We start from the raw sequence: 447,699 nt of genomic DNA, 5'->3' as shown, positions 1-447,699 counted from the left end.
GGGCCATGCGATTCCCGGCAAGGTGCTGCACGCCAAGTACTCGCGCTACATGCAGAAGATCGCCGAGGTCGCGCCCGAACTCGTCGACGCACTGGCGCAGACCGGTGCGCGCTTCACCCACCACAGCTCGATCGCGCCTACCGGCACCATCTCGCTGTCGCTGGCCAACAATGCCTCCAACGGCATCGAGCCCTCGTTCGCGCACCACTACAGCCGCAACGTGATCCGCGAGGGCAAGAAGTCGAAGGAAAAGGTCGACGTGTTCTCGTTCGAACTGCTGGCCTACCGCGAACTCGTCAACCCGAACGCCATGCCGTATTCCGACGCCGCCGACGCGCAGCTGCCGGACTACTTCATCGCCGCCGACGACATCACGCCCAAGGCGCACGTCGATGTGCAGGCCGCCGCCCAGCGCTGGGTGGACAGCTCGATCTCCAAGACCGCGAACGTCCCGACGGATTACCCGTACGAGGATTTCAAGGACATCTACCGCTACGCCCACCAGCAGGGCCTCAAGGGCTGCACCACGTTCCGCTTCAACCCGGCCGCGTTCCAGGGCGTACTGGTGAAGGAGGCGGATCTCGCCGCCACCACCTATCGCTTCGAACTCGAAGGTGGCGAGGTGCTGGAGGTCGCGGGCAACGAGCAGATCGAATACGACGGCGAACTGCACACCGCCGCCAACCTGTTCGACGCCCTGAAAGAGGGCTACTACGGCAAGTTCTGATCGCGTTCGCCGGCGCCGCGGGGCGCTGGCGGTCGATCGCGCAGCGCAACGACGCCGTGCTGCGCTGCAGGTCTTTCCCACCACGGCACATCCTTCGCGCTACATTCCGCCCGCGGGTAATGGGCCCGGCACAGTTCACTGACGAGGACACCACAATGAGCAACGGAAACGGGGTCACGGAGACCCTGAGCAGCGCCGCCGAAGATGTCGCCGAGACGGCCAAGGAAATCGTCGCCACGGTCAAGAAGCGCGCAAGCGCTGCCGTCAAGACGGTCAAGACCACCGCGCAGAACGCGGAGAAGACCGTGGCCAAGCGCGCCAGCACGGTCAGCAAGAAAGCCAGCAAGACCGTTTCCGACGCCGGCAAGGCCGTGAGCACCCGCGTCTCCGCCGCGCGCAAGAAGCTCGAAGCCGCCAAGGCCTCGGCCGCCGCCGACATCGCCGCGCTCAAGCGCAAGGGCGCCGGTCGCGCTGCCGCCACCACCAAGGCCGGCAAGACCACCGCCAAGAAGGCGACGGCGAAAAAGGCCGCGGCCAAGAAGGCGCCGGTGAAGAAGGCCGCCACGAAGAAGGCCGCCACCAGGAAGACCGCGAGCCGCAAGGTCGCAGCCAAGAAGGTCGCGACCAAGAAGACCGCGGCGCGCAAGACGGTCGGCAAGACCGCCAGCCGCAGCACGGCCGCCAAGAAGGCCGCGACCACCCGCAAGGTCAACGCCACCAAGAAGACCGTCAAGAAAGCGGTGAAGAAGGTTGCGAAGAAGGTGGCCGCCAAGACCGCGACCGCCAAGCGCAGCGTCGCCGCCCGCAAGGGTGTCGCCAAGAAGGCCGCGAAGACCGCCAAGCGTTCGGTCGCCGCCAAGAAGGGCGCCGCCAAGCGCAGCTGATCCGCTCCGCTTCTAGCCCCTCTCCCCTTGCGGGAGAGGGGTTGGGGAGAGGGGGTTGGGCTTTCCCATTTCACCCGCACACCGCATCCGCACATCCAGGACACCGTCATGGCCGTCAAGATCGATCGCAAAATCACCGGCTACGCCGTCGTCAAGCCGGAAGACAAGCCCATCGAAGGCCAGTCGGTGCCGCGCGAGATCGTCGAGGCCGAGTTGCCCAAGGCCGACGTGATCCACATGCACGAGCGCATCGAGCGCCCCGAAGTGCTGATCGGCAGCACCTACAAGATCAAATCGCCGCTGGTCGAGCACGCCATGTACGTGACCATCAACGACATCGTGCTCAACGCCGGCAGCGAGCACGAACAGCGCCGCCCTTTCGAGATCTTCATCAACTCCAAGTCGATGGAGCACTTCCAGTGGATCGTCGCGCTGACGCGCATCATGTCCGCCGTGTTCCGCAAGGGCGGCGACGTGACTTTCTTGGTCGAGGAAATGCGCGCCGTGTTCGACCCCAAAGGCGGCTACTTCAAGGCCGGTGGCGTGTACATGCCGTCGCTGGTTGCCGAGCTCGGCATGATCGTCGAGGACCATCTGAAGTCCATCGGCATGATGCACGACCCGGAAATGAGCCCCGCGCAGAAGGCTCTGATCGCCGAGAAGCGCAAGCAGGTCGAGCAGCGCGAAGGCTCAAAAAAAAACAGTGACGTGAGCGGCGCGCCGCGCGCGCCCAGCAGTGCCGACGAACACCCCGAAGACATCGAGATCACCGGCGACGGCGCGAGCTTCCCGCCGTCCGCGACCATGTGCCACAAGTGCAGCACGAAGGCGCTGGTGCTGATGGACGGGTGTGCAACGTGTTTGAATTGTGGGTATTCGAAGTGCGGATAGCGACCTATTGATTTATTCGAATACATTAATTGAACTTGGATTACAGGATTTATCCTTTAGGGGTTTTTAATGGTTGAGCTGGAGCCTGTCAGTATTAGTATAGGTGGCGAGGGCTCGATGCCTTTTAAATCAATATCTTCAATTACATGGGAGGACGTGCCTCTATTTGCGGTTCTCACCGGCCAGAATGGTGCTGGGAAAACCCACTTCCTCGAGGCTTTGGCGCACAGGCTAATAGGGGTGCCGCACCCTCAGTTGGGCGATGTAAGTGGAGTGAGGGTTGAAATAAAAGGTGCGGTCTACGATGCGGGCTCGGTCGCTTTTCTGCCTAGCACATGGCAGCTCACTGGGGCGGTGCATCTCGGGATGGCTCAGATGCAGGACGCTAAAAGGAATTTGCATCAGCAGCTAACTCAGCACCACTCCCAAGATATGGCAACGATCAGGAAGCGTCATCAGATCCAAAAATTGTTGGGCGTGGGTGATCTTAGGAGCGTCCCAGTCGAAGATTTTATTCGGCGTCTGCCAGACGATTTCTCCTTTATGCTTGACGACTCGGATCTAACGTCAGGATTGGCCCACGTTTTCTTCGGCTACCGAATGAGTTTTGCGCAGGAGCTGGAGTCCGGGTCTACTTTTGAAGGGGCGAAGGAGAAGCTCGGAGTAGCGCCATGGGATCTCGTTAACGAAATTTTGTCTGCAGCGGAGTTCCCATATCAGGTTGTGAATCCGTTGGGCACGAAGTGGGCTGAGGTTTACAAGCTTGAGCTGGTTAATGAAAGCGGTGTTCGAATAAGTCCAGGGGATCTCTCTTCTGGAGAAAGAATGCTTCTCGGCGTAGCGCTCTGGCTCTATAACTCAAAACATCACGGGCGATTTCCGAAATTGCTTTTGTTGGATGAGCCTGATGCACACCTCCACCCTTCGATGGCTCGGCAATTCATCCAAGTAATAAATGGGGTTTTGGTAGAGAAATACGGAGTGCGCACTATAATGACCACTCACTCTCCAAGTACGGTGGCATTAGCGCCATCAGGAAGCATCTACGAGATGGTTCGCGGAGCGACTCGAATAACTCAGTCGGAGTCTAAACAAGAGGCTATAGGCCTTTTGACATCAGGCTTTGTGACGGTTTCCGAGGGTACCAAGTACGTCTTGGTCGAAGATGATCTTGATGTCGATTTTTACGGCGCTGTTCGAGATGTTCTAACTGACCGCGGCCCTAGTCGAGATCTGGTAGGTATGCCGCTGGCGCCTACAATCGTTTTTATTTCGGCCTCACGTGGAAGGGGCGCGATTAAGACTGGTGGGGGGTGTTCGGTGGTTCGCGGTTGGGTTGATAAATTTTCAGACCCACCACTGAGTGAAATAATACTGGGTTTGATCGACAGGGATGGTGGTAATAGCTCCAGTGAGAGAATTGGTGTCCTTTTAAGGCACAGCTTGGAGAATTATCTTTTGGATCCTATCAATGTCTTCGGACTCGTTAGCTCTTCGGGGAAGGTGCCAGCAATCGAAGGTATTGACTTGACATCTGGAGATGAGCATCTGATACGGACTCTGGATTCTCATCGGCTGGGGTTGATTGTTTCATGGGTAGATAGTTGTGTCAGACCCTTGTTGGGCGAGATTTCCAGTTCAGATGAGGGGTATTCCAAAGTGGTATTCACCTCTGGTCAAGAGGTTTGCTACCCTAATTGGACTTTTAATCGAAGGGGGCATGACCTGCTTCCAATATATCAGCGGGCCTTTGGCGGTCCTGCGCAAGTATCGCCTCCAGCACTTCTGAGGGCGCTACGTCGTATTAGAATGATTCCTAAGGATCTCGCGGATGAGATTATTAGGCTTCATCAATTCGGGATCAGTCATTGATTTGTAGGTGATTTAGGCGCGCGCCCATCGGGATTTACTGAAAAAGATGGCGGGGCGGGCTCGCCTTTCGTCGTCGCGTTTGGCTTCGAAACGGAAGGGAGGATTTGGGTTTTGCATGGATGATCGAACTTCTGCACTTAACTTCGATGCTTTGGACGCGCGCATCGAAGCGCTGCCGCACGGCCCCGCCTCGATCCTCACGGCGATAACGGTGCCAGGTTCACTTATCGCTGCGGCAATTGACCGCTTGAAGCACAAGGAAGGCTTGAACGTTGCATGGATGATCGAGCGCCCGCACTGAGCTTTGCTGCATTGGATGGCCGGATCGAAGCGATGCCCGATGGTTCGGCTTCGATCCTCAAGACGCCGCCCATCCTCTACTGGCTCAACATCCTCGGATCGATTGCGATCGTGATCGGGCTGCTGCCGTTTCTGCTGGGGGATAACGGGGTCAGGTTCACTTATCGCCCTCTCAACTGACGGCTTGAGACAAAAGGGGAATAACTGTGCCAAGTTTACTTATCTCGAAGATCAGGCAGGACAAACGAGCGGGGGGCGGCAGAAGTCGTTCCGACAGTCCATATGCGTTCGGTGTTGCCAACGTTTAGCTATATTCGATCTTAACGACTGAAACATGGAGCGTGCTCGTGGCAAGGATATCTCTAACGGACTTGGTGGACATTGTCTCGAAGGCTGGAGGGCCGAAGGCCACGAAGGTAGCGCAAGTTAAGAATCGTAACGAATATTCTCCAGGAACCGATTTCTACAAACAGTTTCGGGATGGCGTTGTAGCGATTCACAAGTCCGGTGGAAATCGGACTGAGCTAGCGAAAATAATCGGCACGGTTGCTGAGAAGGTCAGGCGCGCAAACTATCCCGCTGTGATTGATGGGTATAGAAAGTGGTGGGGTAAGAAAGTTCTTACCTGGTTTCAGCCCCCTACTGAGCTTTTCTCGCGGGATGGCATCGACGTCTCCGTGAATCCTGAGCTTGGATTAATCGTCAATGGAGAGCGGCATCTCATAAAACTTTATTTAAAGTCGGACAAGCTTAGCAAGAGCCGCGCAGATCTGATTACCGGTCTTATGGAAGAAGCACTCAGCGCTAAGAGTCCAGACACTAGGATGTGCGTGCTCGACGTTAGGAATTCAAAGCTTTTTGTCGGGTCTGGTCACGGGGCAGGTTTCTTGCCGATGGTTGAAGCTGAGCTTGCGTACATCGCAAAGCTATGGCCCGCCGTGTGAAATAGCTAACGTTAGGGATAACGGGGTCAGGTTCACTTCTTTTGGTTGTTTGAACTGAGAAACGAGACGAGGCCATGGATCAGGCGCCCCTGACATTCGCATTGCTGGACGCCCAAATCGAGGCTGTGCCCGAGGGGCCGGTCGCGACGCTCAACACGCCGCAGTGGATTCGCCCCTGGACGCTGGTAGGCGTTGTGGGTGCAGTGCTGGGCTTGCTGCCCTCGCTGTTGATCCAGTGGTTTGCACCTGCGCAGTGGATAGTCTGGATGTAGAAGGCCGGGCTGATCGTCATGGTGATCGGATTCGCCCCCGGCTTCGTGCGCAACGTCTTTGTGTTGTGGCGCGAGTTCCGCACGCATCGACAGGGGCTCATCGCACAGGTCGACCATGATGTCGGTGAGTTCCGTGCGTTGGAGATAACGGGGTCAGGTTCACTTATTGATAGCTGACGGATAGCTGGCGGTGCCAGGCTAATTCTTCGGCACCTATCGACTGAGGCAGAGGCTTGTCTGTAGAGTCCTTGAGGCATGGCAGCCACATACGAGTTGGCGCAGGGGAGCGCAATGCAGGTCGCGACACTACATTCCGTGCCACCGGAATCCTTGGACGTCCGGACGCTCTACGAGGTGTTCGGCTGGGGCCGAGAGGCCATGGCGGAGTATCTGTACCACGGCGAGATCAATGCAGAGGCGATCAGGCCTGATGGAACCGGGGACCTGAGCGTCGCGGACTACGCTGCGTCAGTCGAGGTGTCGTTCGAGCCGGATGTCATCGAGGTGAATCGTCAGAAGATTGACGATGCTTCCACGCTCGATCCCAGCCCTTCGCTCGAGGACCTAGGTGGTCTCACCGTGCAAGAGGTGTCCAAGCTGTTTGAGAAGACGCACGGCGACGTTCTGATCGGGTCAGGCAAGAACTCGCTCTACTCGCTGAGGGCAGATGCCATGTCCGGGTCTTGCATCCTTTCGGCGATCGAGGCCTGCGCGGAACGTAGTCGAGAGGTTCGCGTGTTCGGTGCGGGGTCCAGAGTGACGTTGGAGACGCTGCTTGCGCGAGCGGAAGCGCTGCAGCTGCGCTACGGGAGCATCCCGATGAACCGATTCTCGGGCGCAGTCCGTGAGTGAGGACGCCTGAGCTTCGTGGCGCCAAGTTCGAAGCTGATGGTGTCTGACGCTAGCAGCGTCGAAAGCTGACGGTGCAAGCTCGCGGTACCACGTCACCTGTCGGCGTCGCACTGGCAGCTCAAAACGCAAAGGAAGGATTGGTTTCCGCATGGAAGGTCGAACCCCTGTACTGAGCTTCGCTGCCTTGGACGCGCGCATCGAGGCGATGCCGGATGGCCCCGCGTCGATCCTCAAGACGCCGCGCATTATCTACTGGCTCAACATCCTCGGATCGATTGCGATCGTGTTCGGACTGCTGCCGTTTCTGCTGGTGCAGTTCCTGACACCGCAATGGTGGATGGTGCGGATGGCGGAAGCGGGAACATGGAGTGCCGGGCTGCTGTATGCGCCCGGCATCGTGCGCGGCCTGGTCGTCATGGCACGCGAGTTCTGGCACTGGCGCAGCAAGTTGGTGGCGCAGAGTGACCACGACGTCGCGCAGTTCCGCGCGTTGCGCGTCTGGTTGCAGACGTTCCCGCGTGCCGAGCTGGAAGCGCATCGTAACTTCGCGCAGTTCTCCCACGAACGACTCGGGTCGAAACTGGTCCTGCTGATAGGCGGTATCGAGCGCGCCGGCATCCTGCCAGTGCTGGTCGCGGCGTTCTTCCTGCTGCGCGAGGTCGATGGCCTTGGGATCGAATCACTCGCGGACGTGCCGCTCTGGCAGGGCGTACTGGCACCGTTTCTCGTCGTCACCTAGTGGATCGGCGTCATGGCCGTCCGCATGCGACTGACGCATGAGCTGTACGCGATGGTGCTCACGGATGCGCTGGAAGTAGCGCTCCCAGTCTCGGTTATCTCACTGCCGCGAGGATCGGGAGGATTTGGCGCCAGTGGCTGAGGCCAATAATCAAGAAATTCCACTGACTGCCGATAAGGACAGCTAAGGGTAGCAATGCCCTGCGCCAGTAGCTCCATCCGGTCACCAGATAGCCGCCCTCCGACACTCGACCCGAAATCAACATCATGAGCACGAAGAAAAACGAAAGCCTTCTGGACATCTTGGGCGACAAGTTTCTGGTAGATCGCTTGACAACTGCCATTGCTGGCGATGTAGCAGGGCTAATCGATCACTTGACCGATAAAGGCGAGGGCCGAGTCGCGACTGGCAGCGCGGTCAAGGAGATGGCCCAATCTGTAAAAAAGCACCTTCTGACGACAACTGGAGCCGCCGAAGTGCTGGTTGCCGAACTTCAGCATTATGGGGGAAATGCCCTGGCCAATCTTGCCAGGGGGAAAGGCGTGCCGTACGTCGAACTCCTGAGCGACACATTGGATTACCTGGGGCACAAGGGGCCGCGTGATAAGCAGATCCATTTGCTTGAAGACAGCCTTCTGATACAGGAGCTTGAGATTATTTGGGATGGGGAGAGCGGTGCGGGTCAGCTGGTAATCGCAAATTGGCTGGGCATCCAGCCCGTCTTCACGGAAGCAAAGAAGGCACTTGAGAATTCGGCCGGGCGCCTTCGTTTTGCCGAGTACCTTTGCGGTGACAAGGTGAACAACTCACTCTTGCACTCCCCGTCAGATGTCATCGAGGAAGGTGCGACGGCAGTCGGGGGGCGTGGAGGGTTCGCAGGCGCTTTGTTCGGGAAGGTTGTCGGCAGGAGCCTGAATGATGTCGTCCCCGAATCGCTACGCGCGAAGCTCGGTTCAGCGCTTTCCTCGCATCGCGTGACACTTCCCTGCATTAACTTTTTGATCTTAATGCGTCTCCGCCAAGAAGAAGGGAGTCGTTCGCAGTCGAGACCCATAACGCTCGCCGAGCAAGGTGCAGCCGCGGACATTGGTGTTGGGAATTCTTTGAATATCCAGGATGGCGAGGGAAATCACGCTATCTCGGTCATGCAGGCAGCGCTATCAGCGCTGCCCGAGAATTCTGTGTTGCTGGACAACAAGAAGTCAGGCATTAGTCGACTATCCCCGCTAATGCAGGTCGCCCCTACAGCAGTTATGGCTAACGAAGTAAATGGCGAAAGGTTCATGAAAGTCGTAATCGATGGGCCGCTAAAGCTGGCCAAGGATGGCAATGGCTATCGTGGCTGGAGCCACGACGGCAGGCAGATCACGGAGCAGGCTCGTCTTTTTGATGGTGACCTGAGCCAAGTGGTCAATGCCGGCGCCTTGTTCAACGTCGCCTCCTTCGCGTTGGCGCAGAAGCACCTCGCGGATATCAGCGCCAAGCTAGATGAAATTAAGTTGGGTGTGGACAGGATTGCATCATTCCAAAAGCGCGAGCGAGAGGCCGAGATCTCCTCAGCGATTGACTACCTGCAGCAGATTTCCTCGCCTATTCTTCAGGGCGAGTTGCGTGCGGCGTTGGAGCAGAAGCTCGAGGATGCGGAATCCAACCTGCTAAAGGTGCAAAATCACCTCAGATCGGACCTGAGTGCGGTAAGCGGTGGCATCCAGAATGCTAGGGATGACGGCAAATTCGGCATGAGTTCGTTCCGAGAGAAGCTTACAGGGCTGCAAAGCGACTTCTACGAGCTATCCCATCAATGGAAACTCTGTCTTGCCGCACGAATGATGGCCTGTCGTCTGCTGTGCAACTTCCAAGGTGTTCAGGCGACCGTCCGTCACCGGGAAGCCGTCATCCGCGCGGATCTGGAGCATATGCTTGGCAGCGCCGGCATGATCGCGCAGATCGAGATAGCCATTGAAGGTCATCTGGCCCGGTTTTCCTCCTCCCTCGGCGACAGCCGCATTGAACTGCAGGCCAACCGCGAGCTGGTCCAAATTGCTCGTCAGGCCACTCTTCCTTCTCTTCGGACTGAGACGCTACAACTTGCCAGCAGCTTCGACGCGATGATGCTCGACAACATGCAACCAGTCGAGTTGCTGGTAGCGCTGAGGAATGGCGAAATCTGCGAGGCTGCTGTTCTCTGACTGCCTTCAAGCGAACTTGGTGAGGTTGCCAGGTTCACTCATCGGGTTACAAATCAGACACAGTCCGCCAGCGCCGAATACTGCATCGGCCGCTAAACTGCGCGACCCGTTTCCGCATTCGACAAAGGATCCCGCCATGACCTCCATCACCACGCCGTCCGGCCTGCGGTACGAAGACACCGTCGTCGGCACGGGCAAGGAAGCGCAGCCCGGCCGCAACGTGACCGTGCACTACACGGGCTGGTTGTACGAGAACGGCGAGCAGGGCGCGAAGTTCGATTCGAGCAAGGATCGCGACGAGCCCTTCATCTTTCCGCTGGGCGGCGGCATGGTCATCAAAGGCTGGGACGAGGGCGTGCAGGGCATGAAGGAAGGCGGCCAGCGTACGCTGATCATCCCGGCCAACCTGGGTTACGGCGCACGCGGCGCCGGTGGCGTCATTCCGCCCAACGCGACGCTGAAGTTCGACGTCGAGCTGCTGGGCGCCTGACACCGGCGCCATATGCAAAGGGGACGCACGGTGCTGGATCGAATCCACCGTGCCGGGTCCCCGTCCTTGAACGTCTTCCCCCCGGATCGCGGGCGATAGATAACCGAAGCCCACCCGTGCCAGGCGCCCGGCCTTGAGCCATCACGGCTGCAATGGCGGCCTGATCGACCACACCTGGCCGGGCAGGCCAGGCCGTAGGGCCCGGGTGGCTGCTTGGGCGTGCAGCCCCCGGCGCGCGGACGCGGGTTCAAGTTAACCGCCGCGCAGCCGCTGATATCAGGCTGTCACCGTCGATTCGGGCGGTGGCGGCCCTGCCTGTCCCGCCATCCAATTGCGCACGTCGTCCGTGTCTCCATCGGCCGCGGTGGGTGTGCGGGCCGTCCGTCCACGTCCTGATCCGGACTTCGAACGCCTGATGATCGCCACGCTTCTCGTCGGCATGCTGTGTGTCTACCTGTTGAGCTTCACGGCGATGTTCCTGCTCATCAGCAGGCGCCTGGGGGCCGAGAAGATGGGCACGGATGCGTTCGCCGTGGGCAACCTCACCCTCGGCGCGGCGTACGTGCTGCAGCTGCTGGAAGGGCCGGCGGGCTTGAGCTGGATGAGCGTGGTCAATCACGCGCTCACGCTCTGCGCGCTGCTGGCGTACAGCGTCGGCGGTCTGCGCTTCTTCGGTCGGCCGTTTCCGTTGCGCTGGCCGCTGGCGGCGCTTGGACTGGGCTACGCGGCTGCACAGGTTCTGGTGGAGTGGGTCTGGGGGCCCGTGGCGCGCTACGCGATGCTCTCCGCGGCTTGCGCACTCTGGTTCGCGGCCATGGTGGTCGTGCTGCTGGCGGGGCTGCGCACGTTCGCCCGCGATTTTCGCGGCGAGGCGCTGCTGTTCGCCGCGCTGATCGCCGGCATCGGTGTGTTGAACGTGCTCAAGCTGGCCAGGCTGCTGGCCGGTGGCCTGGCGGCGCTGAACATGGAAGGCCAGTTCCAGGTGGTCTTCTACGTCTACATGTGCTCGCTGGCGACCATCATTCCGCCGTTCATCGTCTGGCTGGTGCTGCGTCGCCTGACCGACCAGCTGCGCGACATGGCCGCGCGTGATCCATTGACGCAGTTGCTCAACCGCCGCGGTTTGACCGAGGCGCTGGACGCGCGTCTGCGGCGTCCGAACGCCGGCGCCCGCCTGTTGCTGATCGACGTCGACCACTTCAAGGACATCAACGACCGGCACGGTCACCAGGCCGGCGACGCGGTGCTGTGCGCGCTTGGCGATGTCCTGCGCAGCGCCGTGCGCACGGGCGATCTGGTGTGCCGGATGGGCGGTGAGGAATTCGCCGCCGTCTGCCCGGGCGCTGACGATGCCACCGCACTGCAGGTGGCCGAGCGCATCCGCGCCGCCGTGGCATCGACCGTCCTGCTGCAGGCGCCGGATGGCGAGGCGGTGCACTGCACCGTCACCGTGGGCATCTCCGGGTGCTTCGACGACGTCGCGTCGCGGGCGAAGGCGATGCAGGCGGCGGACGCGGCGCTGTATCGCGGCAAGCACGCGGGACGCAACCGGGTGGCGCAAGAGCACGCGATTCCAAGCGCTTGAGGTGCCGGCCTCACGGCGTGCGGGCGCGCGTTGCTGCGTACCGAAATCGCTGCACGCAGTGGCCCGGCAGCGTCCGGCTCCGGATGCACGTCGTCGCGTCGATCGATGTTCGCCAGCGCCACGCCATCCGCGCATCGCCGAGGCGACGTGTTGCGAGGTGCGGCGCGTCGATTCAGCGCGTGGCGGTCAACGCCAGCCACAAGGCTTCGGCGTCCTGGCCGAGGGGCGCCTTGCGTCGGAACAGGCGGATGTCGACCGGGATGACGCAGGCCGCATCGGCGGACGCGGCGACGAGCGCACCGGTCTGCAGGTCGTCCTCGACCAGCGTGCGTGGCAGCCAGGCGATGCCATCGCCGGCCTTGCACATCTGCCGCAGCGTCGCCGCCAGGTCGGACGTGAAACGGACGACGAAGCGGTCGGTCATCGACGCCAGGTGGGCATTGCCGGCGAGGATTCGCGCCAGGCCGGAGTCGTCGCTATAGGACAGCACGGGCACCGTGCGGGCGCTGCCATCGAGGGACCACTTCGGCCGTCCGCGGGCGCCCGGCGCACTGAAGGGCTGCAGTACGTCCTGGCCGACGGCGACGGAATCGAAGCGCGACGGATCGAGCATCGACCGCATCTGCGGGTGGTGATGGCAGAGCATGAACTGCGCGCCGTCTTCGAGCATCCGGCGTTCGCTTGCGCGCAACGTGTCCGACACCAGCTGGAACGCGCCCGGTGTCGAATCGGGATTCGCCCTGCGGATCCACGCGGGAAAAAAGGTGAACGACAGCGCGTGGGTGGAGACGAACACCAGGGGCGGCTTGCGCAGGCCCGCGACATCCAACGCTTCGTTGCGGGCGGCGTGGATGGCACGTTGCAGCGCGCCGGCGCGATCGCGGAACGCGGCGCCGGCAGGTGTGAGCGCGACGCCCTGGCGGGAGCGTTCGAACAGCGGCGTGCCGACCCAGTCCTCGAGCGCGCGGATCCGTCGGCTGAAAGCCGGCTGCGTGAGATGCCGCATCTCGGCGGCGCGGCGGAAATTCAGCGTGTCCGCCAGCGCCAGGCAATCGTCGATCCAGTTGAGTTCCATGATGCCGATTCTGCATCAGCGCAGCCGAAACGGCATTGGAAAGGCCGGTATCGGCGCGCCTAGGCTTGTGCATGGCATTCGAACCGGCATCACGCCGGGCCATCCCCCACGCCCAGCAGGACCGCCCATGCGCATCACCGACGTCGTCGAAATCACCCAGCCGATCGCCTCGCCCATCCGCAACGCGTACATCGATTTCAGCAGGATGACCGCGAGCCTCGTGGCCGTGGTCACCGACCAGGTACGCGACGGGCGTCGCGTGGTCGGTTACGGCTTCAACTCCAACGGCCGCTACGGCCAGGGCGGCCTGATCCGAGAACGCTTCCGCGATCGCATCCTGCAGGCTGAGCCCGAGTCGCTGCTGGCCGACACCGGCGACAACCTCGATCCCGGCAAGGTCTGGGCGGCGATGATGTCGAACGAGAAGCCCGGCGGCCACGGCGAGCGCTCGGTCGCGGTCGGCACGCTGGACATGGCGATCTGGGATGCGACGGCGAAAATCGCCGGCAAACCGCTGTTCCGGATGCTCGCCGAGCAGGAGGGCGTCGAGGCCGATCCGCGCGTGTTCGTGTATGCCGCCGGTGGCTACTACTACCCGGGCAAGGACAACGGCGCGCTGCGCCAGGAGATGCGCAGTTATCTCGACCGCGGCTACACCGTCGTCAAGATGAAGATCGGCGGCGCGTCGATCGACGAGGACCGTGGCCGCATCGAATCGGTGCTGCAGGAAATCGGCAGTGACGCGCAGCTGGCGGTGGATGCCAACGGCCGCTTCGATCTGGAGACCGGCATCGCCTACGCGAAGATGCTGCGCGACTATCCGCTGTTCTGGTACGAGGAAGTCGGCGATCCGCTCGACTACGCATTGCAGGCCGCGCTGTCCGAGTTCTATCCCGGCGCGATGGCGACTGGCGAGAATCTGTTCTCGCACCAGGACGCGCGCAATCTGCTGCGCTACGGCGGCATGCGCCCGGACCGCGACTATCTGCAGTTCGACTGCGCCTTGTCCTACGGTCTGGTCGAGTACCTGCGCACGCTCGATGTGCTGGAACAGTTCGGCTGGTCGCCGTCGCGCTGCATTCCGCATGGCGGCCACCAGATGTCGCTCAACATCGCGGCGGGCCTCGGCCTGGGCGGCAACGAGAGCTATCCGGATCTGTTCCAGCCGTACGGCGGCTTTCCGGATGGCGTGCAGGTGCAGGACAGCCACATCGTCATGCCCGAACTGCCGGGCATCGGCTTCGAGGGCAAGTCCGACCTGATCCGGGTGATGCGCGACCTCGCGGAATAACGGCGTGTACGTGTCCACGGTCATCCGCGCGGCGGCCGTCGTGACCCGCAGCTGCGCCGGGGCGCGACGTCACTGCTTGCGTGTGTCACGCGCTGGCTGCCACGCGCACTGTCGAGTCGTCGCGCCATGAGGAGTCGACACACGGCCGTCGCGCGTTCCTCGCGTGCCGTCCTCTGAAACGCGTCATTCCCGCGCAGGCGGGAATCCATGGGCCGGCCGTCGACAGTCGACGCTGCGCCACTGGGCGTAGCACCGGGGTCCACCGCGCTTCTGCCCGCGCGACATGACAGCGCCGCTGTATGGGCTCGCTATGCGTGCAGCGCCGCGTCGACGTGGCTGACGAGCGCGACGAACGGTCACCGCGCTCCACCTGCGGGACGCATGCGCACCAATCGCGCGCGGAATCCATGTGGACGAACGGCGACTTCGAGGCTGCCGACGCGCGATCACGGAAACTGCTGCGCGATGCGCATGGCCCCGGACCGTTCGGCGGCGTTGATCGAATCAAGTCGGCCGGAAGCGCGTGTGCGCTGACGAGCGGGCATCGTCGATGCGGGGCTGTTCTTGAACGCTGACGGTGCCAAAGCGAACGCAATCACTGACGATGACAGTTCGCGTCGTACCGGATTCGCGTCCGTTCGCTGACTGCTGGTCCGGACTTGCAGCAGGCAAGGTGCGGTTTCTTGCGTAATCGCGAGCTGACCGTTCCGCCACCGTAGAACCTCATCGAAAGCAGCGGTGCCGGCGAGCCGTCCGCGCGGTGATCATTCGATCCGATCGCTGCGCGTGCGCCGCCGGAGACGCTGCTGATCAAGCGACGTTGAGGCGCCGGACATGCGCTGGATTGAACAGGGCGAGTGTTCACGTGCAGGGCACATGCTTCGACAGACGTGCAGGCGCACGCTGTGCAGACCAGTGCGCAGGGCGTGCGCGACCACCATGCCGATGCAGGCGCCGTCGCATCCCATGGGAATGGACCTGTTCACACAAGCCGCGCCACGTCACGCGGCGTGGGCAGTGGGCGGGACACACTCCGGCCACACCTCATCCGCTGGAGCTTCCCATGCGCAACGTCACCCGTCTTCCGCTCGCCATCGCCATGTCCTCGGTGCTGGCGTTCGCCGTTGGTTGTTCGAACGACCGCACCGCCGACGACACCGCCGCCATGCAGCCCGCCGATCCGGCTGCGCAGACGACGCCGCCGCCGGCCACCACCGGCGCAACCGCGACCGGCGACATGGCGCGTACCGATCCTGCGATGGACAACACCCGTACCGGCATGACGGACGGGTCGGACTCCGAACAGCCCGGCACCGATACGTGGATCACCACGAAAGTGAAGTCGTCGCTGCTCGCCGATTCGGACGTGTCCGGTCTGGATATCGGTGTCGAGACCGTCAACAGCGTGGTCACGCTGACCGGCCAGGTGGATTCGGAAGCGCAGATCATCGAAGCCACCCGCATTGCGCGCGAGATCGAGGGCGTGACCGATGTCCGCACCACCGGTCTGACGGTCGGCGCTGCAAGCCGCTGATTGCGTGCTGCGCGCCGGTCAGGCGCGATCAGCTTTGGATGTACTGAAGCCGCACACCCCCGGGTGTGCGGCTTTTTTGTGGGGCTCGGAGCCATCGATGCCTCGTCTTCCGGTACGGCGGAGTGCATCCCGAATCGAGTCGGGTGCGTGCGCTGGACAAGGCGGCTCGACCATCGCCCGTGACGTCCGGTGCACCCGAGACACGCAGGACCACGATGCAGGCCAAGCCGTCGTCCGTACCGGATACGCGGTGCGTGTTCCGTCGGCGCGGGATGGACCGCACCGTGGCCATCGGTTCCGACGGCTTGCGATCAGGCGGATCGCAAGACTCGAACGGCCGTGACTGCCTCAGGCGCCGACGCGGACGCGTTCGGCGTCCATGTCGGCCAGGGGCCGCACTTCGATGCTGCCGACGCGCGACCATGGGAACTGCTGGGCGATGCGCACCGCCTCGGCATGGTCGGCGGCGTTGATCAGATTGAAGCCGGCCAGCAGCTCGTGCGTTTCGGCGAACGGACCATCGGTGATACGGGTCTGGCCATCGCGCGTGCGCACGGTGCGCGCAGTGTCGACCGGCTCCAGCTTCTGCGACAGCACCAGGGTGCCCGCGGCCTGCAAGGCATCGGCGTGGTGCAGGCAGTCGCGCATCAGGCGGTCGTACTCGGCGCCCGGCAGGGCCTGCATCAGGCCGTCATCGATGTAGATCAGCAACAGGAATTGCATCGGCGGACCAGCGTTGGGGGTGAAGCGGCATGATGCCGCAGCCCGCCCGCGGCCTGTGTTGCAGCGCCGCAGCAGGGGTGCCGTGCAGCCGCTCCAGCGGCTGGAAAAATATTTCAGCGGCGCGTGTCGATTTCCGTCCTGCTGGTACGTCGACTCCAGTGAACGGCCCGGATGTCGGGCTGGCAGACAGGAGCATTCCGTGAAAGTCATCGTGCTGGTGAAGGCCACTGCGGCCACCGAGGCCGGTCAATTGCCGACCGAGCAGGACCTCCGCGCCATGGGCGCCTACAACGCACAGCTGGTGCAGGCCGGCATCCTGCTGGCCGGCGAGGGCCTGCACCCGACGTCGCGCGGTCGACGCGTCGCCTTCGGTGCCGACGCACCGCGGGTGATTGACGGTCCATTCGCGGAAACCCGCGAGCTGGTCTGCGGATTCTGGCTCTGGCAGGTGCGCTCGCTGGACGAGGCCACCGAATGGCTCAAGCGCGCCCCGTTCGGCCCTGGCGATGTGGTCGAGTTGCGTCCGATCTTCGGCGACGAGGATTTCGGCGATGCGCTGACCCCCGAGCTGCGGGCGCAGGAACGGCGCCTGCGCGAGCAGATCGGCGCCGCCCACTGATTCCCCCGTATCCCTGGAGCATTCCCATGAAACTGATTCCATTCCTCGGCTTCAACGGCCAGACCCACGACGCGATGGCCTTCTACGCGCAGGTGCTGGGCGGCAAGGTCACCTCGGAAATGACGTACCGCGACATGCCGCCGATGGAAGGCCCGGAGGGCTGTGGCGGCATGCCGCCCGACACGCTGGATCACGTCGCGCACAGCCAGCTGGAAGTGGGCACGGCGATCCTGATGGCCGCCGATGGCCCGCCTTCGAGCGGCGAGGGCAGCACCACGATCAACATCGAGGTCGAGTCGATCGAAGAGGCCGAGCGCGTCTTCGCGGCGCTGGCCGACGGCGGCGAGATCCGGATGCCGATCGCCGAAACGTTCTGGGCCCATCGCTGGGGCTGCCTGCTGGACCGCTACGGCACGCCGTGGATGGTCAACTGCATGAAACAACCCTGATTCTTCGCCGGTTCGACTACAGGAGTACGCGCATGTCCGCTTCGCAGCAGATGATCTTCGTCAATCTTCCGGTGCGCGATCTGGAGGCGTCCAAAGCCTTTTTCGGCGCACTGGGTTACGCCTTCAATCCGACCTTCACCGACGAGAATGCGGCCTGCATGATCGTCAGCGACAGCATCTTCGTGATGCTGTTGATGGAGACCTTCTTCGCCCAGTTCACCTCCCTGCCGATCAGCGATGCACGCACACGGACCGAGGTGATCACCTGCCTGTCGGCCGAAAGCCGCGCCGCGGTCGATGCGCTGGTGGACAAGGCGGTCAAGGCGGGCGCCCGCGAGCCGCAGCCGGCGCGGGACTACGGCTTCATGTACCAGCGCGGCTTCCAGGATCTCGACGGCCACCTGTGGGAGATCGCGCACATGGACGGCGAGCCGGCGTGAGGGCGCGCGACGCGGCTTGTACCTCGACCGTGCCGGTGCTCTGATCGGCCGCATGGACACGGTGCTGGCCCGACGACTGGACACGATCTGGCGCATGGAAGCGCCGGTGTTGATCGCCCGCCTGACCCGCCTGCTGGGCGGCGATGTCGGCCGGGCCGAAGAGCTGGTCCAGGACACCTGGCTGGCCGCGCTGGAGCGCTGGCCCCGCCAGGGCGTGCCGGACAATCCCGGAGCGTGGCTGATGACCACCGCGCGCAACCGCGCCATCGACGTGCTGCGCCAGCACCAGCGCGTGGCCGGCCAGCATGCGCAGTACGGCAGCGAACTGGAGCCGCTGCCGTTGCCCGCGCCGGATGACAGCGACGCCCTGGAAGACGACATCGGCGACGACCTGCTGCGGCTGATGTTCGTGGCCTGCCATCCGGTGCTTGCCGCCGATGCACGTGTGGCGCTGACCCTGCGCCTGCTCGGCGGACTGACCACGGACGAGATCGCACGCGCGTTTCTCGCGCCCGAGCCGACCATCGCCCAGCGCATCGTGCGCGCCAAACGCACACTGGCGCAGAAGCAGGTGACGTTCGAAGTACCGCGCCAGGCCGCGCTGCCGGAGCGTCTGGCCTCGGTGCTGGAGGTGGTCTACCTGATCTTCAACGAGGGCTACGCCGCCAGTGCCGGCGACGACTGGATGCGTCCCGCGCTGTGCGAGGAAGCGCTGCGTCTCGGTCGCGTGCTGGCCGGTCGGCTGCCGACCTGGCCGCAGGTGCTGGGCCTGCTCGCCCTGATGGAACTGCAGGCCTCGCGCACCGCCGCGCGCACCGATGCGACGGGCACCCCGATCCTGCTGCCCGACCAGGACCGCAGCCGCTGGGACTGGCTGCAGATCGCCCGTGGCCAGGCCGCCCTGCAACAGGCGCTGGCACTGGGCGGCAGCGACGATCCGTACGTGCTGCAGGCCGCCATCGCCGAATGCCATGCGCAGGCGCGACGCGCGGAGGCCACCGACTGGACGCGCATGGCGGCGCTGTACACCCGGCTGGCGCAGGTGCAGCCCTCGCCGGTGGTGGAACTCAACCGCGCCGTCGCGGTGTCGCGCGCACAGGGCGCAGCCGCCGCATGGCCACTCGTCGAAGCGCTGGCCGGCGATGCGCGTCTGCGCGACTACGCCCCCCTGGCTGCGGTGCAGGGCGATCTTCTAGCTCAGTTGGGACGCACCGCCGACGCACGCGCCGCATTCGAGCGGGCGGCCGCATTGACCGGCAACGCACGCGAACGCGCGTTGCTGCTGTCGCGTGCGGGGGCAGGCGTGGATTGATGGCGCGATAGACGCGCCGGGTTTCAAAATCGATGCGCGGAACTGGCAACCTGCGGCCTGATCCGCATCTGCAATGCGTGGTCTTGGGAATAACTCGGCTGACGGATCTGTCGACGAAGCTCGCGCGGATCGCGCGGGAACGATCCGCCCGCCGCATTCCATCGATGGCCGCACTCGGCGCGTGGCGCTCCCGGATTCCGTGACGTCGGTCTTGGCTTGCGCATGCGAAGGCTGCGGATGCAGGCCGCGGGCGATAGAGTGCGCAACGCAAGGGGAACGGGCGCAATGCGCAGCGCAGAGCATCGCGCGATGTTTCACGACAGGGGGTGTGGCCGCGACGCGCAATGCGGGCGGCACACATGCAGCAGGACTGCAGCCATGACGCCGGTGCGCAAAACGCGGACAGTGCGGTGCGTCGTGCTGCAACACAGGGAACAGGGGACAACATGGAAGTCGGAACGAGGAGCAGCGCATCGCGCCTGCTCCGGGTGGGCGTCGCCGCTGCGGTGATCGTCGGGGTGGCGGGTGCTCTCGCAGCCTGTGCCTTCGTGGACACACGGCTGAACCCACCCAAGTACGTCCAGCCGGATGACGGGCCCCGCGCACGCGTCCGTGTGGTGGCAGCGCAGGGCAACGTGCAGGTTCAGCCGGGCACGCACTGCGTGCGACCGCCGTTCGAAGGCGCGGGCTCTGTGGGAACACCCGCTATGGGCGGTCCGCGTGCGTGGGATCTCGGCATGCCGAAGCCTGCGGATCTGCGTCACCGCTCCGAACTCTACGCGCGCGCAGGCGAGCCTCTGCTGGTGCACTTGAACGTGCCGGCCAGCGGCGGTGGCTGTCCGTCCGCGCCGCCGTCGGGTTCGGGGGTCCGGACGATCTGCACGCCCGCACCGATGGTGGCGGGGTGTCACACCGCCCTGAGTTTCGTGCCGGCCGCGGACGTGGATTACCAGATCACCTTGCAGCGTGTCGCCGGCCGCTGCAGCGCGTGGCTGGAGGTCATCGAGCAGGACGAAAGCGACCGCATCCGCATGCGTTCGATCCCGGGCACGGAAGCACAGCCCTGTACCGGCAACACCACTGGAGACGACACATGATCAATCGCCCCGCCCACCTCGGCCGCCTGTCCCTCGCACTGTCGCTGGGCGCCGCCCTTGCAGGCTGCGCCACCACCAGGGCGCCCGCGCCGCCGTCACCGCCCCAGGCGCCGCTGACCGTAATCAGCAAGAGCGCGCTCACGGCGGATCCTGTGCTGCGCGTGGTCACCCGTGGCGATACGGCATCCGCAGCCGGATTGAGCGCCGTTGCCGGCGTGCTGGGCGCCTTCAGCGGGCGGCAGATCACCACGTTCAACAAGGAACAGCTTCGCGGCACGGCGGTCGAAAGCCGGCCCAATCCGAGCGGGCCGTTGCGCGAAGCGCTGCAGACGGGCCTGATCGAATACGCGCAGGCGCACCCGAGCCTGGCACCGCCGGAGCGGTTCGAGCTGCATCACGGCACCTGGCTGCTCGTCTACGAGGAGCTCGGCAACGGCAGCACGCCCTACGAACTGCGTTTCGACGTCTCGCTGCGTGGTGAGCCTGCCGGGCTGGGGAGCGCATCGTTGTCGCCGGTCGTGCAGACCTGCAAGCCGGCGCCGGTCGCGCATCCGCTCGAAGACTGGCAGCGAGACGGGTACGCACTGGTCGACACGGTCGCGCAGCGGTATGTGGCGCAATGCGCGGCGGAATTCGCCGGCGCGTTCCCGGTGGCGTTCGGGGCCGACCGCCTGTCGGAAATGACCGAGGCTGTCGCCGCGCCCTGACGGGTCAGCCGTGCGTGGGCACCGGCGCCTGCCGGCGCTCGCGACCCTGTTCAGGCTGGAAACAAAACCCTCGGTTTGCCCGTCGGTCAGGCGCATACTGCCGGCCTCCATCCAGCGGCCATGCACATGATTGATCCGATTCCGTTGGAAGACCTGGCGCTGCTGGATGTGCTGCAGCAGATCAGTCAGGCCAGCGCATCGCTGATGGTGGAAACCGAGATGACGCGGCGTCTGGTCGACAGCGCGCTGGTGGAAGAGCACGAAGACGGTGTCCAGCTGACCCACGCCGGCATCGCGCTGTGCAAGTCGCTGCAGCACCGGGTGGCGGCCGACAAGCTGGCGAGCGAAATCATCGACAAGCGCGAGAGCGCTGCCGAGAGCACGCGCCCGCTTCCGGGGGAACGTCCGCCGGTCGAGCCGCCGACGCTTCCGTAACGCAAGGCGCGCCTCTGGAGTTCGGCATCGCCTACCGCATGCCGGAACGGCGCGACGACGCTCGCGGCATCGCAACCGCTGTCGTCCGTAACGGGACGTTGCAGGCGGATGCGCGATCGTATCGGCCCGGTATGTCGTCGATCGATCCGCCGGACGCCCACGTCACGGCGGTGCCCTCGATGCGCCGCGATACGGAACCTGCATGCACGCATTGCGACACCAGGCGGCCGCGCCCGCACCTTCGACGACGCCGGCATGAGCCGCCTGCCTGCAGACCGCGCGCATCGCGTGCGCGCGTTCGTCGCCGACACCACCGCGCTGGTGCTGTTCTTCACCGTGACCGGTGCACTCAACGAACGGTTCGTCTCCGGCATGCGTTGGGACGAAGTGCTCAACGCACGCCTGCTGGGCGCGGCCTTGATGATTCCCGTCGCCCGGCCGTACGGCATGTGGCGTGACTGGCTGATGCGTCGCGCGCGTCCCACGCGCTGGTCGCGCATCGCCTGGGACAGCATCGCGCTGGTGACGTTCCAGGTGCCGATCTATGCCGCGATCATCGCGATCAGCGGCGCATCGGGCCGGGGCCTCGTACTCGGCATCCTCGGTGCCACCGCGATCATGCTGGTGTCGGGGCGGCCCTACGGCGCGTTCCTCAACTGGGTGCGACGCCGGTTCGGCTTGCCGCCCGGCGGCGAGAAGCCGATGAGTCTGCAGACATGACGTTCTGCGCGGAGACCGGATTCGTCGTTCGCGCCGAGCGGAACCGCAACAGATCTGAAGGTGGTGCAGGAGTGCAGCGCGGGACGCGTTCCGCACACGTCGCTGTGTCGATGTCCGCGCTGCATCGTCCGGATACGCGACGCGCATCCGGACATATGGATCAGGCCGGTCGATCCACCAGCAGCACGAAGCCGCCGAGCTGCGAGCCCATGCCGATCGCCAGGCTGCGCGTGCGATCGGCGGCGAGCACGGCCGCCGGCACCGTCGCGTCGGGCGGCAGGGCGCGGTAGACGGCATCGTCGTCCGTCATCACGTCGCGGACCAGATAGCCCATCAGCACGTTGACCATCTCGCCCAGGGCGTCGAGGGCCAGCGCGTCGTCGCATTCGTCCGGCGTGATGCCGAGCAGGGCGCAGGCGAGGGCGCGCGCGGCGGGCATGTCGCTGGCCAGGCCGATGCCGAAGGCATGGCGACCTTCCACGCGCACATGGGCGACATGCGGCCAGAGATCGAGATCGTCGGGCGAAAGCACTTCGGCTGGCAGGCACTGGCTGGCCAGCATGCGCGGGAACAGGCGTCCGCACAGGTCGATTGCGCTGTTGGCGAGATCGCGCAAGTCGTGGCTGGCGAGCGTGCTCTCGAGCGCGTGCCTGGCCTGTTCCTGATCGGCGCGATGCAGGGCGATTTCCGATTGCAGGCGGGCGGCGTCGATCGCGCCCTGTTCCAGCAGCACCTGGCCGAGCAGCTTGCGTCCGGCCTTCTGCGCTTCGAGCAGGGCGTCGAGGCGGTCCTGGTCCAGCGCGCCCATCTCCAGCGCGATGTCGCCGAAGCGGCGGTCTTCCACGCGCTGGCGCTGCTGGATGCGCTTCGCCTGGCTCTCGTCGAGCCAGCCCTTGCGCACGGCCAGTTCGCCCAGCAGCGGGTTGGACGCGCGCTGCGCTTCGATCGCCGCCAACAGCTGCGGCGCGGTGATGACGCCACGTTCCAACAGGAACTGACCCAGAAATTTTGCTGCCATCGTGTGCCCTTTATGCAAAAAGTCGAACAGGTCGCGGGTCAGGCGAGCACCTGGTGGAGCACGCGTTCCATCGCCTCGGGGTCGATGGGCTTCTGCAGGTACGAGCGCGCGCCGAGGCGCAGGCACTGCTCGATGTCGCTCTGTGCGCCGAGCGAGCTGAGAATCACCACGCGGGCCTGCGGATCCAGTTCGAGGATGCGGGCCAGCGCTTCGCGACCATCGCTCTGCGGCATGACCAGATCGAGCAGCACCAGATCGGGACGCAGCGCCTGGTACTGGCTGACGGCCTCGAGGCCATTGCCGGCTTCGCCCACCACGTCGAATCCGGCGGCGTCCAGCTGTCCTGCCGCGAGCATGCGCAATGCGCGCGAGTCGTCGCACAGCAGCACGGTCGGTCGTGCGGTCATCGGTATCTCCTGGTCGAATAGGGCGCCCGCAGGCCTGCTCCGGGATAGCGGCCGAAGCGCGCCAGGCTTTAGGGCAGGCGTGGAGATCCGCCTGTCGCGTGCACCAGGACGCGGTGATCTGCGGGCGCCGGATCCATGTCGACGAAGCCGCGACGTCGCCCGCGGTCCGGAGGTTCTAGACTGCGGATCAAAAACGCCGCGTGGGCGCAGGGCGCCGCACCGCGGTTACGGTGGGATATCAGGGCGCCAGCGATTTCAGACCGGACCGGATGATCGCGCAGTGCGCGGCGCGCCTCAGAAGTCCGCCTGCCCCGGCAGCAAGGCGCGCAGTTCCGCGTCGGTGAGGTTGCGCCACTGGCCGGGCTTGAGATGCGCCAGCTTGACCGGGCCGATGCGCACGCGGATCAGCTGCTTCACGCGCAGCTTGAAGTGCGCCGCCATCAGACGGATCTGCCGGTTGAGGCCCTGGACCAGAATGATGCGGAAGCCGAACTTGCCGAGCGGGCTGGTGCGGCAGGGCAGGGTGGTCTGGCCGTGGATCGGCACGCCGCGCGACATGCCGCGCAGCACGTCCTGGCTGACCGCGTGATTCACCGTGACCAGATATTCCTTCTCCAGCTTGTTCTCGGCGCGCAGGATCGCGTTGACGATGTCGCCGTTGCTGGTCAGCAGGATCAGGCCTTCGGAATCCTTGTCGAGCCGGCCGATCGGGAAGATGCGCTCGCGATGGTCGACAAAGTCGACGATGTTGCCCTTCACCGCGGCCTCGGTGGTGCAGGTGATGCCCACCGGCTTGTGCAGGGCGATGTAGACGTGGCGACGCTTGCCCGGCGCGGTGGTCCGCTGCAGCAGCGCCTGGCCGTCGATCATCACGGTGTCGCCTTCGCCCACTTCCGCGCCGACGCGCGCGCGCATGCCGTTGACCGTGACCCGGCCTTCGCCGATGAGGCGGTCGGCTTCGCGCCGCGAGCAGGCGCCGGTGTCACTGATGTGCTTGTTCAGGCGCATGGTCGCTGCGTCGGTGGCGCGGTCGGAACGGGGGCGCAGTCTGGCAGATCACGCGCGCGGGGTCGTCCATGCGGGGCGTCCACGCTGGTCACCACGTCCGTCCTGAAGCGCGTGGCGCGGCCGATGCGGGTGGTCCTCGTCTGCCGCGCGCGCGGTGCTGATATGCGCCGGCGCTCGGCATGCGGCGCAGTGCGGGATGCTGCGCGGGCGTGCCGCCTGGCAGGCGCCGCGATGCGCTCAGCCCGCGGATTCGATGGTCTCGTCCAGCCGGTCCGACGGCACCATATAGCCGGCGGCCTCCACCGCATCGCGCGCCTTGAGCAGGGCGACGCCCAGTGCATCCAGATCGTCCGCGTCCGCGGCGCCGACGAGTTCGATGCAGCGGCCGTTGAACCACGTCCAGAACTGGCGGTAGGTCTTGCCCTGCCAGTGTTCGTGGCGGATGGCCTGATAGAGCTCGCCCACGGCGATGGTCAGCGGATCGCGCATCGTGCGTCTCGGAAGTCGTGCGGAAGCAGAGTGTGGCCCAGGCGATGGCGCCTGCGGGGCCGGCGGTCGTGCATCGCGGCCTGTCCGCTCGGATCGTCCGGATGTCGTGCAGAAACGACACCCACAAAAAACCCCGGACGTCGCCGCCCGGGGTTCTTGGCACCGCTTACGCGGCGCAGGTCGAGTAGAACTTACTCGGCCTGGACTTCTTCAGCCTGCAGGCCCTTCTGGCCCTGCGCGACCTTGAACGTGACCTTCTGGCCTTCCTGGAGCGACTTGAAGCCGCTGCCCTGGATCGAACGGAAGTGGACGAACAGGTCGTCGCCGCTCTGCGGGGTGATGAAGCCGAAGCCCTTGGCATCGTTGAACCACTTGACGGTACCGCTCTGACGATCAGACATGGTGTTACTCCTTGGATCAGTTATTGGAAGCACGGCCCGCAAGTGCGGTGCCGGGACTGTATCGAGCAAGGGGTAACGCGAAGCGATGGAGCGGATCGTCTGGAGAGGCCGTTGCCGGCCCTGGAACCTGTGATCTACCGCATCGGAGCCACGATGTACCGTGATCCCGCTTTGAACAGTGGGGGCACCATACCTCACTTTCGGATCGCGCTGTGAATTTCGTCGATGCGAGCTTCACTTTCTTCGACCGTGCGCAGGCTCGTTCAGCGCCGTGCCGCTGAACAGCGCGCTTTGCCGCATGGGTGCGCTCGCAGTGGTCGCGATGCGCAATCCGGATATCGCACTGCAGCAAGAACCGCGGGCGCTGGACGCCCGCATGTGAGGCGCGTCGGAGTTCAGTCGAGGCAGTCAGTGCGGCATCACGCCGGGGCACTCTGCGCGTTGCAAGGGCGGCGATCACTGCGCTCGACAGCAGGATGCCTGAGGTCGGGCCCGCGGTCGCCAGTAGACCGCATGTGGTGACCGCTACGTGGCCGTCGATGGACACGGTGCCAATCGCTGCGCGACACGATGCGGCGTGAGTCGGGTTGAGTGCGCCGATCCGCGGCACCCGTGTGATGTCCGGTGTCATCGCCTCCTCCGTTCGATGGAGGGAGGTCGATGACCTCAAGCCGGTCGTAACGCGGATTGCGGACAGCCGGCGGAATCTGCGGCCTGTGCGGTGAGGGTCGGTGACCACGGCGCGCAATGACGCGAGGTCGGACAGGAAGCGCGCAGCGCCGGTGCGGCGCGATGCTGTCCACCGGCCGTCGGTGTGGTCGACGTGGCAACCACGCGGGAAAGCGGTGCCGTCTCCGGCGTAAACCCGGGGCACGCATCCACGTCTGCGTGATCGCGGCCGGCGCAGGCTGCCGAGGCATCGGTCCTCTGGCCGACATGGAGACGCAGCATGAGCATCCCGCAGACACCCGACAGCATGAAGAAATCGCAGGACGAGAAGACGCCGCCGAAACCGTCCGGCGATGCGCAGAAGAAACCGCTGTCGAACGAGGACGAAGGCGATCGCGCCGAAGAACGCCAGGGCGGGCACTGACCCGTCCCGATCACGTGCGGCGTCCGTGCGGACGTCGCGCGTGGACACGATATTTCAAGCGGCGGGTTGTCGGCCGTGCTGCGCCGCTCGACGACGCGCGCATGCATTGCAGTATCGACACGACGCCTGCCGCGGTCCGCGCACCGGTGCGCGGTTCGACCCGCGTGTGCTCCGAACGATGCGACACACCCGTGATGCGATGCATCGGGCGCCAGCACCGTCCACAGGGATTCGCAGCATGTGCGACCGCGGCCCGGATCATCGCGTCATGCCTTCCCGACACGCCCATCGCGCCGCCTCCCGCGACGCCGAATCCGATGTCCTGCCGCCGTCGGGACTTTCCGATCTGCCGTCGCTGCTTGATGACGGTCTGGGCTGGTGCAACCCGGTGCGCGGCGATGCACACGAACGTCGCGAATGGGCGGTCTATATCGACCAGCCCGGCGGATCGGTCACGCTGGCCTGCGTGCGGCAACAGCAGGAAGGCGGGTTCGAAGTGAGCGCGGGCATGGCGTTCGCCAAGGTCGTCGATCCGCAGGCAGCCTTCGAACTGGCCGCAGGCTGGGCGATGGCAGCGGCCCGACGCTAGACGCCGCGCGCGCGGCGATCAGGGATCGATCAGCCGGTGCACGGCCAGGGCGACCTGGATGGCGCGGCGATGCGTGATCGATGCCGTTTCCTGGGTCTCGTTCACCAGCATCACGCCGCTCTTGCCGACGGTGACCCCCACGCGGTCGATCAGCACTTCCGGCGCCACCATGCCCAGCGGCGCGGCGAAGTCCAGGTGTCCGCCTGGATACACCAGCACGCCATCGGCCTCTTCGACCGCCGGGTCGTCGACGACCATTCCGATCTGGCGCAGCTCGGCAGCGGTGAGCGCGCCGGGGTCGACATTGATCCGCACCATCAGCGCGGCGCCCTGCACGATGTCGAACGCGCTCTCGGCCTGCAGCTGCGGCGAAATCCAGCTGCAGTCCATGCCGTAGCTGTTGCGCATCGCGTTCTCCCATGGCCCGGTGCCCTGCGCCGGCTTCCAGCCGGTGAGTTGCCCCTGAAACGCGGCCTGCACCTGGTCGCAATCCGGCAACGCGTCACGTGACGGCATCGCGCGGGTGGCGACCGGTGCCGTGGGGTCCGGCGCCTGATCGCAGGCGGCGAGCGCCAGCAGTGCGGCGCACACGATGGCCGCGCGATGGATGGACAGACGGTGGCGGAAACTTCCGGGCATGTGGCCTCCTTGCGCGCCGGACGGAATGGACGCGGGCCCGACTCTAGCGAAGCGCTGCAGTCGATGCGATCCAAAGCGCCTTGGCCGACGCGCGGTAGGGCCGGAAACGACACGGCTCCACGCACGCGATTTGCGCCGCGTTGAAGGGCGTGCGCGTCCAGCTGTCGCGCGCGAGGTGCGATGCGGGACGGGCATCGGCGGCGCCCGCGCGCCGACGGATCCGGGACGTCATCTGCTTGCGTACGAAGCGATCGAACCCCACTGGCGCCCGCGTCCCGTCTGCCCGATCATCCGCCCAATCGGGGATGGGGATGCAGGGATGCTGAAGCTGGGGCGGGTCCTGATGTGGGTCGTGCTGGCCGCCGCCGCGGTCGGGCTGCTCGTGTACACGGGGCATTGGCTGGACTGGCGACGCGACGGGACGCCGATGCCGTCCGGCGCCGAAGCCGGATGGCTGGTCTGCGCCGCGCTGATGGGCGCAGCAGGGTGGGTGCTGCACGGGTTGCGTGGCCTGCAGCGCACGCACGATGCCGAACAGCTGCACGCCGTTCGCAAGGGTCAGGTATTCGAGGCGTCGAGCGGCATCGGCTGGGGCCTGATCTGGCCGCCGCTGAGCGTCCTGTTCGCGCTGGCCACGTGGGCGCTCGCGATGAAGGGGGACTGGGCGCTGGCCTCGGCAACGCTCGTGATGCTCCTCGTGGCCCTGCTGACCAGCTGGCATCTGCTGCGCCAGGTCCTGCGACCCGGGCCCATGCTGCGGATGGACGCGCAGGTCATCGATCACGCGCTGTACGGCCCCATCCCGTGGCGCGATGTGGTCGGCATGCACCTGCAGATCGTCACGACGCGCTACAAGACCCATCACACGCTCCTGCTCGGCGTGCGGCATGCATCGCGGTACATGCGCAATGCGCCGCCGCTGCTCCGCTGGCGGCACGCCCGGCGCCCGAGGCATCCGGAAGACGTGGGCGTACTGTCGCTGACGCTCGACGTCCTGGGCCGGGATCCGGCGCTGATCCATGAGGCCGCGCGCAGTTTCCGCGACCGCGTCGACGCACCGTTCCTCACCTTCTGGGATCCAAGGATGTCCGCAGCCGACGCCGCGGCGCTGCTGGAACTGCAGGTGTGGACCGAAGGCAGCGGACGCCTCGCCGACGAACTGCAGGCGCTGTCGGCGTCCGAGGATCCGGCTGCATTCGCCGAGGCCGATGCCCGCATGCAGGCGCACTTCCAACGACACGAAGCGCTTTGGCCGGAGGCCCGCCGGGCACTCGAGACCGGTGCAGAGCGTGCACGGGGCGACAGACGGGCAGGCTGGATCCTGCTGGTCGTGATCGTGGTGATATCCGTGCTCTGGCTCGCACTGCGCCTCCTGCGCTGAGCGACGCGCTGCAACGTCTTGGCCGATCCGCTGTGACCGGCGATCAGAACTGCGCCATCGGGCCCTGCGGTCAGATCGCAGCGCGGTGGCGCAGCACTCGCGGGGTCCGCGCCGACGTGACGCAGTCAGGCGGGACGCATGCCGCCGCTGGCCAGTGCCCGCTTCAGCATGTCGGCGCCATAGGGCTTCTGCAGGATGAAGCGCTGCCGCAGGCGCTCCGGCACGCCGGCCTCGCCATAGCCGGTGGTGAAAATGTAGGGAATGCCCCGCGCTTCCAGCGCATCGGCCACCGGGATGCTGGTCTCGTTGCCTAGATTGACGTCGAGAATCGCAAAGCCGATGGCGTGCGTGTCCAGCAGGCCCAGCGCCTGCTTGACCGTCGCGGCGATGCAGGGCGGCTCGTGACCGAGATCGACCAGGAAGTCCTCCAGCAGCATCGACAGGATGGACTCGTCCTCGAGCACCAGGATGCGTGCGCGTGCATCGATCATCGGTCTGCGGTCTCCAGCGGCACCGTGGCCCGGAAGGCGACGCCCTCCGGCGCATAGCTCAGTTCGACCTCGCCGCCGAGATCGTTGCGCAGGCCGCGTTCGAGCAGGCGCGAACCGAAGCCGCGGCGCGTCGGCGGTACGACGGCGGGTCCGCCGGACTCGCGCCAGACGAGGTGCAGCGCCTCGCCGTCGCAGGCGTTCTCCCACTGGATGGCCACCCGGCCCTCCGCATTCGACAGCGCGCCGTACTTGACCGCGTTGGTGCCCAGTTCGTGCAGCGCCATCGCCAGCGCCAGCGCGCGCTTGGGATCGATCCGGCACGGCGCGCCCGAAATGTCGAAGCGCTGCGCGCCGTCCGATTCGAACGGCGCGATCGCACCGGTCACCACATCGACGATGTCCGCGCTGTGCCAGTTCTCGCGGGTCAGCACGTTGTGCGCCCGCGACAGCGCGAGCAGGCGCGCCTCGATCCGCGCATTGCCGTCGTCGAGACTGGTCGCGGTGCCGAGCGTCTGGCGCACGAGGGACTGCACCGTCGACAGGGTGTTCTTGACCCGGTGGTTGAGTTCGTGGATCAGCAGTTCGAGATGTTCTTCGTGCTGCTTGCGCTCGGTGACGTCGCGCGTGCTGCCGGCGATCGCCTCGACGTCGCCATCGGCGCCGATCACCGGGGTGAAGATGTAGTCGTAGATGCGGCGGCCCTTGGAGTGGTGATCGAACGGCACATCACCGCGCACCGGCGCGCGGGTGGCGATCACGCGTTCGATCTCTTCGTCGTGCATGGCCGCATGCCATTCCGGATAGCCGATCTCCAGGCAGGTCTTGCCCGCGGATTCGGCCCAGGTCATGCCCCACATCGTCAGCAGGGCATTGTTCGCGTAGATGAAACGATGCTGTCGGTCGAACACGTACAGCAGATCGGGCGTGGCCTGCAGCAGGGCGTCATATGCGCGCAGCGTCGCCAGATCACGGTCTTGACCGAATGGCACCGGGGTCACCTCGTCGAAAGGGGCGGTCGAATCTATCACCGGTACGGGCCCTGTTTGTCAAAAGCCCGTGGCGCGAGGGCCGCGTGGATGGCGCGCGGCGCAGCGCCGCCCGGGCGCGGTACCGGGGCCTGCACGCGTCGACAGCGCGCCGATCGCCACCCCTGGAAATCGCGATGCAGCGACGTCCGCCCTGCCGCGGCGTGAGGCTCAACCGCTGCGCGCGGACCGTCGGCCCGAGACATGCGGACTGTCTGCGACATGCCAGCGCCATGGCAGATCGACGGCCTTCGAAATGCCGATGCGTGGCCCGACCACCGGGCGTTCCGGGGGCGGGGTGCCATCGGCCACGATCCGCAGGCCCTGCGCGCCGGTGACGAGATCGGCGCCGTCGAAGCTGTGGTCGATGCCCATCGCCTGGGCCAGGCGACCGGGGCCGCTGGCCAGGTCGCGATCGCGTCGGGCCTTGAGGCGCGCGGCCCACATCAGGTCCAGCCCGGCCACCGGTTCCAGCCCGCGCAACAGCACACCGAACCCCTGGCCCTCTTCGCCGCAGACCGCGTTCGCCGCCCAGTGCATGCCGTAGCTGAAATAGACGTACAGATGGCCGCCGTCGCCGAACATTGTCGCGTTGCGCGCGGTGCGCCCGCGGAACGTATGCGCGGCGGGATCCTCGCTGCCGGCGTAGGCCTCCACTTCGACGATGCGGCCCGCGCGACCGTCGTCGCGCACCAGCAACTTGTTGAGCAGTTTGGGGGCGACGACAGTCGGATGCCGGCGGTAGAACGCGCGCGGCAGGGCGACAATCGGCGGGCGGGGTGGGGCAGACGACACGGCAGTCCTGTTCGAGGGGTGGCGATGCGTGGTCTCGAATCCTGCAGGCCGACGCGTGAGCAGGCGATTGACTGCGTTTGCCGTACGTGCGGCGAATTCAGGGCTGCGTGGGCGACGCTGACCCGGGCGGGAATTGGTCTTGCAATCGCTGCCCCACCGGGCGTGGTCGAAACGAGGCGCTCTCGTCAGTTCGACGCGGCGGGATTTTTCATTCGTGATTCGTCGCGCATCCTCGAGATGCGCTTGACGCAGTGCGCGCGCTGGTCGATGCGATCGATGCCACGACATGCGTGCCGACAGGGCGCACTCCGATCGTTTCCGCGAGCAGGAAGATGTCGCCAGCGTCAGACCGTCAGTCCGGCTGCGGCAGCACGCACTCGTCGGGCACCTTGTGCTTCTGCGCCAGCGCGTGCAGTTCCTGGTTGATCCAGTCGCGTTCGTCGGGCGGCGCACTGTCGCGCAGACGCACGGCCATATTGGCCAGGGCGGCGATCTTCTTCAGCCGGTCGCCCTCCGACATGCCGTACTGGCACAGGCTGATGTCGAGGTCGCGCAGCGCGGCGGTGGTGGCGTCGTTGATCGTCATGGAAAGGCCTCGTCGGATGTCCGCACTGTAGATCGGCAACGTGGACGGGGCGTCATGGCGCTCGCTGTGCAGCGGTCGTGCGGGCGATTGCAGGGCGCGTGCGCGCCAACCTTCCCAGTGCGGCGCTTCAGCCCGTGCGGCGTCGCGACGTCGGCCGCGGTTGCAGGGCGTCGAGCACGCCGGCGTTGCGCCGCGCCCAGTCGTAGACCAGTTCGATCGGCTCGACCAGCTGCTGTCCCAGCGGCGTCAGCGCGTAGTCCACTGCGGCCGGCACGCCCGGATGCACGGTGCGCAGCACGGCGCCCGCGGTCTCCAGTTCCCGCAGCGTCTGCGTCAGCATCTTGCGCGACAGGCCGGGCAGGCTGCGATGCAGTTCGCCACTGCGCGCGGTGCCGCCATGACGTGCCCACAGGGTGTGCAGCACCATCGAGGTCCATTTGGTGTGGAACAGTTCCAGCACGCGGCGCGGTGCGCAGTCTTCGCGCCAGCTGTCGTCGGGGCTGCCTGAATCCATCGGGGTGGTGACCTTTCGGTGCCTGCTGTGCGGGTGCGCACGAAGCGCATAGGGTAGTCCGCTGATTCGAACTGCAAGGTGATGTCATGACCCCACAGGCTCTGGTGGTCGGTGCGACCGGAATCGTCGGCAGCGCGCTGGTGAAGCGGCTGCGCGACGCGGACTGGACGGTGCATGGATTGGCGCGTCGCGCCGGTCTGCTGCCCGACGGCGTGCAGGCGATAGCCGCGGACCTGACCGATGCGCAGGCCACACGCGATGCACTCGCGGGACTGGCGCCGAGCCATGTCTTCATCACCACGTGGTCGCGACAGGCGACCGAAGCGGAGAACATCCGCGTGAATGCCGCGATGGTGCGGCATCTGCTCGATGCGTTGCGGCCAGCCGCATCCGTGCGGCACGTTGCGCTGGTGACCGGGCTCAAGCACTACCTGGGGCCGTTCGAGGCCTACGGGCAGGGCGTGTTGCCGCAGACGCCGTTCCGCGAAACCCAGGCGCGGCTGGATGTCGAGAATTTCTATTACGCGCAGGAAGACGCGGTGTTCGCCGCGGCGAAGCGCGACGGCTTCCACTGGAGCGTGCACCGCCCGCACACGGTGATCGGCGCGGCGGTGGGCAATGCGATGAACATGGGCACGACGCTCGCGGTGTACGCCTCGCTGTGCAAGGCGACGGGTCGTCCGTTCCGGTTCCCGGGCTCGCCTGCACAGTGGAACGGGTTGACCGACATGACCGATGCGCGCCAGCTGGCCCGCCATCTGCAGTGGGCGGCGCAGACGCCGGCGGCGGCCGACCAGGCCTTCAACGTCGTCAATGGCGACGTCTTCCGCTGGAGCTGGATGTGGGCGCGGATCGCCGAATGGTTCGATCTGGAGCCGGCGCCGTTCACCGGCGACATCCTGCCCCTGGAAGTGCAGATGGCCGACGACGCGGCGCCGTGGGCGCAGCTGGCGGCCGAACACGGACTGGTCGAAACCGAGATCGACCGCCTGATCTCGCCCTGGCATACCGACGCCGATCTCGGCCGGCCGCTGGAAGTGGTCACCGACATGTCGAAGAGCCGGCGCATGGGCTTCCTCGATTACCAGCCCAGCGACGATGCGTTCTTCGATCTCTTCGAGACCCTGCGCGCGCAGCGGCTGATTCCCTAGACGCGTGTGACCGCCCGCATCCCGTGCACGGGCCGGCATGCGCGGCGCGGTCAACGCCATGACGTGGATTGCTAGAGTGCAGGCCCGTTTTTGCCGAAGGAACCGCCCATGGCCTCGATGCCGTCCCGCGTACTCGCCCTGAGCCTGATCGCCGCTGCCGGCGCCGCCAGCGCCTCGGACACGCCCGCTGATGCATCGGCGTGGTGGGAGCGGCTGCAGTCGCTGTGTGGCAACGCCTACGAAGGCACCCTGATCCGCGCGCCGGAAGGCGACGACACCTTCCGCGACGCGCGCGTGGTGATGCACGTGCGCGACTGCAGCGCCGACCGCGTGCGGATTCCGCTGGTGGTGGATGCGGACCGTTCGCGCACCTGGGTGCTCACGCGCACGCCGGCCGGCATCGAACTCAAGCACGACCATCGCCATGCCGACGGCACGCCCGACACGATGACGATGTACGGCGGCACCACCAGCAACGCCGGCAGCGCGGACACGCAGATGTTCCCGGCGGATGCGCAGACGCGCGAGGTGATTCCGGGCAGCGGCCTGCGCAGCGCCTGGCTGATCGAGCTGCACCCGGGCGAGCGTTTCATCTACGCCGCCAACCGCGTGGGGACCGATCGCGGGTTCCAGGTCGACTTCGACCTGACGCGCTCGGTGCAGGCCCCCGAAGCGCCCTGGGGCTGGACGGACTGAAACGGCGGGGTCGCGAACGCCGGCTGGTTCGCCCGGTGGTCGGGGCGCCCGTGTCAGAATCGCGCTCCGCACAGGAGCGTCCATGCATCAGCCCGCCGACAAGCTGCCCCCGCACACCGAGTCGCGGCGCCTGGCATCGCTGCGCGCCTACGGCATTCTCGACACGCCGGTCGAAGCGGTGTTCGACGACATCACCCGTATCGCCTCGGCGGTCTGCCAGACGCCGATGTCGATCATCAGCCTGGTCGATGTCGAGCGGCAGTGGTTCAAGTCCGAGGTCGGTATGGGCGTGCACGAAACGCCGATCGATCAATCGATCTGCGCCCACGCGATCCTGGAGCACGATTTCCTCGAGGTGTCCGACACCACGCAGGATCCGCGCTTCGCATCGAACCCGCTGGTGACCGGCGCGGTCGGCCTGCGCTTCTACGCAGGCGCCCTGCTGAAGACGCCCGACGGCCTGCCACTCGGGACCGTCTGCGTGCTCGACACCAGGCCGCGCACGCTGACGCCCGAACAGATCGACACCCTGCGCGCGCTGTCGCGCCAGGTGATGGCCCAGTTCGAACTGCGTCGCCTGCTGGCCGAGGCGCACGCGGTCAGCGAGCACCGCGCACGCGTGCTGGCGAGTGCGGGCCACGACCTCAAGTCGCCCTTGCGCGCGGCGCTGTATGCGATCAGCCGGGCGCGTATCGATGCCAGCGCCACGCAGTTGCAGAAGCTCGACAGCGCCGAGCAGGAACTCACCGTCATCCACCAGAAATTCGGCGAGCTGATCGCCTCGGCCACCGGCCGCGGCGGGTTCGTGCCCCCCTCGCTGGAGGCCGCGGACATCGCGCCGGTGGTCGAGCAGGTGGGCACGGCCTGGCAGCGCGCTGCCGCACGCAAGGGTGTCACGCTGCAGGTGCGCGTCGAGACCGCGCCGTGCATGGCACGCAGTCACGCCGATCTGCTGGAAACCCTGCTCGGCAACCTCGTTTCCAACGCGGTGAAGTACACGTCGTCCGGCGGGCGCGTGGAACTGGTCTGCCGGCAGGAACATGGCCTCGCCTGCGTGGACGTGATCGACACCGGCATCGGCATGGATCCGGCGCGCGTGGAGAGTTACTTCAACGCGTTCCAGCAGGGCGATGCGCGCTCCGACGGGCTCGGCATCGGGCTCTGGATCGTGCGCCAGACGGCGGACGCGCTGGCCGCGGATCTCGATGTCGCATCGGCGCTGGGTGAAGGCACGCGGATCAGCGTGCGCCTGCCCTCCGTCTGACCGCCTGCGCTACCGGCGTGCTGCCGGGTTCATGACGCGCGCAGGCGCGTCCAGTATGCGAAGAGGCCGCCGCTGAGCGCACTGCCGGCCGCGATCGCCAGCAGGCCACCGAGGCCCCGCGTCGCGTCGATCAGCACGGGCATCGGCGCCACCCTGTCGGCAATGCGGATCGCGACCACCAGTCCGATGCCGCCGGCCAGTGCATACAGGGCCGTGCGCAGATGCGGCCAGCGCCGCGACAGCCACATCGCCGCCGGAAATGCCGGCAGCCAGGCGGCCGCGACCAGCGCCAGCTGCACCGGGCCGTAACCCAGCAGATCCTGCAGCGACGTCGTGAGCCGGACCGCCGGCGGAATGTCGACGAACGGGGCCAGCGCCTGCAGATTGAACTGGGTCTGCACCAGCGTGCCCCAAGCGGCCGCGAGCAGCAGGGCGACGACGAGTGCGGTGAGGCGTCGCGGCCACGACGGGCGTGCGTGGACGGTCATGCGAACGGTTCGGGCATCATCATGTCGACGATGATGCCGCAGCCGCGGCGCCGATGTGGAGTGTTGCCGTTGTCCGTCCGCCTGTGTGTTCCGTTCCGTCGCCTCGCGCAGCTGCGCAGCCGCATCGCCGTCTGTCTGTTCGCGCTGCTGTTCGCCGCCGGCGCGTCCGCATCCGGATATCGCATCGAAACCGTGGCCGAAGGCCTCGAACATCCCTGGGCGCTGGCCTTCCTGCCCGATGGCCGGATGCTGGTGACCGAGCGTCCCGGCCGGCTGCGCGTGATCGAGCGCGGGCGTGACGGTGCGTTCGCATTGCGCGACGCGCCGGTGGCGGGCGTGCCCCAGGTGTTCGCGCGTGGCCAGGCCGGACTGTTCGAGGTGCTGGTCGATCCGGCGTTCGCGGAAACGCGCCGGCTCTATCTGTCGTTCGCGCATGGCACGCCGCAGGCCAACCATCTGCGCGTGGTCCACGCCCGACTGGGGGACGCCGGCCTGTCGGCGGTGACGCCGGTGCTGACCACCCAGCCCGCAAAGACCCACGGCCAGCACTTCGGCGGTCGCATGGTCTGGCTGGCCGACGGCACGCTGGTGGTCGGCATGGGCGACGGCAATCTGCTGCGCACCGATGCGCTGCGCCTGCACACGCATCTGGGCAAGCATCTGCGCATCGATCGCGAGGGCGGCGTGCCCGCCGACAATCCCTTCGTCGGCCAGGCCGGCGCGCGCCCCGAGATCTACAGCATCGGCCATCGCAATCCGCAGGGCCTGGTGCGCGTGGGCGATGCGCTGTACGCGCACGAGCACGGACCGAAAGGCGGCGACGAACTCAATCGCCTGCAGCCGGGCGCGAACTACGGCTGGCCGATCACCACCGACGGTGTCGACTACACCGGCGCGCGGGTCACACCGTATGCGCGCTGGCCCGGTGTGACGCCGCCGCTGACCCACTGGACGCCGTCGATCGCACCGGCCGGTCTGGCCTGGTATGACGGCGCGCTGTTTCCCGCATGGCGCGGCAGCCTGTTCGTGGCCGCGCTGGCCGAGCGCAGCGTGCGTCGGGTGCCGATGACGGACGGCGTGCCCGGCACGCAGGACGTGCTGTTCGCCGAACTGGGTGAGCGCATCCGCGACGTGCGCGCGGGGCCGGACGGCGCGCTCTATCTGCTGACCGACAGCGCGCAGGGCCGTGTGCTGCGCGTCGTGCCCGACAGTGCCGAGGGCACTGCGCCTGCCGTGCCGGGCGCGATGCCATGACGCCCGTTGCAGGGCGGCGGATCGATGCGCTGTGCGCCGTTGCCCGCGCGCGCAGCCTGCTCGCGGTGGTGGCCACGGCGTGGCCGTGCGCAGCGATCGGCGGGGTCTGGGATGAGCGCGCCCGGACGACGATCGCTGTGGCAGCGCCTGTTCGGTCGCAGCCCGGCGCCGCCGGCCTCGCCCGACGTACGCCGCGTCGCCCACGCGCCGGTCGCGATGCACTGGAAGCCCGGCGCGCGCCTGCCGGTCCCGGACTGGGATGTCATGGCGGCGCGTCTGCCGGACACGGCCGACGATGCGCAGGCAGACGGCTACTTCACCGCGGCCGCGGGCCAGTGGCTCGATGCCCTGGGCGATGCGTTGCCCGACGCCTATGTCACCCGCACGACGGACGATTTCATGCTGCTGTCGGCGCAGCCCGAACGCGCGGCCACGCTGACCTTGCGCAGCTGCACGCAGGCGCTGCGTGCGATCCGGGCCAGTCTCGGTCCGCTGGCCTGCGACACGGGCCACGGCCCGCACGTGGTGCTGGTGTTCGCGACGCGGGACGCGTACGAGGATTACCTCGCCCAGTATTACGGCGACGATGACGATCCGCCGATCTCCAGCGGTGTCTTCATCAACGCCGGCTACGGACATTTCGCCAGCGCACACGATGCGCTGGACGATCTCGAAGCCGTGGTCGTGCACGAGCTCACCCACGCGCTGCTCGCGCATCTGCCGCTGCCGGTCTGGCTCAACGAAGGCATTGCGGTGAACACCGAGCGGGGGCTGCTGCCGCGTCTGGCCGACCCGCGCCTCGCGCTCTACGGGCCGGACGAAATGGCGGACCGGCACGCTGCGTGGTGGGACGCGCGCACGATCCAGGCGTTCTGGTCGGGCGGCGTCTTCGCCGAGGCGGGCGAGGGCGTCGAACTGGCCTACGACCTCGCGCGCATGATCACCGCGCTTGCCGCCCGCGACGAACCGGCTTTCCGCGCTTTCGTCGCGCAGGCACATCGAGGCGATGGCGGCAGTGACGCCGCCCAGGACGCGCTCGGCTATCCGCTTGCGCATCTCGTCGAAGCGGTGCTCGGCGACGGCGACTGGGCGCCGCAGCCGGGTCGCGCGGCGGCCTGAGCTGCGTGCAAGCGTATCGTGCGCATGATCGCGACGTAAGACGTGCCGGATGTGTCGCACGCCGTCTGCACGATTTCTTCTGCATCGACATCGACGCGCGCGCACCGCAGCAGCTCAGCGCGTGATGCGGTCGGCGCCCGGCGTGTGCATGGCATGATCGAAACCGTCTGAAGGGAGTGACTCCATGCGCATCGCCACCTGTATCGCCGCGCTGTGCGTGGCCGTCCTCGCAAGCGTGATGACAGACGCGCCCGCGTACGCCGCGAGCGGCCCGGCGCAGGTGCGTGTGGTGCAGGCCGGTGGGGTCTGGCAGCTGACGGTCGACGGCGCGCCCTTCCGCGTGCGCGGCGCCGGTCTGTCGGGCGGCGATCTCGATCTGCTGGCGCAACGTGGCGGCAACGCCCTGCGCACCTGGAGCACCGGACTGGACCGCGCCGCGGTCACTGCGATGCTCGACCGCGCGCAGCGCAACGGGCTGCGGGTGGCGATGGGGCTCGAGGTCGGCAAGGAACGTCACGGCTTCGACTACGACGATCCGGCTGCGGTCGCCGCCCAGCTGGCGCGTATCCGCGAGGAAGTGGCTGCGTACAGGGACCATCCCGCCGTGCTGATGTGGCTGGTGGGCAACGAGCTCAATCTCGAAGCGCGCAACCCGGCGGTGTGGGATGCGGTGAACGCGATGGCCGAGGCGATCCATGCGATCGATCCGCACCATCCGGTGATGACGCCGCTGGCGGGCTTCGACGCGGCATTGATCGAGGCGATCAAGACCCGCGCGCCCGCGCTCGACCTGATCGGCGTGCAGCTCTACGGCGACATCGAGGGCATGCAGACGCGCCTGCGCGATGCCGGCTGGACCGGCGCCTACATCGTCACCGAGTGGGGCCCGACCGGACATTGGGAAAGCCCGCTGACAAGCTGGGGCGCGCCGATCGAGGACGACGCCTCGCGCAAGGCCCAACTGCTGGCCGAGCGCTACGCGCGCGACATCGACAGCGATCGCACCCAGGGGCTGGGCTCTTTCGTGTTCCTGTGGGGCCAGAAGCAGGAGCGCACACCCACCTGGTACGGCCTGTTCCTGGCGAGCGGCGAATCGACCCCCGGCGTGGATGCGATGCAGCGGGCGTGGACCGGCGCATGGCCGGCCAACCGTGCGCCGGCGATCACGCCGATCCGGATCGGCGCACGCGTCGCCCACGACAGCGTGACCCTGCAACCCGACAGCGAACACCACGCGTCGGTCGAGGTGCGTGATCCGGAGGGCGATCCGGTGCGCTATCGCTGGGTGGTCCGCGATGAAAGCGTCGCGACCTCGATCGGCGGCGATCCGGAAACCGTGCCGGCCGAGGTGTCGCTGCGTATCTCCGCGGCCGATGACGCGGGCGGCCTGCGGTTCACGGCGCCGGTCGCGCCGGGCCAGTACCGGCTGTTCGTCGAAGCACACGACGGCCAGGGCCATGCGGCCTACGCCAACCTTCCGTTCCGGGTCGCGGACGCGCAGGACTGACGGGTGCGCACAACGGCATACGTGTGCGCCGCCGCGGTGTGCACGCGCAGCGCGGCATGACGGATGCATCCGACCCCGTAAACGAACACGCCGCGCTGCATCGATGCAGCGCGGCGCGATGGGCCGTGCGGATCCGCTGGGCTTAGGCGTCAGGCGACGGCGCGGCTCAGATCGGCGACGCGATAGCCGGCGCCGGTGATCGTGTGCAGCAGCTGCACGTCCTGGTCGCGGTCGATGGCCTTGCGCAGGTTGTAGAGATGACTGCGCAGGGTGTCGGAATCCGGCAGGCTCAGACCCCAGATCTCCTGTTCGATTTCGCGTCGCGTGACCACGCGCGGCGCTTCGCGCATCAGGATGGTCAGGATCTTCATCGCGATCGGCGCGAGGTTGAGTTCCTTGCCCGCGCGCTGCACGCGCAGCGACACCGGATCCAGGCGCAGGTCGCCGACCTCCAGCACCGCGGCACCGACTTCGCGACGGTCGCGGCGGATCAGGGCGCGGATGCGCGCTTCCAGTTCCTTGATGTCGAAGGGCTTGGTCAGATAGTCGTCGGCACCCGCTTCGAGGCCTTCGATCTTTTCTTCCAGCGAGTCGCGCGCGGTGAGCATCAGGATCGGCACCGAGCTGCGGCCATCGGCGCGCAGGCGGCGACAGACTTCCAGCCCGCCGAGGCGGGGCAGCATCAGGTCGAGCACGATGACGTCGAACGGATTTTCCGACGCCAGGTTGTAGGCATCGAGGCCGTCGGCTGCGTAGTCCACTTCGAAGCCGCGGCTTTCGAGGAACTCACCGACCGGCTCGGAGATGTTGCGGTTGTCCTCGACCAGCAGGACCAGACCACCCGGGCTGTGATGCGCCATCCCAACGACTCCGCTGCAATTAAGGTTCGCGAAATTCGCATCACGGCGGTGGAGGCGCGGTGAACGCGAAATGCCCAACCGTGCAAGATCGTCATGGGGTGTGCACCGGAGATGCAGCCGCGCGTGCGCCGCGAGGCCATCGGCCCGGCCTGGCCGGCGCGTTACCCTGTCGCGCCCCGTGGCACCGGCTGTCGTATGGGTACCCGCGCGATCCTCCATCTGCTGCTGCATGCAGCCGTGCCGGCCCTGCTGGCCTGGCTGTTCTGGCGCGACCGGTTCCTCAAGGCCTGGGGCCTGCTGCTGCTGGGATGGGTGATCGACATCGACCATCTGCTGGCCGATCCCATCTATGCGCCGGGCCGCTGCAGCATCGGTTTCCATCCGCTGCACACCGCGCCGGCGATCGCGGTCTACGGCGCGCTGACCATCCCCCGGCGGACCCGGTTGTTCGGCATCGGTCTGCTGGTGCACATCGCACTCGATGCGATCGACTGCATCTGGATGCACCATCTCGGCTGAGCCGGGCAGCCGTGCGGGGCCAGCGGGGATTCAAGCGCGGCCTGTTAGCGTGGACGCAGCCCCCACTCATCGTCCGGAGCCGTTCCATGCGTCAGCACCTGGTGTGGATGTCGCTGTTGTTGCCGATGGCGGCAGTCGCCGGCAATGCCGATGTCGACCTGAGTCCGCCAGCGCCGGCGATGTTCACCGGTCCTGCCGCGTTCGGCGACGGCGAGTACACGGGGCCCCGCACCGGGCCCTCTACTGACCGGACGGCACGCGCGACCGGCCGTCTGCGCGGCGGGTGCCCCACCGCACCCGATGGCAGCGAACGTGGCGTCACCGGCAGCGTCACCACCGGTTTCGGCCATTCCTCGCGCGGTGGCAGCAGCCAGTGGAATGCCGCCGATGTGAACCTGTGCAAGGAACGACTCAACGCCAATGGCGATGTCAGTACCTTGAACATGCGCCTGCGTGTCGCGAACTACGACGGGCCGGGATACGGCGGTTATGGCGGCCCGGGTTACGGCTACGGCGGCATGTATCGCGGCGGCATGGGCTACGGTTTCGACGGTTTCGGTCCGGGCTACGGCGATCCCTTCGATCCGTGGTCGGGCATGGGGCCGGTGCGTCGCGAGTCGTGGTCGGACGGGCGCCAGCCGTGGCGCTGACTGCGCCGTTCAGCAGCGGCGCGTTTCCGCCGCGTGTGCAACGCCGTCATGACATCGGCATGTCATCCCGCTCACAACTTCCTGCCTAGAGTCGATGTGTGCCTGTCCGGCACGACCTATGCAACGGAGAACCGGGTATGACGATGAAGATTCCGCAGGGTGCGCTGGTGGTGGTGGCCGATGGCGGCTCCGCACGCGTGTTCAGCAACGTCGGTGACGAACGCAGCATCAGCCTGAAGCAGGAAGCCCTGCTGGAAGGCATGAACCTCAACGACGACGGCCCGGCAGGATCCATGCCCACCGAATCCAGCGCGTCGCAGCTGGACGAAGCGACCTTCGCCAAGCAGCTGGCCCAGGGGCTCAACGACGGCGCGCTGAAGAATCGTTACGAACATCTGGTGCTGATCGCGGATCCACAGACCCTCGGTCGCGTGCGTCCGCTGCTGCACAAGGAAGTCACCCAGCGCCTGATCGGCGATCTGGCCAAGGACTACACCAACGTCCCGCTCGAGACGATCGAGCGCGCGCTCTCCTGATATGGCGACCGTGACGCCCTATTCGAACGACCCGCCGGATCGCGCCGACATCGACGCGACGCAAGGTGCGCTTGCGCTCGAATTCGGCACCGGCTGGTGCGGGCATTGCCAGGGCTCACAGGCGTTCCTGCAGCCCGTCTTGGCCGCGCGCCAGGATGTGCGGCACCTGCGGATCGAGGATGGTCCGGGGCGTCCGCTGGGCCGCAGTTTCAAGGTGAAACTGTGGCCGACGTTGGTGTTGCTGCGCGACGGTATCGAAGTCGCACGGGTCGTTCGTCCGACATCGCGCGAGGATGTCGATGCGGCGCTGGCCGCGTTGGAACTGCCAGCAGGTTGAGCTGGCGTCGCTTCCGGGGCGAACGGCTCGCAGTCGATATGTGACCGGCCTGCGATGGAATAGCCGATCCGGAAACCTTTGAAGTCCTCGACCCGCAAGCCGGACGCGCTTGCGGTCGAGCTGTCTGCAGTATCGGTCGCGTGAGGCGCGGCAATGCGGATCGCATCCGCCTTTCAACGCATGTTCAATCGCCGCGTTCGTCGTCCTCTTCGGAATCACGCGTCTGACCGTTGCCGTGCGTCGGGCGCGTACCAACGAATGTGATCTCACCCGAGGTTTCGAGCACGGCGAGCTCGATCTGCGCGATCGTGGCGTAGCCGGCGGCGCGGCGTGCCGTTGCCAGATCGCGCTCGGTGATCGCCTGACGTGCCAGCACGTCACGGAACAGGTGACCGTGGCGCACCAAGATCACCGGCACACCTTCGACCAGACGATCGAATCGCCGGCTCCGCGCCGACAGCAGGCCGACGCCCCAGTTCAGGGCCAGCAGCGTGGCTGCGAGCAGCAAGCCGCCGAGCAGGGAACTGTCCTGGCCGATCAATGCGTTCTGCACCGCGTTGCCCAGCAACACGATGACCAGCAGATCGAATGGCGTGAACTGCCCGACGGTGCGCTTGCCGGCCAGACGCATCAGCACCAGCACGGCGACATAGACCACGACCGCGCGCAGCACGAACTCCCACCACGGCATCCCGAGATCGAGCATGCGGGCCAGCGCGTCGCTCATCGCAGCAGCGCCTTTCGTCGCGAAAGCGGGACATCGACTGGATCGCACCGCTGCATGGCATTGCCTCGCTGGAGTTCCGGATCGATCGAAGACCTGCGTGGCGGTTATGGCGCGACCCGTGTTGCACCCTCGTGAATGGCGCCGCGCACAGCAGGCACGCTGCCTTCATCGCGATGCGAGGATGCTCTGGCGGGCACGGCATGCGTGCAGTTGCTCCGGATCTGCACGATGACGCCCATCCGCTTCACCCTTCGACACAACGCCGCGACCTTCGACTGGGAACTGGTGGAAGACAGCGGTGCACGTGCCTCGATGCATTACCTCACCCGGCACGCTGCGTGTATCGATGTCGCGCGCGACGCCCAGGTGATGCGCCAGGGCGCAACGGTCCGGATCCACGGCGCCGATGGTGGCTACGAAGCCGAGCGTCGTTTCGCGGCCTGACGCGCAGCGCGCTGCGGGTGCTTCGGTGCGCATCCGGCTTGAATTGCAGCCGCCGGATCGCGTCTGCTGGACCTCGATCGATTGATCGATACCTGTCACGTGTGCAGACCGCACCAAGGCGCAAGACTGCGACGTGCCGATCTACGGAGGGAATACGATCGCGCCGGATCAACAGGCGTGCATAGAGGTCCGATCCGTAAACGCCCGAGCGCTGCCAGGGCATCGATTCAGGCTCGAACAACTCGACCATATGCGCGCATGGGTGCGAATCTGATGGTGTCGGTGAAGCTGCGTGCCAGCGCCGCGCTGTAGTCAATATTGAACGGACTCCGATCCGTTTCCACAGCGAACGCGCTGCTCATGACGACCGCTACAGGCAGCTGATCGTCCGGCGCGCGTTTCGCGCCGGACGCAAGTCATCGGTCTATCTGTGCATCACAGGACAAGCTTCTCAGTACGTCTGCGGCGGATCCTGCGGACGCGTCGGCGAAGGCGGGTCCTGCTGTGGCTGGGGATCGCGCTCCGGATCGCCCGGTGTCGGCACCGGCGGATCCACGGGCTGGTCCGGCACCGGATCGTGCATGGGGTGGGGGATCGAGCCGGGGATGTCGTCGTTCGGCGTCGGCTGCTGCGGTTGGGTCTGCATCATCAGGCTGTCTCCTCGGCGGGAGGTCCACCTTGGGCGAGGCGACGGCAGCCGGCCGTGAAGCGCGCACGCGTAGCGCACGACGCAGCCGCTTCACGTCCGGGGCGCGAAGCTGCGCGGCATGACGTCGTGTCCGAACCAGCTGCGGGGCCGCGGGAGGAAACACCATGCGTAGGTTCGTCCAGGCCTTTGCCGACGGCATGTGGCCCGACGCGTTGCCCGCGCCGCTGGTGGACGCCCTGATCGCATCACCGCCGCGCTACAACATCGGCAAGCGCCGACCGGCAGCGGTGATCCTCGCGCGTGATGCGGGCCTGGTCGTCAAGGATTTCGACTGGGGTCTGGTCCCGCGCTGGTCGGCCCTGCCCGAGACCCGGTATTCCACCGTGACTGCGCGCCTGGAGCGCGCGCCGCGCAGCCGTGTGTTCAAGCGGCCCTGGGAGACGATGCGCTGCGTGGTGCCGATGAACGGCTATTACAAATGGGACCGCTCGGGCGAGACACCGCAGCCGTATTTCATCCAGGCGCAGGATGGCGATGCCCTGTTCGCCGCGGGACTGTGGGACCACTGGAACAAGGACGCGCCGGAGCTGTACTCGTTCGCAGTGCTGACGCAGCCCAATCCCGCGATCCCGCCGCCCCTGGTGGCCGACGGTCCGGTGTTCATGCCCGCGTCCGCGGTGGCCGAATGGATCGCCGGGCCGCGCCGCGCGCAAGCCTTTCTGGCCGATATGCCGCAACCTGCGCTGGAGGCCTATCCCGTCTCCCGCCGGATCCGCAGCGCCGACGTCGACGACTACACCCTGCTCGAGCCGGTAGACCTGACGGCGGATACGGACGATGGCGACTGGCTGGACCACGCGTTCGATGAAGAGGATGACGACGCGTCTTGACGGTGGCCTCCCCCCGGCGCCGCTACCGTGGAACCGCATGCGGCACCTGCCGCGCGATTGCAAGGACGACCGCCATGATCCGCTCATCGCATCTGCCTCTGCGCACGCTTGCCGGGATCGCGCTGTGCCTGGCCGCCGGGAGCGCACTGGCGCAGTCGCCGCTGAGCGATGCGCAGACCCGCTATATGGGTGCGCACGTGTTCGAGCGCCAGGTCGAGGTGTTCCGGACCTACTGCGCGCAGGATCCGCAGGCGGCGGAGCAGCTGGAGACCGGCATTGCGACATTCCGCGCGGAGAATCCCGACTTCACCTCCGCGCTGGAGGCGCGTCCGGCCGACGCGGAATTCGTCGCGGGTGTCGAGGCCTTCGATGCCCGCTTCGAGCAGATCGCCGGCGCGATGCACCAGTACCTGGCCAGCGAGCCCCCGCAGACACGCTGCGCGACGATTGCCGGCCATCTCGGCGGCATGCGGTTCGCGGCGATGATCGACGAAGCGACCCACAGCGTCGCCGATACGGTGGATGCGGACGAGGCGATGGCGGTGGATGCAGGCGCTGGCGAAGCGGTGACCGCAGTCGCGCCCTGAGCACGGAATCTGTCAGTGGCGATTCGGATCGCGTCGTCTGATGCTCAGAACGCCTCGCCGGTGACGGGATCTCGAGCCGGATCCGCCAGCGCCGCAATACGCGCGACCACGGCCGCATCCGGCGGCGTCTGCAGAATGTCCCAGCGTTGCCCGGCGGGATAGGCGCCGACCACGGTGAAATCCGCTTCTGCGTGCAGGCAGCAATGGCCGGTGCCGGCGGGCAGCAGGAGCGCATCGCCGGCGCAGACCTCGACGATGGGGCCGTCCGGCCCGCCCAGCATCAGCCGGGCCTGCCCGCGTGCGACACCCAGCACTTCATGCGCGATCGAGTGGTAGTGATGGAATTCGTACACGCCCCCGCGCCAGTCCGGCGGCCAGCCATATATGTCGAAGCGGCGCTCAAAAGCGCGCGCGTCGAACGGCTGGCCGTCCGCCGTGCGCAGGCCGCGATACAGCCGCACCGGCAGGCGCGGATTGTTGGGCGTCTGTGCGGTGGACGACAGGGGCAGGCGTTGCACGTGCATGGAACTCTCGTTGTGCAAGCGCGCGCCGCGCGTCAGCCCTGCAACGCCACGTGCAACGGGACGTCGCCGGGCCAGCGTGCGCGACCGCCCAGTGCGGGCAGCTCCACCAGGACGGCAGCGCCCAGCACGGTGGCGCCCTGCGCGCGGGCCAGCGCCAGGCCGGCCGCCAGTGTGCCGCCGGTGGCCAGCACGTCGTCGACCAGCACGACCGACGCGCCGGGCGGCAGGGCGTCGGTGTGGATCTCCAGACGGTCCTGTCCGTATTCGAGCGCGTAGGCGTGCTGCACCGTGCGCCCGGGCAGCTTGCCCGGCTTGCGCACCGGGACGAAGCCGGTGCCGAGCGCCTGGGCCAGCGCCGCGGCGAAGATGAAACCGCGCGATTCGATGCCCAGGAATGCAGCCGGCGGCGCAGCGCGCCACGGTGCGGCCATGGCGTCGATGGCGGCGGCGAAGGCCTGCGCATCGGCGAGGACGGGCGTGATGTCCTTGAAGATGATGCCGGGCTTGGGAAAGTCCGGAATCTCGCGGAGCAGGGACGACCAGTGCGGCATGGGTGGGTCTCGAACGTGGGCCGGCGATGATCACCCCAGGGACGCGGCGACACAAACCTCACCGGGGTGGGCGTATCTCCGCAGGCTGCGCGAGATCCGCGCAGCCGACTGCATCGAGCATTGCGCATGCGCCCCACCCCGATCCTGTTGTCCGCGCTGCTGGGCGTCCTCACCGTGATAGCGAGCGGCGGGGCGGAGGCGCGCACGATCTGGCGCTGCGTGCTCGGCGGCACTGTGAGCCTGTCGACGGCGCCCGAGCCCGGGTCCAAATGCACCGCACGCGAGATTCCCGACGATGCCGTGCAGACGCCGAATCTCTGGGGCGAGATGGGAGTCTTCAGCGGCGTGCTCTACGAACGCGAACAGGATGGTCGTCTGGTCTACGGCACCCGCCGGTTGCCCGGTGCGCGAGAGTACCTGCGCTTCACCGCGCAGACGCCGCCCGGTGAACCCGCCCACGCCGGTCTGGGGCGCGTCGGCAGGCCGCGGCTCGATGCCTGGCCCGCCTTGTTCCGCGACGCCGCGAAGGCCAACGGCCTCGACGAAGCCTGGCTGCGTGCGATCGCGCATGCCGAAAGCGGATTCGCGCCCACGGCCACGTCGCCCAAGGGCGCGCGCGGCGTGATGCAGTTGATGCCCGATGTCATCGCCGATTACGGCGTGACCGATCCCGACTCGCCGGCGCAGTCGATCAATGCCGGTGCCCGCCATCTGCGCTGGCTGCTGCGCCGCTACGGCGACGACCGCACGCGTGCCCTCGCGGCCTACAACGCAGGCGCCGGCACCGTGGACCGCTACGACGGCGTGCCGCCGTATGCCGAAACCCGCGATTACATCGACAAGGTGCAGGCGCTGTATCTGCGCTACCGCGAGGCGATGGGCAATCCGGTCGAACGGCCGGCGATCTGAAGCCGGAACGCGGAAGGCCGCGGTTCGCACCGCGGCCTTCCGGTTCAATGCACTGCGCGGGGCCTCAGCCCTCGCGCGGCGCCAGGCGGATCAGGCGGCCGTCCTTGCCGTCCTCGATCACCCACAGCGCGCCATCCGGTCCCTGGGTCACGCCGCGGATGCGCGCACCCATCGCGAAGCGCTCGGCCTCGCGTGCGGTGTCGCCGTTGAGTTCGATGCGCACCAGCGTCTGGCCCGACAGGCCGCCGGCGAACGCATTGCCGGTCCACTCGGGGAACAGCGTGCCGGAGTAGACCATCAGGCTCGACGGCGAGATCACCGGTGTCCAGCTGATCAGCGGCTTGATGAATTCCGGACGCGTGTCGTGATCCGGGATCGGGCGGCCGTCGTAGTGGTTGCCGTTGGAGACGATCGGGTAGCCGTAATTGCCGCCGCGCTCGATCAGGTTGAACTCGTCGCCGCCGGCGGGGCCCATCTCGATCTCCCACAACTTGCCGTCGCCGTCGAACGCGATGCCCAGCGGATTGCGCAGGCCCAGCGCCCAGACTTGCGAGGCGACCTCGCCCTGATCGGCGAAGGGGTTGTCCGCCGGCACGCTGCCGTCGTCGTTGAGGCGCAGCATCTTGCCCATGTTGGACGTCATGTCCTGGGCCGGGTCGAACTTCTGCCGGTCGCCGGACGAGATCCACAGCTTGCCGTCGGGACCGAAGGCGATGCGGTGCGCATAGTGGCCGTTGCCGCTGACCTTGGGCACCTGGCGCCAAAGCACTTCGACGTCCTGCAGCGCGCCCGCTTCGGCATCCAGGCGCGCACGCGCCACCGCGGCGCCGCGTCCACCATCGCCGTCCTCGGCATAGCTGAAGTACACGAGGCCGTTCTCCGCGAACTGCGGATGCGGCTTCACGTCGCCGAAGCCGCCCTGTCCGCCGTAGCCGACCTCGGGCACACCGGAAATCTCGCGCGCTTCGCCGCCGGGCAGGGTGACGTGCTTGAGCACGCCGGACTTCTCGGTCACCAGCAGGCTGCCGTCGGGCAGGAAGGCCAGCGCCCACGGCTCGTTGAACGCCGCGACCGCGGTGCTGGCGAACGGCACGCCTTCGATCGCGTCTTCGCCTGCCGGCGTGGCTGCACTCGCGGCCGCCTGCGCGGCGTCGTCCTGGCTGGACACGGCGCCGTTGGCGGCATTGCCGTCGCAGCCCGACAGCCAGAGCAGCGAGGACGCGAGAGCGGTGAGCGTGAGGGGTCGCAGGTGCATGAGCATCTCCAGTGCGCAATCGGGGAAAACCCGAGTGTCGCATACGCCTTGTTTCCAGCTGCGCGCGAGCAGGTTCAGCTGCGCATTCGTAAACGTTGTGTTGCCGTTCATCGCAATGCATCGCCGGCATCTCGGATGCGCACCGCAGCGCACGTCCGACGCACACCCGCCACCATGGGATTCATGCCGCGCATCTCACGCCGCGGAGACATCGGGCCTACAGAACGCGCAAATGCGAGTGGTTAAACAGTCGTAAGCGGCGATGACGCGAGGGCGTGCGGCGTTCATTCCCGCGGCGGCAAGGTGGATCCCGTGCGGTATCCACGACGAGGATGATCCACCTCCCGCGCTCTCACATTCAATCGGAGAACACCATCATGAAGAATGTCCGCAAGCCGATGATCGCTACGATTGCACTGGGTGTCGCCATGGCGATGCCGATGGCCTTCGCTCAAGACGCGACCACACAGCAGGCGCCGCCGACCGCGACGCAGGACTATGCGCAGGACGCAACTGCCGAAGCGCCGCAGGCGCAGCAGGGTCAGGTGACCTGGGCCGATCTCGACACCGATGGTGACGGCCGCCTGAGCCGGACCGAGGCCGGTGCACTGGAAGGTCTGGGCCAGGTGTTCGACGAGGTCGATGCCGACGGTGATGGGTTCATCACGCCCGAGGAATATCGCGACTTCGTGAACCGCCAGGCCGCTGGCGCGGGCGCTGCGGACGAGTAATCGTCCAGCGACCCGCTACCCGCTTCGGCGGGTCTCCAGAACGGCCCGCTCCGGCGGGCTGTTTTCGTGTGCGCATTCCGCCGGCGCTGCTGCGGCCCTCTCCGGCGGCTAGAATCCGCCCATGAAACAGGGCATCCAGCTGGTCGGCTTCGACGCCGACGACACCCTCTGGCGCAGCCAGGATTACTTCGACGATGCGCAGCGCGAGTTCGAGGGCATCGTGGGCCGTTACGTGGATCTCGACGACAGCCGCATCTCCGACGCCCTGTATGCCGTCGAGTCGGCGAACATCGCGGTGTTCGGATACGGCGTGAAGGGCATGACCCTGTCGATGATCGAATCGGCCGCGCAGATTACCGACGGACGCATCACTGCCCGCGACCTGCATCGCATCGTCGAGATGGCCAAGGCGCTGCTGCGGCACCCGGTCGAACTGTTGCCGGGCATCCGCGCCGCAGTCGAAGCCATCGCCACGCGCTTCGACGTGGTGCTGATCACCAAGGGCGATCTGTTCCACCAGGAAGCCAAGGTGCGCGACTCGGGACTGTCCGACCTGTTCCGGCGCATCGAGATCGTCAGCGAGAAGGATGTACCGACCTATGCACGCGTATTGAGCGAATTCGACGCGGACGCCAGCCAGTTCCTGATGATCGGCAATTCCCTGCGCTCGGACATCGCGCCGGTGCTCGCGCTGGGCGGTTGGGGCGTGCATATGCCGTACCGCACGACGTGGGCCCACGAGACCCATGCGCCGCTCACTGACGGTCTCGACCGTATGCGCGAGGTCGCTTCGCCCGATGAACTGCCGGATGCGGTGCTCGCATTGGCGACGTATGCGATCGAGCGCTGATCGGCGCCCACCCGGGCGCTGCCTGCCATTCGCGTAAACGCTTGCAGCGCACGGTAACCGTTTCCAGTTTGAATGCAGTCTTTATGCGGGTCCGACATGAACAACGGGCGCAGCGATATTGCAGACGGATTCATTCGCGATCATCGATGGTGGATCCCGAAGACCGCCGATGGGGTGGTCGCTGGAGATCGCACCATGTCCCAATCGACACTGACCCGCTGGGTGCTGCCGGCCCTTCTGGCGACCGGACTTGCGACCGCCGCCCTGGTGCCGGCGCCTGCGAAGGCCAATGATGACCTGGTCCGCGTCATCGTCGACGTCGCCGACGTGATGATGCGCGGCAGCACGCCCTACTACCGTCACGGCAACTACGGCCAGAACGACCGCCTGCTGGTGTCCTACGACCGCTACGGTCGCCCGGTCTATCACCGCAGTGTCCAGCGCAACCACCGCGCCTACCGCCCCGGTCCGCCGCCGCATGCGCGGGCGCATGGCTACCGTCACGACAACCGCCACCGCAACACGCGTTGCGACAGCCGCGGTCGCTGCTCGGTGCAGTACTACGATCCGCGCCAGGACCGTCGCGGCCGCCGCTGAGCGGTCCTTTCGGAACAGCACACCATTGCGCGCCGCTGCCCACAGGGCCGCGGCGCGTTTTCTGCTAGCTTGAAGCCATGACTGCATTCCATCGCCTGCCGTGTCGTCCATCCCCCGGAAACCGGGTCCGCCGCACGCTCGGCGCGCTGGTGGTCGCATCGGCGCTGTTGCCGGCGGTCACCCAGGCCGGAGAGGCGATGACCTGCGAACTGACGTTCGCGGCCAGTGACTGGTCGCCGCGGTACCGCGCGGCGCGTGGCACGGGCGAACTGCGCTGCGCCGATGGGCGCAGCCTGCCGGTGCGGGTCAGCGTGAAGGGCGGCGACCAGGCGCTGAAGATCGCCTCGGGCGCTGCAAGCTTCAGTGGTGTGCGCGATCCGCGCGATGTGATCGGCGCCTATGCCGCCGAAGGCGATGCCGTCGGGCCGCACCGGCTGATGCGCAAGGGCGCCGTGCAGCTGCAGGTGACCGCCACCGGCGAGTGGTGGCAGCAGGGTGGTCGTCCGGACAGTCTGGTGATCGCGACGCGCTGAGGCGCGTGTGGCTCAGTCCGCGCGCTGCGCGCTGTCGCCGTTGACCGGCAGAGTGCGGAAGGTGTTTTCGGCATCCTGGCCGATCCGGGTTGCGACCCGGTCCAGCGTGACCCAGTAGACCGCCAGCAGGATCGACACGACCGCAGCGGCGATGCCCCAGCGCAGGAACCTGCCCGAACGGGGCGATGTGGATGACGTGCCCATGGCGGCTGTCCTCGTTGGCGGGGTTGGGCTATGGTCGTCCGTCGCGCGTCGCGGCAGTGTCATCGGACCGTCCGCGTCACGCGGCCGCGCCGCCGCTTCCCGGGATCCGTGTCATGCGTCTGCTTCCGATCTGCCTGCTGCTTTCGATGCTCGCGATGCCGATGGCTGTTTCGGCGCAGGATGCCGCACCCGCGCCTGCCGCGACTGCCGACGACGTCGCGCCCGACGCCACGCTCTGGGCGCCGCGGACGGGCGATGCCTGGGTCGACACCTGGCTCGCCGATCTCAATCTCTATGCCGAGCGTTACGCGGATGCGTTCGTCGACGAACTGGTGCGTTACCGGAGCGCGCCGCGCCCGCTGGTGGAACAGATGATGGCCGACGAGGCCTGGCGCCCGGCCGACATCTACGTGGCCTGCGCGACAGCGCAGGCGCTGGGGCGCACCTGCCGCGAAGTGGCGGCGGCATGGCGACGCGATCATGCGCAGGGCTGGGCCGACGTGGTCGAGCGTCTCGACGCCGAGCGGCACGGCGAGGCCCTGACGCGGGTCAAGCGGGGGCTGGTCGAAAGCTACGACCGCTGGGCGCGTCCGATCCGGCTGGACGCCTCGCTGCGCCGCGCATTTCCCGATCGGGGCGCGTGACGACCGGCGGCGCGAGGCGCCGCCGGCCTGATGGTCAGCCGATCGCCAGCGTCTTGTTCTTGCGTTCGGCGAGGCGCTTTTCCAGGTAGTGGATGTTCTGCCCACCGGCCGCGAAGCCCTGGTCGCGCATGATCCGCTGCTGCAGCGGGATGTTGGTCTTGATGCCGTCGACGACCATCTCCGACAGCGCCACGCGCATGCGGCAGATCGCGGTTTCGCGATCCGGGCCGTGCACGATCAGCTTGCCGATCATCGAGTCGTAGTTCGGCGGCACCGCATAGCCTTCGTAGACGTGCGTGTCGACGCGCACGCCCGGACCGCCCGGCGCGTGGAAGTGACGGATCGTGCCGGGCGAGGGCATGAAGGTCTCGGGATCCTCGGCGTTGATGCGGCACTCGATCGCATGACCGGTCAGCACCACGTCTTCCTGTCTGATCGACAGCTTGTGGCCCGAGGCGATCATCAGCTGCTCGCGCACCAGATCGATGCCCGTCACCAGCTCGGTCACCGGGTGCTCGACCTGGATGCGGGTGTTCATTTCGATGAAGTAGAAGCGGCCGTCTTCGTAGAGAAACTCGAACGTGCCCGCGCCGCGGTAGCCGATGCGGATGCAGGCATCCACGCAGACCTTGCCGATCTCCGCCCGCGCTTCGGGCGTGATGCCCGGCGCCGGGGCTTCCTCGACGACCTTCTGGTGGCGACGCTGCATCGAGCAGTCGCGCTCGCCCAGATGGATCGCGCCGCCTTGGCCGTCGGCCAGCACCTGGATCTCCACGTGGCGCGGGTTCTCGAGGAACTTCTCCATGTAGACCATGTCGTTCGAGAACGCGGCCTTGGCCTCCTGCTTGGTCGTCGCGATCGCGTTGATCAGCGCCGCCTCGGTATGGACCACGCGCATGCCGCGTCCGCCGCCGCCGCCGGCCGCCTTGACGATGACCGGGTAGCCGATCTCGCGGGCGATCTTGACGTTGGTCGCCGCGTCGTCGTCGAGCGGACCGCCGGAGCCGGGCACGCAGGGCACACCCGCGTCCTTCATCGCGCGGATCGCCTCGACCTTGTCGCCCATCAGGCGGATGGTCTCGGCCTTGGGCCCGATGAAGATGAAGCCCGACTGCTCGACGCGTTCGGCGAAGTCGGCGTTCTCGCTGAGGAAGCCGTAGCCGGGATGGATCGCCTGGGCGTCGGTCACTTCGGCCGCGGCGATGATCGCCGGCATGTCGAGATAGCTCTGCGCGGACGGCGGCGGGCCGATGCAGACCGACTCGTCCGCCATCGCCACGTGCTTGAGGTTGCGGTCGACGGTGGAATGCACCGCGACCGTGCGGATGCCGAGGGTGTGACACGCGCGCAGGATGCGCAGCGCGATCTCACCGCGATTGGCGATGACGACTTTTTCAAGCATGGGATTCAGGCCGTGATTCGTAATTGGTGATGGGTGATTCGTAAAGAGCGGCATCCTCGCGAACGGAAGATGCCTGCTCCTTCGAACGGATCAGCGCATTGAGTCTGGCGAATGTACGGTCGAGCAACTGGCCGAGCGCGGGATCGGGCTGCGCGAGCCCGAGCTGCTCCACCAGCAAAATCTGGGTGTCCAGCTCGGCGAGCGAGCCGCGGGCGATCGAGAGGAATCGGATCAATTCGGCAGCAGAACGTCGGGCTGCACCTTCGGCGATGTTTGAAGGCACGCTGACCGCCGCACGACGCATCTGGGACGAGAGGCCGTAGCGCTCTTCGTCCGGAAGCGCCGCCGTGAAGCGATAGACGAGGGCGACCAGATCCATCGCGTCGCGCCATACATCCAGGCGCTGATGGGGCCGCTCCTTCGAATCACCAATCACGAATCACCAATTCCGGCTTCCGGCTCAGCCGATCACGAACAACGGCTGATCGAATTCGACCGGCTGGCCGCTCTCGCACAGGATCGCGAGGACCGTGCCCGAGGTTTCGGCTTCGATCGGGTTGAACATCTTCATCGCTTCGATGATGCCCAGCGTGTCGCCGACCTTGACCTGCTGGCCGACCGAGACGAACGACGGCTTGTCCGGTGCGGGCGAGGCGTAGTAGGTGCCGACCATCGGCGACTTGATCGTCTGGCCCGGGGGCAGGTCGTCGCCCTTGGGCGAACCGCCGGTGGCGGCATCGACCGGGGAGCTCATCGGCATCACCGGCTCGGCTGCGCGCGGCGCGGCGACCGGGGCGGGCGCCTGGGTGTAAACCAGGGGCGCGCCGTTGGCACCGGCGTTGCGCGACAGGCGCACGGATTCCTCGCCTTCCTTAATCTCGATTTCGGTCAGGTTGGACTCTTCGAGCAGGTCGATGAGCTTCTTGATCTTTCTCAGGTCCATGCAGGGCCTCTCGTGGGTCGTGGACCGCGCGACGCGCGGCCATCGGGAAGTGGAAGGTCAGGCCGCGCGCAGCCGCAGCAGGGCGGCGTCGAGCGCGAACCGGTAGCTGTCTGCGCCGAAGCCGCAGATCACGCCGAGTGCGAGGTCGCTGAAATAACTGGTGTGACGGAACGGCTCACGGCGGTGCGGGTTGGACAGGTGCACCTCGATGAAGGGAATGGCGACGGCGGCGAGCGCGTCGCGGATCGCGACCGAGGTATGGGTGAATGCGGCCGGGTTGAACAGGATCAGCGCCGTGCCGTCCGTGCGCGCGGCCTGGATCCGGTCGACCAGGACGTGCTCGGCGTTGGACTGCAGGCTTTCCAGCGCGTGCCCATGGCCGGTGGCCGTGTCGTGCAGGTCCCGGTCGATGTCGGCGAGGGTCGCGTGGCCGTAGACCTCCGGCTCGCGGATGCCGAGCAGGTTGAGGTTGGGGCCATGCAGAACGAGGATCGACGCCATCGCGCACCGGTCGCGGGAAGTGCGCGAAGTCTGCGGGATGTCCCCATTGCTGTCCAGTTCGCAGACGTTCGACGATTTTAAACGAGCGTTTGAGTTTGCCGCTCAGGGTTGCGCCCAGGCCTCTGTTTCGCCATGCGCGAAGGGACCGATGCGCTGCTTCAGCAGGCGGCCGTCGGCGCCCACCAGCACGGTATACGGCAGCACGCCGCGCGGATTGCCCAGCCGCACCCCTGCATCGGCCGGGCCGGGCGGATCCAGCGCGATCGCGTAGTCCACCGGAATCCGGTCGAGGAATGCGCGCACCGCCTCGGCATCGTCGAGCGCGATGCCGAGCACCTGCACGCCGTTGTCGCCCTGTTCGCGGGCGAAGCGGTCGAGCTCGGGCATTTCCTCGATGCAGGGGCCGCACCAGCTGGCCCAGAGGTTCACCAGCACCGGCCGGCCGGCATAGGCCTCCGGCAGGCGGAGCGTCGCGCCATCGAGATCGACGACGTCGAAGGCCGGCACCGGGTCACCGCGTCGCGCCATGACGACACCTTCCGGCACGGGCGGAGCGGTCGCGGTCAGGGCGTCGTTGTAGAGCCGCTGGCCGGTTTCGGTGCCGAGCAACGGGCCGGGACCGGCCACGAACAGGCTGGCCAGTACGCCCAGGCCGCCGGCGACCACCGCGACCCCGACGACGACCAGCGGACCGACGCGGCGCTTCACTGCGCAGCCCCGGCGCGCGCCAGCGCATCGCGAACCACCGTTTCGTTGAGCAGCGCCGGCAGCACCTCGCCGTCGCCGCCGCCCCGCGGATAGACCACATACAGCGGCACGCCGACCGCGCCGTGCGCTTCGAGGAAGGCGCCGATCTCCGGATCGACATTCGTCCAGTCGCCGATCATGTAGGTCGCGCCGCTGGCCGAGAGGGCATCCCGGAACGCGGGCTGCGACAGCACCCGGCGCTCGTTGGCCTTGCAGGTCACGCACCAGTCGGCGGTCATGTTGACGAACACCGGCGTGCCCGAGGCCCGCAGCGCGGCCAGGCGTTCCGCGGCATACGGTGTGTGGTCGCCGGCCACGACCGCAGGCGAGGTGGGTACGGCTGCGGCGCCCTGGCGGATCGCGTACGCAGCGGGCAACAGCGACAGCGCGACCAGCACCAGCGCCGCCGCACGCACGACCGGACCACGCGTCCAGCGCGCACGTTCGAACCACCACAGGCCCAGCGCGCACAGCACCAGTCCGCCGGTCAGCAGGGCCATCGCGTTGACGCCCAGCTGCCGGCCGAATACCCACAGCAGCCACAGCGCGGTCAGGTACATCGGGAACGCCAGCACCTGCTTGAGCGTCTCCATCCAGGCGCCGGGTTTCGGCAGGCGGTCGGCCAGTGCGGGCACCAGCCCGATCAGCAGGAACGGCAGCGCCAGCCCGAGCCCCAGCATCAGGAACACGGCCAACGCCAGGGGCGTCGATGCGGTGAACGCGAAGGCCAGTGCGCCGCCCATGAAGGGCGCGATGCAGGGACTGGCCACCACGCAGGCGAGCACGCCGGTGAAGAAGTCGCCGACCGGACCGCTGCGCGAGGCCAAGGCCTGGCCCAGGCCACCGCCGCCGCCCAGCGTGAACACGCCCGACAGGCTGAGGCCGACGCCGAACATCAGATAGACCAGCGCCGCCACGAACCACGGCTGTTGCAGTTGGAAGCCCCAGCCGAGCGCCTGGCCCGTCGCCCGCAGGCCGATGACCAGCAAGCCGATCGCCGCGAACGCCACCAGCACGCCGGCGGTGTACCAGAGCGCATGCGAACGGGCCTGGCGACGGTCGCCGCCGCTGCGGGCCAATCCCAGCACCTTCAGCGACAGGATCGGCAGCACGCATGGCATCAGGTTGAGGACCAGGCCACCGAGCAGAGCCAGCGCCAGTGCGGCGACGATGCCGGTACGCGCGGGCGCAGGCGCCTGGGTGCGGGCGTCGTTGTCGCGCGCCGCGCCACCCGTGGAAGCGACGCCGTCGGCGGCGGACGTGGCTTCGCCATCGACGACCGGCGCAGCGGCCTCCGGCGTGCCGTCGTCGACACCTGCACCGGGCGCGTCGCCATCCGTTCCGGTCGGTGCGGCCGTCGCAGGCACAGGGGCCGTCACCCGCCCGGCGGGCACCGCGACCTCGACCCGGCGGGTCATCGGCGGATAGCAGATGCCGTCGGTCTGGCAGCCCTGGAACGTCGCGACCACGGTCACCGTCGCAGCATCGGCACGGCTGCGCACCAGCGGCAGCGGCACGTCGATCGCGTCGAAATAGACCGTCACCGCACCGAAGTGTGCGTCGTGATGCGCAGTGCCGGCGGGCCAGCGCGGGGCCCCGGCGCGGATGCCGTCGGCGCCCTCGACCGCGAACTGGTTGCGGTCGCGATAGAGGTAATAGCCGGGCGCGGGCGTGAACCGCATCAGGATCGTGTCGCCGTCTCCGGCAATCGCTTCGAACGCGAACGCGCGCTCCGGTGGCAGCGCGTCCTGTCCGCCGGCCAGGGTCGGCGCACGTCCCGCGCTGCCGCTTCCCAGGGTCTGGCCGAGCGCGGCGAATCCGGCATCGGCGCTGCGTGCCGCCGCGGGCGTGGTCGGGGCGGGCAGGGCGACCTGCAAGGTGCGGGTCTGCGGCGGATAGCAGATGCCGGCATCGGCGCAGCCCTGGTAGCGCACCTGCAACGCGACCGAATCGATGCCATCGGCCGCGGCGCCGGTCAGTACGGCGACAAGGCGGCCGCGGTAGGTTTCGACGTCGCCGAAGAACTCGTCCTTGTACGGCGTGCCGGCGGGCAGCTGCAGCGGATTGGTCTTGAACCCGTGTTCGATCTGCGCGCCCGTGCGGTGCCGGTAGAGGTAGTAGCCCTCGGCAATCTCCCAGCGGATCTCGATGCGGTCGCGTGCGACGGCGTGGGCCGAAAGCACGAGGGCCTCGTCCACCGGCAGCACATCATCGAAATCGAGCGTCTGTGCCTGCGCGGGCAGACAGGCCAGCGCCCACAGCAAGAGGGCCGCCAGCCACACGGGGCGGCGGGAGGGTCGGCCGCGTTTGGCCGCGGACAGGTCGGGACACGCATGCATCGGGCCAGTATCGCAGGCCATCGTGGATCGAGTCCGAACCGCGGTTCAGCGCACCAAGCGAGCCGGCGAGTAGCGCGCGTCGGACTGCGTCCCGTACGCGTCGGTTGATTGGGCGCGCTGCCGCGGGGCGCCTGGTGGTGGCCTGTTCGACACCTGCCGGTCGTAACGCAGGGGTAATCCGAGGCGCAAGTCGGATGGCCGCGGTTGCGCCTGACCCTCACGCGGATCGTCGACGCGATTCTGGGCGCCCGACTCCCCAACGCCGCACAACGCACCGATCTGCACGACTCGTGCACGGTGGCGCGTGCAGGCTGCGCGCCGGCAGCACTCGGCGGAACGCTGCATCCAGCCCACGTGGCGGATCGGACGGGCATTTAATGAACCGGCCGGTATATTATCGCCGCCCCCCGTGTGCCCTTCCGCCGGAATCGATCCCATGCGTCCAGTGTTTCCTCTGCTTGCCCTCGTCGCGGCGCTCGCCCTGACACCGCCCGTCCTGGCGCAGTCCGCGCCCGTCGACATCGGCGTGGGCGCGTCCGCCACGCGCGAGAACGAGACCACCTTCGTCGCCACCGCGGCCTGGCTGCCGGAATGGCGCCGGACCGAGAACGGCGTACTGCGCTGGGAACTGGGCGCGGTCTACGTGCGCGGCCGCGACAACACCCGGTTCGACCTGTCCGAAGACGCCGGCGTCTTCCATGGCGGCGCCCGCTATGAGCGCGACAATGGTTTCGTCGCCGGCTTCGGCGTCGGCGTGCAGGCCGGGCGCACCAGCGCGCTGTCGGGCAACCCGCAGTTCGTCAGCACGGTGGGCTGGCGCTGGGACCGCGTCTCGCTGCTGGCCCGGCACATCTCCAATGCCAGCATCAAGCAGCCCAACGACGGCGAGACGATGCTCGTCGCGGTGTGGCGCTTCCGCTGAGTCCGGTCGACCGGATGGCGGCATCCGCCCGGTCGGTCCGGCGTGGCAGCACGCCGCGGGCCTTGCCCGCATTGCCAGGCCCATCGCTTGCCGCCTGCGGATTTTTTCTCGCACGCGGCCCTTGTAATCCCTGACACCGCGCCCACATCACGCCCCGTCCCCGGCGTTCCGGGGTGCGTGCGTCCGCGATGCTGGCAGTCTCCATGGCCGAGTGCCAATCCGAGTGCTAGAATCGGCGCCCGTTTTCTTGATAATCAATCACTTAGAGAGGGTTGAAATGAGCAATCTGAAGCCGTTGTACGACCGCATCGTGGTCAAGCCCGTCGAAGCCGAAGAAAAGAGCGCCGGCGGCATCCTGATCCCGGACAACGCCAAGGAAAAGCCGACCAAGGGCGAGATCGTCGCCGTCGGTGAAGGCAAGGCCCTGGACAACGGCAGCGTCCGCGCGCCGAAGGTCAAGGTCGGCGACATCGTGATCTACGGCCAGTACGCCGGCAGCGCCTACAAGGCCGACGGCATCGAATACAAGATCGTGAAAGAAGACGACATCCTCGCGATCGTCGGTTGATTGAGACGCGGTGATTCGTGATTGGTGATGGGTGATTCGTCAGAGCAAACGCTGACGATCCCCGCCTGTCCGAGTCGCCGCGCCTCGCGCTCTCTCCAATCACGAATCACCAAATTACGAATCACGGAGTTATTCAAATGGCTGCTAAGGAAATCCGCTTCGGCGAAGACGCGCGCTCCAAGATGGTGCGCGGCGTGAACATTCTCGCCAACGCCGTCAAGGCGACCCTGGGCCCGAAGGGCCGCAACGTCGTGCTCGAGAAGAGCTTCGGCGCGCCGACGATCACCAAGGACGGCGTGTCCGTCGCGAAGGAGATCGAACTGGCCGACAAGTTCGAGAACATGGGCGCGCAGATGGTCAAGGAAGTCGCGTCCAAGACCTCCGACAACGCCGGTGACGGCACCACCACCGCGACCGTGCTGGCGCAGGCCCTGATCCGCGAAGGTTCCAAGGCCGTTGCGGCCGGCATGAACCCGATGGACCTCAAGCGCGGTATCGACCAGGCCGTCAAGGCCGCCGTCGCCGAGCTGAAGAACCTGTCCAAGCCGACGGCCGACGACAAGGCGATCGCCCAGGTCGGCACGATCTCCGCCAACTCGGACGAGTCGATCGGCACGATCATCGCCGACGCGATGAAGAAGGTCGGCAAGGAAGGCGTGATCACCGTTGAAGAAGGCTCGGGCCTGGACAACGAACTCGACGTCGTCGAGGGCATGCAGTTCGACCGCGGCTACCTGTCGCCGTACTTCGTCAACAACCAGCAGTCGATGTCGGCCGAACTGGATGACCCCTTCATCCTGCTGTACGACAAGAAGATCTCGAACGTCCGTGACCTGCTGCCCGTGCTGGAAGGCGTGGCCAAGGCCGGCAAGCCGCTGCTGATCGTCGCCGAGGAAGTCGAAGGCGAAGCGCTGGCGACCCTGGTCGTCAACACGATCCGCGGCATCGTTAAGGTCTGCGCCGTCAAGGCACCGGGCTTCGGCGACCGTCGCAAGGCGATGCTGGAAGACATGGCCACCCTGACCGGCGGCACCGTGATTTCCGAGGAAGTGGGTCTGTCGCTCGAGAAGGCGACGATCACCGATCTGGGCCGCGCCAAGAAGGTGCAGGTCTCGAAGGAGAACACCACGATCATCGACGGCGCCGGCGAGACCGGTGGCATCGAAGCGCGCATCAAGCAGATCAAGGCGCAGATCGAAGAGACTTCTTCGGACTACGACCGCGAGAAGCTGCAGGAGCGCGTGGCCAAGCTGGCCGGCGGCGTTGCGGTGATCAAGGTCGGCGCATCGACCGAGATCGAGATGAAGGAAAAGAAGGCCCGCGTCGAAGACGCCCTGCACGCCACGCGCGCAGCGGTCGAAGAAGGCGTGGTCCCCGGTGGTGGCGTGGCGCTGGTGCGCGCGCTGCAGGCGATCGGTCAGCTCAAGGGCGCGAACGAAGACCAGAACCACGGCATCATCATCGCCCTGCGCGCGATGGAAGCGCCGCTGCGCGAGATCGTCACCAACTGCGGTGAAGAGCCGAGCGTCGTGCTCAACGCGGTCAAGGACGGCACCGGCAACTACGGCTACAACGCCGCGACCGGCGAATACGGCGACATGATCGCGTTCGGCATCCTGGACCCGACCAAGGTCACCCGTTCGGCCCTGCAGAACGCGGCCTCGATCGCCGGTCTGATGATCACGACCGAAGCGATGGTCGCCGAGCTGCCGAAGAAGGAAGAGCCGGCGATGCCGGGCGGCGGCGGCATGGGTGGCATGGGCGGTATGGATTTCTGATCCAGCCCCACCCGGTTGCACCGTGACACGAGGAACCCCGCCGCGAGGCGGGGTTTTTCTTTGGCTTCGCCCCGACAGCTAGGTGCATCACCCGGTGCGCATATGCGCCATCCAGCGGCACGCCGCGATGTGGCGTGAGGCGTGCCGTTCGAGACACCGGGGCGTGCCGCCGGTGCCTGCCTCCCTGATCGTGGTCGACAATTTCCTCTCGGCCCAGGATGCCGATTCCCTGTGCGATCCCGGTCTCGGCCTGACCGATCCCGACCTGCAAGGCGCATTGCCCGGCCGCAATTCGCTGGAATGCATCCACGTTCTGGCACTCGTGCCTGTCGTGTCGCAGCTGGTCGGTGGGCCGCTGCGGCCGATCAACGCCCATGCGAAGTCCCCATCGTCCGTGCCGGTGACGCGGAGCCAGGGGCGCGTGCACATCGACAGTCCCGTCGAATGGTCGGGCTCGCTCTAGTTCAGCCCGCCGCGGGACCGCCAGGGCGGGACCGAGTTCGGTGGTCATCTGCCGACCGGCACCGATCGTGCGCCGCTCAACCGATATCGAATTGCGGGCCATGGGGCTGTCCAGCTACGCGGCGGCGCAGGACGTACTGATCGCCCGCGACAGCAACGACACATCGAGGTGGGCATGCGGACGCGCGTGCCCATGCGCTTCAATCGTCTGGTGCTGCTGCGTCCCTGGGTGTGGCACGGCTCGGACTAGAGCTTCTGACCTGCCTAGAAGATGCCCGCTTCGTGTATCTGCTCTGCTTCACCCATGGCTGAGGCCGTCAACGCGTAGAGACGATCCTCACTGCGGATCGTCCAAGCTGCACGGATGCGTCTTGCCCTCATCGCCAGGTTGCGCACCCATCGCCGCGGCCTGCGCATTGCGGGCATCGTGGTGGCCGTCCTGTACGCGCTGTACCTGATCGGCGCGAACGTCTTCCTCAACAGTGCCTGGGGCGACGGCGTCATCAACAATAAGCCCGAGCGCTATCACGCGCGGTGGGACTGGGCGATGAGCCTGTATCCGGGGCATATCCATGCGCGTGGGATCGTCATGGGCGGGCATGCGCGGACGACGCGCTGGACGATCGCCAGTCCCTCGGCGAACGGCCGCATCAAGATCCTGCCGCTGCTCTGGCGTGAGGTCGCGTTCGGTCGGATCCGTGCGCAGGATGTGTCGGTGCACGTGTCACGCAGCGAGGTCGACCTGCCTTCGACCAAACGCCCGGGCCGCGCGCCGTGGACGTTCCGCTTCGATGCGATTACCACGCCCAGCCTACTGCGCCTGGATTTCTTCGAGGCCCGCGTGACCGGCCATGGCGAGGCGAGATTCGCGTTCGAGAAGGTGCTGCAGGGCGGGCCCATGGAGGTCGGCCGCTCCACGCTGACCATGCCGGACGCGACGCTGTCCGTCGCCGATGTCGTGCTGCTGCGCGAAGGCGCGCTGGATTTCGAACTCGAAATTCCCGCGCACGTGCGCGAGCAGGCGCAGGGCGAGGAGAAGCTGGTGCTGCTCGATGCGCGCATGCGCGTCGACGGACCCGCGCCGGGTGTCGACCTCGTGGCGCGCGACAACGATGCGCTGCCGATCGGTACCGCCGGTGCCGCCGGCCACCTGCGCGCCGATCTGACCCTGACGCGTGGCGTGCTGATGCCGGGGAGCCGGCTGGACTGGTCGGCGCCGGTGTTCTCGCGCACCGCGGAGGGCACCGACGTGCGGCATCCGCTGGGCGTCGCGCTGCGGACGGACGACGACCGCATTCTCGTGGCCGCGCGCGTGCCGGATGGCGAGGGGCGTCCGCCGCGGCTCAAGGCCGATCTCCAGGTCGAAGACCGGCGGTTGGGCCCCGACGACTGGCTGCGCCCCGTACGCGCGGTTTCGGGCCAGGTCGAGGCGCTGTGGCCGGCGGTGCCGCTGCGCTGGATCGACGTGATCCTCAAGGACGTCGACTGGCTGTCGTTCGACGGCCGGGCTGACCTCGACGCCGACGTGAGGCTGCGCGAGGGCGAGCTGGTGTCCGGCAGCCGCATCGACCTGCGCGATACGCGGTTGCAGGCGCGCGTGCTCGACAATCTGTTCCAGGGCCAGGCGCATGCGCGGCTGCGCGTCGAGGGCGGGGACGAGGATGTCGACGACCAGCGCACGCGTATCGACATCGTCATGGACCGGTTCGTGCTGGCGCCCGAAACCGCTCCCGACCAGATCGATCTGCGCGGACGCGACTTCCGCCTCGACCTGGCCTCGACCGGCCGGCTCGCCGAATTCCACGAGCGGCTCGACGCGCGCCTGCGCTTCGACGATGCCGAAGTGCCGGACTTGCGCACCTACAACCGCTATCTGCCCGGCGACAGTGCACGCCTGCTCGGCGGTCGCGGCGTCGCCAGTGGCGATCTGCGCCTCGACAATGCGGGCGAAATGATCCAAGGCCGCATGCAGGTGCGCGGACAAGGCGTGCGCCTGGCGCTCGGTCCGTCGCAGCTGTCGGGCGAAGTGGTCCTCGACAGTCGTCTGTCGCGGATGGAGCGCGTGGGCCGGCATTACACCCTCGACGCGCTGCAGGTGCAGCTGGACGGCGTGCGCCTGGGCGACGCGCGCGATGGCGATACGCCGTGGTGGGCGAGGCTGGCACTGGAGGACGGCACGCTGGCCTGGGCCGAACCGTTCGAAGTGACCGGCCGCGGCCGCGTCGACATGCGCGATGTCAGCGTGCTGCTCGGCCTGTTCGCCGAGCAGAGTGCGTTCCCGCGCTGGATCGGGCGCCTGATCGATTCGGGCGAAGCGCATGCGACCGGCAATCTGCGCATGCGCGAGCACGAGGTCGTGTTCGACAACGTCGAGGCGCACAACGACCGCATCGACATGCGCGCGCGACTGCGCATCGCGGACGGCACGCCCAATGGCGATCTCTACGCGCGCTGGGGTGTGCTCGGCATGGGCGTCGAACTGCAGGGCGGCGACCGCACCCTGCACATCGCCGGCGCACGCGACTGGTACGAAGGACGTCCGGCGCTGCTGCCCGACGAGTAACGCGCGCCACGGAGGTCCGCCGCACGCACGATAGACTGGGCGGATGCAAACCTCATTGATCGTCATCGACGACTTTCTCGCCCAGGCCGACGCGCTTTCGCTGCGGCAGGCCGCGCTCGGGTTGACGTATCCCGACCTGCAGGGCGCGTTTCCGGGGCGGAATTCGCTGGAGCGCATCCAGATTCCCGGCCTTGCGCAGGTGATTTCGCAGCGCGTGGGTGAACCGCTGCGACCCGTCGAACCGCTGCAGTCGCATGGGAAGTTCAGAATCTCGAAGAGCGGTGATGTGGGCGAGGGACGGGTCCACATCGATGGGCCGGTGTACTGGTCCGGCATCCTCTATCTCAGCCTGCCCGAGCATTGTCACGGCGGCACCGAGTTTTTCCGGCACCTGCCGACCGGGACCGACCACGCACCCCGCAACGACGCCGAACTCCACGCGATGGGGCTCTCCAGCTACGACGCCGTGCAGAGCGAGCTGATCGCCCGGGACAGCAACGACTCGTCGAAATGGGAGATGACGATGCGCGTGCCGATGCGCTTCAACCGGCTGGTCCTGCTGCGGCCATGGCTGTGGCACAGCGCCGGCGAGGTCTTCGGCGACCGCATGGACAATGCGCGTCTGGTCTATCTGATGTTTTTCGCACCTGCGTGACGCGGCTTGGTCGCAGATGAAACATTAGGCGGCATGCACCCGCGCGTGATATCAAGTCCGCCGATGACGATCTTCCACACCCGTTCCTATTGGTACGCACGATTTCCGAAGCCCCGGCGGCGGACGGCATGCGCGTGACCTGAAGATCGAATCAGACGCATTCCCGAAAGCCGCCAGTGCACACCTGGCGGCTTTTTTGTTGGCCGTCGTGCGCCCCACACGATTCACGGAGACTCCCATGCCCCCCCACACCGACGACCTGCGCATCCGTGCGCTGCAGCCCCTGGCGCCGCCTGCCGACCTGATCGCCGAACTGCCGTGCGATGCGGCGATGTCGGCGACGGTTTCCGATGCACGCGCGGCCTGCCACGCCATCCTGCATGGCGACGACGACCGCCTGATCGTCGTCGTCGGCCCGTGCTCGATCCATGATCCGGTCGCGGCGATGGCGTACGCGCACCGCCTGCGCGCGCTGCGCGATACGCATGGCGACGCGCTGGAACTGGTGATGCGCGTGTACTTCGAAAAGCCCCGCACCACCGTGGGCTGGAAAGGCCTGATCAACGATCCGGATCTCGACGGCAGCTTCCGCATCGACACGGGCCTGCGCCTGGCGCGCGGTCTGCTGCGCGAGATCAACGCGCTGGGCCTGCCGGCGGGCGTGGAATTCCTCGACATCATCAGCCCGCAGTACCTCGCCGATCTGGTCGCGTGGGGCGCGATCGGTGCGCGCACTACCGAAAGCCAGGTGCATCGCGAACTGGCATCGGGCCTGTCGTGTCCGGTCGGCTTCAAGAACGGCACCGGCGGCGATGTGCGCATCGCGGTCGATGCGGTGGGCGCGGCCTCGCATCCGCATCATTTCCTGGCGATCGGCAAGGACGGGCGCGCGGCGATCGCCACGACCGCCGGCAATCCCGATTGCCACGTGATCCTGCGCGGCGGCGCGCAGCCCAACTACGACGCGGCCAGCGTCGCGGCAGCGGCCGGCGTGCTACAGGCGCAGGGGCGGCGTGCGGCGCTGATGATCGACGCCAGTCATGCCAACAGCGGCAAGAACCCGGACAACCAGCCGGCGGTGATCGACGACATCGCGCGCCAGGTGGCGGGTGGTGGCACGCCGATCGTCGGCGCGATGATCGAAAGCCATCTGGTCGCGGGCAAGCAGGCGCTGGTCCCGGGCCAGCCGCTGGTCTACGGGCAGAGCATCACCGACGGCTGCATCGACTGGGCGACGACGGTGCGCGTGCTCGACCGGCTGGCCGATGCGGTGCGTGAGCGGCGTGCCCGGGCCGACGCGCAGGCGGCCTGAGTGATCAAGGCGTACGCGCGCGATGCCGTGTCCTGGAATACCGCCGGTGCGCAAGCACGTGCCGGCGGAAAAGCGTCAGGCCGCTTCGCCCGCCGCCATGCCCGAGGCCCAGGCCCACTGGAAGTTGTAGCCCCCGAGCCAGCCGGTGACGTCGAGCACTTCGCCGACGAAGAACAGGCCCGGCACCTGCCGCGATTCCATCGTCCGTGACGACACGCCATCGGTATCCACGCCGCCCAGCGTGACCTCGGCAGTGCGATAGCCCTCGGTGCCGCTGGCGACCAGCGGCCAGGCCTGCAGCAGCGCGGCGGTGTCCTGCAGCTGCGGCGGCGTGAACTGTTTCATCGGCCGGTTGGGCAGCCAGATCTCGCACAGGCGCTGGGCGAAGCGGCGCGGCATCAGTTCGGCCAGCACGTTCTTGAGTTCGGTGCCGGGGCGTTCGGCCTGCTGCGTCTGCAGCCATGCCAGCGCATCGCGGCCGGGCAGCAGATCCAGACGCAGGTCGTCGCCCGGTTGCCAGTACGAGGAGATCTGCAGGATCGCCGGTCCGCTGATGCCGCGGTGGGTGACCAGCATGCGGTTGCGGAAGAACGCGCCGTTGCAGCCGGCTTCGACATCCAGCGCGACGCCCGACAGGTCGTCCAGCCGTTCCTGGTGCTTGCCGCTGAGCGTGAGCGGCACCAGGCCTGCGCGCGTAGGCAGCAGGGCATGGCCGAAGTGGCGGGCGATCTCGTAGCCGAACCCGGTCGCGCCCATGCTCGGAATCGACAGTCCGCCCGTCGCCACGATCACCGAGGCGCTGTGCAGTCGACCGATGGCGGTGTCGAGCACGAAACCGTCGTCGACGCGACGCGGCAGCTGCACCGCGCAGTGTGTGCGCACCTGCACGCCCGCGCCGGTGGCTTCGTCGAGCAGCAACTGCACGATCTGCTTCGACGCGCCGTCGCAGAACAGCTGGCCCAGTTCCTTCTCGTGCCAGGCGATGCCGTGGGCGTCGACGAGATCGATGAAATCCTGCGGCGTATACCGCGCCAGCGCGGACTTGCAGAAGTGCGGATTCGTCGACAGGTACTGCGCCGGCGTGGTGCCGGTATTGGTGAAATTGCAGTGCCCGCCGCCGGACATCAGGATCTTCTTGCCGACCTTGTTCGCATGGTCGAGCACCAGCACCCGGCGCCCGCGTCGTCCGGCCGCGATCGCGGCCATCAGCCCGGCCGCACCCGCACCGATGACGATGACGTCCCAGTCGTAGGTCGGCGGCGGTGTGGGGGACACGGACATGGCAGGGCGGCGGCAAGGGGCCGCGCAGTGTAGGGGCTGACGCCGGTCGATGCCCTGGTGGGCAGGACGCGACGTCCCGGCCGGGCCGCGTGCGAGCCGGGCGTGTGGCATTCCGGGCGGCCTGTCGCGTCCCTCACATGCGCGTGCCTAGGCTGCGCGCGTCTCCTTCGGCAGCGACTCCATGGATCTCAAAAGCGGCTATCCGTTCTGGGCCATCCGCAACGGCCTGATGCAGGCCATGCCCAAACTCGACACCGACCTGCGCTGCGATGTGCTGGTCATCGGCGGCGGCATCACCGGCGCGCTGATCGCGGACGATCTGATTGCCCACGGCCACGACACCGTCGTCGTCGAGCAGCGCGACATCGCCTGGGGCAGCACCGCGGCGAGTACCGCGCTGCTGCAGTACGAGATCGATACCCACCTGGTGGACCTGGCGCGTCGTTATGGCGAAGCGGATGCGGGGCTGGCCTACCGCGCCTGCGGCGAGGCCATCGATCTGCTGGCCGAACTCGCGCGCGGCGTGCGCGACGTCGATTTCGAGCGCACCGACAGCCTGTACTACGCCAGCCGGCAGCGGGACGTGCCCGCGCTGCAGGACGAATGCGTCGCGCGCCGGCGCCACGGCTTCGCGGTCGATTACCTCGACCGTGCCGCGATCCAGGCGCGCTACGGCTTCGACGCGCCCGCCGCGCTTTTGAGCACGCAGGCCGCGCAGGTCGATCCCTACCGCTTCGCCTCGCGCCTGCTGGCCCGCTGCGTGCGACGCGGCGGGCAGGTGTTCGACCGCACGCGGATTGTTGATCTGCAGGCGCGCAGCCGTGACGTGCTGGCGACCACCGATGCCGGCGTCGCCGTTCGGGCGCGGCACGTGGTGGTGGCCGCCGGCTACGCCAGCCAGCACTGGCTGCCGAAGCGCGTGGCGCGCAACCGCAGCAGCTATGCCTTCGTGACCGATCCGCTCGACGACGCGCTGCCCGACCTGCTCGCGCGCACGCTGGTCTGGGAAACCGCGCGGCCCTATCTCTACCTGCGCACCACTGCCGACCGTCGCCTGCTGATCGGCGGCGAGGACGACGACGTCGACGTCCCCGCGCGCCGCGACGCCCGCGTCGACGCCAAGGCCCGCCGGCTGATGAAACGCGTGGCGAAGCTGTGGCCGGCGCTCGATCTCGTGCCGACCTTCGCCTGGGCCGGCACTTTCGCCGAAACCGCGGACGGCCTGCCGTACTTCGGTCCGCATCCGGCGACCGGTCCGCGCATCCAGTACGCGATGGCCTACGGCGGCAACGGCATCACCTATTCGATGCTGGGCGCCGGCCTGCTGCGGGCGCTGATCGAGCGGCGTCCGCATCCGCTGGCCCCGCTGTTCGCATTCGAACGCACCGGCTGAGCGCACGCGTTGACGCCGGCCGGCGCGGGTTCGATGATCCGACACCATGACCACCCCGCGCAGCTGGCACCTCTACCTGCTCGAATGCCGCAACGGCAGCTGGTATGCCGGCATCACCAACGATCTCGATGCGCGCTTCTCCGCGCACGTGGCCGGCCGCGGCGCGAAGTACACGCGCGGGAATCCGCCTGTCCGCGTGCTCGCCAGCCGCAGCTATCCGGACCGGAGCAGCGCCTCGCGCGCCGAGTGGCAGCTCAAGCGCCAGCCCCGCGCCCGCAAGCTGGCGTGGCTGCAGGCCGTGCCCGAACTGCCCGCGTCCGCGCTGGAGATCCGCGCCGGCGGACTCGACGATCCGCACGTCGTCGCCCTGCTGCAGGCGCATCTCGACGCGATGGCCCTGCACTCGCCACCCGAAAGCATCCATGCGCTCGACCTGTCCGGCCTGCGCGCCGCCGACGTGTCGTTCTGGAGTGCCTGGCGTGGCGACGCGCTCGCAGGCTGCGGCGCGTTGAAGGATCTCGGCGACGGCCATGGCGAACTCAAGTCGATGCGCACCCACGCCGCGCATCTGCGCCAGGGTGTGGCTGCGGCCCTGCTGGTGCACCTGATGGCGACGGCCCGCGCGCAGGGCTGGCGACGCCTGAGCCTGGAAACCGGCACCGCCGCTGCATTCGCGCCGGCGCATGCGCTCTACGCCCGCCATGGCTTCGAAACCTGTGGGCCGTTCGGTGATTACGTCGACGATCCCTTCAGCACCTTCATGACGCGCACGCTGGACGGTTGAGCGGTGGCGCAGCGCGCGCGCCGGCGTGAACGCGCCGGTCGCACTGGCTATAGTCGTGCGCTGTCGTTTTCCGCAGGTTGTCCATGTCGCACGCGTCCCCCGCATCGCTTCCCACCATCGCCTGCGCAGCGGGCGGCACCGGTGGGCATCTGTTCCCGGCCGAGGCGCTGGCGCGCGAACTGCAGCGTCGCGGGCATCCGGTGGTCATCTACACCGAACGCCGCGGCGCGGCCTACACCCAGGCCTTGGCCGGGCTGGACCATGTCGTACTGCCGGCACGCAGCCTCGAAGGCGGCATGCGCGGCAAGCTCGCGGCCGGGCTGACGATCCTGCGCGCGATCTGGCAGGCGCGCGCCGACATGCGTCGCCGCGACGTGCGCCTGCTGGTCGGCTTCGGCGGCTATCCGAGCTTCGCGCCCGCACTCGCCGCGAAGAGCCTCGGCCTGCCGCTGCTGCTGCACGAGCAGGGCGCGCGCCTGAGCATGGCCAACCGCAAACTGCTGCGTTTCGCCGATGGCGTAGCGACTTCGTTTCCGGCGACGGCCGGTCTGGACGGCGTCGCGGCCGGGCGGGTGTTCGACACCGGCAATCCCGTGCGCAGCGCGATCCTCGAGGCGCGCGGCGACTATCCGGCGCTCGGCCCGGATGTGCCGCTGCGTCTGCTCGTCGTCGGCGGCAGCCAGAGCGCGCGCGTGTTCGGGCAGGTCGTGCCGCCGGCGCTGCTGCAGCTGCCGGAGTCGATCCGCCGGCGCGTGCAGCTTGCGCTGCAGTACAAGGGCGATGACGCCGAGGCCATCGAAACGCAGCTGCGTGGCGCCGGAATCGACGCGACCGTGCGTCCGTTCTTCGACGACATGGGCCCGCGCCTGCGCGATGCGCATCTGGTGATCACGCGCGCCGGCGCGACCACCGCCGCCGACCTGCTGACCATGGGGCGGCCGGCGCTGTTCGTGCCGATTCCGCACGGCGGCTCGCGCGACGAGCAACGCCGCAATGCCGAGGCCCTGGCCGCGGCCGGCGTGGGCTGGTGCGTGCCGGAACCCGAGCTCACCGCGGCGCATCTCACGCGCCTGCTCACGGACGCGTTCGCCTCGCCGCAGGTGCTGCCCGACGCGGCGCGTGCGGCCTTGGCGCTCGGTCGCCCGCAAGCCGCGTCGACGCTGGCCGATCGCGTCGTCGACACCCTGCGCCGGCACGCATGAGCACGCGCCGCGACGACTGCGATGTGCTGGTCGTCGGCGGCGGCCACAACGGCCTGGTGTGCGCGGCCTACCTCGCCGGTGCGGGGCTCGACGTCCGCGTGCTGGAGCGGCGCCCGATCATCGGCGGCGCCGCGGTCACCGAGAGTTTCCATCCGGGATTCCGCAATTCGGTCGCCAGCTACACGGTCAGCCTGCTCAATCCGCAGGTGATCGCCGACCTGCGCCTCGTGCAGCACGGGCTGCGCGTGGTCGAACGGCCCTACGCCAACTTCCTGCCGTTGCCCGACGGGCGCGCGTTCCGGCTCGGCGGCGCGCACGGCGCCGACGAGGTCGCACGCTGGTCGACGCGCGACGCCGAACGGCTGCCGCTGTACTACGCGATGCTCGACCGCGTCGTCGCCGTGCTGCGTGCACTGATGACCCGCACACCGCCGAACGTCAGCGCGGGCTTCGTGCTCGCCGACTGGGTGAATTCGTGGGCGGTCGCGAAGCAGCTCAAGCAGCTGGACATGCGCGGCCGGCGCGACCTGCTCGACCTGTTCACCAAGTCCGCCGGCGAGCTGCTCGACAGCTGGTTCGAGTCCGCGCCGCTGAAGGCCGCGCTGGGCTGGGATTCGGTGGTCGGCAATTTCGCCAGTCCCTACACGCCGGGCTCGGCCTACGTGCTGCTGCATCACGTGTTCGGCGAGGTCAACGGCAAGTCAGGGGTATGGGGGCACGCGATCGGCGGCATGGGTGCGATCAGCGAGGCGATCGCGGCGGAATGTCGCGCGCGCGGCGTGGCGATCGAAACCGACGCGGCGGTGGCGCAGGTGCAGGTCGAGGACGGACGCGCCGTAGGCGTGCTGCTGGAAGACGGGCGTACGCTGCACGCCGGCGCGATCGTCTCCAACCTCAATCCGAAACTGCTGTACCAGCAACTGGTGCCGCGCGCCGCGCTCGACGACGACACCGCGGATCGCATCGGACGTTACCGCTGCGGCTCCGGCACGTTCCGCATGAATGTCGCGCTGTCGGAACTGCCGGACTTCACCGCCGCGCCGGGCACTTCGCTGCAGCCGCATCACCAGAGCGGCATTCTCATCGGTCCGTCGCTGGACTATTTCGAGCGCGCCTATTTCGACGCGAAATCGCGCGCACACAACCCCGGCTGGTCGCGCGCGCCGATCGTCGAACTGGTGATCTCGTCCACGCTCGACGACAGTCTCGCGCCGCCGGGCCAGCATGTCGCCAGCCTGTTCTGCCAGCACGTCAATCCGGTGATCGACGACGCCGATGGCGGCTGGGATGCGCATCGCGACACGGTGGCGCGGCTGATGATCGACACGGTGGATGCGCATGCGCCGAACTTCGCGCGCAGCGTGCTCGGTTTCGAGGCGCTGACGCCGCTGGATCTGGAACGCCGGTTCGGTCTCGTCGGCGGCGACATCTTTCATGGCAGCCTCGGCGCCGACCAGCTGTTCAGTGCGCGGCCGCTGCTGGGGCAGGGCAACTACCGCGGCGCGCTGAAGCAGCTGTACCTGTGCGGCTCGGGCACACATCCGGGGGGCGGCGTGACCGGTCTGCCGGGCCGCAATGCCGCGCGCGAGATCCTGCGGGACAGGGGCCTGCGCCCGCGGCAGCCCTGACCGCGGAGCGGGCGTGTTCAGCCGGCGTCCGGTTTGTGTACCCGCGGGTATCGTTTTGCAGTGCAGCGTGCACATCGGCGACGGCTCTTCCACTATCGCCCTGCACCCGACGTGGGGGAGGGAGCAAGGCCCGCAACCGGTTTACCGGTGGCGGGCTTTTTATTGCCTGCTATCCGCGTCTTTGGGGCGCCAGGCCGCTGCCGGTACCGCACGTATTCGCAGCTGGATGTCATCATCGCCGCGATGAGTCCTACGCCTTCCGACGCGCTCGACGCGCACCTCGCCCGGCTGCTCGACCGCCTGCCGCACTCCGTCCGCGACGATGCAGACGCATCGGCGCGACTGCGCCAACTCGCGATCGCCAGCGATTTCGCCTTCGATGTCCTGCAGCAGCAGCCGGACCTGCTCACCGACCTGCTGCGCGATGACGGCGCCACGCCGCCCGCGCCGCCACGGCTCGATCCGGCGGCGCCGTCCGACTGGCCGGTGCAGCTGCGGCGCTACCGGCGCGCGGGATCGGTGCGGCTGATCTGGCGCGACGTGTTCGGCCTCGACACCGTGGCCGACACCCTGGCCGGCAGCACGCAGCTGGCCGAGACCTGCCTGCAGCTCGGACTCGACGCGCTGGAAGACGCATTCGCCCAGCGCCACGGCCGGGTGCTGGATGCAGATGGCCAGGTCGTGCGTCTGGTGGTGTTCGGGCTGGGCAAGCTGGGCGGCGGCGAACTGAATTTCAGTTCCGACATCGACCTCGTCTACGGCTTCGAATCGGGTGGCGAAAGCGCAGGCGCGAGGCCGCTGGCGGCCGAGGCCTATTTCACCCGCATCGGCCAGCAGCTCGCGCGCCTGCTCGACGAGACCACGGCCGACGGTTTCTGCCATCGCGTCGACCTGCGCCTGCGGCCGTTCGGCAATGCCGGCCGGATCGCGCTGAGCTTCGCGGCGATGGAGCAGTACTTCCAGCGCGAGGGCCGCGACTGGGAACGCTATGCGTGGCAGAAGGCGCGGCCGGTGGCCGGGGATCTGGAGGCGGGCGAACGGTTTCTGGCGCTGCTGCGGCCGTTCGTCTATCGCCGCTATCTGGATTTCGGCGCGCTCGACGGCCTGCGCACGATGAAGGCGATGATCAGCGCCGAGGTCGCGCGCAAGGAGTCGGCCGACGACGTCAAGCGCGGCGACGGCGGCATCCGCGAAGTCGAATTCCTCGCCCAGGCCTTGCAGCTGATCCGCGGCGGGCGTGAGCCCGGCCTGCGCGAGCGCCGTTTGCTGCCGGCGTTGGAGGCCCTGCATGCGGCGCGTCAGGTCTCGGACGAGGCGCTGGCGCAATTGCGCGAGGCATACCTGTTCCTGCGCCGGGTGGAAAACCGGCTGCAGATGCTGCGCGATGCGCAGACCCATGTGCTGCCGTCCGATCCGGTGGACCGGCTGCGGATCGCGTCCGGTCTGGGCTTCGCCGACTGGGAGACGCTGCAGCAGGAACTCCGGCGTCAGCGCGGCCACGTCGCGCACGAGTTCGATGCGCTGCTCGCGGTGCGCAGCCAGCAACGCGAACCCGATGCCGACAACGACCTCGTCGCGTGGTGGGCCGCGCTGCCCGATGGCGGCGATGCGACGACGCTGGCGGCTGCGGGCTTCGACGATGCGACGAACGTGGACGCCGCGCTGCGCGACTTCGCGCGGTCGCCCAGTGTGCGCGACCTGTCCGACAGCGCACGCGCGCGCCTCGACCGGCTGATGCCGGTGCTGTTGCAGGCCTCCGCGCCGGCGGACCGGCCCCTGCAGGCCATCCGCCGCCTGCTCGCGGTGCTGCACAATCTGCTGCGCCGCGCGAGTTATCTGGCCCTGCTCGACGAACAGCCGGCCGCGCTGGCCCGGCTGGTCGGCCTGGTCACGCGCAGCGCGTTTCTGGCCGAACGTCTGGCGGCGCATCCGCTGCTGCTCGACGAACTGCTGGATTCCCGCGTCGAAGGGCCGCTGCCGGGCCGCGACGCGCTGGTCGCCCAGTGCGCGCGCACCTTGAAGCAGCCGGATCTCGAATCCGCACTGTTCACGCTCAACGAGGTGCGCCAGCAGCTGAGTTTCCGGATCGCGCTGGCGACGCTGGACCGGCGGCTGGATGCGCAGGCCGCGACACGCCAGCTGGCCTGGCTGGCCGATGCGGTGGTCGACGTGGTGCTGACCCTGGCGCGTCGCGACCTGGAGCGCGCGCACGGCCGTGTGCGCGATGCGCAGTTCGCGGTGATCGGCTACGGCAGCCTGGGCGGCGAGGAGCTCGGCTTCGGGTCGGATCTGGATCTGGTGTTCCTCTACGACGCACCGGAAGACGCGCAGTCGGACGGGGCGCGGCCGCTCGAAGCGCAACGCTGGGCGACGCGTCTGGCGCAGAAGGTCGTCACCTTGCTGGGCACCGTGACCGGCGGCGGGCGCCTGTACGACGTCGATGTCCGGCTGCGGCCCGATGGCGGCAAGGGGCTGCTGGTCTCGTCGCTGGCCAGTTATGCCGAATACCAGCGCGAGCGGGCCTGGACCTGGGAACACCAGGCGCTCGTGCGGGCGCGGGTCGTGGCCGGGGACGATGCGATGGTGGAATCCTTCGAGGCGGTCCGCCGGGACACCTTGGCCCGGCCGCGCGATGCCGAGACGGTCCGCGACGACGTGGCCGCGATGCGCAGCCGCATGCGCAGCGAACTGGACCGCAGCACGGCGGCACGCTTCGACCTCAAGCAGGGCGATGGCGGCCTGGTGGATCTGGAGTTCCTGGTGCAGTGCCGGGTGCTGCAGGCCGCCCACGCGCACCCGGCGCTGCTTGAGCCGCGATCGACGCTGCAACTGCTGGCCGCGGTCGAGGCCGCCGACCTGCTGGATGCGGGCGACCGCATCGCGCTGGAAGCCGCCCATGCCGCGCTGCTGGCGATCGGCCTGGACTGCATGCTCGACCGTCGCCCCCGCGTCGCGCCGCCTTCGGACGCGTTGGAGGCTGCGCGTGAAACGATCCGTCGCGTGACCCGCTGGCTCTGAACAGGCCGATCTTCATCCGGGATTGGTCGCCCGGTGGTCACACTGTGCGTGTCCCATTGGCGGACGGCGGTCTGGCGACCGCGCCGCCCTTGGGCGCAGGTTTTATGAACGATTCCCGCAGCCTTCGCCTGGAACCTGTACGTCTGTTCTATATTCAGAACGTTCGGGAACTCTTTCCCGTCTTAGCAGTCATATCCATCGACTGCTAACATCCCCTACATGAGCACGCAGACGATGACCCACGCCCTGGTTGCCAACAGCCTGCCGATTCCCAGCCCGCTGGGTTCGCTCGACGCCTACATCGGCGCCGTGCACCAGATCCCGGTGCTGACGGTCGAAGACGAGCAGGCGCTCGCCAAGCGCTATCGCGACGACGACGATCTCGACGCCGCGCGCGAGCTGGTGCATTCGCACCTGCGCTTCGTCGTGCATGTCGCCCGTGGTTACAACGGCTACGGCCTGCCGCTGGGCGATCTGATCCAGGAAGGCAACATCGGCCTGATGAAGGCGGTCAAGCGTTTCGACCCCGAGGTCGGCGTGCGCCTGGTGAGCTTTGCCGTGCACTGGATCCGTGCCGAGATGCACGAGTTCATCCTGAAGAACTGGCGCATCGTCAAGGTCGCCACGACCAAGGCGCAGCGCAAGCTGTTCTTCAACCTGCGCAAGTCCAAGACCCGCCTGGGCTGGTTGAACGCCGCCGAGGTCAAGGCCGTGGCCGCGGACCTCAACGTGTCCGAGCGCGAAGTGCTGGAAATGGAATCGCGCCTGTCGGGCCGCGATATCGGCTTCGATGCGCCGGCTGGCGAGGATGACGACAGCGCGCCGCCCGCGCCGGTCGCCTACCTCGTCGCCCGCGACGAGGATCCGGCGCAGCTGTACGAGCGCACCGACAGCGAGGACAGCAAGCTGGGCCTGCTGCGCGAAGGCATGGCGACGCTGGATGCCCGTTCTCGCGACATCATCAGCCGCCGCTGGCTGGACGACGAGCACAAGGTGACGCTGCAGGAACTGGCTGACGAGTACGGCGTGTCCGCCGAGCGCATCCGCCAGGTCGAGGCCAATGCGCTGAAGAAGATGAAGGCGCTGTTCGCGGCCTGATCCATGCCGCAGCGTGACTGACGAGGCCCGGAGCGATCCGGGCCTTTTCGTTGTCGGCGCGTCGCGGCCGGGTCGGGTTCCGGGGTGACGCATGACAGTGGGATCGCGGAAACCGCGCCGCTAAGCTGGGCTTTCGTGGGTTCCGGTTCCCTGTTCCGTCGTATGTCGCTCTGGATCATCCTTTACGCCTGCGGCGCGGTGCAGGCGCTGCTGCTGTCGATTGCGCTCTGGCGGCGACCGGTCGACGCGGACGCGAATCGCGTACTCGCGGTGTGGCTGCTGCTGATCGCGCTCGATCTCGCAGTGAAGTCGGCGTCGCTCGCCGAGGTCGATCCCGGCCTGCGGGCGATCCGGCACGTGTTCGCGTTCTTCCCGTTCCTCCATGCCAGCCTGTTCTATCTCTATGTGCGCACGCTGGTCGGTGAGCAGCGCGTTGCCTGGCGCGATGGCGTGCACATGCTGGGTTTCGTGGTCGCGCTGGCCTGGTTCTGGACCGCGACCCGGCTGGCGCCGCCCGGCCTGGCGGAGACGATGATCGCGTTCACCCGACGCTGGTTCGATCCGGTTCTCTTCGCCTATGCACTGGCCTACATCGGCGCGTCGCTGCAGCTGCTGGGCCGGTACCGGCGGGCACTGCGGCGACGGCACTCGGATGCCGACCGGCTGTCGATGCGGTGGCTTCGGGTGCTGGCCATCGGCCAACTGGTCATCTGGGGCATCGCAGCCGGCCACTGGCTGGCGCGGCCCGGCTGGATCGACCACGCGCTGATCTACGCCGCCGTTGCGGTCTGGGTGTGCCTGGTCGGCTACTGCAGCCTCGCGCAGCCGCCGGTCGTGGAGATGCCGCTGGCATCGACGACACCCGATGCGGCGCTCCCGGCGTCCGAACCGGTGGACGCTGATCGCGCCCGGGATGTCGAAGCCCGTCTGGCTGCATTGATGACGACGCAGCAGCTGTATCGCGAGCCTGCGCTGACCATCGCGCAGCTGTCGCGCCGCAGCGGCTATCCCGAATACCTGGTGTCGATGGTCATCAACCATCGGCTGGGCGGCAACTTCTGGGACTACGTCAATCGCCACAGGATCGATGCGGCGCGCCGCTGCCTCGCGGATCCGGAGGATCGCCGCACCATTCTGGCGATCGCCTACGACTGCGGATTCACGTCCAAGTCGACCTTCAATGCCGCGTTCAAACGCCTGCAGGGCGAGACCCCGAGCGGCTATCGCCAGCGCCAGTGCGAACAGGCGCCGGTCTGACGGGTCGCCCGGGTTCCAGGATGCCCGGGTAGCGCAGCAGGAGCTCGCAGATCGCGAGGTTCAGCGTCCAGCTCAGCCAGGCGCTGGCGATGTAGACCGGCATGGGCGACAGCTGCAGCAGGCCGATGCCGGTTCCCAGAATCAGGCGCAGCGTCACCGCAGCGAAGGTCAAGGCCACGCTGCGGCACATCCAGCGGCGGTGCCGCGCGATGTCACCGGCAACCGCATGGCGGATGCCCAGCGCCGTGGTGAGCAGCCAGGCGATTGCCAGCAGGACGAAGGCACTGCGGCTGGGCAGTCCGCCCTGTGCGTTGACGGCCAGGGACAGGCCGGAGACGCCGCCGATTATCACGGCGGCCGTATATACCCAGCCGCTGGCGCGGTGCACGGCCGGCCAACGCGCGCGCAGGCGGCCGTTGAGCTGAAACGGCGCCAGCAGCAGGGCCAGTCCGGCGGCGAAGAAGTGCGCGGGTACATCCCAGCCCGAGACCGCGAACTGGGCCGCGAACGGATCCTGCACGCTGTGATGCCGATACAGATAGAGAAACGCGTACGCCGCGACGGCAATCCCCATGAGCGCGAACAGCACTTTGACGCTGCCCCGCATCCACCCCGCCAACCTGTCCATGCCGCCTGCCCCTCACGATGAAGAGGCGACAGATTCGAGTGCGGGCGTGGCCTGGTCGTCCGGATCGGCGGAACCGTACGTGTGCGGTACCGGGTCGGCGGCCCCGGGCGCGATGCAGTCCACCGTTCGGTGCCCGCGGCGCGTGGCGCCTCACCAGGCGGGTTGCTGCCTGGGTCTGGCGCTCAATGCGCGACGCGCGGATGCGCTGCGGCGATCACCACTTGAACAGCACCAGGCTGATCGCCAGCGCGGCCATGCCCGAGACCAGGCCGTAGACCGTCTCGTGGCCCTTGGCGTAACGCTTGGCGGCGGGCAGCAGTTCGTCGAGGGCGAGGAAGACCATGACGCCGGCAATGAGGCCAAAGACGACGCCGAACACGGGCTCGGACAGGAACGGGCGCAGCACGGCGTAACCGATCAGGGCGCCGATCGGTTCGGCCAGACCCGACAGCAGGCAGGCGAGGAAGGCGTAGAGCTTGTTGTTGGTGGCGAAGTACACCGGCACCGCGATCGCGATGCCTTCGGGAATGTTGTGGATCGCGATCGCGAACGCCAGCGGCATGCCGACGCCGGGGTTCTCCAGCGTCGCGAAGAACGTCGCCAGGCCTTCGGGAAAGTTGTGCGCGGTGATCGCCACCGCGGTCAGCAGGCCGACCCGCTTGATGTAGCTGGTGTTGTGCTCGCGAAAGTAGGGATCGTCGACTTCCAGTCGCTCGTGCGGATTGGGCACCAGCCGATCGATCGAGACGATGAAGAGCACGCCGGCGAGGAACGACAGCGTGCCCCAGGTGAAGCCGAGCTGTTCGCCGTAGGCGTTGGTGAAGGCGAGGATCGACTTGTCGAGAATCTCGGTCAGCGACACGTAGACCATCGCGCCGGCCGCGAATGCCAGGCCGAACGACAGCAGGCGCGCATTCGGTTGCTTGGAGAACAGCACCAGCAGGCTGCCGAGGCCCGTCGCGAGGCCGGCCGCGGTGGTCACCGCCAGCGCGATCCAGAAATTATGGGTCGAGACTTCGAGCATGCGCAGGGCCGGAGCGGGGAGGGGCGCGACTCAGTCCGGCGGATTCGGCTGGGAGGGGCGCGCGGCCATGCTATCCGAAGCGTCCGCCGCGTTGTCTGCCGTGTGCGCCTCGGGGCCGACCTCGGGCGCGGGGCCGAAGATGATCCGCGCGCCGCGCTGGTAGGTCCAGTACGCGATCGTCCAGTTGAGCAGCACGGCGACCCGGTTGCGGAAGCCGATCAGGAAGAACACGTGGGCGATCAGCCAGAACCACCAGGCGAGAACGCCCGAGAGCTTGAGCCGGCCGAAATGCACCACCGCCGCCATGCGGCCGATCGTCGCGAGGTTGCCGAAGTCGCGGTAGACGAACGGCGACCGCGGACGGCCGGTGAGGCCGGCGCGGATGTTCGCGGCGACGTGTCGGCCCATCTGCTTGGCCGCGGGTGCGACGCCGGGCACGGGGCGTCCATCGGATTCGACCGCGGCAAGATCGCCGGCGACGAAGATGTCCGGATGGCCCGGCACCGAGAGATCCGGCGCGACGCGGACGCGGCCGGCACGATCGCGCGGCGCATCGAGCAGGGCGCCGAGCGAGGATGCGGCGACGCCGGCTGCCCAGACCACGGTGCGCGCCGGGATGCGGCGCTCGCCGAGCGCATAGCCCTCGGCATCGATGTCGCCCACCGGCGTGCCGGTCAGCACCTCCACGCCCAGCTTCTCCAGCTGGCGACGCGCACGCGCCGACAGATCCTCGGGGAACGAGGACAGCACCCGCGGGCCGGCCTCGATCAGGCGCACCTTCGCTTCGGCAGGGTCGATGTTGCGGAACTCGCTGCGCAGGGTATGGCGGGCGATCTCGGCCAGCGTGCCGGCCAGCTCGACGCCGGTGGGGCCGCCGCCGACGATCGCGAAGCTCAGCCAGGCCGCGCGCTGTTCCGGATCGGATTCGGCTTCGGCGCGCTCGAATGCCAGCAGCAAGCGGCGGCGCAGGTGCAGGGCATCGTCCAGCGTCTTCAGGCCCGGCGCGTGCTCGGCCCAATGGTCGTTGCCGAAATAGGCATGGGTGGCGCCACTGGCCAGCAGCAGCCGGTCGAAGCCGAGCGTCTGGCCGCCGTCGAGGGTCAGCGTGCGGGCATCGGCCTCGATGCCTTCGACCTCGGCCATGCGCACTTCGACGTTGTCCTGGTCGCGCAGGATGTGCCGCAGCGGCGCCGCAATGTCGGGAGCCGACAGGCCCGCCGTCGCCACCTGGTAGAGCAGCGGCTGGAACAGATGATGGTTGCCACGGTCGATCAGCGTGATCCGCACCGGATCGCGCGCCAGTGCGCGGGCGGCCCAGAGGCCGGCGAATCCACCGCCGACGATGACGACATGGGGGCGATCAGTGTGGGCAGCGTCAGACATTGCGTCGCAGGCGAAACGGGGTGCGTCAGGGTAAACGCCCGGGCGATGTGGCGACGTGGAGGTCTTGCCGAGCGGGATCCGTCGTCAGCGCGGACGGGGTAGTCCCGCCGCCGAGGTTTGCAGCGAGTGTGCGATCGGGAGACGGGGCCGTACGCGCGCAGGCGCATGCATTGCCTGACGGGATCGGACTTTGCCATCCCGCGCACTACGCTTCGCCCGACTGCGTCAGCCGCGTTCCGCGGTGCGTTCACGTCGCTGCTGGTCGATCGGGGCGCGTCGTCATCACATTCTGCGAGGTCGCGGTCCGTTTGCGCTTGGGAGGTGCCGGATCTCGTCCACCCCTGCATCTGGCGGGTGCCACAGGGGGGAGCAAGACGAGCCTCGGCATCGGCGGTGCAGCCACGCATCAATTCGTGGCGCGCTTCTGACGTGGTGGGGCGCCGAGCTGCAGGCGTGTCCGGGCGAAGCTGAGCCGCGCCGGGTCAACGCGTTGTGCAGCGCGAACACACGCCTCGCCCGATCAGGCCTGCAGGCGGACTGCTCGAGTCGCCCGCGCTGCGGATGGGTATCGCACGTGATCGGAAATCAACGCCGTGATCGCAGGCGACCCGAGGTCGCCCGCATTCCTGTTCCGGATGCTCCGGACCTCTCGTGACCCTGATTACAGCCGCGCGCGCTGTGCGGCGAGGGCGTCGTGCTGTGCGGTCCAGTCGACGAGACGCTGACGTTCCTGGTCGACCACGGCCGCCGGCACCTTGTCGCTGAACTTCGCGATCTTTGCGGCGCTCTTGTCCTTCTCCGACAGCACGCGGGCGATTTCCTTGTCGAGGCGCGCGCGCTCGGCATCCAGGTCGACCAGACCTTCCAGTGGCACGAACAGCTTCACGTCGCCAACCAGACCGGTCGCGGCCGGCGGCGGATCGCCGTCGACAGCATCGATGCGTTCAAGCCGGTTGAGGAACTTCAGCTGCGAATCGAAACGCTGCAGACGCGCGCGCGAGGCGTCGCTGCCGGCCTGCACCAGCAACGGCACCTGCTTGCCCGGCGACACGCCCAGCTCGCTGCGCACGCGGCGCAGCGCGGTGACCATCTGCTTGAGCCATTCGACGTCGGTCGTCGCCTGCGCGCAGCGGGCGATCAGGTCACTGTCGGGCGCCGGATAGGACCGCAGCGAAATCGTCGCGTCGGTGATGCCGACGCGCGGTGCGACCTGGCGCCACAGTTCCTCGGTGACGAAGGGAATCAGCGGATGCAGCAGGCGCAGCAGCGATTCGAGCACGTGCAGCAGCGTGTGCCGCGTGCTGTGCGCAGCCGCGGCGTCTTCGCCGAGCAGCGCCGGCTTGGCGAGTTCGACGAACCAGTCGCAGAAGTCGTTCCAGGCGAATTCGTACAGCGTCTGCGCGAGCAGATCGAAGCGGTAGCTGGTGAAGTGCGCACGCGCCTCGTCGGCGGTCGTCGCGAGGCGCGCGAGGATCCACTTTTCAGCATCGGTCACGGGCTCCGGCTGTTCCGAATCACCAATCACGAATGACCAATCACTGCCCTCCGTGTTCATCAGCACGAAGCGCGTCGCGTTCCACAGTTTGTTGCAGAAATTCTTGTAGCCCTCGGCGCGGCCGAGATCGAACTTGATGTCGCGGCCCGGGCCGGCCAGCGCGGCCATCGTGAAGCGCAGCGGGTCGGCGCCGTGGGCGATGATGCCGTCCGGGAATTCCTTGCGCGTCGCCTTCTCGATCTTCGGCGCGTCCTTGGGCTTCATCAGTCCGGTGGTGCGCTTGGCGACGAGATCTTCGATGCTGATGCCGTCGATGATGTCGAGCGGGTCGAGCACGTTGCCCTTCGACTTCGACATCTTCTGGCCGTCGCGGTCGCGCACCAGGCCGGTCATGTAGACGTCGCGGAACGGCACCTGGCCGGTCAGGTGATCGGTCAGCATGATCATCCGGGCGACCCAGAAGAAGATGATGTCGAAACCGGTGACGAGCACGCTCGACGGCACGAAGTGCTCGAAGCCGCGCTCGGCCATCGCCGTCTCGTCCGGCCAGCCCATCGTGTTGATCGGCCACAGGCCCGACGAGAACCAGGTCTCGAGCACGTCGGTGTCCTGGGTCAGCACGACATCGGCGCCGAGTCCGTTGCGCGCCCGCGCTTCGGCTTCGTCGCGGCCGACGTAGGCCTTTCCGTCGGCGTCGTACCACGCCGGAATGCGATGTCCCCACCACAGCTGGCGGCTGATGCACCAGTCCTGGATGTTCTCCATCCAGTGGCGGTAGGTGCTGGTCCAGTTCGACGGGACGAATTTCACTTCGCCGCTCTCGACGAGATCCATGCCGCGCTTGGCGAAACCTTCCATCGCGACGAACCACTGGTCGGTCAGATACGGCTCGATGACCTGACCGGTGCGATCGCCGCGCGGGACCTGCAACTTGTGCGGCCTGGTGTCGACGAGGAAACCGCCGGCTTCGAGATCGGCGAGCACGGCCTTGCGCGCATCGAAGCGATCGAGGCCGCGGTACTGCTCGGGCGCGTTCTCGTTGACCGCGGCGTCCGGCGTGAACAGGTTGATCATCGGCAGGTCGTGGCGCTGGCCGACCTGGTAATCGTTGAAGTCGTGCGCGGGCGTGACCTTGACCACGCCGGTGCCGAACGCGCGGTCGACGTAGCTGTCGCCGATGACCGGGACCCGGCGACCGGTCAGCGGCAGCACGACCGATTTTCCAATCAGATGCGCATAGCGCGCGTCATCCGGATGCACCATCGCCGCGGTATCACCGAGCATGGTTTCCGGGCGCGTCGTCGCGACGACGAGATAGTCGCGCGTCTCGCGCAGCGTCTCGACGCCGTCGGCGTCGACTTCAACGTGTTCGTAGCTGGCGCCATCGGCGAGCGGATAGCGGATCGACCACAGCGAACCGTCTTCTTCCTCGCTGACGACTTCGAGATCCGAGATCGCGGTCTTGAGCACCGGGTCCCAGTTGACCAGGCGCTGGCCGCGATAGATCAGGCCTTCCTCGTGCAGGCGCACGAAGGCTTCGACGACCGCCTGCGAGGGCAGCGGATCCATCGTGAAGGTCTTGCGCGACCAGTCACCCGACGCGCCGAGGCGACGCATCTGGCGTTCGATCGTGTCGCCGGACTGGCCCTTCCACTCCCACACCTTCTCGATGAAGCCGTCACGGCCCAGCGAGTCGCGGGTCTCGCCCTTGCCTTCGAGCGCGAGGTTGCGCGAGACCACCATCTCGGTCGCGATGCCGGCGTGGTCGGTGCCCATCTGCCACAGCGTGCGATGCCCCAGCATGCGGTGATAGCGGATCAGCGCGTCCTGCAGCGTGTGCTGGAACGCGTGACCCATGTGCAGCGTGCCGGTGACGTTCGGCGGCGGCAGCAGGATCGTATAGGCCGGGCCGTCGCCCTGCGGCTGGAAGACGCCGCTCTTTTCCCATTCCGCGTACAGGCGGGCTTCGAAGGTACCGGGGTCGTAGCTTTGGGCGAGGGACATGGAGGAGCCGTGATTGGTGATTCGTGATTCGTGATTAGAAAAAGCGGAGCGGCATCAAGCGATCGGTCGAGGTGCTCTTTCGAATCCCCAATCCCCAATCCCGAATCCCGGCCCTCACATATCGTGCTTGGCGAGATCGAGGCCGGCGGCCTTGTACTGCTTCCAGCGCTCGCGCAGCGGTTCTCGGGCCGAGTCGTCGGCCGGCACCACTTCGAGTACGCGCTCGAAACCCGGTGGCGCCACGGCGTCGCGCAGGTTGATGACCAGCGCGCGCATGGGCGCATCGAAGTCGGGCGTGGCGATGAGGACAGGCGTTTCGTCGTCCTCTTCGTCCATGCCGGCGATCTGGTGCGGGATGTAGGCGTCTTCGCCCATGTCCCACAGCAGGTCGTCGAGCGCTTCGGCCTGTGCGGCGTCGCGGGCGAGGATCAGCGTCCACAGGTCGGCCGCATAGGATTTACGGACCAGTTCGCACACCAGGCGCAGCGGTTCCTCGCGGAACCGCGGCTTGGCGATCAGGTAGAAGTCGGCGCGGGCCATGACGGGTCGCAGGTTCGGACCGTGTCAGCCGGTGCGCCGCGGCGTACCGGCCTCGAACGGCCCTGTCCCGCTCAGCGGGCCTGGTCCATGAGCCACTGGCTCAGCAGACCGACCGGGCGGCCGGTGGCGTAGGCCATCTTGCCGCTGTTGCTGCCGCTGCCGGCGATGTCCAGATGCGCCCAGCGCTGCTTCTCGGTGAAGCGCGACAGGAAGCAGCCGGCCGTGATCGCGCCGCCCCAGCGACCACCGATGTTGTAGATGTCGGCGAAGTTGGAATCGAGCATCGACTGGTACTCGTCCCACAGCGGCAGGCGCCAGGCGCGATCGAACACCTCTTCGCCGGCGGCCAGCAGTTCGTCGGCCAGATCGTCGTGCTTGCTCATCAGGCCCGTGGCATGCGAGCCGAGCGCGACCATGCAGGCGCCGGTCAGGGTCGCGACGTCGACCAGCGCAGCCGGTTCGAAACGCTCCGAGTAGGTCAGCGCGTCGCACAGGATCAGGCGGCCTTCGGCGTCGGTGTTGCCGACTTCGATGGTCTTGCCCGACATGCTGGTGATCACGTCGGACGGGCGGTAGCTGTTGCCGTCGATCGCGTTCTCGACCGCCGGCACCACCACGTGCAGGTTGATCGGCAGGTCCAGGCCGACCGCGGACACGAAGGTGCCCATGACCGTCGCCGCGCCGCACATGTCGAACTTCATTTCCTCGATGCCGCCCTGCGTCTTGAGGTTGACGCCGCCGGTGTCGAAGGTGATGCCCTTGCCGACCAGCACGAAGGGCTTGGCGTCGCCGCCGTTCTTCCAGCTCAGCACGACCAGGCGCGGACGGTTGGCCGAACCGCGCGCCACGGCGAGCAGCGAACCCATGCCCAGCGCTTCCATCTGGGTCTCGTCGAGAACTTCGCAGCTGGCCTTGTCGAAGCGCGCGGCGAACGCCTGCGCCTGTTCGCCGAGATAGGCCGGGTTGCAGATGTTGGGCGGCAGGTTGCCCAGCTCGCGGGCGAACTTCACGCCGGCGGCGATGGCCTTGCCCTGGGCCAGGGCGTCGGCATCCGTGCCGTGCACCGCGATCGCGGCCAGGGCCGCGGGTTCGCGCTTCTTGTTGTTCGGGCCCAGCGTGGCGACGTAGCGGTAGGCCGCGTGGTCGGCGGCGATCACCGCCTGGCGGATCTTCCACGCGGTATCGCGGCCGGCGACCTCGAGGTCGGCCAGGGCCAGCGTCGCGCTGGTGGAAGTGCCGTCCTTCAGCGCACGGACCGCATCGCCGACCGCCTTGATGTACTGCGACGGACCGAACTTCGCGGCGTCGCCCAGGCCGACGGCCAGCACGCGCGTGGCGGTCACGCCGGGCAGGTCGTGCAGCAGGGTGGTGCGGCCGGGCTTGCCGGACAGGTCGCCGCGCTGGGCGAGGCTGGCCAGACGGCCGCCGCTGGCGGTGTCGAGGGCGCCGGCGGCGCCGGTCAGCGGGCCTTCGGCGAACACGCCGACCACCAGGACATCGGTGGCCAGTTCGGCGGGCGCGGCGTGGTTCAGGGAGAATTCGAGGGTCATCAACCAGATTCCATAGAGTGATCGGTACACTTCACGGTCCAGTGCGCGGCGCCAGTGTCAGGCTTGCCGGGTCGGATGCGCCTTCAAGGCGCGGCTGGACGAACCCCCAAGTCTAAAGCAAAGCCCCTGCGCCCGATGCCGAAACTCGACCGATACCTGTTCCGCGAGTTCGCCCAGGCCACCTTCGCCGCCCTCGTGGTGCTGATGATCGTCAGCCTCGGTGGGGTGTTCGCGGACGTGCTGAGCGACATCGCGCGTGGCCGCGTACCGGCCGGCCTGATGCTGGCCCAGCTGGGCCTGCAGGTCATCAATTACCTCCCGCTGATCCTGCCGCTGGGCCTGATGCTGGGCCTGATGATGGCGGTGGGTCGGCTGTACCGCGATACCGAGATGCCGGTGCTCACGTCCGTCGGCGTAGGCCCGCGCCGGTTGCTGCGGCCGCTGCTACTGGTGGTCGGCCCCATGGTGCTGTTCATCGGCGCCTGTTCGCTGTGGCTGGGTCCGTGGGCGCGCGATTACTCGCAGCGCATGATCGAGGCCGGGCAGCGCAGCCTGCTGGTGTCCGGGCTCGAAGCCGGTCGTTTCGTCGAATTTCCGGGCGGCGGCGGGGTGATCTACGTCAATGCGATGTCAGACGACGGCAGCCAGCTGGGCCGCGTCTTCGTCTACCGCGAGGATGACGGCCGCATGGACGTCACCACCGCGATGACCGGCGAGCTGACGGTCGACGGCGACGGCCGGTTCCTGCGTCTCGACGAAGGCTTCCGGGTCGAAGGCCCGCTCGACGCCGGTCTGGACTACCGCCTGATGCGCTACGCCAGCAACGAGCTGCGCCTGCCCAGCATCGACGCCTCGTCGAAATCCGACGATCCGGAACTGGCGCCGACGTTCGCGCTGTTCGGCGATCCCCGGCCCGAGGCCAAGGCCCAGCTGCATTTCCGCATGGCGCCGCCGCTGCTGGCGCTGGCCTTCTCGCTGCTGGCGGTGCGCCTGGCGCGCAGCCCGCCGCGGCAGGCGCGCTACGGACGGATGATGATGGGCTTCCTCGCGTACGTGCTGGGCATGAACCTGATGATCGTCGGCACCGACTGGGTGGGTGACGGCAAGGTGCCGGCGGCGCTCGGCCTGTGGTGGCTGGTGCTGCCGCTGCTCGCCTTCAGCGCATGGATGTATTTCACCGACGGGCGCATGAAGGCCCCGGTCTGGAAGCGCACGCCATGAAGATCCGTCCGCTGCTGCGCATCCACGACCTGTACGTCGCCCGCGTCGTCACCGTGATGGTGCTCGCGACCTGGGTGGTGCTGACCGGCCTGGACACCGTGATGAGCGGCCTGCTGCCGGAGATGGACGACATCGGCCAGGGCAGCTACGGCTTCATGCAGGCGCTGACCTACGTGATCTACACGATTCCGCGCCGTGCTTACACGATGTTTCCGACGGCCGCGGTGATCGGCTCGCTGATGGGTCTGGGCCAGCTGGCGGCGACGTCGGAACTGATCGCCATGCGCGCCGTGGGCCTGTCGCGGACCCGGCTCAGCGTCTCGGTCGCGCTGCCGCTGCTGGCGCTGACCGGCCTGATGGTCGTCACCGGCGAATGGATCGGTCCGACCTCGCAGCGTGCCGGCGACTCCATGCGCGGCGCGGCCCTGTCGAACAACATGGTGCTGGGCCGCTACTCCGGCCTGTGGGCGCGCGAGGGCGACATCTTCCTCAACGCCCAGAACGGCAACGAGATCCGTGACGGAGACGGCGCCCGCATCCAGCTGCAGAACGTGCGCCTGTTCGAATTCGCGGACGACGGCCGCCTTGAATCGGTGGCGCATGCGCAGACCGCCGAACACGGCCCGGATGGCTGGCGCCTGCTGGACGTCAAGCGCACCTGGTTCGAACCGCGCGCGGTCACCCGCACCGAGGCACTGGAAGAACAGTGGGCCTCGCAGCTCGACGCCTCCACCCTGGCCGCCAGCGCCAGCAACATCTGGCGCCCGCGCTACATGCCGTCGAGCGAACTGCGCGCCGGCATCGAATACCGCAAGCGCAACCAGCTCGATGCCAGCGAGTTCGAAGAACATTACTGGGGCCGCTGGTTCTATCCGCTCAACGTGCTGGCGCTGTGCCTGGCGGCGATTCCGTTCGCCTTCGGCTCCCTGCGCAGCGGCAATGCCGGCAAACGGCTCTTCATCGGCGTCGTCTTCGCCCTCGGCTTCTGGCTGGCGCAGACCCAGGTCGTGAAGCTGGCGGCGGTCTACCGCCTCGACTACCGCCTGGCGTACCTGATCCCGCCGATGGTGATGCTGATCATCTCCTGGACCCTCTTCCGCCGACGGAGTGGGTGAGCCCCCGTCGTACACGCGGCATGCCGCGTGACGGGGGCGAACGCCTCGCGTGCTGCGCGAGGCCGGACACGCGGAGCAGTGAATACTCGGCGTCATCTCGATCCCGGCGCGCGGATGCGCTGAACGTCCGGCGTGCTGCGCCGGGCCGGACGTGCGCTGAGGTTCAGCGCCGGCCCCATCTCGACTTCTAACCTTGCGTGGTGATGACCCGTTTGCGCGCCACCGGAGCGCGGGTGCGCTGTACGCCCGGCGTGCTTCGCCGGGCCGGATGAGGCTCGTCGCTCACGCGGCATGCCGCGTGACGAGCGCGAACGCCTCGCGTGCTGCGTGAGGCCGGACAGGCGGAGCAGTGAATACTCAGTGTCATCTCAATCCCGACGCGCGGGTGCGCTGAACGGCCGGCGTGCTGCGCCGGGCGTCGCTCACGCGGCGAAGCGCGCCTCGCGTGCTGCGCGAGGCCAGACGCGCGCTGAGTTCACGCTTGATCACATCTCGCCCTGGGGACATACGCGATGATGACCCGCTTACGCACCACACTGGCGCTCAACAATCTCGAACACCTCGCGCACCTGACGCCCCCAGCCGTCATCCCCGCGAAGGCGGGGATCCAGGGACTCTGCTTTCAGCTTTCCGTGGCGCCCCTCACAGGCCACAAGCGTCCCGGGCCTCGAAAACGCGTCCGCCTTTCCGAAGGGCGAGATCCTTAAACGGGCGAGATCAAAGCCGGCGCCCACATTCACCCCGGCCACGCGCAGCGCAGCAAAAACGCGCAAGACGGTGCATCACGGGGCAAAAAAGGCAGAACACGCCCTCATCCCGCCCCCCGCTTCGCCTCCCGCAACACCCGCGTCCCGCTCGCCCGGTCATGCCAGGTCAGCCGGTCGCGATCGAGCCACGCCCACCAGAAGCCGAGGCCGCCAGCCAGCAGCGACAGTGTGCCGACCGCGAAGCGGAGCCAGAGCGCAGCCACCCCGGCGGGGCCGCCATCGCGGGCGCGTACACGCAGGCGCCAGGGGCGCATGCCCAGCGTCTGCCCGCCGTGGCGCCAGCTGGCCACGGCATAGAAGCCGGTGACGATCCAGCAACACAGCCACAGCGCCCACTGCAGACCGCTGAGCGGCGCGATGTTCGCGTGCGGGTCGTGGTGGCCCAGCACCGTATAGCCGGCGGTGAACAGCGCCGACAGCAGCAGCCACAGCGCGAGCGCCGGCCACAGGTCGTACAGCAGGGCGAGCAGCCGCCGACCAATCCACGGGGACGGTCGCGACAGGGCAGGCGTGGCATCGGCGCGGGACATCGCCAGAGCATAGCCGCGCGGCGGCTAAGCTTGGCCGCATGTCGTCCATCGCCTCCACGCCTGCAGAACGTCGCGCGCTTGCGGTCGCCCTTCCGCCGTTGCGCGACGACGATCGCGCGGCGATCGAGAGCTTCCTGGATGCGTTCTGGGCCGATACCGGCATCGCGAAGCAGACATCGGCTGCCTATCGCCGGGATCTGGAAGGCCTGGCGCGCTGGCGCGACGGGCGCGACGGCGGCATCGTGCGCGCCGATCGCGCCGCGCTGTTCGAACATCTCGCCTGGCGCACCCGGCACGGCTGGTCGCCGCGCAGCAATGCGCGTCTGCTGTCGGCGTTGCGCGCGTTCTACGCCGACCGCCATCGGCGTCATGGCCGCGCCGACGATCCCACCGCGCTGCTCGATCCGCCGAAGCTGCCGCGTTCGCTGCCCAAGGCGCTGGGCGAATCGCAGATCGACGCGCTGCTGGCCGCACCCGACGTCGAAACGCCGGATGGCCTGCGCGATCGCACGATGCTCGAGCTGATGTATGCCTGCGGCCTGCGCGTGAGCGAACTTACCGGGCTGCCGGCCAACGGCGTCAACCTGCGCCAGGGCGCGCTGCGGGTGACGGGCAAGGGTGGGCGCACGCGCCTGGTGCCGCTGGGCGAGGAGGCGCAGCACTGGTTGCAGCGCTATCTGGACGAGGCACGCGCAGTGCTTGCCGGCAAGCGCGCGCTGCCGGGCGGCGTGCAGGGCGAGACGCCGCTGTTCCTGACGTCCAAGCGCACCGCGATGAGCCGGCAGCAGTTCTGGTTGCTGGTGAAGCGTTACGCCGTGGTCGCCGGCATCGACCCCGCGCGCATCAGCCCGCACGGCCTGCGCCACAGTTTCGCGACCCATCTGCTCAACCGCGGCGCCGACCTGCGCGCGCTGCAAATGCTGCTTGGGCACAGCTCGCTGTCCACGACCCAGATCTACACCCTCGTCGCCCGCGAGCAGCTCAAACGCCTCCACGCCACCCACCATCCGAGGGGGTGAGGCGCACCCGCTTGCGCGCCACTGGCGCGCGGGTGCGCCGAACGCCCGGCGTGCTTCGCCGGGCCGGGCGAGCGCTGAAATGCCCCCCCGATCACATCTCGACCCCGAGCCGCGCGCGGCTATGACCCGCATGCGCGCCACTGGCGCGCGGGTGCGCCGAACGCCTCGCGCGCTGCGCGAGGCCGGACGGGCGCGGCAACGACTCGCCGGTTGCGCATCGACACGAGGCGGAAGGGTGAGCCGAACGCCCGGCGTGCTTCGCCGGGCCGGGCAAGCGCTGAAATGCACCCCCCGATCACATCTCGACCCCGAGCCGCGCGCGGCTATGACCCGCTTGCGCGCCACTGACGCGCGAGTGGGCCGAACGCCCGGCGTGCTTCGCCGGGCCGGGCGGGCGCTGAAATGCACCCCCGATCACATCTCGACCTCAGCTTCGCGCGGCCGTGACCCGCTTGCGCGCCACTGGCGCGGGTGCGCCGAACGCCTCGCGTGCTTCGCGAGGCCGGACGGGCGCGACAATGAATCGCCGGTTGCGCATCGACACGAGGCGCGCGGGTGCGCCGAACGCCCGGCGTGCTTCACCGGGCCGGGCGGGCGCTGAAATGCATCCCCGATCACATCTCGACCTCAGCTTCGCGCGGCCATGACCCGCTTGCGCGCCACTGGCGCGCGGGTGCGCCGAACGCCTCGCGTGCTTCACAGGTCGGGCGAGCAGGTCGACAAGTCGGAGATCGCACCTCGGCGCTGAGCCGCGCGCACCCGTGACAGTCCCGGCGCACGCTGCGCAACGCATCGCACATCGGACAGCCAGCACCAATGAAAACGCTGCAGCCACCCATCGCGACCCCGGAGTCCCGATCGATCATCTGCCGCGCGCCGCGCATCCTCCGCACCCGCCCGCTGTACCCCGTACCTGAAACCCCGGGCCGACCGCTCCACATCGCCAGCGCTTGCACGACCGCGAACGCACTCCGTTCCCCGACGCAGACCCCAGCCCGACGCGCCACATCGCCCCCACACCACCCCGCGCGGCCATGAACAAAGTCCCCCAGCCGGACCGCGGCCCCGGACCGCCCGGGCGCTTCGTGCCAGAATCGCCAGCCCCGGAGTTCCTCCGTCGCGGTAGCCAGAGTCGATGAAGCGATACGTGTTCGCGCTGTTCGGTGCCTTCAGCCTGTCCGCCTGCGCCCAGGGCACCAGCCCTGCCGAGACCGCATCGGCCGAACCGGCGACGTCGGCGGTCACGGCCGGCGAGACCGCATCGCCCGGCACGCCGGCGGCGAATGCGCGCAACGCGATCCTGGCGATCAATCCGCGGGTCTCGATCGAAAGCATCTCCGATGCGCCGCTGCCGGCGTTCCAGGAGGTCATCGTCGCGGGCCAGGTGCTGTACGTCAGCAACGACGGCCGCTACGTGATGCAGGGCAGCCTGTTCGACGCCGAGCAGAAGCGCGACCTCAGCCAGGCCGGCCTGTCGCTGCTGCGCAAGCGGCTGCTGTCCGAGGTGCCGGAAGACCAGCGCATCATCTTCGCGCCGGCCAATCCGACCTACACCGTGTCGGTCTTCACCGATGTCGAGTGCGGCTACTGCCGGCGCCTGCACGAGGAGATCGCCGAATACAACAAGCGCGGCATCGCGATCGAATACCTCGCCTATCCGCGCATGGGCCCGGGCAGCGAGGATTTCCGCCTGATGGAATCGGTCTGGTGCGCCAGCGACCGCAAGCAGGCGCTGACCGCGGCCAAGACCGGCCAGCGCGTGCCGGCCAAGACCTGCGACAACCCGGTCGGCGCGCATTACGCGCTGGGCCAGCGCGCGGGCCTGACCGGGACGCCGATGATCGTCGCCGAAGACGGCACCCAGATGCCGGGCTACATGCCGCCCGACGCGCTGCTGTCGGCCTTGCAGCGCCTCGACGCGGAAGCCGCCGGAGCCCGCTGAGCCGCGCCTTCCCGGCGCGCACAGCCGCCGTTGGGGCGGGGGCGTCGGCCATTGGCTACAATGGCCGGCCCTGAAATACGGTTTCCCCGGACATGATCGTCCTCGAGGGCCAGCAGGCCCTGTCGCCGTTCCGTCGTGAGCGGCTTGAAGCGCGTCTGCGCTCCGTGGCACCCGACCTGCGTATTGCGGGTGCCTGGCACATCTATTTCGTCGAGGCCGAGCCCGGGCAGGTGCCCGACGACGCCACCTTGCGACGGATCCTCCAGGTGGACGCGGGCATTGCCCCCGTCGCATCGGGCGACGCGGTATCGCGGTTCGTCTCGCCGCGCCTCGGCACGATCTCGCCGTGGGCCAGCAAGTCGACCGAGCTGCTGCGCGGCGCCGGCCTGCCGGTGCGACGCGTGGAGCGTGGCCTGCGCATCGACCTGACGGGCTGGCCGACCGATGCCGCCGTTGCGTCCGCGGTCTCGAACCTGCTGCACGACCCGATGACCCAGTCGCTGCTCGACGACGTCGCCGGCGCCGATGCGCTGTTCGCGGTGCCCGCGCGCGGTGACGTGGAGCGCATCGCGCTCGACGATCTCGATGCGGCGAATGCACGGCTCGGCCTGGCACTGGCCGACGACGAGATCGCCTATCTGCGCGAGCGCTTCGGCGCCCTCGGCCGCGATCCCGCCGATGTCGAGCTGATGATGTTCGCGCAGGCGAACTCCGAGCACTGCCGGCACAAGATCTTCAACGCCTCGTGGACCATCGACGGCGAGCCGCAGCCGCAGTCGCTGTTCCGGATGATCCGCCACACGCACGCGCAAACGCCCGAGCACACGCTGTCGGCCTACAGCGACAACGCCGCGGTCGTCGAAGGCTATCCGTCGCAGCGCTTCCGGCCCGATCCGGTGTCGTTCGAATACTGCAGCGAACCGCTGATCGACAGCGCGTTCTGCATCAAGGTCGAGACCCATAACCATCCGACCGCGATCTCGCCGTTCGCGGGCGCGGCGACCGGCGCCGGCGGCGAAATCCGCGACGAAGGCGCGACCGGCCGCGGCGGCAAGCCCAAGGCCGGCCTGACCGGGTTCTCGGTCTCGCACCTGCGCATTCCGACGCTGCCGCAGCCGTGGGAGGCGCCGCGCGCGCTGAATCCGCGCATGGCGCCTGCGCTCGAAATCATGCTCGACGGCCCGCTCGGCGGCGCCGCGTTCAACAACGAGTTCGGCCGTCCGAATCTGCTCGGCTACTTCCGCAGTTTCGAACTGCCGGAAGGCGACGACGGTCTGGTCCGCGGCTACGACAAGCCGATCATGCTGGCCGGTGGCCTCGGCGCGATGGATCGCGCGATGGTCGAGAAGAAGACGCTGTCGGCAGGCGATGCGGTCGTCGTGCTCGGTGGCCCGGCGATGTTGATCGGTCTGGGCGGCGGCGCCGCGAGTTCGGTCGCGTCCGGCGAAAGCGCCGAGGATCTCGACTTCGCGTCCGTGCAGCGCGACAACCCGGAAATGGAGCGCCGCGTGCAGGAGGTCATCGACCGCTGCGTGGCGCTGGGGGACCGCAACCCGATCCTGTGGTTCCACGACGTCGGTGCGGGTGGCCTGTCGAACGCGATTCCCGAACTGCTGCACGACTCCGGCGTTGGCGGCGTCATCGATCTCGACCGCGTGCCCAGCGACGATCCCTCGCTGTCGCCGATGCAGCTGTGGTGCAACGAATCGCAGGAACGCTACGTCCTCGGCATTCCGCAGGACCGCGTCGCGGACTTCACCGCGCTGTGCGCGCGCGAGCGCTGCCCGTTCGCGATCGTCGGTGTGGCGACGGCCGAAGAACATCTGACCGTCGGTCATGGCGCGACGCCGGAGACGATCGGCAGTGGTCGTGACTGGCCGATCGATCTCCCGATGGACGTGCTCTTCGGCAAGGCGCCGAAGATGCACCGCGACGTCGACCGCGTCAGCGCGCATCGCTGGCCGTCGCTGGCCACCCGCGAGGTGGATCTGCACGAGGCCGGCCTGCGCGTGCTCGCGCATCCCACCGTCGCGTCGAAATCCTTTCTGGTCACGATCGGCGACCGCAGCGTCGGCGGCCTGACCGCACGCGACCAGATGGTCGGCCCGTGGCAGCTGCCGGTCGCGGACTGCGCGATCACGCTGTCGGGCTTCGAAGGCTTCACCGGCGAAGCGATGGCGATCGGCGAGCGCACGCCGCTGGCGCTGCTCGATTCCGCCGCCGCCGCGCGCATGGCCGTCGGTGAGGCGATCACCAACCTCTGCGCCGCGCCCGTCGAGACGCTGCACCGGGTCAAGCTGTCGGCCAACTGGATGGCCGCGGCCGGCCACGCGGGCGAGGGCGCGCGTCTGTACGACGCGGTGCATGCGATCGCGATGCAGCTGTGCCCGTCGCTGGACCTGTCGATTCCGGTCGGCAAGGACTCGCTGTCGATGCAGGCGCAGTGGCAGTCCGACGGCGTCGCGCACAAGGTCGTCTCGCCGGTGTCGCTGGTGATCAGTGCGTTCGCGCCGGTCACCGACGTGCGCCAGCAACTGACGCCGCTGCTCGCGCGCCAGCCCGATACCGAGTTGTGGCTGATCGGCCTCGGCGCCGGCAAGCAGCGTCTCGGCGGCTCGGTGCTGTCGCAGTGCTTCGGCGCATTCGGCGGCGCCTGTCCGGATGTCGACGACGGCAGCCGGCTCAAGGCGTTCTTCGAACTGATCTGCGACGCGCGCGAAGCCGGTCTGTTGCTGGCGTATCACGACCGCTCCGACGGCGGCGCGTTCGCCACCCTGTGCGAGATGGCGTTCTGTTCGCACCTGGGTCTCGAGATCGATCTCGAGGGCTGGGGCGACGACCGCGGTCGCGATGCGGTGCGCACGCTGTTCTCCGAGGAACTGGGCGCGGTGGTGCAGATCGCGGCCGAGGATCGCGCCGAGTTCGCCGATCTCGTCGAGCGTCACGGTCTGATCGAATGCGCCCAGCGCATCGCCAAGCCGACCAATGCGCCGCGCATCCGCGTGCACGACGGCGACGACCTGCTGGCCGAATGGAACTGGGATGCGCTGTTCGACGCGTGGTGGTCGGTCAGCCATGCGATGCAGGCGCTGCGCGACAACCCCGAGAGTGCCGACGAGGAACGCGCCGCCGCGCGCGTGTTCGCCGCGCCCGGTCTGAAGCCGGTGCTGGGCTTCGATCCGGCCGAGGATGTCGCCGCGCCGTACATCGCCACCGGTGTCCGTCCGCGCGTCGCGATCCTGCGCGAGCAGGGCGTCAACGGCCAGATCGAAATGGCCGCGGCGTTCGACCGCGCCGGCTTCACCGCCGTCGACGTGCACATGAGCGATCTCGTGGCCGGTCGTGTCGACCTGGCGACGATGCGGGGCCTGGTCGCCTGCGGCGGCTTCAGCTACGGCGACGTGCTGGGCGCTGGCCGCGGCTGGGCGACGTCGGTGCTGGAGCGGGCGCCGCTGCGCGATGCCTTCGCGATGTTCTTCGAACGTGGCGACACCTTCGCGCTGGGTGTCTGCAACGGCTGCCAGATGCTGTCCCAGCTCAAGGCGATCATCCCGGGTGCCGCGCACTGGCCCCGCCTGCTGCGCAACCGCAGCGAGCAGTTCGAGGCGCGCTTCGGCCTGCTGGAAGTCGACGCATCGCCGTCGCTGTTCTTCCAGGGCATGGAAGGCTCGCGCATCCCGGTTGCCATCGCGCACGGCGAAGGGCGGGTGCAGTTCGATTCCGCCGCGGACCGCGCCGCCGCACACGTGGCCCTGCGCTACGTCGATGGTGCGGGCGCGCCGGCTCCCGGCTATCCCGCCAACCCCAACGGGTCGCAGGATGCGATCGCGGGTCTGAGCTCGGCCGATGGCCGCGCGACGATCCTGATGCCGCATCCCGAACGCACTCCGCGGACCGCGAACCTCAGCTGGGCGCTGGCGGACTGGCCCGAGGACAGCCCGTGGTTGCGGATGTTCCGCAACGCGCGGCGCAGCCTCGGCTGACGCCCCCCGTTCAGTGTTTGCCGGAAGGGCCCGCCATGTGCGGGCCTTTTTTTTGTCGCCGCTTTTTTCGATAGCCAATAGCTATTGAAACCGGCCTGGTGAAGCGCCCGCGTCATCCGGTGTCAAGAACCGAACGGGCACCGCTTGCGGCCATGCCAGCGCTGCCGCACGCCGAATTCGGCAAGAGAGGGCGCGCGTGGTGCGTCGGCAAGCCGTCATCTATGTGACCAATCGCGTCACATCGATCGGGTCGTAACGTGACCGGAATCGCGAATCAGGGGTATTGACTGACCTCATGTGTCAGGCCGAGACTCGGGAGACGGCGTTTTGGTTGGGGGGATGTTCAGTTTTGACCGCATCAGGTGAAACCGAATGGCGCGTGCGACGGAATCCCGTCGCGGTGCGCGCGCTCGCCCCGTCCCGCTCGATTCCCTCCAGCGCGCATCCCGGCATCGGGATGCCGGCCACGGCCGCTGCCCCATCTCACGAGACTAGGAACTGAATTCGATGAATCGCATCTATCGCAAGGTCTGGAACAAGTCGCTCGGGCAGATCGTCGTGGCCTCGGAATTCGCGACCGGCGTCAGCGGTGGGGTCGGCACCGGCGCGGTCGTCGGCCAGCCGCGCACCGGCCTGGCACTCGCCCTGGGCGCGGTGCTGTTCGGCCTCGCCTTGCCGTCCGCATTCGCCCAGTCGGTGGCGATCGGCGACAGCGGTCCCTGCGTCGTGGCCGAGTGGCCCCTGGTCGATCGCTGCGCCGTCGACGGCAGCGCGGTCGCCAGCGGTCTGAACGCGGTCGCGATCGGCGCCGAAGCCCGCGCCACCGGTCCGCAGGCCGTCGCCGTCGGCGCAGCCGCGAACGCGACCGGTCCCAATTCCCTCGGTCTCGGTGCCGCGGCGCAGGCCACGGCCAACAGCGCCAGCGCGGTCGGTGCGAACAGCCGCGCCATCGCGGCCAACGCCTCCGCCGTGGGCGCCGGTGCGAACGCGCAGCTGACCGGCGCCACGGCGCTCGGTTCCAACGCCCGTGCAGGTGGGCTGCAGAGCACGGCGGTCGGCTTTGGCGCGCAGGCGCTGTCGACGGGCGGCGCGGCGCTCGGTCGCGCGGCGATCGTGCAAGCAGGCGCCACCAACGGCGTCGCCCTCGGCCACGGCGCGATCGCCAGCGAGGCGAACACGGTGTCGCTGGGCAATGGCACCGGCGCGGGTGGCGCGCCGGCTACGCGACGGGTGACGAATCTCGCCGCCGGCGTCAATGCGACCGACGCGGTCAACGTCGCCCAGCTCGACGCGGTGGCCGATGTCGCCGAAGAAACCAGCCGGCATTTCCAGGCCACCGGCGATGCCGACGCCTCCGTGCTGGGTGACGAATCCGTCGCCGCCGGCGCGGGCGCGACCGCCGAGAGCGATTACGCCGCCGCGGTCGGCGCGTCGGCGCAGGCCGTCGGCACCGGCGCTGCGGCGTTCGGCAGCGGCGCATTCGCCATCGGCGAGAACACCACGGCGGCCGGCTTCAATGCGGTGGCTTCCGCAGACAACGCATTGGCCGCCGGTGCGCTGGCCGATGCCAGCGGCCTCTATGCGGTGGCGCTGGGCGCCGAGAGCGCGGCCAGCGGCGATGGCGCGGTGGCCAGTGGCGCCCAGGCGACCGCCGCAGGCCTCGAAGCGACGGCAGTCGGCTTCGCCGCCGACGCCTCGGGCGAAACCGCAACCGCGGTCGGCGCCGAGAGCGTGGCCAGCGGCGCGGAAGCCGCAGCGTTCGGGTTCCAGGCCGAAGCCTCCGGTGACTACGCGACTGCGGCCGGTGGCGGCGCAGCGGCCACCGGCTTCAACAGCTCGGCCTACGGCAACGCCAGCACGGCATCGGGGTCCAGCAGCGTCGCGCTGGGCGCGGACAGCTCGGCCTCGGGTGCGACCAGCACCGCGGTGGGCCAGGCGGCGCAGGCCAGCGGCCTCAACAGCGTCGCGGTGGGCGGCGCGCTCGGCGGTCTGATTCCGACCGAAGCCTCGGGCGACTACTCGACCGCCGTCGGCGGCGCGGCCTGGGCCGCGGGCACCAACAGCACGGCGCTGGGCAACTTCGCCGAAGCCACTGCGACCAACAGCGTCGCGCTCGGCGCGGATTCAATCGCCGATCGCGAGGACAGCGTGTCGGTCGGTGCGGCCGGCAACGAGCGTCAGATCACCAACGTCGCCGCGGGCACCGACACGACCGACGCGGTCAACGTCGGCCAGCTCGAGGAAGCGACGGCGTACAACCAGTACTTCCGCGCGACCGGCGAAGGCGAGGCCTACGTGCAGGGCGAAGACGCGACGGCGGCGGGTTCGAATGCCAACGCCGAAGGCGACTACGCGACCGCGCTGGGTGCATCGAGCGATGCCTACGGCGAGGGTGCGTCGGCCGTCGGCAGCGGCGCGTTCGCGCAGGGCGACCAGACCACGGCGCTGGGCTTCAATTCGGTGGCCGAAGCAAGCGGCGCCTCGGCGGTCGGCGCGTATGCGCAGGCCTCGGGCGAACTGAGCACGGCGGTCGGCAACAGTGCGAATGCGGGCGAGATCGGCGCTTCGGCGCTCGGCAATGCGGCGCAGGCGGCCGGTGCGTATGCGACCGCGGTCGGCACCGAATCGACGGCCGAAGGCCAGCAGGCGTTGGCCAGCGGCTTCAGCGCGATCGCCTCCGGTGACGGCTCGACCGCGACCGGCAGCTACAGCGAAGCGACCGGTTTCCTGTCGACGGCGCTCGGCTACGGCGCCGATGCCTCGGGCAGCAACACGACGGCAGTCGGCGTCAGCGCCGTCGCCAGCGGTTTGAATGCAATCGCGGTCGGCAATGGCGCGAGCGCCAGCGGCTCGACCAGCCTGGCGGCCGGCAGCACCTCGCGTGCGACCGGCCTCAACAGCACCGCACTCGGCGGCTCGGCGTGGGCGACGGCGGACAACACGACCTCGGTCGGCCAGTTCGCCTGGGCGACGGCAGTCGGCACAACGGCGGTGGGCCGCGATTCCTACGCCTACGCGCAGAACGCGACGGCCGTCGGTCTGAGCGCCTGGGCCAACGGCGTCAACAGCGTCGCGCTGGGCGCGGGCTCGCGTGCGCCGGAAGCGGGCGTGGTCTCGATCGGCAACGGCACCGGCACCGGCGGTTATCCGGCGACGCGCCGGATCACGAACCTGACCGCCGGCATCAACGCGACCGATGCGGTCAACGTCGCGCAGCTCGACGCGGTGGCCGATGTGGCCGAGGAAACCAGTCGTTACTTCCAGGCCAGCGGCGAAGGCGAAGCCTCGGTGACCGGCGAAGACGCCGTGGCGGCCGGGTCCGGCGCGGCGGCCGACGGCGACTACAGCACCGCCGTGGGCGCATCGGCGCAGGCGTTGGACACGGGCGCCTCGGCGTTCGGCAGCGGCGCATTCGCCATCGCCGAGAACGCGACGGCCCTGGGCTTCAATTCGGTGGCGTCGGCGGCCAATGCCTTCGCGGCCGGCGCGCTGGCAGAAGCCAGCGGCGAATACGGTGTGGCGCTGGGCGCGGAAAGTGTCGCCAGCGGTGAGCTGTCGACGGCGACCGGCGCCGCGGCAGTCGCCAGTGGCGACGGTGCGCTGGCCAGCGGCGCACTGGCCGAGGCCAGCGGCCTCGAAGCCACGGCGGTGGGTTTCTTCGCAGACGCCTCGGGCGAAACCGCGACCGCGGTCGGCGCCGAGAGCGTGGCCAGCGGCGCCGAAGCCGCGGCGTTCGGCTTCCGCGCGGAAGCTTCGGGCGCGTACGCGACTGCGGCAGGCGGCGGCGCAGCGGCGACCGGCTTCAACAGTTCGGCCTACGGCAACGCAAGCACGGCTTCGGGTTCGAGCAGTGTGGCGCTGGGCGCGGACAGCTCGGCCTCGGGTACGACCAGCACCGCGGTGGGCCAGGCGGCGCAGGCCAGCGGCGTCAACAGCGTCGCGGTGGGTGGCGCGCTGGGCGGTCTGATTCCGACCGAAGCCTCGGGCGACTACTCGACCGCCGTTGGCGGCGCGGCCTGGGCCGCGGGCACCAACAGCACGGCGCTGGGCAACTTCGCCGAAGCGACCGCGACCAACAGCGTTGCGCTGGGCGCGGATTCGATCGCCGATCGCGAGGACAGCGTGTCTGTCGGTGCGGCCGGTAACGAGCGCCAGATCACCAACGTCGCTGCAGGCACCGATACGACCGACGCGGTCAACGTCGGCCAGCTCGAGGAAGCGACCGCGTCCAACCGCTACTTCCAGGCGACCGGCGACGGCGACGCGATCGCCGAGGGTGAGGACGCAACGGCAGCAGGTTCGAACGCCTACGCGGAAGGCGACTACAGCACGGCGCTCGGTGCCAGCAGCAGCGCGTTTGCGCAGGGCGCCACGGCAGTCGGCAGCGGCGCGCTGGCCCAGGCGCAGAATGCGACCGCGGTCGGCTTCAACGCGGTGGCCTTCGGCCAGAACAGCGCGGCGTTCGGCGCCGGCGCACAGGCCGATGGCGCGGCGAGTGTCGCCATCGGTGGCAATGCGGTCGACGAGAACGGTGATCCGCTGCTGACCCTCGGCGGTGCGCCGGTGGACACGGCGGCGACCAGCGCCGGCGTGGCCGGCACGGCGGTCGGCGCAAGTGCGGATGCCTCCGGTTTCGCAGGCTCGGCCTTCGGTGTCGGCGCGACCGCGTCGGGCGAAGTCTCGTCGGCGTTCGGCGCTGTCTCGACCGCGGCGGGCGATGCCTCGACGGCGATGGGCTATGCGTCTGCGGCCAGTGGCGCGGACTCGACCGCGGTCGGTTCCTACTCGGTGGCCTCGGGTCTCAACAGCGTCGCGGTCGGCGGCGGCGCCGGCTTCTTCAACCTGTTCCCGACCGAAGCCTCCGGCGATTACTCGACCGCCGTCGGCGGCGCGGCATGGGCCAGCGGGTACAACAGCACCGCACTTGGCAACTTCTCCACCGCGGCCGGTGACGATTCGCTGGCCCTGGGTTCGGATTCCACCGCGACCGGTGCGGGCAGCGTCGCCCTGGGCCAGGGCTCGGAAGCCGATCGCGACGGCACGGTGTCCGTCGGCAGCGCAGGCAGCGAACGCCAGATCACCAATGTCGCTGCAGGCAGCGAGGAGACCGACGCGGTCAATGTCGGCCAGCTCGAAGAGGCGACGGCCTACAACCAGTACTTCCGCGCGACCGGCGCAGGCGAAGCCTACGTGCAGGGCGAAGACGCGACGGCGGCGGGCTCCAACGCCAATGCCGAAGGCGACTACGCGACCGCGCTGGGCGCATCGAGCGATGCCTACGGCGAAGGCGCGTCGGCGGTGGGTAGCGGCGCGTTCGCGCAGGGCGACCAGACCACGGCGCTCGGCTTCAACTCAGTCGCCGAAGCAAGCGGCGCATCGGCGGTCGGCGCCTACGCGCAGGCCTCTGGCGAACTGAGCACGGCGGTCGGCAACAGCGCGAATGCGGGCGGGATCGGCGCCTCGGCGCTCGGCAATGCGGCGCAGGCGGCGGGCGCGTATGCGACCGCGGTCGGCACCGAATCGACGGCCGAAGGCCAGCAGGCGTTGGCCAGCGGCTTCAGCGCGATCGCCTCCGGCGACGGCTCGACCGCCACCGGCAGCTACAGCGAAGCGACCGGCTTCCTGTCGACGGCGCTCGGTTACGGCGCCGACGCCTCGGGCAGCAACACGACGGCAGTCGGCGTCAGCGCCGTCGCCAGTGGTTTGAATGCGATCGCGGTCGGCAATGGCGCGAGCGCCAGCGGCTCGACCAGCCTCGCGGCCGGCAGCACCTCGCGTGCAACCGGCCTCAACAGCACCGCACTCGGCGGCTCGGCGTGGGCGACGGCGGACAACACGACTTCGGTCGGCCAGTTCGCCTGGGCGACGGCAGTCGGCACGACGGCGGTGGGCCGCGATTCCTACGCCTACGCGCAGAACGCGACGGCGGTGGGTCTCAGCGCCTGGGCCAACGGCGTCAACAGCGTCGCGCTGGGCGCGGGCTCGCGCGCACCGGAAGCGGGCGTCGTCTCGATCGGCAATGGCACCGGCACGGGCGGTTATCCGGCGACGCGCCGGATCACCAACCTGACCGCCGGCATCAATGCGACCGATGCAGTCAACGTTGCGCAGCTGGACGCCGTGGCCGATGCGGCCGGCGAGACGGCGCGCTACTTCCAGGCCAGCGGCGAAGGCGAGGCCTACGTCAACGGTGAGGATGCGGTGGCCGCGGGTTCGGACGCGATGGCCGACGGCGATTACGCGACCGCGGTCGGCGCGTCCAGCAGTGCATACGGCACCGGCGCCTCGGCGTTCGGCAGCGGTGCGAACGCCAGCGGCGCGAATGCGGTGGCGGTCGGTCTCAACAGTTCCGCCAGCGCCGACGGCGCGGTCGCCATTGGCGGCATGGCGCAGGCCTATGACGAGTTCAACTCGCCGATCGTCGATGCCGACGGTGCGCCGGTACTGGTCGCCACGCAGGCCGACGTCAACGGCACATCGGTCGGCTCCGGTGCGCTGGCCACCGGCGCCAACGCCTCGGCGCTGGGCAACGGCGCGCAGGCGCTGGGCGGCAACAGTGTCGCGTCCGGCTTCAAGTCGCGCGCCACCGGCAGCTGGAGCACGGCGATCGGCAGCAATGCCTGGGCCAGCGGCGGCGATGCCACCGCAACCGGCGCCTACGCCTGGGCCACCGCCAACGGCGCGACTGCGTTCGGCACCTCGGCCTGGGCCACGGCGGCGAATGCCTCGGCCCTCGGCTACGGCGCGTGGGCGGCAGGCGCGGGCGCAACCGCGCTCGGCATGGACAGCTGGGCCGACGGCACCAGCGCGATCGCACTGGGTCGCGGCGCGCTGAGCACCGGCGACTATGCGACCGCGATCGGTTCGGCCAGCCTGGCCGATGGCACCAACAGCATCGCATTGGGGCGCGGCAGCCTCGGGCTGGCCGGCAATTCGGCGGCAGTGGGCCTGCGCGCGATGACGGCGACGGATGCCACCGGCAGCGTCGCGATCGGCGCCAATGCCAATACGCGTGCGGTCGACAGCGTCGCCCTGGGTTCGGGCTCGCTGGCCGATCGTGCGAACACCGTGTCCGTCGGCGCGGCGCAGGCCTTCACCGACGACTACGGCGTCGTCCACCAGGCGCGTCAGCGTCAGATCACCAACGTGGCGGCCGGTACCGAGGACAGCGATGCGGTGAACCTCGGTCAGCTCAACGAAGTGGCCGACGGCCTGACCGAGATCGCCGATGGCGTGGTGCTTTACGACGACGCCAGCCGCGGCACGGTCACCCTCGGTGGCAGCGACGGCACGCGTCTGACCAACCTCGCCGCAGGCGCGGTGTCGGCGTCGAGCTCGGATGCCACCACCGGCGCCCAGTTGCATGCGGCGCTGTCGAGCGCGGCCGATGCGATGGGCGGCGGCGCGACGGTCACCGCGTTCGGCACGATCAGTGCGCCGACCTACAGCATCGGCGGTGCGAACTACTTCAGCATCGGCGATGCGCTGGGTGCGCTGGACGCGCAGATCGGCACGCTCGACCAGCGCATGGCCGGGGTGGAGCGCGGTGGTCGCGTGGCGACGATGTCCACGGCCTCGGCAGCCGCAAGTCCTGCGGCAGCGCCTGCCGCGGCGGCGCCTGCACCGGTTGCAGCCGCACCGGCAGCGGCACCGGCGGTCGTGGCTGCGCCAGCGGCGGCGGGCGGTACGGTGATCGGCGACGGTGCGGTCGCGAACGACGTCACCGGCACCGCGATCGGCAACGGCGCATATGCGCACGGTCCCAACGACACCGCGATCGGCAGCAATGCGCGGGTCGACGCGGACGGCAGCACCGCACTCGGTGCCAACAGCGCGATCTCGGCCAGTGCCACCAATGCGGTGGCGGTGGGCGAAAGCGCGACGGTGACAGCGGCTTCGGGCACCGCGATCGGCCAGGGCGCCAGCGTCAGCGCCGAAGGCGCGGTCGCGATCGGCCAGGGCGCGGTGGCCGACCGTGCGAACACGGTCTCGGTCGGCGCGGCCGGCAGCGAGCGCCAGGTGACCAATGTTGCCGCCGGTACCCAGGCGACGGATGCGGCCAATGTGGGCCAGGTCCAGGAAGGCGTAGCGGACGCACGGGCCTACGCCGACACCACGGCGACGCAGGCGGTCTCGTCCGCGAATGCCTACACGGACCAGAAGTTCGCGGCGTGGGGCGAAAGCGTCGACACCTTGCGCGGTGACGTCGAGCGTCGCTTCTACGACACCGATCGCCGCATCGACCGCCAAGGTGCGATGGGCGCGGCGATGCTCAACATGGCCACCAGCGCCGCGGGCATCCGCACGCAGAACCGGGTGGGCGTGGGCGTCGGGTTCCAGGGCGGCGAGAGCGCGCTGTCGCTGGGCTACCAGCGGGCGATCAGCGAGCGCGCCACCGTCACGTTCGGCGGTGCGCTCAGTGGCGACGAGAAGTCCGTCGGCGTCGGCGCGGGCTTCGGTTGGTGATGACAACGCCGGCCGCCAGGACGGGGGCCGGCAGATGTTGGTGGTTCAATCAGGCGGAACGGGTGCGGAGGCGCCCGTCCTGCAGTCAGCGAAGGTCCGGTGATCGCGCATTCCCACGGGATGCCGGCGCCGGGACCGGATCCTCTCTCGCAACTCCAGGGTGAAGTGAATGAAGAAGAAGTCCATGAGCATCGCGATCGCGTCCGTCCTCGTTGCCGGCGGTCTCGCGGCGCCGACGTCCGCCGCCGATCGCATTTCCGGCACGCGCGTCAGTGAGGCCGTGCCCCAGTCGCTCGAAGCGGCCGTCGGCCAGCGTTTCGTGGTGCAGTACCGCGCCGGCAGCAGCGAGCGCGCCGACAAGAGCGTCCTCGAGGCCGGTCTCGCGTCGGCCGCGACGCGCGCGGGCCTGACCCGCACCGTGCCCGCGACCAAGACCGCCGGCGCGCGCGCCGCGGCCAGCGCCAAGCTGCTGCGCCCGATGGGCCTGCCGGGCTACAACGTGGTCACCGCCACGCGCACGCTGACCGCCGCGGAATCGGCGAGCTTCCTGCGTGAGCTCAAGGCGGATCCGTCGGTGGTATCGGCCGAAGTCGACCATCTGTACCGGCACCTGGGCACCGCCGCGCCGATGGCGGCGCCGAACGATCCCAACTACGCGCAGTACCAGTGGAACTTCTTCAACCCCACCGGCGGCGTGCGCGCCGAACAGGCGTGGGAGACCTCGACCGGCGAAGGCGTCGTGGTCGCCATCCTCGACACCGGCATCGTGCAGAACCATGCGGATCTCGAAGGCAACGTGCTGCCGGGTTACGACATGATTTCCGATCGCCGCGTCTCGCGTCGCGATGCCGACGGCCGCGCGCCGGGCGGCTGGGACATCGGCGACTGGGTCGAGCAGAACTATTGCGTCCAGCTGGGCGCACCGCCGCACGCGGCCGACACCAGCTCGTGGCACGGCAGCCATGTCGCCGGCACCGTGGCCCAGGAAACCAACAACGGCACCGGCCTGGCCGGCGTGGCGCATGGCGCGAAGGTCGTGCCGGTGCGCGTGCTCGGTTCCTGCGGCGGCTTCGGCGCGGATATCGCCGACGGCATGCTGTGGGCCGCGGGCATTTCGGTGCCCGGCGTGCCGGACAACGAGAACCCGGCCGAAGTGCTCAACATGAGCCTCGGCAGCGGCGGCCCCCAGGCCTGTCCGTCGGCGTACCAGGACGCGATCAACCAGGTGAACGCGCAGGGTGCGGTCATCGTGGTGGCCGCGGGCAACTCCAACGCCAATGCCGCCAACTACACGATGTCCTCGTGCAGCGGCGTGGTCAGCGTCGGCGCGACCGGCATCACCGGTGCGAAGGCGGGCTATTCCAGCTGGGGCACGCGCGTCGACCTGTCGGCGCCGGGCGGCGGCGGCGGGGCCGACGGCAATCCGAACGGCTACATCTGGCAGGTCACCAACAACGGCACTCAGGGCCCGGTCGCCGGTGGCTGGATCCTGCGCGGCTTCACCGGCACGTCGATGGCGTCGCCGCACGTCGCGGCCGGCGCGGCGCTGGTGCAGTCGGCGCTCAACGCGCTCGGCCGTGATCCGCTGAACTGGCAGCAGATGCGTGACCTGCTGACCTCGACCGCGCGTCCGTTCCCGGTGTCGATCCCCACGTCCACGCCGATGGGCGCGGGCATCCTGGATCTCGAATCGCTGCTGGAGAAAGCGACCGAAGTGCCCTGCGATCCGGAGGTCGAGGAATGCGCGCCGCCGGCGACGTCGATCGACAACCAGGTGCCGGTCCGCGGCCTGTCCGGTACGGGTGGCGACACGCTGTACGCGATCGAAGTGCCGGCCGGCGTCAGCGGCCCGCTCAGCATCACCACCAGCGGCGGCAGCGGCAACGTCTCGCTGCACGTGAGCCTGGATGAAGTGCCGACCGCGACCGACTACGACTACCGCTCGATCCGTCCGGGCAATTCGGAAACCGTGCGCATCAACGCCCCGGCCGCCGGCGTGTACTACGTGCTGCTGTCGGGCACCTACGGCAACGTCACGCTGCAGGCGCGCCACAACTGAGGCAGCGGCATCCGCGGCCACCGGGCCGCGGATGTCGCACATCGAACCCACGGCCGTCAGCGATGGCCGTGGGTTCTTGCGTGTTGGGGCTGCGACGACGCGTGGAACGCGGTGTGGGCCGGCTAACGGCGTGCAACGCCGCCAGGTCGATCGGGTCGTCGTCTGCCGTTGCCGTTGCCGCTGGCGTGGGAACGGCGCGTTGCAGGGGCTGTCACGCGGCAGACGGCCCGCGCGGCGGCCGTCGCGAAGCGCAGGACACGATCTGGGATACTGTCCCGCCCTCGAGACCCGTGCCGCGACCATGTCCAAGCCGTCCCGCTCGCGACGCGGCGCCACGTCGCCGAATCCGTTCCGCCGCGGCGATGCGCCGCCGGTGCATGCCCATCTGCGCGACGACGACGGCCGCGTGCTCGCGGGCGCGACGCTGCAGGACGGCGAATGGACGATGGTGCTGCGTGGCAAGCCGGTCGGCACCACCGCCAGCGCGGCGATGCTGATCGCGATGCTGCGTCATGTGGCCGCCGTGCAGGCGCGTGCCGGCGTGCGCACGCGGCTGGCGGTCTCGCAGGCGCTCGACGCGGCGGCCAGCGCCGAAGCCACGGCCGAAGGCCGCACCCTGGCTGCGCATCTGGACTGGCTGGAAGCCGAGCGCCGGACCCGCAACGAGCCGGCACCGGCCGTCAACTGAGGCCCGTGCGGCCTGCTGCGCCATGAACCGTGCAGGCCGTGTCGAAGGGTGACGTGGCCCGCCCCGCTATCATCCGTCCTGTTCAGTCTTCGACGCTTCCCGCAATGCGCCGTCTCCGCTCCGCTTCCGTCCTGATCGCACTTCCGCTCGCCGTGGCCCTGTTGGCCGGCTGCGGCCGCGATGCGCGCGCCGATCTGCCTTTCATGGGCGAATCCTTCGACGCCGACGACACCTACTCGCGCACCTACGACATTCCGCCCGCCCAGGTGTGTGGCGCGGCGCGACTGGCATTGCTGGGCCAGGGCTACGCGGTGGGCAAGGCCGGCGACGAGGCGGTCGAGGCGACCAAGAATTTCCAGCCCGAGGACGAGGTGCACACGCAGCTGTCGGTGCGCGTGTCCTGCGTGCCGCGCGGCAACGAGCGCACGCTGCTGTTCGTCAGCGCGTTGCTCGACCGCTACGTGCTGCGCAAGAGTTCCAACTCGGCCAGCGTGGGCGTCGGCGGTATCGGCTCGCTGTCGCTGCCGGTCGGCAGCCGCGAGGATTCGCTGGTGCGCACCGCCAGCAGCACCGTGCAGGACAAGGGTTTCTACCGCCGCTTCTTCGAACGCGTGGGCTATTACGTGCCCGCGCCCAGCACGCGCGACCGCACGCCGTCGGCCGAGGAAATGCGCCGGGAGGATCCGCCGCCGGCGGACCTGAAGGCCGTGGACGCCGACCTGCCATCGGCCGGCACCCCGCTGCCGCGATAGCCGGTCCACACGCCGCTTCGACCGGCACCATCGTGCTTCGACACTGTCGCCGCCGCACACCCACCGCGCGTCGTCGGCCTGCCGCGAACTGCTAAAGTCGGGCGATCCGCCGGCGATGGAGTGGCCCACCGTGAATGCGGTGCTCGAAACGTCCGATCCGCTGCACGATGCGCCCGATACGCGCATCGTCGCGCGCCTGCGTGCATCGGGACGATTGAAGGATGTCGATCTCGCACGTGCGCAGCGCCTGCACGCCGAAGCGGGCGGCAGTCTGCTGACGCTGCTCGGCCGCCTGGGCCTGGTGTCGGAACGCGACCATGCCGAAGCCTGCGCCGCCGAACTCGATCTGCCCCTGCTCGGCGCGAAATCCGTGCCGGAGGAACCGCCGGAACTCGTCGAGGGCGCGCAGCCGTTGTCGGTGCGATTCCTGCGCCAGTTCCATCTGCTGCCGATCGGTGAGCGCCGCGGACGGCTGCAGGTGTGGATGTCGGATCCGCAGGATGGCTACGCGCTCGATGCGGTGCGGCTGGCGACCGGTTGCCAGGTCGCGCCCGCGGTCGGCCTGCGCTCGGAGATCGACGATCTGATCGAACGCTGGCACGGCCAGGGCCGCAGCGCGATGGGCACGATCGTCGAATCGGCTGACGGCGATGGCGGCGGCGATGTCGACGACGTCGAGCATCTGCGCGATCTCGCGTCCGAGGCGCCGGTGATCCGGCTGGTGAATCTCGTGATCCAGCGTGCGGTCGAACTGCGCGCATCCGACATCCACATCGAACCCTTCGAGAGCCGGCTGAAAGTGCGCTATCGCGTCGACGGCGTGCTGATCGATGGCGAAAGTCCGCCTGTGAATCTGACTGCTGCGGTGATCAGCCGCATCAAGATCATGGCGCGGCTCAACATCGCCGAGCGCCGCCTGCCGCAGGACGGCCGCATCATGCTGCGCGTGCAGGGCAAGGAACTCGACCTGCGCGTGAGCACCGTGCCGACTGCGCACGGCGAAAGTGTGGTGATGCGTCTGCTCGACCGCGAGACGGTGGTCTTCGATTTCTACCGGCTCGGCTTCACCGACGAATTCCTGCCGCAATTCAACAAGGTCCTCGACCAGCCGCACGGCATCCTGCTGGTCACCGGCCCGACCGGTTCGGGCAAGACGACGACGCTCTATACCGCGCTGTCGCAGCTCAATACGCCGGACGTCAAGATCATCACCGTCGAGGATCCGGTCGAATACCAGATCGAAGGCATCAACCAGATCCAGGCCAAGCCGCAGATCGGTCTCGACTTCGCCAACGCGCTGCGCTCGATCGTCCGCCAGGATCCGGACATCATCATGATCGGCGAAATGCGCGACCTGGAAACCGCACGCATCGCGATCCAGTCCGCGCTGACCGGCCATCTGGTGCTCAGCACGCTGCACACCAACAACGCCGCCGGCGGCATCACCCGCATGCTCGACATGGGCGTCGAGGATTACCTGCTCACGTCCACCATCAACGGCATCCTCGCGCAGCGCCTGGTGCGCAAGCTCGAGCCGACGCATCGCGTGCGCTATGCCGCCTCGCCCGAGGAGATCGAACGCTTCGAACTGCGGCGCTTCCAGCCTGACGGCGAGATCGCGCTGTATCGACCGGGACCGTCGGCCGCGGCGCCGACCGGCTATCTCGGCCGCACCACCATCGTCGAATTTCTCGTGATGAACGACGCCCTGCGCCGCGCGGTCATGCGCCACGCCGGCATGGGCGAACTCGAGCAGCTGGCCCGCGACTCGGGCATGCGCACGATGTACGAGGACGGCATCCTCAAGGCGCTGGCCGGCGAGACGACGATCGAGGAAGTGCTGCGGGTGACGGAAGAGGCGTGATGGCCTGGGCGCCGATGCGAACGTCGCTGCATTCCCGCGTTCGCCGGAACGGAGACGGTCTGCGCAGCCGAAACCTTGATGGCCCGGATACTTGCTGCTTTCCCCGCGAACGCGAGGCTCCCAATGTTCGCAAGGACGGTCATCCAGTGACTTTGCGCATCTGGCACGCCGTTTCGACGACCGGCCGATTACACCTCAAGGAAGAGGGCCTCGGACATGGACAGGCAGCCCTGCGTCTATCTGCTCGCCAGCGACCGCAACAGCACCTTGTATCTGGGCGTTACGTCGAATTTGGTGCAGCGTGTCTGGCAGCATCGGACCTCCGCGATCGATGGCTTCAGCGCGCGCCACGCCGTCCATCGTTTGGTCTGGTACGAGCTGCACGAGACGATGGCGTCGGCGATCGAGCGGGAGAAGCGGATCAAGAAATGGAACCGGGCGTGGAAGATTCGGTTGATCGAAGAAACGAATCCGTACTGGCGCGATCTTTGGCACGACATCGTCGGTTGAGCGCTATAGCCGGCGAAGTGGACGAGAAGTCGCTGGATTCCCGCCTGCGCGGGAATGACGAGCGGAGTGGATTCCGTCATTCCCGCGCAGGCGGGAATCCAGCGACTTGCATGTTTGTATCTTGGATCGGCAACAGTCTCGCACCCGCAACTTCGCCTTTCCGTATCGCGCCCACTCCATGACCCTCTACCGCTACAAAGCCCTCAACACCCGCGGTGAAACGCTCGACGGCACCATGGAGGCCGCCAGCGAGGGCGAGGTCGCCTTGCGTCTGCAGGAGCAGGGCCATCTACCGGTCGAGACCCGGCTTGCCAGCGAGGCGCGCGCGGTCGACGACTGGAAGACGCTGTTCAAGCAGAAGCCCTTCGCGGGACAGCGGCTGGTGCAGTTCACCCAGCAGCTGGCGACGCTGCTCAATGCCGGGCAGCCGCTGGACCGGGCGCTGACGATCCTGCTCGATCTGCCCGAAGAACCCGAAGCCAGGCGCACGATCACCGAACTGCGTGATGCGGTGCGCGGCGGCGTGTCGCTGTCGACCGCGCTGGAACGCCAGCACGGCACGTTCTCGCGGCTGTACGTGAACATGGTGCGGGCCGGCGAGGCGGGCGGCAGCCTCGAAGAGACGCTGCAGCGTCTGGCCGATTACCTCGAACGTGCACGCGCCCTGCGTGGCCGCGTGATCAACGCATTGATCTACCCGGCGATCCTGATCGTCATGGTCGGCGCGTCGCTGATGTTCCTGCTCGGCTACGTGGTGCCGCAGTTCGCGGCGATGTACGACAGCCTGGATGCCGAGCTGCCGGTGTTCACGAAGATCGTCCTCGGCGCAGGCGAATTCGTCCGCGACTGGTGGATCCTGCTGCTGGTCGTGCCGGTGGTCGCGTTCTACGCGTTCTGGCTGAAGCTGCGCGATGCGCGCTTCCGCGCCCGCTTCGATGCCTGGCTGCTCGAACGCCGGCTCTTCGGGCCGCTGGTCGCGCGCATCGAGACCGCGCGTCTGGCGCGCACGCTAGGCACCCTGCTGCGCAACGGTGTGCCGCTGATCGCCGCGCTGGGCATCGGCCGCAACGTGCTCGGTAATCTGGCGCTCGCCGCGGATGTCGAAGCGGCCGAGGCCGAGGTCAGGAACGGCGTGGGCCTGTCGACCGCGCTCGGCCGCAACCGGCGTTATCCGCGGCTGGCGGTGCAGATGATCCAGGTCGGCGAGGAATCCGGCGCGCTGGATACGATGCTGCTCAAGACCGCCGACACCTTCGACCAGCAGACCGCCACCTCGCTCGATCGCATGCTGGCCGCCCTGGTGCCGGCGATCACGATGCTGCTCGCGCTGGTGGTGATGGTGGTGATCCTCGCGGTGCTGGTGCCGATCTACGACCTGACCAGCGTCATCGGCTAGGTTCATTCGCGACCGGCATACAATCGATCCCATCCCCCGAACGAGGCAGTCTCGATGCAGCCCATCCTCCGCTCGCGTTCCTTCGGCTCCCCGCGCGCTGCGCAGGGCGGTTTCAGCCTGATCGAGATCATCCTCGTCGTCGTGCTGATCGGCGGCATCGTCGCTTTCGCCGCGACACGGATCCTCGGCGGCGGTGACCGCGCCCGCGTGAACCTCGCCAAGGCGCAGGTGCAGACGCTGGCCGAAAAGGTGCACCAGTTCGAGATGGACACCGGCCGTCTGCCGAATGCGTTGAACGACCTGGTGGTGCAGCCCGGCGATGCCGGTGGCTGGCTCGGGCCGTATGCCAAGGACGCCGAACTGCGCGATCCCTGGAACACGCCTTACGAGTACCGCGCGCCCGGCGAGCAGCAGCCGTTCGAGATCGTCAGCCTCGGCGCGGACCGCAAGCCTGGCGGCGAGAGCGTCAACGCCGACATCCGCTACGAATAAGCGCGGCGCAGCCCGTGCGGATGCCGCTTGCGGCGCGTCGCGACACGCGGCCGCCGGGCGCGGGTGCGACCGCCGGAAGTGCTAGATTCGAGCCTGTTTCCGCGTTCCGGACGTCGCGTCGCCAGATGCCCTCACGTGTCGCCAGGGTCCGCGGTTTCTCGTTGCTCGAGCTGCTGCTGGTCGTCGGCCTGATCGCCGTGACCGGCGTACTCGCGGCAGCGGCGATGGGCGGCGGTTTCGAACGCATCGCGTTCCAGTCGACGGCCAAGGAACTCGCCGCGCAGCTGCGCTACACGCGGGCGCAGGCGATCGCCACCGGCGAGCCGCAGCGCTTCGTACTCGATCCCGTCGCCCGCACTTGGACGGCGCCCAACGGGCGTCACGGCACGATTCCCGAATCGCTGGAGATCGAGTTCACCGGTGCGCGCGAGGTGCAGTCCGCACCGGACGAAGGCGCCGTGCTGTTCTTCGCCGACGGCGCCGCCACCGGCGGACGCATCCGCGTGTTGCTGCGCGGCGCGGCCTGGCAGATCGACGTCGCCTGGCTCACCGGCGAAGTGGGCCTGCAACGCGGACAGGCAACGCCGTGAGCGCCGGGCACCGTCATCGCCCGCGCCGCGCGCGCGGCTACACGCTGATCGAAGTCATCGTCGCGTTCGCGGTGCTGGGGCTCGGCCTGATGCTGCTGCTCGGCACGCTGTCGAACGGCACGCGGCAGGTGCGCTGGGCAGCCGATGCCGGGCGCGCGACGCTGCATGCGCGCTCGCTGCTCGACGATGTCGGCATCGCGGTGCCGGTGACGCCGGGGCAATCGGTCGGCACCTTCGACGATGGTCGCTATCGCTGGACGCTGGACATCGCGCCGTTCGTCGATCCCGATGCGCCGCCGACACTGGTCGGCGCCGGCGGCGACAGCCTGTTCGAACTCACGCTTGCAGTGGAGTGGGGCGAGGCCGGTCCGCGCGAACGCCTGCAGCTGCACACGCTGCGCCTGCGCAGTCCCGACGCCATGACCGTGGCGTTGCCATGAACCGGCGCGCCGGCGGGTTCACGCTGATCGAGGTGCTGGTGGCGACGGTGCTGCTGGCCGCGGGTCTGGCGCTGGCGTTAACGACGCTGCGCGCGGCGACCACCACGGTCGAGCGCGGCGAGGCGCTGGCCCAGCGCAGCGAACGCCTGCGCGCGGTCGAGGGCTTCCTGCGCCGGCGCATCGCCTCCGCCCAGCAGATCGCGTTCGAAACCGATGCGTCCACCGGCGAGACGCGCCTGTTCGTCGGCGAACCGGAGCGGCTGCGTTTCGTCGCCGACCTGCCGAACTATCTGGGGCAGGGCGGCCCGCATCTGCACGATGTCGCGGTGGACGAGGTCGACGGGCAGCGTCGCCTGACGGTCGCATTCGGCATGGTCATGACCGGGCGCACGATCGAGCTCGCCGAACCGCGGCCGCCGGAGCCGCTGGTCGAAGACCTCGACAGCGTGCGCTTCCGCTATCGCGGCTTCGACGAGACCGGCGCGCTGGGCGACTGGCAGGATCGCTGGGGTCCGGCGTCGCTGCCGCTGCAGGTCGAGATCACGCTCGCAAGCGAACGCGACGGTGCGTGGCCGCCGCTGCGCGTGACGTTGCCGCAGGGCACCGGCCAGGCGCCGATGCAGGCGCCGCTGCCATGAGGCCGATGCGCGGCGCGGCCCTGCTCCTGGTGCTGTGGCTCATCACGCTGCTGGCGGCCCTGGTCGGCGCATTCGCGCTGACCGCCCGCATCGAGAACCAGCAGGGCCGCGTGCTCAGTCGCGGGCTCATCGCAGACCAAGCTGCGCGGGCCGGGCTCGAATATGCGCTGACCCGCATCGCCGCCGACGATCCGCAGCTGCAGTGGCAGCCCGACGGTCGCCCCTACGCATGGCGCTTCCACGATGTGGAGCTGGAACTGCGCATCGTCGACGAGACCGGCAAGGTCGATCTCAACGCCGCCGATGGCGAGCTGCTGGCGGCGCTGCTGCGCAGCGTCGGCGCGGATACCGATGTCGCGATGCGCGTCGCCGGGGCGATCGTCGACTGGCGCGACGGCGACGATTTCGTCCAGGTGGGCGGCGGCGCGGAGGCGGCCGACTACGCGTCCGCAGGGCGACCGTATGGCGCCAAGAACGCACCGTTCGAAAGTGTGGCCGAAGTCGAGCAGGTGCTCGGCATGACGCCGGCATTGTTCGAAGCGCTGGCGCCGCATCTCACCATCTACAGCCGGCTGCCGTCGCCCGATCCGCAGTTCGCATCGGCGCAGGTGCTGCAGGCGATGGGCGTGGACGCCGATCCGCTGCTGGCCGCACGCGATGCCGCGACGGCGCAGATTGCCGGTGCGCTGCTGGGCGGCGGCAGCGGCACGTATAGTATCGAGAGCCGCGCGCGGCTGGAGGCGGGCAGAACCGCGCGCTTGCGTGCAGTCGTGCGGACCGGCGGTGGTGCCGTCCCGGGCACGGCCTACAGCGTGCTGCGTTGGGAGGAGGGAGCGTCACCACGATGATGTCCGCGACACCTGCACCGTCCGGCGACGCGACGCCCGGCCGCCGACGCGGCTGGCGCCCGGATGGCCGTCTGCCGCTGCGTCTCCGCGGCTTCCTGCACTGGTGGGGCGCCGCGCTGGCGACCTGGCTGCCTGCACGCGTCCGTGAACTGTTCGGTCTCGCCGGCCGCCGCCTGCTGCTGCAGGCCGAGGGGCCGGCTGTCGCGCTGTCGTTGCACGAGGCCGGCGCTGCGCAGGCGCTGGCCCAGGTGCCGCTGGCGCCACTGGTCGCGGCCGACGGCGATCCGCTTGGCAGCCTGCTCGCACCGCGCGTGGCCGAGATTCCGCGCTGGCTGCTGCTGCCGGCCCGCGCCGGTCTGCGTCGACGCCTGACCCTGCCCGAAGCCGCCGGCGATCGCCTGCGCGATGTGCTGGGCTTCGAGATCGACCGCCAGACGCCGTTCGCCGCCGCGGATGTGCGCTACGACCATCGTGTCCTCGCGCGCCGCGCCGACGGGCAGCTGGACGTCGAACTGGTGGTCGTGCCGCGCGCGACGATCGAGGCGCGGCTGGCCGCACTCGGCGCGCTGGCGCCCACGCTGGCCGGGGTGGACCTCGAAGGCGAGGACGGTCCGCTCGGCGTCAACCTGATCCAGGACGCGCGTCGCCGCGAGGACCCGCAGCGCCGCTATCAGTGGCTGCTGGCGGGCGTCGCCGTGCTGTTCACCGCGTTCGCGCTGTGGCAGATCCTGCAGAACCGCGCTGCCGCCGCCGATGCGCTGGAAGAGCGGCTGGACGCCGAAGCGCGGCCCGCGCGTGCGGCGTCTGCCCAGCGCCAGCAGCTGGCGGATCTGCGCGAAGGCATGGTCTTCCTGCAGACACAGCGGGCCGCGCGTCCGACCACCGTCGCCGTGCTCGACGAACTGGCGCGTCGGCTGCCCGACACGACCTCGCTGGAGAAGGCCGCGATCGAGGGCGACCGCATCCTGCTGATCGGGCTCAGCACCGAGGCCTCGGCCCTGGTCGGCTATCTCGAAGGCTCGCCGCTGTGGCGTTCGCCTGCACTGGCCGGCGCCCTGCAGAACGATCCGCGCTCGCGCGCCGACCGCTTCACGCTGACCGCCGATCTCGCGCCGCCACCCGCCGCGGCCGCGGCTGCACAGGAGCCCGCCCGTGCGGATGCCCGATAGGCCGGTCTCCTCGCGCGATCGCTGGCTGGCCCTCGGCCTGCTGCTGGGCGCGCTTGCGCTGGCGTACCTGCTGCTGGTGCATCCATGGTTCACCCAGCCGATGCGCGAACTCGGATCGCGCATCGACATGCTGCAGGAACGCGAGCTGCGCATCCGCCGCGAACTCGAACAGGCGCCGCAGGTCCACGCGGCGATCGGACAGGCGCGCGAGGCCATGGCCGCGACGCCCGGCTTCATGCCGCAATCCAGCGTCGAGCTGGCGACCGCGGCGCTGGTGCAGCGGCTGGAGCAGGCCGTGGTCGAGGCCAGCCCGGGCAACCGCAGTTGCGCGATCAGCAACCGTTCGCCGATGACCGGCGGCCGCGCCGAGCGCTATCCGCGGGCCACCGTGCAGGTGCGCCTGCGCTGCGGCAATCCGGAACTCGCCGCGGTGCTGCATTCGCTGGAAACCGGCACGCCGCGGCTGTTCGTCGACAACCTCAACATCCTGAGCCAGCGGCACACGGTCGCGGCCGGCACGGCCAGCGGCGGTATCGACGTCAGTTTCGACCTGTCGGGCTATGTACTGCCCGCGCCGGGTGCGGCACCTGCGGCGGCGCCAGGCGCGCGCGCCGCGCCATCGGGCGGAGGCAGCGATGCGGATTGAATCGACCAATGCCCGCACCTGGCTGGCCGCCGCCGTCGCCGGCTGGGCGCTCGTGGTGTGGGGCCTGTCACTGGCCGGGCTGGGCGGGCGGATCGCCGCGGCGGACGATGATGGCGCCGGTGCGAGCATCGTCACGGCCGCGTTGCCGGCGCCCGACGCGCAGCCGCCGCTGGCGGACTACGGCGATGTCGCCGCACGGCCGCTGTTCGCCGCCGACCGGCGTCCGCATCCGTTCTTCATCGATCCCAGCGACGAGGGCGAAGGTGCTTCGAGCGGCTTCGACTACGTGCTGACCAGCGTGTTGCGCACGCCCGACTTCGCGATGGCGATCCTGCAGCCGGCCGGCGGCGGCGAATCGATCCGCCTGCGGGTCGGCGATGCGCCGCCCGATGCCTCGAACTGGCTGCTCGATTCGGTCGACGCGCGCAGTGTGGTGTTCACCGGCCCGGAAGGACCGCGCACCCTGGAACTGCGCGTCTACGACGGCGTCGGCGGGCAGGCGCCGACACCGATGCGTCCGCCTGCCGTGCCGGCCGAGGCCGCACAGACCGGCGCAGCCGCACGCAACCGCGCGCCCGCCGCGGGCAACGGTGCGCCGCCTGCCAGCACGCCGCCCACCAACGCGGCGCGCCCGCCGCCGACGCGCGCCGGCAGCGCGGCCGCCGCGACCGCGCCTGCGGGATCGCCGGCGTCTCCGGCCGTCGAACCCGCCCAGCCCACGGCCGCCCCGGCGACCGAAACCGGAACCCCGCCCGAAGCCCAGGTCGAGGCGATCCGCCGCCGGATCGAGGAACGCCGGGCCCGGCTGCAGCAGGAAAACGCGACCGGCGGGCGCGCCACGCCATGACCGGCGTCCGTCTTGCATCCTGGCCGCTGCGCGCCGCGCCGGTACCGCCACGCCGCCCGCGAACCGTGCGCGCCGCGCCACACGCCCTAGACTCCAGTCGATGAAGCCTTCGATGACTCCAGCCCTGTCCCTCCGTGCCATCGCATTCGGCACCGGCATCGCGCTGCTCGCCGGCTGCGCCACCGCGCCTACGCCCTCGGTGCGGCGCGACGCCCAGTTGCCCGCCGACGCGCCCGCGAACGTCGACCCGGACGCGCCGGTGGTGCGCAGCCAGACCCTGCTCGACGACGACGATCGGCCGCGGCCGCAGATCCGTCGCGGCACGGGCACCGTGATCAACCGCGGCGCTGCGGCCGCCCCTGCGCCCACGCTGGGCGGCACCACGGGCCAGGCCTCGTTCAATTTCGAAGGCGAATCGGTGCACGCGGTCGCCAAGGCGATCCTCGGCGACATGCTCGGCCAGAACTACGTCATCGCGCCGGAAGTGCAGGGCTCGGTGACGCTGGCGACGCCGCAGCCGGTCAGTCCGGCGCAGGCGCTGAGCCTGCTGGAGATGGTGCTGGGCTGGAACAACGCCCGCATGATCTACAGCGACGGCCGCTACAACATCGTGCCGGCCGATACCGCGCTGGCCACCGGCACGGTCGCACCGCGGACCGGCGGCACCGGCGCCGCGCGCGGCTTCGAAGTGCGCACGGTGCCGCTGCGCTACATCTCCGCGGGCGAGATGGAAAAGGTGCTCGAGCCCTACGCGCGTCCGAACGCGATCATCAGTGCCGACAACGCGCGCAACGTCATCACGATTTCCGGCAGCCGCTCCGAACTCGACAACTACCTGCGCACGATCGAGATCTTCGACGTCGACTGGCTGTCGGGCATGTCGGTCGGCGTGTTCCCGCTGCAGTCGGGCAAGGCGACGCAGGTGGTCGCGGACCTGGAAAAGGTCTTCGGCCAGGACAGCGAGTCGCCGGTGTCGGGCATGTTCCGGTTCATGCCGCTGGAAGGCGCGAACGCGGTGCTGGTGATCACGCCGCAGGCCGATTACCTCGGCGAGATCCAGCAGTGGCTGGAGCGCATCGACAACGCCGGCCAGGAGCCGCGGCTGTTCTCCTACGAACTGAAATTCATCAAGGCCCGCGAGCTGGCGCAGCGGCTGTCGGAAGTCTTCGGCGGCGGCGGTGGCAGCAGCGGCCAGGGCGGTGCGTCGCTGATGCCGGGCACCACCGGCAACACGCTGCGCAGCGGCGGGCTCAATACCCAGTACGGCGACCAGGGCGGCATGGACAGCGGTTCGCGCATGGGCGGCAGCAGTGGCGGTGGCCGCGGCGGGTCGGGCGGCGCGCGCGGCGGCACGCTGGGCGAGATGCAGCTCGACGAGAGTGACCAGGGCCCCGGCAGCGTGACCCTGGAAGTCGAGGGCGACCGCGTCGGCGTGTCCGCGGTCGACGAGACCAACACCTTGCTGGTGCGCACGACGCCCGGCGCGTGGCGCTCGATCCGCGACGTCGTCGAGCGGCTCGACGTGATGCCGGCGCAGGTGCACATCGAGGCGCAGGTGGTCGAGGTGCTGCTCAGCGGCCAGCTCGAGTACGGCGTCAACTGGTTCATCGAAAAGGGCATGACCGACAACGCCATCGGGCCGTTCGGGCCGGATGGCCCCAGCCGCTGGAGCACGCTGGGCGCGAGCATCGGTGGCGTGTCCGGCCCCGGCGCGGCGTGGACCCTGGTCAAGAACGACGCGGCCGCGGTGATCCGCGCGCTGGACGAGGTCACCGACGTGCAGATCCTGCAGTCGCCGTCGGTGTTCGTGCGCAACAACGCGATGGCCGAATTCAACGTCGGCGCGAACATTCCGATCTCCACGACCAGCGTCAATCCGATCCTCGGCGACAGCCAGTACACCCAGGTGCAGTACCTGGAGACAGGCACCATCCTCAAGGTGCGGCCGCGCGTGACCCGCGACGGCATGGTGTTCCTCGACATCGTCCAGGAAGTCAGCTCGCCGCAGCCGCAGAACACCGCCGACAGCCAGGGCAACGTGCGCATCGACACGCGCCGGCTCAAGACCGAGGCCGCGGTGCAGGCGGGCGACACGGTGATGCTGGCGGGCCTGATCCGCGACGAGGTCGGCCGCACGTCCGGCGGCCTGCCGGGCCTGAGCCGTATTCCGGTCATCGGCGGACTGTTCGGTACGCAGAGTTCGCGCACCGAACGGACCGAAGTCATCGTGCTGCTGACGCCGACGATCGTGCGCAATCCGCAGGAAGCGCGTCAGCTGACCGACGAATACGGCCGCCGCTTCCGTGCGCTGCAGCCGCTGCAGCGTCCGCAGGACTGAGCGGGCCGTGCGGGGGAGTTCGACGCATGACTGAGTGGCCGGTCGTGCTGTTGCCGGTGGGGCACGACGACGACGCGCTCGACGCGTGCCTGGCCGCGCTCGATGCCGGCACGCCCGCGGGCGCGCGGATCTGGCTGGCCGACGATGCCCGCATCGGCCCGCGCGGCGCCGCGATCGTGGAGCGCTGGCTGGCCAGCACGCCGCTGCAGGCCGACTACACCTGCCGCCAGCGCGGCATCGGCGAAGTCGCGCATCTCGACGACGTCCTGCGCGCCTGCGGCGATGCCGATGTCGTCGTGCTGGCGCCCGATGCGATTCCGCTGCCCGGCTGGCTGATGCAGCTGTCGGCCTGTTTCGCGCGCGATGCCTCGATCGCCACCGCGACGCCGTGGTGCAACGCCGGTGAAGCCGCGTCGTGGCCGCGGATCGGCGAGATCAATGCGCATCCCGAGGACGGCACGCGGCTCGCCGGCGCCTGCCGCCAGCTGGCGCCGCTGCATCCCGAACTGCCGGCCGCGGTCGGCCATGCGGTCCTGCTGCGCGGCAACGCGCGGCGCAAGGCGGGCGGACTGGATACCTCGAGTTACGTGTCCTGGTACGCGGCGCTGATCGATCTGTCGCTGCGCATGTCCGGGCTCGGCTGGCGCAACGCGCTGTGCGAAACCGCCTTCGTCGCCCGGGGCGGCGAGGGCGGCCCCGCGGACGGGGATCTGGACGCGCTGGCCGCGCGCTGGCCGGCCTGGCATTCACGGCTGGCGACGTTCCTGATGCAGGACCCGCTGTCCGACAGCCGTCAGGCGCTCGCCCGCCATTACGCCGCGCTGGAACACGCGCCGGCGCAGCAGCAGCTGTTCCCGGGCGATGCGGCGGCGGAAGGCGAGGGCGAAGATGCTGACGCGCTGGCTGCGCCGGTCGCGGACGACACGGCGACGGCCGCCCTGCACGCGGGTGACGTGCGTTGAACGCGTCGATCGAATCGCCGGCGGCCGACATCGTCGCGATCGTCGTCAGCTACCAGAGCGGCAGCACCATCGAGGCCTGTCTGAAGCGCCTGCGCGCCGCGACGGGCGTGGCCCAGATCCGCGTCGTCGACAACGGCTCCACCGACACGACCCTCGCCATCGTGCAGCGCCATGCCTCGCTCGATCCGCGCGTGCACTTCATCGCCAATCCGGACAATCCCGGCTTCGCGGTCGCCTGCAACCAGGGCGCGCGGGATGCGGACGCGCCATGGATCGCCTTCGTCAATCCGGATTGCCTGGTCGACGGGGACACCTTCCTGCGCCTGCGCGCGCACGCCGACGCGCTGGCAGTGCCCTGCCTGCTGGGCACCGAACTGGTCGGGGAAGACGGCGCGCGTGATCCAGCGGCGCGGCGGCGCGATCCCGATTTCGCCGCGATGCTGGGCAACGCCGCCGCGCGCGTGCTCGCGGTACCGCGCGATCCGGCGCAGGCGTTGCAGCGCACCGAGGCGATCTCCGGCGCACTGATGCTGATGCCGCGGACGCTGTTCGATCGCATCGACGGCTTCGATACCGGCTACCGCCTGCACGCCGAAGATCTGGACCTGTGCCGCCGCGCACGCGAAGCCGGCGCCGTGGTCGCGGTGGCCAACGACGTGGCGGTGCTGCACGTGCGCGGCGTCTCCAGTCGCTCGCGCCCGGTGTTCGTCGAATGGCACAAGCACCGCGGCCTGTGGCGCTACTTCCAGCGGTTCGAAGCCGGCCGGCGACCGTGGCCGGTACGGGCTGCCGTGTGGGCCATGATCTGGGGCCGGCTTCCGCTCGCCGTGCTGCGCCGCGCGGCGCAGGGCTGAGTCGATTCAATTCCGCCCGTGAGGCGGGCCGGTGCCGGCGTCCCTGCGACGCGCGGACCATGCACGCGCCTAGTCGCTGCGCGGGTGCTCAGCGATGCCGGTTGATCGCATCCCGCAACGTGCGCGCCTCGCGCGCCGCGGCGTCCGCGTAGTCGTCGCCGTTCGACGCGTAGAGGATCGCGCGTGAGGAACTGACCATCAGACCAGTGCCATCACTGGTCTTCGCATGCGTGACCACCGCTTCGACATCGCCGCCCTGCGCGCCGACACCCGGCACGAGGAACGGCATGTCGCCGACGATCGCGCGCACTTCGCGCAACTGCTCGGGCCAGGTCGCGCCGACGACCAGCGACACGTTGCCGCGGGCGTTCCAGTCGCGCGCGATGGTCTCGGCGACGTGCTGGTACAGCGGACGCGTGGCGCCGTCGTGCGCGACCGGGAGGTCCTGCAGATCGGCCGCGCCCGGATTCGAGGTGCGGCACAGGATCACGACGCCCTTGTCGCTGCGGTCGAGGAACGGCTGCACCGAATCACGACCGAGGTAGGGATTCACCGTCACCGCATCGGCCTCGAAACGCGCGAAGGCCTCGGCGACGTAGCGTTGCGCGGTGCTGCCGATGTCGCCGCGCTTGGCATCGAGGATCACCGGCACGCCCGGGTGCGCGGCATGCAGATGCGCGATGAGCCGTTGCAGCGCGTCTTCCGCGCCCAGCGCGGCGAAGTGCGCGATCTGCGGCTTGAACGCGCAGGCGTATTCGGCGGTGGCGTCGGCGATGTCGCGGCAGAACGCGAACACCGCATCGGGGTCGTTGGCGAAACGCGCGGGGAACTTCGCCGGTTCGGGGTCGAGACCGACGCAGACGAGCGTATCGGCGGACTGCCAGCGCGCACGCAGCGCCTGCATGAAGGTGTGCGTCATGGAACGGCTCTCAGGTGACGATGATCGGCGCGCCGTGGGTGACGACGACCGTGTGTTCGAACTGCGCCCCGAAGCCCTTGGGGCAGATCAGCGACCAGCCGTCGTCCAGGTCTTCGGTGCGCGTGGCGTGGGTCGCGAGGAACGGCTCCACCGTGATCACCATGCCGTCGTGCAGGCGGCGGGTCTCACGGGGATCGAAATAGCCGGGAATCGAACCGGGCGATTCGTGCAGTGCCCGGCCGACGCCGTGGCTCTGCAGGTTGCGAATGATGCGGAAACCGCGGCGCGCGGCAACGGTCTCGATGGTGCGGCCGATGCTGGAGAGCAGTTCGCCCGCACGCAGCTGGGCGATGGCGGCATCGCGCGCTTCGCGCGTCGCATCGAGCAGACGCTGCTGCGCGGCGCTCGCGGTGCCGACGACGAAGCTCGCGCCGGTGTCGGCGAAGAACCCGTCGAGCTCGGCGGAGACGTCGATATTGACCAGATCGCCGTCCTGCAGCGGCGTCGCATTGGGGATGCCGTGGGCGACGACGCGGTTGACGCTGATGCAGGTCGCAGCCGGGAAGCCGTAGGTCAGCACCGGCGCGGATTGCGCGCCGGCGTCGTGCAACATGTCGGCGCCGATGGCGTCGAGTTCGCGCGGCGTCGTGCCGGCCATTGCCTGCTCGCGCATCGCCGTCAGGATGCGCGCGACGAGTGCGCCGGCGCGCTTGAGGCCTTCGAGTTCTTCCAGGGTCTGGATGGTCATTCTTGGGTCCTCTGCAGATGGAATCATCCGGCTTTCATTTCGGCCGTCACTCCCGCGCAGGCGGGAGTCCATGGACGTCGAGCCAACGAGGTCCTTGGATCCCCGCCTTCGCGGGGATGACGATCCGGCAAAGCCGCGCCTGTGGTGCAGGCGCGGGCCGGATCTGTCACTTCAGCGCCTTGAACCGCAGACGCTTCGGACCCGCGTCGTCGCCCATGCGGCGGCGCTTGTCTTCTTCGTACTCGCGGTAGTTGCCCTGGAAGAACTCGACGTGGCTGTCGCCTTCGAACGCGATGATGTGCGTGGCGATGCGGTCGAGGAACCAGCGGTCATGCGAGATCACGAACGTGTTGCCGGGGAACTCCAGCAGCGCGTCTTCGAGTGAACGCAGGGTTTCGATGTCGAGATCGTTCGACGGTTCGTCGAGCAGCAGCACGTTGCCGCCCTGCAGCAGGGTCTTGGCCATGTGCAGACGACCGCGCTCACCACCGGAAAGCGAGCCCACCAGCTTCTGCTGGTCCTGGCCCTTGAAGTTGAAGCGGCCGATGTAGGCGCGCGACTGGATCTCGACGCCGTTGATATTGAGGATGTCGAGACCGCCGGAGATCTCCTGGAAGACGTTGTGGTTGCCCTCCAGCGCGTCGCGGCTCTGGTCGACATACGACAGCTGCACGGTCGGGCCGATGACGATCTGGCCCGAATCCGGCTTCTCCTGCCCGGTGATCATCTTGAACAGCGTGGATTTACCCGCGCCGTTCGGACCGATGATGCCGACGATCGCGCCCGGCGGAATGATCATCGACAGGTTGTCGATCAGCAGGCGGTCGCCGAAGGTCTTGCTGACGTTCTTGAACTCCATCACCGCATTGCCCAGGCGCTCGCCCGGCGGGATGAAGAGTTCGTTGGTCTCGTTGCGCTTCTGGTAATCCACCGACTGCAGTTCTTCCAGTCGGGCCAGGCGCGCCTTGCCCTTGGTGCGGCCGCCCTTGGCGTTCTGGCGCGACCATTCCAGTTCCTTCTGGATCGCCTTCTGGCGGGACTTTTCCTGGTTGTCTTCCTGCTTCAGGCGCTCGTCCTTCTGGGTCAGCCAGTCGGTGTAGTTGCCCTTCCACGGAATGCCGCGGCCGCGGTCGAGTTCGAGAATCCACTCGGCGGCGTTGTCGAGGAAGTAACGGTCATGGGTGACCGCCACGACAGTGCCGGTGTAGCGCGCGAGGAACTGCTCCAGCCACTCCACCGACTCGGCGTCGAGATGGTTGGTCGGTTCGTCGAGCAGCAGCATGTCCGGCTTCTGCAGCAGCAGGCGGCACAGCGCCACACGGCGCTTCTCGCCGCCCGAGAGGTTGCCGACCTTGGCCTCCCACGGCGGCAGGCGCAGCGCATCGGCGGCCACGTCGAGCTGGTTTTCCAGCGTGTGCGCATCGCCCGCGGCGAGGATCGCCTCCAGGCGCTCCTGTTCCTTGGCCAGCGCATCGAAATCGGCGCCTTCCTCGGCGTAGGCGTCATAGACCTTGTCCAGCGCGGCCTGAGCTTGCAGCACTTCGCCCACGCCTTCCTCGACTGCCTCGCGGACCGTCATCTCGGGATCGAGCTGCGGTTCCTGCGCCAGATAGCCGACTTTGGTGCCGGCCTGCGCACGCGCCTCGCCTTCGAAATCGGTGTCGACGCCCGCCATGATCTTGAGCACCGTCGACTTGCCGGCGCCGTTCAGGCCCAGCAGACCGATCTTCGCGCCCGGGAAGAACGACAGCGAGATGTCCTTGATGATCTGCCGCTTCGGCGGGACCACCTTGGACACGCGGTTCATGGTGTAGATGTATTGCGACATGGGGGCTCCGGTACGCGGACGGGGCGCACGGGCGGGGGCCGCGTGCGTCCTGTCGGAAGGGGAAGCCGCCGATTATACCGGCAAGGCGCCCTGGGCTCAGGCAGTGGCGCCTGCGGACCCGGGGGCCGTGGCGAGCCCTCCGGATCCCGATGTCATCGGGCCGATGTCACCGCGCATCGGGCGCTGGCCGCCGCCGCGCCTTCGCACGCTGCATCTGCCGGCAGGCGGATACCGCTGTCTTCGACCCGGATCGGCGATTCGCCAGTACGTCCGCGCTCCTCGATCGGGGCGACCTGGCGCCGGCTCGCGTCCACCGCCCGCGCCACACCCAGTGCGTCGGCATTGCCCAGGCCACCGACATCCAAGATGCCGTCGACGTATTCGACAACGTAATTGCCCAGCCCTTCGCCGGCCGCGTCGCTCGCCGCGATGACGTACCGGCCGGCGAGCGCGTCGGGCCCCGTACCGTCACTGCGCAGCGTCACACCGTCCACGCGATCCGCATTCTGCAGGCCGTCGACCGTGTAGCCGTTGAGGTCGGTTCCGAGGCCGATCGGCTTTTTCACGTCGTTCGCCCGGATGACCAGCGCGGCCGGATCCACTGTCAGGTGGCCCCCGTCGCGCACTGCAAGCGTGTAGCCGGAGGCGCGGAGGCCGGTGTCGTCGATGGTGATCACGTACGGGCCGCCTGCCACGGTGGCGGCGGCGGAAGCGCCGTCGGAGCGGATCGATAGCGCGCCGCCGATCACGTCTGTCAGCGTGTGACCGCGATACGCACCTGCCGCGTCCTGCAGCAGGCCGTCGGCACGCAAGGCTTTTGACAGGTCGGCTGTCTGGCCATAGGTCTTGCGCAGATCCGTCGTGGCCAGCGTGAGCGTCGGGCGCTCGCCGAATGCGTACCGGTTGCCGGTCTCGAGCACCGCGTCCGGCGACACAACGCCGGTCAGGCCGGTGTTGCCGCTGTCCAGGCCGCCGAAGACGTGACCGGCATCGATCCCGGCCATGTGCACGATCCAGCGCCCGTTGCGGCTGTCGAGCCCGGTCGCGCCGGCGAGGTTGCGGAACACGCCACCGGTCGACACGTGGATGTCGCCGCCGGCGCGCGCGTTGGCGCCGAGGATCATGTCGGCGCGCGCGGTGATCGACAGACTGTCATTCACGTCGATCGTGTTCCCCAATGTGACTTGGTCGGCCGAGACCGTCAGGTCGGCCAGCGCGTTGCCGCTACCGATCGCCTGTGCGAACCGCACCTCCCCGTTGCCGGCCGTCGCCATCAGCGTATGTGCCGTGCCGCCGGCCGAATCGATCGTGCCGGTCACCAGGATGTCGCCGGCGCTGCTGTCCAGAGCGACATCGGCGGCCAGCGCCATGTTTCCGCGCCAGATCTGGTCGCCATGGGTGGAGACATCGCTGCCGAGCCGGATCGTCGCCGCTCCGATGTCGACACTGCGCGCGGACACGGCGCCCAGCGTCAGCGCATTCGCATCGACGATCTCGACGGCATTGCCTGCCAGCAGCAGGCTGCCTCCGAAATCATTGCCGGCATGCGCCAGCGTGATGTCGCCGCCACCGGCGCCGATGTCGGTCGTGCCCGCGACCCGCAGCGCACCCGACTGGCCGACGTCGCCACCATTGGAACGCGCGCGCAGCGCGCCGGCGACCTGACCTTGGCCCAGATCGAGTCCGCCCTGGCTGATCGCGGTCAGCGCGCCGGCGGTCACGGTCCCGAGCGTCAGTGCGTTGCGGTCGGTGATCGCCACCGTGCCGCCACGCAGGTTCAGCGTGCCGGTGACGTCGTTGCCGGCGTGATCCAGTGTGATGTGGCCGGTAGCGGCATCAAGCGTGCCGCCGCCGAAGACCAAGCCACCGCTCTGGCGGATCCCGCCACCGTTGGAGCGCGCCGTCACCGCACCGTCGACCTGGCCCTGGCCCAGACCGAGCGCACCCTGGCTGGTCACGTCCAGCGTATCGAGCACCAGCGTGCCGAGCGTGAGCGTGTTGATGTCGCGGATCACGGCGTTGCCGCCGCGCAGTGACACCGGACCGCCGAAGTCGTTGAACCCACCCAGCGTGATGTCGCCACCGGACGCGATCATGGTCGTGCCCATCGCGACGATCGCACCGGCTTGCTGCCGGATCGCGCCGCTGCTGCTGGACATCGCAAGTGCACCCCTTGCCGCCACGTCGGCGCCCAGCACGAGGCCGTCACGCCCGTCGAGGGAGACCGTACCGCCCCCCAATGCATGCGCGATCTGCAGCGTGCCCGCGTCCGATTGCAGCGTCAGCGCGCCGGCGCCCGTGTCGATCGCAGTCGCGAGATCAACGGTGCCGGCACGCAGGGAGACATCGGCATCGTCGCCACCGTCGATGTGGGTGACGCGCAGGGTGCCGGCGCCACGCAGCGCGATGTCGCCGCCTGCGGTCGCGCGGACGTTGCCGCCGAAGCGGTTGCCGACGTGGTCCAACGTGATGTCCTGGCCGGCTTCCAGCGTGGTGGCGTTGCCGACTTCGGTCGCGCCGTCCTGGCGGATGGCACCGGTGCTCGTTGCCAGCAGGTCTCCGCTGATCCGGCCGCTTCCGAACACGATGCCGCCGGTGCCGGAGGTGATGTCGAGATCGCCGCCGATGTCGACGCCGCCGAGCGTCACGCCGGCGCCCGTCAGTGATGCACCGTCGGCCACGGTCGCCTCGCGCAGCGACAGCGCGTACGCGCCACTGTCGGCAGTCAGGCTGGCGACGTCGATACCGTCCAACCGCAACGCGGACGCCGCGTTGACGATCGCATTGGCGCCGGTCAGCGAGACATCGCCACCGAAGGCATTGAGCACGTTGTCGAGGGTGATGTCGCCCGTCGTCTCGAAGCGCGATGCGCCACCGACGGTGTAGGCACCGTCCTGGACGATGCCGCCATTGCGTGCGGCGATCGTCAACTGGTCGTCCACCCGGATCGCGCCGGTCGACACGGCACTGCCCTCGAGCGTCAGGCTGCGCAGCGCGCGCGCGGTGCCGACCCAACCGATGGACACGTTGCCTGCAGCGGACAGGCGCAGTGTCGCCGGATCGATGATCGATTCCTGCATGAGGTCGCCGGTCGTGATGTTCCCCGTCTGGCTGCGCACGGTCACCTGCGGCGCGGTTACCCGTAGGTTGCCGAAGGCGACATCGCCGGTCGCGGTGATGTCGCCGCCGACGATGGCCGGATAGACACGACGCGCGTCCAGCGAAGCGAGTGCCCGGGTCTGCCCCACTGGCCCCCCGAACCGGACACCTGCGCCCTGCGCATCGATCACGAGGGCATGGGGACCGTCCACCGTGCTGACGAAATAGATCGTGCCGAACTGGCTGTGCAGGCGGGTATCGCGGTCCAGAATCACGGCACCGTCGAAGTACTGGAGACCCTGGGTCGAAATGTCGCTGGAGAAGCGAAGTTCCGGCGCGGCTGCGAATACGGAGGACACGTTCACGGTACCGAAGCGCAATCCGCTGTCGCTGCGGATGTCGGTGTTTTGCCCTCTCAGCGACACCGCACCGCCGAAGGTGTTGCCGGCGTTGCGAAGGGTGATATCCGCGCCCCCCACGTCGAATGCGGCGGCGCCGCCGACCCGCACGTGTGCGCCGCTGCGCTGCGTGAGCAGGCCCGCGCTGCGCAGCGCGAACGCTCCGGCGACGTCCACATTGCCGAGCGCGGAGATCGCATTGCTGCCGGTCAGCGTCGCGCTGCCGGCGGACAACATCAGCTGCGGTGCGCGCAGTGCGCCGGCGAGCTGGTTGACTGCGCCGCCGCTCGACAGCGTCAGTGCGTTCGCCGCCGTCACGTCATGCACAAGGTTGAGGGCCGTGCCGCCATGCAATTGCACGGTGCCGCCGGCCAGTGCACCGGATGTGGACAGGGTGTTGCCTGCCGACAGGGTCAATGCACCGCTGCCGGCATCAATGGCGGCCGACCGCAGCGTCAGGCTGCCGCCTGCAGTGAGCGACACCGCCGAATTGCCGCCGTTGTCCATGCGGCTGATCGTCAGGTCGTTCGCATCCCGCAACGTGATGCCGGCACCGCGCACGTCGACCGCGCCGCCGAACCGGTTGCCCGGCAGACCCAGCGCGACCGCACCGGTCGCGTCGAGCGTGGAGAGACCGGCGATCGACAACGCGCCTGTCTGGGTGATGCTTCCGCCCGTCGCCGTGGCGGCGAGTGCGCCGTCGATGGTTCCGCCGCTGAAGGCGATACGGCGGCCGGTCGCGGACAGGCCGCCGACCTGAAGCTGGGCGAGCGACAGGTCGCCCGCGGTCGCCACGGCGGCCTGGCCGCCACTTCCGAGCGAAACCTGCCCACCGAAGGCATTCCCGGTCAGACCGAGGTCGATCGCACCGCTCGCCTCGAACCGGCCGGCACCGCCGATGGAAAGGGCACCGGTCTGGCGGATGTCGCCGGCGACCGCGGACACGTCGAGCGCGCCGAACGTGCCGCCGTCGAGCGTGACGTTGCCGGCGGATACCGTCAGATTCTGGTGATCGAAAACCCCCAGCGCCAGCGTGCCATTGGCGGTCAACGCGGCGGCACCGCCGCTGGCGAGCGTGACTGCGCCGTTGAAACTGTTGGCAGCGTCCGTCCATGCGATCGCACCGCCCGCGTCGAGCGAGGTGGTGCCGTTGACCGAGATCGCGCCGGTCTGCGTGATCGCGCCCGCCATGTCCAGGGACAGATTCCGAGTCTCGCGCAGTGCATCGAAGGGTGCGTCGATGGTGCCGCCGACGCGCAAGCCGGAACTGCCGGCGAGCGTGACGTCACGCCCGTAGAAGTAGGTGGTGCCGCCGAACACGTTGTCGGCGCTGGTCAGACGGATGTCGCCCGCCTGCACCACGCCCTGCGCATAGGTGTAGGCGATGAGCTGCGTGTCGCCCGAATCGAGGTGGCCGGCCGTCTGCCGGATGGCGGGACCCCTGGCGGCCAGGGACCGGCTCTCGAGCGTGCCCAACAGCGCCACCTCCCCCCGGTCCGCCGCGAGCGATACGTCGCCGCTGGAGACGATCGAGCCACCTGCCGAAACGCCGGCATTGGTGCCGATCAGCTCCACCCGCCCCTCGAGGCCACCGAGCGAATTCGCAGTGATGACGCCGCTCGTGTTGACGGCGCTGGACACCACCCCCAGCGCAGCGGCGCCGATCATCCGGACCGACCCGCCATCGGCCTGGATCCGCCCTGCGTTGTCGACCAGCACCGCGGCGCCTGGCGCTGGGTTGGTGCTCGAATGCGCGCTCACGCGATGCGTCGGCCCCAGCACGACTTCCGCACGTCCCGCGCCGACCAGGTGGATGGCGCCCTGATCGGCCGTCAGCGTGCCACCGGCGCCATCGGGCGCTGACGGGCCGTTGAAGACGGACGCGCCGACCAGACTGATCGAGCCGCCAAGCGCGTGGGTGCGGATGTCGCCGTGATTGATGACGGCCGCGGGTGTGCCACCGACGAGATCGAGCGTGCTGCCCTCCTCGTAGAACCGCCGCAACGGGTCGCGGGTATCGCCGACGAACTGCGGGCCCAGCGCCAGGGTCGACGCCACCAGGCTGCCGACGTTGACCTGCGAACCTGCGCCGAACACGATGCCGCTGGGGTTGATCAGAAACACGCCTGCGTCGGCCTCGAGCGCGCCGAGGATCTGCGACACGCTGCCGCCGGTCACCCGATTCAGCGCGATGCTGCCCGCCGACTGCACGAAATCGACCTTGGCGTTGCTGCCGATGTCGAATGTGTTCCAGTCGATGACCGTGCGTCCGTTCTGCACGATTCGCAGCAGGTTCCCGGTTCCGCGATCGAAGCCGGCGCTGCCGTGAAGGACGTTCTCGCCGGTGGGCAACTGGCCGGCGGGCACGGTCTGCGCCCATGCGCCGCCGGCGAAGAACAGCGCGACCGGGAGCAACGCGCGCAGCGGCGGGCGCGCGGGACGCGTATCGATACCGGAACGCGTACGACATGCGAGCTCGGACACCACCTGCACCTGACCCAGCGCGCGGTTGAAGACAAGGCGGAAAATGCGGTTCATCGTCGATGTCCTCTCAGAACGTCATGCCGAGACGCGCCCAGACCTGGACGCCGTCGTCATTGATGGAGCGGGTGCCGCCGGTGGGACGGGCCGCGGTGAGGTCCACGCGCAGATCGGGCTGCCAGGGCAGACGCAGGCCCAACCCGACGCCGGCGCCCTCCAGCGTCATGGGCAGCACACCGCGCTGGCGGCCGTCTGCGGCAGGCGAGGTGCGGCCCCAGTCGTAGAACGCCGATACGGTGAGCAGGTCGCGCCAGGTGTGCCCATCGAACGGAGAGGCGCGCTCGGCGAAGCCGGGCGCGTCCACCTGGTACTCCAGCGTCGCCTGCACGCCGCGGTCGCCCAGCCCGCTGGAGAGCGCGAATGCGCGCACGCTGTCCGGGCCACCGATGCTGAACTGCTCCATGGGCACCAAAGCGTCGCTGGTGAACTGCGCGTTGCCACGCAGGAGTACGCGCTGCTGTCCGGGCAGCGCCTGCAATCGGGCCAGCGACAGGCGTCCGACGAGGAAATGCGATTCGTGCGCGGGATAGAGCCAGTTGAACGCGGGTGATTCGTCGTTGATGGACTTGCGAATCGAGGCCTGGACGACATTGATGCCGCGCAGACGTCGGTCGGTGTGGCGCAGGCTCAGACCGGTCTCGATGACGTCGAAGGTGTGCCGCGACAGTTCCATGCCCAGGCCATCGAGCCGCGACTGCTCGTGGATCCAGCGCGCCGATGCGCGTGCCAGCAGCCCCGGCGACTGGACGAACGCCCAGTCCACGCCGGCATATCCAAGCGTCGTGGGACCGTGGATCTCCAGCGCTGCGAAGGGGCCGGTGTTGAGTTTCAGTTCGCTGCGGCTGAGCCCAAACACGGCGCTGAGGCCCGGGCGGCGTGACGCAGGCAGGTTCAGTGCCACTGCGGCCTGCCAGCTGTCGGACGGATCGATGCCGTAGCCGACGCTGGCCGACAGCGTGTCGCCAGCGCCCAGCGTGTTGTAGGCGCTGATGGCGGCTTCGGCGCGATAGCGCCCCGTGGAATCGGTGCCGTGGTTGCTGACGCCCACGCGCACGCCGTAGGGGCGTGCATCGTCCTCGGCCACCAGCACGATGTCGGTTTCGCCGGTATGCAGGCCCGGTTGCAGCAGTGGGGTCAGCTGCACGCCGGGCAGGTCGCGGGCGTAGAGCAGGGCGCGCTCCAGTTCGCGCTGGTGCGCGGGTCGGCCGATCAGGCCGACGCTGCTGGCGGCAAGCTGGCTGTCGCGATAACGCTGGCTGCCCTGCACCAGCACCCGGCCGATGGTGCCCTCGATCACCTCGACGCGGACCACACCGTCGGCACCGATCTCCTGCGGCGGCACGTACGCCACCGCCACCAGGAATCCCGCCTGCCGGTAGCCCTCGGTCACGCGGTCCGCGATGCGGTGCAGCAACGCGAGGTCCGCCTGCACCGGCGGCGGACCGCCGAGTTCGCGCAACGCCGCATCGGCCCAGGCCTGCACACGCTCGGGCGTGACACCTGCCACGCGATGGTCGCCGACGCCGTTGACCCGGATGCCGCGCAGCTCCAGTCCTGGCGTCGCGGTCGCCGATGCGGGGGCGATGGCGCCCTGACCAGGGCTTGCCGCGTGCAGGGGCAATGCTGCGGCCAGTGCAGCCGCAAGCAGGCCGACAGCTGCACGGGGTGGAACAGGACGGGGCAGACGCATACAGGACTCCGATGGAACGACAGGTGCAGGCGCACGGCCGCACCCGCGCATACGCGCGGGCCAGCGGCGCGGGCGCCGGCTCGGGATCGTGGTGGTGCGGCAGTCGTCCACGACCCGGCAGGCAGGTCGAGAGGTGGACGGGTTCGACATGACCGGATCCCCCGAACGGTCAGTGCGGTCCGGGGCAGCAGCGCCTCGGGCAGGCGCGAGTATGCCGCCGCCGCGTCGGGCGGGAAATCACTGGAATTGGGTAGCCGGCGCCGCTCGCGAAGCGCTGCGTGGCCTGCAACGCAGGTGTCGGCTGGTGTTTTCAGTGATCCGTTGATGCGCTGGACATGCAGGGCGCCGCCACGATGATGTCGACGCGTAAGCCCCGTCCATCCAGCGGATCGACGCCGAGAGGCGGTGCAGTCTGCCGTGCGTCAGGAGGCTGCGTTGCGCGGTGAACGCCTGCAGGGCGCTTCTTCATCCACGCCTTAAGACGCACACGTCCGGGGAGCGCGCGAGATGCTGCCCATCAGCGCGACCCGGTCGGCGGCGTCGCGCTGTCGGGAGACACGCGGAATTCCACCTGCACGGTGGTGCTGCCAGCGCGGGACGTGACGTCCAGCCGGGCGCCCAGATTGGTGGCCCGCGATTGCATGGAGCGCAGGCCGATGCCGTCCGCGGATGCCTGCGCGGCCTGCACGTCGAATCCGCAGCCGTCGTCGTGCACGGTCAGACGCAGGACCTGCGGCGCGGGCGCCTCGAGCGAGACCGACACCGCGTCGCCCCGGCTGTGTTTGACGATGTTGGCCAGGGCTTCTTCGAGCAGCCAGGTCAGCAGCAGCGACTGCCGCGACGATGGCGCGCTGTCCCAGTGGGGGAGTAACGACCATTCACTGCGGATGCCGAGCGCGTCGAACAGTGTGGAAAAACGGTGGCGCACCGGCGCCGCCCAGGCGGCGGGCGTCTGTGGGCTTTCGGCATCGGTGGCGGCATCGCTGTCGATGATCTGCCGCAGGTCGTCGCGCAACGAGCGCAGCGTGGACAGGTGCCGGCGGTGCGCGACATCGGTATCGGCGTGGCGCTCGGCCAGGGCGATGGCGCGTCCCAGCGCGCTGCCGAAACCGTCGTGCAGGTCGTAGGTCAGTTGCAGTCGCGCCTGCAGACGCGAATTGGCCACCGCCAGCGCCTGCTCCTGGCGCAGCGCGACGCCCAGGTCGTCGCAGGCCTGGGTCACGGTGGCGTTGAGTTCGTGGTTGAAGCGTTCGATGCGGCGCATGTCACGGGCGATCCGCACCGCCAGCAGGATGGCGAGTGCCTGCATCAGCAACAGGCCTGCGACCGGCGCGAGCGCGGGCTGATCCTCCAGCACACCCGCCACCAGCATCAGGTCGTGGGCGGTGACACCGATGAAGAGCAGCGCCCCGAAGCCCAGCGCGAGCGTGGTGCCCGTGCGCTGGCGTGCGGCCGTCACCACGAACCCCAGACAGGTCGCCATGAACAGTGCCAGCGTTGCGAATGCGATCCAGCCGACCGTCGTCGCGAGGGCGCCATCGGGCACCGCGAACAGAATGATCACCGCGAGCAGGACGGCGCACGCCAGCGTGGACGTCCGCCACCGGTCGCCGGCGCTCGCGGGCTGCAGACGCCAGGCCAGCATGCGGAAACTGCCGACGTAGACCATCAATGCCAGGGTGTTGGCGCGCACCAGGGTGTACACGTCGGGGAAGGGCCAGGCGCTGGTGGCCAGCACGTTCCAGATGAAGGCCGCCCACGCCAGATTGGTCAGGGTGAACCAGCCGTACTCGGTGCGCCGGCGGTGCAGCAGCCAGATGCCGGCGAACGTGCTTGCGAACAACAGCGACACCGTCATGTTCACGATGAACATCAGGCGCTGCTGGGCCCACCGCGACTGGAACCATGCATGTGCCTCCGGCGTCGGCAGCACGTGCAGGCGCCCCAGACCCGGCGATTCGAGGGCGTGGCCCTGCACCGCGAACCACAGCGTGTTGTCGCCGGGCGCGATCGCCGCGTCGTCCAACTGGATGTGCCGCGGCATGTTCCAGTTGCGCGACAGCGGCGCGGTGAGCTGCCCGTCCTGCCAGATCCGGGTGTCGTTGAGATGGATCTCGCCGGCCATGTTGATCGATTCGATCACCAGCGACAGCGGCGTTGCGGAGCCTGCGCAACCGGCGCGCCAGATCACCCGGTACCAGACCGTGCCGCTGTGTCCGGCCCAGCGATCGGTCCAGCGGTCCGGCAGCGTGACCGGCGTCCAGCCCGTCGCGGGGCGCTGCGCCATGTCGGGCGGCGTGTCCAGGTCTGCAGGTCCGGGCGCGGCGTGCACGGCGGTTACGGTGGGACGGCAGGCGTCTGCGTCGACTGACACGCAGACGAGACCGAGCAGCAGCGACAGCAGGATCCAGACGCGCACGATGGCTCAGTCGAGCAGGCCCATCAGACGGGCCTCGTTGACGGCACGTGTACGGGACGACACCGCCAGTTTGCGATACACGTGCTTGATGTGACATTCGACGGTGTAGCGCGACAGGCTCAGCTGTTCGGCGATCTCGCGGTTGCTGAGGCCTTCGGCCACCAGCGCCAGGATCTGCTGCTCGCGCCCGCTGAGGCTGGCGCCGGGTGTCTGCGGGTTCGCACCCTCCTTGGCCGCCGGCAGCTCGGCGATGATCTGCCGGGCGATGAAGGGATCGATCGGTGCACCGCCCCGCAGGATGCTGCGGATCGACAGCATGACTTCGAGATCGTCGCGCTCCTTGAGCACGTAGCCGGTGGCGCCCGCACGCAAGGCGGCCAGCAGGGTCTGGTGCGCGCTCCAGGCCGAGATCACCAGGATGCCCATCGTGGGATCGGCGGCACGCAGCTCGCCGATCAGCGCCAGGCCATCCCCGTCGGGCAGGCGCAGATCGACCAGCGCGATCGCGAACGGCTGCTCGGCCACCACCGCACGCGCTTCGGTCAGCGTGCCCGCGCAGACGATGGCGTCATCGGTATAGCCCAGCTCGGACAGTAGGTGTCGCAGCCGTACCTGCATCAGAGGTTCGTCTTCGACGATCAACAGCGGGGCGGGCAGGGTGGCGTCGGGAGCGATGGACATGTCGGGCGGCAGGAGCCGGCAACGCGGCGCGTGCTGCACTATTCCACGGCGGCGGCGTGGGCGACCATCCCTGAAAGCAGGGATGGCGGGCCCGGTCGCCGATGTCGACACCGGGATGGGCGGAGCGAACGGCTACAATTGGCGCCCGGAATGTTCCGCTCGCCTTCTCCCGGAGTCGCCATGTTTGCCCGTGATGCCCGCCTCGAAACCTACGATCCCGAACTGGCCCAGGCCATCGCCGACGAGACCCGCCGTCAGGAAGACCACGTCGAGCTGATCGCGTCGGAGAACTACTGCAGCGCGCTGGTGATGGAGGCGCAGGGCAGCCAGCTGACCAACAAGTACGCCGAGGGCTATCCGGGCAAGCGCTATTACGGTGGCTGCGAGTACGTCGACATCGCCGAGCAGCTCGCGATCGACCGTCTCAAGCAGCTGTTCGATGCCGACTACGCGAACGTGCAGCCGCATTCGGGTTCGCAGGCCAACCAGGCCGTCTATTTCGCGCTGCTGCAGCCGGGTGACACGATTCTCGGCATGTCGCTGGCGCACGGCGGGCATCTGACCCACGGCGCCAAGGTCAATGCGTCCGGCAAGCTGTTCAACGCGATCCAGTACGGCGTCAATGATGCCGGGTTGATCGATTACGACGAAGTCGAGCGTCTCGCCGTCGAGCACAAGCCGAAGATGGTCGTCGCTGGGTTCTCCGCGTATTCGCAGGTCGTCGACTGGGCGCGCTTCCGCGCGATCGCCGACAAGGTGGGGGCGTATCTGTTCGTGGACATGGCGCACGTCGCCGGTCTGGTCGCCGCCGGCGTCTACCCGAGCCCGCTGCCGCACGCGCATGTCGTCACCTCGACCACGCACAAGACGCTGCGCGGTCCGCGCGGCGGCATCATCATCGCCAAGGGTGCGGGCGAGGAGATCGAGAAGAAGCTGCAGTCGATCGTCTTCCCCGGTATCCAGGGCGGCCCGCTGATGCACGTGATCGCCGGCAAGGCGGTCGCGTTCAAGGAAGCGCTGGAGCCCGCGTTCAAGACCTACCAGCAGCAGGTGGTGAAGAACGCGCAGGCGATGGCCAAGGTCATCATCGAGCGCGGCTACAAGATCGTCTCGGGCGGCACCGAAAACCATCTGATGCTGGTCGACATGATCGGCAAGGACGTCAGCGGCAAGGACGCGGAAGAAGCCCTCGGCCGCGCCCACATCACCGTCAACAAGAACTCGGTGCCCAACGATCCGCGCAAGCCCTTCGTGACCTCGGGCCTGCGCCTGGGCACGCCGGCGGTGACCACGCGCGGTTACCTCGAGCAGGACTGCACCGATCTCGCCCACTGGATCTGCGACGTGCTCGATGTACCGAAGGACGAGGGCGTGATCGCCACCGTGCGCGACAAGGTCGCCGCGCAGTGCGCGAAATATCCGGTGTATGGCTGAGAAGCGGTGATGACCGGACATTCGTCCGTTTGAAAGCCGTGATGGGTGATCGGTGATTTGCAGAGGCGATTCACCGTCACCTGACCGGTCGCGCAGCGCTGCGCTTGTCCCGATCACAAATCACGAATCCTCCAATCACGGCTCCCCATGCATTGCCCCTTCTGCCAGCACACCGACACCCGCGTGATCGATTCGCGCGTGTCCGAGGACGGCGCGACGATCCGTCGCCGCCGCGAGTGCGAGGCGTGCGGCGAGCGGTTCAGTACGCTGGAGACCATCGAGCTCAAGCTGCCGGCGATCATCAAAGATGACGGCCGGCGCGAGCCGTTCGATGCGAAGAAGCTGCGGCTGAGCATGGACCGTGCGCTGCACAAGCGTCCGGTCTCCGAGGAGGAGGTCGAGACGGCTGTGCGCGCGGTCGTGCATCACCTGCGCATGACCGCGGAGCGCGAGGTGTCGTCGCGCCGCGTCGGCGAGTTCGTCATCGGCGAATTGCGCAAGCTGGACCATGTCGGCTTCGTGCGCTTCGCATCCGTCTACCGCGCGTTCGAGGACGTCGCCGATTTCCGCGAGGAACTCGATCGTCTGGAGCGCGATCTGCCTGGCGATGCGCAGCTGCCATTGCTCGAAGGCGGCACGCTGCCGTCCGGCAAGGGCGACAAGCCCCGCAGGCGCTGAGCCCCGTTTCCGCGCCGATGTCCGTATCGAGGGCGCGCCACCCGGATCGGCACACTGTCTGCGCACCCGGTGGCCCGGTCGGTGCAATTCCAGACGCGCGGGCGCATCCGCAGCCAGGGCGCCGCTACGTCTGCCTCCATCCGTGATCCGACCCGATTCGAGGAGTCCACGCATGCATACCTTCACTGCCGACGATCACCGCCACATGGCGCAGGCCTTGCGCCTCGCCGAGCGCGGCGCCTGGACGACGCGCCCCAATCCGATGGTCGGCTGTGTCCTGGTCCAGGGCGATGCGGTGGTCGGCGAAGGCTTCCACGTGCAGAAGGGCGGGCCCCACGCCGAAGTCGTCGCGCTGCAGGCGGCGGGCGAGCGGGCGCGCGGCGCGACCGCCTATGTGACGCTGGAACCCTGCGCGCACACCGGCAGCACCGGACCCTGCGCCGACGCGCTGATCGCAGCCGGCGTGTCGCGTGTGGTCGCGGCGATGCGCGATCCGTTCCCGCAGGTCGACGGCGCCGGCTTCGACCGCCTGCGTGCGGCGGGCATCGACGTCGGGTCCGGCCTGATGGAAGCGCAGGCGCGCGCGCTCAACCGCGGATTCCTGTCGCGCGTGGAACGCGGCCGGCCCTGGCTGCGGGTCAAGCTGGCGAGCAGCCTCGATGGCCGGACCGCACTCGCCAACGGCGAATCGAAGTGGATCAGCGGCGCCGCCTCGCGCGCGGACGTGATGCGCTGGCGTGCACGCGCGGGCGCGTTGCTGACCGGCAGCGGCACGGTGCTTGCGGACGACCCGCACCTGACCGTGCGCCTGGACGACGACGCACCGGTCGCAACGCCGCTGCGCGTGGTACTGGACGCGGGGCTGGCGACGATCGCGCGCGGCAACATCCGTGACGCCGCCGCGCCCACGCTGTACGTGCATGCCCATGACACCAAGGTGCCGCACGGGTTCGACGCGCCGCGAGTGGCCGTGGCGCGCGATGCGGCCGGCCAGCTGGACCTCGCCGCGGTGCTCGCACTGCTCGGCGAGGCCGGCATCAACGAGGTCCAGGTCGAAGCCGGGGCGACGCTGTCGGGCGCCTTCCTGCGCGCGGGTCTGGTCGACGAGTTGCTGCTCTATGTCGCGCCCGTGCTGCTGGGCGAACGCGGGCGACCGCTGTTCGACGGGCTCGGGATCGAGACGATGGCGCAGCGGCTGCAGCTGCGGATCGTCGAGACGCGCCACGTCGGCGACGATCTGCGTCTGTTGCTGCGTCCGTCCGCGCCCTGACAGGACCGGGCAATTCGTCAGCGCAGCGCCGCCTGCACGTAGCCGCTTTGCGCATCGGCGTCTGCCTCGGGTCGCACACACAGGCGTTCCCCGCATAACTGCACATCGGCCGCGTTGTAGGCCTTGAGCAGATCGGCCGAAATGCGTTGGCGCTGGATCTCCCCGGCGTAGTACCGGGTCGACGTCATCCCGGCGATCAGGATTGCGAGCAGGGCGATGCCTGCGGCTCCCGTGCTTGTCCACAGCACGCCACGATGCACATGGCGCGCACGTTGCACCTGTGTGGCCAGCGCCTCGGAGGCTTGCTGCAACTGCGTGCTCGACGCGTCCAGTTGTTGCACGCAGCGCGTGACCGGCCGTTCGATCGCATCGCCGACCCGAGTCAGGAGCGCCTTGTGCAGTTGATTCATCTGCTGCTCGGTGGAGGCGCGCACCTGTTCCGGCACCTGGCGTGCCGATGTCTGCAGCGCCTCGCGGCTCTGCGCGCAGTAGCGATCGAACTGGGCCACCAGCACTGCCATCTTGCCGAGCAGATCTTGCAGTGCATCCGGGGTGAGCTCTGCCGGCGAGGTGGGCATCAACGCATCTCCATGACGGGCGCGGGATGGAGGTGGGCCGGTGGCGCATGGAAAGGCTGCAACTGGGCCTCGGCCGCCTGCGCTTGCTGCTCGATCGCATGGGCAGCCTCTGCCTGCATCGTCTGCACGGCCGGGCGTTGAGCCAGGGCATCGGCCATCTGATGGAAGCTGCGCGTGTCGCCGGTTTCCAGTGCGGCCAGCATGCGATCGAGTTGCGTCGACAGGCTGTCGTACTGCGATACGCCAGCTGCAGGGCGTACTTCCTCCGGCGTCGATATCGGGCGGTGCTGGTGCCGATGCGGCGTGCCCTCGGGTGTGCGTGTGAAATCAAAATGTCCCGTCACTGGCGGGGTCTGCCCGATATCCACATAGGCCTGGCGCACGTCGGTGTCCGCGCCGGTCGGCAGCGGCGTGTGGCTCGGCGGGAACGCGAGACCATTGCGCTCCAGCAGCACCTCGTCCAGCCGCAGCCGACCCATGTCCAACTGGATCGGCGGTGTGCTGCCGTCCGCCTGTCGGGCCAGTTGCCGGTGGGTGTAGATCACCACAGTCACCGCGTCGGCCCCGTAGTAATTGGGGTAGTCGGAGTCGCCGTGATGGCCGATCCGGGTCTGTTCGGGCGACTTGTCGAAATAGTGCTGCGCGACTGCGGCGATGTTGGCCTCGCTCATGCGCAGGCTGCCGTCGGGCTCGAAGGTGATGCCGGGTTGTGGCTCCACCTGCCGGGTGAGACCGTCTCTCAGAACAAAGTCGTTGATGCGTTGCGTGCCCCTGTTGGTCTCTCGGTTCGCCAGATCGAACATGTCGGAAAAACTCGCATTCCTATTACTTTGCTGCAGTTCGCTCAGGGTGGCGTTCCAGCCGGCAATCTGCGCCTTGGCCTCATCGGCGCGTGCGGCCTGCTGGTAGCGGGCCAGCGGGGCGGTGTAATCGTAGGCAGGGCCACCGTTGCGCGCGATCTGCGTAATGTCCTCGATGAATCGCAAGCGCTCCGCCTGCTTGGCCGCAGCGTTCAGGCCGTGCTGCACCTCGTGTCCCATCACGAACGTCAAGTCGGTACGGGCGCGGGCGTCCTGCTGGAAATCGATCGGTGGTCGGTTCAGTACGGTCGACGGCAGCGCGAGCGCGCCTGTGGCTGCGTCGTAGGTGCCGCCGGCATGTACGGTGCCAGGGAGCGATTCGAAACCACGCAGCGGGGCGGACTGCATGGACGCCGGTGCAACAAGAGCCTGTCGTAGCTGTGCCACCAATGCCGGCGACCCGTTCAGCGCGGCTTGGAGGTTGTCCACCATGTCCTGATTGACAGGCTGCTCGCGGCGCTCGGCATCGGTCCAGTGACCCTGTGCGTAGCTGGCCAGCATCTGATGGATACGCAGGGTAGCGGCCAAAGTCGCTGGAGTCTCTGCGTCGCCGACCCGCAGCTGATCCGCAGGCACTGCCAACTGACCGATGTCGGAGTCGTACCGGCCGATCGGCAGACCTGCATCCGCCGGTGCAGGGATGAAGTCTCGCACGTGCCCTTGCGCGGCGAGTCGCTGAAAGCTCGCGTGCAGCGCAGCGTCGCCGGCCAGTACAGCGCGCAGCTGTGCGGCTTGCGCGGGTGTCACGTCCGGTCGCTGCGCGAATCGCTCCAGCGCCGCCTCCAGCTGTACGCCCGGATTGGTGGCATCGGGACCGCTCATCACTGCGACTTCTCGTAGAAGCCGACGGCAATGCGCCGCACGCAGGGACGGCGCCGGTCGGAATCAAGACGCGCCACCTCAGGTCGGTAACGGATGCTGACGCTGACATCGCCGCGCCGATAGTAGGCATAGGGCAAAGGCAGGGGGTGCCTCGGCACCAGGTGATGTTCGACCTCACCGCGGGCATTGGTAAAGGGGACGTAGTGCTGCAGTTCATAGGACACGAGGTCGTCGCGCTCGAGAAAGCCCATTGCCAGCAGCGCTTGGTGATAGGCCTCGAAATCCAGTATGCAGATCGGCGCCATGTCCACTAAACCGGCGTCCTCTCGGTGCAGGAAATCCAGTTCCGCCATCGTATGGCTAGGCTCTCCCTCAGTTTCGGAGAACCCGATCGCGTAATGCCAGCCCGACTCCGGCATACGCACATTGAACTGCGGCCCCGGTTTCCCGCGCTCGCCTTCCAGCGTGAGCCCCGTGACCTGTTGCACATGGTCGAAGGTCAGCTGCTCGTAACGCTGCAGACTGTCGACCAGTTGCAGGAAACGGCGGCCCATCAGTTCCGGACTCATGTCGGGCACTTCATCCTGCATATGCAGGCCCGGATAGCGGGGCTGTGGGGGTGTGGGCACGGCGTTGTCCTGGGATGGGGCGACAGGGTGCGCGCAGGCGCTGACGAGGCAGGCCAGCAGGGCGGCGGAACGTAGGCGCGGCAGCGTCATGATCGGAGTTCTGTGGGCAGAGTCGGTGGAGGCCGAAAAGAGCTCCAAGGCAGGGTGCATGAAACCGGAGGTGACGTCCGTCAGACAATGGCGCGATGGAGGTGTCTGTGACTGGGTGCCCGGTGCACGGCGCTGTCGTCGCGCGATCAGGCGTTTGCTTCGGCCATGTCACGGGGAGGGAGCGGGTGCTCCTGCAATGAAGCATCCCGCGGCGCGGGCTGGGGCAGCGGGCCGGCGCTGCTAGAATGCGCGGGCCGGCCCTGCCGGCAACACACAATCGAATGTCTTCGGGGCGGGGTGGAAGTCCCCACCGGCGGTAGGCGCGGCGACGCGCGAGCCCGCGAGCGCTGCCGGCACACGCCGGCGGGTCAGCAGATCCGGTCGAATGCCGGAGCCGACGGTCAGAGTCCGGATGCGAGAAGACGACCTCATGCGTGGCCGATGGGCCGTGCACGCTGTCGCGTCCCGGACCGTTCCCTTTCGGCTAGACCGTGCGGATGTCCGTGCGGACGGAGGCAGCGACATGTTCACCGGACTGATCGAAGGCGTCGGACGCCTGGTTTCCACCGAGGCCCGTGGCGGTGACGCGCGGCTGCGCATCGCGGTCGGCACGCTGCCCTTCGACGGCGTGGCGATGGGCGAGAGCATCGCGGTCAATGGCGTCTGCCTGACCGTGGTCGCGTTCGACGACGCGCATTTCGAGGCCGATGCCTCGACCGAAACCCTGTCGTTGACCACGCTCGGCGCGCTGGCCCAGGGCCGCGCGGTGAATCTGGAGCGCGCGATGCGCCCGACCGACCGCCTCGGCGGCCATATGGTCAGCGGCCATGTCGATGGCGTCGGCAGCGTCGCCTCGGTGCACGACGATGCACGCGCGCAGCGCTGGCGCTTCGATGCGCCGGCCGCGCTGCTGAAGTACGTCGCGCACAAGGGTTCGATCTGCGTCGACGGCGTCAGCCTGACGGTCAACGCCGTCGATGCGACCGGCTTCGAGGTCGCGCTGGTGCCGCATACCGTCGCGCACACCGCATTCGGCAGCACGGCCGTCGGCGAAGCGGTGAATCTGGAAGTGGATCTGGTCGCGCGCTACGTCGAGCGTTTGCTCAGTGCGGGCGTCGTCCCCACGGGAGCGGCGGCATGAACTTCGCACCCGTTCCCGAACTGCTGGAAGAAATCCGCCAGGGCCGCATGGTCGTCATCGTCGACGACGAGGACCGCGAGAACGAAGGCGACCTGATCATGGCCGCCGAGCTGGTCAAGCCGTCGGACATCAACTTCATGGTCACCCACGCCCGTGGCCTGGTGTGCCTGTCGGTCACGCGCGAGCGCTGCGCCCAGCTCGGCCTGGCGCCGATGGTCCAGCGCAATACCGCGCAGTTCCAGACCAATTTCACGGTGTCGATCGAAGCCGCCGAAGGCGTGACCACCGGCATCTCGGCCTACGACCGCGCGCATACCGTGCGCACGGCGGTGCGGCCGGACGCCAGGCCGCAGGACCTCAGCCAGCCCGGGCACATCTTTCCGCTGACCGCGCAGCCGGGCGGCGTGCTGACCCGCGCCGGCCACACCGAGGCCGCGAGCGACCTGCCGATGCTGGCTGGGCTCGAACCTGCGGGCGTGCTGGTCGAGGTGCTCAATGCCGACGGCACGATGGCGCGACGTCCCGAACTGGAAGTCTTCGCGCGCACGCATGGCCTGAAGATCGGCTCGATCGCGGACCTCATCGCCCATCGCCTCGCCACCGAGCACACCGTCGAGCGCATCGACGCGCGCGAGATCGAGACCGAGTTCGGCCCGTTCAAGCTGGTGACGTATCGCGACCGCATCGCCCACGAACTGCATTTCGCGCTGGTCCGCGGCGCGCCCGACGCCGGCACGCCGACCCTCGTGCGCGTGCAGGTGGAAAACCCGCTGAGCGACCTGCTGCACTGGCGGCGCGACGATTTCGGCGTGGCCGCGACCGATGCGCTGCGCGCGATCGCCGACGCGGGGCAGGGCGTGATGGTGGTGCTGTCGGCGCCTCGCGACGGCGAAGCCCTGCTGGCGCGGCTGCGCCAGCAGCCGGTCGAACGCCCGCCGGGCAAGGACAAGGACGTGGGGCAATGGCGGCGCAACGGCGCCGGCGCGCAGATCCTGGCCGATCTCGGCCTCGGTCAGCTGCGCGTGCTGGGCACGCCGCGCAAGCAGATCGGACTCGCCGGCTACGGTCTGGAAATCGTCGGATACGTGCAGCCGTGACGCGTCACCGCACCGCCGCCGGTGGTCGCGTGGACGACGCGGTAAACTCCACGCCCCCCTGTCCACGAGGCGTCGCCCTCCGATGAGCCATTTCGAAGGCGACCTGCGTGCGCCCGCCGGCGCCCGCTACGCGATCGTCGCCAGCCGCTGGAATCCCAAGATCACCGACACCCTGGTCGCCGGCGCGCGCAAGGCCTTCGCCGACCACGGTGTGGCCGAGGATGCGGTCGACGTCATCCGGGTGCCGGGTGCCTGGGAGATTCCGGTCGCCTGCGCGCATCTGGCGGCCGGCGGCCGCTACGCCGCGCTGCTCGCGTTGGGCTGTGTGGTGCGCGGCGACACCCGCCATTACGAACAGGTTGCCGACGGCTGCAGCGATGCGCTGATGCGCGTCGCGCTCGATAGCCGCGTGCCGGTTGCCAACGGCGTGCTGGCGGTCGAGGACTATGCCGACGCCGAGAAGCGCGCCGGCGGCAACCACGGCAACAAGGGCGAAGAAGCCGCGCTCGTCGCGATCGAAATGAGTCATCTGCTGGAAAAAATCGCATGAACCAGACCCGCAACCGGACCGGTATCGACCCTGTGCTGCGCTCGCGCGCACGTCGACGCGCGCTGCAGGCCGTCTACGCGATGCAGATGTCGGGCACCGAACCGCGCGAGATCGTCGCCCAGTTCGCCCACGAGCAGGCCAAGGAAGTCGCGGATCTCGCGTATTTCGAGGACCTGGTGCACGGCGTGGGCACGCGCTACCGCGAACTGGACGCCGCGCTGCTGCCGTTTCTGGACCGCACCATCGACGAGGTCGATCCGATCGAGCGCGCGATGCTGCGCATCGCCGCCTACGAGCTGCAGCACCGCATCGACGTGCCGTATCGCGTGGTCATCGACGAGGCGTTGAAGACGGTCAAGCGCTTCGGTTCGGAGCACGGCCACACCTACGTCAACGGCGTGCTCGACCGCGCCGCCGCGGAATGGCGCGCGCCCGAGGTCGGGGCGCCGCGCGACCGCTGATCCCGGAGTCCGATACGCCATGGCACGCACCGTCCGAATGTCCGCTGTCCCGAGGGCGTGTCGCGTCGGCGGGTTGCAGGCCGTGGCATCGCCGGCAACGGATCGCGGAACCTGCAGTCGACCTGCACGCATCCGTCGCGCGCTGCGCGACGGTGCAACGTACGCGTTGACGCTGCGATGCCGGCGGGATGCACGCGGGCGGCGCGAGGCGCTGACGCATGGCCGGTGAGTTCGATCTGATCGCGCGCATCCGCGAGCGCGCCGTGCAGCGCGACGATGTGGATCTCGGCATCGGCGACGATGCGGCCGTACTGGCCATTCCGCCCGGCCTGCAGCTGGTCGTAGGCATGGATACGCTCAATGCGGGCGTGCACTTTCCGCACGACACCGCGCCCGCCGACATCGGCTGGAAGGCGCTGGCGGTCAACCTGTCCGATCTCGCCGCGATGGGCGCCACGCCGGCGTGGTGCACGCTGTCGCTGTCCCTGCCTGTGGCCGAGCCCGCGTGGCTCGACGCGTTCCTCGACGGATTCGAAGCACTCGCGTGGCCGCATGCGGTCGCGCTGATCGGCGGCGACACCACGCGCGGGCCGTTGTCGATCTGCGTGACCGCGCATGGGTTCGTCGCGCCCGGTCGCGCGCTGCGGCGCGATGCGGCCCGGACTGGCGACGACATCTGGGTCAGCGGCACGCTGGGCGATGCCGCGGGCGCGCTGTTGCAGTGGCGCGGCGGCGGTGCGCGTGACGCTGCGCTGCGTGCGCGGCTCGACCGGCCGGTGCCACGGGTCGCATTGGGCGATGCGCTGGCCGGCATCGCGCATGCGGCAATCGACATCTCCGACGGCCTGCTGGCCGACCTCGGCCACATCGCGCAGGCGAGCGGGCTGGGCGCGGCGGTCGACATCGCGACCTTGCCGGCGTCGGCGACCCTGCGATCCGCCTTCGATACCGCGACCTGCCGCACGCTGCAGGCCACCGGCGGCGACGACTACGAACTCTGCTTCACCGCGCCGGCCGACGTGGCCGATGCGGTGCTCGACGCCGCGCGCGTCTCGGTCACGCCGGTGACGCGGATCGGCCGCATGGTCGCGGGCACCGGCGTCACGGCGCATGTGGCGGGGGCGCCATGGCAAGCGCCCGCAGCGGGCTGGGACCATTTCGCGACGCCGGCGACGGACGGCTGACCGTCCCGTTGTAGGGCGCGCAGGCACGATGACGGTTCCAGCGTGTCGCGAGATCCCTGATTGGCCGGAGATCCTCGCAGCGCACCGACGCGATTGGCGGGTCTACGACGACGCGCCGGATCCGCGCTGGTCCTCTGTTGCGACAGCGCGCATGTGGGCAGAGGGCGTTGGTGTCAGGCGATGTCGACGACATCGCCGCGCAGCAACACGGTGTGCGGCAGGCGCTTCCCGCAAACGCTCAGTCGTCAGCGCGAAACGCGTCACGCACCCAGTGCAGCACCGGCGCCGCGGGATCGCCTTCGGCCGCCACCACGTCGAACCGGCAGGCCAGATCGCGCAGTGCGCGGTGCTGGGCGAGGAACTGCTGCGCGGCCAGGATCACGCGTCGGCGCTTGCCTGCATCCACCGAGGCCAGGCCGCCGCCGAATGCATTGGAGCGGCGATGGCGGACCTCGACGAACACCACGGTGCGCGTGGGGCCGTCGCCGTCCAGCATCACCAGGTCGAGTTCACCGCCGCGGTAGCTGGCGTTCGCCTCGACCAGGCGCAGCCCGGCCGTTTCGAGATGCGCGCGGGCCGCACGCTCGACCTCGGCGCCGGCCTCGCGGCGTGCGGTCAACCGCCGCCTTCCGCCTGTGCGATGTGGCCGCCGCGCCAGGTCGCCCAGGCGGGCTGACGCATGACGTTGCCGTCGGCCGCCACGCGCAGCACACCGGTCGCGCCTTCGATCGAAGCCTCGGTGTTGCGCGACAGATACTCGAGATGGCCGCTCAGCAGCCAGGCGTCGTAGCCGAACGCGAACAATCGGCCGGCGCCACCGCGTGCAGTCGGCAGATCGGCGGCGACGGACGCGTGCGGCGGCAGGGCGCGCGGGCCCGCACCGGCGGTCCAGCGTTCCGTCGGGAACACGATGCCGTCGAGGATCTGGTCTTCCTGCGCCTGGCCGGTGCCCTGGGTCAGCTGCGCCGTGCCCACCTGCGGACGGCCGCCGAGGCCGGCCACCGACAGCTGCGGCACCACCACGCGCGCCTGGTTGCCGCGAATGGCGAGGAACACCGCATCCACGCCGACCTCCGACACGACCGCATTGCGGAACACCTCGGTCTGGTCGGCCGGGGTGTCGCCGACGATGGCGACCGTGCCGGTGATCGAACCGCCGGCCTGGGTCAGGCGGGCGCGCAGGGCATCCACGCTGCGGCGTGCGTTGTCGTCGCCGTTGCTGAGCACCAGCACATTGCGTGCGTTGCGCGCCAGCAGGTACTGGGCCGCGGCGTCGCCTTCGTCTTCCGGCGCCAGCGAGAACGCAGCGGCGTTGTCCGGTGCCGCCGACGGGCCGCGGTTGAGTGCCAGCACGGGCACCGTGGGCACGGCCGAGAACAGCGCGCCGACCTCGTCCCGGCCCAGCGGCCCGACGATCTGGTCCGCGCCTTCTGCAATCGCGCGCGCATAGGCGGCCGACGTGCCCGACGCGGTGCCGGCGGTGTCGTAGAACGCGAGTTCGGGGCGCTCGCGGCGTTCGCCGTAGTAGCCGGCCAGCAGGCCGTCGCGGACCGGCGCCGCCGCCGTGGCCAGGCTGCCGCTCATCGGCAGCAGCACAGCGAGCTTGCGCGGCGGGCGGTAGCCGTCGCGGTCGGCGGCGGGGCGATCGCTTTCGAAGGTCCAGCGGCCCGGGTCGACGGGCGCGGTCGGTTCCGGCGCCACGCTCGTGGCGCTGCCGGTGGTCTGCACGGTCGCGCAGCTCGCCAGCAGGGCGGCCAGCGACAGCGAAATCGCCGCGCGCAGGGCGTGGCGTTGGACGCGCTGCGTCGCGCGGGCGGTGAGTGCCTGGGACAGTGCTGCCATGTCGCGGTTCCGCTGCGGGATAATGGCCGCATTCTAGCGTTCCCGGTGTGCAGACGATGAGCGACCTTTCCCGCGCCCCCGGCGTCCTGCATGTCGTGGCGACGCCCATCGGCAATCTGGGCGATCTGTCGCCGCGCGCGCAGGCGACATTGCGCAGCGTCGACGCGATCTGCGCCGAGGACACCCGGCACACCCGGCAGCTGCTGGGTCACTTCGGCATCGAGCGTGCGCTGGTCGCCCTGCACGAGCACAACGAGGACGCGCTGGCCGAGCGCCTGGTCGCGCGCCTGCAGGCCGGCGAGTCGCTGGCCCTGGTCAGCGATGCCGGCACGCCGCTGGTCAGCGATCCCGGCTTCCGGTTGGTGCGCGCGGCCCGCGCGGCCGGCCTGCGGGTGTCGCCCGTGCCCGGCCCGAGCGCCCTGATCACCGCGCTCAGCGTGGCCGGCCTGCCCAGCGACCGCTTCGTGTTCGAGGGTTTCCTGCCGGCCAAGGCCAGTGCACGCCGCGAGCGCCTGCAGGGGCTGGTCGCCGAACCGCGCACGCTGCTGTTCTACGAATCCTCGCATCGCATCGACGAGATGCTGGCCGACGCCGTGCAGGCCTTCGGCGCGGATCGCCCGGCGGTGCTCGCGCGCGAATTGACCAAGCTGTTCGAGACCGTGCTGGACGGGACGCTCGGCGCCCTGCACGCGCAGGTGCTGGCCGACGCCAACCAGCGCAAGGGCGAATTCGTGGTGCTCATCGAAGGGGCCGGCGAGGATGCCGACGCCCGGCTCGCGGAGGGGCGGCGCGTCTACGGCCTGCTCAGCGCGCAGCTGCCGCCGTCGACCGCCGCCAAGCTGGCTGCCGACATCACCGGTGCGCCGCGCAAGGCGCTGTACGGCGGTGGTGCATGACCGCGATGCGCGCGCTGGCGACCGTCTTGGCCGCGGGCCTGCTGTCGGCGCCGGCGCACGCGCTGGACGTGACCCCGGCGCTGGCCGGCCTGTGCGAGGTCGCGGATGCCGGCGACGCGACGCTCGAGCAGCGGTTGGCCGAGCAGGCGGACGATCCCGCCGGGCGGGCCGAGCTCGAGACGCAGCTCGCGGACATGGTGATCCGCCATGTCACCGGTCATACGGTGGTGTCCGCCCTGCGCCTGCAGGCGCATTGCCGGACGCTGCTGGACACCGCCCCGGACGATCCCGATGGCAGCCGGGCCGACCTCGCCGAGACGCTGCGCACGTTTGAAGGCGCGCATGCGCGGGTCTGCTCGGCGCCCCAGTGGCAGGCCTGGCGCGACCGGCTGGCGGCGCAGCCGGACACGGCGCCGATCGCGGAGATGCCGCCGGCCGTGCTGCCGGACGGGCTGGCCGAATGCCGGGCGGCGCTGCTGACCCAGGGCGAGCTGCTGGAGCGGGGCATTCCGATGCTGGTCGAGGACGCCCGGGTCGGGCAGCTGTGGCAACGCGACGGCGCGCCCGACGCGCAGCGGCGGACGATCGGCATCCAGTTGAACGGGGCGCGGGTCGGTGGCGTGCTGCCGGGACGATCGGCCGCCCGCGCGGGTCTGGCCGCCGATGATCTCATCCTGGCCATCGACGGCGTCCCGGTCTGGGGCGAGCTGGGCATCCTCCACGCGCTGCACGTCGCCACCGGCGACCGGGTGCGGATGGAGGTGCGCCGGATCGACGTGATGCGGGCCCAGGTGACGCAGCACGCGTTCGACGTAGTGCTCGAAGACGCCCCGCCGGCGGGCGCGTCCGACTGAGCCGGGCGGCGTGCAAACGCCTGAAACGCTCGCGAAGAGGCGCCGCATGCGACAATCCGTCCCGGCGGAGTCGGCCGGACAGTCGCGTCATCAGCACCATCGATGCCGAGGAAAGTCCGGGCTCCACAGGGCACGGTGCCAGGTAACGCCTGGGCGGCGCGAGCCGACGGAAAGTGCAACAGAAAGATACCGCCCAAGACTGCTTCGGCAGGACGGCAAGGGTGAAATGGTGCGGTAAGAGCGCACCGCGAGCCTGGTAACAGGCCGGCACGGCAAACCCCACCGGGAGCAAGACCAAATAGGGACCTCATGACGTGGCCCGCGTCGGGTCCGGGTAGGTTGCTCGAGCGTATCGGTGACGATGCGCCTAGAGGAATGACTGTCCACGACAGAACCCGGCTTACAGGCCGGCTCCGCCACTTTTCTCCCCACCGCGCCCGCATCGACCGATGCGGGCGCGGTGCGTTTGCACGCAGGACGGGGGCGGTGGTCACGGAATTTCGCGCAACTGTGACGATCCGGGTCACATGAACAGGCACTTCGTCAGGGCGGCGTCCGCATGGCGTGAGGGTTTCGTAAAGGCCGCGTGAGGGCGGCGTGCAGACACCTGAACCGACCGAAATCTCAAAATTTGAGACGAAACAACCGCTTGTGGATAAAGCTTGAACAAGTCTGTGAACATTGCTGCAAGTCATTGACCGGACAGGCGAAAGTGCGCCTCCAAAGCTGTTGACAACCCTTGTGGCCAGTCCTAAGGTGGCGCCTCGTGGGAAAACCGGGAATTTAGTGGTTTTCCGTCGCACAAGCCCGCGCAAGACGGGCGCCAACCGGGCAGGATCAACGTGTTCCAGGGCGAGACCGCCATCACCATCGACGACAAGGGCCGACTGGCGATTCCGACCGCCTATCGGGACCTGATCGCGCGCGAGTGCGGCAACCGTCTGGTCCTGACCTACAACCCCTTCGATGCGGGCAGCCTCTATCTCTATCCGTACGCGGTCTGGGAAAGCGTTCGCGACAAGGTCAACGCGCTGCCCCGCACCCGTTCGGCGAACCGCACGCTGCAGCTGAAGCTGGTCGGCGCGGCGACGATCCTCGAGCCCGACGCCAGCGGCCGCATCGGCATCGCCCCCAGCCAGCGCAACACCGTCGGCATCGAGCGGCGGGCCGTGCTGGTCGGCATGGGCGACAAGTTCGAGCTGTGGAGCGAGCAGGCGCACCAGGCCCAGATCCGTCAGACGCTCAGCGACGACGACATGGCCGGTGACGATCTCGAGGGACTGCAGTTGTGACCGGGGGTGGTACGGATGAACCGTCCGGCCACCTCCCGGTGCTGTATGCGCAAGTCCTCGAGGGCCTGGGCGTACGCGAAGACGGGCGGTATCTGGACGGCACCTTCGGTCGCGGCGGACATGCGGCCGGTGTGCTGGAGCGTCTCGGCCCCGGAGGTCGGCTGCTGCTGATGGACAAGGATCCCGACGCGATCGCCGTGGCCGACGCCCGTTTCGGCGGCGACGCGCGCGTGTCGATCCACCGCGGCAGCTTCACCGATCTCGCCACCTGGAGCGCCGCGTCCGAAGCGCCGCTGGACGGCATCCTGTTCGACCTCGGCGTGTCCTCGCCGCAGCTCGACGTGGCCGGCCGCGGTTTCAGCTTCGGCAAGGACGGCCCGCTCGACATGCGCATGGATCCCGACGCCGGCGAAAGCGCCGCCGAGTGGCTGGCGCATGCGTCCGACACCGAGATCGCCGACGTGTTGTGGACCTTCGGCGAAGAGCGCATGAGCCGCCGCATCGCGCGCGCCATCGTGGCCCGCCGTGCGGAAGCGCCGTTCACCCGCACCGGCGATCTCGCCGCGGTGATCGCGGCCAACGTGCCGCGCGGCAAGTCCAAGCCGGGCCAGAAGGAGACCCATCCGGCCACGCGCGCGTTCCAGGCGATCCGCATCCACATCAACCGCGAACTGGCCGATCTCGAAGCCGGGCTCGACGCCGCGCTCGACGCCCTGCGTCCCGGCGGACGGCTCGCGGTGATCAGCTTCCATTCGCTGGAAGACCGCATCGTCAAGCGCTTCATCGCCGGCCATGCCAAGGCGCCGGCCGGCAACCGCCGCCTGCCCGAGGCTGCGCCGTTCGAGCCGGTGCTGCGTGTGTGCAGCGGTGCGATCAAAGCCGACGAGACCGAGCTGCGCGCCAATCCGCGCGCCCGCAGCGCCGTGCTGCGCGTGGCCGAAAAGCTCGCGCCGGGCGGTGCCGCATGACCTTCGGCCGGCTCCTGATCGCCGTGCTGCTGGCGGGCAACATCGTCACCGCGATCGGCGTGGTGCACGCGCGCCACGACTATCGCCAGCTCTACGTCGAACTGACGCGCCTGGAGCGCGCCCGTGACGAACTCAACGTCGACTTCGGCCGGCTGCAGCTCGAACAGGCCACCTGGGCGATGAGCAACCGCGTCGACCAGGTCGCGCGTGAGCGCCTCGGCATGCGCTTCCCCGAGACCGCCGAGATCGTGGTGGTGCGGCCGTGAACTTCCGCAAGTTCATCAAGACCGGCGACGGCCACGCCAAGAAGCCGCGCAAGCGCGCGCAATTCGATCTGCGCCTGCGTCTGATGCTGGTCGGCGGCGCACTGGCACTGGGCGCGGTGGCGCTGGTCGGCCGCGCGGTGGACCTGCAGCTGATCGACAACGCGTTCTACCAGCAGAAGGCCGATGCGCGCTTCCGCCGCGAAGTGCCGATCCCGGCTTCGCGCGGCATGATCACCGACCGCAACGGCGAGCCGCTGGCGATCTCCTCGCCGGTCGAGTCGCTGTGGATCAATCCGCAGGAACTGAGCAAGCATCCCGATCGTCTGCCGGAACTGGCCGAGGTCACCGGCCTGCCGGTCGAGGATCTGGCGCGTGAGGTCTCGCAGCGCGCCGAACGCGAGTTCATGTACGTGCCGCGCCACCGCCGGATCAGTCCCGCGGCGGCCAAGCGCGTGCTCGATCTCGGCGTGCCGGGCGTGTTCTCGCAGCGCGAATACCGCCGGTTCTACCCGCAGGCCGATGCGGTCGCACACGTGCTGGGCTTCACCAACATCGACGACCGCGGCCAGGAAGGCGTGGAGCTGGCGTTCGACGAATGGCTGGCCGGTCGCCCGGGCGCGCAGAACGTGATCCGCGACCGCCACGGCCGCATCGTCGAGCACGTGAACCTGGTGCGCGCCGCCGAGCCGGGCAAGGACCTGGTGCTGAGCATCGACCGGCGCATCCAGTTCTTGGCCTATCGCGAACTCAAGCACGCGCTCGAGGAAACCGGTGCCAGCGCCGGCTCGATCGTGGTGCTGGAAGTGTCGACCGGCGAAGTGCTGGCGATGGCCAATCTGCCCTCGTACAACAACAACCGCGTCACCGGCGAGAACCGCGACGCGCACCGTAACCGTGCGGTCACCGATCTGATCGAGCCGGGTTCGACGATGAAGCCGCTGACGGTCGCGGCCGGCCTCGAGATGGGCGTCATCACCCCGACCAGCACGTTCAACACCAGCCCGGGCTGGATTCCGAACGGCCGCTTCCGTACCACCGATTTCCGCAACTACGGCGTGCTCGACACCACAGGCATCATCACCAAGAGCTCCAACGTCGGCGTGTCGCTGATCGTACAGAAGCTGCAGAACCAGCAGTTCTACGACTTCCTGCGGCGCATGGGCTACGGCCAGAGCACCGGCAGCGGATTCCCCGGCGAAGCCGCGGGCCTGTTCCCCGATCCCTCGCGCTGGAGCGGCACCAGCAAGCAGACGATGTCCTACGGCTACGGCCTGTCGGCGACGCCGCTGCAGATCGCGCACGCCTACGCCACGCTGGGCAATCGTGGCCGCGCGATCGCGCCGACCTTCGTCAAGGGCCACGCCGGCGAAGCGCGCCAGGTGCTCGATCCGGGCATCGCCGACGAGGTGATGCGCATGATGCAGACCGTCACCGAGCCAGGCGGCACCGCAACGCGCGCGGCGATCCTCGGTTATCACGTGGCCGGCAAGACCGGCACCGCGCGCAAGGCGACCGGCGGCAGCTACGCCCGGCGTTACGTCGCGTTCTTCGCCGGCCTGGTGCCGGTGGAAAATCCGCGTTTCGCGATGGCCGTGGTCATCGACGATCCCGACACTTCGCGCAACATGTACGGCGGCGGTTACGTCTCGGCGCCGGTGTTCCAGCGGGTCATGGACGGCGCGCTGCGCCTGATGGACGTGCCGCCGGACGATATCGACACCTGGCTGGCGGCGCAGGCCGAAGCCGATGCCAAGCGTGCGCGCGAACAGGGCCGGGCCACGCCGCCTGCCGCTGCGCCGACACCGACGCCTGCAGCGCCGGCGCCTGTCGCCGCGGTGCAGGCCGTGCCCGTGGCCGCCCTCCGCGCCGCCGGAGGCGAACGATGAGCCGCACGCTGCCGCTGCGCACGCTGTTGCCGGACGTCGACGCCGTGCCGGCCGATCTGATGATCTCCGGCCTCGTGCAGGACAGCCGCGCGCTGCGCGCCGGCGATGCCTTCGTGGCGATCGGCGGCTTCGGCACGCACGGTCTGCACTTCGTCGACCAGGCCCATGCCGCGCAGGCGGCGACGATCCTGTTCGAGCCGCCGGTGCCGGCCGACGTGCCGCCGGCACCTGCCGATGCGATCGCCGTGCCCGGCCTGCGCGCGCGCATGGGCGCGATGGCCGACGTCTTCCACGGCCGGCCGTCGCGGGCGATGACGATGTTCGGCGTGACCGGCACCAGCGGCAAGACCTCGACGGTGCAGCTGCTGGCGCAGGCGCTCGAGGCCGTGGGTCAGCGCGCCGGCACCATCGGCACGCTGGGTGCGGGCCTGCATGGCGTGGTCGAACCGACCGGTTTCACCACGCCGCTGGTGCTGCAGACCCATTCGCTGCTCGCGCAGTTGCGCGACGCCGGCGCGCAGGCGGTGGCGATGGAAGTCAGCTCGCACGCGCTCGACCAGGGCCGCGTCGATGCGGTGCATTACGACGTCGCGGTGTTCACCAATCTCACCCGCGACCATCTCGATTACCACGGCGACATGGCCGGCTACGGCGCGGCGAAGGCGAAGCTGTTCGTGCGCGAGGGCCTGAAGGCCGCCGTCATCAACATCGACGACGCCTTCGGCGCGACGCTGCCGGCGCAGCTGGCCGACAGCGTCCGCGCGCTGACGGTCAGCGCGCGGACGGTCAGCGCCGCGGATCGCGCCGAGGCCGACATCGCCGCGCGCGACATCGTGCTCGACGCCGACGGCCTCGCGTTCTCGCTGCGCATCGACGGCGGCTGGCATCCGGTCCGCTCGCCGCTGCTCGGCCGCTTCAACGTCGACAACCTGCTGGTCGCGGCCGGCGTGCTGCTGGCCCTGGGGCACGGCGCGGCCGACATCGCGCGCGTGCTGGGCACGTTGCAGCCGATTCCCGGCCGCATGAACCGCTTCGGCGGCGGCGCGGCGCTGCCGCTCGTCGTCGTCGACTATTCGCACAAGCCCGATCCGCTGGAACAGGCGCTGCAGTCGCTGCGCGGGCACCTGGCCGGTGAACTGGTCTGCGTATTCGGCTGCGGCGGCGAGCGCGATGCCGGCAAGCGCCCGCAGATGGCGGCGATCGCCGAGGCCCAGGCCGACCGCGTCATCGTCACCGACGACAATCCGCGCCGCGAAAACGGCGATGCCATCGTGGCCGACATCCTGGCCGGCTTCGCCCGGCCCGATGCGGTCACCGTCGAGCGCGACCGCGGCCGCGCCATCGCGCGCGCGATCGGCGAGGCCGGCCCGGGCGACATCGTGCTGATCGCCGGCAAGGGTCACGAGCCCTACCAGGAGATCGACGGCGTGCAGCATGCATTCGACGACCGCGTCGTCGCCCAGGCCGCGCTTGCGGCGCGCGCGGAGGTCCGGTCATGACGCCGATGTCGCTCGCCCACATCGCGCAGCGGGTCAACGGCCGCCTGCACGGCGCCGACGGTGCGCTGCAGATCGACGCCGTCGTCACCGATACCCGTCGCCTCGACGCGGCGGACACCCGTGGCCGCCTGTTCGTGGCGCTGGCCGGTGCGAATTTCGACGGGCACGACCATGTCGCACGTGCGGCCGAACTGGGCGCCCATGCGGCGCTGGTCGCGCGCCCGCTGGATCTGCCGCTGCCGCAGATCGTGGTCGCCGATCCGCAGCGCGCGCTCGGCCAGCTGGCAGGCGCCGTGCAGCGCGCACGCGCCACCTGCGTCATCGGCATCACCGGCAGCAACGGCAAGACCAGCGTCAAGCAGTTGGTGGTCGGGATCCTGTCGCGGCATGCGCCGACCTGCTTCAACCCCGGCAACTTCAACAACGAGATCGGGCTGCCGCTGTCGGTGCTCGACGCGCCGGAAGACGCGCATTTCTCGGTCTACGAGATGGGCGCCGGGCAGCCGGGCGACATCGCCTACCTGACCGGCATCGCGCGTCCCGACATCGCCCTGGTCAACAACATCGCGCCGGCGCACATGGAACGCATGGGCAGCCTGCTCGGCATCGCCGACACCAAGGCCGCCATCTACGATGCGCTGCCGGTCGACGGCACCGCGGTGATCAACGCTGACGACGCGTTCGCGCCGTACTTCGCCGAACGCGCGCACGGCCACCGCCTGCTGCGCTTCGGGCTCGACGCCACGGCCGACATCACCGCGAATGCGATCCGCAGCGACGCGACCGGATCGCGCTTCCACCTGATCACGCCGGCGGGCGAGGCCGAGGTCGCGCTGCCGCTGCCCGGTCGACACAACATCCGCAACGCGCTGGCCGCCACCGCGATCGCGCTGGCCGTCGACGTGCCGCTGGCGACGATCGTTGCTGCACTGGACGCCGCCGAGCCCGTCGCTGGTCGCCTGGTCCGCCACACGCTGCGCAATGGCGCGGTGCTGGTCGACGACAGCTACAACGCCAACCCCGGCTCGCTGCTCGCGGCGATCGACACGCTGGCCGCGCAGGACGGCGACCGCTGGCTGGTGCTGGGCGACATGCGCGAGCTGGGCGCCGACGCGGCCGCGATGCACGGCCAGGCCGGTCTGCGCGCGAAGGCGGCCGGCATTGCGCGGCTGTACGCGCTGGGCCCGCTGAGCGCCGAAGCCGCCACCGCGTTCGGTGACGGCGCACGACATTTCGATTCGCACCAGGCGCTCGCCGATGCACTGCAGGCCGACCTGCACGACGGCGCGCGCCTGCTGGTGAAGGGCTCGCGCGGCAGTGCGATGGACAGGGTGGTCGACGCACTGCTCGCCGTACAGGGAACACACGATGCTGCTTGAACTCGCACGCTGGCTGCAGGGGCTGGACGACTTTTTCACGTTGTTCGAGTACCTCACGCTGCGCGGCATCCTGGCGGCGCTGACCGCGCTGGCGCTCTCGCTGTGGCTCGGCCCGGCGGTGATCCGCCGGCTGGCCCAGTACAAGGGCGGCCAGCCGATCCGCAGCGACGGTCCGCAGACCCATTTCTCCAAGGCCGGCACGCCGACCATGGGCGGTGCGCTGATCCTGCTGACCGTGCTGGCGTCGGTGCTGCTGTGGGCGGACCTGCGCAACAAGTACGTGTGGGTGGTGATGGCGGTGATGGTCACCTTCGGTGCGATCGGCTGGTACGACGACTGGATCAAGATCGTCCGCCGCGATCCCAACGGCCTGAAGTCGCGCTGGAAGTACCTGCTGCAGTCGATCCTCGGCCTCGCGGCCGGCCTGTACCTGTACCTGTATGCCGACGTCCCGGCCGCGACCACGTTCTACGTGCCGCTGTTCAAGTCGATCGCGCTGCCGCTGGCCGGCATCAGCTTCGTCGCGATCGCCTACTTCTGGATCGTCGGTTTCTCGAACGCGGTGAACCTCACCGACGGCCTCGATGGCCTGGCGATCATGCCGACGGTGCTGGTCGCCTGTGGCCTCGGCGTGTTCGCGTATGCCTCGGGCAACGCGGTGTTCTCGAACTATCTGCAGATTCCGCAGGTGCCGGGCGCGGGTGAGCTTGTGATCATCTGCGCGGCGATCGCCGGGGCCGGGCTCGGCTTCCTGTGGTTCAACACGTACCCGGCCATGGTCTTCATGGGCGACATCGGTGCGCTGGCGCTCGGCGCCGTGCTCGGCACGATGGCGGTGATCGTGCGCCAGGAACTGGTGCTGGTGATCATGGGCGGCATCTTCGTCATCGAGACGCTGTCGGTGATGATCCAGGTCGCCAGCTTCAAGCTGACCGGCAAGCGCGTGTTCCGCATGGCGCCGATCCATCACCACTTCGAACTCAAGGGCTGGCCCGAGCCGCGCGTGATCGTGCGCTTCTGGATCATCTCGGTGATCCTGGTGCTGATCGGCCTCGCCACGTTGAAGGTGCGCTGATGGCCGCGACCTACGACAGCGTCAGCGCCCGCCAGGCCACGCGCCTGGACGACATCCATGGTCGTTTCGACCCGTGGCTGGTCGGCATCGTGGTCTCGATCGCGACGCTCGGCGTGATCATGGTCGCGTCCAGCTCGATCGCGGTCGGCGAGGACATGCACGTCGGCCGCTACTACTTCCTGACGCGCCATCTGATGTTCCTCGCGCTGGGCCTCGGCCTGGCCGCGGCGGTGATGCGCACCGAGCTCAAGACGATCGAGAAGTACGACCGCTTCGTGCTGGTGATGTGTGCGGGCCTGCTGCTGCTGGTGTTCGTGCCGGGGCTGGGCCGCTCGGTCAACGGCGCGCACCGCTGGATCACCGTGGGCGTGTCCAACTTCCAGGTGGTCGAAGCGGTCAAGGTCATCTACATCGTCTGGCTGTCGAGCTACCTGGTGCGCTTCCGCGACGAGGTCAACGCGACCTGGGGCGCGATGCTCAAGCCGATCGGCGTCGCCGTGGTGCTGGTGGCGCTGCTGCTGCTGCAGCCCGACTTCGGGTCCTCGATGCTGCTGCTCGGCGTGACCGCGGGCATGCTGGTGCTCGGCGGCGGCCATCTGAAGCGGATGATGCTGCCGGTGCTGGCGCTGCTGCCGGCCGTGGTCGGCGTCGCGGTGATGGAGCCCTACCGCCTGCGTCGCATCACCTCGTTCATGGATCCGTGGCAGGACCAGCTCGGCGCCGGCTACCAGCTCAGCAATGCGCTGATGGCGGTGGGCCGCGGCGAACTCACCGGCGTCGGCCTCGGCGCATCGGTACAGAAGCTGTCCTACCTGCCCGAAGCGCATACCGATTTCATCTTCTCGGTGCTGGCCGAGGAACTGGGCTTCGTCGGAGTCTGCCTCGTGGTCGCGCTGTTCGCGGGACTGGTCGGGCGCGCGCTGTGGATCGGCCTGAAGTGCGTCGAGATGCGCCGCCACTTCGCCGGTTATTGCGCCTTCGGTGTCGCGCTGATGATCGGCATGCAGAGCCTGGTCTCGATCGGCGTGAACCTGGGCCTGCTGCCGACCAAGGGCCTGACCCTGCCGCTGGTCTCGTCGGGCGGCTCCAGCGTGATGATGACCTGCGTCGCGCTCGGCCTGCTGCTGCGCGTGTCCTACGAACTCGATCGCGCCCAGCGCCAGGTCGCCCGGCTGCGCGGCGATGCCGCACCGTCGGCGCCCGCCGGGCCCGTCCCCACCACACCGCAGCCGCCGCTGCCGGTCGCGCCGGCGCCTGCGCCGGTGCGCGGCACCAGTCGGCTGCGCCAGCGCGTCGAACCGAAGTTCGACGCCGGGAGCCCCGCATGATCCGCCGCCTGCACGACACCCGCGGCCAGTCGAAGGAAGACTTCGCCAAGGTCTTCTCGCGCGTCCATTTCGTCGGCATCGGCGGCACCGGCATGAGCGGCATCGCCGAGGTGCTGTGCACGCTGGGCTATACGGTGTCCGGTTCGGACACCGCCGACAGCGCGGCCACGCGCCGGCTCGCGCGCCTCGGCGCCACCGTGCACCGCGGCCATGCCGCGGCCAACGTGCTGGGCACCGACTGCGTGGTCGTGTCCAGCGCGATCCGCCACGACAATCCCGAGCTGATGGAAGCGCGCGCGCAGCGCATTCCGATCGTGCCGCGCGCGGAGATGCTGGCGGAACTGATGCGCTTCCGCCGCGGCATCGCAGTCGCGGGCACGCACGGCAAGACCACGACGACCTCGCTGACCGCCAGCGTGCTGGCCGAAGGCGGCATGGATCCGACCTTCGTCGTCGGCGGCCAGCTGCTCGCAGCCGGCGCCAATGCGCGTCTCGGCAGCGGCGACTGGCTGGTGGCCGAAGCCGACGAGAGCGACGGCAGCTTCCTGCGCCTGAATCCGCTGGTCGCGGTGGTCACCAACATCGACGCCGACCATCTCGAGAACTACGGCGGCGACTTCGCCCGCGTGCAGGAGGCGTTCGCCGAATACCTGCATCGCCTGCCGTTCTACGGGCTGGCCGTGCTGTGCATCGACGATCCCGAGGTCGCGCGCCTGGCGGCCAGCGTGCCGCGCCACATGATGACCTACGGCCTGTCGGCCGAGGCAGACGTGCGCGCCGAGGCCATCCGCCAGGACGGCGCATCGATGCGCTTCACTCTGTGCCTGCCGGAGAACGTGCGCATCGAAGCGCATCTCGCGCTGCCCGGTCACCACAACGTGCTCAACGCGCTGGCCGCGGCGGCCGTGGGCTGGCAGCTCGGCGTGGCGCCCGAGGCGATCGTCGCCGCGCTGGGATCCTTCGAAGGCATCGGCCGCCGCTTCAACCTGCTCGGCGAACTGGTCACGCCGACCGGCGCACGCGTGCAGCTGGTCGACGACTACGGCCATCACCCCAAGGAACTCGCCGCGGTGTTCGCCGCCGCGCGTGGTGGCTGGGGCGACCGGCGTCTGGTCGTCGCATTCCAGCCGCACCGCTACAGCCGCACCCGCGCGCTGTTCGACGATTTCGCCGGTGTGCTGTCGGATGTCGACGCGCTGGTGCTGACCGAGGTCTATCCCGCAGGTGAAGCGCCGATCGCCGGCGCGGACGCGAAGACCCTGGCGCGTGCGATCCGCGCGCGGGGCCGCATCGAACCGGTGGTCGTCGGCAGCGCCGAAGACCTGGCCGGCGTGCTGCCCGACATCCTGCAGGACGGCGATCTGTTGCTGATGATGGGCGCCGGTGACATCGGCGCGGCCGTGCAGCAGCTCGTGCAGTCCGGCTTCCAGCCGCGTGCGTCCACGGAGGTCACGCCGTGAGCCGGACGTTGCCGCCGCCGCGCTTCACCGATCCGGCCGTGTTCGGCCGCGTCGCCGTGCTGCTCGGTGGTCCGGGTTCCGAGCGCGAAGTTTCGCTGCAGTCGGGGCAGGGCGTGCTGGATGCGCTGCGCGCTCGCGGCGTCGATGCACATGCCGTCGACGGCGTGCCGGCGCTGGCCCAGGACATCATGGCCGGCCGCTTCGACCGCGTGTTCAACATCCTCCATGGCGGCGACGGCGAGAACGGCGTGGTCCAGGGCCTGCTCGACGCGTTCGCGATTCCGTACACCGGCTCGCGCGTGCTCGGCTCGGCGCTGACGATGGACAAGATCCGCACCAAGCAGGTGTGGATGAGCCAGGGCCTGCCGACGCCGCGCTTCGAGCGCCTGCCGCAAGGCGCCGACCTGCGCGCGGCGGCGGCGACGCTGGGCTACCCGGTGTTCGTCAAGCCCGCCTGCGAAGGCTCGAGCGTCGGCGTGTTCCGTGTGCTCACGGCCGACGATCTGGCGCCGGCGATCGAATTCGCGGCCGCGTATCCGGGCGAACTGCTGATGGAACAGATGGTGCGCGGCGACGAACTGACCGTCGGCATCATCGGCGACGTGGCGCTGCCGTCGATCCGCATCGTGCCGGCCGGCGAGTGGTACGACTACCACGCCAAGTACATCGCCGACGACACCCAGTACCTGTGCCCGGGCCTGTCGCCCGACGCGGAACGCGAGATCGGCGCACTGGCGCTGGCGGCGTTCCGCGCCGTCGACTGCAGCGGCTGGGGACGGGTGGACGTCATGCGTGACGTCGAGCGCGGCCTGCAGCTGATCGAAGTGAACACCGCACCGGGCATGACCAGCCATTCGCTGGTGCCCAAGGCAGCTGCGCAGGTCGGTATCGACTACGCCGCGCTGTGCTGGCGCGTGCTCGAAGCGACCCTGCCCCAGGAGGTTGCCGCGCGATGAGCCAGGCCTTCGCCACCACGTTGCGCGTCCTCGCCTGGACGCTGGCGCTTGCGCTGGTGGTGTTCCCGGTCGTGGCCGTGCTCAACGGCTGGATCGGCGCGGACCGCTGGCCGCTGCGCGTCCTGCGCATCAACGACGGCCTGCAGCAGGTGGATGTCGCGCGCGTGCGCGAAACCGTGCTGCCGCATGCGCAGCGCGGCTTCTTCGCGATCGATCTCGCCCAGGCGCAGCGCGATGTCGCGCGTCTGCCGTGGGTGGCCGGCACGGACGTGCGCAAGCGCTGGCCCGACGTGCTCGACGTGCGCATCGCCGAACACGTGCCGTTCGCGCACTGGGGCGAGGATCGCCTGCTGTCGACGCGTGGCCGGCTGTTTTCGGCCGACGGCGTCGACGTGCCAGCCGCGATGCCGCACTTCGAAGGCCCCGAAGCGCGCGTGCCGGACATCGTCGCGCTGTACAACGAATCGCGCGACCTGTTCCGCCCGGCCGGCGTCGAGGTGGACAGCGTCGTCCTCGACGCGCGCGGCAGCTGGCAGCTGCGCCTGTCCAACGGCACCGACGTCATCGTCGGCAGCCAGGAAGCGCGCCTGCGCCTGTCGCGGTTCGCGCGCATGTTGCCGCACCTGGTCGCCAACCGTCCGCAGCCGCTGACGCGCGCGGACCTGCGTTACACCAACGGCTTCGCGCTGGTCTGGGGCGACGCGCCCGCGCCCGCGGCCGCCGCCGCCGCTGCACCCGCACCTGCACCCGTACGTCCGGTCGCGCACCGGTCTTCCTCTTCCGTTTCCGGTTTCCCCGCATGAATCGCAAAGGCGACAAGACGCTCATCGTCGGACTCGACATCGGCACCTCCAAAGTGGTGGCGCTGGTTGGCGAGTACTCGCCCGGCAATCCGATCGAAGTGATCGGCATCGGCAGCCACGAATCGCGCGGGCTCAAGCGCGGTGTGGTGGTCGACATCGAATCGACGGTGCAGTCGATCCAGCGCGCCGTCGAAGAAGCCGAACTGATGGCCGGCTGCGAGATCCGCTCGGTCTACGCGTCGATCTCCGGCAACCACGTGCAGTGCCGCAATTCGCCGGGCATCGTGCCGATCCGCGACAACGAAGTGACGTGGGCCGATCTCGATCGCGTGCTCGACGCCGCCAAGGCCGTCGCGATTCCCGCCGACCAGAAGATCCTGCATGCGATCCCGCGCGAGTACGTGCTCGACGATTCGCAGGAAGGCATCCGCAATCCCGTTGGCATGACCGGCGTGCGCCTCGAGGTGCATGCGCATCTCGTCGTCTGCGCGCAGTCGGCCGCCGCCAACATCAGCAAGTGCGTGCAGCGCTGCGGCCTGCAGATCGACGATCTGATCCTGTCGTCGCTGGCGTCGAGCACCGCGGTGCTGACGTCCGACGAGCGCGAACTCGGTGTGGTGCTGGTCGACATGGGCGCGGGCACGACCGACCTTGCGGTGTTCGTGCAGGGCGCGATCAGCCACACCGCGTCGCTGCCGATCGCCGGCGACAAGGTCACGGAAGACATCGCGCACATGCTGCGCACGCCGACGCCGGAAGCCGAGCAGATCAAGGTCCGCTACGCCTGCGCACTGGCGCAGCTGGCGACCAGCGAGGAATCGATCCAGGTGCCGAGCGTCGGCGATCGTCCGCCGCGTCGCCTGCCGCGCCAGTCGCTGGCGCAGGCGGTGCAGGCGCGCTACGAGGAAATCTTCGAGATGGTGCAGGCCGAACTGCGCCGCTCGGGCTTCGAGCAGCACGTGCGCGCCGGCATGGTGCTCACCGGCGGCGCCGCAAAGATGGAAGGCGTCGTCGAACTGGCCGAGGAAATGCTGCAGATGCCGGTGCGCGTGGGCATTCCGCAGCACGTGACCGGCCTGGGCGAAGTGGTCGGCAATCCGGTCCACGCCAGTGGCGTGGGCCTGCTGCTGATGGGCAGCCAGATCGAGCATCCGCGCAGGCCGGTGATCTCCACCGGACGTGCCGGCGGATTGCTGCGGAAATTGAAGACCTGGTTCAACGGCGAGTTCTGACGAACTCGCCGGGTGATTGGTGATTCGGGATTGGTGATTCGGAAGGGCAAGGGCAGGGCGGCGGCGAAGACAGCGGTACCGGAAATGCGTTTAAACAACTAACAACACGCCGGATGGCGATCAGGAGAGGCGGTTCGCTTTGTCGAATCCCCAATCACGAATCCCCAATCACGGCTCTCAAACAAGAGGACGACGGACATGGCACATTTCGAACTCGTGGAAAAGATGGCACCCAATGCGGTGATCAAGGTCATCGGCGTGGGCGGCGGCGGCGGCAACGCGGTCGCGCACATGGTCAACAACAGCGTGGACGGCGTTGAGTTCATCACCGCCAACACCGACGCACAGGCGATCAAGAACTGCGGCGCCAAGCTGCAGCTGCAGCTCGGCAGCAGCGTCACCAAGGGCCTGGGCGCTGGCGCGAATCCGGAAGTCGGCCGTCAGGCCGCGCTGGAAGATCGCGAAATCATCATGGACGCGCTGCAGGGAGCCGATATGGTCTTCATCACCGCCGGCATGGGCGGCGGCACCGGCACCGGCGCGGCGCCGGTCGTCGCGCAGCTGGCCAAGGAGATGGGCATCCTGACCGTCGCCGTGGTCACCAAGCCGTTCCCGTTCGAAGGCCGTCGCCGCATGCAGGTCGCGCTTAAGGGCATCGAAGAGATGTCGGCGCATTGCGACTCGCTGATCACCATTCCCAACGAGAAGCTGATCACCGTGCTCGGCCGCAACGCCACGATGATCCAGGCCTTCCGCGCCGCCAACGACGTGCTGCTGGGCGCCGTGCAGGGCATCGCCGACCTGATCGTCCGTCCGGGCCTGATCAACGTCGACTTCGCCGACGTGCGCACCGTGATGTCCGAGATGGGCCTGGCGATGATGGGCACCGGTTCGGCGCGTGGCGACGACCGTGCGCAGGCCGCTGCCGAAGCCGCGATCCAGAACCCGCTGCTCGACGACGTCAACCTGGCCGGCGCCAACGGCATCCTGGTCAACATCACCGCCGGTGCGGATTTCACGATGGCCGAGTTCGACGAAGTCGGTCGCACCGTCGAGAACTTCTCCAGCGAAGACGCCACCATCGTCATCGGCACCGTGCTCGATCCGGACATGCAGGACGAAGTCCGCGTGACCGTCGTCGCGACCGGTCTGAACCGCTCGCCCGCGCGCGCCACCGGCTATTCCGGCGAAGGCGCCGGCCGTGGCAAGCCGCAGGTGCAGCTGATCAGCAACAACCAGCGTGGCGTCCGTGACGGCACCACCGGCATGCTGATCGACGACGAAGCCGACGCCGTGAGCCCGTACAGCCCGGGTCACAGCATCGCGGCGTCGCTGCGTGGCAATGCGACGCAGACGGCCGGCCGTGCGACGCCCGCACGCAACGAATCGGCCGATGCGCCGAAGACCGCCGATTTCGGCAACGACAACTACCTGGACATCCCGGCGTTCCTGCGTCGTCAGGCCGACTGAGCCTGGACGCGCGCGTCGCAGCCGTGCCGGCACCGGATCTCCGGTGCCGGGCCGGCGCTGCGTTGCGCGCGGAAGGGCCCGCTGGCCGGTCCGGCTGGTCCAGGCCCGTGTTCCTGTCGTTCTCGTGATCGCGATGACGCGTTGTCCGCGCGTCGTCGACCTTTTGTCCACCGGGCCTGCCCGGCCCGGTGGACGTTTTATCCGACCGGTCCGCCTGCGCGGGTCGTGATGCCGCCTCACGGGCAATGGCGTGCCGGCCTGCACTTCGTTCAGGTTCAGCAGGCCCCGTGATAATCTGCCCCCCATTCCGATGACGGCCCGATGTCGGCGGCTGCCGGAACCTCTCCTTTCCGGAACTCCCATGCCCCGGCAACGCACCATCAAGAACGTGATCCGCGCGACGGGCGTCGGCCTGCACAGCGGGGAAAAAGTGTTCCTGACCCTGCGCCCGGCTGCGCCGGATACCGGTATCGTGTTCCGCCGTGTCGATCTCGACCCGGTGGTCGAGATTCCTGCCGATGGCCATCTGGTCACCGAGACCACGCTGTGTACCGGCCTGAGCCGCGGCACGGCCAACGTGCAGACCGTCGAGCACCTGATGTCCGCACTCGCGGGCCTGGGCGTCGACAATCTCTATATCGAACTGTCCGCGGCCGAAGTGCCGATCATGGACGGCTCGTCGGGCCCGTTCGTCTTCCTGCTGCAGTCCGCAGGCGTGGTCGAGCAGGACGCCCCCAAGCGCTTCATCCGCGTGCTCAAGCCGGTGGAAGTGCGCGAGGGCGACAAGATCGCGCGCTTCGAGCCCTACGACGGTTTCAAGCTCGATTTCACCATCGCCTTCGATCATCCGGCGATTCCGGTCGCGCAGTCGCGCGCCGAGGTGGAGTTCTCGACCGAGGCCTACATCCGCGAGGTCAGCCGCGCGCGCACGTTCGGTTTCATGCGTGATCTTGAGTACATGCGCGAGCGCAACCTCGGCCTCGGCGGCTCGATGGACAACGCGATCGTGCTGGACGAGTTCCGCGTGCTCAACGACGACGGCCTGCGCTACGCCAACGAGTTCGTGCGCCACAAGATCCTCGACGCGGTGGGCGACCTGTATCTGGCCGGCCATCCGATTCTGGGCTGCTTCGTCGGCTACAAGTCGGGCCACGCGCTCAACAACAAGCTGGTCCGCGCGCTGCTCGAAGAGCGCACCGCGTGGGAGACGGTCAGCTTCGACCAGAAGGCGGAGGCCCCGGTCGCCTACGGCATTCCTGTCGCAGTCTGAGCGGCACGTGCCTGACCACATGCACGTGCGTCGCGGTGCATGACAGCGCGGTATCCGGGCTGGTTTAACGCCTGGTTAACACTTTCTTCCTGAATCGCCGGCGCCCACTTAACGTTCGGGCCGCCGAGCCCCGGTAGGATGCGCCGTCCCCTTCACCCGGCCTTGACGTCGGTGACCGGGGATGGGTCCCGATTCAATCCTTCGTGTCGTCTTCTGGCGACCGCAGCGATGCGATCACCGCCTGCAGCGCTTCGCGTGCCGCGGTGGTGGGTGCGCCCCCCACTGGCGGGGCGCCTGCATCGGCGAGAGGTGGCCGCAATGGCCGGGTCGAGGTCCTGACGACGATGTCGCTGACATCCAGCCCGATGGACCGGGCGGCGTCGAGCAGCACGTCGGCCGACAGGCGCAGCCTGGCGTGCCAGATGGGCGAATCGACGAGGAACACCAGCCTGTTGCGATCGACATTGGCCAGCCGCGCATGTGGCGCCAGCGCCGGGGGCAGCAGGGGAACGAGGCGGCGGTCCAGTGCGTCGAGCCACATGGCGCGACGGATCGGATCGGCCGACGTGCCACCCAGTGCCGCGTCGAGCGCGGCGGTCGGGGTCCCGATACGGGACGCCCCGATGCGGGATGGCTTGGACCTGGACCGGAAATCAGACATTGGCACGATGACAGTACATAACCTCATGAATGATATGCGCGAGCGTCTTGCGCATGTGGCCCGCAAGACCCGCGTTCTGGCCCGACGCAAGCCCGTCTCCATGGCGATCGTGATCGCGGCGGCCGGCATGTGCGGTGCAGCGGCGATGAACTCGACCGAGATCGCCCGCCTCAACGGCGTCGCCGCCGCGCACGAGCGCAGCCTCGACGAGACCCGCCGCGACGCGCAGCGCGAAATCAACGCCCTCGCTGCCCGCATGGGCGAGCTGCAGGCGCAGGCCAACCGCCTCAATGCGCTGGGCGACCGGCTCGCACGCGGTGCCGGCATCGAAGGCGGCGAGTTCGATTTCGACCGCCCGGTCGGCATCGGTGGTCCGGAGCCTGCGCACGACATGCCGGCCCGCAAGCTGCTGAACGGACTGGAGTCGCTCGACGGCGACCTGGCGAATTCGGGCAACCAGCTGTCGGTGCTCGAGGCACTGCTGTCGGACCGGGCGCTGGACCGCAACGCCATGCCGTCGCGTTCGCCGGTGGCCAGCAGCTTCGTGACCTCGTCCTACGGCTATCGCGCCGACCCGTTCGGTCGCGGCGGCCAGTTCCACAAGGGCATCGACTTCGATGCTCGCACCGGCGATCCGGTGATGACCGTGGCCAACGGCGTGGTCAGCTATTCCGGCGTGCGCGGCGGCTACGGCAACGTGGTCGAGGTGGATCACGGCAACGGCTATGTGACGCGCTACGCGCACAACTCGCGCAACCTGGCCAAGGTCGGCGACCTGGTCCGCGTGGGCGACGAAATCGCGAAGGCGGGCTCCACCGGTCGTTCGACCGGCGCCCACGTGCATTTCGAAGTCTGGGAGAACGGCCGCGTGCAGAACCCGCGCAAGTTCCTCGGCGATATGGGTGTGAGCCGGCAGTAAGCATTGTTCGCACGCGCCTGCTTGTCCGGCGCGTGGGCGGGCGGTGGGTTGGTGCGCGCGGGCTGGCGTTGGGCGCAGACGCACAGGGCGGGGCGGCGCTGCGCGTACGGTGTCGTCTGCGGGGCTGTTGAGGCATCCCGGCTTTGATTCCCGGCAGTTAGTCGAGGCTGGTGAGGGCGTATTGAGGCCATCGTCGCTGCGACACGGGGGATCGGTGCGCCGCGGTGGTGGCCCTGCAGCGGCCTTCAAACGCCTCCGCTCGTCCGGCCTGCGCAGCACAGCTGCTCCGGCGCTCGTCGCGGCGCAAGCCTCCGGCTTGCAAACGCCGCGCCTCGTTCCGGCCCTGCGCGGCACAGCCGCTCCGGGCGCTCGCAGAGGCGCAAGCCAATGGCTTGCAAACGCCGCCGCTCGTCCGGCCTGCGCAGCACAGCTGCTCCGGCGCTCGTCGCGGCGCAAGCCTCCGGCTTGCAAACGTCGCTCATCGTTCCGGCCCTGCGCGGCACAGCCGCTCCGGGCGCTCGCGGAGGCGCAAGCCAATGGCTTGCAAACGCCCCCGCTCGTCCGGCCTGCGCAGCACAGCCGCTCCGGCGCTCGTCGCGGCGCAAGCCTCCGGCTTGCAAACGCCGCTCCTCGCCCCAAGCTACAATGCGCGTTGCCAATCGAGAGGGCGCCTGGCGCCCTTTCTCTTTTATGCGGCTTCGGGGGAACCGCCCGGGCCGCGCTCCGATTCCCGACCCGGTACCCCAATGTTCAATCGCCTGCTCACCAGCGTCTTCGGCAGTCGCAACGACCGCTTCGTCAAACAGCTCGAAAAGATCGTCGTCAAGATCAACGCGCTGGAACCGCAGATGGAGGCGCTGTCCGACGCCGAGCTGCAGGCCAAGACGCCCGAGTTCAAGGACCGGGTCGCCAAGGGCGAAACCCTCGACAAGCTGCTGCCGGAGGCCTTCGCGGTCTGCCGCGAGGCCAGCAAGCGCGTGCTGGGCATGCGCCCCTACGACGTGCAGCTGATCGGCGGCATGGTGCTGCACATGGGCAAGATCGCCGAGATGCGCACCGGTGAGGGCAAGACCCTGGTCGGCACGCTGCCGACCTACCTCAATGCGCTCGAGGGCAAGGGCGTCCACGTCATCACGGTCAACGATTACCTCGCCCGGCGCGACGCCGCGCAGATGGGCAAGCTCTATAACTGGCTGGGCCTGTCGGTCGGCGTGATCTGGCCGGGCATGCCGCACGGCGAGACCAAGCGCGATGCCTACCGCGCCGACATCACCTACGGCACCAACAACGAGTTCGGCTTCGATTACCTGCGCGACAATATGGCGCTGTCGCGGGCTGATCGTTACCAGCGCAAGCTCAACTACGCGATCATCGACGAGGTCGACTCGATCCTGATCGACGAGGCGCGCACGCCGCTGATCATCTCCGGCCCGGCCGACGATTCGCCGGAGCTCTACATCAAGGTCAACCGCGTCGTCCCCTCGCTGGTCCGCCAGGAGACCGAGGAAGGCGACGGCGACTTCTGGGTCGACGAGAAGGGCAAGCAGGTCCACCTGTCCGAGGCTGGCCAGGAACACGCCGAGGAACTGCTGCGCAAGGCGGGCATCCTCGAAGGCGACGACAGCCTGTACGCGCCGCAGAACATCCACGTGGTGCATCACCTCAACGCGGGCCTGCGTGCGCACGCGATCTACCAGCGCGACGACCATTACATCGTCCGCGATGGCGAAGTGATCATCGTCGACGAGTTCACCGGCCGCACGCTGCCGGGTCGCCGCTGGTCCGACGGCCTGCACCAGGCGGTCGAGGCCAAGGAAGGCGTGCCGGTCCAGCGCGAGAACCAGACGCTCGCCAGCATCACCTTCCAGAACCTGTTCCGCATGTACGACAAGCTGTCGGGCATGACCGGTACGGCCGATACCGAGGCCTTCGAGTTCGAGAGCATCTACTCGCTCGAGGTCGTGGTGATCCCGACCCATCGTCCGATGATCCGCAAGGACGCGCCGGATGCGGTGTTCCTCAATCGTGCCGGCAAGTACCGTGCGGTCGCCCGCGAGATCCAGGCCGCACACGAACGTGGGCAGCCGGTGCTCGTCGGTACGACGTCGATCGAAGTGTCGGAGCTGCTGTCCGAGCACCTGCGCAAGGAAGGCATCGCCCACGAAGTGCTCAACGCCAAGCAGCATGAGCGCGAGGCGACGATCATTGCCCAGGCCGGTCGTCCGGGCGCGGTCACCATCGCCACCAACATGGCCGGCCGCGGTACCGACATCGTGCTCGGCGGCTCGCTCGAAACCGAACTGGCGTTGCTGGAAGAAGAAAACGGCGCACCGGTCGGCGATTCGACGAAGGCGGCGCTGAAGGCCGAATGGCAGAAACGCCACGATGCGGTCAAGGCCGCCGGTGGCCTGCACATCCTCGGCACCGAGCGTCACGAATCGCGGCGTATCGACAACCAGCTGCGCGGCCGCTCGGGCCGCCAGGGCGATCCGGGGTCCTCGCGTTTCTATCTGTCGCTCGAAGACAACCTGATGCGCATCTTCGCCGCCGACTGGGTGCAGAAGGTCATGGCGCGCATGGGTCTGCAGGAAGACGACATCATCGAGTCGCCGCTGGTCACCAAGCAGATCGCCAACGCGCAGCGCAAGGTCGAGGCGCACAACTTCGACATCCGCAAGAACCTGCTCGACTTCGACGACGTCAACAACGACCAGCGCAAGGTGATCTACGGCCAGCGCGACGAGCTGCTGGACGCCGACAGCGTCAAGGAGAACATCGACGGCATCCGCGCCGATGCCGTGGTCGGCATCGTCGGTCGTTACGTGCCGCCGCAGTCGATCGATGAACAGTGGGACCTGCCGGGCCTGGAGTCGGAGATCGAGCGCGAGTTCGGCATCCGCCCGGCGCTGGTCGAGCTGGCCGCGTCGCGCAAGGAACTCGATGCCGAGCAGATCAGCGAGTACGTGGAGCAGGAAGTCGACCGCCTCTTCAGCGACAAGGAAGCGCAGGTAGGCGACGAGACGATGCGCACGCTTGAGAAGCACATCATGCTCAACGTGCTCGACCAGGGCTGGAAGGAGCATCTCGGCCGCATGGACTACCTGCGCCAGGGCATCCATCTGCGCGGGTATGCGCAGAAGCAGCCGAAGCAGGAATACAAGCGCGAAGCCTTCGAGTTGTTCTCCGAAATGCTGGACAAGGTCAAGCACGACGTCGTGACGATGCTGGCGCGCGTACGCGTGCGCAGCGAGGACGAGATCGCCGCGCTGGAAGCCGAAGAGCGTCGCCAGGTGGAAGCCAAGCTCAACCAGGCGCAGTTCCAGCACGCCGATGCCGGCGGCTACGGCGCCGACGAGGAAGCCGAGGACGTGCGTGCGGCGGCGCAGGGCGGCGCGCAGACGCCGATCGTGCGCGACGGTGCCAAGGTCGGCCGTAACGATGCCTGCCCCTGCGGCAGCGGCAAGAAGTACAAGCATTGCCACGGCCAGCTGAGCTGAGACGGGCAAAGCCGGGGCAATGACTGGAGACCGCCGCGCAAGCGGCGGTTTCCGTTTGTGCGGCCTGCGTGCGGTCGCACGGGTGCAGGCCAGGCCGTCGCATCCGGCGCGCGGCGGGCATCGACGCGTTGGCAATCCGGCGCCGGCGGCCTACCCTCCTGACGGAATCGGAACGAGGGACGGCATGACTGCACCCATGATCGAAGTGGTCGCCGGCGTCATCACGGATGCGCGCGGTCGCATCCTGCTGTCGCGGCGCACACCGAGCCAGGACCTGGCGGGGCTGTGGGAGTTTCCCGGCGGCAAGCGCGAAGCGGGCGAAACGCCGGAGCAGGCGCTTGCGCGCGAACTGGAGGAAGAGCTCGGCATCCAGGCCGTGATCGGCGCGCACGTGATCACCGTGCCGCAGGCTTATCCGCACAAGCGCCTCAGCCTCGACGTGCGGCATGTCACCCGCTGGCAGGGCACCCCGAAGGGGCGGGAAGGGCAGGCGCTCACCTGGGTCGCGCCCGGCAGTCTGTCGCGCTATTCGATGCCGCCCGCCGACCTGCCGGTCGTCGCCGCGCTGTATCAGCCGGACATGTATCTGGTGACGCCAACGCCGGACGGGGACGACGCACAGTGGCTGCGCGCGCTGGATGCGGCGCTGACGCGCGGCGTGCGGCGGGTGCAGGTACGGCTGCCGGGCGTGACCAGCGAGCGCCAGACGCATCTGCTGGCCGAGGCCGCAGCACGCTGTCGCCGGCGCCAGGCGGATGTGCTGTTCAACGGATCGGCGTCCGTCGCGATGGGGGCGGGCGCGGGCCTGCATCTGTCGTCCGCCGCGCTGCGGGCTGCGGACACGCGCCCCGTACCCGTCGACGTGCCGCTGGCCGCGTCCTGCCACGACCTCGAAGAACTGCGCATGGCCGAAGCACTCGGCTGCGATTTCGTCGTGCTCGGCCACATCCACGAGACGCCGAGCCATCCCGGCGTGCCCGGCATCGGATGGGATGCATTCGCCCGGCTGCGCGAGGCCACCGCACTGCCGATCTATGCGATCGGCGGGCTGTCGCCTGCCGATGTGCCGGAGGCGCGCCGCCATGGCGCCCAGGGCATCGCAGCGATCCGGGGGCTGTGGGGCGAGGGCTGAGCCATGGCCGCTTTCTTGGGTCAGCGGTTTCTGCGTTCGAATTGCCGATGGATGTCCTTGCGGCAGCCGTTCTCTGTTCACTCGCCACTGTCGATGGCGCGAGTAGGTCGGCCGGGTCTGCAGTGGACTGAGACCGGGCGGGGGTCTGAGGTCCGGTGTCGTGTCAGCGGCAAGAGTCGGCTCACGGACCGGACGTTCGCAACTGGAATGCGACCAGAGGGCGAGCACGTGTCTGTCTGTCGTTTGGGGACTCGTCGGGGCCGCTCTAGGCAACGCTGATCAGGTCTGTCCCCGTCCGTCATTCCCGCGAAGGCGGGAATCCAGTGCCTTTTGCTTTCCATGGCTTGAAAGCCTCTGGATTGACGAGCCATCCGACTGTTGAAAAAGCGCATCCGCGTTCGCGGGGATGACGATTTTCTCGGGCGTTGCCCGAAGCCGCTGCACAAGATGCGGTAGTGCCGGTACTTGGGGCAGGACGGCGCGACGCGCCGCCGGAGCGCCGTGCGCTATCCGGCAAGCATCGACTTCGAGAGCGTGCGGTAACGCGCATCCAGTGCGTCGACACGCGCCTCGAGGACTTCCAGGCTCGCATCGTTGACGATCACGTCGTCGGCGATCGCAAGCCGCGTCTCGCGGCTGGCCTGGGCCGCGATCATCCGCGTCGCCAGTGCAGGGTCGATGCCATCGCGCGCCAGCAGGCGCGCCAGCTGGAGATCGCCGGGGACGTCGATCACCAGCACCCGGTGCACCCAGGGGTAGTGCGCGCGGCCGCCCTCGGCCAGCAACGGAATGGCAGCGACCGCATAGGGGCTGGCAGCCGCCTCGCAGGCCGTGCGCAGGGACTCGCGGACGCGGGGGTGGATGATCGCTTCCAACAGGAGACGGGCGTCCGGATCGTCGAAGATGCGGCGGCGCATCGCGGCGCGATCCAGGCTGCCGTCCGCGGCAAGCGCATCACGTCCGAAACGCGCGACCACCTCATCCAGTCCCGCGCTACCCGGCGCGACCGCGTCGCGCGCGGCCAGGTCGGCGTCCGCCACCACGATGCCACGCGACTCGAAGGCGGCCGTGGCGGCGGACTTGCCCGACGCGATGCCGCCGGTCAGGCCGATGATCAGCGCACTCATGGCGATTCGACCGGGCGCTACTGCAGCCCGGCAAGCTGGAGGTAGCGACCCATCATCTCCTCGCCCCACATGAAGGTCACCCAGCCCGCGATGGCGAGGTAGGGGCCGAACGGGATCGGCGTCGCCCGGTCACGGCCCTGCACGGCCAGCATGATCGAGCCGATGATCGCGCCGGCCACGGCCGACAGCAGGATGATCGGCAGCAGGCCATTGAGCCCGCACCAGGCCCCCAGCGCCGCCAGCAGCTTGAAATCGCCGTGGCCCATGCCTTCCTTGCCGGTGGCCTGCTTGAACAGCCACCACACTGTCCACAGGCTGGCGTACCCCACGATCGCGCCGAGCAACGCGGGCTTGGCCGGCATGTAGAGCACATCGAGGCTGGCGATCAGCCCCAGCCACATCAGCGGCAATGTCAGCGAATCGGGCAGCAGCTGGGTCCGCACGTCGATGCCTGCCAGCGCGACCAGAAAGCCCGTCAGCACCAGTGCGCCGAAGCCCTGCCAGCCGAAGCCGAAGCGCCACACGCAGGCGACGAACAGCAGCATCGTCAGCAGCTCGACCGCCGGGTACTGGATCGAAATCGGTGCCTTGCAGCTGCGGCACTTGCCGCGCAGCGCCAGCCAGCTGAACACCGGGATGTTCTCGTACCACGACAGCTGGTGGCCGCAGTGCGGACAGTGCGAGCGCTCGACCACGATCCCCGGCGGCGGCGGATCGTACAGTTCGGGTTCGCCGAGGATCTCGCGCGAATCGCGCTTCCACTGCCACTCCATCCGCCGCGGCAGGCGCAGGATGACCACGTTGAGGAAGCTGCCCACCAGCAGGCCGAAGCCGGCGGCGAGCGGGAAACCGAGTGCGGGGTTCTGGTCGAGAAACGCCATCTAGAAAGTCAGGTGCGGGCCGGGGCCGTCAGACGACGGCCGCCAGCTTGAAGATCGGCAGGTACATGCCGATGACCATGCCGCCGACAAGGCCACCGATGAACACCATGATCATGGGTTCGAGCAGGCTGCTCAACGCGTCGACCGCATTGTTGACCTCTTCCTCGTAGAACTCGGCGACCTTCATCAGCATCGTGTCGAGCGCGCCTGCCTCTTCGCCGATCGCGGTCATCTGCACCACCATGTGCGGAAACAGGTTGACCTGCTTCATCGCCATGTTCACCTGGTAACCCACCGAGACGTCATCGCGCATGCGCAGGACGGCTTTTTCGTAGACGGTGTTGCCGGTGGCGCCTGCCACCGTGTCCAGGGCTTCGACCAGCGGGACGCCGGCACGGAAAGTTGTTGCGAGCGTGCGCGAGAAGCGGGCGATCGACGCGTTGTGCAACAGGGCGCCGATGACCGGAATCTTCAGCATCATGCGGTCGATCGCATGCTGCATCGGGACCGAACGTTTATAGGTGAAGATGAAGGCGAATGCGGCGGCCGCGACGATGCCCAGCACCGCCCACCAATAGCTCACCAGAAACTCACTCGCGGACACGATCATCTGCGTAAACGCCGGAAGATCGGCCCCGAAATCCGCAAACACCGCCTCGAACTGCGGGACCACGAAGATCAGCAGGATCGCGCTGACGATGATCGCCACCGCGATGACTGCGGCCGGGTAAAACAGCGCCTTCTTGATCTTGCCCTTGAGCTTCTCGGTGTTTTCCTTGTACGTGGCGATGGTGTCGAGCACCGTCTCCAGCACACCGGCGGATTCGCCGGCGCGGACCAGGTTCTGGAACAATTCGTCGAACTGCACCGGATGCTTGGCCAGCGACTCGCTGATCGACGAGCCGCCCTCGATATCCAGCCGCATGCTGTTGACCATGTCGGCCATGCGCGGGTTCTTGTTGCCCGATCCGATGATCTCCAGCGCCTGGACCACCGGCACACCGGATTTGATCATCGTCGCCAGCTGGCGACTGAACACCGCGATGTCCTTGGCCGAGATCGTCTTGCCGGTCTTGCCGAACAGCGGCTTGCCCTTGGTCTTGACGATGGACGGCTGGATGCCCTGGCGGCGCAGTTCGGCGCGCAGCAGGTTGGCGTTCTTCGCCTGCTGCTCGCCCTTCATCTTGATGCCGCGCTTGTCGGTGCCTTCCCAGACGAAGGTATCCAGTGTCACGCCGGCGCGCACGGGCGCGGCAGCGGGCTTTCGGGCAACGGTCTTCCGTGCGGCGGTACGTGACATCGACATGCGGGCCTTCCCCAAGGTACCGGCTTTCCCCAGCCGGGCGGATGCCCGCATGGTAGCGGGTTGCGGGCAAAAGTGTCGGTCCGCGCCGTGACCGCGCGCCGCTTTCTGGCGCGCGGCTGGCCGGGTCGGGCGCTTAGTCCTTGGTCACGCGGTTGATCTCGGCCAGGCTGGTCAGGCCCTGACGTGCCTTCTCCAGCGCGGAGGCGCGCAGATCGCTGACGCCGGCCTTCTGCGCAACTTCCGCAATCTGCATCGCGTTGCCACCCTCCAGGATGATCGCCTGGATGGCTTCGGACATCGGCATGACCTGGTAGACGCCCACGCGGCCCTTGTAGCCGTTGGTGCACTCGTCGCAGCCGACCGCCTCGTATAACTCGATGCCGGCGCGGACCTGGTCCTCGCTGAAGCCTTCAGTGAGCAGGGTGTGCTCGGGCAGGTCAGCGCGTCGCTTGCACTTCGCGCACAGCCGGCGCGCCAGGCGCTGCGCGATGACCAGGGTCACCGAACTCGTGATGTTGTACGGCGCGATGCCCATGTTCATCAGACGGGCGATGGTCTGCGGTGCATCGTTGGTATGCAGGGTGGAGAGCACCATGTGGCCGGTTTGCGCGGCCTTGATCGCGATCTCGGCCGTTTCCAGGTCGCGGATTTCGCCAACCATGATGATGTCCGGATCCTGGCGCAGGAACGAGCGCAGCGCTGCAGCAAACGTCATGCCGCGTTTGTTGTTCTGCTGCACCTGGTTGACGCCGGGCAGGCGGATTTCCACCGGATCCTCTGCCGTCGAGATGTTGCGGGTCTCATCGTTGAGGATGCCCAGCGCGGTGTACAGCGACACCGTCTTGCCCGAGCCGGTCGGGCCGGTCACCAGCACCATGCCGTAGGGCTTGTGGATGGCGTCGAGGAACAGCGCCTGCTGGTCGGGCTCGTAGCCCAGCTTGTCGATGCCGAGCTTGGCCGCACTGGCATCGAGGATACGCAGCACCACTTTTTCGCCGAACAGCGTCGGCAGAGTGCTCACGCGGAAGTCGATCTGTTTGGTCTTCGACAGGTTCAGCTTGATGCGGCCGTCCTGCGGAATGCGCTTCTCGGCGATGTCCAGCTGTGCCATGACCTTCAGGCGCGCGGTGATCCGCTGGTTGAGCTTGACCGGCATCTTCGCCGACTGCTTCAGGATGCCGTCGACCCGCAGGCGCACGCGGTAGTCGGTCTCGTAGGGCTCGAAATGGATGTCGGAGGCGCCGCGCTTGATCGCGTCCACCAGCACCTTGTTGACGAACTTGACGATCGGCGTGTCGTCCTTGCCGTCGGCGACGTTGTCGGTCTTGCCATCGTCGTCGCTGCCGACGTCCAGCGATTCCAGGCCGTCGGCATCGTCCAGCGAATCGTCCAGCGAATCCGAAGCCTGCAGCCAGATCTCCAGCGTGCGGCGGATGCTGTCCTCGTCGACGAGGATCGGCTCGACCGTCAGGTTGGTGTGGAACTTGATTTCGTCCAGGGCATGCGTGTTGGTCGGATCCGCGGTGCCCACGAACAGCCGGCTGCCGCGTTTGAACAGCGGCAGCACCCCGTGCTTGCCCAGCAACTCTTCGCTGACCAGCTTGACTGCGCTGGACTGCGGATCCATGACCGACGGGTCGAACACCGGCATTCCGAATTCGATCGAGTTCGCGGCCGCCATCTGCGCCGCGGTCACCAGTTTCTGCTCGCGCAGATAGGTCGCGATCTGTTTGCGGGCCGCGGTCGCCTTCTCCAGGGCTTCGCGCGCCGAGGCTTCATCCAGGGCGCCGTCCAGCACGAGGCGGCGGGCGATGCCGGTGATGCCGATCAGATTCGGGGTCGCAACGGCGCTCATATGCGGATTCCAATGGGGCTGGCGGCACTTTACTGCATGACGCGCGATGTGGCCGCCCCCTGCCGGCGCTTTGCGCGGGCGCTGCCCCACGCTACGCTCTGCGACGGGAAAGGGGAGCGCGATGCGGATTTCAGTGGTGTTGCCGGCCAAGAACGAGGCCGAGGGCTTGCGCAAAACGTTGCCCCGTCTGCTTCAACATCAGCCGGGCGCGGAGATCGTGGTCGTCGACGACGGCTCGACAGACGATACCGCGGCGGTGGCCGCCGAGTACGGCGCCCGCGTGGTCACGGCCCCCTACTCGATGGGAAACGGCGCGGCGATCAAACGGGGCGCGCGCGCCGCAAGTGGCGACGTCATCGTGTTCATGGATGCAGACGGGCAGCACGACCCGGCGCATATCGACATGTTACTTGAGCGATTGAAGGCCGGATTCGACATGGCGGTGGGTGCGCGTGACGCCACGGGCCAGGCCAGCCGGGGCCGTGGTGTGGCGAACGGGTTCTACAACCGGCTGGCCAGCTGGATGACCGGTCATCGCATTGCCGATCTCACGTCCGGCTTCCGGGCAGTCCGAGCAGAGAGGTTTCGGGAGTTCCTGCATCTGCTGCCCAACGGATTTTCCTATCCCACCACCTGCACGATGGCGTTCTTCCGGAGCGCGTATCCGGTGGCCTATGTGCCGATCCCGGTTGCGCAACGGATCGGGAAGAGCCACATCCGGCCCATGCGCGATGGCGTGCGTTTCCTGCTGATCATCTTCAAGATCGCGACGCTATACTCGCCATTGAAGCTTTTCGCGCCTGTCGCCGTTTCTTTCCTCGCCATCGGCTTGAGTTATTACGGCTACACCTTTGCCACGATGGGCCGCTTTACCAATATGAGCACGCTTCTATTGAGCGCTTCGGTCATCGTGTTCCTGATCGGTCTCGTGTCCGAGCAGATCACTTCGCTGACTTACAGGCGAGATGTCTGAAAGAAATGCCAAGCGCGTGTTGCTCGTCAGCAGGAACATGCCTCCGCTCGTGGGGGGCATGGAACGGCTGAACTGGCACGTTGTCGATGAACTCGCCAAGCGGGGGCCGGTGACGGTGGTGGCGCCGAGAGGGGCAGCGGAATTTGCGCCGGCAGGCATCCGGTTCGTCGAGGTGCCAGGCAAGCCCTTGGCCGCGTTTCTGGCAGCCAGCGCGCTTCAGTCCATCCGGGCCGCAAGGAGAGTCCAGCCGGATGTGGTCGTCGCGGGGAGCGGGCTGATGGCCCCGGCTGCGGAAATGGCGGCTGCAGCGACTGGAGCAGCTTGCATGGCTTACGTGCATGGTCTCGACGTGTTGATCAAGAGCCGCGCTTATCGATCATTGTGGCTGCCCTCAATCCGTCGAATGGATCGTCTTGTGGCCAATAGCGGGTTTACTGCAGATGCCTGCGTTCGGATTGGGGCGCGCTCCGACAGAATCGGTGTCGTACATCCGGGAGTTGGGCCCGTGACAGCCTGGGGCGGTCGAGCCAACGCAGGGCAGGCTTTCCGTGAACGTTATGGTCTGGGCGATGGCCCCTGCCTGATTTCGATCGGACGTCTGACTGCCCGCAAAGGGCTTCGAGAATTCGTGTCCGCGGTATTGCCTTTGATCGTCGGAGAGCTGCCGACGGCGCGCTTCGTTTTCGTGGGGGGGGAGGCGTCCGATGCGCTGCATGCGAATGGACACACCGCGCACGAGCTTGTCTGCATCGCCGAAGCTTCGGGAGTGATCGACAACCTCAGGATCGTCGGACGGTTAGATGATCAAGAGATCGAAGACGCTTGGGCAGCGGCCGACGTCCATGTGTTCCCCGTACTCAATATCCCCGGCGATCCCGAGGGCTTTGGCATGGTTGCGATCGAAGCTGCTGCACGCGGTGTCCCGACGGTCGCCTATGCGGTGGGAGGTGTTCCGGACGCGGTCGAGGACGGCGTGTCCGGGGCTCTGGTGCAAGAAGGCGACGCGCTCGCGTTTGCGGCTGCTGTGTTAAAGACGTGCGTCGGCGCTTATCAGACGGGCGCGATGCACGCGCATGCGGCGAAGTTTGGATGGGACCGGTTTGGCGAACTCATGGCCGAGCAGGTCGATCTCGCGATCGCGAGCGCTACGCGGTGAGCGGGCCTGCTATCCGTCAGCCGCATGCGGTGCAGGACATGCCCTCACGTACGGACAAAGCCCTCAAGATCGAACGCCTGCTCGGCCTCGCGCAGCGCACCACTCCCATGCGTCTTCTGGAGATCGGAACTGGCACGGGCGGGATCGCGCGTTACTTCGGGACCCACCCGGAGATGACGGTACATGTCGATGCCGTCGACGTCGTTGACGTTAGACGGACCGGCGAAGGATTCAATTTTCACCTCGTCGAGGGCACGGCGTTACCGTTCGAGGACAATACGTTCGACGTGGTGGTGTCCAATCATGTGATAGAGCATGTGGGTGCGCATGATGAGCAACTGCAGCACTTGCGAGAGCTCAAGCGGGTTATGCGGACCGACGGCATCGGCTATATGGCTGTTCCCAATCGCTGGATGCTGGTGGAGCCGCATTATCGGCTCGCCTTCCTGAGCTGGCTGCCACGATCGATGCGCACGCCCTATCTTGCGATGTCAGGTAAGGGGGCGTTCTACGACTGTGAGCCGCTGGCCTCATCTGAAGTCCGGGCGATGTTCACCAGCGTGGGGCTGCGTTTCGAGCCCGCAAGCGCGGCCGCATTGCAGGAGCTCGTCCGTATCGAAGGTGCGTCTCCTGTTGCTCGTGCGTTGGCTACCGTGCCATTGCCGATTCTTGAGCGGATCGAACCCCTGTTTCCGACCTTGATTTACAGGCTGTGGAAACGTTGAGCGAGTCGATTGTCGAGACAGGTGCGCCTGTTTCCTGGCGCGAGACCAGTGCGTGCGAGATGCGCGAGATCGTACCGACGGTAAGCGTGTTAATGATCGTCTACAACCAGGAGAGCTATCTGGCGGAAGCAATCGAAAGCATTGTTTCGCAGCGCTGCCCGTTTCCGTTCGAACTCGTCATCGGCGATGATGCTTCGACAGACGGCTCTCTGCAGATCGCACTGGATTACCAGCGAAGATTTCCAGACATCGTGCGCGTGCTCCACGGTGGGGACAATCTTGGCATGAACGGTAACTCAAGGCGCGTGCGGTCCGCTGCGAGAGGGCACTTGCTCGCGTGGTGCGAGGGTGATGATTACTGGTGTGACAACCGGAAGCTCGCGGTACAAGAAGCCGTGCTTCGTGCGGATGATTCGGTAGGCGCCGTGCATACTGACTGGGCACGGAGCCAATTCCAGTGGGGTAGGTGGCAGGTCGATTGGGGCCGAACGAGCCACCGCGGCGTTCCCCGACGATTGCTGTCAGGAGATCTGCTCCCGACGTTCCACAATCCTTTGATTCTCCGGACCTGCACTCTGCTTTTCCGCCGATCGATCGCCGATCAAGTGGATCAGTCTGTGTTCGGACAGCGCGATTATGACTTCGGCGACGCTGTCACGGCGCTTTTCATCACGGCCGGTCATCGTGTTGCCCATGTGCCAGCGACCATGGCGGTCTACCGTATATCTCCGCGGTCGGCATTGCGCTCGGGCATCGCGTCACGCATACGTTTTCTCAAGAGCTCTCTGGCGTTCGATGAGGACGCACGCCGTTTTATGCGCAACGATCGCCGCTATCCGGCGGCTTACCGGTGGGAGCTTCTCGTCGGCCTGGCACTTTGGTCCTGTCGCGGTGGGGATCTGCCATCTTTCAAGATGGCGTTGCGAGGACTATGGGCAGACTTCTCTGCTGGAGAGTTCGCCTGCGCTGCAATCCGGACCATCTGGATGCGTCGCAGATGGCCCACATCCAAAAGTCAGATGCCGCCGCCGGCCTTTCGAAGCGGGACGTTATGAGAACTTGGCTACGGCCGATACCCGTAGGCGCTGTAGGGCGAGCGTCAGGTGTCATGTTTGTCGCCATGGGTGCGAGGGGTGTGATCGTCGCAGCCTATCTGGTGCTGACGACGCGGTGGCTCGGTGCAATCGAATACGGGCGCTTCGCTGGCGCTGCATCGATGGTTCTCGTGCTTGCGCCAGCGGCTGGATGGGGCGCTGCGCTACTGCTCCAGCGTCGGGTAGCCCAGCAAACTGCGGACGAATCTGAGACCTGGCGTGCCGCGCTTGTGCAGGTTGCTGCCGCGGGCTGCGCACTGTCTCTTCTTGCTCTTGCGGTCGGATACGTCTTCTCCGCGCCGGTTGGCCTGATACCGATGTTGCTGTTGGCCGCAGCGGAATTGGTGGCGCTGCCGATCGCGCTCCTCGCCGCCAGCGCTTTGCAGGTCAAGGGCAGGCCGGTCTTGACTGGAGTCGCGGTGTGCGTGATTCCTGCGATGCGTCTGGTCGCACTCTTGCCATTGTTGCTGCTGGGCATTGCGCCCAGCCTCGAACGTCTGGTGACTGTGCATCTAACCGCCTCAGTGGTGGGCGCCGTGGCCGCACTTCTGATTGTGCGACGCACTACTGGTTTGACACTTCTCGGGCGCGCTAGCGCCACGTCAATGTGGGCTGAGGGAACCCCGTATGCAGTAGGGGCGGTTCTGGGTCTCGCGTATCTTGAACTCGATAAGCTTTTGATCTTCTGGCTGGTGGGCGCCGATGAGCTCGGTCCCTATGCTGCAGCATTCAGGGTCGCAGCGATCACCACGATTCCGGTCGCCGCATTGTCGAGTGTCTTGCTTCCCAGGCTGATGGCCTCTGGCCCCATCGTCCAAGCGCGACTGGGGCACGCGGCGCTCCTCGCAGCCGTTGTGTCGGGCCTAGGCGCGTCGGCTGTACTTGCAATCTGCGCTCCATGGGCCAGCGATGTTTTCGGCGCAGGTTTCGAAGCGAGCTCGCGCCTCATCCTGGCTTTTATACCGTGGGTTTTGCTCTACTCGATCCGACTGCTCCTCTGCAACTTCATGACAGGCGTTGGCTTGCAACTTACCCGGATCAAGGTAGAGCTGGTTGGCTTGATCGTACTCGGCGTATCCGTGATGCCGTTGGTCGCAGGTGCGGGCGTATCCGGCGCCGCGTGGGCACTCGCACTGGCAGAAATGTCGGTGATCCTGGGGGCATGCGTGGGATTGCGCCGGCACAGCATGCGTACGGCGGCGTCAGATGTTTGAGCCCTTCGGTTGCAGCGCGTCAAGCGCGCGTCGCCTTGCCGTGATGCAGCCCTACCTCTTTCCGTACCTCGGGTATTTCCAACTCGCAGCCGCCGTCGATGACTTCATCTTTCTCGATGACGTGGGTTACATCCGGAGCGGGTGGATCAACCGCAATCGCCTAGAGATTTCAGGAAAGGTCGCGTATTTCACGGTGCCAGTATGCGATCCGGGCTCGGCCAGGATCCACGAAGTCGAAATCGTACGGAGCGCCCATTGGAAGCGAAAGCTGCTGACGAAGATCCAGCAGTCGTACGCGAAAGCGCCACAGTTCGAACCGGTGTTCGAACTCATCACTGGATGTCTCGGCGACGAAAAATACGCGATCGGCTCTGTGGCGGCACGGAGCGTCGAAGCGGTCTGCAGCTATCTCGGGCTGGCAACCCGGTTTTACAACAGCAACGGCAGATACGGGAACGAGGCGCTGCGGGGGCAGGCGCGCGTTATCGACATCTGCCGGCAGGAGCGCGCCAAGACCTATGTCAACCTGCCGGGGGGGCGGAGTCTCTACGATCCGGTGGAGTTTGAGCGCTGGGGAGTCGAACTCGTGTTCATCGAGCCAAGACTTGATCCTTATCCGCGCTCGGGCCGCCCTTTCGTTCCGGGCCTGTCGATTCTTGATCTGCTGATGTACAACGACCGCTCGACTGCGGCACGGACGATCGGATACTTGCATGAGTGAATCGTGGAGAGAGTTCTGGGGGCGTTACCGGCGCGGACCTGTGGAATCGGACGCTGACCTTTTCATCGAAGTTGGCAAGACGATCGCCGGGGCGCCTATTTCCGATGCGATGCTTGCGCACATGATCGAGCGCATCCGCAGGCAGCTTGTGCTGGAGCGCGATGACCATCTATTCGAGGTGTGCTGCGGCAATGGTCTGATTACGCGGGGCGTTGCATCCAGCGTGAAGCGGGTCGTCGCGACCGATTTCTCAGAGCACCTCATCGCTTCGGCGCGTGCGCACAGCGAACTTGGAAACGTGACCTACGTGATTGCCGACGCCTCTGCAGACCCGGGCCTACCGGCCGGCTTCGTGCCAACGAAGTTTCTAATGAACGATTCACTGGGATACTTTGATCCTGGGGCGCTACTGACGGTATTGCGTCGTTTCAAGGGTTTTGCTCCAGATGCATGCGCCAGGATTCTGCTGACCGGCATCCCGGATACGTCTCGTATGCGGTTTTTCTACGACACCGACGAGCGCTACCAGCGCTACCTCGATGCGCAAAGGACTGCGCCTGGCGTCAATGACGGCATGGGTCGCTGGTGGACGCGCGAAGAGATTGCCGGTGTCTGTGCCAGTGTCGGTATGGAGGTGTCGTTTGAACCGCAGCCGGAGATGCTGTCCTCCTTCCGGATGGACGCGACTATCGTTGTAGCGAAGCGATGATCTGTCTGTACGGAAGCCAGGCAGGGACGACGCGGCGCCTGGCGCGACGCATGGCGCCGATGCTCGGTGGGGAGGCTGTCGACGTCTTGGACATCCGCTCTGCGGTAGATATCGCTGATTACCATCACTTCGTCCTGCTCAGCCCCACCTACGGTGACGAGGAATTCGAGATGTCTTTCGAGTCGTTCCTCACGCGGATTCAGTGGACCATGCTGTCGGGTCGCAGCTTCGCCTTTTGTGAGGTGGGTATCTACACCGGATACGAAACGTTCGGGCATGGGTTGATACCCAAGCTCAGACACGTCCTCGCCCCGGCCGGTTTAGTGGAAATAGCGGCTCCTCTCTCGTTGGATGCCGTGCCTATCCGGGACTGGAGTCTAGTCGAGCAGTGGGCGGCCTCGGTCGTCGCGGCAGTGGAAGAAGCGCATGGGCGACCGTGATGTCGTGGCGCGTTTGCAGGGTCTGCTTGGTGGGAAACAGTGCAAAACTGCGTTCCAGGGCGACGTCTGCACCGCATTTTCTCTTTACAACCCATCGTTTCCGTTCGGTGGCACGATTCGGCATGCGAGCGAGCAGCAAAAAAAAGACATCCTGGTGCTGGTCTCGCGCCTGACGAGCCTTCGCATCCTCGACCTGCGCAAGAACATGCTGGGGGAGCTACCCGCAGCGATGCAGGCGCTCGAGTCCCTGGAGTCACTGAACCTGGGTAGTAACCGACTGTCCAAGGTGCCCGAAATGATCTACAGGAACCAACGCCTGGAGGCGCTGTTTCTGGGCAGTAACGAGATACGGGAGCTGGACGAGCGATTGTTCTTGCTGCGGAGGCTGCGTAGCCTGCATCTGCACAAGCTGCAGTTGCGTAGCCTTCCCGCCGGACTCTCAGAGTTGAAAAATCTTCAGGTCCTTCATCTGTACTTGTCGGGCCTGAAAAATTTCCCTGATGAGCTCTGGTCCTGCACCGAGCTGGAAACGCTCAGCTACGGATTTGCGCCCACGCGTGAAGTTCCGGAGGACATCGGACGTCTTTCCAAACTCGAGTACCTCACGATCATCCTGACGAAAGTCACACGTCTGCCCGAAGCAGTCGGCTCGCTTCATCGTCTGAGAGCCGCGCGTCTCTACAAGAATCGGCTCGAGTCACTGCCCGAGGCAATCGGTGCGCTGACACGGTTGGAGCAGGTATCGCTGTACGACAATGCGCTGACGCATCTGCCAGGATCAAGCGTGTATCTGAGCGCGCTGCAGAAGATCAATGTGGCCCGGAATCCGATCACCTCTATGCCGGACGGCTTGTATCGTTTGCCAGCTCTCCGCTGGGTTGCCTCGTTCGATTCCCCATTGCAGCTACCCGACCCACGCCCGGAGGGCGTCGAGTTCGTAACCCGTCGACCGCTTGGTGAGTTAGGCGTGGTTACCCCGCCGCACATACCTGACTGATTACGCTTGCGATGCAGGCGGCGGATGCCGCATCGATTCCGGAACCTGTTGGGAGCACGATGTTGCGGGCAGCTACCAGTTCGGTATTGGGCAGCAGCATTCCAGCATGAGGATAGAGGTCACGATACGGCTTCATCCTGTGGCAGCCGGGCCAGAAGTATTTTCGCGCGAGGACGTTTTCCGCCTGCAGTGCTTTGATGATGCGATTTCGTAGTGTTGGGTCTTCGTCGCACACTTGCAGGACCACGTACTGGTAGTTGGGCGTGTCGTTCGCCTGATGCCGCAGGATCTCAATACGCGCATTGTCTTCCAGTAGCGACAGGTAGCGTTCGTAAGCGACGCGGTTAGCGTCGATGTGCGACGGTAGCGCGTCGAGATTGATCAGGCCCATCGCGGCATTGATCTCGGGCATCTTGCCGTTGGTACCTGGATGGATCACATCGTCAATGTCGCGGAAGCCGAAGTTCCGCATCAGGCGCATTGCTTCGGCAAGTTCGTCGTCGTTGGTGCAGACCGCGCCGCCCTCGAAGGTATTGAAGACTTTGGTGGCGTGGAAGCTGAAAACCTCGCAGCGCCCGAGCCCACCGATCGGTAGACCATCTTTGCTGCACCCGAACGCGTGCGCCGCATCGAAAAGCAGGGCAAGGCCATGCTTGTCTGCGACGGCCGCCAAATCGACCGCCGGCGAAGGGCGCCCCCAAAGGTGCACGCCGATGACGCCACTTGTGCGCGGGGTGATCATTCGTTCGACGGCCGACGGATCCAGACAGTGCGTGTGCGGATCCACGTCTGCAAAGACTGGCGTGATGCCCTGCCAGTGCAGTGCGTGGGCCGTTGCGATGAATGTCCACGAGGGGACAATCACCTCGCCCTCCAGACGCAGCGCCCGGATGGCGATTTCAAGGGCAATCGTGCCATTGCACATCGCTACGCAGTGGCGTACACCAAGCATCGCTGCAATGCGTGCCTCGAGCTCGCGCACCATGGGACCGTTATTGGTCAACCAACTCCCCTGCAGGACCTGAGCGGTCCGATCGAGCATGGCAGCATGGTCACCGATGTTCGGCCGGCCCACGTGCAGTGCCTGGCTAAACGCAGGTGGGGCGCCGTTGATCGCAAGGTCCGTGATCGATCGAATCTGCTTCATGTCGTGTTCGCTGCCGATTGGCGGATTGTTGAAGACTCTGGGGAGGGTGTCGAAGTCTCGATTGGCAGAGTGTGGAGCTCTCGGCGCGCGCGATCAGCGTTGATCTTCGACGTGATGTGGGGATGTAGCGGTCTGAAGCACGCGCCGCAGGCGCGTGAACTCGGCGCTCCAGTATCCATCTTTCATCATCAGCCGATCGCGTTGCCGCAAGGCGAAGTTTGGAGGTGGATACTCTGGTACCGAGCTTTGCGCGAAGTCATCGAGATGCTCCAGGGCCAGCCTGGCATCGCAATGTGTGGCCAAGAGTCCCACCTGTGTCTGGGCAAACTCAGGTCGCCTCTGTGCCGCCAAACGCGCTTCGAACGCATGGCGGGCCGCACTACACTCCCCGCCGCGCAGCGCCTCCAGACCACGCAGATAGGCCGCACGGGCTTGCAGCTCATCAGTTTGCTGGGCACCTGAAAGTGCGGTGCGGAGCAATGGATCGACTAAGCCTTCATCCAAGGGCGGGCAGGCGGAGGGCATGCGATGCAGCAGTTGTCGCGAGAGCCACTGATAGGTGTAGTCCAGCGCGATCCCTTGGCCTCCAACTGCATGGGCCGCAGCCGTGATGTCGCGGTGCGAGGCGGTGCCTGCCTCGCACCGCGCCTCGAGCAGTAGCAGCAGGTATTGCGGTTCATCGGGCCGGCTATCCGCCAAGGGAGTCAGCCGTGCGATGGCAGCGTCGGCGCGGCCACTTCGCATCTCGGTTGCGGCGGCGTACGTCTGAGCGCGCACCGAAGCCGGATAGGTCGCGGCCCATGATCGCGCCAACGCCTCCGGCTTGCCCCACAGACTGGCTTGCACGTATGTCAGTGCGCCACACAATGCTGCAAAGAGGCAAAGCCCGGTGACAATGAGTCGCCTGTGGCGCTGCCTGAGCGCCCAGAGGGACGCCGACCATCCCAGCAAAAGTGCGGGCAAGTAGTTGCGGTGCTCGAAGTAGAGCTCGAGCGGGACGACCGTGCTCTCCATTGCGTGGGCAGCGAAGAAAAACAGGACTGCTGCCGAAAACGCGGGGTGTCGGCGGCGAGAGACCACAGCACCCAGCAGAAGGGCCAGCGCGCCTAGCAAGGCCGGTAGTGTGGTCCATGGCGTTATGAGGCCGCTGGATGCCTGGAAGTCGTCGGCGAACACACCGCGTGTCGCCAGTCCTGGTATGAAGAGCGCTTGGAAGTACTCCATCAGTGCGCGCGGTTGCGTCAGAAGCCGGTCACCGAGGCTCCAGCCCCGGAACCCCTCGGTTGTCGACCACGCGCCGATACCTTGCAGCGCGATGCCTGCGATCACGCACGTCGCAGGAATCCAAGCCAGCACAAGCTCAGACCCGCGAGCGGCTTTCGTCGACGCAATCGTCATCGTGCTCCGCGGGGGCAGCAATGAGACCTGCAAGGCGACGATCAGTACGGGGAGCAGGAAGCCGTTGGCCTTGCTCAACCCTGCCAGAAGCCCGAACACAGGTACTGCGCATAGCGAGAGCAGCCACCCACGAAGGCGTCTGTCTTCGGCAAATGCCTGTCGACTTGCGACCCATGTGCGCAGGCCGCAGAGAACGAAGAACGTAGCCAACATGGCATGACGCTGCACTACATAAAGAACTGTAGACACCCAGAGCGGATGCAGCAGCCACAGCGCAGTTCCCAGCAGCGCTGCACTGCGTGCGAGGCGGGGAGCCAACCCCGTGGCAATTCCCAAGGAAACTAGCAGGCTGTAGAGCAGGGTGCCGTTGATCAGGTGCAGCACGAGATTCGTACGCTTGAAGGGCCAAGGGTCAGCTGGCCAATCACGCGCGTCGATCAGGAACGACAGCATCGACACTGGTCGGCCGGTCGGGTCCGCAATGCCCGATGTGGTGTACCAAGTGAGGCTTGCCCAATCGTGGACGCCGCCGTAGCGACCAAGCGCGGGGAGGTTGGCGAAGTCGTCGAAGACGAATCCGCCGGCAAGTCCGGGCCAGTAGATCCAGGCTGCCGACAGGAGCAGGACGGCAAGCGATGCGATCGTATAGCCACGCGTCATATGGACGGCTGGCCGCTTACCGCCCATATGCGGAAGAACAGGATGTGCAGGCAAGGCGGTACATCAGCGACAGGCGGACGGCAGATATCTAGAATCAAGGCCTGAACAGGTCCAGCGCAGGCTGCCGCCGTCGTCCACCATGGTCAGGGACAGCTTTTCACCCAGAATCTTTGCGCTAGCGTTGTTGCCGAACTCCACCTCGATCAGGCCATTCGACTGCAGGACGACACGACTGACATAGCGCCCCACGATGGAGTCCGGATCGGCAAGCCCCGCGCCTTCATTGTCCGTCGGGAAGTTCTGCCGGTCCGCGTAATAGGTAGCAACGGCCGTTCGCGCGTCACTGGCCAAAGAGTAGCCCTCCACCACCTGCGTGCGGGCCACGTAGTCCTGGTACGCCGGCAGCGCAATGGCAGCCAACAGCGCAATGATCGCGACAACGATCATCAGCTCGATCAGTGTGAATCCCCGATTTTTGTGCATCTGCTGTTCCCTCGGTGGCCAGCACCTTCAATGCGGCCCATCCCGTACGGAGATAAGCCTGCGGAGCCTCGCTTCGTCCTGTTCCGGCAGGTGACCGCCCTCAGCCAACACCAGGCCCCTAGTGCGCCCTTCGTGCATCAGCAGCGCATCCTCTGACGCAAGCAAGAACTGAACCAGTGCGAAGTCGTGGGCAAGCTCGGCCGACAGGCCAGCTGCCTCACGCTGAAGACGGATAGCCTTTGCCTTGTCTTGCGTCACATTCCACGCGTGGTTGGCGGCGATGGTCCGCACGGTCGCGTCATTTGGATTGCGTACAACCACGGCGTCCAGAATGGATGACAGTTCGCCTGGTGAGTCCGCGCAGCGCTGGTTGATCTCGCAGGCGACCAGCGCATGTAAGGCGCCCTTCGTCTCGACACTGGCTGGGCGTTCGGTCAACCGCTTCGCCAGCTGCAGCCATGTCACATCGCTCACCGGGTTGCCCGATTGCCTCTGCAGCAGGACGATGCCTTGCAAAGGGAGGGGGGAGGGGCCCGGCAATGCAGCAGCGGCCGCCATCTGCTGCTCGCCCATCGACCAGAGCGGTGACGTCTGATCGCCGCGCGACTCGCGGATAAGTTGCTGGGCCAGGGAATAGCTCGCTCGCTGTGACGTGGGATTGGTATTTTCCAGCGTCCACGCCAGCGTCAGCGGGTTGCCCCAGCTGGCTGCGTGCAGGGTGCAGAGCGCGCCGAGCGCGAGCACCGGCAAAGCACCCAGCACGGCGCGTGTATCCGAATGCAGTCGGGCGCCCAGCGCGGATATCGGCTGGACCAGCGCCAGCAGGACGCCGAACAGGGGCATGTAGTTGCGGTGCTCGAAGGCGAGTTCCAGCAGGATGACGTTGCTGGTCAAGGCGTGGCCGACGAAAAACCAGCCGATGCCCAGGGTGGTGAGCGGCCAGCGGCGACGTACCAGAGTGGCGAACGTCGCAAGGGCTGCCAGGCCGGACCATGCCAGAAGGGTCGCAGGCGGCGTCCACCAGCCGCGTGACACTACAAAGTTGTCGTAATGAAAATGCAGGGTAGACGGTAGGGGGGCCAACGCCTGCTGCAGATACATCGTGAGCACAGGCCCCTGCGTCAGCAGGCGCTCCCACGGACCGAACATACGCGTATTGGCAGTTGGATCCACCTGCAAGGAGGGCATTGCGATCTGCAGTGCGGCACATGCGGCGCATACGCCGGCGAACGCGTAAGCGCTCAGCCAGGCCCTTGACCGTCGTGGACTTTTGGTGCGGAACTGCAACAGGCAGATTTCGATCAAGAACGCATAACCCGGGCCGAGTGCAGCCGTTTCCTTGAAACCCAGGCCCAGCAGCAGGCAGAGCAGGGAGACAAGCAGCCAAGGCCATGCCACACGTCCCTGCAGCTGCAGCGAGCGAGCGTGCAGATAAGAGAGCAGGAACAGCAGTACGCCGGTAGCTGCGCCAACCTCCATGCGCTGCACGACGTACAGGACGGTCGATACCTGCAGTGGATGGATCAGCCAGGCCAGCGCGAGCAGGCAGGTCGCCCACGCGCCGATACGGGGTCGGTCAGCGGGCAGTAGCGCGAAGAGTCGCCGAACAAGCTGCCACAGCAGCCAGCCGTTGCAGGCATGCCAAGCGACGTTGGTGGCCTTCAGCCACCATGGATCCATGCCGGTCAGCAAGTGATTGAACGCGAAGCTCAACAGGGCGAATGGCCGGCCGGCGGCGCTGCTGGTGCCCGACTGTAGTGCCTCGCGTATCTGCTGCCAGGATAGCGACGTCATCTTCCATTCCGGGTCACGCACCAGGTTCGGGAAGTCGTCAAATAGGAAGCCGCCTGTCAGCCCGGGGGCGAAACAGGCCAGGGTGGCCAGCAGGAGTATTGGCACCTGGAATAGGTGCCAGCGGGTACGTGCACTCATGGAAGCGGGGCCGGAAAAGCAAAGGGCCGCTGAGCGGCCCTTTGCAGAATGAAGCTGTCAACAAATATTAGCCGCGGCACGCACTCGGCAGGAACTTCGCGTCAATGGTGCTGCCGGTGCAGCTCCACGAGATCGAACCACCTTCGTCCGTCGGGCTGTACACAAGGTCGCTGCCCGCGACCTTATCGCTTGCGTCGTTACCCATGGTGGCCGAAATGACGCCACCGAGAACATCGACCTCGGTCACGTACTTGCCGTTGATGCTTTCTGAGTCCGACAGGCCGGCGGTCGCATTGGTGATTCCTGCAAAGGTGCCGGTATTTGCAAACTGCTCGGCAACGGCTGTACGAGCACCGCCAGCGAGCGAAGCTGCTTCCGACACCTGCGAACGGGCAACGTAGTCCTGGTAGGCCGGCAGCGCGATGGCGGCCAGGATGGCGATGATCGCAACGACGATCATCAGTTCGATGAGGGTGAAGCCCTTCTGCATCTTCTTCATGGTGTATCCCCTAGGAGTGATTGGCTCACGTGCCTCGTGTCCGGCTGGTGCCGATCCGTGGGCAGCCGTGCGACTTTGCACGTGCGGGGATGGATACGCATGAGCCGTGCCAACTGTGAACCGCGCGTCGAAATCGCGTCGATTCGGCTGGGGTTCACGTTTTGAAGGTCGAGATCGCTTCGGAATGCGCGGTCGATGCGCCCAATGTGTCAGCTAGTGACGCATCTGGTCGCTTTGGTCCGGGTGGTATTCCGAAGTATCGGCGGCGCAAGAACGGCCTTTAGCCGAGTAGGCTGTGTGCTGTTGAGGCCGGGTGAAGCATTTAAACCGGGAAAAGCCTGCCGGAGTGCCAATTGATCCGCGCGTGATGCGAACCATGAGGTTCGCAACTTGATGGCTTTGACGTTAGAGCCGAGAACAGCGCCTCTACAGGCAGAGATCGCACCGAAGCGTGCGCTCGGCGCGCGGGATCTCAGTCGATCCCGAGCTTCTTCAGCTTGTACCGCAGCGCCCGGAAGGTGATGCCCAGCGCCGCCGCGGTCTTGGTCTTGTTGTAGCGGTTTTCCTGCAGCGACTGCTGGATGGCGGCGCGCTCGATGTCCTCGATGAAGGAGGGCAGGGCGGTGCCGGCGGTCTCGTAGGGGCTGACGGTGCGCGGGTCGCGCGGGGGCGGGGTGCCGCCCGGCAATGCGGGGTGCGTGCCGGTGATGACCGGTGAGGTGGTGCGCGGTGCGCCGGGGCCGGACGGCAGGTGCAGGTCCTCGGCGGTGATGCGGTCGCCGTCGGCCATCGCCAGGGCGCGTTCGAGGACGTTTTCCAGTTCGCGGACATTGCCCGGGAAGCGGTAGGCCTCGAGCGCGGCGACGGCGTCGTCGTCGAGCATCGGCGGTGCGCGGTGCATGGCCTGGGCGAGGCGCTGCAGGATGGCGTTCGACAGCAGCGGCAGGTCGCCGGCGCGTTCTCGCAGCGGCGGCACGTTCAGGCCGATGACGTTGATGCGGTAATAGAGGTCGTGGCGGAAGCGGCCGTCGTTGACCAGCACGCCCAGATCCTTGTGCGTGGCCGACAGGATGCGCACGTCCACCTGCACTTCGCCGGGCGCACCGACCGGGCGAATGGATTTCTCCTGGATCGCGCGCAGCAGCTTGACCTGCATCGCCAGCGGCAGTTCGGCCACCTCGTCGAGGAACAGCGTGCCGCCGTCGGCGGCCTGGAACAGGCCAGGCTTGTCGCTGTGCGCGCCAGTGAAGCTGCCCTTCTTGTGACCGAAGAACTCGCTTTCCATCAGCTCGGTCGGGATTGCGCCGCAGTTGACCGGAATGAAGGGCCCGCCGGCGCGCGCGCCCTGCGCGTGGATGGTGCGTGCGACGAGTTCCTTGCCGGTGCCCGACTCGCCGTTGATGAAGACCGGCGCCTGGCTGCGGGCGACCTTGGCGATCGTGTTGCGCAGCGTCACCATCGCGTCGGACGCGCCGAGCAGACGGCTGCTCTGTTCGTCGCTGGTGCGCCGTGCGCGCTCGCCCAGTTCCAATGCCTGGCGGACGAGGCCGCGCAGTACGTGGATGTCGACCGGCTTGCTGACGAAGTCGAAGGCGCCGGCCTTCAGCGCCTCCACGGCGGCTTCGACATTGCCGTAGGCGGTGATGACCGCGACCGGCATGCCGGGGAAGCGGGTGCTGATTTCGCTGACCAGTTCGAGGCCGGAACCGTCAGGCAGCCGCATGTCGGTCAGGCACAGGTCGTAGGCGACCGTGGCCAGCATTTCCCGGGCAGCAGAGAGGTTCGGAGCGGTGTCGGTGCGCAGCCCCATGCGACCCAGGGTCAGCACCAGCAGTTCGCGGATGTCGTGTTCGTCGTCGACGATCAGGGCGCTGCGGATTTCGCTCATCGAGTCAGGTTAACGCGGCTTGAATGTGACGCATGTTGACAGCTTTTGCCAAAACAGACGAGCGCAGGGGCGTGACGCGGGTTTCAGAAGCGGGTGCCGGCGTCACCGCTGGTGACATAGCTCGAAGGCACTGGATTCCCGCTTGCGCGGGAATGACGGCTTACGGGAGGCTTCGACGCAGGAAGCGATGATTCAAATGACGGCGGTCAACCCGCCAACAGCACTGGAGCGATCCGGGAAGCGGCGGGCGAGGAGAAGGCGCTGCCTTCGTGCCCATGAGAAGGCCCTGCCGGGAGAGGGCTTCAAGAAAAGACATTCAAGTAATTGCGGGCTGCCGACAATGGATTCTGGCCCGACCGAGCGCCCTGCATGCATTGGCCGGTCATGCCGCTTCGCCGAAATGAGGGTCGGCGCGGGTGTTTTGTCCGTAGCGCGGGCTTTAAGGCCGTTCGTAACGGGAGCCGGTTTCCTCAGCCGCCGTCGCCGATAAGCCCGTAAAGGCGGCGGGTCAGCCGTGTTCGACTCAGCCCCGCAGCAACGACTGCCGCGCGGCCAACGTGACCCGGAAGCAGGCGCCGCCACCGGGAACAGCGATGTATTCCAGCTGGGCCTCGTTCGCCCGACACAACTCGTGGGCGATATAGAGGCCGAGGCCGGTGCCGGCTTCGGAGGTGGTGAAGAACGGCCGGAACAGCTGCGAGGCGACCGCCTCCGGAATGCCTGGGCCGCGGTCGAGCACGCTGAGGGTGGGGCGGTCGCCGTCCTGTTCGATCCGCAGCGTGATCCGCGCCAGTTCGCCGGGCATGCGGCCGTAGCGCACGGCGTTGTTGACCAGGGCGGTCGTGACCTGATGCAGGTGGCGCGGATCGAAGACCGCGCGCTGGGTCGCGTGGTCGCAGCTCACGCGGATGTCCGCGTTGTCGTCGGCGACGATCATCCGGTAGTCCTGCACGAAGGCATGCATGGCCGCGACCAGATCCACGTGTTCCGGCCGCGCGCGCTCGCGCCGGGCGAGGCCCAGTACGCTTTCGACGATGCCGTTGGTGCGGACGCACTGCTGGTGGATGATCTGCAGCAGGCGCCGGTCGGCGTCGCGGATGTCTTCCGATTCCTCCAGCAGCTGGGTGGCGTAGCTGATCGCCGCCAACGGGTTGCGGATCTCGTGGGCGAGGCCGGCGGAGAAGCGGCCCATCGTCGCCAGGGTGAGGGATTCGGCCCGGCGCGACACCAGCGAGGTGTCGTCGAGGAACACCAGGGTGTTGTCGCTGTTGGCCAGCAGGCGCACGAAGCGCGGCATGACATCGGTGTGTTCGCGCAGGGTCAGCGGGGCGTCATCGCTGCTGCCGCTGCGCAGCCAGTCGGCCAGGCGCAGGGCCAGCCGGGGCGCGAGCTGCGACAGCGTGCGGCCGTGCAGGGCGTCTTCGCCGGGCGCATCGGCGTCGCCCAGCAGCAGCAGCGCCGCTTCGTTGGCCAGCCGGATGTGCCCGGTGCCGTCGACCAGCAGCACGCCGGTCTGCATCCGCCGGATCACCAGCTCGTTGATCTCGGCCATGTTCGCGGCCTCGGCGCCGCGGCGATCGGCCAGCGCCTGGCTTTCCCGCACCTGCTTGCCCAGTTGCCGGGTCAGCGAGGCGGCGGCGAAGAAGCCCAGCGCGAACATCAGGGTTTCCGCCAGCGGCCGGTCGAAGCCGCTGCCCGCCAGCAGGCTGGCGATGCGCTCGACCAGCAGCGCCAGCGCCGCGGCGGCCGCGATCAGCAGGCTGGACCGCAGGCTGACGAACAGCGATGCGGCGCCGATGTTGAACAGCAGCAGCATCGCCACGCCGGGTGCGACTTCGGGAATCGCGTGGGTCACCAGGGCGGCCACGGCGATATCCACCAGCACCCCGACCACCGCATGGGCCGGGTGGTCGATCCGCGGTTGCCGCGCATGCAGCAGCAGGCCGACCGACGCGACGAGGTAGCCCAGGCCGACGGCGATCGCCAGCGCTGGGTCGACCACTTCGCCCATCAGCGCGCCCCAGGGGCTGAACACGAGCAGGCCCAGCAGGGCGGCTTCCAGCAGCCGGTACAGGGAGAAAAGCGCCAGCTCGCGCTGCATCAGCCAGGGCGACATCGTGGGGACGGCGAATAGGCGCACGGTCGCTCCGGCAGGGCGGTCGGGCGCCAGTATAGGCACGGCCCGGAAGGCCGGTTTTGCCCGGGGGGCGCGCATGCGCGAGAATGGCGGGCCCGGTCGGCCTCCGGCGCCTCGCGCGTCGGCCTGCGGCCGGCATCATTTCCTTATCGATGGACCCCACATGAACTTCCACGAGTACCAGGCGAAGCAGTTGTTTGCCGATTACGGCATCCCCGTGCCGGCAGGACGCGTCGCGTCCACCGCCGACGAAGCAGTCGAAGCAGCGAAGTCCCTGGGCAACGGCCCCTGGATGGTCAAGGCCCAGATCCATGCGGGCGGTCGCGGCAAGGCCGGCGGCGTGAAGTTCTGCAAGACCACCGACGACGTGAAGACGGCTGCGGCCGGCATGCTCGGCACCAGGATGGCCACCTATCAGACCGCCGGCGTCGAACTGCCGGTCAATCTGGTGCTCGTCACCGAAGCCGGTGAGATCGCCAAGGAGCTGTATCTGTCGGTGCTGGTCGACCGCGGCACACAGTCCATCACCTATATCGTCTCGAGCGAGGGTGGCGTGGACATCGAGCAGGTGGCTGCCGAGACGCCGGAGAAGATCGAGAGCCTCAACGTCAATTTCGTGGAAGGCTTCCAGGCCTACCAGGGCCGTGACATCGGCTTCAAGATCGGCCTGACCGCCAAGCAGGCCAACCAGCTCGCCAAGATCATGGGCGGCCTGTACACCCTGTTCAACGAGAAGGACCTGGCGCTGGTCGAATTGAACCCGCTGGCGATCCTCGACAACGGTGACCTGTACGCCCTCGACGGCAAGGTCGACTCCGACGACAACGCCGCGTTCCGTCACAAGGATCTGGCGGCGATGCGTGACGCCACGCAGGAAGACGAGGCCGAGGCGCGTGCCAGCCAGTACGACCTGAACTACGTGACCATGGACGGCAACATCGGCTGCATGGTCAACGGCGCAGGCCTGGCCATGGCGACGATGGACGTGATCGCACTCAACGGCGGTTCGCCGGCGAACTTCCTCGACGTGGGTGGCGGCGCGACCAAGGAGCGCGTGACCGAAGCGTTCAAGCTCATCCTGTCAAGCGACAAGGTGAAGGCGATTTTCGTCAACATCTTCGGCGGCATCGTCCGTTGCGACATGATCGCCGAAGGCATCATCGCCGCGGTCAAGGAAGTGGACGTCAAGGTGCCGGTGATCGTGCGCCTCGAGGGCACGAACGTCGAAGCGGGCAAGAAGCTGCTGGCCGAATCCGGCCTCGCGATCACCGCAGCCGACGACATCAACGACGGTGCCAAGAAGGCCGTCGCCGCAGCCGCCTGATCCCACATATCACCTGCAGGGGCGGGTTTTCCCGCCGTCGCGCAACAGCGATGCAGCGCCTTCCGGCGCGCCTGCAACAGCGAAGGATTTACAGATGAGCGTTCTGATCAACAAGAACACCAAGGTGATCGTGCAGGGCTTCACCGGCCAGCAGGGCACCTTCCACGCCACCCAGATGGTGGAATACGGCACCCAGGTCGTCGGCGGCGTCACGCCGGGCAAGGGCGGCACCACGCACATCGACCTGCCGGTGTTCAACACCGTGCGCGAAGCCGTCGACGCCACCGGCGCCGATGCCTCGGTGATCTACGTGCCGCCGCCGTTCGCGGCCGACGCGATCCTCGAAGCGGCTGCGGCCGGCATCAAGGTCATCGTCTGCATCACCGAAGGCATTCCGGTGCTCGACATGCTGCGCGTCAAGAACGTGCTCAAGTCGCACCCGGACGTGACCCTGGTCGGTCCGAACTGCCCGGGCGTGATCACGCCGGGCGAGTGCAAGATCGGCATCATGCCGGGCCACATCCACATGCCGGGCAAGATCGGCATCGTGTCGCGTTCGGGCACGCTGACCTATGAAGCGGTCAAGCAGACCACCGCGGCGGGCCTCGGCCAGTCGACCGTCATCGGCATCGGCGGCGACCCGATCAACGGCCTGAACTTCGTCGACTGCCTCAAGCTGTTCAACGAAGATCCGCAGACGCTGGGCATCATCATGGTCGGCGAAATCGGCGGCGACGCCGAGGAAGCGGGCGCCGAGTACATCAAGGCGCACGTCAAGAAGCCGGTCGTCGGCTTCATCGCCGGCGCGTCGGCCCCTCCGGGCAAGCGCATGGGCCACGCCGGTGCGATCGCCTCGGGCGGTTCGGGCACGGCCGAAGGCAAGTTCAAGGCGATGGAAGCGGCCGGTGTGAAGACCGTCCGTTCGCCGGGCGATCTGGGCGAAGCGATCGCTGCGCTCGTGAAGTAAGTCGCGCCTCACAGCGTGATTGGAAAGGCCGCCCTCGGGCGGCCTTTTTCATGCGAACGGATCGGCGCGGGGCAGGCCCGTGCGTCGGCGTTGGTCGACGGCCGCCTATTTCGGCAGGTCTGAGGGCTTGCCAGACGACATTTGACAGGGTGGGCGCTCGATGCGCATGATTGATGCGCATCAGGAAGGAGGTGCTTATGCGCATCCATGAGGACTATGCCGGTTATGGCAAGCGCGCGACCAACGTCAGCGTGAATCAGGGCCTGCTCGAAGAGGCCAAGGCGCTTGAGATCAACCTGTCTGCCACGCTTGAAAAAGCGCTGGAAGCCGAAGTCCGCGCGCGGAAGCGGGCGCAGTGGCGGGAGGACAATCGGGAGGCGATGGCCGCGTACAACGCACGCATCGCTCGCGACGGACTCGCTGGCGACCACGTGCGCGCCTTCAAGGCATCGCTGAAGGACGCAGCGGAGGGATGAGCCAGTTCTGCGTCTATGCCAACGCCGATCCGGCCTCGCGTCGCGAGGTGCCCTGCTGGTTGAATGTGCAGAGCGATTTGATCGATTTCGTGGAGTCGCGCGTCGTCGTGCCGCTGATTCCAAAGGGGCAGGCCGGTCCGCTGCTCACCCGCCTGATGCCGGCGCTGCCGGTCGCTGGCAAGCCGATGGTGATGGACACCGCGCAGATCACCAGCGTGCCGATGCAGATGCTGGGCCGGCAGGTCGCTGATCTGGCGGGCGAGCGTCAGCGCATCATCGAAGCTCTGGATTTCCTGACACATGGCATCTGACATGACCGACCCCCTGCGTATCGCCCTGGCCCAGTTCGACTTTCCGGTCGGCGACGTCGGTCGCAACGCCGAGCGCATCGCGGAGATGATCGCGACGGCGCGCGACGAATACGCCGCGCACGTGGTCGTCTTTCCGGAGCTGGCGATCAGTGGCTACCCGCCGGAAGACCTGCTGATGCGCCCCGGCTTCCTGATCGACTGCGAAGCGGCGCTGATGCAGATCGCCAAGGACGTGCGCGGCATCGTCGCCGTGGTGGGCTGGCCGGAATCGGCCGGCAGCGTGCTCTACAACTCGGCCAGCGTGCTGCGCGACGGCAAGGTCGAGCGCACCTACCGCAAGCGCGAACTGCCCAACTACAACGTCTTCGACGAGCGCCGCTATTTCCACGTGGATCCGGATGGCGAGTCCTGCGTGTTCGAGGTCAACGGCGTCGGCGTGGGCCTGGTGATCTGCGAAGACCTGTGGTTTCCCGAGCCCCTCGACGCGACCGCGCGTGCGGGCGCGGAAGTCGTCGTCGTGCCCAATGCCTCGCCCTACGAGCGCGGCAAGCATCGTCAGCGCGATGCGCTGCTGGCGGAGCGCACGCGCGAAAGCGGCGTGGCCCTGGCCTACGTCAATGTCGTGGGCGGCCAGGATGCGCTGGTGTTCGACGGCGCCTCGGTCGTGGCCGATGCCGACGGCACCGTGCATCCCGCGGCCGTCGCCTTCGACGATCAATGGCTGGTGGTCGATTACGAGCCCGAACGGCGTGGTTTCACCCCGGTGGTGTGGGTGGACGACGGCGACGAGAGCATCGATGCGCTGGCCTGGCGCGCGATCGTCCGCGGTACCCGCGACTACTGCGGCAAGAACGGATTTTCCAAGGCGTGGGTGGGGCTGTCGGGCGGTATCGACTCCGCGGTGGTGCTGGCGATGGCGGTGGACGCGCTGGGCGCCGACAACGTCACCGCAGTGCGCCTGCCGTCGCGGTTCACCGCGAACCTCAGCAACGATCTCGCGGCCGAGCAGTGCGCCGCGCTCGGCGTGCGCATGCGCACCATCCCGATCGAGGGGCCGTTCCAGGGTTTCCTCGATGCCTTGTCGGATGCGTTCGAGGACAAGCCGGTCGATGTCGCCGAGGAGAACCTGCAGTCGCGCACCCGCGGCGCGATCATGATGGCGCTGTCCAACAAGCACGGCGGCCTGCTGCTGACGACCGGCAACAAGAGCGAATACGCGGTGGGCTACGCCACGATCTACGGCGACATGTGCGGCGGCTACGCGCCGATCAAGGACCTCTACAAGACCGAAGTCTTCGGCCTGGCGAAATGGCGCAACACCGTGGGCGGCGCACCGGTGATCCCGCCGGCGGTCATCGACCGGCCGCCGTCGGCGGAACTGCGCGCCGACCAGCTCGACCAGGATTCCCTGCCGCCCTACGACGTGCTGGACGCGATCCTGCGCCGCTTCGTCGATCTGGAGGAATCGCGCGACGAAATCGTCGCGGCCGGCTTCGACGCCGTCATCGTCGACCGCATGCTCCATCTGGTGCGCATCAGCGAATGGAAGCGGCATCAGGCGGCGCCGGGGCCGAAGATCTCGCGCCGCGCGTTCGGGCGCGAGCGGCGCTATCCGATCAGCAACCGGTACGCGGGTTGAGGCCGGCGGCTACAGATTCTTTCGATTCGTCCTCCCCGCGGAAGCGGGGATCCATGGGCCTTGATTGCGATGTGTTGACGTCCATGAATGCCCAGCCCTTCCGGTTGCTGTGGAGCGCCTCCCGCCTGCGCGGGACTGACGAGTCGAAACCGCTTGGTGTCGGCGCTCCGGGGTGCGGATGCTGAGCCTGATCCAGCGCGTCAGCGAGGCTGCCGTGCGCGTGGACGGTGAGATCGTCGGTCGGACCGGCCCCGGCCTGCTGGCCCTGGTCGGCATCGAGCCCGGCGACGGCGATGCCCAGGTGGCGCGCATGGCCGAACGGCTGCTGGCCTATCGGGTCTTTTCGGACGAAGGCGGCCGGATGAACCGCTCGCTGACCGACACCGGCGGCGGCTTGCTGCTGGTCAGCCAGTTCACCCTGGTGGCCGATACCGCGTCGGGCAATCGCCCCGGCTTCAGCACCGCCGCGACGCCCGCCGAAGCTGAACCTGTCTTCATGCAACTGGTGGCGCGTTGCCGCGGCCTGCACCGGGGGGTGGAAACGGGGCGGTTCGGTGCCCATATGAAGGTCAGCCTGGTCAACGATGGCCCGGTCACCTTCCTGCTCAGGGCATGAACCCGGCCTTGCAGGTGGTACAATTACGGGTTCACTTTGACAACGGTGCGCCACATGGCGAATGAACGTCCCGCCCAGCAGTCCGACATCAAGATCCTGATCAGCAAGGGCCTGGAGCAGGGCTACCTGACGTATGCCGAGGTCAACGATCACCTGCCCGACGACATGGTCGATCCGGAGCAGATCGAAGACATCATCGGCATGATCAACGGCATGGGCATTGCGGTCCATGAAGTGGCGCCCGATGCGGAAACGCTGCTGCTGGCCGGCGAATCCAGCGGCAACCGCGAAGTCGACGAGACCGCGGCGGAAGAAGCTGCGGCCGCGCTGACCTCGCTCGATACCGAAGGTGGTCGTACCACCGACCCGGTGCGCATGTACATGCGCGAAATGGGTACGGTCGAACTGCTGACCCGCGAAGGCGAAATCGCCATCGCCAAGCGGATCGAGGAAGGCCTCAACCAGATGATGGCCTCGGTGGCCAGCTTCCCGTGGTCCGTCCAGCTGCTGCTCGAGGAATACGAGCTGCACAAGGCGGGCAAGAAGCGTCTGGCCGAAGTCGTGGTCGGCTTCAACGACCAGCTGCTCGAAGAGCTCGCGGCCGAGGAAGAAGCGGCTGCGGGCAACGCGCCGGCGGCGGTCGAAGCCGAGGAAGAGGCCGACAGCGACGACGACGATTCGGACGATTCCTCGGACGAGGAAGAGAGCACCGGCCCGACCGGTCCGGATCCTGCGGAAGTCCTGCGTCGCATGGATCTGCTGGCCGACCTGTTCAACAAGTTCCAGAAGTCGTACGCCAAGAACGGTGCGACCGCGAAGGCGTCGATCAAGCTGCGCGGCGAGATGGCCGACCAGTTCATGACCTTCAAGCTGCCGCTGCCGCTGACCGATCTGCTGGTCCGCAAGCTGCGCGACGTCGTGTCCGAGCTGAAGGATCACGAGCGTCGCATCCTCGACCTGTCGACCCGCGTCGCCAAGATGCCGCGCAAGGATTTCATCCGCGCATGGGACGGCAACCAGACCAATACGGGCTGGGCGGACGAGATGATCAAGCGCAAGCAGAAGTGGTCGTCCGGCCTGAAGGATGTGCGCGACCAGATCGTCGCCGAGCAGGAAGCCACGCTCGCGATCGAGAAGGCGATGGGCGTGACCCTGGGTGATCTCAAGGAGATCAACCGGGCGATGGCCTATGGCGAGACCAAGGCCCGCCGCGCCAAGAAGGAAATGGTCGAAGCCAACCTGCGTCTGGTGATCTCGATCGCCAAGAAGTACACCAACCGCGGCCTGCAGTTCCTCGACCTCATCCAGGAAGGCAACATCGGCCTGATGAAGGCGGTCGACAAGTTCGAGCACCGTCGCGGCTTCAAGTTCTCGACCTATGCCACGTGGTGGATCCGCCAGGCGATCACGCGTTCGATCGCCGACCAGGCGCGCACGATCCGTATCCCCGTGCACATGATCGAGACGATCAACAAGCTCAACCGCATTTCCCGCCAGATGCTCCAGCAGTACGGCCGCGAGGCCACGCCGGAGGAGCTGGCCAAGGAAATGGACATGCCGGAAGACAAGATCCGGAAGGTCATGAAGATCGCGAAGGAACCGATCTCCATGGAGACCCCGATCGGCGACGACGAGGACTCGCACCTGGGCGACTTCATCGAGGACACCAATGTGGAGTCCCCGGTGGATGCGACCACCAACACCAACCTGATGGAAACGGTCCGCGACGTGCTCGGCGGCCTGACCCCGCGGGAAGCCAAGGTGCTGCGCATGCGTTTCGGTATCGACATGAATACCGATCACACGCTGGAAGAAGTCGGCAAGCAGTTCGACGTCACCCGCGAGCGCATCCGCCAGATCGAAGCGAAGGCGCTGCGCAAGCTGCGTCATCCTTCGCGCAGCGAGCAGCTGCGGAGCTTCCTCGACGTCGAGTGAGTCGAGGGCGTCACGCAGTCACGGAAGAGCCCGCCGGAAGGCGGGCTTTTTCATTGGCGAACAGCCTGCGCCAGGCTGCGATGCAACGACGAATGGATTGACCGATGACGTCAGACCGCAGCCCGTACGCCGCCCCGACCGCCGATGCGGTGCCTGAACCGAAGAGCGCGCCGATGTTCGGTTATCTCGGCGCCGGCCTGGCCAGCATCTTCGGTCTCCTGATCGGCGGCCCGATCGTTCTCGCCATGAACTTCCACACGATGGGCCGCGCGCGTGCTGCGTTCGCGACGCTCGTCGTCGCGGTTGGCGTCTTCATGGTGGCCGGTTGGGCGAGCATGCAGTCCGAACTTCCGCCCGCGCTGTGGCGCTGGCCGTTCATCGCGCTGTGGCTGCTGGCCGTGCTGCTCTCGATGTGGCGCTGGCAGGGCCAGGCACTCGCGATGCGACGCGCAGCGGGCATCCGTCAGCGGCCGTGGTGGCTGGCGCTTGGCATCGGCCTGCTGGTCAATGGCGCCGTCTGGCTGTTCTTCGGATGGATGGCGCTTTTTCCGACCACCGTCGTGCTGTAGCGGACCTGCGGCTTACAGCACCGTCGGCGTCGCCGTGCCCACGATCACCACATCGGCGGGGCGGCGCGCGAACAGGCCGACACTGACCACACCCGGGATCTGGTTGAGCTTCGCTTCCAGCGCGACCGGGTCGGTGATCGACAGGCCGTGGATGTCCAGCACCCAGTTGCCGTTGTCGGTCTTCACGCCTTCGCGCCAGACGGGCTGACCGCCGGTGGTTTCGAGGATCGTGCGGGCGACCAGGCTGCGCGCCATCGGAATCACCTCGACCGGCAGCGGGAACGTACCGAGCACCGGCACCTGCTTGGCCGGATCGATGATGCAGACGAACTTCGCGCTCGCCTCGGCGATGATCTTCTCGCGCGTCAGCGCCGCGCCGCCGCCCTTGATCAGGTGCTTCCCCGGATCGCATTCGTCGGCCCCATCCACGTACAGCGGCAGCGGGCCGGTCGCGTTGAGATCCAGCACCTGGATGCCGTGCGCGCGCAGCCGTTCCGTGCTCTGGTCCGAGCTCGAGACCGCGCCGTCGATGCGGTGCTTGATCCGCGCGAGCGCATCGATGAAGAAGGCGACCGTCGAGCCGGTGCCGACGCCGACGATCATGCCGTCCTCGACGAACTCGATGGCCTTTTCGCCGGCCAGACGCTTGGACTCGCTCATTGTTTCTTCTCCAGCGACAACAACAATTTCCACTGCGCCGCCGTGACCGGCAGCACCGACAGGCGCGCGCCCTTGCGGATCAGCGCGAAACCTTCGCCCAGCGCGTCGCTGTGCTCGCGGATCTCGGACAGCGCGATCGGCGCGGCGAGGGTGCGGACGAAGCCCACATCGACCAGAAACCAGCGCGGCGTCTCTTCGGTCGCCTTCTCGTCGTAGTACTTCGAGCGCTTCTGGAACTGGGTGGGATCCGGATACGCGGTACTGGCGACGGAGGCGATGCCGTAGATGCCCGGCACCTGGGTATTGGAGTGGTAGAACAGGATCTCGTCGCCCACCTGCATGCCGTCGCGCATGAAGTTGCGCGCCTGGTAGTTGCGGACGCCGGTCCAGGGTTCGGTGCCGACGCGGGCCAGGTCGTCGATCGAAAAGTCCTCGGGCTCGGACTTCATCAGCCAATAGCGTTTGCGTGTGCTCACGGGCGCGGGCTCGGAAACAGGGTGCGGGATTCGGTACAGATCGCGTCGAGCGGCACGTCCCAGGACGCGGCTTCGAGCATGTCGACCTGCTGGCTGGCGAACGCGGCGCCCACCAGCAGCGGCAGCGCGACGTCCGTCTGGCGGAAGGCGAAGCTGCGATCGTACCAACCGCCGCCCATGCCGAGCCGCTGGCCCTGCGCGTCGAATCCGACCAGTGGCGTGACTACCAGCGCCATTGTGCGGGCATCGAGCGCCGACGACGGTTCGACGTCGGGCTCCGGAATGCCGAAGCGGTTGGTCACCAGTGGATCTCCGGCGCGCCAGGGCGCGAAGCGCAGCTGGTCGTCGTGCAGAACCGGCAGGCAGTAGACGAGATCCGGCGGCAGCCGCAGCTGGAACACGTGCAGGCCGATCTCGCCATCGCTGGCCCAGTAGCCGGCGACATAGCCGCGCGCGGGCAGTGCAGGCAAGGCGAGCAGCTGGGTAGCCAGCCCCTCCGCGGCGGCGATGCGCACGGCGGGCGGCGTCGCGCGACGTGCGTCGCGCAGTCGTCGGCGTAAGGCGGTGCGATCAGTCATTCGGCCAGGCTCGTCGTCGGATGTGCCGGCGACGCGGCGGGCAGAAACGGAATAGAGACGTCCTCCGCCAGTGTCGATGCGTGCGAAACGACCTTGAACCCGAGGTTCAAGTGGGAACGCTGGGATTCCTTCGGGCTTCCCGCTCGAGGGCGGACTGGCACTCCCGGTCTCCTGACATCCCCGGTGTCGTTTTTAAGGGACAAGGCGAATGTTTTGCTCGCTGTCGGACACGGCAGAGAACGCAAACGGAGTATAGCCCGGACGGCGCGCAGACCAAGCCCGTTCGTCGGTCGCGTCGGAATTGCGATGTCGAGGATTCAGCGGTGTCGCCGCACTGCGAAGGTGCGCGTCAGCGTAGATCGGCGTCGAGTGCATCGAGGCGGCGATGCAGACCTTCGACCGCATCGATGACTGCACGCGTGCCGCCGGTGCCGCTTTCGCGCAGCAGCTGCAGTTCGTGGGCGAGGTTGAGCGCAGCGAGAATCGCGACGCGATCCACCGCGGCCATCCGGTTGGCGCCGCGGATCTCGCGCATGCGGGTGTCGAGCAGACGTGCGGCGGCCATCAGGCTGTCGCGCTCGTCCGGCGCGACGCCGACGGTGTATTCCCGGTCGAGGACGCGGACGCTGACCGCTTCGTTGGAGCTGCTCACGTGTGCTGCTCCAGCGACTTCAGCCGCGCGATCATCGCCTCGACGCGCGAGCGGGCCTGTTCGTGCTTGGACAGCAGCTGTGCGCGCTCACCGACGATGCTTTCCTGCTGCTGGCGCAGGCTGCGGTTCTCGTCGCTGAGCTGGCGGGTGCGTTCGATCAGCGTCTCGACGCGCGACGTCAATCGGTGCAGTTGGGCGATGACGTCGGCTTGGTCCATCCCGGCACGATAGGCAGCGGGCCGGGGGCGGTCAAGGCAGGACTGCGACCCGTGCCGGCGGCGCCGGCGCGAGGGTCTCGGGACGCCAGTTCCGGATGAAGGCCAGGCAGTGCAGGGCATCGAGAGGCTGGGCCACCCAGAAGCCCTGGATCTCGTCGCAGCCGCGCGCGGCGAGGAAGCGCATCTGCGCTTCGGTTTCCACGCCTTCGGCGACCACGGTCAGTCCCAGCGAGTGGCCCATGGTGATGACGGTGCCGGTGATCGCGGCATCCTCGGCGTCATGCGGCAGCCCGTCGATGAAGGCCTTGTCGATCTTCAGCGTGGTGATCGGCAACCGCTTGAGATAGGCGAGCGACGAATAGCCGGTGCCGAAGTCGTCGATGGCCAGCGAGACGCCGAGGGCGCGGAAGGCGTGCAGCTTGGCCGCGGTCTGTTCGGCGTTGGCCATCAGCACGCTTTCGGTGAGTTCGAGTTCGAGCAGTTCCGGCGGGATGGCGGTGTCGGCCAGCACGCGCCCCACCACTTCGGCGAAATCGCCGCGCAGCAGCTGAAGGACCGACACATTGACCGAGACCGACAGCGTGTCCAGGCCGTGCTGGCGCCAGCGGCCGAGCGTCATGCAGGCCTCGCGCAGCACCCATTCGCCGATCTCGAGGATCAGGCCGCTTTCTTCTGCGATCGGGATGAAATCGCTGGGCGGAATGTCGCCGTATTCGGGGCTGGACCAGCGCAGCAGAGCCTCGACGCCGGTGATGCGCGACGAGGCCAGGGACAGGCGGGGCTGGAACACCACGCGCAGCTCGCCGCGGTCGAGCACCTTGCGCAGCGCGCTCGAGACCGTCGCGCGCTGGCGGGCGGCGATGTCCATGTTGTCGTCGTAGCGCATGAACGTGCGACGGCCTGCGGCCTTCGCCTGGTACATCGCGGTGTCGGCCTGCTTCAGCAGGTCGGTCGGCACCTGGCCGTGATCGGGGTATAGGCTGATGCCGATCGAAGGGGAGATGGTGATCTCGCGACGATCCTCGAGCAGCAGCGGCGCCTCGAAGGCATTGATGATCTCGCGCGCCACGTGCTCGGCCTCGTGCGCATGCGCCAGGCCCTCGATGACGATGGTGAACTCGTCGCCGCCCAGCCGCGCGACGGTATGGCGGGCGCCGACGGTCTGCTGCAGGCGCGCAGCGGCGGCGCGCAGGATGCGGTCGCCGGCGGCGTGGCCCAACGAGTCGTTGACGTCCTTGAACCGGTCCAGGTCGATGAACAGCACGGCGACGCGTTCGTCCTGGCGATGCGCGCGGACGATCGCTTTCGACAGCCGTTCCGACAGCAGCGAGCGGTTGGGCAGGCTGGTCAGCGTGTCGAAGTTGGCCAGATACCGCAGTTCCTGCTCGGTGCGCTTGTGCTGGGTGATGTCGTTGAGCACGACCACCTGCAGCGGCGTCACGGAATCGGCGTCGTGGACGGTGCGCAGCTCGACCGCGGCCAGGAACGCGTCGCCGTCCTTGCGCCGCTGCCACAGCTCGCCGCTCCACTGGCCGTCGCGCGCGGCCGTCTCGCGGATGCCGGCATGGAACGCCGGATCGTGCTGGTCGCTGTCGAGCAGGTCTGCGCGCCGGCCGACGATTTCCGCCTCGCCGTAGCCGGTCATCCGCAGAAACGCGGGATTGACCGACACGTAGCGGAACTCGCCGTCCACCACGGCGACCGCCTCGCTCATGCTGCGCAGGACCTCGGCGGCGATGCGGCGCTCGCGCTCGGCCTCGCGGGTGCCGGTGACATTCAGCGCCGTGCCGGCGATGCGCAGCACCGCGCCGCTGCCGTCGCGCTCGACCACGCGCCCGCGGGCGCGCACCCAGCACCATCCGCGTGCGCCGTCGGTGACGCGGACCTGGAGTTCGTAACGGCTGGTGGCGTCGTCCAGCAGGCGCTTCAGCGCTTCGCGCGCCGCCGGAAGATCATCGGGATGCAGCAGCGTCTCGGCCGGCATCGTGTCTTCGACCAGGCCATCGTCGCCGGCCTGCTGTGCCACGCCGATCAGGCGGCGCAGCTGTCCGCTCGGCACGTGGTAATCCCAGTAGCGTTCGCCGGACGCCCACAGCGCCAGCGCAAGCCGTTCGCCGCGTTCGTTGAGCGCGGCCGTATACGCGCGTTCGCTGGACTGGCGGCGGACCAGCAGGACAGCCAGCAGCACGAGCAGTGCGAAGAGCACCACCGCACCGGGCACCACGAGCTGGTTGGAATCGATCACGCGGAACTCCGCGCCGGAACGGCTGCGCGAGTGTAGACATGCCATCCATGCGCCAACAAGCGTTTCGACAGGCAAATGACGGGCAATTGATACACTGGCGACCCGTTTGTCAGCCGTGTGAGTGCCCGTGTCCGAGTCCCTGCCCAGCCCGTCCGAAGTCGATGCCGAAGTCCGTCAGCTGCAGCTGGCCGTCGGTGCGAGCGAACTGCACGGCGGACTCTGCGGATGGCTGGCAGGCGGTGGCGAACACCAGGCCGCCTGGCTGGCGCCGGTGCTGGCCGATGCCACACTGCCGGCGCCTGTTGCAGGCGGTGCGCTCGACCGGCTGCGGCTGGCCAGCACCGCGCAGCTGGAAGACCGCAGCTTCGGCTTCTCGCTGCTGCTGCCGGGCGCCGAGCAGTCGCTCGCCGTGCGCAGCGAAGGCCTGTTCGAATGGTGCCGCGGCTTCCTTGGCGGATTCGGGCTGTCCGCCGGAGATACCAAGCTCTCCGCCGAAGGCGAGGAAGCGCTTGCAGATCTGGCTCGTCTGGCCGCTGCGCAGGTCGAGCCCGACAGCGATGGCGATGACAGCGAGGAAGATGCGCTGGTCGAGATCGAGGAATTCGTCCGCGTCGCGGTGCTGCTGCTGCACGGCGATGCGGCGCTCGCGTCGCGCCATCGCAGCCGGTTGAACTGAGATGGTGTCGCCGACCGGCATCTCCGCGACGAGTTACCAGAAGCGTCGGCGCCAGCTCATGCGCCTGGCCGGCGACGACGCGATCCTGATCCTGCCGGCAGCGCCCGAGCGCAACCGCAGCCGCGATACGCATTACCCCTACCGGCCGGATTCCGACCTCTGGTATCTGACCGGCTTCGCCGAGCCCGAAGCGGTGCTGGTGCTGGTGCCGGGCCGCAAGCACGGCGAAACGCTGCTGTTCTGTCGTGAGCGTGACCTCGAGCGCGAGGGCTGGGACGGACCGCGCGTCGGTCCCGAAGGTGCGGTCGACGGACTGGGCATGGACGATGCGTACCCGATCGACGATCTCGACGAAATCCTGCCCGGCCTGCTCGAAGGGCGTACGCGCGTTTATTACCATTTCGGCCGCGATACCGAATTCGACCTGCAGCTGATCGGCTGGCTCAACCGCGTGCGTGCGCAGGTGCGCCTCGGCGCGCAGCCGCCGCACGAGTTCCTCGAACTCGGCCACCTGCTCGACGAGATGCGCCTGTTCAAGAGCGCCGACGAACTCAAGCTGATGCGCCTCGCGGCGAAGATCAGTGTCGAAGCGCACGCAGCCGCGATGCGCGCCGCGCGGCCCGGCATCCACGAGTACGCGCTGCAGGCGGAACTGGAATACGTGTTCCGCCGCAATGACGCCTGGGCGGCGTACGAGAGCATCGTCGGCGCCGGCGCGAATGCCTGCGTGCTGCACTACCGCGCCAACAGCGCTCAGGCGCGCGACGGGGATCTGGTGCTGATCGATGCGGGCGCGGAGTACCGCGGCTACGCGGCGGACATCACGCGCACGTTCCCGGTGAACGGCCGCTTCTCGCCGGCACAGCGTGCGCTTCACGACGTGGTCGAATCGGCGCAGCAGGCAGCGCTGGCGCAGGCGCGTCCGGGCGTGCCGTACGAAGCCGGGCACATCGCCGCGGTCGAGGCGCTGACCGAAGGTCTGCTGCGGCTGGGCCTGCTCAAGGGCAAGCTCGAAGCGCGCATCGCCGACGAGAGCTACAAGCGCTATTACCGGCACAAGACCGGGCACTGGATCGGCCTCGACGTGCACGATGTCGGCGACTACCGCATCGAGGGCGAATCGCGGCTGCTGGAGCCGGGCATGGTCTACACGATCGAACCCGGTCTCTACGTGCCGACCGACGACACCCGCGTGGATGCGAAATGGCGCGGGATCGGGATCCGCACCGAGGATGACGTGCTGGTCACCAAAACCGGCCACGAGGTGCTGACCACCGGGCTGGCGCGCACTGCCGACGAGATCGAGGCCTACATGGCCGATACGCGCTGAGCGCAGCGCGGGCTTCTTGGTGGCATTGAAAAAGGGCGCCGTGGGCGCCCTTTTTCTGGCGTACCGGATGGGCTGCGCGTCGGCAGCCGCGTCATCCGCTGCGGCCGACGCCTTCCGGCCCGGCCGCAGGTTGGGTACTTACTCCAGCGCGGCCCAGGCGTCGCGGGTGAGGTTGAGCGGCGCATCGTCGGTGCAGACGATGTCGTCCTCGATCCGGATGCCGCCGTAGGGGCGGAAAGCCTCGACGCGGTCCCAGTCGACCGCGTCGCCCTGGCCGTTCGCCTTCAGGTCCTCGAGCAGCATGTCGATGAAGTACACGCCCGGCTCGATGGTGACCACCATGCCCGGTTCCAGCACGCGGGTCAGACGCAGGAAGGGGTGGCCCTTCGGCTTGGCGATCGTGCCGCCGGCGTCCGATGCGGCGAACCCGCCGACGTCGTGCACCTGCAGGCCGATGCCATGGCCGATGCCGTGCGGGAAGAACGCGGCGCTGACGCCCGTTTCTACGGCCTGTTCCGGCGAGATCCGCAGCACGCCGAAGTCGCGCAGCACGCCCGACAGTGCCAGGTGCGCGTCGAGATGGATGCGGGTGTAGTCGGTGCCGGCGCGCACCTGGTCGCACATCGCGCGCTGCGCGGTGTCGACCGCGTCGATCATCGACTGGAACTCGCTGCCCGTGTCGTGCGCGTAGGTGCGGGTGACGTCGGCCGCGTAGCCGGCATGACCGGCGCCGGCATCGATGAGGAAGCTGCGCAGCGGATCGGGCGCCAGACGGCCGAGTTCGGTGTAGTGCAGCACCGCGGCGTGCTCGTTGAGCGCGACGATGTTGTTGTACGGCAGCTCGTTCGCGTCCTGGCCGGCGGCCTGGCAGTAGGCGAGGTGGATGCCGAACTCGCTGGCACCGGCGCGGAACGCGCGCTCGGCTTCGGCATGGGCGCGCACCGCGCGTTCGGATGCACGGCGCAGCATCGCGATCTCGTATGGCGTCTTGAAGGCGCGGTGGTAGTCGAGATAGTCGACGACGGCCTGCGGATTGTTCGGCTTATACGCACCGTAATGCCCCAGTGCGCTCTGCGGCTCACCGAGGATCGCGCAGCGCGCCGCGTTCTTGGGCAGGTGCTGCTGCGCGTCTTCCGGCTTGCGGATCACGACGATGTCGAAATGGTCCACCCAGACGCCGGCGGGCGCCTCGGGCACCACATGCCAGTAATCGCGCGGCTGCAGATAGACCAGTTTCGGCCTGGCGCCGGGGGTGATCACCAGCCAGCTGCCGGGATTGCGCGTCAGCGGCAGCCAGGCCTTGAACTGCGGATTCACCGCATAGGGGTAATCGCGGTCGTCGAACACGTGGTAGTGCAGCGAGCCGCTGGGCACCACCAGGTGATCGAACCCGCCCCGGGCGAGCGCGGCGGCAGTGCGCTCGAGCAGCGTGGACAGGTGGGCGGCGTAGAGGGTGGCAATCGACGGAGCAGGCTGGTTGGACATCACGATCCCGGACGGCATGGATCCACCTATTCTGCCGCATGCCCTCCGCGGACGCCGGGGTCATTCGTAACGGCTGCCCGGCGCGTTGACCCAGCCGTGCAGGCGATACACCAGCGCAGGCGTGGTGGCGATGAAGCGGAAGCCCGCCCAGGTGCTGCCGGCAAGCGTCTCCTCGTCGATCCACAGCAGGTGCGCGCCGAGTTCGACCGGCTCGGAGCCGTCGGGCAGCTGGAAGCCGAACTGGTACAGCGCGTCTTCGGCCAGCGGCTCGTTCGCGATCAGCAGCATGCCGGTCTCGGACAGATTGCCGACGCGGCCGATGACGCGATCGGTCATCGTGTCGGTGACCAGGATGACGTCCGACGCCTTGCGCCGCTTGGCCCGGCGGAATTCCTGGATCATGCCGGCGCCCCCGACGGCGTGGCTTCACTGCGGCCGGCGAAGCTGCGCAATGCGCTCATCGCCGCCTGCCACGCGCGATCCACCAGGTGGCCGCGGTCTTCGGTGACCACGCGCGCGTTGCCCGAGGCCAGCAGGCGCGACACCGCATCGAGCGATTGCTCGTCGGCGCGCTGGCCGCGCTGGTTCACGAACAGCACGTGATCGGTGATCGGGCTGTACCACGACATCCTGCGGCGCACGACATCCCCCTGCTGGTTGGTGGTGAATTCGATCCACGTGCCGAACGGCAACGTGCGCAGATGCTCGTACTGCGCCTGTTCCTCCGGCGTGCGCGCCGCCAGCACCGGACGTCGCGCGCGTTCGGCATCCTCGCCCAGCCGCGTGCGCGCCTTGAGCTTCATCGCCAGTTCGGTACGCGAGGCGGTGTCGTCCTCGTCGTCGGCGCGGTGGCTGGTCAGGCGCTGGGCGATCACCGACGCTTCGTCGCCGTGGTAGCCCACCTGGCCGAGCGCGGCTTCGACATGGGCCAGCAGCGCGCCGTCCGGCGGCGTGTCCGCATGCACCGCGGCGTCGACGATCCGCCGCGTCGCCGCAAGCTGCTGCAGGAATTCGTCCGAGCGTTCGCCATGCCGCAGCAGGGTGAGCGTCAGCACGTCGGCCCAGGCCTGGTCCAGCAGTGCGCGCGAGAAGCGCGGCAGCCGCTGGTCGCCGATGATCTCGCGCATCAGCGCGTTGCCGCGCAGCTTCGCGGCCTCGAGGCGCTCCTTCCCCCGCGCGGCCTCGACATGCCGGCGCTCTTGCAGTTCCGCGGTGCGTGACTGGGCCTGGATCTGCGCTTCCACCTGGGCATTGCCCTCGGCGAACACGGCCACGTCCTGTTCGAAATTACGCACCACGTGCGCGACCGCCTGCCGCAGCACCGCCTGTACGCGCGGATCGAACGCGGCGTCGTCGTGCCAGCTGGCCGCGCTTTCCGCCACCGAGTTGAGCAGCTGCCGGGCCGGATGCCGTTTGCGGGTGAAGAAGGAATGGTCCTGCAGCGCCGCGCGCAGCAACGGGATCTGCAACTCGCGCACCAGTGCGGCGGCAGGCGCGTCGCTGCGGATCTCGTCCTCGATGTGGCCGTACAGCATGCCCAGCAGTTCGAAGGCATCCTCGTCCTGCGGCGCCAGCGTCGCGGCCTCGCCATCGCGCTGGCGCGCCTGGGCCAGCAGCGAACTACGCACTTCGGCCAGATTGCGCGAGGCCTTGCCCGGCGCGAGCGGTTGCTGCTGCAGCTGGCGCAGCGCCTGTGAGACGTCGCTGGTCTGCAGCTGCGGCCGGTTCGAGCGGGTCTCGGTGCCGGGCTTGAACTTGCGCAGCAGTTCGCGGCGTCCGGACATCAGCTGCTGCAGGGTGCGGTACGCGGCCTCGTGGTCTTCGTCGTCCGGTTCCGCCGTCGTCGGCGCGCTGGCGGCCCACGCGGTGTAGGGGCGCTGCGGATCGGGCGGGGCGGTCGGGCGCGGTGCCGGCTCGGCCTTGCGTCGTTCCATCGCAGCCGCATCGTCAGACGCAGTCGCACTCGCACGCACGCGCATCGGCACGAACGTCAACGCAGGCAGGATGCCGGCTTCGGCCAGTTGCGCGTCCAGGCGTTCGAGGATGCGCGCGTAGCCGGACATCACCTCGCGATCGAAGATGCGGTACAGCAGCAGGCGCGCGTCGTGTTCGATCTCCAGCGTGCGCGCCGCGCTCGCCAGTGCGCGGCACAGGCATTGGGGGCCGAGCGGCAGACGGTCCGAATCGAAGGCCGGCGCGCCGGCCAGCACGCCGAAGCGCTGGCCGAGCAGATGCAGCGACAGGTTGGCCCGGCCCTCCTGCCGCGATGCGATCTCGCGCAGCACGGTGCCTTCGTCCATCACCGCATCGTCGACCAGGCTCAGCGCACCGAAGCCGACAGACGACGGCGCGTCTTCGGCATGCTGTCGCGCCGGCGCAGGTGCCGCAGTGCGGATACCGGCCAGCGAGGCTTCAAGCGCGAGCACGAACCGCGGCACGAGGTCGGCGCGGTTGACGCGGAAGTTGCGCAGCGTGCCCATGTGCCCGGATTCCACACCTGGATTGCGCGCCTGGTCGGCCAGTCGAAACAGTTCCTGTTCGAACTCGAACAGCAGCGCGTTGAGGCTCTGGTCGAGTTCTTCGGAGACCATGGCGAGCGCGCGTTCCAGCGTTCGGCGCACGCGCGGCGGAAGCCCGGAAGCGGCCAGCGATCGGGGAGAAGACGCAGTGGAATGGACGGACATACCTGTCGCAGGATGGGGCGCTCGTCACACTCTTATCACGACGCCGAAGCGGCGACCAGCGTTTGTCGCAGGGCAGCCTCGTGCTGCAATGCGGCATGTCGCAGGTGCCTGCTCAGTCCTCCAGGAACAGCGCGACGACGTCGTTGGTGAACTGGCGTCCGCGCAGCGTCGGCACGACACGCTCGTCCTTGACCTGCAGCCAGCCGGACGCGACCGCGAGGTCCAGTTGCGACGCGATGGCCGCGCGCGGCAGGCCCGTGCAGGCTTCGAAACCGGCCAGCGTGAAGCCGTCGACCAGGCGCAATGCGTTGAGCATGTACTCGAACGGGCGACGCGCCGGTTCGATGCGCTCATCCCCGCCGATGCCGGCCTGTGTGCCGGCGCCTGCCAGCCACGCAATGGGATGCTTGGATTTCCAGCGGCGCAGGATGCTCTGCTCGCTGCCCAGCGTGAGCTTGCCGTGCGCGCCGGCGCCGATGCCGAGGTAGTCGCCGAAGCGCCAGTAATTGAGGTTGTGTGCGCACTGTCGTCCGGTGCGCGCGTACGCGGACACTTCGTACTGCGCATAGCCGGCGTCGGCCAGCAGCGCCTGGCAGCGCTCCTGCATGTCCCAGGCGAGATCGTCGTCCGGGATGCCGGTCGGCGGCCGAGCGGCGAACACGGTGTTGGGCTCCAGCGTGAGCTGGTAATGCGAGATGTGCGTCGGCGCGAGATCGATCGCGCGCATCACGTCGGCCTCGGCCATCGCCAGCGTCTGGTCGGGCAGGGCGTACATCAGATCGAGATTGAAATTGTCGAAGCCGGCATTGCGTGCCAACTCGACGGCTGCAGCTGCCTGCGCGCTGTCGTGGATGCGGCCGAGCTTCTTGAGCGTGGCGTCGTCGAAGGTCTGGATGCCGAAGCTGATCCGGTTCACGCCGGCGCGCCGGTAATCCTCGAAACGGCCGTGCTCGGCAGTGCCGGGATTGGTCTCCAGCGTGATCTCCGCCTCGGGCGCGAAACGCAGCCGAGAGGATGCGCCCTGCAGGATGCGTTCGATCGCATCGGCGGGAAACAGACTCGGCGTGCCGCCACCGAAGAACACGCTGTGCACGGTGCGGCCCCAGACCAGCGGCAGGTCCTGGTCGAGATCGGCGAGCAGGGCATCGACGTAGGCGTCAAACGGTGGCGTGCCGCCCCTGAACTCGTGCGAGTTGAAATCGCAGTACGGGCATTTGCGCACGCACCAGGGCAGGTGCACGTACAGCGAGAGCGGCGGCGGAATCAGCATCGACATCAAGGTCAGGGCGGCGGGCGGCATGCGCAAGTGCGCGCGGCGATCGCTCAGGCCAGCAGGCCGGACGACGTCAGCCGGTCGCGCAGCGCCTGCAGCGCCAATGCGCGGTGGCTGATGCGGTTCTTGTGTTCCGGCGGCATCTCGGCCGCGGTCAGACCGTGTGCGGGATCGAGAAACACCGGGTTGTAGCCGAAGCCGTTGTGGCCGCGCGGCGCATCGAGGATGCGGCCTTCCCAGCTGCCTTCGGCGATCAGCGGTTGCGGATCGTCGGCGTGGCGCAGCAGCACGATCACCGCGTAGAAGCGGGCGGCGCGCTGCGCTTCGGGCAGGCCATCGAGTGCCTGCAGCAGCTTGGCGTTGTTGGCGGCATCGTCGGTCGGGCTACCGGCGTAGCGCGCGCTGTAAAGACCGGGCGCGCCATCGAGCGCATCGACGATCAGGCCCGAGTCATCAGCCAGTGCCGGCAGGCCGGTGACCTGTGAGGCATGCCGCGCCTTGATCAACGCGTTCTCGACGAAGGTGGTGCCGGTCTCGGGCACGTCATCCACGCCGAGCTCGCGCTGCGGCAGAACCGTCAGCGGCAGGTCGGCCAACATCGCGCGCAGTTCGACGAGCTTGCCGGCGTTGCCGCTGGCCAGGACGAGGGTCTTCATGCGGCAGGCTCCAGCAGGTCCCATTTGTTGCCGTACAGATCGACGAACACCGCGACGGTGCCGTAGGGCTCCACGCGCGGCGTTTCGAGAAAGGTCACGCCTGCCGCGGTCATCGCCGCATGGTCGCGCGTGAAATCATCGGTGTAGAGGAAGTGGTCGACCCGGCCGCCGGTCTGGTTGCCGATGCGCGCGCGCTGCGCATCATCGGCAGGCTGCGCCAGCAGCAGCGAGGCATCGTTCGCAGTGCCGGGACCGATCTGCACCCAGCGCTTGCCGTCGCCGAGCGCGCGATCCTCGAACACCCGGAAGCCCAGCGCATGCGTGTACCACGCGATGGCCGCGTCGTAGTCGGCCACCAGCAGCGTGGTCAATGCGATGCGCCGCTTCGCGCGGTGCGGTGTCATCCGGCGAGGGTTTCGCGCTGCAGGGCGACGAGCTGGGCGACGCCGGTTTCGGCCAGCTGCATCATCGCGTCCATCTCGGTGCGGCGGAACGCGTGGCCTTCGGCGGTGCCCTGGACTTCGATGAAGCCGCCGCCGTCGTTCATCACGACATTCATGTCGGTGTCGCAGTCGCTGTCCTCGGCGTAGTCGAGATCCAGCACCGGTACGCCGCGATAGATCCCGACCGAGACGGCCGCGATCGCGCCGTGCACAGGATCGCGGGTGATCTCGCGACGACCGCGCAGCACACCGATTGCATCGACCAGCGCGATGTAGGCGCCGGTGATCGCAGCGGTGCGGGTGCCGCCGTCGGCCTGCAGCACGTCGCAGTCGAGCGTGATCGTGCGCTCGCCGAGTGCCTTGCGATCCACGCAGGCACGCAGGCTGCGGCCGATCAGGCGCTGGATTTCCAGCGTGCGGCCGCCCTGCTTGCCGCGCGAGGCTTCGCGATCGTTCCGGGTATTGGTGGCGCGCGGCAGCATGCCGTACTCGGCTGTCACCCAGCCCTCGCCCTTGCCGCGCAGGAAGCCCGGCACGCGGTTCTCCACGCTGGCCGTGCACAGCACGCGAGTGTCGCCGAAGCTCACCAGCACCGAACCCTCGGCATGGCGCGTGAAGCCGCGCTCGAAGCGCACGGCGCGCAGCTGATCGGCAGCGCGGCCGCTGGGACGGGTGAAGTCGGACATGGGGAGCCTGCAGGGGGAAAGCGGACATGGATTCTAGCAGCGGCGCCGGAACCGCCCCGGCGGGCGGTGGCATACTCGTCCGCCGTTTTCCGCAGTGAACTTGCCGATGATCCGCAGCATGACCGCCTTCGCTTCAGGCGAGCGCAGCACCGAGTGGGGCACGCTGGCCTGCGAACTGCGCGCGGTGAACCACCGCTTCCTCGAACTCGGCACGCGGATGCCCGAAGAGATGCGTGCGGCCGAACCGGCACTGCGCGAGCGCATCGCGTCGAAGGTCTCGCGTGGCAAGGTCGATCTGGGCCTGCGTCTGCGCAGCGCCGAGGGCGGCGGCGAACTGCAGCTCAACCAGGCGCTGCTGAGCCAGCTGCAGCATCTGGCCAGCGATCTGCGCGGCGGATTTCCGGAGCTGCGCGCCAGCCTGACCGAGTTGCTGCAGTTCCCCGGCGTGCTGCAGTCGCGCGGTGTCGATCCGGCGGCGCTGCAGGTCGAAGTGCTGGCACTGCTCGACACCGTGCTCGAAGACTTCATCGCCGCGCGCGAGCGCGAGGGCGGCAAGCTGGTCGCCGCGATCCTCGAGCGCGTCGACGGCATCGCCGCGATCGCCGCCGAGATCCGTGTGCTGATGCCGCAGATCGGCGAGGCCCAGCGCGCCAAGCTGCAGGCGCGGCTCGATGATCTGCCGCACCCGGTCGAGCCTGGCCGCATGGAGCAGGAACTGGTGATGTGGCTGCAGAAGCTCGACGTGGACGAGGAACTCGATCGCCTCGACAGCCACGTCGTCGAGATCCGCCGCGTGCTGAGCCAGCGCGAGCCGCAGGGGCGTCGTCTCGATTTCCTGCTGCAGGAATTCAACCGCGAGGCGAATACGCTGGGCTCCAAATCGGTCGACCGCCGCAGCTCGCAGGCGGCGATCGAACTGAAAGTGCTGATCGACCAGATCCGCGAGCAGGTTCAGAACATCGAGTGATCCTGCGCGGCCCGGCCGGCTTCCGGCGCATGCCCGCGTAAAAGCGGTACGATGCGCGGCCTTTCGAGCGCTGGAGACGGGCGTGACCCCCGAATCCCACCCTGCCGCGGACGCGCCGCCGATGCGCGGCACGCTGTTCATCGTCGCCGCGCCGTCGGGCGCCGGAAAATCCAGCATCGTCAACGCCTGTCTGGCGCGCGATCCGGACATCGCCCTGTCGATCTCGTTCACCTCGCGCCTCGCGCGTCCGGGTGAGCGGCATGCCGAGCACTACCACTTCGTCGGCAAGGACGTGTTCCAGCAGATGATCGACGCCGGCGATTTCTTCGAGTACGCGCAGGTGCATGGCGACTGGAAGGGCACCGCGCGCCAGTCGGTGGAACCGCAGCTCGCCGCCGGCAAGGACGTGCTGCTGGAGATCGACTGGCAGGGCGCGCGCCAGGTGCGCGACAAGGTGCCCGAGGCCGTGAGCGTCTTCATCCTGCCGCCGTCGCGCGAAGCGCTCGACCAGCGCATGCGCAAGCGCGGCCAGGACAGCGAAGCGGTGATGGCCCAGCGCCTCGCCGCCGCGCAGGAAGAGATGTCGCATTACGACGAGTTCGACTTCGTCGTGGTCAACGAGGATTTCGACACCGCCGTGGCCGAGATGTGCGCGATCTTCCGCGCCAGCCGGCTGCGCCGAGAGCGCCAGGCCGAGCGGCATGCCACGCTGATCGGTCGCCTGCTGTCCGGGGCCTGAGGGCCGGTCCTGGATGACAGCCGGGATTCCGGCAAGTGATTGATTTTCCGGGCCAGTGCTTGCACCGCTGCGAGCGCGGCCGTACCATGTGCGACCCCTTTTCCTGATTCGCGCGGCTGTAGCGGCCGCCGGGAGCCCGTATGGCCCGCATCACCGTAGAAGATTGCCTGGACGTCGTCGACAACCGCTTCGAGCTGGTCATGATGGCCGCCAAGCGCGCGCGTCAGCTGGCCAACGGCGTCGAGTCGCAGCTCGACAACAGCGAGAACGACGACAAGCCGACCGTGCTGGCGCTGCGCGAGATCGCCGCGCGCCGCATCGACCAGCCGTTCATCGACGCCGTCGACAAGTCCGAGCGCGAGCGCAAGGAACGCGAAGCCCTCGAGTGGGCCGCGGCCGAGGTCGTCGCCGACGAGGACATGGCCAAGGGCGACGACCTGTAAGCGTCCCCGGCGACGGTGTCTCCGTCGCCCCGTGTCACACCGCGGCCCCGCCATCGTGCGGGGCCGTTGCGTTGAGGGCGGCGTGGTTCGGTATCGGTCGGAAATGGCACACCCCGCGTGCCGACAACGCGACGTGGTTCCCAAATGTCGAGCATGCCCGTAGGCTTCGCGGATGACGCCAGCGCATCCCGCCAGCCTCCTGGAGCCCCACGTGCCCGGCGACGAGGCGCTGCCCGACTACGTGCGCGAGTTCGAGCGCAGCACGCTCTATCTGCCGGCCGACCAGCGCGCTCAGTTGCGCCGCGCCTGGGCCGTCGGCGCGGCCGCGCACGCCGGCCAGAGCCGCAAGTCGGGCGAGCCCTACATCACCCATCCGGTCGCCGTGGCCGGCGTGCTCGCCGAGCAGAAGGTCGATGTCGAAACGCTGGTCGCGGCGATCCTGCACGACACGCTCGAGGACACGCCGCTCACCCGCGATGAACTGGCCGAGGCGTTCGGCGAGGCCGTGGCCGAACTGGTCGAGGGCGTCACCAAGCTCGACAAGCTCAACTTCAACACCCGCCAGGAAGCCGACGCCGAAAGCCTGCGCAAGATGATGCTGGCGATGGCGCGCGACCTGCGCGTGATCCTGATCAAGCTGGCCGATCGCCTGCACAACATGCGCACCCTGGGCGCGCAGCCGGGACCGTCGCGCGAACGCATCGCGCGCGAGACGCTCGAGGTCTACGCACCCATCGCCCAGCGCCTGGGCATGAACAAGATCAAGGCCGAGCTGCAGGATCTGGGCTTCCATGCGCTGCACCCGATCCGCCACACCGTGCTCGAGAAGCGCATCAGCAACCAGCCGCTGGTGCGGCGCGAGGCGCTGGCCAGCATCGAGGCGCAGCTCGCGCAGCGTCTGACCAGTGCCGGCCTGCAGTACCGGCTGGTCGGCCGGGTGAAGTCGCCCTGGAGCATCTACAACAAGATGCAGGGCGAGGGGAAAACCTTCACCCAGGTGATGGACGTTTTCGGCTATCGCATCATCGTCGGCACCGCGGCCGACTGTTATCACGCGCTCGGCGTCGCGCATGCGGTGTTCAAGCCGCTGGACGGCCGCTTCCGCGACTTCATCGCGATCCCGAAGGCGAACGGCTACCAGTCGCTGCACACGGTGCTGTTCGGCCCCTACGGCGCGCCGATCGAGGTGCAGATCCGTACCGAGGAAATGGACCTGATCGCCGAACGCGGCATCGCCGCGCACTGGGCCTACAAGCACGGCGGCGACGGCCCGAACAGCGCGCAGTCGCGCGCGCATTCGTGGATCGCCGGCCTGCTGGAATCGCAGCGCGCCACCGGTTCGTCGCTGGAATTCCTCGAAAACGTCAAGGTCGACCTGTTTCCGGACGAGGTCTACCTGTTCACCCCCAAGGGCGACATCATGTCGCTGCCGCGCAATTCCACCGCGCTGGATTTCGCGTACTCGGTGCACACCGATGTCGGCAACCAGGCGGTGGCCGCGCGTGTCGATGGCAAGCTGGTGCCGCTGCGCACGATGCTGGCCAGCGGCCAGCGGGTGGAGATCGTCACCGCGAAATCCTCGGCGCCGCGGCCGCAGTGGCTGGAGTTCGTCGTCACCGGCAAGGCGCGCACCGCGATCCGCGCGCAGCTCAAGCACCTGCAACACGAAGACGCGGTGCAGCTGGGGCATCGCATGCTCGACCGCGCGTTGGAGCTGCTGGGCACTTCGCTCGACCGGCTGCCGCAGTCGCGCCTGGATGCGTATCTGGCCGAGGCGCGCTATCCGCGGCTCGAGGCCCTGATGGCCGACATCGCGCTGGGCAACTGGATGCCGGCGCAGGTGGCGCTGGCGCTGGCGCCGCAGGAAGGCGCGCAGGCGAAGGGGCAGGCGGCGCGTCCCGGCGAGACCATCCGCATCCGCGGCGACGAGCGCGGCGTCATCACGTTCGCCAACTGCTGCACGCCGATTCCGGGCGACGACATCATGGGCTACCACACCACCGGGCGCGGCATCGTCGTGCACCGCATGGATTGCCCGAACGTTGCCGAGTTCCGCAAGTCGCCCGAGCGCTGGGTGGCGATCGACTGGGATCGCGATGTCGTCGGCGACTACAACGTCGCATTGCGCATCGAGGTGGAGAACCACCCGGGCGTGCTGGCGCAGGTTGCTGCGGCAATCGCGCGCGCACATTCCAACATCGACGGCGTGGATTACCTGGAGCGCGACAGCACCGTCGCCGCGATCCGTTTCTCGATCGAGGTCAAGGGCCGCAAGCACCTGGCCGACGTGATCCGCAAGACGCGTCGTCTGCCGGTCGTGCACGGCGTCCAGCGCATGTGAGGCCGGCGGTGCGGCCGTGCCGCGCCGTCTCCGCGTCGGGTTTTCCGTCGCCACAGGGCCAGCGCCGATGCGCGCCGCTAGAATGGGCGGACTCGATGTCCAACCGGAGTTTCCGCATGCCCCGCACGCCCATCAGCACCCAGGACGCGCCCGCCGCGATCGGTCCGTATTCGCAGGCCGTGCGTGCCGGCGGCACCGTGTATTTCTCCGGCCAGATTCCGCTGGATCCCGCGACCGGTGCGCTGGTCGAAGGCGACATCACCGCGCAGGCGCGCCGCGCGTTCGACAACCTCAAGGCCGTCGCGGAAGCCGCCGGCGGCAGCCTGGCCGACATCGTGCGGGTGGGTCTGTACGTCACCGATCTGGGCGAGTTCGGCCAGGTCAATGCGGTGATGGCCGAGTATTTCGACGCGCCGTATCCCGCGCGCTCGACGATCGAAGTGCCGGCGCTGCCCAAGGGCGCGCGCTTCGAAGTCGACGCGGTGATGGTGCTCGACTGATCGCGCAGCCGCGACCGTCGTGAACCGGCCCGCGCCCGCGCTGGCGGCCGCCGGTCACGCGCCGGTCTCGACCCTGCCCGGCGTGGGGCCGAAGGTCGCGGAGAAACTCGCCGCGCGTGGTCTGTCGACCGTCGGCGATCTCTGGCTGCATCTGCCGCGCCAGTACGAAGACCGCACGCGGGTCGTGCCGATCCGCGCACTGCGCGGCGGCATGCCGGCCCAGATCGAGGGCACGGTCGATGCGGTCGACCGCGGCTTCCGGCGCAGGCCGATGCTGCGGGTCGCGATTTCGGACGACTCCGGCGCGTCGCTGGTCCTGCGGTTCTTCCATTTCCGCGCGGCCCAGGTGGCCCAGTTCGCGGTCGGTGCGCGCGTCTGCTGTTACGGCACGCCGCGGCCGGGGCAGCACGGTCTGGAAATCGTGCATCCGAGCTACCGGTTCGTCGACGAGGCCGACGACACGGTGCTCGGCGATGCGCTCGACCCGGTCTATCCGACGATCGACGGCGTGGGTCCCGTCGTCCTGCGGCGCATGATCGGCCATGCGCTGGACCGGCTGCCCGCGGGCGACGCACTGGAACTCATTCCGCACGCGCTGCTGGCCGGACTCGGCCTGCCGACCCTGCGCGATGCGCTGTCCACCGTGCATCGGCCGCCTTCGGATGCGGATCTCGCCGCCTTGCTCGACGGTCGTCATCCGGCGCAGCGCCGGCTGGCGCTCGAGGAAATGCTGGCCCACCACTTGAGCCTGCGTCGTCAGCGCATCGCCCTGCAGGCTTTCCGCGCGCCCGTGCTCCGCCCAGGCCGGTTGGCGGCTGCCCTCGAGAGCGCATTGCCGTTCGCGTTGACCGGTGCCCAGCAGCGTGTGTACCGCGAAATCGTCGGCGATCTCGCGCGGCCGCATCCCATGCTCCGGCTGGTGCAGGGGGATGTCGGGAGCGGCAAGACCGTCGTTGCGGCGCTCGCTGCACTGGCGGCGATCGACGGCGGGCGACAGGCCGCGCTGATGGCGCCGACCGAACTGCTCGCCGAGCAGCACGTGCGCAATCTGTCGACCTGGCTGGCGCCGCTGGGCGTGCGCGTGGCATGGCTGGCCGGCAAGGTGACCGGGCGCGCACGCGCCGCGGTGTCGGCCGAGATCGCATCCGGCGATGCGCAGCTGGTCATCGGCACACACGCGCTGATGCAGCAGGCGGTCGCGTTCCATGACCTCGCGCTCGCGATCATCGACGAGCAGCACCGCTTCGGCGTGCACCAGCGTCTGGCCTTGCGCGACAAGGGCGCGCAGGGCGACAGCGTGCCCCATCAGCTGGTGATGACCGCGACCCCGATCCCGCGCACGCTGGCGATGGCGGCCTACGCCGATCTCGACGTCTCTGCAATCGACGAACTGCCGCCGGGCCGCACACCGATCCGCACGGTGGTGCTGAGCGCGGAGCGCAGGCCGGAACTGATCGAGCGGATCCGCGCCGCCTGCGCGGACGGCCGGCAGGCGTACTGGGTGTGCACCCTGATCGACGATTCGGACGAGGTCGTGGCCCAGGCCGCGCAGACCACGTTCGAGCAGCTGTCGGCGGCCCTGCCGGAACTGCGGATCGGCCTCGTGCACGGCCGAATGCGGCCGGCAGAAAAGCAGGCGGCGATGTCCGCGTTCAATGCGGGCGCCTGCGACCTGCTGGTGGCCACCACGGTCATCGAAGTGGGCGTCGACGTGCCCAATGCCTCGCTGATGGTGATCGAAAACGCCGAGCGCCTCGGGCTGGCGCAGCTGCACCAGCTGCGCGGGCGTGTCGGACGCGGCAGCGCCGCCTCGAGCTGCGTGCTGCTGTACCAGGCGCCGCTGTCGCGGATGGCCCGCGAACGGCTGGACACGATGCGCGCCACCACCGACGGCTTCGTGATCGCGGAAAAGGATCTCGAGCTGCGCGGGCCCGGTGAGCTGCTCGGCACGCGGCAGACGGGCCTGGTCGAGTTCCGTCTGGCGGATCTGACACGCGACGCCGATCTGCTGCCGCTGATCCAGGATCTCGGCGAATCGCTGGTCCGTGACCATCCGGCTCGGGCGGATGAAATCGTGCATCGCTGGATCGGCAGTGCGTCACGTTTTGCAGCAGCGTAGCGCAGCGGGAAAAACTGCACGGAAAGGTGAGGTTGTCGTGAATATCTCACCTATCATTCACGTCCAGAGCTTTAACTAGGCGGCCGCCTTCCAAGCGGTCGAGAGGCTCCAGCGGCAGGTATCGGGACGGATGAGGAGCATCCGGCGCCTGCCGAGAGTCACAAACGCAGTGTCGATTGATTCCACGGAGGAGTTATGGGCATGGCAACACGTGTGTTCATCGCCGACGATCATCCGTTCGTGGTGGCCGGTATCCGCGCCGAGATCGCACGGCTGGATACGGGGTTGGAAGTGGCCGGCGAGGCCGCGAACGCGCCGGAGATGTTCAGCCTGCTGGGGCAGTCGTATCCCGGCGACATTCTGGTGACCGATTACGCGATGCGCGGCCCCAGCCGGGGCGCCTGCGACGGGCTGACGATGCTGGCGCGGGTCCGCCGGCTGTATCCCGATCTTCGCGTGATCGTCCTGACCGACATCGCGAACCCCACGGTGCTTTCGACCATCGTCGGCGCCGGCGTGCGCGGGCTGGTCGACAAGACATCGCCGCGGCACGAACTGGTGAGCGCAATCCGCAAGGTCGCATCGGGACGGCTGCATTTCTGCCGCACGATGCGGGTGGCCCTCGACGGGATGGGCGAGCGTCACGAAGCGGGCGCGCGGATCTCGCCCCGCGAAGCGGAAGTGGTGCGGCTGTTCGCGGACGGCATGACGGTCAGCGAAATCGCGGCGCGCCTGTCGCGCAGCGTCAAGACGATCAGCCGCCAGAAGAACGACGCGATGCACAAGCTCGGCCTGCACAACAACGCCCAGCTCTACGTGTATGCGCGGGAGAGCGGGTTGACCGCGCCCGGCAGTGCCCCGTCCGGTGATGCCCTTTGACGTGACTGGCCTGAACGAGTGCCCGCGCAAAGTGGGCACGGATCCTGGGGGTCTTCTGTCGTCATGCCTGCCCGACGGCATACCTCTGCATCGGGCTTCTGAGCGAAGTCTTGTCTTCACTGTTTAAGAGTCACCGCCACGACATCCGCGTGCCTTGAGGCGAAATGATGCGTGGCGTCCCGACGCCAGCATCGAGAGGCGGGGAAGGAGGTCACCGGATAACGTGGCGTTTCTGGTCGGCGCGACCTGTGCAGGCAGTCGTCCAGGCGTCCGGGATGCTCCGTCCATGCGCGGTCGATGCGAACGCGTGAGGGATGGCGACGCGGCTTCGCGATACCGACGGGTTGTCGCGGCATATGTACCGATATCGCGTCGCTCGCTTGTGACCGGGTCCCGGGTGTCCGGGACCACAGGCATGCGGGACGATTCCGACGCCGCCTGCGGCGCATGGGCAACGGTCGCGTCGTTGGCGCCGCAACGCCATAATGCGGAATGACCGACAAGATCCCGCTGTTGATCGACACCGATCCGGGTGTCGACGATGCACTCGCGCTGCTGCTGGCATTCGCGGATACCCGTCACGATATCGTGGGCCTCACCATTGCCGCGGGCAATGTGGGGCTGGCACATACCACCTCGAACGCGCTCAAGCTGTGCGAAGTGGTCGGGCGCGACGATGTGCCCGTCTATCGCGGCAGCGAGGCGCCGCTGCTGCACGCGGCGCCCGACGCCGCCTACGTGCACGGCAATGACGGTTTCGGTGACATTGGCTACGCACCCGCTGCGCGTGCGCCGGAAGACGAGCATGCAGTGCAGGCCATCCTGCGGCTGTCGCACGAATATGCGGGCCGACTGTCGCTGATCGCGCTGGGACCGCTGACCAACATCGCGCTGGCGCTGAAGCTCGACCCGACGCTGCCGACGCGCGTCGCGCGCTTCGTGACCATGGCGGGCGCGGTGACCGGCCACGGCAACATCACCCCGGCCGCCGAGTTCAATGTCTATTTCGATCCCGAGGCCGCCCGGATCGTGTTCGAGGCGTTCCCGCGCTTCGATTTGTCCGACTGGGAAGCCACGGTGGCGCACGGCCTGCCGCACGACGAGGTGCTCGGGTGGATGCAGCAGGGCGGTGCGCGGGCGCAGTTCTATGAAGCTATTTCGCGCAAGACGCGCGAATGGTCCGCCGACCGGCGCGGCGACGACTGGCATTCGGCGGATGCGCTGGCGATGGCGTGGATGCTCTCGCCGGAGGATGCGGTCGAGGTGGTGGAGCGCCCCGTCGAGGTCGTCATCGACCAGGGGCCGGCGCGAGGCGCCACGCTGGTGGACTGGCAGCGTCAGCTGGGCCGCCCGGACAACGCACGCATGCTGATGCGTTTCGATCGCGCCCGTTTCCATGCGCTCGTCAAGCACGCGCTGCAGACGGGGTGAAAACGCAGCTTGCACCCCGGCACTTTGCGCGCTAAAATGCCGCTCTTCCCTTGCGCAACCTGGTGCCCGCCATGAAGGCCGACATCCATCCCGAATACCGTGAAGTCGTCTTTCAGGACGTCACGTCCGATGGCTTCAAGTTCCTGACCCGCTCGACCCTCGCCGCGACTGCGAAGGAAAAGATCCAGTGGGAAGACGGCAACGAATACCCGCTGATCAAGATCGAAGTGTCGTCCGCGACGCACCCGTTCTATACGGGCCAGAACAAGATCATGGACATCAGCGGTCGCGTCGACAAGTTCCGCAAGCGTTACGCGAAGTAATCCGCGCAACGTGTGCAGGGCGGCCGCCTCAGGGCGGCCGTTTGCGTTTCGATCTTCCGTCCGTCCGTTGCGCCGTCACCCGGTGCGGCGGGCATGGCCGTGTTCGACTTTCGTGCAATGCGCGCGAGCGGCGGGGCCCGGAGGCCTATGCGATAATTGACGCGTTGCGGCATTCACGCCGCGCCCGCCAGGCCGGATGCAGTGACGTCCGGAGAAATGAGGAGCTCCAGAGTGTCTGAATCCAATTCCAAGCTCGATCAGGTCACGCTCGACGCCGCCGGCAAGACGGTGACGCTGCCCGTTCTGCACGGCACGCTCGGCAATCCCTGTATCGACATCTCGAAGCTGCCCAAAGAAACCGGTTGCTTCACCTACGACTCCGGCTTCACCGCTACCGCCAGCTGCAAGTCCGCGATCACCTACATCGACGGCGACGAGGGCGTGCTGCTGTATCGCGGCTACCCGATCGACCAGCTGGCCGAGAAGTCGAGCTTCCTGGAAGTCGCGTATCTGCTGCAGGCCGGCGAGCTGCCGACGGCTGACGAATTCGCGAAGTTCGAGCACGAAGTCACGCATCACACGATGATGCACGAGTCGCTGAAGAGCTTCCTGCAGGGCTTCCGCCACGATGCGCATCCGATGGCGATGCTCGCCGCGTCGGTCGCCTCGATGTCGGCGTTCTATCACGACACGCTGGACCTGCAGGATCCCGAGCAGCGCCGCCTCGCCGCGATCCGCCTGATCGCCAAGGTGCCGACGCTCGCCGCGGCCGCGTACCGCTACTCGGTCGGCCAGCCGATCCGCTACCCGCGCAACAGTCTGGGTTACGTCGACCGCTTCCTGCACATGATGTTCGAAGTGCCGAGCGAGCCGCTGGAGCTCAACCCGGTCGTCGCCAAGGCGATGGACCTGCTCTTCATCCTGCACGCCGACCACGAGCAGAATGCGTCGACCTCGACCGTGCGTCTGGTCGGTTCGACCGGTGCGAATCCGTACGCGTCGGTTGCCGCGGGTATCACCGCGCTGTGGGGCCCCGCGCATGGCGGCGCCAACGAGGCCGTGCTCAAGCAGCTGGCCGAGATCGGTACTGCGGACAACGTCGAGAAGGCGATCCTGCGCGCCAAGGACAAGAACGACCCGTTCCGTCTGATGGGCTTCGGCCACCGCGTCTACAAGAACTTCGATCCGCGCGCCAAGATCATCCGCGAGATGACCCACAAGGTGCTCGGCGAGCTGGGTATCAACGATCCGTTGCTCGAGGTCGCGATGAAGCTCGAAGAGGCGGCGCTGAAGGACGATTACTTCGTGGAGCGCAAGCTCTATCCGAACGTCGACTTCTACAGCGGCATCATCTACAAGGCGCTCAACATCCCGACCGAGATGTTCACCGTCATGTTCGCCATCGGCCGCACCGCCGGCTGGGTCGCGCACTGGCTGGAGCAGCAGGTGGATCCGGAAGCCAAGATCGGCCGTCCGCGCCAGATCTACACCGGGCACGGCGTCCGCGACTACGTGGCTGACGACAAGCGCTGAGCCGCGATCGCGCGCGATGCGCGCGGGATCTGGCTCTGCAGACAGAGGCGGCCTTCGGGTCGCCTTTGTCGTTTTTGGCATGGGTGCGTCGGGGCGCGGAATACCTACGCCACGCGCCACGGTTCTCCGGCTGCCCCGTCACGACCGGTTCGCCAGACTGCATCCGGGGCGCGATTCAGCCTCGTCGACAGGGTCGACGGACCGGCGATCGCGGAATCAGGACACCATTGCAGGGAATGCCAGGATGACCAGAAAGTGGATGTGGGCTGCTGCTCTCACGTGCGGCATGACGCTCGCCGGCGCGCAGGCCGTCGCCCAGGAAATGTCGTTCCGCAGCGGCGTGATCACCGCGATTACGCCGATGCAGGTCGAAGCCGCAGCGGGGCAGCAGCAGGCGCCATCGCGCACCGGAGGTGCGATCGGACGCGCGCTGGGGCGTGCGGCCGGTCGCGCCGCTGCACGAGTCACCGGCGATTACTCGTACGAGACCTATGAAATCGCCAACAGCACCGCGCAGGATCTGGCCGGCACCGTGGCGGCCGCGCCTGCGGGCGTGCGCACCATCACCGCTTACATGGTGATGCTGAAGTTCGACGATGGGAACGAGTCGGCGATCCGTGCCGCCAGCGCCGACAGCCTACGGGTGGGCGCCCGCGCCCGTGTGTTCGGCACAGGATCGAACGCCCAGATCGTCGCGGAATAATGCAGGAGCGCCCTCTGGCGGATGGCCCGACGTCATGCGGATGGCGTGACCCAGCGCTTGCGCGCAGCAGGTCAGCCGGTCGGGCGCGCGCCGTGCTCGAGCGTGATCAGGGCCTCGAGCTGGCTGCGCGAGGCGCGCCGCATCGGGCGCTCGTCGATGTTCGACAGCGGCGCCTGTCGCAGGCAGGCGAGCGGCAGCACGGTCAGGTCGAACGTCAGCGACTCGGCGGCGAACACCCAGACGTCCAGATCCGCAACGCGCTGCCGGTCCAGGCGTAGACGCCGCACCCTGGCTTCACCGGGAATGCCGTGCTCGTCGAGAAACCTGGCCACGGACTCCGGCGAGTCCGCATGCAGGTGCAACGCCACCGGCGCATGGGCGTCGGCCGTACCTTCCAGCACCGGCCCCACCAGCCTCGGGCTGAAGTCACGGAAGAACGCCATGGCCCGTAACGCGGCCTCGCGCCGGCTGCGCAGGTCATCGACGTGCTGCGGCCCATTGAACAGCCGCTGGTGTTCCTTCAGCGCTTCCTCGATTTCGCGGTTCCGGGGCAGCGAGGCATCGTCATGGATGCCGAGACGGCTCGCGGCCTTGAGCTTCGCCTGGTGGAAATCGCGAATGCCGCCTTCGACCATCAGGCGGGCTGCCTCGCGCGCGAGGCGATACCGGCGCTCACGGGTCTGGGTCTCAGCGTGCTGGCGTGCCCGGTGCATGCGCGTCCCCTGTCGATCACCTGCAGGGACTCTAACCTGCGTCCAGCGGCACTCCAATCCGTGCGCCGATCGCTGCGGGCCTTCCAGTCAGCTGCTGCAGGGACGTGTGACGCCCCGGGCCGATCACCGGCGCGGGACGGATCATCTGCAGGCTTCGGAGGCCGCGTGCTGACGGCTGAGATACTTCCGGCTGTCCCGGTCGTTGTGATGCGGTGCTGTCCACGCAGGGGCAGATCGCGCACGTCGCAGGATCAAACAGCGAGAATGCGAGTGGTTTGGGGCGTCGTACTCGATGCTGGCGACGTCACGCAGCGGCGGCACTGACGCCAAGGCTGCCGTCGACCTCCGCAAGCCCTGTCGCAACGGAGGGCGGACTCCATCAGATGCCTCCGGGCGCATCTTCCATCGGTCGATCACGGCCGCGCGCCGAGGCGCGGCCCATCACATCTGTCGAAGCAGCGATCAGAAGATGTCGAACGCTTCCTCGGCGGGCACATCGTCGATCCGCAGATCGATTTCCGACTCCATGCGATCCAGATCTTCGGCCTTGACGTACTCGATGATGCCGCCCTCCGCGGCCGTCGGCAGCAGGCGCCCGCCGGCGGTGACCGCCACGCGGACCATGCCTTCCGGCGGCTCGTTCGTCGCTTCCGGCACGCCGTCGAGTGCGACCCGCATGAAGTCGATCCAGATCGGCAGCGCGGCGCGTCCGCCATATTCGCGAAAGCCGAGCGAGCGGTTGTCGTCGCGGCCGACCCAGACCGATGTCGCCAGATTGCCGCCGAAACCGGAGAACCAGGCGTCGCGATGCTCATTGGTCGAGCCGGTCTTGCCGCCCACGTCCTGGCGTTCCAGCACGCGCGCGGCCGTGCCGGTGCCGCGACGGACGACATCGCGCATCATCGAGATCATCTGGTAGGCGACGCGCTCATCGATCGCACGCGGCGCCATGACCGGCGCGGCGCCGTCGGCGCGCGGCTCGGGCGCCGGTGCCGGCGTCTCGGGGGCCTCTGTCACGGTGCGCTCGACCGCGGCGGGACCGAAGTTGAAACCGTCCACCACGTGCGAAGGCGCGGACGACTGGCCCGGTGCGCCGCCCGTTCCGCAGCCGCGGCAGGCCTGCGGCGCGTTCTCCTTGAAGATCACCGCGCCCTCGCGGTCCTTGACCTCGTCGATGAACCACGGCGTGACCCGGAATCCGCCATTGGCGAATACCGCGTAGCCGCGGGTGACATCGAGCGGGGTGAGCGACGGCGTGCCCAGTGCGATCGACAGGTTGGGCGGCAGCTGGGATTCCTCGAAACCGAAATGGCTGATGTAACGGCGCGCGTAGTCCACGCCGATCGCATCGAGCAGGCGCACCGCGACCAGGTTGCGCGACTGGACCAGGGCTTCGCGCAGGCGCATCGGGCCGACGAACTTGCCGTCGGAGTTCTGCGGGCGCCAATCCTGGCCGTGGCGCATCCGGAACAGCACCGGCGCGTCGAGCACGATCGAGGCCGGGTTGAAGCCCTTCTCGAATGCGGCCGCGAACACGAACGGCTTGAAGCTCGAGCCCGGCTGCCGACGCGACTGCGTGGCGCGATTGAAGTTGCTGCCGGCGAAACTGAAGCCGCCGATCAGCGCGCGCACCGCGCCGTTGTCGGGTTCCATCGACACCAGCGTCGCCTGCGCGCGCGGCAGCTGGTCGAGCTGCCAGGTCACGGTGGGCGGCGGCGCGTCTACCGGGTTGGCGTCGGCTGCGACCTTCGCGGCCGTTTCGATGCGGCGCACGCGGGTCAGGTCGCCGCGGCCCAGAAGTGCTGCCGGCGAGCGCCCGGTCCAGCGGCTGCTGGCGGCGTCGAGCGTCACCGTGGAGCCGTCCGCCAGCACCACGTCGGCGGTGCCGTCGCCGCTGCGCACGACGATCGCGGGCAACAGGCCGCCCTGAGGCGGAGTGCCACGCAGGCGGCGCGCGGTGGTCGCGGCGTCCTCGTCGGCTGCCAGCTCGTAGGTCTCGTCGGGCTTCACCCAGCCATGGCGGCGGTCGTAGGTGGACAGGCCGCTGCGGATCGCCAGTTCCGCGGCTGCCTGCATCGTCGGGTCGATCGTCGTGGTGACGTGGTAACCGCGCGTCAGCACGTCGCCGCCGTAACGGGCGACCATCTCCAGCCGCACCATCTCGGCGACATAGGGCGCGAAGACCTCGATCGGGCGCTCGTGCGGCGTGGCGTGCATCTCCACGGCGCGCGCCGCGGCGGCCTCCTGCGCGCTGATGAAGCCCAGTTCCTGCATGCGCGCGAGCACATAGACGTCGCGGCGTTCCTTGGCGCGCTCGGGATTGCTGAGCGGGTTGCCGCTGGACGGAAACTTCGGAATCGCCGCCAGCGACGCCATCTCATCGAGATCGAGCGCGTCCAGGGACTTGCCGTAATAGAACTCGGCCGCAGCCGCCACACCGTAAGCGCGATTGCCGAAGAAGCTCTTGTTGAGGTAGAGCTCGAAGATCTCGTCCTTCGTCAGGTTCTGCTCCATTTTGCGCGCGAGCAGCATCTCCGCGAACTTGCGCGTGAAGCTGTACTCCGAACTCAGGAAGAACTGGCGCGCCACCTGCTGGGTGATCGTCGAGCCGCCCGGCACGCGGCGGTCGTTGGTCGTCGCCAGCAACCACAGCGCGCGTGCAACGCCGCGGTAGTCGATGCCGCCGTGTTCGTAGAAGCGCGCGTCCTCGGTCGCGAGGAACGCCTGCTTGAGGCGGTCCGGCACGTCCTCGATCTGGACCGGATACCGGCGGGTCTCGCCGAACAACGCGATCAGACGTCCGTCCTTGGCGTAGACGTACATCGGCTCCTGCATCTCGATGTCGCGCAGCGCTTCGACATCCGGCAGGCGCGAGGCCACGGCCGTATAGAGGATGCCGGCGGCGACGGCGCCCAGGACGCCGAGCGTCAACACCAGGATGAGGGTCCAGCGCAGGAAGCGGCGGAACCGGGATGGGCGGGTCGGCGTGGGCTCGGGTCTCATGGCGGCGGAGTATAGGCGAGGGGCGCCTCCGCAGCCCGGGCAGCCGTTTCAGAGGGTCGAAAAAGGCGCCATTCGGGGGCGTATCGGACAGCCGCCGATGTTCACTGGCTGTTGCTATCGTCTTAAAAGTCCGTTATCTAATGCGCCGGGACACGAGGTGCGGCTAAGCGCCCGTGGCAAAGGGGATATTCCGTGGGGCTCATCACAAAAAGCCAGGTGCCGCTCATCGGCGTCGATATCAGCTCGACCGCGGTCAAGCTGTTGCAGCTCTCTCGACAGGGCAATCGATATCGCGTGGAACACTACGCGGTCGAGCCGCTGCCGCCGAATGCGGTGGTCGAGAAGAACATCGTCGAGGTCGAAGCGGTCGGCGAAGCGATCCGCCGCGCGGTCACGCGTTCGGGGACCAAGGCCAAGCACGCGGCGGCTGCCGTGGCGGGGTCGGCGGTCATCACCAAGACCATACCGATGCCGGCCGACCTCGACGAGGACGACATGGAATCGCAGGTCGAACTGGAAGCGGTCAACTACATTCCGTACCCGATCGAGGAAGTGAACCTCGATTTCGAGGTGCTGGGCGCGATGCCCGGCAACACCGAGATGGTGCAGGTGCAGCTGGCCGCATCGCGGTCGGAGAACGTGGAACTGCGCGCATCGGCGCTGGAACTCGGCGGCTTGACCGCCCGGGTGGTGGATGTCGAGGCGTTCGCGGTCGAAAACGCGTTCAGCATGATCGCCAGCACGTTGAGCATGCCGTCCGACGGCGTGGTCGCGCTGGTCGATGTCGGCGCGACGATGACTACGCTCAACGTGCTGCGCAACGGGCGCAGCCTGTATTCGCGTGAACAGGTCTTCGGTGGCAAGCAGCTGACCGACGAGGTCATGCGGCGCTACGGCCTGAGCTACGAGGAAGCCGGTCTGGCCAAGCGTCAGGGCGGCCTGCCGGAAAGCTACGAGGTCGAGGTGCTGGAGCCGTTCAAGGAAGCGATGGTCCAGCAGGTCAGTCGTCTGCTGCAGTTCTTCTACGCGGGCAGCGACTTCAACCGGGTCGACCAGATCGTTCTCGCGGGTGGCTGCGCGTCCATCCCCGGCGTCTCCGACATGGTCGAAGAGCAGCTGGGCGTGCAGACGGTCCTGGCCAATCCGCTGGCCCAGATGACGCTCGGTCCGCGCGTCCAGGCCCATGCCCTGGCCCAGGACGCACCGGCGTTGATGATCGCGTGCGGCCTCGCGCTGAGGAGCTTCGACTGATGGCAAAGATCAACCTCCTCCCTTGGCGCGCCGAGCGGCGCAAGCAGCGCCAGAAGGAATTCGGAATCATGGTGGGCATCGCCGCAGTGGCGGGCGTCGCGCTGTGGTTCCTGGTCAACTCGTACTACAACGCGCAGATCGAAGGCCAGGGCGAGCGCAACGCGTTCCTGCAGCAGCAGATCGTCGAGCTGGACCGCGAGATCACCGAGATCGATGCACTGGACCGCCAGCGTGCACGCCTGCTGGCCCGCAAGGCCGTCATCGAGCAGTTGCAGGGCAACCGTTCGCAGATGGTCCACCTGTTCGACCAGCTGGTGCGCACCATCCCCGATGGCGTGCTGCTGACCTCGCTCAAGCAGGAAGGCCAGCGCCTCACGCTCGAAGGACGCTCGCAGTCGAACGCCCGGGTAAGTACCTACATGCGTTCGCTGGATGCGTCGGGGTGGATGTCCAGCCCGCAGCTGTCGGTGATCGAAGCACGTGACGGTGTGCCGGGCCTGCCGTATGCGTTCACCCTGAACGTGCAGCTCTCCACGCCAGCCGCCAAGGAAGCCGAGGCCACCGGCGAAGTCGATCCGACCGCGCCCGTCGAAGGCGAAGCGCCCGCCGAAACGCCGGCACCTGCCGCCGAAGGAGCCGCCTCGTGAGCAAGAAGAAGATGTCCCTGCGCGAGCTGGACTTCAACAACACCGGTGCATGGCCGCAGGAATTCAAGATCGGGGCCTGCATCCTGGTCACGGTGCTGATCTTCGGCCTGCTCTGGTACACGATCACGCGCGACAAGGGCGATGAGCTCAAGAGGCTCGAATCCCAGGAATCGACGCTGCGCAAGGACTTCGAGGACAAGCAGGGCAAGGCCTCGAACCTCGAACCCCTGAAGCAGCAGCTGGCGCAGATGGAGCAGCAGCTCCAGCAGATGCTCCGGCAGCTGCCGAGCAAGACGGAGATGCCCGACCTCATCGTGGACATCTCGCAGACCGCGATCGCCACTGGCATCCAGAACGATCTGTTCAAGCCGGGCGAGGAAGCGCCGCGTGAGTTCTATGCCGAGCAGCCGATCGCCCTGCGCATGGTGGGCAGCTATCACCAGTTCGGCGCCTTCGTCAGTGGCGTGGCGTCGCTGCCGCGCGTCGTGATCATGACGATGCACGACATTTCCTTGAAGCCGCGTGGTTCCGGTGATGGCCTTGCCGGCATCGGACCCAATTCGAGCCTGGAACTGTCGGGTACGGTGAAGACCTACCGCTATCTGGACGAAGAAGAAACCGCCGCTCAGGCGGAGACTGAAGATGCTCAAACCACCGGGGGGGCGAACTGAGATGCCGACGCATACAGGCATGAAGCGCAGCCTCGTGATGGCCGCGATCGCGCTGGCTCTGGTGGGCTGCGGACGTGGCGTCACCAGCACGCCGGGCGAAGCCCCGAACCTCGAACAGTGGGTGGACGAAGTCAGGCAGCGCCCTGCACCGCCGCTCGATCCGCTGCCGGTGATGCAGCAGTTCGAGACGTTCGAATATTCCGCGCAAACGATCCGTGACCCCTTCAGCAACGCGTTCACCGATGCCGACAGCGGCAGCGGCCCGCGGCCCGAGGCCAACCGGCGCAAGGAAATCACCGAGCAGTTCCCGCTCGACAGCATGGCGATGGTCGGCACGATCGGCGCCGGGGGGCGCATCGTCGGCCTGGTACTGGCACCCGACAAGGTGACCTACCGGATCGCGCCGGGGAACTACCTGGGACAGAACGATGGCCGGGTGACCTCGGTCAATGAGAATCGCATCGAGCTGGTCGAGCTCGTGCCCGATGGCGCCGGCGGATGGCTGGAACGTCCGGCATCGCTCGCGCTGAACGAAAAATGATGAGGGGAAGCAAGATGACCGTGAGCAAAGCGGGGAGCCTTCGGGCTGGCCGGACGTCTCCGATGCGTGCCGGTGCGCTCGGTCTCGCCATTGGATTGGTGGCAGCACTGAGTGGTGCGCAGGCTGCGCAGCCCGGGGCGGCGGCGACACCGCTGCCGATGCTGCAGGCAGCCGCGGCTGCGCAGAGTGCATCGCCGGTGACCGTGACCGACCTGGACTTCAAGCGTGGGGACGGGGGATCGGGCAAGTTGATCCTGCGGTTCGACGGTGACGGCGCTGCGCCCGACCTGCGGACCCAGGACGGCAGCGTGGTCATCAACCTCGCGGGGGCGACGTTGCCGGCATCGCTGCAGCGTCCGTTGAACGTCACCGACTTCGCGACGCCGGTGCAGCGCATCGACGCCCGCCAGGACGGGACGGGCAGTCAGGTGGTCCTGACCGCGCGTGGCGAGTTCGAGCCGATGGCGTACCAGAGCGGTCGCGACTACATCGTCGAGATCGCACCGCGTACGGCCGCACGGGCCGTGGGGTCGGCGGGTCTCGCGGCGACGATGGGGCAGACCGGCGCGGCAGTGGCTTCGGACGTGCGCGCCTACAGCGGCGCACCGGTGACCTTCAACTTCCAGGACGTGCCGGTGCGCACCGTGCTGCAGCTGATCGCCGACGAGTCGAACCTCAACATCGTCGCCAGCGACAGCGTCGTCGGCAACGTGACCCTGCGTCTGCAGAACGTGCCGTGGGACCAGGCCCTGGATATCGTGTTGCAGGCCAAGTCACTCGACAAGCGCCGCAGCGGCAATGTGGTCTGGGTGGCGCCGCAGAGCGAAATCTCCGCGTTCGAGCAGGCGCGTGAAGATGCGCGCCTCGCGATCGAAGAGCGGGCCGTGATGACGACGGAATACATTCCGATCAGCTACGGCAATGCCGAGGACATCGCGAAGCTGCTGACCGACGAAAGCAAGACGAGCAGCGGTGGCGGCGGTGGCAGCAGCGTCTCGCAGAATCGCGGCTTCCTGTCGTCGCGCGGCAGCCTGAGCTTCGATCGTCGTACCAACACGTTGCTGGTGATCGACATCCCGCAGCGCGTGGGTGAGATCAAGCGTCTGGTGAGCATGCTCGACAAGCCGGTGGACCAGGTCGTCATCGAAGCGCGCATCGTCATCGCCAACGAATCGTTTGCGCGCGACCTCGGCGCACGCTTCGGACTGTCCGCGGCCAAAGACAGGTTCGTCACCTCGGGCAGCATCAATTCGAACTCCGAGTACATCAATTCGGTGGTCGAGGGCAATCCGACCTGGCCGGGCAACGAGGATGGTCGAGGCCGGTTGAACACCGACTTCAACATCGACAGCCTGAATCCCGGTGCGATTGCGTTCACCATCCTGGGCAATACGATCAACTGGGAGCTCGAGCTGCAGGCGCTGCAGCAGGAACAGCGCGGCGAAGTGATTTCGAACCCGCGTATCGTCACCAGCAACCAGCGTGAAGCCACGATCAGCCAGGGTCAGGAGATCGGTTATCTGACGGTGACCGGCGGCCAGAGCAACAGCGTCCCGACCGTCGAGTTCAAGGACGTGCTGCTGGAGCTGAAGGTCACGCCGACGATCACCGCCGATGGCCGCGTCTTCCTGGCGATGGATATCAAGAAAGATGAAGTGACCGGCCAGACCAGCTATCCGGGTATCGGTTCGGTGCCGCTGATCAGCAAGCGCAACGTTACTACGGCTGTCCTGATCGACGACGGCCAGACGGTCGCGATCGGCGGCGTCTATGAGTTCGCGGACCGTGCTTCGCTGTCCAAGGTGCCGTTCCTGGGCGATCTGCCGATCCTCGGCAATCTGTTCAAGACGCGCAGCCGCAGCAAGGAAAAGGCGGAACTGCTGATCTTCGTGACCCCCAAGGTCATGCGCGTGGCGCAACGGCCTGCAGGCTGAGATTCGCTGCATTGCATTCGGAAACGGGGCCCTGTCGGGCCCCGTTTTCGTTTGTCTTCAGGGCAGGCATGCGCACACGCCGTTGAACGAAGCCGACGCTTTGCGGTCAAACTGGGCCTGGCGCGATCCGCGTCGTCGGCGGGATGATGGATGGAGCTCGAAAACGGTCCGGCCCAGGCGCCGCATGCGCGGTTCGTCGCGCTGCGCGAATCGCTGACCGGGGAGATCATCGGGCAGGCTGCGCTGGTCGACCGTCTGCTGATCGCGCTGCTGGCCGACGGGCATCTACTGGTCGAAGGCGCGCCAGGACTGGCGAAAACCACGGCCATCCGTGCGCTCGCGTCGCGTCTCGATGCCGATTTCGCCCGGGTGCAGTTCACGCCGGACCTGTTGCCGGCCGACCTCACCGGCACCGAGATCTGGCGGCCGCAGGATGGGCGCTTCGAATTCCAGCCGGGGCCGATCTTCCATCCGCTGCTGCTGGCCGACGAGATCAACCGCGCGCCGGCGAAGGTGCAGTCCGCGCTGCTCGAGGCCATGGGCGAGCGGCAGGTCACCGTGGGTCGTCAGACCTACCGGCTGCCGGATCTGTTCCTGGTCATGGCGACCCAGAATCCGATCGAGCAGGAGGGCACGTTTCCGCTGCCCGAGGCGCAGCTCGACCGGTTCCTCATGCACGTCCGAGTGGGCTACCCCGACGCCGGCACCGAGGCGCAGATCCTGGCGCTGGCGCGGCGTCGTGCGCGCGACGATCTCGACGCGCACGCCAGCGAGATCGAACGCATGCCGCTGGAGACGCTGTTCGCCGCGCGTCGCGAGGTGCTCGATCTGCATGTCGCACCGGCGGTGGAGCGCTATCTGATCGAGTTGGTGCTCGCTTCGCGCGACGCTGCCGCCTATGACGGTGCACTGGCCCGGCGGATCGCCTGGGGCGCGAGTCCACGTGGTTCGATCGCACTGGAACGCTGCGCACGCGCGGCCGCGTGGCTGGCGGGACGCGATTTCGTGACGCCCGACGACGTACGCGGCGTGGCGCCCGACGTGCTGCGCCACCGTGTGCTGCCGAGTTACGAGGCCGCTGCCGAGGGCTGGGACGGCGACCAGCTGGTCGCCGCCGTGCTCGATCGCGTGCCGTTGCCCTGAGCGCAGGCGCATGGCTGTCGATCCAGTCCCGTTGATGGCGTCCCCGGGCGAGACGTCCGGGGTTCGCCCCACGCTTGCCGAACTGGTCGCGCTGCGGTCCGCCGCCCTGCGCGGCGCGGTTGCGCACCGTGCGCGGTTGGGCGTGCGCGCACAGGCGCTGGCGCCGATGCGCGGACACGGCATGGAATACGCGGAGTCGCGCGAGTACGTCGCGGGCGACGATGCCCGCTACATCGACTGGCGCGTCACCGCGCGCACCGGTCGGCCGCATACCAAGACCTTCCAGGTCGAGCGCGAGCGCCTGACGCTGGTGGTCGCCGACACCGCGCCCGCGCTCTACATCGGCACGCGGGTGCGATTCAAATCGGTGCAGGCCGCACGGGCAGGTGCCGTCGCGACCTGGGCCGCCGTGGCCGAAGGCGATCGTGTGGCCGCCATCCGCGGGACCTCGGTCGAAGCGCCCGTGTCGCCGACCAGTGGCCGTCGCGGCGCGCTGCGCGTCCTGCATGCGCTGGCGGACTGGTATGACCGGCCACCTGCGTCCGATGACGGCCTGGACACTGCGCTGGCCCATGCCGGGCATGTGCTGCGCCCCGGCGCCCGCGTTCTCGTGCTGGCGGATGCGGCCAGCGTGGTCGAGGTGACCTCGCAGCGCTGGCTGGCGCTGGCTGCGCACACCGAAGTCCTCGTACTGCTGATGACCGATCCGCTCGAGCACGCGCCGCCACAGGCGCGCCTGCGGTTTGCCGCTGCGCAGGGGCACGCGGAGCTGGATCTGGACGATCCCGGGCAACGGGCCCGTTGGGACGCGCATTTCAGCGGCACGGTGACGCGCGCCGAATCACTGCTGCGGGCGGCCGGCGTGCGCTGCACTACGCTGTCGACGGATGCCGCGAGCGACGGCTGGCTGCCACTGTTCTCGCGGCCGAAGGCGCGCTGACATGGCGATTCCCGACCTGGTGCTCCGCGACATCCACGCGCCCGATGCGCCCGCCTGGTGGCCGCCCGCGCCGGGCTGGTGGTGGCTCGGCGCGGTGATGCTGATACTGGCGGCGGGGTTTGCCATCCATGCCTGGCGCCGGGCCCGGCGACGTCGTCGCTGGGCGCGTCTGTTCGATGAAACCGTCGACGCCGCAGCGGAGCCACCGGCCCGGATCGCGGCGATCTCCGGGCTGCTGCGGCGCGCGGCGCGACGCGTCCGTCCTGACGCCGACCGGCTGCAGGGTGAGGCCTGGCTGCAGTTCCTGGATGCCGGCACCGGCGCGTCTGCTTTCGTTGAAGGACCGGGCGCGGCCTTGCACGATGGCGCGTTCCGGCGCGAGGCCGCCGACATCGACATCGGTGCCTTGCGCGCGCTGGCCCGCGCGCGTTTTCTGTCCCTGATGGCCGCCGGCAGGTGAGTGGATTGCTCTCCTGGCTGGGCGCTGTGCTGACGCCGTTCGCGTGGCCGTGGATGCTGCTCGCGCTGCCCTTGCCCTGGCTCGTGCGGCGCTGGTGGCCGGCGCAGCCACGCAGCGGCAGTGCGCTGCGCGTGCCGTATGCCGGGTTGCCTGCGCTGCTGGCCGGGCGCGCGCGAGGATCGGTCCGGCGCATGCCGTGGCTGCTGCTCCTGGCCTGGGCCTTGTTGTGCGTGGCCGCTGCGCGGCCGCAGCAATGGGGCGCGGCCGAGCAGCCACCGCACGCGGCGCGTGACCTGATGCTGGCCGTGGACCTGTCCGGCAGCATGGGCGAGGCGGACATGGTGCTCGGCGGACGCGCGGTCGATCGCCTGGCCGCGGCCAAGGCCGTGCTCGCCGATTTCCTAGAGCGACGCGCGGGCGACCGGGTCGGGCTGATCGTGTTCGGCCAGCGCGCCTACGCGATGACGCCGATGACGCTGGACCGGACCAGCGTGCAGCAACAGCTCGACGACACCGTGGTCGGGCTGGTCGGGCGCGAGACCGCGATCGGCGATGCGATTGGCCTGGCAGTCAAACGACTGCAGGACCAGCCACGCGCGAAGCGGGTGCTGATCCTGCTCACCGACGGCGTCAGCAATGCCGGCGTGCTCACCCCGTCCAAGGCCGCGGAGCTCGCGCGCGATGCAGGCGTCCGCGTGCACACCATCGCGTTCGGACGCGAGGAAGGGGATGGGTCGCTGTTCGGATTCCAGATGCCGGGCGGCGGCGAACCCGCGATCGACGAAGCCGCGTTGCAGGCGATCGCCGATACGACCGGCGGCCGCGCGTTCCGCGCACGCGACACCGAGGCGCTGGCCGGGATCTACGCCGAGATCGACCGGATCGAACCGGTCGACCAGGCCGGCCCCGCGCTGCGGCCGCGCATCGAGCGTTACCCGGTGCCGCTGGTCGCGGCCTGCCTGCTCCTGCTGCTGGCCGCGGTGCCGCGAGGGCGTCTGTCCGTGCGACGCGCCGACACCCGCGCTGGTGAGGCAGGTCGATGACCGCCTGGATCGACGGCCTGCATTTCGCGCGCCCCCTGTGGTTCTGGGCTGCGCTCGTACTGCCCTTTCTGGCCTGGTGCTGGCACGCGCGTCGCCGCAAGGACGAAGTCTGGCGCACGGCGGTCGATCCGCACCTGCTGCCGCATCTGGTCGAACGCCGGGTCGATCGCCGCGGCCTGCTGTCGCTAGGCGGCTGGCTGCTCGCAGGCGCATGCGCGGTGATCGCGCTGGCCGGGCCAGGCTGGCGCCAGGAGCCTGCTGCGCTGCAGGGCACGGCCAATGTGCCGCTGGTGGTGGCGCTGGATCTGTCGACGGCGGCCAATGCCGGCGATCTCCCGCCGTCGCGCCTGTTGCAGGCGCGGGCCAAGCTCGCGCATCTGTTCGCGGCGCGCGGCGCCGGCGAGATCGCGCTGCTGGTGTACGCGGACGATGCCTTCACCGTGGCGCCCTTGACCGAAGACGCGGGGAATCTGGCGCTCTATCTCGATGCGCTGTCGCCGGATGTCATGCCGGTCGACGGACAGCGTGCGGACCGGGCGATCGAGCGCGCCACGCGTCTGCTGCGCCAGCGCGGTGTGACCGAGGGCCGGATCCTGCTGATCGCGGGCAATGTCGACCGCGCCGCGATCGGCGAGGCCGCGACGGCGCTGCGGATGGGCTATCGCGTGTCCGCACTCGGACTGGGAACGCCGCAGGGTGCGGCCTATCGCGATGGCGACGGCGCACTGGTCCACGCGCGGCTGGACGCTGCGGCGCTGCAGGCGCTGGCGACGGCCGGCGGCGGCCTGTACCGGCGCCTGACCACGGACGATGCGGACCTGCGCGCGCTGGAGGTGCTGGTCTCCGGATCGACAGCCAGCGCGCGCGGCGCGGCTTCGCCCGATGCGAGCGCCGAAGGCGCCTTGCGCTGGGCCGATCAGGGCTACTGGTTTCTGCTGCCGCTGCTCGCGCTGGTGCTGCTGGCCTTCCGGCGTGGCGGTGCACTGGCGGTAGTGGCGTGTCTGGCGGTGCTGCCGCTGCTGCCGGCGCAGGCGCAGGAACGCGTGCAGACCGATCCGCCGCGCGGGACCCCATGGCAGCGCGCCGACCAGGTGGCGCACGGCCGCATGGCCGAAGGCATCGAGGCCTATCGCGCCGGCCGGCACGCCGATGCAGCGCGGCACTGGGCCGCGCTCCCGGGCGCCGATGCGGCCTATAACCGCGGCAATGCACTGGCGCGCGCAGGCGAACTCGATGCCGCCATCGAGGCCTACGACGCCGCGCTCGAGCTGCAGCCGGGCATGGCCGATGCGATCGCCAATCGCGCGGCCGTGGAGGCTGCGCGCCAGCGCCGGCCGCCGCCCGGACCCGGGCAGGATCCACGCGCGCCGCCGCGCGATCGCGAGCAGTCGTCCGGTCGCCCGACGCCGGGCAGCGGTGAACCGGCGCCCGGCGACGGTGATCCGACGCCCGACACACCGCCCGCCGACACGCCGCCGGACACCTCCACGGCACCGGATGCCGCGCCGGCGCCATCACCGCCGCCGGACGATGGCGAAGCGCAGCGCCAGGCCGACGCCGCCCAGCGCGAGCGCATCCAGCGCGCGCTTGAAGCCCAGGGCAGCGCCGCCGACGAAACAGAGCCCGACGCGGCCGATGACGGCACGCCGGCCATGGATGGCGCCGAGGCCGAACGCCGGCAGGCGAACGAGGCCTGGCTGCGCCGCTTGCCGGATGATCCCGGCGGGCTGCTGCGGGCCAAGTTCCGGCTTGAACACGACCGCCGACGGCGGCAGGAGGGCGGATGATCCGATGGCTGACAGGCGGCGCGCATGGCGCGTGGGCCGTCCTCCTGTGTGCACTGGCAATGGTCGGGCCGGCGCATGCGCAGACCCGCGCCTGGCTGGACCGCGACCGCATCGCGTTCGGCGAAACGACCACGCTCAATGTCGAAAGCGAAGACGCCACCGCGTCGCCCGACTGGACGCCGCTGGAGCGCGAGTTCGACGTCAGCGGCCATACCAGCCGGCGCCAGGTCGAAATCCGCAACGGGCGGCAGAGCACGCGCACGCTCCACGGCGTCGCCCTGCGACCACGGCGCGACGGCCTGCTGGCTGTGCCGGCGTTGCAGGTCGGAAACGCCACGACGGCGCCGCTGCAACTCAGCGTCGGCCCTGCGGTCGTCAGCGCCGCGCGCGACGGCGCGCCGGCGTTCGTCGAGGCCGAAGTGGATGCACAGTCGCCATACGTGCAGCAGGCCGTTGCTTACACCCTGCGCCTGCACTACGCGGTCCCGCTGGTGTCGGGCCAGCTCGAGCAGCCGCCGCCCGAAGGCGCGTCGCTGCAGCGCATCGGCGACGACACCCAGTACACCCGTGACCTCGACGGCCGACGCTACACCGTGGTGGAGCGGCGCTTTCTGCTGGTGCCCGAACGCAGCGGCACGCTGACCATTCCCGGTGCGCGCTTCGAAGGCCGCGGCGTCACCGGCGGCATGTTCGATGGTCTGTTCAATCGCGGTCCGCGCGAGCTGTCCGCCAATGGTCCGCCCAGTCTGCTGTCTGTCCGGCCGATGCCGGCGAGCGCGGGCGCGGCCTGGCTGCCGGTCCATGACGTGCAGGCGCGCTGGCTGGAGACGCCGACCGATGCAAGCGCCGGCGCGGCAGCGGCGCTCGTGCTCGAGGTGACGTTCGATGGCGCCGTCGGCACCCAGCTGCCCGAGATCGCGTTGCCCGCAGTCGAGGGTGCACAGGTCTTCGCCGAGCCACCGCAGTACGACGAGACCTTCGAGGACGGCCGGCCGCAGGTCCGGCTCACGCGGCGGTTCTCGGTCGTGCCGCAGGCGGCGGGGTCCTTGCGCATCGAGCCGCCGCAGATCGCGTGGTGGGACGTCGGCGCGGGCGCTGCGCGTACCGCCGCCCCGCCGCCCGTGACCCTGCAGGTCGCGCCCGGCAGCGGCGCGCCGGCGTCGGGGCCGGATGCGGCGCCGACTTTCCTACCGTCGTCGACGGACGCGGCGGCGCCCGCGGCGATCTCCGGCGGGGCGGGCTGGGCCGCGCTGGCCGCCGCCTTCGCCCTCCTGTGGCTGGGAACCGCGGTCGTGGCATGGCGGCTGTATCGCCGACCCCGCCGCGCGATCGTCGTCGACAGCGGAACGCCGCTCCACGTCGCTACGCCGTCACCGTTGTCGTCGCGACAGCTGCTGGCGCTGCTGCGCACCGGCGACGCGGCCGACATCGACCGGGCACTGCGCGCCCTGGTCGTTCCGGCTGCTGCGGATCTGGACACCCTGCAGCGCCAGCTGGTCGATGGCGACCAGCGCGCTGCCGTGGCCCGCTGGCAGCACGCGCGCTGGGGCGGCGGCGACCTGACCGAGGCGCGCCAGCAGCTGCGCGCAGCGTTCCGGTCGGGGGTCCGCAAGGTACCCGGTGCGGCGACCGACGAGGCCGCCACACTGCCACCGCTGTACCCGCGCCATTGAGCCCCGCGGCCTGCTAGGCTCGGCGCCTTCCTGCCATCGGTCGCGTCCATGTCCGCTCCGTCCGTGTCCACGCGCATGCCGTTGCACTGGAAGATCGCGATCGGCTTCGCCGCCGGTCTGATTCTCGGACTGATCGCCCATTACACCGGTCTGACCGCCTGGACGCTGGCCGATCCGGCATCGGTTGCCTGCACCGGTGCCGAGCCGTCGTGGCAGTGCCGGCCGCTGATCGAAAGCTTCGTCGGCTGGGTCACCGAGCCGCTGGGCACGCTGTTCCTCAGTCTGATCTTCATGCTGATCGTGCCGCTGCTGTTCTCGGCGCTGGTGATCGGCGTGTCGGAAATGGGCGATGTCGCCGCGCTAGGCCGGATCGGCTGGCGCACGCTCGCGTGGACCGTGGTCCTGTCGGGCATCGCGGTGGTGGTGGGACTGGTGATGGTGAACCTGTTCCGCCCCGGCGAAGGCGTGGATCCCGCGCTCGCGGAGCAGCTGCTGGCCGAAGGCGCGCAGCGCACCGCGGCGATCGTGCGCGACAGCAAGGAAGGCGCGACCGGCATGGACATGCTGATGTCGATCGTGCCGCAGAACGTGGTGGGCGCCGCATCGGACAACGCCAACATCCTGTCGCTGATGTTCTTCGCGCTGATGTTCGGCATCGGTCTGGTGCTGACGAAGTCCGAAGCCACCGCCACGCTCAAGCGCGGCATCGAAGGTCTGTTCGAAGTGTCGATGACACTGATCGGTCTGGTGATCCGCCTCGCGCCGATCGCGGTGTTCTGTTTCATGTTCAATCTCGCCGTGCTGTTCGGCTGGGATCTGCTGCTGCGGCTGGGCGCCTATGTGTTGGTGGTGGTCGGCGCGCTGGCGCTGCACATGCTGGTGACGTACTCGCTGGCGCTGAAGTTCGTCGGTGGCTGGTCGCCGCTGGCGTTCTTCCGCGGCGTGCAGGAAGCGATGCTGATGGCGTTCTCCACCGCATCGAGCAACGCCACGCTGCCGACCGCGCTGCGCATTGCCGACGAAAACCTCAAGCTGCCGCGCAAGGTGTCGCGCTTCGTGCTGACCGTCGGCGCGACCGCCAACCAGAACGGCACCGCGCTGTTCGAAGGCGTGACGGTGATCTTCCTGGCCCAGTTCTTCGGCGTGGACCTGTCGATCTGGCAGCAGGTGCTGGTGATGCTGGTCTGCATCCTCGGCGGCATCGGCACGGCCGGTGTGCCCTCGGGTTCGCTGCCGGTGGTCGCGCTGATCTGCACGATGGTCGGCGTGCCGGCCGAAGGCATCGGCCTGGTGCTGGGCGTCAACCACTTCCTCGACATGTGCCGCACCACGGTCAACGTGACCGGTGATCTCGGCATCGCGGCGCTGGTCTCGCGTGGTGAAGAGGATCCGGTGCCGGAGGCGTCTGCGCCGGTCGGCCCAGCGGGCTGACACCGCTGCGCCCTTGGCGCCGGGGCCGCTGCACGCGGTTGGACATCCAGACAAGAAAACGCCCGGCACTGCCGGGCGTTTCGCCGATCGGACGCTGGGGAAATTACTGCAGCAGCGAGCGCAGCATCCAGGCGTTCTTCTCGTGGGTCTGCAGTCGCTGGATCAGCAGGTCCTCGGTCGGATCGTCGTCGGCGTCATCGGCCACTTCCAGCGCCTTGCGCGCGCTGCGGCAGACGGCTTCGTTGCCGACCACCAGCTGACGCACCATCTCGCGCCAGTCCTGCGCCTTCTCCAGGCCCGGCTCTTCCTTGATCGACGACAACTCGATGAACTCGGCATACGAGCCCGGCGCGTTGTAGCCCAGCGCACGGATACGTTCGGCGATCTCGTCGAGCGCGTTCCACTGTTCGGTGTACTGGCCTTCGAACATGACGTGCAGCGCGTTGAACATCGGGCCGGTGACGTTCCAGTGGAAATTGTGGGTCTTCAGATACAGCGTGTAGGCATCGGCCAGGAACACCGATAGATGCTGTGCGACCGCCTTGCGATCGTCGTCGCTGATCCCGATATCGATGGCCGGCGCCTTCGACTGCGCGTCTGGCGACGCGACGGCCGGGGCGACCGGGGTCTCGGCGTGCTTCTTGGACTTGCTGGACTTGCCCATGCGTGACTCCGGTGAAAGGGGATTGCGGCCACAATAGGGCGCGATCCGTTGTGGACATGTGACTTGAGGATGGTTCCCGCGTGACGCAGCATTCCAACGAGTTCGCGGTGAACGGCGTGTCGAACGCGCTCTCGCAGGCGCAGCGGGCGATCGACACGGCCGGCACGCGTGACCGCGGCCGGTTGCTCGGCCTGCTGGGCCGTTGGCGGCGCGCGCCCAGCGACATGGCGGCGCGCGAGGCGTTCGAGACCCGGCTTGCGGCATCGATCGCGCAGCGCGAGGCACGCGCAGCGCGCCTGCCGCGGGCCGATGTGGATCCGGTGCTGCCGATCGCCGGCAAGGCCCAGGAGATCGTGGACCTGATCCGGGCCCACCAGGTCATCGTGGTGGCCGGCGAGACCGGCTCGGGCAAGACCACCCAGTTGCCGAAGCTGTGCCTGGCGGCCGGGCGCGGCGCGGCCGGCATGATCGGCTGCACCCAGCCGCGGCGCATCGCCGCGCGCACCGTCGCGCGCCGCGTGGCGGAAGAGCTGCAGGTGCCGATGGGCGGCGCGGTCGGCTATCAGGTGCGCTTCAACGACAACGTCAGCGATGCGACCGCGATCAAGTTCATGACCGACGGCATCCTGCTGGCCGAGATCACTTCCGATCGCTGGCTGTCGGCTTACGACACGATCATCGTCGACGAGGCCCACGAGCGCAGCCTCAACATCGATTTCCTGCTGGGGTATCTGAAACAGCTGCTGGCCAAACGGCCGGACTTCAAGCTGATCGTCACCTCGGCGACCATCGACACCGCGCGTTTCGCCGAGCATTTCGATGGCGCGCCCGTGGTCGATGTCGAAGGCCGCGGCCATCCGGTCGAGGTGCGCTACCGCCCGCTGGAAGGCGAGGGCGACGCGGTGGGCGAGCGTAGCGTCGTCGATGGCATCGTGTCTGTGTGCGACGAGATCATGGCGCTCCGCGGCACCGGCGACACGCTGGTGTTCCTGGCCGGCGAGCGCGAGATCCGCGATGCGCATCAGGCGCTGGAGCGCCGCGAGTACCGCCACACCGAAGTGCTGCCGCTGTACGCGCGGCTCTCGGCGAAGGACCAGGACCGGGTATTCAATCCCGGGCCGCAGCGACGCATCGTGCTGGCGACGAACGTGGCCGAAACCTCGCTGACTGTGCCGCGTATCCATTACGTGGTCGATCCCGGGCTCGCACGCGTCAAGCGCTACAGCCCGCGGCAGAAACTCGACCGCCTGCACATCGAACCCATCAGCCAGGCCAGCGCCGACCAGCGCAAGGGCCGCTGCGGACGCATCGCGCCGGGTACGTGTTTCCGGGTGTTTTCGGAAGCGGATTTCGAATCGCGGCCGCCCTACACCGATCCCGAGATCCGCCGCGCCGCGCTGGCCGGCGTGATCCTGCGGATGCTGTCGCTGGGCCTGGGCGACATCGAGGCATTTCCCTTCGTCGAGCCGCCGGATGCGCGCGCGGTCGCCGACGGCTGGCAGCAGCTGACCGAGTTGGGCGCGATCGATGCGCAGCGCCGGCTCACCGACATCGGCCGCACGATGGCGAAGCTGCCGGTCGATGCGAAACTCGCGCGCATGCTGGTGGCCGCGCGGGGCCACGGCTGCCTGCATTCGATGCTGGCGATCACCTCGTTCCTCGGCATCCAGGATCCGCGCGAGCGCCCCGCCGACCAGCGCGGCGCTGCCGACGCCGCGCACGCGCAGTTCGCGGATCCGCGGTCCGAGTTCGTCGGCATCGTGCGGTTGTGGGATGCGTACCGGCAAGCGCATGCCGATCTCACCCAGTCGCAGCTGCGCAAGTGGTGCGACCGGAACTTCCTCGGCTTTCTGCGCATGCGCGAATGGCGCGAGCTGCATCGCCAGCTGCGGCTGCAGTGCGAGGCGTTGGGCTGGTCGCTCGACGATGCGGCGGACGCGCCGACCATCGCCGACACGCCCAAGGCGCAGGCGCGCGAGGACGCCGCGCGTTTCATCGCCCTGCATCGCGCACTGATCGCCGGCCTGCCGACCCAGATCGGCCATCGCGCCGATCCCGGCGGTGGCGGTCGTGTGTCCGGCCAGTACGAAGGCCCGCGCGGGCGTCGTTTTCAGCTGTTTCCCGGTTCGCCGCTGGCGAAGAAGCCGCCGCCGTGGGTGCTGTCGGCCACGCTGCTGGATACCGAGAAGGTCTGGTCGCTGACCAACGCCGCGATCGAGCCCGAGTGGGCGATCGCCGAACTCGATCATCTGCTGGCGCGTCGTCACCACGATCCGCGCTGGTCGCGTTCGCAGGGCCGGGTGATCGGCAGCGAGCAGATCAGCCTGTTCGGCCTGGTGCTCGCGCCGAAGAAGCCGGTCGATTACGGCCGGCTGTATCCCGACGAATCGCGCGCGCTGTTCCTGCGCGACGGCCTGGTGACCGGCGAGATCAACACGCGGGCGACGTTTGTCGAACGCAATCTGCGCACGCTCGAGCGCGCGCGCGAGGAAGAAGCCAAGCAGCGCCGCGCCGGACTCGTGGTCGACGAGAACTGGATGGCGCAGTGGTATGCGCAGCGCCTGCCCGCGGACATGCTGTCGGCGCAGGCACTCGATGCGTGGTGGCGCAAGGCACCCGACGCCGCGAAGCGTGCACTGGACTGGACGCGCGACGATCTGCTGGTCGCCGATGGCGTGGACGCCGACCTGTTCCCGGCCTTCATCGCGCTGGGTGAGGCGCGGCTCGCGGTGTCGTACCGGTTCGAGCCGGGCGCGCCCGACGACGGCATGACCGTGTCGGTGCCGCTGCATCTGCTCAACGCGATCGATCCGGTGCGGCTGACGTGGCTGGCACCGGGCTTCGTCGAGGACAAGGCGGCCGCCCTGATCCGCAGTCTGCCCAAGGCGCTGCGTCGCAACTTCGTGCCGGCGCCGGATTTCGCGCGGGCCTTCGCACAGGCCTGGCGCGACGGTGATGCCGATGCGTTCACCGGCACGCTGGCGCGGTTCCTGAAGAAGCTCGGCGGCGTCGACGTCGGTGCTGTCGACTTCGACGAGACCGCGCTGGCGCCGCACCTGCACGCCAACCTGCGTCTGGTCGACACCGGTCGTGACCGTCGCGGGCACGAGGTGCTGGCCGAGTCACGCGATCTGGACGACCTGCGCGCGCGATTCGGCGAACGGGCTGCGCGCGCGTTCGCCGCGCACGCGGCCGACGGCCTGCAGCAGCAGGCGCTGGTCACATTTCCCGACACGCCGATTCCGGTCTCGATCCCCGGCGCGGGCGGGCTGCCGGCGTATCCGGCGCTGCAGGACGACGGCGACAGTGCGTCGCTTGCCGTGCACGCCGATGCCGGTAAGGCGCGCAGCCTGCATCCGCAGGGCGTGCGTCGGCTGCTGACGATCGCCCTGGCCGACCGCGTGCGCCAGGCGCGCAAGCAGTTGCCTGTGGCGCCGAAGACCGCGCTGCTCTACGCCGCCATCGAATCGGCAGCGCCGCGCGACGGCAAGCCGGGCGATCGTCTGCGCGAGGATCTGGTCGACGGCGCGCTGGCCGCGCTGCTCGCCGACGGGCTCGACACGGTCCGCGACGCCGCCGCCTTTGCGGCGCATCGCGACGCGGTCGGCAAGGCGCTGTTCGGCGAGGCGATGGCGCGGCTGCGTCAGGCCGAGGCGATCCTCGACGTCGTGGCCGAAATCCGCGGTCGCCTGGAGTCGAAGCTGATGGGCTGGGCGCGCGCCAATCTCGACGACATGCAGGCGCAGCTGGCGGCGCTGGTGCCGCCGGGCTTCCTGCGCACGGTGCCGGCAGCGGCGCTGGCCGAATATCCGCGCTGGCTGCGCGCACTGTCGCTGCGCGCAGAGCGCGGCCAGCGCGATCCCCAGCGCGACCAGCAGCGCATGCTCGACGTCAAACCCTTCCTAGATGCGCTGGCCGACGCCGCCGCGCGCGGGCGCAGCGGCGATGCCGACTGGCAGGCATTGCGCTGGGATATCGAGGAACTGCGGGTGTCGCTGTTCGCGCAGGAGCTCGGCGCGAAGGGCGGGGTGTCGCCGAAGAAACTCGCGAACCGGGTGGCGGCGCTTACCTGACCCGTTCCACGCGGGCGCGCGTGTTGAAGTCGGCGACCTTCATCCACCAGCCGCCGAGGCGCGCAGGCCGGATCTGAACGCGTGCGTCCTGCAGGTTGATGCCGGGCAGCACGGCAGCGTCGGTCTGACGCCAGACCTGGCCGTTGGCCAGCGTGTACTCACGGCCCTTGGCGAAACCGGTGAAGGCGCCCGCCAGCGTGCTGTCGACCTCGACCGGCGCCACCTGCGGCGCGCGCAAGCCCACGCCACTGTCGGACGACGCCGCTGCCGCCGTCGAGGCCTCGGCGACCGCGCCGTCGAGCTGCCGCGCAAACCACGCATCCAGACGCGCGAGTTGTTCGGGGTCGAGCCTGTCGAGTCCCGCAGCCCGGAATTCCGCTGCGCCCATGCGGTCTTCAAGCGACCGGTCCTGCGCAAAGCCGGGACTGGCGATCGACAGGGCGAGGGTGGTGACGATGCCGATGAGGGCTGCGCGCATGGACGACTCCAGAAGGTGCGCCAAAGGCGCGGCACGTGGACGGATGGATTTTGAGCGATGCATGCCCCGCATGCCGGATGCGGCATGCGGCTCCGGACTCAGCGGATGCGCTCGACCTTGGCCTGGCGGTTGTAGCCATCGACCTGCAGCCACCAGGCACCGAGCATGCTCGGGCGGATGCGCACGCCGACATCGGTGCCGCGTGCGCCGGCGAGCGTGGTGGAGTCGGTCTGCTTCCAGACCTGGCCGTTGGCCAGCGTGAACTCGCGGCCCTGGCCGAAGCCCTGGAACGGTCCGGTAATGGTGCTTTCGATCGGCTCGCGCGCCTCGGGCGCGGGACGCATGCCCTGCGTGTCGGCCAGCGCCTCGCGCCGGCCCGCCTCGCGGGCTTCGGCAATGCGGGCATCGACCACGGCCGGTGCATCGGGCAGGTCGGCGGTGTTGGCGTCGCGGCGCGCGAGCCAGGCATCGAGCTGCGCCAGCTCGGCCGCGCTCAATTTGTCGAGTCCCGTGGCGCTGCGCTCGGCGGCGCTCATCTCGGATGCGATCTGCGACTGTTGCGCCGCGACGGGTGTCGCGATCGACATCACGGCGGCGATCAGGATGCAGTGGACTGCGCGCATGCTCTGTTCCTCTGGGCGGGGCGCGGCTAGTGTAGACCGTCCCCGCCCGTGACCGAGCCGATGAGCGTGCGTCTGGACCTGCTGCGCGACCGCCTGCTGTCGCTGCCTTCGATGGCAGCGCATGGGGATGCGTTGCGCCAGTCGATCGCCGCGATGCCGGATGAAGGCGACAGTCCCGATGCCGAGCAGGCCGCCGTGCTGTTCGACACGCTGGGATCGCTGGCGTTGCTGGGCAGCGACGCGGAGGTCGTCGCGGCTGCGATCATCGACGCGGTACCGGCCTGGCATGCGTCGATGCTCGCGCGTATGCCGGGGCTGCCGCCGCTGCTCGACGGCCTGCGTGCCGCACGCCAGGTGTGGTCGCTGCATGCCGAGCATGCAGGCCAGGGCAATCCGGAAGGCCTGCGGCGCCTGCTGCTGGCGCTGGTGCGCGACTTGCGCGTGGTGCTCGTCCTGCTGGCCCGGCAGTTGGCGCGGATGCGCGCCGCGGCGCAGGGCGATGCCGAAGACCGGCAGGCGCTGGCGCTGCTGACCCGCGACATCCACGCGCCGCTCGCCAACCGGCTCGGCATCTGGCAGCTGAAGTGGGAGCTCGAGGATCTCGCGTTCCGCTATCTGCAGCCGGATGTTTATCGCCGGATCGCCGGTCTGCTCGACGACACGCGCGCCGGACGCGAGCGTTACGTCGAAACCGTGCGTGCCCGGCTCGGCGAGGCACTCGCGGTGCAAGGCTTGCACGCCGAGGTCGCCGGCCGCCCGAAGCACATCTACAGCATCTGGCGAAAAATGCAGAAGAAGCAGGTGCCGATCGGCGAGCTCTACGACCTGCGCGCGGTGCGGGTGCTGGTCGACGATGTCCCCGCCTGCTATGCCGCGCTCGGCGTGGTGCACGCGCTGTGGTCGCCGGTGCCCAGCGAATTCGACGACTACATCGCCCGCCCGAAACACAACGATTACCGCTCGCTGCACACCGCCGTCGTCGGGCCGGACGGCAAGACGCTGGAAGTGCAGATCCGCACGCGCGAGATGCACGAGGCGTCCGAACTGGGCGTGGCCGCGCACTGGCGTTACAAGGAAACCGGCGGTTCGCAGCGGGCCTCGTCTGCCGGCAGTGCATCACTCGAACGCCGCATCGAATGGATGCGACGCCTGCTCGAATCGCATGCGGATCCCGCGCGCGGCGATGGCGACGCGCTGGCCGATGCGCTGGGCACCGAGCTCGCCGAAGAGCGTGTCTTCGTGCTCACGCCCAAGGGCGAGGTCATCGACCTGCCGCAGGGCGCGACGCCGCTGGATTTCGCCTATCACGTGCACACGATGGTCGGGCATCGCTGCCGCGGCGCGAAGGTCGACGGCCGGATCGTGCCGCTCGATTACACCCTGCACAGCGGCGAGCGGGTCGAAATCCTGACCGCGAAGACGCCCGCGCCGCGGCGCGACTGGCTGGTCGCGGCCAACGGCTTCCTCGCCAGCCCGCGTTCGCGCGAAAAGGTCCGCCACTGGTTCCACAAGCTCGACCGCGAACGCAACGTGGTGGCGGGCCGTGAACTGCTGGAAAAGGACCTGCGCCGCCTGGGCCTGCTGCAGGCCGATCTGGCACCGGTGCTGGCGCGCTTCAACGTCGCCGCCGTGGACGACCTGTACGTGCTGGTGGCGCTGGGCGATGTCGGTCCGAACCAGGTCGGGCGCGCGCTGCTGGAACTCGAACGCGAACGTGCGGCGCCGACGGAAGCCGCTGCACCGACGCTCCCACTGCGGCGCCCGCGCCGGGCACCGCGTACCGGCGACGCCGAGTTCCGTGTGGTCGGCGTCGACAACCTGCTGGTGCAGACCGCACGCTGCTGCCGCCCGGTGCCGGGCGAACCGATCGCCGGCTATCTGACCCGCGCGCGCGGCGTCACCGTGCATCGCCGCGATTGCGCCGCATTCCTGCGCCTGTCGGCCGGTCAGCCACAGCGCGTGCTGCCGGTGGAGTGGGGCGGAGCAGGCGGCGGCCACGAATCCGATGTCGTGATCGAAGCCGTCGACCGCAAGCATCTGCTCAAGGACCTCAGCAACCTGATCGCGCAGGAGGACGTGCACGTGCTGTCCATCCAGAGCGACCACCGCCCGCTGTCGCGCGTGCAACTGCGGCTGCGGTTGCGCGTGGGCGACTTCGGCCAGCTGGCGCGGCTGCTCGGCAAGCTCGACAGCCTGCCCGGCGTGGAGCAGGCACGTCGCACCTGAGCCGATACGCCTGCGCCCGGGTGACGCCAGCATTCATCCCGGCCTTCCATACTGCGCCGCGTGAATCGCGACTCTCCGCCCGACCCGAACGCGCCCGATGCGGCGTCGCCGTCCGCACCGTTGCGTGCGGACGCACGCCTGTCGCGGCATCGCCCGCCGGAGCCGCCTGCACGCCCGTGGAAGTGGATCCTCTTCGCCGCCATCGTGGCCGTGCTGGTGTTGATCGTGCTGGTGCGCCTGCTGGTCGTGGACCGGTTCTGGCCGGAAACCCGCAGCCAGTCCCTGCTGGACCGGGCGGCGAGTGCGCTGGTCGAGGGCCGGCTCGACGAAAGCGACGGCACCGGTGCGCGCCAGCTCTACGAAGCGGCGCAGGCGCTCGATCCCGATGACGCACGTCCGCGCGCCGGGCTGGGCCGCGTATCGCAGGCGGCGGTGACGGCCGCGCAGGCGGCGCTGGACGCCGGCCGCTTCGAAGACGCCCATCGCGCGCTGATGCTGGCGCGCGAACTCGCTGCGCCGCGCGAGGCGGTGGATGCGGTGGCCGATGCATTGCGCGAACGCGAGGCCGCCGATGCGGGCCTGGACACGCTGCTGCTTCAGGCGCAGGCCGCGCAGGCGAAGGGCCGGCTCGACGGCGACGCGTCGGCCGCGCTGCCGCTGTACCGGCGCATCCTCGTTCTGCAGCCCGCGAATGCCGACGCCCTGCGTGGCCGCGACGAAACCCTGGCCACCCTGCTGGAGCAGGCGCGTGCCGCGCTGCGCGGCGGCGATCTGCGCGGCGCCGGCGATCTCATCGCCGCTGCGCGCGCCTACGACGCCGGCCATGTCGACCTGCCCGATACCGAGGCCCGCCTGACCGAAGAACTCGACGCGCTCCGCGGGCGTGCGGCCGCGAGCCTGGCCGCGGACCGGGTCGAGCGCAGCGTCGCCGAGTGGCGCACGCTGCTGGCGTTCGATCCTGAAGACGCCGGCGCCCAGCGCGGTCTGGTCGATGCCGCGGCGGCCTATGCGCATCGCGCGGAGCGGCATGCGCGCGACTTCAACTTCGCCGACGCCGGTGCGCAGCTGCGCGAGGCGATGGCGCTGGCCCCCGACAGCGACGCGGTCCGCACCGCGGCAGCACATGTCGAACGTTCGCGCGCACGGCACGCCCAGCTCGCCCCGCGCCTGCCGGCGGCCGAACGCGGACGCCGGGTCGCGGTGCTGCTGCGCGAGGCTGCCGCTGCCGAGGCCCGCGGTGACCTGCTCACGCCACCCGGCGAGAGTGCCTACGACCGCATCCGGGCGGCGCAGCTGCTGGCACCCGACGATGCCACCGTCGCGCGTGCATCGGCGCGCCTGCTGCCGTCGGTACGCGCGTGCTTCGATACCGGACTGCGCGCGAACAACCTCGCGCGCGCGCGCAGCTGTCTCGATGCGCGGACCGCGCTGGGCGACGATGCCGCCACCCTCCACGAGTCCCGCCGTCGCCTCGCGCAGCGTTGGCTCGCGATCGGCGACGAACGCCTGGGTGCGGGCAATCTCGCCGGCGCCGAAGCCGCACTGACGCTGGCCCGGGAAATCGACCCGGGCGTGCCGGGTCATGCGGAATTCGCGAAAAGATTTCGTGCGGCGTCTATCAGTCGCTAGCGGATCCGTCTTTGACTGCTTGCCTCAGAGCGTTGTCCAGTCGGGTCGCAATTGCGCGCCAGCTCGTGCTTGAGACTGAAGTGTGAGACAAGTCGAGCAGCTCATCCAATCGGTTCTCGCACTTCGCGGCATTGAGTGCCGTGAGGCATTCAACGATGTGGTTTATCTCGTTTCGGCAATTCCAGCCGCGACGAAGGCGAGTTAGCTCAGCTGATACCGTGTCGTCGCCGGGCCCCAGATTCAGCACTGGCCGTCCGCTGCCGAAGTACTCGTTGACTTTCCCAGGAATCTGGGTCATGTCGTCGTTGGCGATGTTGATCAGAACGTCTGCAGCTTTCTGAAGGTCGAGAATCGTGTTGTGCGGACGGAAGCCGAGCAGTCGTATCTGATTTGGAGAGCGTCGCGAGGCGGCCAGTACAGACTCTGGAACAGCGATGGAAGCGATCGTGAGGCGTGCATTCGGAATTTTCAGAATTGCCGCCAGTAACGCGTCTGGTCGGCGGAACTGGTAGAAACTGCCCGTGTAGAACAGTTCCAAGCGGGCGTCGTCGAACAATTTTACAGCTGGGGCCCTGGTGGGCCTCTGCGCATCGTGACCTTGTGGTATCACGACGAATCCTGAGGTGCGGCCGTGACGCTTCTGCATCAGTGCAGCCGTAGCCTCAGTGGTCACGGTAATGAGATCGGCCTCGTTGCACATTGCATGCTCGATCCTAGATGCCCGCCGAATCCAGCGTGAGGGAGTGTAAGACGCGAGTACGGGGTCCCCAAGATCAGCAACCCAGAAAAATCCCCTGCGTTTGGCGAGTAGGGCAAGTTCGATGGTTGTCGCTGGCTCGTGGGAACTGATTACCGCTTCGGGCTTGATTGTGTCCAGAAGTCCAGGAAGCCTGCGACTCGCCCACGGGCGCCACTCGCCGCGTATGTCCGGAAAATGGACGAATTGGGCAAATTCTTGAATCTGTTCAGATATGCGCTGCCTCCAGTTCCGCGGCGGACGAATGGCATCGCCTAAGGCCTCGTCGCCCCTCGGACTTTCGATAGCTGTTGTCGCCAGGTCAGCGTTGATCTTGCGATGCCGGCGTCTCCTGAAGAAGGCGAGAAGTCCGCGCACGGGGCCGGGAAAAGTACGATGGAAGATCACATTTGACGGGATCGCAGGTAAGCCCCGGGTTTCGCCCCCCAATTCAGGGGCGAGCACATGGACCTCGTGTCCAAGCTGCACGAGCTCTCTGACAAGATAGATCCAGCGTAGCGACTGCGGAGATGGGCTGGGGGGGAATTCGTATGCAATCAGTAGAAGGCGCATCAGGATTCTTTGAGCATTAAGGGCTTCAGCGATGCGCGTATCGAGTCGAGCGCAGAATCCGCGTTGAAATGAAAAGCCGTCAAGTCGCGACCCGATCGAGAAATTCGATCCCACAGCAGGTCATCGTTGTAAGCCTGCGCGACGGCATCGACAAATGCGTCAGGCGTGTTCGCGATGAGTACGTTTTCACCATGAGTCAGATGCAGGCCTTCCGCGGCGCACTCCGTGACAACCATGGGCAGCCCATGCGCCAAGCCGAGGTTGACTTTGCCTTTCACGCCCGCTCCGAACCGGAGCGGTGCCAGTCCCACCTTTGCATTTCGTAGTAAAGGGCGAAGGTCGCGCACATGCCCATGGACGGTGACGCCGGGCTGTTCTGCCGGAACCACTGCGGCAAGACCCTCGCCGACAAGATGCATCTCTACATTAGGCAGACGTTCTCTTATCAGGGGGAAAAGAGTTTCTGACAGCCAGCGCACAGCATCTATATTGGGAGGATGAGCCGCGCCGCCCACAAACAGCAGGCCGTGGCGCCGCTGAGGTCCCGGTACGTCTCTTACAGCTTCGTGCAGGTTGGACACGATGTAGACGGGCGTGCCGGGGGCTTCAAGCGCGATCAACTTCTGTTCCACAGGGCTGACGACCCAGCATGCATCCGCAGAATCTATGGCTGCCAGTTCCCTGCGACGAGTTTCCAGCGCCAGTCGTCTCAACTTCACGTCAGCGCGTTGCTCTGCCTCGCGGGCTTCTCTCAGATGGTGTAGATCCACCGTGTCGAGAATGAGCCGCGCTCGGGGCGCAGCGCGCCGGAGCATTGGGAAGAGGGCTTCAGCCAAGTGGTATCGGCTAACGATGACAGCGTCGTAGGTATCAGCGCGCTCAATCAACCAGCGGCCTTGTCGACGGGTGCCCGCGACATGGTGGACGAACACACCGCTGGCTGTGAGCGTATCCGAATCGTGGCCTGCATCGAATCCATCGTCCGGCAGGAAGTCCACGCGGTAGCCGACGCGTGCGAGAAGCGTCATCAGTCCATAAGCGCGCATTGATCCTGAGTCGCGATCCGGGCGGGGAGTGGTGACATCGATCACCAGGATGCGTGAACCCGTGCCTTGCCGAGGGAGCGCGGGTTCGGTCCGCACGCTCTTCCTCGAGATTCCGTTCGTTCCGTGTGCTGATCGATTCAAAGCTCGCACGGCGAGGCCACGCAGGCCGCGCGCATGTAGCGCCAATCGAAGTCGGTGGACCCTGGAAGACGCGCGCCGCAGGTAATAGAGAGTAAGAGTGAGCAAAGCAGCGTTCTGGCAGTCTGAATGGTTGTCGATGCCGGTAGCCGGTCCGAAGAGCGCGCTGCGCTAGACTCGCGCCGCCGCCCATTGTCGCATTCTGCGACCGGGCAATCTCTTCTCCTGATGATGGCCCGGATCGATTACGAAGACGAAGATGACGCAGACGATGCGCACGACCCGCCGCAGTGGCGCCGACGCGTCGTCACCGCGCTGCTGGCCCTGGTGGGCCTCGGTCTCGGCTTTCTGATTCCCTACACGATCTACCTCAACCACCAGGTCAGCGAACGCTTCGGCGAGTTGCGCTGGCAGGTGCCGACGCGCGTGTATGCGCGGCCGTTGCAGCTGACGCCGGGCATGGCGATGAATGCCGCGACGCTGAAGACCGAACTCGATGCCGCGGGGTATCGCGAGGGCGACGGCGTGCGCCCCGGCACCTACGCCACCGAGGGCGCCCGTTGGACGATCTCGAGCCGTGGCTTCCGCGATGTCGACGAGGTGGTGGCGGCCACGCGCGTGCAGGCCACGCTGTCGGGCGGGCGCGTGTCGCGGTTGCGCGACGGCGGCGGCGAGCGCGGCATCGAGGCGGCGCGCATGGACCCGGCGCGTATCGCCACGCTGTATGGCCAGCGTCAGGAAGAACGGCGCCTGGTCCGTGGTGAGGACGTGCCGCAACTGCTGACCGATGCCCTGCAGGCGGTCGAGGACAAGGATTTCGCCCACCACCACGGCATCGACCTCAGCGGCATGGCCCGCGCGGCGATGGCGAACCTGCGCGCCGGCGAGACCCGCCAGGGCGCCAGCACGCTGACCCAGCAGCTCGCGCGCAGCGGCCTGCTCGGCATCGGCCGCGAGCAGACCTACACCCGCAAGTTCAACGAGATCCTTTACGCGCTGCTGATGGAGGCTCGCTACGACAAGGGCGCGATCCTCGAGGCCTACCTCAATCAGGTCTATCTGGGACAGCGCGGCGCGCAGGCGATCCACGGCGTCGCGGCGGGTGCCGAATTCTGGTTCGGGCGCCGGCTCGATGATCTGGAGACCGAGCAGGTCGCGCTGTTGGTCGGCATCATCCGCGGACCCTCGCACTACGATCCGAGGCGCCAGCCCGAACGCGCCAAGACGCGCCGCGATTTCGTGCTGGGACGGATGCTGGAATCCGGGCTGATCGACCAGGCGGCGCACGACCGTGCGGTGTCGCGTCCCCTGGGCGTGACCGAAACGCCGGGCAGCATCGCCGCGAACCGCTTCCCCGGCTACGTCGATCTGGTCCGCCGCCAGCTGGCGCGCGACTATCCGGCCGGCGCGCTGCAGGGCGCCGGGCTGTCGGTGATGAGTGCGATGTCGCCCTCCGCCCAGGCCTATGCCGAAGGCGCGACGGTGCGCACGATCAAGGACCTGTCCACGTCGAAGCGGCCGGCGCTGCAGGCCGGTCTGGTGGTCACCGACGTGCATAGCGGCGAAGTGGTCGCCGCGGTCGGCAGCCGGGATCCGGTGGAGCACGGCTTCAACCGGGCGATCGAGGCCCAGCGTCCGGTCGGCTCGCTGCTCAAGCCGTTCGTCTATCTGCTGGCGCTGGGCAATCCCACGCGGTACTCGCTGGCCAGTTGGGTCGACGATTCGCCGTTCACCGTGCCGTTGGAGAACGGGCAGCGCTGGACGCCGGGCAACTCCGACGGTCGCAGTCACGGCACCGTCCGCCTGATCGATGCGCTGGCGCGGTCCTACAACCAGGCCACGGTGCGCATCGGCATGGATGTGGGGCCGCGCGCGCTGGCCGACATCGTGCATGTACTGGCCGGCGTGCGCGCCGAGGCCAATCCCGCGCTGATTCTCGGCTCGATGGACCAGAGCCCGTACGCGATGGCGCAGCTGTACCAGTTCCTCGCGTCCGGCGGCGAGATCCAGCCGCTGCGCACTGTGCGCGGCGTCATCGACGAGCAGGGGCGTGTGGTCAACCGCTACGACAATGCGCCGCGCCCCGCGCAGGAAGGCGACGCGCTGGCGGCGCGCGTGGTGACGATCGGCCTGCAGCACGCCGTGAGTTCGGGCACCGGCCGCCAGCTCGTCAACGACGGCCTGGGCCGGCTCAACGCCGCCGGCAAGACCGGCACCAGCAACGATGGGCGCGACAGCTGGTTCGCCGGCTGGACCGGCGATCACCTGGCCGTGGTCTGGGTCGGCAACGACCAGAACGAACAGACCGGCCTCTACGGCGCGACCGGTGCGATGCGCGTGTGGTCGGGCCTGTTCGCGCGCCTGCCCAGCGCCGCGCTCGATGTCGGCGACGCCGGCCTGGAGTGGCAGTGGGTCGCGCAGTCCAACGCCACCGACGCCGATTGCCCCGAGGCGCGCCGGTTCGCCTTCGTCGCCGGCTATGCGCCGCCGTACGAATCCTGCCGGCGCTACGATCCCGATCAGACCTTCGTCGACGAGAACGGCAATCTGGTCGATGCGACCGGCGCGCCGGTCCAGGAAGAGCGCCGCGGCTGGCGCGAGTGGTTCGGCTTCGGCCGTGATCGCGATTCCGAGCCGGCCCCGGCCGAACCCGCGCCCGCCGCGCAGCCTGCACCCCCGCCGCCGCCCCCCGAGGAGATGCCCCGATGATGCCGATGCCGACGCGTGTTCTGGCCCTTGCCTGCGTGCTTGCTCTCGCCGCCTGCGCCTCGCCCGGCACAGCGCCGACCAGCGCCGTGCAGCCGGCGACCACGGCGACGCCGCAGGAAATGGTGGTGCTCATCCGCGGCGCGGCCGGTGACGGCGAAGGCGAACTGGCGGTGCAGCCGCTGCGCGATCCGATGGTCGACGATCTGCGCGAACGCGCCGCCGCGCTCGAAGCGCAGGGCGATCTCGACGGTGCGGTCGCCGCGCTCGACCAGGCGCTGGAGATCGTCGACGGCGATCCGGCGCTGCTGCAGGAGCGCGCCGAACTGGCGATCCTGCAATCGGATTTCGAACAGGCCGGCGCGCTGGCCGAACGCGGTTTCGCGCTCGGTTCGCAGCTCGGTCCGCTGTGCCGCCGGCACTGGATCACGCTGGAACAGGTGCGCCTGATGGCCGGTGACGTCGAAGGTGCGACGTCCGCGCGCACCCAGGCCGATGGCTGCCGCGTCGCCGGGCCCGAGCGCTACTAGGGCGCGTCCGGCGTTCGATGACAGTTTCCGAGGCCGGCGCGGCGCTGGACGCGCGCGACGACAGCCTGGCGGCGCGCAGTCGCGACGCACTGGGCGATGGCGGCCTCCTCGCGGCCTGCATTCCCGACTACCGGCCGCGTGCGGCGCAGCAGGCGCTGTCGATGGCGGTCGCCGATGCATTCGACCAGCGCGCCACGCTGCTGGCCGAAGCCGGCACCGGCACCGGCAAGACCTTCGCCTATCTGGTGCCGGCGCTGCTGTCGGGCCTGAAGACGATCGTCTCCACCGGGACGCGCGCGCTGCAGGACCAGCTGTTCCATCGCGATCTGCCGCGCGTGCGCGACGCCCTGGGCAGCGGGCTGCGCAGTGCGCTGCTCAAGGGGCGCGCGAACTATCTGTGCCTGTACCGGCTGGAGCAGGCGCGTGGCGCGCCGAAACTGGCGACGCGCGAGCAGATCCACCAGTTCCAGCGCATCGTCACCTGGGCCGGCCGCACGCGCATGGGCGATGTCGCCGAGCTCGACGGCCTGCCCGAGGACACGCCGCTGTTGCCGCTGGTGACGTCCACCGTCGACAACTGCCTGGGCAACGAGTGTCCGTTCTGGAGCGACTGCTTCCTGGTGCAGGCGCGTCAGCGCGCGCAGGCGGCCGATGTGGTGGTGGTCAACCATCACCTGCTGCTGGCCGACCTCGCACTGAAACAGGAAGGCTTCGGCGAGATCCTGCCCGGCGCCCAGGCCTTCATCGTCGACGAGGCGCACCAGCTGCCCGAACTCGCCGCGCAGTTCTTCGGCGAGGGCCTGAGTGCGCGTCCGCTGGTCGAGCTGGCGCGCGACGCGCTGGCCGAGTGCCGCGACGTGCCCGGCACCCAGCCGGTGCTGCAGGGCCCGGCGGCGGAACTGGACGCCGCGGCGCGCAGCCTGCGCGCGGCGATGGACGGCCTGCCGCCGCGCGGGACGCGCTATCGCGCGCTCTACGAGCCCGCGGTCGAGGACGCGTTGCACGCGCTCGACGAGGCGCTGGCGCATCTGCGTGACGCACTCGCGCCGCTGCGCGAAGCATCGCCCGGGCTCGACAGCTGCCACGCCCGCGCGGCGCTGTGTCTCACGCGGCTGCGGCGCTGGAACGACGGCGCAGCAGCCGGTTCGATGTTCGCCGACGACGCGGACCCGCACGCAACGCCGGACAAGACGGCCGCGACGCCGGACGGCCCGGCAGACGATGCAGGCGACAGTGTGCTCTGGTACGAACTCACGCCGCGCGGCTTCCGTCTGCAGCGCACGCCGCTCGACGTCTCCGCGCCCCTGCGCGCGCACCGAGAGACCTCGCGCGCCGCCTGGGTGTTCACGTCGGCCACGCTCACCGTGGACGGCGATTTCGACCACATCGCCACGCGGCTCGGCCTGGAAGCGCCGCAGACACTGCTGGCGCCCAGTCCGTTCGACTGGGCCCAGCAGGCGCTGTGCTACGTGCCGCCGCGGCTGCCGGCGCCGGCAGCGCCCGACTACAGCCGGGCCGTCGTCGAGGCCTTGCTGCCGGTGCTGACCGCGTCGAACGGGCGCGCGTTCGTCCTGTTCGCCTCGCATCGCGCATTGCGCGAGACCGCGGTGCTGCTGCGCGACGGTACGCGGCCCTGTCCGTGGCCGCTGTTCGTGCAGGGCGAGGCGCCGCGGCACGTGCTGCTGCAGCGTTTCCGCGAGTCCGGCAACGGCGTGCTGCTGGGCGCGGCCAGTTTCCGCGAGGGCGTCGATGTCGCCGGCGATGCGCTCAGCGTGGTGGTCATCGACAAGCTGCCGTTCGCCGCGCCCGACGATCCGGTGTTCGAGGCGCGGCTGGATGCGATCCGTCGCAGCGGCGGCAATCCGTTCCGCGACGAACAGCTGCCGCAGGCGGTGATCGCGCTCAAGCAGGGCGTGGGCCGGCTGATCCGCACCGAACGCGACCGCGGCGTCCTGGTGCTGTGCGATCCACGGCTGCTGGGCAAAAGCTACGGCGCCGTGTTCCTCGATTCGCTGCCACCGCTGCCGCGCACCCGCGACATCGCCGACGTCGCCGCGTTCTTCGCCGCGTCGCCTGCGACAATTCCCGACGGAATGCCCGACTCCCCACACCCGAATCCAGAATTCCCGCCGTCATGAAACTGCTCGCTTTCGATACCGCCACCGAGGCCTGTTCCGTCGCCGTCTGGGACGATGGCCACGTGCTCGAACGTTTCGAGATCGCGCCACGCCGGCATGCCGAACTGGCCCTGCCGTGGGCCGAGGCGCTGCTGGCCGAGGCCGGAATCGCGCGCAACCAGCTCGATGCGATCGCAGTGTCGCGCGGGCCCGGCGCGTTCACCGGTGTGCGGCTGGGCATTGCGCTGGCGCAGGGCATCGCGCTCGCGCTGGACCGCCCGGTCGTCGCTGCGTCCACGCTGGCGGTGCTCGCGCTGCGCGCAGGCGCCGCGCCCGGCGCACAGGTGCTCGCCGCGATCGACGCGCGCATGGGCGAGATCTACAGCGCCGCCTACCGCATCGGGGCCGAGGGCCCGGTGCCGGTGTCCGACGAACGTGTCGGTCCGCCGGACGCCTACGCACTGCCTGACGACGTCAGCGACTGGTGGGGCGTCGGGACCGGTTTCGCCGCCGTCGACGGCCACCTGCAGACGCGCCTCGGCGCGCGCTTCGTGCAGGTCGATGCGGCGGCCCTGCCGCGCGCCGCCGATCTGGCAGGACTGGCCGCAGCCGCGTATGCACGCGGCGAAGCGGTTGCGCCGGAGCGGGTCGAGCCGGCCTACCTGCGCGACAACGTCGCGCTGACCCTGGTCGAGCAGCAGGCGCGCCGCGCCGCCCGCTGACGGGAACCCCGGGGCGCCGGCGCGGTCCAACCCGCACCGTTCGAAGAGCCGCGCCCATGTCCGCACCGATCGCCGTTCCGCCGTCTCCGTCTCCGTCCACCCCGGGGCGCGTGCGCCGCTGGCTGCGCCGCGAGGGCGTACCGCTCGCGGTGATGCTGGTGCTGCTGGTGGTCGCGCGCTCGTCCCTGGCCAACCACTACCACGTGCCCACCGGCTCCATGGAGCCCACGCTGATGCCGGGCGACCGGGTGGTCGTCGACATGCGCGCCTATGGCGTGCGCGCGCCCTTGACCGGACACACGCTGTGGTCGGGCGCCGCGCCGGCGCGCGGGGACGTCGTGGTGTTCCGCTCGCCCGGCGACGGCACGCGACTGATCAAGCGCGTGGCGGCGGTCGCGGGTGACCGGGTGGATCTGGCCGACGGGCACCTGTCGATCAACGGGCGCGCGCTGGCGGCGGCACCGGGGCTGCCCGAAGACTTCGGCGCGCGCCAGGCGACGCTGGATCTCGATGCCGGCGGCGGGCCCGACATCCGCGGCCTCGTCGTGCCGGACGGCCAGGTGCTGGTGCTGGGTGATCATCGCGGCATGAGTTTCGACGGCCGCTACTTCGGCCTGGTCCCCAGCGACGCGATCTACGGGCAGGCCCGCGGCGTGTACTGGCGCCGCGGCGACGGCCTGGGCTGGCAGCGGCTCTAGAGGCCGTCTTTCACGTGTCGTGACGCGGCACGTTCGATCAGCGCCGGCGGTTGGGCGTTTTCAGCGGCAGGTCGACCGCATCCGCCGCGCAGATGCGCTGCCCCGCCCATCCGCAGGCGGGCGCACGTTCGATGTGCACGCGCTGAGTCAGCGACGCAGCGCCCCCGTCCGCGGAACAATCAGTCGTCGACCAGCGTGCCGCCCGGGAGGAAGTTCCAGGTGCGGGTGACGTGCAGCACGTCGACGTTTTCCTCGGTTGCCGGCAGCGGGGGATAGGGCTCCGCGAGCCGGGCGATGTTGAGCGCGGCGTCGTCGAGCAGGGGCGTGCCGCTGCTGCGGATGATGTCGGCGCGTTCGACCGAACCGTCGCGGCGGATCGCCACGCTGATCACCAGTTCGCCGGCCAGCTGCCGGCGCCGCGCCTCATCGGGATAGTTGAGGTTGCCGACCCGCTCGACCCGGTCCACCCATTGCCGCAGGTACGCGGCGTAGGCGTATTCCTGGGTGCTGGCCGAGACGAACTTGCGCTTGGGCCGGCGCGCGTAGCGCTCGGACCGCAGATGGATCTCGGCCGCCAGCCGGGCCATCGCCAAGTCGCGTTCGATCTTCTCCGCACCGCGCGGCAGCGTCGACGGATCGGTCTGCTGGGTGGGATCGGGCGCGGGCAGGGCGGTCTCGCCGCGCGTGCTCGCGACCACCCGGTCCTGCGGCGGGGGCTGCACGTCGGGCGACTGCGCGCGCAGTTCCATCGGCGCGACACCCGAGTCTTCCTGCGGTACCTGGCCGATCTGCGCGTCGCGTGGCCGCGTCGTCGCTTCGTGTTCGCCGCCGCCCTGGTTGCTGGCCTGTGCCAGGAAATCCGCCTGGGCCTGGGTCAGCGGGCTCGTGGTCTCGGTCAGGATCACGTCCAGCGTCGGCATCACCGGCGCCGCGTCCTCGGTCGCGAAGCCGATGCCCAGTACCAGCAGGCCGTGGACCAGCAGCGACAGCACCAGCGTCGCGCCGAGGCGCGCGCCGTCGTCGATCTGCGGTGGCGGCGCAGCGGCCTGCATCGTCGGGCGCAAGGAACGCGTCAGGGCGTGTGCGTCGCGACCGGGCCGCGCTCGATCGCGTCGAACAACAGGCCGGCGATGTTGGTGCCGTAGGCGGCGTCGATCTCGCGGATGCAGGTCGGACTGGTGACGTTGACCTCGGTCAGCCAGTCGCCGATGACGTCCAGGCCGACGAAACGCATCCCGCGCGCGGCCAGCGTCGGGCCGACCTGGGCCGCGATCCAGCGGTCGCGTTCGCTCAGCGGACGCGCCTCGCCGCGACCGCCGACCGCGAGGTTGCCGCGGAACTCGTCGCCCTGCGGAATCCGCGCCAGGCAGTAATCGACCGGCACGCCGTCGATCAGCAGGATGCGCTTGTCGCCGTCGACGATCTCCGGCAGATAGCGCTGCGCCATCGCCAGGCGACGGCCGCCGTCGGTCAGCGTCTCCAGGATCACGTTGAGGTTGGCGTCACCGGCGACGGCGCGGAAGATCGAGCGACCGCCCATGCCGTCGAGCGGCTTGAGCACGGCGTCGCGGTGCTCGGCGACGAAGGCCTTGAGCGAAGCGGCATCGCGGCTGACCAGGGTCGGCGGGCAGCACTGCGGAAACGCCAGCGCGCCCAGCTTCTCGTTCATGTCGCGCAGACCCTGCGGATCGTTGACGATCAGTGCGCCCTGCCGCTGCGCCACGCCCAGGATCTGGGTGTCGCCGATGAATTCCGGATCGACCGGCGGGTCCTTGCGCATCAGCACCACGTCGCCGGCGCCGAAGGCGCGGCGCGCGGCCGTGCCGAGGGTGAACCAGTCGCTAGGATCTTCGCGCACCGTCAGCGGCGCGACCTGCGCGACCGCCTCGCCGTCGACCAGCGCCAGTCCGCCCGGCGTCACGTAATGCAGCGCATGGCCGCGGCGCTGCGCCTCGAGCAGCATCGCGAACGTCGAATCCTTCGCGATCTTGATCGAGGTGATCGGATCCATCACCACGATGACTTCGAGCGGCATTTTCGGGCGACCTGCAGGGCGGGGGCACGATCTTATCAGGGCCGGCGACCCCGTCCGGGAGGGCGGATTCCGTGGCGGCGCGCACACTCCGGATGCAAACTGTTGACACTCTGTAGGCCGGCTGGGATATAACACCGGCTCGCAACGACGCCGGCTTCAGGCGCGTCGTGCACCAGGGGAGACAACATGGGCAGTGACGACAAGCCGTCAGCCGGCAGCCTCGATGGCTTGCGGGTGATGGTGATCGACGACTCGAAAACCATCCGGCGCACGGCGGAAACGCTGCTGAAGCGGGAAGGTGCCGAAGTCGTCACGGCGGTGGACGGGTTCGAGGCGCTTGCGAAGATCGCGGACCAGCGTCCGCAGATCATCTTCGTCGACATCATGATGCCGCGCCTGGACGGGTATCAGACCTGCGCGCTGATCAAGAACAACCAGGTCTACCGCAACACACCGGTGATCATGCTCTCGTCCAAGGACGGCCTGTTCGACAAGGCCCGTGGACGGATCGTGGGATCCGAGCAATACGTCACCAAGCCGTTCACGCGCGAGGAACTCCTCGACGCGATCCGCACGCACGTCAACGCCTGAGGGGGCAGGACATGGCTCGCATCCTGTTGATCGAGGATTCGCCGACCGACACCGCCGTGTTGACCCAGTGGCTCGAACGCCACGGGCACGAGGTGACGGCATCGGACAACGCAGAGGACGGCATCGCGGCCTGCAAGCGCGATCGCCCCGACCTCGTGCTGATGGACGTGGTGCTGCCGGGCATGAGTGGCTTCCACGCCACCCGCGCGCTGGCCAAGGATGCCGATACCGCGGGAATCCCGGTGATCATCATCAGCACCAAGGGCATGGAAACCGACCGCATGTGGGGCATGCGCCAGGGCGCCAAGGGCTACATCGTCAAGCCGCCCACCGAGGACGCGCTGATCAGCCAGGTCAACCAGGTGCTGGCCGGCTGATGTCCGACGCGCAGACGGGTGGAACGCACGGGGGCGGTGCGTTCGCACTCCTCACCGAATACGAACGGCGCAGCCTCGCGCATGTGGTCGGATTGCCGGAGCAGCTCGACGCGCCCGGTCTGTGGCGCGGCGTCGGTTACCGCATCGGCCGGCGCATGCTCGCGTCCGCGTTCGATGAAGTGATCGAGATCCTGCCGATGCCGCCGGTGTCGCCGGTGCCCGGCGCGCAGCCGTGGATGCTCGGCGTGGCCAACATCCGCGGCAGCCTGCTGCCGATCGTCGATCTCAAGCAGTTCCTCGAAGGCGAGCGCACGGTGATCAACGAGAGCCAGCGCGTGCTGCTGGTGCGCCAGCCCGGCGGCGACGTCGCGGTGACCATCGACGAACTGTTCGGCCAGCGCAGCTTTCTCGAGGAAGACGAGGTCTCGGCCGATCGTGTTGCCGAAGGCCGCTACGCGCACTTCGTCGACCGCGCCTACGCCCATGCCAATGCGACCTGGGGCGTCTTCAGCCTCGACCGTCTGGGCCGCACGCCCGAATTCAGACACGCCGCGGCCTGACGCCGCACCCACGCACCGCACACAACGCGACAACGATCAGGACCGGAACCAGCATGAGCACAGCCGTTGACACTCTCGCAGGCAAGCGACGCAACCTCGGCACGAACTTCTGGGTCGTGCTGCTGATCGTCGCGGGCTCCATCCTGGTCCTCAACACCGGCTACGGCACGTGGAAGGCGTCGCAGCTCGGCGGCGCCAGCTTCTCGGCGTCCAACCTCCGCGTGGACAGCCAGCGACTGGCCAACCAGGGCACCGAAGCGGTCCGCGGCAACGCGGCGGCTTTCACCGCCTTCAAGGCGACCCGCGCGCAGATCGACACCGACATCCAGCAGCTCAACAGCAACTTCGGTGACACCACCGGCGTGTCCGGCCCGATCCGTCAGGTCACCCAGACCTGGGAGCCGCTCGGCGCGAGCGCACAGCGCCTGGCCGACAGCGAAGCCGCGGTGACCGCATTCGCCGGTCAGGCCGAGCGCTTCAGCCAGCGCGTGCCGCAGCTGCAGGCGTTGCTGGACGAACTGGTGCGCGCGATGTCGAGCAGCGGCTCGCCCTCGTCGCAGGTGTACATGGCGCTGCGCCAGGTCGTGGTGGCCGGCGACATGGCCCGCCGCGTGACCGAGGTGCAGTCCGGTGGCGGTGGCGCGGCGATCGCGGGCCAGGGCCTGCGTCGCAACGCGGAAGATTTCCAGCAGGTGATGACCGGCCTGCGCGAAGGCGATCCGGCGCGCGAGCTGCAGGCGCTGACCAACGGCAATGCACTCGCCGCACTGACCCGCGCCGACGAGGCCTGGGCGGAGATGCGCGCCGATCTCGAAGCGATCCTCGGCAGCAGCGACCAGCTGTTCCAGGCGCAGGCGGCGGCCGGTGCGCTGGTCGCGGGTTCGGACCAGCTGCTGACCGACAGCGAATCGCTGTTCAACGCGTTCACCGCGTTCGGCTCGCTCAAGGACACCAGCCTGCTGGGCAACATCTGGATCAGCATCCTCGCCGGCCTGGCCGCGCTGGTCGCGATCGGCGGCCTGCTGTTCTCGCTCAACCGCGCCCAGCGCGAGCGTTACGAAACGACGATGGAACTCAACAACCGCAACCAGGAGGCGATCATGCGCCTGCTGGACGAAATGGGTTCGCTCGCCGAAGGCGACCTGACGGTCAAGGCCACGGTCACCGAAGACATGACCGGCGCGATCGCCGACTCGATCAACTTCGCGATCGAGCAGCTGCGCAGCCTCGTGCAGACGATCAACGACACCTCGGTGCAGGTCGCCTCCAGCGCCCAGGAAACCCAGGCCACCGCGATGCATCTGGCCGAGGCCGCCGAGCACCAGGCGCAGGAAATCAACTCCGCTTCGGACCGCATCAACGAGATCGCGGTCAGCATCGACCAGGTGTCGAAGAACTCGGCCGAGTCGGCCGACGTGGCGCAGCGTTCGGTGCAGATCGCGACTAAGGGTGCGGGCGTGGTGCGGGAGACGATCGCCGGCATGGACTCGATCCGCGACCAGATCCAGGAAACCTCGAAGCGCATCAAGCGCCTGGGCGAAAGCTCGCAGGAGATCGGCTCGATCGTCGAACTGATCAACGACATCTCGGAGCAGACCAACATCCTGGCGCTGAACGCCGCGATCCAGGCGGCCTCCGCCGGTGAAGCCGGCCGCGGTTTCGCGGTCGTGGCCGACGAAGTGCAGCGCCTCGCGGAACGCGCGACCAATGCGACGCGCCGTATCGAAACGCTGGTCCAGACCATTCAGTCCGATACCAACGAAGCGGTGACGTCGATGGAGCAGACGACGTCGGAAGTGGTCGCCGGTGCACGTCTGGCCGAGGACGCCGGCACGGCGCTGGGCGAGATCGAAAGCGTCTCGACCAGCCTCGCCGACCTCATCCAGGGCATCTCCTCGGCCGCGCGCCAGCAGTCGTCGGCCGCGAGCAACATCACCGAGACGATGCACACGATCCAGTCGATCACCGCGCAGACGTCGCAGGGTGCGAACCAGACCGCGGCCTCGATCGGAAATCTGGCCCAGCTGGCCGCCGACCTGCGTCGCTCGGTCGCCGACTTCAAGCTGCCGGTCTGAGCGCAGAAACGGAACCACGCATGACCGCATGTTTTTACGGGCCGTCCACGGGCGCCGTCCGTCGCGGAGCGACGCGATGAGCGGCCTGCGCGACGCCATCGATCACACCATGCTCGGCTGGATCAAGCCCGAACTCGACGAAGTGCTGCGGCAGGCGCGGCTCGAACTCGAAGGCTTCGTCGACACGCCGGACGATCCCAGCCGCATGCGGCTGTGCGCGGGGTATCTGCACCAGGCGCAGGGCACCCTGCGCATGGTCGAGCTGTACGCGCCGGCGATGGTGGTCGAGGAGATGGAGCGGCTGGCCGATGCGTTGCGCGACGATGCGACGGCCGATCGCGATGCGGCGTCGGCGTCGCTGCTGCGCGGCATGCTGTTGCTGCCCGATTACCTCGAGCGCCTTCAGGGCGGTCACCGCGACATTCCGATCGTCCTGCTGCCGCTGCTCAACGAACTGCGCGCCGCACGCGGCGAAACCGGACTCAGCGAAAGCATCCTGTTCGCGCCCGATCTCGCGCGTTCGGTGCCCGTGCCGGCAGTCGATGCCGCCCACGCGGGCGGCGATCGTGATGCCGCGCTGCGGACGTTCCGTGTCGCCTTGCAAGCCTGGCCGACCGGCGGGGTCGCAGGCGACCCGGCATCGCTGACCGCGGCGCTGCAGGCGCTTGCCCCGCTGTTCGACGATGAAGCCGTGCGACGCATGCTGTGGGTCGCTGCCGGCGTTGCCGAAGCCCTGGGCGACGGCGCGTTCGACGCGTCCGCGCAGGCCTCGCTTCGTCAGGTGTTCGCCGGCGTCGAACGCGAACTGCGCCAGCAGGCGCACGACGCGCCGCTGGCCTCGCTGTCGACCGAGTCGGCGCAGGAACCCACGCGCCAGTTGCTGTATCACGTGGCCCACGTCGACAGCGAGCATCCCGCGCTGCGCGATCTGCGCGACACCTTCGACCTGCGCGCGCAGGTGCCGACGGATTCCGAACTCGAACATGCACGCGGCAGCCTCAGTGGCCGCAACCGTGCGCTGCTGGATACGGTCTCGGCAGCGGTCAAGGAAGATCTGCTGCGGGTCAAGGATGCATTGGACCTGCACCTGCGCACCGGGTCGTCGGACATCGGTGCACTGAAGCCGCAGGTCGACGTGCTGGCCGGCGTCGCCGACACCCTCGGCATGCTCGGCCTGGGCGCGGCGCGCAGCGTCGTGCAGCAGCAGCGTGATGTGATGCGCACCATCGTCGACGGCAGCACGCCGGCCAGCGAGGACACGCTGCTCGACGTCGCCGGCGCCCTGCTGTACGTCGACGCCACGCTGGACGACCAGGTGTCGCGGCTCGGCGTGGACGTCAATCACGACACCGACGACACGCTCGCCGTCGAGGCGCAGCAGTCCGTAGTCGTGCTGGTGCGCGAGGCCATCGCGAACTTCTCCGACGCCCGCCAGGCACTGGTCGCGTTCGTGGAAACCAACTGGGACCATGCCGAACTGCAGGAAGTGCCGCGTCTGCTGGCCGAAGTCGGCGGCGCACTGCAGATGCTGGAGATCCCGCAGGCCGCGGCTTATCTCGATGGCATCCGCCTGTACGCCGAGCGCGAGCTGATCGCACGCAAGCGCGTGCCCAACGGCCGCCAGCTCGATACCTTCGCCGATGCGCTCGCCAGCCTCGAGTACTACCTCGAAGCGCTGCGCGAACAGCGCGCCGGCCGCGCCGACATTCTCGACATCGCGCGCAGCAGTCTGGAGACCCTCGGCTACTGGCCGCTGCCCACGACCAACGCGGCGCAGGCCGAGCGTTCGTGGCGCGAGGACGACGCCGATACGCTGGCGATCGATCTGCAGTCGATCGATCTGGGTCAGCTCGCACGCGGCGATTACGCCCCGGCCAGAACCGACGCCGTGTCCACGGCCGATGCGAGTCCCCCGCCCGTGGCGCCGCCCGTTGCCCCGTCCGCACCGCTTGCGCCTGCCGCGCCGATCCTGGGCGCGCAGGGCGGGTTCGAAGTCGTCGGCGACGAGATCGACGACGAAATCCGTGAAGTGTTCCTCGAGGAATTCGCAGGCGAGATCGAGAATCTCGATGCATTGCTGCCGCCGTGGCGCGCGCGTCCGGACAACCTCGATCTGCTGCGTCCGATCCGCCGCGTGTTCCACACGCTCAAGGGCAGCGGTCGTCTGGTCGGCGCACGCCGGCTCGGCGAGTTCAGCTGGGCGGTCGAGAGCATGCTCAACCGCGTGCTCGACGGCACCCGTCCGGCCAGCCCGGCGGTCGTGGCAATGGTCGACCAGGCGTTCTACACGCTGCCCGAACTGCAGGCCGTGTTGCGCGGTGAAGCCGAACTGCGCGCCGATCTCGAGACGATGCAGGCCTCGGCCGCGCGCATCGCCGCGGGCGACGACGCGTTGCCGGAGCAGCCTGCGCCGGTGGGCGCGGTTGCCGCGGTGCCGACGTCGCAGGATGCCGTGCCCGCTGACACGCTTGCATCTCAGCCGGTCGAGCACGACGTGGCGACCTTCGATGTCGCACTGGCGGCGGACGCCGATGCAGGCGCGACTGCCGAGGTTCTGCAGGAAGCGGTCGTTACCGAGGCAGAGCATTTAGACGTCGAGTCCCCGGCGGACGCGGCGAACTCGGACGGCGTGGCCGTCACAGACATCGAAGCCGGATCGGACGTCGAAACCGGAGACGAGATCGATGTCGCGACAGCGGCGTCGACCGAAGACCTGGCCGCGGCGCCTGTCGCCGACGCCGATGATGCCGATGCCTCGGTGCCGGCCTCGGTCGATGCCCTGCTGCTGGAAATTCTCGATACCGAGGTCAAGGGTCACCTCGATGCCGTTTCGACCTGCCTGGCGGCGGTGCGTGGCGACGGTGTGTTCGATGGCGAGCGCCTCGTGCGCGCGCTGCACACCATGCATGGCGCATTCGCGATGGCGGAAGTGCCGGCGATCGGCATGCTGCTCGGCCCGGCCGAGGATTACGCCCAGCGTCTCGCGGCGGCGAAGGTCGCGCCGGATGCGCAGGGCGCCGACGTGCTGGACGCGGTGGCGGACGAGGTCCGCGCCGCACTGGCGCAGCTGCATGGCGAATCGCCACGGATCGCTGTGCGTTCCGCGCTCGCGGCGCGCATTGTCGCCGTGCGCGACGCACTGCCCGAAGCCGCGGTCGAGCGCTTCGCGTTCCATTTCGACGACGAGGAGTCCGGCGACGCGCAGGACGACGCGCTGTCCGACGCCGGATCCGCGGACAGCATTCCGGCCGCAAACGCGGACGACGCGGCACTTGCCGAAGCCGAACGCATCGAGACCGAACGTCTCGAAACCGAACGTGCCGAGCAGGCCCGTCTGGACGCCGAGCGCGTCGAAGCAGAGCGGCTCGAAGCCGAACGCATCGAGACCGAACGTCTCGAAGCGGAACGTGCAGAACAGGCCCGTCTCGACGCCGAGCGCGCCGAAGCAGAGCGCCTCGAAGCCGAACGCATCGAGACCGAACGTCTCGAAGCGGAACGCGCAGAACAGGCCCGTCTCGAAGCCGAGCGCGCCGAGGCAGAGCGCCTCGAAGCCGACCGCATCGAGGCCGAACGTCTCGAAGCGGAACGCGCAGAACAGGCCCGTCTCGATGCCGAGCGCGTTGAAGCTGAGCGGCTCGAAGCCGAACGCATCGAAACCGAGCGCCTCGAGGCCGAGCGAGTCGAGCAGGCCCGTCTCGAAGCGGAGCGCGTTGAAGCCGAACGCGTCGAAGCAGAGCGCCTCGAAGCCGAACGCGCGGAGCAGGCCCGTCTCGACGCCGAGCGTGCTGAAGCGGAGCGTCTCGAAGCCGAGCGCATCGAAACCGAGCGTCTCGAAGCGGAACGCGCCGAGCAGGCCCGTCTCGATGCCGAGCGCGCTGAAGCGGAGCGTCTCGAATCGGAGCGCCTCGAGGCCGAGCTTGCGGCGCAGGCCGAACGCGATGCTGCGCTTGCCGACGCCGAAACAGAAACCGAAGACGGTTCTGTGCTCCAAGCTGCGGGCGGTGCCCTGTCGCTGGTCGCACTCGATGCGGACGGCGGGACCATCGCGCGATCCGAGCAGGCACGCGCGCAGGACAGTATCGATGCGGCTGTACTGGCCGACGCCCGTGCCCGGTTCGATGCCGACGCGGACCGTCGGTTGGCCGACAGCGTCAGCGACGCAGCGCCAGCCGTCGAGGTCGAGCCGGCGGCGACCGCGGACGATGCCGTTTCAGCGGATCAGGGTGATGAAGCCGCAGCCGATCACGCGCTGACGCAGCCTGCGGACAACGCATCCGTGTCGGACGAGACCGATGCCGCGATCGACGCGACCTCGCTGGAATCCGGCCCGGTGGCCATCGAACCGGCGTCGACCGCATTCGACGACGCCGTGCAGGATGACGGTCTCGTCTCCGAACTCGCGCCCGACGTCGATGCCGACGCAGAGCACGCGATCGAAGCAGCGTCTGAAGACCGCGGCGCTGTCGAAATTGAAGCCGATGCGGTCGCGCAGACCGACGCAGACTCGGACGCAGACGTCGATACCGGTTCGTACACCGGACATGCGCCGGTGACCGAAGTCGGTGCCGACGTCGACACGGACGTCGACACGGACGTGGCGCAGGCCGACGCAGCGGAGACCGAATCCGATCGCCCGCTGCCGTCCGCTGACGTCACCGATCCCGACGCGCCGCTGGATCTCGAAGGGCTGGATCCCGAACTCATCGACATCTTCGTCGAGGAGGGCATCGACCTGCTCGATCACTCCGACGCGCTGCTCGCGCAGCTGCGCGAAGAGCCCGACGCACGCGAGCCGGTCGCCGGCCTGCAGCGCGATCTGCACACGCTCAAGGGCGGCGCGCGGATGGCCGGTCTGATGGAGATCGGCGAACTCGGTCACGCGATGGAGACCCTGCTCGAGTCGGTGTCCGAGCAGCGCGCCACGCTGCGCCGCGCCGACCTGCAACTGCTCGAGCGCGGTTTCGACCGGCTGCACGCGATGGTCACCCGCGCGGGCGATCGTCTCGCGATCGGTCCGTCGCAGGCGCTGGTCGATGCGTTCAACGGCAAGTCGCCCGAGACGGGGGGCGGCCAGGCGCCGACCTCGACCGAGGCGCCGAAGGTCGAACTTGCGCCGCTCTCCGCGCCGCTGCTTGTCGACGACATGGCCGGCGACGACGACGAGGGTGCCCTGCGCGGCTCGCAGGAGCAGGTGCGCATTCGTGCCGACCTGCTGGACCGCCTGGTCACCTACGCGGGCGAGGTCGCGATCTACCGCGCCCGTCTGGAACAGCAGCTCGGCGCCTTCCGCGGCGCGATGAACGAACTGGCGCAGACCAATACGCGCCTGCGCGACCAGCTGCGTCGTCTCGACATCGAGACCGAAGCGCAGATCATCGCGCGCTACCAGCGCGAAGGCGACACGTCGGACACCACGTTCGATCCGCTGGAACTCGACCGCTTCTCCACGTTGCAGCAGTTGTCGCGCGCGCTGGGCGAAACCGCGGCCGATCTGGGCAGTCTGCAACACACGCTCGACGATCAGACCCGTCAGTACGAAACGCTGCTGCTGCAGCAGTCGCGGGTGAGCTCGGATCTGCAGGAAGGCCTCATGCGCACGCGCATGGTGCCGTTCGACGGTCTGGTGCCGCGCCTGCGTCGTGTGGTCCGCCAGGCCGCGCAGGACACCGGCAAGCAGGTCCAGTTGCGCCTCGACGGTGCCCAGGGCGAACTCGACCGTAACGTGCTCGAGCGGATGGTGTCGCCGCTGGAACACCTGCTGCGCAATGCGATCGCGCATGGGCTCGAGGCACCGGCCGCGCGTCGCGCCGCCGGCAAGCCGGACGAGGGCAGTGTCCGCATCGCGGTGCGCCGCGAAGGCTCGGAAGTCGTGCTGGAAGTCGGCGACGACGGCGCCGGTCTCGACCGCGTCGCGATCCGCAAGCGCGCCGAAGAACGTGGCCTGCTGCAGGCCGGCGCGACGATCGTCGACGCCGATCTCGATGCGATGATCCTGCAGCCCGGCTTCTCGACCGCGACCGAAGTCAGCCGTCTCGCCGGTCGCGGCGTCGGCATGGACGTGGTCGCCAGCGAAGTCCGCCAGCTCGGCGGCAGCTTCGACATCCGCTCGCGCAGCGGCAGCGGCACCACGTTCACCCTGCGTCTGCCGCAGACGCTGGCCGTCACCCAGGCTGCGTTCGTGCGCATCGGCGAAGTCAGCTTCGCGGTGCCGATCGCCTCGGTGCGCGGCGTCGGCCGGATTTCGCGCGAGGAAGCGCGGGCGGGTGCGGTGTACCAGTACGGCGGCGAGGACTATCAGCTGCACGATCTCGGACGTCTGGTCGGCCATGCGCCGGCGCGTGCCGAAGGCCATCTGCAGATGCCGCTGCTGCTGATCCGCGCGGGCGAACTGCGCGCTGCGGTCGCGGTGGACGAAATCGTCGGCAACCGCGAGATCGTGGTGAAGCCGGTCGGTCCCCAGGTGTCGTCGGTGCCCGGCATCTTCGGCGCGACGATCATGGGCGACGGCCGCGTCGTCGTGATCCTCGACATCGCGCCGCTGGTCCGCCGCCATCTGGCGCATCTCGCCGAGATCGGCGACACGCCCGAAGAGCCGGCGCCGGTCATCGAACAGCGGCCCGTGCCGCTGGTGATGGTGGTCGACGACTCGGTGACGATGCGCAAGGTCACCGGCCGCGTGCTGGAACGCCACAACTTCGAGGTCATGACGGCGCGCGACGGTGTGGATGCGCTCGAGCGCATGGAAGAGCGGGTGCCCGACCTGATGCTGCTGGACATCGAAATGCCGCGCATGGACGGCTACGAGCTGGCGACGCAGATGAAGGCAGATCCGCGCCTGCGCGATGTCACGATCATGATGATCACGTCCCGTACCGGCGAGAAGCACCGCCAGCGCGCGTTCGAGATCGGCGTCGAGCGCTATCTCGGCAAGCCCTACCAGGAACACGACCTGCTCCGGCATGTGCACGAACTGCTGAAGCTGGAGCGCGACGATGACTGATCCGTCGATCCGGACCGTGCTGCTCGCACGCGAGGGCGCGGCGCGCGACCGGCTGGTCGAAGCGCTGGTCGAAGCCGGCGCGGACGTGGTCCAGACCATCGATCCGCTGCAGGGCGAGCCCGCAACGATCGAGGCGCTGGCGCCGGATGCGCTCGTGGTGGCGCTCGAGCCGGCGGTCGAGGATGCGCTGGATGCGTTCGAGACGGTGCTGACCGATGCCGGCCGCATGGTGATCTTCGAGGAATCCGCGCTGGTCCTCGAACGTTCGGGCTGGGACGCCGCACGCTGGGTCCGCCATCTGGCGGCCAAGCTGCATGGCCAGCGCAGCGTGCTGCCGCCCGGCACGGAGGAATCCGACGACGAGGCCGACGCGTCCCCTGCGCAAAACACCATTGCAGGGTCCGCATCGCACGACGATCAAGCTCTGTCGCTCGAACCGCTGGCGCCTTCGGGCAGCGATGCATTCGATCCGGTGGGCACGGCGTTCGACCACGCGGTCGATGATCCGTTACCGGATCGCGACACGCTGGATGCAGCTGCATCGTCGGACGACGCAGGCCTGTCGCTCGAACCGCTGACGCCCTTGGGCGCCGATGCGTTCGATCCGGTGGCTGCGGAGTTCGATGGCCCGCTCGACGATGCGTCGGCCACGGTCGCGCCGGTGGTTCTGGACGCGAGCCCTCAGCCCCTGACGGCTGACGGGCTGGAACTGGAGGATGCGCCGCAGTTTCCGGACGATGCCGGCCTGTCGCTCGAGCCTGTCTCTGCTTCGGACACCTACGCCTTCGACCCGGTGGCAGCAGAATTCGACGGCCCGCTCGACGCGTCCGCCTCGTCGGAGACGGTCGCGCCGGTCGTGCTGGACACGCATGCGCAGACGTTCGAACACACCGAAGTGGCTGCGAACTACGCCTTCGATCCCGTCGCGGCCGAATTCGACGGCGACGCGGACGGCACACCGGTCCAGGCCCCGACACTCGATTTCGATTTCGAGTTGGTGGACGTCGACGGGACGGACGCCGTCACGCCGGTCGCCGATGCCGAAGCACCGGCGATCCTGGACAGCGCCCCGTACGCACAGGATGCGCCCGGATCCGTTCTGCCCGCGACCGCCGACGCGACGGATGCGTCGGACGAGCGTGACTCCGGCCGCAGCGACGCTGCAACGCAGCGCGATCCCGGCGAACTCGACGGCAGCACGCTGCAGTTGCTCGACACCGACGCGCTGCCGCCGGTCGCCAGCGCCGCCGCGCACGAACCCGCACGCGGCGCGCTGGACCTGGCGGATCTGGAACACCGGATTTCCGGCCTCAGTCTGGCCGACACCGACAGCTACGGGCATGGCCCGCGTCGCGGCGTCGTGCTGGTCGAAGGCGGCCTCGGCGGCCCGGATGCCGTACGCCAGCTGCTCGGTTCGATACCCGAAGGTTTTCCGCGCCCGATTCTGATCCGTCTGCAGCTCGATGGCGGTCGCTACGACCGGCTGGTGCGACAGATGGAACGCGCGACCCCGCTGCCCGTACAGCTGGCCGAGGCGGGCATGTCGGTCGTGCCCGGCGAGGTCTACTTCCTGCCGCCGGGCCTGCTGCCGGCGATGGCCGGTGGTGAGCTGCGCTTCGCCGACAACGGCGATCTGGCGACCCTGCCCGACGCGGTGCCGGCCGACGACAGCGCCGTGCTGTTTCTCAGCGGCGCCGATGCGTCGCTGGTCGACGTCGCGATGGGGCCGTCCTGGCAGGGTGCGCTCGTTGGCGGCCAGTCCGATGAAGGCTGCTACGACTCGGTGGCCGCGCATGCGGTCGCCCAGCGCGGAGGGCCGTCGGGCCTGCCGTCCGAAATTGCCGATTGGCTGCTCGCGCGCTGGCTGCCGGCCGCACGTCAATCCGAACCCGGCCCGGGAGGCCTGTCGCTGTGAACGCCACTCTCGACGATATCCGCGGCGTCCTGATCCGCGTCGGCGCCACCCAGCTCCTGCTGCCCAATGCGACGATTTCGGAAGTGCTGTCGTACTCGCCGCCCGAACTGATCGACGATGCCCCCGCGTGGCTGCTGGGGCGCCTGCGCTGGCGCGGCTGGCGGCTGCCGCTGGTCGCGTTCCCGGTGCTGTCGGGGCAGGGCGAGGGGCAGGCGGATCTGGGCAGCAAGGTCGTGGTGCTCAAGGCGCTCGGCGGCGATGCCCGTCTGCCGTTCTTCGCGCTGGTGACCCAGGGCTTCCCGCGCCTGGTGACGATCGCCTCCGACGCGCTGCTCGATGCCTCCGACGGCGAAGGCGACACGCTGCCCTTCGCGGTCAGCGCACGCGTGCGCCTCAACGACGACATCGCCTACATCCCCGACATCGACCAGATCGAACGCTCGGTGCGCGAGGCGCTGGCCGCCTGAGCCGGCACGCCGGCATCGGTGGGCTCTGTGCCGGCGGCTCCGGCTACTACTGAATCCCTTAGGGCGCACGCCGTTTCAGGCCTGCGTCGCCTCGTCGCCTGACACGGCGGATGCCGCAGGCGCGGCGCTCGACTAGACTGGGCGCATGCGAAATCCCCTGCAGGATCAACTGCTCAAGGCCGGACTGGTGAAGAAGTCCCAGGTCGCCCAGGTCGCCCGCGAGCAGGCCAAACAACGTCACGGCAAGACCGGGCCGCAGGCCAGCGAGCAGCAGCGCGAAGCCGAGCGCGTGCGCGCCGAGCGGGTCGAGCGTGACCGTGCGCTGGCCGCGGAGCGTAACGCCCAGACCCAGCTGCTCGCGCAGCGCGCCCAGGCGCGCCAGATCGTCGACACCCAGCGGGTGCAGGCAGGCGGCGACATCGAGTATCGCTTTGTCGACGGCAAGGCCATCCGTGCCCTGCAGGTCGACGCCGCCCTGCGCACCCAGCTCGCGAACGGCGTCCTGGTGATCGCGCGGCACGGCGACGGCTACGCCGTGATTCCGCGGTCCGCGGCCGACAAGGTGCGTGCGCGCGATCCGGAGATGATCGTGCTCGACCAGAGCGCGACGCCACCGGCGCAAGCCGATGCCGATGCGGATGACGCGTACTACGCGCGCTTCGAAGTGCCGGACGACCTGATCTGGTGATCGCTCGCGCGGTGTGAAGTCGCTCTGTCGGGTCGGGCGCGCGCTCCTGGAGGTCGGTGGCGCATCCGGTCTTCGCGTGATGCCGTTGCAGACCAGAACCTGCATCCGGGCTTGCGATTGTCGTCATCCCGCTTTTGCAGCGTCGCAATGGTGTCGCCTGCAGCCGGCACTACGGGGCTGATACACGTCATCCGGCCAGCGGCCGATTGCATGTCCGGGCGCAGTCGATTCGAGCCAGTCGAGGCAAGGCAGCCTGCGCGCATCGGCGCAGGCCGGTTAGGCGGATCTCAAGGCGCGCCCAGCGCCAGATCGCCGAAGCGCGCCTGCAGGGCGGCAATGGCCGCCATGCCGGCGGTTTCCGTCCGCAGGATCCGCGGGCCGAGGCGCAGGCCGTCGAAACCGGCGGCGACGAGGGTCTTGCGGTCGTTCTCGGACCAGCCGCCTTCGGGGCCGACGGCCAGCACGACATCGCCGGCGGGTGGGGGCATCGTGCCGATGCCCGCTTCGGCGTCCGGATCCAGCAGCCAGCGGCTGGCGCCCGCAGGCAGCCCGTCCAGCGCCTTCGCCAGAGCGTGCGGCGCAGCCACCGCGGGAATCCGCGTGCGCCAGCTCTGCTCGCAGGCCGAGACGACGACGCTGCGCCAGTGCGCATGCCGCTTGGCCGCGCGGTCGGCGTCGAGCTTGACCTCGCTGCGATCGCTCGACACCGGTACGAACGCGGCGACGCCCAGTTCGGTCGCCTTCTGCAGGATCCAGTCCATCTTCTCGCCGCGGGCGATGCCCTGCACCAGGGTGATGCGCAGCGGCGATTCGATGTCGACGACCCGGGTGCCGACGATCTCGGCACTGGCGCCGCGCTTGCCCACCGACACCAGCCGGGCGTCGTGGTCGCATCCGTCGCCATTGAACAGCACGCAGGCATCGCCCTCGCGCAGGCGCAGCACGCGCACCAGATGCGCGGCGGCATCGTCGGGCAGTTCGATCGACTGGCCCGCGGCGAGCGGACGATCGACGAAGGCGCGGATCACACGCATGCGGTGCCCGCTTCGATGGCTTCCGCGGTGACCTCGGCCAACAGTTGAAGTTGCGCGTCGTCGATGCAGTAGGGCGGCATCCAATACAGGATGTCGCCGAGCGGACGCAGCAGCACGCCGCGTTCGACCGCGTGCCGGTACGCGCGCAGACCGACGCGCAGCGCCGGATCGAACGGCGTGGTCTTGTCGCCATCACGGGTGAGTTCGAACGCGACGATCATGCCGGTCTGGCGCGTGTCGGCGACATGCCGGTGCGCACCGATCTGCGCGGCGAGCGTTGCCATCTTCGCGGCCGTGTCGCGGTTGCGCGCGAGCACGTCGTCGGTGGCGAAGATCTCCAGCGAGGCCAGCGCCGCGGCGCAGGCCAGCGGATTGCCGGTGTAGCTGTGCGAATGCAGGAAGGCGCGTTCGCGTGAGGCGTCGAGGAAGCCGTCGTACAGCGCCTGCGTCGCCAGCACCGTCGACAGCGGCAAAAAGCCGCCGGTCAGGCCCTTCGACAGGCACAGCAGATCGGGCTGGACACCGGCCTGTTCGAATGCGAACAGCGTGCCGGTGCGACCGAAGCCGACCGCGATCTCGTCGGCGATCAGGAACACGCCGTGCACGTCGCACAGTTCGCGCACGCGCTTGAGATACACCGGGTCGTGCATGCGCATGCCGCCGGCGCACTGCACCAACGGTTCGAGGATCAGCGCGCAGATCTCGCCGGCATGCGCGTCGAGCAGATGCGCCAGCGCATCGGCCGCGTCTTCGGCATGGCCGGCCGCGCTCTGTCCGGCGCGCGCGGTGTAGGCATCGGGCGAGGGTGCGAACACCGCCTCGCACAGCAGCGGTGCGTAGACGCGGCGGTACAGCGGGATGTCGCCGACCGCGAGCGCGCCGAGCGTTTCGCCGTGATAGCCGTTCTGCAGCGCGACGAACTTGGTCCGGCGCGGTTCGTCGCCGCGGTTCTGGAACCACTGGAACGCCATCTTCAGGGCAACTTCGACACCGGCTGAGCCGTTGTCGGCAAAGAACACCTTGGTCAGCGGCGGCCGGCCCGGCTCGCGCGGCGCGACGGCGAGCAACCGCTCGGCGAGTTCGACCGCGGCCGGATGCGTGCAGCCGGCGAGGATCACCTGCTCCAGCGTGCGCGTCTGCGTAGCGATGGCCTCGGCGATGCGTGGTTCGGCGTGGCCGTGCAGGTTGGTCCACCAGCTGCTGCCCGAATCGAGGATCTTCCGGCCGCCGGCCTCGATCAGCCAGGCGCCTTCGCCACGCACGATCGGCAACATCGGCTGGATGTCGGGATGCTCGCGCATCTGGGTGCAGGGGTGCCAGACCGCGGCGAGGTCGCGGGTCCGCCAGTCGTTGCCGTCGGCTAGAATGGCCGCATCGTGAATCTGTCCAGTCATCCCGCCATTATCGCTCCGCAGCGCGGCTCCCGTGCAGACGGGAGGGCGCGGGCATGAGCAAGACGCTGCCGACCATCCACGAGGTCACCGAGCACGAAGCGGCGCTGTACCGCATGGAGCGGCTCGATCTGGAGTTCTCCAACGGCGAACGGCGCCTGTACGAACGCCTGCACGGCCGCGGCCATGGCGCGGTGATCGTGGTGCCGATGCTGGATGCGGAGACGGTGCTGCTGGTGCGCGAGTACGCCGCCGGCTTCCATCGCTACGAGCTGGGCCTGGTCAAGGGCCGCATCGATGCCGGCGAGTCCGCGCTCGAAGCCGCCAACCGCGAACTCAAGGAAGAGATCGGCTACGGCGCACGCAGCGTCGAAGCGCTGCGCTCGATCTCGCTGGCGCCGCAGTACATGAGCCACCAGGCGACGCTGGTCGTTGCGCGCGATCTGTATCCCGAACGCCTGGCCGGCGACGAGCCCGAAGAACTCGACGTGGTGCCGTGGAAGCTCGATGCACTGCACGAGCTGATCCTGCTCGACGAGTTCTCCGAAGGCCGTTCGATCGCCGCGCTGTTCATCGTCCGCGACTGGCTGCGTCACCACGGTGGCTGACGCCGCCGGTCCCGTCACCGCAGCGGTCCGCGACGGCGTCATCGCGATCGCACGCGCCGCGGCCGACGCGATCCTCGCCGTCTACGCCGAAGATTTCGACGTCGTCCGCAAGGCCGACGCCAGCCCGGTGACCGCCGCCGATCTGGCCGCGCATCGGGTCATCGTCGACGGCCTGCGCGCGCTGACGCCCGGCATTCCGATCGTCTCCGAAGAATCCGCCGTCGTGGTGCCGGCTGCGGAGCGTCGCGCATGGACGCGGATGTGGCTGGTCGACCCGCTCGACGGCACGCGCGAGTTCGTCAAGCGCAATGGCGAGTTCACGGTCAACATCGCGCTGATCGAAGAAGGCGTCGCGGTGTTCGGCGTGATCCAGGCGCCAGTGACCGGTGCGTTGTGGCATGGCGCGCCCGGGCATGGCGCCTTCGTCCGCGAAGGCGATCGCGACACCGCGCTGCAGGCGCCGCGCCACGATCCTGCGAAGCCGGTCGCATTGCGCGTGGCCGCGAGCCGTTCGCACCGCGATCCGCGCACGACGGCGCTGCTCGAGCGGATCGGCGATGTCACACCCGTGCCACTGGGGTCGTCGCTGAAGTTCTGCCGGCTCGCCGAGGGTGGCATGGATGTCTATCCACGCTTCGGTCCGACCAGCGAATGGGACACCGCAGCCGGCCAGGCGATTCTCGAAGGCGCAGGCGGCGTGGTGCTCGACCCGCAGGGCCGGCCGTTCCGCTACAACCAGCGCGACACGATCCTCAACGGCGATTTCATTGCGCTCGGCGATCCGTCGTTGCCGTGGCGCGACTGGCTCGCGGCCTGAGGACGCGCGTAGCGCGCACACGACAGGATTCCGTGGGAGCGCGCTTGCGCGCGATGGGGCGTGATTCCGTGGGAGCGCGCTTGCGCGCGATGGGGCGTGGCCGGCGCGACCGGATCGCGCGCAAGCGCGCTCCCACAATCGCTCGTTGCGGTCCAATCAATCCGCACCCGTCTTCCAGGAGTTCGACGTGACCGATGCCCCCGGCGATATCCATCGCATCCTCGACATCATGGCGCGCCTGCGCGATCCGCAGAGCGGCTGCCCCTGGGACGTCGAACAGGATTTCGCGTCCATCGCCGCCTACACGATCGAGGAGGCCTACGAGGTCGCCGACGCGATCGATCGCGGCGATCTGCCGGGCCTGTGCGACGAACTCGGCGATCTGCTGCTGCAGGTCGTCTTCCACGCGCAGATGGCGCAGGAGCAGGGCGCGTTCGCGTTCGGCGACGTCGTCGATGCGATCAGCGACAAGATGATCCGCCGGCACCCGCACATTTTCGGCGACGTCTCGGCCGACGATGCCGAGACCGTGCTGCGCAACTGGGAGGCGATCAAGCGCGAGGAGCGCGCCGCGGCGGGGGAAACGGACACGTCGGCACTGGCCGGCATCGCACGCGGGCTGCCGGAGTGGCAACGCGCGGTGAAGCTGCAGCAGCGCGCCGCACGCGTGGGCTTCGACTGGCCGGGTCCGCAGCCGGTGATCGCGAAATTGCACGAGGAGATCGACGAGGTGCGCGTGGAATTCGACGCGGTCGCTGCCGATCCGGATGACACTGCGGCACAGGATCGACTCGAAGAAGAACTGGGCGATCTGCTGTTCGTCGCGGCGAATCTCGCGCGGCACGCGAAGGTCGATGTCGGCGCCGCATTGCGGCGCGCGAACCACAAGTTCGAGCGGCGCTTCCGCGCGATGGAAACGATGGCCGAGGCCGAGGGCAGTGCGCTCGCCGGCCAGTCGCTGGACGCGCAGGACGCCTACTGGAACCGCGCCAAGCAGGCAGAGCGCTCTCCATGAAAACGCTGCTGCTGTTCGTCGCGACCGCGTTCTTCGAGATCGTCGGCTGCTATCTGCCGTGGCTGTGGCTGCGCAAGGACGGCAGCGCCTGGCTGTTGCTGCCGGCCGCCGCCGCGCTGGCCGCGTTCGTGTGGCTGCTGACCCTGCATCCCACCGCATCGGGACGCGTCTACGCGGCCTACGGCGGGGTCTATGTCGCGGTCGCGCTGCTCTGGCTGTGGCGCGTCGACGGCATCGTGCCCAGCCGCTGGGATCTGCTGGGCGCCGCGCTGTGCCTCGGCGGCATGGCGGTGATCATGTTCGCCCCGCGCAACGCCTGAGAACCGGGCATCGCCTGCCGCGGCCTGGCAGCTGGCGCGCGGTGATCGCACGACGCTGGCACCGGTATACGCTGCGCGCCGCCTGGCGGCGCTCGCGACGGCGTTCGAACAGGTTCCGGCGGTTGACGCACGCAGACGCCGGTGCGATCAATGGCGCGTACACCGCCTGCTCTGGGAGGACGCATGCGCCGCTTCGCCAGTTTCCTCGAGTTCTACCCGTTCTATCTCGGCGAGCATGCGCACCCGGTGTCGCGGCGCCTGCATTTCATCGGCAGCTGCGGCGTACTGGCGCTGGTCGGCGTGGCGATCTGGCAGCGCAATCCGATGTGGCTCTGGGCTGCGCTGGTCTGCGGCTACGCCTTCGCGTGGGTCGGCCACTTCTTCTTCGAGAAAAACCGGCCGGCCACGTTCAAGCACCCCATCTATTCCTTCATCGGCGACTGGGTGATGTTCAAGAACATCCTGACCGGCCGTATACGCTTCTGACAGCGGCGGTCACTCCAGAAAAATCAGCCAGGCCGCGACCACGATCAGCGCGAAGCCGGCCCAGTGGTTCCACTTCAGCGGCTGGCCCAGATACCAGGTCGAGAAGCCCGCGAATACCAGCAGGGTGATGACCTCCTGCATGCCCTTGAGCTGTGGCGCGGAATAGACCGCGGCGCCGATCCGGTTCGCCGGCACCATCAGCATGTACTCGAAGAACGCGATGCCCCAGCTGACGACGATGACCGTCAGGATCGGCACGCTGCGGTACTTGAGATGTCCGTACCAGGCGAACGTCATGAAGATGTTCGAGCCGATCAGCAGCAGGACGGGAAGGAAGCGTTCGTAGCCGTTCATGGGGGCGTTCCGGCGGGCGGGGAGAGGGGGGATCCAGGCCCGCGGATACTGCCGCCGCAGCAGGAATCTTCACAAGTCCTGCACCGCCCGGGGCCTATCTTCACAAAGATTAATCCACCATGTCAGCCACGGGAGCCGTTATGCGTGCAGGTCAGGAACCAGGAGGGCTCGTCCTCATCGTCGAGGACAATCGCAACATCTCCGAGATGGTCGGCGAATATCTCGAGGGCCGTGGTTTCGAAGTCGACTACGCCGCCGATGGTCTGGACGGCTACCGTCTGGCCACCGAGAACAGCTACGACGTGATCGTGCTCGATCTCATGCTGCCGCGTCTGGACGGCATCGAAGTCTGCAAGCGCCTTCGCGAGGACGCACGCAAGTCGACGCCGGTGCTGATGCTGACCGCGCGTGACACGCTGGACGAGAAGCTGACCGGCCTGAGTTCGGGCGCCGACGACTATCTGACCAAGCCGTTCGCGATCCAGGAACTCGAGGCGCGCCTGCGCGCGCTGATCCGCCGCGAGCGTCGCCAGGTGGGTTCGGAAGTGCTCAAGGTCGCCGACCTCGTGCTCGATCCGGCCAGCATGCGCGCCACCCGCAGCGGGACCGAACTGCAGCTCTCGCCGATCGGCATGAAGCTGCTGACGATCCTGATGCGCGAATCGCCGCGGGTCGTGAACCGGCAGGAAATCGAACGCGAGATCTGGGGCAACAGCCTGCCCGACTCCGACACCCTGCGCAGCCACCTCTACAACCTGCGCAAGATCATCGACAAGCCCTACGACAAGCAGTTGCTGCATACCGTCCAGAGCGCCGGCTACCGGATCGCCGACATCGAGCAGTCGCCGGCGTAAGCCGGCGTCGTTCTCCGGTCGGTCCGATGCCCCAGGGTCTACCCAACCGCATCCGCGATGCCTTCACGGTGCAGGCCGTCGTCGCGGGCATCACGCTGATCGTCTGCGTGATGACCGCGGCGCTGATCGGCCGTGAGGTCTTCGCGCGGCAATGGCTGCACGCCGAGGCCGAGGCCTACTGGCTGGCGCGCAGCACCGACGCGGCCTATCCGCCGCCGTTCGGCGTGAACATCCAGGGCTATTACGTGCCTGCCGATGGCGGGCCCTACGACAGCATCCTCGACGGCGACCGCGCGGTCGCCAACCTGATCTGGTTCAAGGGCGCGCCCGAGGGCTTCTCCAAACGCCGGGATACCGATGGCGTGCTGCTGGTCGACCGCCGTGAGGACGGCACGCTGTATCTCGCCGCCTCGATGTCGCTGTTCGACCGCCTGCTGGCGCTGGCCGCCGGCGGTCTGGCGCTGCTGACGGTGATCTCGATCTTCGTGGTGTCGTGGCTGACCTACCGCACGTCCAAGCGCATGGTGCTGCCGATCCATCAGCTGGCCGACGAGGTGGGGCGATGGAACCCCTCGGGCGACGACGACAGTGCTCCGGTGCCGCTGGAACCGCGCGATGGCGCAGGCCGCGAAGCGCAGGCGCTGTCGAGTGCACTCCACGGGCTGGGCGAGCGCGTGGCTGCCTTCATGCGCCGCGAGCGGGAGTTCACCCGCGATGCCAGTCATGAGCTGCGGACACCGCTCACCGTGATCCGCGTCGCCAGCGACATGATTGCCGCCGATCCGTCGACGCCGGCGCACCAGCAGCGGCCGCTGCTGCGGATCCGCCGCGCCAGCCAGGACATGGAGGCGGTGATCGACGCCCTGCTGGTGCTGGCCCGCGAACGCGGCGTCATGCCGCAGAGCGAAATCTTCGATGTGCTGGAGATCGTCGAGGAAGAAGTCGACAAGGTGAAGCCGCTGTTCGACAGCAAGCAGCTCGAGCTGCGGGTCGACGTGCAGGCGCGTCCGCGTCTCGAGGCACCGCCGCGCGTGCTGGGCGTGATGCTGGGCCATCTGCTGCGCAACGCCTGGGCGTTCACCGAGCGTGGCGGCGTTGAGATCGTGGTCGACAGCGATCGCATCATCGTCCGCGATACCGGCATCGGCATGTCGCCCGAAGTGCTGCAGCGGGTGTACGACCCGTTCTTCCGTGCCGATCCCTTCAGCCAGGCAGGCAAGGGCATCGGGCTGTCGATCGTGCGCCGGCTGGGCACGCGCTTCGGCTGGCCGGTCGCACTGGAAAGCACACCCGACGAAGGCACCACGGTGACGATCGTGCTCGCCGAACGCCGGCTCTGAACGGACCGGTCGCGCCGCGGCGACCTCGATAAAAAAAAGCGGGGCCGGGTCAACTCGCGTCCGGGCGGTGCGTTAGCGTGACACGTTGCCTGACAAGAAACCCATCCATGTCGACCCGTCCCAAGCCCCGCCGTCGCGGCCTGCCGCGCCTCGTTCCCGTCATCGTCGTGGCCGCGGTCGTCGCGATCGGCCTGTGGTTCTGGTACCAGCGCGATGCCAACGCCGCCGAAGGCGCCTGGCGGACCACGCCGGTCGAGCGCGGTGACATCCGGGTCGTGATCTCCGCCACCGGCACGCTCAGCGCCACCTCGACGGTCACCGTCGGCAGCCAGATCTCCGGCCTGATCACCGAGGTGCTGGTCGACTTCAACGACACCGTGACCCAGGGCCAGGTGCTGGCCCGGATCGATCCGGCGACCTACCAGGCGCAGATCGAGCAGGGCTCGGCGCAGGTCAGCAGTGCGCGTGCGTCGCTCGCCCAGGCGCAGGCCAGCCTGCGCAACGCCGAACTCGACTTCGCCCGCAAGTCGGATCTCGTCGAACAGCAGCTCATCGCCCGCAGCGACGTCGACCTGGCCCGCGCCACGCTGGACCAGGCGCGCGCGCAGGCCGCCTCGGCGCAGGCGCAGATCACCCAGCAGACCGCGTCCACCCAGACGTCGCGGATCAATCTCGAACGCACCGTGATCCGCTCGCCGGTCGACGGCACGATTCTCACCCGCTCGATCGAACCCGGCCAGACCGTGGCCGCCAGCCTGCAGGCGCCGGAGCTGTTCACCATCGCCGAGGACCTCAGCAAGATGCGCATCGAGCTGGCGGTCGACGAGGCCGACATCGGCCAGGTTCGCGAGGGCCAGTCGGTGAGCTTCACCGCCGACGCCTTCAACGACCGCCGCTTCCAGGGCACGGTCGAGCAGGTGCGGCTGGCGGCGACGACCACCAACAACGTCGTGACCTATCCCGTTGTGGTGGCAGTCGACAACGCCGACGGCACGCTGCTGCCCGGGTTGACGGTGAATGCCGAGATCGAAGTCAGCAACCGGGCCAACGTGCTCCGGATCGGCAACGCGGCGCTGCGCTATCGCCCGGCGGATGCCGACCAGATCGCCGCGGCCGCACCGGCCGGTGCGGGCGGCGATGCCGCGCCGCGTGGCGGCGGGCTGGTCGATGATCTGGCCGCCGCTGCAGCTGGGATGTCGCTGACGCCCGAACAACAGGCCGCGTTCGATGCGGGCGCGGCGACGATGCGCGAACGCCAGCAGGCGGCGCGCGCAGGCGGCGGACAGGGCCAGCGGCCGGCCGGCAGCGGTGGTCCGCCCGGCATGGGCCCGCCGGGGGGCGGCGGTCGCGGCGATCCTGCAGTGCAGGCGCAGGTCCGCCAGCGGATGCTCGACCGCGCGCAGCAGACCTTCGCCGGATTCGTCGAGACGCTCGACGCCGAACAGCGCGCCACCTGGACACGTACGCTGGCCGGCACCATCGGCGCGACCCGCGTCACCCTCTATCGCCTCGTGGACGGACGCCGGGAAGCGGTGTCGGTGCGCCTGGGCGCCAGCGACGGCAGCAGCACCGAAGTGGCCGGCAACCTGTCCGAAGGCGACCTGATCGTGACCGGCGAACGCGCGGCCGCCCGATGAGCGCGGTCGTCGACACCCGGCCCGCGGTCATCGAGACGCGGGCGCTGAGCAAGATCTACTCCGCCGGTACCGAGGCCGAGGTCGCCGCGCTCAAGGCGGTCGACATGGTCATCCGCCACGGAGAATTCGTGGCGATCATGGGGCCGTCGGGCTCGGGCAAATCCACGCTGATGAACCTGATCGGCTGTCTGGATACACCGACGTCGGGCAGCTACCACTGCGACGGGGTCGATGTCGCCACGCTGGACCGCGAGGCGCTGGCGGAGCTGCGCCGCGACAAGATCGGGTTCGTGTTCCAGGGCTTCAATCTGCTGCCGCGCATGTCGGCGCTCGACAACGTGGCGATGCCCCTAGGTTATGCGCACGTGCCCAACGAGGAACGCCACGACCGTGCCCGCGAGGCGCTGGAGGCAGTGGGGCTCGGCAACCGCGGCACGCATCGGCCCAGCGAACTGTCGGGCGGCCAGCAGCAGCGCGTGGCGATCGCGCGAGCGCTGATCAACCGGCCGCCGGTCCTGCTGGCCGACGAACCGACCGGCGCACTGGACACCAAGACCGGCGAAGAAATCCTGGCGCTGTTCAAGCGGCTGCGCGACGACGGCCACACGGTGGTGCTGATCACCCACGATCCGGACGTGGCCGCGCACGCGGACCGGACCTTCGTGATGCGCGACGGCGAACTGCACGAGGAAGCGCCCTACGACACCCGGGTGCGCCCCGGACAGGATGGTGCGGCATGACGTACATGGACGTGCTGCGGACCGCGATCTTCGCACTGCGCGGCAACTGGATGCGCAGCATGCTGACCTCGCTGGGCGTGATCATCGGAATTGCTGCGGTGATCGTGATGGTGTCGGTCGGCCAGGGCACGCAGGCCGAGCTCGATCGCATGGTGTCGGGGCTCGGCTCGCAGCGTCTCGACGTGTCGCCGGGTTCGCGGCGCACTCCGGGCGGTGCGCGCCAGGCCGGCAGCAGTTTCTACACCCTGACCGAAGGCGACGCCGAAGCCATCCGCGCCGAGATTCCCGAAGTGCAGCTGGTGACCGGGCAGTTGCGCGGCAACAGCCAGATCGTGTTCGCCGAGAAGAACTGGGCCAGCAGCTGGCAGGGCGTGCAGCCGGATTTCTTCGAGATCAACGGCTGGTCGCTCGCCGACGGCGCGTGGTTCGAGCCGCAGGACTACACCGGCGCGGGCAAGCTGGTGATCCTGGGCGATACCGTGCGGCGGGAACTGTTCGGCGAGGACAGCGGTGTGGGTCAGACCGTGCGGGTGGGGCGCACGCCGTTCACCGTGGTCGGGACGCTGGCGCCGAAGGGGCAGGGCGGATTCGGCCAGGACCAGGACGACGTGATGATGGTGCCGCTCGAAACCGGGCGGCGACGGCTGCTCGGCGCGATGGGCCTGCCCCCCAGCGCGGTGATGCAGATCGCGCTCACCGTCACCAACGCCGACGACCTCGGGTATGTGCAGGGTGAGGTCGAGGCCCTGTTGCGCCAGCGGCATCGCATCGCACCCGGCGCGGAAGACGACTTCAGCGTGCGCAATATTTCCGAAATCGTCGCCACGCGCACCGCGACGACGCGGTTGATGTCGCTGCTGCTGGGCGCGGTCGCGACGATCTCGCTGATCGTCGGCGGCATCGGCATCATGAACATCATGCTGGTGTCGGTGACCGAACGCATCCGCGAAATCGGCCTGCGCATGGCGGTCGGCGCCGGCCCTGCGGACGTGCGTCGGCAGTTCCTGGCCGAGGCGATGCTGCTGTCGCTCGGCGGCGGCGTGCTGGGGATCGCGATCGGCATCGGCGGCGCGTTGCTGGTCGGACGCTTCACCGAATTGCCCACGGCGCTCAGCTCGCAGATCGTGCTGCTGGCTGCCGGCTTCTCGATCGCGACCGGCCTGTTCTTCGGCTATTACCCTGCGCGCAAGGCCTCCGAACTCGATCCCATCGACGCATTGCGCCAGCAGTAGCGGTACGGAAGAAGGGCGCCCGAGGGCGCCCTTCCTGCATGCGGATCCGTTCGATCAGCGTGTATAGAGCAGCCGGTTCGGCGATCCCGTGCCCGGGTTGCTGATCCGGTTCGTGGTCGCGTTGGTGTAGAGCCAGTTGCGCACCGTCGCCGGCGAGGCCGACGGATTGTTGGTCAGATACAGCGCCGCGGCGCCGGCCACGTGCGGCGACGCCATCGAGGTGCCACTGATGGTGTTCGACGCCGACGTGCTGGTGGACCAGGCCGAGGTGATCGACGAACCCGGCGCGAAGATGTTCACGCAGGTGCCGATGTTGGAGAACGAGGAGCGCGCATCGGTCGATGTGGTGGAGCCGACCGTCACCGCATTGGTGACGCGCGCCGGCGAGTAGTTGCAGGCGTTGGCGCCGTTGTTGTTGCCGGCCGCGACCACCACCGTGACGCCGCTGTTGATCAGGTTGTTGGTGGCGTTGTCGGTCGCGGTCGACGCGGGACCGCCCAGACTCATGTTGGCGACCGCGGGCAGCACGCGGTTCGCGCGTACCCAGTCGATGCCCGCGATGATCGTCGAGTTGGCGCTGCCGCCGGTGCAGCCGAACACGCGGACCGGCACCAGCCGGACCTGCTTGGCCACGCCCCAGGTCGTGCCGCCGACCGTGCCGGCGACGTGCGTGCCGTGGCCGTTGCAGTCGTTGCTGCCGCGGCCGTCGTTGATCGCCGAGTAGCCCGACAGCAGACGCGTGCCGAACTGCGTGTGACCGGTGCGGATGCCGCTGTCGATGATGTAGGCGCGCACGTTGGCGGCCAGCGGGTCGTAGACATAGGTGCCGTTCAACGGCCGGTCGCGCTGGTCGATGCGGTCCAGACCCCAGGTCGCGCCGGTCTGCGTGGCCGACAGCTCGACGTAGCCGTCTTCCTCGATGAAATCCACGCGCGGATCGTTGAGCAGTCCGGCCAGCTTGCGCTCGTCGGCGCGCACGACCATGCCGTGCAGCGCGTGCGTGTAGAGCTGGGTGACGTCGAGGTCGTAGCGTGCGGCCACGTCGACGACGGTGCGCTCCACCTCGGCCGCGATCGCGGCGTCCGGGGAGGCGGCGACGGTCTTGTCCAGCCGTCCTGCGAGACGTTCGCTGTCGACCCGGTCGCGGATGTCGGCACTGTTGAAGACCACGATGTACTGGCCGGGGATGGGGTTCTCGGTTTTCTTCAGTTCTGCCGCGAACGCGGGGGAGGCAAGGGCGGCCGCGAGGGCGAGAGCGAGCAGGCGCTTCTGGGTCATCGGAATGTCCTTTTTTCGATCGGTGGGTACAGCGACGCAAATCGATTTGCGGTGGGTCCCCTGTTCCGTCCTGCACGGCGACGCTTGTCCTGCGGTCACCGGAGAGCCGACGCTGCGAGCCCGGTGGCGGCGCTGTCAAGCGGAAGGCATGGATTGACCCCGATCGCACACTCCCGGCGTGCGGGCCGACACACTCCATCGACTGGAAACGTTTCTTCTGCAACCGGGCGGGATGCGGGAGGCGTGCGCATGCTGCGTCGCGACACCGATCCGCGACGGATACCGCTTGCGATGAGTCGCAGACCTGATCAGGTCTGCGCATACAACCGCGGCGATGCGATTGTCACGTGCGCCACAGCGCCGCACGGATGCTCGCGGCAGCGAGGGACCCGGCGTAAGCACCGCCGGATCCATCTTCCGGCAACGCCTGCTGTTCAGGGCGCGATCGGGACCGTCAGCTGCCGACGTCAAGTAACGGTGTCACCGGGCTGCGCATCAGGTGCGCGGTCGAGCCGCGCTCAGCGCACCAGGAACGGCGCGATGATGCCGCGCCACAACACATAGCCTTCGGCATTCATGTGCAGGCGGTCTTCGATGAAGAGCTCCTCGCGCGGCTGGCCCGCGGCATCGAGCATCGGCGTGAACACGTCGATGTAGGCGACATTGCGCTGCGACGCGGCCCAGTCGCGCAGGGCTTCATTGGTCCGGCGCTGGACATCGAGCAGATGCGTGCGCGAGGGGCTGGGCTTGATCCCGAGCAGGGCGATCTGGGTGCCCGGCAGCGCGGCGTGGATGCGTGCGACGAAGGCCTGCGTGTCCGACAGCACCTGCTGCGCCGACCGGCCTTCGAAGGTGTCGTTGTCACCGGCGTACAGCACCACCTGGCGCGGCCGGTAGCGCAGCGCGACCGAGTCGGCGTACCAGACCGCATCGCGCACCTGCGACCCGCCGAATCCGCGGTTGAGCACCGGTACTTCGGGGAAATCCGCCGCCAGCGTCGTCCACATGCGCACCGACGAACTGCCGGTGAAGACGATCGGGCGTTCCGGCGGCGGGTGATCGGCGTCCTCGGCCGCGAAGCGGGCCATGTCCGCGGCCCAGACGGGCGAGGACACCGGATCGAGGCCGGCGGTGGGGTCGCGGTCCGGGGGCGTGCCCGGGCTGGCGCAGCCGGCAAGCAGGACCAGGACTGCGAGCAGCAGGGCGGCGGGTCGGATGGCGTGGCCGGTCGAAGAGGGCACGGACGCTCCAGGCGGGAAATCGGTCCGCCAGTCAAACAGTCCGGTCCCGGGGATGCAAACACCGGGAGGTGCACATGAGGGTTGTGGCAGAATCCACCGGCCCCGTCCGCCGCAACCGAGCCGGTTTCCCATGCCATCGACCGTTCCAGGGTCCGCATTTTCCCATCGTGGGGCGGGCGCTCTGCTGCCGCACCCGCGTCGCGGTCGGCGGGTGGGTTGAACGATGGCGGACGAGACGGGCCATTGGCCGCGCGGACCGGCGCGCCTGCTGAAGGCGACGGTGTGGTCGTGGCAGGGCCTGTGCGCCGCATGGCGGCACGAATCCTCGTTCCGGGCGGAGGTCTGCCTGCTCGCCGTCCTGGCGCCGCTGGCGCTGTGGCTGGGTAACAGCGGGGTCGAGCGCGCGCTGCTGCTCGGCAGTTGTCTGCTGGTGCTGGCCGTGGAACTGCTGAACTCGGCGATCGAAGCCGTGATCGAGCGCTACGGCCCTGAATTCCACGAACTCGCGGGTCGGGCCAAGGACATGGGCTCGGCCGCGGTGTTCGTCACGATGCTCAACGTACTGGTGGTGTGGGTCCTGATCCTGCTGCCGCGCTGGTTGTGAGCGCGGCGGCGGCCGGGCGCCGCGCCGATCGAATCTCAATGAGGATGTGTCACCGATGATGGAATTGATTACCGACCCGCAGGTCTGGATCCTGCTGATCACGCTCAGTGCGATCGAGATCGTGCTCGGCATCGACAACCTGGTCTTCATCTCGATCGCGGTGGCCAAGCTGCCGGTCGAACAGCGCGAGTTCGCGCGCAAGTTCGGTATCGCGGTGGCGTGCATCACGCGCATCGGCCTGCTGCTGATGCTGGCCTGGCTGGCCGGCCTGACCGAGCCGCTGTTCGAACTCTTCGGCCGCGGCGTGTCGGTCCGCGACCTGGTGCTGATCCTCGGCGGCCTGTTCCTGATCGTGAAGGGCGCGATGGAAATCCGCGAGCAGCTCAAGGGCGAAGACGGCGAGGCACACGGCACGGTCGGCAAGGCGACCGCCTCGTTCGGCGCGGTGATCGCGCAGATCGCGGTCATCGACATCGTGTTCTCGCTGGACTCGGTGATCGCCGCCGTCGGCATGGCCGGCGACTACGTGCCGGTGATGGTCTGCGCGATCCTGCTGGCGGTCGCGGTGATGCTGCTGGCGGCGCAGCCGCTGGGCAAGTTCATCGACGCGAACCCGACGGTGAAGATGCTGGCGCTGACCTTCATCGTGCTGATCGGCATGTATCTGCTGCTTGATGGCTTCGGTGTGCACATCCCGAAGGGTTACATCTACGGTTCGATGGGCTTCTCGGCTGCGGTCGAGATGCTGAACCTGTGGGCCAAGCGCAACGCGATGCGCGTGCGCGGCGAAGCCACCCCGCCGGTGGACGAGCCGACCCACCCGCTGCCGCGCTGATCCGATGACGATCCTCCACCAGATCGATCCGATCGCGGTCCACCTGCCACAGGTGGGCCCGTTCCAGCCCTCGGTCCACTGGTACGGCCTGATGTACCTGCTGGCCTTCGGTGTGGCGTGGCTGCTCGGCCGCAGCCGCATCCGTGCCGGGCGCCTGCCCGGCGTCAATGTCGAGCAGTTCGGCGACCTGCTGTTCTACGGCATCGTGGGCGTGATCCTGGGCGGCCGGATCGGCTACGTCCTGTTCTATGCCTTCGGTGATCTGCTGCAGGATCCGCTGATGCTGGTCCGAGTGTGGGACGGCGGCATGAGCTTCCACGGCGGCCTGCTCGGCGTGCTGGTGGCGGCCTGGTGGTGGACGCGTCGGCAGGGCCTGCACTTCTTCGACGTCATGGATTTCGTCGCGCCGTGGGTGCCGCCGGGCCTGGGCTTCGGCCGCATCGGCAACTACATCGGCGCCGAGCTGTGGGGCAAGTACACGCAGGCCGGCTGGGGCGTGGTGTTTCCGACCGATCCCGCGTTCCGCGGCTGGTCGGCCGAGCGTCTGCAGAGCGAGTTCGCGACCGGCGCGCTGTACCAGTTCGCCCGCCATCCGTCGCAGCTCTACCAGGCATTTCTCGAAGGCCTGGTGATGTTCGTCGTGCTGTGGTGGTTCTCGCGCAAGCCGCGGCCACGCTATGCGGTATCGGGCCTGTTCGCGCTGCTGTACGGCGTGTTCCGCTTCATTGTCGAGTTCGTCCGCGTGCCCGATGCCGAGCTCGGCTATCTGGCGTTCGGCTGGCTGACGATGGGGCAGGTGCTGTCGCTGCCGCTGATCGCGCTGGGCCTGTTCCTGCTGTGGCGTTCGCGCAGCGCGCCGACCCTGCAGCCGGTGCCGCCCGCGGCCACCGTCGACACGCAATAAGCGATGCACGCATCGCCCCGATTGATCCGGAGATCGCGATGAAGCAGTACCTCGATCTGCTGCAGCACGTCCTCGAGCACGGCGCCGAGAAGTCCGACCGCACCGGCACCGGCACGCGCAGCGTGTTCGGCTGGCAGATGCGCTACGACCTCAATGCCGGTTTCCCGCTGGTGACGACGAAGAAGCTGCACCTGCGCTCGATCATCCACGAGCTGCTGTGGTTCCTGCAGGGCGACACCAACGTCGCCTACCTGCGCGACAACAAGGTCAGCATCTGGGACGAATGGGCCGACGCCGACGGCGAACTGGGCCCGGTCTACGGCAAGCAGTGGCGGCGCTGGACGACGGCCGACGGCCGCACGATCGACCAGATGCAATGGCTGGTCGACGAGATCCGCCGCAATCCCGATTCACGTCGGCTGGTGATCAGTGCCTGGAACGTCGGCGAGCTGTCGGAGATGGCGCTGATGCCCTGTCACGCGCTGTTCCAGTTCTACGTCGTCGACGGCAAGCTGAGCTGCCAGCTCTACCAGCGCAGCGGCGACATTTTCCTGGGCGTGCCGTTCAACATCGCCAGCTACGCGCTGCTGACCCACATGGTCGCGCAGGTGACCGGCCTGGGCGTCGGCGATTTCGTGCACACGCTGGGCGACGCGCATCTGTATTCGAACCACTACGACCAGGCACGCGAGCAGCTGACCCGCACGCCGCGCGCGCTGCCCACGCTGCGGCTCAATCCGGACGTCACCGATCTGTTCGGGTTCCGCTTCGAGGACATCGCGATCGAGGGCTACGATCCCGCGGCGGCGATCAAGGCGCCGATCGCGGTATGAGCGGCGTGCGCGCCGTGCTCGTCCTCGGCGCGGCGCTGGTCGCCGCGGGCTGCCAGCAGATGCCGGCGCGCGATGCCGATGTGGCGGTGTCATCCGCGGCGTGCGCCGGTGCATCGCCGGTAGAGGCCGCGGAGACGTTCTATCGCCAGGTCGTGAGCCTCAATCCCCGCGGCCTGCCATCGATCGAGGAGATGCGCACGCTCGGCCCGTTGCTGTCGTCCGGCATGCAGGCCTCGATCGCGCGTGCGCGCGTCCGCCAGCAGGCCGAGATCGCGGCGTTCCCGGACGACAAGCCGTCCTTCATCGAGGGCAGCCTGTTCACCAGCCTGTTCGAAGGACCGACCGCCGTGCTGTCGGCACAGGCCGATCCCGCCGCGCCCACGCGCGTGGGCGTTGAGATGACCTACGCGGGGCAGGGGAACGCGCGCTGGCGCGACCATGCGCTGATGCGTTGCGAGAGCGCGCAGTGGCGTGTCGACGACATCGCATTCGGCGGCGACTGGGACTTCGCGTCGACCGGCCACCTGCGCGCGGCGCTGGACGCCGAATGAGCGCGCCGGCGCTGGTCCTCATCGCCGCGCTGGACCGCAACCGTGCGATCGGTCGCGGCAACACGCTGCCCTGGCGGCTGCCGGACGACCTGAAACGGTTCAAGACGCTGACGCTCGGCAGGCCGGTGCTGATGGGCCGCAAGACCGCCGAGTCGCTGGGGCGCGCCCTGCCGGGCCGACGCAATCTGGTACTGACGCGTCAGGGCATTGTTCCGTTCGAGGGCATGGAGGCCGTGGATTCGATCGCCGCGGCGGAAGCGATCGCGCGCGCGGACGGCGCCGACGAACTCTGCGTCATCGGCGGCGGCGAGATCTATGCATTGACGCTGCCGCGCGCAGCGCGCCTGCACCTGACCCATGTCGACACCGTGGTCGACGACGCGGATGCGTTCTTCCCCGCGTTCGATACCGATCGCTGGCGCGCGGTGGCTCGTGAGTCGCACCCGGCCGACGCACGCCACGCGAGCGCATTCGAATTCGTGGACTACGTGCCCGCCTGATCGGACAGCCGCTGCGCCCGCGGCCGGATGACGTCGAGGTCCGGCAGCGCGGCGCGATCAGCGCGGCGGCTGCACGTCCCGTCCGGGCACCTGCACGATGCGCAGCGTGTCGGCATCGAGCTGCAGTGCGGTGAGCTTGCCGCCCCAGACCGCGCCGGTATCGATCGCATGCACGCCGTGGCCGATGAACAGGCCCAGCGTCGACCAGTGGCCGCAAACGATCTTCAGGTCGCGCTCGGCGCGTCCCGGGACTTCGTACCAGGGATAGAGCCCCGGCTGCTGTGTGCCCGGCTGGCCCTTTTCCTCGAATGCGATGCGGCCCTTCGGGGCGCAGTAACGCATGCGGGTGAAGATGTTGATGATCGCGCGATCCCGATCCGGGCCCGCCAGGTTCGGCGACCACGCCGGCCGGTCGCCGTACATGTTCCGGAGCAGCTTGCGGTAGCCGCCGTTGCGCAGCTTGCGTTCGATCTCGCTGGCATGACGTTCGGCCAGTTCCGTCGTCCATCGTGGCGCCAGGCCGGCATGCAGCATCATCCAGCCGAGATCCCGGTCCACGTGCAGCAGCGGGCAGGCGCGCAGCCAGTCGAGCAGCACATCGCGATCGTGCGCGAACAGCACGCCCTGCAGGTCGGCGTTGACCTTGCGCTGGTCCTCCTCACGACGCTCGGCGATTGCCAGCAGCGAGAGGTCGTGGTTGCCCAGCACGCTGACGACGTTGTCGCGCAGCGAATGCACCAGACGCAGCGTCTCCACCGATTCGCCGCCGCGATTGACCAGGTCGCCGCAGAACCACAGGCGGTCCTGCGCCGGATCGAAGCCGATCGCATCGAGCAGACGCCGGGTCGGGTCGTAGCAGCCCTGCAGGTCGCCGATTGCCCAGACAGCCATGCGTCAGTGCAACGTCCGCGGGACCGACAGCGTGAACGGCGGGATTGGCGCATCGAAATGCGCACCGTCGTCGCCGATCATGTCGTAGCTGCCTTCCATCGTGCCGACGGAGGTGGTCAGCACGGCGCCGGAGGTATAGGTGAAATCCTCGCCGGGTTCCAGGCGCGGCTGTTCGCCCACGACGCCATCGCCGCGGACTTCCTCCACACGCCCGTTGGCATCGGTGATGATCCAGTGGCGCGCCACCAGCTGCGCCGGCAGGCGTCCCACGTTGCGGATGCGGATCGTATAGGCGAACACGAACCGGTCGGCGTCGGGCTTGGATTCCTCGTCGAGGAAGCGCGTCGCGATCTGGATTTCGAGGGTGTAGTCGGCGGTCTCGTTCATTGCGCGTCCAGTGTAGCCGGACGGCATGAATGCATCGACTATGCGTCGGGCGTGATGTTCGCCAGACGCACGAAATCGGCGACCGCCAGCTGCTCGGCGCGGGTCTGCGGATCGATGCCGACGGACGCGATCGCCTCCGCGTCCATCACCGTGCCCAGCGCATTGCGCAGCGTCTTGCGGCGCTGGCCGAACGCGGCGCGCACGATGTGCGCGAAGCGCGCGTGGTCTTCGATCCGGATGCTGTCGGCCGGTCGCGGCTTCAGGCGCACGACGGCCGAATCCACCTTGGGCGCGGGCCGGAATGCGCCGGGGCCGACGGTGAACAGCGCGGTGACGTCGCAGTAGGCCTGCAGCATCACGCTGAGCCGTCCATAGACCTTGCTGCCGGGGCCGGCCGCCATGCGCTCGACGACTTCCTTCTGCAGCATGAAGTGCATGTCGACGATGGCCGGCGCGTGCGCCAGCGCGTGGAACAGGATCGGCGAGGACAGGTTGTAGGGCAGATTGCCGACCAGCCGGATCGGCGTGCCGTCCGCGAGCGCCGTGAAGTCGACGTCGAGCACGTTGGCGTGGATCAGCGTGAGCGCGCCGTGCGCGGCGGCCTGCAGCGTCAGCGGCTCGAGCAGGTCGCGGTCGAACTCGATCGCGGTCAGGGCGCCGTGGCGGTCGAGCAGGGGGAACGTCATCGCGCCCTGTCCGGGGCCGATCTCGACGATCCGCTCGCCCGGCTTCGGCGAGACGGCCAGGACGATGCGATCGACGACGCCGCGCTCGTGCAGGAAGTTCTGGCCGAGCGATTTCTTCGGCGGTTCGGTGAACGCGTCGGGACGGGGGTCGGGGCGGGCGGAGAATCGGCTCATGGGCAGGTGTCGTTCGGAAGTCGGATCACAACAGCCGGGTTCCCGGCGCGATATCGCCATCGGGCACGCACAGGCGCACGGCGCCGTCGGCATCGTGGAATCCGGTGATCAGGCATTCGGACATCAGCGGTCCGATCTGCTTGGGCGGGAAATTGACCACGCCGACTACCAGCCGCCCGATCAGGGCGTCGGGCGTGTAGTGGGCAGTGATCTGCGCACTGGACTTGCGCACCCCGAGATCGGGGCCGAAATCCACGTGCAGCACGTAGGCGGGACGACGCGCGGCCGGAAAGGGCTCGGCCGCGACGACGCGGCCGACCCGCAGGTCGACCTGCAGGAAGTCGTCCCAGCCGATGGTCGGCGATGCGCTCACCGGGCCCGCCCGCGATGGCGCGCGAGCACGGCGCACTGGTCGATCGCGGCGAACAGGCTGGACGGGTCGGCGCGTCCGGTGCCGGCCAGCTCGAGCGCCGTGCCGTGGTCGACCGCGACGCGCGGGTAGGGCAGGCCGAGGGTCAGGTTGACCGCCGATTCGAAACCGCTGTACTTGAGGACCGGCAGGCCCTGGTCGTGATACATCGCCAGCACCGCGTCGACCCCGGCCAGGCGCGCGGGCAGGAAGGCGGTATCGGCTGGCAACGGACCTTCGAGCCGGAATCCTTTGCCGCGCAGGCGATCGAGCAGCGGCGTGATGGTCTCCTGTTCCTCGTGGCCCAGATGGCCGTCCTCGCCTGCGTGCGGGTTCAGGCCGAGCACTGCGATGCGCGGCGTGTCGAGGCCGAAGTCACGCTGCAGCGCAGTCGCCAGGATGCGCAGCACGCGTTCCAGCAGACCGGCGGTGATCGCGTCCGGCACCGCGCGCAGCGGCAGGTGGGTCGTCGCCAGCGCCACGCGCAGAGTGGGGTTGGCGAGCATCATGACGACGTCGCATCCGGCGTCGTCGGCCAGCAACTCGGTCGTGCCGGTGTAGGGCACGCCCCCGGCGTTGATCGCGGCCTTGTGCACCGGGCCGGTGACCATGCCGTCGAACGTGCCGTCACGGCAGCCTGTGGCGGCCAGCAGCAGGCCGTCGATCACGCTGCGGGCATTGGCGGGTTCGGGGCTGCCGAACGCCACCCGGGCGGGATGGGGGGCATCGATCAGGCGCAAAGTGCCGGCCGGGATCGCGTCGGCATGCGGATCGGCGAAGGCGAGCGGCAGGTCGAGCGCGGCAGCTGCGCGTTGCAGGGTGTCGCGATCCGCGATCGCCACCAGGTCCGCGTCGGTCGGGTGCCAGGCGGCGCGGACACATAGTTCCGGGCCGATTCCGGCCGGTTCGCCGGGCACCAGTGCAAGGCGCGGGCGGCTCAACGCGTGCCCGCCAGCAGGGACTGCATGGGACGGAAATCAGGGGGTGTCATCGGAATCGGCAATCGCAGCAGTGGCGAACCGGCCGATCCGGTCCGGGCGTCCGACAACGCGGTCTGCCCGGACAGGCGCGGCAGCGGCCGCGCGGTGGAACAGGGGCCGTCGATCTGGATGCCCCTGCGCGTGCGGCCCGGCGTGTGGCGGGCCGCGGAGATCATCCGCCGCTGCCCACGACCTCCGGGTCGGGATTCGGGCCGATGCGGACGCTGACGTAGGCTTCGCCGCGCAGCTCGCGCACGTAACGGTCCCATTCGTCTTCCAGCTTGCGCTGGCCGATGGCTTCGCGGGCCTGGGCGCGCTGGTTGTTGTCGTTGCCGGCGGACTGGCGGGTCGCCAGGCGCTGGACGACGTGCCAGCCGGCCTGGGTGCGGAACGGCGGCGACACGGCACCGTCGGCGAGTGCAGCCACCTGGGCGCCGAAGTCGGGACCGAATTCGTCCTGGGTGAACCAGCCGAGATCGCCACCGGTGCCCTTGGTGCTGGTGTCTTCGGAGCTCTCCTGGGCGATCTCCGCAAAATCGGCGCCGCCCTGGATCCGGGCACGCAGCGCGTCGGCGCGTGCACGCGCAGCGCTGTCGTCGCCGGCCGCGGCGCGGATCAGGATGTGGCGGGCCTGGAATTCGGTCACCGAACCCGTACCGGCCTGGGCGGCATCGCGCACCTCGACCAGCTGCAGCAGCTGGAAGCCGCTCGGACCCCGGATCGGGCCGATCACTTGGCCGGGCTGCAGCGAGGTCACCGCGGTCGCGAAGGCGGCCGGGATCTCGTCGCTGCGGCGCCAGCCCAGATCGCCGCCCTCAAGCGCGTTGGGGCTGTCGGAATAACGCACGGCAGCCGCCGAGAATTCCATTTCGTTGCGGTCCAGCAGGCCCTTGATGCCGTCGACCTTCTGCTGACCGACCTGGATCTGCTCCGGCGTCGCGCCTTCCGGCAGCGCCACCAAGATATGCGACAGGCGGTACTGCGCGCCCGAGGCCTGCGCCGACAGTGCGGCGTCGACTTCGGCATCGCTGACCGAGATGCGCGTCTGCGCGAAGCGCTGGCGCATGCGCTGCACCATCAGTTCGTCACGCAGCGAGGCGCGGAAGTCGTCGAACGACATGCCGTCGCCGGCCAGCTGCTGGCGCAGCTGGTCCATCGTGAAGTTGTTCTGCTGCGCGATCGCGGCGATCGCCTGGTCCACTTCCTCGTCGCTGATGCGCACGCCGGTCTGCTGCGCACGCGCGGTCTGCAGACGCAGGGTGATCAGGCGCTCGAGCACCTGACGCTCGAGGATCTGCTGCGGCGGCAGCTGGTCCTGGCGCGTCGCGTACTGGCCGCGGATATTGGCGACGGCGCGCTCGAGTTCGCTGGCGAGGATCACGTCCTCGTCGACAACGGCGGCAATACGGTCGAGGGGCTGCAGGTCCTGTGCCTGCGCGGTGGCGGCGAACAGCACGGCAGCCGCCGCAAGAGAACGGATCAGTGTCTTCATTGGCTCAGGCCGGGAGTGAAGGTTTCTTCGTCGTCGCTGTTGCGCAGCTCGGACGGCGGCACGAGATAGAGGTCATCGCGGTAATAACCGAGAATAGCACGGCGCAAACGGTCGGCCGTGTCGGGGCCGGCCGAGCCCAGACCCTTCAGTTCAAGTTCGAACATGATCGCGTTGTTCAGCTCTCCCTGGCGATTGCGCAGGTAACGGCGCGCGACGACGCGGGCCGCGAGACAGCAGCTGTCCCACTGCACACCGGCCACCGCTTCGAGCAGGCGAGCCTCGGTGAACGAGTAGTAGTAGCGGCCGACGAGGCTCCAGGCGGGGCTGATCGGGTACAGGAACGACAGGTCGGCCTGTTCGATCAGATCGGCGCGGCGACGGTAAGCGAAGTTGACGATGCCTTCGTCACCGATCAGATAGCGCGTGCGCAGCGACATCAGGTCTTCGCGGCGGAACTTGGGATCCCACTGGTAGCCGGCGCTGACCGTCCAGCGGTCATTGATCGCATACGTGGCGTCGGTGACCCAGGCCGAGCGGCCCTGCTCGACCTGCGCCTCACCGGGAATGGTGACCCGGGAGTCCGACAGGTAGACGATCTGTCCGAGACTGGCGGAGAGCTTCTCCATGCCATCGGATTCGCGGATCAGGCGCGTGCTCACCGCCATCGTGACCTGGTTCGCGTCGGCCTGGCGGTCGGCGCCCGAGTAGCGGTTGTCGCGGAACAGCTGACCCCAGCCGAAGGTCAGCGGGCTGGTGTCGAACAGCGGCAGCGCGGACTGGTCGCGGTACGGCGAGTTCAGATAGAACAGCCGCGGCTCGAGCGTGTGCAGGTATTCCTCGCCGCGCCAGCTGGTGTTGCGGTCGAAGAACAGGCCGGCGTCGATCGAGCCGATCGGCTGGCTGCGGCTCGGCGACCTGTTGCTATAGAGCGCCAGCGTATCGGCCGGCACAGGCACGTTGCCCGGGATGCCGAGTTCAGCACGCGCGCGCTGTTCGGCGATCTGGTCGGTCAGCGCGCGATCCAGTGAATAACTGGTGTGGCGCCAGGCGAGGGTCGGGCGCACGAACCACGCCGCGCCTTCGAACGGCATCGAGATATAGGGTTTGAGATCCAAACGGCTGCCGCCGGGTCGCGCGGCGTCATCGACGTGCGCGAAGCGGGTCGCGGTGGTGTCGACGCCCGCGTTGATCCAGTCGCCGTACGGGCGCTGCCAGGTGAAGGACGCATGCGGCAGACGGTTGTAGGGCAGGATCGACTCGGGCAGCGTGTAATCGGTCAGCAACTGGTAGTCGCCGAGCACGCTCGCATTCCAGTAACCGCGATCGCCCGAGGTGCCCTGGCCGAAGACGCCGATCTGGCTCAGGGCGTTGACCGTCGAAATGCCGTCGACATTGTTGCTGGAGTCCTCGAGGTAGCGCGGGTCGCTCATCCAGGTCAGGTTGGTGCGGCCCTGCCAGGTCGGATTGATGTCCAGCGATCCGCCGAAGTTGAGGAACGCGCGGTCGGCCTTGCGCCGGTTCTCGACGATCGGTACCTGTTCCTCTTCGAGCTCGCGCTCGCGGGTGGTCAGCTTGTCGGACGGCAGATAGGCCACGTCCAGCTCGCCGCGCGCCCGGTCGGTCATGAAGCGGAACTCGGTGCCCAGCTGCACGCCGCGCCGGCTCATGAAGCGCGGCTCGAGCGTCATGTCGTAGTTCGGCGCGAGGTTCAGGTAGATCGGCTGGGTGTAGTCGAAGCCGTTGCGGCCGGACTGCGAGATGCGCGGAAACAGCAGGCCCGACAGGCGGCGTTCGTCGATCGGGAAGCGGAACCACGGCACGTACAGCACCGGCACCCGACCCACGCGCAGGGTCGCGCGTCGCGCGGTGCCCATGCCCATCTCGGTGTCGATGTCGATCTGGCCGGCCTTCAGCTCCCACCATCGGTCGCTGGGCGTGCAGGTCGAATAGGTCGAACCGATCAGGGCGCCGACCGTGCCGTCCATGCGGATGTGGTCGGCGCCGCCGTTGCCGCGGCGCGCGGTCAGCTGGTAGCGCACGCGCTCCATGCGGTAGGACTCGGCGATCGTGTCGCCTTCCAGGCGATCGGCGATCACGCGCATGCCGGCGTCCTGGTAGCGGACGTTGCCGTCGGCCACGAAGGTGCCGTCGTCCTGCGAGAACTGCAGGTCGTCGGTGCCGAGGAACTGGTCGCCGCGGCGCAGGGTCACGTCGCCGGTGACGTTGCCGGTGAAGTCGCTGTCGATGCCGGTCAGGCCTTCGAACTGGTCGCCGTCGATATCGGTCGGCTGGTTCTCGCGGTCCTCGACCGAGCCGATTGGCGCCTGGGCATCGGCGAAAGACGGCACGGCGTCCTCGATCGGACACAGCGCCCAGTAGTTGGGGCGCAGCATGTCGTCCGCGTGTGCGGTCAACGAGACGGCGATGCAGAACGGAAGGGGGAGCAGGCGTAGGGCAGGGCGCACGGTCGATCCGTTCAGCCAAAAACGTGCGCCAGCATGCCGTATCCCATGGGTAGCGGCAATGCGCCGACAGCGCCCGGCAGCGCCGCGATGCGCCGCGCTTCGTGCCGGTCCGCACCGGGGTGGGCGGCAAGCTGAATGGTGGGTCGCAGGGGCGCGGACTGGCGCATGTGCGAATGGGGCCGGCGGGCGCGTTTGCGCTGCCGCTCGCCCCAGGACGCGCGATCCGGGCTGCGTCAGTCGCTCAGCGCACGCAGGTGCGCGACGCTGCTCGTGCGCAGGGCGTCCAGGTCGTAGCCGCCTTCGAGCATCGAGACCAGCCGGCCCTCGGCATGACGGTCGGCCAGCTTGACCAGTTCGCCGGTCAGCCAGCCGAAGTCGTCGGCCTCGAGTTCGAGCTGGGCCAGCGGATCGCGCCGGTGCGCGTCGAAGCCGGCCGACACCAGGACCAGCTGCGGTGCGAAGGCATCGATCTCCGGCAACAGGCGCTCGCGCCACGCGTCGCGAAAGCGATCACTGCCGGTGCCGGCCGGCAACGGCAGGTTGACGATGTTGCCGACGCCGCGCTCGTCGCGATGGCCGGTGTCGGGATACAGCGGCAACTGGTGCGAGCTGACGTACTGCACCCGCGGCTCGGCATCGAAGATCGCCTGGGTGCCGTTGCCGTGGTGGACGTCGAAATCGACGATCGAGATCCGGGTCAGGCCGTAGCGGTCCAGCGCGTGCGCGGCTGCGACCGCGATGCTGTTGAACAGGCAGAACCCCATCGCGATGTCCGCCGTGGCGTGGTGGCCCGGCGGGCGCACGGCGCAGAAGGCCCGCTTCGGTCCGCCGCCGAACACCAGATCGACTGCGGCCACGCCTGCGCCGGCCGCGTGCAGGGCGGCGGTCGCCGAGCCGGGCGACAGGACGGTGTCGGCATCCAGCGGGATCCGCCCGGTCGGTTGCGATTCGAGCACCGTGCGCAGCAGGGATTCGTCGTGCACGCGCAGCAGCTGACCGCGCGTGGCGGCGGGCGCCTGGCGCAGGTCGAGATCGGGAAACGCGGCGCGCAACGCGTCGATGACCGCCGCCAGCCGCTCGGGGCATTCGGCGTGACCGGGGCCGGTGTCGTGGTCCAGCCCGCTGGCATGCGAGAACACCGGCACCTGCCGGGTGTCACCGCCAAAGCCGACCGGATGATGCATCGCTCAGCGCCGACGCTCGTGGCGCCACAGCACTTCGCCGTGCCCATCGGCGCGGGCCAGCACGCGGGCCAGCACGAACAGCAGATCGGACAGGCGGTTGAGATAACGCACGGCCTGGGGCCGCACCGCCTCGACGCGCGACAGCGCCACCGCTTCGCGCTCCGCGCGGCGCACGACGGTACGCGCGATGTGGCAGCGCGCCGCGGCCTCGCCGCCGCCGGGCAGGATGAAATCCTTCAGCGGCGGCAGGGCATCGTTGTAGTGGTCGAGGCGCGCTTCGAGCGCATCGATATCGGCATCCTCGATCGCCGCGTGGCCGGGAATGCACAGCTCGCCGCCGAGATCGAACAGCTGGTGTTGCACGGTCGTCAGCAGATCGCGGATGTCATCCGGCACGGCCGTGGCCAGCAGCAGGCCGATCGTCGAGTTAGCCTCGTCGACCGTGCCGTAGGCGGCCACGCGCAGCGAATCCTTGCCGACCCGGGCGCCGTCGCCCAGCCCGGTCGAGCCGTCGTCGCCGGTGCGGGTGTAGATCTTCGAAAGGCGGTTGCCCATCGCGTAGCCGGGGTCAGTCGGCGTGCAGCGCGCGGGCGGGCGCCGGCTGCGGCAGCACGCGGGTCAGCAGCACATGCAGCATCGCGGCGGCGCCGACGTACAGCGCGGCGACGCGACCGTAGGGCAGCAGCCAGTCGGTGTAATTCTTCCACCAGCCGGCCAGGGTGGGCTCGGCAACGCTGCTGCTGATCCAGTAGAAGCTGCCCTGCGCGATCAGATGGCACACCACCACCGACACGACCAGGCTGGCGGCCAGCTTCAGCACGCCGGCCAGCGCCGGTCCGGCCACATGCCGCTTCAGCCACAGGCCGCCGGCCCACATCGCGAAGTACGCCGGCACCAGGCACCAGTAGGCGGGCGAGACGCAGTAGTGGGTCCAGAACGAGAGGCCCTGGCTGGTGATCACGAACCAGTCCACCGCGACGGCCAGCGCCATCAGTGCCGGGAACGCCCAGCGCGTGCCGCCGGCGAGGTAGAAGCCGCCGATGAAGAACACCACCCAGGACGCGTCAGGCACCGCGCCGAAATGGTGCAGGCGGGTGGCGGCCATCAGCGCGGCCAGCACTGCGAAGATCGTGGCGCGACGGGCGACGGGATTCATGGCGGCTCCGGGACGTGCGGAAATGTGCAAGGCCGCCATTCTAGCGGAGCGCCCGGCGGCGTGCGCCCAGCGCTTATCATCGCGCCATGGAGCATGCACACCAGGTCCTGATCGTCGGCGGCGGCCTCGTCGGCGCCAGTCTCGCCATCGCGCTCGACCGCGCCGGCATCGACACCGCGCTGGTCGAGGCGACCGCCGAAGGCGCGATGCCGGCGGTGTTCGACGAGCGCAACCTCAGTTTCGCCGAGGCGACCGTCAACGCCCTGACCGCGCTGGGCGTGCTGCAGGCCTTGCAGGCGCCGTCCGGGCCGATCCGGCAGATCCACATCAGCCGCGCCGGCGACTTCGGCCGGGTGCGGCTGGATGCGCGCGATTACGGTCGCAGCCAGTTCGGCCAGGTCGTCGTGGCCCGGGATTTCGGCCAGGCCCTCGAGGCGCGGCTGGGCGCGACCACGCATGTCACCCGCTACCGGCCGGCCCGCGTGACCGGCGTGGCGCCCGCGGCCGGTGGGCAGCGGCGTGTCCGCATCGCGACTGCCGATGGCGAGCGCGAACTCGGCGCCGCGCTGGTCGTGGCGGCCGACGGCACGGATTCGTTCGTGCGTACGGCGCTCGATATCAATGCGGCGGTCCATGCCTATGGTCAGGACCTGTTCGTCGCGCGTCTGCAGACCGCCCGTCCGCCCGATGGCATCGCCTACGAGCGCCTGACCGACAACGGCCCGACGGCGCTGCTGCCCCGCGGCGATCGTCATTACGGCCTGGTCCACGGCGTGGCGGGCGCAGCGGCGGACGCCGTTGCCGGTCTCGATGACGCCGCGTTCCTCGCGCGCGTGCAGTCGGCCTTCGGCTGGCGCGCCGGGCGGTTCGTCGCGGTCGGTCCGCGCAGCCGCTATGCGCTGCGCCGCGTGGTCGCCGCGCAGACGACGGCGGATCGCGCGGTGCTGGTCGGCAACGCCGCGCAGACCCTGCATCCGATCGGCGCGCAGGGCTTCAATCTGGGCCTGCGCGATGCGCTGACGCTGGCCGAACTGGTCGCGGCCGGTGCCGATCCGGGCGCGTCGACATTGCTGGACACCTACGCCGCGCGCAGGCGCGAAGACCGCAGCCGCACGCTCGCGTTTTCCGATGGGCTGGCGCGGCTGACCTCGAACCCTTCGGTCCTGATGCGCCCTCTGCGCAGCCTCGGCCTGCTGGCGATCGATCGCGATGCTGCGCTGCAGGCGATGCTGGCCGGCGGTGCGATGGGCTATCGCGGCGACGTGCCCGCACTGTGCCGCGGAGGTGCGGCATGAGCCGTCGCGGCCCGCGTGACGTGGTGATCGTCGGCGGTGGCGTGGTCGGTGCGGCCTGCGCGTTGGCGCTGGCCGCGCAGGATCTGGATGTGGTGCTGGTCGAGGCCCGCGTGCCGGTCGCGTGGTCGGCGGCGAATCCCGATCTGCGCGTCTACGCCTTCGCGCCTGACAGCGCCGGCCTGCTGCGTTCGGTCGGCGCCTGGGACGACATTCGCGCCACGCGCGCGCACGCCTATCGGCGCATGCAGGTCTGGGATGCGGGCGGCGGCAGTGAACTGGTCTTCGACGCCGACCAGCTCGGCATGCGCGAGCTCGGCTGGATCGTCGAGCACGGCCTGCTGGTCGACCGGCTGTGGGCACGGTTGGCCGCGGCCGGCGTCGACGTGCGTGCACCGGCACAGGTCGAAGCGCTGGAGCAGCACGCCGACGGCGTGACCCTGCGCCTCGACGCGGGCAGCCGGATCGAAGCACGCCTGGCGATCGCCGCCGACGGCGCCGCGTCGACGCTGCGCACGCTCGCCGGCATCGGCACCCGCGCGCACGATTACGCGCAGGCCGGCGTGGTCGGCTATGTCGAGAGCACCGGGCCGCATTGCGATACCGCGTGGCAGCGTTTCCTGCCGACCGGTCCGCTGGCCCTGCTGCCGGTCGCGCAGGGCCGCAGTTCCATCGTCTGGACGCTGCCTGCCGATGAAGCGACGCGCGTGCGCGAACTCGACGACGCGGCGTTCGCGGATGCCGTGACGCGTGCGTCCGGTGGCCGGCTCGGCACGCTGACGCCGGTCTCGCCGCGCGCCGCGTTTCCGTTGCGGCGCCAGCTGGCCGATGCGCAGCTGCAGGGGCGTGTGCTGGTGATCGGCGATGCGGCGCATGTCGTGCATCCGCTGGCCGGGCAGGGCGTGAACCTCGGCCTGCGCGATGTGATCGGTCTCGTCGACAGCGTGGCCGAGGCGCGTCGTCGCGGCGCGCGCTGGGATGCGCCGCAACGGCTGGCGCGCTGGGCGCGCACGCGACGCAGCGAAAGCGCGGTCGCCGCGCATGCCTTCGAATCGATCAACCGCGCCTACTCGAACGAGTCGCTGCTGCCGGTGCTGCTGCGCAGCCATGCGCTCGGCATCGCGCAGGCCTTGCCGCCGCTGCGCAATCTGTTGTGGAAGCGGGCCGCCGGACTTTGAGTCCGCTGTCCCGCGTGCTGCAGACGGCCGCCGTTGTGCTGATGGCCGGCGCTGCATCGCCGGCATTTGCGATGACCCGGTGCCCGGTCGAACCGGTCAAACCGGCCTGGTTCGTCGCGCTCGGTGTCGGCGTACTCGCACTTGCCCTATGCATCGGACTCGCCGCCCCGCTGCTCACCTGGCGGCGCACCCGTGCATTGCGACCGGGCAGGCGCGCGCTGTGGCTGCTCGGCGCCTGCGTGGTGATGCTGGGGGTGTGGCTCGCGGGCCTGCTGGTCTGGCTCGGCGCCTTCGTCCTGCCCTGCTGAGCGCGCCGTCAGTGCGCGAGCGCAGGCTTGCCGCGCATGCGCCGGATCAGCGCAATGATGCCCACCACGATGCCGCCGGCGACGATGCCGACCACCGCGTTGATCACCGTCGGCAGCATCGCGCCGAGCACCATGCCGACTTCGGGCAGCGCGCCCAGCCCGGTCGCCGCATCGTCGATCCAGGTCTGCACGTCGTGCACGCCGTGGGTCAGGATGCCGCCGCCGACGAGGAACATCGCCGCGGTGCCGACAATCGCCAGCGTCTTCATCAACCACGGTGCGACGCGCAGGATGCCGCGGCCGATCGCCTGCGCCGCGCTGGACGCGCGCTTGCTCAGATACAGGCCGGCGTCGTCGAGTTTCACGATGCCCGCGACGAGGCCGTAGACGCCGACCGTCATCAACGCCGAGATGCCGACCAGCACGCCGACCTGGGTCGCGAATGCGGCGCCGGCGACGGTGCCGAGGGTGATCGCGATGATCTCGGCCGACAGGATCAGATCGGTACGCACGGCGCCGCGGATCTTGTCGCGTTCGAACGCCACCGGATCGACGTCCGCGCCGGCGAGCGCCGCGGTGCGGCCCGGCTTGGCGGCCTCGTCCTCGGCCTTGTGCAGCACTTTGTGCAGCACCTTCTCGAACCCTTCGTAGCAGAGAAACAGGCCGCCGGCCATCAGCAGCGGCGTGACCAGCCACGGCAGCCATGCGCTGATGGCGAGCGCGGCCGGCACGAGAATCAGCTTGTTGCGCGCCGAGCCTTTCGCGACCGCCCAGACCACCGGCAGTTCGCGATCGGCCTGCACGCCGGTGACCTGCTGCGCATTGAGGGCGAGGTCGTCGCCGAGTACGCCGGCGGATTTGCGCGCGGCCACCTTGGTCATCAGGGCCACGTCGTCGAGTACGGTGGCGATATCGTCGAGCAGGGTGAGCAGGCTGGACGCCATGCGGGCGGATCCGGAGGGGGAGGGCGCGCGCAGTATGCAGCCCGGATGTGGCGACTGCGTCAGGGCCGATCCGACGCCCTGCTGCGCTTGCGAGCCGGCACTCTGTGGTGCCCGGAAGACGCCGCAGAATACGGTTCCTGGCAGCGCTTGCCGCTGGCCCGATGGTGAGACTCCGGATGGCGGCCACACTGGTCACATGCCGCGCGTACGCTGCTTCATCCGGCGGCGCGCGCGTCGAACCTCGAACCGTTTCTAGCGCGCGAGCGCCCAGGCCGCCAGGCCGAAGGCCAGCACCGCGACGGTGGTCGCGACCACCGCCAGCACCTGCGCCCGGAGCAGGCGTTTCTCGACACGCGCCGCGCCTAGCTGCAGCACTTCGATGGTCTTCTGCATGTCCGCGGCGAGCTTGCCGATCGAGTCGGCGTTCTGGCTCGCCGCGTCCTGCAGCTCGGTGATCTGCGCATCGAGTACGTCGTTGCGGCGCTGCTGCCCGAGATCAACCAGAGGCGGCGGTGTGCGGGTGAAGATCGGCCGCGCCAGCCGGACGATCTCCGGCAGGTACGGGGCGACGACGGTGATCCAGCCTGCTGCCATGACGCGCGCTCCGGTGTTCGAATCAGTCGACGCTGGCGTAGACCGTGATCTCTTCGCGGTCGTGATAGAGCTGGCGCGCGCGGATCACCAGGTTCTCGTGCTCGCCGGCGTTGTTGGCGAACAGGTCCAGCGCCAGCAGCGTTTCCTGCCAGCGCTTCTTCATCGGCAGCTTGAGGTTGAACACCGCGTTGCGGCACCAGCCTTCGCGGAACCAGGTCGCCATGCGCTCGGCGACCTTGCGCGGCTGCTCGACCATGTCGCAGACCATCCAGTCGACGGCGCCGACGGGCTGGTAGCGGAAGCCGTCGACGCGGTGGTGGTCGACCAGGCCGGTGTCCATCAGATCGGCCTGCATCGGTCCGTTGTCGACCGCGACCACGCGCATGTGTTCGCGCGTGAGCACCCAGGTCCAGCCGCCGGGCGCGGCGCCCAGGTCCACCGCACGCATGCCGGGTTTGATGCGTGCATTGCGCTCGCGTTCGGTCAGCAGCGCCATGAACGCTTCCTCGAGCTTCAGCGCCGAACGCGACGGCGCATCGGCGTGCGTGCGCAGGCGCGGAATGCCCATCGCCCACGGCGCACTGTCGCCCACCACGGACTGCGCGATGTAGGCGTGCGTGCCCGAGACGAAGAACACGTGCAGGCGCGGGAAGCGCGTCTCGTCTTTCTGGCTCAGGAAGCCGCGCTTGCGCAGCGCCGGACGCAGCGCATTGCCGAAGCTGCGGGCGAGTCCGGCGAGCTGCTTGCCCTCGTCGGATTCGGGATGCTCGACCATCAGTTCGCCGTGGCGGCCACGGCCGGCCAGCACGTCGAAGATCGGCGTGATGCGGTCGGTCGGGTCGAGATCGCGCAGTTCGGCCAGCAGCATCAGCTTCTGGCGCGCGAAGATCAGTTCGCGGAACGGCAGTTCGCTGGTCAGCGACGGGCCGTTGTCGGAATGGAACAGCACGTAGCCGTCGCCACGCTTGGTCTGCGCATAGCCCGCGACGTGCACGCCGGCCGCGCGCTCGGTGAGCTCGGCGGCGAGATCGGGTTCGAAGCCCGGGCGGCAGTAGCAGAGCAGGCCGCTGATCGCCTGCAGGGGCGAGGTCGCGTCGTCGGCCGGTTCGGCAACGGCTTCGGCGTGATCGGTGTCGATGTCGCTCATGTCAGTACTTCGCCCCGTCGGTTTCGCCGTAGGTACGCAGCACCGCGCGCGCATCGTCGCGCAGCAGATCGCGCACGACTTCGATGCCGCGCTGGTTCAGCGCGCCGATCCAGTCTTCGGGCAACGGACCTTCGTCGAACGGCGTCAGCGTCTCGACGTCCTCCGAGCGCGCGCCGATCAGCAGCCGGTCGATGCCGGCCCAGACCGTCGCGCCGTAGCACATGCAGCAGGGCTGCGACGACGTCGCCAGCGTGACCGGACCGCCGCGCTCGTTGAGGCGGGGCGTCTGCAGGCGCTGCTGCGCGAGCATGTAGGCCATCGTTTCCGCATGCGCGACCGAACAGGTATGCGGCATCACCCGGTTCACGCCGACGGCGATGATGCGGTCGTCGCTGCCGAACACGGCCGCGCCGAACGGGCCACCGCTCTGCGCCTCGATGTTCATCCGCGACAGATCGATCGCGAGCGCGACCTTGGCGTCATCGCCGACGTAGCTGCGCGACACGTCGACGTGTTCGTGCACCCACGCGGGCAGGGTCAGGTGGACCTGGGCATACAGCATTGGAATTTCCGGAAAAGAAGCGGGGGATCAGCGCAGCAGGCTGCCCGGCGCGGGCGCCTCGCAGCGCGAGTTGACGCAGGCGCAGGACTGGATCTCGACGAAACCGCAGACCCCGGCGATGCCGCGGCGTGCGCAGTCGGCCTGCACCGCCTGCGGATCGACCTGCGCAGCCGCGTTGACGCAGGCCGGCTGGTAGCCGCAGCAGCTGCCCACGTTCTTGACCGCGCAGTCGCTGTCGACGCGGCAGCTGGTGTCGAGATCCGGCACGCCCGACGGTGCGACGGGTCGATCGATGACCGGCGCATTCGGCGGCGGCGCGGCCTCGGCGACCGGCGGCGCAGGCGCCGCGCACGCCACCAGTGCCAGCAACAGCAGGGCAGGCAACAGGCGGAACGACAGGGCGCGCAGGCGGATCATGGCGGGGATGTTACCGCTCCAGCGCGTCCAGCGTGTCGAGCGCCCGCTGGAACCGGACATGGTCGGGCGCGTCGGCGTCGGGGTGCTGCGACAGGTAGGTCCGCAGCGCGAGCCGGTATTCGGCGATGAAGGCCGGATTGGTCGGGCTGGCGTCGTACTGGCGCTGTGCGCGCATCACGGCCTGCACGTCTTCGCGGCGTTGCAGGTCGCGGCCGTGTTCGGACGCATCGGTCAGGATCACCAGGTTGCGCGCGAACCCCGGCACGTACTTCACCTCGAAGCGCTGGCCCAGCGGTGGAATCTCGATCGCGTTGCGCAGCGGATACAGCGTTGCCGTGGTGGTGGAGAATCCGAAGGTTACGTCGCGCCCGTCTTCGGTGCGCAGCACGCCTTCGTACTCCCAGATGTACTGCTCGTTGAGCTTGGAGCTGGTCTGGCGCGCGTCGATCAGCACCGCGGTGCCGCGTGTACCGGCCGCATTGAGAAACGCGGCATTGACGAACTGCATGCAGAACAGCGCCAGCATCCACGCGACGAAGGTGGCGATGCCCCAGGCCGCGTTGCGGCGCCAGATCGACATGCCGATGCCGAACACCAGATACACCGGAATCATCCAGAACGGATGCTGGTTCAGCAGGTACAGCAGCATCGAGATCAACGTCATCGGCAGCGTGTCCTGTCCGTTGGTGCGGGACTGCGTCGTGCAATCGCACGGATCAGGCGCTGCGATCCGCAGCGCGTCGGTGCAGGTTGTCGATCAGCCCGCGCCTGGGCGCGGGCACTTTTTTGCATGCGGGCTCAGCCGCCGGCCTTGTCCGCCGCCCAGGTATCGCGCAGCGTCACGCTGCGGTTGAACACCGGCCTGGCGGCCGTGTGGTCGACCCGGTCTGCGACGAAATAGCCCAGACGCTCGAACTGGAACGACTGCTCGGGCGCGGCGGTCGCGGCGGCCGGTTCGACGTAGCCGGTCACGCTGCGCTTGGACTCGGGATTCAGATGGTCGCGGTAGGTCTTGCCGGTCGACTCGTCGTCGGGCTTTTCGACGACGAACAGCCGGTCGTAGAGGCGGACTTCGGTCTCGACCGCATGCGCGGCGCTGACCCAGTGGATCGTGCCCTTGATCTTGCGGTTCGCGCCGTCCATGCCGGGACGCGATTCGGGATCGAGCGTGCCGCGCAGTTCGACGATCGCGCCGCTGTCGTCCTTGATCACCTCGTCGCAGCGCACGATGCCGGCGCCGCGCAGGCGCACTTCGCCGCCCGGGATCAGCCGCTTCCAGCCCTTGGGCGGCACTTCGGCGAAATCGTCGTGCTCGATCCACAGCTGGCGCGAGAACGGCACCTCGCGCACGCCCTGCGCCTCGTCCTTGGGATGGTTCGGGAAGCTCAGGGTTTCGGCGTGCCCGTCGGGCAGGTTGGTCAGCACCAGCTTCAGCGGGTTGACTACCGCCATGCGGCGCGGCGCGCGGGCGTCGAGATCGTCGCGCAGCGCGCCTTCGAGCACCGAGAAATCGATGACCGAATTCTGCTTGCTGATGCCGACGCGGTCGACCAGCAGGCGCAGGCTCGCCGGCGTGTAACCGCGGCGGCGCAGGCCCTGCAGCGTGTACATGCGCGGATCGTCCCAGCCGTCGACCAGGCTTTCGCCGACCAGCTGGGTCAGTTTGCGCTTGCTCATCACCGTGTAATTGATGTTGAGGCGCGAGAACTCGATCTGGCGCGGCTTGGCGGCGACGACCGGCAGCCCGCGTTCGCTCAGCGACGCCAGCAGATCCGGATTGCCGGCCAGATCGACGCGGTCCACCACCCAGTCGTACAGCGGGCGGTGGTCCTCGAATTCCAGCGTGCACAGCGAATGGGTGATGCCTTCGATCGAATCGCCCAGCGCGTGGGCGAAGTCGTACATCGGGTAGATCAGCCAGGCGTCACCGGTGTTCTGGTGGGTGACCTGCTTGATCCGGTACAGCGCCGGGTCGCGCAGGTTCATGTTGCCGCTGCTCATGTCGATCTTCGCGCGCAGCGTGCGCGTACCGTCGGCGAACTCGCCCGCGCGCATGCGCCGGAACAGGTCGAGATTCTCGTCGACGCCGCGGTCGCGGAACGGCGAGTTGCGGCCCGGCTCGATCAGGGTGCCGCGGTATTCGCGCACCTGCTCGGCGGTGAGGTCGCAGACGAAGGCATCGCCCTGCGCGATCAGCTTCTCGGCGGCGCGGTAATAGACGTCGAAATAGTCCGAGGCGTGGCGCAGCTCGGCCCACTCGAAGCCCAGCCAGCGCACGTCGTCCTCGATCGCGCGGACGAACTCCAGGTCTTCCTTTTCGGGGTTGGTGTCGTCGAAGCGCAGGTTGCAGCGGCCATCGAATTCGGCGGCGATGCCGAAATCCAGACAGATTGCCTTCGCGTGGCCGATATGGAGGTAGCCGTTGGGTTCCGGCGGGAATCGCGTGCGGACGGCGGCGTGCTTACCGCCGGCCAGGTCCTCCCGGACGATCTGCCGGATGAAGTCCTGGCGCACCGGGGCGGCGGAGTCGGACGGCGGAGCGGCGGATTCGGTGGGGCCTGCGGAGGACATGAATGAAGGACTCGTGTAGATCGGATGCGGAATCGCGCAGTTTAGCGGACCGGGCTGGCGCACCGGACGCGGGGGAGTCCGACACGCAACGACGCGTCTGTGACACCGGTTTGGTTGAATATGTGACGGAAGTCGGCAGGCGCCCCGTGGGGGCAAGGATCCGCCGGCAGTGCAGACAGGGGGAGACACACATGCGCGCCATCGCGCACACGACTGCTGGCATCCAGCCGGCCACGACAGCCTGCGCGCGTGCGGGAGGCCGGGCATGCCGATAGAAGCCCCGCATTCGCACGCCATTGCCGGCCATCGCTGGCTGCTGGCGGGCTGCCTGCTGCTGCTCGCGAGCCTGTTCGCGATGCTGGTCGCGTCCACCCAGCTGCGCCCCGGCGAACAGCGTGCGGTGGACGTGCTGCTCGAACCGGCGAGCGCCGATGGGCCGCGGACGATGCGGCTGCGCTTCGATCTGCCGCCCACCGTTGCCGCGCAGCCCCGCTGGGCACTGTGGTTCCCGCGCGAGCCGGTGGCCGGTCTGCAGCTTTCGCGCGCGGACGAGTGGCACAGCGAGGTGCGGCATTTCTTCCGCGTCGGCGACGACGAGGGCATCTTCCCCAACGGCTACGGCTTCGTGCTGCCGGCGGACTGGGAAGGGCCGGTGGAGCTGGACGTGACCTCGAACGGTGCCTTGCGCGCCTCGCTGGCGCCGGTGCTGGCGCGGGCCGGGGACGTGCGCCGGATCGAGCGGTCCGGGGTGGCGGTGGCCGGGGCGCTCTACGGCGGTCTGCTGGTGCTCGCGACGCTGGCCCTGGCGCTGGCCTACGCTTCGCGCGACCGGCTGTTCCTCGGGTTCTTCGGTGTCGTGTTCGCGCTGGTGCTGCTGCTGCAGGCGGTCAACGGCCATCTCTACGGCCTTCCGGTCGCCCGCCTGTTCGGTTACTGGGGGCTGCAGGGCATGGCGGCGCTGGCGCTCATCTACGCCGCCGCCTGGCTGTGGCTGATCGAGGCCTACGCGATGCCGCGCTCTCATCCCTGGTCGCGATCCGCACGCGGGGTCGGCATCGGCCTGATGCTGGCGGCGGCGCTGTGCCTGCTCAACCTGCCGCTGCTGGCGCCACTGGCCTGGCCGGTGACCGTGGTCGGCTGGCTGCTGTCCGGCGTCGTGGGCCTGGCGATGCTGGTCGATGCCCGTCGGCGCGACGTGCGCATGGCGGGCTGGCTGCTGGTCTTCGGCACCGTGTCGGTGGTGGCCGGCATGTGGATGGCCCTGATCTATCTGGGCGTGGTGCCCGACGTGCGCCGGCTGCATTTCGCCTACCAGGGCGCGCTGGTCGCGTTCACGCTGGCGCTGGGCATGGCCCTGATCAGCCGCATCGGCGACTACCGCGACCAGCGCGACCGCGACCGCCTCGCGCGCCAGGACACCGAGCGCAAGATGCGCCGCGAGGCCGCGCGCGCCAACCTCACCACTGCGCTGCAGACCCAGCTCAACGGGCTGGATCCGGGCGAACTGCCGTGGCGGGGCTTCCGCCTGCTGATGGACCACCTGCTGCCGTTGGTGCCGCACGAATCCTGCGTCGCGGTGCTCCGCGGCTATCAGGGCCGCGACCATCTGCTGGTCGAACCGGCCGACGCCGTGCCGGCAATCGAACACGAGATCCAGCGCCGGGGCCTGACCCTGCGCCGCCAGGCCACCGCCGGCATCGCACTGCAGCAGCCGGTGCAGCCGTCGGCCGGCGGCCCGGTCGTCGCGATGGAGGCGCTGGTGCCGCTGCAGGTGCGCGCGCCCGGCTGGGCCGTGCTGCTGGTGCGCCGCGCCGGCGGCGACGGGTTCACCACCGAAGAGATGTCGGTGATCGGCGAGCTGCTGCGTCTGGTCCAGCTGCAGGTCGACCAGGCCGCGACCCAGGTCAAGCTGCGGCGGTCGGCGGAGATCGATGCGCTGACCGGCACGATGAACCGCCGGACGATCGACCTGTGGGTCGAGCGCACCTTCGCCGATGCCGAGCGGACCGGGCGGCCGGTGTCGGTGCTGTTCGTCGATCTCGACCATTTCAAGTCGGTCAACGACCGCTTCGGCCACGCCTGCGGCGACGACTGCCTGCGTGCGGTGTCGATGGCACTGCGCAGCGTGCTGTCGGATGCCGACATGTTCGGACGCTACGGCGGCGAGGAGTTCATCGCGGTCCTGCCCGGGCACGACGGCGCCGAGGCGCGGGCGATCGGCGAGCGCATGCGCAGTGCGGTCGAGAACGTCGACCTGCGCCACGAAGGCCAGCGCGTGTCCCTGACCGTGAGCATCGGCATCGCCACCCGGCAGCCTGGCGAGGACGCGCCCGCGGCGGCGATCGCACGCGCCGACAAGGCGCTGTATGCGGCCAAGCGGCAGGGCCGCAACTGCGTGCAGGTGGCACCCGCGATCTTCAGCTGAGGATCGCGGCGGCCGGCACGGGGGGCGCGCTGCTACGCTGCGCGGCCCCACCGTGCCGCGGACCTGCCATGCCCGAGCGTTCCGCCCAGCGCACCGCCTTGCTGTCGATGCTTGCCGGCGCGGCGCTGATCGGCACCAACGGACTGATGGTGCGGCTGGCCGATACGCCGCCGACGATCTCGGCCTTCTACCGGATGCTGTTCGCCGGCGCGATGCTCGCGCTGCTGGTGCACCTGCGACGCGACTGGCGTCCGTTGCCGCGCGCGGTCTGGCTGTGGTCGCTGGTGCCGGCCGCCGCATTCGCCGCCGACCTGTGGCTGTGGCATCGCAGCATCCTCTTGATCGGTCCGGGCCTGGCGACGCTGCTGGCCAATGCGCAGGTGTTCTTCATGGCGCTGGCCGGTGTGGTGCTGTTCGGCGAACGCATCGGTCCGCGCTTCGTCGCCGGCATCGCGCTGGCGTTCTTCGGCCTGTGGCTGCTGCTGGGCGCCGACTGGGCCAGCCTGCCGGCCGACTATCGCTGGGGCGTGTGGCTGGGGCTGGCCACCGGACTCTGTTACGCGGTCTACAACATCGGACTCAAGCACGTGCAGCGCGTGGGCTACACGCACGACGCCGCGCGCGCCGCACCGATCGCGCAGATCCTCGCCATCGCTTCGCTGGGCACCGCGTTGCTGCTCGGCCTGGCCGGCGTGGCCGAAGGCGTGTCGTTCGCGATCCCGACCTGGCAGTCGCTGGCCTGGCTGCTGGTGCTGGCCGGCATGGGCCATTGCCTGAGCTGGATCCTGATCTCGCGCGCGATGCAGCGGCTGGGCGTCGCCCTTGTCGGTCTGCTGTTGCTGGTGCAGCCGGTGTGCGCCTTCCTGCTGGACGTGGTGCTGCTGCAGCGGCCCACGCTGCCGCGCGAATGGCTGGGGCTGGCGTTCACGCTGGCGGGCATCTTCCTCGCCAGCCTCAAGGGGCGCAGCCGACAACCGCCCCAACCGGTCTGAACCCCGCACGCGGACACCTTGAAGCGCGGGCGTCCGCCCGCATCCTGACGGGACTGCGCGCCGCCGTCGCCGCGCCATCAGGAGACCGCACATGTTGGGAATCGGAGCGTGGAAACAGCGCCTGCCGAGCGCGCAGGACGCCCTGCCGGGGCGGGACACACCGCTGCCGCTGCACAACGTGCACGCCGTGCTCGGCGCCCCGCTGGACGATGCCTTCGCAGGGCTGGAGCGCGTGCAGTTCGGCATGGGCTGCTTCTGGGGCGCGGAGCGCAAGTTCTGGTCGCTGCCCGGCGTGGTCACGACCGCGGTCGGCTACGCCGGCGGTGTGACGCCGAATCCGACCTACCGCGAGGTGTGCTCGGGTCAGACGGGCCATGCGGAGGTCGTGCTGGTGGTGTTCGACCCGGCCAGGGTCGCGTTCGAGACGCTGCTGCAGACCTTCTGGGAAAGCCACAACCCCACCGAAGGCATGCGCCAGGGCAACGATGTCGGCAGCCAGTACCGGTCGGCGCTGTACTGCACGACGCCGGCGCAGTTCGAGCTGGCCACGCGTAGCCTGCATGCCTACCAGGCCACGCTGCAGGCCGCGGGATTCCCGGCGATCACCACCGAGGTGCTGGCCGAGGCGCCGCCGTTCTATTACGCCGAGGACGAGCACCAGCAGTACCTGCACAAGCATCCCGGCGGCTACTGCGGGCTGGGTGGCACGGGCGTGAGCTGCCCGGTCGGCATCGCGCTCTGAGCGATGCCGTGGTGCGGTACGCATGCGGCGGCTGTGCCAGCGGCCGCATGTGGAGGCCTCAGATTTAGGCGAGCGGACTGACGGCGAGGACGCGCAGCTGCAGCGTGCCGCCGTTCGGCGCTGGCCAGTCGATGCGCTGGCCGATCGTCAGACCCAGCAACGCCGCGCCGACCGGTGCGAGCACCGAGATGCGGCCTGCGCTGGCATCGGCTTCGTGCGGGTAGACCAGGGTCAGCTGGTGGCGGCTGCCGTCGTGTTCGTCGATGCACGCGACGCTGGCGTGCATGCCGACGACATCGGTGGCCGGCGCACTAGCAGGCAGGACGTCGGCGCGGTCGAGTTCGCGTTGCAGGGCCGCGGCGCCGGGATGGTGACGGTAGGTCGGGGTTTGCAGCAGCGCGTCGAGGCGCGCCAGGTCGTGGGCGGTCAGGCGGATGGACGCGGGCGAGGGAGGCAAACCGCTCTGGGGGTGCAATGACATCGGGATCTCCGGATGGTCGACAAGAAAACGGCGACGCAATGCGCCGCCGGAGTCGATTGTGCCGGGATCGCAGGCGGGCCGCGACGGCCCGCGGGTTCAGCTGTCCGCAGGCATCTCCAGAAGATGCGCGGGCAGGGCGGTGAACACCTGGGCCAGGGCCAGCAGGAAGGCCGAGATGGCCGAACTCCGGCGCCAGACCAGCGCGATCCGCCGGCTGGGCGGCTGTGGATCGTCGAACCGCAGCAGGGTGATATCCGGGGACTGCGCAACCGGCGGCTGGATGGCCAGCATGGGCAACAGGGTCAGGCCGACGTTGGCGGCCACCATCTGCCGCAGCGTTTCCAGGCTGGTGCCCTGGAAGCCCGATTTCTCCGCCGCGCCGGCCAGGTGACAGACGTCCAGCGCCTGGTCGCGCAGGCAATGGCCGTCCTCCAGCAGCAGCAGGCGCTGGTCCGACAGTGCATCCAGCGAGATCGTCGTGCGCGCCGCCAGCGGATGCGCATCCGGCACGGCCAGCACGAACGGTTCCTCGAACAGCGGCTCGGCGTGCATCTGCTCGTCGTGGACCGGCAGCGCCAGCAGGGCGGCATCCAGACGGCCGTCGCGCAGGCGGGTCAGCAGCTGGTCGCTCTTTTCTTCGATCAGCAGCAGTTCCAGCTGCGGAAAGCGGCGCCGGATCGACGGCACCACATGCGGCAGCAGATAGGGGCCCAGCGTGGGGAAGATGCCCAGCCGGACGACGCCGGCTTCCGGGTCCTGGCTGCGCCGCGCGACTTCCTTCATCTGCTCGACGTCGCCGACGATCCGGCGCGCGCGCTCGGCGACCTGCAGGCCGGTCGGCGTGAGCATGATCTTGCGCGGCGAGCGCTCGACCAGGGTGACGCCCAGTTCGTCTTCCAGTTTGCGGATCTGGGTCGACAGCGTCGGCTGGCTGACGAAGCACGCCGCGGCGGCGCGACCGAAATGCCGGTGGTCGGCCAGTGCGACGAGATAACGCAGGTCGCGTAGGTTCATGCCCGGCAGTCCGCGCGGCAGCGCGCGCCCGACGTCGGGGTCAGGCGCTTCGCGGGTGTCCGGCAGACCCCCATGGCGGTCAGGCCGCCACGGCCTGGGCTTCGGGCGCCGAACTGCGGATCAGGTGGTCGAAGGCGCTGAGCGCCGCCTTCGAGCCTTCGCCCATCGCGATGACGATCTGCTTGTACGGCACGGTCGTGGCGTCGCCGGCGGCGAACACGCCGGGCACATCGGTCTGGCCGCGGTCGTCGACGATGATCTCGCCGCGCGGGGACAGCGCGACCACGCCCTTGAGCCACTCGGTATTGGGCAACAGGCCGATCTGCACGAACACACCCTCCAGGTCGACACGGTGGCTGTCGCCGCCGACGCGGTCGCGGTAGACGAGGCCGTTGACCCGGCTGCCGTCACCCAGCACCTCGGTCGTCTGCGCGCTGGTGACGATACGGACGTTGCCGAGGCTGCGCAGCTTGCGCTGCAGCACCTCGTCGGCGCGCAGCTGGGCATCGAACTCGACCAGGGTGACGTGGGCGACGATGCCGGCCAGGTCGATCGCAGCTTCCACACCGGAGTTGCCGCCGCCGATCACCGCCACGCGCTTGCCCTTGAACAGCGGGCCATCGCAATGCGGGCAATAGGCCACGCCCTTGTTGCGGTACTGGTCCTCGCCGGGCACGTTCATCTGCCGCCAGCGCGCACCGGTCGACAGCACGACAGCACGCGACTTCAGCGTGGCGCCGTTCTCGAGTTCGATCTCCACCAGCCCATCGTCACCGGCCGGCACCAGCCGCGTCGCGCGCTGCAGGTCCATGATGTCGACGTCGTACTCGCGCACGTGCTGCTCCAGCGCAGCGGCCAGCTTCGGGCCCTCGGTTTCCTTGACCGAAATGAAATTCTCGATCGCCATCGTGTCCAGCACCTGACCGCCGAAACGCTCGGAGGCGACGCCGGTCCGGATGCCCTTGCGTGCGGCATAGATCGCCGCGGCCGCGCCGGCCGGGCCACCGCCGACGACCAGCATGTCGAAGGGCTTCTTCGCAGCGATCTTTGACGCTTCGCGCTTGGCCGCGCCGGTGTCGAGCTTGCTGACGATCTGCTCCAGCGTCATGCGGCCCTGGTCGAACTTCTGGCCGTTGAGAAACACGGTCGGCACCGACAGGATCTCGCGCGCCTCGACTTCGTCCTGGAACAGCGCGCCGTCGATCGCGGTGTGACGGATGCGCGGATTGAGCACGGCGGCGAGGTTCAGCGCCTGCACCACGTCGGGGCAGTTCTGGCATGACAGCGAGTAGTAGGTCTCGAACGTGTAGTCGCCATCGAGCGCGGCGACCTGTTCGATCGTGTCCTTGGCCGCCTTCGAAGGATGGCCGCCGACCTGCAGCAGCGCCAGCACCAGCGACGTGAACTCGTGGCCCATCGGCAGGCCGGCGAAGCGCACGTCGATGTCGGTGCCCGGAGAGGTCAGCGCGAACGACGGCACACGCGCGTCGGTGCCGGCAGCGTCGACGGTGATCTTCGGGCTGGCGTCCTTGAGGTCTTCGAGCAGCGACAGCAGTTCGCGCGACTTCGCGCCCTCATCGACCGAGGCGACGATGTGGATCGGGCGCACCGCGCGCTCCAGATAGGCCTTCAACTGCGCCTTGAGATCGGCTTCCAACATGAGAACGCTCCTGACGACGGGTGAGGACGTCCACGACGACCGACGGAACGGGCATCGGGACCGGGGGAGAGGGGTGGACCGCAACCGGCGCGATGACGCCGGTTCCGGTCCACCCCCATCCGCGCTGGGCGGGATGGGGATGGAAACGGCGCGGTGGACTGCGCCGTGATGTCGCACTGATCGATCGTGGGATCAGATCTTGCCGACGAGGTCGAGCGACGGCGCGATGGTCTTCTCGCCGTCCTTCCACTTGGCCGGGCAGACCTCGTTCGGGTTGGCGGCGACGTACTGGGCAGCCTTGAGCTTGCGCAGGGTCTCGCTGACGTCGCGGGCGATGGCGTTGTCGTGGATCTCGAGCGTCTTGATCACGCCGTCCGGGTTGATCACGAAGGTGCCGCGCAGCGCGAGGCCGGCTTCTTCGATGTGCACGCCGAACGCGCGGGTCAGCTGGTGGGTCGGATCGCCGACCAGCGGGAACTGCGCCTTGCCGACGGCCGGCGAGGTTTCGTGCCAGACCTTGTGCGAGAAATGCGTGTCGGTGGTGACGATGTAGACCTCGGCGCCCAGCTTCTGGAACTCGGCGTAGTTGTCGGCGGCGTCCTCGACTTCGGTCGGGCAATTGAAGGTGAAGGCGGCCGGCATGAAGATCAGGACCGACCACTTGCCCTTCAGGCTTTCGTTGCTGACTTCGATGAACTCGCCGTTCTGGAACGCGGTGGTCTTGAACGGCTGGACTTCGGTGTTGATGAGCGACATGGACATTCCTCGAATTGGCGGGGGAGCGGCATGTGGACGCCGCAAGGCCGGGGTTCGGCTGGAGACAAGTGTAGGGATTGCCTATCGATAAATGAAATCGATAGTGCAAATTCTATCGATAGCCAATGGCTATGCTTTGGTTATCACTGGTAAATCCACAGTGTTCCGCTGGTGACATTGAAGCGCGTGCTGCATTGCAGCAATGTCGGTCTCAAGGGCGCACCGGCCGGCTTGCAGAGTTCGATACCGGTGATGCCAGGCGGCGAATCAGGCCGCACCCCAATTCCGTGTCCGTACCTCCCTCCCACACGTCCACGGAATCTTTGAAGGCGGCTTCGGCCGCCTTCATTTTGTCTGCGATTCCGGATCGCTCGAGGCGACGCCGACAAAGCGCAGGACCGCCGGCAACACCTCGGGCGCCCACGCCGGATCGTAGAAAGCGGCGGCGGTGATGAAATGGTTGCCGCCCGACGGGACTTCCAGCGTCGAATCCACGCCCTTGCGGCGCAGCGCGAAGTCGAGCTTGCGGCTGTTGCCGACATCGACCGTGCGGTCGCCGTCGCCATGGATCAGCAGAAAGGGCGGCTCGTCGCCGTCGACGAAGCGCACCGCCATCGCGTCGGGCCACTGGCTGCGCGGCCCGAAGATCTCCTCGAGCTTGCCGTCGATGACGAAGTCGTACGGACCCGAAAGACCGATCACGCCGGCCAGATCCTTGGGTTTCAGATCAACCGCGGCCAGGTACCGCGCGTCGGTGCCCAGCAGCGCCGCGATCTGCGCCCCGGCCGAATGGCCTGCGATGAACAGGCGTTCCGGGTCGCCGCCGTAATCGGCGGCGTGGTCACGGGTCCAGCGGACCGCATGCGCGGCGTCGCCCATGAAGGCCGGAAAGCCGGCAGCGGGCCAGGTGCGATAGTCCGCGACGATCGCCACGACGCCATTCTGCGCCAGCCGGCTGCCGACGAAGCGGTACTGCGCGCGCGTGCCGGTCTGCCAGGACCCGCCGTAGAAGAACAGCACCACCGGCGCGCTGCCCGCGACGGTCTGCGGTCGGTAGATGTCCAGCCCCAGTCCCCGTTCGCTGTCGTAGACCGCGGTGGCATCGGGTTGCGCGCTGTCGCGGTTGACGAAGCCGAAGAACGCGCTCTGGCAGCCGGAAACCAGCAGGGCGAGCATCGCGGCGAAACAGGCGCGGAGCGGACGACGCATGGGCAATCTCCTCGGGGTGCGACACCATGCAGGGCGGGGGCCCGGCTACGATGTGAAGTGATGATTACGACCCAGAGTCCCACCCCGGATGCACTGCTGCGCGAGGCCGCCACGCGCATCGACGCGACCGACGCACGCTGGCTGCTCGCACACGCGGCCGGCCGATCGCAGAGCTGGCTGTACGCGTATGCCCGCGATCCCGTGCCCGAAGGCGTGGCCGAGCGCTTCGCATCGCTGGTCGCGCGTCGCGAGGCCGGCGAACCGGTGGCCTATCTCACCGGCGTGCGCGGGTTCCGGGGGTTCGATCTCGCCGTCACGCCGGCGACGCTGATTCCGCGGCCGGAAACCGAACTGCTGGTCGAACTGGCCTTGGCGCGGTTGCCGGCTTCGCAGGCGCGGGCCGTGGATCTGGGCACCGGCAGCGGCGCGGTCGCGCTGGCGATCGCCCGGGAACGCCCGGATGCCGCGGTGCTGGCGACCGATGCCAGCCCGGCCGCACTCGATGTCGCGCGCGCGAATGCACAGGCGCTCGGGCTGGCCCGGGTGCGTTTCGCCCACGGCGACTGGTACGCGCCGCTGGCGGGCGCGCGCTTCGATGTGATCGCCAGCAATCCGCCTTACATCGAAGAGGCAGACCCGCACCTGTCGCAGGGCGACCTGCGTTTCGAACCGCCCGCCGCCCTGTCGTCGGGTGCCGACGGTCTCGACGCGATCCGCGTGCTCGCTGCGGGCGCGATCGCGCATCTCGTGCCGGGCGGCTGGCTGCTGGTCGAACACGGCCTGGCGCAGGGCGCGGCCGTGCGCGCGCTGTTCGAAGCGCAGGGGCTGGAGGCGGTCGCGACGGTGCAGGATCTGGAACAGCGCGACCGGGTCACGCTCGGGCGCAGACCGTCCGGCCCGCCGGAGGCCCCGAAGGCCGGCTGATAGAATGGGCGCTTGTGCAGTTCCGGATATACGACGCATGCGCCAGCTCTATCCCGCCATCGAACCCTTCGACGTCGGCACCCTCGCCGTCGACGCCCGCCACACGCTGCACTACGAGCAGTGCGGCAATCCGAAGGGCAAGCCGGTCGTGCTGCTGCACGGCGGCCCGGGCGGCGGCTGCAGCCCCAAGATGCGCTGCTTCCACGATCCGGCCAAGTACCGCATCGTGCTGTTCGACCAGCGCGGCGCTGGACGCTCGACGCCGCATGCGGACCTCGTCGACAACACCACCTGGCACCTGGTGGCCGACATCGAGGCGCTGCGTGAGCACCTCGGCATCGAGCAGTGGCAGGTGTTCGGCGGCTCCTGGGGCTCCACGCTCGCACTCGCCTACGCGCAGAGCCATCCGCGCCGGGTGACCGAGCTGGTGCTGCGCGGCATCTTCATGCTGCGTCGCTGGGAACTGGAGTGGTTCTACCAGGAAGGCGCGTCGCGTCTGTTCCCGGAAGCCTGGCAGCAGTACGTGTCCGTGATTCCGGAAAGCGAGCGGGGCGATCTGATTGCAGCGTTCCATGCCCGCCTGACCAGCGACGACGAGTCCGTGCGTCTGGCCGCGGCGCGTGCGTGGAGCGTGTGGGAAGGCGCGACGAGCTTCCTGCACGTCGACGAGGCCTTCGCCGACAGCCATGCCGACGCGCAGTTCGCGCTCGCCTTCGCGCGCATCGAGAACCACTACTTCACCAACGCCGGTTTCTTCGAAGTCGACGACCAGCTGCTGCGCGATGCCTACCGCATCGTCGACATCCCCGGTGTCATCGTCCACGGCCGTTACGACGTCGTCTGCCCGGTGCAGAACGCGTGGGACCTGCACCAGGTCTGGCCCAAGGCGGAGTTGACGATCACCCCGGCCTCCGGCCATTCCGCGTTCGAGGCCGAGAACATCGACGCGCTGGTGCGCGCGACCGACCGCTTCGCCTGATCGCACGCGCCGCAGTCGATCGGCGGCGACGTCATCCCAACTTGTCGATGCGCGACGGCAGGTCCGTCGCGCACAGGAAATTCCGATGTCTGAAGAAGAACTCATCGTCAAGGACAGCAACGGCGCCCGCCTCGCCGACGGTGATGCGGTCACCGTGATCAAGGACCTCAAGGTCAAGGGCACCAGTGTCACGCTCAAGCGCGGCACGCTGGCCAAGAACATCCGCCTGACTGACGATCCCGATCTCATCGAATGCAACGTCGAGAAGGTCAAGGGCCTCGTCCTGCGGACGGAGTTCGTCAAGAAGGCCTGAGGTCCATCCCATGGATGTGCTCGAACACAACCGGGCGGCATGGAATCGCGAATCGACGTCTGGCAGCGCGTGGACGATGCCGGTGAACGCCGAGGTCATCGCAGCCGCGCGACGTGGCGACTGGTCGGTCATTCTGACGCCGAACCGCACGGTGCCACGCGACTGGTTCGGTGCGCTGGATGCGCGTGATTTGCTGTGCCTCGCATCGGGCGGCGGACAGCAGGCGCCGGTACTGGCCGCGGCAGGGGCGCGCGTCACCAGCTTCGATCTGTCGGACGTGCAGCTCGAAAAGGACCGCGCCGTCGCCGAGCGCGACGGGCTGGCGCTGCGTTGTGTGCGCGGCGACATGGCGGACCTGTCGGCATTCGCGGATGCGAGCTTCGACATCGTGTTCCACCCCGTGTCGAACGTCTTCGTGCCCGACGTGGAAGTGGTGTGGCGCGAGTGCGCCCGTGTGCTGCGGTCTGGTGGACGCCTGCTGGCCGGCTTCATGAATCCGGCGTTCTTCCTGTTCGATCATGACGAGGCGACGGACACCGGTGCGTGCGTCGCGCGGCACCGGCTGCCTTACGCCGAGCCGGACAGCTTGAGCCCCGACGCGCGTGCGGCATGGAACGCAAGCGGACGTGCCGCAGAGTTCGGGCATTCGCTGCAGACCCAGATCGGCGGGCAACTGGCGGCCGGTTTCCGCCTCGCCGGTCTCTACGAGGACGACTGGGACGACGCGGTCACTCCACTGAACCGCCTGATGCCGGTTGCGCTCGCGACCCTGGCGCTCCGCGCGCCATGAGCCTGCCGGGTGCATCAATCCGCGGCTGAACCATCCGGATTGAAGTCGACCATCCACAGCCCGGCCCAGAGCTTGAGATCGAGCTCGAAGCCCTCCGCGTGTTTGCGCATCAGCCACGCCGGCGCAGTCGCGCGCGGCACGGTGTGGACGATGATCGATTCGTCATCCACGCCGCCGCCGTCGCCAACGCGCGTCAGCTCGCGCGCACGTACGAAAGCGACGCGTTCGTTGCTCATGCCGGCGGTGGTCGGGCCGGTCAGCAGCACGTCGACGCGGCCGGCGGACCAGCCGGTTTCCTCGATCAGTTCGCGCCGCGCCGCGTCCTCCAGCGAATCGCTGCTGCCGCCATCGCCGACCAGGCCGGCCGGCATCTCGATCGTGCGCGCGCCCAGCGGCACGCGGTACTGCTCGACGAACAGCACTTCGTCATCGGGCGTCACCGCGATCACCAGGACCGCCATGCCGTTGCCGCCGTGGGTGCGTTCGCAGGCTTCCCATTTGCCGTGACGGACCAGGCGCAGCCAGTCGCCCTGGTGGAGGACTTCGAAATCGTCGGCGTTCGTGTCGGAGGTCATGCAGGAATCCTGAAGTGAGGCGCGGACGCGTGGGCGTTCAGAGCTCGGCGACCGGCGCGTAGTCGAGTCCGGCGGCGGCATACAGCCGGCGCCGGGTCAGCGGACCGAACCGCAGCGCATCGCACAGCGCACGCAGCGTATCGGCGTCGCCGTCCCGGCGCGCGAAACCATGCGTGACCTCGCCGAGCGGCGCGTCGCAGGCGATGGTCGTCAGCTGGCGGAACAGCCGCGCCGCGTCCGCGTGCTGGCGCAGCTTCGCGCCGACCTGGCCGGCGCCGCGGAAGCGCAGGAACTGGATCTCGTCGCTGCGCGCCAGCAGCGCATCCAGCGTGCCGAAGTGATGCAGCAGGCTGGCCGCGGTCTTGCAGCCGATGCCCGGCACCCCGGGAATGTTGTCCACCGCATCGCCGCACAGCGCGAGGTAATCCGCCATCTGGTGCGCATCGACGCCGTGGCGGGCCTTGACGCCCGCAGCGGTCCAGCGCTGGCCACGCGCGAAGTCCCACTGGATGTCCTCGCCCTGCAGCAGCTGCGACAGGTCCTTGTCCGCCGACACGATGATGCCGGTGTGCCCGCGGGCGCGGCCCGCCAGCAGGGCGCTGCCGATCAGGTCGTCGGCCTCGTAGTCGTGATCGGCCAGCACCGGCAGGCCCAACGCCCGGCACAGCGCCTTGCAGTGCCCGAACTGGCGTCGCAGCTCGTCCGGCGCCGGTGCCCGGTTGGCCTTGTAGGCGGGGTAGAGGCGGTTGCGGAAGCAGCTGTCGAGCGCCTCGTCGAACGCGATCGCGATATGTCGCGGGCGTTCGCGCTCGATCAGCTCGGCCAGGAAGCGTGCGAAGCCGTGGACGGCGTTCGTCGGCCAGCCGTCGGCGTCGCGGAACTCGTCGGGCATGGAATGCCAGGCCCGGAACACATAGAGGCTGGCGTCGACCAGATAGAGAGGCGTCATCCGCACATTGTGACGCCTCCGGCCGCGGCCGGTCCGGGCAGGACTAGCCCGCGGCGGGATGCCAGTCGGTGAGCAGGGCCTGCGGATCGGGCCGCTCGCGCTCGGGCGGATCGAGGCGCGGCGTGCCGATGTGGATGTAGCCGGCGATGCGCTCGTTCGCGGTCAGTCCCAGGCTGGACAGGATCCCGGCGTCGTACGCGGGCCAGCCGGTGAGCCAGGTCGCACCGAATCCGGCGGCCTGCGCGGCCTGCAGCAGGGCGAAGCACACGCTGCCCGCGGTCAGCAACCGCTCGACGTCCGGGATCTTGGTGTCGTCCGGATCGAGGATCGCCACGACCGCGATCACCAGCGGTGCGTGCGAAAAACGATGACGGTCCTTGTCGAGCGCGCCCGCGCCGACGTCCGGATCGCGGGCCACCGATCGGGCCGCGACGAGTTCCCCGAGGGCGTGCCGTGCATCGCCGGCAATCCGCAGGTAGCGGAACGGCACCCGCTTGCCATGATCGGGCACCCGCGACGCGGCGCGCAGAATCCGGAGCAGCTCGGAATCGTCAGGGCCGGGCGCTTCCAGCTGGCGCGCGGGCACCGACCGGCGGGCGTCGAGCGCCGCGAAGAGGTCGTGTTCAGTTTTTGCGAGTATCGTCACAGACTTAGCGCCACGCTTCCGGAATCTTATGTCCGGGGCAGTGTGCCCCATTCCCCCGATCCTCCCCAAATGATGCATTCCGACGACATCGGTGCCGGCCCCGGCGCGCGCGCAACGCAGGCGCGAGCGCCTGACCGCGTGATCGAGACCCTGCGCCACGATGCCGTGACCGCGCTGGGCGGGGTGCTGTCGGGATTCTGGAGTTCGATCGAGGAACAGGTCCGGCTGGCAGCGCTGGCGGGACACGATTACATGGCCGCGCAGGAAGACCGGGTCGCCGTACTCGATCTCAGCCATCGCGCGCTGGAGCTCGCCACCCGCTATCGCAAGTCGATCGAGGCCGAGTTCGAGCAGTGGCTGTCCGACCGGCCGGCGCCGCCCGCGGCCGATGGACTGTCGCTGATGTCCGAGGGCGAACTGGAGATCCAGCTTGCCGCGCAACAGATTATCGAGCTGATGGACCATCAGTTCCTGCATCCGCTGACGGCACTGGACGAGCGTCTGGGCGTGCTTGCCGGACGGCTGGACCTCAAGGGCGCGCGCGCGAATCCGCTGCGTCCCGAAGTGCCGGTGATGGCCTTCGTGCGGCTGTTCGAGGCCGACGATCTGCCGCCGGGCCTGCGTTCGACGGTTTTCCACCAGTTCGACAAGCGGCTGCCGTCGATCCTGTCCGAGGTCTACGCCAAGGCCAACGCCACGCTGGAAGCAGCGTCCATCAGCGGCGCGCCTTCGCATGCGGCGGCGCGCTCGATGGCGCGGCCCGCGCCCCAGGCTGCTGCCCCCGAGTCGCGCCGTGATACCGGCGGCGCCTGGGTCCCCGAAGGCGGCGTGGTCGAACACGCAGGTTCCAACGAGGGCGACATTGCGGTTGCCGCGTCGTCATCGCCTGCTTACGGCCCGCTGTCCTCCGGCCTGATGGATGTGCTCGCCGCGCATGGCCAGGGCCATGCGGCGGATGCGGCGCCTGCCGCGCGCGGTTACCGTGATCTGGTTCGTGAGCAGCTGCACCAGTGGCGCGAGCGGCGCGACGCCGACGCCGCCACCCATCACGATGTCGCGGCCGATGGCGCAGGCGGCACCGGCTTGAGCATGTCGCAGCTGCTCAACGTCGCTCGCATGCTGCAGGGCGACGATGCCTCTCCCTATGCGCGTGTGCTGATTGGTGACGATCGCCGCCAGCTGGGTGATGTGATCCGAGACGAACTGCTGCGTGGTCTGCGCGAGCTTGGCGTCGATCCCGATCAGACGCCGCTGCGCGCCGAGGACGAGGATGCGATCGATCTGGTCGGCATCCTGTTCCAGTCTTTGTTCGACGCGAACGACCTGCTGCAGCAGGCGCGCGACATCTACAGCCGTCTGGTCGTGCCCTATCTGAAGGTCGCGCTGACCGACGATTCCATGTTCAACCAGCGGGGCCATCCGGCCCGCAAGCTGCTCGATGCGGTCACCGAAGCCTGCGACGGCAACGCCGGTGAGACCGCGCAGGACCGGGATCTGCTCGACCACGCCGGGCGCGTAGTCGATCGCGTCGTCGACGAATACGAAAGCGACCAGGCTGTCTTCCGCATGGCCGCGTCCGAGCTGCGCGACCGTCTGGACCAGCAGCGCCGCCGGGCCGAAGTGGCCGAGCGCCGCGCGGCCGAAGCGATCCACGGCCGCGAGCGTCTCCAGCAGGCCCGTCGCAGCGTCAACGACATCGTCGCCTCGCGACTCACGGACCGCCGTCTGACCTCGGCCGTCGCCTTCTTCCTCGATCGCCACTGGCGTCACTACCTCACCCAGACCTCGCTGCGCGACGGTCCGGATTCGCAGCGCCATCTGTCGGCCATCGGCGTGGGCGATGCGATGATCCAGGTCGATGCCGATGCGGCGCATGCGCTGGGCACCGCCGTTGCAGACGAACTGCTCGCGCTGCAGGTGCCGCTGGCCGAGTGCTATTCCAGCTGCGGTATGGACGCCGATGCCGCGCGCGATGCCGTGGCGCGGATCATCTCGGCGCTGGCGATGCCGGATACGCCGCGCTCGGTCTACGTGCCGCAGGCGCAGGACGACCTCGAGGACGAGCCACAGGACACCGCGCTGCGACTGGTGGCCGGCGAGACGCCCGGTTTCGAACCCACGATCGCCGCGCGCATGCGCCAGCTGCGCGTGGGCCAGGGACTGCGGCTCATCGACGACAACGGACGCGAGTCCGCCGCGCGCATTGCCTGGATCAGCCCGCTTACGGCGCGTCTGCTGATCGTCAATCGTCGCGGTATCCGCAAGATGGTCGTCTCGCCCGAAGAACTGGCATCGCTGGTCGGCGCAGGCCGGGTGGTGGTGCGCGCGGTGGATGCACCGTTCGACGAGGCGATGAAGCACGTCTGGCAGCAGCTCAACGCGGCCAACGACGCGACGATCTCGTCCGCTGCCGGCTGAACGACGCGCGCGGCGCAAGACGCGTCGCCATGGCTTGCGTTATTGTCCTGCGATCGATCGACGTGGGCGGAGTAGGGGTGCATGCCCGGTTTCATAGTGCAGGGAGCCGGTGACAGCGGCCGAACGGAAACGCCCGCGCAGGTACTCGATGGCATCCGACGCGAATCAGCGGCCCGGTTGCTCCCGCTGCTGGGCGAGACCTTGCGTCTGGAACGCGTCCGTCTGGAAACCGAGCGCAATGCGCTGACCCAGGACATGCGCAGCGCGGATGCGATTGCGGACGATCTCACCGGGCTGTCGGTGCTGGGCGCCGAACTCATCCGTCACGAACAGATCTGGCAGAAAGCCTTCGCCGTCGTGTTTGCCGCATGGCCCGAGTCGCCGGTCGCGCGCCGGCTCGACCAGTTTTCGCTGCTGTCGGATGACCAGCTGCAGGCGCAGCTGATCGGGCAGCCGGTTGCCGAGTCACTGGATCGCCGCTTCGAAAGCGTGCGTGACGTCATCGACCGCCGTCTGTATTCGCTGGCCGCGGCGCTGGGCTACCGGCAGCGACCGTCGAATCCGTTGGCCGCCCGTTTCGTGGTCGACTGTTTCCTGCAGGCCTTCGATGCCCAGGACTGCAGCCGGCGCCTGCGCGCGGCGCTGCTGCGACGGTACGAATCTCTGCTCGACGCCCGTCTGGGTGCGCTGTACGCCTGGTGCAATACCCGGTTGGCTGAAGCCGGCTATGCGATGGCTGGCGACAGCGACCACGCCGCGCTGGTGTCGTCGCTCGGCGTGCCTGCGGACAGCACGGCGGCGCGTACCCGGGTCTGGGAAGACGGCAACGCGCTCGCGCCTGCAACGCCAGCCTGGCAGAGCGGCGGTCCGCTGGGCGCAGCCCGAACGCCGCGCGCTGCCGAGGCGCCGCGCGGCAACCTGCTGCGTCGCCATGCGCGCACCCTGCGCGACGCGCGACGCGCCGAACTCGATGCCGCCTCCCGCAGTTTCCGGCCCGAGGAGTTCCAGGCCACGCTGTCGTTGCTGCAGGCCGAGCGTGCGTTGCCGATGGCGGGCGCGTCGCATGCGGTGCGCATCCGCGAGGGGCTCTACAAGGTGGCCGGTGGTCTCGGCATCGACCGGCGCGAGGTCGCGTTTTCGCCCGAACAGGACGACGCGATTTCCCTGGTCGGTGCGCTGTTCGATCTGCTGGACGCGCGCCACCTGCTGTTGCCCCCTGCGCGCGAGCGGCTGGCGATCCTGACCCTGCCGTATCTGCATCTCGCCCTCAACGATCCGCAGCTGTTCGAGGTGTCCTCGCCGCCGTCGATGCAGTTGCTGGCCTTGATCCTGGAGTTGTGGGACGGCGCCGACGAGACGGACGAGGCCTCGCTCGAATTGCAGGCCCTGGCCGACCGCGCGGCATCGGCCGTCATCGACGGCGCGCATGGCGACGGACGGGTGTTTCCCGCGCAGCTCGCGCAGATCGACGGGGTCCTCGGCCAGCACCGGCGCCGGATCGAGGCCGTCGAGCGTCGGACCTGGCAGGCCCTGCGTGGACGCGAGCGTCTCGACGCGGCGCGGCGCCAGGCGGCGGTCGACGTCGCCGCACGGCTCGAAGATCGCCCCCTGTTGCCGACGGTCGCGGCCTTCATCGATGGCGAGTGGCGCCAAGGCCTGGTCCAGGCGTGGCTGCGCGAAGGTGCGGCATCGGACCGGTACCGCGAGATGCTGTCGCTGGGCGACGCGCTGGTCGAAGTCGATGCCCTGGCCGCCGGCACCGGCGGCAGCGCGGTCGCCGACCGGCTGCTCGGCATCCTGCCTGCATTGCGCGAGTGCTGCGTCCAGTGCGGTGTCGACGAGACCGCGACCGACGCGCAGCTCGCCGGTCTGGTGGCCGAACATGCAAGCCCGACGCCGCGCGCTGTCCACGCCATGACGCCGACGAATGGCGACGAAGACGTGCTGGACGAACCGCAGGACCCGAGCGGCGGCGCCGCGAACGGTGACACGGCATTCGTCGAAGGCCAGCGCTTCGTGCAGCCCGGCGTCGCCGCGCCCGGCCGCGTCCTGCGTCTGGCCTGGCGCAGCACGCTGACCGGCGGTTGCCTGCTGGTCAACGCGGCCGGCGCGAAGGCGCTCCTGCTGTCGCCGTCCGCCCTGCGCCTGCGCGTCGAAGACGGCCGGCTCCAGCCGCGGCCACCGGGCGGTGCGGTCGCGGCGGCGCTGGACCACATGGCTGCGAGCGCGCGCAACGCCTGAACCGGGGCGCTTGCCCGCGGACTTTGTCCGGAGACCCGTGCCGGGCCTAGGATGGGCGCACGTGTCCGGGCGAGGGGAGCGGTCGATGACGGTGACGATCGGTGTGGCGTGCGAGACCGCGACAGGCGAACGGCGTGTGGCACTGACGCCTGAAACCTGCAGGAAGTTCGTCGCCGCGGGCGCGCGGGTCCGCGTGCAGCAGGGCCTCGGCGCCCGGGCGTACTTCGCCGATGCGGACTATGCCGACGCCGGCGCCGAACTGGTGGCCGATGCGGCCGCGGCGTGGCGGGATGCGGATGTGGTGCTCTGCGTGCAGCCACCGGCCGCTGCAGCACTGCAGGCGCTCGCCCCGGGCAGTGTGCTGGTCGGCGTGCTGCAGCCGGACGCCGATGACGCGCGCAGCGCCGCCATCGTCGCGCGCGGTCTCGTGGCATTTCCCCTCGAGCGCCTGCCGCGAACCACGCGCGCCCAGGCGATGGATGTCCTCAGCTCGCAGGCGGGCATTGCCGGTTACAAGGCGGTGCTGATCGGCGCGCAGCTGGCGCCGCGGTTCTTTCCGATGCTGACGACCGCGGCGGGCACGATCCGCCCGTCGAAGGTGCTGGTGCTGGGCGCGGGTGTCGCCGGCCTGCAGGCCATCGCCACCGCACGCCGGCTCGGTGCGCAGGTGGAAGGTTTCGATGTGCGCCCCGAGACGCGCGAGCAGATCGCCTCACTCGGGGCGCGCGCGCTGGACCTCGGTGTCACCGCCGCCGGCGAGGGCGGTTACGCCCGGGCCCTGACCGATGACGAGCGCGCCGAGCAGCAGCGCCGGCTGGCCGAGCACCTCAAGGGGATCGACGTCGTCGTCTGCACCGCGGCCGTACCGGGGCGGCGGGCGCCGGTTCTGCTGACGACCGCCATGGTCGCCGGCATGCGGCCGGGCAGCGTGATCGTCGATCTGGCGGCCGAGACCGGTGGCAATTGCGAGGCGACCGTGCCGGGCGAGACCATCGAACTCGCTGGCGTGACGGTGGCTGGCCCACTGGGACTTGCCAGCCTGGGCGCGACGCATGCCAGCGAGATGTATGCGCGCAACGTGTTCAATTTCGTGCAACTGCTGTTGCGCGACGGCGGGATTGCACTGGACTGGAGCGATGCGCTGTTGGCCGGCACGGTATGGCCGGCGCGACAGGACGCTGCCGCATCCGGTTGACTGCGACGCGCGCGGTCAGCGTGCCTCGCGTTCCCGCGGTGCCGGATTGGCATTCGCCCACTGCCGGCGCTGTTCCGGCGTCATGTCGCGCCAGCGCTCGCGCAGCGCCGCACGCTCGGCGTCCGGAAGCGTGCGCAATTTGCTGTACAGCGCCCGTGCTTCTTCGCGCTGCTCGGGAGGCAGGCGTTTCCAGCTGTGCATGCCGTGCCGGGCGGTTTCGCGTTCGGCCGGCGTCATCGCCTGCCAGCGGCGGGCGTGCTCGAGCATCTTCCGGCGCTCGTCGGCATCCGCGTTCTGCCAACGGTCGCGTACGGGCGCGAGCAGCTGGTCGCGCTGGGCCGGCAGAAGCTGGTCCCAGGCGGGCGGTGCGGTGCCGGCCGACTGGGCGGATGCCGCGCCGGCGGCCAACAGGCACGACAGCAGCGGAAGGACGAGCAGCGGACGGAAGCGGATGCGGGACATGGTCACTCCACAGCAAGCAGGGTGGCTTCGTTCGCAGCCAGCCACAGGTAGAAATCGGGCGATTCGTCGTAGGTCGAGAACGCATCGGCTGCGCCCTCGTCGAGCACCGCGCCTTCGGCCACCGCCAGCGGTGCGCTCACCGTGGGCCCGGGCACTGCGTCGTCCGTGGGCGGCAATGCCACCTGCATGCCGATCGCCAGTGCGAACAGCGCGGCGCAGCTCGCGGCCACCGGCCACGCCCAGCCGCGGCGCGTGGCCGTTGCCGGATTGACGGCGGCGTGGCGCGCGCGGTGCAGGCGCGCGGTGGTGCCGCCCGAGATCGCGTTCTGGGCCTGCACGTAGAGCGCGCGCATCGCAGCGTCGTCGGACGGCGCCTGCGGATCGTTCGGCAGGGGGGTCATCGGAACTCCTCAAGTTGCGTCTGCAGCGCCTCGCGGGCGCGGAACAGATGGGTTTTCACCGAACCGGCGCTGCATCCCATGATGCGCGCGGTGGTTTCGACATCGAATTCTTCGAGCACGCGCAAGGTGAAGGCCTCGCGCTGGCGTCGCGGCAGGTCACGCACGCAGGCGGCCAGGCGTTGCCAGGCTTCGCGGCCGTCGTGATTGCGCGACGGGTCCGGGCCGGTATCGGCCCAGTCGATCTCTTCGCCGTCCGGCTTCCGCGCATCGCTGAGCCAGCTGAGCCGGAAGGTGCGCCGGCGCTGGACGTCGATGATCCGGCTGCGCAGGACCGTCCAGAACAGCGGCGTCCACTCCGCTGCCGGGCGATCCCGGTAGCCGAGCATCTTGGTCATCGCGTCCTGCACGGCGTCGAGCGCGTCGTCGCGATGGCGCAGGCCGAGTTCGGCGAAGCGGAACGCCCGACGCTGGACGTCGGCGAGAAAGGCTTCCAGCGTGGCCGGAGCAGCGGATTCGGCGGTAATCGCCGCGGGCAATGGATCACTCACGGCCACCAGCCTACCGCGCGGGGCGCATGCGGGCTGCTGAAGGGGGAAGCGGCTGCCATCCATCGAAGCGTGTGTCGCCAGGGTCGTGTGGGAGAGGACAACGCGCGGCGCGCACTCCGGTTGACGCGGCGGGCACTCCGGCGGACGGACTGGCGCGGGGTTCACCCGGCGTTATGATGCGGCGACACGCCGGCGGGGAATCGGAATGATCGATGGGGTCGTGGCGCTGTACATCTTCATGCTGGCGGCCATCGCCGGCCACGTGATCATTTCCCGCGTGCCGGTGATCCTGCACACGCCGCTGATGTCGGGATCCAACTTCATCCACGGCATCGTGCTGATCGGCGCGATGGTGGTGCTCGGGCATGCGGACACGACGCTGGAAAAGGTCGTCGGCTTCATCGCGGTGCTGATGGGGGCGGGCAACGCTGCAGGTGGCTACGTCGTGACCGAACGCATGCTGGAGATGTTCCGGCCCAGCGCGCCGGTCCGGCCGGACGACGCGCCGTGAGTGGCGAGGCGATCGGCGTGGCGGTGCAGCTGAGCTATCTCGCGGCCGCCACGCTGTTCCTGCTGGGTCTGCAGCGCATGGCCTCACCGAAGACCGCGCGTTCCGGCATCCACTGGGCGGGCGCGGGCATGGTGATCGCGACGCTGGCGACGTTCTTCGTGCCGGGACTGGCCAACATCGGGCTGATGGTCGTGGCGATCGCGCTGGGCGCGGGGCTGGCCTGGGTCTCGGGCAAGCGGGTCGCGATCACCGACATGCCGCAGATGGTCGCGCTCTACAACGGACTGGGCGGCGGCTCGGCGGCGGCGATCGGCGCGGTGGAACTGCTGCGCTGGAACGCCCAGGCCAGTGCGTCACCGCTCGTGGAAGTCGCGCCGCCTCTGGTGCGCACGCTGGCCGTGGTCGGTGCGCTGATCGGCGCGGTCGCGCTGTCGGGGTCGGTGATCGCCTGGGCCAAGCTCGACGGGCGCATGGACCGGCGCTACACCTTCCGCGGCCAGCAGCTGTTCAATTTCGCCGTTTTCGGTGCGGCGGCCGTGCTCGGCGGCGTGGTCGTCCATGCCCTCGGCGCACCGGCGATCGTCGCGTTCTTCGTTGCCGCGCTCGCGCTGGGCGTGCTGATGACCCTGCCCATCGGCGGCGCCGACATGCCGGTGGTGATCTCGCTGTACAACGCGCTGACCGGGCTGGCGGTCGCCTTCGAAGGCTACGTGCTCGGCAACGAGGCGCTGATCATCGCCGGCACCATGGTGGGCGCGGCCGGCATGCTGCTGACCCGGCTGATGGCCAAGGCGATGAACCGCTCGATCCGCAGCGTGCTGTTCTCCAGCTTTGGCGCCAGCGGCAAAGCGCAGGCGATCGAGGGAACGCAGACGCCGATCGAGGCCGCCGACGTCGCGGCGATGATGGCCTACGCCGAGCGCGTGGTGATCGTGCCCGGCTACGGCATGGCCGTGGCCCAGGCCCAGCACAAGGTGCGCGAACTGAGCCAGCGGCTGATCGAGCGCGGGGTCAAGGTGACCTTCGCGATTCATCCGGTGGCCGGCCGCATGCCGGGGCACATGAACGTGCTGCTGGCCGAGGCCGGCGTGCCCTACGACCTGATCGTCGACATGGACGACATCAACCCGCAGTTCGCCCAGACCGACGTCTCGCTGGTGATCGGCGCCAACGACGTGGTGAACCCGGTCGCCAGGACCGATCCCAACAGCCCGGTCTACGGCATGCCGATCCTCGACGTCGTCGACTCGAAGCACACCATCGTCATCAAGCGCGGCAAGGGCACGGGCTTCGCCGGCATCGAAAACGCGCTGTTCTACGCGCCCAATACCCGGATGCTCTACGGCGATGGCGCCGAGATGGCCGGTGCCCTAGTCGCCGAGCTCAAGGCGCTCGACGGCGGGCACTGAGCCGCTAGCGCGTCAGCACTACCGCGATCACCAGGCCGGCCGCCAGCCAGGCGATGTCGGCGGGGCCGTTGGCCAGATTGGCCAGCGTCCAGGCGTGCTGGGGGCCGAGTTTCAGTGCCGATTCCCACGGCAGCATGCCCATCGGCCGCGCCAGCTGGGCGGCGACGATGCCGAAGCTCGCGACCAGGATCGCGAGCGCGGTGGCGGTCACGCCGGCGAGCGCGCGCAGGGCGCCGGGACGGGCACGGACGAGGCGCAGGATCCAGGCGGCGTCCAGCGCCGCGACCACCGCCATCCAGCTGCTCTGCGCGTTGCGCGCATCGGCGACCAGGATCCACACCGCGGCGATTCCGATGCTGCCGAGCAGCAGCAGCGCGATCGCCAGCGGCCAACGCCGGTCACGGACGGGTCGGGTCGGGTTGTGCATGGAAGGCTGTATCGCGTGCGCGGCCGGCCAGCATAGCGGCGGCTGGCGATACAATGACAGCCTTGCCGTGGCCTCCACGCGCCACCATGTCCTGGTCATGTATTCCCGCAGCAGCGAACCCGTCCGATTCGAGCGCGATTGCGCCGCCGTCCTCGTCCCCCAGGGCGAGAACGTCAACCTGCCCGCAGGCAGCGCCGGTTACATCACCCAGGCGCTGGGCGGCAGCTATACCGTGTTCGTCGAAGGCAACCTGTTCCGGATCGCGGGGCGGGATGCCGATGCGATCGGCAAGGAGCCGCCGGTGCCGCTGGAACTGCCCGCGGATGCCGACGATGCCGCGGTCGAGCGCATGGTGTGGAGCCAGCTGCGCACCTGTTTCGACCCGGAGATCCCGATCAACGTCGTCGATCTGGGCCTGGTCTACGAGGCCGAAGTCCAGCCGGGCGACAGCGGCCAGCGCCGGGTCGAGGTCAAGATGACCCTGACGGCGCCGGGTTGCGGCATGGGCGAGATCCTCGTCGACGACGTGCGCAGCAAGCTGGAGCTGATCCCCACGGTGGCCGAAGCCGACGTCGAGCTGGTGTTCGACCCGCCGTGGAACCGCTCGATGATGTCCGAAGCGGCCCGTCTCGAGACCGGCATGCTCTGAGCGCGGCCCTGGCGCCACGCGCCAAAATTCTGACGAACTGAATAGCCCACTGCGCCGATCTGTGACGCAGTGGGCTTTTTGTTGGTTGATTCCCGAACCGCATGCCGCGTAGCGTCAGTTTGCGGTCAGTTTTGTCATGTCCGCGTTCATCGCGGGCCATGGCGTCGACGTGTCGACCCCCGGTCCGCTCCGCCGCGATCGTGCGGCCTCCCAGGACGGGGAGCATCGGGTGTCGCAGGTGACGCATCGCAGGGTCGACGGTCAGCCGGCAGCGGACAGATTGCCGGTGCCGGCCTGGCAGATGCCGGCCGACGCTGTGCCTGGATCGATGGGAGCGGCGTCCGTGGCGCAACCCGCCCGCGATTGTTCAGATGCCGATGCACCGGTCCTGACCACCCGGTGCGCGTCGCGTCGCGCCCGGGCCGGAGCGGTCGCCGGGACAAGACCCGCAACTGCCGCCTCGCTCCCCCTCGATCCAGCGTCGCCGCACGCGAAGGCTGCGGATGGCGCGCGCGCGTTCGCGCAGCGCGCAGCGATGAATACAAGCCACGAGGCCGGAGAGGCAGGCGGGCGTTCCCGCGCGCGGCCGCAGCGCGCCACGCGGGCGCCGCAGCAACTCACAGGACGCAGCCGGTATCCGGCGCGTCCACGCATGTTTCCGGCACAGAGGGCAGGTGGCGCGCGGGTCATCGTCGCGCGCGCCACCGGCGGAGCATGCCGCTGCGGCGTGCTCCGTTTTTATTCGCGTCATCACACGACTGAGGGGTCAACCACCGCATGAAAACGCTCATTGCATGCTTCACCGCCGGCACGCTGTCGCTCGGTGTGGCCGTGGCCGCGCCGCGCGACGCGCGGCCGGCTGCGTTCTCCAACCGCCTGCCGGCCGAGCACACGGTCGAACTCAAGCGCATGCCGGCGATCGACCGCGCACGCCTCGAGGCGGAGGACGCCCGCCAGTCGCGCGCGCTGGGCCAGCGCCCGGTACGGTTCGCGACCCCGCACGCGGTCAACCTCACGCCGGACACTGCCGGCGACTGGGATGAACTGCCCAATGGCGATCTGGTCTGGCGGCTGCGCGTGGAATCGAAAGATGCCCTGTCGCTGAACTTCGGATTCGCCGACTACCGCATGCCCGAAGGCGGGCGCCTGCTGGTGTATCCGGCGGGTCTCGACCGGAACGCAGATCCCGATGCCATCCGCGCCTTCGACGCCAGCGACGTCACCTCGGGCGGCGGTCTTTGGACGCCGATCGTGCCGGGCGACAGCGCGGTGATCGAGGCGGTCGTGCCGAAGGCGCGGCTGTCCGAATTCAAGCTGCGTCTGACCAGCATCAACCACGACTACGTGGGCTTCGGCCGGCTCGCGCGCGAAGGTGCGCTGGCGCAGACCAAGGGCGTGTCGGGCAGCTGCAACGTCGACGTGGTGTGCCCGGACGGCGACGACTTCCGCGACGAGATTCCCTCCGTCGGCGCGTACTCACGCTTCGGCCAGTTCTATTGCAGCGGCTCATTGCTCAACAACACCGCCGGTGACCAGAAGATGTACTTCCTCACCGCGCACCACTGCGGCATGGGCGCCGCCGACGCGGCAGCGAGCATCGTCGTGTACTGGAACTACCAGAACTCGACCTGCCGCACGCCGGGCAGCGCGGACAGCGGTGCGAACGGCGACGGCAGCCTGGCGCAGAACCAGGCCGGCGCCGTGGTGCGGGCCACCAGTGCCGCGTCCGATTTCACCCTGCTGGAACTCGACGATGCGGCCGACCCGGCCTTCAACCTGAGCTGGTCGGGCTGGGACCGCCGCGACGCCGCGCCGCAGGGCGCCACCGGCATCCACCACCCGCGCGTCGCGGAGAAGCGCATCACCCATTCGGACACGCCGCTGCGGATCGAGGGCTATCTGGGTAATACCGGCGCCAGCCATCTGTGGGTGCAGTGGAACCAGCGCGGCACGACCGAGGGCGGTTCGTCGGGCTCGCCGATCTACAGCCCCGAAGGCCGCGTCGTCGGCCAGCTGCATGGCGGCTACGCCTCGTGCTCGACCACCGGCGCCGATCATGTCGACTGGTACGGCCGGCTGTTCACCTCGTGGACCGGCGGCGGCACCGCGGCGACACGTCTGAGCGACTGGCTGGACAGTGCCGGCACCGGCGCGCAGTTCGTTGACACGCTGGGCGCCGAAGCGCCGGAGCCGGGCGCGCCGACGGCGGACTTCGACTTCGTGGTGGACGACGCCACGCTGACCGTGAGCTTCACCGACAGCTCCAGCGACGGCGACAGTGCGATCGTCGCGCGTGCCTGGGACTTCGGTGACGGCGAGACCTCCACCGAGGCCAGCCCGACGCATACCTATGCCGAGGCCGGTGTCTACACCGTCAGCCTGACCGTCACCGATGCCGACGACCGCAGTCACACCGTCACCCAGAGCATCGAAGTGGGCGACACCGGTCCGGATGCGATCGAGCTCGTGAACCGCACGCCGGTCACCGGGCTGTCGGGCGCGGCCGGGCAGGCGACGCTGTACCGCCTCGATGTCGAAGCCGGCGCGACCGGTCCGCTGACGATCCTGACCTCGGGCGGCAGCGGCAACGTCACGGTGCATGTCTCGCTCGACGAGGCACCGACGCTCGACACCTACGACTACCGGTCCGCACGTCCGGGCAACAACGAGTCGATCCGGGTGCCGACGCCGCAGGCCGGCAGCTACTACATCCTGGTCGTCGGCGAGACGGCGTTCTCCGGCGTCACCCTGCAGGCCCGCCACAACTGAGCGCCCCGCCCGTGCAGGGATGCGCGGGTCATCCACCAGGCGACGCCCCGGCCGGAAGGTCGGGGCGTTCTGGTTTCGGCTGGACGGCGGACGCCGCGTTCATCGGTGATGGCTACGATCACCTGCGACCTTGTATGGAGGAAATCCGATGCCTGGACCGAACCGGTGGCGCGGCCTGCAGCCCCTGTGGCTGGCGGCGCTGGCGCTGATGTTGATGACGACGGTGGGATGCGCGATGGCGACACAGCAGCACGTTCTGCAGGGAGATGGCCCGTGGCAGCGGTTCATCGTGAAATACCGCGAAGGCAGCGCGCCCAGGCAGGACAGCGCGGCCGTGCAGTCGCGTCTCGATGCGGCGGCCAAGATCTTCGCCACCCAGGACGGCATCACGCTGCGCTGGACACACCGCATGGGCATCGGCGCGGATCTGGTGACGGCCTCGACGCCGCTGGACCGTGCGCAGGCGCAGCGCCTGCTCGCGCACTGGAAGGCCGATCCGGATGTCGAGTACGCCGAGGTCGACGGCATGATGACCATCGGCCCGGTGCCGGAGCCGTCAGTGCGCTAGCCCGCGTTGCGCGGGACCGCGTCATCTGGTGTAAGCCCCGCGATGCGACGAGCCCGCACTTGATTGAAGTTGTGCCATTGGCTGACCACCGGCCTTCGCGAGCGCGGGCCGGCGTGACTCACCCGGATATGCCTGCGGACGCGTGGATCGTCTTGATCAGGGCAGCGGTTCGAAGCGGTTGGCTTCGACGTTCTTGCGGACCTTCAGCGGATCCCAGATCCGGCCGTTCATCGCCACATAGACGCCGGGCGGCTTGGACTGCACGGCGCCGACGGCGGTGCCGATATTGAACTCCGCATCCGAGCCGCGGAAATGCGCCGGGCTCAGCGCGCCGGTCAGTACGATGGTTTTGTCCTCAATGGCCGCCAGCACGCGCGCGGTTTCGACCATCGAATCGGTGCCGTGGGTCAGCAGCACGTGGCGCGCGGATTGCGCGGCGATCGTCGCGCGGATCAGTTCGCGGTCGTCGTCGGTGATGTGCAGCGAATCCTTGCGGATGATCGGGATCACCCGGAACCGGAACGCGACGCCCAGGTCTTCCAGCATCCGCCCGATCTGCGGCTCGCCGACCTGGTAATCCGACTTGTCGTCGAAGTAGATCTTGTCGATCGTGCCACCGGTGGTGACGATCAGCAGCTCGTCCATGGAAAGCGGTCCTGCGGGCAGCGACGAAGGGGCCGACATGATACCGGCCTGCCGCCCAGGGCATCGCTCATCCGGGTGGGCGACGTCCGCCGAAGCGCGCGCGGATGCCGGGCAGGCTGGCCGAGAACACCACCGACAGCGACAGCGCGATGCCGGCCCACGGGTACAGCCCCAATTCCGGATGCGACCACGCGTACATGACGCCATGGCAGAACCAGAACAGCGCGGCGATGCCCGACCACAGCGGTGCACTGGCCAGATTGCGCAGCACGCCGACCAGCAGCACCAGCGGCGGTAGCACGAACACCAGCAGGGCTGCGACGAAATGCGGATCGTCGCGATGCCAGATCAGATACAGCGCGGCCAGCAGCGCCAGCGAGGCCGCCAGCACGTGGCGCGAAGACGGCCGCGTCATGCGGACAGTGTCGCGGCCAGACCCGCGATGCGCCGGCCGAGCGCGCGTGCCAGCACCGCCTCGTCTTCGGTGGGCTGCGGATCGTCCTGCAGGCCGGACACATGGCTGGCGCCGTAGGGCGTGCCGCCGCTGCGCGTGGTGCTCAATGCGGGCTCGGTATACGGAATGCCGGCGATCACGCAGCCGTGGTGCAGCAGCGGCACCAGCATCGTCAGCAGCGTCGCTTCCTGGCCGCCGTGCTGGGTGGTGGTGGAGGTGAACACCCCGGCGGGCTTGCCCACCAGCGTGCCGCTGGCCCATTCGGCGCCGAGGCCGTCGAGGAAATGCTTCAGCGGCGCCGCCATATTGCCGAAGCGCGTGGGGCTGCCCAGCAACAGGCCGGCGCATTCGGCCAGGTCCGCGCGTTCCACATAGGGCGCGCCGTCTTCCGGCACGGGCGGCGCGGCCTGCTGGGTCACCGCGGCCACCGGCGGCACCGTGCGCAGGCGCGCGTGCATGCCGTCGACTTCACCGATGCCGCGTGCGATCTGGCGTGCGAGGCGGGCGACCGAGCCGTTGCGGCTGTAGTAGAGGACGAGGATCTCGGGCATGGAGACGCCTGTTTGCGAAGGGAGTGCGCGGACTGCAGGGCCAGGTAATGGGCCTGGTGCCCGATGCGTGTGCGCCTGTGCATTCTCGCGCAGTGGGCGGCGCGTGGGGGATCGCGCAGGCGATGCGTGCTTCCGTCCCCGTCATTCCGTCGAAGCACGATCTCCAGCGGCCGCCACGGGATCATCCAGGGTCTTCGGGCGCCGGCGCAATCGGAGTGCGAGTCGCCGGATGTCCCGCTTTACGGCTGTCGAGACTCCGGCCTTTGCCGGCGTCACGGGTGCGTATCCCATGCATCCCCGCGCAAACCGCTTTGCTACGCTTCGCTGATGGAGCCACTCGCCACTTTCAACCGCTGGTCCGAACGCATGGCGGACCGCGCACGCGCGCTGACGTTCGCGCGTTTCCTGTGGCGGCGTTTTCTCGACGACCGCCTGTTCGAAGCCGCGGGCGCACTCGCGTTCACGACCGTGTTCGCGCTGGTGCCGCTGTCGATGGTGGTGTTCGGCGTGCTGGCGGTGTTTCCGGCCTTCGCGCAATGGCGCGACCAGCTCAGCGATTACATCTTCTCGAATTTCGTGCCGGATTCGGCCCGCGCGGTCGAGGCGGTGCTGTTGCAGCTGTCGACCAATACCGGCCAGCTGACCACCATCGGCGTCATCGCGCTGGTGATCTCGGTGCTGGTCACACTGGTCAGCGTGGAGACCACGTTCAACCGGATCTGGCGGGTGAAGTCCGCACGACCGACCGTGGCCCGTTTCCTCGTCTACTGGACCGTGCTGACTCTGGGCGCGCTGGTCGCGACCGCCAGCCTGGCCGTCTCGGCGCGATTCTTCGCGCTGGAGATCTTCAGCACCGATTCGGGCCAGTTCCTGCGCGGCGCGATGCTGTGGGCGGCGCCGATGCTGATCGAACTCATCGCCTTTGCGACGATCTTCCGCGTGGTGCCGCATCGCACCGTGCAATGGCGTCACGCGTTCGCCGGCGCGGGTCTGGCGGCAGTGTTGTCGGAAGTGGTGAAGTGGGCGATCGGCCTCTACCTCGGCAGCTTCGATGCCTACGAGCGCATCTACGGCCAGATCGCGTTCCTGCCGATTTTTCTCTTGTGGGTCTATCTCAGCTGGGTCGCCATCCTGCTGGGCGCCTCGTTCGCCGCATCGATTTCCGCGTTCCGCTACCAGCCGGCGCATATGCGCCTGCCGCGCGGCTACGAGTTCTATGGCGTGCTGCGCATGCTGGGACGATTCGCCGAGGCGCGTGCAAAGGGTCGCGGCCTGCACAGCGACGAGATCCAGGAACTGGAGCCGATGCTCACCGACACCCTGGTGCAGCAGATGCTGGCGCAGCTGGAAGAGATCCAGCTGCTGCGCCGCGCCGAGACCGGCGAGTGGCTGCTCGCGCGCGATCTCGACGGCATGACCCTGGCCGAACTCTACGAAGCCTGTCACCTGCGCATTCCGGTGTCCGAAGCGCTGCTGCCGTGTCGCGACGATGCGCTGGGCATCGCCGCCGCCGGTGCGCTGGACGACCTGCGCATTCCGCTGCGCGACCTGCTCAAGCGCCGGGTTGCCAGCCTGTATCCCGTTCCGGAGACGTCCAAATGATCCGCCGTACCGCTGTCAGTCTTGCCCTGCTCCTGTCCCTCGCCGCCTGCCAGCAGGGCGGCGAGGATGCCGCGCGTCCCGCCACCGATGTTGCCGCGCCGGCAGCCGGCGCGGCTGCTGGCGAAACGCCGGCCTCGTCGCGCGAACAGCCTGCGCTCCGCGTGGAGACGATCGACGGTGGCACCTTCGATCTGGCCGACCATCGCGGCAGCTGGGTCGTCGTCAATTTCTGGGCCACGTGGTGTGCGCCCTGCCTAAAGGAAATGCCGGAGCTGTCCGCGCTCGATGCGATGCGCGAACACATCCAGGTTGTCGGGCTCGCCTACGAGGAGATCGAACCTGACGCGATGCGTGCATTCCTGGAGGAGCGGCCGGTGGTCTACCCGGTCGCGATCATCGACACCTTCGCGCCGCCGGCGGATTTCGAAACACCGAAGGGCCTGCCGATGACGTATCTGATCGCGCCTGACGGCCGCGTCGCCAAGCACTTCCTCGGCCCGGTCACCGCCGAGGGCATCGAGGAGATGATCGCCGACGCAGGCGGTCCGGCGTCCGGCGCCTAGGCGTCGCGCGCCTGATGGGTCTGGATGCGCTCGGGCGTATCTCATCGAATCTGTTGGCGCCTGATCTGCGCGAACGCGCGCGCTGGTTGAATCGATAGGTTGATTGCGTGTGCGATGACGCTGCATGCATCGCGTGCGGGCACCCGGGCGCCATCGTCCGCAACGTTGGATGCGCTTGAGCGCTGCACGCGGCGCTGTGGCATACCCGCGGTGCTGGGAGGCGCACAGCGCTCGAGTGGCAACGCATCAATCCAGGCGCGCTTCGCTGCGCGCCAGAGGCGCGATGCTGCATCGGTGCAACGCACGGGACGGCCGAATTGCAGTCGGCGAGCCCAGTTGCAGTCTCAAGTACGAGGGACCCTGGTGCCCCTGAAGGCGCCGAACGCCCGAGGCCGCGCGCTCAGGCGTCCGCGTCCGCCTGCAGGCGCTCCAGCGTGCGTGCGGGGATCGGCGGCAGCGGCTTCACCTCGGCGTAGCACTCCGTGCCGGTCGCGACGCGCAGCGGCGGGAATTCGGGCAGTGGCGCGTCGACGCGCGTGTCGGGCAGACGGTCGAGCAGATCCTGGATCAGGGTCAGCCGGCCCCGGCGCTGGTCGTTGAAATCCACCAGGGTCCACGGCGCGTGCGCGGTGTGGGTGGCGGCCAGCATGGCTTCGCGTGCGCGGGTGTAGTCGTCGTAGCGCTCGCGCGCGGCGAGGTCCATCGGCGAGAGCTTCCAGCGCTTCAGCGGGTCGGCCAGGCGTTCGGCGAAGCGCGCCTCCTGCTGATCCTGGTCGCAGCCCAGCCAGTACTTGAACAGCAGGATGCCGTCGTCGACGAGCTGGCGTTCGAACGTCGGCGCATCGCGCAGGAAGGTCGCGACCTGTGCAGGCGTGGCGAAGCCCATGACCTGTTCGACGCCGGCGCGGTTGTACCAGCTGCGGTCGAACAGGGCGATCTCACCCGCGGCCGGCAGATGCTCGACGTAGCGCTGGAAATACCACTGGCCCTGTTCGCGCTCCGACGGTTTCGGCAGCGCGGTGACCCGGCACTGGCGCGGGTTGAGGTGTTCGGAGATCGCCTTGATCGAACCGCCCTTGCCGGCGGTGTCGCGGCCTTCGAATACGACCAGCAGCCGCTGCCCGCTGGCCTGCACCCAGTGCGCCATTTCGGCGAGCGCGATCTGCATCGGGGCGAGTGCGGCCTCGTAGGCCTTGCGCTTGAGTCGTTTCATGCAGCGTCCCGAGGCGTGGTGGTCTTGCGCGCGCGCTCGGCGCGCATGCCGGCCATGCTGCGGGCAACTTCGAGCAGCGCGCCCTGTTGCCGCGTGCCCAGTGCGCGATACGCCGCCAGCAGGGCGTGTTCGCCCTTGGTGCGCGCCGGATCGAAGGTGCTGGCGAGGGTGGCCAGCAGGGCGCCGACCGGCACGCCGAAGGTCCGTGCGAGCGCTTCGAGCTGCTCGGCCGCCGGCGCCTTTTCGCCGCGCATCCAGGCCGACACGGTAGCCGCGCCGACGCGTGGAATCGCCGAGGCGATTTCACCCGCGGTGAGGCCGCGGGCCTTGGCGAGCAGGCGCAGCGTCTGGTCGAGGCCCATCGCTATTCCTTCAGGCGCGGACGCAGGGTGGCGAGATTGCAGGGCCTGGTGCGCGCGTCGAGCTGGTGGCGGATGATCCGCTCCCACGCCGTGGTGCAGGCCGAGGTGGAGCCGGGCAGTGCGAACACGAAGGTCGCATTGGCCAGGCCGGCGAAGGCGCGCGATTGCAGCGACGAGGTGCCGATCTCTTCGAACGAGATCGCACGGAACAGCTCGCCGAAGCCGGGCATGGTCTTGTCCAGCAGCGGCAGCAGCGCCTCGGGTGTCGAATCGCGGCCGGTGAAGCCGGTGCCACCGGTGACCAGGACGCCGTCGATCGCGGGATCGGCGATCCACTTCGACACCAGGGCGCGCATCGCGTAGCGGTCGTCGGGCAGCAGGGCGCGTTCGGCGATGCCGTGACCATCGCCGGTCAGGGCCTGGACGAGGTAATCACCGGAGGTATCGGTCTCGAGGCTGCGGCTGTCGGACACCGTCAGCACGCAGATCTGCAGGGGTTTGAAATCGGTTTGGCTGCTCATGCGGCGAGGGTACTCCACCGTCGGCGAACGCCGCATCGAGAGGCGATGCCGTCCGCGTCGTCGCGCGTTGTTCGTGGCGAGGCCTCGAAGCGACGACGTCCTGCGCAGCGCAGCCGCGATCGCGGGTATCGCGGTGCGGCCGGTGCCCGCGCGGTGGCTGCCTGGAATCGGCCAACCGGAGATGGCGCGTGCGCTGCGAGCGATCGCTTGACGCATGACCGCGGCGCGCGATCGCGATTCTGCGGTGCGCTTCAAATCCGCGCGCGCGCGTGGGTGCATCGGACGTTTCGGGGGCGTGTCCGCGGGCCGGTGGGCCATCGCCCGTCACCCAGGGGAGTCTGCGCGTTTGCCGGCGGCCGCGCGATGAAAAATCCGCGCATCTCGGTGACCGCATGCGTCGCGATCACGTGCGCACAATCGCAGCGACGCGGCTGGTCGTCCGCGCCGTGCCGCGACTCACTGCGCGGTCATGCGCGCCAGTTCGTCGGCCTGGTGTTCCTGCGACAGCCGCGCGACGAGTCCGTCGAGATTGCCTTCGAGCACGTTCGGCAGGTCGTACAGGGTCAGCCCTTCGATGCGGTGATCGGTGATCCGGCCCTGCGGATAGTTGTAGGTGCGGATGCGCTGGCTGCGGTCGCCGCTGCCCACCTGCAGCTTGCGCACCTCGGCGGTCGCGGCAGCGCGGCGTTCGGCTTCGGCGTCGGCCAGCATCGCGCGCAGGCGCTTCATCGCCTTGTCGCGGTTCGCGTGCTGGCTGCGTTCGGTCTGCGATTCGACGACGACGCCGGTCGGCACGTGGGTGATGCGGATCGCCGAGTCGGTCTTGTTGACGTGCTGGCCGCCGGCGCCGGACGAGCGGAAGGTGTCGACCTTGAGGTCGGCCGGGTTGAGTTCGATCGGCTCGCCCGCGTCCTCGATCGGAATGATCGCGACGGTCGCGGCCGAGGTGTGGATGCGGCCCTGCGATTCGGTTTCCGGCACGCGCTGCACGCGGTGGGTGCCGGATTCGAATTTGAGCTTCGCGTAGGCGCCGCTGCCGTCGACCGCGGCGATGAGTTCGCGGAAGCCGCCGTGTTCGCCGGTGCTCGCCGATTCCACTTCGACACGCCAGCCCTGGCGCTCGGCGTAGCGGCTGTACATGCGGAACAGGTCGCCGGCGAAGATCGCCGCCTCGTCGCCGCCGGTGCCGGCGCGGATCTCGAGATAGAAGCCGCCGTCGTCGCGCGCATCGCGCGGCACCAGCAGCGCCAGCAGATCGGCTTCCAAGGCTTCCAGGCGGGCGTCGGCCGCGGCGATTTCCTCTTCGGCCATTTCGCGCATGTCGGCATCGTCGAGCAGCGAGCGCGCGGCCTCGCGGTCGTCGAGTGCGGCGCGTTCGTCGGCCAGCGCACTGGCCAGTGGTTCGAGCTGGGCGAACTCGCGGGACAGCGCCCGGAAGCGACCCTGGTCGGTCACGGTGGACGGATCGGACAACAGGCGTTCGAGTTCGTCGCGGCGTTCGGCCAGCGCCTCGAGCTTACGGCGCAGGGTCGGCAGCATCGGGATCCAGTGGGGCGGGGTCGGAAAGCGGCGGCAGCAGGTGTTCCAGGCGTTCGGACAGGGCGTCGTCGCCGTGCAACGCCGCCTCCCGCAGCACCGCGGTCGGCAGATGCAGCAGGCGGTTGGTCAGGCCGTGGGCCAGCAGTTCGAGCACCGCGTCCGGCGACTGTCCGGCCGCCAGCTGCTGGCGCGCGCGGGCCAGGGCGTCGGCGCGGATCGTGTCGCCATGCGCGCGCAGCCGGCGCACCGGCGCCAGGCGTCCGCTGGCCGCGCGGGCCTCGCCGTAGCGCGTGACCTGGAGGTCGATGATCGCCTCGGCATCGCTGGCGGCCTCGCGGCGGCCACGGCGATTGTCGTCGAGCCTGCGTTCCAGGTCGTCGATGGTGTAGAGGAAGACGTCGCGCAGTTCGGCCACATCCGGCGCGATGTCGCGCGGCACTGCCAGGTCCATCAGCAGCATCGGCCGGTGCTTGCGTGCGGCCAGCGCGGCGGCGACCTGTGGACGGGTGAGGACCGGTTCACGGCTGGCGGTGGCCGACAGCACGATGTCGGCCAGGAACAGGTGACGGTCGAGTTCGTCCAGCGGCAGCGCGATGCCGCCATGGCGCGCGGCGAGATCCTGCGCGTGCGCATAGGTGCGGTTGGCGATCAGCAGGCGCTTGACGTTGGCCTGGGCGAGATGACGCGCGGCCAGCTCGATGGTCTCGCCGGCGCCGATCAGCAGCACCGCCGAATCCGAGGGCCGCGCGAACGATTCCTGCGCCAGCCGCACGGCCAGCGACGCCACCGACACCGGACTAGTGCCGATGCGGGTTTCGCTGCGCGCGCGCTTGGCGGTGACGAAGGCATGCTGGAACACGCGGTCGAGCTCGGTGCCCAGCGTGCCGGCGCTGCGCGCCGTGGCCCAGGCCTGCTTCACCTGGCCCAGGATCTGCGGCTCGCCCAGCACCAGCGAATCCAGCCCGGTGGCCACGCGGAACAGATGACGCGCGGCCGCGTCGTCGCGATGGCGGTAGAGATAGGCGTGCAGCGAGCCGCCGGCCACGTCGGCATCGCGGCCGGGGTGCGTCGCCAGCCAGTCGGTCAGGGCGCGCCCGTCGTCGTCGGACACCGCATAGAGTTCGGTGCGGTTGCAGGTCGACAGCAGCGCCACCTCGCGCACCGGCGGCAACGCACGCAGTTCGGCCAGCGCGCCCGCCAGCGCATCGCCGGAAAACGCGACGCGCTCGCGCAGGGCGACCGGCGCGGTCTGGTGGTTGATGCCGAGTGCGAACAGGGACATTGGGCTGGCGTGCCTGGCGGTGGAGCCGACATCCGCGTTCAGGCGCTTGCGATAAGCTTTCGATTGAAGGCGCCCATTTTACGGCCCGGTTGCCCCAGATGCCCGTTTTCGACTCCGTTTGGTCCGCGCGGCTGCGTGCGGCATTGCTGGTCCCGTTGCTCGGGATCGCCTGTACCAGCCAGGCCCGGCCGCCCGCCGCGGGCGGTGACGTGCTCCAGGACGACCTGCTCGGCGCCACGCTGGCCGGTGAATTCGCGGTTCAGGCCGGGCGGCTGGACGAGGCGGCCGACTGGTATCTGGCTGCCGCCCGCGAATCCGGTGGTGATGCCGGCCTGGCCGAGCGGGCCACGAGGATCGCCCTGCTGGCCGGCGATGACCGCCGCGCCGCGCAGGCGCTGGACCTGTGGCGCCGCAATGCGCCGGACTCGCTGCCGATGCTGGCAGCCGAGGCGACGCTGTCGCTGCGCGCCGGCCGCGACCGGGTCGCGCGCCGCCAGCTCGAGACCCTGCTGCGCAGCCCCGATCCCACCGGCTGGCGGCATGCGTTCACCGTGCTCTCGGGCGGCGGACGCGATCCCGAGCAGGCCGTGCGCCTGCTCGACCGCATCGTCACCGACGGCGCCATCCCGGACGTGCTGCAGGCCTGGATGGCGTTCGGCGGTCTGGCCCAGCGCCTGGACCGCGTCGACCTGACCGAGCGCATCCTCGACACCATCGTCGCCAGGTTCCCGGGCGAGCCGCGCGTGGCGCTGCTGCGCGCCAGCCAGCTGCGCGAATCCGGACGTCCCGAAGAAGCGCGCGCCGCACTGGTCGCGATGGGCGAGGACGCCGCGCTGATCGCGCCCGACGTGCGCCTGGCGATCGCGGTGGAATACGAGGCGCTCGGCGATTTCGCCGAGGCCGAGCGCACGCTCGGCAAGGGACCGCAGGACGGGCGGACCTACGTGGTGCGGGCCTCGCTGCTGGCGCGGGCCGAGAACAAGGAGGCGCTGGCCGCCCTCTATGAAGAGGTCAAGGCGGTCGCGCTGACGCCCAATCCGGCGCAGCGTCTGTTGCTCGGGCAGATGGCCGAGTATCTGGAGCAGTACGACGAAGCGCTGGAGTGGTACGACACCGTGCCCGGTGGGCCGGAGCGGCAGCAGGCCCGGATCCGCGGCGCGCGCGTCCTGCACGAACTCGGTCGCCGCGACGACGCCTGGCAGCGCTTGCGCGCGCTGCAGTCCGACGCCACCGCCGATGACGACATGCGCCGCGGCGCCTATCTGCTGGAAGCCGAACTGCGCGCGGAGAACGACGACCCGACCGAACTCGACGTCTACAACCGCGCCCTCGGCGCGATGCCCGACGATCCCGGAATGCTGTATGCCCGCGCCCTGATGTGGGAACGCCGCGACGACATCCCGCGCGCCGAAGCCGACCTGCGCCGGGTGCTCGTCCAGGATGCCGAGAACATCGCCGCGCTCAACGCGCTGGGCTACACGCTCGCCGATCGCACGCAGCGCTACACCGAAGCGCTGGAGCTGATCGACCGCGCGCGCCTGGCCGAGCCCGACAACGCCGCGATCATCGACAGCTACGGCTGGGTGCTCTATCGCCTCGGCCGCCACGCCGAGGCGCTGGTGGAACTGCGCCGCGCGTATTCGATGATGAAGGACGCCGAGGTCGCCGCGCACATCGCCGAGGTGCTGTGGGTCATGGGCCGTCGGGACGAGGCGCGCAAGTATTTCGACGAGGCGCGCGCGATCGATCCGGAGAACCGGTCGCTGTTGCGTGCGCTCGAGACCACCGGCGCATGAGTGCGCGACGTGTCCTGCTGGTGGGCTGCGTGGCCGTGTTGACCGCGTGTACCAGCGTGCCCGTGCGCCCGCCGGCAGAGACCGCCGTGCTCGATGCCGACGCCCGCGGCGCTGCCGAGGCGCGCCTGGCGGCGCGTGAGGCCGCGGTGCGCGCGCTGCCCGCCTACGGGTTCAGCGGACGCGTGGCGATGTCCAACGGCCGCGATGGCGGCAGCGGACGCATCGACTGGCGTCAGGCCGGCGACGCGTTCGAGGTCTCGCTGGCCGCGCCGGTCACGCGGCAGAGCTGGCAGCTGCGCGGCGGCCCGGCCGGTGCGCGCATCGATGGTCTGGCGGGTGGTCCGCGCGAAGGCGCGGACGTCGGTGCATTGCTGTGGGAGGCCACCGGCTTCGACATCCCGGTCGTCGCGTTGGCCGCTTGGGCCACCGGCACCCGCGCCGATGCGGCCGTTTCCGGCGAGGCGCAGGTGGAATACACCGCCGACGGCCAGCTGGCGCGCCTGCGCCAGGACGGCTGGATCATCGATTACATCGACTGGCAGCCGGTGCCGGCCGACGGTGCGCCGGCCTTGCCGCTGCGCATCAATGCCGAGCGCGACACCGCGCGCGTGCGCCTGATCGTCGACGCCTGGACGCTCGACCCCGCGTCCACGCCATGACCGCGCCGCCGGACGGTGCGGGCTGGCAGGCCTGGCCGGCTCCCGCAAAGCTGAACCTGTTCCTGCGCATCACCGGGCGCCGGGCGGACGGCTACCACGTCCTGCAGACGGTGTTCCGGCTGCTGGACTGGGGCGACACCGTGCATATCCGCCTGCGCGACGACGGCCGCATCGTGCGCCATGGCGACACCCTGCCGGGTCTGGCGGCGGACGACGATCTCGTCGTCAAAGCCGCGCATGCCTTGAAGAATGCGGCCAACGTCGCTCAAGGGGCGGACATCGCCGTCGAAAAGCGCACTCCGTCGGGCGCCGGCCTTGGCGGCGGTTCCTCCGATGCAGCCACCGTGCTGCGTGCGCTGGATCGCCTGTGGGGCCTGGATCTGGGCGTGGACCGGCTGGCCGGAATCGGCCTGGCGCTGGGCGCCGACGTGCCAGTCTTCGTCCACGGGCGCAATGCCTGGGCCGAAGGGGTAGGGGAGGCGCTGGTGCCGATCGACCTGCCGCCGGCCTGGTATCTGCTCGCCGATCCCGGCGTGCACGTGAACACCGCAGCCCTGTTCCAGTCCGCTGAATTGACGCGAAATGCTGCGCCCGCGACAATGGCCGACTTCGTGTCAGGTGCAGCGCTCGACAATGCGTTCGAGCCGGTCCTGCGTCGCCGGGAAACTGCCGTGGAGGCCGTGTTCGCTGCGCTATCGCAGGTGGGAACGCCGCGTCTGACCGGGACGGGCAGCGGGTGCTTCGTCGAATTCGCCACACGCGAACTCGCCGAAGCCGCGCACGCGCAGGTCGCATCGCGGGTTCGCAGTCGCGTGGTGGCCGGTGCAGCGCGCTCGCCGTTGCTCGATCTGCTGGAGGCCGGGATACGGGATTAGGGAGTGGGGACTTGCGAGCCCCCACTCCCGAATCTCAGATCCTGGATTCACAGGGGCGTCGCCAAGTGGTTAAGGCACCGGGTTTTGATCCCGGCATTCGCAGGTTCGAATCCTGCCGCCCCTGCCATCCTCTCCGAGCTCCGGCCCGGTCCTCCCATCCGCTCGGTCAGAGCGACGCGGAACAGCAGACATGAAAGAAGAACGCAATCTCCTGATTTTTTCGGGCAACGCCAATCGTGCGCTGGTCAAGTCCGTGTGCCGCGAACTGGGCGTGCGCCAGGGCAAGGCGCTGGTCTCCACCTTCTCCGATGGCGAGGTCCAGGTCGAGATCGAGGAAAACGTCCGCCGCCAGGACGTGTTCGTGATCCAGCCGACCTGCGCGCCGTCGGCCGAAAACCTGATGGAACTGCTGGTGCTGATCGATGCGCTCAAGCGCGCCTCGGTCGCCAGCGTCACAGCGGTGATTCCGTACTTCGGCTACTCGCGCCAGGATCGCCGGCTGCGCTCGTCGCGCGTGCCGATCACGGCCAAGGTCGCTGCGAAGATGGTGACCGTCGCCGGCGCCGATCGCGTGTTGACGATCGACCTGCATGCCGACCAGATACAGGGCTTCTTCGATATTCCCGTCGACAACGTCTATGCCTCGCCGCTGCTGCTGGCCGACATCTGGCGCGCGCATGGCACCGACAACCTGATCGTGGTCTCGCCCGACGTGGGCGGCGTGGTGCGCGCCCGCGCGATCGCCAAGCGCCTCGACGATGCGGACCTGGCGATCATCGACAAGCGCCGTCCGCGCGCCAACGTCTCGACGGTGATGAACATCATCGGCGACGTGCAGGGCAAGACCTGCGTGCTGGTGGACGACATCGTCGACACCGCCGGCACCCTGTGCGCCGCGGCCGCCGCGCTGAAGAAGAACGGCGCCGAGAAGGTCGTGGCCTACTGCACCCACGCGGTGCTGTCGGGTGCGGCGATCGACAACATCGAGAAGTCGCAGCTCGACGAGATGGTCGTCACCGACACCATTCCGCTGTCGGACGCGGCGCGTGCCTGCAGCCGTATCCGCCAGCTGAGCGTCGCCGAGCTGCTGGCCGAGACGATCCGCCGCATCGCCTTCGGCGAGTCGGTGAGTTCGCTCTACGTCGACTGAGAATTGCTTCAGCGTCCGGGTCTTCCCGGGCGAGCACGACATGTCCGGCGTCCGCCGGCACCTGACTCGCCTGGTCGCGGGCGAGTCGTTCAAACCGTCGCGAGACGGTTCACTTCAAGTAGGTAGTTCACCATGGCAACTCAACATGAAATCAAGGTGCAGCGCCGCGAAGACGAAGGGAAGGGTGCGAGCCGCCGTCTTCGTCTTGCCGGCAACGTGCCTGCCGTCGTTTACGGCGGTGACCTCAAGCCGGTCAGCATCGAGCTGAGCCACAACGATGTCTGGCTCGCCAGCCAGCACGAGTGGTTCTACGCGTCGATCCTCGACCTGAGCCTCAACGGCGACGTCCAGAAGGTGCTGCTGCGTGACATGCAGCGTCATCCGTTCAAGCAGCAGATCATGCACCTGGACTTCCAGCGCGTGAACGCGAACGAGACGATCCGCACCGCCGTGCCGCTGCACTTCGTCAACGAAGACACCTCGCCGGCCGGCAAGGCTGCCGACGTCGTGATCACGCACGAGCTCAACGAAGTCACCGTGACCTGCCTGCCGGGCGACCTGCCGGAATTCATCGAGATCGATCTCGGTGCGATGGTCGTCGGCGATATCGTCCACCTCTCGCAGGTCAAGCTGCCGAAGGGTGTCGAGATCCCCGAGCTGGCGCTGGGCGCGGACCACGACGTCGCCGTCGTCGTCGCCAAGCACGGCCGCGTGGAAGCCGAGCCGGAAGAGACCGACGACGCGTCGGCCGTCGTGCCGGCCACCAAGGCCGCGAAGGACGACGAGTAATCGTCGCGTGGGCGCGCCTTCGGGCGCGCCCGCGTTGCCGTATCGATGGCAGGACTGCGACTGATCGTCGGGCTGGGGAATCCCGGACCCGAATACGCACGGACCCGGCACAACGCCGGGTTCCGTTTTGTCGACGAACTCGCCGCCAGGGCGGGCGCGTCGTTCCGGCTCGACAGCAAGCTGTTCGGCGAGACTGCGAAGATCGACATCGCGGGCCAGCCGGTCTGGCTGCTGAAGCCGGCCACCTTCATGAATCTCAGCGGCAAGTCGGTCACCGTCGCACTGCGGTTCTGGAAGTTCGAACCCGAGCAGGCGCTGCTGGCGCACGACGAACTGGATCTGCCGCCGGGCACCGCGCGGTTGAAGTTCGACGGCGGCCATGGCGGGCAGAACGGCCTGCGCGACACGATGAAGCTCCTCGGGCACGGCGGTTTCCACCGGCTGCGCGTGGGCATCGGTCACCCGGGCAGCAAGGACAAGGTCACGCCGTGGGTGCTGGGGCGTGCCAGCGCCGACGACGACATCCTGATCGGCCGCGCGATCGACGATGCGATCGACGTGCTGCCGCTGGCGATGGACGGCAATTTCATGGATGCGATGACGCGGTTGCATACGGTGAAGCCGTAATTGGTGATTGGTGATTGGTGATTGGTGATTCGTCAGGTCGCGGCGTCGGCTGCTGCTTCGAATCACCAATCACGAATCCCGAATCACGGATCACCCATGGGCATCAAATGCGGCATCGTCGGTCTGCCGAACGTCGGCAAGTCGACCCTCTTCAATGCGCTGACCAAGGCGGGTATCGCCGCGGCCAATTTCCCGTTCTGCACCATCGAGCCGAACGTCGGCATCGTGCCGGTGCCGGATCTGCGCCTCAATGCGCTGGCGGCGATCGTCAAGCCGCAGAAGGTGCTGCCGACGGCGGTCGAGTTCGTCGACATCGCCGGTCTTGTCGCGGGCGCGGCCAGCGGTGAGGGCCTGGGCAACAAGTTCCTGTCGCACATCCGCGAGGTCGACGCGATCACGCACGTCGTGCGCTGCTTCGAGAATCCCGACGTCATCCACGTCAACAACAAGGTCGACCCGATCGCAGATATCGAGACCATCGATACCGAGCTCGCGCTGGCCGATCTGGATGCCGTCGAGCGTGCGCTGCAGCGCGCCGAGCGTTCGGCCAAGACCGGCGACAAGGACGCCAAGGTCCGCGCCGAGGTGCTGGGCCGCGTGCACAAGGGCCTGGCCGATGGCCAGCCCGTGCGCGCGCTGAAGCTGTCGGATGACGACCAGATCGCGATCCGCGACCTGTTCCTGCTGACCAACAAGCCCGTGCTGTACATCGCCAACGTGCTCGAGGACGGGTTCGAGAACAATCCGCACCTCGACGCCGTGCGCGCGCGCGCGGCGGGCGAGGGCGCCGAGGTGGTGCCGGTGTCGGCGGCGATCGAGGAAGAACTCTCGCAGCTCGACGATGCCGACCGCGATGCCTTTCTGACCGATCTCGGCCTCGAAGAGCCGGGCCTCAATCGCGTGATCCGCGCGGCTTATGGCCTGCTGGCGTTGCAGACCTACTTCACCGCGGGCGTCAAGGAAGTGCGCGCGTGGACGGTGAAGATCGGCGCCACCGCGCCGCAGGCCGCTGCGGTGATCCACACCGATTTCGAGAAGGGCTTCATCCGCGCCGAAGTGGTCGGCTACGACGACTTCATCCGCTACAGCGGCGAAGCCGCGGCGAAGGAAGCCGGCAAGTGGCGCCTGGAAGGCAAGGAATACATCGTCAAAGATGGCGACGTGATGCATTTCCGCTTCAACGTCTGAGCCTGCCGCCTCCACGCTGCATGAAAGGCGCCCGATGGGCGCCTTTCGCGTTTTCGAGCTTCGGCGGCCCGCGCATCACTCGCGCGCGGTGCGCCGGCGATCCGGGTGCCGGGTCGGCCATCGCCCGCCTACACTGCGGTCCGTCATTCGAATCCTGGAGTCGCCATGCGTCCTCTCGCCCTGTCCGTGAGCTGTGCGCTCGCAGTCGCTGCCCTGTGCGCGCCCGTTCGCGCGGCCGAGCCACCGGTCACGCCGGCGCCGGTGCTGGTGTTGCATGGCGGCGCGGGCGTGGTGCGCGCCGGGCTGTCGCCCGCGGAAGCCGAGGCCGCGCGTGAGGCTCTTGCCCAGGCGCTGCGTGCCGGGCACGCATTGCTGCAGGACGGACGTCCGGCGCTCGATGCCGTGGTCGCCGCGATCACCGTGCTCGAGGACGATCCGGCGTTCAATGCCGGCCGCGGCGCGGTGTTCACCCATGACGGCATCAACGAACTCGATGCCTCGCTGATGGACGGTGCATCGCGTGCGGCGGGCGCGGTTGCGGGCGTGCGCAGGATCCGCAATCCGATCCAGCTCGCGCGCCAGGTCATGGAGCACTCGCCGCACGTCATGCTGGTCGGCGAGGGCGCCGAGACGTTCGCACAGAGCCGCGGCATCGAGTTCGTCGATCCCGCCTGGTTCCGGACCGAGAAGCGCTGGCAGCAGCTGCAGAAGGCGAAGGCCGATGCAGACGCCGCGCGCAATGCGCAGGCCGCGGTGGCCGACGATCCGTTGCGCTATTTCGGCACGGTCGGCGCAGTGGCGCTGGATACCGAGGGCCGGCTGGCGGCCGGCACCTCCACCGGCGGCATGACCGACAAGCGCTGGGGCCGCGTGGGCGACGCGCCGGTGATCGGGGCGGGCACCTGGGCCGACGGGCAATGCGCGGTGTCCGGGACCGGCTGGGGCGAGTTCTACCTGCGCACTGCCGCCGCCCACGCGATCTGCAGCCGGGTCGCGTTGCTGGACGAGGATGTCGCGACCGCGGCCGAGACGGTGATCAACGTCGAGATTCCGGGCATGGGTGGCAATGGCGGCGCCATCGCGCTGGGCGCCGATGGCCGGGTCGCGATGCCCTTCAATACCGAAGGCATGTACCGCGGCTGGATCGGCGCCGACGGCGTACCGCACGTGGCCATCGGCCGCGATGACGAGATGACCATGGCGTCCGGGCGCGCCGACCGGTAAGATGCGCGCCCCGCTGCAGTGATTGTGCGCGGGGCGAAGGTTCCGGCTTCGATTCGTCGCAATACGGCGTTGACAGGATCAGGAACTGGGGCCAAAATCGCGGGCTGTTTTCACCGGCAACACGAAAGCGCCGGAGGGATACCCAAGCGGCCAACGGGGGCAGACTGTAAATCTGCTGGCTTACGCCTTCGGTGGTTCGAATCCACCTCCCTCCACCATTTTCAAGGTGGAACACATGCAGTGCGACAGGTTGTAATGCGGTAAGCGGGATCCCGGCGCGGGAGTAGTTCAATGGTAGAACCTCAGCCTTCCAAGCTGATGGTGCGGGTTCGATCCCCGTCTCCCGCTCCATTGCACCCCGCCGCATCCTGTAGTTTCAAATCGTTGCTCACGTAGCTCAGTCGGTAGAGCACCTCCTTGGTAAGGAGGAGGTCGAAGGTTCGATTCCTTTCGTGAGCACCATCACTCCGCGGCTCCGCTTCCATCGCGGGGCCGACGCGGCAAGCAGTCACCAACTCACCAGATTTCGAGACAAGGCAGCCATGGCTAAGGGTAAGTTCGAGCGCACCAAGCCCCACGTGAACGTGGGCACGATTGGTCACGTTGACCACGGCAAGACGACGCTGACGGCGGCGCTGACGAAGATCGGTGCGGAACGCTTCGGCGGCGAATTCAAGGCCTACGACGCGATCGACGCGGCGCCGGAAGAGAAGGCGCGCGGCATCACGATCTCGACCGCGCACGTCGAATACGAATCCGAGACGCGCCACTACGCGCATGTCGATTGCCCGGGTCACGCCGACTACGTCAAGAACATGATCACCGGTGCTGCGCAGATGGACGGCGCGATCCTGGTGTGTTCGGCGGCTGACGGCCCGATGCCGCAGACCCGCGAGCACATCCTGCTGTCGCGTCAGGTCGGCGTGCCGCACATCGTCGTGTTCCTGAACAAGGCCGACATGGTCGACGACGCCGAGCTGCTCGAGCTGGTCGAGATGGAAGTGCGCGAGCTGCTGTCGAAGTACGACTTCCCGGGCGACGACACCCCGATCATCCACGGCTCGGCCCGTCTGGCGCTGGAAGGCGACCAGAGCGACATCGGCGTGCCGGCGATCCTGAAGCTGGTCGACGCCCTCGACAGCTTCATCCCGGAGCCGGAGCGTGACATCGACAAGGCGTTCCTGATGCCGGTCGAAGACGTGTTCTCGATCTCGGGCCGCGGCACGGTCGTGACCGGTCGTATCGAGCGCGGCGTGATCAAGGTCGGCGAAGAAATCGAAATCGTCGGTATCCGTCCGGTGCAGAAGACGACCGTCACGGGCGTCGAAATGTTCCGCAAGCTGCTGGACCAGGGTCAGGCGGGCGACAACGCCGGTCTGCTGCTGCGCGGCACCAAGCGTGACGACGTCGAGCGTGGCCAGGTGCTGGCCAAGCCGGGTTCGATCAAGCCGCACACCGAGTTCGAAGCCGAGGTCTATGTCCTGTCGAAGGACGAAGGCGGCCGTCACACGCCGTTCTTCAAGGGCTACCGTCCGCAGTTCTACTTCCGCACGACCGACATCACGGGTGCGTGTGAGCTGCCGGAAGGCACCGAGATGGTGATGCCGGGCGACAACGTGAAGATGGTGGTCACGCTGATCAACCCGGTGGCGATGGACGAAGGCCTGCGCTTCGCGATCCGCGAAGGCGGTCGTACCGTCGGCGCCGGCGTGGTGGCCAAGATCATCAAGTGATCTGACGGCCCGGGTGTGCGATTGCACGCCCGGGCCGAAGTTCGTCCCGGCGGGATGCGTTCCAACAGTCGAAAGGCTGGTCACGCGGGGATCCAGTGGATCTGCAGGGTGCCAACCCCGCAGAACCGCGACAGGGCGGGCCGGAAACCCGGTCCGCCTTCGCCGTCTCCGGAAGTTTCGCGGGCGGCGGGTGTTCCATCTACACGCCAGTAGCTCAATTGGCAGAGCAGCGGTCTCCAAAACCGCAGGTTGGGGGTTCGAGTCCCTCCTGGCGTGCCATTCGCGGATTCTCCGCGCGAGGTCTGGCGCAGCGCGGCCTGGCCTGCCAACCGAGCAGTCGCACAACCGATGAGTCGCCGGGACTTGAACAGCAGAGTGGAACAATCGAAGGGCGGGTCCTCAGCGGACTTCGCCAAGTACGCCGCTGCAGTGGCGCTGGTGGTGGGCGGTATTTTCGCGTTCTACTGGCTTCAGCCGCAGCTGGCGACCGTGGTCCGCAGCATCATCGTCGGCCTGTGTCTCGTCGGCGCCGTCGCAGTGTTCCTGACGACGACCCGGGGCCACAAAACCCGCGAATTCTTTTCGGAAACCCGCTTCGAGCTGCGCAAGGTCGTCTGGCCGACGCGGCAGGAGGCGATCCGGCTGACCTGGATCGTGATCATCGCGGTGATCCTCATCAGCCTGATGCTGGCCGGCTTCGACCAGGTCATCCAGTGGCTCATCCGCCTCGTTCTGAGGCAGTGACGGAGTAACGATTCAGATGGAAACCGAAGGCGTCAAGCGCTGGTACGTCGTGCATGCCTATTCCGGCTTCGAGAAGTCGGTGGCCCAGGCGCTGCGCGATCGCATCGTGCGCACCGAGATGCAGGACAAGTTCGGCGACGTGCTGGTGCCGACCGAGGAAGTGATCGAGATGCGCTCCGGCCAGAAGCGCCGTTCCGAGCGCAAGTTCTTCCCGGGTTACGTGCTGGTGCAGATCCTGACCACGGACGACGGCGGCATTCCGCGCATGGACAACGAGAGCTGGCACCTGGTCAAGGAAACGCCGAAGGTGATGGGCTTCATCGGCGGCACCGCCGACCGTCCGCTGCCGATCCGCGACGACGAGGCCGCCGTGATCCTGGATCGTGTGCAGGAAGGCGTCGAGAAGCCGCGTCCGAAGGTGCTGTTCGAGGCCGGCCAGATGGTCCGCGTGACCGATGGTCCGTTCAACGACTTCAACGGTGTCGTCGAGGAAGTGAACTACGAGAAGAGCCGCCTGCGCGTCGCAGTGCTGATCTTCGGCCGCTCGACCCCGGTCGAGCTGGAATTCGGGCAGGTCGAGAAGGCCTGACCCCCGCCGCATCCGGATGTGACGGGTGCGCGAAACCCTGCTATAGTGCGCGGCTCACTGTCTGGCCGCGCCGGGCAACCGCACAGGCCGCCGTATGGGCGGCCTTTCGCGCGAGATGGACAACGTGAATCCGGGACACGTGTATTCCCGGAACGATGGGGAGCCTGATCCAAGGCGCTAGCACCCGGAGAGAAGAAGACAATGGCGAAGAAAGTCGTCGGTTACATCAAGCTGCAGGTCAAGGCCGGTCAGGCCAACCCCTCGCCGCCGGTCGGTCCTGCGCTGGGTCAGCGCGGCCTGAACATCATGGAGTTCTGCAAGGCGTTCAACGCAGCGACCTCCAAGCTCGAGCCGGGTCTGCCGACCCCGGTCATCATCACGGCCTACTCGGACCGTACCTTCACCTTCATCACCAAGAGCACGCCGGCATCGGTGCTGCTGAAGAAGGCGGCAGGTGTGACCTCGGGCTCCAAGCGTCCGAACACCGAGAAGGTGGGCAAGGTGACGCGCGCGCAGCTCGAAGAAATCGCCAAGGCGAAGGAAGCCGATCTGACGGCGGCCGAGCTGGAAGCAGCAGTGCGCACCATCGCGGGCTCCGCCCGTTCGATGGGCCTGACGGTGGAGGGCTGAGACCATGGCACAGACCAAGCGACAGAAGAGCATCCAGGCTGCCGTGCAGCCGGGCAAGAGCTACGGCATCGATGACGCCCTGAAGATCGTCAAGGACAACAGCAGCGCGAAGTTCGCCGAAGCCGTGGACGTCGCCGTCCGCCTCGGCGTCGACGCGCGCAAGTCCGACCAGCAGGTGCGCGGCTCGACCGTGCTGCCGCAGGGCACGGGCAAGAGCGTCCGCGTCGCGGTGTTCGCGCCGGCCGGTGCCAAGGCCGACGAAGCCCTGGCCGCCGGTGCCGACATCGTCGGCATGGACGACCTGGCCGAGAAGATGCAGGCCGGCGACATCAACTACGACGTCGTGATCGCGACGCCGGACGCGATGCGCGTTGTCGGCAAGCTCGGTACGGTCCTGGGCCCGCGCGGCCTGATGCCGAACCCGAAGGTCGGCACCGTCTCCCCGAACCCGGGCGAGGCAGTGAAGAATGCGAAGGGCGGCCAGGTCCGTTACCGCACCGACAAGGCCGGCATCATCCACTGCACGATCGGCAAGGCCGACTTCGATGCGGACAAGCTGAAGGAAAACCTGCAGGCGCTGCTGGCCGACCTGGTGAAGGCCAAGCCGGCCACCGCCAAGGGCCAGTACCTGCAGAAGATCTCAGTGAGCTCGACCATGGGTCCGGGTGTCACCGTCGACCAGTCGTCGCTGAGCATCGCGCGCTGATCGCAACGTAACAAGCGTGCTGTCCCGCGTGCGGGGCGGCACGATTTTGGGGGCATCGCGACGGACCCAGGTCCGGCGCGGCGCCGTCAAAGACCGCAGGCGCGGTCGAGATCGACGTGGCGACGGGCAGGGATGCTCGAACTGGCAGGGAGTCGCCGCCACCGAATGATCGAGATCGCTTAATCCCGAGGTGCTCGCACCGAGTGGCCTGCGTAGATGGTGATGCCTCTCTGAAGTTTTCTGGTGCGACATCCGTCGAGCCAGGCAGAAGGCCACCACCGGGATGCGTCACGCATCCCCGGCACCCACGGATGGGCGCCGCTCAGGACCGCAAGCGGCAGGAGCCGTGAGCGGAGTTCACAATGAGGAGTGATTAATGGCTCTCAATCTGTCCCAGAAGCAGGAAGTTGTCGCCGAGCTGGCAGAAGTCGCCGCGAACGCCCACTCCCTGATTGCTGTCGAGTACGTGGGCACCACGGTCAGTCAAATGACCGCGATGCGCAAGAAGGCTCGTGAGACCGGTGTGTACTTGCGCGTTGTCAAGAACACCCTGGCCGCACGTGCGGTGGAAGGTACCAGCTACGAGTGCTCCAAGGACTCGCTGGTGGGCCCGCTGCTGTATGCGTTCTCGACCGAGGAGCCCGGCGCAGCCGGTCGCCTGATCAAGGAATTCGCGAAGGACAACAACAAGCTGGTGCCGAAGCTTGTCGTCGTGGAAGGCCAGCTGTATCCGGCCGGCCATGTCGATGTGCTGGCCTCGCTGCCGACGCTCGACCAGGCACTGTCCATGCTGGCCCGCGTGCTGTCCGAACCCGCTGCGATGTTCGCCCGTGCCGTCAAGGCCGTCGGCGACAAGCAGGGCGGTGGCGACGAAGCACCTGCGGAAGCAGCTGCCGAGACGGCCGAAACGGCTTAAGTCCGGCCTGCCGGTTCAACGAAACCTATCCCAGAAAATTTTTCAAAGGTAATCACAATGTCCCTTACCAACGAACAGATCGTCGACGCCATCGCCGAGAAGTCCCTGATGGAAGTGATGGAGCTGGTCAAGGCCATCGAAGAGAAGTTCGGCGTCTCCGCTGCTGCTCCGGTCGCCGCGGCTGCTGCTGCCGGCCCGGCTGCCGCTGTCGAAGAGCAGACCGAGTTCACCGTCGTCCTGAAGGCCGCCGGCGACAAGAAGGTCGAGGTCATCAAGGTGGTCCGCGCCATCACCGGCCTGGGTCTGAAGGAAGCCAAGGACCTGGTCGAAGGCGCACCGAAGGACGTCAAGGAAGGCGCCACGAAGGAAGAAGCCGAGAAGATCAAGAAGGATCTCGAGACCGCAGGCGCGGCCGTCGAAATCAAGTAAGCGGCACTTGGCATCGCAGCACATGCTTGCGATGCACCGGGGCCGGGGGCGAAAGCTCCCGGCCCTTGGTCGTTCCTGAAATCGGGCGGCCCGTAACAAGACAACTGACGCAGTGGTCAGTGGGTAGTAGCGGGAGATGGCGTGCTGGTGCCGGCAATACCAGCGACTACCCAGTGGCAACTCATGTTCCCGGACCGCGATGCGGTCCACCGATTCATCGAGGCGTACTTCCATGACGACGTCCCAGCTCCAACCCACCTACTCGTTCACCGAGAAGAAGCGCATCCGCAAGAACTTCGGCAAGCGCCGTGAGATTCTCGAGGTGCCGTTCCTGTTGGCCATCCAGGTCGACTCCTACCGCGAATTCCTGCAGGCCGACCGCGATCCGACCCAGCGCGACGACCGTGGCCTGCATGCCGCGCTCAAGTCGGTGTTCCCGATCGTCAGCTACAACGGCTACGCCGCCCTGGAATACGTCGGCTACAAGCTCGGCGAGCCCGGCTTCGACGAGCGCGAGTGCCGTAACCGTGGCCTGAGCTACGGCGCCCCGCTGCGCGTCACCGTGCGCCTGGTGATCTACGACCGCGAGTCGTCGCAGAAGGCCATCAAGTACGTGAAGGAGCAGGAGGTCTACATGGGCGAGATTCCGCTCATGACCGAGAACGGCACCTTCATCATCAACGGCACCGAGCGCGTCATCGTCTCGCAGCTCCACCGTTCGCCCGGCGTGTTCTTCGACCACGACCGCGGCAAGACCCACAGCTCGGGCAAGCTGCTCTACAGCGCCCGCGTGATCCCGTATCGCGGCTCGTGGCTCGACTTCGAGTTCGACCCGAAGGACGCGCTGTTCACCCGTATCGACCGCCGCCGCAAGCTGCCGGTGTCGGTGCTGCTGCGCGCCCTCGGCTACAACAACGAAGAAATGCTCAACGAGTTCTTCGACATCAACAGCTACCACATCCTGCCGGAAGGCGAGGGCGTGCAGCTGGAGCTGGTGTCGGAGCGCCTGCGTGGCGAAACGCTGAACTTCGACCTGCTCGACGGCGAGAAGGTCATCGTCGAAGCCGGCAAGCGCATCACCGCGCGCCACGTCAAGCAGCTCGAGGCCTCGGGCATCACTGCGCTGGCGGTGCCGGACGAGTACATGGTCGGCCAGATCCTCTCGCACGACGTGATCGATCCGTCGACCGGCGAGCTGGTCGCGACCGCCAACGACGAGATCTCGATCGAGACGCTCGAAGCGCTGCGCAAGGCGGGTATCGAAGCCATCGGCACGATCTGGGTCAACGACCTCGACCGTGGCCCGTACCTGTCGAACACCCTGCGCATCGACTCGACCAAGACGCAGCTCGATGCGCTGGTCGAGATCTACCGCATGATGCGTCCCGGCGAGCCGCCGACCAAGGACGCCGCACAGAACCTGTTCCACAACCTGTTCTTCACCTTCGAGCGCTACGACCTGTCGGGCGTGGGCCGGATGAAGTTCAACCGTCGCCTCGGCCGCAAGGAAGTCACCGGCGCGTCTGTGCTGTATGACGCCCGTTACTTCGCCGAGCGCAAGGACGAGGATTCGGTGCGTCTGCGCGGCGAGTTCGGCCAGACCTCGGACATCCTCGACGTCATCCGCGTGCTGACCGAGATCCGCAACGGTCGCGGCGTCGTCGACGACATCGACCACCTCGGCAACCGCCGCGTGCGTTCGGTCGGTGAGATGGCCGAGAACGTGTTCCGCGTGGGCCTGGTCCGCGTCGAGCGCGCCGTGCGCGAGCGCCTGACGATGGCTGAGGCCGATGGCCTGACCCCGCAGGAACTGATCAACGCCAAGCCGGTCGCGGCGGCGGTCAAGGAATTCTTCGGCTCCTCGCAGCTGTCGCAGTTCATGGACCAGAACAACCCGCTGTCGGAAGTCACGCACAAGCGTCGCGTCTCGGCCCTGGGCCCGGGCGGTCTGACCCGCGAGCGCGCCGGCTTCGAAGTGCGCGACGTGCATCCCACGCACTACGGCCGCGTCTGCACCATCGAAACGCCGGAAGGCCCGAACATCGGCCTGATCAACTCGCTGGCGACGTTCGCACGCACCAACCGTTACGGCTTCCTCGAGACGCCGTACCGCAAGGTCGTCGACAGCCGCGTCACCGACGACATCGAATATCTGTCGGCGATCGAAGAGAACGACTACGTCATCGCGCAGGCCAATGCCGTCCAGGACGAGAAGGGCACGATGACGCAGCAGTTCGTCGACTGCCGCTTCCAGGGCGAGTCGCTGCTCAAGCCGCCGGCGGAGATCCATTACATGGACGTCTCGCCGATGCAGACCGTGTCGGTCGCAGCGGCGCTGGTCCCGTTCCTCGAGCACGATGACGCGAACCGCGCACTGATGGGCGCCAACATGCAGCGCCAGGCCGTGCCGACGCTGCGTGCGCAGAAGCCGCTGGTCGGTACCGGTATCGAGCGCGCCGTGGCGCGCGACTCGGGCGTGACCGTGAACGCCCGCCGTGGCGGCGTGATCGAGCAGATCGATGCCGGCCGCGTCGTGGTCAAGGTGCATGAAGAAGAGATCTCTGGCGAGCACGATGCCGGCGTCGACATCTACAACCTGATCAAGTACACGCGCTCCAACCAGAACACCTGCATCAACCAGCGTCCGCTGGTGAACGTGGGTGACGTGGTCGCGCGCGGCGACGTGCTGGCCGACGGTCCCTCGACCGACATCGGTGAGCTCGCGCTGGGCCAGAACATGCTCGTCGCGTTCATGCCGTGGAACGGCTACAACTTCGAAGACTCGATCCTGCTGTCGGAGCGCGTCGTCAAGGAAGACCGTTACACGACGATCCACATCGAGGAAATGACCGCGGTCGCCCGCGACACGAAGCTGGGTCCGGAGGAAATCTCCGCCGACATCCCGAACGTGTCCGAGAACGCGCTCAACCGTCTCGACGAATCCGGCGTGGTGTACATCGGTGCGGAAGTCCGCGCCGGCGACATCCTGGTCGGCAAGGTCACGCCGAAGGGCGAGAGTCAGCTGACCCCGGAAGAGAAGCTGCTGCGTGCGATCTTCGGCGAGAAGGCGTCCGACGTGAAGGACAGCTCGCTGCGCGTGCCGCCGGGCATGGACGGCACGGTCATCGACGTGCAGGTCTTCACCCGTGACGGCATCGAGAAGGACAAGCGCGCCAAGCAGATCGAAGAGTCCGAGATCAAGCGCGTCAAGAAGGACTTCGACGACCAGTTCCGCATCCTCGAAAGCGCGATCTATGCGCGTCTGCGTTCGCAGATCCAGGGCAAGGTCGCCAACGGCGGTCCCGGCCTGAAGAAGGGCGACACGGTCAGCTCGCTGGTGCTCGACGGCCTGAAGAAGTCCGACTGGTTCCAGATCCGCATGAAGGACGAGGACGCGGCCGACGCGATCGAACGTGCGCAGAAGCAGATCGACGCGCACCAGAAGGAGTTCGAGAAGCGCTTCGCCGACAAGCGCGGCAAGATCACCCAGGGCGACGACCTCGCACCGGGCGTGCTGAAGATGGTCAAGGTGTACCTGGCCGTGAAGCGCCGCATCCAGCCTGGCGACAAGATGGCCGGCCGTCACGGCAACAAGGGTGTCGTGTCGACCATCGTGCCCGTGCAGGACATGCCGCACATGGCCAACGGCAACACGGTCGACATCGTGTTGAACCCGCTGGGCGTGCCCTCGCGTATGAACATCGGCCAGATCCTCGAAGTGCACCTGGGCCTCGCGGCCAAGGGTCTCGGCGAGAAGATCCAGCGGATGCTCGACGCGCAGGCCAAGGTGGCCGAACTGCGCAGCTTCCTCGACCAGATCTACAACCACGACAAGGCGACGTTCGCACAGCGTGTCGACCTGTCGCAGTTCAGCGACGAGGAGCTGCTGAAGCTCGCCGGCAATCTGACCGACGGCGTGCCGATGGCCACCCCGGTGTTCGACGGCGCGGCGGAGTCGGAGATCAAGGCGATGCTCGAGCTGGCGGACATGCCGACCAGTGGTCAGCACCGTCTGTTCGACGGCCGCACCGGCGAGGCGTTCGAGCGTGAGGTGACCGTGGGCTACATGCACATGCTGAAGCTCAACCACCTCGTGGACGACAAGATGCACGCGCGTTCGACCGGTCCGTACTCGCTCGTCACCCAGCAGCCGCTGGGCGGCAAGGCGCAGTTCGGCGGCCAGCGCTTCGGCGAAATGGAAGTCTGGGCGCTGGAAGCCTACGGCGCGGCCTACACCCTGCAGGAAATGCTGACGGTGAAGTCCGACGACGTGCAGGGCCGCAACCAGATGTACAAGAACATCGTCGACGGCGAGCACGAGATGGTGGCCGGCATGCCGGAGTCGTTCAACGTGCTGGTCAAGGAAATCCGTTCGCTGGCGATCAACATGGAGCTGGAGGAGCACTGAGGCAGGGAGTCCGCCGCGCGGCGCATGAGCGCGCCGCGCGCGACAGCGATGCATCCCACCCCAGGTTCCCCATTCCCGGAGTAATGACATGAAAGACCTGCTCAACCTCTTCAACCAGCAGCGCCAGATTCCGGACTTCGACGCGATCAAGATCGCGCTCGCCAGCCCGGACCTGATCCGTTCGTGGTCGTTCGGCGAGGTGAAGAAGCCCGAGACGATCAACTACCGCACGTTCAAGCCCGAGCGCGACGGCCTGTTCTGCGCCGCGATCTTCGGTCCGATCAAGGACTACGAGTGCCTGTGCGGCAAGTACAAGCGCATGAAGCACCGTGGCGTGGTCTGCGAGAAGTGCGGCACCGAAGTCACGCTGGCCAAGGTGCGCCGCGAGCGCATGGGTCACATCGACCTGGCGTCGCCGGTCGCGCACATCTGGTTCCTCAAGTCGCTGCCGTCGCGCATCGGTCTGATGCTGGACATGACCCTGCGTGACATCGAACGCATCCTGTACTTCGAAGCGTTCGTCGTGACCGAGCCGGGCCTGACCCCGCTCGAGCGCAGCCAGCTGCTCAACGAAGAGCAGTACATGCAGATGCGCCAGGAACACGGCGACGACTTCGACGCCGCGATGGGCGCCGAGGCGGTCTACGACCTGCTGCGCACGATCGACCTGCAGGCCGAAATCGTCCGCCTGAAGGAAGAGATCGCCGCCACCGGTTCGGAAACCAAGCTCAAGCGTCTGACCAAGCGCATCAAGCTGGTCGAGGCGTTCATCGAGTCGGGCAACCGTCCCGAGTGGATGATCATGACCGTGCTGCCGGTGCTGCCGCCGGACCTGCGTCCGCTGGTGCCGCTGGACGGTGGCCGCTTCGCGACCTCAGATCTCAACGATCTGTACCGCCGCGTCATCAACCGCAACAACCGCCTGCGTCGCCTGCTCGAACTCAATGCGCCCGACATCATCGTGCGCAATGAAAAGCGCATGCTGCAGGAATCGGTCGATGCGCTGATGGACAACGGCCGCCGCGGCCGTGCGATCACCGGTACCAACAAGCGCCCGCTCAAGTCGCTCGCCGACATGATCAAGGGCAAGCAGGGTCGCTTCCGCCAGAACCTGCTGGGCAAGCGCGTCGACTACTCGGGCCGTTCGGTCATCGTGGTCGGCCCGACGCTGCGCCTGCACGAGTGCGGCCTGCCGAAGAAGATGGCGCTGGAGCTGTTCAAGCCCTTCATCTTCGCCAAGCTGCAGCGCCGTGGCCTCGCCACGACGATCAAGGCCGCCAAGAAGCTGGTCGAGCGCGAAGAAGCCGAGGTGTGGGACATCCTCGAAGAGGTGATCCGCGAACATCCGGTCATGCTCAATCGCGCGCCGACGCTGCACCGTCTGGGCATCCAGGCGTTCGAGCCGGTGCTGATCGAAGGCAAGGCGATCCAGCTGCATCCGCTGGTGTGTACCGCGTTCAACGCCGACTTCGACGGTGACCAGATGGCGGTCCACGTGCCGCTGAGCCTGGAAGCCCAGCTCGAAGCGCGTGCGCTGATGATGGCGTCGAACAACATCCTGTCGCCGGCCAACGGCGAGCCGATCATCGTGCCGTCGCAGGACGTCGTGCTCGGTCTGTACTACATGACCCGTGCGCTGGAGAACATCCAGGGCGAGGGCATGATCTTCGCGAACATCGCCGAAGTGCGTCGCGCGTTCGACAACAAGGCCGCCGGCCTGCACGCCAAGATCAAGGTCCGCATCCAGCAGACCGTGATCGGCGAGGACGGCTCGCGCGAGAAGGTGACCTCGATCGTCGAGACGACCGTGGGTCGTGCGCTGCTGCTCGAGATCATGCCCGACGGCCTGCCGTTCGAGCTGGCCAACACCGAGCTCAACAAGAAGAACATCTCGCGCCTGATCAACGCCTGCTACCGCCGTCTGGGTCTGAAGGACACGGTCGTGTTCGCCGACAAGCTGATGTACACCGGCTTCGGCAACGCGACGCGTGCGGGTGTGTCGATCGGTATCAACGACATGACCATCCCGAGCGAGAAGGCCGGCATCCTGGTCGAGGCCGAGACCGAAGTGCTGGAAATCCAGCAGCAGTACCAGTCGGGTCTGGTCACCGCCGGCGAGCGTTACAACAAGGTCGTCGACATCTGGTCGCGTACGAACGAGCGCATCGCCAAGGCGATGATGGACACGATCGGTACCGAGAAGGTCCTCAATGCAAAGGGCGAAACCATCGACCAGAAGTCGATGAACTCGCTCTACATCATGGCCGACTCCGGTGCGCGTGGTTCGCAGGCGCAGATCCGTCAGCTGGCCGGTATGCGCGGCCTGATGGCCAAGCCGGACGGCTCGATCATCGAGACGCCCATCATCGCAAACTTCCGCGAAGGCCTGAACGTCCAGGAGTACTTCAACTCCACCCACGGTGCCCGTAAGGGTCTGGCCGATACCGCGCTCAAGACCGCGAACTCCGGTTACCTGACCCGTCGTCTCGTCGACGTGGCGCAGGATGTCGTCATCACCACCACCGACTGCGGCACCGTCGATGGTCTGACGATGACGCCGATCGTCGAGGGCGGCGATGTCGTCGAGCCGCTGCGCGATCGCGTGCTGGGTCGTGTCGTGGCCGAGGACGTGTTCCTGCCGGGCAACGACGAGGATCCGATCGTCACCCGCAACACGCTGCTCGACGAGCAGTGGGTGCAGAAGCTCGAAGAAGCCGGCGTGCAGTCCATCAAGGTGCGTTCGACGATCAGCTGCGAAAGCAGCTTCGGCGTCTGCGCCATGTGCTACGGCCGCGATCTCGGCCGTGGTCATCTGGTCAACCAGGGCGAAGCGGTCGGCGTCGTCGCCGCGCAGTCCATCGGTGAGCCGGGTACCCAGCTGACGATGCGTACGTTCCACATCGGTGGTGCGGCGTCGCGTGCGGCCGCCATCGACAACGTGACGGTCAAGACCACGGGTTCGATCAAGTTCAACAACCTCAAGCACGTCAAGCACGAGAGCGGCAACCTCGTCGCCGTGTCGCGCTCGGGCGAACTGTCGGTGCTCGACGGCCACGGCCGCGAGCGCGAGCGTTACAAGCTGCCCTACGGCGCGACCATCACCGTCAATGACGGCGATGCGATCAAGGCCGGCCAGACCGTGTCGAACTGGGATCCGCACAACCACCCGATCGTGTCGGAAGTCGCGGGCTTCATCCGCTTCGTGGACTTCGTCGACGGCATCACCGTCATCGAGAAGACCGACGACCTGACCGGCCTGGCGTCGCGCGAGATCACCGATCCCAAGCGTCGTGGCTCGATGGGCAAGGATCTGCGTCCGATCGTCCGCATCGTCGATGCCAAGGGCAACGACCTGTCGATCCCGGGTACCGACCTGCCGGCGCAGTACCTGCTGCCGCCGCGCTCGATCGTCAACCTGCAGGACGGCGACGCTGTCGGCGTGGGCGACGTGGTCACCAAGGTGCCGCAGGAAGCGTCGAAGACCCGCGACATCACCGGTGGTCTGCCGCGCGTGGCCGATCTGTTCGAAGCGCGCAAGCCGAAGGACCAGGCGATCCTCGCCGAGATCTCCGGCATCGTCAGCTTCGGCAAGGACACCAAGGGCAAGCAGCGCCTGATCATCAAGGGCGTCGACGGCGAGGATCATGAAGAGCTGATCCCGAAGTACCGCCAGATCATCGTGTTCGAAGGCGAGCACGTGGAGAAGGGCGAGACGGTCGTCGACGGCGAGCCGAGCCCGCAGGACATCCTGCGTCTGAAGGGCGTCGAGGAACTGGCGTCCTACCTGACCAAGGAAATCCAGGACGTCTATCGCCTGCAGGGCGTGAAAATCAACGACAAGCACATCGAGGTGATCGTTCGCCAGATGCTGCGCAAGGTCGAGATCTCCGACCAGGGCGACAGCCGCTTCCTCAACGGCGAGCAGGTCGAGCGTCAGCGCGTCATCGAGGACAACGTCAAGCATCTCGCCAAGAGCGAACTGCCGGCGAAGTTCGATCCGGTCCTGCTGGGCATCACCAAGGCCTCGCTGGCGACCGAGTCGTTCATCTCGGCCGCGTCCTTCCAGGAAACCACCCGCGTGCTGACCGAGGCGGCCGTTCGCGGTACCCGCGACAGCCTGCGCGGCCTGAAGGAGAACGTGATCGTCGGACGTCTGATCCCGGCCGGTACCGGTCTGGCGTACCACACGAAGCGCCGTCGCGCGGCTTCGGGTCTGACCGATTCCGAGATGGAAACGCTGTCCGGTCCGGTGGTCGACACCACGCCGGCACCGCTGCCGCCCGAGCAGGTCATGCTGGAAGACGCGCCGGCGACGCCGGTGGCTGACAGCGACGAGAACGCAAGCTAAGATAGGCACCATTGGCGGCCCCGAGTGGGCCGCCCAGACTCCGAAATGAGGCGCAGGATGCGGCTCGTATTCGGTCCAGGACGGACGGGACGTTGTTATGTCGGGCTGTGCCACACGTGGCCGGCCGGCGGCGGTATCAGCTCGCGTTGACGCACTGCGTCGGCGCGGGCTATACTTTTTCGTCTGGCAGACGGCGTTCCGGTCTGCCTTCGTTTTTCACCGGGCCCTTGGCCCGAAACCACAGAACCCGAGACCTGATGGCAACGATCAACCAGCTGGTGCGGAAGCCGCGCAGCCCCGAAACCTACAAGAGCACTTCGCCCGCACTGGCGAACTGCCCGCAGCGCCGTGGCGTCTGCACCCGCGTGTACACGACGACCCCGAAGAAGCCGAACTCGGCGCTTCGCAAGGTCGCCAAGGTGCGCCTGACCAACGGTTACGAGGTCATCTCGTACATCGGCGGCGAAGGCCACAACCTGCAGGAGCACTCCGTGGTCCTGATCCGCGGCGGCCGCGTCAAGGATCTGCCGGGTGTGCGTTACCACACCGTCCGCGGTTCGCTCGACGCTGCCGGCGTTGCGAAGCGCAAGCAGGCACGTTCGAAGTACGGCACCAAGCGTCCGAAGGGCTGAGGAATAGACAATGTCGCGTAAAGGAAACACCCCGCAGCGTTCGGTGCTGCCCGACCCGAAGCACAACAGCGACACGATCGCTCGCTTCATCAACATGGTCATGAAGAGCGGCAAGAAGTCGATCGCTGAAAAGATCGTCTACGGCGCCATGGACGTCATCGGCGAGAAGAACGGCAATCCGCTGGAGCTGGTCGAAAAGGCGCTGGGCAACATCTCGCCGTCGGTCGAGGTCAAGTCGCGCCGCGTCGGCGGTGCCACGTACCAGGTGCCGGTCGAAGTGCGTTCGTCGCGTCGCATGGCACTGGCGATGCGCTGGTTGATCGAGTCGGCGCGCAAGCGCGGCGAGAACAGCATGCCGCGCAAGCTGGCTGCCGAGCTGATCGACGCTTCGGAAAACCGTGGTGGCGCGATCAAGAAGCGCGAAGAGACCCACCGCATGGCCGACGCCAACAAGGCGTTCGCGCACTACCGCTGGTAAGCGGACCCGCGGGCTCCGGTTGATTCCGGAGCCCGTCGGCACCATCTCAGGTGCCTCCAGGCGGTCACACACCGCACGCAGGATCCGAAGGCCGCCGCAAGGCGGCATTCGTCCATTCAAGCGATTCCATCGCGATGCGTCCGCGTTTCAACGGGCCTTCGCCATTCAATACGAGAGACTGACGTGGCTCGCACGACTCCCATCGAACGCTACCGCAACTTCGGCATCATGGCCCACATCGATGCCGGCAAGACCACGACTTCCGAGCGCATCCTGTTCTACACCGGCGTCAGCCACAAGATCGGTGAAGTGCACGATGGCGCCGCCACCATGGACTGGATGGAGCAGGAGCAGGAACGCGGCATCACCATCACTTCGGCGGCCACCACGGCGTTCTGGAAGGGCATGGACAAGTCGCTGCCCGAGCACCGCTTCAACATCATCGACACCCCCGGCCACGTCGACTTCACCATCGAAGTCGAGCGTTCGCTGCGCGTGCTCGACGGCGCGGTGTTCGTGCTGTGCGCGGTCGGCGGCGTGCAGCCGCAGTCCGAGACCGTGTGGCGCCAGGCCAACAAGTACCAGGTGCCGCGCCTCGCGTTCGTCAACAAGATGGACCGCACGGGTGCCAACTTCGACAAGGTCGTCGAGCAGCTGAAGTCGCGCCTCGGCGCGTACGCGGTACCGATGCAGGTGCCGATCGGCGCCGAAGACGGCTTCGAGGGCGTGGTCGACCTGCTGAAGATGAAGGCGATCCACTGGGATACCGCGTCGCAGGGCACGGTGTTCGAGTACCGCGACATCCCGGCCAACCTCGTCGACGTGTCGACCGAGGCGCGCAGCTTCATGGTCGAGGCTGCGGCCGAGGCCAACGAAGCGCTGATGGACAAGTATCTCAACGAAGGCGACCTGTCCGAGGAAGAGATCATCGGCGGCCTGCGCGAGCGCACCCTGAAGGTCGAGATCGTCCCCGTGTTCTGCGGTACGGCGTTCAAGAACAAGGGCGTCCAGGCGATGCTCGACGGCGTGATCCAGCTGCTGCCGTCGCCGGCCGATCGTCCGCCGGTGCAGGGCATCGACGACGACGAGAAGGAAGACACCCGCGTCGCCGACGACAAGGCTCCGTTCTCGGCGCTGGCGTTCAAGATCATGACGGATCCGTTCGTGGGTTCGCTGACGTTCTTCCGCGTCTACTCGGGCGTGCTCAACGCCGGCGACCAGGTGTTCAACCCGGTCAAGTCGAAGAAGGAGCGCGTGGGTCGCATCCTGCAGATGCACTCCAACAACCGCGAAGAGATCAAGGAAGTGCGCGCGGGCGACATCGCTGCGGCCGTCGGCCTGAAGGACGTGACCACCGGCGACACGCTGTGCGCGCAGGATCACATCATCACGCTCGAGCGCATGGTGTTCCCGGAGCCCGTCATCTCGATGGCGGTCGAGCCGAAGACCAAGTCGGACCAGGAGAAGATGGGCCTCGCGCTCGGTCGCCTGGCGCAGGAGGATCCGTCCTTCCGCGTGCGTACCGACGAAGAGTCCGGCCAGACCATCATCGCCGGCATGGGCGAGCTGCACCTGGACATCCTCGTGGACCGCATGAAGCGCGAGTTCAACGTCGAAGCCAACGTCGGCAAGCCGCAGGTCGCGTACCGCGAGACGATCCGCACCGCAGACGTGAAGTCGGACTACAAGCACGCCAAGCAGTCCGGCGGTAAGGGTCAGTACGGCCACGTGGTCATCGAACTGTCGCCGCTGACCGCCGAGGATCGTGCCGATCCGAAGCTGGCCGGTGACATCAAGGACGACTTCCTCTTCATCAACGACATCACCGGTGGCGTGATCCCGAAGGAATTCATCCCGTCGGTCGAGAAGGGCATCCGCGAGACGATCACCAGTGGTCCGATCGCCGGCTTCCCGGTCGTGGGCGTCAAGGTCAAGCTGGTGTTCGGCTCGTACCACGACGTCGACTCGTCGGAAATGGCGTTCAAGCTGGCGTCGTCGATGGCGTTCAAGCAGGGCTTCGTCAAGGCGAGCCCGGTGCTGCTGGAGCCGATGATGAAGGTCGAGATCGTCAGCCCCGAGGATTACCTCGGCGACGTGATGGGCGACGTCAGCCGTCGTCGCGGCATCCTGCAGGGCCAGGACGACAGCCCGTCGGGCAAGATCATCAACGCGATGATCCCGCTGGGCGAAATGTTCGGCTATGCGACGACGCTGCGCTCGATGTCCCAGGGTCGTGCGACGTTCTCGATGGAGTTCGATCACTACGCGGAAGCGCCGACGAACATCGCCGAAACCGTCATCAAGAAGTAATCCCTCGGGATTGGAATCCGGCGCCGCGGTGCGGCGCCGGAATTCCGGATCCCAGTTTCCAATCCCGAATCAATAGATAGAAAGGTGAATCACCATGGCTAAGGGTAAGTTCGAGCGCACCAAGCCCCACGTGAACGTGGGCACGATTGGTCACGTTGACCACGGCAAGACGACGCTGACCGCGGCGCTGACGAAGATCGGTGCGGAACGCTTCGGCGGCGAATTCAAGGCCTACGACGCGATCGACGCGGCGCCGGAAGAGAAGGCGCGCGGCATCACGATCTCGACCGCGCACGTCGAATACGAATCCGAGAAGCGCCACTACGCGCACGTCGATTGCCCGGGTCACGCCGACTACGTCAAGAACATGATCACCGGTGCTGCGCAGATGGACGGCGCGATCCTGGTGTGTTCGGCGGCTGACGGCCCGATGCCGCAGACCCGCGAGCACATCCTGCTGTCGCGTCAGGTCGGCGTGCCGCACATCGTCGTGTTCCTGAACAAGGCCGACATGGTCGACGACGCCGAGCTGCTCGAGCTGGTCGAGATGGAAGTGCGCGAGCTGTTGTCGAAGTACGACTTCCCGGGCGACGACACCCCGATCATCCACGGCTCGGCCCGTCTGGCGCTGGAAGGCGACCAGAGCGACATCGGCGTGCCGGCGATCCTGAAGCTGGTCGACGCCCTCGACAGCTTCATCCCGGAGCCGGAGCGTGACATCGACAAGGCGTTCCTGATGCCGGTCGAAGACGTGTTCTCGATCTCGGGCCGCGGCACGGTCGTGACCGGTCGTATCGAGCGCGGCGTGATCAAGGTCGGCGAAGAAATCGAAATCGTCGGTATCCGTCCGGTGCAGAAGACGACCGTCACGGGCGTCGAAATGTTCCGCAAGCTGCTCGACCAGGGTCAGGCGGGCGACAACGCCGGTCTGCTGCTGCGCGGCACCAAGCGTGACGACGTCGAGCGTGGCCAGGTGCTGGCCAAGCCGGGTTCGATCAAGCCGCACACCGAGTTCGAAGCCGAAGTCTATGTCCTGTCGAAGGACGAAGGCGGCCGTCACACGCCGTTCTTCAAGGGCTACCGTCCGCAGTTCTACTTCCGCACGACCGACATCACGGGTGCGTGTGAACTGCCGGAAGGCACCGAGATGGTGATGCCGGGCGACAACGTGAAGATGGTGGTCACGCTGATCAACCCGGTGGCGATGGACGAAGGCCTGCGCTTCGCGATCCGCGAAGGCGGTCGTACCGTCGGCGCCGGCGTGGTCGCCAAGATCATCAAGTGACCTGACGGCCCACGCGCGCATCGCGCGCGTGGCTGCCGGAAGATCATCCCCGCGCAGGCGGGGATCCAGTGACTTTCAGCCCGGAATTCGAGGTAAAGGCGAAAGTCATTGGATTCCCGCCTACGCGGGAATGACGATCGAAAACGGGCCGGTCCAGCCGGCCCGTCCGGTCTTCGAAGGGCAGGGCTTGCGCCCACCCGTCGGTACCCGCTAGAATGCAAGACCCTCGCGGGTTGGCCGAATGTATCCGGCAGGTTCGCGGGACGCGAAATGAGGTGCAGGATGCCCTCGTCTTCGCCAGACACGGAAATGTCGCGAGGCTGTGCTCCACCCGTTCCGGAAATTTCCGGAGCACGAAGGGATGGAGCGGATCACCGCGTCTGAATTTCTGTGGTCTGGGCGGATCGGGAAACCGGTCTGCCTTTTGTTTTACAGGGAACGGTCCCGGGGCGCGGGTGAATGCCTCGGACAGCCACGAATCAATGGGGTTCTGCGCACCCAGCCGCAGGCCCGTCGCTCTTTTAACGAAGGATATTTCCGTCATGACGGACCAAAAAATCCGGATCCGCCTCAAGGCGTTCGATCATCGCCTGATCGACCGTTCGGCCAGCGAGATCGTCGAAACGGCCAAGCGGACCGGTGCGCAGGTGCGCGGCCCGATCCCGCTGCCCACCAAGATCGAGCGTTACACCATCCTGACGTCGCCGCACGTCGACAAGGATGCGCGTGACCAGTACGAGACCCGCACGCACAAGCGCGTGCTGGACATCGTCGACCCGAATGACAAGACCGTTGATGCGCTGATGAAGCTCGAGCTCGCAGCCGGCGTCGACGTCCAGATCAAGCTGACCTGAGGACCGCACCATGACCGCGAAGATTCATTCGTTGGGCATCGTCGGCCGCAAGGCCGGCATGAGCCGGGTGTTCACCGAAGACGGCAAGTCCGTGCCGGTGACGCTGATCGAGGCAACCCCGAACCGTATCACCCAGATCAAGACCGTGGAGACCGACGGCTACAGCGCCGTGCAGATCACCGCGGGCGTCAAGCGCGCATCGCTGCTCAACAAGCCGGAAACCGGTCACCTCGCCAAGGCGAAGGTCGAAGCGGGTCGTGGCCTGTGGGAGCTCCGCGTCGCCGACGACAAGATCGCCGACTACACCGTCGGTGGCGAAATCAAGGCCGACATCTTCGAAGTGGGCCAGATCGTCGACGTCCAGGGCGTCACGAAGGGCAAGGGCTTCCAGGGCACGATCAAGCGCTGGAACTTCAAGATGGGCGACGCCACGCACGGTAACTCGCTGTCGCATCGCCAGCCGGGTTCGCTCGGTCAGCGCCAGACGCCGGGCCGCGTGTTTCCGGGCAAGAAGATGTCCGGTCACATGGGTGCCGAGAACCAGACCACGCAGCGCCTGCAGATCGTCCAGGTCGATGCTGCGCGTGGCCTGATTGCCGTCAAGGGCGCAGTCCCGGGCGCGCCGGGCGGTGACGTGATCGTGCGTCCGTCGAGCAAGGCATAAGGAGTAGCACGATGGAACTCGCAATCAACAACAGCAGCACGAAGCTGTCGGTCTCCGACGAAGTCTTCGGCCGCGATTTCAGCGAAAACCTGGTCCACCAGGTCGTCGTTGCCTATCGCAACGCCGGTCGCGCCGGTACCAAGGCGCAGAAGACGCGCTCTGAAGTCAACGGCACGACCAAGAAGTCGAAGAAGCAGAAGGGCGGCGGTGCGCGTCACGGCGCGCTGACGGCTCCGATCTTCGTCGGCGGTGGCGTGACCTTCGCGGCCAAGCCGCGCAGCTTCGAGCAGAAGGTCAACCGCAAGATGTACCGCGCGGCGATGTCGGCGATCCTGTCCGAGCTCAACCGCCAGGGCCGTCTGACCGTCGTCGAGACGTTCGACCTGTCCGAGACGAAGACCAGCGGCATGGTCGCCAAGCTCAAGGAATTCGATCTGGGCAAGCGCCCGCTGATCGTGACCGAAGACGCTTCGGAGCACCTGTACCTGTCGGCACGCAACCTGCCGTACGTCGAAATCCGCGACGTGCAGGGCCTGGATCCGGTCGCGCTGGTCGGCGCCGATACCGTGCTGATCACCACCGATGCGGTGAAGAAGATCGAGGAGTGGCTGGCATGAACGACGCCAAGCTCTATGAAGTGATCCGTGCGCCGCGTGTGTCCGAAAAGACCGCGCGTCTGCAGGAAGTGTCCAACCAGTACGCGTTCGAAGTGTCGACGGTCGCCACCAAGGCCGACATCAAGGCCGCGATCGAGAAGCTGTTCGACGTCAAGGTCGAGGCCGTCAATGTGTTGAACGTGAAGGGCAAGAACAAGTCCTTCCGTCAGCGCCAGGGCAGCCGCGGTGACTGGCGCAAGGCCTACGTGAAGCTGGCCGACGGCCAGTCGATCGACGTCATGAACGCGAAGGTCTGAGGAAGCCCCGATGCCATTGATGAAGTTCAAGCCCACTTCGCCCGGCCGCCGTTCCGCGGTCCGCGTCGTGCACCCCGATCTGCACAAGGGTGCGCCGCACGCTGCGCTGGTCGAGAAGAAGACCAACACCGGTGGTCGCAACCACCACGGCCGCATCACCACCCGTCACATCGGTGGTGGCCACAAGCAGCACTACCGCATCGTCGATTTCAAGCGGGACAAGGAAGGCATTCCGGCGCGCGTCGAGCGCATCGAATATGACCCGAACCGTACCGCCCACATCGCGCTGCTGTGCTATGTCGACGGCGAGCGCCGTTACATCATCGCGCCGAAGGGTCTGAAGGCCGGCGACCAGGTGATCTCCGGTTCGGATGCCCCGATCAAGACGGGCAACACGCTGCCGCTGCGCAACATCCCGGTCGGTTCGACGATCCACTGCATCGAGATGAAGCCGGGCAAGGGTGCGCAGATCGCGCGCGCCGCCGGTGCCGGCGTGCAACTGGTGTCGCGCGAAGGCGTCTACGCCACCGTGCGTCTGCGCTCGGGCGAAGTGCGTCGCGTGCCGTCCGAGTGCCGCGCCACGATCGGCGAGGTCAGCAACGACGAGCACAGCCTCGAGAAGTTGGGCAAGGCCGGTGCGAAGCGCTGGCGCGGCGTCAAGCCGACCGTTCGCGGTGCGGCCATGAACCCGGTTGACCATCCGCACGGCGGTGGTGAAGCGAAGGCCGGTCAGGGCAACCCGCACCCGGTTACTCCGTGGGGTGTCCCGACCAAGGGCTACAAGACCCGCCATAACAAGCGGACGCAGCAGTTCATCGTGCGCGATCGCAGGAGCTGATAGACCATGGCACGTTCACTCAAGAAGGGTCCCTTCGTCGACCACCACCTCGTCAAGAAGGTGGAAGCCGCGGGTTCCAACACCAAGAAGCCGATCAAGACCTGGTCGCGTCGCTCGATGGTCCTGCCGGACATGATCGGTTTCACCATCGCCATCCATAACGGCAAGAACCACGTCCCGGTGCTGGTCAACGAGAACATGGTGGGCCACAAGCTCGGCGAATTCGCGTTGACGCGGACCTTCAAGGGTCACGGCGGCGACAAGAAGTCGGGCAGGTAAGGAGCGCACAATGGACAAGGCAACGAAAGCCCGCCTCGAAGAGCAGAAGCGCGCTCGCACCGAGGTCAACAAGCGCACCGCGATCCTCCGCACCGCGCGCATTTCGCCGCAGAAGGCACGTCTGGTCGCTGACCAGGTCCGTGGTCTGCCGGTCGAACGCGCCGTCGGTCTGCTGAAGTTCTCGGACAAGAAAGCCGCGCACATGATCAAGAAGGTCGTCGAATCGGCCATCGCCAACGCCGAGAACAACGCTGGCGCCGATGTCGACGAACTCACGATCGCCACCATCACGGTCGACGAAGGTCCGACGCTGAAGCGCTTCATGGCGCGCGCAAAGGGACGCGGTACCCGCATCCTCAAGCGCACCAGCCACATCACCGTCGTCGTGGGAGAGGGCAAGTAATATGGGTCACAAAGTTCATCCCACCGGCATCCGCCTCGGCATCGCCAAGGACTGGAACTCCAAGTGGTACGCCGGCAAGAAGGAATACGCCGAGTACCTGGCCGCTGATCTGAAGGTCCGCGAGATGCTGCGCAAGCGTCTCGCCTCGGCCGGCATCAGCAAGATCCTGATCGAGCGTCCGGCAAAGACGGCGCGCGTGACGATCCACACCGCCCGTCCGGGCGTGGTGATCGGCAAGCGCGGCGAGGACATCGAGAAGCTGCGCAAGGACGTCAGCGCGATGATGGGCGTTCCGGCGCACATCAACGTGACCGAAGTCCGCAAGCCGGAACTCGACGCGCAGCTGGTCGCCGAGTCGATCGCGCAGCAGCTCGAGCGTCGCATCATGTTCCGCCGCGCGATGAAGCGCGCTGTCGGTAACGCGATGCGTCTCGGCGCGCTGGGCATCAAGGTCAACGTCGCCGGCCGCCTCAACGGCGCCGAGATCGCACGTTCGGAGTGGTATCGCGAAGGCCGCGTGCCGTTGCACACCCTCCGCGCCGACGTCGACTACGGCTTTGCCGAAGCCAAGACGACCTACGGGATCATCGGCATCAAGACCTGGATCTACAAGGGTGAAATCTTCGATTTCAGCCAGGTGGGCCAGGAGAAGCAGGACGACACGCCGCGTGGCGGAGACCGTGGTGATCGCAATGACCGCGATCGTCGGGGTCCGCGTCGCGAGCGCGAGGCGAGGGACTAATCATGTTGCAACCCAAGCGAACCAAATACCGCAAGATGCACAAGGGCCGTAACGACGGCCTGGCGTGGAGCGGCAATGCCGTCAGCTTCGGCGAGTTCGGCCTCCGGTCGACCGCGACCGGCCAGCTGACCGCCCGTCAGATCGAAGCCGGTCGTCGTTCCATCAGCCGTCACGTCAAGCGCGGCGGCAAGATGTGGATCCGCGTGTTCCCGGACAAGCCGATCACCAAGAAGCCGATCGAAGTCCGAATGGGCTCCGGCAAGGGCAGCGTCGAGTACTGGGTCGCGCAGATCCAGCCCGGCCGCATGATCTTCGAGATCGAGGGTGTCGAGGAGGAGGTGGCGCGCGAAGCGTTCCGCCTGGCCGCCGCGAAGCTGTCGGTCACCACCCAATTCGTGACCCGGACGGTGCGCTGATGGCTACGACCAAGGAACTCCGCGAGAAGTCGGCCGAGGATTTGCAGTCGCACCTCCTCGAGCTGCACAAGGAGCGTTTCTCGCTCCGCATGCAGAAGGCCACCGGCCAGCTGACCAAGACGCACGAAGCCCGTCGGGTACGCCGCGAAATCGCGCGCGTGAACACCCTGATCGGTCAGAAGAAGTAAGGACCCGACCATGAATACCGAAAAGAAGCAGCGTACGGTCCAGGGCCGCGTGGTCAGCAACAAGATGGACAAGACCGTCACCGTGCTGGTCGAGCGTCAGGTCAAGCACGCGTTGTACGGCAAGTACATCAAGCGCTCGACCAAGCTCCATGCGCACGATGCCGACAATGCCTGCCAGGAAGGTGATCTGGTGAAGGTGGTCGAGATCGCGCCGATGTCCAAGACCAAGAACTGGCGCGTGGCGGAAATCGTCACGCGCGCCGCCGAATAACGAGGAGGGCATACCATGATCCAGATGCAGAGCCACCTCGATGTGGCGGACAACAGCGGTGCCAAGGAAGTGATGTGCATCAAGGTGCTCGGCGGCTCCAAGCGCCGTTACGCCGCGATCGGCGACATCATCAAGGTGTCGATCAAGGAAGCGATTCCGCGTGGCAAGGTCAAGAAGGGCGAGGTCTATGACGCCGTCGTGGTGCGCACCCGCAAGGGTGTCCGCCGTCCCGACGGTTCGCTGATCCGCTTCGACGGCAATGCCGCCGTGTTGCTGAACAACAAGCAGGAGCCGATCGGCACCCGCATCTTCGGGCCCGTGACCCGTGAACTGCGTTCCGAGAAGTTCATGAAGATCGTCTCGCTCGCGCCCGAAGTGCTCTGAGCGGAGAAACGAAAATGGCCAATCGAATCAAGAAGGGCGACCACGTTGTCGTGATCGCCGGCAAGGACAAGGGCAAGCGCGGTGACGTGGTGCGCGTGATCGGCGACAAGGTCGTCGTGTCGAACATCAACATCATCAAGCGTCACACCAAGCCCAACCCGCAGGCGGGTCAGGCAGGTGGTGTGATCGAGCGCGAAGCACCGATCCACGCTTCGAACGTGATGCCGTTCAACCCTGCCACCGGCAAGGGCGAGCGCATCGGAACCAAGACACTCGAGGATGGACGCACGCTGCGCGTGTTCCGCTCGAGCGGTGAGGCGCTGGACGCCTGAGGAATGCAGAAATGACGACGCGTCTGGAACAGTTCTACAAGGATGAAGTGGTGCCGAAGCTGATGAAGCAGTTCGGTTACGACAACATCATGCAGGTCCCGCGCCTGTCCAAGATCACGCTCAACATGGGCGTGGGCGAGGCGGCCGCGAACAAGAAGGTGCTCGAGAATGCGACGGCCGACATGGCCAAGATCAGCGGCCAGAAGCCGCTGGTGACGAAGTCGCGCGTCTCGGTGGCGTCCTTCAAGATCCGTGACGGCTGGCCGATCGGCTGCAAGGTCACGCTGCGTCGCAACGGCATGTACGAGTTCTTCGACCGCCTGGTCAACGTCTCGCTGCCGCGCGTGCGCGACTTCCGTGGTGTGTCCGCCCGTTCGTTCGACGGTCGCGGCAACTTCAACATGGGCGTGAAAGAGCAGATCATCTTCCCGGAAATCGACTTCGACCAGGTCGATGCGGTGCGCGGCATGGATATCGCGATCACCACGACGGCCCGTACCAACGAAGAAGCCAAGGCGTTGCTGGAAGCCTTCCGCTTCCCGTTCCGCAACTGATCCGGAGGCAGAGCATCCCATGGCAAAGACGTCAATGATCAACCGCGAGACCAAGCGCACCAAGCTGGTCAAGCAGCACGCTGAAAAGCGCGCGGCGCTGAAGAAGATCATCAGCAGCCAGACCGCGAGCTACGAGGACAAGGCCGAGGCCGTGACCAAGTTGCAGAAGCTGCCCCGCGATTCGTCGCCGGCCCGCCAGACGACGCGTTGCGCGCTGTCCGGTCGTCCGCGCGGCGTGTACAGCAAGTTCGGCCTCGGCCGCAACAAGCTGCGCGAAGCCACCATGCGTGGCGACGTGCCCGGCCTGCGCAAGGCCAGCTGGTAATACGGCAACGCGAAGGGCGTGAACCAGGTCTGGCGCTCCGGCGCCGGACCTGTACAATACGGCCCCTCACGCAGTACCCCTGTCCGCAACGGACGGGTCACAACTAGAAATTCGCGAAAGCGGATATCGGTGCACTCAGAAGGTAATCATCATGAGCATGACTGATCCCATCGCCGACATGCTGGTCCGCATTCGCAATGCGGCCGCTGTAGGCAAGCAGACGGCGTCGATGCCGTCGTCCAAGATCAAGGTCGCAATCGCCACCGTCCTGAAGGACGAGGGCTACATCAGCGATTTCCGCGTGACCGAGAACGGCGCCAAGGCCGAACTCGAGATCGTCCTCAAGTATTACGAAGGCCGTCCGGTCATCGAGACCCTGAAGCGCTTCTCGCGCTCGGGTCTGCGCCAGTACCGCGGCAAGGACGCGCTGCCGAAGGTCCTCAACGGCCTGGGCGTGTCCATCATTTCCACGTCCAAGGGCATCATGACCGACGCGAAGGCACGCCAGCATGGTGTCGGCGGCGAAGTCCTGTGCTTCGTGGCTTAAGGGAGTAACGCACAATGTCCCGAGTTGCCAAGAAGCCGATCGCCCTGCCGAAGGGCGTCGAGCTCAACATCCAGCCCGAGCTGGTCAGCGTGAAGGGCCCGAAGGGCACCCTGTCGCTCGCCAAGCCGTCGGATATCGAGATCACCATCGAAGACGGCAATGCGCTGCTTTCGGCCAATGATCCGTCGCAGATTCCGCTCACCGGCACCCTGCGTGCGATCGTCGCGAATATGGTGCACGGCGTGTCGACCGGCTTCGAGCGCAAGCTCGAGCTCGTCGGCGTCGGTTACCGCGCCGCGCTGCAGGGCAAGGATCTGAACCTGTCGCTCGGGTTCTCGCATCCGGTCGTGTACCAGGCGCCGGAGGGCATCACGCTCGCCACGCCGACCCAGACCGAGATCCTGGTCCAGGGTGCGGACAAGCAGCTCGTCGGTCAGGTCGCCGCCAAGATCCGCGGATTCCGTCCGCCGGAGCCGTACAAGGGCAAGGGCGTGAAGTACTCCGACGAGACCATCATTCGCAAGGAAGCCAAGAAGGCCTAAGGCCCATCCGCTTCCCAAGGATCAAGACCATGAGCATCAAGAACACCGCGCGTCTGCGCCGCGCCAAGTCGACCCGCGCGCACATCCGTATCCTGGGCGTGCCGCGTCTTTCGGTGCTGCGCACCGGCCAGCACATCTACGCCCAGCTGTTCAGCGCCGACGGCTCGAAGGTGCTGGCTGCCGCCAACACCACGCAGTCCGACGTCAAGGACGGCCTGAAGAACGGCAAGAACGCCGATGCCGCGACCAAGGTCGGTCGTGCCATCGCCGAGAAGGCCAAGGCCGCCGGTATCGAGAAGATCGCATTCGATCGTTCCGGCTACCGCTACCACGGTCGCATCAAGGCGCTGGCCGATGCGGCGCGCGAAGGCGGTCTGCAGTTCTGATTCAAATGCCGACGCGGGCCTGCCCCGCGTCGTCTGCCACCTGCCGGCACGGGTCGTGCCGGACGCCTGCGGCCTTTTGCGCCGCATCGCGTGTCACCGCAGCAGCCCACAACTCCAAGCGGCCCTTAGCCGTACATCTCTCAATCCAATAAGGCAGCAACCATGGCAAATGAAAGGGAAAATCGCGGCCGCGACCGTAATCGCGATCGCGAGGAACTCGACGACGGCATGATCGAGAAGCTGATCACGGTCAACCGTGTCAGCAAGACCGTCAAGGGCGGTCGCCAGTTCACGTTCACCGCGCTGACGGTCGTCGGCGACGGCAACGGCAAGGTCGGTTTCGGTTACGGCAAGGCGCGCGAAGTGCCGGTCGCCATCCAGAAGTCGATGGAGCAGGCCCGCAAGAACCAGAAGGTCGTCGACCTCAACGGCAGCACCCTGTGGCACACGGTCAAGTCGCGCCACGGTGCGGCGAGCGTGTTCATGCAGCCCGCGTCGGAAGGTACCGGCGTGATCGCCGGTGGCGCGATGCGCGCCGTGCTGGAAGCCGTCGGCGTCAAGGACGTGCTGGCCAAGGCCGTCGGTTCACGCAATCCGATCAACCTCGTGCGCGCCACGATCCGCGGCCTCAACGAAATGCACTCGCCGGCGCAGATCGCTGCCAAGCGCGGCAAGAAGGTGGAGGATCTGGTCAATGGCTAAGAACGAATCCACCAGCGGCACCGTCAAGGTGCGCCTGGTCAAGGGTCTGCGTGGTTCGCAGGCCAAGCATCGCCTGTCGGTCAAGGCCCTCGGCCTCGGCAAGCTCAACGACGTGCGCGAACTGAAGGACAGCCCCCAGGTCCGTGGCCTGATCAACAAGGTCCATTACCTGGTCCGGGTCGAGGAATAATCCAGATGAAGCTCAATACTCTCAAGCCCGCACAGGGCGCCCGCACCGAGCGCACGCGCGTCGGTCGCGGCATCGGTTCGGGCCTCGGCAAGACCGCGGGTCGTGGCCACAAGGGTTCGTTCGCGCGTTCGGGCAAGGGCAAGATCAAGGCCGGCTTCGAAGGCGGCCAGATGCCGCTGCGCAAGCGTCTGCCGAAGGTCGGTTTCCGCTCCAAGCTGAAGCTCGACGTGGCCGAAGTGATGCTCTACCAGCTCGACAAGCTCGACGGTGACGTCGACTTCGCCGCGCTGCGTGCCGCCAAGCTGGTGCCCAGCACCGCCAAGCGCGCGAAGATCGTCCTCAAGGGCGAGATCAGCAAGAAGCTCGTGCTCAAGGGCGTGCTCGCCACGGCCGGTGCCCGCGCGGCGATCGAAGCCGCTGGCGGCAAGGTCGAGGAGTAAGCCGGATGTCGCGAAGCGGCAGCGCAATGGGTGGGGTCGGCGCCGGGCTCGGTAAATTCACCGAGCTCCGCCAGCGCCTGCTGTTCGTGCTCGGTGCCCTGATCGTCTACCGCATCGGGTGTTTCATCCCGGTGCCGGGCGTCAATCCCGAAGCCATGCTGCAGCTCATGGAGCAGCAGGAAGGCACCATCGTGGACATGTTCAACATGTTCTCCGGTGGTGCGCTGTCGCGTTTCAGCCTGTTCGCGCTGAACGTGATTCCGTACATCTCCGCGTCCATCGTGATGCAGCTGCTGGTGCAGGTCGTGCCCAGCCTGAAGGCCATCCAGAAGGAAGGCGAGTCGGGTCGGCGCCGGATCACCCAGTGGTCGCGCATCGGTGCGATTCCGCTGGCGATCTTCCAGTCGGCCGGTATCGCCGTCGCGCTGCAGAGCTCGGGTGCCAACAACGGCATTCCGGTCGTCTACTCGCCGGGCATGGGCTTCGTGTTGACCGCGATCATCGCGCTCACCGCCGGCACGATGTTCCTGGTGTGGCTGGGCGAACAGGTGACCGAGCGCGGCATCGGCAACGGTGTCTCGCTGATCATCTTCGCCGGCATCGTCGCGGGCCTTCCGGGCGCCGTCCTGGGCACCTTCGATTCGCTGCGCAACGGCGACATGAGCCCGATCGCTGCGATCCTGCTGCTGATCGTGGTGCTGGCCGCGGTGTTCTTCGTGGTGTTCGTCGAGCGTGGCCAGCGGCGGATCACGGTCAACTACGCACGCCGTCAGGGTGGCCGCAACAATGGCTACATGAACCAGAGTTCGTTCCTGCCGCTGAAGCTCAACATGGCGGGCGTGATCCCGGCGATCTTCGCATCGTCGATCATCATGTTCCCGGCGACCGTGTCGACGTGGTTCGGTGAAGCGGGTTCCGCGCCCTGGCTGCAGCGTCTTGCGCAGGCCATGTCGCCCGGTGAGCCGCTGTACGTGTTGCTGTTCGGCGGCCTGATTGCCGGCTTCGCGTTCTTCTACACTGCGCTGGTCTTCAACAGCCAGGAAACCGCCGACAACCTCAAGAAGTCGGGTGCGCTGATTCCGGGCATCCGTCCGGGCAAGGCGACGGCGGATTACATCGATGGCGTGCTGACCCGTCTGACCGCAGTCGGTGCCGCCTATCTGGTGCTGGTCTGCCTCTTGCCGGAATTCATGCGGGCCGAGTTCGGGACGTCGTTCTACTTCGGTGGCACCTCGCTGCTGATCGTGGTCGTCGTGGTGATGGATTTCATCGCGCAGATCCAGTCGCACCTGATGTCGCACCAGTACGAAAGCCTGCTCAAGAAGTCGAACCTGAAGGGTTCGCGCAGCGGGTCGACGCGCTGATCGTTTGATGGTCGCTGTGCGGTCCGTCCGCGCAGCGACCCTTTTCACCACGGAGCCGGTCTCGCCGGTTCCGTATCCGCCGCCCGGCCGGGCGGCACGAATCCCGGACACACGCGCCGGGATTCAGATGGGCGACTCGCGCGGCGGTCTCGGGCGCGGGTGGTATCGGGTTATCCGCGCGCAAGAGTAGTGCGCGGGGCAGGTGGGGTCCGTCCCCGGCTGCCGCCCCGGTGCCTTCGCCGGAGCATGGGCACACTCCCCATGCCGGGTTCAGGACGCGTCAGCGTCGTGGACTTCCTGAAAGCCCGAGGCCCTGTTATCATTTCATGTTCCCTTTTGCCGGGATTGAACCCCTGGCAGCAAACCAGTTGGAGAATCCGCGCATGGCGCGTATTGCAGGCGTGAACCTGCCTGCCCAGAAGCATGTCTGGGTTGGGCTTCAGAGCATCTACGGCATTGGCCGTACCCGGTCGAAGAAGGTCTGCGAAGCCGCAGGCGTCGAGACCACCACCAAGATCCGTGACCTGTCCGAGCCCGAAGTCGAGCGCCTGCGCGCCGAAGTCGGCAAGTACGTGGTCGAGGGTGACCTCCGCCGCGAAGTCGGTATGGCGATCAAGCGTCTGATGGACCTGTCGTGCTATCGCGGCCTGCGTCATCGCCGTGGTCTCCCGCTGCGTGGCCAGCGCACCCGGACCAATGCACGCACCCGCAAGGGTCCGCGCAAGGCCATCAGGAAGTAAGGAACTCAGACTATGGCCAAGCCGTCCGCAAGCAAGACCAAGAAGAAGATCAAGCGCGTCGTCACCGACGGCGTCGCGCATGTCCACGCTTCGTTCAACAACACGATCATCACGATCACCGACCGCCAGGGCAATGCGCTCTCGTGGGCGACCTCGGGTGGCGCGGGTTTCCGCGGCTCGCGTAAGTCGACCCCGTTCGCAGCCCAGGTTGCCGCCGAGAAGGCCGGCAAGGCTGCGCTCGACTACGGCGTGAAGTCGCTGGAAGTGCGCATCAAGGGTCCGGGTCCGGGCCGTGAGTCGGCCGTGCGTTCGTTGAACAACGTGGGCTACAAGATCATCAACATCATCGACGTGACGCCCATCCCGCACAACGGATGCCGCCCGCCGAAGAAGCGTCGCGTCTAAAGGAGCGATAAGAAATGGCTCGTTATATCGGTCCTACCTGTAAGCTCGCGCGCCGTGAAGGCGCCGACCTGTCCCTCAAGAGCCCGACCCGTGCGCTCGACTCGAAGTGCAAGCTCGAGCAGAAGCCCGGTCAGCACGGTGCCGGCACCGGCGCGCGTCGCAGCAAGCTCTCGGATTACGCCACCCAGCTTCGCGAGAAGCAGAAGGTCAAGCGTATCTACGGCCTGCTGGAGCGCCAGTTCCGCAACTACTACAAGAAGGCGTCCACCAAGAAGGGCAACACGGGTGAAAACCTGCTGCAGCTCCTCGAGACGCGCCTCGACAACGTGGTCTATCGCATGGGCTTCGCCGTCACCCGTCCGGCCGCGCGCCAGCTGGTGTCGCACCGTGGCGTCACGGTCAACGGCCAGTCGGTGAATCTGCCGTCGTACCAGGTCAAGGCGGGCGATTCCATCGCCCTGTCCGAGAAGGCACAGAAGCAGCTTCGCGTGCAGGAAGCGCTGAACGTGTGGTCGACGATGGACCTGTCGCCGTCTTGGGTCGAGGTCGACTCGAAGGCGTTCACTGGTGTGTTCAAGTCGGTGCCGGATCGCGGCGACCTGCCGGCTGACATCAACGAAGCGCTGATCGTCGAGCTGTACTCGAAGTAATTCATTCAGGCCTCGCCGCGCCCCCCGGCGCGGCGGTCCCCAGGAGATACACACACATGACGGCTACCGCCAACCAGGTCCTGCGTCCCCGCGGCCCTCAGATCGAACGTCTCGCAGGAAACCGCGCGAAGGTCGTGATCGAGCCGCTGGAGCGTGGGTATGGGCACACGCTGGGCAATGCCCTGCGTCGCGTGCTCCTGTCGTCGATTCCGGGCTTCGCGATCACCGAAGTCGAGATCGACGGCGTGCTGCACGAGTACAGCACCATCGAGGGCCTGCAGGAAGACGTGCTGGAAGTCCTGCTGAACCTCAAGGACGTCGCCATCCGCATGGGCACCGGCGAAAGCTCGACGCTGTCGCTGTCGAAGACGGGTGCGGGCGTCGTCACGGCGTCCGACATCAAGACGGACCACAACGTCGAGATTCTCAACGGCGACCACATCATCTGCCATCTGACCAAGGACGCATCGATCAACATGCGTCTGAAGATCGAGCGCGGCTTCGGCTACCAGCCGGCCTCCGCGCGTCGTCGTCCGGACGAAGAGACCCGCGCCATCGGTCGTCTGATGCTGGACGCGTCGTTCTCGCCGGTCCGTCGCGTGGCGTATGAAGTCGAAGCCGCGCGCGTCGAACAGCGTACCGACCTCGACAAGCTGGTCCTGGACATCGAGACCAACGGCACGATCGACGCCGAGGAAGCCGTGCGCACCGCCGCCGACATCCTCACCGACCAGCTGTCGGTGTTCGGCGACTTCACGCACCGCGATCGCGGCGCCGCGAAGCCGCAGACGCCGGGCGTGGATCCGATCCTGCTGCGTCCGATCGACGATCTGGAGCTGACGGTGCGTTCGGCCAACTGCCTCAAGGCCGAGAGCATCTACTACATCGGCGACCTGATCCAGAAGACCGAGGTCGAGCTGCTCAAGACCCCGAACCTCGGCAAGAAGTCGCTGACCGAGATCAAGGAAGTCCTGGCGCAGCGCGGCCTGGCACTGGGCATGAAGCTCGAGAACTGGCCGCCGACCGGCGTGTCCGCTCACGGCATGCTTGGGTAAGCATCCCGCGTGCAACCGATGCCGTCAGGCATCGGTTGCGGGATGCGAACGCCCGGCATGCTTCGCCGGGCCGGGTGTGCAAACGCGGCGCGAGCCGCGGCTCCCGATCTGCATTGACGCTGTACGCAAGACCGCGCCGACGGGCAGAAGCCCGCGGCGTTGCCGGTGAAGGACGACCGGTTCCGGACCATCCGCAGTCCAAGTTGCAACGCCAGGACGGCGCCAAAGCTTCACACAGACCCACCATTCCCATCTGAAGGATCCATCTCATGCGCCACCAGAAAGCCGGTCGCAAGTTCAACCGCACCAGCGCCCATCGCGAAGCGATGTTTCGCAACATGGCCGCTTCGCTGATCAAGAGCGAACTGATCAAGACCACCCTGCCGAAGGCCAAGGAACTGCGTCGTGTCGCAGAGCCGCTGATCACCCTCGGCAAGATCGACAGCGTCGCCAACCGTCGTCTCGCCTTCGCGCGTCTGCGCGACAAGGAAGCCGTCGGCACGCTGTTCACCACCGTCGGCCCGCGCTACGCGGCGCGTCCGGGTGGCTACCTGCGCATCCTCAAGTGCGGCTTCCGCGCCGGCGACAATGCGCCGATGGCGTACGTCGAGCTGGTCGATCGCCCGCAGGCGTCGGTCGAAGCCGAGTAATCCAGCGCGACGACCTGCGCCGCGTGCGCAGGTTCCCGTCGACGATGGAACAGAACCCCGGCCTCGGCCGGGGTTTTTGTTTGCGCGGCGGGGCGTGATAATCGCGACATTCCCACTGCCGGTCTGTCCATGAATCCTCTCCGCTGGTCGTTCCGGTCGCTGATGCTCACCGGTGCCGCGATCTGTGTCGCGCTGATCGGATTCGCGATCTACTCGCAGCTGGCGTGGGGCCTCGAGCCGTGTCCGCTGTGCATCTTCCAGCGCATCGCGTTCGCCGCGCTGGGTCTCGTGTTCCTCGTCGCCGGCCTGCATGCGCCGCGTCGCCCCGGCGGACGGACGATCTACGGTCTGCTGGCATTCGCCGCCGCGGCGGTCGGCATCGGCATTGCGGGGCGGCATGTGTGGCTGCAGATGCACCCGCCGGGTTTCGCGGCCTGCGGCGCGCCGTTCGCCTTCATGCGCGAAACCATGGACACGCCCACCCTGATCCAGAAGGTGCTGACCGGCACCGGTGACTGCGGCACGGTGGACTGGACGTTCCTGGGATTGTCGATGCCTGCCTGGAGCCTAGTGTGGTTCCTGCTGCTGGGCGTACTGGCGCTGGTCGGCGGGCTGCGCGCGCGCCGCTGAACGCGTTCCGCGTTCAAATTGACGCATTGCGGCAACCTGCGATGATGGCGCTCCCCGCGAGGAACACCTGATGCCGTCGTCCGCAGAACGCCCCCAGTCGCCCATCGCCGTGCCCGAAGACTGGCAGCCCGACGCGTGGCGGCAACGCCTGGCCAAGCAGCTGCCGACCTATCCGGATGCGGACGCGCTGGCCGAGGTGCAGCAGGAACTGCGGGCCTTGCCGCCGCTGGTGACGTCGTGGGAGATCCTCAGCCTCAAGCAGCAGCTGGCCGATGCCCAGGAGGGGCGGCGATTCCTGTTGCAGGGCGGCGACTGCGCCGAGAATTTCGGCGACTGCACGTCCGACATCATCTCCAACCGTCTGAAGGTGCTGCTGCAGATGAGCCTGGTGCTCGTGCACGGCATGCGCCTGCCGGTGGTGCGCGTGGGACGGTTCGCGGGGCAATACGCCAAGCCGCGCTCGGCCGATACCGAGACGCGCGATGGCGTGACCCTGCCGTGCTATCGCGGTGACGTGGTCAACGCGCCGGCGTTCACGCGCGAGGCGCGCACGCCGGATCCGCGGCGCATGATCAAGGCGCATGCGCGTTCGGCGATGACGATGAACTTCGTGCGCTCGCTGATCGATGGCGGCTTCGCCGATCTGCATCACCCGGAATACTGGGGCCTGGAGTGGGTGGGCGAATCGCCGCTGGCCGAGGAATACCAGCGCATGGTGTCCGGGCTGGGCGATGCCGTGCGTTTCATGGAGACGCTGGCCGGCACGCAGGTGCACAACCTCAACCGGGTCGACTTCTACACGTCGCATGAAGCGTTGCTGCTGCCCTATGAGGAAGCACAGACCCGCCAGGTGCCGCGTCAGCCGGGCTGGTTCAATCTCAGCACCCATTTTCCGTGGATCGGCGTGCGCACCGCGGCGCTCGATGGCGCGCACGTGGAGTACTTCCGCGGGCTGCGCAATCCGATCGGGGTCAAGGTCGGTCCGACGTCGACGCCCGACGAACTGCTGCGCCTGATCGACGTGCTCAACCCCGACGACGAACCCGGCCGCCTGAGCCTGATCCATCGCATGGGCGCGACCCAGATCGCAGAACGCCTGCCGGCATTGCTCGAGGCGGTGCGCCGCTCCGGCCGCCGCGTGCTGTGGATCTGCGATCCGATGCACGGCAATACCGAATCCACCAGCAACGGCTACAAGACGCGCCGCTTCGACAACATCCGTAGCGAGATCGAGCAGGCGTTCGACCTGCACGCTGCAGGCGGGACGCGTCTGGGCGGTGTGCATCTGGAACTGACCGGCGAAGACGTCACCGAGTGCATGGGCGGGGCGCGGGCGCTGACCGAGATCGATCTCGAGCGCGCGTACAAGAGCCAGGTCGATCCGCGTCTGAACTACGAACAGGCGCTGGAAACGGCGATGCTGATCGTCCGCAAGCAGGTGCAGGTCAGCGGGTTGTCTCGCCAGTAGTGCAGCCGGCTGCTGGTCTCGGCAGCGCAGGCGGTTCGGTCGTCGCGTGCTACCGGCGCCCAGCGCTGCGGCGTCAGCGGCCGCCTGCAGCGTCGCCAGTACGCGTCCGGCCCCGGAGCGCGCATCGGTATCCAGTTGGCGCGCATCCATGCGCGTTGCCGCGGCGGCGCAGGTCGTGACGTCAGCGATGTCCTCGGAGAAGTATCGATCCCGCAGCGTCTGGGCGTCCTCGATGCTCATGGCGTTCCGCCGCTTGACGAATGCGCGTTGCCTGCCTTCAGCGTGCGTGTCCAGCAGGCCTTTGGTGCGGCCCATCCAGCCCGGATAAAGCCGCCGTACATCGTCGTTGCGCGTCTCCCAGGCGAACATGGGCCCGGTGTGCGTCAGGGCCGGCGGGTGCTGAAAGCGGGCCGCAGGCGTCGGCGCATGCGGAGCGGGCGAAGTACGCCGCAGCAGGGACCTGGACGGCGGCATACGTCTGTTCGATCAGGCGCTCGTCCGCGCGTGCGTCCGGTGCACTCGTGAGCAGTACGAGGCCGAACCCCAGCGCGGACACCGCGTCTGCGGGATGACACGGAACATGGCCAGGAATCTCTGCGCGTGGCCGGTGTCGTGCGCAGCGCATGGCGGCGACGTGTGCCGGCAGCCCTTGGATCAGACCGCGCTGCGGCGCCGGCGCAGATCGCGTGCGAGTACCAGCACGATCATCAGATTGAGCAGAAACACCCCCCAGGTCATCCAGTCCGGGTGCTGCCACAGCGCGTAGATCTCGAACGGCAGATAGGCCGCTGCACCGATCACGCCCAGCCACGATGCCCAGGCGCGGTGACGCCACAGGCCCCAGCCTTCCACGAGCCGCATGCCGGCATAGATCACCGCCACGCCGATCGCGATGTGCAGCGTCTGTGGCGTGATCGCATCGAGCATGGCGGTGCCGCCGCGCTCGGCGTCCACGCCGAACCGGGCCAGCACGCGTTCGAGTTCGTGCTGCAGCGCATCCGGCCCGATCGCCGCGAGCGCGCCGGCCACGACGAGCGCGAAGACGCCCTTGGCGGCCTCGAACAGCGCGATCGCGCGCAGGCCCTTGTGGGTGTCAGGGCGATCGTCGGTCATCAGAACAGGGCGTCCTGTCGGGGTGGTTCGGGCAATGCCGCGCCGGTCAGTGGCCACGCGCCGAGCACGTCGTAGTGGCCACCGGGATTGAACAGCAGTTCGAACGTATCGACGACCAGTGCATCGCCGCTGCAGTCCACGGCATCGAGCCAGGACTGCGGCGGCTGGTGCTTGCCGACATAGGCCAGCGTGACATGCGGCTGATGCGTGACCTGCTCCGGTGCGATGCCGCAGCGGCGGATCGCGTCGCGCGTCGCGTCGCACAGCGCCTGCAGGGCGGGGCAGGGACGCGGCAATGCGACGACGGCGCCCGACTGCGGCCAGTAGGCGAGACGTTCGATCGTGAAGGCGTGCGGAGGAATGCGGGCAGCGGCACCGGCGAATGCGACGTGCAGCGCCGGTGTCGCGAGGTGCGTGCCGTCACGGCCGATGAAACAGAGCGTGACGTGCCACTGGTCCTCGCGCCGCACCTGCAAAGACGGCGCGCCCAAAGGACGCGCCGTCTGCAAACGTTGCGACACCGTCGCGAGCACCGCCCGGCCGTCGGCACTGGGCCGCCACGCCGGGAACAGCGCCTGGCTCACGCTGCGCGGGACGCGCGCTTGCGATCGCTCTCGGTCAGCGCCTTCTTGCGCAGACGGATTTCCTTCGGGGTGATCTCGACCAGTTCGTCGTCATCGATGAAGTCGAGCGCCTGCTCCAGCGAGAACTTGATCGCGGGGGTCAGGGCGATCGCGTCATCCTTGCCCGAGGCGCGCATATTGGTCAGCGGCTTGGTCTTGATCGCGTTGACGGTCAGGTCGTTGTCCTTGGAGTGGATGCCGACCAGCTGACCCTCGTACACGTTGTCGCCCTCGGCGGCGAACAGCTTGCCGCGCTCCTGCAACGGGCCGAGCGAGTAGGCCGGAGTCGCGCCCGCCGCATTGGCGATCATCACGCCGTTGAGGCGCTTGGCGATGGCGCCCTGTTCCTTCGGACCGTAATGGTCGAACACGTGGAACAGCAGGCCGCCGCCCTGGGTCAGGGTCTTGAACTCGTTCTGGAAGCCGATCAGGCCACGCGCCGGGATCTCGTAGTCCAGGCGCACGCGGCCCTTGCCGTCCGGTTCCATGTTCTTCAGCTGGCCCTTGCGCATGCCCAGCTTCTCCATCACGCCGCCCTGGTGGGTCTCTTCCACATCGACCACCAGCTGCTCGATCGGCTCCATCATCTGGCCGTCGATTTCCTTGATGATCACTTCCGGGCGCGACACCGCCAGCTCGTAACCTTCGCGGCGCATGTTCTCGATCAGCACCGACAGGTGCAGTTCGCCGCGGCCGGAGACCAGGAACTTGTCCGCGTCTTCCAGCTGCTCGACCTTCAGCGCCACGTTGTGCACGGTCTCGCGCTCGAGGCGGTCCTTCAGCTGGCGGCTGGTCAGGAACTTGCCGCCCGACAGGTCCTTGTTGCCGGCGAACGGCGAGTTGTTGACCTGGAAGGTCATCGAGATCGTCGGCTCGTCGACGGTCAGCGCGGGCAGCGCTTCCGGGGTGTCCAGCGCACAGATGGTGTCGGAGATCGTCAGTTCCTGGATGCCCGAGATGGCGACGATGTCACCGGCTTCGGCACTGTCCTGCTCGATCCGCTCGAGGCCGAGGAAGCCGAGCACCTGCAGCACCTTGCCCTGGCGCTTCTTGCCTTCGCGGTTGATCACCGAGACCGGCATGTTCTTCTTCAGCGTGCCGCGCTGGATGCGGCCGATACCGATCACGCCGACGAAGTTGTTGTAGTCCAGCTGGCTGATGCGCATCTGGAACGGGCCGTCGGGATCGACTTCCGGCTTCGGCGCGTGCTGCATGATCGCTTCGTACAGCGGGGTCATGTCGCCCGAGCGCACGGTGTCCTCGAGGCCGGCGTAGCCGTTCAGGGCCGAGGCGTAGACGATCGGGAAATCCATCTGCTCGGCAGTGGCGCCGAGACGGTCGAACAGGTCCCACACCTGCTCCACGACCCACTCCGGACGCGAGCCGGGACGGTCGACCTTGTTGATCACCACGATCGGCTTGAAGCCCATCGCGAACGCCTTCTGGGTCACGAAGCGCGTCTGCGGCATCGGGCCGTCCATCGCGTCGACCAGGATCAGCACGGTGTCCACCATCGACAGCACGCGCTCGACCTCGCCGCCGAAGTCGGCGTGGCCGGGGGTGTCGACGATGTTGATGCGGTTGCCGTTCCAGGTGATCGCCGTGTTCTTGGCGAGGATCGTGATGCCACGTTCCTTTTCCTGGTCGTTGCTGTCCATCACGCGCTCGGCGAGGACGGTCCGCTCGGACAGGGTGCCCGACTGCTTCAGCAGGCAGTCGACGAGGGTGGTCTTGCCGTGGTCGACGTGGGCGACGATGGCGATATTGCGCAGGCGTTCGATGGACATGGGCAAGGCTGCGCCAGAGTCGAAGACCGGGGCGCACTATGGGCAGTGAAGGAAGTCGACCATTGTAGCGTGTTGCGCCGCCGCATGGAGGGGCGCTTGAAACCGCGTCGCAAGGCCGCATCTAGCGGTTTCGCCGGCCCATCGGCACCCCTTTCCAACGCAGGATTCATCATGTCCCTGAACGCCGTATTCGATACCGACCGTGGCCAGATCAATGTCGAGCTGTACGCCGACAAGGCGCCGCTGACCGTCGCCAACTTCGTCAATCTGGCCCAGCGCGGCTTCTACGACGGCCTGAGCTTCCACCGCGTCATCGCCGACTTCATGGTCCAGGGCGGCTGTCCGGAAGGCTCCGGCCGTGGCGGTCCGGGCTACCGGTTCGAGGACGAGACCGACAACGGCGTCAAGCACGACCGGGGCGTGCTGTCGATGGCGAACGCGGGCCCGAACACCAACGGCAGCCAGTTCTTCATCACCCACATCAAGACCGACTGGCTGGACGGCAAGCACACCGTGTTCGGCAAGGTCACCGAAGGCCTGGACGTGGTCGACGCCGTGAAGCAGGGCGACGCGATCAAGTCGATCAAGATCGTGGGCGACACCGAAGCGGTGCTGGCGGCCAAGGCCGACCGGGTCGCGGAGTGGAACAAGACGCTCGCAGCGTGATCGAACGACAGGCCGGCAATCGCCGGCCTGTTTCGTTTCGGGACCTCGGGCTCGAGGGCTGACTGCAGGCTCGCTGGGCGCCTGTCCGCAGCTGACAGGGAAAGCGTTGGAGCAGACGGGCGGACTGGCTGGTGTCGCGGTCGGGACGCTGCAGGCTGGCGGGATCGGTCTCCGTCCCCCTTCATTCCGGCAAAAGCCGGAATCCAGTGACGTTGCAGTGCCGGCGGGGCCTGAAGTCGCTGGATTCCGGCTTTCGCCGGGATGACGGCGCGAGAGGTCGCTGACTGCAATGCAGCACAGGTCCTGAATTCGCGCGCGGCCACGAGATCTTTCCGCACGGAACCGGACGCGTACAAGGAATCGAAGATGGCAATCCACGGGGCATACGCCTTCCTGCTGGCGCTCGGTCTCGGCGCCTTGACCGCGTGCAGCGGCCAGTCCCCGCCTGACGACGATGCGGAGCTCGCCTCTTCGGAGACATCGGAGCCATCGACGGACGAGGCCGCGTCCATGGAGGACTTCGAGCGCAGCCTCGAAGGCATCTGGAGCACCGGGGTTTCCGGCGGCGACGATGCCGAAACGATCTATGCGATCGAATGGCAGAGCGTCGGCGGCCTGCGCATCCTGCGCGACGGCAGCTGGCTCGCAGGCACGGTCGAGGATGTCGATCTCGACAACCAGACCCTGGCCTTCCACATCACCCGTGAGAACGGCCCCGACGAGACGGTGACTCTGCGCAAAGTGCAGGACACGGCGTCCGGTGAGGGCTTCCACCTGCGCGTCACCTGGGCGCAGGGACAGACCGAGACGCTGGGTTTCGTGCGCCGGCTGACCGATCGCGACCGGCAGGAGATCGTGCTGGAAGTCCGTCAGAGCGTAGTGCTCCCCGAGGCGGTTGCATGTGGCGGCGATGCAACGGCCGGGAGCCTGCGGGCGACGCTGGCCTGCAGCCAGAGCGAGTTCGCGGAACTCGATCGCGGCCTGCGCACGCAGCTGGTCGAACTGTCGGCGCGGTATCCCGATGGCGACCGCACCGCGGCCGCGGTCGTCCAGCAGCTCGATGCCTGCAAAACACCCGAGTGCCTGCGCGACGCCTACGCGCAATGGCAGACCTATTTCGACGAGAACTGCGACCTCGGCGACGTGCTCGATTACCTCTGAATCCGCGCGCTGCACGACCTCCGTGCCGGCAGTCGCCACAGGGCTGCGTGGTACCATCTGCCGCCGAAAATCAGCGCTTCCGCCGCATTCCCGACGCTCCACGAAGAGATGCCCCCGATGCCCCAGCTCGCCGCGCGGACCGCTCGCGCCAAGCCCAGCGCCATCATGCAGGTCGCCGAGAAGGCGAAGCGCCTGAAGGCCGAAGGCCGGGACATCATCAGCTTCTCGATCGGCGTGCCGAATTTCCTGCCCGGTCCGCATGTGTATGCGGCCGCGCGCGAGGCGCTTGAGCGCGACAGCGGACAGTACGGCAGCAACCGCGGCAGCGATGCGCTGCTCGACGCGTTCATCGGTCATCTCGATCGCATCGGCCTGCCGGGCTACACCCGCGCGCATTGCGCCAGCGGCATCGGCGCCAAGCACATCCTCTACACGCTGGCCGAAGTGCTGCTCGACGAAGGCGACGGCTTCGCGTTCGCCACGCCGTACTGGACGACGTATCTGGACATCGCCGAGATCGTCGGCGCCGACATCCAGCTGCTGCCGTGTCCGCCCGAACAGGACTACAAGCTGACCCCGGCGCAGCTCGATGCCGCGCTGGCGCGCAAGCCCAAGGTCTTCCTGTTCAACAATCCGTCGAACCCGACCGGCATGGTCTACACGCAGGGCGAGATCGCCGCGCTGGCCGACGTGCTGGTGCGCCATCCCGACACGTGGATCGTCACCGACGACATCTACAACCGGATGGTCTTCGACGGTATCGGCTACCACAACGTCGTGCAGGCGCGCCCGGAACTGCGCGAGCGCACCATCTTCGTCGATTCGCTGTCCAAGACCTACGGCATGCCGGGCTGGCGCGTCGGCCTGCTGGCCGGCCCTGAGAACGTCGCGAAAGCCTTCGCGACGATGAACTCCAACCACATCACTAACGTGCCGGAAGTCGTGACCGCTGCCGCGGTCGCCGCGCTGTCCGGCCCGCAGGACGTGCCGACGGCGAAGTGCGCCGAATTCCAGGCGCGCCGCGACGTGGTGATGGCGGCGCTGGCGGAGATTCCGGGCGTGGTCTGCCCGAAGCCCGCCGGCGCGTTCTACGTGTTTCCCGACATCAGCGTCGCATTCGGCAAGTCGCACGGCGACCTGCGCATCGAAAACGACGTCGACCTGTGCAATGCGCTGCTCGAAACCAAGGGCGTGGCCTGTGTGCCGGGCTCGGCGTTCGGCGAGCCGCGCGCGTTGCGCATCAGCTACACCTGTCCCGAAGCGCAGCTCGCGCCCGGGCTGGCCCGCATCCGCGAATTCTTCGCGGAGCTGACCTGACCGGCCGGCCCCCGCCGACCGGATGCTTCCCACCCACGTGACCGTTTGAACGAACGAGAGGATTGACGATGAAGAAGCCCGTCCGTGTTGCCGTGACCGGCGCTGCCGGCCAGATCGGCTATGCGCTGCTGTTCCGGATCGCCTCTGGCGAAATGCTGGGCAAGGACCAGCCGGTGATCCTGCAGCTGCTCGAACTGCCGATCGACAAGGCACAGGCCGCGCTGAAGGGCGTGATCATGGAGCTCGAGGATTGCGCGTTCCCGCTGCTGGCCGATGTCGTCGGCACCGACGATCCGGAAGTCGCGTTCAAGGACGCCGACATCGCCCTGCTGGTCGGCGCGCGTCCGCGCGGCCCGGGCATGGAGCGCAAGGATCTGCTGCTCGAGAACGCCAAGATCTTCACCGCGCAGGGCGCGGCGCTGAACAAGGTCGCCTCGCGTGACGTCAAGGTGCTGGTGGTCGGCAACCCGGCCAACACCAATGCCTACATCGCCATGAAGTCGGCGCCGGATCTCAACCCGCGCAACTTCACTGCGATGCTGCGCCTCGACCACAACCGCGCGCTGAGCCAGCTGGCGACCAAGGCCGACGTGGCCGTGGGCGACATCGAGGGCCTGATCGTGTGGGGCAACCACAGCCCGACCATGTACCCGGACTACCGCTTCGCGACCGCGAACGGCGTCAACCTCAAGGACAAGGTCAACGACGCGGACTGGAACGCCAACACGTTCATCCCGCAGGTCGGCAAGCGCGGCGCGGCGATCATCGAAGCGCGTGGCCTGTCCTCGGCCGCGTCGGCCGCCAATGCCGCGATCGACCACATCCACGACTGGGTGCTGGGCAGCAACGGCAAGTGGGTGACGATGGGCGTGCCGTCCGACGGCAGCTACGGCATTCCCGAAGGCGTGATCTTCGGCTTCGCGGTGACCACGCAGAACGGCGAGTACACGCTGGTCAAGGACATCGAAGTGGACGACTTCAGCCAGAAGGCCATCGACAAGACGCTGGCCGAGCTCGAGGAAGAGCGCAGCGGCGTGGCGCATCTGCTGGGGTAAGCGAAGACTGCTTGCGGACCACCGGTCCGCAGGCTTCGCGAACGCCCGCGCTGCTTGCGCGGGCCGGGCGCGCGATCCGCTGAAAGATCGCATGAAAATGAAGCCGGGCCATGTGCCCGGCTTTTTCGTAGGCGCGCGCGTGGATTTCCGGCGGTGTAGACCATTGTCGTAACGCATCCTTGCCGCTTGCGGACTAGCCTGCCGGATTCGCAACCGGGAGGGTCGACATGGGCTACGAGGACTTCCACCGCCGCTCCATCGAAGATCCCGAAGGGTTCTGGGGCGAACAGGCGCAGGCGATCCACTGGCACAAGGCGCCCGAGCGCATCCTCGACTATTCGAATCCGCCGTTCCGCAAATGGTTCGTCGGCGGCGAGACCAATCTGTGTTTCAACGCCGTCGACCGGCATCTCGAGGCGCGTGGCGACCAGCTCGCGCTCGTTGCGATCTCGACCGAAACGAACGAGACGCGCGAGATCAGCTACGCGCAGCTGTATCGCGAGGTCAACGATTTCGCGGCCGTGCTGAAAGCGCTCGGCGTCGGCCGCGGCGATCGCGTCGTCATCTACATGCCGAACATGGCCGAGGCCGCGTTCGCGATGCTGGCCTGTGCGCGCATCGGCGCGGTGCACTCGGTGGTGTTCGGCGGCTTCGCCGCGCACAACCTCGCGCTGCGCATCGACGATGCGAAGCCTGCGCTGTTGATCGCGGCCGATGCCGGCAGTCGCGGCGGCAAGGTCATTCCGTACAAGCCATTGGTCGACGCCGCATGCGCGGAGGCGCAATCCCCGCCGCCGCACGTGCTGATCGTCGATCGCGGCCTCGATCCCGGCTACGCGCGCGTCGAAGGGCGCGACGTCGATTACGCGACGATCCGCGCGCAGCACGCCGGCACCGATGTGCCGGTGGAGTGGCTGGAATCCAACGAGCCCAGCTATCTGCTCTACACCTCCGGCACCACCGGCAAGCCCAAGGGCGTGCAGCGCGATGTCGGCGGGTACGCGGTGGCGATGGCGCTGTCGATGTGGTCGATCTACGACATCCGCCCGGGGCAGGTGATGTTCACAACGTCCGACGTGGGCTGGGCGGTGGGACATTCCTACAACGTCTACGGCCCGCTGATCGCAGGCGCGACGGTGATCCTCTACGAAGGCCTGCCCTTCAGTCCGGACGGCGGTATCTGGTGGAAGATCTGCGCCGACTACGGCGTGCGCACGATGTTCTCCTCGCCGACCGCGATCCGCGTGCTGAAGAAGCAGGATGCGAAGTTCCTGACCGAGTACGACCTGTCGAAACTCGAATACCTGTTCCTTGCCGGCGAACCGCTCGACGAGCCCACCGCGAGCTGGATCAGCACCGGCCTCGGCGGCACGACGATCATCGACAACTACTGGCAGACCGAAACCGGCTGGCCGGTGCTGGCGCTGATGCCCGGCGTCGAACTCAAGCCGGTGAAGTTCGGTTCGCCAGGTCTGCCGACGCCGGGCTACGACCTGCGCGTGATCGACGAAGCGACCGGCGAACGCGTGCCCCCCGGCACCAAGGGCGTGCTGGTGATCCAGCCGCCGCTGCCGCCGGGCTGCATGACCACGGTGTGGAACGACGATGCGCGCTTCCTGTCGAGCTACTTCTCGCACTTCAACGAACTGCTCTACAGCTCGCTGGACTGGGCGATCCAGGACGAGGACGGCTACACCTTCATCCTCGGTCGCACCGACGATGTCATCAACGTCGCCGGCCATCGACTCGGCACACGCGAAATCGAGGAATCGGTGTCGAGCCATCCGGCCGTCGCCGAGGCCGCGGTGATCGGCGTCGCCGACGAGCTCAAGGGGCAGGTGCCGATCGTGTTCGTGACGCTCAAGCAGGCATCGGCGAATGCGGACGCGCAGCACGCGACCGCCGGCGAGATGATGCGCACCGTCGCCGATCAACTCGGCGCCGTCGCGCGGCCGGCGCGGGTCTACGTGGTGAACGCGCTGCCGAAAACGCGCTCGGGCAAGTTGCTGCGGCGGTCCTTGCAGGCGCTCGCTGAATCACGTGATCCGGGCGATCTGTCGACGCTCGATGATCCGAATGCGCTGGAGGAAGTGCGCCGTGTGCTGGCGCGGGGCGCGGACGCGGGCTGAGCCTTCAGTCCGCCGGCGCAACCCCGGTGTAACGCGCGCGCGGGCGGATCAGCATGCCGAGTTCCTGCTGCTCCAGCGCGTGCGCCAGCCAACCGGCGAGCCGGCCGGCCGCGAACATGCACAGCGCCGGCGTGGCGGGCAGGCCATGCACGAAACAGATCGCCGCGAGCATGCCGTCGATGTTGGGATGGCGGCCGCTGGTCTCGGCCGCGGAGTTGAGCACCGCTTCGACCTGCTGCATGCGTGCATCACCCGCGTGGCGTGCACGCAGCATCGCCAGCACTTCGGCGGCCCGCGGGTCGCCGTCGGGATACAACACGTGATGGAAGCCGGGCAGGTCGTCGCCGCGTTGCCAGCGCTCGGCGACGAAGGCAGCGGGCGAGGGCGCATCGCAGGCCTCGCGGATCAGCGCATGCGCGCGCGCGGTCGCGCCGCCATGGCGTGGGCCCGACAACGCGGCGAGTCCTGCGCAGACCGTCGCATGCAGATGTGCGCCGGTGGACGCGACCACGCGCGCGGCGAAGGCTGACACGTTGAGTTCGTGGTCCGCGCACAGCGCCAGCGCCGCGCGCACGAGATCGGCGAACGCCGCGTCGCCGGGGCGCCATGCATCGGCGAGCAGCACGTGGACGGGGCGCGCATCCGGCGTGCCGGCGACCAGCAGCGCCGCGTTCTGGCGCAGCAATGTCGCCGCGACGCCACGCTTCGCCGCGGGCGCGGCGCTCAGCGAATGCCGCAGATCCGGCGCGAGCAGCGGGATCGCCGCCATCGCGCGTTCGATCGGCGGCAGGCTGGCATCGCCCGCGATCGCGACGACGCGCGCGGGCCAGTCGCCGGTCGCGACGTCGAAAGGATCCGTATCGCCGCAATCCCACAACAGCCGCGCGGTGTCTTCGAGCGTGGCGCCGCTGCGGACCATCGCGACCGCGGAACGCCCGCGGTAGTACGGACTGTCGGGCCGGATCAGCGAGATCCGCGTCTCCATCACCGGCAGGCCGCGATCGAGACTCTGCGCCGCACCGCGGGCCGCGCCCCGGCCTGCGCGCTTGCGCTGGGTCAGGCGTTCGATGTCCTGGCGCAGGTAGACGCGGCTGCGATGGTCGGCGCCGGGGCGCGATTCCAGCAGCCCGCGGCTGACGTAGGCGTAGAGCGTTGCGGTGCTGATGCCGAGCGCGGCGCAGGCCTCGGCGGCGGACATCAGGTCGCCATCGTTCGCATTCACAGTGAATCCCGATGTATTGATTGATTCGATCAAGATTGATCAACCATTCGGATGGTGCCAGATTGCACGCCATCGCGGTACACCGCAGTCCCGGAGTCGCATCGATGACCACGCTTTCCGCAGGCGCGAAATTCCGCGCCGCGCTCGCCGCCGAATCGCCACTGCAGGTGATCGGCGCCATCAACGCCAACCACGCGCTGCTGGCCCAGCGCGCCGGCTTCCAAGCGATCTATCTGTCTGGCGGCGGCGTCGCCGCGGGCTCGCTGGGTCTGCCGGATCTGGGCATCAACACGCTCGAGGACGTGCTGATCGACGTGCGCCGCATCACCGACGTCTGCGATCTACCGCTGCTGGTCGACATCGACACCGGCTTCGGCGCGAGCGCGTTCAACATCGAGCGCACCGTGAAGTCGCTGATCAAGGCCGGCGCCGCGGCGTGCCATATCGAGGATCAGGTCGGCGCCAAGCGTTGTGGCCATCGTCCGGGCAAGGAAATCGTGTCGCAGGGCGAGATGGTCGACCGGGTCAAGGCCGCGGCCGATGCGAAGACCGATCCGGACTTCTTCCTGATCGCGCGCACCGATGCGATCCAGGTCGACGGGGTCGACGCCGCGATCGAACGCGCCATCGCCTGCGTGGAAGCCGGCGCCGACGGCATCTTCGCCGAGGCCGCCTATGACCTCGACACCTACCGCCGCTTCGTCGATGCCGTGAAGGTGCCGGTGCTGGCCAACATCACCGAGTTCGGTGCCACGCCGCTGTTCACGCGCGACGAGCTGGCGTCGGCCGGCGTCGCCATCCAGCTGTTCCCGCTGTCGGCATTCCGCGCCGCGAACAAGGCAGCCGAGAATGTTTACGCCGCAGTGCGCCGCGACGGTTCGCAGCAGGCCGTCGTCGACACGATGCAGACCCGCGAGGAACTCTACGAACGCATCGGCTATCACGCGTTCGAGCAGCGCCTCGACGCGCTGTTCGCATCGAACAAGCAGTAACCGATTTCCGATCTTTCCTTCCGTGCCCACGGGGCATCCAACGGAGATTCCAGATGAGCGACACCGCCACCACCGCCCCCGGCTTCAAGCCGAAGAAGTCCGTCGCGCTGAGCGGCACGGCCGCCGGCAACACCGCGCTGTGCACCGTCGGCCGCAGCGGCAACGATCTGCACTACCGCGGCTACGACATTCTCGATCTCGCGCGCACCAGCGAGTTCGAGGAGATCGCCTATCTGCTGGTCCACGGCAAGCTGCCGACCGAAGCGGAACTGCGCGGCTACAAGGCCAAGCTGAAGTCGCTGCGCGGCATTCCGGCGGCAGTCAAGGCCGCGCTCGAGGAACTGCCGCCGTCGGCGCATCCGATGGACGTCATGCGCACCGGCGTGTCGGTGCTCGGCTGCGTGCAGCCGGAGAAGGACGACCACAACCATCCGGGCGCGCGCGACATCGCCGACAAGCTGATGGCGTCGCTCGGTTCGATGCTGCTGTACTGGTACCACTGGAGCCACAACGGTCGCGCGATCGACGTCGAGACCGATGACGATTCGATCGGCGGGCACTTCCTGCATCTGCTCCACGGCCACGAACCGCGCGAGTCCTGGGTCAAGGCGATGCACACCTCGCTGATCCTGTACGCGGAGCACGAGTTCAACGCCTCGACCTTCGCCTGCCGCGTCATCGCCGGCACCGGCAGCGACATGCACAGCGCGATCACCGGCGGCATCGGCGCGCTGCGCGGCCCCAAGCACGGCGGCGCGAACGAAGTCGCGTTCGAAGTGCAGAAGCGCTACGACACGCCCGACGAAGCGGAAGCCGACATCAAGGCGCGCGTGGAGAAGAAGGAAGTGATCATCGGTTTCGGCCATCCGGTCTACACCGTCAGCGATCCGCGCAACGAAGTGATCAAGCAGGTCTCGAAGGAACTGTCCGACGAAGCCGGCAGCCGCAAGATGTACGACATCGCCGAGCGCCTGGAGACGGTGATGTGGGACATCAAGAAGATGTTCCCGAACCTCGACTGGTTCAGCGCGGTGAGCTACCACATGATGGGCGTGCCGACGGCGATGTTCACGCCGCTGTTCGTGATCGCCCGCACCGCCGGCTGGAGTGCGCACGTCATCGAGCAGCGCATCGACGGCAAGATCATCCGTCCCAGCGCGCAGTACACCGGTCCTGAAGACCAGGCGTTCGTGCCGATCGCAGAACGCAAGTAACGCCGCACTGCACCGGTCCCCGCATGCGCGGGGACCTTGCGTTTCCGCTCCTTTCGAATTGTTGAAGCCAGCCATGAACAGCCAGCACCGCAAACTCCTTCCCGGCACCAAGCTCGACTGGTTCGACGCGCGCGCGGCCGTCGACGCGCTCGCGCCCGGCGCGTATGACCGCATGTCCTACACCGCACGTGTGCACGCCGAGAATCTGGTGCGGCGCTGCGAGCCCGCGCAGCTCGACGACGCGCTGCGGCAGCTGATCGAACTGCGGCAGGACATCGACTTTCCGTGGTATCCGGCGCGCGTGGTCTGTCACGACATCCTCGGCCAGACCGCGCTGGTGGATCTCGCTGGTCTGCGTGATGCGATCGCCGACCAGGGCGGCGACCCGGCGAAGGTTAATCCGGTCGTGCCGGTACAGCTGATCGTGGACCATTCGCTGGCAGTGGAATGCGGTGGCTACGATCCGGACGCCTTCGCGAAGAACCGCACGATCGAAGACCGCCGGAATGCCGACCGTTTCCACTTTATCGACTGGACCAAGCTCGCGTTCCACAACGTCGAGGTGATTCCGCCGGGCAACGGGATCATGCACCAGATCAATCTGGAGAAGATGTCGCCGGTGGTCTACGTGCAGGACGGTATCGCATTCCCGGACACCTGCGTCGGCACCGACAGCCACACGCCGCACGTCGATGCGCTGGGTGTGATCGCGATCGGCGTCGGCGGACTCGAAGCCGAGAACGTCATGCTCGGCCGCGCGTCGTGGATGCGCACGCCGGAGATCGTCGGCGTCGAACTGGCAGGCCGTCCCGGTCCGGGCATCACCGCCACCGATGTCGTGCTGGCACTGACCGAATTCCTGCGCAAGTCGAAGGTCGTCGGTGCGTATCTGGAGTTCCGCGGCCCCGGCGCGGCCGCGCTGTCGGTCGGCGATCGCGCGACGATCTCCAACATGGCGCCCGAGTACGGCGCGACAGCGGCGATGTTCTTCATCGACGACAACACGCTCGACTATCTGCGCCTCACCGGCCGCGAAGACACGCAGGTCGCGCTGGTCGAAACCTACGCCAAGGCCGCCGGCCTGTGGGCCGATTCGCTGGCAAGCGCCGAGTACGTGCGCACGCTGCATTTCGACCTGTCGACCGTGGTGCGCAACATGGCCGGCCCGTCGAACCCGCACAAGCGCGTGGCGACCAGCGATCTCGCCGCCAGCGGCATCGCCGGCGCGTGGGAGATGCCGACCGACGGCACGATGCCCGATGGCGCGGTGATCATCGCCGCGATCACCAGCTGCACGAATACCTCGAATCCCCGCAACGTCATCGCCGCCGCGCTGCTGGCGCGCAACGCGAATGCGCGCGGCCTCACGCGCAAGCCCTGGGTCAAGAGCTCGCTGGCGCCCGGTTCCAAGGCCGTGCAGCTGTATCTCGAAGAAAGCGGTCTGCTGCCGGATCTCGAGCAGCTCGGTTTCGGCATCGTTGCGTTCGCCTGCACCACCTGCAACGGCATGAGCGGCGCGCTGGATCCGGCGATCCAGCAGGAGATCATCGACCGCGACCTGTACGCGACCGCCGTGCTCAGCGGGAACCGCAATTTCGACGGACGCATTCATCCCTACGCGAAGCAGGCCTTCCTCGCGTCGCCGCCGCTGGTGATTGCGTACGCGATCGCCGGCACCGTGCGCTTCGACATCGAGAAGGACGTGCTCGGCATCGACCACGACGGCAATGCGGTGACACTCAAGGACCTCTGGCCGTCGGACGAGGAGATCGACGCGGTGGTCAAGGTCAGCGTCAAGCCGGAACAGTTCCGCGCCGTGTATGGCCCGATGTTCAAGCTGCACGTCGATACTGGCGAGCGCGTCGCGCCGCTGTACGACTGGCGCGAGATGAGCACCTACATCCGCCGTCCGCCGTACTGGGAAGGTGCGCTGGCCGGCGCGCGTACGCTCACCGGCATGCGTCCGCTCGCGGTGCTCGGCGACAACATCACCACCGATCACCTGTCGCCGTCGAACGCGATCATGGCCGACAGTGCGGCCGGCGAATACCTCGCGAAAATGGGCGTGCCGGAAGAGGACTTCAATTCCTACGCGACCCACCGCGGCGACCATCTGACCGCGCAGCGCGCCACGTTCGCCAATCCGAAGCTCGTCAACGAAATGGCGATCGTCGACGGCACCGTGCGTCAGGGCTCGCTGGCGCGCATCGAGCCGGAAGGCCAGGTCGTGCGCATGTGGGAGGCGATCGAGACCTACATGGACCGCAAGCAGCCCCTGGTGATCATCGCTGGCGCCGACTACGGCCAGGGCAGCTCGCGTGACTGGGCGGCCAAGGGCGTGCGTCTGGCGGGCGTGGAAGCGATCGTCGCCGAAGGCTTCGAGCGTATCCACCGCACCAACCTGATCGGCATGGGTGTGCTGCCGCTGGAGTTCAAACCCGGCGTGACCCGCCTGACGCTCGGCATCGACGGCACCGAAACCTTCGACGTCACCGGCGACCGCACTCCGCGCGCGATGCTGACACTGATGATCCATCGCCAGGACGGCACGCAGCTGTCGGTGCCGGTGATCTGTCGTCTCGATACTGCGGAAGAGGTTTCGATCTACGAGGCGGGTGGTGTGTTGCAGCGGTTTGCGCAGGATTTTCTGGAGTCGTCCAAAGCCGCATGACCGAAAGCCCCTCTCCCCTTGCGGGAGAGGGGTTGGGGAGAGGGGAATGGATCAACGCACATTCGCCAGACACCTGCGTCGAAACATGACCGACGCCGAGCACGTGCTCTGGCGTCATCTCCGCGCCCACCGCTTAGATGGACAGAAGTTCCGCCGCCAGCAGCCAATCGGTCCTTACGTCGTCGACTTCGTGCACTTCGGTGCACGTGTGATCGTCGAAGCAGATGGCGGCCAGCACGTTGAATCGCCGAAAGACGCAGTTCGCGACGCATGGTTGAAAGAGCAGGGCTTCAAGGTACTGCGCTTCTGGAATGACGACATCCTCCAGCGTCCCGAGTTGGTGTTCGAAGCGATCTGGAACGCGTTGCGGGAAGCACCCCTCTCCCCCAACCCCTCTCCCGCAAGGGGAGAGGGGAGACAAGCCGAAACAGAGCGAACGAACGTCATGACTTACAGCCCCCAACTCCGCATCCCCGCCACCTACATGCGCGGTGGCACTTCGAAAGGCGTGTTCTTCCGCCTCGAAGACCTGCCCGCCGCCGCGCATGTGCCCGGTTCCGCGCGCGACGCATTGCTGATGCGCGTCATCGGCTCTCCCGATCCCTATGCCAAGCACACCGACGGCATGGGCGGTGCGACCTCGTCGACCAGCAAGTGCGTGATTATCGGGCCCGCGTCGGTGCCGGATCACGATGTCGACTATCTCTACGGCCAGGTCTCGATCGAAAGCGCGTTCGTCGACTGGAGCGGCAACTGCGGCAACCTCAGCACCGCGGTCGGTCCGTTCGCGATCGCCAATGGCTTCATCGACGCGGCGCGGATTCCTCGCGATGGCACCGTTGCAGTGCGCGTCTGGCAGGCGAACATCGGCAAGACGATCATCGTGCACGTGCCGGTCGCGGACGGGCAGGTGCAGGAAACCGGTGATTTCGAACTCGACGGCGTGACGTTCCCGGCCGCGGAGATCGTGCTGGAGTTCGTCGATCCCGCCGACGAAGGCGAGGGTGACGGCGGCGGCGCGATGTTCCCGACCGGCCAGCTCGTCGACGATCTTGAAGTGCCCGGCGTCGGCACGCTGCGCGCGACGCTGATCAATGCCGGCATCCCGACGATCTTCGTCGACGCCGCCTCGATCGGATACACCGGAACCGAGCTGCAGGACGCGATCAACGGCGACGCGAAAGCGCTCGCGATGTTCGAGACGATCCGCGCACACGGCGCGGTACGAATGGGGTTGATCGGCGATGTGTCCGAGGCATCGAAGCGCCAGCACACGCCGAAGGTCGCGTTCGTGGCGTCGCCGCGCGATCACGTGGTGTCGAGCGGCAAGGCGATCGCGGCCGGCGACATCGATCTGCTGGTGCGCGCGCTGTCGATGGGCAAGCTGCACCACGCGATGATGGGCACGGCGGCAGTCGCGATCGGCACCGCGGCAGCGATTCCCGGCACGCTGGTGAATCTGGCCGCGGGCGGCGGCGCACGCAGCTCGGTGCGCTTCGGGCATCCGTCGGGGACCCTGCGCGTCGGCGCGGAAGCGGTGGAGGTTAACGGCCAATGGACCGTCGCCAAGGCGATCATGTCGCGCTCGGCGCGCGTGCTGATGGACGGCGCGATCCGCGTGCCTGTCGACACGCTGGGCTGAGCGGAACGCGAGCGCGGGACATAACGCACGTCCGCGCGTCGTGCCAGCCACGTCGAGTGTGTCGGCCATCTCGGTTTCGACCTTCGTCTGACTGGCGCCGTCCGCCGGCCCGTGCAAGGGTCCACCCGGGGGACGGCTTCGCCGTCAGGGAGGGGCGCTGCGATGGTGAGTGCGATACCCACGAAGACCGACGCGGGACGGGCGGAAATCGAGACACGCGACCACGGACTGGCGACCAGCCTGCGTTCGCTGTTGCTGCTCGTGGACGGCAGGCGCGGCCACGACGAACTCGACGCCATCGCGCGCCGGATCCATGCACCGGAGGATGCGCTGGCGCAGCTCCAGGCGATGGGGCTGGTCGCGGACGGGTCGGCAGCGCCAGCGGCCGATGACAGCGCGCCGCTGCCCAGCGATCGCGATACGCAGCGCCATCTGATTCTCTATGCGCTGATGACCGATGCAACGCGGGCGCATCTCGGACTGGTCGGTGGCTATCTGACCCAGCTCAAGATCGAACGTGCGGACGATGCCGCTGCACTGACGGCGCTGCTGCCGACGCTGGAGGCAGCGCTGAAGAAAGCGCGCGATGCCCGCTTCGCGGCGGGCCTGGTCTCCGGGATCCGTGCTGCAGCCGGACTCGACACGGCTGCGTGAAATGCGCGGACGCCACCGCAATGCGGCGGCGTCTGCGGAGCCTCAGATCAGGCCTTCGGCCGTCATCGCCGCACGGACGCCTTCATCGGCGAGCATGCGCGCATCGAACGCGTGCAGGTGGTTGAGACCGCCGAGATCCAGCTTCAGTCGCTTTGCCCACTGCAGGGTGACGAACAGATACGGGTCGGCGATCGAACGCGTGCCGGCGAGGTAGTCGCGGCCGGCGAGCTGCGCATCCAGACGTTCGTAATGACTGCGGATCTTCTGCATCGCGTGCTTGCGCGTGCGATCCACAACGTCCGCGTCTTCGAGGTACTTCGTGCTGCCGAACAGCGGGTGGAACGACGGATGCAGATCGGCATTGAGCAGCGCGAGCCAGCGGTTGACCTCGGCGCGGCCCTGCGGCGAACCGTCGCCACCAAGCTGTGCATCGGGATGGCTGTCGGCCAGATAGTTGAGGATCGCGGCGTTCTGGGTCAGCACCCAGTCGCCTTCGACCAGCACCGGCACCGCGCCGGCGGGATTGAGCGCGAGGAACGCGGGTTCCTTCATCTGCGTCGCGTCGACGACGCGCGCTTCGAACGGCGCGCCGATCCACTGCAGCACGATGTGGTCGGCCAGCGAACAGGCGCCGGGCTTGGTATGGAGGATGCGCATGGCGGTCCCAACGTTGAAACGGGCCGCCATCATGCGCCGGGCGTCGCGGCCGGGGAAGCCGGCGACGCGGCGCGGATCAGCCGCGCTCGCTGGCGGTCGTCGGACGCGCCGGGCGCAGCGACTGCACGCGCAGGAAGGTGTGGTCGCCGATCGTCGCCACCTGGTGCGCGCTGCGCCAGGCCGGCGCGGCGATCGCGTGGGCCATGAAGTGGCTGGCACCGGGCACCACCTGGCGGCGTTGCTCGGGCGGCAGCGACCAGTTGCGCTCGGACTCTAGCGCCACGCTGACCGCGCGGGTCCAGGCATTGGTGTTCGCCAGGCGGGTGTTGGGCGACAGGATCGTCGGCGCGAACTGCTTGCGCGCGGTGACCACTTCACACATCGACTCGCCCCACAGGCCGCTCTCCTGGCGGCGCAGGGCCACCTCGGCGACGGCTTCCTGCCCGCGGACGGACTGGTCGCGGGCTTCCAGATACACCGTCGTGCTCAGACAGAGCGAATCGGCGGCGGGGGGCGGCAGCACGGAGGCCAGCCACATCACCCATTCAAGTTTCATCGTTGCTCCTTGCTGCGTTGCGCCGGCGCGCATGCACTGCTCCCTTTCAGGAAACGCAGTGCACTGCATGAAACCGGCATGGCGTATTGGGGAGGGCGGCGACTCTATGGCCTGCTTTCGCCCGGGCTCCGAATTCCGCAGAAGGCGGATCGGGCCGGTGTCCCACCGAACAGGGGGCGGGACGAGGAGCCGGCAAGGTATCGGCGGTTTTCCGAATCAATCATGAATGGGGGGCACTGGTGCCCCGACGGGAACTGTGGCTGGGAATGGGCCGGAATGCCCCCTGTTCAGCCTCTGCCGCGGCCCGACGCCCTAAGCGGAGCGCCCATTCACCTGAATCCGCGTTCAGTTTGGGCCAACATTTTCTAGAGTCGGGCCGCGAGTCGGCTGGCCTGGTCGATTGCCCGCTTGGCATCCAGCTCGGCGGCGACATCGGCGCCGCCGATCAGATGCACGGCGCGTCCCGCGGTCTGCAGCGCATCGAACAGCTCTCGGCGCGGCTCCTGGCCGGCGCAGACGACGACCTGGTCGACCGGCAGCAGCTGTTCCGCACCGTCCACGCGGATCCGCAGCCCGGCATCGTCGACGCCCAGATACTCGACCCCGCCCAGCATCGTCACGCCCTTGGCCTTCAGCGTGCCGCGGTGGATCCAGCCGGTGGTCTTGCCGAGGCGGGCACCCGGCCGGCCGGGACTGCGTTGCAGCAGCCAGACCGCGCGCGCCGGCGCCGTGGGCGCTGGCGGCGACAGGCCGCCGGGGCGTTCAAAGGCCGGGTCGACGCCCCATTCGCGCATCCACGCGGCCGGATCGAGGCTGGGCGAGGCGCCGGCATGTTCGACCAGGAACTCGCTGACATCGAAGCCGATGCCGCCGGCGCCGATCACCGCGACCTGCGCACCGGGCACCACGCGGCCTTCGAGCACGTCGATGTAGCCGACGACCTTGGGATGGTCGTGGCCGGGGAAATCGACCGCACGCGGCACGACGCCCGTCGCCAGCACCACGACGTCGAAGTCCGATAGGTCATCGGCGCCGACGCGGGTCGACAGCCGCAATTCGACCCCAGTCTCGGCGGTGCGCTGGCCGAAGTAGCGCAGCGTTTCGTTGAACTCTTCCTTGCCGGGAATGCGCCGGGCCAGGTTGAACTGGCCGCCGATCGCCTCCGCCGCATCGAATAGGGTGACCCGGTGGCCGCGCTGCGCCGCCACCGTGGCGCAGGCCAGACCAGCAGGGCCGGCGCCGACCACTGCGACGCGCAGTGCGGTCGCGGCCGGGAAATAGTTCAGTTCGGTTTCCGCGCAGGCGCGCGGATTGACCAGGCAGCTCGCGGTGCGGTTCGCGAACACATGGTCGAGGCAGGCCTGGTTGCAGGCGATGCAGGTATTGATGCGCTCGGGCGTACCGGCGCGCGCCTTGGCCACCCACTGCGGATCGGCCAGCAGCGGCCGCGCCATCGACACCATGTCGGCATCGCCCCGGCTGAGGATGCGCTCGGCGACATCGGGCATGTTGATGCGGTTGGTCGCGATCAGCGGCAGTCCCACATGGGGCCGCAACTTCGCGGTGACACCGGCGAAGGCGGCGCGCGGGACCGAGGTCGAAATGGTCGGCACGCGCGCTTCGTGCCAGCCGATGCCGGTATTGATCAGCGTCGCGCCGGCGGCTTCCACGGCGCGGGCCTGCTGCAGGATGTCGTCCCAGGCCGAGCCGCCCGGCACCAGTTCCAGCATCGACAGCCGGTAGATCAGGATGAAATCGTCGCCGGCGGCCTCGCGCACGCGGCGCACGATCTCGGTCGCGAAGCGCATGCGCTGCGCGGTGTCGCCACCCCAGCGATCGCTGCGGATATTGGTGCGCGCGCTGAGGAACTGGTTGATGAGGTAGCCCTCGCTGCCCATGATCTCGACGCCGTCGTAGCCGGCCTCCCGCGCGAGCTTCGCGGCGCGGGCGTAGGCATCGATGGTTTTCTCGACGCCACGTGCCGACAGCGCCCGCGGCGTGAAGGGATTGATCGGCGCCTTGATCCGGCTGGGGGCCACCTGCAAGGGGTGATAGCCGTAGCGCCCGGCGTGCAGCAGTTGCAGGCAGATCTTCGCGCCGTGCGCGTGCACCGCATCGGTGACCGGGCGATGGCGCCGCGTTTCCCAGCGCCACGACAGCTTGCCGCCGAAGGGCTTGAGCCAGCCGGCGATGTCGGGCGCGAAACCGCCGGTCACGATCAGGCCGACGCCGCCTTCGGCCCGTTCGGCGAAATAGGCCGCAAGCTTCGGGAAGTCCGCCGCCCGGTCTTCGAGACCGGTGTGCATCGAGCCCATCAGCACGCGATTGCGCAGCGTGGTGAAGCCCAGATCGAGCGGGGCGAGCAGGTGCGGATAGGCGGCGGTGTCGACGGGCTGGCCCAGGGCTGGCGGCATGGTCTGGATACGCTGGCGTATGGACTGCGCAGCGTGCCGCGAAACCGGATGGTCCGCAACCGCGACCCGACGCCCACGGCACGCGCTGTCAAGAGTTGTCAGTCGCCGCGCGGGCGCGGACCATGGCGCCCCGCTTCCACGGACGGCCGCCATCCGACCCTTCCAGGACTATCTGCGCGACGGTGTCGACGCTGCCGATCTGCCGGACCTGCACCCGCTGCTGGCGGCGCGCGGGCAGATCCGCGCGTTTTCGACGCTGTTCCATGGCGGCGAGGAAAGCGTGATGGTCCGCCTGCTGGTGCTGCGCACGCTGGGCGAGCGCGGCCAGGCGCCGGATTGGAGCCCGCAGGAACTGCGCGAACACTTCGCCTACCTCGATGCCGTCAAGTTCGGCACCGTGCTCGACCGGCTGCGCGACAACGGCCTGCTGCTGTGGGAGGCGCAGGCGCAGCGCTACCGGATCAGTCCCGCCGGTCGCCAGGCGCTGTCGGCGCTGGGCCTGCTGCTGCAGTTCAACGCCGAGGGCGACGAGCTGGCCTACGTGACCGCGCAGCTGGCGGCCGGGCAGGCGGTGGGGCGGGTGGGCGCGTCGGACCTGCAGCATCTGCTGTCGCGCCTCAACGAGCTGCGCGAGGATTTCGACCAGGCCGTGCTCAGCGGTTCGGAACATCGCATCCGCCAGGCGGCGGACACGCTGCAGTCGGTCTGGCGCTGGGTCGAGACCGGGACTGAACTGATCCGGACCATCGCCGCCGATGGCGAGCTCGACACCGCGACCCATCGGGTGGCCCAGCAGATCGGCCGCGCGCAGAGCGCCTTGCTGCGCCAGGCCTCGGTGTTCCAGCGCGCCCTCAACCAGCTCGACCGGCACCGCGTGCATCTGGGCGCGAGCGGGCTGTCGTCGTCGGACGTCAACCGCTATCTGCGCGGGCAGGACCTGCGCGCGCTGGCGACGCTGGCCGACGGCACCTTGTGCACCTCCCCGCAGCCGGCGTTCGCGCTGGCGGCGATCGCGCTCGATGTGGCCGAGTACGAACTGGTCGAGCGCGAACGCGCCGACCGCGACGACGCCACGCTGCCGCCAGCGCGTCACGCGCCGGAGGATCTGCAGGCCCCCGTGGCCGCTGCGCAGGATTACCGCGCCGCCGAAGACTGGCTGGCCCAGCTGGTGGCGCTGGACACCCATGCGCCACTCGCCGACTGGGTGCCGCAGTCGGGCTTCGCGGTGAGCGCCTACCGGCTGTCGCTGCTCGGACTGATCGGCGATGCCGGGTCCGAACAGCGCAGCGGCGTCGGCGCTGAACTCTCGCGCCTGCCGCTGCGCTGGCGCGTGGGCGCCGGGCTGGAGGCGGTGGGCCGCGCAGGTGTCGACAGCATGAGCCGGGGCGTGCTGCTGCCCGAAGGCGTCGATATGCCCGATGACCTCGTGCAGTTGCAGGCACCGGCCTCGGCAAGCGGCGATCCCGATGCCGGCGGCGCGCAGGCCGCGACGCCGTCCGACGGCAATGCGCCGTCTTCTCCTTCCCAGGCGACGCGTGCGCGCACGCGCCGCCGCCGTGTTCCGGACACCACCGCATGAGTGATTCCACCGCTTCTCTGATCGCACGTCTGCTGGCCGAACGCTGGTTGCCGCGTGACGACCACGCCGTGCGCCGCGTGCTGGTCGACGCCGAATCGCGCGACGATCTCGATCGCCGGCTGGCGGCCGCCGGGCTGCGCCTGCTCGAGCATCCCTATGCGTCCCACGTGGCGGTGGGCATCGCGCGCGCGCAGGAAGCCGACGTGTTCGGCCATGGCGATGCCTGGGCCGCCAGCAACCTCCAGCTCAGCCGCGACACCACCGCGCTGCTGGTCGTGCTGTGGGCGCTGCTGGTGCTGCCGAAGCGCCAGCGCCAGATCGCGCGGCAGGACGTGGAGCGCCAGCAGGACCAGGAACAGATGTTCGCCGAGCTCAAGCCGGTGCCGGTTGGCGCCGAACTGGTGGAGCCGGTCAACGAACGCACGCTGCTGGCCGACTACGGCGACCGGCTGGGCGGCAAGCAGCGTATCCAGATGAGCCTGGGCACACTCAATCGGCACGGCTTCATCGTCCGTCGCAAGGAACGCATCCAGGAAGGGCCGCTGCTCGACCTCGCGTTCGATTACGAGCGCATCGCCGGCCGGGTGATGGACGGCGCCCTGGCCTTCGTCATCGCCGAGGCGCGCAGCGCCGCGCCCGCCGAAGGCGCACAGACCGGGAGCGTGCAGCCCGACGACACGACGCCACACGACGCAAGCGATACGACACGGGTCCACGCGGACGGAGACACCGACGATGTTTGAGTTCCGCAGCCTTGAAGTCGTGCACTGGGATTACTGGCAGCGCTACGCGTTGCCGCTGGACGCTTCGATCATCACCGTCGTCGGCCCGAACGGCTCCGGCAAGACCACGCTGCTCGACGCGCTGCGCACGCTGCTGGCGATCGACGACCGCGAGATGGCCCGCGACTACAAGACCTATCTGCGCCACAACGGCAAGCCGGTGGCGTGGCTCCGCGCGGTGGTGAGCAATCCGGTCGACCGCCGCGGCAAGCGCGCGTTCTTCCCGTGCATGGACGAGCAGGTCACGCTGGCATGCCGCGTGCGCAAGCGCGGCGGCGACTGGAGCCGCGACTACCAGATCGTGGCCGGCGACGTGCCGGTGGAGACGCTTGATGCCGGCGGCGAATGGCTGGGCGTGCGCGACTACCGCGTGCGCCTCGCGGGCGCCGGCCTGAGCCGTGCGATCTGCCGCGTGCTCACGCTGGAGCAGGGCGCGACCGACAAGCTGTGCCAGCTGTCGCCGCGGGAACTGCTTCAGCTGGTCTTCGACGTGTTCGAGGACAAGGCCGTGCTGGACGATTACCAGCGCGCCCGCGCCGAACAGTTCGATACCGAGAAGGAAATCGCCCAGCTGCAGCACGGCCTCGACGAGCTGCACCTCAAGCTGGAAGGCGCGAAGGCCGATGTGCGCTCGTTCGATGAAGGCCAGGCGCTGCGCCGCGAGCGCCAGCGCCTGGAGACCGAGGTCGCACCCAAGGTCGAGCTTGCCGATCTGCGCGCGACGATCGACGGCGCGCGTCCGCGGCTCACCGGCCTGCGCCGCGCCCAGCACGAACGTCGCCGCGCGCTGTCGGGGCTGCAGGCGGAAGACGGCGCTGCCGCTGCGCAGCGCGACGCCTTGCAGACGGCGCTCGCCCGGGTGCTCGCAGAGCAGAAGACCGCCGAGTCCACCTTCATCGGCGCCCGCGACCAGGCGCGCGACGCGGAAATGCTGGTGCGTCGCCACGACGAACTGGCGGGCCTGCAGGCCACGCGCGGCGCGGTCGATGTCGACGCGCTCAGCCGCGGCATCGAACAGGGCCGGCAGCGCCAGGCCGAGCTGAAGTTCGAGGCGCAGCGCGATCGTCAGCGCGATGGGGAACTGACCGCGCAACTGGCTGCGCTGAGCGGCGGCGGACGTTTCGTCGAACCGTTCGAGCGCGATTTCCGTGCGGCAATGGACCAGGCCGGGATCGGCCATCGCGTGCTGACGGAGCTGGTCGAAATCGCCGATCCGCAGTGGGCGGTCGCGGTGGAAGCCGTGCTGGCCCCGTACCGCCATCTCCTCGTGCTCGACACGCCGCGCGACGCGCGCCGTGCCTGGGCGCTGGGCGAGTCGATGCAGTACCGGCACTTCGTGGTCGCCGACCGCGCACCGGTGGAACGCGCGACCCGCGGTTCTCTGCTCGAAGTCGTGCATTTCTCGGCCGATCCACCGGCCTGGCTGCCGCGCCAGCTCGACCGCATCCAGCGTGTCGCGGATGTCGAAGCCGGCCAGGCCCTGTCGAAGGGACAGGACTGGATCACCGCCAAGGGCTACCTGCGCGAGCATCGCGGCGGCCGGCACATCGGCGGCGGGCAACAGCATTTCGGCGTCGGCGCGCGGCAGGCGCGGCTGGATGCGTTGCGGGCGGAACACGTCGCGCTGCGCGAGCGCAGCCATGCCCGCGAAGCGGAACTCGCCGAACTGGGGCGCCGTCTCGACGCCGACCAGGCCCGACTGCTCGGTCTCGACGCCGGCCAGGAACTGGTCACGCGCGCCGCGGAGTTCGCCGATGCGCTCGAGCGGCTGCCGTTGCTGGCAGATGCCGCGCAGGCGGCGGCGGGTGCCCTGGAGGCCGCCCGCGCCGAGATGGCCGCTGCCATCGCGCGCGACAAGGCCGACAGTATCGCGACCGCCGAGCGCACCGGGCGCCTCGGCGGCCTCGCGCACGAGATCGAACAGGCCGGGCGGCAGATGACCCAGGAGCGGCAGCTGCTGGTCCAGCGCATCCTCGAGTTCCGGCGTCGCCGCGCGCAGATGCCGCCCGCGTGGCGGGCCGCTGCGGTACTGCGCGAAGCCCGTGAGGAATTCGAAAGTGCCAATGCGGTCCGCCGCGAGTTCGAGCGGCTGGACGCGCGTCTGGCCGCAGGCGGCTTCGTCGAGGACGCGGGCTGTATCGCGCTGCGCGACAAGTTCGCGGCCGACCACGCCGGCATGGCATCGGCGATCGGCCAGCGCGAATCGCACCTGCATCGCGCCCGGCGCATCACCGAGGAGGCTCGCGGTGCGTACCTCAATGTGTTGCGGGCCACGGTGCGACGCTATCGTCGCAATCTGGTCGCGCTCGGCGAACTCGCCGGTATCGGTGTCGAGGCGGAGATGTCGGAACTCGTCAACGACGACGTGGCCCTGGCGCAGGCGGGCCTCACGGTCCGCTTCGATTTCGACCGCAAGGGCTGGATCGGACTCGACGACGGCGAGGCCTCGGGCGGCCAGCAGGTGATGAAGTCGCTGCTGCTGCTGGTGGCGCTGCTGCGCGACGAGGACCAGCCTGGCGGCTTCGTCTTCATCGACGAACCGTTCGCGCATCTCGACGTCGCCAACATCGAGAAAGTGGGCCGCTTCCTGCGCTCGACCGATGCGCAGTACATCCTGACCACGCCGATCACCCACAACATCAATGTGTTCGAGCCTTCGGATCTCGTGCTGGCCACGAGCAAGCGACGGCCGCAACACACCTGGGCCGATCCGGTGGCGGTTCTCAAGCGGGTTCGGACGGCGGACGCGGCCTGAGGCCGGTCGCCGCGTCCGGTGGCGGGCGGGGCATTGATCGCTGTGGGTGAGGTCGCCGGATATGGCGGCCTGCTGTCAGCGGGAGGCGTCCGGCGACAGCGCGTGCGCGATCCGCGCATTCATCGGTCGATCGATGAGCGTGTCGCCGATGGCCGGTCACAGTCGGGTGCGCTGACCGGGCGCGAAGGGCGCCCGGTCAGAATCGATCACCAGCCGCTGACGGCCAGCTTGCCGATGGTGCTGCCACTTTCCAGCCGACGATGCGCTTCGCGCAGCGTGGCGGCCGAGATCGGCGAGAGCGTATCGGTCAGGGTGCCGCGAATCTGGCCTGCATCGATCAGTTCGGCCAGGCGCGCGAGGATACGGCCCTGTTCGGCCATGTCCGGCGTCTTGAAGCGCGCGCGGGCGAACATGAATTCCCAGTGGATGCCGATGCACTTCGACTTGTAGGGATCGCCGATCTTCAGCGCACCGGACGGTTCCACGATCAGACCCACATGCCCCTGCGGCGCCAGCAGTTCGCCGAGCACGGTCCAGTAGCGGTCGGTATCGGCGAGATTGAGTGCGGCGTCCACGGTCTCGAATCCGAGCGCCTTGAGCTGCGGCGCGAGGTCTTCGCGGTGATCGATGACGTGGTCCGCGCCGAGCGTGCGGCACCAGGCCACGCTTTCCTCGCGGGACGCGGTCGCGATGACGGTGAAGCCGGCCAGCTTCGCCAGCTGGATCGCGATCGAACCGACGCCGCCGGCGCCGGCGATGACCAGCAGGGATTTGCCGGTACCGCCGCCGTCGATCGAATAGGGCATCCGTTCGAACAACAGCTCCCATGCCGTCAGCGCGGTCAGCGGCAGCGCCGCGGCCTGGGCGAAGTCGAGCGTGGCAGGCTTCTTCGACGCGATCCGGGCATCCACCAGCTGGAACTGCGCGTTGCTGCCGGGGCGGGTGATGTCGCCTGCGTAATAAACCGTATCGCCGACCACGAAGCCCGTGACCGCGTCACCGACCGCGTCCACCGTGCCTGCGGCGTCGTAGCCGAGAATTCTGGGCGCTTCTTCCACCTGCGGCTTCGGCGCGCGTATTTTGGTGTCGACCGGATTGACCGAAACCGCTTCCACCCGGACGCGCAGATCATGCGGTCCCGGAGTGGGGGCTTCGAGTTCGACATCGAGGAGTGACTTCGGGTCGTCGATGGGCAGGTAATGGGTCAGCGCAACGGCTTTCATTCGACAATTCTCTGATGCGAGGGGAGTTGGCCCGCGATCGGACCGCGCGCATTAGGATAAACGTGTGGACGCGTGCCAACGCCCGCTGACGAAATCACGACATGGTTTGAACGTTTCGCGCCTACAGGAATTTCGCGAATGTTGCGGCGCCGCATCGGGCGCATAAACAATTCGATATGCCACCGTGATGATCCGAGGCGCCCGATCTTGACGCGGCGCGCACATCTGGCCGCGGACAATCCGCGCCGTTGAGAGTTCCTGCGCTTCCCGAAGCCAGCATGAATGCCAAGACGTTGTTCTATTGGAATCTTTCAACCGTTACTTTAGTGTTAACAACGCCTTCACGCTGCTGACTTTAGGCTATGTACCAAGGCGTGCGTTGTGGACGCCTCATCCGATGCCCTGACGCATTCCCCCTTAACTAGGAGCTCGAACAACATGAACAAGAAACTCCTCTGCGCCGCTCTGCTCGGCGGCCTCGGACTGGCGCATACCGCCAGCGCCCAGGAGTTCGACGATCGCTGGTACCTGACCAGCTCGGCCGGTTTTAATTTCCAGGCTGAAGATCGTCGCACCGATGACACCCCGTTCGTCACGCTGGGCATGGGTAAGTTCATCAGCCCCAACTGGTCGATCGACGGTGAGCTGAACTATCAGAACCCGGGCTTCGACAGCAGTGTCGAAGGCGCGAACAACGATCTGAACTGGAGCCAGTACGGCATCTCGGCGGATTTCCGTTACCACTTCATCAACGAAGAGCGTAGCTGGAACCCCTATCTGCTGTTCGGCGTCGGCTACCAGCGCTCGGAAGAAGAGTTCGCGGTGACCACCCCGGATTCGCCGCAGAAGAACAAGGACGGCAACTTTGCCGCCAAGGTCGGTGCCGGTCTGCAGTCGACCTTCACCAATCGCGTCGCGGTGCGTGCGGAAGTCGCCTACCGTGCCGACTTCAACGACAGCAGCATTGCTGCGTCGACTGGTCCCGATTGGTCCGGTTACCCGCACAACATGGAAGAGAGCTACTTCGGTGACGTGATGGCTTCGGTCGGCATCGTGATCCCGCTGGGTCCGCCGCCGGCACCCCCGGCTCCGCCGGCTCCGCCGCCGCCGCCGCCGGCGCCTGCTCCGGCTCCGCCGCCGCCGGCTCCGATCACGATCGATCTGAATGGCGTCAACTTCGACTTCGATCGCGCGACCCTGCGTCCGGACGCGGTGGCCATCCTCAACGAGGCCGTCGAGATCCTGCGTCGTTATCCCGAGCTGCGCGTTGAAGTCGCCGGTCACACCGACTCCGTCGGTACCGATGCCTACAACCAGCGTCTCTCGGAGCGTCGTGCCCAGGCGGTCTATGACCACCTGACCAGCAATGGCGTCACCGCCGATCGTCTGGTGGGTCCGACCGGTTATGGCGAAAGCCGTCCGATCGCGCCGAACACCAATGCTGACGGTTCGGACAACCCGGAAGGCCGTGCGCGCAACCGCCGCACCGAGCTGAACGTCCAGAACTAATCTGGCGTCCGGTTTCAAGAAAAAGCCCGGCCTAGTGCCGGGCTTTTTTTGTGCGCGCACGCGGAAGACTGGCTGCGGCTTCCAGCGGCAGGGCGCGGATTGCGGAGGATCTTGTCCCGATCACCACGCATGGCGAAGCCAGCGCGGAAGACGAGCGGATGTGGGCGATTGCTCCAGTTTCCTGCCAACGCTGATGTCTGCGTCTGGCGCCGAAATTGGATCGTTCGATGCGCGGCGGCTGGCGGGTTCTAAGCATGGGCGCGCGGATGTCGTGCGCGTTGTCGCGCTGGTACCCGGACACAGTCGAGTCGACCCGAAGGGATGCTCGGCGCCTCCCAGATGGTGAATGCGCGAGGCTCTTTTTTTCCTTGTAGCGTGGGGACTTGGGGCCTACACTTCAGGCCGATTCGACTTGGAGCCTGCCCGTGCGCCTCTATCTGCTTTGCTCGCTGTTCGTCCTGCCGTTCGCCGCGCATGCTGCCGATTGCGCCAGCCTCGGTGCGCAGGCTGCCCGTCCGGTGCAGGCCGCCGTCCTCGCGCCGGTGTCGTCCGAGCTGTCGGCGCCGAGCTACCGTCTCGGCACGACCGCGGTGCTGTCGCGCGCGTATGACGATGCCCAGTCGGCAGACCAGGTGCTGCTGCGTCTCGAGATCGAGAAGTGCCAGAACGTGGCCATGGCTGCGCCGGCCGCTGGCGCGGTGACCGCGAACGACCCTGCGGCCTATGTGAAGCAGACCGAATTCGACAACACGCCGTACCGGTTCAACATGACCCAGGGCGGCAAGCGCATGACCGCCGACGATTTCGACGCCTGGATCAAGGCCAACGGCTACACGGTGGGCAGCCGTCGCGTCGATCCAAACGCGCCTGCCGCGCCGGAAGGCGAGGCCGAGGCCGCCGTGCCCGGTCAGGCGACGCCCGCGGAATGATCCCAGCTGCCTGTTCGGCTGCGTCGATCGCGACGGCCTGCGCAAGCGGGCCGTCTTCGTATGTGGACCTGTGTAGGTGGAGTCGCGCTTGAGCGTCGACCGGCATCCGCCCCGTTACGGAATCGCGCGCCTGCTGTCGAAGCGGGGATTGTGTTCGCGCAGCGAAGCGGAGCGCCGTGTGCGCGATGGGCGCGTGCGGGTCGCGGGCCGCGTCGTGCGCGATCCCGAATATCCGGTGCTGCTGGATGCAGCGAACATCGAACTGGACGGCGTCCGCGCCGTGGCCGTCGCGCATCGTTACCTGATGCTCAACAAGCCGCGCGGACTCGTGACCACGGCCCAGGACGAACAGGGACGCGACACGGTCTATCGCTGTTTCGACGATGCTGCGCTGGGCTGGATCGCGCCCGTGGGGCGACTCGACAAGGCGAGTGAAGGCCTGCTGCTGTTCTCCAGCGATCCGGTGTGGTCGGCCGGCGTATCGGATCCGGCGCGCGGACCGGCCAAGACCTACCACGTGCAGATCGACGCGGTGCCGGACGATGCGCTGATGGCCGCACTGCACGGCGGCGTCGAAGATGCGGGCGAGTGGTTGCGCGTCGGCTCGGCGCGCGTGCTCCGGCATGGCGACCGTACGGGCTGGCTGGAAATCGTGCTGGAAGAAGGTCGCAACCGGCAGATCCGGCGATTGCTCGCCGCGCACGGCACGGGCGTGTTTCGCCTGATTCGTGTTGCGGTGGGGCGCCTCGAACTCGGCGACCTCGCCAAAGGCGCGTGGCGCGATCTCAGCGCGGCCGAAGTCGCCAGGCTGACGGTGGCGGCCGAACCGCGGACCTGAGGCGCGCGGCGCGAACGCCGCATGTGCTCAGGGCAGGATGTCGCGGCTGAATTTCAACTGCACGCGCTCCTGGTCGCCGGTGACGACGCCGATGTCGAAGCGCAAGGTGTCGGGTGGCCGGATCCGCGCGGTCGCGACGTAGTCGATGAGGCCGTCGGCCTGCACTTCGCGGAACTCGAGGCTCTGCGCGACGCCGCGCAGATCGCGTGCCTGTCCGCTCACCGTCGCGCGCTGGGCCTCGTCACCAACGCGCAGGCCGACCAGGACAAGGACGAGTCCCGGCTCCCGCGTGACGCCATAGCGCGCAGCGACCGCGTCGCTGAGCATCGAGGTCGGCACGACGCTCGCACTCGCTTCCGCATCGCCGACTGCTGCGATGGCGGGACGGGCGGCATCGCGCTGCGCTGCGCCGTCCATCCCGGAGGATGAAAGCGGCGACGGGCTGCATCCGGCCAGCGCCACGGACAGCGCCAGCGCCAGCGCAATGCGCACGAAGCGGTGCTCAGTCATTCGCTGCCGAGAGTTCGCCACCACGCTTCGCCGCCTGGCCGACCGCCTCGGCCACGAGGGCGCGCAATCCGCCGGTCTCGAAGGCTTCGATTGCCGCATGCGTGGTGCCGCCCGGCGAGGTGACGCGGCGGCGCAGCTCGGACGGCGCGACGTCGCTGTCGACCAGCATCCGCGCCGCGCCCAGCAGCGTCTGCAACACGAGCGTGCGTGCATCGTCCGCGGGCAGGCCCTGGGCGACGGCGGCGTCTTCCATCGCCTCGGCGAGCAGGAAGACATAGGCGGGGCCGCTGCCCGAGATGGAGGTGACTGCGTCCATGCGCGCCTCGTCGTCGATCCAGACGGTCGTGCCGGCGCTGCGCAGCAGGCTGTCGGCGCGCTGGCGGGCGTCGGCATCGACACGCGGATTCGCATACAGCCCGGTCACGCCGGCGCCCAGGAGGGCGGGGGTATTGGGCATCGTGCGCACCACGGCGACGTCGCCGCCCAGCCACCGGTCGATCTGCGTGGACGTGATGCCCGCGGCGATCGACAGCACCAGCGGGCGCGACGTCTGCGCGGTCCCGGCCAGCGACTCGCAGACCTGCCGCATCACCTGCGGCTTGGTGGCGAGCACCCAGGTGCCCGCGTCGACCACCGCTGCTTCCGCGCGGTCGAAGACCTGCACGCCGTAGTCGCGTGCGAGGGCGTCGCGGATGTCGGCGTTCGGATCGACAACGCGGACCTGGTGCGGATCGGTGCCGCGGGCGATCAGCCCGCCGACCAGGCTGCGGGCCATGTTGCCGCCGCCGATGAACACGACGGGGGCATCGAGGTGGGCGGGTGCGGGGGACGTGTCGTGTGCGGACATGCGCGGAAGCTCCGGTTCTGCAGGACGACCCGCCATGGTAGCCCGTCTGTGCGCCGGCTCAGGCCCGGGCGCCGAACAGCGCGGAGCCGACGCGGACCATCGTCGCGCCTTCGGCGATCGCGAGCTCCAGATCGTCGCTCATGCCCATCGACAAGGTATCCACCGCGGCATCGGCGCCGGCGAGGGTATCGAACAGGCGACGCATCCGTGCAAACGCATCCCGGCGCCGTTCGGGCTCGGCATGCGGCGCCGGAATCGCCATCAGGCCCCGCAGCCGCAGCGACGGCGTCGCGCGGATCGCGGTGACCAGCGTCGCGACGTCGCCGGGCAAGCAGCCGTGCTTGCTCGATTCGTCATCGATGTTGACCTGCACCAGCACATTGAGCGGACCGCGTGCGGCCGGGCGATGCGCGGCCAGCGCATCGACCAGCTTGAGGCGATCGACCGTCTGGACCCAGTCGAAGAGCTCCGCAGCCTGTCTGGCCTTGTTCGACTGCAGATGGCCGATCAGATGCCATTCCAGTCCGAGTCCGGCGAGCGCTTCGATCTTGGCCGCGGCCTCCTGCACGTAGTTCTCGCCGAATGCGCGCTGGCCGTCGGCGGCGAGTGCAGCCAACGCGGCGGCGTCGCGCGTCTTGCCGACCGCGAGCAGGCGCGCCGGAGTTGGCCGCGCGGCGTGCCGGTTCGCGTTGTCGATACGCTGCAGGACCGTGTCCAAGGAATGCATGGCAGGGGTGTCGGGCACGGTGCGGGATCCGTCTGTGAGGGCTGGTTTCGTGCGGGGGATAGCGGTCTATACTGCCGCCGGGGACAGGGGAGTGCCAGCCAGCAGGCCGGCCGCGCGCCCTGTGCGGATCAGCATCATCAAGGGGTTGTCATGGATATCGCGGAACTGTTGGCGTTCTCGGTCAAGAACAAGGCGTCGGACCTGCACCTGTCGGCCGGCCTGCCGCCGATGATCCGCGTCGATGGCGACGTGCGCCGCATCAACATTCCCGCGCTCGAGCACAAGCAGGTGCACGCGCTGATCTACGACATCATGTCGGACAAGCAGCGTCGCGATTTCGAAGAATTCCTCGAGGTCGACTTCTCGTTCGAGATTCCGGGCCTCGCGCGCTTCCGTGTCAACGCATTCAACCAGAACCGCGGCGCCGGTGCGGTGTTCCGGACCATTCCGTCGGAAGTGCTGACGCTGGAAGACCTGAATTGCCCGCCGATCTTCCGCCAGTTGATCGACCAGCCGCAGGGTCTGATCCTGGTGACCGGCCCGACGGGTTCGGGCAAGTCGACCACGCTCGCAGCGATGATCGACCACATCAACAAGAACGAATACGCGCACATCCTCTCGGTCGAGGATCCGATCGAATTCGTGCACACCTCGCAGAAGTGCCTGATCAACCAGCGCGAAGTGCATCGCGATACGCACGGCTTCAACGAGGCGCTGCGCTCGGCGCTGCGTGAGGATCCCGACTACATCCTGGTCGGCGAGTTGCGCGACCTCGAAACCATCCGCCTGGCGCTGACCGCCGCGGAAACCGGCCATCTGGTGTTCGGCACGCTGCATACCTCCAGCGCGGCCAAGACCATCGACCGCATCATCGACGTGTTCCCCGCCGGCGAAAAGCCGATGGTGCGCTCGATGCTGTCGGAATCGCTGCGCGCGGTGATCTCGCAGGCGCTGCTGAAGAAAGTCGGCGGCGGTCGTACTGCGGCCTGGGAAATCATGGTCGGCACGCCCGCCATCCGCAACCTGATCCGCGAGGACAAGGTGGCGCAGATGTATTCGGCCATCCAGACCGGCCAGCAGGCCGGCATGATGACCCTCGACCAGCATCTGCAGGACCTCGTGAAGCGTGGCCTGATCACGCGGCCCGCGGCCAAGGAATACGCGAAGGACAAGCGACTGTTCGAGTAAGGCCGTAATTGGGGATTCGTGATTCGTGATTCGTCAAAGCCGCGGTTCTGATGTCGTGAGGAGGGAGCCGGAAAGCCGCTTGGAGCGCCTTTTCGAATCACCAATCACCCATCACGAATCCCGGCTCCGCAGGAGCCAGACATGAGCAGCATCGATTTCACCTCGTTCCTCAAGCTGATGGCCCATCAGAAGGCCTCGGATCTGTTCATCACCGCCGGCATGCCGCCGTCGATCAAGGTGCACGGCAAGATCTCGCCGATCACGCAGAACCCGCTGACGCCGCAGCAGGCGCGCGATCTGGTGCTCAACGTGATGACGCCGCCGCAGCGCGAGGAATTCGAGAAGACGCACGAGTGCAACTTCGCGATCGGCGTTTCGGGTGTCGGCCGCTTCCGCATCTCGTGTTTCTACCAGCGCAACCAGGTCGGCATGGTGCTGCGTCGCATCGAGACGCACATCCCGACGATCGAAGAGCTCAACCTGCCGCCGATCATCAAGACACTGGCGATGACCAAGCGCGGCATCGTGATCTTCGTCGGTGCGACCGGCACGGGTAAATCGACGTCGCTCGCGGCGATGATCGGCTACCGCAACCAGAACTCGACCGGCCACATCATCACGATCGAGGACCCGATCGAATTCGTGCACAAGCACGCCGGCTGCATCATCACGCAGCGCGAGGTCGGCATCGACACCGACAGCTGGGACGCGGCGCTGAAGAACACCCTGCGCCAGGCGCCGGACGTGATCATGATCGGCGAGGTGCGCACGCGCGAAGGCATGGACCACGCGATCGCCTTCGCCGAAACCGGTCACCTGGTGCTGTGCACGCTCCATGCGAACAACGCCAACCAGGCGATGGACCGCATCATCAACTTCTTCCCCGAAGACCGCCGCAACCAGCTGCTGATGGACCTGTCGCTGAACCTCAAGGGTGTGGTCGCGCAGCAGCTGATCCCGACGCCCGACGGCAAGGGCCGGCGCGCGGCGATGGAGATCCTGCTGGGCACGCCGCTGGTGCAGGACTACATCCGCGACGGCGAAATCCACAAGCTCAAGGAGGTCATGAAGGAATCGACCAACCTGGGCATGAAGACCTTCGACCAGGCGCTGTTCGAGCTCTACCAGGCCGGCGAGATCTCCTACGAGGACGCGCTGCGCTATGCCGACTCGGCCAACGAGGTGCGCCTGCGCATCAAGCTGGCCCAGGGCGGCGATGCGCGCACGCTGTCGCAGGGACTGGACGGGGTCGAGGTCGCCGAGGTGCGCTGAGCGCTTGGCCTCGTGATCCCTACGGAACGCCCCGCGCCGCGGGGCGTTCTGCTGTCCGCGGTCCGAAACGCAGTGTTGTCACGGTCTGTCGCCCGCCGGCGGTATGGTGTGGCCCCTTGTCGCAAAGTTGACCCCTGACGGGGGACAATGACGCGCATTCATTCCGAAGGAGATCCGCTCATGGCCTACAGCCTCCCCGAACTGGGTTACGCATACGACGCGCTCGAGCCGCACATCGACGCGAAGACGATGGAGATCCATCACAGCAAGCATCACCAGACCTACATCACCAACGCGAACGCCGCGCTGGAAGGCACCGAATGGGCCGACAAGCCCGTCGAAGAGTTGGTGGCCAATCTCGATGCGCTGCCCGAAGACAAGCGCGGCCCGCTGCGCAACAACGCTGGCGGCCATGCCAACCACTCGCTGTTCTGGACGGTGATGTCGCCCAAGGGCGGCGGCAACCCGGTCGGCGATGTCGCCAAGCACATCGACAGCGACCTCGGCGGCTTCGACGCCTTCAAGGAAGCCTTTACCAAGGCTGCGCTGACGCGTTTCGGCAGCGGCTGGGCCTGGCTGTCGGTCGACACGTCCGGCGTGCTGAAGGTCGAGAGCAGCGCCAACCAGGACAACCCCTTGATGAAGGGCATCGGTTCGGGCAACACCCCGATTCTCGGTCTGGACGTCTGGGAGCACGCGTACTACCTGAAGTACCAGAACCGTCGCCCGGACTACATCGCCGCGTTCTACAACGTCGTCGACTGGAACGAAGTCGAGCGTCGTTACCAGGAAGCGATCAAGGGCTGAGTTTCGCCTCTTGACGCACTCCCGTTCCGGCCGCGCAAGCGGCCGGAATGCGTTTCAGGGCGGGATCCGGAAGTCGGGTGACCCATCGTTCCCGCGCAGGCGGGAATAACGCTCGGAGAAGGATGTGGGGCCAATGCCGCGCGGTGGGCCTAACCGCGCTTCGCTCGCGCGATGTCCCGCATCACCGGACAATCCGGCCGATGCGCGCCGGGCAGATAGCCCAGGCTCATCAGGAACTCCCCGGTGATCTCGCCGCCGGTGAAGCGGAAGGTCCTCTTGAACAGCTTGACCCAGGAGGCCTTGTCACGCGGCGCGCCGTCCTCGGTCGCGTGCGCGTCGAGCCATTCCACGAAGCTGCCGTGACTGTCGCGCAGACCCCGGATCACCTGCGCGTTGTGGATCGCCGCATCGACCTTGAGGCGGTTGCGGATGATCGAGGCATCGGCCAGCAGGCGCGCGCGATCGGCGGCGCCGTATGCCGCCACCGTATCAACATCGAAGCCGTCGTAGGCCGCCCGGAAACCGTCGCGTTTGCGCAGGATGGTTTCCCAGCTCAATCCGGCCTGGTTGATCTCCAGCAGCAGGCGTTCGAACAGCACGGCCTCCTCGCGCTGCGGAAAGCCGTACTCGGTGGCGTGGTAAGGCCCGTGGACCGGATGGCCCGGGGCGATGTCGCAGTAGGCGCTCATCAGCGCAGGATAGTCAGCACGGCCGGCCACCGCCATCCGGGCGTCGCCGGGTTGCGCGCTTCACGCGGGCCGCGCCACCATGCGGCACCGCCCAATGGAAGCCGTCGATGGACATCGCCCACCGCCGTGTCGCCACCGTCCACTTCACCCTGTCGGATCCGTCCGGCCAGCGCCTCACGACGACCCACGGCCACGATCCGCTGGTCTACATGCACGGCAGCGGCTCGATCATCCAGGGGCTGGAACAGGCGCTGGAAGGGCGCAGCGCCGGTGAGGTCTTCACCGTCGAGATTCCGCCGGAGCAGGGCTTCGGGCCCCGCCACGAAAGCCTCGTGCAGCGGCTGCCGCGCGCCACGTTCACGGGCAGCAGCGTGCCGGCCATCGGCGAAAAGCTGCGGGCCCAGACCGAGCGCGGACCGCTCGACGTCGTCGTGACCGCGCTCGACGCCGACACCATCACCGTCGACGGCAACAATCCGCTGGCCGGGCGCACGCTGCGCGCCGAGGTCGAAGTGGTCGGGGTGCGGGTAGCCACGCCGCAGGAAATCCAGTTCGGCCTCTGAAGCCGGGCACCCTCGCACCGGCGCCTGCGCAGCGCCACCACGCCAGCGGCCGCTAGAATGCGGCCATGTCGTTTCTCACCCACCATGTGCTGGTTGCGCTGCCTGCGTTGCAGGATCCCGATTTCTCGCGTTCGGTCGCGCTGATCTGCCAGCACGATGGCAACGGTGCGATGGGCGTCGTGGTCAACAAGCCGTCCGAGTACACCCTGGGCGACGTGCTGGAGCAGATGGGCATCGTGCTGATCGACCAGCGCCTGCGCGACGTGCGCGTGCTCGCGGGCGGTCCGGTACACCCGGAGCGCGGCTTCGTGGTCCACGACGGCGAAGGCGGCTGGGATTCCAGCCTGGCGATCGCCGATGGCCTCTTCGTCACCACTTCGCGCGACGTGCTCGAGGCGATGGCGGCCGGCGAAGGTCCGGAGAACGCGGTGATCGCGCTCGGGTGCGCTGGCTGGGGCGCGGGACAGCTGGAACAGGAACTCACCGAGACCAGCTGGCTCACCGTGCCGGCGGATGCACAGCTGCTGTTCGACACGCCGCTGGACGCACGCTGGCAGGCCGCAGCGGGCCGCATCGGGGTCGACATGATGCATGTGGCCAGCCACAGCGGGCACGCATGACCGACGCGCCCGCAAGCGCCACGATCCGCCGCGACGGCACCGTGCTCGGCTTCGATGTCGGCTCCCGGCGCATCGGCGTCGCGGTGGGCAGCGCGTTCGGGCATGGCGCCCGCGCACTGGCGGTGATCGACGTGCACGGCGAGCACATCGACTGGCCGGCGATCGACCGGGTGCAGAAGGAGTGGCGGCCCGACGGCATGATCGTCGGCGATCCGATGACGCTCGAAGGTGGCGACCAGCCGGCCCGGTTGCGTGCATTGGCGTTCGCACGCGCACTGATGGAGCGCTACCGCGTGCCGGTGGTGATGATGGACGAGCGCGCGAGTTCGATCGAAGCCGCGCAGCGTTTCGCGATCGACCGGGCCGAAGGCCGCCGCAAGCGCCGCGATGCGGCCGCCCTCGACGCCGTGGCCGCGGCGGTCATCGTCGAGCGCTGGCTGGCCTCGCCCGACGACGCCACGCCGCCCTGACGCGGGACTCGCCGTCGCATCGCGACGTGCGGGACAATGGCGGTTCCCGCCGCTGCCCGTCATCGCGATGTCCGCCTCTGCTTCTGCTCCCGCGCAACTCGATTCCGACGGCCGCCTGCGCCACCTGCTGACGCTCGACGGCCTGCCGCGTGCCACGCTGGTCGCCTTGCTGGACCGCGCCCAGGCGTTGCTCGACGGCGACGTGCGCAACGACCGGCTGGCCGGTACGGCGGTCTGCACGCTGTTCTTCGAACCCTCGACGCGCACGCGCCTGAGTTTCCAGCGCGCCGCGCAGCGTCTGGGCGCCGATGTGCTCGGCTTCGATGCCTCGACGTCGTCCACCACCAAGGGCGAGACGCCGCTCGACACCTTCCGCAACATCGAGGCGATGGGCGTCCGTGGTTTCGTGGTGCGCCATTCGGCGGATGGCGCGGTCGCCGCGCTCGCTGCCACCGCGCCGCCGGGCGTCGCGCTGCTCAATGCCGGCGACGGCCGCAGCGCGCATCCGACGCAGGGCCTGCTCGACATGCTGACCCTGCGCCAGGCCAAGGGCCCGGATTTCGCCGGTTTGCGCGTGGCGATCGTCGGTGACGTGAAGCATTCGCGGGTGGCGCGCAGCGATCTGCAGGCACTGCGCACGCTGGGGGCGGGCGAGATCCGCGTCTGTGGTCCGGCCGCGCTGCTGCCCGACGACGACACGCTGCACGGCTGCACGGTCGGAGACGATCTGGATGCCGCACTCGACGGCGTGGACGCGGTGATGATGCTGCGGCTGCAGCGCGAACGCATGGAGGAAGGCCTCGTCGCCTCGCTCGACGATTACCACCGCGATTACGGTCTCGATGCGCGTCGCCTGACGCGGGCCGCTGCCGATGCGGTGGTCCTGCATCCTGGGCCGATGAACCGCGGTGTCGAGATCACCGACGAGGTGGCCGATGGTCCGCAGTCGTTGATCCTGCGCCAGGTGCGCAATGGCGTGGCGGTGCGCATGGCGGCGCTGGAGATGCTGCTGGGCTGACGCGTCGCAGACGCGCGGCCATGACCGCGCGCTGCACGTGTGCGGTGTTCATGGACTTCGCCTTGGCCCATTGAAGGGGCCGGATCGCATCGCGCATTGCGGCGCCTGGATCCGGGAGTGATTCTGCTGCGGGGCTCGCAGCGCCTTTCCAGAGCGTCGTACGGCGCGGCGCCGTGCGATCACGCTGGCGTAAAACGTGCGGCTCCAAGCCGGTCATGCGGCGTGAGTGGGCAGCGCGGAGATGCGCCGGCCTGGCCCCTGCCGCAGAATCGGAGCGGAAGGCGTATCGTGCGCCGTCCCGTATGCCGGCTGCCCCGATGTCGTCTTCCGATCCGTCCGCCTCGATTCCCGATCACGCGTCCGCCTCGCCCGCCCACGCGCTCAAGCCCCGCCAGCTGGTGATGATGGGCTTGGGCAGTGCGATCGGCGCAGGCCTGTTTCTTGGTTCGGGCGTCGGCATCCAGGCCGCGGGACCGGCGGTGCTGCTGTCGTATCTGATCGCAGGCGCGCTGGTGATCGTGGTGATGCACGCGCTTGGCGAGATGGCCGCGGTGAAGCCGGCCAGCGGCGCGTTCTCGGTCTACGCCGAGGACGCGATGGGCCCGACCGCGGGCGCCACAGTCGGCTGGCTGTGGTGGCTGCAGGTGGTGATCGTCGTGGCGGCCGAAGCCGTCGGCGCTGCCGGTCTGCTGGCCACGATCTGGCCCAGCGTCTCGGTGCCGGGGCTGACCCTGATCTTCATGGCCGTGTTCACCGCGATCAACCTGCTCGGCGTGCGCAATTTCGGCGAGTTCGAATTCTGGTTCGCGATCCTCAAGGTCATCGCCATCGTCGCCTTCATCCTGATCGGCATCGCCCTGCTGATGGGCTGGCTGCCGGACGTGGCGTCGCCGGGGCTGGCGAACCTGTTCGCGCACGGCGGCTTCGCGCCGAACGGATTGACCGGCGTGGGCGCGGCCCTGCTGGTGGTCGTGTTCGCGTTCGGTGGCACCGAGATCGTGGCGATCGCCGCGGCCGAAACCTCCGATCCCGCGCGCAGCCTGGCGCGTGCGATCCGCACCGTCGCCTGGCGCATCCTGGTGTTCTATCTGGGCTCGATCGCGGTGATCGTCGCCGTGGTGCCGTGGACCAGTCCGGCGCTGGGCTCGCCGTTTGCCGCGGTGCTCGACGTCGCGCGCATTCCCGGCGCGGCCACCGCGATCACGCTGATCGCGGTGATCGCGCTGCTGTCCGCGCTCAACGCCAACCTCTACGGCGCCTCGCGGATGATCTGGTCGCTGGGTCAGCGCGGCGAGGCGCCGGCGGTGCTCGGCCGCAGCGACCGCCGCATGGTGCCGGTCGTCGCGGTACTCGCCAGCGTGTCGTTCGGCTTCGCCGCCGCGGCGCTGGAGCTGCTGTATCCCGGACGCGTGTTGCCGATGCTGCTCAACATCGTCGGCGCGACCTGCCTGCTGGTGTGGACGATCGCGCTGGTGTCGCAGCTGATCCTGCGCCGGCGCGCCGATCGCGCCGGCATCGCGATGCCGGTCCGGATGCGCGGATTCCCCGTGCCTACGGTCTGCGCGCTGGCGATCCTCGGTCTGATCTTCGCGCTGCTCATCGCCACGCCGGAAACCCGTACACAATTCCTGTCGATGACGGCACTGGCCTTGACGATCGCCGGGCTCAGCGCGCTGGCACGGCTGCGACGCCGCAGCGCCTGACGCGACAGCGCGCCGCAGGCCGATGCGGCGGATCGACAGGCTGATCTCGAAGCGCGTCTGCCGTGCGCAACGTCAGCGCTGCTGGGCGAACAGCCAGGTCCAGAGTTCGGGCATGCCGTAGGCCGCATCCCAGCTGTTGTGGTTGGCGTCGGGAAATTCTGTGTAACGGACATCCGCGCCCGCGCGCTGCAGCGCGGCGACCATCCACTGCGACTGCGCCGGCGGCACCACATCGTCCAGCGCGCCGTGGAAGACCCAGCTCGGGATCTGGCGCAGGCGCTGCGCGGCGGCGTCGAACGGGTCGGCTTCGTTGCGGGTCGATTCCACCTGCAGGGTGTCGAGATCGGGTCGGGTGCCGGGTGGGGTGATGCCGCCGCAGACGGGCACCAGGGCGGCGAAACGCATCGATGCGCGCAGGGCGAGCGACCAGGTGCCATAGCCGCCGCGCGACATGCCGGTCAGATACGTGCGCCGGGGATCGCCGCCGAACTCGGCGCTGGCCGCGTCCAGTGCCGCCAGTGCCAGCGCCGCCGTGTCGCCTTCCCAGGATTCGCCCTCGGGCGACTGCGGAAACACCACCAGCGCCGGAAAGTCGGCCGCGTGAGCGCGCACGTAGGGGCCGAGTCCGGCCTGCACCTGGGCCTCGCCGTCGCTGCCGCGCTCGCCCGAGCCGTGCAGGAACAGCACCACCGGCAGCGGCCGTGCCCGGGACGCGGCGGGGACGAAGACCTGGTAGATCGACCGGCGCCCGGCGAACTCGATCGTGCGGCGTTCGAAGCGGCCGGTATCGGTGGCCGTCGGCACGGAGCGGCAGCCCGCGAGCCAGGCTGCGCCGCCCAGCCCGGCCAGCGGCAGGACGTGCAGGAAGCGACGACGGGGCATGGGACGGAATGTGGGCATCAGGGCAGGCTCCGGTCGGGGCGCGCCGTCACGCGGCGCGCCAGAGGGCCAGGGCCGCCACGTGCAGGACGGCCAGGCTCCAGTAGATCGCGCGATAGGCGCGCTTGGCACTCTTGTGGCGCAGCTGGCGCTGGGCGAGCCAGGCGGCCGGCCAGCCGCCCAGCAGTTCGCACAGGTGCAGGTGCGCCTCGGGCGTCCGCCAGCGCCCTGCCTGTGCGGCACGCTTGTCGAGGGCGTACAGCGCCCAGGTCAGCAGGTTCAGCGCGAGCAGCGCCGGGAGTTCCCAGCCGGGCAGGGCGCCCGACGACGCCGCGGGCAACAGCAGGCCCAGCCAGATGCCCAGCAGAATGAGGAACGCGATCGTGCCGGCGCCACCGGTCTTCCGGGCGCCGCCGGACGGGCGGCGTCGATCCGCGCGTCCACGTGCCGAGGCGGGCGTCGTGCGGATGACGGCCTGCGCCCGCCAGCGTCCGTCGGCCTGGCGGCTGGCGACGTAGCGGACCAGTTCGCCGCGTTCGGGACGCCGGCCCGCCTGCGTGTAGTCGTCGATATGGAAGAACAGGCGCTCGGGCCCGTCGCCACGTTCGACCGGCACGATGAAACCGTAGCCGCCGTCGTCCCGCCAGTCCGCCACCTTGCCGAGGCGTGTGTGCATCGCGCGGACCTCAGCGCAGCATGATCGCCGTGGCGAGGCCGAGGAAGCTGAAGAAACCCATGATGTCGGTGACCGCGGTGACGACGACGGTGCCGGCGACCGCGGGATCGACCCGCATGCGCTTGAGCATCAGCGGCAGCAGCACGCCGGCCAGGGCCGCCGAGCAGAAGTTGATCACCAGCGCGGCGAAGATCACCAGCGACAGCACCCAGTCGCGGAACCAGACCAGCGCCACCAGTCCGACCAGGCTGCCGATCAGCACGCCGTTGATCAGCGCGACCCGCGCTTCCTTCCACAGCAGGATGCGCGCGTTGCTCGCGCCGACCTGGCCCAGCGCGATGCCGCGCACCATCAGCGTCAGCACCTGCACCGCGGCATTGCCGCCGATGCCGGCGACGATCGGCATCAGCACCGCCAGCGCGACGATCTGCTCGATGGTCGCCTCGAAGCGACCGATCACGAACGCGGCCAGGAATGCGGTGCACAGGTTGATGCCCAGCCACACCACGCGGCCACGCACCGCGCGCTTGATCGGCGAGAACAGGTCCTCGTCCTCGTCCAGACCCGCGGCGCCCAGGGCCTGGTGTTCGGCCTGCTCGCGGATGATGTCGACCACGTCATCGACCGTGATGCGGCCGAGCAGCACGTTCCCGTCGTCGACCACCGGCGCGGACACCCAGTCGTTGTCGGAGAACTGTCGCGCGACCTGCTCGGCGGATTCGTCGACGTGGATCGAATCGAGTTCGTCGTCGATCAGCTTGTTGATCGGCGTGCCGGGATCACGGGTGACCAGATCCTGCAGCGCGACCCAGCCGATCAGCTGGTGGCGCCGGTTGACGACGTAGAGGTGATCGGTGTGGTCGGGCAGTTCGCCGCGCAGGCGCAGGAAACGCAGCACCACGTCGACCGTGGTGTCGGCGCGCACCGTCACCACGTCGGGATTCATCAGGCGGCCGGCGGTGTCTTCCGGATACGACAGCACCTGCTCGAGACGTTCGCGG

413 protein-coding genes, 5 tRNA genes, 2 other RNA genes, 6 pseudogenes and 1 riboswitch (2 of these 427 only partly in view) are annotated in these 447,699 nt (G+C 68.1%); of the genes and pseudogenes, 286 read left to right on the top strand and 140 right to left on the bottom strand.

The features are described 5' to 3' along the window. The 14 genes from AC3A5K_RS07830 to AC3A5K_RS07765 all read left to right on the top strand — a co-directional run. Window positions 1-727, top strand: partial view of an adenosylcobalamin-dependent ribonucleoside-diphosphate reductase gene (locus AC3A5K_RS07830; protein ID WP_487616926.1) — the 3' portion only. 1,424 nt of this gene lie to the left of the window's left edge; only the last 727 of its 2,151 coding nucleotides appear in the window; the start codon falls outside the window, past its left edge; its stop codon occupies window positions 725-727. Window positions 728-882: 155 nt separating this feature from the next. Continuing rightward, window positions 883-1,611: a hypothetical protein gene (locus AC3A5K_RS07825; protein ID WP_487616925.1), complete on the top strand. Its 729-nt coding sequence runs from the start codon at window positions 883-885 to the stop codon at window positions 1,609-1,611. A gap of 108 nt (window positions 1,612-1,719) precedes the next feature. Beyond that, on the top strand, window positions 1,720-2,502 hold the full coding sequence (locus AC3A5K_RS07820) for a TSCPD domain-containing protein (protein WP_487616924.1): 783 nt from the start codon (window positions 1,720-1,722) through the stop codon (window positions 2,500-2,502). Between the two features lie 69 nt (window positions 2,503-2,571). Then, window positions 2,572-4,374 (top strand): AAA family ATPase, encoded by a 1,803-nt coding sequence (locus AC3A5K_RS07815; protein WP_487616923.1) that lies wholly within the window; start codon window positions 2,572-2,574, stop codon window positions 4,372-4,374. 115 nt (window positions 4,375-4,489) lie between these two features. Beyond that, entirely contained in the window at window positions 4,490-4,675 is a 186-nt protein-coding gene (locus tag AC3A5K_RS07810; protein WP_487616922.1) for a hypothetical protein, read from the top strand. After that, window positions 4,651-4,854, top strand: a complete 204-nt coding sequence (locus AC3A5K_RS07805) for a hypothetical protein (protein WP_487616921.1) — start codon at window positions 4,651-4,653, stop codon at window positions 4,852-4,854. The genes AC3A5K_RS07810 and AC3A5K_RS07805 overlap by 25 nt, the downstream gene beginning before the upstream one ends. Window positions 4,855-5,021: 167 nt before the next feature. Then, the gene (locus AC3A5K_RS07800) at window positions 5,022-5,618 is read left to right on the top strand and encodes a hypothetical protein (protein ID WP_487616920.1); all 597 of its coding nucleotides are present in this window, start codon (window positions 5,022-5,024) and stop codon (window positions 5,616-5,618) included. Between the two features lie 74 nt (window positions 5,619-5,692). Next, window positions 5,693-5,890, top strand: coding sequence for a hypothetical protein (locus AC3A5K_RS07795; protein WP_487616919.1), 198 nt, complete (start codon window positions 5,693-5,695; stop codon window positions 5,888-5,890). An 18-nt stretch (window positions 5,891-5,908) separates the two neighbouring features. Further along, the gene (locus AC3A5K_RS07790) at window positions 5,909-6,067 is read left to right on the top strand and encodes a hypothetical protein (RefSeq protein WP_487616918.1); all 159 of its coding nucleotides are present in this window, start codon (window positions 5,909-5,911) and stop codon (window positions 6,065-6,067) included. Window positions 6,068-6,268: 201 nt separating this feature from the next. After that, a complete protein-coding gene (locus tag AC3A5K_RS07785; RefSeq protein ID WP_487616917.1) occupies window positions 6,269-6,742 on the top strand; it encodes a hypothetical protein in 474 nt (157 codons plus the stop codon). A gap of 148 nt (window positions 6,743-6,890) precedes the next feature. Continuing rightward, a complete protein-coding gene (locus tag AC3A5K_RS07780; RefSeq protein WP_487616916.1) occupies window positions 6,891-7,481 on the top strand; it encodes a hypothetical protein in 591 nt (196 codons plus the stop codon). Window positions 7,482-7,747: 266 nt separating this feature from the next. Then, window positions 7,748-9,670, top strand: coding sequence for a YaaW family protein (locus tag AC3A5K_RS07775; protein WP_487616915.1), 1,923 nt, complete (start codon window positions 7,748-7,750; stop codon window positions 9,668-9,670). Between the two features lie 136 nt (window positions 9,671-9,806). Beyond that, complete coding sequence (locus AC3A5K_RS07770) at window positions 9,807-10,160, top strand: FKBP-type peptidyl-prolyl cis-trans isomerase (protein WP_487616914.1); 354 nt, start codon at window positions 9,807-9,809, stop codon at window positions 10,158-10,160. Window positions 10,161-10,575: 415 nt separating this feature from the next. Then, the gene (locus AC3A5K_RS07765; RefSeq protein ID WP_487616913.1) at window positions 10,576-11,745 is read left to right on the top strand and encodes a GGDEF domain-containing protein; all 1,170 of its coding nucleotides are present in this window, start codon (window positions 10,576-10,578) and stop codon (window positions 11,743-11,745) included. 172 nt (window positions 11,746-11,917) lie between these two features. Here AC3A5K_RS07765 and AC3A5K_RS07760 read toward each other — a convergent pair whose 3' ends face one another. Beyond that, window positions 11,918-12,820 (bottom strand): LysR family transcriptional regulator, encoded by a 903-nt coding sequence (locus tag AC3A5K_RS07760; protein WP_487616912.1) that lies wholly within the window; start codon window positions 12,818-12,820, stop codon window positions 11,918-11,920. 127 nt (window positions 12,821-12,947) lie between these two features. Here AC3A5K_RS07760 and AC3A5K_RS07755 point away from each other — a divergent pair, with 127 nt between their 5' ends. Continuing rightward, entirely contained in the window at window positions 12,948-14,111 is a 1,164-nt protein-coding gene (locus tag AC3A5K_RS07755) for a mandelate racemase/muconate lactonizing enzyme family protein (protein WP_487616911.1), read from the top strand. Between the two features lie 1,063 nt (window positions 14,112-15,174). Next, a complete protein-coding gene (locus AC3A5K_RS07750) occupies window positions 15,175-15,645 on the top strand; it encodes a BON domain-containing protein (protein ID WP_487616910.1) in 471 nt (156 codons plus the stop codon). A 348-nt stretch (window positions 15,646-15,993) separates the two neighbouring features. On the opposite strand, the gene AC3A5K_RS07745 is transcribed toward AC3A5K_RS07750, so the two are convergent. After that, window positions 15,994-16,368 carry a YciI family protein gene (locus AC3A5K_RS07745; protein ID WP_487616909.1) on the bottom strand — a complete coding sequence of 125 codons (375 nt, stop codon included), beginning with the start codon at window positions 16,366-16,368 and terminating at the stop codon, window positions 15,994-15,996. Between the two features lie 199 nt (window positions 16,369-16,567). On the opposite strand from AC3A5K_RS07745, the gene AC3A5K_RS07740 reads away from it, so the two are divergent. The 8 genes from AC3A5K_RS07740 (at window position 16,568) to alaE (ending at window position 22,147) form a co-directional block, all read left to right on the top strand. Next, complete coding sequence (locus tag AC3A5K_RS07740) at window positions 16,568-16,987, top strand: YciI family protein (protein ID WP_487616908.1); 420 nt, start codon at window positions 16,568-16,570, stop codon at window positions 16,985-16,987. 26 nt (window positions 16,988-17,013) lie between these two features. Then, window positions 17,014-17,436 carry a VOC family protein gene (locus AC3A5K_RS07735; RefSeq protein WP_487616907.1) on the top strand — a complete coding sequence of 141 codons (423 nt, stop codon included), beginning with the start codon at window positions 17,014-17,016 and terminating at the stop codon, window positions 17,434-17,436. Between the two features lie 32 nt (window positions 17,437-17,468). Beyond that, entirely contained in the window at window positions 17,469-17,876 is a 408-nt protein-coding gene (locus AC3A5K_RS07730; RefSeq protein ID WP_487616906.1) for a VOC family protein, read from the top strand. Window positions 17,877-17,928: 52 nt separating this feature from the next. Beyond that, window positions 17,929-19,188, top strand: a complete 1,260-nt coding sequence (locus AC3A5K_RS07725) for an RNA polymerase sigma factor (RefSeq protein ID WP_487616905.1) — start codon at window positions 17,929-17,931, stop codon at window positions 19,186-19,188. 359 nt (window positions 19,189-19,547) lie between these two features. Further along, window positions 19,548-20,285, top strand: a complete 738-nt coding sequence (locus tag AC3A5K_RS07720) for a hypothetical protein (RefSeq protein WP_487616904.1) — start codon at window positions 19,548-19,550, stop codon at window positions 20,283-20,285. Then, window positions 20,282-20,992, top strand: coding sequence for a hypothetical protein (locus AC3A5K_RS07715; protein ID WP_487616903.1), 711 nt, complete (start codon window positions 20,282-20,284; stop codon window positions 20,990-20,992). Before AC3A5K_RS07720 ends, AC3A5K_RS07715 begins: the two co-directional genes overlap by 4 nt. Before the next feature lie 126 nt (window positions 20,993-21,118). Further along, complete coding sequence (locus AC3A5K_RS07710; RefSeq protein WP_487616902.1) at window positions 21,119-21,427, top strand: hypothetical protein; 309 nt, start codon at window positions 21,119-21,121, stop codon at window positions 21,425-21,427. Window positions 21,428-21,682: 255 nt separating this feature from the next. Continuing rightward, a complete protein-coding gene (gene alaE / locus AC3A5K_RS07705; RefSeq protein WP_487616901.1) occupies window positions 21,683-22,147 on the top strand; it encodes an L-alanine exporter AlaE in 465 nt (154 codons plus the stop codon). Window positions 22,148-22,307: 160 nt separating this feature from the next. Here alaE and AC3A5K_RS07700 read toward each other — a convergent pair whose 3' ends face one another. The 5 genes from AC3A5K_RS07700 to AC3A5K_RS07680 all read right to left on the bottom strand — a co-directional run bounded on the left by AC3A5K_RS07700 (window position 22,308) and on the right by AC3A5K_RS07680 (window position 25,470). Continuing rightward, window positions 22,308-23,165 carry a cyclic di-GMP-binding domain-containing protein, MshE-related gene (locus tag AC3A5K_RS07700; protein WP_487616900.1) on the bottom strand — a complete coding sequence of 286 codons (858 nt, stop codon included), beginning with the start codon at window positions 23,163-23,165 and terminating at the stop codon, window positions 22,308-22,310. 38 nt (window positions 23,166-23,203) lie between these two features. Next, on the bottom strand, window positions 23,204-23,572 hold the full coding sequence (locus AC3A5K_RS07695; protein WP_487616899.1) for a response regulator: 369 nt from the start codon (window positions 23,570-23,572) through the stop codon (window positions 23,204-23,206). A gap of 294 nt (window positions 23,573-23,866) precedes the next feature. Further along, window positions 23,867-24,580, bottom strand: coding sequence for a pseudouridine synthase (locus AC3A5K_RS07690; RefSeq protein ID WP_487616898.1), 714 nt, complete (start codon window positions 24,578-24,580; stop codon window positions 23,867-23,869). Window positions 24,581-24,817: 237 nt separating this feature from the next. Further along, a complete protein-coding gene (locus AC3A5K_RS07685) occupies window positions 24,818-25,069 on the bottom strand; it encodes a hypothetical protein (protein WP_487616897.1) in 252 nt (83 codons plus the stop codon). A gap of 191 nt (window positions 25,070-25,260) precedes the next feature. Beyond that, window positions 25,261-25,470: a cold-shock protein gene (locus tag AC3A5K_RS07680; RefSeq protein WP_487616896.1), complete on the bottom strand. Its 210-nt coding sequence runs from the start codon at window positions 25,468-25,470 to the stop codon at window positions 25,261-25,263. 949 nt (window positions 25,471-26,419) lie between these two features. On the opposite strand from AC3A5K_RS07680, the gene AC3A5K_RS07675 reads away from it, so the two are divergent. Both AC3A5K_RS07675 and AC3A5K_RS07670 read left to right on the top strand, forming a co-directional pair. Next, window positions 26,420-26,563 (top strand): hypothetical protein, encoded by a 144-nt coding sequence (locus tag AC3A5K_RS07675; protein ID WP_487616895.1) that lies wholly within the window; start codon window positions 26,420-26,422, stop codon window positions 26,561-26,563. A 268-nt stretch (window positions 26,564-26,831) separates the two neighbouring features. Continuing rightward, window positions 26,832-27,152, top strand: coding sequence for a hypothetical protein (locus AC3A5K_RS07670; protein WP_487616894.1), 321 nt, complete (start codon window positions 26,832-26,834; stop codon window positions 27,150-27,152). An 18-nt stretch (window positions 27,153-27,170) separates the two neighbouring features. Here the strand turns inward: AC3A5K_RS07670 and AC3A5K_RS07665 are convergent, their stop codons facing one another. After that, window positions 27,171-27,791 carry a hypothetical protein gene (locus AC3A5K_RS07665; RefSeq protein ID WP_487616893.1) on the bottom strand — a complete coding sequence of 207 codons (621 nt, stop codon included), beginning with the start codon at window positions 27,789-27,791 and terminating at the stop codon, window positions 27,171-27,173. Between the two features lie 25 nt (window positions 27,792-27,816). Between AC3A5K_RS07665 and AC3A5K_RS07660 the strand changes: the two genes are divergently transcribed. Beyond that, the gene (locus AC3A5K_RS07660) at window positions 27,817-29,172 is read left to right on the top strand and encodes a hypothetical protein (RefSeq protein ID WP_487616892.1); all 1,356 of its coding nucleotides are present in this window, start codon (window positions 27,817-27,819) and stop codon (window positions 29,170-29,172) included. A gap of 125 nt (window positions 29,173-29,297) precedes the next feature. Here AC3A5K_RS07660 and AC3A5K_RS07655 read toward each other — a convergent pair whose 3' ends face one another. The 5 genes from AC3A5K_RS07655 to AC3A5K_RS07635 form a co-directional block, all read right to left on the bottom strand. After that, the gene (locus AC3A5K_RS07655; protein ID WP_487616891.1) at window positions 29,298-29,663 is read right to left on the bottom strand and encodes a response regulator; all 366 of its coding nucleotides are present in this window, start codon (window positions 29,661-29,663) and stop codon (window positions 29,298-29,300) included. Next, window positions 29,660-30,652, bottom strand: a complete 993-nt coding sequence (locus tag AC3A5K_RS07650; RefSeq protein ID WP_487616890.1) for a sensor histidine kinase — start codon at window positions 30,650-30,652, stop codon at window positions 29,660-29,662. The genes AC3A5K_RS07655 and AC3A5K_RS07650 overlap by 4 nt, the downstream gene beginning before the upstream one ends. Before the next feature lie 207 nt (window positions 30,653-30,859). Then, window positions 30,860-31,483 carry a DNA-3-methyladenine glycosylase gene (locus AC3A5K_RS07645; RefSeq protein ID WP_487616889.1) on the bottom strand — a complete coding sequence of 208 codons (624 nt, stop codon included), beginning with the start codon at window positions 31,481-31,483 and terminating at the stop codon, window positions 30,860-30,862. A gap of 352 nt (window positions 31,484-31,835) precedes the next feature. Then, entirely contained in the window at window positions 31,836-32,069 is a 234-nt protein-coding gene (locus AC3A5K_RS07640; protein WP_487616888.1) for a hypothetical protein, read from the bottom strand. 127 nt (window positions 32,070-32,196) lie between these two features. Continuing rightward, a complete protein-coding gene (locus AC3A5K_RS07635) occupies window positions 32,197-32,583 on the bottom strand; it encodes a winged helix-turn-helix transcriptional regulator (RefSeq protein WP_487616887.1) in 387 nt (128 codons plus the stop codon). 86 nt (window positions 32,584-32,669) lie between these two features. Between AC3A5K_RS07635 and AC3A5K_RS07630 the strand changes: the two genes are divergently transcribed. The 3 genes from AC3A5K_RS07630 (at window position 32,670) to AC3A5K_RS07620 (ending at window position 35,694) form a co-directional block, all read left to right on the top strand. Beyond that, complete coding sequence (locus AC3A5K_RS07630; protein ID WP_487616886.1) at window positions 32,670-33,734, top strand: SDR family oxidoreductase; 1,065 nt, start codon at window positions 32,670-32,672, stop codon at window positions 33,732-33,734. Window positions 33,735-33,842: 108 nt separating this feature from the next. Then, window positions 33,843-34,430 (top strand): hypothetical protein, encoded by a 588-nt coding sequence (locus AC3A5K_RS07625; protein ID WP_487616885.1) that lies wholly within the window; start codon window positions 33,843-33,845, stop codon window positions 34,428-34,430. A gap of 82 nt (window positions 34,431-34,512) precedes the next feature. Beyond that, the gene (locus AC3A5K_RS07620) at window positions 34,513-35,694 is read left to right on the top strand and encodes a sensor histidine kinase (protein ID WP_487616884.1); all 1,182 of its coding nucleotides are present in this window, start codon (window positions 34,513-34,515) and stop codon (window positions 35,692-35,694) included. 29 nt (window positions 35,695-35,723) lie between these two features. Here AC3A5K_RS07620 and AC3A5K_RS07615 read toward each other — a convergent pair whose 3' ends face one another. After that, window positions 35,724-36,182, bottom strand: a complete 459-nt coding sequence (locus tag AC3A5K_RS07615; protein WP_487616883.1) for a hypothetical protein — start codon at window positions 36,180-36,182, stop codon at window positions 35,724-35,726. 69 nt (window positions 36,183-36,251) lie between these two features. On the opposite strand from AC3A5K_RS07615, the gene AC3A5K_RS07610 reads away from it, so the two are divergent. From AC3A5K_RS07610 to AC3A5K_RS07600, 3 genes are all read left to right on the top strand, one after another. Next, entirely contained in the window at window positions 36,252-37,436 is a 1,185-nt protein-coding gene (locus AC3A5K_RS07610) for a PQQ-dependent sugar dehydrogenase (protein WP_487616882.1), read from the top strand. 111 nt (window positions 37,437-37,547) lie between these two features. Continuing rightward, a complete protein-coding gene (locus tag AC3A5K_RS07605; RefSeq protein ID WP_487616881.1) occupies window positions 37,548-38,555 on the top strand; it encodes a hypothetical protein in 1,008 nt (335 codons plus the stop codon). Window positions 38,556-38,739: 184 nt separating this feature from the next. Continuing rightward, window positions 38,740-40,062: a glycoside hydrolase family 2 TIM barrel-domain containing protein gene (locus AC3A5K_RS07600; protein ID WP_487616880.1), complete on the top strand. Its 1,323-nt coding sequence runs from the start codon at window positions 38,740-38,742 to the stop codon at window positions 40,060-40,062. Between the two features lie 149 nt (window positions 40,063-40,211). Here the strand turns inward: AC3A5K_RS07600 and AC3A5K_RS07595 are convergent, their stop codons facing one another. Continuing rightward, a complete protein-coding gene (locus AC3A5K_RS07595; RefSeq protein ID WP_487616879.1) occupies window positions 40,212-40,922 on the bottom strand; it encodes a response regulator transcription factor in 711 nt (236 codons plus the stop codon). A 195-nt stretch (window positions 40,923-41,117) separates the two neighbouring features. Between AC3A5K_RS07595 and AC3A5K_RS07590 the strand changes: the two genes are divergently transcribed. The 4 genes from AC3A5K_RS07590 to AC3A5K_RS07575 all read left to right on the top strand — a co-directional run bounded on the left by AC3A5K_RS07590 (window position 41,118) and on the right by AC3A5K_RS07575 (window position 42,964). Next, a complete protein-coding gene (locus tag AC3A5K_RS07590; RefSeq protein WP_487617081.1) occupies window positions 41,118-41,441 on the top strand; it encodes a DUF6122 family protein in 324 nt (107 codons plus the stop codon). Window positions 41,442-41,527: 86 nt separating this feature from the next. Beyond that, entirely contained in the window at window positions 41,528-42,091 is a 564-nt protein-coding gene (locus AC3A5K_RS07585; RefSeq protein WP_487616878.1) for a hypothetical protein, read from the top strand. A gap of 137 nt (window positions 42,092-42,228) precedes the next feature. Further along, window positions 42,229-42,627 (top strand): host attachment family protein, encoded by a 399-nt coding sequence (locus AC3A5K_RS07580; protein WP_487616877.1) that lies wholly within the window; start codon window positions 42,229-42,231, stop codon window positions 42,625-42,627. Window position 42,628: 1 nt separating this feature from the next. Beyond that, a complete protein-coding gene (locus AC3A5K_RS07575; RefSeq protein ID WP_487616876.1) occupies window positions 42,629-42,964 on the top strand; it encodes a thioredoxin family protein in 336 nt (111 codons plus the stop codon). 184 nt (window positions 42,965-43,148) lie between these two features. On the opposite strand, the gene AC3A5K_RS07570 is transcribed toward AC3A5K_RS07575, so the two are convergent. Further along, the gene (locus tag AC3A5K_RS07570) at window positions 43,149-43,679 is read right to left on the bottom strand and encodes a DUF421 domain-containing protein (protein ID WP_487617080.1); all 531 of its coding nucleotides are present in this window, start codon (window positions 43,677-43,679) and stop codon (window positions 43,149-43,151) included. 240 nt (window positions 43,680-43,919) lie between these two features. Here AC3A5K_RS07570 and AC3A5K_RS07565 point away from each other — a divergent pair, with 240 nt between their 5' ends. Beyond that, window positions 43,920-44,135, top strand: coding sequence for a DUF2188 domain-containing protein (locus tag AC3A5K_RS07565; protein WP_487616875.1), 216 nt, complete (start codon window positions 43,920-43,922; stop codon window positions 44,133-44,135). 451 nt (window positions 44,136-44,586) lie between these two features. Here the strand turns inward: AC3A5K_RS07565 and AC3A5K_RS07560 are convergent, their stop codons facing one another. Then, on the bottom strand, window positions 44,587-44,784 hold the full coding sequence (locus AC3A5K_RS07560) for a hypothetical protein (RefSeq protein ID WP_487616874.1): 198 nt from the start codon (window positions 44,782-44,784) through the stop codon (window positions 44,587-44,589). Window positions 44,785-44,948: 164 nt separating this feature from the next. Between AC3A5K_RS07560 and AC3A5K_RS07555 the strand changes: the two genes are divergently transcribed. After that, complete coding sequence (locus AC3A5K_RS07555) at window positions 44,949-45,674, top strand: SOS response-associated peptidase (protein ID WP_487616873.1); 726 nt, start codon at window positions 44,949-44,951, stop codon at window positions 45,672-45,674. Window positions 45,675-45,748: 74 nt separating this feature from the next. Then, on the top strand, window positions 45,749-46,261 hold the full coding sequence (locus AC3A5K_RS07550; RefSeq protein ID WP_487616872.1) for a hypothetical protein: 513 nt from the start codon (window positions 45,749-45,751) through the stop codon (window positions 46,259-46,261). A 44-nt stretch (window positions 46,262-46,305) separates the two neighbouring features. Here AC3A5K_RS07550 and AC3A5K_RS07545 read toward each other — a convergent pair whose 3' ends face one another. Both AC3A5K_RS07545 and AC3A5K_RS07540 read right to left on the bottom strand, forming a co-directional pair. After that, the gene (locus AC3A5K_RS07545; protein ID WP_487616871.1) at window positions 46,306-46,785 is read right to left on the bottom strand and encodes a cupin; all 480 of its coding nucleotides are present in this window, start codon (window positions 46,783-46,785) and stop codon (window positions 46,306-46,308) included. Window positions 46,786-46,817: 32 nt separating this feature from the next. After that, on the bottom strand, window positions 46,818-47,336 hold the full coding sequence (locus tag AC3A5K_RS07540) for an adenine phosphoribosyltransferase (protein ID WP_487616870.1): 519 nt from the start codon (window positions 47,334-47,336) through the stop codon (window positions 46,818-46,820). Between the two features lie 126 nt (window positions 47,337-47,462). Between AC3A5K_RS07540 and AC3A5K_RS07535 the strand changes: the two genes are divergently transcribed. Further along, complete coding sequence (locus AC3A5K_RS07535; RefSeq protein ID WP_487616869.1) at window positions 47,463-48,245, top strand: lytic transglycosylase domain-containing protein; 783 nt, start codon at window positions 47,463-47,465, stop codon at window positions 48,243-48,245. A 64-nt stretch (window positions 48,246-48,309) separates the two neighbouring features. On the opposite strand, the gene AC3A5K_RS07530 is transcribed toward AC3A5K_RS07535, so the two are convergent. Next, window positions 48,310-49,500, bottom strand: coding sequence for a PQQ-dependent sugar dehydrogenase (locus AC3A5K_RS07530; protein WP_487616868.1), 1,191 nt, complete (start codon window positions 49,498-49,500; stop codon window positions 48,310-48,312). A gap of 377 nt (window positions 49,501-49,877) precedes the next feature. On the opposite strand from AC3A5K_RS07530, the gene AC3A5K_RS07525 reads away from it, so the two are divergent. From AC3A5K_RS07525 to AC3A5K_RS07510, 4 genes are all read left to right on the top strand, one after another. Next, window positions 49,878-50,231, top strand: coding sequence for an EF-hand domain-containing protein (locus tag AC3A5K_RS07525; protein ID WP_487616867.1), 354 nt, complete (start codon window positions 49,878-49,880; stop codon window positions 50,229-50,231). 121 nt (window positions 50,232-50,352) lie between these two features. Beyond that, complete coding sequence (locus AC3A5K_RS07520; protein WP_487616866.1) at window positions 50,353-51,081, top strand: HAD family hydrolase; 729 nt, start codon at window positions 50,353-50,355, stop codon at window positions 51,079-51,081. 195 nt (window positions 51,082-51,276) lie between these two features. After that, the gene (locus AC3A5K_RS07515) at window positions 51,277-51,678 is read left to right on the top strand and encodes a hypothetical protein (RefSeq protein ID WP_487616865.1); all 402 of its coding nucleotides are present in this window, start codon (window positions 51,277-51,279) and stop codon (window positions 51,676-51,678) included. Between the two features lie 77 nt (window positions 51,679-51,755). Further along, window positions 51,756-52,211 (top strand): hypothetical protein, encoded by a 456-nt coding sequence (locus AC3A5K_RS07510; RefSeq protein ID WP_487616864.1) that lies wholly within the window; start codon window positions 51,756-51,758, stop codon window positions 52,209-52,211. Between the two features lie 12 nt (window positions 52,212-52,223). Here AC3A5K_RS07510 and AC3A5K_RS07505 read toward each other — a convergent pair whose 3' ends face one another. Then, the gene (locus AC3A5K_RS07505) at window positions 52,224-52,415 is read right to left on the bottom strand and encodes a hypothetical protein (protein ID WP_487616863.1); all 192 of its coding nucleotides are present in this window, start codon (window positions 52,413-52,415) and stop codon (window positions 52,224-52,226) included. Window positions 52,416-52,528: 113 nt separating this feature from the next. On the opposite strand from AC3A5K_RS07505, the gene AC3A5K_RS07500 reads away from it, so the two are divergent. Further along, the gene (locus AC3A5K_RS07500; RefSeq protein ID WP_487616862.1) at window positions 52,529-53,059 is read left to right on the top strand and encodes a hypothetical protein; all 531 of its coding nucleotides are present in this window, start codon (window positions 52,529-52,531) and stop codon (window positions 53,057-53,059) included. A gap of 34 nt (window positions 53,060-53,093) precedes the next feature. Here the strand turns inward: AC3A5K_RS07500 and accC are convergent, their stop codons facing one another. The 6 genes from accC to AC3A5K_RS07470 all read right to left on the bottom strand — a co-directional run bounded on the left by accC (window position 53,094) and on the right by AC3A5K_RS07470 (window position 58,991). After that, window positions 53,094-54,461: an acetyl-CoA carboxylase biotin carboxylase subunit gene (accC, locus tag AC3A5K_RS07495; RefSeq protein ID WP_487616861.1), complete on the bottom strand. Its 1,368-nt coding sequence runs from the start codon at window positions 54,459-54,461 to the stop codon at window positions 53,094-53,096. Continuing rightward, window positions 54,454-54,897: a four helix bundle protein gene (locus AC3A5K_RS07490; protein ID WP_487616860.1), complete on the bottom strand. Its 444-nt coding sequence runs from the start codon at window positions 54,895-54,897 to the stop codon at window positions 54,454-54,456. Before AC3A5K_RS07490 ends, accC begins: the two co-directional genes overlap by 8 nt. Before the next feature lie 24 nt (window positions 54,898-54,921). Beyond that, window positions 54,922-55,404 (bottom strand): acetyl-CoA carboxylase biotin carboxyl carrier protein, encoded by a 483-nt coding sequence (gene accB, locus AC3A5K_RS07485; protein ID WP_487616859.1) that lies wholly within the window; start codon window positions 55,402-55,404, stop codon window positions 54,922-54,924. Window positions 55,405-55,461: 57 nt separating this feature from the next. Continuing rightward, window positions 55,462-55,905: a type II 3-dehydroquinate dehydratase gene (gene aroQ / locus AC3A5K_RS07480; RefSeq protein WP_487616858.1), complete on the bottom strand. Its 444-nt coding sequence runs from the start codon at window positions 55,903-55,905 to the stop codon at window positions 55,462-55,464. Between the two features lie 102 nt (window positions 55,906-56,007). Then, on the bottom strand, window positions 56,008-56,613 hold the full coding sequence (locus AC3A5K_RS07475; RefSeq protein ID WP_487616857.1) for a TlpA family protein disulfide reductase: 606 nt from the start codon (window positions 56,611-56,613) through the stop codon (window positions 56,008-56,010). Beyond that, on the bottom strand, window positions 56,610-58,991 hold the full coding sequence (locus tag AC3A5K_RS07470; RefSeq protein WP_487616856.1) for a protein-disulfide reductase DsbD family protein: 2,382 nt from the start codon (window positions 58,989-58,991) through the stop codon (window positions 56,610-56,612). Before AC3A5K_RS07470 ends, AC3A5K_RS07475 begins: the two co-directional genes overlap by 4 nt. 436 nt (window positions 58,992-59,427) lie before the next feature. Here AC3A5K_RS07470 and AC3A5K_RS07465 point away from each other — a divergent pair, with 436 nt between their 5' ends. From AC3A5K_RS07465 to AC3A5K_RS07435, 7 genes are all read left to right on the top strand, one after another. Further along, complete coding sequence (locus AC3A5K_RS07465; protein ID WP_487616855.1) at window positions 59,428-59,913, top strand: acyloxyacyl hydrolase; 486 nt, start codon at window positions 59,428-59,430, stop codon at window positions 59,911-59,913. A 277-nt stretch (window positions 59,914-60,190) separates the two neighbouring features. Beyond that, window positions 60,191-60,481 (top strand): co-chaperone GroES, encoded by a 291-nt coding sequence (gene groES, locus AC3A5K_RS07460; RefSeq protein ID WP_487616854.1) that lies wholly within the window; start codon window positions 60,191-60,193, stop codon window positions 60,479-60,481. A gap of 137 nt (window positions 60,482-60,618) precedes the next feature. Continuing rightward, window positions 60,619-62,259, top strand: coding sequence for a chaperonin GroEL (gene groL / locus AC3A5K_RS07455; RefSeq protein ID WP_487616853.1), 1,641 nt, complete (start codon window positions 60,619-60,621; stop codon window positions 62,257-62,259). A gap of 172 nt (window positions 62,260-62,431) precedes the next feature. After that, a complete protein-coding gene (locus AC3A5K_RS07450; RefSeq protein ID WP_487616852.1) occupies window positions 62,432-62,722 on the top strand; it encodes a hypothetical protein in 291 nt (96 codons plus the stop codon). Window positions 62,723-63,085: 363 nt separating this feature from the next. Next, complete coding sequence (locus tag AC3A5K_RS07445) at window positions 63,086-65,284, top strand: hypothetical protein (protein WP_487616851.1); 2,199 nt, start codon at window positions 63,086-63,088, stop codon at window positions 65,282-65,284. A gap of 43 nt (window positions 65,285-65,327) precedes the next feature. Beyond that, entirely contained in the window at window positions 65,328-65,939 is a 612-nt protein-coding gene (locus AC3A5K_RS07440) for a DUF6445 family protein (RefSeq protein ID WP_487616850.1), read from the top strand. A 238-nt stretch (window positions 65,940-66,177) separates the two neighbouring features. Beyond that, a complete protein-coding gene (locus tag AC3A5K_RS07435; RefSeq protein WP_487616849.1) occupies window positions 66,178-67,251 on the top strand; it encodes a 3-deoxy-7-phosphoheptulonate synthase in 1,074 nt (357 codons plus the stop codon). 75 nt (window positions 67,252-67,326) lie between these two features. On the opposite strand, the gene AC3A5K_RS07430 is transcribed toward AC3A5K_RS07435, so the two are convergent. Beyond that, window positions 67,327-68,532, bottom strand: a complete 1,206-nt coding sequence (locus AC3A5K_RS07430) for a BaiN/RdsA family NAD(P)/FAD-dependent oxidoreductase (RefSeq protein WP_487616848.1) — start codon at window positions 68,530-68,532, stop codon at window positions 67,327-67,329. Between the two features lie 181 nt (window positions 68,533-68,713). Between AC3A5K_RS07430 and AC3A5K_RS07425 the strand changes: the two genes are divergently transcribed. The 8 genes and pseudogenes from AC3A5K_RS07425 (at window position 68,714) to AC3A5K_RS07390 (ending at window position 78,912) form a co-directional block, all read left to right on the top strand. After that, entirely contained in the window at window positions 68,714-69,925 is a 1,212-nt protein-coding gene (locus AC3A5K_RS07425; protein ID WP_487616847.1) for an NAD(P)/FAD-dependent oxidoreductase, read from the top strand. A 46-nt stretch (window positions 69,926-69,971) separates the two neighbouring features. Then, a pseudogene (locus tag AC3A5K_RS07420) lies at window positions 69,972-70,229 on the top strand (GIY-YIG nuclease family protein); the annotation flags it as partial. 87 nt (window positions 70,230-70,316) lie between these two features. Next, complete coding sequence (locus AC3A5K_RS07415) at window positions 70,317-70,709, top strand: GNAT family N-acetyltransferase (protein WP_487617079.1); 393 nt, start codon at window positions 70,317-70,319, stop codon at window positions 70,707-70,709. An 83-nt stretch (window positions 70,710-70,792) separates the two neighbouring features. Continuing rightward, entirely contained in the window at window positions 70,793-71,911 is a 1,119-nt protein-coding gene (locus AC3A5K_RS07410; RefSeq protein WP_487616846.1) for a UDP-N-acetylglucosamine--N-acetylmuramyl-(pentapeptide) pyrophosphoryl-undecaprenol N-acetylglucosamine transferase, read from the top strand. Then, window positions 71,908-73,539, top strand: a complete 1,632-nt coding sequence (locus AC3A5K_RS07405; RefSeq protein WP_487616845.1) for a phytoene desaturase family protein — start codon at window positions 71,908-71,910, stop codon at window positions 73,537-73,539. The genes AC3A5K_RS07410 and AC3A5K_RS07405 overlap by 4 nt, the downstream gene beginning before the upstream one ends. Before the next feature lie 243 nt (window positions 73,540-73,782). After that, window positions 73,783-76,557, top strand: a complete 2,775-nt coding sequence (gene glnE, locus AC3A5K_RS07400; RefSeq protein ID WP_487616844.1) for a bifunctional [glutamate--ammonia ligase]-adenylyl-L-tyrosine phosphorylase/[glutamate--ammonia-ligase] adenylyltransferase — start codon at window positions 73,783-73,785, stop codon at window positions 76,555-76,557. A gap of 219 nt (window positions 76,558-76,776) precedes the next feature. Then, complete coding sequence (gene rpoH, locus AC3A5K_RS07395; RefSeq protein ID WP_487616843.1) at window positions 76,777-77,655, top strand: RNA polymerase sigma factor RpoH; 879 nt, start codon at window positions 76,777-76,779, stop codon at window positions 77,653-77,655. Between the two features lie 162 nt (window positions 77,656-77,817). After that, window positions 77,818-78,912 (top strand): helix-turn-helix domain-containing protein, encoded by a 1,095-nt coding sequence (locus AC3A5K_RS07390; protein WP_487616842.1) that lies wholly within the window; start codon window positions 77,818-77,820, stop codon window positions 78,910-78,912. Here AC3A5K_RS07390 and AC3A5K_RS07385 read toward each other — a convergent pair. From AC3A5K_RS07385 to AC3A5K_RS07360, 6 genes are all read right to left on the bottom strand, one after another. After that, window positions 78,845-79,519 carry a DUF2306 domain-containing protein gene (locus AC3A5K_RS07385; RefSeq protein WP_487616841.1) on the bottom strand — a complete coding sequence of 225 codons (675 nt, stop codon included), beginning with the start codon at window positions 79,517-79,519 and terminating at the stop codon, window positions 78,845-78,847. The genes AC3A5K_RS07390 and AC3A5K_RS07385 overlap by 68 nt on opposite strands. Before the next feature lie 235 nt (window positions 79,520-79,754). Next, on the bottom strand, window positions 79,755-80,564 hold the full coding sequence (gene zupT, locus AC3A5K_RS07380; RefSeq protein ID WP_487616840.1) for a zinc transporter ZupT: 810 nt from the start codon (window positions 80,562-80,564) through the stop codon (window positions 79,755-79,757). Window positions 80,565-80,594: 30 nt separating this feature from the next. Further along, window positions 80,595-81,947, bottom strand: coding sequence for an NAD(P)/FAD-dependent oxidoreductase (locus AC3A5K_RS07375; protein ID WP_487616839.1), 1,353 nt, complete (start codon window positions 81,945-81,947; stop codon window positions 80,595-80,597). Between the two features lie 661 nt (window positions 81,948-82,608). After that, window positions 82,609-85,446, bottom strand: coding sequence for a valine--tRNA ligase (locus AC3A5K_RS07370; RefSeq protein WP_487616838.1), 2,838 nt, complete (start codon window positions 85,444-85,446; stop codon window positions 82,609-82,611). A 114-nt stretch (window positions 85,447-85,560) separates the two neighbouring features. Further along, window positions 85,561-85,986 carry a DNA polymerase III subunit chi gene (locus AC3A5K_RS07365; RefSeq protein WP_487616837.1) on the bottom strand — a complete coding sequence of 142 codons (426 nt, stop codon included), beginning with the start codon at window positions 85,984-85,986 and terminating at the stop codon, window positions 85,561-85,563. A gap of 71 nt (window positions 85,987-86,057) precedes the next feature. Next, window positions 86,058-87,536: a leucyl aminopeptidase gene (locus AC3A5K_RS07360; protein ID WP_487616836.1), complete on the bottom strand. Its 1,479-nt coding sequence runs from the start codon at window positions 87,534-87,536 to the stop codon at window positions 86,058-86,060. A gap of 135 nt (window positions 87,537-87,671) precedes the next feature. Here AC3A5K_RS07360 and lptF point away from each other — a divergent pair, with 135 nt between their 5' ends. Continuing rightward, window positions 87,672-88,757: an LPS export ABC transporter permease LptF gene (gene lptF, locus AC3A5K_RS07355; protein ID WP_487616835.1), complete on the top strand. Its 1,086-nt coding sequence runs from the start codon at window positions 87,672-87,674 to the stop codon at window positions 88,755-88,757. Further along, the gene (gene lptG / locus AC3A5K_RS07350) at window positions 88,754-89,872 is read left to right on the top strand and encodes an LPS export ABC transporter permease LptG (RefSeq protein ID WP_487616834.1); all 1,119 of its coding nucleotides are present in this window, start codon (window positions 88,754-88,756) and stop codon (window positions 89,870-89,872) included. Before lptF ends, lptG begins: the two co-directional genes overlap by 4 nt. An 811-nt stretch (window positions 89,873-90,683) precedes the next feature. On the opposite strand, the gene AC3A5K_RS07345 is transcribed toward lptG, so the two are convergent. Then, window positions 90,684-91,169 carry an RDD family protein gene (locus AC3A5K_RS07345; protein WP_487616833.1) on the bottom strand — a complete coding sequence of 162 codons (486 nt, stop codon included), beginning with the start codon at window positions 91,167-91,169 and terminating at the stop codon, window positions 90,684-90,686. Window positions 91,170-91,207: 38 nt separating this feature from the next. Here AC3A5K_RS07345 and xerD point away from each other — a divergent pair, with 38 nt between their 5' ends. The 21 genes and pseudogenes from xerD to AC3A5K_RS07240 all read left to right on the top strand — a co-directional run bounded on the left by xerD (window position 91,208) and on the right by AC3A5K_RS07240 (window position 123,672). Then, window positions 91,208-92,188 (top strand): site-specific tyrosine recombinase XerD, encoded by a 981-nt coding sequence (gene xerD, locus AC3A5K_RS07340; RefSeq protein WP_487616832.1) that lies wholly within the window; start codon window positions 91,208-91,210, stop codon window positions 92,186-92,188. Window positions 92,189-93,323: 1,135 nt separating this feature from the next. Beyond that, complete coding sequence (locus tag AC3A5K_RS07335; RefSeq protein WP_487616831.1) at window positions 93,324-94,130, top strand: DsbC family protein; 807 nt, start codon at window positions 93,324-93,326, stop codon at window positions 94,128-94,130. 92 nt (window positions 94,131-94,222) lie between these two features. Next, entirely contained in the window at window positions 94,223-98,113 is a 3,891-nt protein-coding gene (gene purL / locus AC3A5K_RS07330; protein ID WP_487616830.1) for a phosphoribosylformylglycinamidine synthase, read from the top strand. A gap of 507 nt (window positions 98,114-98,620) precedes the next feature. Further along, a complete protein-coding gene (locus AC3A5K_RS07325; RefSeq protein WP_487616829.1) occupies window positions 98,621-106,579 on the top strand; it encodes an ESPR-type extended signal peptide-containing protein in 7,959 nt (2,652 codons plus the stop codon). A 184-nt stretch (window positions 106,580-106,763) separates the two neighbouring features. After that, window positions 106,764-108,638, top strand: coding sequence for a S8 family serine peptidase (locus AC3A5K_RS07320; protein ID WP_487616828.1), 1,875 nt, complete (start codon window positions 106,764-106,766; stop codon window positions 108,636-108,638). A gap of 301 nt (window positions 108,639-108,939) precedes the next feature. Beyond that, window positions 108,940-109,326 (top strand): hypothetical protein, encoded by a 387-nt coding sequence (locus tag AC3A5K_RS07315; RefSeq protein ID WP_487616827.1) that lies wholly within the window; start codon window positions 108,940-108,942, stop codon window positions 109,324-109,326. 104 nt (window positions 109,327-109,430) lie between these two features. Next, window positions 109,431-110,078, top strand: a complete 648-nt coding sequence (locus tag AC3A5K_RS07310) for a DUF2242 domain-containing protein (protein WP_487616826.1) — start codon at window positions 109,431-109,433, stop codon at window positions 110,076-110,078. A 130-nt stretch (window positions 110,079-110,208) separates the two neighbouring features. Further along, window positions 110,209-111,942 carry a type II secretion system ATPase GspE gene (gspE, locus tag AC3A5K_RS07305; protein ID WP_487617078.1) on the top strand — a complete coding sequence of 578 codons (1,734 nt, stop codon included), beginning with the start codon at window positions 110,209-110,211 and terminating at the stop codon, window positions 111,940-111,942. Between the two features lie 216 nt (window positions 111,943-112,158). After that, window positions 112,159-112,452: a GIY-YIG nuclease family protein gene (locus AC3A5K_RS07300; RefSeq protein ID WP_487616825.1), complete on the top strand. Its 294-nt coding sequence runs from the start codon at window positions 112,159-112,161 to the stop codon at window positions 112,450-112,452. Window positions 112,453-112,630: 178 nt separating this feature from the next. Continuing rightward, window positions 112,631-113,848, top strand: coding sequence for a type II secretion system protein XpsF (gene xpsF / locus AC3A5K_RS07295; protein WP_487616824.1), 1,218 nt, complete (start codon window positions 112,631-112,633; stop codon window positions 113,846-113,848). Between the two features lie 54 nt (window positions 113,849-113,902). Further along, a complete protein-coding gene (gene gspG / locus AC3A5K_RS07290) occupies window positions 113,903-114,340 on the top strand; it encodes a type II secretion system major pseudopilin GspG (protein WP_487616823.1) in 438 nt (145 codons plus the stop codon). Between the two features lie 125 nt (window positions 114,341-114,465). Beyond that, window positions 114,466-114,930 carry a type II secretion system protein XpsH gene (xpsH, locus tag AC3A5K_RS07285; RefSeq protein WP_487616822.1) on the top strand — a complete coding sequence of 155 codons (465 nt, stop codon included), beginning with the start codon at window positions 114,466-114,468 and terminating at the stop codon, window positions 114,928-114,930. Beyond that, entirely contained in the window at window positions 114,927-115,370 is a 444-nt protein-coding gene (gene xpsI / locus AC3A5K_RS07280) for a type II secretion system protein XpsI (protein WP_487616821.1), read from the top strand. The genes xpsH and xpsI overlap by 4 nt, the downstream gene beginning before the upstream one ends. Continuing rightward, complete coding sequence (locus tag AC3A5K_RS07275) at window positions 115,367-116,008, top strand: type II secretion system protein GspJ (RefSeq protein ID WP_487616820.1); 642 nt, start codon at window positions 115,367-115,369, stop codon at window positions 116,006-116,008. The genes xpsI and AC3A5K_RS07275 overlap by 4 nt, the downstream gene beginning before the upstream one ends. Then, window positions 116,005-116,856 carry a type II secretion system minor pseudopilin gene (locus tag AC3A5K_RS07270; protein WP_487616819.1) on the top strand — a complete coding sequence of 284 codons (852 nt, stop codon included), beginning with the start codon at window positions 116,005-116,007 and terminating at the stop codon, window positions 116,854-116,856. Before AC3A5K_RS07275 ends, AC3A5K_RS07270 begins: the two co-directional genes overlap by 4 nt. Then, window positions 116,856-118,025 carry a PilN domain-containing protein gene (locus AC3A5K_RS07265; protein WP_487616818.1) on the top strand — a complete coding sequence of 390 codons (1,170 nt, stop codon included), beginning with the start codon at window positions 116,856-116,858 and terminating at the stop codon, window positions 118,023-118,025. Before AC3A5K_RS07270 ends, AC3A5K_RS07265 begins: the two co-directional genes overlap by 1 nt. Further along, window positions 118,015-118,671, top strand: a complete 657-nt coding sequence (gene gspM, locus AC3A5K_RS07260) for a type II secretion system protein GspM (protein WP_487617077.1) — start codon at window positions 118,015-118,017, stop codon at window positions 118,669-118,671. The genes AC3A5K_RS07265 and gspM overlap by 11 nt, the downstream gene beginning before the upstream one ends. After that, a complete protein-coding gene (locus AC3A5K_RS07255) occupies window positions 118,661-119,518 on the top strand; it encodes a hypothetical protein (RefSeq protein WP_487616817.1) in 858 nt (285 codons plus the stop codon). Before gspM ends, AC3A5K_RS07255 begins: the two co-directional genes overlap by 11 nt. Window positions 119,519-119,630: 112 nt before the next feature. Further along, window positions 119,631-121,856, top strand: coding sequence for a type II secretion system secretin GspD (gene gspD / locus AC3A5K_RS07250; RefSeq protein WP_487616816.1), 2,226 nt, complete (start codon window positions 119,631-119,633; stop codon window positions 121,854-121,856). A 26-nt stretch (window positions 121,857-121,882) separates the two neighbouring features. Beyond that, window positions 121,883-122,710, top strand: a pseudogene (locus AC3A5K_RS07245) (glycosyltransferase family 2 protein); the annotation flags it as partial. A gap of 104 nt (window positions 122,711-122,814) precedes the next feature. After that, on the top strand, window positions 122,815-123,672 hold the full coding sequence (locus AC3A5K_RS07240) for a glycosyltransferase (RefSeq protein ID WP_487616815.1): 858 nt from the start codon (window positions 122,815-122,817) through the stop codon (window positions 123,670-123,672). 88 nt (window positions 123,673-123,760) lie between these two features. Here the strand turns inward: AC3A5K_RS07240 and pyrF are convergent, their stop codons facing one another. The 7 genes from pyrF to AC3A5K_RS07205 form a co-directional block, all read right to left on the bottom strand. Beyond that, window positions 123,761-124,591, bottom strand: a complete 831-nt coding sequence (gene pyrF / locus AC3A5K_RS07235) for an orotidine-5'-phosphate decarboxylase (protein WP_487616814.1) — start codon at window positions 124,589-124,591, stop codon at window positions 123,761-123,763. A 10-nt stretch (window positions 124,592-124,601) separates the two neighbouring features. Beyond that, window positions 124,602-125,339 carry a type I methionyl aminopeptidase gene (map, locus tag AC3A5K_RS07230; RefSeq protein ID WP_487616813.1) on the bottom strand — a complete coding sequence of 246 codons (738 nt, stop codon included), beginning with the start codon at window positions 125,337-125,339 and terminating at the stop codon, window positions 124,602-124,604. A 166-nt stretch (window positions 125,340-125,505) separates the two neighbouring features. Then, window positions 125,506-127,167, bottom strand: coding sequence for an energy-dependent translational throttle protein EttA (gene ettA, locus AC3A5K_RS07225; protein ID WP_487616812.1), 1,662 nt, complete (start codon window positions 127,165-127,167; stop codon window positions 125,506-125,508). A gap of 152 nt (window positions 127,168-127,319) precedes the next feature. Beyond that, window positions 127,320-133,202, bottom strand: coding sequence for a two-partner secretion domain-containing protein (locus AC3A5K_RS07220; RefSeq protein WP_487616811.1), 5,883 nt, complete (start codon window positions 133,200-133,202; stop codon window positions 127,320-127,322). A gap of 13 nt (window positions 133,203-133,215) precedes the next feature. Continuing rightward, window positions 133,216-134,895, bottom strand: a complete 1,680-nt coding sequence (locus AC3A5K_RS07215; protein ID WP_487616810.1) for a ShlB/FhaC/HecB family hemolysin secretion/activation protein — start codon at window positions 134,893-134,895, stop codon at window positions 133,216-133,218. A gap of 517 nt (window positions 134,896-135,412) precedes the next feature. Continuing rightward, complete coding sequence (locus tag AC3A5K_RS07210; protein ID WP_487616809.1) at window positions 135,413-137,314, bottom strand: sensor histidine kinase; 1,902 nt, start codon at window positions 137,312-137,314, stop codon at window positions 135,413-135,415. Between the two features lie 6 nt (window positions 137,315-137,320). Beyond that, the gene (locus tag AC3A5K_RS07205) at window positions 137,321-137,995 is read right to left on the bottom strand and encodes a LuxR C-terminal-related transcriptional regulator (protein WP_487616808.1); all 675 of its coding nucleotides are present in this window, start codon (window positions 137,993-137,995) and stop codon (window positions 137,321-137,323) included. Between the two features lie 180 nt (window positions 137,996-138,175). Between AC3A5K_RS07205 and glyA the strand changes: the two genes are divergently transcribed. From glyA to ribD, 3 genes are all read left to right on the top strand, one after another. Further along, a complete protein-coding gene (glyA, locus tag AC3A5K_RS07200; protein ID WP_487616807.1) occupies window positions 138,176-139,429 on the top strand; it encodes a serine hydroxymethyltransferase in 1,254 nt (417 codons plus the stop codon). 147 nt (window positions 139,430-139,576) lie between these two features. Further along, window positions 139,577-140,107, top strand: coding sequence for a transcriptional regulator NrdR (gene nrdR, locus AC3A5K_RS07195; RefSeq protein WP_487616806.1), 531 nt, complete (start codon window positions 139,577-139,579; stop codon window positions 140,105-140,107). 172 nt (window positions 140,108-140,279) lie between these two features. Continuing rightward, window positions 140,280-141,377: a bifunctional diaminohydroxyphosphoribosylaminopyrimidine deaminase/5-amino-6-(5-phosphoribosylamino)uracil reductase RibD gene (gene ribD / locus AC3A5K_RS07190; protein WP_487616805.1), complete on the top strand. Its 1,098-nt coding sequence runs from the start codon at window positions 140,280-140,282 to the stop codon at window positions 141,375-141,377. 17 nt (window positions 141,378-141,394) lie between these two features. Here ribD and AC3A5K_RS07185 read toward each other — a convergent pair whose 3' ends face one another. Genes AC3A5K_RS07185 through AC3A5K_RS07175 form a run of 3 tightly spaced genes read right to left on the bottom strand, consistent with a single transcriptional unit; the run spans window position 141,395 to window position 144,356 of the window. Then, window positions 141,395-141,955: a hypothetical protein gene (locus AC3A5K_RS07185; protein WP_487616804.1), complete on the bottom strand. Its 561-nt coding sequence runs from the start codon at window positions 141,953-141,955 to the stop codon at window positions 141,395-141,397. Then, complete coding sequence (locus AC3A5K_RS07180; protein ID WP_487616803.1) at window positions 141,955-143,637, bottom strand: hypothetical protein; 1,683 nt, start codon at window positions 143,635-143,637, stop codon at window positions 141,955-141,957. Before AC3A5K_RS07180 ends, AC3A5K_RS07185 begins: the two co-directional genes overlap by 1 nt. After that, entirely contained in the window at window positions 143,637-144,356 is a 720-nt protein-coding gene (locus AC3A5K_RS07175) for a hypothetical protein (protein ID WP_487616802.1), read from the bottom strand. Before AC3A5K_RS07175 ends, AC3A5K_RS07180 begins: the two co-directional genes overlap by 1 nt. Window positions 144,357-144,635: 279 nt before the next feature. Next, window positions 144,636-144,784, top strand: a riboswitch (FMN riboswitch). A 95-nt stretch (window positions 144,785-144,879) separates the two neighbouring features. Here AC3A5K_RS07175 and AC3A5K_RS07170 point away from each other — a divergent pair. From AC3A5K_RS07170 to thiL, 5 genes are all read left to right on the top strand, one after another. Further along, the gene (locus tag AC3A5K_RS07170) at window positions 144,880-145,497 is read left to right on the top strand and encodes a riboflavin synthase (protein ID WP_487616801.1); all 618 of its coding nucleotides are present in this window, start codon (window positions 144,880-144,882) and stop codon (window positions 145,495-145,497) included. Further along, window positions 145,494-146,594: a 3,4-dihydroxy-2-butanone-4-phosphate synthase gene (gene ribB, locus AC3A5K_RS07165; protein ID WP_487616800.1), complete on the top strand. Its 1,101-nt coding sequence runs from the start codon at window positions 145,494-145,496 to the stop codon at window positions 146,592-146,594. The genes AC3A5K_RS07170 and ribB overlap by 4 nt, the downstream gene beginning before the upstream one ends. Window positions 146,595-146,676: 82 nt before the next feature. After that, window positions 146,677-147,144: a 6,7-dimethyl-8-ribityllumazine synthase gene (gene ribH, locus AC3A5K_RS07160; protein ID WP_487616799.1), complete on the top strand. Its 468-nt coding sequence runs from the start codon at window positions 146,677-146,679 to the stop codon at window positions 147,142-147,144. Further along, window positions 147,141-147,605, top strand: a complete 465-nt coding sequence (gene nusB, locus AC3A5K_RS07155; RefSeq protein ID WP_487616798.1) for a transcription antitermination factor NusB — start codon at window positions 147,141-147,143, stop codon at window positions 147,603-147,605. The genes ribH and nusB overlap by 4 nt, the downstream gene beginning before the upstream one ends. Before the next feature lie 218 nt (window positions 147,606-147,823). Next, on the top strand, window positions 147,824-148,789 hold the full coding sequence (thiL, locus tag AC3A5K_RS07150; RefSeq protein ID WP_487616797.1) for a thiamine-phosphate kinase: 966 nt from the start codon (window positions 147,824-147,826) through the stop codon (window positions 148,787-148,789). 238 nt (window positions 148,790-149,027) lie between these two features. Here thiL and AC3A5K_RS07145 read toward each other — a convergent pair whose 3' ends face one another. Together AC3A5K_RS07145 and AC3A5K_RS07140 are read right to left on the bottom strand one after the other, a co-directional pair. Then, complete coding sequence (locus AC3A5K_RS07145) at window positions 149,028-149,408, bottom strand: YraN family protein (protein WP_487616796.1); 381 nt, start codon at window positions 149,406-149,408, stop codon at window positions 149,028-149,030. Then, window positions 149,405-150,631: a penicillin-binding protein activator gene (locus AC3A5K_RS07140; RefSeq protein ID WP_487616795.1), complete on the bottom strand. Its 1,227-nt coding sequence runs from the start codon at window positions 150,629-150,631 to the stop codon at window positions 149,405-149,407. The genes AC3A5K_RS07145 and AC3A5K_RS07140 overlap by 4 nt, the downstream gene beginning before the upstream one ends. Before the next feature lie 56 nt (window positions 150,632-150,687). Here AC3A5K_RS07140 and rsmI point away from each other — a divergent pair, with 56 nt between their 5' ends. The 17 genes and pseudogenes from rsmI (at window position 150,688) to lpxC (ending at window position 169,265) form a co-directional block, all read left to right on the top strand. Beyond that, complete coding sequence (gene rsmI, locus AC3A5K_RS07135; RefSeq protein ID WP_487616794.1) at window positions 150,688-151,527, top strand: 16S rRNA (cytidine(1402)-2'-O)-methyltransferase; 840 nt, start codon at window positions 150,688-150,690, stop codon at window positions 151,525-151,527. Between the two features lie 5 nt (window positions 151,528-151,532). Beyond that, window positions 151,533-152,381 (top strand): PDZ domain-containing protein, encoded by an 849-nt coding sequence (locus AC3A5K_RS07130; protein WP_487616793.1) that lies wholly within the window; start codon window positions 151,533-151,535, stop codon window positions 152,379-152,381. Window positions 152,382-152,447: 66 nt separating this feature from the next. Further along, window positions 152,448-152,800: RNase P RNA component class A (gene rnpB, locus AC3A5K_RS07125), an RNA gene on the top strand. A gap of 423 nt (window positions 152,801-153,223) precedes the next feature. Continuing rightward, window positions 153,224-153,673, top strand: a complete 450-nt coding sequence (gene mraZ / locus AC3A5K_RS07120; RefSeq protein ID WP_487616792.1) for a division/cell wall cluster transcriptional repressor MraZ — start codon at window positions 153,224-153,226, stop codon at window positions 153,671-153,673. Beyond that, window positions 153,670-154,629 (top strand): annotated as a pseudogene (rsmH, locus tag AC3A5K_RS07115) (16S rRNA (cytosine(1402)-N(4))-methyltransferase RsmH); the annotation flags it as partial. The gene mraZ and the pseudogene rsmH, both read left to right, overlap by 4 nt. 8 nt (window positions 154,630-154,637) lie before the next feature. After that, window positions 154,638-154,907 (top strand): cell division protein FtsL, encoded by a 270-nt coding sequence (ftsL, locus tag AC3A5K_RS07110; RefSeq protein ID WP_487616791.1) that lies wholly within the window; start codon window positions 154,638-154,640, stop codon window positions 154,905-154,907. A gap of 83 nt (window positions 154,908-154,990) precedes the next feature. After that, on the top strand, window positions 154,991-156,793 hold the full coding sequence (locus AC3A5K_RS07105; RefSeq protein WP_487617076.1) for a peptidoglycan D,D-transpeptidase FtsI family protein: 1,803 nt from the start codon (window positions 154,991-154,993) through the stop codon (window positions 156,791-156,793). A gap of 8 nt (window positions 156,794-156,801) precedes the next feature. Continuing rightward, on the top strand, window positions 156,802-158,292 hold the full coding sequence (locus AC3A5K_RS07100) for a UDP-N-acetylmuramoyl-L-alanyl-D-glutamate--2,6-diaminopimelate ligase (protein ID WP_487617075.1): 1,491 nt from the start codon (window positions 156,802-156,804) through the stop codon (window positions 158,290-158,292). Further along, the gene (locus AC3A5K_RS07095; RefSeq protein ID WP_487616790.1) at window positions 158,289-159,671 is read left to right on the top strand and encodes a UDP-N-acetylmuramoyl-tripeptide--D-alanyl-D-alanine ligase; all 1,383 of its coding nucleotides are present in this window, start codon (window positions 158,289-158,291) and stop codon (window positions 159,669-159,671) included. Before AC3A5K_RS07100 ends, AC3A5K_RS07095 begins: the two co-directional genes overlap by 4 nt. Then, the gene (gene mraY, locus AC3A5K_RS07090; RefSeq protein WP_487616789.1) at window positions 159,661-160,746 is read left to right on the top strand and encodes a phospho-N-acetylmuramoyl-pentapeptide-transferase; all 1,086 of its coding nucleotides are present in this window, start codon (window positions 159,661-159,663) and stop codon (window positions 160,744-160,746) included. Before AC3A5K_RS07095 ends, mraY begins: the two co-directional genes overlap by 11 nt. Next, a complete protein-coding gene (gene ftsW / locus AC3A5K_RS07085; protein ID WP_487616788.1) occupies window positions 160,746-162,074 on the top strand; it encodes a putative lipid II flippase FtsW in 1,329 nt (442 codons plus the stop codon). Before mraY ends, ftsW begins: the two co-directional genes overlap by 1 nt. Beyond that, window positions 162,071-163,534 carry a UDP-N-acetylmuramate--L-alanine ligase gene (murC, locus tag AC3A5K_RS07080; protein ID WP_487616787.1) on the top strand — a complete coding sequence of 488 codons (1,464 nt, stop codon included), beginning with the start codon at window positions 162,071-162,073 and terminating at the stop codon, window positions 163,532-163,534. Before ftsW ends, murC begins: the two co-directional genes overlap by 4 nt. Next, window positions 163,531-164,490, top strand: coding sequence for a D-alanine--D-alanine ligase (locus AC3A5K_RS07075; RefSeq protein WP_487616786.1), 960 nt, complete (start codon window positions 163,531-163,533; stop codon window positions 164,488-164,490). Before murC ends, AC3A5K_RS07075 begins: the two co-directional genes overlap by 4 nt. Next, window positions 164,487-165,293 carry a cell division protein FtsQ/DivIB gene (locus AC3A5K_RS07070; protein WP_487616785.1) on the top strand — a complete coding sequence of 269 codons (807 nt, stop codon included), beginning with the start codon at window positions 164,487-164,489 and terminating at the stop codon, window positions 165,291-165,293. The genes AC3A5K_RS07075 and AC3A5K_RS07070 overlap by 4 nt, the downstream gene beginning before the upstream one ends. After that, entirely contained in the window at window positions 165,290-166,525 is a 1,236-nt protein-coding gene (ftsA, locus tag AC3A5K_RS07065) for a cell division protein FtsA (RefSeq protein WP_487616784.1), read from the top strand. Before AC3A5K_RS07070 ends, ftsA begins: the two co-directional genes overlap by 4 nt. Before the next feature lie 198 nt (window positions 166,526-166,723). Then, window positions 166,724-167,995 (top strand): cell division protein FtsZ, encoded by a 1,272-nt coding sequence (ftsZ, locus tag AC3A5K_RS07060; protein WP_487616783.1) that lies wholly within the window; start codon window positions 166,724-166,726, stop codon window positions 167,993-167,995. Window positions 167,996-168,356: 361 nt separating this feature from the next. Next, a complete protein-coding gene (lpxC, locus tag AC3A5K_RS07055) occupies window positions 168,357-169,265 on the top strand; it encodes a UDP-3-O-acyl-N-acetylglucosamine deacetylase (RefSeq protein WP_487616782.1) in 909 nt (302 codons plus the stop codon). A gap of 193 nt (window positions 169,266-169,458) precedes the next feature. On the opposite strand, the gene AC3A5K_RS07050 is transcribed toward lpxC, so the two are convergent. Then, on the bottom strand, window positions 169,459-169,953 hold the full coding sequence (locus AC3A5K_RS07050) for a DciA family protein (RefSeq protein ID WP_487616781.1): 495 nt from the start codon (window positions 169,951-169,953) through the stop codon (window positions 169,459-169,461). A 7-nt stretch (window positions 169,954-169,960) separates the two neighbouring features. On the opposite strand from AC3A5K_RS07050, the gene AC3A5K_RS07045 reads away from it, so the two are divergent. From AC3A5K_RS07045 to AC3A5K_RS07035, 3 genes are all read left to right on the top strand, one after another. Beyond that, window positions 169,961-170,845 carry a M23 family metallopeptidase gene (locus tag AC3A5K_RS07045; protein WP_487616780.1) on the top strand — a complete coding sequence of 295 codons (885 nt, stop codon included), beginning with the start codon at window positions 169,961-169,963 and terminating at the stop codon, window positions 170,843-170,845. Window positions 170,846-171,591: 746 nt separating this feature from the next. Then, window positions 171,592-174,342, top strand: a complete 2,751-nt coding sequence (gene secA, locus AC3A5K_RS07040) for a preprotein translocase subunit SecA (RefSeq protein ID WP_487616779.1) — start codon at window positions 171,592-171,594, stop codon at window positions 174,340-174,342. Window positions 174,343-174,526: 184 nt separating this feature from the next. Then, complete coding sequence (locus AC3A5K_RS07035) at window positions 174,527-175,474, top strand: Nudix family hydrolase (RefSeq protein WP_487616778.1); 948 nt, start codon at window positions 174,527-174,529, stop codon at window positions 175,472-175,474. Between the two features lie 506 nt (window positions 175,475-175,980). Here the strand turns inward: AC3A5K_RS07035 and coaE are convergent. The 4 genes from coaE to pilB form a co-directional block, all read right to left on the bottom strand. Next, window positions 175,981-176,601, bottom strand: coding sequence for a dephospho-CoA kinase (gene coaE, locus AC3A5K_RS07030; protein WP_487616777.1), 621 nt, complete (start codon window positions 176,599-176,601; stop codon window positions 175,981-175,983). 17 nt (window positions 176,602-176,618) lie between these two features. Further along, on the bottom strand, window positions 176,619-177,482 hold the full coding sequence (locus tag AC3A5K_RS07025; protein WP_487616776.1) for a prepilin peptidase: 864 nt from the start codon (window positions 177,480-177,482) through the stop codon (window positions 176,619-176,621). 28 nt (window positions 177,483-177,510) lie between these two features. Then, window positions 177,511-178,788 carry a type II secretion system F family protein gene (locus AC3A5K_RS07020; protein ID WP_487616775.1) on the bottom strand — a complete coding sequence of 426 codons (1,278 nt, stop codon included), beginning with the start codon at window positions 178,786-178,788 and terminating at the stop codon, window positions 177,511-177,513. A gap of 133 nt (window positions 178,789-178,921) precedes the next feature. After that, window positions 178,922-180,643, bottom strand: a complete 1,722-nt coding sequence (pilB, locus tag AC3A5K_RS07015; protein WP_487616774.1) for a type IV-A pilus assembly ATPase PilB — start codon at window positions 180,641-180,643, stop codon at window positions 178,922-178,924. Between the two features lie 121 nt (window positions 180,644-180,764). Here pilB and AC3A5K_RS07010 point away from each other — a divergent pair, with 121 nt between their 5' ends. Genes AC3A5K_RS07010 through AC3A5K_RS06970 form a run of 9 tightly spaced genes read left to right on the top strand, consistent with a single transcriptional unit; the run spans window position 180,765 to window position 188,672 of the window. Further along, window positions 180,765-181,616: a glycosyltransferase family 2 protein gene (locus AC3A5K_RS07010; RefSeq protein WP_487616773.1), complete on the top strand. Its 852-nt coding sequence runs from the start codon at window positions 180,765-180,767 to the stop codon at window positions 181,614-181,616. After that, the gene (locus AC3A5K_RS07005) at window positions 181,609-182,772 is read left to right on the top strand and encodes a glycosyltransferase family 4 protein (RefSeq protein ID WP_487616772.1); all 1,164 of its coding nucleotides are present in this window, start codon (window positions 181,609-181,611) and stop codon (window positions 182,770-182,772) included. The genes AC3A5K_RS07010 and AC3A5K_RS07005 overlap by 8 nt, the downstream gene beginning before the upstream one ends. A gap of 38 nt (window positions 182,773-182,810) precedes the next feature. Further along, complete coding sequence (locus AC3A5K_RS07000) at window positions 182,811-183,497, top strand: class I SAM-dependent methyltransferase (protein ID WP_487616771.1); 687 nt, start codon at window positions 182,811-182,813, stop codon at window positions 183,495-183,497. Then, a complete protein-coding gene (locus AC3A5K_RS06995) occupies window positions 183,494-184,552 on the top strand; it encodes a glycosyltransferase family 2 protein (protein ID WP_487616770.1) in 1,059 nt (352 codons plus the stop codon). The genes AC3A5K_RS07000 and AC3A5K_RS06995 overlap by 4 nt, the downstream gene beginning before the upstream one ends. Before the next feature lie 53 nt (window positions 184,553-184,605). Next, window positions 184,606-185,805: a lipopolysaccharide biosynthesis protein gene (locus tag AC3A5K_RS06990; RefSeq protein ID WP_487616769.1), complete on the top strand. Its 1,200-nt coding sequence runs from the start codon at window positions 184,606-184,608 to the stop codon at window positions 185,803-185,805. After that, complete coding sequence (locus tag AC3A5K_RS06985) at window positions 185,798-186,526, top strand: WbqC family protein (RefSeq protein WP_487616768.1); 729 nt, start codon at window positions 185,798-185,800, stop codon at window positions 186,524-186,526. The genes AC3A5K_RS06990 and AC3A5K_RS06985 overlap by 8 nt, the downstream gene beginning before the upstream one ends. Further along, on the top strand, window positions 186,519-187,235 hold the full coding sequence (locus tag AC3A5K_RS06980) for a class I SAM-dependent methyltransferase (RefSeq protein WP_487616767.1): 717 nt from the start codon (window positions 186,519-186,521) through the stop codon (window positions 187,233-187,235). The genes AC3A5K_RS06985 and AC3A5K_RS06980 overlap by 8 nt, the downstream gene beginning before the upstream one ends. Further along, window positions 187,232-187,675 carry a flavodoxin domain-containing protein gene (locus AC3A5K_RS06975; RefSeq protein ID WP_487616766.1) on the top strand — a complete coding sequence of 148 codons (444 nt, stop codon included), beginning with the start codon at window positions 187,232-187,234 and terminating at the stop codon, window positions 187,673-187,675. The genes AC3A5K_RS06980 and AC3A5K_RS06975 overlap by 4 nt, the downstream gene beginning before the upstream one ends. After that, entirely contained in the window at window positions 187,662-188,672 is a 1,011-nt protein-coding gene (locus AC3A5K_RS06970; protein ID WP_487616765.1) for a leucine-rich repeat domain-containing protein, read from the top strand. Before AC3A5K_RS06975 ends, AC3A5K_RS06970 begins: the two co-directional genes overlap by 14 nt. Here AC3A5K_RS06970 and AC3A5K_RS06965 read toward each other — a convergent pair. The 7 genes from AC3A5K_RS06965 to AC3A5K_RS06935 all read right to left on the bottom strand — a co-directional run bounded on the left by AC3A5K_RS06965 (window position 188,647) and on the right by AC3A5K_RS06935 (window position 198,795). Continuing rightward, complete coding sequence (locus AC3A5K_RS06965) at window positions 188,647-189,819, bottom strand: aminotransferase class I/II-fold pyridoxal phosphate-dependent enzyme (protein ID WP_487616764.1); 1,173 nt, start codon at window positions 189,817-189,819, stop codon at window positions 188,647-188,649. The genes AC3A5K_RS06970 and AC3A5K_RS06965 overlap by 26 nt on opposite strands. A 93-nt stretch (window positions 189,820-189,912) precedes the next feature. After that, a complete protein-coding gene (locus tag AC3A5K_RS06960; protein ID WP_487616763.1) occupies window positions 189,913-191,877 on the bottom strand; it encodes a tetratricopeptide repeat protein in 1,965 nt (654 codons plus the stop codon). Window positions 191,878-191,940: 63 nt separating this feature from the next. After that, window positions 191,941-192,360 (bottom strand): pilin, encoded by a 420-nt coding sequence (locus AC3A5K_RS06955; RefSeq protein WP_487616762.1) that lies wholly within the window; start codon window positions 192,358-192,360, stop codon window positions 191,941-191,943. 27 nt (window positions 192,361-192,387) lie between these two features. Then, the gene (locus AC3A5K_RS06950) at window positions 192,388-194,292 is read right to left on the bottom strand and encodes a hypothetical protein (protein ID WP_487616761.1); all 1,905 of its coding nucleotides are present in this window, start codon (window positions 194,290-194,292) and stop codon (window positions 192,388-192,390) included. Window positions 194,293-194,359: 67 nt separating this feature from the next. Beyond that, the gene (locus AC3A5K_RS06945) at window positions 194,360-194,791 is read right to left on the bottom strand and encodes a pilin (protein WP_487616760.1); all 432 of its coding nucleotides are present in this window, start codon (window positions 194,789-194,791) and stop codon (window positions 194,360-194,362) included. 472 nt (window positions 194,792-195,263) lie between these two features. Beyond that, complete coding sequence (locus tag AC3A5K_RS06940; RefSeq protein WP_487616759.1) at window positions 195,264-196,679, bottom strand: sigma-54-dependent transcriptional regulator; 1,416 nt, start codon at window positions 196,677-196,679, stop codon at window positions 195,264-195,266. 523 nt (window positions 196,680-197,202) lie between these two features. Next, window positions 197,203-198,795: a sensor histidine kinase gene (locus tag AC3A5K_RS06935; protein ID WP_487616758.1), complete on the bottom strand. Its 1,593-nt coding sequence runs from the start codon at window positions 198,793-198,795 to the stop codon at window positions 197,203-197,205. Between the two features lie 184 nt (window positions 198,796-198,979). Here AC3A5K_RS06935 and sucC point away from each other — a divergent pair, with 184 nt between their 5' ends. The 8 genes from sucC (at window position 198,980) to AC3A5K_RS06895 (ending at window position 206,653) form a co-directional block, all read left to right on the top strand. Continuing rightward, complete coding sequence (gene sucC / locus AC3A5K_RS06930; protein WP_487616757.1) at window positions 198,980-200,140, top strand: ADP-forming succinate--CoA ligase subunit beta; 1,161 nt, start codon at window positions 198,980-198,982, stop codon at window positions 200,138-200,140. A gap of 94 nt (window positions 200,141-200,234) precedes the next feature. After that, window positions 200,235-201,107: a succinate--CoA ligase subunit alpha gene (gene sucD / locus AC3A5K_RS06925; protein WP_332079536.1), complete on the top strand. Its 873-nt coding sequence runs from the start codon at window positions 200,235-200,237 to the stop codon at window positions 201,105-201,107. 197 nt (window positions 201,108-201,304) lie between these two features. Continuing rightward, window positions 201,305-201,583: a type II toxin-antitoxin system CcdA family antitoxin gene (locus AC3A5K_RS06920; protein ID WP_487616756.1), complete on the top strand. Its 279-nt coding sequence runs from the start codon at window positions 201,305-201,307 to the stop codon at window positions 201,581-201,583. Beyond that, the gene (locus tag AC3A5K_RS06915) at window positions 201,580-201,894 is read left to right on the top strand and encodes a CcdB family protein (protein WP_487616755.1); all 315 of its coding nucleotides are present in this window, start codon (window positions 201,580-201,582) and stop codon (window positions 201,892-201,894) included. Before AC3A5K_RS06920 ends, AC3A5K_RS06915 begins: the two co-directional genes overlap by 4 nt. A 1-nt stretch (window position 201,895) precedes the next feature. Next, window positions 201,896-203,533, top strand: coding sequence for an NAD+ synthase (locus tag AC3A5K_RS06910; protein WP_487616754.1), 1,638 nt, complete (start codon window positions 201,896-201,898; stop codon window positions 203,531-203,533). Between the two features lie 178 nt (window positions 203,534-203,711). Next, window positions 203,712-204,149: a D-aminoacyl-tRNA deacylase gene (dtd, locus tag AC3A5K_RS06905; RefSeq protein ID WP_487616753.1), complete on the top strand. Its 438-nt coding sequence runs from the start codon at window positions 203,712-203,714 to the stop codon at window positions 204,147-204,149. A gap of 54 nt (window positions 204,150-204,203) precedes the next feature. Further along, window positions 204,204-206,084 (top strand): RNA polymerase sigma factor RpoD, encoded by a 1,881-nt coding sequence (gene rpoD / locus AC3A5K_RS06900; RefSeq protein ID WP_487616752.1) that lies wholly within the window; start codon window positions 204,204-204,206, stop codon window positions 206,082-206,084. A 104-nt stretch (window positions 206,085-206,188) separates the two neighbouring features. Next, the gene (locus tag AC3A5K_RS06895) at window positions 206,189-206,653 is read left to right on the top strand and encodes a hypothetical protein (RefSeq protein WP_487616751.1); all 465 of its coding nucleotides are present in this window, start codon (window positions 206,189-206,191) and stop codon (window positions 206,651-206,653) included. Between the two features lie 12 nt (window positions 206,654-206,665). Here the strand turns inward: AC3A5K_RS06895 and rpiA are convergent, their stop codons facing one another. The 7 genes from rpiA to AC3A5K_RS06860 form a co-directional block, all read right to left on the bottom strand. Continuing rightward, on the bottom strand, window positions 206,666-207,313 hold the full coding sequence (rpiA, locus tag AC3A5K_RS06890) for a ribose-5-phosphate isomerase RpiA (RefSeq protein WP_487616750.1): 648 nt from the start codon (window positions 207,311-207,313) through the stop codon (window positions 206,666-206,668). Further along, window positions 207,310-207,789 (bottom strand): EVE domain-containing protein, encoded by a 480-nt coding sequence (locus tag AC3A5K_RS06885; protein WP_487616749.1) that lies wholly within the window; start codon window positions 207,787-207,789, stop codon window positions 207,310-207,312. Before AC3A5K_RS06885 ends, rpiA begins: the two co-directional genes overlap by 4 nt. Then, window positions 207,786-208,367 carry a 5-formyltetrahydrofolate cyclo-ligase gene (locus AC3A5K_RS06880; RefSeq protein WP_487616748.1) on the bottom strand — a complete coding sequence of 194 codons (582 nt, stop codon included), beginning with the start codon at window positions 208,365-208,367 and terminating at the stop codon, window positions 207,786-207,788. The genes AC3A5K_RS06885 and AC3A5K_RS06880 overlap by 4 nt, the downstream gene beginning before the upstream one ends. Window positions 208,368-208,424: 57 nt before the next feature. Beyond that, window positions 208,425-208,609: non-coding RNA, 6S RNA (gene ssrS / locus AC3A5K_RS06875), on the bottom strand. A gap of 107 nt (window positions 208,610-208,716) precedes the next feature. Continuing rightward, window positions 208,717-209,019, bottom strand: coding sequence for a cell division protein ZapA (locus AC3A5K_RS06870; RefSeq protein WP_487616747.1), 303 nt, complete (start codon window positions 209,017-209,019; stop codon window positions 208,717-208,719). Next, window positions 209,016-209,237 carry a TIGR02449 family protein gene (locus AC3A5K_RS06865; protein WP_487616746.1) on the bottom strand — a complete coding sequence of 74 codons (222 nt, stop codon included), beginning with the start codon at window positions 209,235-209,237 and terminating at the stop codon, window positions 209,016-209,018. The genes AC3A5K_RS06870 and AC3A5K_RS06865 overlap by 4 nt, the downstream gene beginning before the upstream one ends. Before the next feature lie 31 nt (window positions 209,238-209,268). After that, complete coding sequence (locus tag AC3A5K_RS06860) at window positions 209,269-211,482, bottom strand: putative bifunctional diguanylate cyclase/phosphodiesterase (protein WP_487616745.1); 2,214 nt, start codon at window positions 211,480-211,482, stop codon at window positions 209,269-209,271. A gap of 127 nt (window positions 211,483-211,609) precedes the next feature. Between AC3A5K_RS06860 and AC3A5K_RS06855 the strand changes: the two genes are divergently transcribed. Continuing rightward, entirely contained in the window at window positions 211,610-212,158 is a 549-nt protein-coding gene (locus tag AC3A5K_RS06855) for a UPF0149 family protein (RefSeq protein WP_487616744.1), read from the top strand. Window position 212,159: 1 nt separating this feature from the next. Then, window positions 212,160-213,488, top strand: a complete 1,329-nt coding sequence (locus AC3A5K_RS06850) for an aminopeptidase P N-terminal domain-containing protein (RefSeq protein WP_487616743.1) — start codon at window positions 212,160-212,162, stop codon at window positions 213,486-213,488. A gap of 138 nt (window positions 213,489-213,626) precedes the next feature. Here AC3A5K_RS06850 and pepQ read toward each other — a convergent pair whose 3' ends face one another. From pepQ to rph, 7 genes are all read right to left on the bottom strand, one after another. Continuing rightward, entirely contained in the window at window positions 213,627-214,973 is a 1,347-nt protein-coding gene (pepQ, locus tag AC3A5K_RS06845) for a Xaa-Pro dipeptidase (RefSeq protein WP_487617074.1), read from the bottom strand. Between the two features lie 60 nt (window positions 214,974-215,033). Next, complete coding sequence (locus AC3A5K_RS06840; protein ID WP_487616742.1) at window positions 215,034-215,375, bottom strand: PilZ domain-containing protein; 342 nt, start codon at window positions 215,373-215,375, stop codon at window positions 215,034-215,036. Further along, window positions 215,372-217,594, bottom strand: coding sequence for a DUF1631 family protein (locus AC3A5K_RS06835; protein WP_487616741.1), 2,223 nt, complete (start codon window positions 217,592-217,594; stop codon window positions 215,372-215,374). The genes AC3A5K_RS06840 and AC3A5K_RS06835 overlap by 4 nt, the downstream gene beginning before the upstream one ends. A 175-nt stretch (window positions 217,595-217,769) precedes the next feature. After that, on the bottom strand, window positions 217,770-218,933 hold the full coding sequence (hemW, locus tag AC3A5K_RS06830) for a radical SAM family heme chaperone HemW (RefSeq protein WP_487617073.1): 1,164 nt from the start codon (window positions 218,931-218,933) through the stop codon (window positions 217,770-217,772). 47 nt (window positions 218,934-218,980) lie between these two features. Then, window positions 218,981-219,586, bottom strand: coding sequence for an RdgB/HAM1 family non-canonical purine NTP pyrophosphatase (gene rdgB, locus AC3A5K_RS06825; RefSeq protein ID WP_487616740.1), 606 nt, complete (start codon window positions 219,584-219,586; stop codon window positions 218,981-218,983). Beyond that, window positions 219,583-219,990 carry a VOC family protein gene (locus AC3A5K_RS06820; protein ID WP_487616739.1) on the bottom strand — a complete coding sequence of 136 codons (408 nt, stop codon included), beginning with the start codon at window positions 219,988-219,990 and terminating at the stop codon, window positions 219,583-219,585. Before AC3A5K_RS06820 ends, rdgB begins: the two co-directional genes overlap by 4 nt. After that, the gene (gene rph / locus AC3A5K_RS06815; RefSeq protein WP_487616738.1) at window positions 219,987-220,715 is read right to left on the bottom strand and encodes a ribonuclease PH; all 729 of its coding nucleotides are present in this window, start codon (window positions 220,713-220,715) and stop codon (window positions 219,987-219,989) included. Before rph ends, AC3A5K_RS06820 begins: the two co-directional genes overlap by 4 nt. Window positions 220,716-220,821: 106 nt before the next feature. Between rph and AC3A5K_RS06810 the strand changes: the two genes are divergently transcribed. From AC3A5K_RS06810 to AC3A5K_RS06760, 11 genes are all read left to right on the top strand, one after another. Continuing rightward, on the top strand, window positions 220,822-221,682 hold the full coding sequence (locus tag AC3A5K_RS06810) for a YicC/YloC family endoribonuclease (RefSeq protein ID WP_487616737.1): 861 nt from the start codon (window positions 220,822-220,824) through the stop codon (window positions 221,680-221,682). A 121-nt stretch (window positions 221,683-221,803) separates the two neighbouring features. Then, window positions 221,804-222,421 (top strand): guanylate kinase, encoded by a 618-nt coding sequence (gene gmk / locus AC3A5K_RS06805; protein WP_487617072.1) that lies wholly within the window; start codon window positions 221,804-221,806, stop codon window positions 222,419-222,421. A gap of 140 nt (window positions 222,422-222,561) precedes the next feature. Then, window positions 222,562-222,864, top strand: coding sequence for a DNA-directed RNA polymerase subunit omega (gene rpoZ, locus AC3A5K_RS06800; RefSeq protein WP_487616736.1), 303 nt, complete (start codon window positions 222,562-222,564; stop codon window positions 222,862-222,864). Window positions 222,865-223,036: 172 nt separating this feature from the next. Beyond that, window positions 223,037-225,205 (top strand): RelA/SpoT family protein, encoded by a 2,169-nt coding sequence (locus tag AC3A5K_RS06795; RefSeq protein ID WP_487616735.1) that lies wholly within the window; start codon window positions 223,037-223,039, stop codon window positions 225,203-225,205. Window positions 225,206-225,321: 116 nt separating this feature from the next. Next, window positions 225,322-225,705, top strand: a complete 384-nt coding sequence (locus tag AC3A5K_RS06790) for a RidA family protein (RefSeq protein ID WP_487616734.1) — start codon at window positions 225,322-225,324, stop codon at window positions 225,703-225,705. 19 nt (window positions 225,706-225,724) lie between these two features. After that, window positions 225,725-227,824 (top strand): ATP-dependent DNA helicase RecG, encoded by a 2,100-nt coding sequence (recG, locus tag AC3A5K_RS06785; RefSeq protein WP_487616733.1) that lies wholly within the window; start codon window positions 225,725-225,727, stop codon window positions 227,822-227,824. Between the two features lie 201 nt (window positions 227,825-228,025). Further along, complete coding sequence (locus AC3A5K_RS06780; RefSeq protein WP_487616732.1) at window positions 228,026-228,703, top strand: response regulator; 678 nt, start codon at window positions 228,026-228,028, stop codon at window positions 228,701-228,703. A gap of 492 nt (window positions 228,704-229,195) precedes the next feature. Continuing rightward, window positions 229,196-230,134 carry a nucleoside hydrolase gene (locus tag AC3A5K_RS06775; protein ID WP_487616731.1) on the top strand — a complete coding sequence of 313 codons (939 nt, stop codon included), beginning with the start codon at window positions 229,196-229,198 and terminating at the stop codon, window positions 230,132-230,134. A 71-nt stretch (window positions 230,135-230,205) separates the two neighbouring features. Further along, the gene (locus AC3A5K_RS06770) at window positions 230,206-230,457 is read left to right on the top strand and encodes a type B 50S ribosomal protein L31 (protein ID WP_487616730.1); all 252 of its coding nucleotides are present in this window, start codon (window positions 230,206-230,208) and stop codon (window positions 230,455-230,457) included. Window positions 230,458-230,688: 231 nt separating this feature from the next. Then, the gene (locus AC3A5K_RS06765) at window positions 230,689-231,990 is read left to right on the top strand and encodes a citrate synthase (protein ID WP_487616729.1); all 1,302 of its coding nucleotides are present in this window, start codon (window positions 230,689-230,691) and stop codon (window positions 231,988-231,990) included. Window positions 231,991-232,276: 286 nt separating this feature from the next. Then, on the top strand, window positions 232,277-232,693 hold the full coding sequence (locus AC3A5K_RS06760) for a hypothetical protein (protein ID WP_487616728.1): 417 nt from the start codon (window positions 232,277-232,279) through the stop codon (window positions 232,691-232,693). 71 nt (window positions 232,694-232,764) lie between these two features. Here the strand turns inward: AC3A5K_RS06760 and AC3A5K_RS06755 are convergent, their stop codons facing one another. Together AC3A5K_RS06755 and AC3A5K_RS06750 are read right to left on the bottom strand one after the other, a co-directional pair. Beyond that, window positions 232,765-233,406: a hypothetical protein gene (locus AC3A5K_RS06755; protein ID WP_487616727.1), complete on the bottom strand. Its 642-nt coding sequence runs from the start codon at window positions 233,404-233,406 to the stop codon at window positions 232,765-232,767. Window positions 233,407-233,868: 462 nt separating this feature from the next. Beyond that, window positions 233,869-236,409 (bottom strand): penicillin-binding protein 1A, encoded by a 2,541-nt coding sequence (locus tag AC3A5K_RS06750; protein ID WP_487616726.1) that lies wholly within the window; start codon window positions 236,407-236,409, stop codon window positions 233,869-233,871. A 192-nt stretch (window positions 236,410-236,601) separates the two neighbouring features. On the opposite strand from AC3A5K_RS06750, the gene AC3A5K_RS06745 reads away from it, so the two are divergent. The 12 genes from AC3A5K_RS06745 (at window position 236,602) to AC3A5K_RS06690 (ending at window position 249,930) form a co-directional block, all read left to right on the top strand. Then, window positions 236,602-237,660, top strand: coding sequence for a pilus assembly protein PilM (locus AC3A5K_RS06745; RefSeq protein ID WP_487616725.1), 1,059 nt, complete (start codon window positions 236,602-236,604; stop codon window positions 237,658-237,660). Then, a complete protein-coding gene (locus tag AC3A5K_RS06740; RefSeq protein ID WP_487616724.1) occupies window positions 237,660-238,307 on the top strand; it encodes a PilN domain-containing protein in 648 nt (215 codons plus the stop codon). Before AC3A5K_RS06745 ends, AC3A5K_RS06740 begins: the two co-directional genes overlap by 1 nt. Further along, on the top strand, window positions 238,304-238,978 hold the full coding sequence (locus AC3A5K_RS06735) for a type IV pilus inner membrane component PilO (RefSeq protein WP_487616723.1): 675 nt from the start codon (window positions 238,304-238,306) through the stop codon (window positions 238,976-238,978). Before AC3A5K_RS06740 ends, AC3A5K_RS06735 begins: the two co-directional genes overlap by 4 nt. 19 nt (window positions 238,979-238,997) lie before the next feature. Then, the gene (locus tag AC3A5K_RS06730) at window positions 238,998-239,519 is read left to right on the top strand and encodes a pilus assembly protein PilP (RefSeq protein WP_487617071.1); all 522 of its coding nucleotides are present in this window, start codon (window positions 238,998-239,000) and stop codon (window positions 239,517-239,519) included. Window positions 239,520-239,533: 14 nt separating this feature from the next. After that, on the top strand, window positions 239,534-241,453 hold the full coding sequence (locus AC3A5K_RS06725; protein WP_487616722.1) for a type IV pilus secretin PilQ: 1,920 nt from the start codon (window positions 239,534-239,536) through the stop codon (window positions 241,451-241,453). 150 nt (window positions 241,454-241,603) lie between these two features. Beyond that, a complete protein-coding gene (locus AC3A5K_RS06720; RefSeq protein WP_487616721.1) occupies window positions 241,604-242,596 on the top strand; it encodes an AAA family ATPase in 993 nt (330 codons plus the stop codon). A 10-nt stretch (window positions 242,597-242,606) separates the two neighbouring features. Next, a complete protein-coding gene (locus tag AC3A5K_RS06715; protein WP_487616720.1) occupies window positions 242,607-243,536 on the top strand; it encodes a DUF58 domain-containing protein in 930 nt (309 codons plus the stop codon). A gap of 1 nt (window position 243,537) precedes the next feature. Further along, window positions 243,538-243,996 carry a DUF4381 family protein gene (locus AC3A5K_RS06710; protein ID WP_487616719.1) on the top strand — a complete coding sequence of 153 codons (459 nt, stop codon included), beginning with the start codon at window positions 243,538-243,540 and terminating at the stop codon, window positions 243,994-243,996. A gap of 53 nt (window positions 243,997-244,049) precedes the next feature. After that, the gene (locus AC3A5K_RS06705) at window positions 244,050-245,039 is read left to right on the top strand and encodes a vWA domain-containing protein (RefSeq protein ID WP_487617070.1); all 990 of its coding nucleotides are present in this window, start codon (window positions 244,050-244,052) and stop codon (window positions 245,037-245,039) included. Further along, window positions 245,036-246,826 carry a VWA domain-containing protein gene (locus AC3A5K_RS06700; RefSeq protein ID WP_487616718.1) on the top strand — a complete coding sequence of 597 codons (1,791 nt, stop codon included), beginning with the start codon at window positions 245,036-245,038 and terminating at the stop codon, window positions 246,824-246,826. The genes AC3A5K_RS06705 and AC3A5K_RS06700 overlap by 4 nt, the downstream gene beginning before the upstream one ends. After that, complete coding sequence (locus AC3A5K_RS06695; protein ID WP_487616717.1) at window positions 246,823-248,499, top strand: BatD family protein; 1,677 nt, start codon at window positions 246,823-246,825, stop codon at window positions 248,497-248,499. The genes AC3A5K_RS06700 and AC3A5K_RS06695 overlap by 4 nt, the downstream gene beginning before the upstream one ends. A gap of 48 nt (window positions 248,500-248,547) precedes the next feature. After that, complete coding sequence (locus tag AC3A5K_RS06690) at window positions 248,548-249,930, top strand: dicarboxylate/amino acid:cation symporter (RefSeq protein ID WP_487616716.1); 1,383 nt, start codon at window positions 248,548-248,550, stop codon at window positions 249,928-249,930. Between the two features lie 103 nt (window positions 249,931-250,033). Here AC3A5K_RS06690 and AC3A5K_RS06685 read toward each other — a convergent pair whose 3' ends face one another. Continuing rightward, a complete protein-coding gene (locus AC3A5K_RS06685; protein WP_487616715.1) occupies window positions 250,034-250,594 on the bottom strand; it encodes a Dps family protein in 561 nt (186 codons plus the stop codon). A 107-nt stretch (window positions 250,595-250,701) separates the two neighbouring features. Here AC3A5K_RS06685 and hrpA point away from each other — a divergent pair, with 107 nt between their 5' ends. Continuing rightward, window positions 250,702-254,667, top strand: coding sequence for an ATP-dependent RNA helicase HrpA (gene hrpA / locus AC3A5K_RS06680; protein ID WP_487617069.1), 3,966 nt, complete (start codon window positions 250,702-250,704; stop codon window positions 254,665-254,667). Here the strand turns inward: hrpA and AC3A5K_RS06675 are convergent. Continuing rightward, window positions 254,660-255,145, bottom strand: coding sequence for a hypothetical protein (locus AC3A5K_RS06675; RefSeq protein WP_487616714.1), 486 nt, complete (start codon window positions 255,143-255,145; stop codon window positions 254,660-254,662). The two genes, hrpA and AC3A5K_RS06675, sit on opposite strands and share 8 nt — an antisense overlap. 98 nt (window positions 255,146-255,243) lie before the next feature. Then, the gene (locus AC3A5K_RS06670; RefSeq protein ID WP_487616713.1) at window positions 255,244-255,768 is read right to left on the bottom strand and encodes a hypothetical protein; all 525 of its coding nucleotides are present in this window, start codon (window positions 255,766-255,768) and stop codon (window positions 255,244-255,246) included. A gap of 60 nt (window positions 255,769-255,828) precedes the next feature. Between AC3A5K_RS06670 and AC3A5K_RS06665 the strand changes: the two genes are divergently transcribed. Beyond that, on the top strand, window positions 255,829-257,994 hold the full coding sequence (locus tag AC3A5K_RS06665; protein ID WP_487616712.1) for a RelA/SpoT family protein: 2,166 nt from the start codon (window positions 255,829-255,831) through the stop codon (window positions 257,992-257,994). A 60-nt stretch (window positions 257,995-258,054) separates the two neighbouring features. Then, window positions 258,055-259,623: a tetratricopeptide repeat protein gene (locus AC3A5K_RS06660; protein WP_487616711.1), complete on the top strand. Its 1,569-nt coding sequence runs from the start codon at window positions 258,055-258,057 to the stop codon at window positions 259,621-259,623. On the opposite strand, the gene AC3A5K_RS06655 is transcribed toward AC3A5K_RS06660, so the two are convergent. Together AC3A5K_RS06655 and AC3A5K_RS06650 are read right to left on the bottom strand one after the other, a co-directional pair. Further along, window positions 259,613-260,932, bottom strand: a complete 1,320-nt coding sequence (locus AC3A5K_RS06655; RefSeq protein ID WP_487616710.1) for a glycosyltransferase — start codon at window positions 260,930-260,932, stop codon at window positions 259,613-259,615. The two genes, AC3A5K_RS06660 and AC3A5K_RS06655, sit on opposite strands and share 11 nt — an antisense overlap. Then, a complete protein-coding gene (locus AC3A5K_RS06650) occupies window positions 260,932-262,023 on the bottom strand; it encodes a glycosyltransferase (RefSeq protein ID WP_487616709.1) in 1,092 nt (363 codons plus the stop codon). Before AC3A5K_RS06650 ends, AC3A5K_RS06655 begins: the two co-directional genes overlap by 1 nt. 321 nt (window positions 262,024-262,344) lie before the next feature. On the opposite strand from AC3A5K_RS06650, the gene mrcB reads away from it, so the two are divergent. The 5 genes from mrcB to lepB are packed head-to-tail and all read left to right on the top strand — an operon-like array spanning window position 262,345 to window position 268,889. Continuing rightward, window positions 262,345-264,825: a penicillin-binding protein 1B gene (mrcB, locus tag AC3A5K_RS06645; protein WP_487616708.1), complete on the top strand. Its 2,481-nt coding sequence runs from the start codon at window positions 262,345-262,347 to the stop codon at window positions 264,823-264,825. Further along, on the top strand, window positions 264,822-265,352 hold the full coding sequence (locus AC3A5K_RS06640) for a tetratricopeptide repeat protein (RefSeq protein ID WP_487616707.1): 531 nt from the start codon (window positions 264,822-264,824) through the stop codon (window positions 265,350-265,352). The genes mrcB and AC3A5K_RS06640 overlap by 4 nt, the downstream gene beginning before the upstream one ends. Before the next feature lie 17 nt (window positions 265,353-265,369). Beyond that, complete coding sequence (gene yoaA, locus AC3A5K_RS06635; RefSeq protein ID WP_487616706.1) at window positions 265,370-267,490, top strand: DNA repair helicase YoaA; 2,121 nt, start codon at window positions 265,370-265,372, stop codon at window positions 267,488-267,490. After that, entirely contained in the window at window positions 267,487-268,191 is a 705-nt protein-coding gene (gene tsaB / locus AC3A5K_RS06630) for a tRNA (adenosine(37)-N6)-threonylcarbamoyltransferase complex dimerization subunit type 1 TsaB (protein WP_487616705.1), read from the top strand. The genes yoaA and tsaB overlap by 4 nt, the downstream gene beginning before the upstream one ends. A 56-nt stretch (window positions 268,192-268,247) precedes the next feature. Continuing rightward, window positions 268,248-268,889 carry a signal peptidase I gene (gene lepB, locus AC3A5K_RS06625; RefSeq protein ID WP_487616704.1) on the top strand — a complete coding sequence of 214 codons (642 nt, stop codon included), beginning with the start codon at window positions 268,248-268,250 and terminating at the stop codon, window positions 268,887-268,889. Window positions 268,890-269,068: 179 nt separating this feature from the next. Here lepB and AC3A5K_RS06620 read toward each other — a convergent pair whose 3' ends face one another. Both AC3A5K_RS06620 and gshB read right to left on the bottom strand, forming a co-directional pair. Next, window positions 269,069-269,941, bottom strand: a complete 873-nt coding sequence (locus tag AC3A5K_RS06620; RefSeq protein ID WP_487617068.1) for an energy transducer TonB — start codon at window positions 269,939-269,941, stop codon at window positions 269,069-269,071. Between the two features lie 20 nt (window positions 269,942-269,961). Then, entirely contained in the window at window positions 269,962-270,924 is a 963-nt protein-coding gene (gene gshB, locus AC3A5K_RS06615; RefSeq protein ID WP_487616703.1) for a glutathione synthase, read from the bottom strand. 186 nt (window positions 270,925-271,110) lie between these two features. Between gshB and pilG the strand changes: the two genes are divergently transcribed. The 8 genes from pilG (at window position 271,111) to AC3A5K_RS06575 (ending at window position 284,597) form a co-directional block, all read left to right on the top strand. Beyond that, window positions 271,111-271,515 (top strand): twitching motility response regulator PilG, encoded by a 405-nt coding sequence (gene pilG, locus AC3A5K_RS06610; protein WP_487616702.1) that lies wholly within the window; start codon window positions 271,111-271,113, stop codon window positions 271,513-271,515. 11 nt (window positions 271,516-271,526) lie between these two features. Beyond that, the gene (locus AC3A5K_RS06605) at window positions 271,527-271,892 is read left to right on the top strand and encodes a response regulator (protein ID WP_487616701.1); all 366 of its coding nucleotides are present in this window, start codon (window positions 271,527-271,529) and stop codon (window positions 271,890-271,892) included. Then, window positions 271,892-272,452 carry a chemotaxis protein CheW gene (locus AC3A5K_RS06600; RefSeq protein WP_487616700.1) on the top strand — a complete coding sequence of 187 codons (561 nt, stop codon included), beginning with the start codon at window positions 271,892-271,894 and terminating at the stop codon, window positions 272,450-272,452. Before AC3A5K_RS06605 ends, AC3A5K_RS06600 begins: the two co-directional genes overlap by 1 nt. Window positions 272,453-272,505: 53 nt before the next feature. Continuing rightward, entirely contained in the window at window positions 272,506-274,527 is a 2,022-nt protein-coding gene (locus AC3A5K_RS06595) for a methyl-accepting chemotaxis protein (protein ID WP_487616699.1), read from the top strand. Between the two features lie 76 nt (window positions 274,528-274,603). Further along, on the top strand, window positions 274,604-281,527 hold the full coding sequence (locus AC3A5K_RS06590; RefSeq protein WP_487616698.1) for a response regulator: 6,924 nt from the start codon (window positions 274,604-274,606) through the stop codon (window positions 281,525-281,527). Then, window positions 281,520-283,442 (top strand): chemotaxis protein CheB, encoded by a 1,923-nt coding sequence (locus AC3A5K_RS06585; RefSeq protein ID WP_487616697.1) that lies wholly within the window; start codon window positions 281,520-281,522, stop codon window positions 283,440-283,442. The genes AC3A5K_RS06590 and AC3A5K_RS06585 overlap by 8 nt, the downstream gene beginning before the upstream one ends. Then, window positions 283,439-283,909, top strand: a complete 471-nt coding sequence (locus AC3A5K_RS06580) for a chemotaxis protein CheW (RefSeq protein ID WP_487616696.1) — start codon at window positions 283,439-283,441, stop codon at window positions 283,907-283,909. The genes AC3A5K_RS06585 and AC3A5K_RS06580 overlap by 4 nt, the downstream gene beginning before the upstream one ends. Before the next feature lie 145 nt (window positions 283,910-284,054). Then, window positions 284,055-284,597 carry a DUF2058 domain-containing protein gene (locus AC3A5K_RS06575; RefSeq protein ID WP_487616695.1) on the top strand — a complete coding sequence of 181 codons (543 nt, stop codon included), beginning with the start codon at window positions 284,055-284,057 and terminating at the stop codon, window positions 284,595-284,597. Between the two features lie 287 nt (window positions 284,598-284,884). On the opposite strand, the gene AC3A5K_RS06570 is transcribed toward AC3A5K_RS06575, so the two are convergent. Beyond that, window positions 284,885-285,631, bottom strand: coding sequence for a 16S rRNA (uracil(1498)-N(3))-methyltransferase (locus tag AC3A5K_RS06570; protein ID WP_487616694.1), 747 nt, complete (start codon window positions 285,629-285,631; stop codon window positions 284,885-284,887). Further along, window positions 285,622-287,025, bottom strand: coding sequence for an adenosylmethionine--8-amino-7-oxononanoate transaminase (bioA, locus tag AC3A5K_RS06565; protein ID WP_487616693.1), 1,404 nt, complete (start codon window positions 287,023-287,025; stop codon window positions 285,622-285,624). The genes AC3A5K_RS06570 and bioA overlap by 10 nt, the downstream gene beginning before the upstream one ends. Window positions 287,026-287,078: 53 nt before the next feature. Here bioA and nudE point away from each other — a divergent pair, with 53 nt between their 5' ends. The 5 genes from nudE to AC3A5K_RS06540 all read left to right on the top strand — a co-directional run bounded on the left by nudE (window position 287,079) and on the right by AC3A5K_RS06540 (window position 290,268). After that, window positions 287,079-287,630, top strand: coding sequence for an ADP compounds hydrolase NudE (gene nudE, locus AC3A5K_RS06560; protein ID WP_465073447.1), 552 nt, complete (start codon window positions 287,079-287,081; stop codon window positions 287,628-287,630). Then, entirely contained in the window at window positions 287,623-288,447 is an 825-nt protein-coding gene (cysQ, locus tag AC3A5K_RS06555) for a 3'(2'),5'-bisphosphate nucleotidase CysQ (protein ID WP_487616692.1), read from the top strand. Before nudE ends, cysQ begins: the two co-directional genes overlap by 8 nt. A 229-nt stretch (window positions 288,448-288,676) precedes the next feature. Further along, window positions 288,677-289,462 (top strand): nucleoside triphosphate pyrophosphohydrolase, encoded by a 786-nt coding sequence (mazG, locus tag AC3A5K_RS06550; RefSeq protein WP_487617067.1) that lies wholly within the window; start codon window positions 288,677-288,679, stop codon window positions 289,460-289,462. Next, window positions 289,459-289,782 carry a YnfA family protein gene (locus tag AC3A5K_RS06545; RefSeq protein WP_487616691.1) on the top strand — a complete coding sequence of 108 codons (324 nt, stop codon included), beginning with the start codon at window positions 289,459-289,461 and terminating at the stop codon, window positions 289,780-289,782. The genes mazG and AC3A5K_RS06545 overlap by 4 nt, the downstream gene beginning before the upstream one ends. Window positions 289,783-289,965: 183 nt before the next feature. Further along, complete coding sequence (locus tag AC3A5K_RS06540; protein WP_487616690.1) at window positions 289,966-290,268, top strand: Mpo1-like protein; 303 nt, start codon at window positions 289,966-289,968, stop codon at window positions 290,266-290,268. Window positions 290,269-290,277: 9 nt separating this feature from the next. On the opposite strand, the gene AC3A5K_RS06535 is transcribed toward AC3A5K_RS06540, so the two are convergent. Next, window positions 290,278-290,622, bottom strand: a complete 345-nt coding sequence (locus AC3A5K_RS06535; RefSeq protein ID WP_487616689.1) for a DMT family protein — start codon at window positions 290,620-290,622, stop codon at window positions 290,278-290,280. Between the two features lie 140 nt (window positions 290,623-290,762). Here AC3A5K_RS06535 and AC3A5K_RS06530 point away from each other — a divergent pair, with 140 nt between their 5' ends. The 5 genes from AC3A5K_RS06530 to AC3A5K_RS06510 all read left to right on the top strand — a co-directional run bounded on the left by AC3A5K_RS06530 (window position 290,763) and on the right by AC3A5K_RS06510 (window position 296,425). Next, the gene (locus AC3A5K_RS06530) at window positions 290,763-291,476 is read left to right on the top strand and encodes a response regulator transcription factor (protein WP_150928822.1); all 714 of its coding nucleotides are present in this window, start codon (window positions 290,763-290,765) and stop codon (window positions 291,474-291,476) included. A gap of 26 nt (window positions 291,477-291,502) precedes the next feature. Then, the gene (locus AC3A5K_RS06525; RefSeq protein ID WP_487616688.1) at window positions 291,503-292,816 is read left to right on the top strand and encodes a sensor histidine kinase; all 1,314 of its coding nucleotides are present in this window, start codon (window positions 291,503-291,505) and stop codon (window positions 292,814-292,816) included. Window positions 292,817-292,923: 107 nt separating this feature from the next. Continuing rightward, window positions 292,924-294,453 carry an efflux RND transporter periplasmic adaptor subunit gene (locus AC3A5K_RS06520; protein ID WP_487616687.1) on the top strand — a complete coding sequence of 510 codons (1,530 nt, stop codon included), beginning with the start codon at window positions 292,924-292,926 and terminating at the stop codon, window positions 294,451-294,453. Beyond that, window positions 294,450-295,193 (top strand): ABC transporter ATP-binding protein, encoded by a 744-nt coding sequence (locus tag AC3A5K_RS06515; RefSeq protein ID WP_487616686.1) that lies wholly within the window; start codon window positions 294,450-294,452, stop codon window positions 295,191-295,193. The genes AC3A5K_RS06520 and AC3A5K_RS06515 overlap by 4 nt, the downstream gene beginning before the upstream one ends. Further along, window positions 295,190-296,425 (top strand): ABC transporter permease, encoded by a 1,236-nt coding sequence (locus AC3A5K_RS06510; protein WP_487616685.1) that lies wholly within the window; start codon window positions 295,190-295,192, stop codon window positions 296,423-296,425. Before AC3A5K_RS06515 ends, AC3A5K_RS06510 begins: the two co-directional genes overlap by 4 nt. Window positions 296,426-296,479: 54 nt before the next feature. Here AC3A5K_RS06510 and AC3A5K_RS06505 read toward each other — a convergent pair whose 3' ends face one another. Then, window positions 296,480-297,703 (bottom strand): S8 family peptidase, encoded by a 1,224-nt coding sequence (locus AC3A5K_RS06505; RefSeq protein WP_487616684.1) that lies wholly within the window; start codon window positions 297,701-297,703, stop codon window positions 296,480-296,482. Between the two features lie 518 nt (window positions 297,704-298,221). Further along, on the bottom strand, window positions 298,222-298,944 hold the full coding sequence (locus tag AC3A5K_RS06500) for an SGNH/GDSL hydrolase family protein (protein WP_487616683.1): 723 nt from the start codon (window positions 298,942-298,944) through the stop codon (window positions 298,222-298,224). A 223-nt stretch (window positions 298,945-299,167) separates the two neighbouring features. Here AC3A5K_RS06500 and AC3A5K_RS06495 point away from each other — a divergent pair, with 223 nt between their 5' ends. From AC3A5K_RS06495 to AC3A5K_RS06470, 6 genes are read left to right on the top strand one after another with little or no spacing between them, the layout of a single operon-like run. Further along, window positions 299,168-299,548 carry a diacylglycerol kinase gene (locus tag AC3A5K_RS06495; protein WP_487616682.1) on the top strand — a complete coding sequence of 127 codons (381 nt, stop codon included), beginning with the start codon at window positions 299,168-299,170 and terminating at the stop codon, window positions 299,546-299,548. A gap of 55 nt (window positions 299,549-299,603) precedes the next feature. Then, a complete protein-coding gene (locus tag AC3A5K_RS06490) occupies window positions 299,604-300,383 on the top strand; it encodes a TerC family protein (RefSeq protein ID WP_487615948.1) in 780 nt (259 codons plus the stop codon). 4 nt (window positions 300,384-300,387) lie between these two features. Then, the gene (gene lgt / locus AC3A5K_RS06485) at window positions 300,388-301,287 is read left to right on the top strand and encodes a prolipoprotein diacylglyceryl transferase (RefSeq protein ID WP_487616681.1); all 900 of its coding nucleotides are present in this window, start codon (window positions 300,388-300,390) and stop codon (window positions 301,285-301,287) included. A gap of 38 nt (window positions 301,288-301,325) precedes the next feature. After that, complete coding sequence (locus AC3A5K_RS06480) at window positions 301,326-302,120, top strand: thymidylate synthase (RefSeq protein WP_487616680.1); 795 nt, start codon at window positions 301,326-301,328, stop codon at window positions 302,118-302,120. Continuing rightward, entirely contained in the window at window positions 302,117-302,671 is a 555-nt protein-coding gene (locus AC3A5K_RS06475; protein ID WP_487616679.1) for a YqhG/Tai3 family protein, read from the top strand. The genes AC3A5K_RS06480 and AC3A5K_RS06475 overlap by 4 nt, the downstream gene beginning before the upstream one ends. Beyond that, on the top strand, window positions 302,668-303,171 hold the full coding sequence (locus AC3A5K_RS06470; RefSeq protein ID WP_487616678.1) for a dihydrofolate reductase: 504 nt from the start codon (window positions 302,668-302,670) through the stop codon (window positions 303,169-303,171). The genes AC3A5K_RS06475 and AC3A5K_RS06470 overlap by 4 nt, the downstream gene beginning before the upstream one ends. Before the next feature lie 63 nt (window positions 303,172-303,234). On the opposite strand, the pseudogene AC3A5K_RS06465 reads toward AC3A5K_RS06470, so the two are convergent. The 10 genes and pseudogenes from AC3A5K_RS06465 to AC3A5K_RS06420 form a co-directional block, all read right to left on the bottom strand. Further along, window positions 303,235-304,062, bottom strand: a pseudogene (locus AC3A5K_RS06465) (symmetrical bis(5'-nucleosyl)-tetraphosphatase); the annotation flags it as partial. Between the two features lie 3 nt (window positions 304,063-304,065). Next, window positions 304,066-304,449 (bottom strand): Co2+/Mg2+ efflux protein ApaG, encoded by a 384-nt coding sequence (apaG, locus tag AC3A5K_RS06460; protein ID WP_487616677.1) that lies wholly within the window; start codon window positions 304,447-304,449, stop codon window positions 304,066-304,068. Between the two features lie 38 nt (window positions 304,450-304,487). After that, window positions 304,488-305,309, bottom strand: coding sequence for a 16S rRNA (adenine(1518)-N(6)/adenine(1519)-N(6))-dimethyltransferase RsmA (gene rsmA, locus AC3A5K_RS06455; RefSeq protein ID WP_487616676.1), 822 nt, complete (start codon window positions 305,307-305,309; stop codon window positions 304,488-304,490). A 25-nt stretch (window positions 305,310-305,334) separates the two neighbouring features. Beyond that, window positions 305,335-305,682: a tRNA-binding protein gene (locus tag AC3A5K_RS06450; RefSeq protein ID WP_487616675.1), complete on the bottom strand. Its 348-nt coding sequence runs from the start codon at window positions 305,680-305,682 to the stop codon at window positions 305,335-305,337. Beyond that, the gene (pdxA, locus tag AC3A5K_RS06445; protein ID WP_487616674.1) at window positions 305,679-306,659 is read right to left on the bottom strand and encodes a 4-hydroxythreonine-4-phosphate dehydrogenase PdxA; all 981 of its coding nucleotides are present in this window, start codon (window positions 306,657-306,659) and stop codon (window positions 305,679-305,681) included. Before pdxA ends, AC3A5K_RS06450 begins: the two co-directional genes overlap by 4 nt. Before the next feature lie 211 nt (window positions 306,660-306,870). Next, a complete protein-coding gene (locus AC3A5K_RS06440; RefSeq protein WP_487616673.1) occupies window positions 306,871-308,190 on the bottom strand; it encodes a peptidylprolyl isomerase in 1,320 nt (439 codons plus the stop codon). Beyond that, complete coding sequence (lptD, locus tag AC3A5K_RS06435) at window positions 308,187-310,655, bottom strand: LPS assembly protein LptD (protein WP_487616672.1); 2,469 nt, start codon at window positions 310,653-310,655, stop codon at window positions 308,187-308,189. Before lptD ends, AC3A5K_RS06440 begins: the two co-directional genes overlap by 4 nt. A gap of 233 nt (window positions 310,656-310,888) precedes the next feature. Then, window positions 310,889-311,800 (bottom strand): histone deacetylase family protein, encoded by a 912-nt coding sequence (locus tag AC3A5K_RS06430; RefSeq protein ID WP_487617066.1) that lies wholly within the window; start codon window positions 311,798-311,800, stop codon window positions 310,889-310,891. A gap of 42 nt (window positions 311,801-311,842) precedes the next feature. Then, window positions 311,843-312,394 carry a cob(I)yrinic acid a,c-diamide adenosyltransferase gene (locus AC3A5K_RS06425; protein WP_487616671.1) on the bottom strand — a complete coding sequence of 184 codons (552 nt, stop codon included), beginning with the start codon at window positions 312,392-312,394 and terminating at the stop codon, window positions 311,843-311,845. A gap of 13 nt (window positions 312,395-312,407) precedes the next feature. After that, on the bottom strand, window positions 312,408-312,995 hold the full coding sequence (locus AC3A5K_RS06420) for a hypothetical protein (protein ID WP_487616670.1): 588 nt from the start codon (window positions 312,993-312,995) through the stop codon (window positions 312,408-312,410). A gap of 86 nt (window positions 312,996-313,081) precedes the next feature. On the opposite strand from AC3A5K_RS06420, the gene ubiH reads away from it, so the two are divergent. From ubiH to AC3A5K_RS06405, 3 genes are read left to right on the top strand one after another with little or no spacing between them, the layout of a single operon-like run. Beyond that, window positions 313,082-314,290: a 2-octaprenyl-6-methoxyphenyl hydroxylase gene (gene ubiH, locus AC3A5K_RS06415; protein WP_487616669.1), complete on the top strand. Its 1,209-nt coding sequence runs from the start codon at window positions 313,082-313,084 to the stop codon at window positions 314,288-314,290. After that, a complete protein-coding gene (locus AC3A5K_RS06410; protein WP_487616668.1) occupies window positions 314,287-315,465 on the top strand; it encodes an FAD-dependent oxidoreductase in 1,179 nt (392 codons plus the stop codon). The genes ubiH and AC3A5K_RS06410 overlap by 4 nt, the downstream gene beginning before the upstream one ends. Next, a complete protein-coding gene (locus tag AC3A5K_RS06405) occupies window positions 315,462-315,773 on the top strand; it encodes a hypothetical protein (protein ID WP_487616667.1) in 312 nt (103 codons plus the stop codon). The genes AC3A5K_RS06410 and AC3A5K_RS06405 overlap by 4 nt, the downstream gene beginning before the upstream one ends. An 8-nt stretch (window positions 315,774-315,781) precedes the next feature. Here the strand turns inward: AC3A5K_RS06405 and AC3A5K_RS06400 are convergent, their stop codons facing one another. From AC3A5K_RS06400 to AC3A5K_RS06370, 7 genes are all read right to left on the bottom strand, one after another. Beyond that, window positions 315,782-316,717, bottom strand: coding sequence for a DUF808 domain-containing protein (locus AC3A5K_RS06400; RefSeq protein WP_487616666.1), 936 nt, complete (start codon window positions 316,715-316,717; stop codon window positions 315,782-315,784). A gap of 252 nt (window positions 316,718-316,969) precedes the next feature. Beyond that, on the bottom strand, window positions 316,970-317,311 hold the full coding sequence (locus AC3A5K_RS06395) for a hypothetical protein (RefSeq protein ID WP_487616665.1): 342 nt from the start codon (window positions 317,309-317,311) through the stop codon (window positions 316,970-316,972). 22 nt (window positions 317,312-317,333) lie between these two features. Beyond that, entirely contained in the window at window positions 317,334-318,383 is a 1,050-nt protein-coding gene (gene rlmM, locus AC3A5K_RS06390) for a 23S rRNA (cytidine(2498)-2'-O)-methyltransferase RlmM (protein WP_487617065.1), read from the bottom strand. Window positions 318,384-318,459: 76 nt separating this feature from the next. Then, window positions 318,460-319,020: a nucleoside deaminase gene (locus tag AC3A5K_RS06385; protein ID WP_487616664.1), complete on the bottom strand. Its 561-nt coding sequence runs from the start codon at window positions 319,018-319,020 to the stop codon at window positions 318,460-318,462. 27 nt (window positions 319,021-319,047) lie between these two features. Next, window positions 319,048-319,437 carry a hypothetical protein gene (locus tag AC3A5K_RS06380; RefSeq protein WP_487616663.1) on the bottom strand — a complete coding sequence of 130 codons (390 nt, stop codon included), beginning with the start codon at window positions 319,435-319,437 and terminating at the stop codon, window positions 319,048-319,050. A 10-nt stretch (window positions 319,438-319,447) separates the two neighbouring features. Further along, window positions 319,448-320,101, bottom strand: a complete 654-nt coding sequence (locus tag AC3A5K_RS06375) for a hypothetical protein (protein ID WP_487616662.1) — start codon at window positions 320,099-320,101, stop codon at window positions 319,448-319,450. Window positions 320,102-320,235: 134 nt separating this feature from the next. Further along, window positions 320,236-322,008: a glutamine--tRNA ligase/YqeY domain fusion protein gene (locus AC3A5K_RS06370; protein WP_487616661.1), complete on the bottom strand. Its 1,773-nt coding sequence runs from the start codon at window positions 322,006-322,008 to the stop codon at window positions 320,236-320,238. Window positions 322,009-322,273: 265 nt separating this feature from the next. Between AC3A5K_RS06370 and AC3A5K_RS06365 the strand changes: the two genes are divergently transcribed. The 3 genes from AC3A5K_RS06365 (at window position 322,274) to msrA (ending at window position 326,167) form a co-directional block, all read left to right on the top strand. Further along, on the top strand, window positions 322,274-324,433 hold the full coding sequence (locus AC3A5K_RS06365) for a GGDEF domain-containing protein (protein ID WP_487616660.1): 2,160 nt from the start codon (window positions 322,274-322,276) through the stop codon (window positions 324,431-324,433). A gap of 68 nt (window positions 324,434-324,501) precedes the next feature. Further along, window positions 324,502-325,425 carry a DMT family transporter gene (locus AC3A5K_RS06360; RefSeq protein WP_487616659.1) on the top strand — a complete coding sequence of 308 codons (924 nt, stop codon included), beginning with the start codon at window positions 324,502-324,504 and terminating at the stop codon, window positions 325,423-325,425. 91 nt (window positions 325,426-325,516) lie between these two features. Further along, window positions 325,517-326,167 (top strand): peptide-methionine (S)-S-oxide reductase MsrA, encoded by a 651-nt coding sequence (msrA, locus tag AC3A5K_RS06355; RefSeq protein ID WP_487616658.1) that lies wholly within the window; start codon window positions 325,517-325,519, stop codon window positions 326,165-326,167. Between the two features lie 64 nt (window positions 326,168-326,231). On the opposite strand, the gene rnk is transcribed toward msrA, so the two are convergent. The 5 genes from rnk to AC3A5K_RS06330 form a co-directional block, all read right to left on the bottom strand. Beyond that, the gene (gene rnk, locus AC3A5K_RS06350) at window positions 326,232-326,648 is read right to left on the bottom strand and encodes a nucleoside diphosphate kinase regulator (protein ID WP_487616657.1); all 417 of its coding nucleotides are present in this window, start codon (window positions 326,646-326,648) and stop codon (window positions 326,232-326,234) included. Between the two features lie 96 nt (window positions 326,649-326,744). Beyond that, window positions 326,745-327,662, bottom strand: a complete 918-nt coding sequence (gene oxyR, locus AC3A5K_RS06345; protein ID WP_487616656.1) for a DNA-binding transcriptional regulator OxyR — start codon at window positions 327,660-327,662, stop codon at window positions 326,745-326,747. Between the two features lie 79 nt (window positions 327,663-327,741). Continuing rightward, on the bottom strand, window positions 327,742-329,322 hold the full coding sequence (gene ahpF / locus AC3A5K_RS06340; RefSeq protein WP_487616655.1) for an alkyl hydroperoxide reductase subunit F: 1,581 nt from the start codon (window positions 329,320-329,322) through the stop codon (window positions 327,742-327,744). Window positions 329,323-329,514: 192 nt separating this feature from the next. Then, window positions 329,515-330,078, bottom strand: coding sequence for an alkyl hydroperoxide reductase subunit C (gene ahpC, locus AC3A5K_RS06335; RefSeq protein WP_232134417.1), 564 nt, complete (start codon window positions 330,076-330,078; stop codon window positions 329,515-329,517). A 345-nt stretch (window positions 330,079-330,423) separates the two neighbouring features. Beyond that, entirely contained in the window at window positions 330,424-331,287 is an 864-nt protein-coding gene (locus AC3A5K_RS06330) for an alpha/beta hydrolase (protein ID WP_487616654.1), read from the bottom strand. Between the two features lie 60 nt (window positions 331,288-331,347). On the opposite strand from AC3A5K_RS06330, the gene prmC reads away from it, so the two are divergent. The 4 genes and pseudogenes from prmC to AC3A5K_RS06310 all read left to right on the top strand — a co-directional run bounded on the left by prmC (window position 331,348) and on the right by AC3A5K_RS06310 (window position 334,293). Then, complete coding sequence (gene prmC, locus AC3A5K_RS06325; protein WP_487616653.1) at window positions 331,348-332,211, top strand: peptide chain release factor N(5)-glutamine methyltransferase; 864 nt, start codon at window positions 331,348-331,350, stop codon at window positions 332,209-332,211. A 37-nt stretch (window positions 332,212-332,248) separates the two neighbouring features. Beyond that, on the top strand, window positions 332,249-333,190 hold the full coding sequence (gene pip, locus AC3A5K_RS06320) for a prolyl aminopeptidase (RefSeq protein WP_487616652.1): 942 nt from the start codon (window positions 332,249-332,251) through the stop codon (window positions 333,188-333,190). A gap of 103 nt (window positions 333,191-333,293) precedes the next feature. After that, window positions 333,294-333,503 (top strand): annotated as a pseudogene (locus tag AC3A5K_RS06315) (alkylphosphonate utilization protein); the annotation flags it as partial. A 10-nt stretch (window positions 333,504-333,513) separates the two neighbouring features. Next, a complete protein-coding gene (locus AC3A5K_RS06310) occupies window positions 333,514-334,293 on the top strand; it encodes a class I SAM-dependent methyltransferase (protein WP_487616651.1) in 780 nt (259 codons plus the stop codon). A gap of 14 nt (window positions 334,294-334,307) precedes the next feature. On the opposite strand, the gene AC3A5K_RS06305 is transcribed toward AC3A5K_RS06310, so the two are convergent. From AC3A5K_RS06305 to AC3A5K_RS06295, 3 genes are read right to left on the bottom strand one after another with little or no spacing between them, the layout of a single operon-like run. Further along, window positions 334,308-334,868 (bottom strand): NUDIX hydrolase, encoded by a 561-nt coding sequence (locus AC3A5K_RS06305; RefSeq protein ID WP_487616650.1) that lies wholly within the window; start codon window positions 334,866-334,868, stop codon window positions 334,308-334,310. 37 nt (window positions 334,869-334,905) lie between these two features. Further along, window positions 334,906-335,904 (bottom strand): 5'-3' exonuclease, encoded by a 999-nt coding sequence (locus AC3A5K_RS06300; protein WP_487617064.1) that lies wholly within the window; start codon window positions 335,902-335,904, stop codon window positions 334,906-334,908. Further along, on the bottom strand, window positions 335,861-336,457 hold the full coding sequence (locus AC3A5K_RS06295; RefSeq protein WP_487617063.1) for a nitroreductase family protein: 597 nt from the start codon (window positions 336,455-336,457) through the stop codon (window positions 335,861-335,863). Before AC3A5K_RS06295 ends, AC3A5K_RS06300 begins: the two co-directional genes overlap by 44 nt. Before the next feature lie 144 nt (window positions 336,458-336,601). Here AC3A5K_RS06295 and AC3A5K_RS06290 point away from each other — a divergent pair, with 144 nt between their 5' ends. From AC3A5K_RS06290 to AC3A5K_RS06280, 3 genes are all read left to right on the top strand, one after another. Beyond that, window positions 336,602-338,881 (top strand): DUF1631 family protein, encoded by a 2,280-nt coding sequence (locus AC3A5K_RS06290; protein WP_487616649.1) that lies wholly within the window; start codon window positions 336,602-336,604, stop codon window positions 338,879-338,881. Window positions 338,882-338,962: 81 nt separating this feature from the next. After that, a complete protein-coding gene (locus tag AC3A5K_RS06285; protein ID WP_487616648.1) occupies window positions 338,963-341,122 on the top strand; it encodes a DUF1631 family protein in 2,160 nt (719 codons plus the stop codon). An 85-nt stretch (window positions 341,123-341,207) separates the two neighbouring features. After that, a complete protein-coding gene (locus tag AC3A5K_RS06280; RefSeq protein ID WP_487616647.1) occupies window positions 341,208-342,317 on the top strand; it encodes an NAD(P) transhydrogenase subunit alpha in 1,110 nt (369 codons plus the stop codon). 15 nt (window positions 342,318-342,332) lie between these two features. On the opposite strand, the gene AC3A5K_RS06275 is transcribed toward AC3A5K_RS06280, so the two are convergent. From AC3A5K_RS06275 to AC3A5K_RS06265, 3 genes are read right to left on the bottom strand one after another with little or no spacing between them, the layout of a single operon-like run. After that, on the bottom strand, window positions 342,333-342,779 hold the full coding sequence (locus AC3A5K_RS06275) for a DUF3106 domain-containing protein (protein WP_487616646.1): 447 nt from the start codon (window positions 342,777-342,779) through the stop codon (window positions 342,333-342,335). Between the two features lie 2 nt (window positions 342,780-342,781). After that, window positions 342,782-343,180 (bottom strand): hypothetical protein, encoded by a 399-nt coding sequence (locus AC3A5K_RS06270; protein ID WP_487616645.1) that lies wholly within the window; start codon window positions 343,178-343,180, stop codon window positions 342,782-342,784. Then, window positions 343,177-343,734 (bottom strand): RNA polymerase sigma factor, encoded by a 558-nt coding sequence (locus tag AC3A5K_RS06265; RefSeq protein ID WP_487616644.1) that lies wholly within the window; start codon window positions 343,732-343,734, stop codon window positions 343,177-343,179. The genes AC3A5K_RS06270 and AC3A5K_RS06265 overlap by 4 nt, the downstream gene beginning before the upstream one ends. 199 nt (window positions 343,735-343,933) lie before the next feature. Between AC3A5K_RS06265 and AC3A5K_RS06260 the strand changes: the two genes are divergently transcribed. Then, window positions 343,934-344,239: an NAD(P) transhydrogenase subunit alpha part 2 gene (locus AC3A5K_RS06260; RefSeq protein ID WP_487616643.1), complete on the top strand. Its 306-nt coding sequence runs from the start codon at window positions 343,934-343,936 to the stop codon at window positions 344,237-344,239. Next, the gene (locus tag AC3A5K_RS06255; RefSeq protein ID WP_487616642.1) at window positions 344,236-345,648 is read left to right on the top strand and encodes an NAD(P)(+) transhydrogenase (Re/Si-specific) subunit beta; all 1,413 of its coding nucleotides are present in this window, start codon (window positions 344,236-344,238) and stop codon (window positions 345,646-345,648) included. The genes AC3A5K_RS06260 and AC3A5K_RS06255 overlap by 4 nt, the downstream gene beginning before the upstream one ends. Window positions 345,649-345,652: 4 nt before the next feature. Here AC3A5K_RS06255 and AC3A5K_RS06250 read toward each other — a convergent pair whose 3' ends face one another. Continuing rightward, entirely contained in the window at window positions 345,653-346,075 is a 423-nt protein-coding gene (locus tag AC3A5K_RS06250) for a hypothetical protein (RefSeq protein ID WP_487616641.1), read from the bottom strand. A gap of 97 nt (window positions 346,076-346,172) precedes the next feature. Between AC3A5K_RS06250 and sufT the strand changes: the two genes are divergently transcribed. The 3 genes from sufT to AC3A5K_RS06235 all read left to right on the top strand — a co-directional run bounded on the left by sufT (window position 346,173) and on the right by AC3A5K_RS06235 (window position 350,061). Further along, window positions 346,173-346,724: a putative Fe-S cluster assembly protein SufT gene (gene sufT / locus AC3A5K_RS06245; protein WP_487616640.1), complete on the top strand. Its 552-nt coding sequence runs from the start codon at window positions 346,173-346,175 to the stop codon at window positions 346,722-346,724. 777 nt (window positions 346,725-347,501) lie between these two features. Beyond that, window positions 347,502-349,493 (top strand): PKD domain-containing protein, encoded by a 1,992-nt coding sequence (locus AC3A5K_RS06240; protein ID WP_487616639.1) that lies wholly within the window; start codon window positions 347,502-347,504, stop codon window positions 349,491-349,493. Between the two features lie 148 nt (window positions 349,494-349,641). Beyond that, on the top strand, window positions 349,642-350,061 hold the full coding sequence (locus AC3A5K_RS06235) for a hypothetical protein (RefSeq protein WP_487616638.1): 420 nt from the start codon (window positions 349,642-349,644) through the stop codon (window positions 350,059-350,061). A 156-nt stretch (window positions 350,062-350,217) separates the two neighbouring features. On the opposite strand, the gene AC3A5K_RS06230 is transcribed toward AC3A5K_RS06235, so the two are convergent. The 3 genes from AC3A5K_RS06230 to wrbA all read right to left on the bottom strand — a co-directional run bounded on the left by AC3A5K_RS06230 (window position 350,218) and on the right by wrbA (window position 351,711). Further along, window positions 350,218-350,706: an asparaginase domain-containing protein gene (locus AC3A5K_RS06230; RefSeq protein ID WP_487616637.1), complete on the bottom strand. Its 489-nt coding sequence runs from the start codon at window positions 350,704-350,706 to the stop codon at window positions 350,218-350,220. A gap of 67 nt (window positions 350,707-350,773) precedes the next feature. Continuing rightward, on the bottom strand, window positions 350,774-351,121 hold the full coding sequence (locus AC3A5K_RS06225; RefSeq protein ID WP_487616636.1) for a DUF2069 domain-containing protein: 348 nt from the start codon (window positions 351,119-351,121) through the stop codon (window positions 350,774-350,776). Then, window positions 351,118-351,711 (bottom strand): NAD(P)H:quinone oxidoreductase, encoded by a 594-nt coding sequence (wrbA, locus tag AC3A5K_RS06220; RefSeq protein WP_487616635.1) that lies wholly within the window; start codon window positions 351,709-351,711, stop codon window positions 351,118-351,120. Before wrbA ends, AC3A5K_RS06225 begins: the two co-directional genes overlap by 4 nt. Before the next feature lie 327 nt (window positions 351,712-352,038). Here wrbA and AC3A5K_RS06215 point away from each other — a divergent pair, with 327 nt between their 5' ends. Then, window positions 352,039-353,313, top strand: coding sequence for a YihY family inner membrane protein (locus tag AC3A5K_RS06215; protein WP_487616634.1), 1,275 nt, complete (start codon window positions 352,039-352,041; stop codon window positions 353,311-353,313). Beyond that, window positions 353,310-353,876 carry a TlpA family protein disulfide reductase gene (locus AC3A5K_RS06210; protein WP_487616633.1) on the top strand — a complete coding sequence of 189 codons (567 nt, stop codon included), beginning with the start codon at window positions 353,310-353,312 and terminating at the stop codon, window positions 353,874-353,876. Before AC3A5K_RS06215 ends, AC3A5K_RS06210 begins: the two co-directional genes overlap by 4 nt. A gap of 400 nt (window positions 353,877-354,276) precedes the next feature. Here AC3A5K_RS06210 and ppk2 read toward each other — a convergent pair whose 3' ends face one another. The 5 genes from ppk2 to hemA form a co-directional block, all read right to left on the bottom strand. Continuing rightward, window positions 354,277-355,089 carry a polyphosphate kinase 2 gene (ppk2, locus tag AC3A5K_RS06205; protein WP_487616632.1) on the bottom strand — a complete coding sequence of 271 codons (813 nt, stop codon included), beginning with the start codon at window positions 355,087-355,089 and terminating at the stop codon, window positions 354,277-354,279. Continuing rightward, the gene (locus AC3A5K_RS06200) at window positions 355,086-355,451 is read right to left on the bottom strand and encodes a helix-turn-helix domain-containing protein (RefSeq protein WP_487616631.1); all 366 of its coding nucleotides are present in this window, start codon (window positions 355,449-355,451) and stop codon (window positions 355,086-355,088) included. The genes ppk2 and AC3A5K_RS06200 overlap by 4 nt, the downstream gene beginning before the upstream one ends. 2 nt (window positions 355,452-355,453) lie before the next feature. Continuing rightward, a complete protein-coding gene (moaB, locus tag AC3A5K_RS06195; RefSeq protein WP_487616630.1) occupies window positions 355,454-355,972 on the bottom strand; it encodes a molybdenum cofactor biosynthesis protein B in 519 nt (172 codons plus the stop codon). A gap of 456 nt (window positions 355,973-356,428) precedes the next feature. Continuing rightward, entirely contained in the window at window positions 356,429-357,511 is a 1,083-nt protein-coding gene (gene prfA, locus AC3A5K_RS06190) for a peptide chain release factor 1 (protein ID WP_487616629.1), read from the bottom strand. Continuing rightward, complete coding sequence (gene hemA, locus AC3A5K_RS06185; RefSeq protein WP_487616628.1) at window positions 357,489-358,793, bottom strand: glutamyl-tRNA reductase; 1,305 nt, start codon at window positions 358,791-358,793, stop codon at window positions 357,489-357,491. The genes prfA and hemA overlap by 23 nt, the downstream gene beginning before the upstream one ends. Before the next feature lie 98 nt (window positions 358,794-358,891). Here hemA and AC3A5K_RS06180 point away from each other — a divergent pair, with 98 nt between their 5' ends. The 55 genes from AC3A5K_RS06180 (at window position 358,892) to AC3A5K_RS05910 (ending at window position 403,241) form a co-directional block, all read left to right on the top strand. After that, window positions 358,892-360,589: a tetratricopeptide repeat protein gene (locus AC3A5K_RS06180; protein ID WP_487616627.1), complete on the top strand. Its 1,698-nt coding sequence runs from the start codon at window positions 358,892-358,894 to the stop codon at window positions 360,587-360,589. Then, the gene (lolB, locus tag AC3A5K_RS06175) at window positions 360,586-361,248 is read left to right on the top strand and encodes a lipoprotein insertase outer membrane protein LolB (RefSeq protein WP_487616626.1); all 663 of its coding nucleotides are present in this window, start codon (window positions 360,586-360,588) and stop codon (window positions 361,246-361,248) included. The genes AC3A5K_RS06180 and lolB overlap by 4 nt, the downstream gene beginning before the upstream one ends. Next, window positions 361,245-362,123: a 4-(cytidine 5'-diphospho)-2-C-methyl-D-erythritol kinase gene (gene ispE / locus AC3A5K_RS06170; protein WP_487616625.1), complete on the top strand. Its 879-nt coding sequence runs from the start codon at window positions 361,245-361,247 to the stop codon at window positions 362,121-362,123. The genes lolB and ispE overlap by 4 nt, the downstream gene beginning before the upstream one ends. Window positions 362,124-362,174: 51 nt before the next feature. Then, window positions 362,175-362,250: transfer RNA gene (locus AC3A5K_RS06165), tRNA-Gln, on the top strand. 63 nt (window positions 362,251-362,313) lie between these two features. Next, window positions 362,314-363,273, top strand: coding sequence for a ribose-phosphate diphosphokinase (locus AC3A5K_RS06160; protein ID WP_487616624.1), 960 nt, complete (start codon window positions 362,314-362,316; stop codon window positions 363,271-363,273). 132 nt (window positions 363,274-363,405) lie between these two features. Then, window positions 363,406-364,062 (top strand): 50S ribosomal protein L25/general stress protein Ctc, encoded by a 657-nt coding sequence (locus AC3A5K_RS06155; RefSeq protein ID WP_487616623.1) that lies wholly within the window; start codon window positions 363,406-363,408, stop codon window positions 364,060-364,062. A 45-nt stretch (window positions 364,063-364,107) separates the two neighbouring features. Further along, on the top strand, window positions 364,108-364,689 hold the full coding sequence (pth, locus tag AC3A5K_RS06150; protein ID WP_487616622.1) for an aminoacyl-tRNA hydrolase: 582 nt from the start codon (window positions 364,108-364,110) through the stop codon (window positions 364,687-364,689). A 96-nt stretch (window positions 364,690-364,785) separates the two neighbouring features. Continuing rightward, window positions 364,786-365,877 carry a redox-regulated ATPase YchF gene (gene ychF, locus AC3A5K_RS06145; RefSeq protein ID WP_487616621.1) on the top strand — a complete coding sequence of 364 codons (1,092 nt, stop codon included), beginning with the start codon at window positions 364,786-364,788 and terminating at the stop codon, window positions 365,875-365,877. A 165-nt stretch (window positions 365,878-366,042) separates the two neighbouring features. After that, window positions 366,043-367,101 (top strand): isoaspartyl peptidase/L-asparaginase family protein, encoded by a 1,059-nt coding sequence (locus AC3A5K_RS06140; protein ID WP_487616620.1) that lies wholly within the window; start codon window positions 366,043-366,045, stop codon window positions 367,099-367,101. 132 nt (window positions 367,102-367,233) lie between these two features. After that, window positions 367,234-367,319: transfer RNA gene (locus AC3A5K_RS06135), tRNA-Tyr, on the top strand. A 59-nt stretch (window positions 367,320-367,378) separates the two neighbouring features. After that, a tRNA-Gly gene (locus AC3A5K_RS06130) sits at window positions 367,379-367,452 on the top strand. A 35-nt stretch (window positions 367,453-367,487) separates the two neighbouring features. Continuing rightward, window positions 367,488-367,563: transfer RNA gene (locus AC3A5K_RS06125), tRNA-Thr, on the top strand. Window positions 367,564-367,643: 80 nt separating this feature from the next. Beyond that, window positions 367,644-368,834, top strand: coding sequence for an elongation factor Tu (gene tuf / locus AC3A5K_RS06120; protein ID WP_487616619.1), 1,191 nt, complete (start codon window positions 367,644-367,646; stop codon window positions 368,832-368,834). 203 nt (window positions 368,835-369,037) lie between these two features. Then, window positions 369,038-369,113 (top strand) — tRNA-Trp (locus AC3A5K_RS06115). Window positions 369,114-369,197: 84 nt separating this feature from the next. Beyond that, window positions 369,198-369,578, top strand: coding sequence for a preprotein translocase subunit SecE (gene secE, locus AC3A5K_RS06110; protein ID WP_487617062.1), 381 nt, complete (start codon window positions 369,198-369,200; stop codon window positions 369,576-369,578). A gap of 16 nt (window positions 369,579-369,594) precedes the next feature. Beyond that, window positions 369,595-370,167, top strand: a complete 573-nt coding sequence (gene nusG, locus AC3A5K_RS06105; protein WP_487616618.1) for a transcription termination/antitermination protein NusG — start codon at window positions 369,595-369,597, stop codon at window positions 370,165-370,167. Between the two features lie 201 nt (window positions 370,168-370,368). Then, entirely contained in the window at window positions 370,369-370,797 is a 429-nt protein-coding gene (gene rplK, locus AC3A5K_RS06100; protein WP_310238741.1) for a 50S ribosomal protein L11, read from the top strand. A 4-nt stretch (window positions 370,798-370,801) separates the two neighbouring features. Beyond that, complete coding sequence (rplA, locus tag AC3A5K_RS06095) at window positions 370,802-371,503, top strand: 50S ribosomal protein L1 (protein ID WP_487616617.1); 702 nt, start codon at window positions 370,802-370,804, stop codon at window positions 371,501-371,503. A 376-nt stretch (window positions 371,504-371,879) separates the two neighbouring features. Beyond that, window positions 371,880-372,419: a 50S ribosomal protein L10 gene (rplJ, locus tag AC3A5K_RS06090; RefSeq protein WP_487616616.1), complete on the top strand. Its 540-nt coding sequence runs from the start codon at window positions 371,880-371,882 to the stop codon at window positions 372,417-372,419. 57 nt (window positions 372,420-372,476) lie between these two features. Beyond that, window positions 372,477-372,848 (top strand): 50S ribosomal protein L7/L12, encoded by a 372-nt coding sequence (rplL, locus tag AC3A5K_RS06085; protein ID WP_310238735.1) that lies wholly within the window; start codon window positions 372,477-372,479, stop codon window positions 372,846-372,848. A 232-nt stretch (window positions 372,849-373,080) separates the two neighbouring features. Then, a complete protein-coding gene (rpoB, locus tag AC3A5K_RS06080; protein WP_487616615.1) occupies window positions 373,081-377,256 on the top strand; it encodes a DNA-directed RNA polymerase subunit beta in 4,176 nt (1,391 codons plus the stop codon). A gap of 88 nt (window positions 377,257-377,344) precedes the next feature. Beyond that, window positions 377,345-381,604 (top strand): DNA-directed RNA polymerase subunit beta', encoded by a 4,260-nt coding sequence (gene rpoC, locus AC3A5K_RS06075; RefSeq protein ID WP_487616614.1) that lies wholly within the window; start codon window positions 377,345-377,347, stop codon window positions 381,602-381,604. Between the two features lie 257 nt (window positions 381,605-381,861). After that, the gene (gene rpsL / locus AC3A5K_RS06070; RefSeq protein ID WP_487616613.1) at window positions 381,862-382,236 is read left to right on the top strand and encodes a 30S ribosomal protein S12; all 375 of its coding nucleotides are present in this window, start codon (window positions 381,862-381,864) and stop codon (window positions 382,234-382,236) included. A gap of 10 nt (window positions 382,237-382,246) precedes the next feature. Further along, window positions 382,247-382,714: a 30S ribosomal protein S7 gene (rpsG, locus tag AC3A5K_RS06065; protein ID WP_487616612.1), complete on the top strand. Its 468-nt coding sequence runs from the start codon at window positions 382,247-382,249 to the stop codon at window positions 382,712-382,714. Window positions 382,715-382,897: 183 nt separating this feature from the next. After that, window positions 382,898-385,024 (top strand): elongation factor G, encoded by a 2,127-nt coding sequence (gene fusA, locus AC3A5K_RS06060; protein WP_487616611.1) that lies wholly within the window; start codon window positions 382,898-382,900, stop codon window positions 385,022-385,024. A 94-nt stretch (window positions 385,025-385,118) separates the two neighbouring features. Then, window positions 385,119-386,309: an elongation factor Tu gene (gene tuf / locus AC3A5K_RS06055; RefSeq protein ID WP_487616610.1), complete on the top strand. Its 1,191-nt coding sequence runs from the start codon at window positions 385,119-385,121 to the stop codon at window positions 386,307-386,309. Window positions 386,310-386,851: 542 nt separating this feature from the next. Next, window positions 386,852-387,163, top strand: coding sequence for a 30S ribosomal protein S10 (rpsJ, locus tag AC3A5K_RS06050; RefSeq protein WP_047137645.1), 312 nt, complete (start codon window positions 386,852-386,854; stop codon window positions 387,161-387,163). A gap of 10 nt (window positions 387,164-387,173) precedes the next feature. Continuing rightward, the gene (rplC, locus tag AC3A5K_RS06045) at window positions 387,174-387,827 is read left to right on the top strand and encodes a 50S ribosomal protein L3 (RefSeq protein ID WP_487616609.1); all 654 of its coding nucleotides are present in this window, start codon (window positions 387,174-387,176) and stop codon (window positions 387,825-387,827) included. An 11-nt stretch (window positions 387,828-387,838) separates the two neighbouring features. After that, window positions 387,839-388,444, top strand: a complete 606-nt coding sequence (gene rplD / locus AC3A5K_RS06040; RefSeq protein WP_232134459.1) for a 50S ribosomal protein L4 — start codon at window positions 387,839-387,841, stop codon at window positions 388,442-388,444. Beyond that, complete coding sequence (gene rplW, locus AC3A5K_RS06035) at window positions 388,441-388,740, top strand: 50S ribosomal protein L23 (protein WP_096208160.1); 300 nt, start codon at window positions 388,441-388,443, stop codon at window positions 388,738-388,740. Before rplD ends, rplW begins: the two co-directional genes overlap by 4 nt. Before the next feature lie 10 nt (window positions 388,741-388,750). After that, window positions 388,751-389,578, top strand: coding sequence for a 50S ribosomal protein L2 (gene rplB / locus AC3A5K_RS06030; protein WP_159679901.1), 828 nt, complete (start codon window positions 388,751-388,753; stop codon window positions 389,576-389,578). 6 nt (window positions 389,579-389,584) lie between these two features. Further along, window positions 389,585-389,857, top strand: a complete 273-nt coding sequence (gene rpsS / locus AC3A5K_RS06025; RefSeq protein ID WP_232115897.1) for a 30S ribosomal protein S19 — start codon at window positions 389,585-389,587, stop codon at window positions 389,855-389,857. Between the two features lie 10 nt (window positions 389,858-389,867). Next, a complete protein-coding gene (rplV, locus tag AC3A5K_RS06020) occupies window positions 389,868-390,260 on the top strand; it encodes a 50S ribosomal protein L22 (RefSeq protein WP_232134462.1) in 393 nt (130 codons plus the stop codon). Between the two features lies 1 nt (window position 390,261). Further along, window positions 390,262-391,002 carry a 30S ribosomal protein S3 gene (rpsC, locus tag AC3A5K_RS06015; RefSeq protein WP_487616608.1) on the top strand — a complete coding sequence of 247 codons (741 nt, stop codon included), beginning with the start codon at window positions 390,262-390,264 and terminating at the stop codon, window positions 391,000-391,002. A gap of 2 nt (window positions 391,003-391,004) precedes the next feature. Continuing rightward, window positions 391,005-391,418, top strand: a complete 414-nt coding sequence (gene rplP, locus AC3A5K_RS06010; protein ID WP_232115896.1) for a 50S ribosomal protein L16 — start codon at window positions 391,005-391,007, stop codon at window positions 391,416-391,418. Further along, window positions 391,418-391,606, top strand: coding sequence for a 50S ribosomal protein L29 (gene rpmC, locus AC3A5K_RS06005; protein WP_096008891.1), 189 nt, complete (start codon window positions 391,418-391,420; stop codon window positions 391,604-391,606). Before rplP ends, rpmC begins: the two co-directional genes overlap by 1 nt. 10 nt (window positions 391,607-391,616) lie before the next feature. Next, a complete protein-coding gene (gene rpsQ, locus AC3A5K_RS06000; RefSeq protein ID WP_055246847.1) occupies window positions 391,617-391,877 on the top strand; it encodes a 30S ribosomal protein S17 in 261 nt (86 codons plus the stop codon). A gap of 15 nt (window positions 391,878-391,892) precedes the next feature. Continuing rightward, the gene (gene rplN / locus AC3A5K_RS05995) at window positions 391,893-392,261 is read left to right on the top strand and encodes a 50S ribosomal protein L14 (protein ID WP_150928980.1); all 369 of its coding nucleotides are present in this window, start codon (window positions 391,893-391,895) and stop codon (window positions 392,259-392,261) included. 14 nt (window positions 392,262-392,275) lie between these two features. Next, window positions 392,276-392,593, top strand: a complete 318-nt coding sequence (gene rplX, locus AC3A5K_RS05990) for a 50S ribosomal protein L24 (RefSeq protein ID WP_487616607.1) — start codon at window positions 392,276-392,278, stop codon at window positions 392,591-392,593. An 11-nt stretch (window positions 392,594-392,604) separates the two neighbouring features. Next, a complete protein-coding gene (gene rplE / locus AC3A5K_RS05985) occupies window positions 392,605-393,147 on the top strand; it encodes a 50S ribosomal protein L5 (protein ID WP_487616606.1) in 543 nt (180 codons plus the stop codon). A gap of 19 nt (window positions 393,148-393,166) precedes the next feature. Next, window positions 393,167-393,472, top strand: a complete 306-nt coding sequence (gene rpsN / locus AC3A5K_RS05980) for a 30S ribosomal protein S14 (protein ID WP_487616605.1) — start codon at window positions 393,167-393,169, stop codon at window positions 393,470-393,472. 151 nt (window positions 393,473-393,623) lie between these two features. Further along, window positions 393,624-394,019 carry a 30S ribosomal protein S8 gene (gene rpsH / locus AC3A5K_RS05975; RefSeq protein WP_232134465.1) on the top strand — a complete coding sequence of 132 codons (396 nt, stop codon included), beginning with the start codon at window positions 393,624-393,626 and terminating at the stop codon, window positions 394,017-394,019. A gap of 14 nt (window positions 394,020-394,033) precedes the next feature. After that, the gene (gene rplF, locus AC3A5K_RS05970; RefSeq protein ID WP_487616604.1) at window positions 394,034-394,561 is read left to right on the top strand and encodes a 50S ribosomal protein L6; all 528 of its coding nucleotides are present in this window, start codon (window positions 394,034-394,036) and stop codon (window positions 394,559-394,561) included. A 29-nt stretch (window positions 394,562-394,590) separates the two neighbouring features. After that, window positions 394,591-394,947: a 50S ribosomal protein L18 gene (gene rplR, locus AC3A5K_RS05965; protein ID WP_487616603.1), complete on the top strand. Its 357-nt coding sequence runs from the start codon at window positions 394,591-394,593 to the stop codon at window positions 394,945-394,947. 162 nt (window positions 394,948-395,109) lie between these two features. Then, entirely contained in the window at window positions 395,110-395,649 is a 540-nt protein-coding gene (rpsE, locus tag AC3A5K_RS05960; RefSeq protein ID WP_487616602.1) for a 30S ribosomal protein S5, read from the top strand. Continuing rightward, on the top strand, window positions 395,642-395,839 hold the full coding sequence (gene rpmD / locus AC3A5K_RS05955) for a 50S ribosomal protein L30 (protein ID WP_487616601.1): 198 nt from the start codon (window positions 395,642-395,644) through the stop codon (window positions 395,837-395,839). The genes rpsE and rpmD overlap by 8 nt, the downstream gene beginning before the upstream one ends. A 5-nt stretch (window positions 395,840-395,844) precedes the next feature. Next, window positions 395,845-396,279, top strand: a complete 435-nt coding sequence (rplO, locus tag AC3A5K_RS05950) for a 50S ribosomal protein L15 (RefSeq protein WP_487616600.1) — start codon at window positions 395,845-395,847, stop codon at window positions 396,277-396,279. 5 nt (window positions 396,280-396,284) lie between these two features. Next, window positions 396,285-397,643, top strand: coding sequence for a preprotein translocase subunit SecY (secY, locus tag AC3A5K_RS05945; protein WP_487616599.1), 1,359 nt, complete (start codon window positions 396,285-396,287; stop codon window positions 397,641-397,643). 383 nt (window positions 397,644-398,026) lie between these two features. Further along, complete coding sequence (gene rpsM / locus AC3A5K_RS05940; protein WP_394004233.1) at window positions 398,027-398,383, top strand: 30S ribosomal protein S13; 357 nt, start codon at window positions 398,027-398,029, stop codon at window positions 398,381-398,383. Between the two features lie 12 nt (window positions 398,384-398,395). Next, window positions 398,396-398,788 (top strand): 30S ribosomal protein S11, encoded by a 393-nt coding sequence (gene rpsK / locus AC3A5K_RS05935; RefSeq protein ID WP_487616598.1) that lies wholly within the window; start codon window positions 398,396-398,398, stop codon window positions 398,786-398,788. A gap of 14 nt (window positions 398,789-398,802) precedes the next feature. Next, the gene (gene rpsD / locus AC3A5K_RS05930; protein WP_487616597.1) at window positions 398,803-399,438 is read left to right on the top strand and encodes a 30S ribosomal protein S4; all 636 of its coding nucleotides are present in this window, start codon (window positions 398,803-398,805) and stop codon (window positions 399,436-399,438) included. Between the two features lie 56 nt (window positions 399,439-399,494). Beyond that, the gene (locus AC3A5K_RS05925; RefSeq protein ID WP_487616596.1) at window positions 399,495-400,493 is read left to right on the top strand and encodes a DNA-directed RNA polymerase subunit alpha; all 999 of its coding nucleotides are present in this window, start codon (window positions 399,495-399,497) and stop codon (window positions 400,491-400,493) included. A gap of 269 nt (window positions 400,494-400,762) precedes the next feature. After that, the gene (rplQ, locus tag AC3A5K_RS05920; RefSeq protein ID WP_487616595.1) at window positions 400,763-401,143 is read left to right on the top strand and encodes a 50S ribosomal protein L17; all 381 of its coding nucleotides are present in this window, start codon (window positions 400,763-400,765) and stop codon (window positions 401,141-401,143) included. Window positions 401,144-401,272: 129 nt separating this feature from the next. Next, on the top strand, window positions 401,273-401,773 hold the full coding sequence (locus AC3A5K_RS05915; protein ID WP_487616594.1) for a disulfide bond formation protein B: 501 nt from the start codon (window positions 401,273-401,275) through the stop codon (window positions 401,771-401,773). A gap of 70 nt (window positions 401,774-401,843) precedes the next feature. Beyond that, window positions 401,844-403,241, top strand: a complete 1,398-nt coding sequence (locus AC3A5K_RS05910) for a class II 3-deoxy-7-phosphoheptulonate synthase (RefSeq protein WP_487616593.1) — start codon at window positions 401,844-401,846, stop codon at window positions 403,239-403,241. 654 nt (window positions 403,242-403,895) lie between these two features. Here AC3A5K_RS05910 and AC3A5K_RS05905 read toward each other — a convergent pair. From AC3A5K_RS05905 to typA, 3 genes are read right to left on the bottom strand one after another with little or no spacing between them, the layout of a single operon-like run. Then, on the bottom strand, window positions 403,896-404,354 hold the full coding sequence (locus AC3A5K_RS05905) for a DUF2127 domain-containing protein (RefSeq protein ID WP_487616592.1): 459 nt from the start codon (window positions 404,352-404,354) through the stop codon (window positions 403,896-403,898). Further along, entirely contained in the window at window positions 404,354-404,938 is a 585-nt protein-coding gene (locus AC3A5K_RS05900) for a 2'-5' RNA ligase family protein (protein ID WP_487616591.1), read from the bottom strand. Before AC3A5K_RS05900 ends, AC3A5K_RS05905 begins: the two co-directional genes overlap by 1 nt. Then, a complete protein-coding gene (gene typA / locus AC3A5K_RS05895) occupies window positions 404,935-406,764 on the bottom strand; it encodes a translational GTPase TypA (protein WP_487616590.1) in 1,830 nt (609 codons plus the stop codon). The genes AC3A5K_RS05900 and typA overlap by 4 nt, the downstream gene beginning before the upstream one ends. A gap of 171 nt (window positions 406,765-406,935) precedes the next feature. On the opposite strand from typA, the gene AC3A5K_RS05890 reads away from it, so the two are divergent. The 5 genes from AC3A5K_RS05890 to prpE all read left to right on the top strand — a co-directional run bounded on the left by AC3A5K_RS05890 (window position 406,936) and on the right by prpE (window position 413,092). Beyond that, window positions 406,936-407,430, top strand: coding sequence for a peptidylprolyl isomerase (locus AC3A5K_RS05890; RefSeq protein ID WP_487616589.1), 495 nt, complete (start codon window positions 406,936-406,938; stop codon window positions 407,428-407,430). Between the two features lie 366 nt (window positions 407,431-407,796). Beyond that, window positions 407,797-408,591, top strand: a complete 795-nt coding sequence (locus tag AC3A5K_RS05885; protein ID WP_487616588.1) for a hypothetical protein — start codon at window positions 407,797-407,799, stop codon at window positions 408,589-408,591. A 117-nt stretch (window positions 408,592-408,708) separates the two neighbouring features. After that, window positions 408,709-409,908: an aminotransferase class I/II-fold pyridoxal phosphate-dependent enzyme gene (locus tag AC3A5K_RS05880; protein ID WP_487616587.1), complete on the top strand. Its 1,200-nt coding sequence runs from the start codon at window positions 408,709-408,711 to the stop codon at window positions 409,906-409,908. A 68-nt stretch (window positions 409,909-409,976) separates the two neighbouring features. Continuing rightward, a complete protein-coding gene (locus AC3A5K_RS05875) occupies window positions 409,977-410,963 on the top strand; it encodes a malate dehydrogenase (RefSeq protein ID WP_487616586.1) in 987 nt (328 codons plus the stop codon). A 227-nt stretch (window positions 410,964-411,190) separates the two neighbouring features. Next, entirely contained in the window at window positions 411,191-413,092 is a 1,902-nt protein-coding gene (gene prpE / locus AC3A5K_RS05870; RefSeq protein ID WP_487616585.1) for a propionate--CoA ligase, read from the top strand. Window positions 413,093-413,096: 4 nt separating this feature from the next. On the opposite strand, the gene AC3A5K_RS05865 is transcribed toward prpE, so the two are convergent. Beyond that, window positions 413,097-414,314 carry a citrate synthase family protein gene (locus AC3A5K_RS05865; RefSeq protein WP_487616584.1) on the bottom strand — a complete coding sequence of 406 codons (1,218 nt, stop codon included), beginning with the start codon at window positions 414,312-414,314 and terminating at the stop codon, window positions 413,097-413,099. A 104-nt stretch (window positions 414,315-414,418) separates the two neighbouring features. Here AC3A5K_RS05865 and prpB point away from each other — a divergent pair, with 104 nt between their 5' ends. The 6 genes and pseudogenes from prpB to AC3A5K_RS05835 all read left to right on the top strand — a co-directional run bounded on the left by prpB (window position 414,419) and on the right by AC3A5K_RS05835 (window position 421,487). Next, complete coding sequence (gene prpB, locus AC3A5K_RS05860; RefSeq protein ID WP_487616583.1) at window positions 414,419-415,306, top strand: methylisocitrate lyase; 888 nt, start codon at window positions 414,419-414,421, stop codon at window positions 415,304-415,306. Window positions 415,307-415,359: 53 nt separating this feature from the next. Then, window positions 415,360-416,520 (top strand): bifunctional 2-methylcitrate synthase/citrate synthase, encoded by a 1,161-nt coding sequence (gene prpC / locus AC3A5K_RS05855; RefSeq protein ID WP_487616582.1) that lies wholly within the window; start codon window positions 415,360-415,362, stop codon window positions 416,518-416,520. Between the two features lie 73 nt (window positions 416,521-416,593). Next, a complete protein-coding gene (gene acnD, locus AC3A5K_RS05850; RefSeq protein WP_487616581.1) occupies window positions 416,594-419,191 on the top strand; it encodes a Fe/S-dependent 2-methylisocitrate dehydratase AcnD in 2,598 nt (865 codons plus the stop codon). A 46-nt stretch (window positions 419,192-419,237) separates the two neighbouring features. Beyond that, window positions 419,238-419,546, top strand: a pseudogene (locus tag AC3A5K_RS05845) (endonuclease domain-containing protein); the annotation flags it as partial. Between the two features lie 90 nt (window positions 419,547-419,636). Beyond that, on the top strand, window positions 419,637-420,833 hold the full coding sequence (gene prpF / locus AC3A5K_RS05840; RefSeq protein ID WP_487617061.1) for a 2-methylaconitate cis-trans isomerase PrpF: 1,197 nt from the start codon (window positions 419,637-419,639) through the stop codon (window positions 420,831-420,833). 162 nt (window positions 420,834-420,995) lie between these two features. Next, window positions 420,996-421,487, top strand: coding sequence for a hypothetical protein (locus tag AC3A5K_RS05835; RefSeq protein ID WP_487616580.1), 492 nt, complete (start codon window positions 420,996-420,998; stop codon window positions 421,485-421,487). 42 nt (window positions 421,488-421,529) lie between these two features. On the opposite strand, the gene AC3A5K_RS05830 is transcribed toward AC3A5K_RS05835, so the two are convergent. From AC3A5K_RS05830 to AC3A5K_RS05815, 4 genes are all read right to left on the bottom strand, one after another. Further along, on the bottom strand, window positions 421,530-422,144 hold the full coding sequence (locus tag AC3A5K_RS05830; RefSeq protein WP_487616579.1) for a glutathione S-transferase family protein: 615 nt from the start codon (window positions 422,142-422,144) through the stop codon (window positions 421,530-421,532). A 76-nt stretch (window positions 422,145-422,220) separates the two neighbouring features. Beyond that, window positions 422,221-422,700, bottom strand: a complete 480-nt coding sequence (locus AC3A5K_RS05825; RefSeq protein WP_487616578.1) for a cell wall hydrolase — start codon at window positions 422,698-422,700, stop codon at window positions 422,221-422,223. A gap of 365 nt (window positions 422,701-423,065) precedes the next feature. Next, complete coding sequence (locus tag AC3A5K_RS05820) at window positions 423,066-425,114, bottom strand: oxidoreductase (protein ID WP_487616577.1); 2,049 nt, start codon at window positions 425,112-425,114, stop codon at window positions 423,066-423,068. An 88-nt stretch (window positions 425,115-425,202) separates the two neighbouring features. After that, complete coding sequence (locus AC3A5K_RS05815) at window positions 425,203-425,379, bottom strand: hypothetical protein (protein ID WP_487616576.1); 177 nt, start codon at window positions 425,377-425,379, stop codon at window positions 425,203-425,205. A gap of 18 nt (window positions 425,380-425,397) precedes the next feature. Between AC3A5K_RS05815 and AC3A5K_RS05810 the strand changes: the two genes are divergently transcribed. Genes AC3A5K_RS05810 through AC3A5K_RS05800 form a run of 3 tightly spaced genes read left to right on the top strand, consistent with a single transcriptional unit; the run spans window position 425,398 to window position 430,230 of the window. Next, a complete protein-coding gene (locus AC3A5K_RS05810) occupies window positions 425,398-426,693 on the top strand; it encodes a hypothetical protein (RefSeq protein WP_487616575.1) in 1,296 nt (431 codons plus the stop codon). After that, the gene (locus AC3A5K_RS05805; RefSeq protein WP_487616574.1) at window positions 426,690-427,436 is read left to right on the top strand and encodes a hypothetical protein; all 747 of its coding nucleotides are present in this window, start codon (window positions 426,690-426,692) and stop codon (window positions 427,434-427,436) included. The genes AC3A5K_RS05810 and AC3A5K_RS05805 overlap by 4 nt, the downstream gene beginning before the upstream one ends. Further along, entirely contained in the window at window positions 427,429-430,230 is a 2,802-nt protein-coding gene (locus AC3A5K_RS05800) for an AAA family ATPase (protein WP_487616573.1), read from the top strand. Before AC3A5K_RS05805 ends, AC3A5K_RS05800 begins: the two co-directional genes overlap by 8 nt. A gap of 206 nt (window positions 430,231-430,436) precedes the next feature. Here AC3A5K_RS05800 and AC3A5K_RS05795 read toward each other — a convergent pair whose 3' ends face one another. Beyond that, the gene (locus AC3A5K_RS05795) at window positions 430,437-431,453 is read right to left on the bottom strand and encodes a zinc-binding alcohol dehydrogenase family protein (protein ID WP_487616572.1); all 1,017 of its coding nucleotides are present in this window, start codon (window positions 431,451-431,453) and stop codon (window positions 430,437-430,439) included. A 438-nt stretch (window positions 431,454-431,891) separates the two neighbouring features. Between AC3A5K_RS05795 and AC3A5K_RS05790 the strand changes: the two genes are divergently transcribed. The 3 genes from AC3A5K_RS05790 to AC3A5K_RS05780 all read left to right on the top strand — a co-directional run bounded on the left by AC3A5K_RS05790 (window position 431,892) and on the right by AC3A5K_RS05780 (window position 434,729). Continuing rightward, entirely contained in the window at window positions 431,892-432,962 is a 1,071-nt protein-coding gene (locus tag AC3A5K_RS05790; RefSeq protein ID WP_487616571.1) for an OmpA family protein, read from the top strand. 425 nt (window positions 432,963-433,387) lie between these two features. After that, on the top strand, window positions 433,388-433,891 hold the full coding sequence (locus tag AC3A5K_RS05785; protein WP_487616570.1) for a hypothetical protein: 504 nt from the start codon (window positions 433,388-433,390) through the stop codon (window positions 433,889-433,891). Window positions 433,892-433,979: 88 nt separating this feature from the next. Continuing rightward, a complete protein-coding gene (locus AC3A5K_RS05780; RefSeq protein ID WP_487616569.1) occupies window positions 433,980-434,729 on the top strand; it encodes a pseudouridine synthase in 750 nt (249 codons plus the stop codon). Window positions 434,730-434,756: 27 nt separating this feature from the next. Here AC3A5K_RS05780 and AC3A5K_RS05775 read toward each other — a convergent pair whose 3' ends face one another. From AC3A5K_RS05775 to AC3A5K_RS05765, 3 genes are read right to left on the bottom strand one after another with little or no spacing between them, the layout of a single operon-like run. Then, the gene (locus AC3A5K_RS05775) at window positions 434,757-435,239 is read right to left on the bottom strand and encodes a DUF4426 domain-containing protein (RefSeq protein WP_487616568.1); all 483 of its coding nucleotides are present in this window, start codon (window positions 435,237-435,239) and stop codon (window positions 434,757-434,759) included. Beyond that, on the bottom strand, window positions 435,232-436,086 hold the full coding sequence (gene proC, locus AC3A5K_RS05770; protein WP_487616567.1) for a pyrroline-5-carboxylate reductase: 855 nt from the start codon (window positions 436,084-436,086) through the stop codon (window positions 435,232-435,234). The genes AC3A5K_RS05775 and proC overlap by 8 nt, the downstream gene beginning before the upstream one ends. A 58-nt stretch (window positions 436,087-436,144) precedes the next feature. Next, window positions 436,145-436,813 (bottom strand): YggS family pyridoxal phosphate-dependent enzyme, encoded by a 669-nt coding sequence (locus AC3A5K_RS05765; RefSeq protein WP_487616566.1) that lies wholly within the window; start codon window positions 436,811-436,813, stop codon window positions 436,145-436,147. On the opposite strand from AC3A5K_RS05765, the gene AC3A5K_RS05760 reads away from it, so the two are divergent. The 3 genes from AC3A5K_RS05760 to AC3A5K_RS05750 all read left to right on the top strand — a co-directional run bounded on the left by AC3A5K_RS05760 (window position 436,808) and on the right by AC3A5K_RS05750 (window position 440,080). Further along, entirely contained in the window at window positions 436,808-438,001 is a 1,194-nt protein-coding gene (locus AC3A5K_RS05760; protein ID WP_487616565.1) for a type IV pilus twitching motility protein PilT, read from the top strand. The genes AC3A5K_RS05765 and AC3A5K_RS05760 overlap by 6 nt on opposite strands. A gap of 141 nt (window positions 438,002-438,142) precedes the next feature. After that, window positions 438,143-439,273, top strand: a complete 1,131-nt coding sequence (locus AC3A5K_RS05755) for a PilT/PilU family type 4a pilus ATPase (protein WP_487616564.1) — start codon at window positions 438,143-438,145, stop codon at window positions 439,271-439,273. A gap of 180 nt (window positions 439,274-439,453) precedes the next feature. After that, a complete protein-coding gene (locus AC3A5K_RS05750; protein ID WP_487616563.1) occupies window positions 439,454-440,080 on the top strand; it encodes a superoxide dismutase in 627 nt (208 codons plus the stop codon). 149 nt (window positions 440,081-440,229) lie between these two features. Here AC3A5K_RS05750 and AC3A5K_RS05745 read toward each other — a convergent pair whose 3' ends face one another. Further along, the gene (locus AC3A5K_RS05745; RefSeq protein WP_487616562.1) at window positions 440,230-440,769 is read right to left on the bottom strand and encodes a DNA-3-methyladenine glycosylase I; all 540 of its coding nucleotides are present in this window, start codon (window positions 440,767-440,769) and stop codon (window positions 440,230-440,232) included. A 107-nt stretch (window positions 440,770-440,876) separates the two neighbouring features. Here AC3A5K_RS05745 and AC3A5K_RS05740 point away from each other — a divergent pair, with 107 nt between their 5' ends. The 5 genes from AC3A5K_RS05740 (at window position 440,877) to AC3A5K_RS05720 (ending at window position 445,143) form a co-directional block, all read left to right on the top strand. Further along, complete coding sequence (locus tag AC3A5K_RS05740) at window positions 440,877-441,332, top strand: FKBP-type peptidyl-prolyl cis-trans isomerase (protein WP_487616561.1); 456 nt, start codon at window positions 440,877-440,879, stop codon at window positions 441,330-441,332. Window positions 441,333-441,397: 65 nt separating this feature from the next. Next, window positions 441,398-441,952 carry a YqgE/AlgH family protein gene (locus AC3A5K_RS05735; protein WP_487616560.1) on the top strand — a complete coding sequence of 185 codons (555 nt, stop codon included), beginning with the start codon at window positions 441,398-441,400 and terminating at the stop codon, window positions 441,950-441,952. Then, window positions 441,949-442,422 carry a Holliday junction resolvase RuvX gene (gene ruvX / locus AC3A5K_RS05730; RefSeq protein ID WP_487616559.1) on the top strand — a complete coding sequence of 158 codons (474 nt, stop codon included), beginning with the start codon at window positions 441,949-441,951 and terminating at the stop codon, window positions 442,420-442,422. Before AC3A5K_RS05735 ends, ruvX begins: the two co-directional genes overlap by 4 nt. Before the next feature lie 67 nt (window positions 442,423-442,489). Next, on the top strand, window positions 442,490-443,440 hold the full coding sequence (locus AC3A5K_RS05725) for an aspartate carbamoyltransferase catalytic subunit (RefSeq protein ID WP_487616558.1): 951 nt from the start codon (window positions 442,490-442,492) through the stop codon (window positions 443,438-443,440). 317 nt (window positions 443,441-443,757) lie between these two features. After that, window positions 443,758-445,143: an amino acid permease gene (locus AC3A5K_RS05720; protein ID WP_487616557.1), complete on the top strand. Its 1,386-nt coding sequence runs from the start codon at window positions 443,758-443,760 to the stop codon at window positions 445,141-445,143. Between the two features lie 72 nt (window positions 445,144-445,215). Here the strand turns inward: AC3A5K_RS05720 and AC3A5K_RS05715 are convergent, their stop codons facing one another. The 3 genes in view from AC3A5K_RS05715 to mgtE are tightly spaced (at most 46 nt apart) and all read right to left on the bottom strand, a layout consistent with a single transcriptional unit that may run on beyond the window. After that, window positions 445,216-446,025 (bottom strand): carboxylesterase family protein, encoded by an 810-nt coding sequence (locus AC3A5K_RS05715; RefSeq protein ID WP_487616556.1) that lies wholly within the window; start codon window positions 446,023-446,025, stop codon window positions 445,216-445,218. A 46-nt stretch (window positions 446,026-446,071) separates the two neighbouring features. Further along, complete coding sequence (locus tag AC3A5K_RS05710) at window positions 446,072-446,698, bottom strand: DUF1294 domain-containing protein (RefSeq protein ID WP_487616555.1); 627 nt, start codon at window positions 446,696-446,698, stop codon at window positions 446,072-446,074. A 10-nt stretch (window positions 446,699-446,708) separates the two neighbouring features. Continuing rightward, window positions 446,709-447,699: the 3' portion of a magnesium transporter gene (gene mgtE, locus AC3A5K_RS05705; protein WP_487616554.1), read on the bottom strand. 371 nt of this gene lie beyond the right edge of the window; the window shows 991 of its 1,362 coding nt (coding positions 372-1,362); the start codon falls outside the window, past its right edge; its stop codon occupies window positions 446,709-446,711.

The sequence above is a fragment of the Luteimonas sp. Soil_C_5 genome (genome assembly GCF_057656615.1).
This window is presented reverse-complemented; position numbering and strand designations above follow the sequence as displayed.

What these genes read in the sequence shown, in the direction of transcription:
- AC3A5K_RS07825 (WP_487616925.1), top strand. Translation starts at nt 883, where the DNA reads ATGAGCAACGGAAACGGGGTCACGGAGACCCTGAGCAGCGCCGCCGAA.
- AC3A5K_RS07820 (WP_487616924.1), top strand. Translation starts at nt 1,720, where the DNA reads ATGGCCGTCAAGATCGATCGCAAAATCACCGGCTACGCCGTCGTCAAG.
- AC3A5K_RS07815 (WP_487616923.1), top strand. Translation starts at nt 2,572, where the DNA reads ATGGTTGAGCTGGAGCCTGTCAGTATTAGTATAGGTGGCGAGGGCTCG.
- AC3A5K_RS07810 (WP_487616922.1), top strand. Translation starts at nt 4,490, where the DNA reads ATGGATGATCGAACTTCTGCACTTAACTTCGATGCTTTGGACGCGCGC.
- AC3A5K_RS07805 (WP_487616921.1), top strand. Translation starts at nt 4,651, where the DNA reads ATGGATGATCGAGCGCCCGCACTGAGCTTTGCTGCATTGGATGGCCGG.
- AC3A5K_RS07795 (WP_487616919.1), top strand. Translation starts at nt 5,693, where the DNA reads ATGGATCAGGCGCCCCTGACATTCGCATTGCTGGACGCCCAAATCGAG.
- AC3A5K_RS07790 (WP_487616918.1), top strand. Translation starts at nt 5,909, where the DNA reads ATGGTGATCGGATTCGCCCCCGGCTTCGTGCGCAACGTCTTTGTGTTG.
- AC3A5K_RS07785 (WP_487616917.1), top strand. Translation starts at nt 6,269, where the DNA reads ATGGCGGAGTATCTGTACCACGGCGAGATCAATGCAGAGGCGATCAGG.
- AC3A5K_RS07780 (WP_487616916.1), top strand. Translation starts at nt 6,891, where the DNA reads ATGGAAGGTCGAACCCCTGTACTGAGCTTCGCTGCCTTGGACGCGCGC.
- AC3A5K_RS07775 (WP_487616915.1), top strand. Translation starts at nt 7,748, where the DNA reads ATGAGCACGAAGAAAAACGAAAGCCTTCTGGACATCTTGGGCGACAAG.
- AC3A5K_RS07770 (WP_487616914.1), top strand. Translation starts at nt 9,807, where the DNA reads ATGACCTCCATCACCACGCCGTCCGGCCTGCGGTACGAAGACACCGTC.
- AC3A5K_RS07765 (WP_487616913.1), top strand. Translation starts at nt 10,576, where the DNA reads ATGATCGCCACGCTTCTCGTCGGCATGCTGTGTGTCTACCTGTTGAGC.
- AC3A5K_RS07760 (WP_487616912.1), bottom strand. Translation starts at nt 12,820, where the DNA reads ATGGAACTCAACTGGATCGACGATTGCCTGGCGCTGGCGGACACGCTG.
- AC3A5K_RS07755 (WP_487616911.1), top strand. Translation starts at nt 12,948, where the DNA reads ATGCGCATCACCGACGTCGTCGAAATCACCCAGCCGATCGCCTCGCCC.
- AC3A5K_RS07750 (WP_487616910.1), top strand. Translation starts at nt 15,175, where the DNA reads ATGCGCAACGTCACCCGTCTTCCGCTCGCCATCGCCATGTCCTCGGTG.
- AC3A5K_RS07745 (WP_487616909.1), bottom strand. Translation starts at nt 16,368, where the DNA reads ATGCAATTCCTGTTGCTGATCTACATCGATGACGGCCTGATGCAGGCC.
- AC3A5K_RS07735 (WP_487616907.1), top strand. Translation starts at nt 17,014, where the DNA reads ATGAAACTGATTCCATTCCTCGGCTTCAACGGCCAGACCCACGACGCG.
- AC3A5K_RS07730 (WP_487616906.1), top strand. Translation starts at nt 17,469, where the DNA reads ATGTCCGCTTCGCAGCAGATGATCTTCGTCAATCTTCCGGTGCGCGAT.
- AC3A5K_RS07725 (WP_487616905.1), top strand. Translation starts at nt 17,929, where the DNA reads ATGGACACGGTGCTGGCCCGACGACTGGACACGATCTGGCGCATGGAA.
- AC3A5K_RS07720 (WP_487616904.1), top strand. Translation starts at nt 19,548, where the DNA reads ATGCAGCAGGACTGCAGCCATGACGCCGGTGCGCAAAACGCGGACAGT.
- AC3A5K_RS07715 (WP_487616903.1), top strand. Translation starts at nt 20,282, where the DNA reads ATGATCAATCGCCCCGCCCACCTCGGCCGCCTGTCCCTCGCACTGTCG.
- AC3A5K_RS07710 (WP_487616902.1), top strand. Translation starts at nt 21,119, where the DNA reads ATGATTGATCCGATTCCGTTGGAAGACCTGGCGCTGCTGGATGTGCTG.
- alaE (WP_487616901.1), top strand. Translation starts at nt 21,683, where the DNA reads ATGAGCCGCCTGCCTGCAGACCGCGCGCATCGCGTGCGCGCGTTCGTC.
- AC3A5K_RS07700 (WP_487616900.1), bottom strand. Translation starts at nt 23,165, where the DNA reads ATGGCAGCAAAATTTCTGGGTCAGTTCCTGTTGGAACGTGGCGTCATC.
- AC3A5K_RS07695 (WP_487616899.1), bottom strand. Translation starts at nt 23,572, where the DNA reads ATGACCGCACGACCGACCGTGCTGCTGTGCGACGACTCGCGCGCATTG.
- AC3A5K_RS07690 (WP_487616898.1), bottom strand. Translation starts at nt 24,580, where the DNA reads ATGCGCCTGAACAAGCACATCAGTGACACCGGCGCCTGCTCGCGGCGC.
- AC3A5K_RS07685 (WP_487616897.1), bottom strand. Translation starts at nt 25,069, where the DNA reads ATGCGCGATCCGCTGACCATCGCCGTGGGCGAGCTCTATCAGGCCATC.
- AC3A5K_RS07680 (WP_487616896.1), bottom strand. Translation starts at nt 25,470, where the DNA reads ATGTCTGATCGTCAGAGCGGTACCGTCAAGTGGTTCAACGATGCCAAG.
- AC3A5K_RS07675 (WP_487616895.1), top strand. Translation starts at nt 26,420, where the DNA reads ATGAGCATCCCGCAGACACCCGACAGCATGAAGAAATCGCAGGACGAG.
- AC3A5K_RS07670 (WP_487616894.1), top strand. Translation starts at nt 26,832, where the DNA reads ATGCCTTCCCGACACGCCCATCGCGCCGCCTCCCGCGACGCCGAATCC.
- AC3A5K_RS07665 (WP_487616893.1), bottom strand. Translation starts at nt 27,791, where the DNA reads ATGCCCGGAAGTTTCCGCCACCGTCTGTCCATCCATCGCGCGGCCATC.
- AC3A5K_RS07660 (WP_487616892.1), top strand. Translation starts at nt 27,817, where the DNA reads ATGGACGCGGGCCCGACTCTAGCGAAGCGCTGCAGTCGATGCGATCCA.
- AC3A5K_RS07655 (WP_487616891.1), bottom strand. Translation starts at nt 29,663, where the DNA reads ATGATCGATGCACGCGCACGCATCCTGGTGCTCGAGGACGAGTCCATC.
- AC3A5K_RS07640 (WP_487616888.1), bottom strand. Translation starts at nt 32,069, where the DNA reads ATGACGATCAACGACGCCACCACCGCCGCGCTGCGCGACCTCGACATC.
- AC3A5K_RS07635 (WP_487616887.1), bottom strand. Translation starts at nt 32,583, where the DNA reads ATGGATTCAGGCAGCCCCGACGACAGCTGGCGCGAAGACTGCGCACCG.
- AC3A5K_RS07630 (WP_487616886.1), top strand. Translation starts at nt 32,670, where the DNA reads ATGACCCCACAGGCTCTGGTGGTCGGTGCGACCGGAATCGTCGGCAGC.
- AC3A5K_RS07625 (WP_487616885.1), top strand. Translation starts at nt 33,843, where the DNA reads ATGGCCTCGATGCCGTCCCGCGTACTCGCCCTGAGCCTGATCGCCGCT.
- AC3A5K_RS07620 (WP_487616884.1), top strand. Translation starts at nt 34,513, where the DNA reads ATGCATCAGCCCGCCGACAAGCTGCCCCCGCACACCGAGTCGCGGCGC.
- AC3A5K_RS07615 (WP_487616883.1), bottom strand. Translation starts at nt 36,182, where the DNA reads ATGACCGTCCACGCACGCCCGTCGTGGCCGCGACGCCTCACCGCACTC.
- AC3A5K_RS07605 (WP_487616881.1), top strand. Translation starts at nt 37,548, where the DNA reads ATGAGCGCGCCCGGACGACGATCGCTGTGGCAGCGCCTGTTCGGTCGC.
- AC3A5K_RS07600 (WP_487616880.1), top strand. Translation starts at nt 38,740, where the DNA reads ATGCGCATCGCCACCTGTATCGCCGCGCTGTGCGTGGCCGTCCTCGCA.
- AC3A5K_RS07595 (WP_487616879.1), bottom strand. Translation starts at nt 40,922, where the DNA reads ATGGCGCATCACAGCCCGGGTGGTCTGGTCCTGCTGGTCGAGGACAAC.
- AC3A5K_RS07590 (WP_487617081.1), top strand. Translation starts at nt 41,118, where the DNA reads ATGGGTACCCGCGCGATCCTCCATCTGCTGCTGCATGCAGCCGTGCCG.
- AC3A5K_RS07585 (WP_487616878.1), top strand. Translation starts at nt 41,528, where the DNA reads ATGCGTCAGCACCTGGTGTGGATGTCGCTGTTGTTGCCGATGGCGGCA.
- AC3A5K_RS07580 (WP_487616877.1), top strand. Translation starts at nt 42,229, where the DNA reads ATGACGATGAAGATTCCGCAGGGTGCGCTGGTGGTGGTGGCCGATGGC.
- AC3A5K_RS07575 (WP_487616876.1), top strand. Translation starts at nt 42,629, where the DNA reads ATGGCGACCGTGACGCCCTATTCGAACGACCCGCCGGATCGCGCCGAC.
- AC3A5K_RS07565 (WP_487616875.1), top strand. Translation starts at nt 43,920, where the DNA reads ATGACGCCCATCCGCTTCACCCTTCGACACAACGCCGCGACCTTCGAC.
- AC3A5K_RS07560 (WP_487616874.1), bottom strand. Translation starts at nt 44,784, where the DNA reads ATGATGCAGACCCAACCGCAGCAGCCGACGCCGAACGACGACATCCCC.
- AC3A5K_RS07555 (WP_487616873.1), top strand. Translation starts at nt 44,949, where the DNA reads ATGCGTAGGTTCGTCCAGGCCTTTGCCGACGGCATGTGGCCCGACGCG.
- AC3A5K_RS07550 (WP_487616872.1), top strand. Translation starts at nt 45,749, where the DNA reads ATGATCCGCTCATCGCATCTGCCTCTGCGCACGCTTGCCGGGATCGCG.
- AC3A5K_RS07545 (WP_487616871.1), bottom strand. Translation starts at nt 46,785, where the DNA reads ATGCACGTGCAACGCCTGCCCCTGTCGTCCACCGCACAGACGCCCAAC.
- AC3A5K_RS07540 (WP_487616870.1), bottom strand. Translation starts at nt 47,336, where the DNA reads ATGCCGCACTGGTCGTCCCTGCTCCGCGAGATTCCGGACTTTCCCAAG.
- AC3A5K_RS07535 (WP_487616869.1), top strand. Translation starts at nt 47,463, where the DNA reads ATGCGCCCCACCCCGATCCTGTTGTCCGCGCTGCTGGGCGTCCTCACC.
- AC3A5K_RS07530 (WP_487616868.1), bottom strand. Translation starts at nt 49,500, where the DNA reads ATGCACCTGCGACCCCTCACGCTCACCGCTCTCGCGTCCTCGCTGCTC.
- AC3A5K_RS07525 (WP_487616867.1), top strand. Translation starts at nt 49,878, where the DNA reads ATGAAGAATGTCCGCAAGCCGATGATCGCTACGATTGCACTGGGTGTC.
- AC3A5K_RS07520 (WP_487616866.1), top strand. Translation starts at nt 50,353, where the DNA reads ATGAAACAGGGCATCCAGCTGGTCGGCTTCGACGCCGACGACACCCTC.
- AC3A5K_RS07515 (WP_487616865.1), top strand. Translation starts at nt 51,277, where the DNA reads ATGTCCCAATCGACACTGACCCGCTGGGTGCTGCCGGCCCTTCTGGCG.
- AC3A5K_RS07510 (WP_487616864.1), top strand. Translation starts at nt 51,756, where the DNA reads ATGACTGCATTCCATCGCCTGCCGTGTCGTCCATCCCCCGGAAACCGG.
- AC3A5K_RS07505 (WP_487616863.1), bottom strand. Translation starts at nt 52,415, where the DNA reads ATGGGCACGTCATCCACATCGCCCCGTTCGGGCAGGTTCCTGCGCTGG.
- AC3A5K_RS07500 (WP_487616862.1), top strand. Translation starts at nt 52,529, where the DNA reads ATGCGTCTGCTTCCGATCTGCCTGCTGCTTTCGATGCTCGCGATGCCG.
- accC (WP_487616861.1), bottom strand. Translation starts at nt 54,461, where the DNA reads ATGCTTGAAAAAGTCGTCATCGCCAATCGCGGTGAGATCGCGCTGCGC.
- accB (WP_487616859.1), bottom strand. Translation starts at nt 55,404, where the DNA reads ATGGACCTGAGAAAGATCAAGAAGCTCATCGACCTGCTCGAAGAGTCC.
- aroQ (WP_487616858.1), bottom strand. Translation starts at nt 55,905, where the DNA reads ATGGCGTCGATCCTCGTTCTGCATGGCCCCAACCTCAACCTGCTCGGC.
- AC3A5K_RS07470 (WP_487616856.1), bottom strand. Translation starts at nt 58,991, where the DNA reads ATGCATGCGTGTCCCGACCTGTCCGCGGCCAAACGCGGCCGACCCTCC.
- AC3A5K_RS07465 (WP_487616855.1), top strand. Translation starts at nt 59,428, where the DNA reads ATGCGTCCAGTGTTTCCTCTGCTTGCCCTCGTCGCGGCGCTCGCCCTG.
- groES (WP_487616854.1), top strand. Translation starts at nt 60,191, where the DNA reads ATGAGCAATCTGAAGCCGTTGTACGACCGCATCGTGGTCAAGCCCGTC.
- groL (WP_487616853.1), top strand. Translation starts at nt 60,619, where the DNA reads ATGGCTGCTAAGGAAATCCGCTTCGGCGAAGACGCGCGCTCCAAGATG.
- AC3A5K_RS07445 (WP_487616851.1), top strand. Translation starts at nt 63,086, where the DNA reads ATGCGTCTTGCCCTCATCGCCAGGTTGCGCACCCATCGCCGCGGCCTG.
- AC3A5K_RS07440 (WP_487616850.1), top strand. Translation starts at nt 65,328, where the DNA reads ATGCAAACCTCATTGATCGTCATCGACGACTTTCTCGCCCAGGCCGAC.
- AC3A5K_RS07435 (WP_487616849.1), top strand. Translation starts at nt 66,178, where the DNA reads ATGCCCCCCCACACCGACGACCTGCGCATCCGTGCGCTGCAGCCCCTG.
- AC3A5K_RS07430 (WP_487616848.1), bottom strand. Translation starts at nt 68,532, where the DNA reads ATGTCCGTGTCCCCCACACCGCCGCCGACCTACGACTGGGACGTCATC.
- AC3A5K_RS07425 (WP_487616847.1), top strand. Translation starts at nt 68,714, where the DNA reads ATGGATCTCAAAAGCGGCTATCCGTTCTGGGCCATCCGCAACGGCCTG.
- AC3A5K_RS07415 (WP_487617079.1), top strand. Translation starts at nt 70,317, where the DNA reads ATGGCCCTGCACTCGCCACCCGAAAGCATCCATGCGCTCGACCTGTCC.
- AC3A5K_RS07410 (WP_487616846.1), top strand. Translation starts at nt 70,793, where the DNA reads ATGTCGCACGCGTCCCCCGCATCGCTTCCCACCATCGCCTGCGCAGCG.
- AC3A5K_RS07405 (WP_487616845.1), top strand. Translation starts at nt 71,908, where the DNA reads ATGAGCACGCGCCGCGACGACTGCGATGTGCTGGTCGTCGGCGGCGGC.
- glnE (WP_487616844.1), top strand. Translation starts at nt 73,783, where the DNA reads ATGAGTCCTACGCCTTCCGACGCGCTCGACGCGCACCTCGCCCGGCTG.
- rpoH (WP_487616843.1), top strand. Translation starts at nt 76,777, where the DNA reads ATGAGCACGCAGACGATGACCCACGCCCTGGTTGCCAACAGCCTGCCG.
- AC3A5K_RS07390 (WP_487616842.1), top strand. Translation starts at nt 77,818, where the DNA reads ATGTCGCTCTGGATCATCCTTTACGCCTGCGGCGCGGTGCAGGCGCTG.
- AC3A5K_RS07385 (WP_487616841.1), bottom strand. Translation starts at nt 79,519, where the DNA reads ATGCGGGGCAGCGTCAAAGTGCTGTTCGCGCTCATGGGGATTGCCGTC.
- zupT (WP_487616840.1), bottom strand. Translation starts at nt 80,564, where the DNA reads ATGCTCGAAGTCTCGACCCATAATTTCTGGATCGCGCTGGCGGTGACC.
- AC3A5K_RS07375 (WP_487616839.1), bottom strand. Translation starts at nt 81,947, where the DNA reads ATGTCTGACGCTGCCCACACTGATCGCCCCCATGTCGTCATCGTCGGC.
- AC3A5K_RS07370 (WP_487616838.1), bottom strand. Translation starts at nt 85,446, where the DNA reads ATGTCCCTCGCCCAAAGCTACGACCCCGGTACCTTCGAAGCCCGCCTG.
- AC3A5K_RS07365 (WP_487616837.1), bottom strand. Translation starts at nt 85,986, where the DNA reads ATGGCCCGCGCCGACTTCTACCTGATCGCCAAGCCGCGGTTCCGCGAG.
- AC3A5K_RS07360 (WP_487616836.1), bottom strand. Translation starts at nt 87,536, where the DNA reads ATGACCCTCGAATTCTCCCTGAACCACGCCGCGCCCGCCGAACTGGCC.
- lptF (WP_487616835.1), top strand. Translation starts at nt 87,672, where the DNA reads ATGCCGAAACTCGACCGATACCTGTTCCGCGAGTTCGCCCAGGCCACC.
- lptG (WP_487616834.1), top strand. Translation starts at nt 88,754, where the DNA reads ATGAAGATCCGTCCGCTGCTGCGCATCCACGACCTGTACGTCGCCCGC.
- AC3A5K_RS07345 (WP_487616833.1), bottom strand. Translation starts at nt 91,169, where the DNA reads ATGTCCCGCGCCGATGCCACGCCTGCCCTGTCGCGACCGTCCCCGTGG.
- xerD (WP_487616832.1), top strand. Translation starts at nt 91,208, where the DNA reads ATGTCGTCCATCGCCTCCACGCCTGCAGAACGTCGCGCGCTTGCGGTC.
- AC3A5K_RS07335 (WP_487616831.1), top strand. Translation starts at nt 93,324, where the DNA reads ATGAAGCGATACGTGTTCGCGCTGTTCGGTGCCTTCAGCCTGTCCGCC.
- purL (WP_487616830.1), top strand. Translation starts at nt 94,223, where the DNA reads ATGATCGTCCTCGAGGGCCAGCAGGCCCTGTCGCCGTTCCGTCGTGAG.
- AC3A5K_RS07325 (WP_487616829.1), top strand. Translation starts at nt 98,621, where the DNA reads ATGAATCGCATCTATCGCAAGGTCTGGAACAAGTCGCTCGGGCAGATC.
- AC3A5K_RS07320 (WP_487616828.1), top strand. Translation starts at nt 106,764, where the DNA reads ATGAGCATCGCGATCGCGTCCGTCCTCGTTGCCGGCGGTCTCGCGGCG.
- AC3A5K_RS07315 (WP_487616827.1), top strand. Translation starts at nt 108,940, where the DNA reads ATGTCCAAGCCGTCCCGCTCGCGACGCGGCGCCACGTCGCCGAATCCG.
- AC3A5K_RS07310 (WP_487616826.1), top strand. Translation starts at nt 109,431, where the DNA reads ATGCGCCGTCTCCGCTCCGCTTCCGTCCTGATCGCACTTCCGCTCGCC.
- AC3A5K_RS07300 (WP_487616825.1), top strand. Translation starts at nt 112,159, where the DNA reads ATGGACAGGCAGCCCTGCGTCTATCTGCTCGCCAGCGACCGCAACAGC.
- xpsF (WP_487616824.1), top strand. Translation starts at nt 112,631, where the DNA reads ATGACCCTCTACCGCTACAAAGCCCTCAACACCCGCGGTGAAACGCTC.
- gspG (WP_487616823.1), top strand. Translation starts at nt 113,903, where the DNA reads ATGCAGCCCATCCTCCGCTCGCGTTCCTTCGGCTCCCCGCGCGCTGCG.
- xpsH (WP_487616822.1), top strand. Translation starts at nt 114,466, where the DNA reads ATGCCCTCACGTGTCGCCAGGGTCCGCGGTTTCTCGTTGCTCGAGCTG.
- AC3A5K_RS07275 (WP_487616820.1), top strand. Translation starts at nt 115,367, where the DNA reads ATGAACCGGCGCGCCGGCGGGTTCACGCTGATCGAGGTGCTGGTGGCG.
- AC3A5K_RS07270 (WP_487616819.1), top strand. Translation starts at nt 116,005, where the DNA reads ATGAGGCCGATGCGCGGCGCGGCCCTGCTCCTGGTGCTGTGGCTCATC.
- AC3A5K_RS07265 (WP_487616818.1), top strand. Translation starts at nt 116,856, where the DNA reads ATGTCCGCGACACCTGCACCGTCCGGCGACGCGACGCCCGGCCGCCGA.
- gspM (WP_487617077.1), top strand. Translation starts at nt 118,015, where the DNA reads ATGCCCGATAGGCCGGTCTCCTCGCGCGATCGCTGGCTGGCCCTCGGC.
- AC3A5K_RS07255 (WP_487616817.1), top strand. Translation starts at nt 118,661, where the DNA reads ATGCGGATTGAATCGACCAATGCCCGCACCTGGCTGGCCGCCGCCGTC.
- gspD (WP_487616816.1), top strand. Translation starts at nt 119,631, where the DNA reads ATGACTCCAGCCCTGTCCCTCCGTGCCATCGCATTCGGCACCGGCATC.
- pyrF (WP_487616814.1), bottom strand. Translation starts at nt 124,591, where the DNA reads ATGACGCACACCTTCATGCAGGCGCTGCGTGCGCGCTGGCAGTCCGCC.
- map (WP_487616813.1), bottom strand. Translation starts at nt 125,339, where the DNA reads ATGACCATCCAGACCCTGGAAGAACTCGAAGGCCTCAAGCGCGCCGGC.
- ettA (WP_487616812.1), bottom strand. Translation starts at nt 127,167, where the DNA reads ATGTCGCAATACATCTACACCATGAACCGCGTGTCCAAGGTGGTCCCG.
- AC3A5K_RS07220 (WP_487616811.1), bottom strand. Translation starts at nt 133,202, where the DNA reads ATGAACCGCATTTTCCGCCTTGTCTTCAACCGCGCGCTGGGTCAGGTG.
- AC3A5K_RS07215 (WP_487616810.1), bottom strand. Translation starts at nt 134,895, where the DNA reads ATGCGTCTGCCCCGTCCTGTTCCACCCCGTGCAGCTGTCGGCCTGCTT.
- AC3A5K_RS07205 (WP_487616808.1), bottom strand. Translation starts at nt 137,995, where the DNA reads ATGTCCATCGCTCCCGACGCCACCCTGCCCGCCCCGCTGTTGATCGTC.
- glyA (WP_487616807.1), top strand. Translation starts at nt 138,176, where the DNA reads ATGTTTGCCCGTGATGCCCGCCTCGAAACCTACGATCCCGAACTGGCC.
- nrdR (WP_487616806.1), top strand. Translation starts at nt 139,577, where the DNA reads ATGCATTGCCCCTTCTGCCAGCACACCGACACCCGCGTGATCGATTCG.
- ribD (WP_487616805.1), top strand. Translation starts at nt 140,280, where the DNA reads ATGCATACCTTCACTGCCGACGATCACCGCCACATGGCGCAGGCCTTG.
- AC3A5K_RS07185 (WP_487616804.1), bottom strand. Translation starts at nt 141,955, where the DNA reads ATGCCCACCTCGCCGGCAGAGCTCACCCCGGATGCACTGCAAGATCTG.
- AC3A5K_RS07180 (WP_487616803.1), bottom strand. Translation starts at nt 143,637, where the DNA reads ATGAGCGGTCCCGATGCCACCAATCCGGGCGTACAGCTGGAGGCGGCG.
- AC3A5K_RS07175 (WP_487616802.1), bottom strand. Translation starts at nt 144,356, where the DNA reads ATGACGCTGCCGCGCCTACGTTCCGCCGCCCTGCTGGCCTGCCTCGTC.
- AC3A5K_RS07170 (WP_487616801.1), top strand. Translation starts at nt 144,880, where the DNA reads ATGTTCACCGGACTGATCGAAGGCGTCGGACGCCTGGTTTCCACCGAG.
- ribB (WP_487616800.1), top strand. Translation starts at nt 145,494, where the DNA reads ATGAACTTCGCACCCGTTCCCGAACTGCTGGAAGAAATCCGCCAGGGC.
- ribH (WP_487616799.1), top strand. Translation starts at nt 146,677, where the DNA reads ATGAGCCATTTCGAAGGCGACCTGCGTGCGCCCGCCGGCGCCCGCTAC.
- nusB (WP_487616798.1), top strand. Translation starts at nt 147,141, where the DNA reads ATGAACCAGACCCGCAACCGGACCGGTATCGACCCTGTGCTGCGCTCG.
- thiL (WP_487616797.1), top strand. Translation starts at nt 147,824, where the DNA reads ATGGCCGGTGAGTTCGATCTGATCGCGCGCATCCGCGAGCGCGCCGTG.
- AC3A5K_RS07140 (WP_487616795.1), bottom strand. Translation starts at nt 150,631, where the DNA reads ATGGCAGCACTGTCCCAGGCACTCACCGCCCGCGCGACGCAGCGCGTC.
- rsmI (WP_487616794.1), top strand. Translation starts at nt 150,688, where the DNA reads ATGAGCGACCTTTCCCGCGCCCCCGGCGTCCTGCATGTCGTGGCGACG.
- AC3A5K_RS07130 (WP_487616793.1), top strand. Translation starts at nt 151,533, where the DNA reads ATGCGCGCGCTGGCGACCGTCTTGGCCGCGGGCCTGCTGTCGGCGCCG.
- ftsL (WP_487616791.1), top strand. Translation starts at nt 154,638, where the DNA reads ATGACCTTCGGCCGGCTCCTGATCGCCGTGCTGCTGGCGGGCAACATC.
- AC3A5K_RS07105 (WP_487617076.1), top strand. Translation starts at nt 154,991, where the DNA reads ATGCTGGTCGGCGGCGCACTGGCACTGGGCGCGGTGGCGCTGGTCGGC.
- AC3A5K_RS07095 (WP_487616790.1), top strand. Translation starts at nt 158,289, where the DNA reads ATGACGCCGATGTCGCTCGCCCACATCGCGCAGCGGGTCAACGGCCGC.
- mraY (WP_487616789.1), top strand. Translation starts at nt 159,661, where the DNA reads ATGCTGCTTGAACTCGCACGCTGGCTGCAGGGGCTGGACGACTTTTTC.
- ftsW (WP_487616788.1), top strand. Translation starts at nt 160,746, where the DNA reads ATGGCCGCGACCTACGACAGCGTCAGCGCCCGCCAGGCCACGCGCCTG.
- murC (WP_487616787.1), top strand. Translation starts at nt 162,071, where the DNA reads ATGATCCGCCGCCTGCACGACACCCGCGGCCAGTCGAAGGAAGACTTC.
- AC3A5K_RS07070 (WP_487616785.1), top strand. Translation starts at nt 164,487, where the DNA reads ATGAGCCAGGCCTTCGCCACCACGTTGCGCGTCCTCGCCTGGACGCTG.
- ftsA (WP_487616784.1), top strand. Translation starts at nt 165,290, where the DNA reads ATGAATCGCAAAGGCGACAAGACGCTCATCGTCGGACTCGACATCGGC.
- ftsZ (WP_487616783.1), top strand. Translation starts at nt 166,724, where the DNA reads ATGGCACATTTCGAACTCGTGGAAAAGATGGCACCCAATGCGGTGATC.
- lpxC (WP_487616782.1), top strand. Translation starts at nt 168,357, where the DNA reads ATGCCCCGGCAACGCACCATCAAGAACGTGATCCGCGCGACGGGCGTC.
- AC3A5K_RS07050 (WP_487616781.1), bottom strand. Translation starts at nt 169,953, where the DNA reads ATGAGGTTATGTACTGTCATCGTGCCAATGTCTGATTTCCGGTCCAGG.
- AC3A5K_RS07045 (WP_487616780.1), top strand. Translation starts at nt 169,961, where the DNA reads ATGCGCGAGCGTCTTGCGCATGTGGCCCGCAAGACCCGCGTTCTGGCC.
- secA (WP_487616779.1), top strand. Translation starts at nt 171,592, where the DNA reads ATGTTCAATCGCCTGCTCACCAGCGTCTTCGGCAGTCGCAACGACCGC.
- AC3A5K_RS07035 (WP_487616778.1), top strand. Translation starts at nt 174,527, where the DNA reads ATGACTGCACCCATGATCGAAGTGGTCGCCGGCGTCATCACGGATGCG.
- coaE (WP_487616777.1), bottom strand. Translation starts at nt 176,601, where the DNA reads ATGAGTGCGCTGATCATCGGCCTGACCGGCGGCATCGCGTCGGGCAAG.
- AC3A5K_RS07025 (WP_487616776.1), bottom strand. Translation starts at nt 177,482, where the DNA reads ATGGCGTTTCTCGACCAGAACCCCGCACTCGGTTTCCCGCTCGCCGCC.
- AC3A5K_RS07020 (WP_487616775.1), bottom strand. Translation starts at nt 178,788, where the DNA reads ATGTCGATGTCACGTACCGCCGCACGGAAGACCGTTGCCCGAAAGCCC.
- pilB (WP_487616774.1), bottom strand. Translation starts at nt 180,643, where the DNA reads ATGAGCGCCGTTGCGACCCCGAATCTGATCGGCATCACCGGCATCGCC.
- AC3A5K_RS07010 (WP_487616773.1), top strand. Translation starts at nt 180,765, where the DNA reads ATGCGGATTTCAGTGGTGTTGCCGGCCAAGAACGAGGCCGAGGGCTTG.
- AC3A5K_RS07005 (WP_487616772.1), top strand. Translation starts at nt 181,609, where the DNA reads ATGTCTGAAAGAAATGCCAAGCGCGTGTTGCTCGTCAGCAGGAACATG.
- AC3A5K_RS07000 (WP_487616771.1), top strand. Translation starts at nt 182,811, where the DNA reads ATGCCCTCACGTACGGACAAAGCCCTCAAGATCGAACGCCTGCTCGGC.
- AC3A5K_RS06990 (WP_487616769.1), top strand. Translation starts at nt 184,606, where the DNA reads ATGTTTGTCGCCATGGGTGCGAGGGGTGTGATCGTCGCAGCCTATCTG.
- AC3A5K_RS06985 (WP_487616768.1), top strand. Translation starts at nt 185,798, where the DNA reads ATGTTTGAGCCCTTCGGTTGCAGCGCGTCAAGCGCGCGTCGCCTTGCC.
- AC3A5K_RS06980 (WP_487616767.1), top strand. Translation starts at nt 186,519, where the DNA reads ATGAGTGAATCGTGGAGAGAGTTCTGGGGGCGTTACCGGCGCGGACCT.
- AC3A5K_RS06975 (WP_487616766.1), top strand. Translation starts at nt 187,232, where the DNA reads ATGATCTGTCTGTACGGAAGCCAGGCAGGGACGACGCGGCGCCTGGCG.
- AC3A5K_RS06970 (WP_487616765.1), top strand. Translation starts at nt 187,662, where the DNA reads ATGGGCGACCGTGATGTCGTGGCGCGTTTGCAGGGTCTGCTTGGTGGG.
- AC3A5K_RS06965 (WP_487616764.1), bottom strand. Translation starts at nt 189,819, where the DNA reads ATGAAGCAGATTCGATCGATCACGGACCTTGCGATCAACGGCGCCCCA.
- AC3A5K_RS06960 (WP_487616763.1), bottom strand. Translation starts at nt 191,877, where the DNA reads ATGACGCGTGGCTATACGATCGCATCGCTTGCCGTCCTGCTCCTGTCG.
- AC3A5K_RS06955 (WP_487616762.1), bottom strand. Translation starts at nt 192,360, where the DNA reads ATGCACAAAAATCGGGGATTCACACTGATCGAGCTGATGATCGTTGTC.
- AC3A5K_RS06950 (WP_487616761.1), bottom strand. Translation starts at nt 194,292, where the DNA reads ATGAGTGCACGTACCCGCTGGCACCTATTCCAGGTGCCAATACTCCTG.
- AC3A5K_RS06945 (WP_487616760.1), bottom strand. Translation starts at nt 194,791, where the DNA reads ATGAAGAAGATGCAGAAGGGCTTCACCCTCATCGAACTGATGATCGTC.
- AC3A5K_RS06940 (WP_487616759.1), bottom strand. Translation starts at nt 196,679, where the DNA reads ATGAGCGAAATCCGCAGCGCCCTGATCGTCGACGACGAACACGACATC.
- AC3A5K_RS06935 (WP_487616758.1), bottom strand. Translation starts at nt 198,795, where the DNA reads ATGTCGCCCTGGCTGATGCAGCGCGAGCTGGCGCTTTTCTCCCTGTAC.
- sucC (WP_487616757.1), top strand. Translation starts at nt 198,980, where the DNA reads ATGAACTTCCACGAGTACCAGGCGAAGCAGTTGTTTGCCGATTACGGC.
- sucD (WP_332079536.1), top strand. Translation starts at nt 200,235, where the DNA reads ATGAGCGTTCTGATCAACAAGAACACCAAGGTGATCGTGCAGGGCTTC.
- AC3A5K_RS06920 (WP_487616756.1), top strand. Translation starts at nt 201,305, where the DNA reads ATGCGCATCCATGAGGACTATGCCGGTTATGGCAAGCGCGCGACCAAC.
- AC3A5K_RS06915 (WP_487616755.1), top strand. Translation starts at nt 201,580, where the DNA reads ATGAGCCAGTTCTGCGTCTATGCCAACGCCGATCCGGCCTCGCGTCGC.
- AC3A5K_RS06910 (WP_487616754.1), top strand. Translation starts at nt 201,896, where the DNA reads ATGACCGACCCCCTGCGTATCGCCCTGGCCCAGTTCGACTTTCCGGTC.
- dtd (WP_487616753.1), top strand. Translation starts at nt 203,712, where the DNA reads ATGCTGAGCCTGATCCAGCGCGTCAGCGAGGCTGCCGTGCGCGTGGAC.
- rpoD (WP_487616752.1), top strand. Translation starts at nt 204,204, where the DNA reads ATGGCGAATGAACGTCCCGCCCAGCAGTCCGACATCAAGATCCTGATC.
- AC3A5K_RS06895 (WP_487616751.1), top strand. Translation starts at nt 206,189, where the DNA reads ATGACGTCAGACCGCAGCCCGTACGCCGCCCCGACCGCCGATGCGGTG.
- rpiA (WP_487616750.1), bottom strand. Translation starts at nt 207,313, where the DNA reads ATGAGCGAGTCCAAGCGTCTGGCCGGCGAAAAGGCCATCGAGTTCGTC.
- AC3A5K_RS06880 (WP_487616748.1), bottom strand. Translation starts at nt 208,367, where the DNA reads ATGACTGATCGCACCGCCTTACGCCGACGACTGCGCGACGCACGTCGC.
- AC3A5K_RS06865 (WP_487616746.1), bottom strand. Translation starts at nt 209,237, where the DNA reads ATGGACCAAGCCGACGTCATCGCCCAACTGCACCGATTGACGTCGCGC.
- AC3A5K_RS06850 (WP_487616743.1), top strand. Translation starts at nt 212,160, where the DNA reads ATGGTGTCGCCGACCGGCATCTCCGCGACGAGTTACCAGAAGCGTCGG.
- pepQ (WP_487617074.1), bottom strand. Translation starts at nt 214,973, where the DNA reads ATGTCCAACCAGCCTGCTCCGTCGATTGCCACCCTCTACGCCGCCCAC.
- AC3A5K_RS06840 (WP_487616742.1), bottom strand. Translation starts at nt 215,375, where the DNA reads ATGATCCAGGAATTCCGCCGGGCCAAGCGGCGCAAGGCGTCGGACGTC.
- hemW (WP_487617073.1), bottom strand. Translation starts at nt 218,933, where the DNA reads ATGTCGATGCTGATTCCGCCGCCGCTCTCGCTGTACGTGCACCTGCCC.
- rdgB (WP_487616740.1), bottom strand. Translation starts at nt 219,586, where the DNA reads ATGAAGACCCTCGTCCTGGCCAGCGGCAACGCCGGCAAGCTCGTCGAA.
- AC3A5K_RS06820 (WP_487616739.1), bottom strand. Translation starts at nt 219,990, where the DNA reads ATGACACCGCACCGCGCGAAGCGGCGCATCGCATTGACCACGCTGCTG.
- rph (WP_487616738.1), bottom strand. Translation starts at nt 220,715, where the DNA reads ATGTCCGACTTCACCCGTCCCAGCGGCCGCGCTGCCGATCAGCTGCGC.
- AC3A5K_RS06810 (WP_487616737.1), top strand. Translation starts at nt 220,822, where the DNA reads ATGATCCGCAGCATGACCGCCTTCGCTTCAGGCGAGCGCAGCACCGAG.
- gmk (WP_487617072.1), top strand. Translation starts at nt 221,804, where the DNA reads ATGCGCGGCACGCTGTTCATCGTCGCCGCGCCGTCGGGCGCCGGAAAA.
- rpoZ (WP_487616736.1), top strand. Translation starts at nt 222,562, where the DNA reads ATGGCCCGCATCACCGTAGAAGATTGCCTGGACGTCGTCGACAACCGC.
- AC3A5K_RS06795 (WP_487616735.1), top strand. Translation starts at nt 223,037, where the DNA reads ATGACGCCAGCGCATCCCGCCAGCCTCCTGGAGCCCCACGTGCCCGGC.
- AC3A5K_RS06790 (WP_487616734.1), top strand. Translation starts at nt 225,322, where the DNA reads ATGCCCCGCACGCCCATCAGCACCCAGGACGCGCCCGCCGCGATCGGT.
- AC3A5K_RS06780 (WP_487616732.1), top strand. Translation starts at nt 228,026, where the DNA reads ATGGCAACACGTGTGTTCATCGCCGACGATCATCCGTTCGTGGTGGCC.
- AC3A5K_RS06775 (WP_487616731.1), top strand. Translation starts at nt 229,196, where the DNA reads ATGACCGACAAGATCCCGCTGTTGATCGACACCGATCCGGGTGTCGAC.
- AC3A5K_RS06770 (WP_487616730.1), top strand. Translation starts at nt 230,206, where the DNA reads ATGAAGGCCGACATCCATCCCGAATACCGTGAAGTCGTCTTTCAGGAC.
- AC3A5K_RS06760 (WP_487616728.1), top strand. Translation starts at nt 232,277, where the DNA reads ATGACGCTCGCCGGCGCGCAGGCCGTCGCCCAGGAAATGTCGTTCCGC.
- AC3A5K_RS06755 (WP_487616727.1), bottom strand. Translation starts at nt 233,406, where the DNA reads ATGCACCGGGCACGCCAGCACGCTGAGACCCAGACCCGTGAGCGCCGG.
- AC3A5K_RS06750 (WP_487616726.1), bottom strand. Translation starts at nt 236,409, where the DNA reads ATGAGACCCGAGCCCACGCCGACCCGCCCATCCCGGTTCCGCCGCTTC.
- AC3A5K_RS06740 (WP_487616724.1), top strand. Translation starts at nt 237,660, where the DNA reads ATGGCAAAGATCAACCTCCTCCCTTGGCGCGCCGAGCGGCGCAAGCAG.
- AC3A5K_RS06730 (WP_487617071.1), top strand. Translation starts at nt 238,998, where the DNA reads ATGAAGCGCAGCCTCGTGATGGCCGCGATCGCGCTGGCTCTGGTGGGC.
- AC3A5K_RS06725 (WP_487616722.1), top strand. Translation starts at nt 239,534, where the DNA reads ATGACCGTGAGCAAAGCGGGGAGCCTTCGGGCTGGCCGGACGTCTCCG.
- AC3A5K_RS06720 (WP_487616721.1), top strand. Translation starts at nt 241,604, where the DNA reads ATGGAGCTCGAAAACGGTCCGGCCCAGGCGCCGCATGCGCGGTTCGTC.
- AC3A5K_RS06715 (WP_487616720.1), top strand. Translation starts at nt 242,607, where the DNA reads ATGGCTGTCGATCCAGTCCCGTTGATGGCGTCCCCGGGCGAGACGTCC.
- AC3A5K_RS06710 (WP_487616719.1), top strand. Translation starts at nt 243,538, where the DNA reads ATGGCGATTCCCGACCTGGTGCTCCGCGACATCCACGCGCCCGATGCG.
- AC3A5K_RS06705 (WP_487617070.1), top strand. Translation starts at nt 244,050, where the DNA reads ATGCTGCTCGCGCTGCCCTTGCCCTGGCTCGTGCGGCGCTGGTGGCCG.
- AC3A5K_RS06700 (WP_487616718.1), top strand. Translation starts at nt 245,036, where the DNA reads ATGACCGCCTGGATCGACGGCCTGCATTTCGCGCGCCCCCTGTGGTTC.
- AC3A5K_RS06695 (WP_487616717.1), top strand. Translation starts at nt 246,823, where the DNA reads ATGATCCGATGGCTGACAGGCGGCGCGCATGGCGCGTGGGCCGTCCTC.
- AC3A5K_RS06690 (WP_487616716.1), top strand. Translation starts at nt 248,548, where the DNA reads ATGTCCGCTCCGTCCGTGTCCACGCGCATGCCGTTGCACTGGAAGATC.
- AC3A5K_RS06685 (WP_487616715.1), bottom strand. Translation starts at nt 250,594, where the DNA reads ATGGGCAAGTCCAGCAAGTCCAAGAAGCACGCCGAGACCCCGGTCGCC.
- AC3A5K_RS06675 (WP_487616714.1), bottom strand. Translation starts at nt 255,145, where the DNA reads ATGCGCGCAGCCCTCATCGGCATCGTCACCACCCTCGCCCTGTCGATC.
- AC3A5K_RS06670 (WP_487616713.1), bottom strand. Translation starts at nt 255,768, where the DNA reads ATGCGCGCAGTCCACTGCATCCTGATCGCCGCCGTGATGTCGATCGCG.
- AC3A5K_RS06665 (WP_487616712.1), top strand. Translation starts at nt 255,829, where the DNA reads ATGAGCGTGCGTCTGGACCTGCTGCGCGACCGCCTGCTGTCGCTGCCT.
- AC3A5K_RS06655 (WP_487616710.1), bottom strand. Translation starts at nt 260,932, where the DNA reads ATGCGCCTTCTACTGATTGCATACGAATTCCCCCCCAGCCCATCTCCG.
- mrcB (WP_487616708.1), top strand. Translation starts at nt 262,345, where the DNA reads ATGATGGCCCGGATCGATTACGAAGACGAAGATGACGCAGACGATGCG.
- AC3A5K_RS06640 (WP_487616707.1), top strand. Translation starts at nt 264,822, where the DNA reads ATGATGCCGATGCCGACGCGTGTTCTGGCCCTTGCCTGCGTGCTTGCT.
- yoaA (WP_487616706.1), top strand. Translation starts at nt 265,370, where the DNA reads ATGACAGTTTCCGAGGCCGGCGCGGCGCTGGACGCGCGCGACGACAGC.
- tsaB (WP_487616705.1), top strand. Translation starts at nt 267,487, where the DNA reads ATGAAACTGCTCGCTTTCGATACCGCCACCGAGGCCTGTTCCGTCGCC.
- lepB (WP_487616704.1), top strand. Translation starts at nt 268,248, where the DNA reads ATGTCCGCACCGATCGCCGTTCCGCCGTCTCCGTCTCCGTCCACCCCG.
- AC3A5K_RS06620 (WP_487617068.1), bottom strand. Translation starts at nt 269,941, where the DNA reads ATGCAGGCCGCTGCGCCGCCACCGCAGATCGACGACGGCGCGCGCCTC.
- gshB (WP_487616703.1), bottom strand. Translation starts at nt 270,924, where the DNA reads ATGCCGCTCGAAGTCATCGTGGTGATGGATCCGATCACCTCGATCAAG.
- pilG (WP_487616702.1), top strand. Translation starts at nt 271,111, where the DNA reads ATGGGCAGTGACGACAAGCCGTCAGCCGGCAGCCTCGATGGCTTGCGG.
- AC3A5K_RS06605 (WP_487616701.1), top strand. Translation starts at nt 271,527, where the DNA reads ATGGCTCGCATCCTGTTGATCGAGGATTCGCCGACCGACACCGCCGTG.
- AC3A5K_RS06600 (WP_487616700.1), top strand. Translation starts at nt 271,892, where the DNA reads ATGTCCGACGCGCAGACGGGTGGAACGCACGGGGGCGGTGCGTTCGCA.
- AC3A5K_RS06595 (WP_487616699.1), top strand. Translation starts at nt 272,506, where the DNA reads ATGAGCACAGCCGTTGACACTCTCGCAGGCAAGCGACGCAACCTCGGC.
- AC3A5K_RS06590 (WP_487616698.1), top strand. Translation starts at nt 274,604, where the DNA reads ATGAGCGGCCTGCGCGACGCCATCGATCACACCATGCTCGGCTGGATC.
- AC3A5K_RS06585 (WP_487616697.1), top strand. Translation starts at nt 281,520, where the DNA reads ATGACTGATCCGTCGATCCGGACCGTGCTGCTCGCACGCGAGGGCGCG.
- AC3A5K_RS06575 (WP_487616695.1), top strand. Translation starts at nt 284,055, where the DNA reads ATGCGAAATCCCCTGCAGGATCAACTGCTCAAGGCCGGACTGGTGAAG.
- AC3A5K_RS06570 (WP_487616694.1), bottom strand. Translation starts at nt 285,631, where the DNA reads ATGCGTGTGATCCGCGCCTTCGTCGATCGTCCGCTCGCCGCGGGCCAG.
- bioA (WP_487616693.1), bottom strand. Translation starts at nt 287,025, where the DNA reads ATGACTGGACAGATTCACGATGCGGCCATTCTAGCCGACGGCAACGAC.
- nudE (WP_465073447.1), top strand. Translation starts at nt 287,079, where the DNA reads ATGAGCAAGACGCTGCCGACCATCCACGAGGTCACCGAGCACGAAGCG.
- mazG (WP_487617067.1), top strand. Translation starts at nt 288,677, where the DNA reads ATGGCGCGCCTGCGCGATCCGCAGAGCGGCTGCCCCTGGGACGTCGAA.
- AC3A5K_RS06545 (WP_487616691.1), top strand. Translation starts at nt 289,459, where the DNA reads ATGAAAACGCTGCTGCTGTTCGTCGCGACCGCGTTCTTCGAGATCGTC.
- AC3A5K_RS06540 (WP_487616690.1), top strand. Translation starts at nt 289,966, where the DNA reads ATGCGCCGCTTCGCCAGTTTCCTCGAGTTCTACCCGTTCTATCTCGGC.
- AC3A5K_RS06535 (WP_487616689.1), bottom strand. Translation starts at nt 290,622, where the DNA reads ATGAACGGCTACGAACGCTTCCTTCCCGTCCTGCTGCTGATCGGCTCG.
- AC3A5K_RS06530 (WP_150928822.1), top strand. Translation starts at nt 290,763, where the DNA reads ATGCGTGCAGGTCAGGAACCAGGAGGGCTCGTCCTCATCGTCGAGGAC.
- AC3A5K_RS06525 (WP_487616688.1), top strand. Translation starts at nt 291,503, where the DNA reads ATGCCCCAGGGTCTACCCAACCGCATCCGCGATGCCTTCACGGTGCAG.
- AC3A5K_RS06520 (WP_487616687.1), top strand. Translation starts at nt 292,924, where the DNA reads ATGTCGACCCGTCCCAAGCCCCGCCGTCGCGGCCTGCCGCGCCTCGTT.
- AC3A5K_RS06515 (WP_487616686.1), top strand. Translation starts at nt 294,450, where the DNA reads ATGAGCGCGGTCGTCGACACCCGGCCCGCGGTCATCGAGACGCGGGCG.
- AC3A5K_RS06510 (WP_487616685.1), top strand. Translation starts at nt 295,190, where the DNA reads ATGACGTACATGGACGTGCTGCGGACCGCGATCTTCGCACTGCGCGGC.
- AC3A5K_RS06505 (WP_487616684.1), bottom strand. Translation starts at nt 297,703, where the DNA reads ATGACCCAGAAGCGCCTGCTCGCTCTCGCCCTCGCGGCCGCCCTTGCC.
- AC3A5K_RS06495 (WP_487616682.1), top strand. Translation starts at nt 299,168, where the DNA reads ATGGCGGACGAGACGGGCCATTGGCCGCGCGGACCGGCGCGCCTGCTG.
- AC3A5K_RS06490 (WP_487615948.1), top strand. Translation starts at nt 299,604, where the DNA reads ATGATGGAATTGATTACCGACCCGCAGGTCTGGATCCTGCTGATCACG.
- lgt (WP_487616681.1), top strand. Translation starts at nt 300,388, where the DNA reads ATGACGATCCTCCACCAGATCGATCCGATCGCGGTCCACCTGCCACAG.
- AC3A5K_RS06480 (WP_487616680.1), top strand. Translation starts at nt 301,326, where the DNA reads ATGAAGCAGTACCTCGATCTGCTGCAGCACGTCCTCGAGCACGGCGCC.
- AC3A5K_RS06475 (WP_487616679.1), top strand. Translation starts at nt 302,117, where the DNA reads ATGAGCGGCGTGCGCGCCGTGCTCGTCCTCGGCGCGGCGCTGGTCGCC.
- AC3A5K_RS06470 (WP_487616678.1), top strand. Translation starts at nt 302,668, where the DNA reads ATGAGCGCGCCGGCGCTGGTCCTCATCGCCGCGCTGGACCGCAACCGT.
- apaG (WP_487616677.1), bottom strand. Translation starts at nt 304,449, where the DNA reads ATGAACGAGACCGCCGACTACACCCTCGAAATCCAGATCGCGACGCGC.
- rsmA (WP_487616676.1), bottom strand. Translation starts at nt 305,309, where the DNA reads ATGAGCCGATTCTCCGCCCGCCCCGACCCCCGTCCCGACGCGTTCACC.
- AC3A5K_RS06440 (WP_487616673.1), bottom strand. Translation starts at nt 308,190, where the DNA reads ATGAAGACACTGATCCGTTCTCTTGCGGCGGCTGCCGTGCTGTTCGCC.
- AC3A5K_RS06425 (WP_487616671.1), bottom strand. Translation starts at nt 312,394, where the DNA reads ATGGGCAACCGCCTTTCGAAGATCTACACCCGCACCGGCGACGACGGC.
- AC3A5K_RS06420 (WP_487616670.1), bottom strand. Translation starts at nt 312,995, where the DNA reads ATGAATCCCGTCGCCCGTCGCGCCACGATCTTCGCAGTGCTGGCCGCG.
- ubiH (WP_487616669.1), top strand. Translation starts at nt 313,082, where the DNA reads ATGGAGCATGCACACCAGGTCCTGATCGTCGGCGGCGGCCTCGTCGGC.
- AC3A5K_RS06410 (WP_487616668.1), top strand. Translation starts at nt 314,287, where the DNA reads ATGAGCCGTCGCGGCCCGCGTGACGTGGTGATCGTCGGCGGTGGCGTG.
- AC3A5K_RS06400 (WP_487616666.1), bottom strand. Translation starts at nt 316,717, where the DNA reads ATGGCGTCCAGCCTGCTCACCCTGCTCGACGATATCGCCACCGTACTC.
- AC3A5K_RS06395 (WP_487616665.1), bottom strand. Translation starts at nt 317,311, where the DNA reads ATGGCAGCAGGCTGGATCACCGTCGTCGCCCCGTACCTGCCGGAGATC.
- AC3A5K_RS06385 (WP_487616664.1), bottom strand. Translation starts at nt 319,020, where the DNA reads ATGCTGTATGCCCAGGTCCACCTGACCCTGCCCGCGTGGGTGCACGAA.
- AC3A5K_RS06380 (WP_487616663.1), bottom strand. Translation starts at nt 319,437, where the DNA reads ATGATCCGCCTGCGCGCCCTGTCGTTCCGCCTGTTGCCTGCCCTGCTG.
- AC3A5K_RS06375 (WP_487616662.1), bottom strand. Translation starts at nt 320,101, where the DNA reads ATGACGTTGATCTCGATGCTGCTGTACCTGCTGAACCAGCATCCGTTC.
- AC3A5K_RS06370 (WP_487616661.1), bottom strand. Translation starts at nt 322,008, where the DNA reads ATGTCCTCCGCAGGCCCCACCGAATCCGCCGCTCCGCCGTCCGACTCC.
- AC3A5K_RS06365 (WP_487616660.1), top strand. Translation starts at nt 322,274, where the DNA reads ATGCCGATAGAAGCCCCGCATTCGCACGCCATTGCCGGCCATCGCTGG.
- AC3A5K_RS06360 (WP_487616659.1), top strand. Translation starts at nt 324,502, where the DNA reads ATGCCCGAGCGTTCCGCCCAGCGCACCGCCTTGCTGTCGATGCTTGCC.
- msrA (WP_487616658.1), top strand. Translation starts at nt 325,517, where the DNA reads ATGTTGGGAATCGGAGCGTGGAAACAGCGCCTGCCGAGCGCGCAGGAC.
- rnk (WP_487616657.1), bottom strand. Translation starts at nt 326,648, where the DNA reads ATGTCATTGCACCCCCAGAGCGGTTTGCCTCCCTCGCCCGCGTCCATC.
- oxyR (WP_487616656.1), bottom strand. Translation starts at nt 327,662, where the DNA reads ATGAACCTACGCGACCTGCGTTATCTCGTCGCACTGGCCGACCACCGG.
- ahpF (WP_487616655.1), bottom strand. Translation starts at nt 329,322, where the DNA reads ATGTTGGAAGCCGATCTCAAGGCGCAGTTGAAGGCCTATCTGGAGCGC.
- ahpC (WP_232134417.1), bottom strand. Translation starts at nt 330,078, where the DNA reads ATGTCGCTCATCAACACCGAAGTCCAGCCGTTCAAGACCACCGCGTTC.
- AC3A5K_RS06330 (WP_487616654.1), bottom strand. Translation starts at nt 331,287, where the DNA reads ATGCGTCGTCCGCTCCGCGCCTGTTTCGCCGCGATGCTCGCCCTGCTG.
- prmC (WP_487616653.1), top strand. Translation starts at nt 331,348, where the DNA reads ATGATTACGACCCAGAGTCCCACCCCGGATGCACTGCTGCGCGAGGCC.
- pip (WP_487616652.1), top strand. Translation starts at nt 332,249, where the DNA reads ATGCGCCAGCTCTATCCCGCCATCGAACCCTTCGACGTCGGCACCCTC.
- AC3A5K_RS06310 (WP_487616651.1), top strand. Translation starts at nt 333,514, where the DNA reads ATGGATGTGCTCGAACACAACCGGGCGGCATGGAATCGCGAATCGACG.
- AC3A5K_RS06305 (WP_487616650.1), bottom strand. Translation starts at nt 334,868, where the DNA reads ATGACCTCCGACACGAACGCCGACGATTTCGAAGTCCTCCACCAGGGC.
- AC3A5K_RS06285 (WP_487616648.1), top strand. Translation starts at nt 338,963, where the DNA reads ATGCCCGGTTTCATAGTGCAGGGAGCCGGTGACAGCGGCCGAACGGAA.
- AC3A5K_RS06280 (WP_487616647.1), top strand. Translation starts at nt 341,208, where the DNA reads ATGACGGTGACGATCGGTGTGGCGTGCGAGACCGCGACAGGCGAACGG.
- AC3A5K_RS06275 (WP_487616646.1), bottom strand. Translation starts at nt 342,779, where the DNA reads ATGTCCCGCATCCGCTTCCGTCCGCTGCTCGTCCTTCCGCTGCTGTCG.
- AC3A5K_RS06270 (WP_487616645.1), bottom strand. Translation starts at nt 343,180, where the DNA reads ATGACCCCCCTGCCGAACGATCCGCAGGCGCCGTCCGACGACGCTGCG.
- AC3A5K_RS06260 (WP_487616643.1), top strand. Translation starts at nt 343,934, where the DNA reads ATGATCGATGGGGTCGTGGCGCTGTACATCTTCATGCTGGCGGCCATC.
- AC3A5K_RS06250 (WP_487616641.1), bottom strand. Translation starts at nt 346,075, where the DNA reads ATGCACAACCCGACCCGACCCGTCCGTGACCGGCGTTGGCCGCTGGCG.
- sufT (WP_487616640.1), top strand. Translation starts at nt 346,173, where the DNA reads ATGTATTCCCGCAGCAGCGAACCCGTCCGATTCGAGCGCGATTGCGCC.
- AC3A5K_RS06240 (WP_487616639.1), top strand. Translation starts at nt 347,502, where the DNA reads ATGAAAACGCTCATTGCATGCTTCACCGCCGGCACGCTGTCGCTCGGT.
- AC3A5K_RS06235 (WP_487616638.1), top strand. Translation starts at nt 349,642, where the DNA reads ATGCCTGGACCGAACCGGTGGCGCGGCCTGCAGCCCCTGTGGCTGGCG.
- AC3A5K_RS06230 (WP_487616637.1), bottom strand. Translation starts at nt 350,706, where the DNA reads ATGGACGAGCTGCTGATCGTCACCACCGGTGGCACGATCGACAAGATC.
- AC3A5K_RS06225 (WP_487616636.1), bottom strand. Translation starts at nt 351,121, where the DNA reads ATGACGCGGCCGTCTTCGCGCCACGTGCTGGCGGCCTCGCTGGCGCTG.
- wrbA (WP_487616635.1), bottom strand. Translation starts at nt 351,711, where the DNA reads ATGCCCGAGATCCTCGTCCTCTACTACAGCCGCAACGGCTCGGTCGCC.
- AC3A5K_RS06215 (WP_487616634.1), top strand. Translation starts at nt 352,039, where the DNA reads ATGGAGCCACTCGCCACTTTCAACCGCTGGTCCGAACGCATGGCGGAC.
- AC3A5K_RS06210 (WP_487616633.1), top strand. Translation starts at nt 353,310, where the DNA reads ATGATCCGCCGTACCGCTGTCAGTCTTGCCCTGCTCCTGTCCCTCGCC.
- ppk2 (WP_487616632.1), bottom strand. Translation starts at nt 355,089, where the DNA reads ATGAAACGACTCAAGCGCAAGGCCTACGAGGCCGCACTCGCCCCGATG.
- AC3A5K_RS06200 (WP_487616631.1), bottom strand. Translation starts at nt 355,451, where the DNA reads ATGGGCCTCGACCAGACGCTGCGCCTGCTCGCCAAGGCCCGCGGCCTC.
- moaB (WP_487616630.1), bottom strand. Translation starts at nt 355,972, where the DNA reads ATGAGCAGCCAAACCGATTTCAAACCCCTGCAGATCTGCGTGCTGACG.
- prfA (WP_487616629.1), bottom strand. Translation starts at nt 357,511, where the DNA reads ATGCTGCCGACCCTGCGCCGTAAGCTCGAGGCGCTGGCCGAACGCCGC.
- hemA (WP_487616628.1), bottom strand. Translation starts at nt 358,793, where the DNA reads ATGTCCCTGTTCGCACTCGGCATCAACCACCAGACCGCGCCGGTCGCC.
- AC3A5K_RS06180 (WP_487616627.1), top strand. Translation starts at nt 358,892, where the DNA reads ATGCCCGTTTTCGACTCCGTTTGGTCCGCGCGGCTGCGTGCGGCATTG.
- lolB (WP_487616626.1), top strand. Translation starts at nt 360,586, where the DNA reads ATGAGTGCGCGACGTGTCCTGCTGGTGGGCTGCGTGGCCGTGTTGACC.
- ispE (WP_487616625.1), top strand. Translation starts at nt 361,245, where the DNA reads ATGACCGCGCCGCCGGACGGTGCGGGCTGGCAGGCCTGGCCGGCTCCC.
- AC3A5K_RS06160 (WP_487616624.1), top strand. Translation starts at nt 362,314, where the DNA reads ATGAAAGAAGAACGCAATCTCCTGATTTTTTCGGGCAACGCCAATCGT.
- AC3A5K_RS06155 (WP_487616623.1), top strand. Translation starts at nt 363,406, where the DNA reads ATGGCAACTCAACATGAAATCAAGGTGCAGCGCCGCGAAGACGAAGGG.
- pth (WP_487616622.1), top strand. Translation starts at nt 364,108, where the DNA reads ATGGCAGGACTGCGACTGATCGTCGGGCTGGGGAATCCCGGACCCGAA.
- ychF (WP_487616621.1), top strand. Translation starts at nt 364,786, where the DNA reads ATGGGCATCAAATGCGGCATCGTCGGTCTGCCGAACGTCGGCAAGTCG.
- AC3A5K_RS06140 (WP_487616620.1), top strand. Translation starts at nt 366,043, where the DNA reads ATGCGTCCTCTCGCCCTGTCCGTGAGCTGTGCGCTCGCAGTCGCTGCC.
- tuf (WP_487616619.1), top strand. Translation starts at nt 367,644, where the DNA reads ATGGCTAAGGGTAAGTTCGAGCGCACCAAGCCCCACGTGAACGTGGGC.
- nusG (WP_487616618.1), top strand. Translation starts at nt 369,595, where the DNA reads ATGGAAACCGAAGGCGTCAAGCGCTGGTACGTCGTGCATGCCTATTCC.
- rplK (WP_310238741.1), top strand. Translation starts at nt 370,369, where the DNA reads ATGGCGAAGAAAGTCGTCGGTTACATCAAGCTGCAGGTCAAGGCCGGT.
- rplA (WP_487616617.1), top strand. Translation starts at nt 370,802, where the DNA reads ATGGCACAGACCAAGCGACAGAAGAGCATCCAGGCTGCCGTGCAGCCG.
- rplJ (WP_487616616.1), top strand. Translation starts at nt 371,880, where the DNA reads ATGGCTCTCAATCTGTCCCAGAAGCAGGAAGTTGTCGCCGAGCTGGCA.
- rplL (WP_310238735.1), top strand. Translation starts at nt 372,477, where the DNA reads ATGTCCCTTACCAACGAACAGATCGTCGACGCCATCGCCGAGAAGTCC.
- rpoB (WP_487616615.1), top strand. Translation starts at nt 373,081, where the DNA reads ATGACGACGTCCCAGCTCCAACCCACCTACTCGTTCACCGAGAAGAAG.
- rpoC (WP_487616614.1), top strand. Translation starts at nt 377,345, where the DNA reads ATGAAAGACCTGCTCAACCTCTTCAACCAGCAGCGCCAGATTCCGGAC.
- rpsL (WP_487616613.1), top strand. Translation starts at nt 381,862, where the DNA reads ATGGCAACGATCAACCAGCTGGTGCGGAAGCCGCGCAGCCCCGAAACC.
- rpsG (WP_487616612.1), top strand. Translation starts at nt 382,247, where the DNA reads ATGTCGCGTAAAGGAAACACCCCGCAGCGTTCGGTGCTGCCCGACCCG.
- tuf (WP_487616610.1), top strand. Translation starts at nt 385,119, where the DNA reads ATGGCTAAGGGTAAGTTCGAGCGCACCAAGCCCCACGTGAACGTGGGC.
- rpsJ (WP_047137645.1), top strand. Translation starts at nt 386,852, where the DNA reads ATGACGGACCAAAAAATCCGGATCCGCCTCAAGGCGTTCGATCATCGC.
- rplC (WP_487616609.1), top strand. Translation starts at nt 387,174, where the DNA reads ATGACCGCGAAGATTCATTCGTTGGGCATCGTCGGCCGCAAGGCCGGC.
- rplD (WP_232134459.1), top strand. Translation starts at nt 387,839, where the DNA reads ATGGAACTCGCAATCAACAACAGCAGCACGAAGCTGTCGGTCTCCGAC.
- rplW (WP_096208160.1), top strand. Translation starts at nt 388,441, where the DNA reads ATGAACGACGCCAAGCTCTATGAAGTGATCCGTGCGCCGCGTGTGTCC.
- rplB (WP_159679901.1), top strand. Translation starts at nt 388,751, where the DNA reads ATGCCATTGATGAAGTTCAAGCCCACTTCGCCCGGCCGCCGTTCCGCG.
- rpsS (WP_232115897.1), top strand. Translation starts at nt 389,585, where the DNA reads ATGGCACGTTCACTCAAGAAGGGTCCCTTCGTCGACCACCACCTCGTC.
- rplV (WP_232134462.1), top strand. Translation starts at nt 389,868, where the DNA reads ATGGACAAGGCAACGAAAGCCCGCCTCGAAGAGCAGAAGCGCGCTCGC.
- rpsC (WP_487616608.1), top strand. Translation starts at nt 390,262, where the DNA reads ATGGGTCACAAAGTTCATCCCACCGGCATCCGCCTCGGCATCGCCAAG.
- rplP (WP_232115896.1), top strand. Translation starts at nt 391,005, where the DNA reads ATGTTGCAACCCAAGCGAACCAAATACCGCAAGATGCACAAGGGCCGT.
- rpmC (WP_096008891.1), top strand. Translation starts at nt 391,418, where the DNA reads ATGGCTACGACCAAGGAACTCCGCGAGAAGTCGGCCGAGGATTTGCAG.
- rpsQ (WP_055246847.1), top strand. Translation starts at nt 391,617, where the DNA reads ATGAATACCGAAAAGAAGCAGCGTACGGTCCAGGGCCGCGTGGTCAGC.
- rplN (WP_150928980.1), top strand. Translation starts at nt 391,893, where the DNA reads ATGATCCAGATGCAGAGCCACCTCGATGTGGCGGACAACAGCGGTGCC.
- rplX (WP_487616607.1), top strand. Translation starts at nt 392,276, where the DNA reads ATGGCCAATCGAATCAAGAAGGGCGACCACGTTGTCGTGATCGCCGGC.
- rplE (WP_487616606.1), top strand. Translation starts at nt 392,605, where the DNA reads ATGACGACGCGTCTGGAACAGTTCTACAAGGATGAAGTGGTGCCGAAG.
- rpsN (WP_487616605.1), top strand. Translation starts at nt 393,167, where the DNA reads ATGGCAAAGACGTCAATGATCAACCGCGAGACCAAGCGCACCAAGCTG.
- rpsH (WP_232134465.1), top strand. Translation starts at nt 393,624, where the DNA reads ATGAGCATGACTGATCCCATCGCCGACATGCTGGTCCGCATTCGCAAT.
- rplF (WP_487616604.1), top strand. Translation starts at nt 394,034, where the DNA reads ATGTCCCGAGTTGCCAAGAAGCCGATCGCCCTGCCGAAGGGCGTCGAG.
- rplR (WP_487616603.1), top strand. Translation starts at nt 394,591, where the DNA reads ATGAGCATCAAGAACACCGCGCGTCTGCGCCGCGCCAAGTCGACCCGC.
- rpsE (WP_487616602.1), top strand. Translation starts at nt 395,110, where the DNA reads ATGGCAAATGAAAGGGAAAATCGCGGCCGCGACCGTAATCGCGATCGC.
- rpmD (WP_487616601.1), top strand. Translation starts at nt 395,642, where the DNA reads ATGGCTAAGAACGAATCCACCAGCGGCACCGTCAAGGTGCGCCTGGTC.
- rplO (WP_487616600.1), top strand. Translation starts at nt 395,845, where the DNA reads ATGAAGCTCAATACTCTCAAGCCCGCACAGGGCGCCCGCACCGAGCGC.
- secY (WP_487616599.1), top strand. Translation starts at nt 396,285, where the DNA reads ATGTCGCGAAGCGGCAGCGCAATGGGTGGGGTCGGCGCCGGGCTCGGT.
- rpsM (WP_394004233.1), top strand. Translation starts at nt 398,027, where the DNA reads ATGGCGCGTATTGCAGGCGTGAACCTGCCTGCCCAGAAGCATGTCTGG.
- rpsK (WP_487616598.1), top strand. Translation starts at nt 398,396, where the DNA reads ATGGCCAAGCCGTCCGCAAGCAAGACCAAGAAGAAGATCAAGCGCGTC.
- rpsD (WP_487616597.1), top strand. Translation starts at nt 398,803, where the DNA reads ATGGCTCGTTATATCGGTCCTACCTGTAAGCTCGCGCGCCGTGAAGGC.
- AC3A5K_RS05925 (WP_487616596.1), top strand. Translation starts at nt 399,495, where the DNA reads ATGACGGCTACCGCCAACCAGGTCCTGCGTCCCCGCGGCCCTCAGATC.
- rplQ (WP_487616595.1), top strand. Translation starts at nt 400,763, where the DNA reads ATGCGCCACCAGAAAGCCGGTCGCAAGTTCAACCGCACCAGCGCCCAT.
- AC3A5K_RS05915 (WP_487616594.1), top strand. Translation starts at nt 401,273, where the DNA reads ATGAATCCTCTCCGCTGGTCGTTCCGGTCGCTGATGCTCACCGGTGCC.
- AC3A5K_RS05910 (WP_487616593.1), top strand. Translation starts at nt 401,844, where the DNA reads ATGCCGTCGTCCGCAGAACGCCCCCAGTCGCCCATCGCCGTGCCCGAA.
- AC3A5K_RS05905 (WP_487616592.1), bottom strand. Translation starts at nt 404,354, where the DNA reads ATGACCGACGATCGCCCTGACACCCACAAGGGCCTGCGCGCGATCGCG.
- typA (WP_487616590.1), bottom strand. Translation starts at nt 406,764, where the DNA reads ATGTCCATCGAACGCCTGCGCAATATCGCCATCGTCGCCCACGTCGAC.
- AC3A5K_RS05890 (WP_487616589.1), top strand. Translation starts at nt 406,936, where the DNA reads ATGTCCCTGAACGCCGTATTCGATACCGACCGTGGCCAGATCAATGTC.
- AC3A5K_RS05885 (WP_487616588.1), top strand. Translation starts at nt 407,797, where the DNA reads ATGGCAATCCACGGGGCATACGCCTTCCTGCTGGCGCTCGGTCTCGGC.
- AC3A5K_RS05880 (WP_487616587.1), top strand. Translation starts at nt 408,709, where the DNA reads ATGCCCCAGCTCGCCGCGCGGACCGCTCGCGCCAAGCCCAGCGCCATC.
- AC3A5K_RS05875 (WP_487616586.1), top strand. Translation starts at nt 409,977, where the DNA reads ATGAAGAAGCCCGTCCGTGTTGCCGTGACCGGCGCTGCCGGCCAGATC.
- prpE (WP_487616585.1), top strand. Translation starts at nt 411,191, where the DNA reads ATGGGCTACGAGGACTTCCACCGCCGCTCCATCGAAGATCCCGAAGGG.
- prpB (WP_487616583.1), top strand. Translation starts at nt 414,419, where the DNA reads ATGACCACGCTTTCCGCAGGCGCGAAATTCCGCGCCGCGCTCGCCGCC.
- prpC (WP_487616582.1), top strand. Translation starts at nt 415,360, where the DNA reads ATGAGCGACACCGCCACCACCGCCCCCGGCTTCAAGCCGAAGAAGTCC.
- acnD (WP_487616581.1), top strand. Translation starts at nt 416,594, where the DNA reads ATGAACAGCCAGCACCGCAAACTCCTTCCCGGCACCAAGCTCGACTGG.
- prpF (WP_487617061.1), top strand. Translation starts at nt 419,637, where the DNA reads ATGACTTACAGCCCCCAACTCCGCATCCCCGCCACCTACATGCGCGGT.
- AC3A5K_RS05835 (WP_487616580.1), top strand. Translation starts at nt 420,996, where the DNA reads ATGGTGAGTGCGATACCCACGAAGACCGACGCGGGACGGGCGGAAATC.
- AC3A5K_RS05830 (WP_487616579.1), bottom strand. Translation starts at nt 422,144, where the DNA reads ATGCGCATCCTCCATACCAAGCCCGGCGCCTGTTCGCTGGCCGACCAC.
- AC3A5K_RS05825 (WP_487616578.1), bottom strand. Translation starts at nt 422,700, where the DNA reads ATGAAACTTGAATGGGTGATGTGGCTGGCCTCCGTGCTGCCGCCCCCC.
- AC3A5K_RS05820 (WP_487616577.1), bottom strand. Translation starts at nt 425,114, where the DNA reads ATGCCGCCAGCCCTGGGCCAGCCCGTCGACACCGCCGCCTATCCGCAC.
- AC3A5K_RS05815 (WP_487616576.1), bottom strand. Translation starts at nt 425,379, where the DNA reads ATGGAACAGCGTCGAAAACGCGCGGATCTGCCCGCGCGCCGCCAGCAG.
- AC3A5K_RS05810 (WP_487616575.1), top strand. Translation starts at nt 425,398, where the DNA reads ATGGTCCGCCTGCTGGTGCTGCGCACGCTGGGCGAGCGCGGCCAGGCG.
- AC3A5K_RS05805 (WP_487616574.1), top strand. Translation starts at nt 426,690, where the DNA reads ATGAGTGATTCCACCGCTTCTCTGATCGCACGTCTGCTGGCCGAACGC.
- AC3A5K_RS05800 (WP_487616573.1), top strand. Translation starts at nt 427,429, where the DNA reads ATGTTTGAGTTCCGCAGCCTTGAAGTCGTGCACTGGGATTACTGGCAG.
- AC3A5K_RS05795 (WP_487616572.1), bottom strand. Translation starts at nt 431,453, where the DNA reads ATGAAAGCCGTTGCGCTGACCCATTACCTGCCCATCGACGACCCGAAG.
- AC3A5K_RS05790 (WP_487616571.1), top strand. Translation starts at nt 431,892, where the DNA reads ATGAACAAGAAACTCCTCTGCGCCGCTCTGCTCGGCGGCCTCGGACTG.
- AC3A5K_RS05775 (WP_487616568.1), bottom strand. Translation starts at nt 435,239, where the DNA reads ATGACTGAGCACCGCTTCGTGCGCATTGCGCTGGCGCTGGCGCTGTCC.
- proC (WP_487616567.1), bottom strand. Translation starts at nt 436,086, where the DNA reads ATGTCCGCACACGACACGTCCCCCGCACCCGCCCACCTCGATGCCCCC.
- AC3A5K_RS05760 (WP_487616565.1), top strand. Translation starts at nt 436,808, where the DNA reads ATGCATGGCAGGGGTGTCGGGCACGGTGCGGGATCCGTCTGTGAGGGC.
- AC3A5K_RS05765 (WP_487616566.1), bottom strand. Translation starts at nt 436,813, where the DNA reads ATGCATTCCTTGGACACGGTCCTGCAGCGTATCGACAACGCGAACCGG.
- AC3A5K_RS05755 (WP_487616564.1), top strand. Translation starts at nt 438,143, where the DNA reads ATGAGCAGCATCGATTTCACCTCGTTCCTCAAGCTGATGGCCCATCAG.
- AC3A5K_RS05750 (WP_487616563.1), top strand. Translation starts at nt 439,454, where the DNA reads ATGGCCTACAGCCTCCCCGAACTGGGTTACGCATACGACGCGCTCGAG.
- AC3A5K_RS05745 (WP_487616562.1), bottom strand. Translation starts at nt 440,769, where the DNA reads ATGAGCGCCTACTGCGACATCGCCCCGGGCCATCCGGTCCACGGGCCT.
- AC3A5K_RS05740 (WP_487616561.1), top strand. Translation starts at nt 440,877, where the DNA reads ATGGACATCGCCCACCGCCGTGTCGCCACCGTCCACTTCACCCTGTCG.
- AC3A5K_RS05735 (WP_487616560.1), top strand. Translation starts at nt 441,398, where the DNA reads ATGTCGTTTCTCACCCACCATGTGCTGGTTGCGCTGCCTGCGTTGCAG.
- ruvX (WP_487616559.1), top strand. Translation starts at nt 441,949, where the DNA reads ATGACCGACGCGCCCGCAAGCGCCACGATCCGCCGCGACGGCACCGTG.
- AC3A5K_RS05725 (WP_487616558.1), top strand. Translation starts at nt 442,490, where the DNA reads ATGTCCGCCTCTGCTTCTGCTCCCGCGCAACTCGATTCCGACGGCCGC.
- AC3A5K_RS05720 (WP_487616557.1), top strand. Translation starts at nt 443,758, where the DNA reads ATGTCGTCTTCCGATCCGTCCGCCTCGATTCCCGATCACGCGTCCGCC.
- AC3A5K_RS05715 (WP_487616556.1), bottom strand. Translation starts at nt 446,025, where the DNA reads ATGCCCCGTCGTCGCTTCCTGCACGTCCTGCCGCTGGCCGGGCTGGGC.
- AC3A5K_RS05710 (WP_487616555.1), bottom strand. Translation starts at nt 446,698, where the DNA reads ATGCACACACGCCTCGGCAAGGTGGCGGACTGGCGGGACGACGGCGGC.